Genomic DNA, 449,849 nt, shown 5'->3' with positions numbered 1-449,849 from the left:
CTATGCGCCAAAGCCGACGACCACTACCAAATGGGCAAGCTCGCCGCAGCTCTTGAGCTGGCCGAACGCGCCCGCCTCATGGCGCAAAGCCTGGCCTCGCCCAGCATCGCCACCTTGTCCATTCACACCGCAGGCCTGGCCAAAATTGGTTTGAGCCGTGTGGCCGAAGGGCGCCAAGAGGTCATCAAACAGCTCTTGCTGGATGAGGAACGTGGGCTGAACAACGAAACCGGCACGCGTTGGCGCGACCTGGGTTTGGCCTTGGAGCGCGCGGGCGACCTCAGTGGCGCCGTGCAAGCGCTGCATCGCTCGCGAGACCGCCTGGACTATGTGCAAAAGGCGCAGACCAAAAACGCCCTCCTCGAAGCCCAGGCGCGCTACGACGACGAGCAGCGCGCGCAGCAAATCGAGCAGCTCAACCGCAAAAACCTTTTGCACGAAGAGCAAATCCGCAACCGCAACCTGCAACAGCGCCTGTGGCTCGAGCTGGGTGCGGGCGTGCTGGTCATCGGCACCTTGCTGGTGCTGGCTTACCGCCGCAGCCGCCACCTGCAGCACACGCTGCATCACACCAACGAGTTGCTGCGCATCAACGGCGAACGCGACAGCCTCACCGGCCTGGCCAATCGCCGCCACGTGCACCAGCAGTTGCCCACGCCAGACGGGCAGCTCCAGCGCGGCGGCTGCCTGCTGCTGATGGACATTGACCACTTCAAGTGCATCAACGATCACCTGGGCCACGGCGCGGGCGACACCGTACTGAGCGAGCTGGCGCGTCGGCTGCAAACCCAGGTGCGTGCCAAGGACTTGCTGGCGCGCTGGGGGGGCGAAGAGTTCCTGCTGTGGCTGCCCGAAACCCAGGCGGCCGATGCCCATGCGCTGGCACAGCGTCTGATGCACTGCGTCAGCGACACGGCCGTTGAGCTGGGCTCAAAGTCTTTGCACGTCAGCCTGTCCTTAGGCTATTTGTACGCTCCAGCCCAGCCCAGCACCTTGAGCTGGGAACAGTTGCTGGCACTGGCCGACCTGGCGCTGTACCGCGCCAAACACAGGGGTCGCGCGCGGGCATGCGGCATCACCCGACTGCCCTCAACCGTGCCCGAAGCGGCGCTCCTGAGCAATGAATGGTTTGAGCAACATATGGCACAGCAGCAGCTCGAACTCACTGAACACGTGGGCAACGTACTCACCCGAATCGAGGGCTGTCATGACTGAGCACCACAAGTCCAGGCCAAGTTGGCTTTGCCTGCTGGCAGCCCTGTGGGGGCTGGCCCTGCTGCCCCTGCCCACCCTGGCACTCAAAGCCAGCCCTGCGTCCACACTGAGCCTGCCGCAACTGGAACTCGAGCTCATCGCGCTGGAAGCTCGGACGATGCATGGGGCCCCTGGTGAGCCCTATCTACAGCAGCTGACGCAGCTGCACGAGCGTGCACCGCGGCACCGCGCGGTGGCCAATCGGCTGCGCTACACCCAGGCACGCATTGCCCTGTTCAAAGGGCAAACGCTGATGGCACAGCAAATCAGCCGCGAATTTGCCGAACGTGGGTTCGGAGGGCCGAGCCTGGTGCTGCAAGCCGAAATTGCCGAACGCCAAGGCGCACTGGACCTGGCCGGCGAACTGGCGCAGCAAGCCTGGAGCCTCATGGAGGACGGCTGCGAGAGCCGCAGCGACGACTGCGACCCCCGAGCCGCCTGGCACAGCCACCGATTGCTGGTACTGAGCCACTTGGCCCAGGCCGAAGCCGCTACCGCCGAGCAAGCGGCAGAGCGTGCCTTGCAGCTGGCGCAAACCCTCGACATCGGCCCTTACATCACGCAGAGCATGGCTTTGCTGGCGCGTGTAGCGCACAGGCTGGACCACCCCGACACGGTGCTGGAGTGGTTGCAACAGGCTGAACGCGCCGCGCGCGGCGACCCGCTCAGCACCCTGCAAGTGCTGCAGCTGCGCGCCGAACTCATGAGGCACAACCCAGAGGTGGCGCTGCCCGCCATCACCCAGGCGGCGCAGCTGGCACAGCGCAGCAACGCGCTGCACGACCTGCAACACATCCGGGTGCTGTGGGCCCACCTCTTGCTGCGCAACGGCGCCATTGCACAAGCCCAGCAGCAGCTCAAGCTGGTGCGTGAGGTGCTACCCACTTACCAAGACCAAGATTTGGCGCAACGCGTCAGTCACGAGCTCACCCTCATCCACATCGCACTGCGGCAATTCGACGCCGCACAACAAGAGCGCCAGCGCAACCGCCCGGGCAGCCAGTTCCGTGCCGATCTCGTGCTGGAGCAGGCGCAGCTGCGTGAGTTGGGCCAAGCCTATGCCAACGCCGGTCAGCACGCCGTGGCCTTGGAGCTCTATCACGCCGAGCGCCGCCTCCATGCCCATGTGGTGCAACGCAGTCGCGATGCCGCACTGCGCCAACTCAAGCAGCAATACAACCTCGAACGCAACCAGCGTGACCTGGAAAAGCTGCGCCACGAGGAACTCATCAACGAGCAACGCCTCAACAACCAGCAACTATTGCGCACCTTGGGGCTGGGCGCGCTGGGCGTTTTGGTGGTGGTGCTGGGCCTGCTGGGCCTGCTGCTGCACCGCACGCGCAGCACCAACAAAGCCCTACAGACAAGGCAGGTGCTGCTGCGCGAGAACAGCGAACTCGACCCACTCACCCGGCTTGCCAACCGTCGCCTGTTTCACACCTTGATGCAACAGCGCCACCCCAAGCAGTTTTTGGGCGCAATGCTGATGGCCGACATCGACCACTTCAAAGCCATCAACGACACCCACGGCCACGCCGCGGGCGATGCCGTCATCTGCGAAGTGGCACGGCGCATCAGCGCCAGCGTGCGCCACAGCGATGTGGTGGTGCGCTGGGGCGGCGAAGAATTCCTCATCTACGCCCCGGACGCCACGCCCGAAGCGCTGCAGCAAGTCGCCACACGGGTGCTCAGCGAAGTCGCGCGCCAACCTGTGCTCTATGGCAGTCAGGCGCTGCAAGTGAGCATCTCCGTGGGCTATGTGCATCTGCCCATTGCCCCCTCCCAGCTGGCCCAGGTTTGGGAGCAGGCCGTGAACTGGGCCGACAAAGCGCTCTACCACGCCAAGGCTTTGGGGCGCCGCCGCGCCGTAGGCATTGAGCGCGTGCAAGCACGCGACTGCTCGGACATGGCACGGCTGCTGGCGCAGTTCGAGCAAGGCGTCAGCCAGGGGGCCGTGCAGGTGCGTGTGATCTGCTGAAGTGCCCAGGGGCACTCCTACAATCCGACGCTTCGCCGCACCGGGTCTGAGCGCCCATACCAATGCCGTGTCTGACCGCCTCGCTGTACTGCCCCAATACCTCATGCCCAAGCAGTTGCTGACGCAGCTGGCCGGGCGCTTGGCCAATGCCGAACTGGGCGGCTTCACCACCTGGACCATCCAGCGCTTCATCGAGCGCTACGGTGTCAATATGGCCGAGGCCGCCGAGCCCAACCCCGCGGCCTACGCCAGCTTCAACGCCTTCTTCACGCGCCCGCTGCGCGCCGACGCCAGACCCCTGGCCCAAGCCGAGCTGGTCTGCCCGGTGGACGGCGCCATCAGCCAGTTCGGTCGCATCCAGGGCGACCAGATATTTCAGGCCAAAGGCCACCACTTCAGCACCGCGGCCCTGGTCGGCGGTGACGCGGGTCTGGCGCGTGCCTACGAAAACGGCTACTTCGCCAACCTCTACCTCTCGCCGCGCGACTACCACCGCATCCACATGCCCTGCGCGGGCCGCTTGCTGCGCATGATCCACGTGCCCGGCGCGCTGTACTCCGTCAACCCGCTCACCGCACGCGCCGTGCCGGGCCTGTTTGCGCGCAACGAGCGCGTGGTGTGCGAGTTCCAGCGCCCCGCCAGCCAGGGCGGTGGCCACTTCATCATGGTGCTGGTGGGCGCCACCATCGTGGGCTCCATGGCCACCACCTGGCACGGTGTGGTCAACCCGCCGCGGCCCGGCTCGGTGCGTGCCTGGCAGTACGGCAATCAAGACATCCACCTCGCCCAGGGCGAGGAAATGGGCCGCTTCCTGCTGGGCTCCACCGTGGTCATGCTCTTCCCCGCCAGCGACGGCCTGGCCTTCAACCCCGACTGGCAGCCTGCTGGCCCGGTGCGACTGGGCGAGGTCATGGCGCAACGCGCCTGAGCACGGCCCGGCCTAGAATCGGCGCCAAGGGTCGGCAGTTCACCCAGGCGCCACCACGCAAGCCCTGCCACGGGCTGCGAGCTGAACCTGCCACTGGCATTGAGTCTTTGCGTCACCCATCGCGCCTTGTGCGGCGGGATGCCCAAACGCTGCAAGTTGGTGGCCCCAGCCAGCGCCGGATCGCGCGATCCGGCCCTGTTTCGCGGCATCCGCGCCGGAGGCTTGTGATGAAACACACCCAAGCGGCCGATCGCGCCTCGCGCGCGGCCATACCCCTGCCCTGCGCTGACCTCAGCGCCCTGGCCAAATCGCTGCGCGCGCAGCTGAGCGAACACCACGCCCGCGAGGGCCAGCCGCCAGGCCACCAAGCCTTGCTGAATATGCTGGCGCGGGCAGCGGGCTTTCGCAATCTGCAGGCCCTCAAAGCTGCCCAGCAGCCCGGCCGCGCAGCCCTGCCCGCCGAGCACGCCGTGCTCACCCTGCCCGAGGTGCCAGAAGCTCTGCCGACCGAGCCCGCCCCAGCGCTGCCGCCCACCGCCCTCAAGCTCATGGCCTGCTTCGACCCCTGGGGGCGCCTGACGCGCATGCCCAGCAAGTACAGCGCACAGGTGCTGGCCATGTGGGCCTTGTGGACACGCTTTGAGCGCGGGCAGCGCTACACCGAAGCTCAGGTCAACACCTTGCTGCGCGCCTGGACGGTGTTTGGCGACCCCGTCACGCCGCGGCGCGAGCTGATCAACCTCGGCCTGCTGGCCCGCACCGACGACTGCCGCGCCTACTGGCGCCTCGACGCCCAGCCCACCGAGGACATACGCCAGTTCCTGCGTGCCCTGCGCCTGAACCAACGCGCGCAAGTCGTCGAAAGCCCGCGCAAGTCGGCTGCATAAGGGCGGCGCGGTGCTGCGCACGCACGGCCCACCCGCTGCTGCGGCGACAATCGACTTTTGCGCCACATCGTGCGGCGCGCTCTCACGATCGGCCCCACTCTGCCCCGCTCAGCCACCATGACCCAACGCGTACTCACCGGCATCACCACCACCGGCACCTTGCACCTCGGCAACTATGTCGGGGCCGTGCGCCCCGCCATCCGCGCCAGCCGCGCCGACGGCGTGCAGAGCTTCTTCTTCATGGCCGACTACCACGCACTCATCAAGTGCGACGACCCGGCCCGCATCGAAGCCTCGCGCCTGCAAATCGCCGCCACCTGGCTGGCCGCCGGGCTGGACGCTGAGCGCGTGGTCTTCTACCGCCAAAGCGACATCCCCGAAATCCCCGAGCTCACCTGGCTGCTGACCTGCGTCACCAGCAAGGGCCAGATGAACCGCGCCCATGCCTACAAAGCCGCGGTAGACCGCAACAGCGCCGCTGGCGAAGAGCCAGACGCGGACGTGACCATGGGGCTTTACTGCTACCCCATCCTGATGGCGGCCGACATCCTCATGTTCAACGCCCACCGCGTGCCCGTGGGCAAGGACCAGGTGCAGCACATCGAAATGACGCGCGACGTGGCCCAGCGCTTCAACCACCTCTTTGGCCAGGGGCGTGAGTTCTTCGTGCTGCCCGAAGCCGAGGTGGAAGCCGACATCGAGCTGCTGCCCGGCCTGGACGGACGCAAGATGAGCAAGAGCTACGACAACGTCGTGCCCCTGTTCGAAGGCGGCGCGCGCGCCATGAAAGAGGCCATTGCGCGCATCGTCACCGACTCCAAACTGCCCGGCGAGCCCAAAGAGCCCGAGGGCACAGCCCTGGTGGCCCTGTTCGACGCCTTTGCCGACGCCGCCGAGCGCACCGCCTTCCGCGAGCAGCTGCGTGCCGGGCTGGGCTGGGGTGAGGCCAAACAGCTGCTGCTGGCGCAGATCGAGCGCGAAATCGCCCCCATGCGCGCCCGCTACGACGCGCTGATGGCCGAGCCCGAAAAAATCGAAGCCATCTTGCAAGCCGGTGCGGCGCGCGCGCGCGCCATCGCCGCCCCGCTGCTGGCCGAGCTGCGCGAGGCCGTGGGCCTGCGCACCTTCCGCCCCCTGAGCGCGCCGAGCACCGTAGCCAAGGTCAAGACAGCCCTGCCGCAGTTCAAGCAATACCGCGAGACCGACGGCCTCTTCTACTTCAAGCTGCTGGGGGCCGACGGCACGCTGCTGCTGCAAAGCCAGGGCTTTGCCCAAGGGCGCGAGGCGGGTCAGTGGGTGGCGCGGCTCAAGAACGAGGGCGCGGCCGCCCTGGCCGGTGTGCCGCTGCAAGCTGAGGCTCAAGCCGACGCCCACTTGCTGCATCAGGCCCTGGCCGCGCTGCAAGAAGAGGCCGCCAACTCAGCGCAGAAATGACGTCACACGACGTGATGAGAGACACACTGTCGCCCTATCGATGGTTTGTTGTGTATTCACGTTTTGTAGTCACTGCTTGCCGCTACAGGACTTGGGGCCTCTAGACAGTGCCCCCCCTTCGCAGGTACACCCTGGTTATCGCACAATCGCATCGCGTTTCAGGGTTTTCACTAGGTCACTTCAAAAACCGCTGACTGCAAGGAATTTAAGCCGCAAGACCGTTCGCAAGAACCGCAATCCCGAGGCCGTTCTCCTCCTCCTCCCTCCCTCCCTCGTTGGCCACGGGGCGTCTTGAGGCTTCTTTTACACCCAGGGCTTCCGCACACCGCGCGGAAGCCCTTTGTTTTTGGGTGGCTCAGAAAGCGGGCGGAGGTGGCGCTGCTCAGCGCAGCCAGCCTTTGCGGCGGAAGTAGATGAAGGGCGCGGCCACCGAGGCCAGCATGAGCCCCAGCGCAAAGGGGTAGCCCCAGGGCTGGTCCAGCTCGGGCATGAACTTGAAGTTCATGCCGTAGATGCTGGCAATCAGGGTGGGCGGCAGCAGGGCCACGCTGGCCACCGAGAAGATCTTGATGATCTTGTTCTGGTTGATGTTGATAAAGCCGACCGTCGCGTCCATCAGGAAGTTGATCTTGTCGAACAGGAACTCGGTGTGCGAGTCCAGCGAGTCGATGTCGCGCAGGATCTGACGCGCTTCCTCGAACTGCTCGGCGTTGAGCATGCGGCTGCGCATCATGAAGGACAGCGCACGGCGCGTGTCCATCACATTGCGGCGGATGCGGCTGTTCAAGTCTTCCTCGCGCGCAATGGCCGCCAGCACCTCGCCCGCCTCGGTGTCATTGACCTCGCTCTTGAGCACGCGTGCGCTCACCTGCTCGAGCTGGTCGTAAATGCCTTCGAGCACATCGGCCGAGTACTCGGCATCGGCGTCATAGAGCTTGAGCAGCACATCCTTGGCGTCTTCAATCAGCGCCGGGATGCGCCGTGCGCGCAGACGCAAGAGCCGAAACACCGGGATGTCGACATTGCGAATCGAGAACAGCACGTTGTTGTAGAGGATGAAGGCCACGCGCACGTTCACCGGCGCTTCCTCGTCATCGATCAAAAAGTCCGTGCGCAGGTGCAGCTCGCCGTTGTCTTCCTCGTAGAAACGTGCGGACTCTTCCAAGTCCTCGTCCACCACATCGTCGGGAATGCTCAGGCCAAAGCGTTCCTGGATCCAGAGCTTTTCCTCCGCCGTGGGCGATTCCAGATCCACCCAGACCGGCGGCAGCGCCCCCAGCATCTGTTCGGCCGCGCCGATGAGGTCCTGCTGCAGCTGCCCGCCTTTGAGGCGGCCGTTTTCCAGGCAAAACATGTTCAGCATACGTCTCACTCCAACACCGACCATCGAGTTCTGCGCTCGGGCGGTGCATATCGACCCTCCACCCTCAAGCCAAAGCCCGGCCCACAGGGCCGCTGGTGGTGATCAAGTCCTCAGGGATGTCAGACCACGGCTGCCTGCGCACACAGGCGCGGCATGGGTCACGTACTCGTTGGAGGTGGCCGGCCACGCGCCTGGGCTTGGCCAGCAGGCAGTGGGCCGACCTGCAGTCTGCACACCACCCGGGTCAGCCGGGCGCGGACGGCCACCGAGGGTGGTCGCTGTCCACGATGATGCTCCGGTCATGGGGATGCGTTGATTATCACATCGCGCTCCAGCGCGTCCGTGACGAACCACATGACTTGGGGCCTACGCATGCACCAGCGGTGTGCCGATCCTGTCTTGTGCGAATACCTGCTCAGTTGGGCCGGTCAATGCCTTGTCAGCCCTGCCCAACAGGTGCACACTGGGTTCACCAATTCGACATTTTTCATCCTGGAGAACACACAAGATCCACCAACGCCTTATTCCTTCCTGACGTGTTTTTCAAAGGACGGCGTGTGCCGCTAGAAGGCCACCGTCCGAGCTTCTCGACCAGCTCTAGCGAAAGGACGCTTTATGAACCTGACGATCAGCGGCCATCACCTTGAAGTCACTCCAGCTCTGCGCGAATACGTGCTCACCAAGCTGGACCGTGTGACCCGCCACTTTGACCAGGTCGTGGACATCAATGTTCTGCTCACTGTGGAAAAGCAAAAGGAAAAGGAACGCCGGCAGCGCGCCGAAGTCACGCTGCATGTGAAGGGTCGCGACATCTTCGTCGAGCAATCCGCCGAAGACCTGTACGCCGCCATTGACCAGCTGATGGACAAGCTTGATCGACAAGTCTGCCGGCACAAGGACAAGGTGCAGGATCACCACCACATGGCCGCCAAACGGCTCGACCATTCGGCGCTGTGAACCAGGCTCTGGCCTTGTAATCCATCAAAGGCGGCTTCATGGCCGCCTTTTTTGCGCATCTAGCCACTGTCTTTCGCGCCAGATCGCACCAAAAGCAACTGCAGGATTCCTATAATCCGCCCCCTAACCATTGACCAAGCGCCTCAACCAAGGCTTTATGCCCTAACCGGCGCTTTGCCCCGATGAACCGTCTCGCCGCCATACTGCCTGCCAGCAATGTGCTGGTGGACGTCGACGCTTCCAGCAAGAAGCGCGCTTTCGAGCAGGCGGGCCTGCTGTTTGAAAACAATCACGCCATCGCGCGTGCGACGGTCACCGACAACCTCTTCGCCCGCGAACGCCTGGGCTCCACGGGCCTGGGCCATGGCGTGGCCATTCCGCACGGCCGCATCAAGGGTTTGCGCAACCCGCTCGCTGCAGTGCTGCGCCTGCAACAAGCCATTGGCTTTGACGCACCCGACGAAGAGGCCGTGGGGCTGATGATCTTTCTGCTCGTGCCCGAAGCGGCCACGCAGCGCCACCTCGAAATTCTTTCCGAGATTGCCGAGATGCTCTCGGACCGGGAACTGCGCGAACGCCTCAAGTCCCCCATCGACGGCAGCGAAGTGCACCGTCTGATCTCGGCTTGGCAGCCCATGAAAACGGTGGCCTGAACCTGTGAAAGCCACCTTCATCAGCGCAGACCGGCTCTTTGAAGAGCACCGCAAAAGCCTGCGCTGGGAGTGGATTGCCGGCCACGCACACCCCGAGCGCCGCTTTGACGAAGCCGCCTTGCGGGACGCCCAATCCGCCGCCGACTTGGTGGGCTATCTGAACTACATCCACCCCTACCGGGTGCAGCTGGTGGGGCGCCGTGAAGTGGCCTACCTCAGCGATTTCCCTGACGATGTGGTGGAGCGGCGCATTGCGCGCATCGTCACGCTGGAGCCGCCGGTCATCATCGTGGCCGACGGCCAAACACCGCCCGAACGCCTGGTGGCCATGTGCGAACGTGCGGGCATCCCGCTGTTTGTCACGGAGGAGTCCGCCGGACATGTGATCGATGTGGTGCGCTCCTACCTGGCCCATGTTTGCGCCAACCGCACCACACGCCACGGCGTGTTCATGGACATTCTGGGCCTGGGCGTGCTGCTCACCGGGGAGTCCGGCCTGGGCAAGAGCGAGCTGGGTCTGGAGCTGATCTCGCGCGGCCACGGCCTGGTGGCCGACGATGCGGTGGACTTCTTTCGCATCTCGCAAACCGCCATCGAAGGCCGCTGCCCGGAGTTGCTGCTGAACCTGCTGGAGGTGCGCGGCATCGGGCTCTTGGACATCAAGGCCATCTTTGGCGAGACCGCCGTGCGGCGCAAGATGCGGCTCAAGCTCATCGTGCACCTGGTGCGCAAAGAAACGCTGGAGCGCAACTTCGAGCGCCTGCCCTACGAGCCGCTTTACGAAGACATGCTGGGCATGCCTGTGCGCAAGGTGGTGATTGCCGTGGACGCGGGCCGCAACCTGGCGGTGCTGGTGGAAGCGGCCGTGCGCAACACCGTGCTGCAACTGCGCGGCATCGACACCTACAAGGAATTCGTGGAGCGCCACCAGCGCGCCATCGAGCGCGGGCTCAGCGACAACGGCGACAGCCTCTAAGCCCGCCGCGCTGCCGCGGCGCAGCACCGGGCGCTCAAGCGTCGCGGAACTCGCACTTTTTCTTGATGCAGCTAGCGTAGAGCGCCAGCGAGTGTTCCTGCAGCTCAAAGCCCCGATCCGCGGCAATGGCGTGCTGACGCTCTTCAATCAGCGGGTCGTGGAATTCTTCAACGCGCCCACAGGTCAGGCACACGAGGTGGTCGTGGTGCTGGCCTTCGTTGAGCTCAAACACCGCCTTGCCCGTTTCGAAGTGGTTGCGCGAGAGCAGCCCGGCTTGCTCGAACTGCGTCAGCACGCGGTAGACCGTGGCCAGACCGATATCAGCACGCTCGTCCAACAGCATTTTGTAGACGTCTTCGGCCGTCATATGACGTTGCGGCGAGCGCTGAAAGATCTCGAGGATCTTGATGCGAGGCAACGTGGCCTTGAGGCCGCTGTTTTTGATCTCTTCGGACTGGTTCATGGGCAGGGGCAGTAAGGCAACCCCGCCGTGGGGCTGCCGCTAGAATCGCCTGCATCATAGCCAGCTTGCGAAATCTCGACACACCGTGATGACATTGACCTCCCACAAGCAGGCCCTGGCCCGATGGGCCCTGGCACTGGCAACGCTGGCCACCCTGGGCGGCTGCATGAGCACCCCAGAGCTTCGCACCGTCGAGAACGACGATCCCAACGCCAAGGTCCTGGGACTGGTGCGGCCTTACCGGGTAGAAATCGTGCAGGGCAATGTGCTCACGCGCGACATGCTGGCCAAGGTCAAGCCCGGCATGCACCGCGAGCAGGTGCGGGATTTGCTGGGCTCGCCGCTGCTGGCCGACATCTTCCACGCCGATCGCTGGGACTACGTCTTCTCCATCCGGCGCCAGGGGGCCGAGCCGCAACGCCGCCAGGTCTCGCTGCACTTTGAAAAAGACCTGCTCAAGTCCGTCGACGCGCCCAAAGACCTGCCGACGGAAAACGAGTTCATCGCCTCCATCAACACCCGCAAAGCCAAGGGCGAGGCGCCCAAGCTCGAGCTCAGCGAGGCCGAGCGCAAGGCCCTGCCCGTGCCGGTGCGTCCGCCCGCCACGCCGCAAGAGCCCGTGGGCGCCACGCGCACCTACCCGCCGCTGGAGGGCAAGCAGTGAGCGCAGCGCCTTTGCGTGTGGCCATCACCGGCGCTTCCGGGCGCATGGGCCGCATGTTGATCGAGGCCGTGCTGGCCGCACCTGACTGCGTGCTCAGCGCCGCGCTGGACCGCCCGGGCAGCCCTGCCCTGGGCCAGGACGTGGGCCTGCTGCTGGGCCAGCAAACCGGCGTTCACATCAGCGACGATGTGCGGGCCGGCCTGAGCCGCTCGGACGTGTTGATCGACTTCACCCGCCCCGAAGGCACGCTGCAGCATCTGGCGCTGTGCGCCGAGCTGGGCGTGAAGGCCGTGGTGGGCACGACCGGCTTTACCCCAGAAGAAAAGAGCGAGATCACCCGCCTGGCGCAGCGCACAGCCATCGTCATGGCGCCCAATATGAGTGTGGGCGTCAACGTGGTGCTCAAGCTGCTCGAGACAGCCGCGCGCGCGCTCAACGAAGGCTACGACATCGAAGTCATCGAAGCCCACCACCGCCACAAGGTCGACGCCCCCAGCGGCACAGCCTTGCAAATGGGCGAGGTGGTGGCACAGGCGCTGGGCCGCGACCTCAAGCAGTGCGGCGTGTTCGCACGCGAAGGCGTGACGGGCGAGCGCGACCCCTCCTCCATCGGCTTTGCCACCATTCGCGGCGGCAGCATCATTGGCGACCACACGGTGATGTTTGCCAGCATGGAAGAGCGCATCGAGATCACGCACAAATCCAGCAGCCGCGCCACTTACGCCCAAGGCAGCTTGCGCGCCGCGCGCTTTTTGGCCAGCCAAAGCAGTGGGCTGTTTGACATGTCCGATGTGCTGGGCACGCGCTGAGCGCCGCCGCCCCACATCGCCATGGGCAGCCTAGAGCTCTACAACCACTCCAGCGACCTGCTGCTGCGCGCCACAGGGCTGCTGCTGCTCTTGATGTCCACCCTCAGCTGGGTGCTCATCATTGCGCGCAGCTATGTGCTGGCACGCGCGCGGCGCAGCCTGGCGCAAAGCCTTGATGCCTTCTGGGCCACAGCCGACCTGAGCGCAGGCCAGCAAGCCCTGCAGCAATGGGACCGCGAAGCGCTGCTGCGCCCGCTGCTGCAAGCAGCGCTGCGTGAAGAAGGCCCGCAGAGCCTGGCCCAACAGGCCGGGCGCACGCCGCAGCTCACGCGTTTGCTGCGCGACGCGCTGGCCCAGGTGTGCCGCCGCTTGAGCGCCGGGCAGGTGTGGCTGGCCAGCATTGGCGCCACCGCGCCTTTCGTCGGGCTGCTGGGCACGGTGTGGGGCATTTACTTGGCGCTGCAAGACATCTCGGCGCAAGGCGCCAGTGGCATGGACCGCATTGCCGGCCCGGTGGGCGAAGCGCTGGTGATGACGGCCGCGGGCCTGCTGGTGGCCATTCCCGCCGTGTTGGCCTACAACCTGCTCGGGCGGCGCATTGGCGAGCTCGAAGCTGAACTCGAAGGCTTTGCCCACGATTTGCTGGCGCTGCTACAAAGCAGTCCGGCACCAGCCGCATGAGCTTTGGGCGGCTGTCACGCCGCACGCCGCCCAAGCCCATGAGCGAGGTCAACATGACGCCGCTCATCGACGTCATGCTGGTGCTGATGGTCATCTTCATGGTGGCCGCGCCGCTGTTGAACCACGCCTTGCGGCTGGAGCTGCCGCAAAGCGCGGCCGCGCAGCCCTCGCAGGCCAAGCGCTTCATCGCCCTCAGCATGCAGGCCGATGGCAGCCTTTACCTGGACGGCCTTCAGCTACAAGCGCAGCCTTTGCAGCAACGCCTACAGACTCTGGGCCAAGCCAGCCCCGACATGGAAGTGAGGCTGCGCGCCGACCAGGCCGTGCCTTACGGCCGGGTGACCGAGCTGGTCGGCTGGTGCCAAAGCGCAGGCCTGCGACGCATCGCCTTTGTGACGCAAGCACCGCAAGACAGCAGGCCGTGACACACACCCTGCCCTTCCTGCTTTTGTTTTCCAACCACTGCAAGAGAGCACGCATGAGGAGTGAAGTGAAGCGCCCACCGCCATTCCAACGGCCCAGGGCCTTGTTGTACGCCGGCCTGCTGGCCCTATCCAGCCTGCTGAGTGGCTGCGCCAGCTACATCCTGGGCGAGCCCGCAGGCAGTGGCACACGAGCCCTGGCCTCGCAGCTGCAAGCCTTGCAAGCCGACAGCAGCCCCGAAAGCGCTGCACGCTATATTTTTGTGGGCGTGGCCCTCAACGACCGGCAGACGGTGTTTGACGCCGACATTCGCCTCTTGGACCGCACCCTGGCCACCACCTACGGGCCTGCTTACCGCTCGGTGCTGCTGTCCAACCGGCGCATCACCGAAGGCCCGCGAGACCTGCCTCTGGCCACCATTGACCACCTCGACGAGGTGTTTGACTTCCTCGCTCAGCACAAACGCAGCCAGGACCGCTTCATCGTGCTCTTGAGCAGCCACGGCACGCCCGGCATGCTGGAGGTGTCGCAATTCCCGCTCTACCCCAACGCGCGGCTGCTGGCCGCCAAAAAGCTGGGGCAGTGGATGGAGACGCTGGAGCCCAATCTGAGCTGGCTCATGATTTCCGCGTGCTATTCGGGCTCGCACTTGGAGCGTTTGAAACAAGACCATCTGCTGGTCATGACTGCAGCCAGCGCCAAGACAGCCTCTTTTGGCTGCGCCAATGACCAAGTCAACACCTGGTTTGTGAAAGAGCTCACCGAGGCCATGCGCCCACAGCAAAACTTCAAGGACTGGTGGCAGGCCAGCTTGGCCCGCATTGCCGAACGCGAAAAGCAGAAAAAACTTCCGCAGTCCCTGCCCCAAATGAGCGTTGGCTCGCAATGGAAAGAACGCATCAATGAAGACTGGACTCGTTTCTAAAGCTGTGGCGACGGCATGCCTGGGCTTGGCGCTGCAAAGCGCCCCAAGTTGGGCGGCTGACACCAGCCCCGAAACACTCAGCGTGGTCTACTGGGGTGCAGGCGATTGCGGCCCCTGCGCTTTGTGGTCCAAGACCGAGCGCAAGCAGGAATTCCTGGCAGAGGCCAAAGCCCTGGGCGTGCGGCTGGTGGAGGTGCAGCGCCCGCGCGTGGCCGATCCACTGAGCCACTACCGCTGGCCCAAAGAGGACACCGCGCTGATGCGCAGCTACGCCAAGCACCAATACAAGCCCTCGCCGTTGACGCCCGCGTTTGACTTCGTGTGCCGTGGCGAACTGGCCTTGCGCCTGGAAGGCCTGGCCGATTGGGACTCGTTCTGGAAGCGCAGCCTGCGCCAGCAAGTCAAGCAATGCCAAGCGTCCAGCGGCTGAGCCACGCCAACCACCCGCGCCATGCCACGGCCTTGCACAGCCCCAGCCCCTAAAATTGCCCCATGAACGACAAGTACGCCCCCACCGAGATCGAAGCCGCGGCGCGGCAGTATTGGACCGAGCGCGACGCCTACCGCGTTGGCCAAGACCAGAGCAAGCCCAAGTTCTACGCCTGCTCCATGCTGCCCTACCCCAGCGGCAAGCTGCACATGGGCCATGTGCGCAACTACACGATCAACGACATGCTCACGCGCCAGCTGCGCATGAAGGGCTACAACGTGCTCATGCCCATGGGCTGGGACGCTTTCGGCCTGCCCGCTGAAAACGCCGCCATGAAGGGCAAGGTGCCGCCGGCGCAGTGGACCTACTCCAACATCGCCACCATGAAGGGGCAGATGCAGGCCATGGGCCTGGCGATCGATTGGTCGCGCGAAGTCGCCACCTGCTCGCCCGAGTACTACCGCTGGAACCAGTGGCTGTTCTTGAAGATGCTGGAAAAAGGCATTGCCGAGCGCCGCACGCAAGTCGTGAACTGGGACCCGGTGGACCAGACCGTGCTGGCCAACGAACAAGTCATCGACGGGCGCGGCTGGCGCTCGGGCGCGCTGGTGGAAAAGCGCGAGATCCCCGGCTACTACCTGAAGATCACCGATTACGCCGAGGAACTGCTCTCGGCCGTGGCCAACCCCGAGGACAAAAACTACCTCAAGGGCTGGCCCGAACGCGTGCGCCTGATGCAGGAGAACTGGATTGGCAAAAGCCAAGGCGTGCGCTTTGCCTTCCCGCATGAAATCAAGGGCGCCGACGGCCAGCTGATTCAAGACGGCAAGCTCTACGTCTTCACCACGCGTGCCGACACCATCATGGGCGTGACCTTCTGCGCCGTGGCGCCAGAGCACCCCCTGGCCACGCACGCCGCAGCGGGCAACCCTGGCCTGGCCGCCTTTATCGAGGAGTGCAAGCAAGGCGGCACCACCGAAGCCGAGCTGGCCACGCAGGAAAAGAAGGGCCAGCCCACGGGCCTCTTCGTCACCCACCCGCTCACGGGCGCGCAGGTCGAAGTCTGGGTCGGCAACTATGTGCTGATGAGCTATGGCGACGGCGCCGTGATGGGCGTGCCTGCGCATGACGAGCGCGACTTCGCGTTTGCCAAGAAATACGGCATTGCCATCCAGCAAGTGGTGGCCGTGCAGGGCCAGACCTTCAGCACCGAGAGCTGGGCCGACTGGTATGGCGACAAGCAGCAAGGCCTGTGCGTGAACTCCGGCGTGCTTGATGGCCTCACCCACAAGCAAGCCGTGGACAAGGTCGCTGAGCTCGTGGCCGCCAAGGGCCTGGGCGAGAAGAAGACCACCTGGCGCCTGCGCGACTGGGGCATCAGCCGCCAGCGCTACTGGGGCACGCCCATTCCCATCATCCACTGCGAGTCCTGCGGCCCCGTGCCGGTGCCGGAGAAAGACCTGCCCGTGGTGCTGCCTGAGGACTGCATTCCCGACGGCAGCGGCAACCCGCTGAACAAGCGCGCGGATTTCCTCAACGTCGAGTGTCCCAGCTGCGGCAAGCCCGCGCGGCGCGAGACCGACACCATGGACACCTTCGTGGATTCGTCCTGGTACTTCATGCGCTATTGCGACGCCCACAACCACGAGGCCATGGTGGGCGAAGGCACGGCCTACTGGATGCGCAGCGGCGCGGCCATGGACCAGTACATCGGTGGCATCGAGCACGCCATCTTGCACCTGCTCTATGCGCGCTTCTGGACCAAGGTCATGCGCGACATGGGCCTGGTGCAAATGGACGAGCCCTTCCAGCAGCTGCTCACCCAGGGCATGGTGCTCAAGGGCGCCTTCTTCCAAAAGCCCGAAGGCGGCGGCAAGAACTATTTCTGGGAACACGAAGTCGACGTGCAGACCAACGAGCGCGGCCACATCGTGGGCGGCACGCTCAAGGCCGATGGCTCGCCACTCGAGTACGAGATGACGACCATGTCCAAGTCCAAGAACAACGGCGTGGACCCGCAGGACTTGATCAACACCTACGGCGCCGACACCGCGCGCCTGTTCGTGATGTTCGCCAGCCCGCCCGAGCAAACGCTGGAGTGGAACGACGCTGGCGTGGACGGTGCGCACCGCTTCTTGAAACGCGTGTGGGCCCTGGGCGCCAAACATGCCGAGGCCCTGCGCGCGGCCGGCAACCCGCTGGACCCTGCCAGCCTCAACGACGCGGCCAAGACGCTGCGCCGCGAGGTGCACCTGGTGCTCAAGCAGGTGAGCCACGACTACGAGCGCATGCAGTACAACACCGTGGTGTCGGGCTGCATGAAGCTGCTCAATGCGCTCGAAGCCTTCAAGCCCACGGCTGAAGCGGCCGACGCCGCCGTGCTGCGTGAAGGCCTGTCCGTGCTGCTGCGCGCACTCTACCCCGCTTGCCCGCACATCACGCACGCCATGTGGCAGGCCCTGGGCTATGCCGCAGCGCAAGGCGATTTGCTCGACGCGCCCTGGCCGGTGGTGGACGAGGCCGCGCTGGAGCAAGACGAGGTCGAGCTCATGCTGCAGGTCAACGGCAAGCTGCGCGGCGCCATCAAAGTGCCCGCAGCGGCTGACGCCGCCGCCATCGAAGCCGCTGCGCTGGCCAGCCCTGATTTCACGAAGTTCGCCGAAGGCAAGCCTGCCAAGAAGGTGATCGTGGTCAAGGGCCGTCTGGTCAACGTGGTGGTGTGATGACAGACACCCCGCTGCCTGCGCTGCCGCGCCGTGCCCTGCTGGCCTCCTTGCTGGTGGGCCTGGCGGGCTGCGGCTTTGAGCTGCGCCGCGCGCCGGTGTTCCAGTTCAAGACCCTGGCGCTCACCGGTTTTGACGCGGCCTCGCCGCTGCTGGCCGAGCTGAAGCGCCAGCTGCAGCACTTGCCGGTGCAGCTGCTGGAGGACCCCAGCCGGGCCGAGGTGGTGCTGCACGCGCAGCGCGACTGGCGCGACAAAGTGGCCGTGGCCAGCACCGCCGCGGGGCAGGTGCGCGAGTGGCAGCTGCGCCTGTCGCTGAACTACCTCATTCGCAACGCCGCGGGCGTGGAGCTGCTGCCGCTGACGGAACTGCGCCTCTACCGCGACATGAGCTACACCGAGAGCGCCGCATTGGCCAAGGAGCAGGAGGAAGCCAGCCTCTACCGCGCCATGCAGTACGAAGCCACCCACCTCTTGCTGCGCCGGCTCGAAGCGGTTCACCCCGGCACCTGAAGGCATCCATGCAAATCAAGGCGGACACGCTGGGGGCGCAGCTGGCCAAGGGCCTCAAGCCCTGCTACCTCATCCATGGCGACGAGGCTTTGCTGGCGCAGGAAGCGGCCGACAGCATCCGCGCCGCGGCGCGCCAAGCGGGCTATTCCGAGCGCCATGTCTTCACCGTCAGCGGCGCGCATTTCGACTGGGCGCCGGTGCTGGCCACGGCGCAGGCCATGAGCTTGTTTGCCGACCGCCAGCTGATTGAAATCCGCATCCCCAGCGGCAAGCCCGGCAAAGAGGGCTCCGAGGCCCTGCAGCGCTACGCGCAGGCCGCGCCGCAAGATGTGCTCACCCTCATCACGCTGCCGCGCCTGGACAAAACCCAGCTCAGCTCGGCCTGGTTCACGGCGCTGGAGCAGTGGGGCGTGAGCCTGCGTGTAGACCCCGTGGAGCGGCGCGAACTGCCGGCCTGGATTGCGCGGCGCCTGGCTGCGCAGGGCCAGGGCGTGGCCGCCAGCAGCGATGGGCAGCAGGCGCTGGAGTTTTTTGCCGATCGCGTGGAGGGCAATTTGCTCGCCGCGCACCAGGAGCTGCAAAAGCTCGCCCTGCTCTACCCCCGCGGTGAGCTGACGCAGGCGCAGATCGAGGCCGCCGTGCTCGACGTGGCGCGCTTTGATGTGTTCAAGCTCAGCGAGGCCGTGCTCTCGGGCCAGACCGCACGCGTGCTGCGCATGCTGCACGGCCTGCAAGCCGAGGGCGAGGCCGCCGTGCTGGTGCACTGGACCTTGGCCGAAGACATCCGCGCACTCAAGCGCGCCCGCGACGCCATGGCCGAGGGCAAGCCCCTGCCACTGGCGCTGCGCGAGGCGCGCGTGTGGGGCCCCAAAGAGCGCCTGTTCGAGCGCGTGCTGCCGCAGCTCGACGACCACAGCTTGCGCGCCCTGGTGCAAGCGGCACAGGTGTGCGATGGCATCGTCAAAGGCCTGCGCCACCCCGAGTGGCCGGCCGAACCCTGGCAGGCGCTGAGCCGCCTGGCGCTGCAGCTGGCGCAGCTGGGCCCGCAGCGCAGCCGCACTGCGGCCTAGGGCGGCGGCGCCCCATGTCCGCGCTGCCACCGGCCGCCACACCCGATCCCGCTCCAGGCCCCTCGCCCTGGGCCTGGGTGAGCACGCTGTACTTCACGCAAAGCCTGCCCTATGTGGCGGTGATGGTGTTGTCGGTGGTGATGTACAAAAACCTCGGGCTCAACAACACCGACATCGCGCTCTACACCAGCTGGCTTTACCTGCCCTGGGTCATCAAGCCGCTGTGGGCGCCGCTCATCGAGCTGCTGGGGCGCAAGCGGCACTGGATTGCGCTGACCCAGGCCGTGGTGGGCCTGCTGCTGGCCCTGGTGGCGCTGAGCCTGCCGATGGAGCGCTTTTTCCAGCTCAGCCTAGCACTGCTGTGGCTGATGGCTTTTGCCTCGGCCTCGCACGACATTGCCGCCGACGGCTTTTACCTGCTGGCCCTGCCACGCCACCAGCAAACCGCTTTTGTGGGCGTGCGCTCGGCCTTTTACCGGCTGGCCAATATCAGCGCGCAAGGCGGCCTGGTGTGGCTGGCCGGGACCTTGCACGAGCGCCACGGCAGCTGGGTGCTGGCCTGGCAGCTGGTGCTGGGCCTGCTGGCGGCGGCCTTGCTGGGCTTGGCCCTGTGGCACCAGTTCGTGCTGCCACGCCCCAGCAGCGACCAGCCCACGCCGCGCACGCCCGGCAACTCGCCCTGGCGCAGCAGCGTGGAGGTGTTCACCAGCTTTGCGCGCCAGCCCGGTCTGGCGGCCACGGTGGCGTTTTTGCTGCTCTACCGTTTTCCTGAAGCGCAGCTGCTCAAGCTGGCCACGCCGTTTTTGCTGGACGCCCCGGAGGTCGGTGGCTTGGGGCTGAGCAACCAGCAGGTGGGGCTGGTGTATGGCAGCGTCGGGCTTGGCGCGCTGACCCTGGGCGGGCTGGCGGGAGGCTGGTTGATTTCACGCCAGGGCCTGGGCCGGGTGCTGTGGCCGCTGGTGGCGGCCATGCACCTGCCCAATCTGGTCTTTGTGCTGCTGGCGGCGCTGCCGGGCCTGAGCCTGTGGTGGGTGGGCGCGGCGCTGGCGCTGGAGCAGTTCGGCTATGGGCTGGGCTTTGCCGCCTACCTCACCTACATGCTGAAAGTGGCCGAGGGCGATGGTGACAACCCCTACAAGACCGCGCACTACGCGCTGTGTACCGGCTTGATGGCCCTGGGCATGATGCTGCCGGGCATGTGGAGCGGCTGGCTGCAGGCGCAGCTGGGCTATCTGGGCTTTTTCGGCTGGGTGCTGGTGGCAAGCCTGCCTTCGCTGCTGGCCACGGCCGCCATACAAGTGCCCCGCGACTGGGGGCGCCGCAGCCCATGAGCACCCCACTTTGGCGCCGCCGCGACTGGCTCACCAGCACCGCCGCCCTGGGCCTGCTGGGCTGCACGCACAGCCCGCCCGCCCCGCAAGCGGCCGGCCCGCGCTGGGTGGAAGACCCCACTTGGGCCACCCAAGCCCCGGCCACGCCGCGCGAGTTCCGCGCCGTGTGGGTGGCCACGGTGGCCAATATCGACTGGCCCAGCCGCCCCGGCCTCAGCGCTGAGGCGCAGCAGGCCGAAATCCGCGCGCTGCTAGACCGCTGCGTGGCCAGCGGGCTCAACGCCGTGGTGCTGCAGGTGCGGCCCTGCGCCGACGCCCTCTACCCCTCGGCCCTGGAGCCTTGGAGCGAGTTCCTCAGCGGCACCCAGGGCCAGGACCCGGGCTACGACCCCCTGGCCGTGTGGCTGCAAGAAGCCCGCGCCCGCGCTCTGGAGCTGCACGCCTGGATCAACCCCTACCGCGCCTGGCACAGCCAAGCGCGTTCGGCCCCGCACCCCACACATCTGAGCCAGCGCCGGCCCGAGCTGGTGCGCCGCTACGGCGACCAGCTCTGGATGGACCCCGCCGAGCCCGAGGCCGCCGCCCACACCCTGGCCGTGGCGCAAGACCTGTTGCAGCGCTACGAGCTGGACGGCCTGCACCTGGACGACTACTTCTACCCCTACCCGGTGCTGGACGGCGCCACGCGCCAGGAGCTGGACTTCCCCGACCACGCGCCCTGGCAGCGCTATCGCGAGGGCGGCGGCACGCTCGAGCGCGCCGACTGGCGCCGCCAGCAGGTGGACACCCTGGTGCAGCAGCTCTACGCCCTGGTGCGGCGCGTGCGGCCCAGCGCGCGCCTGGGCCTGAGCCCCTTTGGCCTGCCGCGCCCGGCGCTGCGGCCGCCAGGCATCGTCGGGTTCTCGCAGTACGACAAGCTCTACGCCGATGTGGAACTGTGGCTGCGGGAGGGCTGGATGGACTATCTGGCACCGCAGCTGTACTGGCCGCGCGCGCAGGCCGCCCAGGCTTTTGAGCCCCTGCTGCAGTGCTGGCAAGGACTCAACCCGCTGCGGCGCCACATCTGGCCGGGCCTGTTCAGCAGCAAGATCACCCCACAGGCCGACAGCTGGCCGGTGGGGGAAATCCTCGGCCAGATCGAGTCCACACGCCGCCTGCAGGCGCACAACAGCGGCCACCTGCACTTCAGCATGGTGGCCCTGGCCCAGAACCGCCGCGGCCTGGCCGACGCGCTGGCGCGCAGCGCCTACGCCCAAGCCGCCCTCACCCCGGAGAGCCCCTGGCTGGACGAGGGCCGCCCCAGTGCAGCACCCCTGCAGCTGGAAAACCGCCCCGGCGGGCTGCTGTGGACACGCCCTCTGGGCCCACCGCCGCGCGCGCTGGCCCTGTGGGTGCACAGCAGCACCCAGGGCTGGCGCCTGCAGCGCCTGGCACCGCAGCAGGCCGTGCTGCCACAAGCCCAGGACGACACCCTGGTGCTGCAGGCCCAGGACGACACCGGGCGGCTCAGCCCCCCCCAGGCCTGGCGGCGCAGCAGCTGAAACGTTTGTCGCCCTGGCGCAACGTGTGTGCACAACACCGCCAAGACGTGACACCAGCACTGGTGCGCCTGTCACAGGCCCTGAACAATTGCTCCCCACAATGCCCTGTCCATGGTCACGTGGCGTCTGGTCCAGGCGCTGACGGCACCCAACCATTGCACTTACGCTTATGAACCCCTCCTTCCGACACTTCACCCCTCATGCCTTGGCCACTGCCGTGGCCATCGTCGTCATGGCCCCTGCCATGGCGCAAAACACCAGCTCCGCCCTGGGCGGCCGGGTGCTGGATGGCGCAGGCAAGCCCGTGGCTGGCGCCAGCGTGGCCATCAAGCACGCAGAGTCTGGCTCGGTGAACAACCTCAGCACCGATGCTGAAGGCCGCTACAGCGTGCGCGGTCTGCGCGTAGGCGGCCCCTACACCGTGACGGTGAGCAAGGGCAGCGAGCGCGCGGTGCGTGACAACGTCTTTCTGGGTCTGGCTGAAACCCTGACCCTGGACCTGACCCTGGGTGGAGCGCGCCTGGAGACCGTGCAAGTCACCGGCACGCGCACCATGGCCAGCAAGATCGACAGCGCCGCCATGGGTGCAGGCACGGCCCTGGGCCGTGCGGAACTGGAGGCCTACGCGTCCATCAACCGCAACCTGCAAGACTTCGCCCGCATCGACCCGCGCCTGGCGCAAACCGACAAAGAGCGTGGCGAAATCTCGGCCCTGGGCCAGAACGCGCGCTTCAACGCCATCACCATCGACGGCGTGCGCGTGAACGACACCTTCGGGCTTGAGTCCAACAACATGCCCACGGCCAAGCAGCCCATCTCGATGGAAGCCATCCAGGCGGTGCAGGTCAACCTCTCCAACTACGACGTGACCCAGCAGGGCTACACCGGCGCCAACATCAACGCCGTCACCAAGTCCGGCACCAACCAGATCAAGGGCAGCCTCTACTACGTCTACCGCGACGACAGCATGGCGGGCCAGCGCTACAACGCCAGCAAGGGCAGCTACTTCGACCCGCCGGCCTTCAAGGAGGACACCAAGGGCTTCACCCTGGGCGGCCCCATTGTCAAAGACAAGCTCTTTTTCTTTGCCAACTACGAAGAGCTGCACAGCACCCGCTCGGCCGTCACCTTCGGCCCCGTGGGCAGCCCACTGACCAATGTCGGCATCACCGCCGACCAAATTGCTGCGGCCCAAAAAGTGGCGCGGGACGTCTACAAAATCGACATCGGCAGCCTGGCCATGGCCAGCGCACCGGAACTGGTGGTCAAGGACTACCTGCTCAAGCTGGACTGGAACATCAACGAGCAACACCGCGCCAACCTGCGCCTGGCGCGCACGGCCCAGACCGAGCCCAACTTCACACGCTACAGCGCCACCTCGATGTCGCTGAGCTCGCACTGGTGGGACCAGGAAAAAACCATTGACACTGCCGTGGTGCAGTGGTTTGCCGACTGGACAGACAGCTTCAGCACCGAAGCGCGCCTGTCGCGCCGCGCTTACGACAGCGTGCCACGCAACGCCGCCAACTTGCCACAAGTGCAGCTGGACTACACCGATCCTGCCCCCGCAGGCACGGCCACGGGCAACCGCTCGCTGTACTTCGGCACCGAAAACAGCCGCCAGTTCAATGTGCTGCGCACCACCACCTGGGACGCCTACCTCGCGGGTACCTGGCTGCTCAACGACCACGAAGTCAAAGTCGGCGCCGACTACAGCGACAACGAGGCCTACAACGCCTTCTTGCAAAACACCAAGGGCAGCTACGTCTTCCGCGGCAGCGACCCTGCCGCGCTGTGGGCCGCTGGCGTGCCCACCAGCTACACCGTACAACTGCCCCAAACCGGCCGCACGCTGGACGACGGCGTCGCCCAATGGCGCATGAATAGCCTGGGCCTGTTCCTGCAAGACAGCTGGAAGCTGAGCAAGCAGCTCAACCTCATGACCGGCCTGCGCCTGGACCGCCTGGGCGTGGCCGACCGCCCGCTGCACAACGCCGCGGCCCAAACCAAGTTCGGCTATGACAACAGCGCCACGCTGGACGGTGCCACCTTGGTGCAGCCGCGCGTGGGCTTCAACTACGCCTTCGAAGCCCAGCCCCAGCGCAAAGCCCAGCTGCGCGGCGGCTTTGGCCTGTTCCAGGGCGCGGCGGCCAATGTCTGGCTCTCCAACCCCTTCTCCAACACCGGCATGGCCACGGCCACGCTCAACTGCAGCAGCACCACCAATCCGCGCTGCCCGGCAGACCTGCGCTTCTCGGCCGACCCCAATGCCCAGCCGCAAATCAGCGGCGTGCCGCCTGCCGCCAACATCGACTTCCTCTCGCCTGAGCTGCGCCAGCCCTCGGTGTGGAAGAGCAATCTGGCGATTGAAACCGAGCTGGACCACCGCCTTGTGCTGGGCGTGGAGTGGATGCTGACCAAGACCCGCGACGGCATCAACTACCGCAACCTCAACCTCGGCGCCCCCACCACGCTCGGCCCCGATGGGCGCGAGCTCTACTACAACGCTGCCGCGCTGGACAACACACGCTGCTGGAACACCGGCGCAGCCAACCCGGTCAGCGGCTGCGGCAGCGACAACCGCGCCGGACGCGACAAAGCCTGGGGCAATGTGCTGCTGGCGGACCGCACCAGCCAAGGCTCGGGCTCAGCGCTGACGCTGTCTCTGGCGCAAAACGTGGGCGCGCTGAACTGGTCGGCGGCCTACACCCGCACCAATGCCAGCGAAGTCAGCACCCTGGCTTCCTCGGTGTCCTTCTCCAACTGGGCCAACCGCGCCAGCTTCAATCCCAACGAAGACGCGGCCGCCATCTCCAGCACCCTCATCCAAAACCGCTTCAGTGCCGCCGCCAACTGGTCCAAGGCCTTCTGGGGCAGCTACAAAACCACCATTGGCCTGGTCTACGAAGGCCGCAGTGGCCGCCCCTACAGCTGGACCTACAAGAACGACATGAACGGCGACGGTGTGGTCGGCAACGACCTCATGTACATCCCCAAAGCCCCCGGCTCGGGTGAAGTGCTGTTCGTTGGCGCCGCCGGCAGCGGCGTGAGCAACGCCCAGGCCGAAGCCAAGTTCTGGCAAGTCGTCTCCGCCAACCCTGAACTCGATGCCGCGCGCGGCGGCGTGGTGCGTCGCAACGCCGCACGCTCGCAGTTCGTCAACACCTTCGACCTGCGCCTGGCCCAACAAGTGCCAGGCCTGTGGAGCGGCCACAAGGGTTCGGTGACCTTCGACCTCATGAACATCGGCAACCTGCTCAACAAGCGCTGGGGCCGCACCGACGAGGTGGTGTTCAACCAAGGCGGCGGCAACGGCGGCTACCGCCGTGGCTTCGTCAACTATGCAGGCATGAAGGACGGCAAATACGTCTACGCCGTGGGCAATGTCGACAGCCCCGAAACCCGCCAAGCCCGTGGCGAGTCCCAGTGGGCGCTGCAAATCACAGCCAAGTACGAGTTCTGAGGCTCAACAGCCCCAACAACACAAAAGGCTCCGAGAGGAGCCTTTTTTCATGACTGATGGGTGGCAGGGCGCTCAGGCCAACTCATATTCCACCATCCAAAAGTTGTCCAAAGCGCGGAATTGAACACCCTGCGCCATGGGCGCCAGCAGGGTGCGCAACTGGGCTTCGGTGGGGAAGTTTTTGAGCACGCGGTGCACGCTGCCGTCGCGCAGGGCGCGGTGCTGGTAGGTGTTGCCCGCAGCGTCGGTTTCGGCGATGGGGAAGTCCTGCAGCTGCACGGTGCTGTTGTCGATCATGAGCACGCGCGCACCAGGCTTGAGGCGCTGGTGCAGGCCGTGCAGGAACTCCGCCTGGCGCTCCAGCGGCACGTGGGAGAACCACAGCCCGGCGAAGGCGGCGTCGAACTGGCCCAACTCAGGCCCGAGGGCGTAGGCATCGGCCAGTGTGAAGTGCACCTGCTGCACGCCGGGGCGCTGGCGTGCAAAGGCCAGGGGTTCGGCATTGGCGTCGGTGGCCACCATGTGCTGGGCCACGGGCGCGATGTGCTGCGTCCAATACCCCGTGCCGCAGGCCACTTCCAAGACCTCGCGCCCAGCCAGGCGCTGCGGCAGGTGTTCGCGCAGCCACGCAATGTCCTGCTGCCGCTCGGGCTTGAGGTAGACGGCGTCGTAATACGGCGCGCGCCCGGCGTAGTACTGGTGCATCTCTTGGGTGGCGTGGGTCATGGTGTTGGCAAGCACAAGTGTTTGATGTTTGGGCTCAAAGCCAGCGGCGTGTGGTGGCCTTGTAGGTCTCGAATTCGGGACCAAATAGCGTCGCGAGCGCACGTTCTTCGGGTGCGATCTGGAAGCGGTTCATATAGATCACAAACGCGGGAAGCATGAGTGCAGCGGCAACACTGGCCAGATACACCGCCCACCCTGCCAGCACCAACAAAAAACCCAGGTACATAGGATTGCGACTGAGGCGGTAGACACCCGAGGCGACCAAGGTGCTGGATTGATCAGGGCGCAGCGGGTTGACCGTGGTGTGGTGGCGACCAAAGGCCAGCACACCCGCAACAGCAGCCACACCGCCGAGCAGCACCAACATCAGGGCCACCGCATTCTTGGCTGGAAGCGCCACGACCCCCGGCAGCGTATGGGCCAGCACCGCCATGAGCAGTGCGGTGCAAAGAACCACCACCACAGGTGGCAAGCGGAGTTCGAGCTTGCTCATACAGCCTAGATATTCAACAGGGTTCACCCAATATATACCTGGCACGGCTGCCGCCTGCCCAGGGGCCGCTACAGTGCGGCGCAGCACAGATTTGCCGTCGCGCCGCCGCCATGAAACACCGTCTTGCCCTTTTTTGCGCCACTGCCGTTTTGGTCGCTTGCGCCCATCAGCCCACGGGTCTTGATGTGGATCGCAGCCATGCGTCGCCGGGGTTTGAGAGCCGCGTGCAGTTTGTGGTGCTGCACTACACGGCGCTGGACCAGGCGCGCTCGCTGCAGGTGCTCACGCAGCCGCGCGGCGTGTCGGCGCACTACCTGGTGGGGGACGCGCCGGTGCGCATTTACCAGCTGGTGGACGAGCAGTACCGCAGCTGGCATGCCGGGGTGAGCCACTGGGGCATCAACGCGGGGCTGAATTCCTCCTCGATTGGCATTGAGATCGTCAACCCCGGCTACAAGGACACGCCCCAAGGCCACGTGTATGCGCCCTACCCCAAGGCGCAGATTGACGCGGTGATTGCGCTGCTGCGCGACATCAGCGCCCGCCACCGCATCCGGCCCGAGCGCATCCTGGGCCACGCCGACCTTGCCCCCGGGCGCAAGCAAGACCCAGGGCCGCAATTCCCCTGGCGGCGTCTGGCCGACGAAGGCCTGATTCCCTGGCCCGACGCGGCGCTGGTGGCGGCACGCCGCGCGCCTTTGGAATCGGGCCAAGTGCCCCTGCCCGATGCCGTCTGGGTGCAGACCCGGCTGGCGCAGGTGGGCTACAAAACGCCCAGCACCGGCCAGTGGGACGCGGCCACGCGCGAGGTGCTCAGCACCTTTCAGATGAAGTACCGGCCCGCCAATTTCAGCGGCGCACTGGACGCCGAAACCGCAGCCCTGCTGGACGTGGCCACCACACCCGGCGGCATGCGTGTGGCCGATGTGGCGCCGCAGCGCCCAGCGCGCAACACGGGTGAGGACGCCGCCATAGCGCCCTGATCCGTGGCGCAGGAATCAGCTCAAGGGCCCGAAGCCGGGCGCGGCACGGCAGGCGCGTTGAGGGGCGCAAGGCGAGGCGCGGCGGCAGGTGCCGGGGGCCGCAGACCCGGGGTGCGCACCGGCGCGCTTGCCGCGGGGCGCCAGCTCTCGGGCAGTTCCTCGGGCGGCAGGGGCAAGTCGGGGGGCTGCCAGCGGTAGCTGGGGTCCAGCACATCGCGCTGGGCCTGGTGGCCGCGCCAGCTGATGTCCAGCAGGTTCAGGAGCGACCACCCCGCCCAATCGGCGCGGAAGGCGCGCATTTCCACATCGTCGGGCAGCGGGCGGCGCGGCGCGCTCTGCCAGGCCAGCAGCGGCACGCGGTAGCCCGCCGCGGTGCGTGGGCTGTGGCCAGCACGGTCTTGCTCATGCCCCACTTCCTGGCCGTGGTCGGACACGTAGAACCAGGCCCGGTAGTCGGCCGGCGCCGCGCTGGTCATGCTGAGGGTGCGGGCCACCACGCTGTCGTGGTAGTGCAGCGCGGCGTCGTAGTCGTCGCGCAATTCACGCACCCACACCGGGCGGCCTTCGCGCTGCAGTTCCTGGCTGACAGCGTCTTGGGCCGCATCAAAAGGGCTGTGCCCCTCGGGGTGGCGCAGCTTGTAGTGCGGGTGTGCGCCCAGCATGTGCAGCACGATGAGCTTGTGCGGCGTGTCGTCTTGCAGCGCCTGCTGCAGCGCGGGCAGCAGCTCTTCGTCGAGCGAGCGGCTGGCGCGACCGGGCGCGCGGTTGACCATCACCACATGGTCGGCCAGGCGTGCGTGCAGCTGCTCGATGGCCAAGTCGTCGTGGTTGCTGATCCACCAAACCTTGTAGCCCGCCGCACGCGCCAAGGCCAGCAGGTGCAGGCCGGCCTCGCCCTGGGGCTGGCCGAAATGGAAGAGGCGCTGCAGCGCGGGCACGGTGGCGGCCTCCACAGACCATGCCTCGTGCACGCGCAGCAGGCCCGGCAGCTTGGCGCGCAAGGCGCTGAGCTCAGGCGTGGTGTCGCGCGGGTAGCCGTAGAGCTGCAGGTTGTCGCGATTGACGCTCTCGGTCAGGGCCAGCACCACGGTGGCGCTGTCGGGGCTGTGGCGCTGGGGCTGGGCCTGGCGCGCGGCTTCGAGCTGCTGTTCGCGCTGCTGGCCGTGCTCGCCCCACTGCTGGCGCAGCTCGTGCACCTGGGTGCTCCAATGCGCCCAAAACTGCACCGGGTGCAGGCGCCGCCACGGCTTGCTGGCATAGGGCAGCAAAGCCAGCACCAAGAGCAGCACCCACAGGGTGCGGCGCTGTGGGCGGCGTACGGCCACAGCCAGGGTGGATGGCGCCGCCGGGCGCAGCCCCTGCACCAGGGCCACGGCGCACAGCACCAGGGCCCAGGCCCAGGGCCAGAGCGCAGGCGCGGTCATGCCCAGGTATTGAAGGCCCTCGCCAAAGTGGGTGTTGGCCACCGCACTCAGCACCAGGGCGCTGTCCGGCGCGGCCTGGTAGCGCTGCTGCAAAAACGAGCGCAGCAAGGCATCCAGCACAAACACGGCCAGCCACAGCGACAGCAGCACGCGGCGCACCCGCGCCCAGCGCGGCGCCAAGGGCCAAGCCAGCCACAGCAGCGGCGGCAGGGCCAGCCACCACAGTTGCAAGAGGCGGCGGCCTTCGTACCCCAGCGCCATCAGGCCCAGCGGTAGCAACAGCCAGGCCAGACGGGGCGGATGTTTCAGGAATCGACTCAGCACACAAAACCCGGGGGCGTTGTAAGAGCCCCATTCTCTGCGGCTTCTGCCTGCACCGGCTCTGCCATGCGCACCGCCCCCCAAAGCTCGGGGTTGCCCCAGCGCGCCCAGCGCTGGCTTGCTGCTCTACTGGGCGCATGAGCGCCTTTGCCTTCCTCAGCCACGGCAGCTTCATGAAGCTGCCCGCCCACGACCCCCAAAAACCCTTTGCCCTGGCGGGCATTGCCTGGGATGGAGCCACCACCCACCGCCCCGGCGCACGCCTGGGCCCGGCGGCCATACGCCAGGCCAGCCACATGCTGTGCGACGGCACCCACCCGCTGTTTGACACCAGCCCCGAAGGCCACGCCACCGACTTGGGCGACTTGCCGCTGCCCAACACCAGCCTGGCGGGCATGCGGGCGGCCCTGGCGCCGCAGCTCGCCCCGCTGCTGCAGCGCCACCACATGGTGTGGCTGGGCGGCGACCACTCCATCACCCTGCCCCTGCTGCAGGCCTACCGCGCGCACCTGGGCCGCCCGCTGGCGGTGATCCACTTCGACGCCCATTGCGACACCTGGAGCGACCACTTCGGCGAACCCAGCGGCCACGGCACCTGGGTGTACGAGGCCATCGAGCAAGGTCTGGTAGACCCGCGCGCCATGGTGCAGCTGGGCCTGCGCAGCGCCGCCGAGCGCGCCGCGCGCGAGTACGTGCGCGACCAAGGCGGCCTGATTTACGAAGCCCGCGCCCTGCGTGGTCTGGAGAGCCCCGCGCAGCTGGAGCCCGTCATCGGCGCCATCACCCAGCGCATGCAGCAGCTGGGCCACCCGCCGCTCTACATCAGCCTGGACATCGACTGCCTGGACCCCGCCTTCGCCCCCGGCACCGGCACCCCCGAGCCCGGCGGCCTGAGCTCGGCCCAGCTGCTGAGCCTGATGGAGGCCTTCAGCACGCTCAACTGCGTGGGCATGGATTGCGTGGAAGTGGCGCCGCCTTTTGACCACGCCGAACTCACCAGCAACGCCGCCGCGCACATGGTCTGGACATATCTGTGCGCACGCCTCAGCCGCGCCAGCACAGCCAGCCCCGGCCCAGGCGCGCCTGGCCCCGCTGCTGGGCCTGCTGCAACAGCTCGTTGACGGTCTGACGGCTGAGGTGGCAGACGCGCGCCAGCTCCAGCTGGGTCACGCGCAAGCGCTGCCAGCCCTGCGCGTCCACGGGCGGCTGGTGCAGCGCCAGCAGCTGGCGCACGGCTTGCTCCAAGCGCGGCGCGGCGGGCTCGAAACGGGCCGATTGGAGCTGGCGCAAATTGGCATCAAAGTGCTGGGCAAAGCGCTGCAGCAAGGCGCGCCCAAAGCCCGGCCACTCGTCCATCAAAAGCGCATAGGCCGGGGCCGTCACCACCCACACCCGGCAGGCGCTGCGGGCCTGGGCCTCGTAAGCCGTGGGGCGGCCCGTGACAAACGCCGCCAAGCCAAAAAACACCGGCGCGCGCAACTGCCCCAGCAATGCGGCCTCGCCCTGCTCGCCAATCTGCGTGGTTTCCAGCTGCCCCTGGGCCAAAAGGTAGAAAGCGCGCGCGGCTTGGCCTTGGGCAAACAGTGTCTGCCCGGCCTGGAGCTGGCGCTGCGGCATGAGCGTGAGCAGCCGCCGCGCCCAGGCGGCGTCTTGCAGCGGCGCCAGGTTCAGGCCAGGCAGCTCCTGGCGCAGGGCCTGCGCCAGGGCCTCGGGCGCGCTCAGCTCGGGCAGCCCAGCGGGCGTTCTGTGCAATTCGGACATGTTGGAGGCAAAGCCCAGTCTTGTGTCGGGTTCCCGACATTGTGCGCCGCCCTCGGGCCTTAGGCTGCAGCCCATGGACACCCTCACACTGCAAACCCTACGCGAACGCTACGAGCGCTTCGCCCAAGCCGATGGACGCGACGACGCGCTGTACTGCGCGCTGGCCACCGAAATCGCCCAAGACGAGGCCTTGCTGGCCCTGGCGGCGCAGGCTCCGCCCACACAGCACCTGCCCGTGCTGCTGCTGGCGGCCCTGCACCTGCAAGTGCTCAAAGGCGCCGACCACGGCCTGGCGCGCTACTACGCCAGCGTCACCCCCCAGCCTGCCGCGCCCGATGCGCAGCTCGCCAGCGCCCTGCGCCGCTTTGTGGCCGCCGAGCGGCCCGCGCTGGACCACACCCTGGCCACACGCCGCACCCAAACCAATGAAATCGGCCGCAGCGCCGTGCTGTGGGCTGCACTGCAGGTGCTGGCACAGCGCAGCGGGCACGAACACTTCGCGCTGTATGACTTTGGCTGCAGCGCCGGGCTGAACCTGGGCGTGGCCGACTACAGCGCCCTGGCGCGGGACGACCACGGCCAGCAATGGCGCTACGGCAGCGCCGCCGCCGACGCCCCCGAACTGCCCATCCACTGGCAAGGCCACAGCCCCGCGCTGCTGCGCCAAGCCCAGGCCTGGCGGCTGAGCCCTGGCCGCGGCTGCGACCTCGCGCCCCTACAACCCAGCAGCAGTGCCGACACGCTGTGGCTGCAAGCCTGCTTGTGGCCGGGCGACGGCGCACGGCGCACCCGGCTGCAACGCGCCCTGGCATTGGCCCAGCAGCGCCGCGACCCGCTGCTGCAGCACGACGACGGCCTGAGCGACCTCGCGCACTGGGCCCCAACGCTTGAAAGCACTGCGGGCGCGCCACTGCCCGTGCTCTTTCACTCCTGGGTGCTGGCCTACTTCGACACCGCCGCCGCGCAAGCGCACCACGAGCGCGCCCTGCAACTGGTGCGCGACACCGGCCTGGCCTGGATCAGCGCCGAAGCCCCAGCGCGCAGCCCCATCGAACCGCTTCCACCCCTGCCCCCAGGCGAGAGCCCCGGCAGCGCCACGCTGTGGGTGCTGCACTGGCGCGACGCCCACGGCACCGTACAGCGCCAGGCCCTGGCCTGGTCACACCCGCATGGGCGCTGGGCGCGGGCTGTGGACCCAACCCTCGCAACCAGCCCGGCCCATCAGGGTCAGCCTTGATACCTCGGGACACTCAACTGCAAATCGCCCAAAATGGTGGGCAAATGCGCTAGAACTTCACCAAAAAGTACGCTTGGCGCCAAGAGGCTCAAAGCCTTTGATCCACCCGTTCCCAGGCACATTTGGCAGCGAAGACGGCGTGGGGCATATGCAAAGTTAGGCGATATCAAGACCCCCACCTCTACACTTGAGCGACGATGCAAACGCAGTACACCCCTCTACTTTCCGGCACACGTCTTCGTTCCTCCTCGGTTAAGGACCGCCCCCTTATCACTGAGGCCGAAAGCGATCGTGGCCGCGTCCTCTTTTGTCCAGCTTTCCGTCGGCTTCAACAAAAGGCCCAAGTCTTCTCAATGGAGCCCAACGCAGCGGTACGGAGCCGGCTGACTCACTCCTTTGAAGTCTCTCAGATGGGGCGCTATATCGCCGACTCGATCGGCCCCGAACTGTTCGCAGCTAATTTAGCAAGTGCGACCGAGTGCAACGCACTTGTTACTTTTGTCGAAACTGCATGCCTAATGCATGACATTGGCAATCCTCCGTTTGGGCACTTCGGTGAAGCCGCAATCGCACAGTGGTTCGAGTCAAATGGCGCTGACGCGATCAGGAAGGCATGCGGCGATAGCGCTAAAAACATTAACAATTTGAACGATCAGACAATAAAGGATGCACTTGCTGATTTCTTGGAGTTCGATGGCAACCCACAAGGACTGCGTGTAGTTGCAAAGCTTCAGCGAAATTCAGACGAATTTGGCCTCAATTTGACAAAGACATCAATTGCTTCATTTCTAAAATACACGCGAGCCGCTGGCGCCCCCTTCATAGCGGGCACGCCATTTACCAAAAAGGCCGGATACTTCAAAACCGAAGAAGCATTAGTTCGTCACATTTGGAATGAATTCGACTACAAAAATCCTCAGCGATTCCCACTTGCTTACATCGTGGAAGCTGCAGATGACCTGGCCTACTGCATAAGCGACCTTGAGGACTCAATTGAAAAAAAGCTACTCAATCAAAAAATCGCACTTAGTGAAGTCTACAAAACGTGGAAAGAGCAATACCCCCCCGACCCCGACTCGCTTCACATTGAGATAGAAAAAGTTTTAAAAGCCGCCAGCGTCGGTGAAATCAATGGACGCACATTCACATACACCGACTTCCGCACTGCCTTGAATCGCCACATCGTCAAGTACTGCGCCAAAAAATACATCGAGGATCACGCGAAAATTATCAACGGGACGGCCCAACCACTCCTCACGACCTCCTCCGCTGCAGGAAAGATATTAAGTATTCTCAAAAATTACTGCCAAACTCACGTCTATCGCCACGAATCGGTACAGCGAATCGAGCTAGCTGGTCACGCAGCGATCTATGGATTACTTGAGCGATTCAGGTGCTTATTAGAGGCTAATCGTGAAAGATTCGATAAGGCGCTCGACTATTCGAATAACACAGATTCAGCAGGAAAGCCTATAGTCTTAGAAAGAAAACTGCTCACACTATTTCCAAAGAAATACATTGATGTTTACAAGCATGACTTGAGCATCCTCGATAAATCGAGCGCAGATTTTCTGCATCATGAGTGGGTACTCAGAGCTCACCTTGTTACAGATTTTATTTCAGGAATGACGGACGATTTCGCAATGGCAACATATCGCACTTTATCGGGTATGCGTCTATGAACATCGGCCCAATCAAAACACACCCCTATTGGCATGTGAGAGATTTGATCAACTCATGGCGAGATCGAATTTCGCACCTCTACTTGAGCTATTATGAGTATATTCCTCAATCCGTAGAGGACCCGCGCACAGAGCTGACAATTACAACCTCACAATTCATTGATCCAGTCGAAATTCAGAATATTATTGACGCCACCCCAGAGGGGCATGAATTAGCATTTCATTCTCGCGTACACACGACATCCGGCCAATTCATGCACATTCCATTGATTGACATGTCCACCGGGTCCGCCGCCCAATTAGAGAAACTTAGGCCATTTCTCGGAGATTTATTTAATGAATTTCACTGGTACACGAGCGGACGGTCTTTTCATGGATATTCTGCGACAGTAGTAAATTTCGAGCGCTGGGCCTCTATCATGGGATTCTTGTTACTAGCAAACCAAAAAGGACTCCCTCCGACAGTTGATCCACGATGGATTGGCCATAGGTTAATCGCAGGATACTCTGCACTCCGCTGGACCAAAAATACAAAGCACTACCTTGAAGTACCACAATCATTGAGCCAAGCTCGTCGACTTGGTGTGGCACGGGGCGCAGCCTCCCAAGAGGCGCCACCCAAGTAGTTGCACAAGGCCACCCCAACATGCAGATGTATCCACGACTGCATGACCCGTTCAAAGCCGAGGAGTTGGTGGTGCCGCCTCACCCGCGCGGGTAGAGCAGCATCTGCGTGCAGCGAAACATGGCCAGCACGCGGTCGCCCTGGCGCACGGTGGCGTCCCAGACCTGGGTGGTGCGGCCGCCGTGGGTGAGCGTGGCCTCGCACTGAATCTGGCCTTCGCGCGCTGTGCCCAAAAAATTGGACTTGAGCTCGATGGTGGTGAAGCTGTTGGCCCCATCGGGCAGGCTGGCCACACAGCCATAACCCGCGCAGGTATCGGCCAGGCTCACCACCGTGCCGGCGTGCAGGTAGCCGTTGGGCGCCATGAGCTCGGGGCGCAGCGCCAGCGTGGCTGTGGCGCGACCCCTACCGACGTGGTCGAACGCGATACCCAGGAGTTTGGGCAGTCCCATTTGGGGCATGTCATGAAAGGCCACTGTGGGCTTGTTTGATGGTTCCATGAGGGCAAAGCATAAAACCAGTGCGTGCCAGCCCAAATGTGCCGCCGATAATGCGCACTTCTACCGTCTGTCACCCCCCGGAGATTTCCATGTTCCAGCATGTCGACGCCTATGCCGGCGACCCCATCCTGAGCCTCAACGAGGCCTTCCAGAAAGACCCGCGGGCGGGCAAGATCAATCTCTCCATCGGCATTTACTTCGACAACGAAGGCCGCATTCCCATGCAGGCTTCGGTGCGTGCGGCCGAGCTGGCCGTGGTGCAGGCCGCGGGCGCTCGCCCTTACCTACCCATGGAAGGCGCGGCGAATTTCCGCCAGTCGGTGGCTGAGTTGCTGTTTGGCAAGGGCAGCGAGGCACTGAGCTCGGGCCGTGTGGCCACCATCCAGAGCGTGGGTTCCAGCGGCGGCCTGAAGGTCGGGGCGGACTTCATCAAGCGCTACTTCCCCGACAGCGACATCTACGTGTCCGACCCCACCTGGGACAACCACCGCGCCGTGTTCGAGGGTTCGGGCATCCATGTCAAAACCTACCCCTACTACGACGCGGCCAGCGGCGGTGTGCGCTTTGACGACATGCTGCAAGCCCTGCGCGGCCTGCCCGCGCGCTCGGTGGTGTTGCTGCACGCCTGCTGCCACAACCCCACGGGCGTGGACCTGAGCCGTGCGCAGTGGGACGCCCTCATCCCCGTGCTGCGCGAGCGCGAGCTGCTGGCCTTCCTGGACCTGGCCTACCAAGGCTATGGCGACGGGCTGGAGGAAGACGCTTACGCCATTCGCGCGCTGGCCGCTTCGGGCCTGCCCTTCATCGTGGCCAACAGCTTCTCCAAGAACATGAGCCTCTACGGCGAGCGTTGCGGTGCGCTGTCGGTGGTCTGCCCCGACGCGCAACAAGCCGCCAACGTGCTGGGCCAGCTCAAGTTCACGGTGCGCCGCAACTACTCCAACCCCCCGGCCCACGGCGGCCAGGTGGTGGCGCGCGTGCTGTCTGACGCGGTGCTGCGCCCGCAGTGGGAGGCCGAAGTGGCCGAGATGCGCCAGCGCATTCTGGCGATGCGCAAGGCCTTGCACGAGGTGCTCTCGACCAAGCTGCCGCAGCGCAATTTCGACTACTTCCTGACGCAGCGCGGCATGTTCAGCTACACCGGCCTGAGCCCCGCTCAGGTGGACCGCCTGCGTGAAGAATTCGGCGTGTACCTGGTGCGCTCGGGCCGCATGTGCGTGGCGGGCTTGAACACCCGCAACGTCGAGGCCACCGCCCAAGCCATGGCCACAGTGCTGGCCTGAGGCCCACCATGCGTGCGCTGGCCGCCACCGCCCTGGTGTTGGGGGTCAGCGCTGCACTGGCGGGCCCACCGAGCGCCAGCTTGCCCGAGCCGGTGCGCCAGGTGCTGAACGCCCAGCACCTGGAGGCCACCGCCCTGGGTGTGGTGGCTTTCCCGCTCACACAGCCTGACCAAGGCCTGCGCCTGAACGCCGAGCGCCCCATGGCGCCGGCCTCCACGGTCAAGCTGCTCACCGCCGCCGTGGCACTGGACCGGCTGGGCCCGCAGCAGCGCGGCCAGACCGAGTTCCTGATTGATGGCGCCGCGCAAGATGGCGTGCTGCGCGGCCCGCTCTACCTGCGCGGCGGCGCCGATGCCGAGCTGGACTGGGGCGCCCTGTGGCTGCTGCTGCGCGAGCTGCGCGAGCGCCACGGCCTGCGCCACTTGGCCGGCGGCATCGTGGTGGACCGCCACCTCTTCGAGCCCGCGCGCGCCGACCTCACACAGCCGCCCTTCGACGAGGCAACGGAGTTCCCCTACAACGTGGTGCCCGATGCGCTGGGCCTCAACACCGCGCTGTGGTCCATCACCCTGCAAAGCGACGCCTCGCAGCTGCGCCTGCAACCCTTTCCCGCCTTTGGCGCGCTGGCCCTGGACACCCAGGCCCTGACGCTGCAAGAGCGCCCCTGCAGCGAGTGGGGCGCGCAGTGGCGCACGCCGCAATGGCAGTCCGACCCGCCGCTGCTGCGCCTGCAAGGCGGCTTCCCACGCCACTGCAGCGTCACGCAATGGCTGCAGCTGGTGGACCGCCAATGGCTCACCGCGCAGGCGCTGCGCCAACTCTGGCAGGAGCTGGGCGGGCAGCTCGAAGGCGCCATCGTCGAAGGCCGCACGCCCGCCACCGCCCTGCCCTTGGTGCGCCACCAAGACCGCCCCCTGGTGGAACAGCTGCGGCCCATGCTCAAGCACTCGGACAACCCGCTCACACGCCTGGTCTACCTGCGCCTGGGCACCCTGGCGCCACGCATGGGCGAGCCCACCGCGGCAGCAGCCCAGCGCGAAGTGCGTCAGTGGCTGGCCGCCCAAGGCCTCAGCGACGCCGACCTGGTGCTGGACAACGGCTCGGGCCTCTCACGCCTGGAGCGCCTGCGCCCTGCCCTGCTGGCGGGCGTGCTGCAGCGGCTCTACAGCGGCCCCCACGCCCTGGACGTGATGGCCGCCCTGCCCGTGGCCGGGCGCGACGGCACGCTCAAAAAACGCCTGCTGGGCGGCGCCGCCGAAGGCCGCGCCAGGCTCAAAACCGGCACGCTGCGCGACGCCATGGCCTTGGCGGGCTATGTGCCCGACGCCCAAGGGCGGCTGTGGGTGCTGGTGGCCCTGCTCAACGACCCGCAAGCCCAGGCTAAAGGCCGCCCGGTGCTGGACGCGCTGGTGGAGTGGGTGGCCCGCCAAGGCGGGCCCGAGGCCGCGCACTAAGCGGCGAGAGCGGCTTCGATATCGGCGCGCAGGCGCTGCGGCGTGGTGGTGGGCGCGTAGCGCTGGCGCACCAAGCCGTCACGCCCGACCAGGAATTTGGTGAAGTTCCACTTGATGGCGCGGCTGCCCAACAGCCCGGGCGCCTGCGTCTTGAGCCAGCCCCACAGCGGCTGGGCCTGCGCGCCGTTGACCTCGCCCTTGGCCATCATGGGAAAGCTCACGCCGTAATGGAGCTGGCAAAAGGTCTCGATCTGCTGCGCCTCGCCGGGCTCCTGGCCGCCAAACTCATTGCTGGGAAAGCCCAGCACCACCAAGCCTTGGGCCTGGTAGTCCTGCCAGAGCTGCTCCAGCCCCTGCAACTGCGGCGTGAAGCCACATTGGCTGGCGGTGTTGACGATCAACAGCACGCGGCCGCGCCATTGGCCGAGGTCCAGGCTCTGGCCTTGGAGGGTTTGGGCCTGGAAGTCAAAGGCGGTGGTGCTCATGACGATCAATCCGAGGACAAACCCACGCGACACAAACGCGGGCAGGGCTGCAGAATCAGACAGACTGGGTGGGTCGCCCGCAACACCCCCCCTTTGTGCAGGGATGTGCATGCGTTTGGCAGCCTGCCAACAATGTCAAGGGTTTATAGCATGGCGCAAGCTCTGTCCCCACCCGTCCAATCAGGGCCGCTGCAAGGTGTCGAACCTGTCGCCCAAAGCCCAAATTGACGTCATTGGCTTGGTTCTGGAGAACTCGTTTTGGATCAATTGGCCTGCTTCACCCCAGAGGATCTGAGCAAGGATCCTGCCCCGGACTGGTCCAGCTACCGATGGAAGCTGCTGGCTCATGGCGACGACTGGGTCGCGGCCCCTGACGGCCATTCGGCCCAGGGCTCCCACTTGCTGCAGGACATGCAATTCAGCCAGGCCACGGCGCTCTTGAACTGCGCGCGGGCCCAGGCCCCGGCGCTCAGCCATGTGGTGGACTGGGCCCTCGATGCCCAATTCCGGCAACTGCTGTGCGCTCCAGACGCGCCGACCTGGGACGGCCTGCTGCTCTCGCTGGGCGGCCACGACCTGCTGCACGCCGCTCAAACCACCGCCGTCGATGCCAGCGGTGCGGCCGTGGATTTGCAGCACCGCCTGCTGCGCACGCAATCCGAATGGGGGGCTCCCAGCCAAGGCGTGGCGCGCTACTTTTCAGAACCGGGCTGGAGCACCTTTGCCGACTACCTGCGCACCAATGTGCAGCACTTGCTGAGCCTGCGCGACCAAGGCCCCAGCGCGGGCAAGCCCGTGTTTGTGCACTGCTACGCCGTGCCGCTGCCACGCCCCGCGGGCAACGGCACGGGTGGCCCCTGGCTGTTGCCCACCTTCAAGGCCTACGCCATTCCACCGGGCGACTGGCTGGCCCTGGCGCGCCTGATGGTCATGCACCTGGCCCAGCTGCTCAAGGCCATGGCGGCCGACAGCGCCAACTACCCCGGGCTTTTTGTGTTTGATTCCACCGCCGTGCCCCTGGCCCTGCCTGCGGCAGGCAGCAGCGGCAGCAGCGGCGACTGGCACGACGAAATCCACCCCAACCACAGCGGCTGCTTCAAGCTGGGCCGCGCCTGGGCGGAGCATGTGGACATCGTGCTGCAAAACGGCGGCCGTGCCCCCGAAGCGCCCACCAGCGGCAAGTCACGCGCTCGGCGCTGAAGGCGGCGCCTCGGCGCTCAGAGCTCGTCGCTGCGGGCGATTTGCAGCAGACGCTCGACCTCGTCGCGGTACACCACGGTGTTGCGCACATGCCAGCGGCGAATCAACTCCATGGTGCCCGCCACCACCAAACCAAAAATGGTGATGGCCCCAAAGGCAGAGAGGCCGAATTTGGTCAGCAGCGTGTAGAAGGCCCCGAGCGCCAAGATGCAGGCCTGCTCGTTGAAGTTTTGCACCGCAATCGAGCGGCCCGCGCCCATGAGGTTGTGGCCACGGTGCTGCAGCAGCGCATTCATGGGCACCACCAGGTAGCCACCAATCAAGCCCAGCAGCACCAAAAATGGCGCGGCCACCCAGACCTTGTCGATGACGTTCATGAACATCACCAGCAAGCCCATGGCAATGCCCAGGGGGATGACCTGCGTGGCGCGGTCCAGCCGCATGTACACCGAGGCCGCCACCGCGCCCACGGCCGTACCCACCGCCACCACGCCCACCAAGGTGGACGCCTGCGTGGTGCTGTAGCCCAGCGCCGCCGCCGCCCAGGCCAGCACGATGTAGCGCAAGTTGCCGCTCACCCCCCAGAACAGCGTGGTGGTGGCCAGGGAGATTTGGCCCAGCTTGTCCTGCCACAAGCGGCGGTTGCATTGCTGGAAATCACGCAGCAGACACAGAGCCCCGCCGCGCATGGGCTGCAGCGGCGCGCTGGTGCGGGGAATGCGCAAGTTGAAACCAGCAGCCACCACATACAGGCCCACCAGGGCAGCAATGGCGGCCTCAGGCGGGGTGTCCACGCCGGTATCCACGAAAGGCAGATCAATACCCAACAACACACTGGAGACCTGCTGGCCCACCAACTGCCCACCCAGCAACACGCCCAGGATGATGGAGGTGATGGTCAAGCCCTCAATCCAGCCATTGGCCTTGACCAGCTGTGAGGGCGGCAAAAGCTCGGTGAGGATGCCGTATTTGGCCGGTGAGTAGGCCGCCGCCCCCAGCCCCACCACGGCATAAGACAGCAGCGGGTGGGAGCCAAACAGCATCATCAAGCAGCCCAGCACCTTGATGCTGTTGGCCACAAACATGACTTTGCCTTTGGGGACGGCGTCCGAGAACGCCCCCACAAACGGCGCCAACAGCACGTAAAAGAGGGCAAACATCGGCACCAGTGCCGCGCCCTGCCAGGTTGGCGCCCCGCCGGTGCGCAACAGCTCGACGGCTGCAACGAACAGGGCGTTGTCGGCCAGCGAGCTGAAAAACTGCGCCGACATGATGGTGTAAAAACCTTTTTTCATGAAACCCCGATCACACTCACACGCCAACTGTCGGGCCTCATGACAACACCCAGTCCCCTGGCAAGACGGTCTGGCGGATTTATAGCATGCGCGCCCAGCGCCCAATACCGATTCGAGGCTGAGGCCAAGCCTCGGGTATCGCCCTTTCGCACAGATCGCAAGCGGCACAATGCCGCCCCATGCCTCGTCCGATAGAAGCCCTCATTCACCCCGCCGCTCTGGCGCACAACCTGCAGCGCGCCCGTGCCCTGGCGCCCGATGCGCGCGTATTTGCCGTCGTCAAGGCCAATGCCTATGGGCATGGCATCGAAAACGTCTTCCCCGGCCTGCGAGGGGCAGACGGCATCGCCCTGTTGGATTTGGACGAAGCCCAGCGCGTGCGCACTCTGGGTTGGCGCGGCCCCATCCTGCTGCTGGAAGGCTGCTTTGAGGCGCGCGACCTGGAGCTGTGCTCGCGCCTGCGCCTGTGGCATGCCGTGCATTGCCAGGAACAGATCGACTGGCTGGCCATGCACAAAACCCATGAGCCGCACCGCGTGTTCCTGAAGATGAACAGCGGCATGAACCGGCTGGGGCTCACGCCCTCGGCCTTTCGCGCGGCCTGGACACGGCTCAACGCGCTGCCGCAGGTCGATGAGATCACGCTCATGACCCACTTCTCCGACGCCGATGGCGCGCGCGGTATTGCGCACCAGATGCAGGTGTTTCTGGAGGCCACCAGCGATCTGCCCGGCGAGCGCAGCCTCAGCAACAGCGCGGCCGTGCTGCGCCACGCCGCCGATGCCGCCGTGCGCGCCGACTGGGTGCGCGCGGGCATCATGAGCTACGGCAGCGCGCCGGACTACCCCGAGCACGACATCCACCACTGGGCGCTGCAGCCCACCATGACGCTGCGCGCACGCATCATCGGCGTGCAGCAGCTGCAAGCCGGTGACACCGTGGGCTACGGCAGCAGCTTCCGCGCCGAGGGCCCCATGCGCATTGGCGTGGTGGCCTGCGGCTATGCCGATGGCTACCCGCGCCACGCCCCCAGCGGCACGCCCGTGCTGGTGGACGGCCAGCGCAGCCGCACCGTGGGGCGCGTGTCCATGGACATGCTGGCCGTGGACCTCAGCGCACTGCCGCAAGCCGGCATGGGCAGTGAGGTGACGCTGTGGGGCCGCGGCCCGGGCGCCAGCGTGCTGTCCATCGACGAGGTGGCGCATGCCGCCGGCACCATAGGCTATGAGCTGATGTGCGCGCTGGCCCGGCGTGTGCCAGTGAGCGTGGACGCCACGGCCTGAAACGGCAACAGCCCTGATGATCAAACAACTGCGCCTGCTGTCTCTGCTGCTGGTGCTGTTGTTTGTGGCCGTGCAGGCAGCCTGGGAACAGTGGCGGGCGGGCGATTGGTCCAACCCCCAGCTGCTCATGGTCTACCCGGTAGCGGGTGATGGAGCGGCCGACACGGCGCGCTATGTGGCCGGGCTGAAGGCCTCGGAATTCGAGGCCATCGAGCAGTTCTTTGCCCAGCAAGCACGTGCGCACGGCGTGCTCAGCGAACGCCCCATCCGCGTGCTGCTGGGCCCGGCGCTCAGCAGCGTACCGCCGCGCATTCCCGAGCGCGCCAGTGCGCTGGAGGCCATGGGCTGGGCCTTGCGCATGCGCTGGTGGGCCTGGCGCCACACGCCGCCCAGCAGCCCCGTGCCGCAGGTGCGCATGTTCCTGATCTACCACTCCGAGCACAGCACGCTGGAATCCCTGCCCCACTCCACCGCACTGCAAAAAGGCCGCATCGGTGTGGCGCATCTTTGGGCCAGCACCGAGCAAGCGGAGCAAAACGCCGTGGTGGTGGCGCACGAAGCCCTGCACACCTGGGGTGCCAGCGACAAATACGACCGCGACACCCTCATGCCGCTATTCCCTCAGGGCTATGCCCAGCCCCATCAATGGCCGCGCCACCCGCAAGCGCAGACTGAGCTGATGGCGGGCCGGCGCGCGCTGGACGACACGCACAGCCGCATGCCCGCTGACCTCAGCGAGGTGGTGGTGGGCGAGAGCACCGCGCTCGAAATCGGCTGGCGCGACACGGCGCGCTGAGGCGACGCCGGGCCTGCTGCCTCAGGCCTGCAGGCGCAGCATGTGGGTGACGGCGTTGGCGATGGCCTGCTCCACCAACAGCAGCTCGGCAAAGTCCGGCCCAAAAGATTGGGCGGACTGCCAGCGGTTGTCGCGCACCTGGCGGCGCCAGGCTTGGCTGTCGGTGGCCTGGCGCAGCATGCCGATGAGGCGGTCGTTCTGAGTCGGTGTCAGCCCGCCGCCGCAGAACACGCCGCGCCAGTTGGCCAGCTCGGTGTGGATGCCTCGGTCGGTGAGCGAAGGCACGCCACCCGTGCCGCGGCGCGAAGACAGTGCCAGTGGCAGCACCTGACGTGTCGCCACCGCACGCTGCAGCTCCCCCACGCCCGAAACCACCACCTGCGCCTTGCCCGCCAGCAGCAGCTCCAGCGCCTCGCCACCACCGCCCGTGGGCAAGTAGTTGAGCTTGCTCAGGTCCAGACGCAGCTGGCGCGCCACCATGGCAATCATCATGTGATCAATGCCGCCCGCAGACCCGCCGGTGAAGACCACCGAGCTCAAGTCCTGCTTCATCGCAGCCGCCAAGGCCGCAACGTCTTTGAAGCCCGACTTGGGCGTGGTGGCCAGCATCAGGTGTTCGGTGGTCAAGCGCGCCAGGGGCTGCACACGGTTGAGCGCGATGGCGGGCCTTTGCACCGCAATCGCCCCGAGCATGACCATGCCGCCCACAAAAATGGCGTGGGGGTCGCGATCGTGGCGCTGCACAAACTCAGCCAGCCCGGGCAGCCCCCCCTTGCCACCTTTGTTGACGTAGGCCACCTCGCCCACCAGCCCCTGGGCTTGCAGCGCAGCGCCCAAGGCGCGGCCGGTTTGGTCCCAGCCTCCACCGCTGCTGCCGGGGATGTAGATGGTGAAACGCTCCGGCGCTGACGCTGCGGGCGCCGCCTGGCTGCGGTTGAGATTGTTGGCTTGAGCGCTCAAGGCCCAGGGGGCCAGGGAGGCACAGACGGCCCACTGGGACCATTGGCGTCGTTTCATTTGCGTTGTACTCCTGCAGAACTGGCCGCAGCGGGGTCAGACAGCGCCCCGGCACGAAGGTGCCGCTTTATCACCCAAATCAGCAGGCTTTGCGCGCAAGCCATGCCAAATCAGTGCAGGCGCGTGCGCCTAGCGCCCGCCGCAACACTCAGCGCCTGACCATGGCCAGCAGCGCGCCAGCGGCCACGAAGAGCGAGCCAAACACGCGGTTGAGCAAGCGCAGCTGGCGGGGTTCGCGCAGCGCCGCCAGCACGCGCGCGGCCAGCAGGGTGTAGCCCGACATCACCACCAAGTCCGTGAAGGACAGCGTGGCGCCAATCACCGCGTACTGCGGCGTCAAATCCTGCTGCAGGTTCAGAAACTGCGGCACCACGGCCAGCAAAAACACCGTGCCCTTGGGGTTGACGGCATTCACCCCCCAGCCGCGCAGCACCAGCGTGCGCCGCCGCACCACGGCCTTGTCAGCGCTTTGCGCCACCAGCGGCCGCGCCGGTGCGCGCCACTGCTGCACGCCGAGGTAAATCAGATAGGCCACCCCCGCCCACTTCACCGCCGCATAAGCCCAGGCCGAGGTGGCAATGAGCGCGCCCAGGCCCAAGCCCACCAGCACGATCTGCGTGAGGATGCCCAGAATCAGCCCGAAGGTGGTGTAGATGCCGCGCCCAAAGCCGTGGTTCAACCCCGAACTCATGGCCGCCACGGCCCCCGCGCCGGGCGACAAACTGATGGCCCAAGAGGCCGCGAAAAAACCCAGCCAAACCCCGAATTCCATGTCTATCCTCCATCCCAAGCCTGTGCAGCGCGCAGTGTGACACACCCGCCGCGCAGCACTTTTCAGTGGCGCGGCTGGCGCTGCGCGAGGTAGATGCTGCCCACACACAGCGCCATGCCCGCCAGCGACAGCAGGCTGGGCCGCCAGCCCTCCAGCGTGGCCGACACCGCCAGGGCAATCACCGGGATGATGACCCCCGTGAGTGCGGCCCGCGCCGGGCCCTGGCGCTGCGCCAACTTGAAATACAGCACAAACGCCGCCACCGAACCCAAGACCGCCAGGTACAGAAGGCTCAAGCCGTAGGACCAGGTCCAAGCAAAGTGCAGGCCCTGCCCGCTGCCCAGCGACAGCACACCCATGAACAGCGCGCCATAGCCCATGCTCCAGGCCAACACCGGCACCAAGGGCAGGCCCTGCCCAGGCAGGCGACCACCTGCGCTGACAGGGCGCGTCAGCGTGAGCGTCAGCACATTGCCCACGCACGCGGCCAACACCGCGGCCAAGCCCAGCGCCAGGCCCAACCCCGCCGTGGGCCGCGCGCCGGTGGCGGCAATCTCGGGCCAGAAAATCAACACCACCCCCGCCACGCCGCCCGCTGCGGCCAGCAAAAACCCACGGCTCACGCGCTGGCCAAACAGCCAGCGCCCCGACAGCGCATTGCCAAACACCATCAGGCAAAACAGCACCGCCACCAGGCCCGAGGGGATGTGGCGCTCGGCCTCGTAGACCGACCAGTAATTGCCGCTGTACTGCACCACCCCGGTGAGCAGCGCCAGCGCATGCGCCCGGCCCGGCAGGCTCAGCCGCTGCCCCTGGCGCCACGCCAGAGCCGCCAGCAACAAGGCCGCCAGCGCAAAGCGCCAAGCCACCGAATTGAGCACGGGCACGCCCGAATTGAGCTGGTAGAGGATCACATGCCAGGTGCTGGCCCAAATCAGCGTCGGGCCCCAAAACAGCCAGCGCTCAGAGCTCAGCGACATGCGCCTCCTCCTGCCCGCACTGGGCCCAGAACGGCAAAGCCTGCCGCGCCGTGCTGTCGATATGTTGTGCTTGCTCGTCTCTCACCCAGCCACCCCAATCTATGAGGGCGCGAGCATAGAGCAGGCACGCCGCTACAGTGGGCACCTTGCACACCCACCCACCTTGCGTCGCTTCATGACACCCAGCGCTGCCAACCCTGCACGTACTCGAGCCCGACAGAAGTCCCAACCCCACCTCTGGCGTGAACGCGAGTTCGTGCGTGACACGCACCAGCGGCTGCAGCGCGAGCACTGGCTGCGCCTTCATGTGGCGCTGATCGCGCTGCTCACGCTGGGCGGCTTGATGACCTGCGCTGCGCTGCTGCGACTGCTGGGCGTTGAATCGCTGGGCTTGCGCTACGCCATCGCGCTGCCCATCAGCTATCTGCTGTATCTGGGGCTGCTGCGCCTGTGGGCCGGCTATTTGCTGCGCCGCGAGTCGGACGCGCTGTCGCATGGGGTAGATGTTCTGGATGTTCTTTCCTCGCTGCCCACCCCCCGCAGTGGCGCGGACAGCGCCGCCGGGTGCAGCATGCCGATGCGCTCGGGCGGCGGCGGCGATTTCGCTGGCGGCGGGGCCAGCGACAGCTTCGAGGTGGGCGATGTGCTGGACGCCGGCAGCAGCCTGGGCGAAGCCGCTGGCGAGATCGCGGGGCAAACCACCAAGCTCGGCGCGGCGGTCCTGGATGCGGACGAGGGCGCGGTGGTGGCCATACCCCTGCTGGTGGTGCTGGCCATCGGCACCTTGCTCATGAGCCTGCTGGGCCTGGGCGTGTTCGCACTTTTTGGTGTGGATGTGCTGATGGCCGTGGTGCTGGAGCTGGGCTTGGCTGGCCTGGCCGGTGGCTTTGCCTGGCGGCGCCAGCGCGAGGGCTGGCTGCGCCGCGCCCTGACCCGCACCTGGAAACCCGCTCTGGCCATGCTGGTGCTGGGCGTGGCCTTGGGTCTGATGCTGGACCACTGGGTGCCCGAGGCCCATTCCCTGCCCCATGCGCTGCGCTTGATGCAACACCGTTAGCCCCACGCGTAAAGCGCAGGTAAAGAAGATTCAAGTTCTCCGGCAGGCGCTCCATGGCCCGATCCAATCCGTAGACTGGGCGGCCAGCGCTGGGGGCTTGCCCAGCCATCGTTCGCGCCACCGGCGCGGGAGTTCACGATGAGCGAATCTGAAGTGCTTGAGTTGCCGCCCGCGGGCGGCGTGAGCCCACCTCAGGCGGTGCCCCCGGAGGGGCTGGCCCTTGCCGCGGCTGGGGCCGCCTTGTTGAGCGCCTGCGGCGGCGGCGGGGGCAGCACAGCCGCGCCCGCCCCGGTGCCCGCCCCGCCACCACCACCGGCCATGCCCAGCGAGGCGCAAGCCGCGCGCTTTCTGGCCCAGGCCGGTTTTGCTGCCACGGCGGCTGACATCGCGCAGGTCAAGCAAAGCGGCTATGCCGCCTGGCTGGACGCGCAGTTCGCCCTGGCGCCCAGCGATGGGCATTTCGACTGGATGGTGGCCAAGGGCTTTGCCAGCACCGACCACCGCAACGACTTCGGCGGCGTTGACAACAGCCTGTGGCGCAAGCTGATGTCCGCACCCGACGCGCTGCGCCAGCGCGTGGTGCTGGCGTTGTCGGAGATTTTTGTGATCTCCATGAACGGCCTGCCCATTGCCTGGCGCGGCTTTGCGGTGGCGGCCTATCTGGACATGCTGGAGCAGCGCGCCTTTGGCAGCTACCGCGAGCTGCTGGGGGCCGTCACCCTCTCGGTGGGCATGGGCTCTTACCTGAACCTGCGCGGCAACCTCAAGGAAGACCCCCGAACCGGCCGCCTGCCCGATGAGAACTACGCGCGCGAGGTGCTGCAGCTCTTCACCATCGGGCTGCTGCAGCTCAAGCCCGACGGCAGCCCCGTGACGGACGCCAAGGGCCAGCCCATCCCGACCTACACGCAGGCGCAGATCAGCGAACTGGCCCGCGTGTTCACCGGCTGGAACTGGGACGGCTTCAGCAACAGCGACCCCAGCTTCATGCGCCGCCCCATGGTGCACAGCGCGGCCAATTTCTCCAGCGGCGCCAAAAAGGTGCTGGACGTGGACATCCCGGCCAGCGCTGACGGGCCCACGGCCATGAACATCGCGCTGGACACGCTGGCTGCGCACCCCAATGTGGGGCCCTTCTTCTGCCGCCAGCTCATCCAGCGCCTGGTGGCCTCCCACCCCAGCCCTGCCTATGTGCAGCGCGTGGCCAGTGTCTTCAACAACAACGGCAGCGGCCAGAGGGGCGACTTGAAGGCTGTGATCAAAGCCATCTTGCTCGACAGCGAGGCACGCACCGCCAGCGGCGCGCCCAGCGCGGGCAAGCTGCGCGAGCCGCTGCTGCGCTTCATCCAGTGGGGCCGCAGCTTCCAGGCCAGCTCGGCCAGCGGGCTCTGGCCCATTGGCGACACCAGCAACCCGGCCACGCGCCTGGGTCAAAGCCCTCTGCGCAGCCCCACGGTGTTCAATTTCTTCCGCCCAGGCTATGTGCCGCCGAACTCGGAGCTGGGCAGCCAGGGCATCACGGCCCCGGAGTTCCAGCTCTGCAACGAAAGCACGGTGGCGGGCTATCTGAACTACCTGCAAGCGGTGCTGAGCAATGGCGCGGGCACGGGCGGCGACGTCAAGGGCAGCTACACCGCCGAGCTGGCCCTCGCTGCCGATGCGCCCGCGCTGGTGGCGGACCTGGCGCTGCGGCTGGCGGGCGGCGGCATCTCGACGGCCACGCAGACGGCCATCAGCACCGCCATCGCGACCCTCAGCGCCAGCAGCGATGCGGGCAAGCTCAACCGGGTGCGTGCGGCCATCCTGATGCTGATGGCCTGCCCCGAATACCAAATCCAGAAGTAAGAGGCGGCCATGCACATCAACCGACTGCCGCGCTTGCAGCGCCGCGAGTTTCTGCGCCGCGCCTCGGCCCTGGGCCTGGCCGGTAGCGCCGCACCCTGGGCGCTGTCGCTGGCAGGCATTGGCGAAGCCGCCGCCGCCGCCACCGCGCCCGGCGACTACAAGGCCCTGGTCTGCGTGTTTCTCTACGGCGGCAACGACCACGGCAACACCCTGCTGCCCTACGACCCCGACAACTACCAGCGCTACGCCACCCTCCGCCAGACGCTGGCCACCCCGCGCGAGGCCTTGAGCGCCACCGCGCTGAGCAGCAGCCAGAACCTGGGCGGGCGGCAGATGGCGCTGGCCCCGCAGCTGGGCCAGCTCAAAGCGCTGTGGGACCAAGGGCGGCTGGGCATCCAGCTCAATGTCGGCACCCTGGTGCAGCCCACCACGCTGGCCCAGTACCAGGCCCAGAGCGTGCCGCTGCCGCCCAAGCTGTTCTCGCACAACGACCAGCAATCGGTCTGGCAGTCCAGCGCCGCCGAGGGCGCCACCACCGGCTGGGGTGGGCGCATGGGCGACCTCTTTCTCAGCGGCAACGGCGCAGCCACCTTCACCTGCATCAATGTCTCGGGCAATGCGGTCTTCATGTCCGGCCAGCAGGCCGTGCAGTACCAGGTCTCCACCAGCGGGGCCGTGCCGGTGAACGCCGTCACCCGGCCGCTGTTTGGCTCCCAGGCCTGCGCCGATGCGCTGCGCGAACTCATCACCGCACCGCGCGAGCACTGGATGGAGGCCGAGCTCAACCGGGTGGTCAAACGCTCGATCGGCGCGCAAAGCACCGTCAGCACCGCGCTGGACGCACTGCCGCCGCTGGGCACGCCTTTTGACAGCAGCAACAAGCTCGCCGAGCAGCTGGCCATGGTGGCCAAGCTCATCGCCGCGCGCCAGGCGCTGGGCGCCACGCGCCAGGTGTTCTTCGTCTCACTGGGCGGCTTTGACCTGCACGACTTCCTGCTGGCCCAGCACCCAGGGCTGCTCACCAGCGTCAACGACGCCCTGGCCAGCTTCTACGCCGCCACCGTCGAGCTGGGCGTGGCGCAGCAAGTCACCACCTTCACGGCATCCGACTTCGGCCGCACCCTCAGCAGCAACGGCGACGGCTCGGACCACGGCTGGGGCAGCCACCACTTCGTGCTGGGCGGTGCTGTCAAAGGCGGCCAGTACTGGGGCCAACTCCCCGCGGTGGCCGTCAACGGCCCCGACGACGTGGGCCAAGGCCGCCTGCTGCCCAGCACTTCCGTGGACCAACTCGCCGCCACCCTGGCGCGCTGGATGGGCGTGCCCGCCACCGAGCTGCCCCGCGTGCTGCCGCACATCGTCAACTACAGCCAGCAGGACATGGGCTACTTTTGAGGGCGGGTGTACGCCGCCCTGGTGGCGGCTCCAGCCCCAGCGACAATCCCGCCCATGGCCAAAGACAAAACGATTTACACCTGCAACGACTGTGGCGCCAGCAGCCCCAAGTGGCTGGGCAAATGCCCGGGCTGCGGGGCCTGGAACTCGCTGGTGGAGACGGTGGCCGAGAGCGCGGGGAAGAACCGCTACCAGGCCCTGGCCAAGAGCCAGCCGGTGGCCACGCTCAGCGAGATTGAGGCCACCGACTTCGAGCGCACGCCCACCGGGCTGGAGGAGTTGGACCGCGTGCTGGGCGGCGGGGTGGTGGCCGGTGGCGTGGTGTTGATCGGGGGCGACCCCGGCATTGGCAAGTCCACGCTGCTGCTGCAAGCCCTCGAGGCGCTGTCGCGCCAGACACGGGTGCTGTATGTGACGGGTGAGGAATCGGGCGCGCAGGTGGCCATGCGCGCGCGGCGCCTGGGCGTGGACGGTGCGCAGGTGCGCGTGCTGGCGGAAATCAACTTGGAGAAGGTGCTGGCCACCATCGAGGTGGAGGCTCCGGGGTTTTGCGTCATCGACTCCATCCAGACGCTGTACTCCGAGCAGCTCAGCAGCGCGCCGGGTTCGGTGGCGCAGGTGCGCGAGTGCGCGGCGCAGCTCACCCGCACGGCCAAGGCGCGGGGCTGCGCCATGGTGCTGGTGGGCCATGTCACCAAAGAAGGCGCGATTGCCGGGCCGCGCGTGCTGGAGCACATCGTCGACACGGTGCTGTACTTCGAGGGCGACACGCACAGCAGCTTCCGCCTGGTGCGCGCCATCAAAAACCGCTTTGGCGCCGTCAACGAGATTGGCGTGTTCGCCATGACGGAAAAAGGCCTCAAAGGCGTGAGCAACCCCAGCGCCATCTTTTTGTCCACCCACAGCGAGCCCGTGCCTGGCAGCTGCGTGCTGGTCACACTCGAAGGCACGCGCCCGCTCTTGGTGGAGCTGCAAGCGCTGGTGGACGCGGGCGGGCCCAGCCCGCGGCGGCTCTCGGTGGGCCTGGAGCGCGACCGTCTGGCCATGCTGCTGGCCGTGCTGCACCGCCACGCGGGCGTGGCCACGCAGGATCAGGACGTGTTCATCAACGCCGTCGGCGGCGTGCGCATCAGCGAACCTGCAGCCGACTTGGCCGTGCTGCTGGCCATCCAAAGCTCGCTGCGCGGCCGACCGCTGCCCAAGGGCTTTATCGCCTTTGGCGAAGTGGGCCTGGCGGGCGAGGTGCGGCCCGCACCGCGCGGGCAGGAGCGGCTCAAAGAAGCCGCCAAGCTGGGCTTTAGCGTGGCCGTGGTGCCCAAGGCCAATGCGCCCAAAAAGCCCATCGAGGGCTTGACCGTGCATGCGGTGGAGCGCATCGAAGAAGCCATGGCGCGGGTGCGCGAGCTCTAAGCGCGCCCACCTGCGCTCAGGCCTCTAGCGCGGCTGCCGACGCCGCGCCATCCCGCCCACCGCCAACAGCCCGACCAGCATCAGGGCCATCGACTGCGGTTCAGGCACAGAGGTGGCCAGCGACACGTGCGACAGCCCCAAGCCCGGGTGCGGGCCCGGTGGCAGGGTGAAACTCAGGGTGCTGCCCGCGGAGGCACCGTTGTCGAACTTGTAGACCGACCACTCCTGCCCCAGCTTGAGCTCCAGCGCAAAAGGCCCGTCGATGCTTCGCAAGAAGGTGATGGTGCCAGCGCCATTGGGGCCACTGCCAGCGTCGATGAAGTCTGAGGTCGAGCCCGTGCCGTTGACGGTGTCATCCTTGGTCAGCGTGGTGAAGGCTGTGCCCAACAACGCGTTGATTTGCGCCACAGAGGTGACGGGCGGCGGCGAGAAGCTGCCCAGGCACAGGCTGTAGGGCACTGAGGCCACACCGTCGCTGAAGTTCATGGTGCCGCAGTTCCAGGCCCCGTCGGCCCAGCTGGGTGAGCTCGCCAGCGCCAACAGCGCCAAGCCAAAGATTCGCTTGCTTGTGTTCATGAGATTTCCCTGAAGGTTTCTTGATCAGCGACCCAGTCTTGTTTTGTGACTTTTTTCACGGTCGCAAGCCCATGGTGCAGGACTTCACGCCCCTCAGCCGCAGGCGCCCCCCCCGTGAGTCAGGGATGAAAATCACGGCAGGGTCGCCATCGCACCGACTCCCGCGACACAAGATCTGGCCCAAACCACGGCACCGCCCTCAGCAGGTCTGGCATCCGCGTTTGCGTGGCACTGCCGCATAGAATTGACGCTTCTTCCCCCATCTCTGAAAACGCCTGCTTAAGGAAGCTCCCCATGTCATTGCCCCTGCCCCTGCACGATCGCGACGGAAAAATCTGGATGGATGGGCAGTTGGTCGATTGGCGGGACGCCAAGATCCATGTGCTGACTCACACGCTGCACTACGGCTGCGGCGCTTTCGAAGGCGTGCGTGCCTACAAAACCGCCCAGGGCACGGCCATCTACCGCCTGCGCGAGCACACCGAGCGGCTCTTCAACAGCGCCAAGATCCTGCGCATGAAGATTCCCTTCAGCATCGAGCAGGCCGAGGCGGCACAAATCGAAGTGGTGCGCGCCAACCAGCTCCAGAGCTGCTACCTGCGCCCCCTGACCTGGCTGGGCTCTGAAAAGCTGGGCGTGAGCCCCAAGGGCAACAAGGTGCACCTGATGGTGGCGGCCTGGGCCTGGGGTGCTTACCTGGGCGAGGATGGCATGAAGCGCGGCATCCGCGTCAAGACCAGCTCGTACACGCGCCACCACGTGAACATCACGATGACGCAGGCCAAGACGGTGTCCAACTACACCAACAGCATCTTGGCCAATATGGAAGCCACCGACGACGGCTACGACGAAGCCCTGCTGCTGGACGCCTCGGGCTTTGTGTCCGAAGGCGCGGGCGAGAACCTCTTCGTCATCAAGGACGGCGTGGTCTACACCCCCGACCTCTCGGCCGGTGCGCTCAACGGCATCACACGCAACACCATCTTCCACATCTGCGCCGACCTGGGCCTGAAGCTGGTGGAAAAGCGCATCACGCGCGACGAGGTCTACATCGCCGACGAGGCCTTCTTCACCGGCACCGCCGCTGAAGTCACGCCCATCCGTGAGCTGGACCGCATCGAGATCGGCCGCGACCACTACGTGGGCACGCGCGGCCCCATCACCGAGCGCATCCAAGCGGCCTTCTTTGACATCGTGCACGGCCGCAACCCCAAGTACGCACACTGGCTCACCCTGGTGTGATACATACCTTTTCCTCAGTCCAAACCCGCAGCAAGCCATGAGCGAAGCCAAGTCCGTTGTTGAAGTCACCGCCCACGATGTTCAGGGCCCGGGCGTGGTGGCCTGCCCCAACCCCAACATGCCCTTGTGGAGCAACCACCCGCGCGTGTTCGTGGACATCACCCACGGCGACGGCGGCCGCTGCCCTTACTGCGGCACGCACTACCGGCTCAAAGCGGGCGAGACGCTCAGCCACGCGCACTGAGCCCATGCCGCGCACCAAGGCTCAGACCGCCGCCTTGCTGTCCTCGCCCGAGGACACCGAGGCGCAGTTTTACGAAGCCCTGCTCAACGGCGATCTCGACAGCATGATGGCCGTCTGGGCCGAAGACGAGGACATCAGCTGCGTGCCGCCCAGCGGCAATCTGCTGATGGGCCACGCCGAGGTGCGCGCCGCCTTTGAAGCGCTGTTCGAACACAGCGCCGTGCAGGTGCGCGTGGAGCACCTGCGCCGCCAGCGCCATGGCGACGTGGCCATGCACCTGGTGGCCGAGCATGTGCAGATGAGCACGCCCGAAGGCCCGCGCGACATCTACCTGCTGGCCACCAACGTCTACCTGCAAACCGCCCAGGGCTGGCGCATGGTGCTGCATCACGCCAGCCCCACTGCGCCCGAAGAGCGCTCGGGCACGGCCGACGGCAACGCCACCCTGCACTGAGCCCGCCGCCCATGCACTACCGCGCGCCGTGGTGGCTGCCCGGCGGCCATACTCAAACCCTCTGGGCAGCCCTGGCGGCCCAGCGCCACGACGGCCGCGCGCCGCAGTGGCAGCGCCAGCGCTGGACCACGCCGGACGATGACTTCATCGACGTGGACTGGGCCGCCACCGGCGCCCCGCCCACCGCGCCGCTGCTCGTGCTCTTTCACGGCCTGGAAGGCAGCTCAGCCAGCCCCTACGCCCAGGCCTTTGCCTGCGTTGCGGCCGCACGCGGCTGGCAACTGGCCGTGCCGCACTTTCGCGGCTGCTCGGGCGAGCTCAACCGCGCACCGCGCGCCTACCACTCGGGCGACCACGAAGAAATCGGCTGGATGCTGCAGCGCTTTGCCGCACAGCACCCGGGCCCGCTGCTGGCCGCAGGCGTTTCGCTCGGCGGCAACGCGCTGCTGCGCTGGGCGCAGGAAGCGGGCGAGCAGGCCCCGCACACGGTGCGCGCCGTGGCCGCGCTGTGTGCCCCCATCGATCTGGCCGCTGCGGGCCACGCCATCGGCCGCGGCTTCAACCGGCAGGTCTACACCCGCGCTTTCTTGCGCACCATGGTGCCCAAGGCCCTGGCCAAACTGGCGCAACACCCAGGGCTGTTTGATGGCGAAAGCCTGCGCGCCGCGCGCGACCTCTACACCTTCGACAACATCTTCACCGCGCCCCTGCACGGCTTTGCCAGCACCGACGACTACTGGCACCGCGCCAGCGCACTGCCGCACCTGCACCGCCTGCGCCTGCCCACCCTGGTGCTGAACCCGCGCAACGACCCCTTCGTGCCCGCCCACAGCCTGCCCAGCCCCGAGCGCGTGAGCAACTCCTGGGTGCAGCTGTGGCAACCCGCGCAGGGCGGCCATGTCGGCTTCCCCAGCGGCCCCTTCCCCGGTCATGTGCTGGCCCTGCCCGAGCAGGTGTGCGCCTGGCTGGCGCAGCAGCCGGGCTGAGCCGCGCCTGCCACCCAACGCGCGCTGGCGCCACTCATGTCAGCCCATGGGCCGCTGGTCGCACCAGCAGCGCTTGGTGCGACCAGCGGCCCTAGGATGCACCGCATTCCCTTGCCCCCCAGGAGCCCCATGAAACCACCGCTGTTGGAACTGACGCAGGCCAGCAAGCACTACCAGCGCGACGGCACACAGGTGCAGGCGCTGCAGGATTTCGACCTGAGCTTGACGCAGGGCGAGCTGGTGGGGCTGCTGGGGCCCAATGGCTCGGGCAAATCCACCCTGGTCAAAGTGCTGACGGGCTTGTGCGGCGCCGATCAAGGCCAGCTGCGCTGGCGCGCTGGCGCGGTGCTCAAGGCCGGGCAAGCCGGGCCGCATCTGCGCGAATTTGGCGTGCTGCTGGAAGGCCGCAGCGGGGCCTACGAGCGGCTCACGCCGCTGGAAAACGCACGCTACTTTTGCGGCCTGCGCGAAGCGCGGTTCGATACCGGCCACTTCCAGCACCTCGCCCGCGCCCTGGGCCTGAGGGATGTGCACAGCCCGGTGCGCCAGCTCTCCACGGGCAACAAGCTGCGTGCGGCCCTCATCGCCACCCTCATTCACCGCCCGGCCCTGGTGCTGCTGGACGAGCCCACCTTGGGGCTGGATTTGGAAGGCGTGGAGCAGCTCCAGGCCCTGGCACAGAGCTGCCAGGAGGCCGGCCAGACCCTGCTCATCAGCTCCCACGACCTGCACCTCATCGAACGCCTGTGCCCACGCATCGTGTGCATCAGCCAGGGACACAAGCGCTTTGACGGCCCGCGGGAAGCCTTCACCCAAGTGCCCCACCCTTACCGGCTGCGGCTGCGCCACAGTCAGCCGCAGCCTGAATTGCCCCCCTGGCTGACAGGGCGTGAATGGCAGATCGAGGGCAATGAGCTGTCGCTGCCCCTGCTCAACCCCGAAGAGGCCACGCGGCTCATGGCGCTGTGGGCCGACTGGCTCGGCCGCAGCACCGAGCTGCAGCTGCTGCGCATCAGCCTGCGCGAGCACTATCTGCAGCATCTGCAAACCAGCCGCGTCGCGACCGACCCCAGCCAGGAGCATCCATGACACGACTGCTGAACCACGCCCTCAACGAAACCCGCCGCAGCTGGTGGCTGGCGCGACGCTATTGGGTCGAAACCCTGGTGAGCCTGGGCTTTTTGCTCAGCCTGTTCGCAGGCCTGTTGCTGGCCGTGCTCAAAACCAGCGGCCAGTCGCTGGACTCCGGCCATGCCGATGGCTTGATCGCAGGCTTTGCGCTGTGGCTTTTTGCCAGCAGTGCGGCGCTGAGCAGCGCCCACGACATCCGCGAGGAAACCGAACAGGGCAGCCTGGAGCAGCTCAGCCTCACCCCACTGGGCTTGGGTGGCCTGCTAGGCGTGCGCCTGGGTCTGAAACTGCTGCAAGGACTGGGCCTGCTGCTGTTGTGCCTGCTGGCCATCGGGTGGCTCACCGCCGGGCGCGTGCAGGCCTCACCCACCATGCTGGGCCTGGCGCTGCTGGGCAGCCCGGCGCTGGTGGGCCTGGGATTTGCGCTGGCGGGTTTGGGCTTGCTGGTCAAACGCAGCGAGCTGCTGCTGGTGGCCATCTACCCGGCCCTCATCGCTTTGGTGTCGCTGCCCGCCTTGCCGCTGAACGCCCTGGCGGTGCTGCCCTACGCCTTGGCCGCCGCCGCCGCGCGTGCCAGCGCCACCGGCACCATGGCGCCCGCCGAGGTCTGGGCCTGGGTAGGCCTCAACAGCGTGCTCTACCTGGGCTTGGGGCTGGCGGTGTTCCGCCGCTGCCTGCAGCAGGCCCGCCGATTGGGCGTGCTGGGGCACCGCTGAGCCACGCTCTACACTGCGCGCCCATGGATGACATCGTCAAAGCCGCGCTGAAAAAATGGCCCCACGTGCCCGCCTGCTACGGCTGGCTGGCCCTGGATGCGCGGGGCGATTGGTATATGCGGGACGAGCGCACGCAAGCCGCCGGGCCCTTTCCTCAGCTCAAGGGCAGCAAGATCACGCATGAGAAGCTGCTGGGCTTTATCCACCGCAACTACCTCTGCGACGCGCGCGGGGCCTGGTTTTTTCAGAACGGCCCGCAGCGCGTGTTTGTGCAGCTCGAAGCCGCGCCCCACATCTGGCGCTTGCAGGCGCAGGGCGACGGGCCGGTGGAAGTCCACAGCCACACCGGCGAGCCCGTGCAAAGCGTGCAGCAGGCCTGGCTGGACGAGCACCAGCGCCTCTTTCTGAGCGCGCAGCTGCCCGGGCTGGATCAACCCACGCTGGGGCTGGTGCACAGCATGGACATGCTGCTGGCGGCCCAGGCGCTGGAGCAGGCGCAATGGCCGCTGCAGGAGCGCAGCCATGCTGAGCTGCTGGCGCAATTCGGCGTGCTCTGCGTGCCTTGCCCATAAAAAAACCGACCCCGCGAGGTCGGTTTTTGCAGCAGCAGGCCTGGGCTTATTGCGAAGCCGCCGAAGCGGCAGCCGGGGCCTTGGGCTCGCTGAACTTGGCGCCACCCTGGTTAGCCAGATAGACCACGGCGCGCGCAATCTCAAAGTCGCTGTGCTCGCCGCCGCCTTGCGCGGCCATGGCACCCTTGCCCTTGAGCGCGTGCTCCACCAACAGGTCAAAGCCCTGGCCCAGACGCGGGCCCCAGGCGGCGGCATCACCCAGCTTGGGTGCGCCTGCCGCGCCCGTGGTGTGGCAGGCCGCGCACTGAGCTTGGAAGACTTGCTCGCCCGTCTTGAGCGTGGCGGCGCTGCCTTCGGCCTTGATCTCGACATGGCCCACGGGCTGGATGCGTGCGGCCACGGCTTCTTCGGCAGTCAGCTCAGTGCCGGCTCCGGGCTTGGGCGAGTTGGAGACGTAATTGGCCAGCAGGATGATGACCAGCACCGGCACGACAAAGGCAAAAACCACCGCCCAAATCAGCTGTTTAGGAGTTTTGATGGGGCCCTCGTGGCCGTGATCCTGGTTGTGGCTCATGAATTCCTCTTGTGTGCGACGGCGAAATTCGATTGGAGCGCCAGTGCTGTGCCCTCAAACATGCCAGAGCAGCGCATGACGTGGGCACAACAGTGCCCGACAAAGCGAAGCCGAAATTATGCCATTCAGCCCTTTGTCAAGGCTTTGCGTAGCTTTACCTGATAGCCAAACGCCACACTGCGCACAAGCACCATACTTTGAGCGCACAGGAGGCATGTTTCATGGTGATGGATCAAGAACGACGCCAGCTACTTCGGCTAGCCTGCCTCAGCCCGATGGGTCTGTGGCCGCTTCGCTGGGCCCACGCGGCTCCCGGCAACGAGGCCGCATTGCTGCTGCACGCCCACCAGCGCCTGAGCTATGGCCCGCGCCTGCGGGACTTGCGCGAACTCGGCGCGGCCCGCCCGGCAGGCACCCTGGAGCGCCTCTGTCGCCAGCAGCTTGAGCCGCTGGGCCTGGCCCTGCCCGAAGCTTTGCGCCAGCAGCTCGACGCCCTGCCAACCCTCAGCCTGAGCACGGCGCAGCGCCTGCACCGTTTTGCCCAAACCGGCCAGGTGCAGCGAGCCCTGCGGCGCGAGGCCGCGGCGCGCGAGGGCATGAGCGAAGGCACCGCCGCGACGGACAACGCGCACCGCGAGCTGGTGCAAGCCGTTCAGCACGACGACGCCCGCGCACGGCTGCTGCGTGCGCTGCAAAGCCCCGCCCAGCTGCAGGAGCTGCTGGTGGAGTTCTGGTTCAACCACTTCAATGTCTTCAACGGCAAAGCCCAGGTGCGCGTGCTGGCCGGGGCCTATGAGCGCGAGGCCATACGCCCCCATGTGCTGGGGCGCTTTCGCGACATGCTGGGGGCCACCGCGCGCCACCCCGCCATGCTCATCTACCTGGACAACGTGCGCAGCGTGGCGCCGGGCTGGATACCGCCGCGCGGCGACCCGGCACGCCAGCCCAATGGCCTGAACGAAAACTACGCGCGCGAGCTCATGGAGCTGCACACCCTGGGCGTGGACGGCGGCTACACCCAGCAAGACGTCACCGAGCTGGCGCGCATCTTCACCGGCTGGACCCTGGACCCGCGCGCCGTGCGCGGCGACAGCAGCGGCAGCGCCTTTCGCTTCGACCCCCAGCGCCACGACAACGGGCGCAAACGCTGGCTGGGCCGCGATATCGCCCCCGCCGGCCAGGCCGAGGGCGAACGCGCGCTGGACGTGCTGGCCCGCCACAGCGCCACGGCACGCCACCTCAGCCACAAGCTGGCGCAGTTCTTCGTGGCCGACGAGCCCGCGCCCGAGCTGGTGCAGTCCCTGGCGCAGACCTTTTTGCGCAGCGACGGCGATTTGCGCGCCCTCACCCAGGCCCTCATCGACCACCCGGCGTTCTGGGCCCCACAGGTGCACAACGCCAAGTTCAAAACGCCCTACCGCCAGCTGCTCTCAGGCCTGCGCCTGCTGGAGCTGCCGCTGCAAAACGTCGACCCCCTGCTCAACACCCTGGCGCAGCAAGGCATGCCGCTCTACGGCAGCCCCACGCCCGACGGCTACAAATACACCGCGGCGGCCTGGCGCAGCCCCGAGGCCCTGACCCAGCGCGTGCAACTGGCCCAGCAGCTGGCCCAACGCGCCCAGCGCGAAGGCCTGGCTCCTGATGGCGGGGCGCTGCTGCAAGCCGCCCGCCCGCTGCTCAGCGAGGCCACCCAACGCACCCTGGCCAGCGAGCCCGCAGTCAGCCGTCTGGCCTTGCTGCTGGCCAGCCCCGACTTCATGCACCACTGAGCCCCGCCACCATGCACACCAAGCTTCCCCCCATGAACCGCCGCCGCTGGCTGGGCACCGGCCTGGCGAGCGCCAGCAGCCTGTGCGGCTGGACCCTGGCCGCCCTGCCCGCCCATGCCGCCGCGCCGCGCGACAGCGGCAAGCGCCCGCCCCTGCTGGTGGTGCTGATGCTGCGCGGCGCGGCCGACGGCCTCAACATCGTGGCCCCGCTGGGCGAGCCCGAATACGCCCGCGCCCGCCCGCGCCTGGCCCTGAGTGCCAGCAGCGACGAGCACGCCGCCCTGCCCTTGAGCACCCTCTTTGCCCTGCACCCGGCGCTGGCACCGCTCATGCCGCAGTGGCAGCAAGGCTGTCTTGGCTTTGTGCACGCCTGCGGCTCGCCGCTGAACACACGCTCGCACTTTGACGCGCAGGACGATCTGGAAACCGGCACCCCAGGCCAGCGCAGCACAGCCGACGGCTGGCTGAACCGCCTGCTCAGCGAGCTGCCCGGCACGCCCCACCCCACGCGCGCCCTGCAGCTGGGCAACACGCCCGCACGCATCTTCAGCGGCAGCGCCAGCGTGGCGCAGCTGGGCCTGGGCCCGCGCGCCCTCGCCCCCAAGGCCATAGACCAACCCGAGATGCAGGCCGCACTGGCCAAGCTCTACGCCCAAGACCCGCAGCTGGCCGACACCTACCGCGACGCCACCGCCACACGTGCCGAGCTGCGCCGCCATGCCGCTGAGATGCCCGCCATGGCCGGCCCGCGTGGGCGCGACAACGTGGGCGGCGACCCCGCCGCCGACCGTGGCGCCGCCAGCGCGCGCGGCTTTGCCGCCGATGCCCAGCGCCTGGGCCGCCTGCTGCAGCGCGAGCCACGTTGCCAAATCGCCTTCAGCGCCGTGGGCGGCTGGGACACCCACGCCAACCAGGGCGCGGCCCAAGGCCAGCTGGCCAACCGCCTGCAGGCCCTGGCGCAAGGCCTGGATGCCCTGGCCCAGGGCTTGGGCGAGCGCTGGCGCGACACGGCGCTGGTGGTGTTGAGCGAATTCGGCCGCACCCTGCGCGAGAACGGCACCGGCGGCACCGACCACGGCCGCGCCAACGTGGCCTGGCTGCTGGGCGGCGCTTTTGCGGGCGGTGCGGGCGGCCGGGTGCTGGGCACATGGCCGGGGCTGGACAGCGCCGCGCTGGAGCAAGGCCGCGACCTGCGCGTGACCACCGACTTCCGCCACCTGCTGCGCCCCATCCTGCGCCAGCACCTGGGCGTGAACGAGGCCACCCTGGCGCGCGTCTTCCCCGACGCGCCGCCCGACCCCGGCACCCTGGCGCGCCAACTGTTCAAAGCCTAAAAAGCCCGCGCCCGCGCGGAACGCGGCTAGAATGCGCGGCTGACCTGACCACGCGACCGTGGTGAAGTGGATATCATTGGGCCCTCCGAAGGCCTAGTCGCAAGTTCGATTCTTGCCGGTCGCACCAAACACAAACGGCTGCTGCAGCTTCCAAGTCTGCACGCAGCCGTTGGCGTTTTTGGAGCGCACCAAGCAAGGCACGCCCGCAGGCGTCACTCAAGCCGCCGTGCTGACGCTGGCGGCTTTTTGCGGCAGCGCGTCGCCGTAGAAGCCAAAGTCGAGTTCAGGCCGCTGGCCGCTCATGAGCAGGGCCAGCGCGCGACCCGAGCCCGCGCCGTGGGTCCACCCCAGCGTGCCGTGACCGGCGTTGAGCCAGAGGTTGGCGGCCTTGGTGCTGCGCCCGATGTAGGGGATGTTGGTGGGCGTGGAGGGGCGCAGGCCGGTCCAGAACTGGGGCTCGCGGGTGTCGGCCACGCCGGGGAAGAGTTCCTCGTAGCGCTGCACCAGCGCCGCGCAGCGCACGCGCGCCGTGCTGGTGTCCAGGCGTGTGTCCAGGCCCACCAGCTCGGCCGTACCGGCGATGCGGATGCTGTCGCCCAGGCGCGAGATGGCCACTTTGCGCGTGTCGTCCAGCAGGCTGACCACGCTGGCGTCGTCGGGGCGCTTGAGCTTGAGGGTGGCCGAGTAGCCCTTGGCCGGGTAGATGTTGAGGTGCTCGCCCAGGGGCTTGAGCAGCTGCGGCGCATAGGAGGCCATGGCCACCACAAAGGCGTCCGCCACCAGGCGCTGGCGCTGGCCGCTGCGGGCCTGAGCGATGTGTGCGGCGGCGATCTGCCCGCCCGATTGCTCCAGGCTCAGGATGTCGTGCTCCCACAGGAATTGCGCGCCGCGCGCCGCGCACAGCTGCGCGAGCTTTTGCGTGAACACCAGGGCGTCGCCCGACTCATCGCTGGGCGTGTAGGTGCCGCCAAAGATGTTGGGGCCGAAGTGGCGCAGCGCAGGCTCCACCTTCAGCACCTCGTCGCGGTTGAGCACGCGGCGGTCCACGCCGTGGCGGCGCATCACCTCGGCACCCGCTGCGCCCGAATCAAAGTCGGCCTGGCTGGAGAAGAAGTGCAAGATGCCACGCTCGATGCGGTGGAACTCAATGCCTGTTTGCGCCACCAGCGCCTTGTGCGAGGTGTGGCTGTAGCGCCCCAGGCGCACGAGCTGCTCGACATTGCGCTCAAACGCAGCCGTGGTGCACTGGCCCAGAAAGCTCAGGCCCCAGCGCCATTGGGCGGGGTCCAGGCGCGGGCGAAACAGCAGCGGCGAGTCGTCGCGCAGCAGCCACTTGGCCACTTTCAGCGGTGCCCCGGCATTGGCCCAGGGCTCGCAAAAGCTCACCGAGATTTGCGCGCCATTGGCGTAGCTGGTCTCCAGCGCGGCATCGCTTTGGCGGTCCACCACCACCACCTCGTGGCCTTGCTCCAGCAAATACCAAGCCGTGCACACACCCATGATGCCGGCACCCAGAACTACGACTTTCATCCCAAACTCCCGGCGCGGTTTCAGCCGCGCACCAATAGACACACAGTATTCAAGACTGAGCCAGCGGTTGCAGCAGCAACTGCAGGCCCAAAACGGCCATGATTAACGCAATGCCCGCATCCAGGCCGCGCCACAAGGCAGGCCGCTGCAGCGGCCCAGCCAGACGCTGGGCGCCATAACCCAGCCCACAAAACCACAAGACCGAGGCCAAGCTCGCCCCCAGCGCAAACGCCGGCCGCAAGGCCTCGGGCTGCTGTGCCCCCAGACTGCCCAGGAGCACCACGGTGTCCAGGTAGACATGCGGGTTGAGGTAGGTCATGGCCAAGGTCGTGGCCAAAACCGGCCCCAGGCCCGCACTCTGGCTGGCGGCCGCCAAGACCCCGCCGCCCCGCCAAGCCCGGCGCGCCGCCGCTGCCGCGTAAGCCAGCAAAAACGCCGCCCCACCCCAGCGAAACAACTCCAACAGCAGCGCCTGCCCGGCAATCCAGGCCCCCAGGCCAAACACCCCCAGCAGGATGAGCAAGAGGTCCGACACGGCACACAGCGCCACCACCGGGCCCACGTGTTGGCGCAGCAGCCCTTGGCGCAGCACCAGCGCGTTTTGCGCCCCGATGGCCACAATCAGCCCCGCGCCCATCAAGCCGCCCTGCAAAGCACTTTGCCCCCAAGCCCAGAAGGCTGGCACTTCGCTTGCCGCAGTCATGTCAGGCCTTCTTGCTCGCACAAAAGCGCGGATTGTCGAAACACTCCGGCCAAAAATGAAGCGTCATAGATATTTGTCCAAGTACATTAGGCGCTCTTATGAACTCCTTGGACCCTGCGGCCCTGGACTGCCTGGCAGCGCTGGCCGATGAACTCAGCTTCGAGCGCGCCGCCCAGCGCCTGTCCATCACGCAAAGCGCGGTGTCGCAGCGCCTGCGCAGCCTCGAAGCCCAGGTAGGGCAGCTGCTGGTGGTGCGCTCGCGCCCGCTGCGCCTGAGCGAAGCCGGCCAGGTGCTGCTGCGCTACGCGCGCCAGATGCAGGCCCTGCGCGCCGACGCCGCGCGCGAGCTGGGCCTGCGCGCCGCACCGCAGGAGCGCCTGGCCATTGCCGTCAACGCCGACAGCCTGGCCACCTGGGTGCTCACCGCCCTGGACCCGCTGGTGCAGCAAGGCCTCAACCTGGAACTGGTGGTGGACGACCAGAACTTCACCCACGACGTGCTGCGCCAGGGCGAGGTTTTGGGCTGCGTGAGCACGGTGCGCCAGGCCCTGCAGGGCTGCTGGGTCACGCCGCTGGGCAAGATGGTCTACGTCGCGGCGGCCAGCCCGGACTTTGTGCGCCAACGCCTGCCCCAGGGGCTCACACCGGCGAACTTTGCGCAAACGCCGTTTCTGGTCTTCAACCGCAAGGACGACACCCAGGCGCACTGGGTGCAAGAGGTTTTTGGCCTGCCCTCAGCGCCGCGCCTGGTGCAGCGCCTGGTGCCCTCCAGCGAGGCCTATGTGCAAGCCATACGGCGCGGCTGGGGCGTGGGCGTGGCGCCGCGACTGCAGCTCGAGCCGCTGCTGGCGCGCGGTGAGCTGGTGGCCTTACACCCGGAAGTGACGGTGGAGGTGCACCTGTACTGGCACCAATGGAAGCTCAGCCGTGAAGGGCTGGACGGGCCGGTGGCCCTGCTGGATCAAATCGGTCGGGCCTTGGTGGCCGGTGCGGCCCAAGCCCTGGAGCCGGTCGCGGCTCAGTGACGCTCTTCGCTGGCTTCGGCCACCGTGAACATCAGCGTCTGTCCGGCTTTGGCCTTGAGTGCTTGCATCTGCGCCTTGTTGGCAATCAGGCTTGGCTGGTTGGGCACCTGCTGCACATGGTAGGAGAGCCAAACGGCAGCCAGAGCGACGCCAGCCACAGTGAGCCAAGTCAGAAAACGGTGGGTGGCGAAACGCATGGAAGCCCAAATGAAGGGTGAAGGGGCACCGAGGATACCCATACAAGCCCTCAACGGGATGCCCCCAAAAAGTGGGTGTCTCAATCCTGATCGTTGCACAGCAGCATGACTTGGGTAAGCGTGAACTGTCCGTCACTATGACCGCTGTTCAGGCGTTCACCCCGATCAGCACGGCGCAAACTGCGGCTCAGAGCCCCGGCAAACCCCGCTTGCTGAACCAGGTCAGGACGACTCTGGGGCCGATGCTGCTACCGCCGAGGTTCATCATGCGTTTCGTCTCACCCCTGCGCCTGTTTCGCCGTGCCGCCCCACCCGTCCATACCCCTGAACCGGCCGACCTTGGCACGGCCTTTGGCATGGAGGCCTCGCTGGAAGACGCGCCGTTTGACAACCGACCCGCGGCAGACTACCCCCTTGAGAGCCAGCAGCAAGCCCACCCAGCCGCGCCCAGCAACGAATCGCCGCTGGCGTGGCTGTCAGGGCGCCGCCGCAGCTGAGGGCAGCGCGGCTACCGGGGATTTTCAGCGCACCAGCAGCACGGGCGTGGCGCAGTTGGCCAGCACTTTGGTGGCCACGGAGCCCATGACCAAATTGCCCAGTGCGCTGTGGCCGTGCGAGCCCATGATCAGCAAGTCATGCTTGCTCTTGCCAGCCACGCTGGTGATGACGTCAGCCGCATGGCCGACCTTGACCACGTATTCAACGCTCAGGTTGTGACGGCTCATGAAGGCGCGGATGGGCTTGAGCACCTTTTCCGCCTCGTCCTCGTAGTAGGCCTTCAGCGTGGCCTTGTCCAGCACGGCTGCAGCACGCGGGGGCACGGCAGGCACGATGTGCAGCACGGTGTAGCGGTGGGTTTCACCCAGCCATTCGTCATGGGCAGCCAGGTAGGCCAGCATGCGCTTGGTGTAGGCGCTGCCATCGACGGGAACCAAAATCTTCATGGGGGTACTCCTTGGGGAAATCAGCCGCGTGGCGGCGGATGCAGTGAAATATGAGTGTGTCAGGCCGGTGGGTGAGCCGCTTGACCGACATCAAGTCAGCCCAGCATCACAGGTCCAGGCACAGCAAGGGGTCGAAGCCATCGGCCTCCCCTTTGTACGCCAGTCCGCGGGCATTGCACACCACACGGGTGCGACCCGCGGCATGCTCAAACCCGTAGTCGGGACGCCAGTGCACATGGCCGTGCACCCACATCTGGGCCAGCGGCAGCAGGTCTTCATCGTTGCTGCAAAAGCTGGCTGTGGTGGGTTGGCGGCCGTAGCGCGGGTCGGCGCTGCGCAGGCTGGGTGCAAAGTGAGTAATCACCAACGTCGGCCCCGCAAAGGGCTGGCTGAGCACCTGTTGCAACCAGGCTTTCTGCGCCAGGCCCAGCGTGCGCACGGCCTCGGCATCAAACGCGGCCTCGCCCAGGCGGGCTCGCATATAGCGCTGGAAGTAGCTGGCGGCACGCATGGAGCGCGCGCGCTCCGCGCTGCCAAAGAGGTCAAAGTCGCTCCAGCGCGTGCAGCCCAGCACGCGCACGGCGCGGCCTTGGCGGTCGGTGTGGAGGTAGACCTCGTCGTCGAGCAAACGCAGGCCCAGGGCGTCCGCGCGGGCGCGCAGCTCAGCGCGGGCAGCGGTGATTTCGCGGCCATCGAACTCGTGGTTCCCAGGCACCAGCAGCACGGGCACGGGCCAGCGCGCAAAGCGCTCCAGGCCCTGCCAGGTGCTGTCGATGTCGCCCGCGAGCACCAACAACTCCGCCCCGGGCGCGGCCTGGGGCTGGAAATCCTCGGTTTCGAGGTGCAGATCAGAAAGCAGCTGAAAGCGCATACAGCAAGGCCGCCTCAGGCACCCTGAAGGTGCGAGCGGCGGCAAATGGGCTCAGCTGGCGCCGTGGCAGTTTTTGAACTTCTTGCCACTGCCGCAGTGGCAGGGGTCGTTGCGGCCGAGCTTGGGGCTGTCGCGCCGCACCTGGGGCACGGCGTAGCGCTGCGACTCGGTGGCCGAGAGCAGTTCCACGACGTTGAGCACCAAGTCCTCGATCGCCTCGTCCACGTTCTTGAGCGGGTGGTCTTGGTCCAGCGTGGCCACGACCTGGCGCTCTTCCTCGGTTTCGGCCGGCAGGTGGCGGTACAGGCGCGCCAGCAGCATCTCGACCGAGTCTTCGGTGCTGTCATGCAGCTGCGGGAACACCGTGCAGGCGTGATAGAAGCCCAGCACCCAGGGCATGAGGGTCTCGGTGACGATGGAGCGCGGTGCCTCGCCTTCGCTCTTGGCTTGGCCTTCAAGCGGCTCGGTCGGGGCGACGGCGTCCGTGGCATCCGTGGTTGGAGCCTCGGCGGCGGGCTCGTCCTCGGCTTCCAAGTCCGGCAGCAGCGGGAAGAACCAGCCCTGCTCCACCATGCTTTGGTTGAGCGCGGCGTGGCGGCGCGCCACCAGCGCTTGCACGCGCTGCAGCCAAGCGGTGTCGACATCGTCCGGCAGGGGCCGGCCGTCAAAATCAAAAATGGGCGCGAGCAACTCGTCCACGCCGATCACACGCGGCTGCACCAGCACGCCGCAGAGGTAGCCGTCCACCATGGTGGCGTTGAGCGGCTCCAGAGGCGCAGGGGCGGCCTCCAGCAAATCGTCCAACTCGTTGAACTCGGCGTCGGAAAGGTCCTGGGAAATGGATTTCATGGCGTGCGATTGTCCTCTTTTGCGAGGGCTTTGAGCAGCCAAAGCAGCGAACAAAGCCCAAACACAGCAGCCGCTTGCACGCATCCACAAAAGCCAGGAACGCCCGCACAAGTTTGTCGGAGCGCAGACTATGCGCGTTTCGCATGGCCGTCATGCCCAGCTTGCACTGGCGTCAATCTAGGGTTTACCCGATACTGCCGCCAAGCGTCCTGATCGGGGCGTTCAACACCAAGAGAATCGCCATGAGCGTCGTCACCCAAACTTTCGGACTTCCCCTGAGCCGCACCGTGCGCAAAGGCGGCACCTTTGCCACCATCGGGGCCCGCGTCTGGGCTCGCCTGCTGCAAAACCTCAAGGCACGCATGGAACGCGCCGCCACGCTGCGCGCACAGCGCGAGTTGCTGGCCCTGGCGGCCGAATACGACGAAAGCATGCCCAGCTTCGCCGCAGAATTGCGCGCTGCGGCCTACCGCGTGTTTTAAGCCACAGCGCTGCGGCGCCGAATGTCGCTCGAAGCATGGACGGCGCCTCAAGGCGCCGTCGGCGCTTCATGTCACCCCAATACAGCCAACTTGGACACCTTCGGGAGAAGGCGACTCAGCAACAGGCGGTTTAACGGCCTGTTTCCACTTAGGCGATGTTTGAAACAATTCAAGCAAACGCCCCTCACTTTGGCGGTGATTCTTACCCTAGACGGTACTAATTCACGAACTCCTATGCTCTCGCCACCCCCCCCAGTCTGGTTCCAGGGTGCGCGAAGTTTGCGCGGCAGTCCTTTGGCACGCCCTGGCTGGGGATTTTTGATCCAACCGTCTCGCAAGGAGCACCACAAATGCGCCGAGTCCGCCTTCAAATACCCACGCTCACGCTCATCACCTTGAGCCTTTTGGGTACTGCCGCACATGCCTTTCAGGACAACGCTGGCCGTACCAGCATGCCTGCTCTGGACCCTGGCTACATGCCCTCCAAAGTCGACCCTTACACCGGCAACACCAGCGCCCCGAGCAACTGGCGCCTGACTGCTGGCATGGCCTTCAATGGCGTGCAAGGAGCGTTTGATGGCACGGCCCGTCTGACATTTACCCCGTCCACGGGCGGCACCTATGCCTGCAGCGGCTCGCTCATCGGTGGAGGCGCGTTCATCCTGACGGCAGCCCACTGTGCCGACGACTTCACCAGCATGACCATCAAGTTCGGGCTGACCAACAACGTGGCTCTGGCCACACGCACGGGCACACAGGCATGGGTGCACCCAAGCTGGACCGGCGCGCTGGACACGGGTGCTGATATTGCGATTGTCAAACTCAGTGCCCCTGTCACCGACCTGCCCAGCTACAAACTCAGCACCTCCAACGATGTGGGCAAGACCTTCATCATGACGGGCTACGGCACCAGCGGGAACGGCACCACAAGCCCGAACTGGGGCGATTCCGCCTACGGTCACTACGCCTACAACGTGTTCGATACCACCTCGGAAACCTTCAACCAGGCTTGGTACAACTACAGCGGCGAGGACAACCGTGTCACCACGGTGGGCCGCACCTATGTGGCGGACTTTGACTACCACACCGCCACGGCCACGCAGGCGCAACAGGACCAGTTCAACACCCTGGGCCGGGTTGCTGGCTTGACGGGCAACCTTTGGAACAGCGGCACAGCGCTGGGCGCCCAGGAGGGCTTGATTGCCGGAGGCGACTCAGGGGGCGGTGACTTCGTCTGGGACGGGCAAGAGTGGGTGCTGTCTGCCGTGCATTCCTGGGGCTGGAATTTCTGCGAAACCCGCATCAGCAGCCCCAGCTGCGACATCAACGCCTCCGCCGGGAGCACCTTTGGTGACCTGATGGGCTCCACCGCCGTGGTGGACCATGTCGGCTGGATCAACGGCGTGATTGCCGCCAACGTGCCCGAGCCCTCCAGCTACGCGCTGATGCTCGGCGGCTTGCTCGGTCTGGGCGCCCTGGCGCGTCGCCGTCGCGACAGCAACGCCTCGCGCTGAGTCATCCCGACTCAGGCCTTGATGCCGGCAACGGCATCCAGTGCACACAAAAATGCCCGCATCAGCGGGCATTTTCTTTGGCGCTCAAGAACTGAGATCAGCCCTTGAGCGGTGTGGTGGCGATCAAAGCGCCTTGAGGCGGGCTTCGATGGCGGCCTTGGTGGCGGGCAGCTCGGCGGGCAGGCGCTGGGCGAGCTGAGCGAACAGCTCTTCGTGCAGCTGCAGCTCGGCCTGCCAGTCGGCCACGTCGATGCGGGTGACGGTGTCGAACTGCGCTTGGCTGAAGTCCAGGCCCGCCCAGTTCAGGTCCTCGTAGCGCGGGGTCACGCCAAAGACGTTCTCCACGCCTTGGCCTTGGCCCTGCACACGCTCCAGCATCCACTTCAGCACGCGCATGTTCTCGCCGTAGCCCGGCCACACGAACTTGCCGTCAGCGCCCTTGCGGAACCAGTTGACGCAGAAGATCTTGGGCAGCTGGGCGCCGCTGGCCCCGAGCTTGGCGCCGAGATTGAGCCAGTGCTGGAAGTAGTCGCTCATGTTGTAGCCCATGAAGGGCAGCATGGCGAAGGGGTCACGGCGCACCACGCCTTGCTGGCCTGCGGCCGCAGCGGTGGTCTCAGAACCCATGGTGGCGGCCATGTACACGCCTTCCACCCAGTTGCGGGCTTCGGTCACCAGCGGCACGGTGGTGGAGCGGCGGCCGCCGAAGATGAAGGCGTCGATGGGCACGCCAGCCGGGTCGTTCCAAGCCTCGTCCAGCGCCGGGTTGTTGCCCGCAGCCACGGTGAAGCGGGCGTTGGGGTGGGCGGCCTTGGCGCCGGTTTCCTTGGCGATCGCGGGCGTCCAGTCTTTGCCCTGCCAGTCGATGCAGTGCGCGGGCGCGTCGCCCATGCCTTCCCACCACACGTCGCCGTCGTCGGTCAGCGCCACGTTGGTGAAGATCACATCGCGGTCCAGGCTGGCCATGCAGTTGGGGTTGGTCAGCGTGTTGGTGCCCGGGGCCACGCCGAAGTAACCGGCTTCGGGGTTGATGGCGTAGAGGCGGCCGTCGGCAGCGGGCTTGATCCAGGCGATGTCGTCGCCAATGGTCGTGACCTTCCAGCCCTCAAAACCCTGGGGCGGGATCAGCATGGCGAAGTTGGTCTTGCCGCAAGCGCTGGGGAAGGCCGCTGCCACGTGGTGCTTCTTGCCTTCGGGCGAGGTCACGCCCAGGATGAGCATGTGCTCGGCCAGCCAGCCTTGGTCGCGACCCATGGTCGAGGCAATGCGCAGCGCAAAGCACTTCTTGCCCAGCAGCGCGTTGCCGCCGTAGCCCGAGCCGTAGGACCAGATTTCGCGCGTTTCGGGGTAGTGAACGATGTACTTGGTCTTGTTGCAAGGCCAGCTCACATCGGCCTGACCGGGCTGCAGCGGCGCACCCACGGTGTGCACGCAGGGCACGAATTCGCCATCGCTGCCCAGCACGTCCAGCACGGCACGGCCCATGCGCGTCATGATGCGCATGTTCACGGCCACATAGGGGCTGTCAGAGAGTTCCACGCCAATGTGGGCGATGGGCGAGCCGATCGGGCCCATGCTGAAGGGCACCACATACAGCGTGCGGCCCTTCATGGCGCCCTTGAACAAGGCCTTGTCGCCCGTTTGCAGCAGCGCGCGCATTTCGGCCGGAGCCATCCAGTTGTTGGTCGGGCCCGCGTCTTCCTTCTGCGCCGAGCAGATGTAGGTGCGGTCTTCCACGCGTGCGACGTCAGAGGGGTCGCTCCAAGCCAGGTAGCTGCCCGGGCGCTTGGCGGGGTTGAGTTTCTTGAAGGTACCAGCGTCCACCAGGCGCTGGCACAGGCGGTCATATTCTTCCTGGCTGCCATCACACCAGTACACATCGCGCGCTTCAGTCAGCGCAGCAATCTCGGCCACCCAGGCCACCAGGCGGGCGTGCTTGACGTAGGCCGGGGCGCTCAGGTGCAGGCCCTCTACAACGGGTTTGTTCATGTTGAAGTCCAATTTTGAAGATAGAAAAGGCGGAATTGGGTCAGGCCCGCAGGGGCGAAACTGACCGAATGCCGCTTGGATTCGCAGGGGTTGGAAGTGGGGTGCGACAGGCAGGGGCAAGAGTGTCGCGAAAATGTAATCGTCCGGTAACTTGCTGTCCCCTGCCCTCCATGCGTTTGGCGAATAGATCCATGCACGCGCCTTGCCACGGGGGATTTCGGCCCACCGGCTGGGCAAAAGTGCCGCTCCGCCAGCACTTGTCAAATGCCAGACACCCCCCAGTCTTTGGGGTCAGGCATCCCGATGTCGGCTTTGGGCAGCGTCTTTCAAAGCCATGGCTGGATCGCGTGCGGTATTCTTGGAAAATTCTCTGAACTATTCACGAACCATTCCAATGAGCACCACACGGCTGCAGCCGTCTGCCGATCTTTCTCAGGCGCTGGAGCGCGCCTTGAGAGCTGGGCCGCGGTCGGCGGCGCAGCTCATGGCGGCCTTGGGTGTGAGCCAGCCGACGCTGTCGCGAACTATTCAGCGGCTGGCGGGTTCGGTCAGCAGCTTTCGCATCAAGGGAGATCGCACGCCCAGGTACGCCTGGCTGCGCGCGCTGCCCCAGGGCCTTGGTGCGCGCCAGCGCATTTACCGCTGCACCAGCAGCGGCCATCTCGAGCCCTTTGCCGAGGTGGAGTTTCTGGCGGGCGGCGCCACGCTGGAGCGCAGCGGCCATGCGGTGCAGCTCTACGAGGGCTTGCCGCCTTATATGAGCTTTGCGGCACCGTCCGGTTTTTTGGGCCGCCAGCAAGCCCACGAAGCGAGCAAGACCCCCGGGTTCCCAGCCAGCCTCAAGGACTGGAGCGACGACCACCGCGTGCTCTACCTCTTCACCCAAGGCATGAATCTGCCGGGCAACCTCGTCTTTGGCGACGGCGCGGTGCAAAGAGAGATGGACTTCCGCACCCTGGAGCCCACGCCAGCCGAGGAGGATTTGGCGCACTACGTCGGCATGGCCTCACAGCTCAGGGCAGCGGCCTGGGGCTCCAGCGCGGGCGGCGAGCAGCCCAAGTTTCTGTGGCTGACGGGGGACGCCCGGCACGTCATCGTGAAGTTTGCCAAGCAGGGCAGCCGCATGGCCGAACTCTTGCCGCTGGAGCACCTGGCGCTGCGGGCCCTGGGTGAGGTGGGCATTCCAGCCAGCCGCACCCAGCTGCTCACAGCCGGTGGCCATGTCTTTTTGGAGGTGGAGCGCTTTGACCGCATCGGGCGCCACGGGCGTGTGGGCCTGCTGTCGGCCGGGGCGGTGGACGATGAGGTCTACGGCCGGCGGGACTCCTGGTCCGAGTTCGCCGCGCGCTGCGTGCAAGACAAATACCTGTCTGCCGAGGCCGCACGCCAGGTGGACACGATGGCGGCCTTCAGCGAGTTGATCGGCAACAACGACCGGCACTTCGAAAACCTCTCCTTGCTGATTGGCGAGGACGGTGAGTACCAGGGCCTGGCGCCCGCCTACGACATCCTGCCCATGCGCTATGCCTCCATCGGCGGCGGCATCGACCCGGACTTGAGCCCGATCGAACCCAAGGTGGGGCCGATTGGCGCCCAACCCGAGGTGTGGGCACAGGCCTTTGCGGCCGCCGAGCGCTTTTGGCTTGCCGCGCAGCACGAAGACTTGCCCGTGCCGCTGTCGAGTGCCATGAAAACGCTGGCCGCCAGCAACTTGGCGCGGGCGCGGGCCTTTGTGGCACCGCTGCGGCCTGCTGCATATCGATAGTCGAAACCCAAGTTTGCGCACCGCGCCCGATGCCCCTACGCTGGGTTGACCTGCCCGCTGGCCCCGCAGCGCCAGGGCAGCCCATCCACACCAGACAGGGAGCCCGATATGGGACGACTGACCGCCCGGGACTTCAGTCCCGAAATCCTTCGCCTCTTTGACCGCTACGTGCATGGCGATGCCAGCCGGCGCGAGTTCCTGCTCACGGCGCAAAAGCTGCTGGGCAGCAGCGCAGCGGCCAGCGCCACGCTGGCGGCCTTGTCGCCGCGCTTTGCGGCGGCACAGCAGATCCGCCCTAACGACCCGCGCATCCAGACCCAGCAGCTCAGCCTGCCCTCACCCCAAGGCCACGGCCAGGTGCAAGGCCTGCTGGCCTGGCCCGCCAAAGCACAGGGCCCCTTGCCCAGCGTGCTGGTGATTCACGAGAACCGCGGCCTCAACCCACACATTGAAGACATCACCCGGCGCCTGGCGGTGGACGGCTTTCTGGCCTTCGCCCCCGACGCCCTGCACCCGCTGGGCGGCTACCCGGGCAACGAAGACCGCGCACGCGAGCGCTTCACCGAGCTCGATCCGACCAAGGCCCGGGCGGATTTCATTGCCGCCGCACAAGGCCTGGGCAAACTCGCGCAGAGCAACGGCAAAGTCGGCGCGGTGGGCTTTTGCTGGGGCGGCGGCGTGGTGAATTTCCTGGCCGCACGCCTGCCGGAGCTGGCCGCTGGCGTGCCCTTCTACGGCGCGCAGGCCCCCGCCGATGAGGTGCCCGGCATTCAGGCGCCGCTGCTCATTCACTACGCCGAGCAGGACGAGCGCATCAACAAAGGCTGGCCACCGTTTGAGCAAGCGCTCAAAACCGCAGGCAAGCGCTATGAGGCCCACCTCTACCCCGGCACCCAGCACGGCTTCAACAACGACACCACGCCGCGTTTTGACCAAGCCGCCGCGCAGCTGGCCTGGTCGCGCACGCTGGCCTTCTTCCGCCAGCACCTGGGCTGAGTGGGCAAAGCCCCCCCCCAGAGACCCAGAAGGCGCATAAGCAATTGCGAAAGTCTTTGTTCCGATGTGGGCGGCATTTGCTGAGACTGCAAGCGAAGCGAGAGATCTGCGCTCGCCTTCCCTTCAACCTCTGCAAATCCAAACCATGCACAAGCACCAAATCCTTCGTCGCAGCCTGCTGGCCCTGGCTCTCGTGTCCAGCACCGGTCTGGCCCTGGCCAAAGACATCACCCTGCTCAACGTCTCCTACGACCCCACGCGTGAGCTCTACCAGGAGTTCAACCCCGCCTTTGCCAAGTACTGGAAGGCCAAGACGGGTGACACCGTCACCGTCAAGGCCTCGCATGGCGGTTCGGGCAAGCAGGCGCGCTCGGTGATCGACGGGCTGGAAGCCGATGTGGTGACCCTGGCGCTGGCCTACGACATCGACGCCATCGCCAACGCCGGTGGCAAGCAAATCCGCCCCGACTGGCAAAAGCAGCTCAAGAGCAATAGCGCGCCCTACACCTCCACCTACATCTTCCTGGTGCGCAAGGGCAACCCCAAGGGCATCAAGAACTGGGACGATCTGGTCAAGCCGGGCGTGGGCGTCATCACCGCCAACCCCAAGACCTCGGGCGGCGCGCGCTGGGGCTATCTGGCCGCTTATGGCTTTGCCCTGCAACAGCCCGGCGGCACCGATGCCAAGGCGCGTGACTTCGTGAAGAAGCTGTTCGAGAACGTGCCCGTGCTGGACTCTGGCGCGCGCGGCTCCACCGTCACCTTCGCCGAGCGCGGCATTGGTGACGTGCTGCTGGCCTGGGAGAACGAAGCCCATCTGGCCATCAAGGAATTCGGCGACGACCGCTTTGACATCGTCTACCCGCCCGTGAGCATCCTGGCCGAGCCGCCCGTGGCCGTGGTGGACAAGACCGTGGACAAGCGCGGCACGCGCGAGGTGGCGCGCGCCTACCTGGAGTACCTCTACTCCGACGAGGGCCAGGACATTGCTGGGCGCAACTTCTACCGCCCCACCAGCCCCAAGGCCCAGGCCAAGTACGCCAAGCAGTTCCCCAGCATCAAGCTGTTCACTATCAATGACGTGTTTGGCGGCTGGACCAAGGCCCAGGCCACCCACTTCAACGATGGTGGTGTGTTCGACCAGATCTACAGCAAGAAGTGAGGTTCAGCATGCGCTTGCAATCCCGACTGATACGGGCGGCGCAAGCCGCTGTGGTGGCCAGCGCGCTGGCCGCGCCCTGGCTGGTCCACGCGCAGGACGGCGTGGTCGTGGCCCAGGCCGCCAGCGCAGCCGCCACCCATGCGGTGAGCGACCCTTACAGCATCGGCGCGCTGTGGACGCAGAGCGACGCCATCCAGCGCGCCGTGCTCGCCATCCTGGTGCTCATGAGCGGCGGCAGCTGGTTTGTGCTGATCTCCAAGTTCGTCGAGCAAAGCCGCATCCAGCGCCAGGGCAAGGAAGCCGCCAAAGGCTTCTGGACCGCCCCCACCGTGCGTGAAGGGGCCGAAGCCCTGGCCAAGGACAGCCCCTTTCGCTACCTGGCCGAAGCGGGGCTGGACGCCACGGGCCGTCACCTGCGCCTGGCCCGCCACATCGGGCTCAACGAGTGGGTGAGCCTGTCCATCGAGCGCGCGGTCGAGAAGGTGCAAGGCTCGCAGCAGCGCGGTCTGGCCTTTCTGGCTGCGGTCAGCTCCACGGCCCCTTTTGTGGGCTTGTTCGGCACGGTCTGGGGCATTTACCACGCGCTCAGCGCCATTGGCGCGGCGGGCCAGGCCTCCATCGACAAGGTGGCTGGGCCTGTGGGTGAGGCGCTGGTGATGACGGCCATCGGCTTGGCCGTGGCCGTGCCCGCGCTGCTGGGCTACAACTGGCTGGCGCGGCGCAATCAGGCCACGCTGGACTCGGTGCAGCACTTCGGCGACGAACTCCACACCGTGCTGCTGGCACAAACCCCGGCCTGAGGCAGGAGGAGCGCACGCATGGCACGCCAACACCGCCGCCGCATTGCCGCCGACGAGGTGGTCTCAGCCATCAACACCACGCCCCTGGTGGATGTGATGTTGGTGCTGCTGATCATCTTCCTGATCACCATCCCGGTGGTGAATTTCTCCGTGCCTGTGAGCCTGCCCAAAGAGCGCAACGCCGTGCGCGAAAGCAAGCCCGAGGTGCTGAAGATTGATGTGGACGCGCACAACGTCATCCACCTCAACGGCGAGCCCGTGCTCGGGGGCAAGCGCGAGCTGCTGACGCGGCTCAGCAGCGCCGCCACCCAGCCCGTGCCGCCCGAAGTGCACCTGCGCGCCGACCGCCATGCCAAATACAACACCTTTGCCGAGGTCATGGTGGCGGTGAACCAGGTCGGCCTCTCCAAGGTCGGCGTGGTGGGCAGCGAGCAGTTCATCACCCAATAAACCCACACAGCACCGCTGGAAAGGACACCGACATGAGTGCCATCCTCAGCCCCTCGGGCGTCAACCCCTTTCACGGCCAGGGCCCCGAGCTGCGAACCCCTGGCGGCAAACCCGGCACCGGCCTGGTGCTGGTGGTGGCGCTGCACGTGGCGCTGGGCTATGCGCTGGCCTCGGGCCTGGCCAAACAGGCCATCGAGGTGGTGAAAAAGCCCCTGGAAGCGGCGGTGATCTTCGACCTGCCACCACCCAAGCCGGAAAAGATCAAGGACATCGTCAAAACCCAAACACCGCCGCCACCGGCCTATGTGCCCCCGCCTGAGGTGGCCGTGAACCCGCCACCGGCGCCCACCATCACCCAAACCCAGGCCGAGCCGCCCAAGGCACCCGTGGAGATTGCGCCCCCCACGCCCGTGGCCCCACCCGCACCGGCCCCCAAGCCCGAGGTGCAAAAGCAAGACATCACCCTGGCCTGCCCGGGCTACCAGGCCACGCTGGCTCAAGCCCTGGAAGACGCGTTTGAGCGCGTGGGCATTCCCGGCACCGTGCGCACCCTCATCAAGCTGCGCGGCAACCAAATCACCGAGGTGCTGCCGCAGTCCGGCCCCCAGTCCTATTACAAGTACCTCACGCCGGCCATCAAGCGCATCAAGTGCGCGGCCACCGGCACAGAAGAGGTGCACGTGCTGCTGAACGTGGACTTCAAAAAGTAGCGCACTGAGCCCTCCGAGCCACGCCTCTTGGACACCCCCAAGAGGCGTTTTTCCTGGGCCCATGTCTTCAAGCGTGGCCCCACAATCGCCAGCGTCCGACAGCCCCCCCTCGCCACCCAAACCATGCCAAATCAACACCCAAACCGACGCCGCCAACTCCTGCAGGGCCTGGCCGGGCTGAGCCTGGGCAGCGCGCTGCGCCCCAGCGCCGCCAGCTCGCCACCCAAGCGCCCCAACATCCTCTTCATCCTGGCCGACGACATGGGCTACGCGGACCTGGGCGTGTACGGCCAGCGCGACTTCGCCACGCCGCATCTGGACCGCCTGGCCCAGCAGGGCCTGCGCTTCACCCAAGGCTATGCCAACTCGGCGGTGTGTTCGGCCACGCGCTTTGGCCTCATCACCGGGCGCTACCAGTACCGGCTGCGCGGCGGGCTGGAAGAGCCCATTGCCGGGGCCAGCGACACCCTGGGCCTGCCGGCCGAACACCCCACGCTGCCCTCGCTGCTCAAGCGCCTGGGCTACCGCACGGCGCTGGTGGGCAAGTGGCACCTGGGCTCGCTGCCCAAGTTCGGGCCGCTCAAGAGCGGCTATGACGAGTTCTTTGGCAATGTCGGCGGTGCGGTGGACTACTTCACGCACAAAAGCGGCGTGGGGGCCGATCTGCCCTCAGACCTCTACGAAGGTGAGGTGCGCGTGGAGAAGGTGGGCTACTACACCGACCTGCTGGCCGAGCGCGCCCAGGACTTCATCCGCCGCCAAAGCGATGCCCAGCCCTTCTTGCTCTCGCTGCACTTCACCGCCCCGCATTGGCCCTGGGAAGGCCCGGGGGATGAGGCGGTGTCGCGCCAGCTGCGCAGCCTCTCTCACCTCGATGGCGGCAGCCTCAAAAAATACGGCGAGATCGTCGGCGCGCTCGACGCCGCCGTGGGCCGCGTGCTGGCCACGCTGGATGCGCAGGGGCTGGCGGACAACACCATCGTGGTCTTCACCAGCGACAACGGCGGCGAGCGCTTCAGCAACACCTGGCCTTTCAGCGGGCAAAAAACAGAGCTGCTGGAAGGCGGCATTCGCGTGCCCACGCTGCTGCGCTGGCCCGCGCGCGTGGCCGCCGGGGGCGTGAGCGAGCAGGTGAGCATCAGCATGGACTGGCTGCCCACCCTGCTGGCCGCAGCCGGTGGCGCGCCCGACCCGGCCTACCCCAGCGACGGCCGCAACCTGCTGCCCCAGGTGCTGGGCCAGCAAGGCGTGGTGGAGCGCACGCTGTTCTGGCGCTACAAGGCCAATGCCCAGCGCGCCGCGCGCCAGGGCCCGTGGAAGTACCTGAAGATCCGCGACAACGAATTCCTCTTCCGCCTGGATCAGGATGCGCGCGAGCGCGCCAATCTCGCCAAGCGCGAACCCCAGCGCCTGGCCGCGCTGCGCCAGGCTTGGGAAGACTGGGACCAGCAGATGCTGCCCATCCCCGCCGAGGCGCGCACCCACCAGCTCACCGGCAAGACGCAGGCCGACCGCTACGGCGCCGCCCCCCAGCGCTGAGGCCACAGCCCCCTTAGCCAAAGTACAAAGCCCGCTGCAGGCACGAGGTCTGCAGCGGGCTTTTGCTTGGGTCCAGGCTCAGAGCTTGCCCGAGAACACCAGGCTGAAGGTGCGCGGCAGCGCGGGCGCGTAGCTGTTCCAGGTCTGGGCTTGCGGCGTCTTGTCGTTGAAGAGGTTTTTCACCACCACGCTGACATCAAAGCCCTTGTCCAGCTTGCCCAGACCCACGGCGTAGTCCACCAGCCAGGACTTGGGCACCACCGAGTAGGACGACAGCGAGTTGTCCGAGTAGTAGCTGCTGCTGAAGGCCACATTGGCACTGGTGTGGAACTCTTTGTCACCCCACACCGGGCGGCGGTAGTCCGCCCCGATGTTGAAGCTCAGCTTGGGCGCACCGGCCAGGGGGCGACCGCTGTAGTCGGCATAAGGGGCCGCACCGGCCCAGCCGTTTTCTGCGGCCTGTGCGGCGTTGGGGAAGTTGCGGTACTTGGCCAGGTTGTAGGCCCCGGCAAAGCGCAGCACGGTGTTGCTGATGCCGCTGTAGACGCCGTCGATCTCCAGCCCGCTGACGCGCACCTTGGGCACATTGCCGGTGACGCTGGTGTAGCTGATCTGGCCGTTGTTGTTGAGCTGGGTGGTGTAGTCGTCCACCACGCGCACCGCCTGCTGGTAGTTGCGGATGTTGGCGAGGAAGACATCGGCATTGAGCACCAAGCTGCGCTTGAGCAGCGCGGTCTTGTAGCCCAGCTCAAAGCTGTCGGTCTTCTCCGGTGCGACCTTGTAGGACAGGCCGTTGACGAACTGCGCAATGCCCGCCTTCTCGCCATGCTGCCAGGACACATAGCCGGTGGCGTCGGGCGAGAACTTGTAGCTGGGGCTCAGCACCAAGGCAGGTTGGGTGGCCACATAGGGCTCGGCCTCGCGGCGGTCGAACAGCACCCCAATCTGCGCCGCACGAATGGCTTTGGCGTAGGCCACTTGCTGCTTTTGCTTGTCGCTCAAGCTGGCGTAGGCCTCGCCCGGCGTGACCGTGGCGGTCTTGCCAAAGTACTTGGCCGCCACCTGGTCGGCCAGCTGCAGCTGCGTGGCGTTGTTGCCCACGCCCAGCAGGCCCTTGGCGTCGCTGGCAAAGCCACCCAGAGCCACGCCGTTGACAGCCACGCCATTGAGCTCGGGCGCGCTGCCGGTGTTGCGGATGAAGGACTGCGCGGTGTTGCGGCGGTTCTCGCGCGTCACGCGCAGGCCCGTGGTCACGCTCAGCTCGGGACTGAAGTGCCAGTTGGCCTGACCGAAGGCCGCCACGCTGGTGTTGCGGATGTCCTGGCGCCCGGCGGGCGAGCTGTAGGCCACGTCCAGATTGGCCAGCGAGTTCTGCAGCAGCTGGCGGCCCGCCGTGTCGGCGTCCAGACTCTTGTACTGCGCCTCGTTGGCAAACCAGGCCCCGGCGTCATTGCCCCAGACCTTTTGGTACTGCGCGTCGTTGTTGACCTTGATGGCGTAGAGCCCGGCCTGGTAGTCCAGCAAGCCGCCCAGCGGCGAGGTGATGCGCAGCTCCTGGCTGAGCTGGCGGTAGTCGTTCAAAAAGCCGCCCGAGTTGCGACCGATGTCAAAGGGCGTGCCTTCGTCGTTGACGGCGTTGAAGTGGTAGTCCTTGTAGGCGCTGATGGCGGTGAGCTGGTGGCCGCTGTCAAAGCGCTGGATGAACTCTGCCGTGGCGCCGTGGCTGCCCGTCACCAGGGGCCAGGACATGACCCCCAGCGGTTTGCACGTCCACCTCAGACACCACCGGGCCTTCGATGATTTCTTTGACCGTGCCGCGGAATTGGTTGCGCACATTGATGGCAGCGATGCTCATGGTTTTGCCTCAGTGATATGGGAATTGCTGAAGCTTAGGAGTTCGGCCTGCGCGCGTGAAAGAAGAGTTTTGCAAGATGGGCTGCAGTCTTTGCATATGCGCCCGCCTTGCTATCCTGCCGCGCATGAAGATTCTGAGCGTGAACACCGGGGCCGTGGCTGAGCTGGACGTGGGGGCGCGGCGCCTGCCCTCGGCCATACGCAAAACCGCGCGTGAGGGCGCCGTGGCCGTGGGGCCGCTGGGGCTGGAGGGCGACGCGCAGGCCGACTTGCGTGTGCACGGCGGCCAGCACAAAGCCGTGTACGCCTACCCCAGCGAGCACTATGCGTTTTGGAACACCGTGCGCGCGCAGGCCCGTGTGGCCGCCTGGGGCGAGGCCCTGCCCTTTGGCGCCATGGGCGAGAACCTGACGCTGCAAGGCCTGCTGGAGCAGGAGCTGTGGGTGGGCGATGTGCTGCGCGCAGGCGAGGTGGAGCTGGCCGTGAGCGAGCCGCGCTTGCCCTGCAGCAAATTCAATGCCGTGATGGGCTTTGCCCAGGCCGCCCAGCTGATGTGGGACAGCGCCTGGTGCGGCGTCTACCTGGCCGTGCACCGGTCTGGCCACTTGCAAGCCGGACAGACCCTGGAGCTGCGGCCAGGGCCGCGCGAGGTGAATGTGCGGGAACTCTTCACCAGCAAGCGCAAACGCTGAAGGCAGTGGCAAGATGGTGCCCATGAGCACCACCCCCTACACCCCACCGAGCGTCTGGACCTGGTCTCAAGCCAGCGGCGGCGCCTTTGCCAACATCAACCGCCCCGTGGCCGGGCCCACGCACGACAAAGCGCTGCCCGTGGGCGAGCACCCGCTGCAGCTGTACTCGCTGGGCACGCCCAACGGCGCCAAAGTCACCATCCTGCTCGAAGAGCTGCTGGAGGCCGGGCACACGGGCGCGGAGTACGACGCTTGGCTGATCACCATCCAGGAAGGCGATCAGTTCGGCAGCGGCTTTGTGGACATCAACCCCAACAGCAAGATTCCCGCGCTGGTGGACCGCAGCGGGCCCACGCCGTTGCGGGTGTTTGAGTCGGGCGCCATCCTGCTGCACCTGGCCGAGAAGTTCGGCGCCTTTTTGCCGCAGGGCCCGCAGCGCGCCGAGGCGCTGTCATGGCTGTTTTGGAGCATTGGCGCGGCGCCGTTTTTGGGCGGCGGCTTTGGGCACTTCTATGTGTACGCGCCCGAGAAAATCGAATACGCCATCAACCGCTACGCCATGGAGGCCAAGCGCCAGCTCAGCGTGCTGGAGCAGCGCCTCTGCACCCAGCCCTATGTGGGCGGCCAGAGCTACAGCATCGTGGACATGGCCATCTTCCCCTGGTGGGGCGCGCTGGTGCTGGGCGAGATTTACGGCACGGCGGCCGAATTCCTCAGCGCCCATGAGTACCCGCAGGTGCTGCGCTGGGCGCGCGAAATTGCCGCCCGCAGCGCCGTGCAACGCGGGCGACGCGTGAACCGGACTTGGGGCGACAAGCCCCTGCCCGAGCGCCACGCCGCCAGCGACTTCAACGCTGGCTGAGCCGCTGCGCTGAAGTGCGGCACCGGGCGCCAGGCCCGATGCCGCCGTCGGCCTGCTTACTTCAGGCCGTTGCCCATGGCCTTGATCAGGCTGCCCTGGGCGTCGTCACCGCTGAACTCCCAGAAGAAGGCGCCGCCCAGGCCCTTGGCCTTGGCATAGCCCATCTTCTCGGTGATCTGCACCGGCGTGTCAAAGCTCCAGAAGGTGCTGCCGTTGAAGATCCACTGCGCGCGGCTTTGCGGGTCCACAAAGCTGGGCCAGCCCAGGGTCTTGAGCACCTTGTAGTCCTCAATGCCCTTTTCGTAGGTGGCCGGTGCGGCCACGCCGCTTTGGTAGAGGCCCTGGTTGATGTTGGGCACATTGGTCCAGCCCCGCCCGTAAAAGCCAATGCCCAGATTGAGCTTTTTGGCCGGCACGCCCTTGTTCAGAAAGGCCTGCAGCGCGGCGTCGGTGTGGTAGAGCTTGACGTCGCCCGTGGAGGGGTCGGCCGTGGAGCCGTACAGCGGAGCATGGAAGTTGGTGGTGGGCTCCCAGGCGCCGTGGAAGTCGTAGGTCATGACGTTGATGAAGTCCAGATAGGGGTGGAACTTGTCGGGGTCAATCGCACGGATCTTGTCCACGCCAGCCGGGGCGGCAATGCTCAGGAGCAGGCCGGGGCGCACGGCGTCGAGCTGGCGGCGGAACTCGGCCAGCAAGCCGTTGAAGTTCTCGCGGTCTTCGGCCTTGCCGCAAGCCAGGCCGCAGGCGTTGGGGTACTCCCAGTCGATGTCGATGCCGTCGAACACGCCCGCCAGCGCGCCGGGGCCGCCAGCGTCTTCCACGCGCGGCAGGTCGCCCTTGATGTAGGCATCGATGCAGCTCTTCACAAAGGCCTGTCGGTTCTCGGGGCGCGACGCTTCAGAGAAGCCGCGCGAGTAGGTCCAGCCCCCCAGCGAGATCAGCACCTTGAGCTTGGGGTATTTGGCCTTGAGCTTCTTGAGCTGGTTCCAGTTGCCGCGCAGCGGCTGGTCCCAGCGGTCGCCCACACCGTCCACGCTCTGCGCGGCGCTGAAGCTCTTGGTGTAGTCGGCAAAGGCATCGCCGCCCACGCCGGTGTTTTCGTTCACAGCCTGGGTGATGCCGACTTCGCAGCGGTTGTTGCGCACATTGCCGAAGGCGTAGTTGATGTGCGTGAGGTGCTGGGCCGAGCCGCTGGTGTCGATGTTCTTCACCAGGTAGTTGCGACCGTAAATGCCCCACTGCGCAAAGTAGCCCAGCACGATGGGCGCCGCGACGTTGCCGCCGCCGCCACCACCGCTGGCCAGGGTTTTGACCTTCAGCGCGGGGCTGGCTGTGGAGGTGTTGCCCGCGCGGTCTTTGGCGCGCACGCTGTAGCTGTAGACGGTGTCGGCTTGCAAGCCGGTGTCGACCACGCTGGTTTGTGTGGGGCTGGCCACCACGGCGCCGTTGCGCAGCAGCTCATAGCCGGCCACGCCGCTGCCGCTGTCGCTGGCGGCGTTCCAGCTCAAGGTGAGGCGGTCGGTGCCAATTTGCCCGGCTGCCAGACCATTGGGAATGGTGGGTGGCGTGGTGTCGGTGGGCGGCGGGGGCGGTGGGGGGGGGTTAACGTTGTCGCAAGCGCCCAGGCTCTTCCACACATCCCAAGCCCCTGCGTTGGTGGCGGGGCTTTGGTTTTGCGTCCACCACTTGGCTTGGTAGGCCTGGTTGTTGAGCTGCACCACGGCACCACCGGTGTAGGCGGTGGCCGCAGCCCAGGGGCTGACCCCCGTGCAGTTGTAGGCCTGGGCTTGGGCGCACGCCAGCAGCGTGCCCAGCGCCAGCAGATGCGGGCGAAGTTTCATGGCAATTCCTTGGGTTCGAGTCAGAAGGAAATGCACCCCTTGCGCCGAGCAGCTCAGCACGCGAGGGGCGCAGGTGGGAAATCAGCGCTTGGGGGCTTTCACCGGCTGCAGCGGGGTGGCGCGCTGGCCACCGGCCACCGCACCGGCCGCTGCACGACGGCGTTCTTGCACCAAGGCGTAGCTCTTGCCGCCAAAGCTCACCACCCAGTTGCTGGGCGTGGGCATGGGCAGGTAGTAGTTGAGCTTGATGCTCACACTGGCGCCGGGGGCCAGGCTCTGCCAGCCGGGCAGCTTGAAGCTGGCGCGGTGGAAGTCGTTGGTGAGCCCGCCGATGTTGTGACCCGCGGCATTGGCGCCGCTTTGCACCACCTTGAGCCCGAAGCCGCTTTGGTCGGTGAGCGAGGCCGGGATGGCGGTGGGCACATCAAAGCTGAACTCCGTGCCGCCGGGCAGGGTTTGGCCGCTCTTGTTGGTCAGCGTGAGCGTGGGGTTGAGCGGGTAGTTGGCGTCTCCCAAGGCAAAGCCGCCGATGCTGAACTGCACGTCCAGCTGTTCCGCCGGCATGGCAGCCGTGGTGAGCTGGGCGCCGTAGGGCTTGGCGGTTTTGAACTTGTTGTAGAGCAGCTGGGTGAGCGTGCTGCCCATGCCGTACTCGCCGCGGGCGGCGTTGTAGGCGTAGTCGCCCGCCAGCTCCCAGAACATCACGCCGCCGATGCCGCGGTCGGCCACGTACTGGGCTTTCACGCCCAGGGACTGTTCGTCCTCGATGGACAGAAAGACCTTCTTCTGGGCGTTCCACAACCAGGGTGCGACCAAGGTGGCGTCGTAGAAGCGCTGGTAGCTGCCCGTGAGTTGGTCGCTGGGGTCGGTGGCCGGGTTCAGGCCATAAGCGGCCAGGTAGCTGCCGGCCTTGCCTTGGGCCAGGTTCATGGTGTGCCACAGCGGGTTGGAGCCTGCCGGGATTTCGCGGCCGTTGACGTCCAAGTCGTGCCAGAGGTTGTCGATGCCCACGGCACCGGCACCGCACTTTTGCACCGTGCCACCGCCCGTGCCGGGTGGGCATTTGGCTTGGTCGGCCTGCGCGGCCTGGCCCCACAGGCCGTTGCTGCCGCCCGTCACCCCCTGCCAGCCGCGTGTGTAGTAGGGCACGCCAATGTTGATGCGCCCCGCAGGCATGGCGCCGCGGAAGTAGTGGTAGGCCCAATCGGTGTTGAGGTAGCCAATGCGCCCGTACTGGCTGGCGGTGTAGTAGCTCCAGGCGGTGAGCTCGTTGTCCTTGCCGTCGTCAAAGAGCGCGGCGTTGGGGCCCACGAACTGGTTCCAGGCGCCGTGCAAGTCGTAGCTCATGATGTTGACGTAGTCCAGGTACTGGGTGACCTGGTAGGTCTCCATGCCGCGCAGCAAATAGGCCGAGGACGGCGCAGCCACGGTGAGCAGGTAGTGGCGCTGGTCGGCCTGCCCGGCGGCATCCAGCCGCGCGCGCAGGGTTTGCATGAGCACCACGTAGTTCTTCATCAGGCTGGCGCGGCGCGCGTTGCTGATGGCGAAGTCGTCGGGGTTGCCCGCGTCTTTCATGCTGGTGGCGTACTCGTAGTCGATGTCCACGCCATCAAAACCGTACTGGCGCAAAAAGCTCACGGCCGAGTCGGCAAAGGCGTTGATGCCGGCGGTGTTGGTGCTGCCGTCGGCGTTGGTGGTCATGGTGTAGAAGCCACCGCTGGCCACGCGCTTGCCGCTGTCGTCAAAGTAGCCGCCCGTCTCGGCCCAGCCGCCCACGGAGATCAGGGTCTTGACCTTGGGGTATTGCTTTTTGAACTTGCTCAGCAGGTTGAAGTGGCCTTTGTAGCTGTAGGCCGGGTCCATCTCGGCACCCGCCACGCCAGGCCAGGTCAGGCCGGTGGCGGCGTTGCCGGGGTCTGCGGCATTGCCGATGGACAGGCGGTTTTGCGCGTCCACATGCGCAAAGGCGTAGTTGATGTGGGTCAGCTGCGCCCAGGGGATGTCTTTGGCCAGGTAAGCGGGCTGGCCGTTCTTGCCGGTGCGCCAGCTGGTGAAGTAGCCAATGATGCGGCGCGGCTTGTCCGCCCCCATGACCTCGCGGCCCTGGTCGTCGTAGACCTTGCAATAGGCCGGTGCAGTGCCGGGCGTGGTGTAGAGCCCCTCGGGGCGGCAGCGCTCGTCGCCCTGCGCCACCTGGGCCTGCACCGTCACGCGCACGGCCGCGCTGGTGGTGCTGGCGCCTTTGTCATCGGTGGCACGGGCGGTGATGTCGGCCACGCCTGCGCGGGCCGTCCAGGCCAGGCTGAACGGGGCTTTGCTGAGCTCACCCACCAAAGCGCCGTTGACATAGAAGCCCACCTTGGCCACGCTGCCATCAGCATCGCTGGCGTTGGCGCTCAGGGTCAGCGTGCTGCCCTCCAGCACCGTGGCGCCGTTGCTGGGCGCGCTCAGCGCCACGCTGGGTGCCTGGTTGCTGGCGCCACCGCCGCCCCCACCGCCGCCGCCGCCATCGCAAGCGCCCAGCGGCTTCCACACATCCCAGGCGCCCGCGTTGGTGGCGGGGCTTTGGTTTTGCGTCCACCACTTGGCCTGGTAGGCCTGGTTGTTGAGTTGCACCACGGTGCCACCGGCGTAGGCGGCAGTGGCGTTCCAAGGGGCCACACCTGTGCAGTTGTAGGCCCAGGCGCCGCCGGCCTGAGTGGCCAGCAGCAAGGCGGTGAGGAGGGGAGTTCGCATGCAATGGCTCCTAGCGAATCGACAAAGAACGGCTGCGCCCCGCATGGGGTGCAGTTCGGCAGCGCCCAGGGTGGGCGTCAGAGGAATCGGTGGATGGGGCACCCCCGCGCCTTGGGTCAGGCGCGGGAGGGGGCTGCTCAGGGCTTGACGATGACGTCGAAGTACTTGCTCACGCAGCGCTGGTAGTCCGCGGGTTTGAGCGCCGAGAAGGCCGTTTGATAGCCCACCAGCTTGCAGGCGTAGGACTTGCCTTCGGGCATATTGGGGTAGTAAGCCCAGTCCTGATCCCAGTAGATGTTGAGCGCGCCCGCGCCGCCCACCGTGAAGGCTTTTTGCGTGGCACAGCCCAGCTCTTCGTTGGCGCCAATGGGCACGCCCAGCGCCGCCGCGTGCTGGCGGTAGTAGGCGATGCGGTTCACGGACTGGGGCTTCTCAGCGCCCTGCCCGCACTCAATGCCGCCGTTGATGACATTGGTGGTGGCGCCAAAGCCGGGCTTGATGCCCGCAGCCGCGTCCGTGGCGTTGGGCTGCCAGGTGCCGTCCACCACGTGCAACATGCTGGGTTTGGGCGAAGCCGGGTAGACAAAGAAGAACAGCGCCGAGGCCAGGTTGAGCCAGGTGTCGGCCACTTGCTCGGGCTGCTTCAACAGCACGTTGACATCGCCAAACATGGCCTCAGAGAAGGGGCCGTAGTTGTAGCTGTAAGAGAGCTGCTTGGCGCCGCGCCCGAAGTACTGCTTGAAGCGGCCCTGCGCGTCTTTGCCACAGGGCCAGACTTCGCTTTGCCAGGTGCCCGGGGCGCACTCGTTGTTGTAGGGGCAGCCATAGCTGGCTTCGCTGCAACCAGCCTCGCGCACAAAGTACAGGGCCTGGCGCCACTCAGGAATGACGTTGTTGCGGTCATGCGCCCCGGTCTCCTGCGTGAAGTGGGCAAACATGGTGGCCAGGGACTTGCGGCAGATGGCCTCGGCATCGCGCCCATCGCTGTAGCTGGCGCACACCCCCGGAAACTTGGCCACGGCCTGCAACAGCCCGGTGTAGGTGTAGGAGGGGTGGCGCAGCGGGAAGAGGTAGTCCCACTGGCTTTGCGGCAAGAGGCGCTCAACACGGCGCACGTTCTCTGGGTTGCTGGCCGCGCCGGGCTGCACGGCCTGCACCACACTGTTGCTGCGCGTGGCCGCGGAAGCCTTGACCTGCGCGAACAGGGGCGTATCGGTGAGCCGCGCTTCGGTGGCGGCCAGCTCGGCCACGGTAAACAGCACTTTGCCCGTGGCTGGGTCGCGGTTGACGGCGTTGAGCGTCACGCTCTGCGCCTTGCTGGCGCTGCTGCCACGGTCGTCGGTGACGGTCAGGGTCAGCGGGTAGGTGCCCGCTTGCGCGTAGGTATGGCTGGCGCGCACGCCAGTGCTGCTGCTGCCATCGCCCCAATTCCAGCTCCAGGCCACGACACGGCCGTCGCTGTCGGTGGAGGTGCTGGCATCCACACTCAGCACCAGGCGGTCGGTGCTGCTGGTGAAGGCGGCCTGCGGCGCCTTGTTGGCTGGCGTGCCCGGTGGGGTGCCAGGCGACGGGTTGCTGGGCGGCGTGTTCTGGCAGCTGCCCAGACGCGCCCAGGCCTGGTGCGCGCCGGCATTGGCTGCGGGCGCCTGCCCCTGCGTCCACCAGTTGGCTTGGTAGGCCACGCCCTGGTCTTGGGCGCGCTGCTTGGCGGTGTAGACCGCGTTGGCAGACCACGCCGGCACGCCGGTGCAATCCACGCTCTGGGCCAACACGGGGGTGGTGGACAAAGCCGCAAGGGCGGCCAACAGCGGAGCTGGCGCAAAGCGCGGCGTGGCGCCGCGGCGGTGGAACGGGGGCATGGCGGTCTCCTTGAATCGCGGCTGCCAGATCAGCGCCGCTGTTTTATGGGCCGATCTCATCACCTGCCCCCACGCACCGCAATATGGTCGACCCTAATAGGTACTTAATTGGTATGTACCAGCTTGTGACCAGTTGTCTTGATTCACCCGCCCTGCCCAGGGGTCGAGATACAAACAGTTGCTTTCGTTTCAGCACCCCGCCAAGGACCGGGGACGTTGGCGTTCAGCCTTGCAGCAAGGCCATGGGGCGCAAACGCAGCGCCTGCAGCAGCTGTTGGACCACGGCCAAGCCCACCAGCAACAGCAAGGCCAGCAGGGCCGCCAGCGCAGGCCAGGGGCCAGGCGCAATGGCGTCGACAAAGTCGCTCAGGTACAGGCTGGCCAGCCACTGCGCCAGTGGCAGAGCCAGGAGCGCCGCCAGCAGCACCAGGACCAGGACTTCACCCAACAGCGTGGGCAGCAGCTGCCAGGGCGAGGCGCCATGGAGCTTGCGCAGCACCAGCTCCAGGCGGCGGCGCTGCACAGTGTGCTGGGCCAGCGCATACAGACCGAACGCCGCCAGCAGCGCACACAGGCCGCTCACCCCAGCCACCAGCGCGCCGATGCGCAAGTCGGTGGCGTAGCGGTGTTGGCGCACCTCATCCAGATGTTCCAGCGTCCAGGGCTCGTCGGCGAAGACGCTGGGCCAGAGTTGCGCGATGCCACTGCGCAGCGCAGCCGGGTCGCGTGTGCGCAGTGACAGCACAGGGGGCAACTGCTCGATACGCTCGTTCCCCCGCCAATGCGGAGGCATCAGCACCAGCATCTGGGGCATGACCGCCTCGCGCGTGGCCTCCTGGGTATAGGCCGCCACAACGGCCACCACGGTGTAGGTTTTGCCCATGCCACTCAGCCCCCGAGCCAGTGCCTCTTGCGGGGTGGAAAAACCCAGGGCACGCAGGGCGCGTTCGTCCAGCACCACTGGGTTTTCAGCCTGGGCCTGGGGCTGCCCGGCCAAGAGCCGCAGGCCATAGAGCGACAGCATGCCCGGCTCGCCGTACAAGAGCTTCAGCTTTGCTTTGCGCCCTTGATGGCTCACGCTCATTTGCACATCCAAGCGTCCACCCGCAGGTGCTGACAGTCCCAGGGCCAGCCCTTGCACACTGGGGAGCTGGGCGAGACGCTGCGTGAGGGTGTTGCGCTGCATATCGCTGACGCTCTCGGGCAGCCCAAGGGTGTAGATGTCCTGTGTGCGCAGGCCGATGTCGCGATCCAACCCATATTGGTTTTGCCAAGCCACCACCAGGGCCAGCGTGCCCGTGCCCAGGGCAATGGCGAACTGCAACACCGTGAGCCCACGCCGCACCTGGCGCAGCAGCGGGCTTTCGCTGGCCTGGCGGCCTTGCAAGGCCTCCGTGCTGCGCAAGGCCCAGGCCTGCCAGGCGGGCAGTGCCGTGGTCAGGCTGCTCACCAGCAAGGCCAACAGCACCGCTGCGGCCCAGCCCAAGCCTTGGCCCAGCTGCGGGGGTGCGGGCAGCTTCAATGCACCCGCCAACCAAGGGCTCAGCAGCCAAGCCAGCCCCAAGCCCAGCAACGCAGCCAGGACGTTGAGCAACAGGGCCTCGGCCGCGAACTGGGCCGTCAGCCTGGCTGGACTGGCACCCAGCGATTTGCGCACAGCCATCTCGCGCTGGCGCTGCAGCAGCCGCACGCTGTTGAGATTGAGCACATTGGCCGTGGACAGCACCAGTACCAAGGCCGCCAGCGCCGCCAGGGCGTGCAGCTGCAGCAAGGTCCGCTGGCCGGCTCCCTCAAATGGAATGCGAGCAATGGGCAGGGCCCGCACAAGGGCGCCTTTGCGCCCATCGGCCTTGGCCTCGGGGGGAAGGTCATGCTGGTAGACGGGGCTTTGTTCCAGCAGGCCCTGCGCCAGGGCGGCCAGCTGCGGCGCCTGAACGCCCGGCGCCAGCCGCGCATAAACGCGGCCCGACAACCAGGTCCAGGCACTGCGGTCCTGCTCGCCAAGCCCGGACGCCGGGCTGTCGGCGCTGATGTAAGCCTGGGCTTGCACCAGATGACCTTCGGGCAGATCCGCCACCACAGCGCCCACACTCAGCGTCACCCACTGGCGGGCATGGCGCAGTTGCACGGCCTGGCCCAGCACGTCTTCCCGTCCAAACAAGGCGCGGGCGGCCTGAGCGCTGAGCACCAGCTGCTGGGGCTGGCGCAACGCGCTGCGCGCATCGCCGTGGAGGGCTCGCAGCCCAAACATGGGCACGAGATCAGGATCGGCCAGCGCCAGCGCCAAGTCCTGCGCGCGGCCCTGCACTTGCACCCGGCGCTGGTTCACCTCAAAACGCGACAGCCCTGCCAGCGGCGCCCGCGCGGTCTTGAGCCCCTCGTAAAACGCATACGGCGTGCCCACCATCCAAGCGCCGCCATCGCCGGGGAGATTCATCTGAAAGTCCAGCAGCATCACGCGGTCGGGCTCGGGCACACCCTGGCTCACTTGGGTGCGGTCAAAGTACAGCGCGGCCACCAGCAGCACGGCCCCCAGCCCCAGCGCCTGGCCCAGCAGCAGCACCACCATATGCAGCGGCCGTGCGCGCAGCTGGCGCCAAGCCACACGCAGGTCTAGGGCGCTGGCATGCAGCGCTGCGTAGCCCAAGGAGGCCAGAGAGATTCGCGACATATCCAGCCCCCTTCACGCAGCCAGCGCATCGACCAGCACGCGGCCATCCAGCAAGCGCACGGTGCGCTGCGCTTGGGCTGCGTGCAAGGCATCGTGTGTCACCACCACCAAAGTTGTGCCTTCGTCGTTGAGCTGACGCAGCAGCTGCATCACCTCCTGACCGTTGGCGCTGTCGAGGTTGCCGGTGGGCTCGTCGGCCAACAACAGCGCGGGGTTGCCAGCCAGGGCGCGGGCCAGGGCACAGCGTTGCTGCTGCCCCCCGGAGAGCTGGGCGGGCCGGTGACGGGCACGGTGGCTCAGGCCCAGCCGGTCTAGCGCCTGAGCCACCCGCAGGCGTTGCTCGCGCCGCCCCAATCCCTGGTAGTCCAAGGCCAAGGCCACGTTTTCTTCGACGCTGAGTTCGTCGATGAGGTTGAAGCTCTGGAACACAAAACCGATGCGCTGGCGGCGCAGCGCGCTGAGCTCGCGCTCGCTCCAGCGGCTCACCTCCTGGCCGTCAAACCAGTACTGGCCTTGGCTGGGTGCGTCGAGCAAACCCAGCACCCCCAGCAGCGTGGACTTGCCACAGCCCGAGGGGCCGGTGATGGCCACATAGTCACCCGGCGCGATATCCAGATCCACCTGGTCCAGTGCCGTGGTCAGCACCGCCTCGGTGCGGTAGGTTTTGGAAATATTGCGCAGTCGAATCATGGGTAACCCCTTGTTGGCATGAGTATCAAGGCAGGCGCAGCACGGTGGCCTGTGCGGACGCGCCCAGGGAGCTGGTGATGACGCGCTCGCCCGCCTGCAAGCCCGCCAACACTTCCACCTGGCCCGCACTGCGGCGGCCCAAACGCACCGTGCGGCGCCGCGCATGGCGCCCGTCGGCATCGAGCACAAACACCGCACCCTCGGCCTCGCTGAGGTAGCGGCCATCGGGCAGCTGCAGCACTGCGGCCCCCGCCGAGTCCGCCAGCTGCAGCTGGGCATGCAGGGCCTGACCAGGCTGCAGCGCCACCGCGCCAGCGCCCGGCTCAGGCGCCAGCTCGATCTCAAATCGACCCTCGCTAACTTGAGACGTGATGCGGCTCACGCGCAGGCGCTGCTGCTGCCAAGGCCCGTCGGTGACGCGCGCCGATTGGCCCAGCTGCACGCGCGGCAGGTAGAACTCGTCCACACCGGCGCGCAGCACCAGGTCTTGAGGGTTGACGATGCGACCCAGCCGCTCGCCCACCCGCACGCTGGCCCCGACTTGCAGCTTGAAGTCGCTGAGCACACCGTCGCGTGGCGCGCGCACTTGCAGCTGCTGGGCCTGCTGGCGCAGGAACTGCAAATTGCGCTGCAACTCATGCACGGCCTGCGTCATTTGTGCGGCGCTGCGCTGGCGCGTGAGCATCTCGGCCGCACCGTCTTGGCGCAACTGCACAAGCAAGCGCTGCTGCAGCTGTGCGCGGGCTTGGGCATCAGCCAGCACGCTGGGCGAGACAAAGCCCTGCGCTGCCAGCGCTTGCTGGCGCTCCACATTGAGACTGGCTTGCGCAGCCTCGTGCTCGGCCTGTGCCAACTCGCGCCGCCATTGGCTCTGCGCCTGGGCCAGGGCTGTGTGCAACTGGGCGGCATTGGCAGTTTGCTGTGCCAGCTCGGCGCTGCGCTGCATCAGCTCTTGGTCGCGCTGCGGATTGCTCAAGCGGTAGAGCCAGTCACCGGCATGCACGCGCTGCCCCTCATGCGCCAGCACGGCCTCCACGCGGCCGGGCTCGGTGGCGTCAAGCATCAGCGCCTGCGCGGGCGTGGCCTGCGCGCGCACCAGCAGCAAGTCCTCAAACGGGGCAGCGCGCAGCACATGAATTTGCAAGCCCTCAGCCGGCACAGCCACGCCTTGCGGCCAATGCCACCACAGTGCCAGTGCGCCCAGCAGCAGCGCAGCACTGCCCAGGCCCACCCAGCGCCAACGCCGCCAGCGGCTGGGCGCAGGCAAGGCGCGGTCCATGGCCGCACCGCTGGCGGGGCGTGCGGCATCGATGGAGGAACTCTGGACAGTCATGCCCCAACGCTGAGCAAGGCCTGTGCCAGCCCCATGCTCCTGGCGCCAACCGCCCCAGCCCCAGCGGCGCCTGTGCGCAAGCGGACGCCGCGCCCACCTCCCCTGTCCGCTTCCGAACACCCGGCTGGGCTGCTGCGAAGGGGTTTGGTGTAATCGCCGCCCATGAAGGAATGTGCCGCCCCTGATTTGCCTCTGCACGTGTTGGATGACGACGCCGATGTGGGCTTGGCGCTGCGCCTGCTGCTGCGGCGGCGCTTTGGGGCAGTGCAGGTGCACCAGCGCCCGGCGAGCCTGCTGCAGGCATTGGCGCAGGGGCCCGGGGGTGGCGTGGTGCTGCTGGACATGAACCACAGCCCGGGGCGTAGCGATGGCGAGCAGGGCTTGGCACTCATCAGCACACTGCAACAGCTGACGCAGCCGCCACGCATCATTGCGCTCACGGCCTACGGCGCGATTGAGCTGGCCGTGCGCGCACTGCAGGCCGGCGCAGTCGATTTCATCACCAAGCCCTGGGACACCACGCGCTTGCTGGCGGCGGTGCAAGCAGCGCTGGCCGGCCAGGCGGCAGCGAGCTCGGGCGCGCAGGAGGTGGATGGTTTGATCGGCCAGTCCAGCGCCATGGTCGATTTGCGCCGCACCCTGGCCGCGGTGGCCCCGACCGAAGCGAATGTGCTCATCCTGGGCGAGATGGGCGTGGGCAAGGAGCTGGTGGCACAGGCCCTGCACCGGCAATCGGCACGCGCCGCGCGCGGGAGCTTTCACCCCATAGACCTGGGCAGCCTGGCCGACAGCACACTGCAGAGTGAGCTCTTCGGGCACCGACGTGGCAGCTTTACCGACGCCCGCGAGCACCGCGCCGGGCGTCTGGCCGCAGCCGGCCAGGGCACGCTGCTGCTGGACGAGATTGGCAACCTCTCGCTCAACAGCCAGGCCACGCTGCTGGCAGTGCTGGAGCGGCGCGAGTTCACGCCGCTGGGCGCGGACCAAGCCCAGCCGCTGCTGGCGCGCGTGCTCAGCGCCACCAATCTGGACGACGCCGCGCTGCACGACCCGCAGCGCTTTCGCCCGGACCTGCTGCACCGCCTCAACACCCTGGTGCTGCGCGTGCCGCCACTGCGCCAGCGCCGCGAGGACATTGCGCTCATCACCACACACTACCTGGCGCGTTACGCCGCGCAGTACGGCAAAGCCCCTCGGCCCCTGGCCCCGGACGCGCTGCAAGCCCTGCAAGCGCATGACTGGCCGGGCAATGTGCGCGCGCTGCGCCATGCCTGCGAGCGCGCCGTCATCCTGGGCCAGGGCGCGCAATGGCGGGTTCAAGACTTCCAACTCACAGCCACACCCAAAGCCTGTGAGCCCAGCCCTGCAGCGGCACCACAAACCCTGGCCGAGCAGGAGCGCGCCGCCTTGCACAGCGCTTTGGCACGCGCCCGCGGCAACCTCAGCGAAGTGGCACGGCAGCTGGGGCTGTCGCGTGCGGCGCTGTACCGGCGGCTGGACAAACATGGGCTTTGACACCCCCCTGCCGCTGCAGCGCACCTCGCTGGCGCTGGGTCTGGGCGTGCTGCTGTGCCTGGCCGGTGCCGCCGCCTGGGGCCACTGCGCCGGGGTGCCGCGCCTGCAGCTGCTGGCCCTGAGCGCAGCGCTGGCAGGCCTGGGCCTGGTGGTGTGGGCCTGGCGGCGCCTCACCCAGGGCCTGCGCCAGGAGCAGCAAACGCTGCGCGCCCAGCAAACCGAGTGGCAGCAGCGCCAGCGCGAGCTTCAGCGCCACAGCGCCCAGGCGCAGCAGGCGGCCCTGCATCTGTCTCTGGCGCCCGTGGCCCTGTGGGCTTGGCAGGATGCCAGCCTCGGACAAGCCGCCACGCTGCAGCCGCTCAGCGACATGGCGCGGCGCTGGCAGGGTGCGCTCGCCCAGGCCAGCGCCCTGCAAACCCTGCAAGAAAGCCTGGCCACCCAGCCCAGCCGCCGCCGCTTGGTGGAGCTGGATCTGGGCGCAGGCCCGCAGCGCTGCCTGCTCTCGGCCACGCCCTGGCGCTGGGAGGCCCGCGCGGGCGCGCTGCTGGCGCTGCAGCCGGTGGAGACCGAGCTGCAGACGCAGACCTACGAGGCCTGGCGGCAGCTGGTGCAGGTGCTCACCCACGAGATCATGAACTCACTCACCCCCATAGGCGCGCTCGCACGCCAGGCCGCCAGCATGCTGCTGCACAGCCCCGCAGCGCTGACCAGCGACCCCGAATTCAGCGAAGACCTGCAGCTGGCCGTTGACACCGTGGCACGCCGCGCCGAGGGCCTCTCGGACTTTGTGGCGCGCTTTCGCAGCCTCAGCGACTGGCCCGCACCGCAGCTCGCACCGCTGCGCCTGGACGAGGTGCTGCAGCGCCTGGCGCGCATGTGCGCTCCGGCCTGGGCGGCGCGCGGCGGCAGCGCCGTGTTCGAGCAAGGCTGCGGCGGCGCGCAGCTGCTGGCCGACGCCGCGCAGCTGGAGCAAGCGCTGCTCAACCTCATCCGCAACGCCGAACAAGCTACCGCAGGCCTGGCCGCCCCGCGCCTGGAAGTGCGCAGTGCCTGGGCCAGCAACGGGCGGCTGCAGCTGAGCGTGCGCGACAACGGCCCGGGCGTGCCCCCGGCCCTGCGCCCCCACATCTTCGTGCCCTTCTTCAGCGGCCAGGCGGCGGGCCGCGGCATCGGCCTGGCCGTGGTGCGCCACCTGCTGCTGGGCATGGGCGCCAGCGTGCGCCACGTCAGCCCGCCCGATGGCGGCGCCATGTTCGTGATCCAGTGGTGAGCGCCGCCGCAGTGCGGCCCACTCGGGTAAGGCTCCCGCGCGGGGGCTGGCCCTGAGACAATCCCGCCCCATGCTGAAGTTCGAACTGCTCAAGACGGAAGGCCGCGCCCGGCGCGGCCGCATGACCCTCAACCACGGCGTGGTGCAAACGCCCATCTTCATGCCCGTGGGCACCTATGGCACGGTCAAAGGCGTGATGCCGCGCTCGCTGCACGACATGGGCGCGCAAATCATCCTCGGGAACACCTTCCACCTTTGGATGCGCCCGGGGCTGGACATCATGCGCCAGTTCGGCGGGTTGCACCGCTTTGAGGGCTGGGACAAGCCCATCCTCACCGACAGCGGCGGTTTCCAGGTCTGGAGCCTCGGAGAGATGCGCAAGATCAGCGAGGAAGGCGTCAAGTTCGCCAGCCCAGTCAACGGCGACAAGCTCTTCCTCACGCCCGAAATCTCCATGCAAATCCAGACGGTGCTCAACTCCGACATCGTCATGCAGTTCGACGAGTGCACGCCCTACGAAACCAAAGGCCAGCTCACCACCGAACTCGAAGCGCGCAAGAGCATGGAGATGAGCCTGCGCTGGGCGCGCCGCTGCCTGGACGAATTCCAGCGCCTGGCCAACCCCAACGCGCTGTTTGGCATCGTGCAAGGCGGCATGTTCGAAGGCCTGCGCGACCACTCCCTGGCCGGCCTCGTGGACCTGGACCTGCCCGGCTACGCCATCGGCGGCCTCTCCGTGGGCGAACCCAAGGCCGACATGCTGCGCATCCTCGACCACACCGCGCACCGCCTGCCCGCGAACAAGCCGCGCTACCTGATGGGCGTGGGCACGCCCGAAGACCTGGTCGAAGGCGTGCGCCAAGGCATCGACATGTTCGACTGCGTCATGCCCACCCGCAACGCCCGCAACGGCCACCTCTTCACGCGCTTCGGCGACCTGCGCCTGCGCAACAGCCGCTACAAAGCCGACGAACTCCCCGTCGACCCCACCTGCAGCTGCTACACCTGCCGCGGCATCACCCACCCCGACGGCAGCGTCAGCGGCGGCTTCAGCCGCGCCTACCTGCACCACCTCGACCGCTGCGGCGAAATGCTGGGCCCCATGCTCACCAGCATTCACAACCTGCACTACTACCTCAACCTCATGCAAGAAGTCCGCGACGCCCTGGACGCAGACGACTTCGCCGGCTTCCTGCAGCGCTTTGCGGCAGATCGGGCGCGGGGGGTGTGAGGGGAGCTCCCCTCCCGGTCAGCACTCGCGCTGCGCTAGGCTAGGCGTCTCTGCACAGGCTGAGAGCCTCGACGCCAGCGCCTGGCCGCATTCTTGAAAGCCCCCGATGCCCCCACCCACTGCCGTGCCTGAGCCCTCCACCGCCCCCATCCGCTTCAATGACGGCAGTGAGTACGAGCGCTATATGGGCGCGTGGAGCACCGAGGTGGGGCGGCAGTTTCTGGATTGGCTGGCGCCAGCGGCTGGGCAGCGCTGGCTGGATGTGGGCTGCGGCAGTGGGGCGTTCACGGCCTGGGTGGCGCAGCATGCGGCACCCGCAGCGCTGCATGGCGTGGACCCTTCAGACGCGCAGCTTGTTTACGCGCGCCAGCGCACGCTGCAGCCCCCCGCGCAGTGGGCGCTGGGCGACGCGATGGCCCTGCCCTATGCGGCGGCGCAGTTTGATCAGGCGGTGATGCCGTTGGTGATCTTCTTCGTGCCCGAGCCCGCCCGCGGTGTGGCGGAGATGGTGCGCGTGCTGGCGCCGGGCGGCTGGGCCAGCGCTTACGCCTGGGACATGGCTGGCGGTGGCTTCCCCTACCACCTGGCGCAACAGCTGCTGCGTGAACTGGGCTGCCCGGTGGTGCTGCCGCCCAGCCCGGAGGCCTCAGACCTGCCCACACTGCAAGCGCTGTGGACCCAAGCCGGGCTGACGCAGGTGCAGACCACGGTGTTCACCGTGCAGCGGCGCTACGCGAGTGTGGAGGACTACTGGCAGACGCTGCTGTGCTCGCCCAGTCTCTCTGCCGAATTGAAAGCTTTGACGCCACCGCAGCTCAAAGACTTGCAGGCGCGGCTGCGCGAGCGGCTGCCCCTGCAGGCCGATGGCAGCGTGCTGTGCAGCGCGCGCGCCCATGCGGTGAAGGGCCGCAAGGGCTGAAGCGCCGTGCGGATCAGAGGTGCAGCGCGGCGGCAGCACCCAGCGCCAGCCCAAGACCGGCCACGCCGAACACGCCCCATTTGAGCCAGTCGCGTTTGGTGAGCAGGGCGATGGCGGCCAGGGCGATGGCGATTTGCAGCGCCGTGGTGGCCTGCGCCCAGCGGTGGTGTTGGTGCATTTGGGCGTCGGACTTTTCGTTCCAGTCTTTGACCTCTTGCTCCAGCGCTTCGGCCTTGGCTTTGATGGGCTCTTTCTCGGCCTTGTAGCGCTCAGCGCTTTGCACGAAGCGGGCGCGGCGCTCGTCGCTCACCAGCTCGGCCCCCAATTCGGCGAGGTTTTGCTTGCTGCCCTTGGCCTGGTAGTAGGCCCATTGGTTGGCGGCTTCGGTTTTGGCAATGGCGGCGTTGTTTTTGTAGAGCGCGGCGTTGGCCTGGGTGGCGCCACCTTGGTAGGCGAACAAGGCCCCGACGGTGGCCAGAATGGCCGTGGTGACGGCAATGGTACCGGCGAAGCGGTCGGACTGCCCGTGCTGGGCAGCGTGTTCAAGCTCGTGGTCGTGCGGGCCGTGGACGTGAAAACCATGCGATGACACGGGGGACCTCTCTCAATACGGGTTGCCAAACAGAGGCGGCAGTGTAGGCATGGCCGGGGTGGTCCCCACCCTGCCTCCCCCTGATTCGCATGGGCCCTGGCGCGGCATCAACCCAGTGGGCAGCTCGGGTGCGTCACAGCGCTGACATGGCTCAGGCCTAGCCTCGCGTGCAGCACTTGCCCGCCCAGGAGAGCACCATGTCCCGAGAGTCGCGTTCACGCCGTGAAGTTCTGAAAGCCCTGGCTGCCACTGGCACGCTGGCGGCCTTGCCAGACAGCATTCAAAAAGCCTTGGCCGTGCCGGCCCACCACCGCACGGGCACCATCAAGGACGTGCAGCACATCGTCGTCCTGACCCAGGAGAACCGCTCTTTCGACCACTACTTCGGCACGCTGCGGGGTGTGCGTGGGTTTGGTGATCCGCGCGTCATGCGCCTGCCCTCGGGCAAGCCGGTGTGGCAGCAGCCCAGCACGGACGGCGATGTGCTGCCCTACCGGCCGCCGGTGCCGCACCTGGGGGCGGCTTTTCTGCCAGACCCGCCGCACGGCTGGACCGATGGCCACAGGGCATGGAATCTGGGGCGCTTTGACCGCTGGATTGACAACAAAGGCATTGTGGCCATGACCCACAACCGCCGCCACGATGTGCCCTACCACTTCGCCCTGGCCGATGCCTTCACCGTGTGCGACGCCTACCACTGCTCGCTGATGGGGCCCACCGACCCCAACCGCTACCACCTCTGGACGGGCTGGGTGGGCAATGACGGCAGCGGCGGCGGGCCGGTGATCACCAATGCCGAGGCGGGCTACGGCTGGCGCACCTTCCCGGAGCGGCTGCAGGAGGCAGGCATCAGCTGGAAGGTCTATCAGGACAAGGGCGACGGGCTCTACGGCGGCGACGGCGTGTGGTGGGGTTGGACGCGCGACGCCTTCATCGGCAACTACGGCGACAACTCGCTGCTGTACTTCAAGCAATTCCAGGAGGCCGCGCCTGGCAGCGCCCTGGCCGAACGCGCCAAGTCCGGCACGGAGATCAAAAACCTCAACCGCGACCCGCTGCAGCTGCTGACGGACTTTCGCGCCGACATCGCCGCCGGGCGCCTGCCGCAGGTGAGCTGGATTGCTGCGCCCGAGGCCTATTCCGAGCACCCCAACTGGCCGTCGGACTTTGGCGCCTGGTACATCTCGCAGGTGCTCGAAGCCCTGGTGGCCCACCCCGAGGTGTGGAGCAAAACAGTGCTGCTGATCAACTACGACGAGGAAGGCGGCTTCTTCGATCACATGGTGCCGCCCACGCCACCCATGTCGCCGGAGCTGGGCGACTCCACCGTCGATGTCTCGCAAGAGATCTACCCCGGCGACACCGCGGGCCACCAGCGCGGGCCGTATGGCCTGGGCCTGCGCGTGCCGCTGCTGGTGGTCTCGCCCTGGAGCCGCGGCGGCTGGGTGAACTCCCAGCTGTTTGACCACACCTCGGTGATTCGCTTCATCGAGCAGCGTTTTGCCGACGAGCACCCGCAGCTGCGCGAAACCAATATCCGCCCCTGGCGCCGTGCCGTCACCGGCGACCTGTGCTCGGCCTTTGACTTCAAAACCCCCAACGCACACCGCCCGCACCCGCCGGAGGTGTCGCACTACATGCCGGTGGACAAAACCCTGCAGCCCCTGCTGGCGCTGTCCGTGCCCGCCGCGCAGGCCCTGCCCGCGCAGGAACTGGGCGTGCGCCCCTCACGCGCCCTGCCCTACGAGCTGCACGCCCAGGCACGGATGGACCACAGCACCGGCACGGTGACCCTGAGCTTTGCCAACACCGGCGAACAAGCGGCGGTGTTCCAGGTGCGCTCGGGCCTGGCCACCGACTTGCCGCGCTGCTACACCGTGCAAGCGGGCAAGCAGCTGCAAGGCCGCTGGACTGCCTCGGGCGACGCACGGCGGCGCTACGCGCTGGACGTGTACGGGCCCAACGGTTTTTGGCGTGCCTTTCGCGGCAGCGTGGGCCTGAACGCCGCCCATGTCGAGGTGAGCGCGCGCTATGAGCGCCAGAACCGGCAAGTGGTCTTGACGGTGCGCAACCCCATGGCGCAGCCCGTGCACCTGCGCGTGCAAGACCACTACAGCGGCCACACCCATGTGCAGCGGCTGGACCGGGGCGAGCACACCGTGCAGCACTGCAACGCCAGCCGCCAAGGAGGCTGGTACCACCTGACACTGAGCGTGCCGGGCGACCCCAATTTCCGCATGGAACTGGCTGGGCGCGTGGAAAACGGTGAGGACAGCATCAGCGACCCGGCCATCGGCCACGTGCGGGCCCAGCCACCCCAGGACTGATGCGGCTGCCGCGCGCTCAGCCCGGCAGCTGGGGCTGGGCGGGCGGTGCCAGCAGTGGCAGGGCCACGGTGACGGTGCTGCCCACGCCCAGGGTGCTGGCCAGCGAGAGTTGGCCGCCGTGCAGCTCGATGATTTCTTTGACGATGCTCATGCCCAGGCCGGTGCCGGGGATGTTGCCGGACTTGTCGGCGCGGTAGAAGCGTTCGGTCACGTGCGAGAGCTGCTCCGGGCTCATGCCTATGCCATGGTCTTGCACGGCAATGTGGGCGCGTGTGCCGCTGGCGTCGCTGTGCAGAGCCAGATGCACGCGCACCTCGCCGCCGCCGGGGGAGTATTTGTAGGCGTTGGACAGCACATTGCGCAGGGCCTGCAGCAGCTTGACGCGGTCGGCGCGCACGCACAGGCCCGCGCAGCCCGCACCCAGCAGCAGCTGCGGGCTGGGGCGGCCGTCGCCGGGGCGGAAGTCCTGCGTGAGCTCGTCCAGCAGCGGGGCGAGTTCCTGCGGCGCGAACTGGAAGTCTTTGCCACGGCGCGCTTCCATGCGCGAGAGGTCCAGCAGCTCGTTGAGGATGTGCACCATGGCCTCGCACTGGCGGTGAATGCGGGTGACCATTTCTTTCATGCGCTCGGGCGTGGGCGGGCGCATGAGCAGCAGCTCGGAAAAGCCGTAGATGCTGGTCATGGGCGTGCGCAGCTCGTGCGCCGCGGTGGTGATGAATTCGCTCTTGAGCCTATCCACCGCCACCTGGTGGCTGAGGTCGCGGATGTGCAGCACCTGGCTGATGGCACCGCCGCCGCCACGGTGCAAGGCCAGCTCCAGCACGCGGTCACGCGGCTGGGCCAGCTCGATGACTTGGCGCTGCGCCTGGGCTGCACCCAAGTCGATGCGCGGCTGCGACTCAATGCACAGCCCCTGCAGGCGCTGCGCCAGGGCCTGGCTGTTGAGGCCCATCACCTGCTGGGGCTCCAGCGCGCACAGGTTCTGCAGCGCAGGGCTGGCGTAGTGCACCACGCCCTGCCCGTCAAAGGCCACGAAAGCATCGGGGCTGAGGGCAAATATGGCTTCGAGCTGGGCAGATTGGCTGGCCAGCTGCTGCACAAGATTGCGCACCAGCAGCGAGAGCTGGTCGATGTCGGCGCGCGCGGCCAGCGGGCCGACCGGGGCCAGGGCTGGGTCGCCGCAGGCCGTGCAGTGCTGCAGCAGCAGCTGGCGCATGCTTTGCATGGCAGCAGCGCGGCTGTTGAGTTCCTCCTGCAGCTGCGCGGCCAGGCGCTGCTCCTGGCTGACGTCGCGCAGCGCGTAGACCCAACCCGCAGTGACGCCATCAGGCCCCTGGATGGGCGAGCGGCTCACCGCCACGCTGCGCGCGCCCTCTTGCAATTGGATGAGGCGCTGCGGCGTGTGCATGTCGCGCAGCTCGGGCAGCAAGTCCGCCCAGCGCTGGCCCAGCAAGGCGCTGCAGCTGCGCCCCAACCAGGCACACAGCACGGGGTTGACCAGCACCAGCTGGCCCTGGGCGTTGACGGTGGCCACGCCGTCGCCAATGGCGCTGAGCGTGACGGCAGCCTGCGCGCGCTCGGCCTGCAGCGAGGCTGCGGCTTGGTTGAGCACCACAAAGGTCTGACGGAATTCCAGCGGTGCGTCCTCGGTGTCAGCCACAGCGTCAAGCACGCGGGCGCGGTCTTGCAGGCGCTGGCCGAAATCTCGAATGCTGCCCAAATGCCCCAGCCAACGCTTGAGCGGGAACCACACCAGCACCACACCGCTGGCCAGAGCCGCCAGGGCCAAGGTCAGGGCCATGAGGGTTTGTTGCCAGATCTCGGCGGCGATTTGGTGCGTCCAAAAGCTCAGGCGCAGCACACCGTAGTCGCGCCCGCCAGCCACGATGGGCACTTGCGCGGGGCCCAAGGCGGCGTCCACACGCTGGCGCAGCCACTGCGGCGTGGCCAGCACCTCTGCATTGCCGCGGTGCACGGTGATGCGTGCGCCATGCACGTCGAGGAATTGCGCCGTGACCAGCGCCGGGTGGGTCACCACACGCTCCAGCACGCGCTTGATGGTGTCGTAGTCGCCAATCACGGCGGACTCAGTCACGCCCGGAGCGATCACGCTATTGAGGGTGTCCACCTCATCCAGCACTTCCTGCATGCTGCTGCGCGCGGTGTACCAAACAAAGCTGCCAAAGCCCAGCCCGATGAAGAGCAGCATGGCCAACGAGTGCAGTAAAAACACCCGCGAGACCAGGCTTTGCGGTAGCAAATCACCCAGGCGCAAGGACATGGTGCTTCAGCGCAGCTGGGGCGGCGCGCTTTGGTAGAAACGCCGATAGGCGGCGTACTCGCTGCCATCGGAGGGGATGAAATGCGCCTCGGCACTGAGGCCCACGGCTTTGGAGGCAGCTTCCAAAATGGCCAAGCCTTTGGGGTCTTGGTGCATGTTCACAAAAGCGCGAGCCACGGCCTTGACCTCGTTTTCGTGCACACGCGATGAAACCATGAGGGCCAAATCATGCAGCGGTTCAGAGCTCCACAGCACGCGGTAAGCCTTGCCCTCGCGCTGCGCGAAGTTCTCGGCCAGCTGCGAGTTGGCCCCCACCGCGGCCACCTTGCCGCTGAAGAGCTGGGCCAGCGCGCCATCCATATTGCCGCCAAAGACCACGCGCACATTGACCTTGCGCGCCAGCAGTTGCGCGTAGGTGAACTTGTAGGCCACCAGGGCCTCCGGGCCGGGGAAGGCCACGTCGTGGCCTTCGAGCTGAGCCAGGTCTTTCACGGGTGAATCCGCGGGCACGATGATTTGGCCGTGAATGGGCGGCGTTTTGCGCCGCCCGAACACCCGCCAGCCCAGCTTCTCGCGCTCAGGGCTGAAGAGATGGTTGCTGAAGACAAAGTCCACCTCATGCGCCAGCACATAGGCGGTGGTGTCGGCCGAGGTGCGGCCCAGACGCAGCGTCAGCTTCACGCCGCTCCTCTCGGAGACATAGCCGATGATGGGGTTCCAGTACTCGGCCATCAGGGCGATATTGGCCTGATTCACCGGGCTGAAGTAGTAGGTTTTTTCAGGGGTTTGGGCGCAAAGCCCCGTACCCGAGAGCGCCAGAGCCCCGGCCAGCAGCAGGCGGCGGCGCACCATCGATCCTTTGCACATACAACAACTCCCAGGCATTCAAGGATCAGCGCATGATCTGACACCTCACTCCAGTATGGTGGCGGCTGAAGCGGTGCAAACCCCGCGCAATTGCGCGCCCAGGCGCGCTGCGCCGCTACAAATTCACGCGGGTGATGCCAAGCGCATGGGCTGCATCACCAGCGGCAGGGTGATGTGCACCGTGGTGCCCACACCCAACTCACTCTCCAGCTGCAAGCTGCCACCGTGCAGCTCGATGATTTCTTTGACGATGCTCATGCCCAGGCCCGTGCCGGGGATGTTGCCGGACTTGTCAGCCCGGTAGAAGCGCTCGGTCACGTGCGAGAGCTGCTCGGGGCTCATGCCCAGGCCATGGTCGCGAATGGACAGGCGCACCTCGGCGCGCGAGTTGTGCGAGTAGGGCTCGATGTGCAGCTCGACAGCGCCGCCGCCGGGCGAGTACTTGTAGGCGTTGGACAGCACATTGCGTATGGCTTGCATGAGCTTGTCGCGGTCGCCGCGCAGGCGCCGGCGCTCGGCCTTGATCTCCAGCAGCGGCGGCTCGCGGTCCTGCGGCGGCTGGAAGTCCTGAATGCCTTCTTGCACCAGCTCGGCCAGGTCCAGCTCGGCCAGCACAAAGTCTTTGCCACGGCGCGCTTCGATGCGCGCCAGGTCCAGCAGCTCGTTGAGGATGCGCACCATGGCGCCGCCCTGGCGGTAGATGCGCTGCAAAAAGTCGCGCACGCGCTCAGGCGCCATCTCGCGTGTGAGCAGCAGCTCGGTAAAGCCGTAGATGCTGACCATGGGCGTGCGCAGCTCATGCGCGGCGGTGGAGAGGAACTCGCTCTTCATCTGCTCCACCACCAGCTGCTGGGTGATGTCGCGCAGGTGCAGCACCAAGCGGATGGAGGCGTCAGCCTGGCCGCGGTGCAGGCTCAGGGCCAGGGTGCGGCGCGTGGGGCGCAGGATTTCCAGCACGCGCTCGTCGCGGCCTTCCTGGCTCAGGGCCTTCAATTGCTCGGGGTTTTGCGCCATGTGCAGCAGGCGCATCCAAAGCGTCTCAACATCCAGCCCCTGCACCGTGGCACCGTTGAGCCCGGTGAGCTCTTCAAACGCCGGGCTGACGTAGAGCACGCGCTCCTGCGCGTCGAAGGACACATAGCCGTCGGGGCTGAGCGCGAAGATGGCCGCCAGCTGCTCGTTCACCTGGCGCAGCTGCTGCTGCACCATGCGCTGCTGGGTGATGTCGGTGCGCACCGCCACATAGCGCTCCACCATGCCATGCACGTCTACGAAGGGCACGATGGTGCTCTTGACCCAATAGAGGCTGCCGTCCTTGCGCCGGTTGCAGATTTGCCCCGACCAAGGCTGCCCTTGGTTGAGGCGCGCCCACACGCCGCGCCAAAACTCGGGCGGGTGGGTTTGGGAGCTGATGACGCGATGGTCCTGCCCCAACAGCTCAATTTCGGTATAGCCGCTGGTGTCGACAAAGGCCTGGTTCACAAAGGTGATGCGGCCTTTGGCATCGGCCACCGACACCAGGGCGTGCAAGTTGAGTGTGGCCAGCAGGAACTGGTTCTCGCGCTGCGCAGCGTTTTCGCGCTCCGTGCTTTGCGCCAGGTCGGCCGTGCGCCGCTCCACCAGGGCCATGGCGCGGCTGCGGCCCAGACCCAGCTGCCAGATCAACAGCGTCAAGGCCGCCGTCAGCGCCAGGCCAAAGGCCGCATTCCAGGCCGGGCGGTAGATGTCAAAGAGCCGGTCGAACTGCGGTGTGCTGTTGATGCGCAGGCTCAGCATGTGGTCACCCACAGTGAGCATCAGGTCCTGGTTTTGCAAGCCTTCGATGAGCTGCCCAGGGTTTTGCTGGTGCTGGGCATTGGAATCAAAAATCAAGCGCTCTGCCTGCACCGTGTCGCTGTCATAGAGCTCGAAATCCAGCAAGCCACCGGTCACCGCTGGCAGGTCTTTGAGCAATTCATCGACCACGATGGGCACGTAGAGCAAGCCCTCCAGGGCCGCGCGACGCTCCACTGGCGTGGCCGTGGGGTAGCCCCGGCGCGAGACCGGCAACAGCAGCAAAAAGCCCCAGCGTGATTGCTGGTCTTGCACCAACTTGATGCGCCCGCTCAGGGTCGGACGGCCACTCAGCGCTGCACGTTCGGCGGCAGCACGGCGCACGGCCTCAGCGCCAATGTCCAAGCCCCAGGCTGCGCGATTGAGGTCCAGCGGTTCGACGTACTTGATGATGTAGAGGTCTTTGTGTTCGCCGCTGGTGCGCACCGAAAAGTCGGGCGCTGCGTCGGAGCGCTCGGCATCGAGGTAATGCTCCAAGTCCTCGCGCAGCACATACTCGATGTAGCCAAAGCCGCGTATGCCCGGGAACTCAGCTGCAAGGTCGCGCGCCATGACGTAGCGGCGGAACTCCTCGCGGTCCAGATAGCCGCGCGCCATCTTGTGCGCGCGCAAGCCGTTGAGCCCGACCATGGGCCGCTCGAAGCGCTGCTTGAGTGCTTCTTGCACCACCGAGGCCTGCTGCTCAAAGCGCAGGCGCGAGGCGCTGCGCAATTGGTCGATTTGGCTGGCCAGCACCACCAGGCTCAGGCCCATGCCCACCAGCAAGACCGCCAGCGCAGCCAGGGCCGGTCCGCGCGCTCGGGTCACGTTTTGCCCAAGGCTGTGCGCCGTCCAGGCATAGGTCAGCAACACCAGCAGCAGCACCGTGGGAATGCCGTGCAAAAGCACCAACCAGAAGATGCGCGTGCCCCAGTCGCCCGTCATTTGCCGATGCACCCACCAGGCGCCCGCCTGCGCCAGCAGCAAGGCCAACACAAACAGCGGCAGCAGCCAGCGCCGCGGCGTGGTGGGGTAGCTTTGGGTGGGGTTGGTATTCATGACGTGGCCAAGGCACTGTCAGTCATGGCAGCGGCGGCGGCCACGCACCGGGCGGAGGCAGAGCTCACGGCGCAATTGCTGGGACAGCTGCACATGGAATTCATACGACTCCTGCTCCAAGTACGCCACAAATTGTTGGGTTCGACGCCCTTCTATCGGCGTGAACGCCCCTGAGTTTGATGCATGATCAGCCCCCAGGAGACAACCCTCTTGGGGAAGGCCGTGAAAAAGGTTTTGATCGTCGAGGACCAGGAAGAAATCCGTGAACTCATCCGCGTCACGCTGGAGTTCGAAGACTACGACATCAGCGAAGCGCCCAACGGGGATACCGGCTGGCTGGAGATCCAGCGCCTGCGCCCCGACCTGGTGCTCATGGATGTGATGATGCCCGGGCAGCTCGACGGTCTGGCCGTGTGCCAACGCGTCAAAGCCGACCCCTCGCTGGCGGCCACCCGCGTGGTGATGCTCACCGCTCGCGGCCAGTTGGCCAACCAAGAGGAGGGGCGGCAGGCCGGGGCGGACGAGTACCTGGTGAAGCCCTTCAGCCCCGCCGAGCTGTTGCAAGTCATCACCCGCATGCTGGCCTGAGGGCCGCTGCGCCACCGCATCGGGGGCGCAGCGAGGGCGGCGGGCGCGTAGCGCTCTGCTCATCAAGAGGCTCCTGTTAGGGTCAGCCCAAAGGCCTTGCGGCGGCTGCCAGCAAGGCGTTGGGAATGTCGTTCAGGGGCACCACTTGCTCCACAGCGCCAATCTCTGCGGCCGCCTTGGGCATGCCGTAGACCACACAGCTGGCCTCGTCCTGCCCCAGGGTGCGGGCACCGGCTTGGCGCATTTCCAGCAAACCGCGCGCGCCGTCGTCGCCCATGCCGGTGAGGATCAGCCCCACGGCATTGCGCCCCGCGCATTGCGCCACGGAGCGGAACAACACGTCCACCGAAGGCTTGTGGTGGTTGACCAAGGGCCCGTCGCGCACTTCCACCACATACCAGGCACCGCTGCGCAGCAGCTTCATGTGGCGCCCGCCGGGGGCAATGAGCACGCGCCCGGGCACGACGCGGTCGCCGTCACGGGCCTCGGCAATCTCCATGGCGCACAGGCCATCCAAGCGCGAGGCCAGGGCCTGGGTGAATTTTTCGGGCATGTGCTGCACCACCACAATGCCCGGCGCCGTGCGCGGCAGTCGCGTGAGCAGGGACTCCAGCGTCTGCACGCCGCCAGTGGAGCTGCCAATGGCGATGACGCGGTCGGTGGTCTCGGCCAACGCCCCCAGCGAGGGCAGGCCCCCGGCCATGGGCGCGGCGGCCATGGTGCGCGGTGCGGTGGCGTGGTTTTGTGCCCGCGCCAGGGAGCCCATATTGGCGCGCGCGGCGGCACGCACAGCGCTGACCAGGCCATTGGAGTCGCCGCCCAGAAAGTCGCGCAGGCCCAGCTTGGGCTTGGTGACAAAGCTCACCGCGCCCGCGGCCAGGGCCTGCAGCGTGGTTTCGCAGCCGGCCTCGGTCAGCGTGGAGCACATCACCACGGGCGTGGGGCGCTCGTTCATGATTTGGCGCAGAAAGCTCAAACCGTCCATGCGGGGCATTTCAACGTCCAGCACCACCACATCGGGCCAGTTGGCCTGCATCTTGGGCCAAGCAAAAAGCGGGTCGGCGGCGGTGATGCTGACTTCGATGCCAGCCTTTTCCAGCAGCTCGGTGAGGTGCTTGCGCACCAGGGCCGAGTCGTCCACCAGAGCCACGCGCAGCTTGGCAGGGGCATTCATAGCTTGCCTCTCTTGAGCACCGGCGCAGCAATGGTGGTGGGCTTGCCGCGCCGCACCTCCACCAGGCCGTTGCCCAGATCCATGGTGACGGTGCGCGGCACGAAGTCGCCCACATCCACCGATTCGAGCTGAAAGCCGTAGCGGTCAATCAAATCCCAGGCCATGGCGATGTTGCGCTCGCCAACGTTGAATTTGATGTTGGTTTGGTCCGGCATGGTGTCGGCGCCGCCATAGAGGTGGCAGACATAGTCCTGCGTGCGCGTGCCGCTGCGCATCAGGGCCTGGGCCATGAGCTCCAGGGCCTCTTCGCCGTAGCGCGCATCCAAGCTGCCCGCCGCACGCGCCGGACGCGAGGGGAGCAGGTAGTGGCACATGCCGCCAATCTTGCGCCGGGGGTGCCACAGCGTGACCGCCACGCAAGAGCCCAGCAAGGTGGAGAGTTTGACCTCTTGCCCCACATGCCATTGCCCTGGCATGAGGTTGAGCACCTGGCCCTTGGGCGGCGGCGGCGCGGGCAGTGATGTGGAATGGACGGGCTTATGCATGTTGGTACACCGCGTTCTCGACCATCTTCAAAGGCAGGTTCAAAGAGGTCAATGATTCGGCATGCCCGATATAGAGCACGCCGTCTTGCTTGAGCTTGGTCAGCACGCGCCGCACGATGTCCATCTTGGCGGGCGGATCGAAATAGATCAGCACATTGCGCAGAAAGATGACATCAAACTGCGGCAGGTCGCTGGGCAGATCGCGCATGAGGTTGGCGGCGCGGAAGTTCACGCGCTGGCGCAGCTCGCGCTTGACCAGCAGCTGGCCCTCGTAGGGGCCCTCGCCGCGCAGGCAAAAGCGCTTGAGGTAGCCCGCAGGCAGGCGGCTGCCGCGGTCCACCGGGTACATGCCATGCTGGGCTGTGCGCACCACGCTGGTGGAGAGGTCGGTGCCGTGGATGCGCCAGGGGCTGGTGGGGCGGCGGTCGGCCATGAGCATGGCCACGCTGTAGGCTTCCTCGCCGGTGGAGCTGGCCGCACTCCAGACCTGCAAGTCCTGCTGCGGGTGCATGCGTTCCATGCGCCGTGTCAGGTCCTCATAGTGCTGGGGCTCGCGAAAGAAATAGGTTTCGTTGGTGGTGAGGCGGTCGATCACGGTGACGAGCACACGCTCGTCAAAGTCACGGCGCACCACGCGCTGGATGAAGACGTTGATGTCGTCCTCGCCGCATTCCTGCGCGAGTTTCTGCAAGCGCCCTTCGACCAAGGCTCGCTTGTTGTCGGCCAGGCGTATGCCCGAGACTTTCTCGAAGAACTCGGTCACCGCGACAAAGGCCTGATTGCTGAGCTGACTCATGGTGCTGTGGGCTTTTGAGGTTCAGGCCGGCTCGCCGATGAGGCGGGTCAGCAGTGCGGGAGACAAGACCTGGTCCAGGCTGAGCAGCGCCGCATAGCGCTGCTGCAGATTGACCATGCCAGCGATGAACTCCGCCGGAATGGGCAGGCCCAGTTGCGGCACGGGTTCGATGTGGCGCGTGTCCACCTCCAGCACCTCGTACACGGCGTCTACCAAGACGCCGGTGATGAGTTTGTCGTGCTCCTCGTCGCCCTTGACTTCCACCACCACGATGGCGGTGCGCTTGCTGGTGGCTATGGGCCCCAGGCCCATGCGGTGGCCGACGTCGATGACGGGCACCACGGCACCGCGCAGATTCATCACCCCGGCAATAAAGCCAGGGCTTTGCGGCAGCGGTGTGAGGCGCACGAGCTCCAGAATTTCGCGCACGGCGTCGATGGGCACGAGCATGGCTTCGTGCGCCACAGACAGGCGCAGGAGCTGGCGCGTGGCGCCAGGCGGGGAGGATTGATGCAGGTCAGCGGGTTCCATGGTGTGGGCTCCTGGCCATGCTTCAGAAAGGTTTGAAATAGGACTCGTCCGGAGCGCCCTCAGCGGCCGGGCTGCGCCGTGGCGCAGGGCTGGCTGTGTGGGGGCTGCTGGGTCGAGGCGGCGTGGGGCTGGTGGGGCGGTTGGCGCTGATGGGCCCACTCGCCCGTGGTGCGCTGGCCGCTGTGCCCGCCGCGCGCGCGGGGCTGTGGCCCTCAGGGGCTCGCGCACCATGCGCTTGCCCGAGCTTGAAGTAGCCCATAAGGTTTTGCAGCTCGGTGGCCTGGGCCGAGAGCTCCTCAGCCGTGGCCGAGAGCTCCTCCGACGCACTGGCCGTCTGCTGCGTGATGTTGGAGAGGTGGTTCATGGCCGTGGTGATCTGCGCCACCCCCTGGGACTGCTCCCCACTGGAGGCCGAGATCTCCTGCACCAGCTCGCTGGTCTTTTGGATGGAGGGCACGATGCTGGAGAGCAGCTGCCCGGCGCTTTCTGCCATTTGCACGCTGCTGGTGGCCAGGGTGCCGATTTCCTGGGCCGCGATCTGGCTGCGCTCGGCGAGCTTGCGAACCTCGGCAGCAACCACCGCAAAGCCCTTGCCATGCTCACCGGCGCGGGCGGCCTCGATGGCCGCATTGAGCGCCAGCAGATTGGTCTGGTAGGCAATGTCGTCAATGATGGAAATCTTGGTGGCAATGGACTTCATCGCACCGACGGTCTGGCTGACCGCCTGGCCGCCCTGCATGGCTTCTTGCGCAGCGCGGGTGGCCATGCCGTCAGTGACATTGGCGTTGTCAGCGTTTTGCTTCACGCTGCCCCCCATTTCCTGCAGGTTGGCCGTCGTTTCCTCGACGCTGCTGGCCTGCTGGGAGGCGGAGTGGGAGAGGGACTGCGCAGTCTGGGAGACCTGGACGGAGGCGCTGGAGAGCTGGTTGGCGGCGCCATGAACGTCCGTGAGGATCGCGGCCAGCTTCTCGCAACTGCTGTTGGCGTCGCGTTTGATCTGATCGAACACGCCCTGATAGTCCTGCGTGATGCGCTGGGCCAGATCGCCCGCAGCGAGGGCACTGAAGATGCGTCCGACATCGTCAAACATGCCCGCGGTGGTTTCCATGAGCGCGTTCACGCCGGCGCACAACTGCTCGATCGGTCCGCTCTTGCCCTGCAGCGGAATGCGTTGCGACAGGTCACCCTTTTGGGCTGCAGATGTGGCCTGCTGGGTTTGCTCCACGGCCTCGCGCAGCATGAGGTTGGCCTTGGTTTCGGCCGTGATGTCGGTGGCGTACTTGACGACCTTGAAGGGGCGTCCCGCCATGTTGAAGATGGGGTTGTAGCTGGCCTGGATCCAGACTTCGCGGCCTCCCTTGCCAATGCGCTTGTATTGCCCGGCATCGAAGTCGCCACGGCCCAGCTTTTCCCAAAACTGGCGGTATTCGGGGCTGCCCACCTGGCCGGGCTCCACGAATATGCTGTGGTGGCGCCCCTTGATCTCCTCCAGGGTGTAGCCCAGGGTTGCCAGGAAATTCTGGTTAGCGCTGAGAATGGTGCCATCCATGGCGAACTCAATGACCGCCTGCGACTTGTTCACGGCACTGAGTTGACCTTCCTGATCGGCGGCCTTGAGCTTGGCGGCGGTGATGTCGGTGGCGAACTTGACCACCTTGCTGGGCTTGCCGTCTGGCCCCAAGACCAGGTTGTAGCTGGCCTGTATCCAGATCTCCTTGCCCCCCTTGGCGATGCGTTGGTACTGACCCGCGTCGATTTCGCCACGGGCCAGGCGTGGCCAAAATTGGCTGTACTCGGCGGTGTTGGCAAAGTCTGGGGCCACAAACATGCGGTGGTGGCGCCCCCTGATCTCGTCCAGGCTGTAGCCCAATGCAGAGAGAAAGGTCTCGTTGGCAGTCAGGATGGTGCCGTCCAGATCGAACTCGATGATGGCCTGGGAGCGGCCGACTGCATCGAAGATGGCTTGCAGTTCATCGGCACGCGCCTGGGCGTCTTGTGCCTGCGCCAAGGCACGGCGAAGGGCGCTGCCGCCCAGCAGCCGAGCAAGCCAGGATGGAGAAGGCCGGGTCATGTTGTGAGTCCTTGCGCTGTTGTCAGGAAGGTAAAGGGCCGATGTCAGTGGCGAGCGCCGCCTGAGGCCAGCTTGAAGTAGCCCATGAGGTTTTGCAGCTCGGTGGCCTGGGCCGAGAGCTCCTCGGCCGTGGCCGAGAGTTCCTCCGACGCGCTGGCCGTCTGCTGCGTGATGTTGGAGAGGTGGTTCATGGCCGTGGTGATTTGCGCCACCCCCTGCGACTGCTCCCCGCTGGCGGCCGAGATCTCCTGCACCAGCTCGCTGGTCTTTTGGATCGACGGCACCATCGAGTTCAGCAAGCCCCCGGCTTTCTCCGCCAGTTCCACGCTGGAGCCCGCCAGGTTGCCAATCTCCTGCGCCGCCACCTGGCTGCGCTCGGCCAGCTTGCGAACTTCCGCCGCCACCACCGCAAAGCCCTTGCCGTGCTCGCCCGCACGCGCCGCTTCAATCGCCGCGTTCAACGCCAGCAGGTTGGTCTGATAGGCAATGTCGTCAATGATGGAGATCTTGGTCGCAATCTGCTTCATCGCGTCCACCGTCTGACCCACCGCACGCCCACCTTCCAGCGCCTCTTGCGAGGCCCGTGTGGCCATGCCGTCCGTCACGTTGGCGCTGTCAGCGTTTTGCTTCACGCTGGAGGCCATCTCTTGCAGCGAGGCGGTGGTTTCTTCCACGCTGGCCGCTTGCTGGCTGGCCGCATGCGAGAGGCTTTGCGAGGTCTGCGACACCTGGCCCGAGGCGCTGGAGAGTTGGTCTGCGGCCGTGCGCACCTGGCTGATGGTGCCCGACACCGTTTCGATCAGGCCGTTGAACTTCTCGCCCAGCATGCGGAAGAAGGGCTCCTTGCCTTCGAGCACCAGGCGCTGCGAGAAGTCGCCCTGCCCGGCTCCGTCCACCACGTTGGAGAGCTCTTGCTCTGCGGCCACTTCGGCCGTGCGGTCCTTCCACTCCACCACCGTGCCCAGGCGCTGCCCGGCCGCGTCGTGGATGGGGTTGGCCGCCAGCGAGAAGGTCAGCGTGCCCACCTTGATTTGCGTGCGGTGCTCGTCGCGCAGCGAGCCCAGCAGATTGCGCTGGTGCGCGGGGTTGCGGTGGAAGGTGTCGATGCTCGTGCCCATCAGGCGCCGCGCGTCAAACTGCGGCAGCACGCGGCGCAGCTCGGCCTCGTTGCGTTGCATCATGGCCTGCACCGAGTGGTTCATGTACACGATGGTGCCGTCGGCGTCGGCCATCATGACGTTGGTCGAGCACACGTCCAGCGCCTGCTTGATGCGTGCGTTCTCCGCTGCCATCTGCTGCTCGCGCTCGCGCGCCGCCAGCTCGGCCGTCACGTCCTTCCACTCCACCACCGTGCCCAGGCGTTGGCGCGCATCGTCCAGCACGGGGTTGGCAATGAGATCAAAGGTCAGCCCGGCGACCTGGATGCGGGCCTTGTGTTCACCGCTGAGGTTGGCCAGCAGATTGCGCTGGTGCGCGGGGTTTTTGTGGAAGACGTCGATGGTTTGCCCCACCAAACGGTCGGCATCGAAGCTGGGCAAGGCCTTGCGCAGCTCAAGCTGGTTGCCCTTGAGCATGGCCAGCACGGAGTGGTTGAGGTAGGTGATGATGCCGTTGCCGTCGGCCACCATGACGTTGGTGGAGCAGCGGTCCAGCGCCTGTTTGACGCGGTTGGATTCGACGAGCTGGCGCTGGTCGCGCTCATTGCGCTCGCGCAAGTCCGTCTGCATGCGCGCCATGGTCTTGAGCAGGGTGGCCGCTTCGTCGTTGCCGCTGCAATCCAGCGTGGCGTCAAGATTGCCCGCGGCCACCGATTCGGCCGCACGCACGGCTGCCGTGATGGGGTTGACCAGGGAGCGCATGATGGCCACACCCAGCGCCAGGGCCGCAGCCGTCAGGCCCAGCACCAGGGCCAGCAAGGTGTTGCGCAGGCGGGTCAAACGCGCGACGCGGTCTTCCACCACCTCGTGCAACTCAGCCACGGCCGTGTCCAGCAGCTTGTACTGCGTCTCCAAGGCTTGCAGCCCGCTGCTGCGCAGGACGTCAGCCTTGGGGGCTTTGCCCGCCAGCAGCTCGTCTTGCACGATTTGGGTGAACTTGCCGGTTTCGCTGCGCACGCTGCTCAACAAGGGGTTGAGCTTGGCGCCGTGCTGGGCATGGGCATCCACCACCAGCTCGACTTGGTCGACAGCGCGCTGCAGCCGGTCTTGTGTGTCGGCCAGCAGTGCCGGCAAGGACGCGCGATCGGCCTCCGCCGAGGGGCGCTGGTCCAGCACATTGAGCGCACGCAGGCGCAGCTGCTGGACGTTCTCGGCCAGGCGCGGCAGGGTGTCCGAGGACAGCATCATCAGGTAGTAGCCGTTGGCTTCGGGGTCCAGCGTCAGGCCTGAGGCGTCGGTGATTTGCCGAATCAGCATCTGCGAGTAGCGCATCAGCTGCGCGTGACCGGCACGGTCAGCCGCCAAGTCCAAACGGTGCTCCTCCAGGCCCTGCGCCAGGCGGTCGAGCTCGGTGCGGAACTGGCCCACGCTGCCCTGGGCTTTGGTGTAGTCGCTGCCACGCAGCGGTGCTTCCAGCTCAACGAGCTTGGCGCGGATGATTTTGAGCTGGTTGTGGCGCTCCTCACGACGCGTGGCATCGCCCTGAAGCTCCTCCAGCGAGGCCGCGCGGTGGGTGCGCAGCGCTTGTTGCATGGCCAGCGCGGGGGTCAGGGCGTCCATGCCCTGGTCCTCGCCGTGGGCGATGTTGAGTTCCTTCTGTTGGGATTGGATCAACAGCGCGGTGGGGACAGTGCCCAGCACCAGGCCGATGAGGCCCAGGATGCCGAACTTCTGCCAAAGCTTGATGTTGCGCAGCATGCTCATGAAAACTCCCTGATTCAACGTGCGTTCAATTCCATGGGTGCGGGGCCTAGACCCCGCGGGCGTGTTTGCGGTGGGGCAGTGCTAACTGGTGTTGCGTTTGGGCTCGGTATGGACGGCCGTGCCGATGAGCCCGACGACATCCAGCACCAGGGCCACATCGCCCGAGCCCAGGATGGTTGAACCGGCCAGGGCCTTGAGGTGTTGAAAGATGTTGGACAGCGGCTTGATGACGGTTTGGTGCTCGCCCAGCAGCCGGTCGACGATCAGACCCACACGGCCGCCGCCCGAGCGCACCACCACCACGCTGCGGCGGCGTTCGGGGTCGCGAGGCAGGCTGTAGAAGGCGCCCAGGTCCAACCAGGGCAACACTTCGCCACGCAGGTTGAAGGTGCCGCTGATGCGCTCACTGCTGTCCTCATGGCATTCGTTGGGCAGGTCGATGCACTCCGACACCATGGCCAGGGGCAGCACGTAGTGCACGCCACCGACCAGGGTGAGAAAGCCGTCAATCATGGCCAGCGTCAGCGGCAGGCGGATTTGCGTGAGCGTGCCGCGCCCCGGTGTGCTGGACAGGGCGATGGTGCCGCGCATGGCTTCGATATTGCGCTTGACCACGTCCATGCCCACGCCACGGCCGGAGATGTCGGTGACTTGCTCGGCGGTGGAGAAGCCGGGCAGGAAGATGAGCTGCCAGACCTCGTGGTCGCTGAGGATTTGATCGGGCAGGATGAGCCCACGCTCGGTGGCCTTGGCGATGATGCGCTCGCGCGAGAGGCCGCGCCCGTCGTCGCTGACCTCGATGACGATGGCGCCCGCCTCGTGATAGGCGTGCAGGGCCAGCTGACCGCTGCGCGGTTTGCCCGCGGCCAGGCGTTGCTCGGGCGACTCCAGCCCATGGTCCATGCTGTTGCGCACCAGGTGCATGAGCGGGTCGGCAATGCCGTCCACCATGGACTTGTCCAGCTCCGTGTCGCCGCCGCTGACCACCAGCTCGACCTCTTTGCCCAGCTGCTTGGTCATGTCGCGCACCACGCGCTGATAGCGGCCAAAGGTCTCGCCAATGGGCACCATGCGCAGCGCCAGGGCACCGTCGCGGGTTTCCTGCACCAGGTCCATGACGCGGGTGGCCGCTTCCATCATGAGCGTGCTTTGCTCTTGATGCGCGGCCATTTGCGCGCCCGAACCGGCAATCACCAGCTCGCCGATGAGGTCGATGAGGCGGTCGAGCTTGTCGGCGCGCACGCGCACAAAGCGCGTTTCGTCGCCGCCGCGTCGGTCGCGCCCGCCCTGACGGCGCTCGGGTTCGGCGGCGCGGCGCTCACCGCCCGCAGCGGCAGCCGCGGCGGGTTCGGCGCGGCGCTCCACCGCAGGCAAGGCAGGGGCCTCGCCCGGCTCGGTGCCGGGCGCTGCTTCTTCGCGGGTCAGCAGCTGCACACCCTGGGCTTGCCACACGGCCAGCAGCTGTTGGCGCGCCGCCGGGTCTTTGCCGCAGCGGTGCTCCAGCAGCGCGTGGTAGTCGGCAGCGCTGGCGCTGGGTGGCAGCAAACGCACGTCGCTGTCGTCAGCCGCGAATTCGAAGACTGACAGGATGCGCTCGCGGTCGGCCTCGGTTTTGAGGCGCACCTCAAAGCCCAGGTAGCAGTGCTCGGCATCGAGCTGCTCCAGCGTGGGCACGCTCTCGGCGAGCATGCGCATGTGCTGCAGCTCGGCAAAGGAGGAGAGGTAGCGCAGGAAGGCCAGCGGGTCCAGACCGTTGCGCAGCGCATCGCCCATGAAGCGCAGCGAGAGCTGCCAGGGCTGCTCGCTATCGGCGGCGGCGGTGGGTTCGGCCGCCTCGGGTGCTGCAGCGCTGGGCTGGGCAGGCGGCGGTGCGGCTTTGCCCATGAGGGCGCGCAGGCGCTCTGCCAGGCGCTCGCTGGAGGCTTGCACGGCGGGCGTGGGCGGGGTGTTGCCCAGGTCGTCGAGCAGGCGTTCGATTTGGTCGCGGCTCTCGAACAGCGCGGCGGCCACGTCGTCGTCCAGTGCACGTTTGCCCGAGCGCAGGGCTTCGAGCAGGGTTTCGGCCTCGTGCGTGAAGCTCACCACCGTGTCAAAGCCAAACAGGCCGGCTGTGCCTTTGATGGTGTGCGCGGCACGGAAGGCGGCGTTGAGGCTTTCGCTGTCCTGCGGGTCGCCTTCGAGCACCAGCAGGGCTTGCTCGAACTGCTGCAGGTTCTCGCGCGCTTCGTCGATAAAGCCCGCACGTGCGGTGGCCAGTATCTCGGCGTCGTCGTCATGTTGGCTCATGAGCCATGCTCCTCAGGCGCGACCAGGGGGCGCAGTTGTTCGTCCAGCCCGTACAGCGTGAGCGCCATCACCAGGCCAAAGCTGGGGTGCAGCAGCTGCAGCTGCTGGCCGCGCTCGTGCAGGGCGCGGCGCAGCGACAGCAGCAGCTGGATGCCGGTGCTGTCGACCTCCTCCACACCGGAGAGCTCCAGCACCATGGTGCTTTCGGTGCTGGGCAACTCGCCGCAGCGCTGCATGAGCTTTTCGTGCAGCGCTGCGGCGTTGGGGATGGTCCAGGACGCACCCAGGCCCTCGGCCAGCGCTTCGGTGTCGGGGGGAAGTTCGGCCACGCCCTCGGGCGTGCCGCTGTCTGTGTTGTAGTCCATGACAGGCTCCGGGCTCACACGCACAGCCGGTTGACGGCGTCCACCAGCTGCGAGGGCAGGAAGGGTTTGGTGATCCAGGCCTTGCATCCGGCCTGCCGCCCCTCTTCCTTCTTGGCCTCTTGCGACTCCGTGGTGAGCATGATCACGGGCGTGAACTTGTGCGCTGGCATGCCCTTGATGTGGCGCAGAAAGGTCAGCCCGTCCATATTGGGCATGTTCACGTCGCAGACGATGAGGTTGACCTTGTTGGTCTCCAACTTGGTCAGGGCCTCGCGCCCATCACCGGCCTCAACAACGGAGAAGCCTGCTTTTTGCAAAGCCAGTTTCACAACGGTTCTAAAGCTGCCGGAGTCGTCGACGACCAATATGGATTTGCTCATAGTGACCTCAAAAAAGACTTGGAATGTGGGGCGTGGATCGAAATAGGGTCAGGTGTTGGCGTGAGGCGATGCACCGGCACTGAGACGGTGGTACTTGCGCTGCTCTTCCGTCGTGTAGCGGGCCTCAAGCGCCTGCAACCAACCATTCACGTGCTCTGCAGTGGCTTCGGAAAAATCCGCCTGTTGCTGAAGAAAGCTTTGCTGGTCTTGCTGCAAAACGTCCACCATTTGGTTGAGACGGTCCATGAACTGCAGGCCCACCAGCGCTTGTTCGCCGTGCTCGCCCCATTCCTGGCAAACGCGCTGCAGGGCTTGGGGGTCAGGCTGTGCTTGGTCCTGCAGCAGCTGCTGCAACTCGCATTGCAGCTGGTGCATGGCGGCGATGTGCATGAGCAAGTCGTCGCCGTTGGGGCGCAACACATCGCAAAAGGCTTGGAGCTGTCCATGCCACACCGGCAGCAGGGCTTGGGCCATGCGGCCCACCCCGGCCAGGGGGTCGTGAACAGGGGGCGGGGGTGCAGCGGGCGCTGGCACGGTTTCGGCCAGGGCGCTGGGCGGCACCGGGGCGCCGGGTTCGCGCAACACGGTGAGCGTGGCGGCCACCGCCAGAGCCAGAACCACGGCACCGGCAAAAGCCCCCTGCGCCAGCAACAGCAGCAGCAGGCCCAGCCACGCCGCCTTGATGTACCAAGGCAAGCCCTGGGGCGGCGGCGGTGTGCGTTCTTCCCTGGCGGACGGGTTGTCCGTATCTTTCATGCACTGCCTTTCCTGGGCAGCACGTGCAACTGGGCGCGTCTGTGCCGACGCGTCGCTCAGTGCCCTGGTACTGCCTTGGTGCCCGCAGCTTCAACAGCGGCTTTGGGCTTCAGTGCAATTTAGTCAATACGGGGTCAGGCGTAAGCAGTGGAATGGCGGCCTATCGCCTGCCATATCGCCTTGGGCGTGGAGTCCTCACGATTTGACCCCAACACGCGGCGGCGCGCTGGCCGCTCACCAGAACTGCCACTGGCGGGTGTAGACCACCCACGCACCCAAAACGCCGTTGGTGACGGCATGCGCCAGCACCGCCGTCCACAAGGAGCCGGTGTAGCGGTACAGCAGCGCATAGGCCAGGCCCGCCACGATGGCGGCCAGCCACAGGGTGTGCGCCAGCATGAAGAGCAAGGTGCTGATGAGCACCGCACGCAGGCCCACCTGGGTGGCGGGCAAGGTGCTGAAGTCGGGCTGCTGCACCCAGCGCATCAGGAAGCCGCGCCAAAACAGCTCTTCCATGACCGGCACCAGCAGGGCCGCCCCCACCCAGCGCATGGCAATCTGGCCCCAGAGCAGCTCGCCCTCAGGCCCCACCGGCACAAAGCTGGCGCTGGGCTGGCCCAGCTGCATCCAGGGCTGGTCCAGGTGGATCCACAACACCATCACGCCCAAGCCCACGGCCACGCTCAAGAGCAGGTCGCGCAGGCGCGGCCAGTGGGCACGCGCCAGCTCCTCATAGTGGCGCCATTGCAGCGCTAGCGCGGCGCCCACCACCAGCACGCCCAGGGCGTAGATCCAGCGCCCGTCCAGGCCCAGCCAGCCTTGCTGCGGCCACTGCCCGCGCAGCGCCAAAAACCCCATGAACAAGGCAAATGGCAGGCTTCGGGCCCAGGCCGCGGGTGACAACGCCATGGCGCTTCCTCTCTCAGCAGGTGGTTGTGTGTCTCACTGTGTGCGGGACGCAGCCTAAGCCCGGCGCCGCGGGCAGCCCATGCGGGGAGTCCCGCAGCCCCCCAGCGCCCAGGGGGGGACTCAGCCCGGCAGCTGCTCCAGCAGGTAGCTGGCGTCGTCCACCTGGCCCAGGCGGTCCACCAGGGTGGGCAGACATTGCAGCAGCTGGTCGTGCAGCTTGAAGGGCGGGTTGACCACAAACATGCCGCTGCCCAGCATGCCAAAGCCCTTGGCGTCGGCGTGCTCCACGCTCAGGCGCACATGCAGCCAGCCCTTTTTGGCCGAGGCCTCGGCCACGGACTTGAGCCGCTGCACCAGCTGGGCCGATTCCAAAAGCTGCAGCTGCGGGTACCAGATGGCCACCGTGCCCTCGGCAAAGCGCTGCATGGCTTCGCGCAGCGCACCCACCACCTTGGCGTAATCGGCCTTGATTTCATAGGGCGGGTCGATCAGCACCACGGCGCGGCGGCTGGGCGGCGGCAGCTCGGCGCGCAGCGCGCCAAAGCCATCGGCGCCGCTGACCTGGGTGTTGGGCCGGTCGGCCAGATAGGCCTCAAGAATGCGCAGCTCCGTGGGGTGCAGCTCGTAGCAGCGCAGCCGGTCGGTGCTGCGCATGAGCTGGCGTGCCACAGCGGGCGAGCCGGGGTATTGGTTGAGGCGCCCGCCTTGGTTGAAGCCGCGCACCAGCTCCACATAGTGAGCCAGGGGTTCGGGCAGTTGCGCCTGGTCGTACAGCGCGGAGATGCCGCCTTTGTACTCGGCGTTTTTCTGGGCGTAACGGCCATCCAGGGCATAGCCCCCGGCGCCAGCGTGGGTGTCCACCAGGGTGTAGGGCTTGTCCTTCTCGTTCATGTAGCGAAGGATTTCGGCCAGCACCAGGTGTTTGAGCACGTCGGCGTGGTTGCCGGCGTGAAAAGCGTGTCGGTAAGCAAGCATGGGCCGCACTGTAGCGCGCAGCCGCAGCAGCTTGGGCGCTGCGCCGCTATGCTGGACGCTTCTGCTCAACCGTTACACCCCTGCCATGGCCCATTTGTTTGACCCGCTGACCCTGGGCGAGATCGCCCTGCCCAACCGCATCGTCATGGCACCGCTGACGCGCTGCCGCGCTCCCGGCCAGCTCGCCACGCCCTTGATGGCGCAGTACTACGCCCAGCGCGCCAGCGCGGGCCTGCTCATCAGCGAAGGCACGCAAATCAGCCCCCAAGGCCAGGGCTATGTCGACACCCCGGGCCTCTACAGCGCCGAACAAGTGACTGCCTGGCGCCAAGTGACCGAGGCCGTGCACGCCCAGGGCGGGCGCATCGTGGCCCAGCTCTGGCATGTGGGGCGCATCTCCCACACCGACTTCCAGCCCGGCGGCGGCGCGCCCATCTCCTCCACCGCGCGTGCTGCCAATGGCAAAACCTATACCGCGCGTGGTTTTGAGCCCCTGTCCGCACCGCGCGCCCTGAGCGAGGCGGAGATTCCCGAGGTCATCGCCCAATACGTGCATGCCGCACGCTGCGCCATGGACGCGGGCTTTGACGGCGTGGAAGCCCACGGCGCCAACGGCTATTTGATCGAGCAATTCCTGCGCGCCAGCATCAACGACCGCCAGGACGGCTACGGCGGCAGTGTGGCCGCGCGCTGCCGCTTTGCCGTGGAGCTGATGCAAGCCCTGTGCACAGCCATCGGCCACGGCCGCGTGGGCCTGCGCCTCTCGCCCGTCTCCAGCGTCAACGACGCCGGCGCCGACAGCGACGCCCAAGCCCTGTACGAGCACCTGGCCGACCAGCTCGCCCCGCTGCGCCTGGCCTTTGTGCACCTGGTGGAAGGCGTCACCGGCGGCCCGCGCGAAGCCAGCACCGCCTTCGACTACCAAGCCCTGCGCCAGCGCCTGGGCTGCCCCACCATTGCCAACAACGGCTACACCCGCGAGCTGGCCATGAACGCCGTGAGCGAGGGCCGCACCGATGCCGTGGCCTTTGGCCGCGCCTTCATTGCCAACCCCGACCTGGTGCGCCGCCTGCGCCTCAACGCCGCGCTGAACGCTCCCGACCCGAAAACCTTCTACGGCGGCGCCGAAGCGGGCTACACGGACTACCCGGCGCTGGATGCCTGAGGCCTGCGCCCTCGCCCGCGCTCGGTGTGGCGCGCCTCAGCGCGGCCCGCAGCCGGGCTTGGGGGCGCTGGCGCAGCCCTGGCAGCCCGCACAGCCGCTGCGGCTGGGCGTGGCAGCGGCTGGCGCACCGAGGCGCCCGCGCAGCCAGCGCCGCGCGGCCTGGGGCATGAGCTGCCAGAGGGCCGCGAGCGCGCACACCAGCACCAAGCCGTAAGCGATCACGGTCTGCATATTCAGCCTCCCAGCCACAGCGCCACGCGGTAGGTGACGAACGCCGCGGCATAGGCCAGCGCAAAGAGGTAGGCCAGCATGATGAACACGTAGCGCCAGGCGTTGGTTTCGCGGCGCACCACGGCCAGGGTGCTGAGGCACTGCGGCGCAAACACAAACCAGGCCAGCAGCGCATAGGCCGTGGCCGCAGACCAGCTCTGCGCCAGCACAGGCATGAGCTGATCGGCCGCGCTGTCTTTGGCGGCGGACAGGGCGTAGACGGTGCCCAAGGCGCTCACCGCCACCTCGCGCGCGGCCATGCCGGGAATCAGCGAAATGGCAATCTGCCAGTTGAAGCCAATGGGCGCCACCAGGGGCTGCAAGGCCTCGCCCAGGCGGCCGGCCAGGCTCAGGCGTATGGCCTGCTCGGCCGTGGCGCCCTCAGGGGGCACGGGCCAGCTGGAGAGAAACCACAGCACCACGGTGAGCGTGAAGATGATGGTGCCCACGCGGCGCAGAAAGATCACCGCGCGCTCCTTGAGCCCAATGAGGATGTTGCGCGGCTGGGGCATGCGGTAGGGCGGCAGCTCCAGCATCAGGGGCTGGTAGCCGCTCTTGTGCCAGACGCGTTTGAGCACCCAGGCCACAGCCATGGCGCTCAACACGCCCGCGGCGTAGAGGCCAAACAGCGTCAGCCCGCGCAGGCTCAGCGGCCCGATCTGGCGCTCGGGAATGAAGGCGCCGATGAGCAGCGCATACACCGGCAGGCGTGCCGAGCAGGTCATCAGCGGCGCCACCATGATGGTGGCCAAGCGGTCGCGCCAGTTGCTGATGGTGCGCGCGGCCATGATGCCCGGAATGGCGCAGGCAAAGCTCGACAGCAAGGGAATGAAGGCGCGGCCCGACAGGCCCACGCGGCCCATCAGGTTGTCCAGCAAAAACGCCGCGCGCGGCAGGTAGCCCGACTCCTCCAGCACCAGGATGAAGAAGAAGAGGATGAGGATTTGCGGCAGAAACACCAGCACCGCACCGCAGCCCGCCACCACGCCGTCCACCAAGAGGCTGCGCAGCGGCCCCTCGGCCATGTGCGCGGCCAGGCCCTGCCCCAGCGCGCCCACGGCGCCCTCGATCAGTTCCTTGGGCCACTCCGACCAGGCAAACACCGCCTGGAAGACCACGAACAACACCGCCGCCAGAATGGCCAAGCCCCACACCGGGTGCATGACCCAGCGGTCCAGGCCCGGCTGAAAACGCTTGAGCGCCAATGTGGCGGGCGCCACCTCAGCCAGGATGCTGCGCACCTGCGCCAGCAGCACGCTGGGCGAAGCCAGCACCACCGCACCGCGCGGCAGCGGCTCGGGCAGGGGCTGCGCCAGCTGCTGCTCCAAGCGGGCCAGCAAGTCGGCATGCCCGTGGCGCTCCACCGCCACGGTGGGCACCACGGCGCAACCCAGGCGCGCCGCGAGTTTTTGCACATCGATGTGCAGGCCGCGCGCCCGCGCCTCGTCCATCATGTTCAAGGCCACCACCAGGGGGTGGCCGCGCTGCTGGAGCTCCAGCACCAGGCGCAGGCCCATGCGCAGATTGGTGGCATCCACCACCGCCACGATCAGCCCCGGCACGGCCTCGCCGCTGCGCCGGCCCTCGATCACCTCCACGGTGACTTGCTCATCGGCCGTGCGCGGCTGCAGGCTGTAGGTGCCGGGCAGGTCCAGCACTTGCACGCGCTGGCCATTGCCCAGCCGCGCCCAGCCCTGTTTGCGCTCCACGGTGACACCCGCGTAATTGGCCACTTTCTGGCGCGAACCCGTGAGCAGATTGAACAGCGCGGACTTGCCGCAGTTGGGGTTGCCCACCAGGGCGATGGGCGCCACAGCGCCCGTGGCAAGGGGTTTCATCGCGCGCAGACTTCCGTACCCATGCCCACTTGCACGCAGCGCGCCTCCAGCAGGCGCAGCGCAAACATGGTGTCGCCCACGCGCACCGCCAGGGGCTCACGCCCACCCGGGCCGCGCTGCACCACCTCCACCGATTCACCGGGCAAAAAGCCCAGTTCCTCCAGCCGCGCCACCACGCTGGGCTCACTGGCATGGGCAACGAGCTGCACCACGGTGGCCGGGGTGCCAAGACCCAAGTCAGAGAGCGCCATGAACGCGCCACGCGGCGCTGGGTGTGCGTGCTGGGTCACGGGAATAGGCCTGGCTACTGCAAGCGCATGCAAACCGGTGCACGCCGCTTCAAATGAGAATGAGTCGTGATAATAGTCGATCCCCAACAAGCCCCGAGCCCCTCACCCTCAAAACCGGGGTGTTTGTGCCGGCTGTGACGCCCCGCCCTAGCCCAACAGCGGATACGCCTGCTCCAGCGGGGTGATGGTGCCTGCGGCGCTGGTGTCGTAGCCCGGCAGTTTGGAGAGCTTGTGGCGAAAGGCCGGGTCGCGCAGGGCGCTGATGATGGCTTGCATCTGCGCGCCTTGCAGCTCGGTGTTGCGGCACAGCAGGAAGTAGCGCTCGGTGGCGATGGGCACGAACTCCAGCTTGAACTGCCGCGCCGGGGGCTCCAGACCAAAGCCCACATCGGCCAGGCCGCTGGCCACGCAGGCGGCCACGGCGGCGTGAGTGCTTTCGCTGTGCTCGTAGCCAGCGATTTGCGTGGGCTTGATGTCTTGCTCGCGCAGCAGGCCTTCGAGCAGCAGGCGCGTGCCTGAGCCTGACTGGCGGTTGACGAAACGCACCTCAGGCCGGGCCAGGTCGCCCAGGGTGTAGATCTCCTTGGGGTTGCCCGCCCGCACCATCAAGCCCTGGCGCCGCGTGGCAATGTCCACCAGCGTCAGCGGCAGGCCTTGCAGCCAGGGGGCGTAGGCGCGCAGCAGGCCCTCTTGCATGGCGCCGTGGGGCAGGTGCATGCCAGCGATGTCGCAGTCGCCCTGACGCAGCGCAGCGGCCACGGCGGTGCTGCTGGCCCACTGGAAGCTCAGCGCCGGGCACTCGGCGGCCATGCGCTCGATCAGGCACTCGATGGCAAAGCCGTGGCTGGCGTGCAGGCGCAGCGCGGCGGGCTGGGGGTTGAGCACGCCTTCGAGCTCCTGTGCCAACTCCCAGGACAGCGACTCCAGCGCGGGCGTGAGCCGCGCCCGGATGCGCTTGTCCGCCCAGACGATGCGCGCGCCCAGCGCGGTGAGCGTGGAGCCACGCCCGCGCTCCATCTGCAGCAACGGTGCCTGCACCACGGCCTCGCCCTGGCGCACCAGGTCCCAGGCGTGGCGGTAAGACAGGGCCAGCGCGCGCGACGCCAGCAGCAGGCTGCCGCTCTCCGAGACTTGCACCAGCAGCTCAATCAAGCGCGCAGGCAGCGGCGGCCCGCTGGGGCCTTGGATGGTCCATACCGGACGGATGGAGACCTGCTTCATGGGTGTTGATGCTTAGGAGACGCAGTGCCGATGCACCGGGGTGCCAACTTCATATTGCACATGAAGCGCTTCCCCATCAGGATGCGGGGCCCCATGCAGTACCGGGTGCAGATTGTCCTTGCCAGCCAACACGCCACCACCAAGGAGAAACGATGTCTTCGGTACTCACCCAAGGGGAATCCCCCATGCCTGCCCAGGAAGCGGGCTTTTTGTCCAAAGAGCGCATCATCGCCGCGCCAGGCTTCAACCGCTGGCTGGTGCCGCCCGCGGCTTTGGCCATCCATCTGTGCATCGGCATGGCCTACGGCTTTTCGGTGTTTTGGCTGCCGCTGTCCAAGGCCTTGGGCATCAAAGACCCGATCAAGTGCGCCGCCGATGTGGGCTTTTTCCAGGAGCTGTTTGTCACGCAGTGCGACTGGAAAATCTCCACGCTGGGCTGGATGTACACCGCCTTCTTCGTGCTGCTGGGCAGCTCGGCGGCCATCTGGGGCGCATGGCTGGAGCGCGCCGGACCGCGCAAGGCCGGGGTGGTGAGCGCGCTGTGCTGGTGCGGCGGCATGCTGATTGCCGCTCTGGGCGTGCACCTGCACCAGTTCTGGCTGATGCTGCTGGGCTCGGGGGTGATTGGGGGCATAGGCCTGGGCCTGGGCTATATCTCGCCGGTCAGCACCTTGATCAAGTGGTTCCCCGACCGGCGCGGCATGGCCACGGGCATGGCCATCATGGGCTTTGGCGGCGGCGCCATGATTGGCTCGCCCCTGGCGGCCGAGCTCATGAAGTTCTTTGCCACGGCCAACGACGTGGGCGTGAAGCAAACCTTTGTCGTCATGGCCCTGGTGTATTTCGTGTTCATGATGGGCGGTGCCCTGGGCTACCGCGTGCCCCCCTCAGGCTGGAAGCCCGAGGGCTGGACACCCCCGGCCAAGCAGGCCGACAACGTCATGATCACCCAGGGCCATGTGCATGTGCGCAAGGTCTGGGGCATTCCGCAGTTCTGGCTGGTGTGGATGGTGCTGTGCATGAACGTCTCGGCCGGCATCGGCGTCATCGGCATGGCCAGCCCCATGCTGCAAGAGGTGTTCGGTGGCAGCCTCATTGGCGTGGCCGCCAAGTTCGGTGAGCTCGACAAAACCCAGCTCACCGCCATAGCCGGGGTGGCCGCGGGCTTTACCGCGCTGCTGAGCCTCTTCAACATCGGCGGGCGGTTTTTCTGGGCCAGCCTCTCCGACAAGCTCGGGCGGCGCCTCACCTACGTGGTGTTTTTCGTGCTCGGCGCGGGGCTGTACGCCAGCATTCCCGGCAGCGCGGCCACGGGCAACAAGCTGCTGTTTGTGGCGGCCTTCTGCGTGATCTTGAGCATGTACGGCGGCGGCTTTGCCACCGTGCCCGCCTACCTGGCCGACCTTTTTGGCACACAGATGGTGGGCGCCATCCACGGCCGCTTGCTCACCGCCTGGGCCACGGCCGGCGTGCTCGGGCCCGTGGTGGTGAACTACATGCGCGACTACCAGCTGGGCCTGGGCCTGCCGCGGGAGCAGGTCTACAACCAGACCATGTACATCCTGACGGGCATGCTGGTGATTGGCCTGGTGTGCAACCTGCTGGTGCGCCCGGTGCAGGCCAAGCACTTCATGAGCGAGGCCGAGCTGGCCGAAGAAAAACGCCTGGCCCACGACCGGGCCGAAGCCAGCGTCGTGGGCGGCGGCACCAGCACCTACCGGCCCAGCCTCACCGTGGTGGTCATGCTCGCCTGGCTGGCCGTGGGCATTCCCCTGGCCTGGGGCATTTACCGCACGCTGTTGAGCGTGGGTAAGTTCTTCGGCTGAGGCGGTTCAAGGCTGGTTGGCCTGCCACTTCTGGTAGTCCAGCCCATTGCAGCCCGTCACCTGCACCTTGGCGCTGGCGGTGGCGCCGTCCGCAGCGTCCAGGCAGCTCTCCGTGCCCACATTGAACAAGGCTTGGGTCTTGCCCATGGGCACCCAGGCCTGGAGGTTGCGGTTGCTGCAGGTCGCGGCCTGCACCTGCGCACCGTCGGCGGAGGCCTGCAGGCACAGGCTGCGCTGGGTCAGCCGCAGCTGACCGCTGGCGCTGTGGGTCAAGGTCTGGTTGGCATTGTTGGCCTGGCAGTAATACAGACCCAGGGCCGTGCCGCTGCCCAGAGTGTCTGCGCACAGCGCGTTGACGGGATTCTTCAGCCTGAAATTGCCCGTGGGCAGCCGCGCAGTGTTGACAGTAGCCACGCACTGCCTGTCGGCCGTGCAATAGCTCTTGGCGACGTTGGCGCAGTTGCCGTAGGTGTAGGTGGAGGCACTCTTGGCCGCGCTGCTGCCCAGCATCACACGCGAGAACACCGCCACCGCGGGCGCCACTTGGCTGCAGCTGCTGTACTGCTCGCTGCCCTGGGCAAAGTTCTCGACGAACTGCTCCAGCGTGGCGCCCAAACCGCTGGCCTGCACGCCCTGACGGATGTCGCCAATCACCTGGGTCTGGCCCGTGGCCACATCCATCACCGAGCCGCGCCAGACCTCAGCACTGGACGTTTTGGAAGTCCTGTAGAGCCGAAACCGGTACTTCTTGCCTTCCACCCAGGGGTAACTCAACTTGCAAGACGTGCCCGAGCCCTCGTGGCTGAAGCTCTCGCAGCTGGCTCCCGTGCCCGGCGTGCCGCTGACAGCGTTCCAGATGGAGAAGATCACCAGCTTCGTGTCGCCACTGGTTTGCTGCATACCGATATAGCCCGTGTTGTTGCCCACCGTGAACTGGTTGGCCCAGAACGTGCGCCCATTGCTGCCGGGCTCCAGCGTGACGCGAATGTCAGCATTCAACTCCGTGTAGCCGCCATTGACCGCGTCGGCGGTGAATGTGTTGCTCACCATGCCGCCCGCCACCACAGCGTGCGCTGGCAGCGCCAAGGCGGCAGCCCAAAGGGCGCCGATCACCCGAAATTGCGAAAAGTCATGCTTTGTTTTCAAAAATTCAGGCAAACGATGGGGTATCCGAAGCGGCATGGCTCATTCCTCAAGGTGTGCGCAGAGCTGCGCGGTGAAGGGGTCAACCGGCTCAACCACCGATGGATACGGCCTTGCACTCGGTGGTCGCTACGCCACGGCGCATGCCCTGGCGACGCAACCATCTTGGCATCGCCCACCGGCAGAACACGCCGGACCGCTCACACCCGCCCCCGAAGCGTGGGGGGCCTAGAAAACGCTTCGCTCAGCCCCTTCTGAAAAGCGCGGCAGCGGCGCTTTCGCTGGGCCAGCGCATCCCCAGGTCTGGGACATTCACCGCACGCTGTTGAGCGTGGGCAAGTTCTTCAACTAGGTCCGCGAGGCCCGAGGCTTGGGGGGTGCTTTGGGCTTTTTGGGCTTGGGCGGCGGCAGCGCCTCGGCGGTCTGGTGGAGCAAACGCTGCAGCACCGGCGGCTCGTCCAGCAGCTCGTCCGCCACCGGGTAGTCCTTGGCGCCTGGGTAAGGCGGGCGCAGCGGCAGCTGCGGCGCCAGCGCGGTGGCCGCTGGCGTGGGTTTGACGAAGAGGCTGTTGTCGCACACAAAGCCCACCACCTTGCCGTCCAGGTACAGCGCGTACTCGCCAAACATGCGCTTGTGCGTGAGCCGCTCGCCCAAGCCCACCTGCTCGGCCACATAGTCCACAAAGCTCTGATCACTGGCCATGGGTGTTTGCTTTCTTCAGTTGAGACAGCCCGTCAACAGCGCGCGCTTCCAGTCCGGGCATTCGCGCAGGCGGGGCCCGCTCGGCCATCTGCGCTGGCTTGAGTGTGTGGCTGCGACTGTGCCACCTTCAGAAGCTCGACCCCGGCTGCTTCAAAAACTCCAGCTCCTCGGGCGTGGAGCTGCGGCCCAGGATGGCGTTGCGGTGGGGGTAGCGGCCAAAGCGGTCGATGATGGCTTTGTGCGCCAGCTCGGCCTGGTGGTTGCCCTCGGGGGCGTGCTGCGCGAACAGCTCGACGGCCAGGGCATGGATGGCGGCGGATTCGCTGTGCATATAGGGCATGTAGAGAAACGCCCGCTGCGCGATGGGCAGGGCCTGGTCCGCACCCTGGCGCACAGCTTCTTGCGCCAAAGCCAGGGCCATGGGGTCGGCCGCAAAGGCGCCGGGCTGACCGCGGTGGATGTTGCGGGAGAACTGGTCCAGCACGATGACCTCGGCCAAACGGCCCTTGGGCGTGTCCCGCCAGGCGTACAGCTCGCCCGCGCACGCGGCGCGGTGCAAAGCGCCAAAGCGCTGCGCAATGGTTTGATCCAGCGCGGCGTCCACCCGCCACCACTGCGCGGGCTCGAGCGTCTCAAACCAAAAATTCAGCACGTCTTGATGCATACACACACTCCGATGTTTCGCCCATTGTGAGGCGACACCCCGCGACGCGACACCCAGCGAACACGGGCTGTGTTCGGGGAACAGCGTGCTCACAGCAAATTCACCCCGAAGTGACGCTGAAGCCCAGCTCAACACCCCAAAACGGGGTAATCTTTTTTTCCGTCAAAGGTCAATAAATTGAGACTAAAGTAATTAGCCCATAAGACACCCAAACAATACTCAGATATTCATGGGCACAACACCCATGGCGGACAATAACCACAAATCAACAAATCACCATGAGATTGAATCCATTTGAACGTTTTGGTGAGGTTTGCAAATCAATCCTTCCGCACCACCCGCTTGGCGGGCTCAATGCGCCAGCCACCGAGCAAGAAATAGCGCTTGCAGAAGAAATGATGCAACAGCAGTTGCCGCCAGACGTCAAAGAGGCCTATCGCCACTTCAATGGTCAGTGCAGAGATGCGCCCTATAAGGTGTTGATTAATCATTACTGGCTACCAGTTTATGGCACACCAAATATGCAAACAATGGCTTCCGAGTACTCTTCACAAAGATATTTGGAAATGCTACTGAAAGACGATGAGAATTTCGGCTTTTATGATTTCGTTGAAGAAGGATTGGAATACAACAGCCCAATTCATGAAGTTGCATTTCATCCAGGTCGCCTGCCATTTGCAGCGGACGATTCAGATAGCAGACTGGAGATTGATGTATCCCCTCCTCCAACAGGAGTTTATGGTCAAATTTTGAAGGCTCCTATTTTTGGAGAGATGGATGGAAATGTATGGGCCAGCAGCTTCTCGGAACTGATTGAAAAAATCGTCTGCAGCTACGAGAGTGGAAAAATTTTTTGCGAAGTTGACGGCAAATTCTCGCGCTGGTTGCACAAGGAAACCAATCAAGACTTATATCTGCGCACACTTCTGAAGTGACATTGGGCGCCTTTTTGGGGGCGTCACCCCACCGCCTCCCACCCCGTCTCCCCGCCGAACTGCGCCACGCCGGGGGCGGGTTGGTGGTGGTGCCAGGGGGCGCGGTGCTGGGTGAAGTAGTCGGCGCTGGGGGGCGGTACGGCGGCGTCAGGCAGGGCTCCGGCGGGGATGCCCAGGGCGTCGGGCAGGCGCTGGTCTTGGCTGTAGACATGGCCGCCGCACTGGGTGCAAAACCAGCGCGTGGTGTGGGCTGAGGCCGCGTAGCGGCGCACCGCGGCGGGATTGGGCAGGGTGCAGTGCTCCAACGGCACGGTCAGCCAAGTGCTGAAGGCCGCGCCGCTGAGGGCCCGGCAGAGACGGCAGTGGCAGTTGATGGGCGGGCGCAGCGCCGTACTGAGGGTCAGCTGGGCGGCGCCGCAGTGGCATTGAGCGGTGAGCGTCGGCATGGGCGGTCGGCGCGGAGTTCAGGGCGCCCGCAGTGTCAGGGTCTGCATATTCTCTGATCGGATATGCAAATACAAATTCTGTTGTTTTAAGAATATGGAGCTGCCCGCACACTTCGCGTCCCTTGTGTGTTGACTGGAAGCGAGTGCTGCCATGACTGTGCGCCCTTACCGCCGTGTTTTGATGCTGGCTGCCTTGCCTGCGCTGGCCCTGTGGGGTGCTGCGGGCAGCGCGCTGGCGCAGGAGGCGCACAGCCTCTTGAATGTGAGCTACGACGTCTCGCGCGAGCTCTACAAGCAGATCAACCCCGCGTTTGCCGAGGCCTGGAAGGCCAAGACGGGGCAGGCGATCACGATCAACCAGTCGCATGGCGGTTCGTCCAAGCAAGTGGGCGCGGTCATTGGCGGGCTGGAGGCCGATGTGGTGACCATGAACCAGGCCACGGACATCGACATGCTGGCCAGCAAGGGCCTGACGGCGGCTGACTGGCGCAAGCGCTTCCCGCACGAGGCGGCGCCCTACAGCTCCACCATCTTGTTCCTGGTGCGCAAGGGCAACCCCAAGAACATCCGCGACTGGGCCGATCTGGCGCGCCCCGGTCTGGCAGTGATCATGCCCAACCCCAAGGTGACGGGCAATGGCCGCTACAGCTACCTGGCAGCCTGGGGCAGCGTGCGCGCCAAGGGCGGCACGGACGCGCAAGCGCGCGAGCTGGTGAGCAAGATCATGGCCAATGTGCCGGTGCTCGACGGCGGCGGGCGCGGCGCCACCACCACGTTCACGCAGCGCGGCATTGGTGATGTGCTGCTGACCTTTGAATCCGAGGCCGAGCTGATCGAGACCGAATTCGGCAAGGGCCAGTTCGAGGTGGTGGCCCCGACCATCTCCATCGACGCTGACGCGCCCGTGGCGCTCAACGACAAGGTGCTGGCCAAGCGCGGCACGGCGGCGGTGGCGCGTGCCTACCTCGACTTCCTCTACACGCCGCAGGCGCAGGACATCATTGCCCGTAACAACTTCCGCCCGCGCGACCCGGCGGTGTTCAAGCGCCATGAGAAGCGCTTCGCGCCCATCCAGCTCTTCAGCGTGGAGCAGCAGCTGGGCCCCTGGAGCCAGGTCTACAAAACCCACTTTGCCGATGGCGGCAGCTACGACCAGGTGATGGCCGGCATCAAACGCTGAGCCCCGCCTGACCTGATGTTTTTTTGGAAGCCGTGATGAACACCGCCACCCTCAGCCCCACCGGTGCCACGCCACCGGCGAGCGCCCCCGCCAAACCGCGCAAGCGCCGCCGCGTGCTGCCCGGCCTGGGCCCCACCCTGGGCTACACCCTGTTCTACCTCTCGGTGCTGGTGCTCATCCCGCTGGCGGCGGTGTTTTTGAAGTCTGCCGGCCATGGCTGGGAGTCCTTCTGGGAGGCCGCCACGGCCCCGCGCGTGCTGGCCTCTTACCGGCTGAGCTTTGGTGCGGCGCTGCTGGCGGCGGGCATCAATGTGGTGTTTGGCTTCATCCTGGCCTGGTGCCTGGTGCGCTACAACTTCCCGGGCAAAAAGCTGGTGGATGCGCTCATCGACCTGCCCTTTGCCCTGCCCACGGCCGTGGCGGGCATTGCGCTGACGGCGCTCTACGCCCCCAATGGCTGGATGGGCCAGTGGCTGGAGCCGCTGGGCATCAAGGTGGCGTTCACGCCGCTGGGCGTGCTGGTGGCGCTGATCTTTATTGGCCTGCCCTTCATCGTGCGCACCGTGCAGCCCGTGCTGCAGGACTTGGACACCGAGCTGGAGGAGGCCGCCGCTTCGCTGGGCGCGCACCGCTGGCAGGCCTTCCGCCTGGTGCTGCTGCCCATGCTGGCACCGGCCCTGCTGACGGGTTTTGCCCTGGCCTTTGCGCGCGCCGTGGGCGAGTACGGCTCGGTGATCTTCATCGCCGGCAACATGCCCATGGTCAGCGAGATCACGCCGCTGATGATCATCTCCAAGCTCGAGCAATACGACTACGTGGGCGCCACCGCGATTGCCACGGTGATGCTGGTGTTCTCCTTCACGCTGCTGCTGGGCATCAATGCGCTGCAAGCCTGGAGCGCACGGCGCAACGGTCTGGACGGGAAGAAGTAAATGGCCATCTCCGCAAGCACGGCAAACGCCGAGCGCTTCCAGCGCAACCCCGCCACGCGTGAAGCCACCTGGGTGCGCCTCACCCTGCTGGCCCTGGGCCTGGGCTTTTTCGCGCTCTTTCTGGTGCTGCCCCTGGTGGCGGTGTTCACCGAGGCGCTGAGAAAAGGCTGGGAGGCCTACCTGGCCGCGCTGATCGAGCCCGAGGCGCTCTCCGCACTCAAGCTCACGCTCACCGCGGCCGTGATTGCCGTGCCGCTGAACGTGGTCTTTGGCGTGGCGGCGGCCTGGGCCATCACCAAGCACGATTTCCGCGGCAAGCAGCTCTTGATCACGCTCATCGACCTGCCCATCTCAGTCTCGCCCGTGGTGGCGGGCCTGATCTTTGTGCTGGTGTTCGGCGCCCAGGGCTGGTTTGGCCCCTGGCTGGACACGCACGACGTGAAGATCATCTTCGCCGTGCCCGGCATCGTGCTGGCCACCATGTTCATCACCACGCCCTTTGTGGCGCGCGAACTCATCCCGCTCATGCAGGCCCAGGGCCGCGACGAGGAAGAGGCCGCCACGGTGCTGGGGGCGTCGGGCTTCAAGGTGTTCTGGCACGTCACGCTGCCCAATATCAAGTGGGGCCTGCTGTACGGCGTGATCCTGTGCAACGCCCGCGCTTTTGGCGAGTTCGGCGCGGTGTCGGTGGTCTCGGGCCATATCCGCGGCATGACCAACACGCTGCCGCTGCACGTCGAAATTCTCTACAACGAGTACCAGTTCGCCTCGGCCTTTGCCGTGGCCTCCTTGCTGGCGCTGCTGGCGCTGGTGACCCTGGGACTCAAGCAATTCATCGAGTGGAAAGCCACCCGCACCCGTCAGGAGGCCGCATGAGCATCACGGTTCGCAATATTCACAAGTCCTTTGGCAGCTTCACGGCGCTGGGCGACGTCTCGCTGGACTTCCCCACCGGCGAGCTGACCGCCCTGCTGGGCCCCTCGGGCTGCGGCAAGACCACGCTGCTGCGCATCATTGCCGGCCTGGAAACCGCCGACCGCGGCCAGGTGCTGCTCGAAGGCGAAGACGCCAGCGACACCCATGTGCGCGAGCGCCAGGTGGGCTTTGTATTCCAGCACTACGCGCTGTTTCGCCACATGACGGTGTTTGACAACGTGGCCTTTGGCCTGCGCGTGAAGCCCCGCAAAGAGCGCCCCAGCGAGGCCGTGATCAAGAAAAAGGTGCACGAGCTGCTGCAGCTGGTGCAGCTGGACTGGCTGGCCGACCGCTACCCGCCGCAGCTCTCGGGCGGGCAGCGCCAGCGCATTGCCCTGGCCCGCGCCCTGGCCGTGGAGCCGCGCGTGCTGCTGCTGGACGAGCCCTTTGGCGCGCTCGACGCCAAGGTGCGCAAAGAGCTGCGCCGCTGGCTGCGCCGCCTGCACGACGAGCTGCACATCACCAGCGTCTTCGTCACCCACGACCAGGAAGAAGCCCTGGAAGTGGCCGACCGCGTGGTGCTCATGGACCACGGCCGTGTCGAGCAAGTGGGCACGCCCAAAGAGGTCTACGAGCACCCGGCCACGCCTTTTGTGTACGGCTTTTTGGGCGCGGTCAACCGCTTTGAAGGCCATGCCGAAGGCAAGCTGCTGCACGTGGGCGAGCAAACCCTCACCGTGGCCAGCGCGGGCAGCCTCAGCGGCCGCGTGCAAGCCTATGCCCGGCCGCACGAGCTGCTCATCGTGCCCGATGCCAACGCCGCCGGCCTGCCCGCCACCGTCGAGCGCGTGCTGACCTTTGGTGCGGCCGCGCGCGTGGAGCTGCTGGGCCCGCAGGGCGAGCACCTCGAAGCCGAACTCAGCCGCGAACAGGCCGAGGCGCTTCAGCTCACCACCGGCCAGCACGTGCGCCTGCAGGCCGCGCGCATCAGCCTCTTCGAAGCCGCCTGAGGCCCTTCAGGCCTCAGCCCAGCAGCAGCCGCGCGCCCAGCGCGATGAAGATCAGGCCGGCGGTGCGGTCCAACCACACGCCGGCCTGCGGCCAACGCGCCAGCCGTGCGCCCAAGCCGCCCGCGCACCAGCCCAGGGTGCCAAACAGCAAGGCCGCCTGCGCCGTGAAGATCAGGCCCAGCAGGCCCAGTTGCAGCGCCACCTCACCCTGCGCGGGCCGCACAAACTGGGGCAAGAAGGCCAGGAAGAACACCAGCACCTTGGGGTTGAGCGCATTGGCCAGCAGCCCCTTGGCAAACAGCCGCCCCAGCGGCTGCGCCGACGCGGCCCCCTCCTCCAGGCGCACTGCGGCCGCATGGCGCAGCGCCTGCACGCCCAGATAAACCAGATACAGCCCACCGGCGCCGCGCAGCCCCGCAAAGGCCAGCGGCGAGGCCGCCACCAGCGCGCCCACACCCAGCACGGCCAACAGCGTGTGGCTCAGGCAGCCCAGCGCACAGCCCAGGCCAAAGACCACGCCCGCACGCCGCCCCTGCGCCAGGCCCAGGCCCAGCACCATGAGGTTGTCTGGCCCGGGCGAGGCCGTGATGAGCAAGGCCACGCCCAGAAAAGCCAAGAGCTGATCGGGCGCCAGCACCGCTCAGACCTGGGGTGGTGGTGCCAGATTGCCCAGCTGCGCCAAGGCGGCCTGCAGCCCGGCCACGCCCCCCACGCGCTGCTCGTTGATGAAGATCTGCGGCATCTGCCGCACCGACGGACCGCACTTGGCATAGAAGGCCAGGCGCTCGGCCTCGTCGTCGATCATGACTTCCTTGTAGGGCAGACCGCGAGACTGCAGCAGCTTCTTGGCCGTGTCGCACAAAGGGCAGGCGGACTTGGAATAGACGGTGATATTGAGTTCCATAGCCGCCAGTGTAGAGGGCTGGGCGCGGCGCATCTGCGCATATACGCGGCCTGCATGCGCTCTTGCGTAAAGCTTCGTTCGCGCATTCAGGCGCCAGCCCTAAGCTGCATGCCATGCGTGGGGCGACGGATTCCCACCAGGGCATTTTTCGGTTGCCAGCGGCGCTGCGTTGGGTGGAGGCGGTGCGCACTACGGCTGCGTGCAGGGGTGACGCAGCGCCGCTTGGCACCTGATGGTTGAGATCGCCCGGGGCCGCTCCCGAGCGTGCCAGGCCTTGTCTGCGGCATAAGCTCAACACGAATGGTTTGACGACATAACGGCAGGAGCACTGAAGAATGGGTTCATCCAAATCTGACCCCCACCTTCATCGCCGTGAACTTTCAACAACTGCGCTCCTTTCGCGAAGTCCAACGTCAGGGCTTCAACCTCACCGAAGTCGCGCTGGCCCTGCACACCTCTCAGCCCGGCGTCAGCCGTCAGATCAAAGAGCTGGAGGACGAGCTGGGCATCGAGCTGCTGCAGCGCAGCGGCAAGCGCGTACTGGGCCTGACCGCACCGGGCCAGCATGTGCTGCCCATCATCGAGCGCCTGCTGCTGGAGCTGGACAACCTGCGCCGCGCCAGCGACGACTACGCGCGCGCCGACCATGGCCTGCTGCGCATTGCCACCACGCACAGCCAGGCGCGCTACGCCCTGCCCGCGGCAGTGCGCGACTTCCGCGCCCTGCACCCCGGCGTGCAGCTGCACTTCAAGCAAGGCGGCCCGCATCAGGTGGCACAGCAATTGCTCGATGGCGAAGCCGACTTGGGCATTGCCACCGAAGCCCTGGCCCAACACCCCGAGCTGCTGACCCTGCCAGCCTACCGCTGGACGCACTGCGTGCTCGTGCCCAAAGCGCACCCGCTGGCACTGCAGGCACAGGCCGGCCACGCGCTGAGCCTACAGGCCCTGGCGCGCTACCCGCTGGTGACCTACGAGCGCGGCTACACCGGGCGCGCCCACATCGACGAAGCCTTTGCCCAAGCCGGGCTGAACGTGGATGTGGCCCTGGAGGCCATGGATGCCGATGTGATCAAGACCTATGTGGAGCTGGGCCTGGGCGTGGGCATTGTGGCGGCCATTGCCTACGACGAAGAACGCGACGCGCATTTGCGCGCCCTGGACGCGCGCCACCTCTTTGCCGACAACCTCACCCGCGTGGCCGTGCGACGCGACGCCTACCTGCGCGATTTTGTCTACGCCTTCATCAGCACCTTCGTGCCGCCACTGACGCGCGCTGTGGTGGAAGCCGCACGCCACCCCGCCACGCTGCCCGACCTGAAGTGCGCATAAGTACACACGAATTTCTTCCTTCCTCTGCATAAGAGCGCTCCCTAGAGTGCCATGTTTTGATGTTTGCATTCAAAACAAGGAGGAAACGCATGGCTGCCCCGCAAGCCCAGAAATTCGCCCCGCTGACACTGGCCCTGTTGGCACTGCTGAGTGGCTACCAGCCCTGCGCACAGGCCCAAGAAGCGGCCCCTCAGGCCGCCGCCCAGGCTGAAGAAAAACCCCTGCCCAAGGTGGTGGTCACAGGCTCGCGCTTGGCACGCCTGCAAAAGGAGGGCGTCAGCCCCGTGACGGTACTCAAGGCCGAAGACGTCGACCGCCTGGGCTACCGCAATGTGGCCGAAGCCCTGCAGTCCCTGACGGAGAACGTGGGCTTCACCCAGGGTGAAGACTTTGGCAACACCTTCACGCCGGCGGCCAACACCATCTCGCTGCGCGGCCTGGGCCCCAACCACACGCTGGTGCTGCTCAACGGCCGTCGCTTGGCCGAATACCCCGCGCCCTACAACGGTTCGGTGAACTTCGTGGACTTGGCCAGCCTGCCTTCGGGCTTGATTGACCGCATCGAAGTGCTCAGCGGCGGCGCCTCGGCCGTGTACGGCTCGGACGCTGTGGCCGGTGTGGTCAACGTGGTGTTGAAGAGTTCTTTGAAAGAGGTCCGGGCCTCGGTGCGCGCGGGCACCACCCAGCGCGGCGGCGGCACCAGCACCCGCGTGCAACTGGCCAGCCCCGTGTCGCTGGGCGGCGTGACGGGCGTGGCAGGTTTGGAGCTGAGCCAGCGCGAACCCATCTGGAGCCGCCAGCGCCCCTTCCTGGCCGACACCACCTTGCGCGGTGGTGACCCCTCCGTGGTGGCAGGCCGGCGCGACCGCACCAACAAATACATCGGCACGCCGGACTGCTCAGACCTCGCCAAAGGCTACGAGGGCTCGACAGCACTGTTCACCGGCAAGAACGGCAGCTACTGCGGCTCCGGCCGTGCCGCCCCTACGCACTGGACCTTGCAGACCGAGCAGCGCAATGCGCAAGCCCTGGCCTCGCTCAAAGGTTCGCTGTGGGGTGACCACGAATGGTTTGCCGATACGGTGCTGGGCTTCACGCGCACCGAAAACAACACACGCGGCCCGAGCTGGACCTCCGAGTCAGCGGGCAAGAGCCGTTTCGTCAACGCCAACACCGGGCAGCTTGAAACCTGGGTGCGGCGCATCACGCCCGAGGAATACGGCGGCGTGGACCGCTTCAACCGCGTTTGGACGGACCGCCAGACCAGCGTCACGCTGGGCGCGCGAGGGCCTCTGGCGGGCGACTGGACTTACGAGGTGGCAGCAGCGCACAGCGGCTTTACCAGCCAGGCCTCGACCCTGCGCTTTTTGACCAATATCGACGAGTTTTTCCTGGGCAAAAAGCAAGGCGCGGATGCCAAGGGCTTTTCCATTTACAAGCCAGACTTGGCGCGCCTGACCAAGGCCCTGACACCCGCGGAATTCGACAGCATCACCGGCGAGAGCAGCAGCCGCAACAAGAGCTGGTCGCAGCAGGTGGTTGTCACGGCCAACGGTTCCCTGGCTCGATTGCCCGCGGGTGATCTGACCGCGGCCGTGGTGCTGGAAGGTGCCACGCAGGGCTTTACCACTCAGGCCGACCCGCGTCTGGCCCAGGGTGTGTTCTACGGCACCACTGATGCGCCCTATGTGCGCGGCACGCGCCAGCGCGGCGCCATCGGTGGCGAGCTGCGTGTGCCCTTCTTCAAAACCGTGACGGGCCACCTGGCCGCCCGACGCGACCTCTACCACTTCGCAGGCCGCAGCGAGGGCGACACCACCTTCAGCCTGGGCCTGGAAGCACGCCCGGTGCCGCAGCTGTTGCTGCGCGGCCAGCTCGCCAGCAGCTTCCGTGCGCCGGACATGGCCTACATCTTCACGCCCACCACCAAGGGCTATTTCTCGGGCTCGACCGACTACTGGCGCTGCGCACAAGCTGGCCTGGCGCTGGACAAGTGCCAGTGGGCCAACCAATCGCCGGGCTTCAACTTTGAACGCAGTGGTGGCGCCGGGCTCAAGAGCGAGCGTGGCCAATCCAGCGGCTTGGGCGTGGTGTTCCAGCCCAGCAGCTATGTGGACGCCAGCCTGGACTTCTGGAAGGTGGGCATCAAGGACTTGGTGACCAGCCTCGCGCCGGACCGCCTGTTGCTGCAAGAGTCAGACTGCCGCCGTGGCAAGGCCGACATCAACAGCGCCGAATGCCAGGACGCACTGGCACGCATCGTGCGTCAGGTCGACGACAACGGCCAGCTCGGCACGGTGCAGCTCGTCCGCACCAGCCCCATCAACGCCGCACAGCGCAATACCTGGGGCTATGACCTGTCGCTGGGCCTGCGTTCACCCCAGACGGACTTCGGCAAGTTCTCGGCCAGCGGCAAGTACACCAAGGTGCGTTCTTACATCTTCCAGATGTTCCCGGAAGACCAGGCCGAAAACGTGGCGGGTACGCTCAACCACGGCGACTGGCCAGACCGCCTGCAGGTGAACCTGGGCTGGAGCAAGGGCGACTGGAGCCTGGGCCTCAACGGCCGACGCGACGGCCGCATCTCCGACGCCACGGGTGACGCCTGGTTCGGCCCCTACTGGACCGTCGGCGCCAACGCCAGCTGGCAGATCAGCAAGCACGCGTCGCTGAATCTGAGCGTGGCCAACCTGCTCAACAAGGTGCGCACCGACCCCAACGCGGGCTGGCCTTACTACCCGGTGGGCTACTACATGCCCTACGGCCGCCAGGCCTGGGTGGGCTTTGAGTACCGGCTGCCGCAGTAAGCAAACGGCCCCCGTGGCGGGGGCATAAGCAAACAACGATTTGTTTGAGGACTCAGGGGCGCATTGCCAGAAAAATGCGCCCCTTCGCCTCCTACAACGCTGCGCGCAACGCCCCCGCCTTTTCCATGTTCACTCGCACCCGTCGCCATGCCCTGTGGGCCAGTTTGCTGGCCACCTCGTTGTGGGCCAGCTCCGCCTGGGCTCAAAACACGCTGCTCAACGTCTCGTACGACCCCACGCGCGAGCTCTACCAAGACATCAACAAAGCCTTTGTGCCCTACTGGAAGACCCAGAGTGGCCAGACGGCGACCGTGCGCCAGTCTCACGGCGGCTCGGGCAAGCAGGCGCGCTCGGTCATCGACGGGCTGGAGGCCGACGTGGTGACGCTGGCCCTGGCCTACGACATCGATGTGCTCAACCAGCGCCGCCAGCTGCTGGCCGCGGACTGGCAAAAGCGCCTGCCGCACAACGCCACGCCCTTCACCTCCACCATTGTGTTTCTGGTGCGCAAGGGCAACCCCAAAAACATCCGGGACTGGGCCGATCTGGCGCGCAGCGGCGTGGGCGTGGTCACCCCCAACCCCAAGACCAGCGGCGGCGCGCGCTGGAACTACATGGCGGCCTGGGGCTTTGCCCTGCGCCAAAGCGGCGGCACGCCAGCCTCGGCGCGCGAGTTCGTCAAACGCGTCTACGCCAACACCAAGGTGCTGGACACGGGCGCACGCGGCTCGCTGACAACCTTTGTGGAGCGCGGCATTGGCGATGTGCTGATTTCCTGGGAAAACGAAGCCCATCTGGCCGTGAAAGAGCTGGGGGCGGGGCGCTTTGAAATCGTCACGCCGCGCAGCAGCATCCTGGCCGAACCGCCCGTGGCCGTGGTGGACAAGGTGGTGGACAAAAAGGGCACGCGCCGCCTGGCCGAGGCCTATGTGAACTTCCTCTACACCCCGCAGGCGCAAGAGCTGGCGGCCCGCCACTACTACCGCCCGCGCGACCCCCAGGTGGCCGCACGCTGGGCCAAGCAGTTTGCCCAGACCCAGCTCTTCACGCTGGAGCAGGTGGCGGGCAACTGGCGCCAGGCGCAGAAGACGCACTTTGACGACGGCGGCATCTTCGACCAGATCCAGGCCGGCCGCTGAGTGCGCGCCGCCGGGCTCAGCCCTTGTCTGAGCCCGCTTCGCCCTGCTCTTGCAGCATGCGCTGCATGAGGCTGAAGAAGCGGTCGTAGAAGCGGCCTGCGGGTATGGTCTCGGAGCCCACTTTCACCAGCGACTCCATGGACGAGGAGGTGGGCAGCGAGATGGAGCCAATGGCGCTCACGCCCAGGCTGGTGGAGTTGGTGCTTTTCTTCACCACATAGCGATCTTGAAGCGCCGAGACAAAAGCCGTGGCCACGCGCTGCTGGCTGCCCTCGGGCACGCACACCACGGTGAAGCCAATCTCCACATGCACCTCGCCCTCGGGCTGGAAGCGCTTCACGCCTTTGATCTTGTCGGGCTTGGCTTCGGTGATGTCGTAGCCCTGGCTCAGCAGCGCGCGGCGCGCGGCCTCGCAGGTTTCGGCCACGCCCGCATCGAAGAGGCGCGAGAAGGTTTCGTCGGCCTGAAAGCGCTCTTGCTGGTAGACCGAATGCTTGCCCTGCCCTTCCTCGCCGGGTTTTTCACCCCAGCTGGCGCAACCGGCCAGAGCGGCGGCAAGCAGCATGAGCAAAGGGGTTGAAGGGCTTGGCATGGTCGGGGTAGCAACAGCGTGTGGGAACGGCTGGGGATTATCCCCAATGCCAAGCCTGCACCCTTGATTAGAGGGCCCAGCGCGTGAGCTACTGCCACCCCCTCAAGCAGGCGGGCACGTATATTGCCCGGCTGAATTTCCCCCCTTCTTGAGGCTTGCATGACCCAACCCCGCACCCTGGCGCTGTGCCCCGTGGCTCTGGCCGCGGCCTTGTTCACCCAGGCCGCTGTGGCCGACCAGCCCTTGGCCACCCTGCCCTACACACCCAGCCTGGATGTGCAGGCCATGGACCGCAGCGCCAAACCCTGCGACGACCTCTACCAATACGCCTGTGGCGGCTGGATGGCGCGCAACCCCATTCCCGCGGAGGAGTCCTTCTGGTCGGTGTACGCCAAGCTTGCACGCGACAACCAGCGCCACCTCTGGGGCATCTTGCAAGACCTTGCAAGCGCCACGCAACGCAGCCCCTCGCAGGCGCGCATTGGCGACTACTTTGCCGCTTGCATGGACGAAGAGGCCGTGGCGCGCGCCGCGCTGCAGCCCGTGCAGCCCCTGCTGCAACGCATTGCCGGCTTGCAAGACCGCCGCGAGCTGCCCGCCTTGCTGGCCGAGCTGCACCTGACGCACGACAACCCGCGCTTTTTCTTTACCTTCGGCGCGGCACAGGACTTTGCTGACGCCTCGCGCGTCATCGCCGCCGTGGGTGCGGGCGGCCTGAGCCTGCCCGAGCGCTCCTACTACCTGGACGCCGACGCGCGCGCGCGCCAGCTGCGTCAGGCCTTTGTGGCCCATGTGGCGCGCCTGCTGCAGCTCGGCGGCACGCCTGAGAGTGAGGCCAAGCAAGCCGCACGCGACATCCTGGCGCTGGAAACACGCCTGGCCCGCGCCAGCCTCTCGCCCGTGCAGCGGCGCGACCCCAAGCGTTCGCACAACCCCCACGACGCTGCCGCGCTGGCCGCGCTCACTCCGGGTTTTGACTGGACCGCCTACCAGCAAGGCCTGGGCCTGGCAGCGCAGGCGCAGTTCAACGTCAGCGAGCCTGCCTTCGTGCGCGCGCTCAATCAAGTCTGGCAGCGCACGCCGCTGAGCACGCTGCGTGCCTACCTGCGCTGGCAGCTGCTGTCCAGCCAGGCCGCGGTGCTGGGCCCAGACTTGGCGAAAGAGAACTTTGCCTTCTACGGCAAGACCCTCACCGGCACGCCCGAGCCCAAGCCGCGCTGGGCGCAATGCGTGGCCCTGGTGGACCAGCAGCTGGGCGAGGACCTGGGGCAGGAGTTCGTGGCACGCAACTTCACGCCCGAGATGAAGGCCGCCACCCAGCGCATGACCGAACAGATCGAAACCGCCATGGCCCAGCGCATCCAGGCCCTGAGCTGGATGAGCCCACAGACCAAAGAGCGCGCGCTGCAAAAGCTGCACGCCGTGACCAACAAGGTGGGCTACCCCGAGCGCTGGCGCGACTACAGCGGCTACGAAGTGCGGCGCACCGACTTCCAGGGCAATGTGGCGCGCGGCCAGGCCTTTGAGCTGCGCCGCAATCTGGCCAAGATCGGCAAGCCGCTGGAGCGTGGCGAGTGGTCCATGACGCCGCAAACCGTCAACGCCTATTACGACCCGCAGATGAACGACATCAACTTCCCCGCCGGGGTTTTGCTGCCGCCGCTGTACGACCCGCGCATGGACGACGCGCCCAACTACGGCAACACCGGCGGCACCATCGGGCACGAGCTGGTGCACGCCTTCGACGACGAGGGTCGCCAGTTCGACGGCCAGGGCAATCTGCGCGACTGGTGGCAGCCCCGCGACGCCAAGACTTTCAAGCAGCGCGCCGCCTGCGTGACGCAGCAATACGCCCAGTACACGGTGGTGGACGACATCAAGATCAACAGCCAGCTCACCCTGGGCGAGGACTTGGCAGACCTGGGCGGCCTGGTGCTGGCCTGGGCCGCCTGGCAGGCGCAGGTGGCCGAGCTCAGCGCCCAGGGCAAGGCCCCGCAGGCGCAAGACGGGCTCACGCCAGAGCAGCGCTTCTTTGTGGGCTTTGCGCAGTGGGACTGCAACCACGCCCGCCCCGAGGCCGAGCGGCTGCACGCCAAGACCAACCCCCACTCACCGGGCCGCTACCGCATCAACGGTGTGGTGGTGAACATGCCGGAGTTCCAAAAAGCCTTTGGCTGCAAGGCCGGGGACAAGCTGGTCAAGCCCCAGGGGCAGCGGTGTGAGGTGTGGTGAGGGTGGGGGGGCAGCGCGCCCTCTCCCCCGGCCCCTCTCCCATGAAGGGAGAGGGGTGTTCAGGTGAAGTCCAAATGGTGTTCCCCTCTTCCCTTGCGGGAGAGGCCCCCGACCCCAGTCAGTCCGTCAACTCCCGAAACGCCACGCGCTTGGCGTTCTTTCCAACCACCAACTCGCGCTTGCCCACGGACTTGACCGTCACTTGGCCCTTGCTGTCGAGGATGATGAGGCGGTAGTTGTCGTCGCCCGAGGGCAAGTCGTTGGCACGGTCCAGCACCAGGTTCATGGACACGACATTGCGGTTGCCCAGGTCAACCGATATATCGGTACCGCCCGTGAGCAAATTGAACACGTACAGGTAGGACTGGGTTTGGCTGGGCACCACGCTGATCACGGCAAAGCGCCCGCGCTGCACGGCCAGGGGGTCGATCACAGCGCGCTCGCCGGAGGTGCCGGACAGGTCCACATACCAACCGCGCTTTTTGGCCCAGTTGAACTGGGTGGGGCTGTTGATTTCGCGACTGGCGGACATGGTTTGCTTGACCATGTCGGCGCCGGAGTCACGCAGGTTGTCGGTCGTGCCGCTACCCAGATCGTCCTTGATGGCATAGATGCTTTGCATCTGTGTGTCAGAGCGGTCGCCGTTGGCCAGTAGCTTGCCGGTGCTGACCACCACCACGGCATAGCTTTTGTCGTCCTCATAGATCTGCATCAGCAAGGGCTTGGCAGTGATGGGCTGCCCATCGCCGTTGGCATCGGTGGCGCGGCCAATCAGCGTGGCGTCCTTGCCGTTGCTACCGATCTGGTCGTCGTAGTCGAAGCGCCAGACACGCCCGGTCAGGTCACCGGCATACACGCGAGAGGCGCGGTTGTCGGCTTGCGAGTCCACCCAGGCGTTGATGCGGCCCACATTGCAGGGCGTGGCTGTGGAGCCGCAGTCGTTGCCGATGGTGTCCATCAGGTTGCCGTTACTGGCGCGCAGCACAAAGAGATAGCCCTTGCCGTCACCAGGGGAGACGTTGTTGTAGCCTGAGCTGAACATCACCACCCAGCTGCCTGCGCTGTTGCGGGCAATGACAGGGTTGCCGTAGGTGTAGCCCAGGTTGTCAAACTCGCTGCCGGAGGTTTCCCACAGCACTTTGGGCGACTCGGGATCGGTGATATCCAGCGCGTAGTAGCTGCGCCCACCTTTGCCCAGGCCGCCCACCAAGATGGTCTTCCATGACTTGGCGGCGGTGTCGTAGATGTCGCCCACGACCGGCGTGGCATCCACATAGGCGCGGCGCTGGCTGAGGTAGTTCTCATCGGCCAAGCGCCAGAGCTCGGGCATCACCCCCGTGGGCACAAAGGCCCACAGCTCCTCGCCCGCATTGCTGCCGGTGGCGCGAAATGCATGCAGCATGCCGTCGTTGGTCGCCGCATAGACCACCTTGGTGCGGTCATTGACCTTGTCTTTGAAGTCCTGGTAGGACTGCTGCGTGTAGGGCATCTGCGGCTGACCGACAAAAACCGGGGCCGTGTTGCCGAAGTCCCCCAGCAGCGAGGTGCGCGTGCGGTAGAGCTGGCGCGCCTGCACGCTGGAAGACATTTCGTTGTTCCGCGCACCCGCCAGGTAATCGACCATGCGATCGCCCTCGTCGGCATTGTTGCGGGCAGTATTGGTCAAGGAGGAACGGGCGGCGCACTGCGACAAGGTATCCCCGCCGCCGCCACCGGTGCAGCGATTTTCGAAATAACTGCGCTGCGTGGCCGACAGATTGGCATAGGTGAATTTTTTGAGCGTGCCGCCGTCATTGAAATACACCGAGCGGCTGGTGTTGGCATTGAGCTTGGTGGCGGCACTCCATTCTTCGTTGCTAAGGTTCTGCTCACCGAGCTGCTTGTCGGTGTCGTAGGCCAACTCGTAGGCTTTGAGATCGCCCGTGGCTTTGGCGATGTCAGAGCTGGGCACGATCATCAGGTTGGAGCCCAGCCGCATGGGCTGGATGTTGCTCAGCGCCAGCCCGCCAGGGCCAGACAGCACGGGGGCGTCGTCCAGAGCCACGGTGGCGGCCAACACGACGCCCGCCAGGGCACTCAAACTCAACACCAAGGCGCGTGGCCAGGTACTGCGGCTCGCAGTGGTAGGGGTGGTCATGGCGTTGCCTTCATGCTCAGAAATGGACCAGCGCCTCGGTGTAGGTCACGCTGTTGCGTGGGCCTTGGCTGCGGACAATGATGCGGTAGTAGACCTTGGGGTTCACCGCCGAGAGCCGACGGGGGTTGGCCGCGTTGAGTTCGCCCCTGTCGGTGGCCAGGTCTTCGTCGCTGAGGGGCACGCGTGCGCATTGGGTGCCCGAGTCTTGGGGGCGCGAGTCGCTGCACAGCCGCAGCACCACATAGCGGCCTTTGACGGGGATGTTGCGGTCGAACTTGACCAAGTCGTTGATGACGATCTCGTCGCTGGGCGTCAGGCAAGTGCCGCCAAAGCCCGGGCAGCCGGTCTCGTCCCAGTCGATGCGGGCGGTTAAATCGGAATCAGACCCGTTGAAGTCGACGCTGGCCCAATCAGGGTCGTAGGTGGCGTAATAGCCCTTGACGCTATCTTTGCCATTGATGGTGTCGGCCACCTGGGCGTTGTCTTCCAACCAAGTGACGGCCTGCTGGGTGACAAAGTCGGCCGCGCGCATGGTCATCTCTTTCATGGCCATATTGCCCAGGGCCTGCGCACCGTCGTCCACCGCGCGAATCATGGCCACGGCCGCCAGCGACATCAGCGCCAGCATGATCAGGGCGAACACCAGCGACATGCCTCGCTCGATCGAGCGGGTAACGCGCCGGGCAAGGGGAGGGGTGTTCTTTGCCATGGTCAGTTCTGCCAGAGGACGTTGCGCATGGGAATGGTGGTCTCGTACACCTGGTAGCGGTAGCGGCGGAAGTCAGGCACGCCCGCCAGGTTCAGGCAGCGGGTGTCCACGCCATTGGGCTTCCAGGTGGGGTAGTTGGTGGTGCTCAGCGCTCCCGTGCAATCCCCGCCACCCGTGCTGGGCTTGCCGTCCGTGACCTCTTCTTTTTCAGGCTTGTTGCTGCGCACCACCACCGCCAGGCGAACGGCCAGCACACGCTGCCAGCCCCGCGCCGTGTTGGGGCGGTCGGAGTCCCATTCGTCCACGATGCCGTCGGGCGGATCGGAGGTGTCGCGCCCATACACCGCAGCGAGTTGCACCACATTGGTGGCGAGCTGGTCCACGCGGCTGGTGATCTTGGCCACCGAAAGGTTGTTGCCACCAGCAGCCACACTGGCGCTGGCGACCGAGCCCGTGGCGGTGACCGTGCGCATCACCAACCGGGTGGGAATGCCGTCGGCATCGTTGGCCAAGTAGTACTCGCGATAGAGCGGCACACCCAGGCGCGACTCAGGCCGCCCGAGGTTGTAGATGTGGTGCCCGGCCTCGTAGTTCAGGCCCTTGCCGTTGATGTCTGGGAACAGGGTGTCCTTGCCGTTGTGGTTCCAGGGGCCGAAGTCACCCTCTTCGTGGGTGAGCTTGCCTTCACTGGGGGCTTCGGACAAATTGAACACCGTGGCCGTGATGGCGTCACTGGTGGGGAATTCCAAGTCGGAGCTGCAGCCTGACTTGGGCACGGCCAACATCAAGTCGCCACGGCGCGCACCAAAGCTCACGCCTTCTTGCATATGGAATACGCTGTCGTCACTGTGATGGTCTTGCGCCGTGCCCATGGGCGTGGCGAAGTTGGTGGTGTCGGTGACCAGGATGCGGATGCGGTCGGGCGAGCCGTTGTCGCCGCGGGTGATCAGGATGGGTGCGAGCTGAAAGCGCTCGATGTCACCGTTGCGGGCCTGGGCCTGAGCCCAGCAACCGGCCGCACCGCTCATCATCACGCCATAGCCGCTTTGCCCAATATCGCGCTGGATGGCCGTCAGCGCCAGGGCGGCCGACACCGTGCCCGAGCCCAGCGCTGTGGTGCTGCGCTTGGTGCCCTCCCACATCGTGCCTGCCTGGGCGATCACCAAAGCCACCACCAAGGCCAGCACCATGGCCACCATCAACTCGACCAAGGTGACGCCGCGCTGCATCAGTGGGATGGAGATTGGGGGCTGTTTCATCGCTTTACGTAGGCCGCCGTGCTGTAGGTTTGCTTGCCTTCACCGGGCACGGTCCAGTAGATACTGATCACCACATGGCCGGCCTTGGACCTGAGGTCGATGTCGCTGCGCCCGTTGGGCAGCAGCACCTGGACCTTTTCTTTCCAGTGCTTGCACAGCGGCTTTTTTTCGCAGTCTTCGGCCGTGTCCATATTGCCGAGCTTGGGCACGTTGGCCCACATGATGCCGATCAGGTCATCAGCCAGCAGAGCCGCCGTCATGCGGTAGTGAGAGCCCGCGATGGCCCGCGTCATGGTCACATGCAAGGCCATCAAGCCCACCACCCCGATGGAGAACACCACCAGCGCGGTCAGCACATCCAACAACATCACGCCCCTTGTGGGGCGGCGCAAGCGGGTGCGGGATTGCTTCATGAGTCGTCCTCGGTTCCCGCAGCAAAGGCTGGGCAGCGGCGAGGATCTCCTGCGGGAAGATCCTGGTCGGGATCGCACAAACTCACGCTGCTGCCACGGATGCGCACGTGCAGGGGCCGTGCGGCATCGGCGCCGTTAGCGTGTGTCACGACATAGCACATGGGGGGCGAAGCATTGCGGCCCACGCGGCCAAAGCCATCGAAGGTGGTGTGAACGTCGGTGGCGTCGGTGGCGCAGTCCCGTTCTTTGACCTGCACCACTGCATGGATGGCCCCATCGTTGGGGGCCCATTTGGCAATGATGTAGGGCGAAGCACTTTCATCTGGGGAAGCGCCGCAGTCCCCGGCAGGACCATTGGAACCCTTGCCCTGATCTACGGTAATGACCCACGCTGCAGACTTGCTGGAGAGCTTGCAGGAGCTGTCGAGAACGCCCTTATCGTTGGCCGTCACGGTATAGAACGACACCTTACGGTTGAGCCGTATGGCCTCGGTGCGCGCGCGCAGCAAGCCGTTGTAGAGCGACTCGGCGGCGTTGCGCACTTCGGCATTGCGCATGGCTTCGTTCATGGTCGGCACCCCCATCACCACGAACAGCGTCAGCACCACAAAGCTGACCAGCATCTCGATCAGGCTGAAGCCTCGCCCTCGGTGCCGCGAGGGAATAGGCCTGGGGGATAGGGGGGAGTTGCTCAGCATTTAGCACTCTTCGACATTGCGCACCAACCAGCAGGCCTTGTCGGTCGACTCGTTCTTGAACAGCGAGGTGTGACGTTCGTTGGACTGGTTGACGCTGTATTCATGCCCAGCCACCACCGTGTCGTCCACCCCGGTGGCAGTGATCGTGTAGCCCAGGCCTTCTTGCTGGGACTCACACTGGTAGGTGAAGAACTTGTCGCTCTCGATGGACTTGCCGCAATTGCCGTCTGTGTCGGCATAGCGTTGGCGGTCCTGGAAGTACTGTTCGAGCATGACCCGGGCCTGGCTCATATTGTTCAGGGCCTCGGTCACGCGGGTGCGCCGGATGTAGTCCTGATAAGACGGCAAAGCCACCGCCGCCAAGATCGCCGCAATGGCGATGGCAATCAACAACTCGATCAGAGTAAAACCACGATTCGTGCTGCAGTGGCGATTGAACATACTGGCTCCCTAAGCGACCCGCCCTGCCCCAAGCACCACAGGGCGACCCACAAGTGGGCGCGCCTTGATCACAACTTTGATGCGGGGTGAGACTGAACGACAGGATAAAAGTTACAGGCGCTCACCGGTCGACATGGTCGGTGAACAAACTCACACTGTGCACTCGCTGTGTTGGCATTTCCCCCTAAGTGGAGGCACTTCATTGGGGGGGATAAGCCACTGCCAGGCGTCGATGTGGGGCGCTGGGCGCTGGCGCTTCGGGTAGAAGCTCGCGCAGCTGCACCACGCCACGCTGGCATGCCGCTTCAAATTCCTGGCACAGCGCATCGAGTTGTTCCAAGTTCGAGGCCTCGACGCGCTGCACCCCCACGGCGCGCCCCCTCCCCCGATGTTTGGCCACATACAAGGCCAGATCGGCCCAGTTCAGCGCGCGCTCCCAGTCGGGCTGCGCCGAGCACCAGCCTTGCGCCACAAAGCCCACGGACACACCAACCGGCAACTCGCCCTGCGCCACCTGCACAGGCTGTTGGCACACCGCCAGCAACAAGCGCTCGCCAAAAGCGGCGGCATCGGCTTGGGTGAGCTCGCGCACCCACAGCACGAACTCCTCGCCCCCCCAGCGCGCCACCAAATCCCCTTCACGCACGCACTGCTGCAAGCGCTGGGCCACCGTGGCGATGACGGTGTCTCCACAGGCATGACCCAGGCGATCGTTGATGCACTTGAACTGGTCAATATCCACCATGTAGACAGCCCCCGCGGCCGCCGGACCCTGTTGCTGCATCTGGGTGTAGAAGTGCCGCCGGTTGGACAGCCCCGTGAGCGTGTCGCGCTCGCTGGCACGGCGCAACTGGGCTTCACGGGCACGCAAGCCGGCCGCGCTGCGCCGCATGAGCACCAGCAGCACCAGGCCCAGCACCAACATCACCCCCAGCACGACAGCAATCCCCAGCACCAACTGCTGGCTGCGCCGCCCCTGCTCCAGGCGGCTTTGCTGCGCAGCGTGCTCGCGCTGCGCCTGCTGCAGCTGCGCCCGCCCTCTCTCAGCATCAAAGCGCACCTTCAACTGACGCAATGTGGCCGCGCGGGCATTGGCCGCCACCTGGCTGGCCACTTCGCGCTCTTGCTGCAAGGCCGCCATGGCATGGCGCCAGCGCCCGATAGCGGCCAGCACATCGGCACGCTCATGCAGCATGGCTTGCCATGGCGGCAAGCCGTCGGCCAAGGGAAACACCTCGCTCATGCGCGCCATGTTTTGTTCAGCCTGCGCATAGCGGCCCAGTTTCAGCAAGGCCAGGCTCTCGGCGTGCAACATGCGCGCCTGCATGATGGGCTTCATGTCGGCTTGCATCGGCCGAACTTGCTCCGCCACACGCAACGCCTGCGCTGCTTGACCATGGGCCTGTAGCACGAAGACCCAGCGCAGGGTGGCCCAATACTCCAAGCTCACATCCTTGGCCTCACGGCTGGCCCGCAGCACGCACTGCAGGGCCGTGGAACTGGGGTGCAGCTGGCCAGCGTTCCAAAGCGCTTGGGTCTCATAGCCACATATTTGTTTTTGCAGCCAGGCAGAGCCTTGCCCGAAATGCCGCGCCAACTCCAGCCAAGCCTGAGCCAACTTCAGCTCGCCATGGTTGCTGAGGGTGTCGCTCAAATCACCCGCCGACAGCGCCACCATGGTGATGTCACCCACCTTATGCGCCAAATCAAAAGCCAAGCGTTGTGCTTGCAGCAGATCCGAGTAGGCCCCATGCTTGGACAAGGCGTCGGTGCTCAAATACAGCGCCCACCAAAAAGCGCGCGCATCACAAGACGGCGCCTGCAGCGGCTCGCAGCCGGGCTCCAAAAGCCGCAGGGCTTGATGGAGCTTGTCGGCGGCCAACGCCCTTGAGTCTGCCCAGTGGTACTGCACCAGCATGGCGCGGCCAGGGCTCAGCCCGCGCAGGTCCACCGTGCGGTCCTGCGAAACAACGGCATGCGCCAGGGTGAGGTCTGCATCCATCGCGCGACGCTGTTCGTGCGTGAGGCCGCGCTCCAAAGATTCCAGGGCTGCGCGGCGGAACTGCGCAGACTCGTTGTCGCGCAGAAGCAGCTCCCACAGGGCGTCCGTCGCATGTCGATGTTGGCGATGTGTGGGCAGCTCGTGACGCGGTGGCGGCTGCGGCGACGGCACGCTCACGATGTCCGGGTCAGGGGCGACCACATTGACGTGGTGCATTGCATCGGCCTGCCCCGCTGCCCAGACCTCACCCACCAAAACCAGCGCATACGGCAGCAGCCGCCAAAGCGTCATGGCTGGCTCCCCTCAGACACCAGGCTCACGGGCCCCACCTGCACCGGCAAGACCTGCCACAGCGGAGCCCCCTCTGGCGAGGCTGCCGTCCAGTGCTGGCCCTGCGCTTGGTTGCGGCCATTGGCTTTGGCCGCGTAGAGGGCCTTGTCGCAATGCGCCAGCAACTCATCCAGCCCTTGCTGCGGGGCAGGCGCGCTCAGCACCACATAGCCCATGCTGAGGCTTTGGCTGAGCGCATGTTCGCCCCACACCACGGGACGGCACGCACAGGCCTGCAGCACCTCCAGCGCCAGCGCGCTGGCCTGCTGCGCATCCACATCGGGCACCAGCAGCAACAGCTCCTCGCCACCCCAACGCCCCAGCACAGCCTGCGGCGGCAGCGCGGCGCGCAGGCGCTGTGCCACTGTGCGCAGCACCTCGTCGCCCGCCGCATGCCCCCAGCTGTCGTTGACCCGCTTGAAGTGGTCCAAATCCAGCAACGCCACCAGGCCCAGTGCCTGGGCGCTTTGCAGGCGCTGGCCGGGCTCAGTGGCCAGCACGCCGCGGCGGTTGGGCAAGCCCGTCAGCACATCGCGCTCGCTGAGGTCTTTGAGCTCGGCATTCATCGCCGACAGCGCCTCGCGCAGCCGCCGCAGCCGCCAAGCCGCCAGGCCCAGCAAGGGCAAGAGCAGCAGACACACGCCACCCATGACGGCATAGACCTGCGTGTTGCGCTGCTGCTGCCGCGTCGACGCCTCCATGGCCTGCTGCTCAAGTTGCAGGCGCTGCATCTGCTCGGTGCGCTCCTGGGCTTGCAGCTCGGCCATTTGGATCATGGCGGCCTTGTTCGTGCGGCCGCGCTGGCTGCGGTCGTCGAGATCAATGTACTGCTGCTGAAAACGCACGGCTTCGCGCCAGTGCTCGGTCTGCGCCAAGGTTTGGGCCAGATCGCCCGCCATGTCGAGCCGCAGCTCCAAGCTGTCCGCACAGCATTCAGACATGAGGCGCTGCGCCCGCGCGATGGCGGCCATGCCCACGTCAAAGTGCCCCAGCAGCAGCCAGGCCCGGCCCATCGTGGACTCCAGGACGGCGATAACAGCGCCATAGTCAGCCGTGGCCGCCAGGGGGCCCAAGGACTTGGCATGGGCCAGCGCCTCTTGGGCCAAGCGCAGGGCCTCTGACGGGTCGTGTTGCTGCAGGCGCAACGACGCGAGGTTGCCCATCCCCCAAGTCAAAGCGTAAGGATGATTGAAGCGCCGTGCCAGCGCCACCGCCTCCTCCTGGGCTGCAACGGCAATGGCCAAATGCTCTTGCGTCGCGCCCCCGGGCTGATCGCCGTATGCCCGCGCCCTGAAATTCAACATTTCCAGCACCACCCGCCCGGCCACCTGGGGGCGGCGCTGGTAGTGGGCCAGGGCTTGGTCCGAGACGCGGCGGGCTTGGTCATACATCTCGGTCTGCCGATAGGTTTTGCTCAAGGTGTTGATGCTCAACAGCTCCCGCCAGTCCGACCCCATGGTGCGCGCCAAAGAAATGGCTTGCGTCAAGACGCGCGCACTCGCGCCCATGCGGCGCAAATCGCCGTTGGCTCCGGCTTGCCAAATCAAGCATTGCCAGCGCACCTGGTTGGGCACACCCGGCGGCACAGGCGCATCCAGACCGGGCATCCACGCGTCCACCACGTCCGTGACCTGAAACGCCTTCAAGTACGCCGCCGCCATCTGCAAGCAGGGCTGCACCCACAGCGCTGCGGCGCGCTGGCCCGGGTCGCCTTGCTGCTGCATCGCCTGAAGCTGCTGCTGCACCCGCTGCCAGATCACCTCCTGCTGCGCGTCGGGGCTCATGCGCAGGGCCATTTGCAGCGCCCACAGGCGCAGAGGCGAGCCCGCCAGCGGGCCCTGGGCCTCATCCAGCAGCTGGCTGGCCAAAGTCGTGTCCACCTGGAAGCGGCTCATCTCGTTGACCTGCTCCAGCCGTGCCTGCCAATGTTCCGGCGGCGCCGAATCAGCCCAAGCTGAGGCTGCACACACGCAGCCCAGCGCCAAACCCGCCCAAAGACGCAGCCCCCACCACCGGACCGACAACATCCACGCCACTACTGCCCACTCCTCAGAACCCAGTGCAAACACTTGGCTGAATCAGTGTAGGCAGGGGGGTGAAAGTGCTGCTGTGCCAGCCATCACGCCGCTGCTGGCTTTATGCCGCCCGCGCGGCTGACGCCGTGAAGCCTGTCACACGAGCATCCACAAGTCCGTGGCCCGGCGCTTACAGCCCGCTGCCGGAGGCCCTCGATGGCGGCATCATTTGGGCGACCGTCTTGCCCGCCCTTTCAGGCGACAGCTGTCGCATTCCGACCGCCACATACGTTTACTTGCAATCTGGCAAAGCAAGTCGCGCCCGGGCTTGCGACAATCGCGCCCCATGAAACGACTCCTGCTCGCCCTCATGTGCTGGCCTCTGACGGCGTGGCCCGTCACCTGCAACAGTGGCGCCCAGGCCTTGGCCCAGAGCTTGGTCATCATCAACAGCCTGCGCAGCGCCCCCTTGCGCTGCGGCAACCAGCTGATCGGCCCCGCCCCGGCCCTGCGTTGGAGCCCGCTGCTGGCCGAATCGGCCCAGCGCTACGCCCAAGAGCTGGCCGCACGCGACACCATCACCCACATCGGCCAAACCGCCACCAGCCTGCGCGACCGGCTGCAGGGCGTGGGCTACAAGCTGCAAAAAGCCGCTGAAAACCTCGCAGGCGGACCCGGCACCTTGGAAGAAGCCACGCAGCTCTGGAGCGCCAGCCCCTCGCACTGCGGCAACTTGATGGCCCCCGATTTCACCGAGGCTGGCCTGGCCTGCGTGCAAGCACCCGGACGCCTGGAGCACTACTGGGTGCTGCACCTGGGCCGCCCGGCCATGCGCTTTGAGTTCTGAGCGCGGCGCAGCGTCGCCGCCCCCATCGCGGTCGACCTCGAGGTCGACCGCACTGGCGCTGCCGAATCCGCCCGCCTAAGAGGGCGCTTCGGCCATCCCGCAATCGCGGGGCTGGGGCAGGTTGATGTCAAGTTTTTGACATTCACCGCCGCTTTGTTTTCCAAGAATGGGTTCAACCCCGGCGCCACCCCTGGCGGTCGAGGGCCCGCCCGAGCTTTGGAATCAAGGAGGAACCCGTCATGTTGCACCCCCGAATTTTTGGCGCCGCGCTGCTGCTGTGCGGCGGCATGGCCAGCGCCATGGCGCAAACCGCGCCCGTCTACCGCATCATCGACCTGGGCCAGATCAACCCCAGCACGGCCTACGGCACGCAGGGCATGGCGGTGTCCAGCACCGGCAACTACGCCGTGGCGCGCACACTGGACGACGTCACCGGCGCCTCGGTGGCCTTCAGCACCGTCATCGGCAGCAACACCCTCACGCCGCTGGTCAATGTCAGTGTGGGAGGGGTGCAGCGCAAAGTGGAGATTGCCTACGGCGTCAACACCTCGGGTACGGCCGTGGGCGCCTCCTACGGCAGCCTCAACCTGTACGGCGCACGCCCCATCGCCTGGGATGCCCAGGGCCAAGCACGACAGCTGGAGCTGAACGCGGCTTCCGGCAATGTGGGCGTGGCCAACGGCATCAACAACGCCGGGATCATCGTGGGCGGCGTCAACAGCGCCGCAGCCAGGCGCGCGCAGATTTGGGACGCCAATGGCAACGCCCTCAGCGTGGCGCCTGACGCCTTAGGCCGCAACATGAGCGAGGCCCGCGCCATCAACGACAGTGGCCTGGTGGTGGGCCGCGGCAACGACCCCGCCAACGCCGCCCGCAACGTGGCCATGGTGCACGACATGAACAGCGGGGTGACGCAGGAAATCGTCATCGGCGGCGCAGCCAACGGCGGACAGCCCAGCGCCGTGAGCAACAGCGGGTTGGTGGTGGGCTCCATGACCATGAACCAGGCCACGGTGGGCGCCTTCATGTGGAGCGCCAACGCCGGGCTGCGGGTGCTCACACCGCTGGCGGGCACCACCAATTTTCGAGCCACGGGTGTCAATGACACAGGCTGGGTGGTGGGCAGCAGCGATTTGGGCGGCACATCGCAACCCTGGCTGTTTGACGGCAGCAGCACCTATGCCCTGTTCTCACTGGTGAGCAACGGCGCCAGCGACGGCTGGGACTTCTCCCCGCCCACCGATGGCCCATTGCCCACCTTCGCCTCGGCCATGAGCATTGCGCAAGACGGCACCGTGGTCGGTACAGCCATTCGCAACGGCGCGGCCCATGGCTACGCCATGGTGCTGACCACCCCGGTGCCCGAGCCCCAAAGCCTGGCCTTGATGCTCGTGGGCCTGGCCTGCATGGGGGCCCTGGGGCGGCGGCGCCAGCGCTAAAGCCTGTTGTCCTGGGCAAAGCGCGCCAGCGCCTCCATGTCCAGGATGGTGATGTGCGCGTAATGGGCCTCCACCAGGCCCAGCTCCTTGAACTTCTTCAGCGCAAAGTTCACGCGCTGGCGGCTGGCCCCCAGGATGTCCGAGAGGTCTTCCTGCGAGAGCCGCTCACCAATCACCACCCCCGCCTCGCTGGGCTGGCCGTAGCGCTGGGCGTTGAGCAACAAGGTGTGGGCCAGGCGCACCTCAATGCTCTGCCCCGCGTCGCGGTTCATCTTGGCGTAGGCCAGGCGGATGCGGTAGGCCAGCTGCAGCTCGATGGCGCGGCCCACGCTGGGGTCCAGCAAGCGCTGCTGGCGAAACACCTCGCCCGGAATCAGCCACACGCGCGTGCCCTTGCTGCGCGCATAGGTGTCGTAGGGGTAGAGCGAACCGTCCACCATGGGCACATAGCCCACGGTGTCGCCCGCACATTGAATGCCCACCAGATAGCGCTGCCCGTCCGGGCGCATCTGGCTGAAGTTCAGCGCCCCGTCCAGCACCACGGCCAGCATGTCAAAGCTGTCGCCCTGGCGGATGAGGTGCTCCTCCTTGTCCAGCACCCGCAGCCGCCCGCCCTGCACCAACGCCCACAGCGTGGGCTCGGGGCAGTCCTGGAAGCCCAACGTGGCGCTGAGGTGGCGCAGCGCCAGCTCGCGCGCCACCTGCAGGCGGTCGCTGCTGGGCGGGTCGAGGGCGGCATCAGTATCAGCAGCGGATTCGGGCGAGGGCATGGCGCGTCAGCAAAGGCTTTGCGTCCGCTTATAGCAGGCCTGCAGCGCCACGCCACGCGCGCTGTAGCGCCCAGGGTTCAGGCCCAGGCCTGGTCAATCACCCCGCCGCCCAGGCAAACCTCGCCCTGGTAGATCACTGCGCTTTGCCCCGGCGTGACGGCCCATTGCGGCTGCGGGAATTCGAGGCGGATCTCCCCACTGCCGGGCTGCAGCACGCAGGCCGCATCGGCCTGGCGGTAGCGTGTCTTGGCGCCATAGCCGCCGAACTCGGGCGCCTGGCCGCTGGTCCAGCTCAAATCCTGCGCCACCAAGGCGCGGTACTGCAGCAGCGGGTGCTCGTGGCCCTGCACCACCACCAGGGCGTTGCGCTCCAAGTCCTTGCGCGCCACAAACCAGGGCGCGTGCTCGCCACCGCCGCGCGGGGCGCCCTTTTCCTTCACGCCACCAATGCCCAGGCCCTGGCGCTGGCCCAGGGTGTAGAAGGACAGGCCCACATGCTGGCCGAGTTGGCGCCCGCGCTCATCCACGATGGGCCCGGGCTTGTGGCTGAGGTAGCGGTTCAGGAACTCGCGAAACGGCCGCTCGCCGATGAAGCAAATGCCGGTGGAGTCTTTCTTCTTGGCATTGGGCAGGCCAATCTCGGCGGCAATGCGGCGCACCTCGGTCTTGGGCAGCTCGCCCACGGGGAACAGGGTTTTGGCCAGCTGGTGCTGCTGCAGGCGGTGCAAGAAATAGCTCTGGTCCTTGAGCGGGTCGCAGCCCTTGAGCAGCTGCACCTGGCCGCCTTGCTCGCGCACACGGGCGTAGTGGCCGGTGGCGATCTTCTCCGCGCCGGTGGCCACGGCGTGGTCCAAAAAGGCTTTGAACTTGATCTCGGCGTTGCACAGCACATCGGGGTTGGGCGTGCGGCCGGCCTGGTATTCGCGCAGGAACTCGGCAAAGACGCGGTCTTTGTACTGGGCCGCAAAGTTCACATGCTCGATCTCGATGCCCAGCACATCGGCCACGGCGGCGGCGTCCAGAAAATCCTGCCGCGTGGAGCAGTACTCGCTGTCGTCGTCGTCTTCCCAGTTCTTCATGAAGATGCCCACCACCTCATGCCCCGCTTGCTTGAGCAGATGGGCCGACACGGCGGAATCCACGCCGCCGGACAGGCCGACGACAACACGGTACTTGCGATTCATGGGGCGCGATTGTCCCAAAACAGCGCCCAGGGCACAGCCCTCGCGCCGCGCGCCTTGCGGGTCGAGGATTTCTCAGCGCATGCAGCGCGAACGGCCAGCCCAAGGCCGAGCGGCTGCGCGCGCCCATGCCCCTCGAACAAGGGGGAGTCTGGAATTCAAGGAGAGCATTCCCGCTAGGGGCCGTTTGTGCGTTTTTTCACACTCGCGTGCCAGTCAAGGCTGGCTCACCGCCCCCGGACGCATGGATCTGCCCCGGGGTGCTCAACACAACGCAACAACCTCAGCGAGGAAATGTTTATGGCTATCCGTACTCACAAGATCACCGCATGCCTATGGGTGCTGCTGTGCACCCTGCCCCTGCACAGCCAGGCACAGCAGTTGCTGGACCTCGGTGCCAATTTCTGGGCATCCAGCGTCTCGGCCGATGGGCGCACCGTGGTCGGTGACAACCGCATGGGCGCGGGCTATCAGATGTGGCGTGCGGAGACGGGATTGGTCAACATTGCGGGCACCATCAGCGCGGGGCAGCAGTTCGTGGGCCGAGCCTCCGTCAGCGCCGACGGCACACGCGTCAGCGGCACGGGCATGGCCGGTGACGGCAACACCGAAGCCGCTTGGCGCAGTGACAGCGGCACCTGGTCCACCCTGGGCGGCGTGGGTGCCACCTCGGGGACCAATCGCTCCTCCGCATGGGCCCTCAGCGCCAACGGGCAGTACGTGGGCGGCATGGCATGGCAGCCCGACGGCACGACCTCAGGAACGGTATGGCGCACGGGCGATGGCGCCCTGGCCACGCAGGTCACGATCAGCGGCACCAGCGTGCGCCTCAACGCGCTGAGCAACGACGCGCGCAGCCTGGGCGGCTTTCAAAACGGCACCATGGGCCGCGAAGCCTATATCTGGCGCGACGCGCTGGGCACTGGCAGCTTTGCTGGCACAGCCGTGGGCAACGATGCCGTGTCGGCCAGCGAAGTCAGCGCCATGACGGCCGATGGCCAATGGGCCGTGGGTGTGGGCAACCAGCTGTGGCGCTGGAGCGCCACCGGCGGCACACAGGCCTTGGGGCGCATGGGCTCAGGCATGGGCACCAGCCTGGCCACCGGGGTGAGTGCGGACGGCAGCCTCATCATCGGCTTTGAGCGCGCATTTGGCAGCACAGCCGCACAGAGCTTCATCTGGCGCGACGGTGTGGGGCTGCAGTCCTTCAACGACTACGTGCACGGCAATCTGGGCTTGGACAGCGCGCGCCAATTCGTGTTTGATCGCCCGATGAGCGTCAGCGCCGACGGGCAGTTCGTGGTTGGCTACGCCAGCACCACCCTCAACGGTGGCGAGGCCCACGGCTTCCTGATCCAGCTCACCCCCGTGCCCGAACCGGCAAGCTGGGCGCTGTGGCTCATCGGCAGCCTGGGCCTGTTGCGCATGGGCCGACGCCGCAACAGCTGAAGAGTACGCCTGGTCTTCAGCGCTGCTGCAAAGCGGCCACTGAGGCGTCGGTGTGGATGATGTCCAGCGGCAGGCTGCGGCCCAGCAGGTGGTCCTGCACGCACTGCCACACCAGGGGTGAGCGGGTGCGCCCCTGGGCGTGCGCCGCTTCCACCTCCGCGGGCGTCAGCCACAGCCAGCGCACGATGCCCTCGTCCAGCGCGCGCCCCGGCAGGGGGCCGTCGCCCTCGATGCGGCCGCGGTAGGCCAGGCGCACATAGGTCACGTCCTCGCCGTTTTGCGGGCGCACAAAGCGCGAGAGATAGATGCCCAGCACCGCCTCAGGGCGGAACACATGGGCGGTTTCTTCCAGCGTCTCGCGCACCACGGCCTGCAGCGGCGATTCGCCCTGCTCGATATGCCCGGCCGGGTTGTTCAGCCGCAGGCCGTCGCGGGTGTGCTCTTCCACCAGCAGGTAGCGGCCATCGCGTTCGATAACGGCCGCGACGGTGACGGAGGGCTTGAAGCGTTGCTCGGTACTCATGGGCGCGATTGTCTGGCCGGAAGGGCTCGCCAGGGGCCTTCCCCCCAAGGTGGGTAGGCCAGGGGTGCGAGGTCCAAGCCGCCGTGTGTGGGCTTTGGCACACAAAGGCCGCTGTCACAGCCAAGACTCAAGGCGTGGGGGCCGCATCAGCGTCGCCAAACATGGCCGCCAAGGCGGCCTCGCCACGCTCCAGCATGAAGTAGCGCAGCGCTTCGGCGGCCGGGGCGAGGTGTTTGGCCGCCGTGTGCACCACATGCCAGCGCCGCTGCAGCGGCAGGCCTTCCACATGGGGCGCGGCCAGCAGGCCGTGGCGCAGCTCCAGGCCTATGGTGTGCAGCGACACCAGGCTCACGCCCAGGCCGGCCATGACGGCTTGTTTGATGGCTTCGGTGGAGTCCATCTCCATCACAAACATGGGCTGCAGGCGGTAGCGCTCCAGGTACTCCATGAGCGCGGCGCGTGTGCCCGAGCCCGCTTCGCGCACGATGAAGGGCTCGTGCGCCAGCAGCGCCGCGCTCACGCCCTCCATGCGTGCAAAGGGGTGTTGCGGCGCGGTGATGAGCCCGTGCGGGTGCAGGGCAAAGGGCTCGGCGCGGCAGGCAAAGGCGGGCGGGGCGCGGCCCATGATGGCCAGGTCCACCTCGTTGGCGGCCATGAGCTGCGCGAGCTGCTCGCGGTTGCCCAGGCGCAGGCGCAAATCCACGGCGGGGTGCTCGGCGTGGAACTGCGCCAGCAGCGGCGGCACAAAGTATTTGGCCGAGCTGACCATGCCCACATTGAGCACGCCCGACTCCACGCGTGTGAAGCGCGCCATGGCGTCCTCGGCCTCCTTGAGCGTGGCCAGCAAGCGCCGCGCGTAGACAAGAAAGTACTCGCCCGCGGTGGACAGGCTCAGGCGGCGGCCGCTGCGGTCAAACAGCGCCAGCCCGACCTGGCGCTCCAGCTCCTTGATCTGCATGGACACGGCCGGTGGCGTGAGGTGCAAGGACTCGGCCGCACGCTGCACGCTGCCCAGGCGAGCCACCTGCACAAACACGCGCAGCTGACGAAAGCTCAGATGCATAGGGTCTCCCCATCCCCCCGTGAACACGGGGCCTTGTGCGCGCTGGCCCACACTGCGTTGGTGCGGCAAACGGCATGTGGCTTTCCACCCTGGTGGGCACTGTGAGTGCTGGGCTGGCACTTCGGCCCATGCTTAAGCAAGTGCTGAACTCAAAGCCAAATATCTTTGACTATCCCTGACTTGTCCAGCTCCCTAGAGTCGGTGCCACACCCCTGCACCACCTCTTGCCCCCAAGGAGCTGCCGATGACCCCGCCTCTTGACCGCGCCGCCGCAGACGCCCCCATCACCGACCAGAAGCAGCGCTACAGCGCCGGTGTTTTGAAGTACCGCCAGATGGGCTACTGGGACCCCGACTACGTGGTGAAGGACACCGACACGCTGTGCCTGTTTCGCATCACGCCGCAAGAAGGGGTGGACCCCATCGAGGCCGCCGCGGCCGTGGCCGGTGAAAGCTCCACCGCCACCTGGACGGTGGTGTGGACCGACCGCCTCACCGCCTGCGACAGCTACCGCGCCAAGGCCTACAAGGTCGAGCCCGTGCCGGGCCAGCCCGGGCAGTACTTCGCCTGGGTGGCCTACGACATCATCCTCTTCGAAGAAGGCTCCATCGCCAACATCACGGCCAGCCTGATCGGCAATGTGTTCAGCTTCAAGCCGCTCAAGGCCGCACGGCTGGAAGACATCCGCATGCCCGTGGCCCTGGTCAAAACCTTCAAGGGCCCGCCCACCGGCCTGGTGGTGGAGCGCGAGCGGCTCGACAAATTCGGCCGCCCGCTGCTGGGGGCCACCACCAAGCCCAAGCTCGGACTCTCGGGCCGCAACTACGGCCGCGTGATTTACGAAGGCTTGAAGGGCGGGCTGGACTTCATGAAGGACGACGAGAACATCAACTCCCAGCCCTTCATGCACTGGCGCGACCGCTTCTTGTACGTGATGGAGGCCGTGAACAAAGCCAGCGCTGCCACCGGCGAGGTCAAAGGCAGCTACCTCAACATCACCGCCGCCACCATGGAGGACATGTACGAGCGCGCCGAGTTCGCCAAAAGCCTGGGCAGCGTGATCGTGATGGTGGACTTGATCGTGGGCTGGACGGCCATTCAGAGCATGTCCAACTGGTGCCGCAAGAACGACATGCTGCTGCACATGCACCGCGCCGGGCACGGCACCTACACGCGACAGAAGAACCACGGCGTGTCCTTCCGCGTCATTGCCAAGTGGCTGCGCCTGGCCGGGGTGGACCACCTGCACACCGGCACGGCCGTGGGCAAGCTCGAAGGCGACCCGCTGACCGTGCAGGGCTACTACAACGTCTGCCGCGACGCCGTGACGCGTGTGGACCTGCCGCGCGGCCTGTTCTTCGAGCAGGACTGGGCCGACCTGCGCAAGGTCATGCCCGTGGCCAGCGGCGGCATCCACGCCGGGCAGATGCACCAGCTCATCGACCTCTTCGGTGAAGACGTGGTGCTGCAGTTCGGCGGCGGCACCATCGGCCACCCCGCCGGCATACAGGCCGGTGCCGTGGCCAACCGCGTGGCCCTGGAAGCCATGATCAAAGCGCGCAACGAAGGCCGCGACCTGCTGCGCGAAGGCCCCGATGTGCTGCAAACCGCCGCGCGCTTTTGCACCCCACTGCGCCAGGCGCTGGAGACCTGGAAGGACGTGTCCTTCAACTACGCCAGCACCGACACCAGCGACTACGCCACCACGCCCACTGTGGCTTGAGGAGCCCCACCATGATGAGCAACCCCGCCGGCCGCATCACGCAAGGCCAGTTCTCCTTCCTGCCCGATCTCAGCGACGCCGAGATCACGCTGCAAATCGCCTACGGCCTCAAGCGAGGCTATGCCTGGAGCATCGAATACACCGACGACCCCCACCCGCGCAACACCTACTGGGAGATGTACAGCAGCCCCATGTTCGACCTGCAAGACGCCGCCGGCGTGCTGGCCGAGCTGCGCGAGTGCCGCAAGACCTTTGCCCAGCACTACATCCGCCTCATGGCCTTTGATTCCACACGCGGCGTGGAGAGCATTGCCATGAGCTTCATCGTCAACCGCCCGGCGCGCGAACCCGGCTTTGCGCTGCTGCGCCAGGAATGCGACGGCCGCATGGTGCGCGCCACCGTGCAGGGCTACGCCGCCCAGCAGCCCGAGGGCGAGCGCTACGGCGCGCAAGGGTAAGACAGAGCGCCGCCATGAACACACCGCTCTACCGCATTCCCGGCAGCCCTGCGCCCGGGCCTGAGCACGCGCCCGAGGGCACGGCTGCGGCCGCACCGCCGCCGCGCACCGTGGCCGAGGTGCTGGCCACAAGCCAGGTGCAGGAGGTGCTGCAGGAGCTGGAGGACGGGCTCGTCGGCCTGGCCCCCGTCAAGCAGCGCGTGCGCGACATTGCCGCACTGCTGGTGGTGGAGCGGCTGCGCGCCGCCCACGGCCTGGCCGCGCACAACCCCACGCTGCACATGAGCTTCACCGGCAACCCCGGCACGGGCAAGACCACGGTGGCGCTGCGCATGGCCCACATCCTGCACCGGCTGGGCTATGTGCGCCGCCCCGAGGTGGTGAGCGTGACGCGCGACGACCTGGTGGGCCAGTACATCGGCCACACCGCGCCCAAGACCAAAGAGGTGCTGAAAAAGGCCATGGGCGGTGTGCTCTTCATCGACGAGGCCTACTACCTCTACCGCCCCGACAACGAGCGCGACTACGGGCAGGAGTCCATCGAAATCCTCTTGCAGGTGATGGAAAACCAGCGCGAGGACTTGGTGGTCATCCTGGCCGGTTACGCCGACCGCATGGAGACTTTTTTCCAGAGCAACCCGGGCCTGCGCTCGCGCATTGCCCACCACCTGGACTTCCCCGACTACAGCGCGCCGGAGCTGATCGAGATTGCCGAGCGCCTGCTGCAAGAACAGCACTACCGCTTTGACGAGGGCGCTCGCCTGGCCTTTGACGACTACCTGGCGCACCGCATGCGCCAGCCCCACTTTGCCAACGCACGCAGCGTGCGCAACGCGCTGGAGCGCGCGCGGCTGCGCCAGGCCTCGCGCCTGTTCCAGGAGCGCGAGCGCGAGCTCGACGCCCACACCCTGAGCACCCTGCAGGCCGAGGACATACGCGCCAGCCGCGTCTTCGAGCTGCCCACCCCCAGCACCCGGAGGCAACCATGATGCCCTTGAGCGAAGGCCGCACCACCCTCTCCAAATTCCTCATCGAGCAGCTGCGCGAACACCCCGAGGGCGCGGACCTGGGCGCGCTGCTGGTGGACGTGGCCGCCGCCGTCAAAAGCATTGCCGCCATGACGGCCAAGGGCGCGCTGGGCGGTTTTCTGGGCGCGCTGGAGCACACCAATGTGCAGGGCGAGCAGCAGAAAAAACTCGATGTGCTGGCCGACGAGGCCGTGCAGCGCGCCTGCGACTGGGGCGGCCAGCTCGCGGGCCTGGTGTCGGAGGAGCACGAAGCCCCCCTGCCCCTGGCGCAGACCGACGCCACGCGCCGCGGCGCGCTGCTGCTGGTCTACGACCCGCTGGACGGCAGCTCCAACACCGATGTCAACGGCGCGGTGGGCACCATTTTTTCGGTGCTGCGCCACAGCGCGGGCACGCCGGTGGTGGCGCAGGACTTTTTGCAAAGCGGCACGCAGCAAGTGGCCGCGGGCTATGCGCTCTACGGCGCCTCCACCATGCTGGTGCTCACCGTGGGCCAGGGCACGCACGGCTTCACGCTGGACCGCGAGGTGGGCAACTTCATCCTCACCCACGCCCACCTGCGCATCCCCGAAGACAGCAGCGAGTACGCCATCAACGCCAGCAACGCGCGCTTTTGGGAGCCGCCCGTGCACCGCTATGTGAGCGAGTGCCAGGCCGGGCGCAGCGGCGTGCGCGAGCGCGACTTCAATATGCGCTGGATTGCCGCCTTCGTGGCCGAGGTGCACCGCATCCTCATGCGCGGCGGCGTGTTTCTCTACCCCAAGGATGGGCGAGACCCCGCCAAGCCCGGCCGCCTGCGCCTGCTCTACGAGGCCAACCCCATGGCCTGGCTGGTGGAGCAAGCCGGTGGCGCGGCCAGCACCGGGCGCGGCCGCCTGCTGGAGCTGGCGCCCAGCGCGCTGCACCAGCGCGTGCCGGTGATTCTGGGCTCGCGCCAGGAGGTGCAGCGCCTGGAGCGCTACCACCGCGAGCACGACGCCGGCGCCGACCAGCCCTTTGTCTCCCCCCTCTTCAACGAGCGCTCGCTGTTTGCGCGCTCCTGAACCCACCGCGCACCCCAAGAGTCCACACCATGTCTCAACGCCACCCCATCATCGCCGTCACAGGCAGCTCAGGCGCCGGCACCACCACGGTGATGAAAAGCTTTGCCCACATCTTCCGCCGCGAAGGGCTGCGCGCCCAGGTCATCGAGGGCGACGCTTTTCACCGCTACAACCGCGTGGAAATGCGCGAGCGCGTGCGCGCCGCCGATGCCCGTGAGGGCCCGCCCATCAGCCACTTCGGGCCCGAGAGCAATCTGCTGGCCGAGCTGGACCAGACCTTTGCCACCTATGCCGAGAGCGGCGGCGGCCAGGTGCGCCGCTACATCCACGACGCCGCCGAGGCTGCCGAGCTGGGCGGCGCGCCGGGCACCTTCACCGACTGGTCGCCCATGGCCGCGGGCAGCGACCTGCTGTTCTACGAAGGCCTGCACGGCGGCTATGTGGGCGAGGACGGCGTGGACGTGGCGCGCCACGTCGACCTGCTCGTGGGCGTGGTGCCCATCATCAACCTGGAATGGATACAGAAGCTGCACCGCGACCAGCACCTGCGCGGCTACAGCCAGGAGGCGGTGGTGGAGACGATTCTGCGGCGCATGCCCGACTACGTGAACCACATCTGCCCGCAGTTCAGCCGCACGCATGTGAACTTCCAGCGCGTGCCCACGGTGGACACCTCCAACCCCTTCATCGCCAAAGACATCCCCAGCGCCGACGAGTCCATGGTGGTGATCCGCTTTGCCAACCCCAAGGGCATCGACTTCCCCTACCTGCTGTCCATGCTGCATGACTCGTGGATGAGCCGCCCCAACAACATCGTCGTGCCCGGCGGAAAGATGGGCCTGGCCATGCAGCTGATCTTCACGCCCATGATCCTGCGCCTCATGGACCAAAAGCGCCGCAGCCCCTGACGCGCCCGCCCCCACGCCCCACCGCCACCGGAGACCCGCCATGCCCCACCCCGACGCCTGCCCCGCGCTGGACACCCCGCTGCTGCAGCACATGGCCAGCGCGCTGCGCGTGCTCTCGGCCGATATGGTCGAGCAAGCCAACAGCGGCCACCCCGGCGCCCCGCTGGGCATGGCCGACATGGCCACCGTGCTGTGGGCGCGCTGGCTGCGCCACAACCCCACGCACCCCCAGTGGCCCAACCGCGACCGCTTTGTGCTCTCCAACGGCCACGCCAGCGCGCTGCTCTACGCGCTCTTGCACCTCAGCGGCTATGCCTTGCCGCAAGCGGCGCTGCGCGAGTTCCGGCAATGGGGCAGCGCCACCCCCGGCCACCCCGAGGTGGGCCACACCCCCGGCGTGGAAACCACCACCGGCCCGCTGGGCCAGGGCCTGGCCAATGCCGTGGGCATGGCGCTGGCCGAGCAGCTGCTGGCGCGCGAATTCAACCGCCCCGGCTATGAACTCATCGACCACCGCACCTACGCCTTTGTGGGCGACGGCTGCCTCATGGAGGGCATCAGCCAGGAGGTGATTTCGCTGGCGGGCACGCTGCGCCTGGCCAAGCTCACCGTGCTTTATGACGACAACGGCATCAGCATCGACGGCGCCGTGCGCGACTGGTTTGCCGACGACACCGCCACGCGCTTTCGCGCCTGCGGCTGGCGCGTCATCGGCCCCATCGACGGGCACGACCTGCGCGCCATCGACGCCGCCCTGGCCGCCGCCAAAGCAGGCAGCCACAACGGCGCGGGCCCGGCCCTCATCATCTGCCGCACCAGCATTGGCAAAGGCGCCGTGGGGCGCGAAGGCACGGCCGAGGTGCATGGCGCGCCGCTGGGCCCCTCGGGCGTGGCCGCGCTGCGCCAGCAGCTGGACTGGCCGCACCCGCCTTTTGAGGTGCCCGAGCCGCTGCGCGCCAGCTGGAGTGCCGCCGAGCTGGGCAGCGCGCGCGAACGCGCCTGGCGCCAGCGCTTTGAGGCCTACAACCAGCAGCACCCGGCGCTGGCCCTGGAGCTGCAGCGGCGCTGGGCCGGAGGGCTGCCACAGCAGTTTGAGGCGCGCGTTCAAGCCGCCGTGCAAGCCCTGGTGCAGGCCAACGCCAAGCCCCTGGCCACGCGCCGCGCCTCGCAGCTGGTGCTGGACGCGCTGGCCCCCGCCCTGCCCGAGCTGCTGGGCGGCAGCGCCGACCTGACGGGCTCCAACCTCACCGACTTCCAGGGCCACCGCCGCTGCACGCCCGCCAACCTCAGCAGCAGCGCGGGCAACTACCTCAGCTACGGCGTGCGCGAGTTCGGCATGGCCGCCGTCATGAACGGTGTGGCCCTGCACGGCGCGCACATTCCCTACGGCGGCACCTTTTTGGTGTTCAGCGACTACAGCCGCAATGCCATCCGCATGGCCGCGCTGATGAAGCAGCGCGTCATCCACGTCTTCACCCACGACAGCCTGGCCCTGGGCGAGGACGGCCCCACGCACCAGCCGATTGAACAGCTGGCCTCGCTGCGCCTCATCCCTGAGCTGCAGGTCTGGCGCCCCGCCGACGGGCTGGAGTGCGCCGTGGCCTGGGGCGCGGCCCTGGCGCGGCGCGATGGGCCGAGCTGCCTGGTGCTCTCGCGCCAGGCCCTGCCCGCCGTGGCCCAGCCCCACCACGCCGCCGCCGCCCAGCGCGGGGGCTATGTGCTGCGCGAGGCCGAACCCGGCCACCGCCTGCGCGGCGTCATCCTGGCCACGGGCTCGGAAGTGGCGCTGGCCCTGCAGGCCCAGGCCCAGTTGTTGAACGAGCACCAGCTGGCCGTGCGCGTGGTCTCCATGCCCTGCACCCAGGTCTTTGACGCGCAAGACCGCGCCTGGCAAGACAGCGTGCTGCCCCCCACCCTGCCCACCGTGGCCGTGGAAGCCGGCCACCCCGAGGGCTGGTGGCGCTATGTCGGCCGCAGCGGCGCCGTGCTGGGCGTGGCGCGCTTTGGCGCCAGCGCTCCGGGTGCGCGGCTGCTGCAGGAATACGGCTTCACCGCCGAGGCGCTGGTGACCTTGGTGCGCCAGCGCGTGGCCGCCGCCAGCACCTTCGTCAACGACTGACCCCCACCCCGCTCAAGCACTTCACGAAAGCCCCACCATGGCCATGATCGCCCTGCGCCAGCTGCTGGACCACGCCGCCGAACACGGCTACGGCGTGCCCGCCTTCAACGTCAACAACATGGAACAGATCCACGCCATCATGCAAGCCGCCGCGGCCTGCGATGCGCCCGTCATCCTGCAAGCCAGCGCCGGTGCGCGCAAATACGCGGGCGAGCCCTTCCTGCGCCGCATGGTGCAAGCCGCCGTGGAGCAATACCCCCAGCTGCCCGTGTGCCTGCACCAGGACCACGGCGCCTCGCCCGCCGTGTGCGCGCAAGCCCTGCGCAGCGGCTTTACCAGCGTGATGATGGACGGCTCCCTGCTGGCCGACCAGAAAACCCCCGCCAGCTACGACTACAACGTGGACGTGACGCGCCGCACCGTGGACATGGCCCACGCCGTGGGCGTGAGCGTGGAGGGCGAGCTGGGCTGCCTGGGCAGCCTGGAGAGCGGCCAGGCCGGTGAAGAAGACGGCGTGGGCGCCAGCGGCACCCTCAGCCACGAGCAGCTGCTCACCGACCCCGCCCAGGCCCGCGCCTTCGTCGAGGCCACTGGCGTGGACGCCCTGGCCATCGCCATCGGCACCAGCCACGGCGCCTACAAATTCAGCCGCCCCCCCACCGGCGAGACCCTGGCCATGCAGCGCATTGCCGACATCCACGCCGCCCTGCCCAACACCCACCTGGTCATGCACGGCAGCTCCAGCGTGCCGCAGCAATGGCTGGCCGTGATCCGCGAATTCGGCGGCCAAATCCGCGAAACCTACGGCGTGCCCGTGGAGGAAATCCAGCGCGGCATCCGCCTGGGCGTGCGCAAAATCAATATCGACACCGACATCCGCCTGGCCATGACCGGCGCCATGCGCCAACTCATGGCGCAAAAGCCCGAGGAATTCGACCCCCGCGCCTTCTTCAAAGCCGCCACCGCCGCCGCCCAGCAACTCTGCCGCGAACGCTTCGAAGCCTTCGGCTGCGCCGCCCAAGCCTCGCGCATCAAACCCTTGCCCCTGAGCGCACTGGCACAGCGCTATGCGGCGTGAGGGGGGAATGCCGCCGCATTGACACGGCAATGCAATTGCATTACCGTGCCCAGCCATCGACCGCTTTTGCCCCGGAGAGCGCCATGGCTGCCACCCTCGAAGCCGAATCCACACTGACTGACCGCTACCAAACCACGGTCCCGGAGACCGTGCGCCGGGCCCTCCAGCTGGGCAAGCGCGACAAGATCCACTACACCATTCGTCCCGGCGGTGAGGTCGTGCTGTCGCGCGCCGAGCCCACCCAGCCCGCCGATCCGGTGCTGGGCGCCTTCCTGGGTTTTTTGGCCCAGGACATCGCCCAGCATCCCGAGCGCCTGCAGGCCATAGACGCCAGCCTTGTGCAGCGCCTGCAGGCCCTGAGCGAGGGCGTCGACATCGATCTTGACGCCGCCTTGTCGGCAGACGATGAATGAGCACGGGCCAGCCCGCCGCACTGCTCATTCACGGCTGGACTGTTTTTGCCCACCCCCTGTTTCTGGCGCAGCTCGAAGCGCTGGCCCAGCAGGTGCAGTCCCACCGGAGCAAAGACCCCATCGGGTACGTGAAGAAAAACGCCAGCAAGCGCCTGGCAGCCATCACCAAGCTGGCGTTTGACGTCATCCCGCAAGACCCCACACGGCCCGAGTACCGCCAAGGCAAGACCCTCGGTGAGGAACACAAGCACTGGCTGCGCGCCAAGTTCTTCCAGCAGTACCGCTTGTTCTTCCGCTACCACGCGCAAGCCAAGGTCATCGTGTTCGCCTGGGTCAATGACGAAGACACCAAGCGCGCCTACGACAGCAGCGACGACGCCTACCGGGTGTTCCGCAACATGCTCCAAAGCGGCCACCCACCCGACGACTGGAACCAACTGCTGACCGAAGCCCGCACCCAAGGGCCGCGGCTAAGGCAACTTGCCCCCTAAGGCCCCCCACGGAAGCCCTTGAAACCCGCTCAGACATCCGGCAGGCCGATATCGCAGCAAGCCCGGCAGAGGTTTTCGCGGCCCTGAGCGATCCGGCGCGCATCGCCAGATGGTGGGGGCCAGCGGGCGGTTTAGGCCCACCGACTTGAATACCAAACACCTGGCTCCCCTGAATCCACCCCCACCCCCGCTCCCCCAACTCCTAGGGGGTTAGAGCCCCAACCTACCAAGATTTGTAGTTCCGGCGACGCTGGGGATGCGCGCCAATGACCGCAAACACAGGGTTGGGAGACGATCATGCGGCTGCGGTGTGGAACACGGCACGACTTGGGCGCGGAGCGTTTTGAGGCTTTGGCGCGCTACCGCTACGAGGTGTTTGTGCAGCGCCTGGGCTGGCCGCTGCAGTGCCCGGTGGGGCGGGAGCTGGACCAGTACGACCGCGACGATGTGCTGTACGTGCTGGGTGAGGACGAGCACGGGCGCATCGTGGGGGCGGCGCGCTTGCTGCCCAGCACGCGGCCTTACATGCTGCAGGAGGTGTTTGCGCACCTGCTGGGTGAGGCGGGGGCGCCGTGCAGCGCGGCGGTGTGGGAGCTTTCGCGCTTTGCGGCCGAGGGCTTTGACATGGCGCAGCGCGGGGCGGCGGCGTTTGCACTCTCGCCGCTGACGATGACGCTGCTCAAAGCGGCCATGCGCACGGTGGCACCGCGCGGGGCGCAGCAGTTGCTAACGGTGTCGCCCCTGGGCATTGGGCGGCTGTTGCGCCGCAGCGGGCTGCAGGTGCAGCAGCTGGGGCCGGCGGCGCGCATTGGCACGGAGTTGTTTGGCGGCTTTGCCATCACGCTGCCGCAAACCTTCCCGGTGCCGGTGCTGGCCGAGCTGGCAGGCATGCCGGTGCGGGAGCTGGCCCATGGCTGAGAACGTGTTCAAGCTCACCGAACGCGCCATGCGCCCGCTCACGCGGTTGTTTGCGGGGCGGCCCACGCGCGTGGCGGTGCTGCAAATGCGCCTGCACCACAACCAGCGCAGCCGCAATCTGGACACCGTGCTGCAGGGCATGACGCAGGCCGCCGCGGCCGGGGTGGACCTGCTGTGCCTGCCCGCGGCGTGCTGCACGGGTTTGAACTTCCCCTCGCTCAAGCGCGATGCCGAGCCCCTGGACGGGCCGCTGCTGACGCAGCTGCGCGAGGCCGCACAGCGCCTGGGCCTGATGCTGGTGCTGGGCCTGCTGGAGCGGGGCGAGGGCGAGCTGGCCGGGCAGATTTTCGACAGCGCCGTGTGCATAGGCGCGGACGGCGCGCTGCTGGGCGTGTACCGGCGGCGCTGCCTGTGGTCGGGCGAGCGCGCCTACCTCAGCGCGGGCAGTGCCACGCCGCAGCTCATCCAGACGCCCTGGGGGCGGCTGGGCCTGTTGGTGAGCTACGACCTGCGCTTCCCCGAAGCCTGGCGGCCTTACTACCTGCAGGAGGCCGATGTGATTGTGTGCGTGGCCAATCTGTTCACGCGCTACAGCCACGCCGTGCCCACGCTGGTGCGGGCGCGCGCCGCCGAGTGCTCCTGCTATGTGGTGCTGGCCAGCTGCGTGGGCGAAAACGGTTTTGCCATGCTGGACTACCTGGGCGGCAGCATGGTGGTGGACGGCTGCGTGATGGAGGCCAGCAGCGACGCGCTGCGCGATGTGCTGGCCGCCGCCCCGCCAGGCCCCACCGAACAGATGCTGCAAGCCGAGCTCTACATGCGCCAGCGCGCACAGCGTGCTGCGCAGCTGCCGTATCTGGAGGACTACCTGCAGCAATGGGCCGACACCGCCCCCGGCGCGGAGGTGGCCTGAGATGAGCGCGCGCCGGGCCACCACCCTGGGCGCGCGCAGCGACGCCGCGCTGTGGCTGCTGGACGTGTGGCGCCAAGTCTATTGGGACATGGTGCAGTTCTTCCGCTACCGCCTCATCGTGGCCTCCACGCTGCTGACCTCGGTGTCCATGGTGCTGGCCTTTGGCTGGGGCGCCACGGCCGTGCCCGCGCCACCGGGCTACAGCGGCAGCTATTTCGACTATGTCTTTCCCGGCATCTTGGCCGTGGGGGTGATGTTCAGCTGCACCTACACGCTGGGCTATGCGGTGATCGTGGACTTCAACCGCCGCGCCATCGAGGACGTGGTGCTCTCGCCCCTGTCCTACAGCGGCTTTGTGCTGGCGCGGCTGCTGGGCATGACGCTCAAGTGCGCGCTGCAGTTTGGCGTGGTGCTCCTGATTGCGGGCCTGGGCTTTGGCGCGCAGCTGGGCTCGCCGCTGTGGCTGGCCCTGGCCTTTGTGCTGAGCTGCCTGTGCTTTGCCGGGCTGGGCGTGGTGTGCGCGGTGCACACCAACGAGATGTCTTTTGCCAGCGTGGTGAACCTGCTGCTGATTCCGCTGACTTACTTCAGCGGCGTGTTCTTCCCCACCGCCAATTTCGGCGCCGCCCATCAGGTGCTGGGGCACGCGCCGCTGGCGCTGCATGTGGCGCTGTTTCGCCGTGCGCTCGAAGGCCAGCCCATGGCCGCCGAGCTGGTGGCCGGGGCGCTGGCCTATGCCTTGCTGGCCATGGGAGTGGCTTTGTATGAATTCAAACGCCGAGTCTTGCGTGGCTGAGGCCGCGCCCACCCGCCAGAGCGTGCCGGTGCTGCAGGCGCGCGGCGTGGGGCTGCGCGTGTCGGCGCAGTTTGCGCTCAGCGGCGTGAGCTTTTCGCTGCAGCGCGGTCAGGCCCTGGCCGTGCGCGGGCGCAATGGCGCGGGCAAGTCCACGCTGCTGCGCGCGCTGGCGGGGCTGTCGCCCCTCACACAGGGCGAGGTCTTGATTGCCGGGCGCCCCTGCCTGGACTGGGCCCACAGCGCGCCGCTGCTGGGCTATGTGGCGCAGCACAAGCAGCTGCCCGAACACCTGACGCTGCGCGACCACGTGCTGCAGCAGCTGGACCTGCGCCGCGCCCCGCGCGCGCTGGCCGCGGAGCTGCTGCAGCAGGCCGATCTGACGGCGCAGGCCAGCGTGCCGGTGACGCGGCTGTCCGGCGGCAACCAGCGCAAGCTGCACATCTTGTGCGCGCTGGTGCACCGCCCGGTGCTGCTGCTGGCCGACGAACCCTGCGCCGGGCTGGACACCGAGTTTGCCCAGCAGGTGCGCGCCTACCTGGCGCGCCTCAAACACAGCTGGGGGCTGGCCATGGTGCTGGCCACCCACGACGAGGACGACGTGGCTGCGCTGGCCGATGCGGTGGCGCAGCTGGACTCGGGCCGCTGGCAAGACCCCACCAGCACCCGCCTCTTGAACCCTGGGAGCCCATCGTGAGCCACAACAGCCTGCCCTTCTGGAAAGACTACCCCGAGCGCGACAACGAATGGGTGCGCCAGTACCCCACGCGCCACCACGCGCTGAGTGAGGCCGATGTCTTCACCACCCAGCCCATGGGCTTTTACATGCACATCCCGTTTTGCAACCGGCTGTGCTTCAGCTGCCCCTACATCAAACACCAGACCGACAAAAGCGTGACGCAGCGCTATGTGGAAGCGCTCAAGCGCGAGATGTCGCTCTACGCCGCGCGGCCCTATGTGCAGGACCACCGCCTGGAGGTGGGCTATATCGGCGGGGGCACGCCCACCGCGCTCAGCAGCGAGCAGCTCACCGAGGTGCTGCGCCACCTGCGCAGCGAGTTCAGCACCCTGCCGGGCATGGAGATCACGGTGGAGTCGACACCGCTAGACATCTCCGAGCACAAGGCGCGCACCCTGCTGGCCGAGGGCGTGAACCGCATCAGCCTGGGCGTGCAGACCTTTGTGGAGCAAGAGCTGGTGGACATCGGCCGCCCGGCCGATGTGGCCATGATCACCGAGGCCATACGCATGCTGCACCGCATTGGCGTGCCGCGCGTGAACATCGACCTCATGCACGGCCTCAACGGCCAGACCATGGACAGCTGGCACCACAGCCTGCAAACCGCCGTGGACCTGGGCGTCTCCAGCATCTCCTTCTACACCTATATGGAGTTTGCGCAGGTCAGCACCAAGCGGCGCAAGCTCCCGCCCGTGCCGCCGCGCGAGCAGGTGGACGAGATGTTTCTCTACGCCGCCGAGTTCCTCACCGGCCAGGGCTATGAGGGCTACTTTGGCGACTGCTTCGCCCTGCCGGGCCAGCGCCCGGACTATGGCGCACGCACCTGGACGGAGGAGTTCCCCATCATCCCGCTGGGGCCCACGGCCACGGGGCATTTGAAGTCGCACTGGTACTTCAACGAGCCCGACATCGAGCGCTATATGCAGCAGGTCAACGCCGGGCAGCTGCCGCTGTCCATGGGCCGCGAAATCAGCGCCGAGGAGCGGCTGCGCCGCGCCGTGGTGCTGGGCATCAAGTCCTCGCGCCTGTCGCGCCAGCGCTATCTGGCGCAGCACGGCGTGGACTTCGCCAAGCTCTTTGCCGACGAGATTGCCACGCTGCAGGCCCAGGGCCTGGTGCGCCTGACCGATGAGGCACTGGAAGTCACCGGCCCCAAGGGCTGGTACTACATGGACAACATCTCCAAGGCCTTTTACTCGCCGCCGCACCGCCGCTACCCGCAGCACCTGGGGGCGGACATCTCGCCCTTCATGCGCATCCAGGCGGCCTAGCGCGCCGCAGCGCCGCCCACCCCAGTTCGTGCCCTAGCCATCGAGGTCAACCATGCCCCACCCCACCGACGCACCGCTGCTGGACCTGCACACCCGCGTGCCCCAGGCCAAGCCCTTTGCCACGCTGGAAGATGTGCGCGCCTATGACTTGGGCATGCGCAAGTCCGCCCTCATGGCCTACCTCAAACCGGCCAAGCGCATCCTGGCGCATTGCACGCCGCACACGCGCCACCTGGTGGAGGTGGGCGTCAACACCGGCGTGCTCTCGCTCTACCTGGGCGCGCGCCTGCCCGAGGCGGCGCTGTCGGGCGTGGAGGAAAACGCCACGCTGCTGGAGGTGGCCGAAGACAACCTCAGCCTGGCGGTGTGGGCGGCCACGCCCGGCGACATCGAGTTCGAACTCGCCAAGCTGCACAAGCTGCCCTTTGCCGACGCCAGCGCCGACCTCATCTACTCCTTCTCCTCGCTGCACCTGTGGAAGAAGCCGGTGGAGACGCTGCAGGAAATTGCCCGCGTGGCCCAGCCCGAATGCCGGGTGCTCATCTTCGACATGAACCGCCAGGCCGAGGAAGGGCACATCACCTTTGTGCTGCAGTTCGTCAAAGAAGGGGCGCGCGAGTTCATGGACTCGCTGCGCGCCTCCTACTGCCCCGAGGAGGTGCGCGAGCTGCTCAAGCAAGCGGGCCTGGCGCACTGGCATGTGTACGAAGACGAGCTGGGCCTGCTCATCGCCTCGCACCCGCAAGACGACCTCAGCCCCGCCGCATGAGCCGCCGCCATGAACACCCCCGTGCGCTGGTACGCGCTGCGCCTGCACCTCAGCCAGGGCTGGAGCGCGCTGGAGAGCGGCCTGCAACACATGGGCCTGCACTGCGGTTTGCAGTACGGCCTGGTGTGGCCCGAGCTGTTCCCGCCATCGCCGCCGCCGCCCGCACCTGCTGCGCAGCCCCACCCTGACACGCCAGACGAGGCCGTATGCAAGTCGCCCTGATTCAACTGGACTGCAAGATCAACCGCGCCAGCGGCAATATGCGGCGCGCCCAGCGCTATGTGGAGCAGGCCGCAGCCCAGGGCGCGGACCTGGTGTGCCTGCCCGAGAGCTTTCTGGCCTCGGGCAATGTGCTGGAGGTGGCCAGCGTGGCCGTCACCCTGCCCGGGCCGGAGCTCGACGAGCTGTGCGCGCTGGCGCGGCGCTGCGGGGTCTACCTGCTGGCCGGGCTGTTCGAGCGCGAGGGCCTCGACTGCTACAGCAGCGCGGTGCTGATCGGGCGCGACGGCCAGCTTTGCGCGCGCTACCGGCGCATGCACTGCTTTGACATGGAGCGCCAATACCTGCGCTGCGGTGACAGCCCTTGCTGCGTGGACACCGAGTTCGGGCGCCTGGGGCTGATTCTGGGCTACGACCTGAACTTCCCCGAGGCCTGCCGCGCGCTCTACCAGCAAGGTGCGGAGCTGCTGTGCTGCCTGGCGCTCATCCCCGAGCAATACGCCTACGTCACGCACGCCCTGCTGCGCGCGCGGGCGATTGAAAACCAGTGCTATGTGCTGTTCGCCTCGGGCGTGGGCGCCAATGTCTACGCGGGCTTCAGCTATATGGGGCGCAGCGCCGTGTGGGCCGACCCGCTCTACCTGGAAGAAGAGCGCTTTGATTTTGTCGACGGCCAGGAGCAGCTGCTGGACATGGGCGCGGCCGAGGGCTGCGCCCTGGTGAGCCTGGCCCCGGAGCGACTGCGCCGCTACCGCCAGACGCGCTCGCTCATGGGCGACACGCGCTGGGAGGCCTACGCCACCCCCACCACCCCCAACGCGCGGCTGGCCGCAGCAGGAGCTTGAGATGCGTGTGCTGCTGATCTCCACCAACAAGATCCGGGTGCCGCGCCCGGCCCTGCCCATCGGGCTGGCCTACATCAGTGCCGCGCTCAAAGAAGCCGGGCACGAGGTGCAGATGCTCGATCTGCTGTGGGAAGCGCGCGAGCTCAAAGCCGTGCTCGAAGCCCTGCACACCCACAAGCCCGACGTGGTGGGCGTGGGCGTGCGCAACCTCGACAACCTCACCTTCATCGACCCCGTCTTCTTCGGCCCCATGACGCACAAAATCGTGCAGTGCGTGCGCAAGCACTCCAGCGCCACCGTGCTGCTGGGCGGCACGGGTTTTTCGGTCGAGCCCCAGTCCATGTTCGACTACGCGCGCCCCGACTACGGCATTGCTGGCGAGGGCGAGGACTCGGTGGTGCAGCTGCTGGACTACCTGCAGCGCGGCGTGGGGGACTTGAGCCGCATCTCCGGCCTGTGCTGGGTGGACCCCGCCGACGGCTGCTACCGCCAGAACCCCACACTGGGCCAGGTGAATGTGCGCGCACTGCGCCCCGACCGCAGCCTCTACGACCCGCGCTACTTCGAAGAAACCGTGGCCGCCAGCACCGACCTGAGCCGCGACACCCAGCCCGCCATCGAAACCCTGCAGACCAAGCGCGGCTGCAAGCTGCACTGCAGCTACTGCATCATCAAGAAAACAGAGGGGCGCAGCGACCGCTTCAAAGAGCCGCGCGAGGTGGTGGAGGAAATCCGCGCCGCCATGCAGGACAACCCCGCCGTGCGCGAGTTCGAGGTGGTGGACGCCACCTTCAACTACCCGCTGGACTACGCCATGGCGGTGTGCGAGGAGATGGTGCGCACCGAGCTGAACGTGCCCTGGTACTGCCAGCTCACGCCCAACGCCATCACGCCCGAATTCGTGGCCCTGCTGGAGCGCGCGGGCTGCATCCGCGTGGACCTGGGCACCGACTCCTTCAGCGACGCCGCGCTGGAGCAGCTCATGAAGGGCTTTGACATGGCCAAGGTGGCGCAGGTCGACGCGCTGCTGCGCCAAAGCCGCATCGAGTTCACGCACTGCGTGTTTCTGGGCGGCCCCGGCGAGGGCGCCAAGGAGCTGCGCGAATCCGTGCAGGCCCCGCTCAAATACCTGCGCCCGCACCAGATCTACGCCAACCTGGGCATCCGCATCCTCAGCGGCACCAAGCTGCAGCGCCTGGCGGTGAAGAAGGGCATCATCAGCGAGGACCACAATATGTTCGTGCCCACCTTCTACGTGGAGCCCGAGCTGCTGGAGGACCCCGAGACCCTGGGCTATGTGCGGGACCTCTACCTCAGCCACAAGAACTGGTATTTGTGGTGGGGCCTCAAGGGTCAGGACTTGCACGAACGCAGCCACCAGACGCGCCAGCGCGTGCTGCAAATGCACCGCGACTACCAGGACGTGATGGCCACGCAGCCCCCGCTGCGCCTGCGCCCCAGCGTCCCCGCACCCGCCACCACCCTGCCCATACGCTGGATGGCCGCCCCCACCGGGGCTGGCGCCACCACACCCGAGGTGCAGCCATGAGCCGCCCCGCACAAAGCCGCTACCAGCACCGCGCCGGTGCCAACTGCGAAAGCGCCTGCCTGCGCAACGCCCTGGCCGCACAGGGCCTGGCGCTGGAGGAAGAGGTGGTGTTCGGGCTGGACGGCAATATCGGCTTTGCCCTGTTCGAGCGCGAGGGGCCCGAGCCCGACCTGGTGGTGGGGCGCCAGACCATCTTCCCCGGCCAGGCCCTGCGGCTGCTGGGCTGCAGCGTGCAGGCTCAGCAGCGCACGCCGCTGTCGCGCCTGCGCCAGTGGCTGGCTCAGGGCGAGGTGGTGGTGGCGCGCGTGGACCTGGCGGCCCTGCCCCACCACGCCACCCTTGAGGGCGCGAGCGCGCCTTTTGGCGGCTACTTCGTCAACCTCTGCGGCCAGCTGCCCCCGCTCAACAGCGATGGCGAGGGCGAGTTCCTGGTCTCCGACCCCGCCTGCGCCGAGTTGCTGCGCGTGCCGGTGGACCAGGTGCAGCAAGCGCGCCTGAGCAGCGCCTGCCCGCCCATCAACCCCAATGGCTGGTGCTATGTGCTGGGCGGCGGCGCGCAGGCACCAGCGCTGGAGCGCCTGGGCCCAGCAGCGCTGGCGCAAAGCGCGCGCGAGATGCTGCGCCCCGCCCTCAAACAGCAGGGCTGCAGCGGCTTGTTGCAGCTGCAACGGCGCGTGGCGCAGTGGCCCGAACTCAAGCGCGGCACCTTGCCCCCACCCCCCGGCAGCCCGGGCTTGCCACGCTGGCCAGCCCTGACCTGGCAGCTGCGCGCACTTGGCAGCGCAATCGAGTTATGGGGTACGGGTGGGGGCCTGTTCCGGCCGTTGTGGACGCGTTTCATCGAGCGGGTGGCGCAGGCCCTGCCCGACCCCGCCCTGAACGCCGCGGCCACCCACATCGCGCGCAGCGCCCAGGCCTGGCAGCACATGGGCCAGACCTGCCTGAGCCTCACCCCCAGCAGCAGCGCTGAGGCCCTGCGGCACACGCTCAACGAGGTGCAGCGGCTGCTGAGTCTGCTCATTCCCGAAGAACGCCTGGCGCTGGAGCACTTGGCCCAAGCCGATGTGCGCGCGCGGCGCCAGCACCTGGCCGGAGGCCCGCCATGACCCTGCCCCATGACGGCATACGCCTGGAAGGCGTGCGCACGCACAACCTGCAAAACCTCTCGCTGACCCTGCCCAAAAACCGCCTGGTGGTGTTCACCGGCGTGTCGGGCTCGGGCAAGTCCTCACTGGTGTTTGACACCCTGTTCCAGGTGGCCAAATCCCTGTACCTGGGCGCGCTGGCCAGCACCGGCCAGGAGCTGGGCGACGCCGACTACGAGCTGGACCACCTCAGCGGCGTGCAGGCCCCCGTGGCCCTGGCGCAAAGCACCCAGCGCCTGAGCAACCCGCGCTCCACCGTGGGCAGCATGAGCGGCATGGAGCGCAGCCTGCGCGTGCTGTTTGCGCGCCTGGGCCAGCCCGTGTGCCCGGTGTGCCTGGGCCCCACCGACGCGCAGCTGCGCTGTGCCAGCTGCGGCTGCCTGGCCCAAGCCCTCACGCCGCTGGACTTCAGCGCCCACCGCAAGGAAGGCATGTGCCTGTCCTGCAAGGGCCTGGGCCGCGTGGCGGGCTTTGACCAGGAGCGCGTCATCCCCGACCCGGGCCTGAGCCTCAACGCCATCTGGGAGGGCGCCGAGCCCGGCACCTTCAACATTCCCAATGTGCGCAAGGCCTTTGACGCCATGTGCGCCGACGTGGGCATTGCCGCCCACCAGCCCTTTGCTGCGCTCAGCGCGGCGCAGCGCCAGCTGGTGCTTTACGGCAGCCCCACCACCTATTTCATCCAGGTGCGCAAGGTCTCCAACCATGTGCGCTTTGAGGGCATCCTGGGCTATTTGGAGCGGCTCTACCGCGAGACCAGCTCGGCCGCACGCCGCGCCGCGCTGGAGCGCTACCTGGGCGACGCGCCCTGCCCCGACTGCCAGGGCCTGCGCCTGCGTCCGGCCTCGCTGGCGGTGCGGCTGGGCGGGCAAAACATCGCCACGCTGCAGCAGCGCCCCGTGGCCGAGCTGCTGGGCCTTTTGCAAGCGCTGGCGCAAGACCCAGCCCTGCCCGGCGCCTGCCTGGACCTGCTGCGCCGCATGCAAACCCAGTGCCAGCACATCGCCGCCGTGGGCCTGCCCTATCTGGCGCTGGAGCGCAGCGTGGTCTCGCTCTCGGGCGGGGAGCTGCAGCGGCTCTTGCTGGCCCAGCACCTCAGCAATGCCCTGAGCGGTGTGATGTATGTGCTGGACGAACCCAGCACCGGCCTGCACCCGCGCGACACCGCGCAGCTGCTGACCCTGCTGCAACAGCTGCGCGACCAGGGCAACAGCCTGATGGTGGTGGAGCACGACGAAACCCTGATCCGCGCCGCCGACTGGCTGGTGGAGGTGGGCCCCGGCGCCGGACGCCAGGGCGGGCGCCTGGTGTTTGAGGGCACCCCCGTGGCCTTGCTGCAAAGCAGCAGCGCCACGGCACGCCACCTGGGCCAGCCCCTGGCCGCGCCCGCTGCGGCGCTGGGCCCGCGCCAGGCCTGGTGGCACAGCAGCCCCTTGAGCCGCCACAACGTGCAAAACCTCAGCGTGGCCCTGCCGCTGGGGGCCTACACCTGCGTCACCGGCGTGTCGGGGGCGGGCAAGAGCAGCCTGGTGCAGGCGCTGTGCGCCGAGCTGCAGCGCCAGCTCAACGCGCGCAGCGCCCCGCCGCAGCTGCAATACCTGGTGCATGCCGAGCAAAAGCCCATGGCGCGCTCCAGCCGCTCCAGCCTGGCCACCTATGTGGGCCTGGCCGACGAGCTGCGCGATCTCTACGCCGCCCAGCCCGAGGCGCAGGCCGCCGCTCTGCAGCGCAGCCACTTCAGCGCCAATGTGGCGGGCGGGCGCTGCGAAACCTGCAAGGGCCAGGGCGAGATCGAAATGGACATCGCCTTTTTGAAGAACGACTACCAGCCCTGCCCGGACTGCCACGGCCAGCGCTTCACGCCCGAGGTGCTGGCCGTGCAGTGGGGCGGACGCAGCATCAGCGAGGTGCTGCGCATGAGCGTGAGCGAGGCGCTGGCGCACTTCATGGGCGGGCCCGCGCCGGTGTCGGACACGCTCACCGCGGCGCTGCGCCTGCTCGACGAGCTGGGCCTGGGCTATTTGCAGCTGGGCCAGTCCACCCGCACGCTCTCGGGCGGCGAGGCGCAGCGCCTGCACCTGGCCTCGGAGCTGCAGACGCGCAAGAGCGGCCAGGGCCTCTATGTGTTTGACGAGCCCTCGCGCGGCCTGCACGGCGCCGACCTGCCCCAGCTCTGGCGCCTGCTGCAGCGCCTCAAGGCGCAAGGCCACACGGTGCTGCTGATCGAACACGAGCTCTCGCTCATCGCCTGCGCCGACCATGTGCTGGAGCTGGGCCCCGAGGGCGGCCCCGGCGGCGGCCAGCTGCTCTACAGCGGCCCAGTCTCAGGCCTGCTGGGCTGCACCCACTCCCCCACCGGCCGCGTATTGGCCCAACACAGTGCTCTGCACTGACTCCCATGACCCACATGACCCCACACCACAGCCCCTCATCCGGACTCCTGCCGCTGCTCTACGGCGGTGGGCCTGCGGTGGCCGAGCAGCCACCGCACCTACCCCTGCCCGACCTGGCTCAGCGTCCCGACAGTTGGGCCCACATCACCACCCTGGCGGCCCAGGTGCGCGCGCACAGCCCGCTGGCCCTGCTGGGTGATTTTTTGCAAAGCAGCCCGGCCGACCTGCAAGCCCTGGGCGACCCCGGCCGCGCCGCCCATTGGCGCGGCGTGCACCATGTGGCGCTCTACCTGGGCGACTACGACACCGACACGCAGTGGCTGGGCTTCATGGCCGCCTTGCAGCGCCAGGCGCTGGCGCTGGGGGTGTCGGTGCTGGACAGCGGGCCCTCCTACATCGCGCCCAAGCGGCACGGCACGCAAGGCTGGTGGACCAGCTTGACGCTGCACGACGGCAGCATCATCGAGCTCTTCAGCTGCCGCCTCTGGGGTGCCTGGGCCGCGCAGCCGCCGCTGCAGCGCTGCACGCTGATGTCGCACGCCGCACTGGGCCTGGCGCGGCGCGCCCATGTGCTGCCCACGCTGCAGGGCCTGGCGGCCACGCACCGTGAGCTGGAGGTGGTGGCCTACACCGAAGGCGACGAGCTCGGCCACTGCTACGGCCACCTGCTCAACCACCGCACGCAGCGCGTGCTCGAACTGGTGCACGCCGGTGCGGCTGCGGAGGTGACTCATGGCTGAAGTGCTCCATCCGCCCTTTGTGGGCGTGCATTGCGAATCGACCATGCTGGTCAACCTGCTCTCGCAGCAGGGCGTACAACTGTCCGAGCCCATGGTGTTCGGGCTGGGCCAGGGCCTGAACTTTTTGTACTGGCGCAGCGCCAACATGCCCTACCCCTTTATCGGGGGGCGCATCAAGCCCGACCTGCTCACCGCCAACCTCTGCGAGGCCCTGGCCCTGCCGGTGGAGTCGCGCGAGTTCAGCTCCGACGCGCGCGCCTGGGCCCATGCCCAGGCCACGCTGGGCCAGCAGCAATGGCTGGGCCTGAAGGTGGACCACTACTACCTGGACTACTTCGGCGAACAGCGCTTTCACTTCTGCGCCCACTACATCACCTTGTGCGGCTACGACCAGGAGGAGGCGCAAGTCATCGACACCCTCAGCGGCGGCGGGCGCACGCACACCAAGCTCAGCAGCCTGGCGCTGGCCCGTGCCGCCAAAGGGCCCATGTCCTCGCGCCGCCTCAGCGTGCGCCTGCTGCCCGGGCCTGACCTGGACCGGCTGCGCCAGCAGCTCAGCGCGCTCTTGCCCGGCGCCGTGCTGCAGGCCATAGCCAGCAACGCGCGCACCTACCTCAACCCGCCCATCAAAAACATTGCCCACCGTGGCATTGCCCTGGCCGGGCAGCAGGTGGCGCGTTGGCCCGAGGGCATTGCGCAACCCCAGCAAGACCTGCCCATCATTGCCTTTCTCATGGAAGAGGCGGGCACCGGCGGCGGGCTGTTTCGCCGCCTGTGGGCGAGCTTTTTGCGCGAGGCCCAGACGCTGTGCGCGCTCCCCGCCCTGGGCCCCTTGGCAACACGCTGCGACGCCCTGGCCGACCAGTGGAGCGAGGTCGCGCGCCTCATCGACCTGGGCGGGCGCAAAAGCGATGGCGCCGCCCTGACTCGCGCCAGCGCCATGCTGGCCGAGCTGGCACCGGCCGAGCAAGCGCTCATGACCGATCTGCTGCACATCGTGGAGCCCCACATCCCCGCCACCCCACCGCCCGGAGGCGCCAAGCCATGAACATGCCCGACCTGCTCGACCCGGTCTCCGCCATCGCGCGCTTGCTGGCGCGGCGCCAGCGCTTGGCCACCGAAGTGCTGCAGCACATGAACCTCGGCCCGGCGGCCTTGCTGGACTGGCAGCAAACCCTGCTGCGCGCCACGGTGCAGCACGCACTGCTGCACTCACCGCACTACCGCCGGACTTTGCAGGGCGTGGGCCAGGCCTGGCTGCAGGGCTTGTGTGAGTTCTCCGAGCTGCCGCTGACCACGCGCGAGCAGCTCATGGACGCCTACCCCTTTGGCATGCTGGCCACCGCGCACGAGGAGCTGGTGCGCTTTGGCGAGAGCTCGGGCACCAGCACCGGGCGCTCGCTGGCGGCCTACTTCACGGCGGACGACTGGTTCACCAACAACTGCGCCGTGGCCCACCACCTGCAGCAGGTGCTGAGCCCGCAGGACGTGGTGGCCGTGGCCGTGCCCTACGAGCTGGCCGGTGTGGGCCAGGACCTGGACCGCGCCCTGGAGCTGGTGGGCTGCACCGTGGTGGCACTGGGGGCCGTGACGCCGTTTTGCCCCAGCGAGCGCATGGTGCAAATCCTGCGCGATGCGCGCGTCACCGCGCTGGTGTGCTCGGGCACGCGCGCCCTGCACCTGGCCGAGGTGGCGCAGGCCCAGGGCCTCAACCCTGCGCAAGACCTCGGCCTGCGCAAGCTGCTGTGCGCGGGCGAAGGGGCCTCCGCCGCCAAGCGCGAGCTGCTGGAGCGCACCTGGAACGCCCGCGTCTACCCCATGTACGGCATGACCGAGACCAACACCCTGGCCATGTGCTGCCCGGCGCAGCAGCTGCACCTCATGCAAAGCCGCCACTTCTTTGAAGTGCTGGACCCCGACAGCGGCCTGCCCGTGGGCGAGGGTCAGGCCGGCGAGCTGGTGGTCAGCACCCTGGCTGCGCGTGCCCTGCCGTTGCTGCGCTACCGCACTGGCGACCTGGTGCGCCTGCACAGCGCGCCCTGCCGCTGCGGGCGGCCCACGCAGCGCATCGACCACCTGGGGCGGCTCGGCGATGTGCTGCATGTGGGCACGCAGCGCATCAGCCTGCTGGCACTGGAGCAAACCCTGCTGTCCTGCCTGGACTGCGCGCCCTATCACTACGCCGTCAAGCCGCTGCAAGGCACGCTGCTGCAAGTGGGCCTGACCGACAACAACCTCGTCACGGCCGTGCAAGCGCGGCTGCGCCAGGCTTTTGAGCACCAGCACGGGCTGACGCTGGAGTTCGTGACCATAGACCGCAGCAAGGTCGACCAGGCCGTGCGCCAGGCCGTCAAGCCCACCATGAAGAGCATCTATCTGGACTGAACCCCTTCACCCGCAGGGAGGGCCCCATGGCCGACTTCGCCGCTCGCCACCACCGCAATGCGCCTGGGCGCATTTACGTCGACACCTCGTGCATCGACTGCATGGTTTGCAAAGACCTGGCACCGGCGCACTTTGACCTGGACCTCGCCACCGAGACCTTTTTCGTCTGCAAACAACCCAGCACGGCCAGCGAAATGGACTGTGTTCAAGAAGCCATCGACGCCTGCCCCTGCCACTGCATCGGCTGCGATGGACCGGTGCTGCTCAGCCAAGGAGAAGCCTCATGCGCCTCGACACCCCCGCAGAACTGAGCGCCGCCGCGGCCGCGCACAACGCCCTGGGCGCGATTGCGCCCAGCTACGACCTGCTGCACAACATCCCGCTGCTGACGCAGGCGCGGCAGGCCGCGCTGGAAAGCAGCGCCACCAGCGCCAGCGCCGTGCAAACCCTGCTGCAAGCCGCCGAGGTGGCGCTGCTCAACCAGGCGCGGCTGCTCACACGCGCCGCCACGCTGCTGCAGCAAGGCGCGCTGCAAGAGGCCACCGAGGTGGTGCGCTGGGTGCATGGCTTTCACCTGGTGCTGCGCCGCCTGGGCGAGGTGCCGCGCCAGCTGCAGCTGCAACTGCTGCGCCCCAGTGCCGGGCAAACCCGCCAAACCCTGGGCCTGGCGCAATCCAGCGCCCTGCAAGAGTTTCTGTTGGCCCAAGCCCGCTTTGACGCCACCGTGCTGGCGCACTTTGGCTGCGCCCCCGAGGGCGGCAGCAGCCCGCAGCTCGAGCGCGTGCTGGGCCGCGGCCGCCACACCGACTGGGACTACGCGCTGCTGGACCTCAACCGCGCCTCGGCCCACGAAGCCCAGCGCTGGGAGGAAGAGCTGGGTGCGCTGACCCTGCCCAGCCGCCACACCGACTACGACAGCTTCATCGGCGCTGCGCTGCTGCACCAGGCCGTGCAGGGTGCGCAGCTCAAGCAACCCACTTGCTACACCGAGTTCGTGGCCCTGCACCAAATCCCCGAGCTGCTCAGCCAGGAGATGAACGACCACGTGGAGCAGGCCGTGCGCGAGCTGCGCGCCGAGCGCTACACCGCCGCCACCGAGCACCTGCAAGTGGCGCAAGCCCTGCTGCCCACGCTGGTGGAGTCGCAGCAGGTGATGTCGCTGTGCCTGTCGGCCTCGGACTACCACGTGTTCCGCGACAACCTCGGCCCGGCCAGCGGCATGCACTCGCTGGCGATTCGCTATCACATGTTCCGCGACCTCTTCAATGCGCTGTGGAACGAGCTGGAGCAGCAGCTCAGCGCCCTGGGCCTGGGCGACCTGCACCAAACCCTGCAGACCATAGACCGCGAACGCCACCAACACCCGCAGAGCTGGGCCCTGCACGGCCTGGTCAACAGCGCGCTGGCCGTCTACACCGGGCTGGACCACTGGCGCCACGTGCACCTGCACATGCCGCGCAACTGCCTGGGCGCGGGCGGCACCAAGTCCATGATCGGTGTGCCCGACGGGCTGGAAACCGTCAAGCGCATGCGCGACGCCGCCAACGCCCTGCCCGCACTCTTGAACGTGCACGCCGCACGCGGCCTGCACATGGTGCAGACCGAACCCAGCGGCGCCGTGGCCCGCCACCACCAAAAGCCCACAGCGCTGGACAGCCGCGTGCTCAACGCCATCGGCCACTACACGCGCGGCGAGTTCCCGCATGTGCAGGACAAAAGCGTGTGCCCCTTCAGCCGCAGCGAACCACCGCGCCGCCCCTGAGCCCCCACCCCGGAGCCCCCCATGCCTGAGCCCCGCACCCCCCTGGCCTTCAACAGCCCGCACTACCAAAGTGCGCTGCACATGCACGCTGCGCAAGGCGTGCACGACGCGGCCTCTTTGCGCCGCAGCCTGCAGGACGAGCGCGAGGTCTGGTACGACGGCCAGCGCGTGGACGTGCTGCGCCACCCGGCCTTTGCCGGCGTGCTCGACACGCTGTGTGAGCTCTACGAGCTGCAGGCCCACGGCCCCGACAGCGCGCAGATGTGCTGGACCAGCCCCGAGAGCGGGCAGCGCCTGAGCCTCTCCTACCTGGCGCCCAGCACGCCGCAGCAGCTCAGCGCCAAGATTGCCAACAGCCACTTGTGGATGCGCCACAGCCACGGCCAGCTGCCGCGCATCCCCGACTTCATGGCCAATGTGGTGGTGGGGCTGTACGACTACCGGCAGGAGCTGGCCGCCGTGCAGCCGCAGTTCGGCGCCAATGCCGAGCGCTACTACCGCTACTGCCGCGAGCACGACATCGTGCTGACCCACGCCATTGGCGACCCGCAGATCGACCGCTCCGCCTCCCTGGCCGAGCACCCTGACTACGCGCTGCGCGTGGTGGAGCGCCGCAGCGACGGCGTGGTGGTGCGCGGCGCCAAACAGCTGGCCACGCTGGCGCCTTACTGCCATGAGGTGCTGGTCTACCTCTCGCCCGCGTTTTTCATGCGCGAGTCGCCGCAGTACGTGATCTGGTTCGCCCTGCCCGTGGCCACACCAGGCCTGCGCCTGATGTGCCGCGAAGCCCAGTCGCCCAACGCCACGGGCTTTCGCCACGACCTCAGCGCGCGCTACGACGAGCAAGACGCCATGCTGTTTTTCGACGATGTGTTCGTGCCCAACGAGCGCATCTTTTTGCTGGACGACAGCGCCACCGCCGCACGCGGCTTCCCGCGCCTGAGCGCCTGGGCGCTGATGGCCGGGCAGGTGCGCTACTACCACCGGCTGCGCACGTTTTTGGGCGTGGCCTCGCTGGCGGCGCAGTCCATTGGTGTGGACCAGTTCCGCGAGGTGGCCGACATGCTGGGCGAGCTGACCTCTTACGTGGAACTCATGCGCCTGGCGCTGCAGGGGCTGGAGCAGGGTGCGCGGCGCACCAGCTCGGGCCTGCTGGCCCCGGGCGTGACCCTGGCCATGGACGCTTTCGCGGCGCAAACCACCACGCGCGTGGCGCACATGCTGCGCGTCATCTGCGGCTCGGGCCTGGTCATGCAGCCCAGCGAGGCCGACCTGCGCAACCCCGTGCTGCGCCCGCTGCTGGAGCGCTATATGTGCGGCAAAGACGTGAGCGTGGCCTTCAAGTCGCGGCTGTTTCGCCTGGCCGCCGAGCTGGTGAGCGAGCGCTTTGGCATGCGCCAGGAGCTCTACGAAATGTGGAACCGCGGCGATGTGGTGCGCAACCGCATGGCCCTCTACGCCAGCTACCCCGAGCGCGCCGAGATCGAAGCCCAGGTGCGCGCCCTGCTGCAGCGCGGCACCGATGCCCTTGAGGGCGCCAACCCCTGACGAGGACCCGCCATGAGCAACCCCACCAGCATCGACTACACCCTCAACGCCCAGCAGCTGCCCACGCGTTGGCGCCACCCCCTGGCCGACCTGCCCTGGCCGCTGCCGCCCGTGCGCGACCCCAACAAACCCAGCGCCGCCGAGATCATGCGCCGCGTGCGCCCGGCGGCCATGCTGCGCCAGAACCAGGCCGACCCGGCCTGGGTGGACATTCCCGAGCCGGTGCGCGAGCGCCTCATCCAGATCGGGCGGCCCACGCCGCTGCGCCGCGCCCTGCGCCTGGAGCGCGCCCTGGGCAGCACAGCGCGCATCTACCTCAAGCGCGAGGACCAGCTGCTCAGTGGCAGCTTCAAGCTCAGCAGCGCGGTGGCCCAGGCCTACTACTGCCAGCAGGAGGAGCGCACGCAGGTGGTGTCGGAAACCGGCGCGGGCCAATGGGGCATGAGCCTGGCCCTGGCCAGCCGCATGTTCGGCCTGGGCTGCCAGATCTTCATGGCGCGCTGCTCGCTGCAGCAAAAGCCCTACCGCAGCCACTACATGCAGCTGCTGGGCGCGCAGGTGCAGCCCTCGCCCTCGCTGAGCACACGCATCGGGCGCGAGCTGCTCAAAGAGCGGCCCGACCACCCCGGCAGCATTGGCAGCGCCATCAGCGAATCCATCGAAACCGCGCTGGGCGGCAGCGCCGCCTACCTCTCGGGCAGCAATGCCAACCACGTGCACCTGCACCAGTCCCTGCTGGGGCTGGAGACGCAGGCGCAGCTGCAGCTGGCGGGGGAGTCTGACGGGCCCGACGAGCTCATCGCCTGCGTCAGCGGGGGCTCCAATCTGTGCGGCTTCATGCTGCCCTTTTTGCGCCACAAGCTGAGCGGGCGGCCGCTGCGCATGCTGGGAGCGGAGTCCACCGCCGCACCGCGCCTCACGCAGGGCGTGTACGAGTACTGCGGCTCCGACCCCGCGGGCTACACGCCGCAGGTGCTGGCCTACTCCATGGGCCGCAGCTTTGTGCCCGAGCCCGTGCATGTGGGCGGGCTGCGCCAGCACAACAGCTCGCCCCTGGTGAGCTTGCTGCGCCACCACGGCCTGCTCGACGCCGTGGCCTACGACGAGCAAGAAGCCTTTGCCGCCGGGCGCCTGCTGCTGCAAACCGAAGGGCTGCTGGTGGCGCCGGAATCGGCCCACGCCGTGGCGGCGGCCCTGGCCTCGGTGCAGACCGCGCGCGAGCAGCAGCGCCAGCCCTGCATCGTGGTGCTGGTCAGCGGCAGCGGCATGCTGGACCTGGACAGCTACAAGCAGGTGCTGCTGTGAACGCCCCGGCCCTGCAGCTGCAGCACTTCACGCCCCTGCCCGGCGTGCACTGCGAGTCCTCCACGCTGCGCATGATGCTGGCGCACGCCGGCCTGCCCCTGAGCGAGGCCATGGTCTTCGGCCTGGGCCAGGGGCTGGACTTTGTGATCTGGCCCTGCGACGACCCCGCGCACCAGCTGCCCATCCTCTCCGGCCGCATCGACTCCTGCGGGCTGATCGAGCACTTCGCGCGCCACAGCGGCGTGGCGCTGCAGCAAACCCAGACCGACGACCCGGCCGACGCCCAGGCCCAGCTCGAACAAGCCCTGCAGCTGCAGCGCGTGGCCGGGGTCAAGCTGGACATCTACCACCTGCCCTACTTCTCGGCGCAGCGCCATTTCTGCGCGCACTTTCTGGCCGTGGTGGGCTTGCAAGGCGAAGTGGCGCAGGTGGTGGACACCGCCAGCCAGGGCGGCGCCCAAACCCTGGCCTTGCCCGCCTTGCAAGCGGCGCGCGCCAGCATGAAGGGGCTGCAGGCCTCGCGCCATTTGCTGGTGCAAGTGCCCGCACCGGCGCAGCTGGACAAACCCCTGCCCCAAGCCCTGCGCGCGGCCATCGCGGGCTGCGCCGAAAACTACCTGCAGCCGCCCGACAGCACACGCGGCTGGCGCGGCCTGCAAACCCTGCTGGCGCGCATGCCGCATTGGTGGCGGCTGTTTGCCGACCCGCCACAGATGCTCATGGGCATTGCCAATTTCTGGGAATTCGCGGGCACGGGCGGGGCCAACTTCCGGCTGCTCTATGCGCAATTCCTGCAGCAATGCCTGGCGCACCTGGACTCGCCCGCGCTGCCCAGCCTGGTGGCGCGCGCTCACCTTGTGGCCCAGGGCTGGAGCGAGTGCATTGCAGGGCTGCGCAGCGTGGCCCAGCAGGGCGACGGCGCGCAGCTGGAGCCCCTGGTGCAGCACTTTGCGTTGACGGTGGCGCAAGAGCACCAGCTCATGCAGGGCCTGGCCCGCATCATGGCGGAGTGAGGCCCGTGCACAGCCCCCCGACCCTCAGCACCCAAACCAGCTTGTGCCGCATGTGCCACGGCGGCTGCGGCGTGAAGGTGCAGCTGCAAGACGGCCAAATCACCGCGCTGGAAGGCGACAGCAGCAACCCCTTCACGCACGGTTTTTTCTGCGTCAAGGGCAAGGCCTCGCTGGAGCTGCTGAACCACCCCGACCGGCTGGAGCAGCCGCTGCGCCGCGTGGGCCACAGCCACCAGGTGCTGGGCTGGGACGAGGCCCTGGACCTGGCCGCCGAGCAGCTGCAGCGCGTCATCCAGGCCCACGGCCCCGAAGCCGTGGTGCTGGCCCAGGGCACCGACCGCAACTACCAGGAGTGGGTGTTCCGCCTGGCCAATGCCATGGGCACGCCCAATGTGCTGGGCCCGGCCCATGTGTGCTTTTACCCGCGCCTCATGGCCGCGGTGCTGAGCTGCGGCGGCTTTACCTTTTGCGACTACGCCAGCACCCCCGAGGTGGTGCTGCTGTGGGGCAGCAACAAGCTGCTGACGCACTCGGACGGCGTCATCGGCACCCAGCTCGCCCAGGCCCTGCGCCAGGGCAGCGAGCTCATGGTCATCGACCCCTACCCCACCGAGCTGGCGCGCCGCGCCGCGCTGTGGCTGCAGCCGCGCCCGGGCAGCGACGCCGCCCTGGCCCTGGGCTTTTTGCACCTGGTGGTGACCCAGGGCTGGTACGACGCCGACTTTGTGCGGCAGCACACCGAGGGCTTTGAGCCCCTGGTGGCCCACCTCGCGCCCTACACGCCCGCGCATGTGGCCGAGCTCACCGGCATTGCGCCCGATGTGCTGGAGCGCGCAGCACGGCGCTATGCGCTGGCGCGCAGCGCCTGCATCGAGGCGGGCACGGGGGTGTCGCAGCACCCGCAGGCCTTTGCCACGCTGCGCAGCATCACCATGCTCAGCGCGCTGTGCGGCCACCTCGACGCGCCCGGCGGCGACGTCATCTGGGAGCCCATGGCTGTGGACGGGCGGCGCAGCTTTCCGGCCGCCGCGCTGCTGGCGCCCGAGCAGGCGCGCAAGCGCCTGGGCGCGGCCGAGCACCCGGTGCTGGGCATGAGCGGCTGGGCCCACCCCAACGCCGTGTGGCGCGCCATGCGCCAGCAGCAGCCCTACGCGGTGCGCGCGCTGCTGGGCTTTGGCAGCAATCTGCTCACCACCTATGCCAACGCGCGCGAAGTGCACGCCGCGCTGCAGGGGCTGGACTTTCACCTCAGCTGCGAGCTGTTCATGACGCCCACGGCGCGCCTGGCCGACCTGGTGCTGCCCGTGGGCAGCTGGCTGGAGCGCGACCAGATCGTGGAGTTCAATGCCTACATCGGCGCGCGCCAAAAGCTGGCCCAGCGCGGCCAGTGCCGCAGCGATGAAGACATCATCCTGGGCTTGGCTGAGCGCCTGGGCCTGCAGCGGCATTTCTGGCCCAGCCTGGAGCAGGCCCTGGACCACAAGCTGCGCGGCGAGGGCCTGAGCTGGGCGCAGCTCAAGGCCGAGGGCCTCAAGCCCAACCGCCTGCGCTACCGCAAATACCAAAGCGAGGGCTTCAAAACCCGCAGCGGCAAGTTCGCCCTCTTTCATGGCGGCCTGCCGCACATGGGCGGCGAGGCCCTGCCCAGCTTTCGCGCGCCGCCGCCGCTGCAGGCCGGGGAGTTCTGGCTCAGCAGCCGCCACAGCACTTACTTCTACAACTCCGAGTTCCGCCAGCTCGACAGCCTGCGCCAGCGCGAGCCCTGGCCGCTGCTGGAAATCCACCCCGAAGCCGCCGCCGCGCAAGGCCTGCACGAGGGGCAATGGGTGCGCGTGAGCCGTGGCCAGCGCAGCGTGCAGCTGCGCCTGGCGCTGCGCGCGGGCCTGGCGCGCGATGTGGTCTACGCCGCGCCTTCCTGGTGGGACCCCGCCGACCCCAGCGCGCAGAGCTGGCAGCGCCACAACCTCAACCTGCTCACCGACGACGAGGACTGCGGCGCCGAGATGGGCAGCTCGCAGTTCCGCGGCTTTGCCGTGCGCCTTCACCCCCTCACCGACGAGGAAGCCCCCCATGCTGCAAGCCCGCATTCCTGAAACCGACGAGGCCCTGCAAAGCGCCGAGGTGGCCTTGGCCTACGACCAGATGCAGCGCCACATCCGCGACCACGGCTGGCTGCGCGAAAAAATCGAGCTGGTGCGCAGCCTGGGCGTGCGCGCCGGGCATGTGCTGGAGCTGGGCCCGGGGCCGGGCTATTTCGGCCTGGAGTGGCTGCGCGCCGCCGACACGCCGCAAAGCCGCCTCACGGCGCTGGACCTGGCCGAGCAGATGCTGGCGCTGGCGCAGCGCAATGCGCAGGACTACGGCCTGGCCGCGCGCTGCCACTACCAGCTTGGCAACTGCGAGCACATGCCTTTTGAGGCGCAGGGCTTTGACGGCGTCATCAGCCACAGCTCGCTGCACGAGTGGGCGCAGCCCCAGCGCGTGCTGGCCGAAATCCACCGCGTGCTCAAACCCGGCGCGCCCTTTTGCATCGTGGACCTGCGCCGCGACCTCAGCCGCGAGGCCGTGGCCTTCATGCGCACCAACATCCCCATGGAGATGCGCAAGGGCTTTGCCAACTCGGTGCGTGCGGCCTACACCGAGGCCGAACTCAGCGCCCTGCTGCAAGACAGCCCGCTGGCCGGGGCCACGGTGCAAAACCTGCAGCTCGGGCTGGTGGCCAGCGGCCACCGCGCCCAGCCCTGACCATGAGCGCCCAGCCTGCCAGCGACTGCCTCAGCCGCCACGCCAGCGACCCCACGGCGCTGACGCTGCTGCAGGCCGTGGCCGCGCGCCGTGCCCAGCCCTGGCACGAGGCCGCGCTGCTGGCGGCCCTCAACGCCAACCTGGCCCACGCCCGCACACACAGCCCGCACTACCGCCGCACGCTGGCCGCCCACCCCCAGCCGCTGCCGCATGTGGCGGCCCTGGCGCGCCTGCCGCTGACGCACAAAGACGATTTGCGCGCCGCCTACCCCTGGGGCCTGTGCGCCGTGCCCGCAGCGCAGCTGGCGCGCTATGCCGAGAGCACCGGCACCACGGGCGGGGTGAACGCAGGCTTTGTCACGCAGCGCGACTGGCTGCTCAACCACTACAGCGTGGCCCTGGCCTGGGCCGATGTGCTGGGCCCGCAAGACCGCGTGGCCGTGGCCGTGCCCTATGAGCTCTCCTACGTCGGGGCCGATGTGGACCGCGCCTGCGAGCTGCTGGGCGCCAGCGTGCTGCCGGTGAGCACCAACAACGCCGCCTGCAGCTGGCGCCAGCTGCTGGGCTTGCTGCAGAGCCACCGCATCACCACCTTGGTGTGCGCCCCGCTGCGCGCCCTGCGCCTGGTGCTGCTGGCGCGCGAGATGGGGCTGGACGTGGCGCGCGACCTGGCCGTGCGCCGCATCGTCTGCGTGGGCGAGGCGCTCTCGGCTGCCAAGCGCCAGCGCATTGCGCGCGACTGGCAGGCCCAGGTCTACAACCACTACGGCATGACCGAGGCCCTGTCCGTGGCCCTGCCCTGTGCCGCCGGGGCCCTGCATCTGGCGCAGGAGCGCTTTGTGTTCGAGCTGCTGGACCCACAGCACGAGCGGCCGCTGAGCGGGCCCGGCACGGGCGAGCTGGTGCTCACCACGCTGGACCAGCAGGCCCTGCCGCTGCTGCGCTACCGCAGCGGCGACCTGGTGCGCCTGTCCCCCACGCCCTGCGCTTGCGGGCGCTGGCAGGCCACCATCGAGCTGCTGGGCCGCGTGCAAGACCTCTGCCCCACCGCCCACGGGCCCCAGCACCTCAGCGCGCTGGACGCGCTGCTGCTGGAGGAGCCCGGCATCGAAGACCTCTTCACCACCCGCGCCCAGGACGGGCAGGTGCACATCAGCGTGCTGCCCCGCCCCGGCCAGCCCTGGGCCCCCACCCGCCAGCGCCTGGACGCCGCCGTGGCGCAGCACTGGGGCGGCCCGGTGCAGTGGCAGGTGCAGCCGCGCCAGGACTGGCTGCAGCGCCTGGACAGCCGCAGCAAACCCGCCAGCGCCTTGCTGGTCCAGCCCCCCTCACCCGCTAGGAGTTCGCCATGAAGATTGCCGTTGTTCAAACCGCCTGGCAGCCCGAGGCCAGCCACAACCTCGAACACGTGCTGCAGCGCCTGGAGCAAAGCTGCAAAGGCCGCACCCTGGACCTGGTGTGCCTGCCCGAGTTCTTTCTGGGCCCGGCCTGGTACATGCCGGGGCAAGGCGCGCTGCAAGGCGTCACCGACACCCCGGTGCCGGGCCCGCTGTACGAGCGGCTGGGCGAGTGGGCGCGGCGCCACCGCGTCTACCTGCTGTGCGGCTCGGTGGTGGAGCGCATGGACGACGGGCGCTACTGCAACACCGCCGTACTGCTGGGGCGCGACGGCGAGATGGTGGGGCGCGCCCACAAAATCCACCCCTTCGCCAACGAGGCCGTGTCCTGCCAGGGGGGCTCGTCCATCTGCGCGCTGGACACCGAGTTCGGCAAGATCGGCATTGCCGTGTGCTCGGACTTCTGGGTGCCCGAGACCCTGCGCCTGCTCACCCTGCAGGGCGCGCACACGCTGTTTGTGCCCGGCGGCTCGCTGCGCCAGAACCTGCCGGCCATGGTCAACGCCCTGGTCAGCGCGGCCTATCTGAACGTCTGCAACCTGGTCTATTGCAGCCCCGTGGGGCGCTTGGTGGGCATGCGCGGCGGGCAGACCATCACGGTGGAGTTTGCGGGCACCAGCCTGGTGGCCGCGCCCCAGGGCTTGCTGGTGCAGGCCCCGCCCGATGTGGAAACCGCGCTCTACGCGCAGCTGCAGACCGAGGCCGTGCTGGAGCTGCGCCAGCCCAGCACCGAGCACGAGTACTGGCAGGGCGTGAGCCTGCGCGCACCGCAGGCCTATGGCGCGCTGCTGCAGGACTACGTGGGCCTGACACGCGATTTGCGCGCCGAGATCGCGCAGCGCATGCGCCAGACCACGCCCGCCAGCGGCACCCCCACGTCCTGACCTCACCCAAGGAGCACTGCCATGCACATCACCCTGCTGCCCCTGCGCCAGGCCACCACCCATGCCATGGGCCTGCGTGCGCTGCGCCTGGCGCTGGCCCAAGTTCGCCCCAGCCAGCTGCTGGTGCTGCCCGGCCAGTGGCTCAACAGCGCAGAGCGCCCGCTGGCCCCGGCCGCGGCACAAGCCCTGCTCGAAGAGCTCTCCAGCTGGGCCGCCCAGCACCGCTGCCTGGTGTTCAGCGGCTCCTGGTGGGAGCAAAGCCCGGGCGCACCGCGCTGTGCCTCCTATTTGCTGGACGAACGCGGCGAGCTGCTGCACAGCCTGATACGCCGACAGCATGGATCGGCCAGCAGCCTGCCCGTGGTGGACACGGCGCTGGGGCGGCTGGGCCTGCTCAACGCCAACGATGTGTGGGCGTGGGAGTCCACCCGCGTGCAAAGCCTGCAAGGCGCGCAGCTGGTGCTGGTGGCCGGGCAGCTGGGCGCGCACCAGCAGCGCCAGCAAGAGGCCGCACTGTGGGGGCTGGCGACCCTGAGCTGCGTGGGCATTGCCTTTGCCAGCGCCGCCAGCGCGCAAGACCCCGGCCTGCTGTGCCTGGCCCTGCCCGACGGCGTGCGCGGGCGCAGCCAGGACAGCGCCGAGCCGCTGCACCTCGCGCTGGACCCTGCCTGCCTGCCCCAGCTGCGCGACGCCGACCTCACCTTCCGCAACACGCTGTGGTTTGGGCTGTGGTCGCGCCGCAAAGAGCTCTACGCCCCGCTCACGCAGGCGCCCCATGCGTGAACGAGGCCTGAGTGCGGCGCAGCTGGCGCAACAGCAAGCCCAGCTGCTGGGGCAGGACCGGCCCTGGTCGCGTGTGTTCAATTCCATCTGCACCCAGCCCCACCCCCTGGCGCTGGAAGCGGCCATGCAGACGCTGCACACCAATCTGGGTGATGTGCGCATCTTTGCCGGCACGGCGCAGATGGCGCAGCAGGTGACGCAGCGCCTGGGCGCCCTCATGCAGGGCCCGCACAGCCGCGGGCTGCTGGTGTCGGGCGGCACCGAGGCCAATCTGCTGGCCCTGCACGTGGCACGCCTGCGCCGCCCCGACATCACGCAAGGCGAGGTGATTGCGGGCGAGACGGTGCACTTCTCGCTGCGCAAGGCCTGCACGCTCTTGGGCCTGCGCCTGCGCACCGCCGCGCTGGACGAGCGCCTGCGCCTGCGCGCGGCCGCCGTGCAGGCCCTCATCACGCCGCAGACCCTTGCCATCGTGGGCACGGCCGGCAGCAGCGAGTTCGGCGCCGTGGACGCGCTCGACGAGCTCTCCGCGCTGGCGCTGCAGCAGGGCCTGCACCTGCATGTGGACGCCGCCACGGGCGGCTTCATCATCCCCTTCGCGCGCGCCCTCGGGCACGCGCTGCCGCCCTGCGATTTCAGCCTCGAAGGCGTGAGCAGCATCACCTTGGACCCGCACAAATACGGCCTGTCCATCATCCCCAGCGGCGCGCTGCTGCTGCGCGACGACAGCCTGCCCGCAGGCCTGCAGCAGGACTCTTTTTTTGCCCGCACCCCCACCCACCACAGCCTGCTGGGCACGCGCAGCGGGGCCGCCGCCGCCGCCACCCTGGCAGTGCTGGACGGTCTGGGCTTTGAGGGCTATGTGGCACAGACCCGCGCCAACTACGCGCGCACCGCCTACCTGGTGCAAGGCCTGCGCGCCCACGGCTACGCGCTGATGCTGGCGCCCGAGCTCAACATCGTCTGCGTGGCTCTGCCCCAGGCCGAGGCCCTGGCCCAGGCGCTGGAGCAGCGCGGCTGGATCATCTCTGTCTCCACGCGCTACCAGCACGCCCTGCGCCTGGTGGTGCAGCGCCATGTGGACGAGGCCATGATCGATGCCTTTCTGCACGACCTGCACGCGCTGGCGCCCCCCTAGGAACAGCCGCGGCGGGGCGCTTTGTCCCCTGGAATTTGCCAAATACTTGACATTTACACCCCCCAAAATCGGACCACTTTGACGACTTCGCAGGTCCTATGGACAAATGGCAGCAGGCTCTGCAGCAAGGACTGGACACCGCCCACAACGAGGACGAAGTGTTCGGGCATGTCCTGCGCGCGGCCCAAGCACTGGGCTTTGAATTTGCGGCCTATGGCCTGCGCCTGCCCGTGCCCTTTGCCAAGCCTGCGGTGCTGCTGCTCAACAACTACCCCAAGGCCTGGCGCCAGCGCTATGTGGAGCAGGCACTGTGGCGGGTGGATCCCACCGTGGCACGCGCCCAGCATGACACCGAAGCTTTTGTATGGGAGCCCACACTGCACGATGCAGCCGCACCGTTCTGGCGCGATGCCCACGCCATGGGCCTGCGCCACGGCTGGTGCCAGCCGCGGCGCGAGATCTGCGGCACGCTTGGCCTGCTGACGTTGGCGCGCTCCAGTGGCGAGATCGATGTCGCCGAACTGCAAAGGCTAGGGCCGCAGCTGCGTTGGCTGGCCGACAGCGCCCACAGCCACCTCTCTGAGCTGCTGGTGCAACGCCAATGGCGCGAGGCCCAAGCCGCCCTCACCGGACGCGAGGTGGAGGTGCTGCGCTGGACGGCCGACGGCAAAACCGCACCGGACATCAGCCGCATCCTGGACCTGTCGGTGGACACGGTGAACTTCCATATGCGCAACGCCATGGGCAAGCTGCAAGCCAGCACCAAGACGGCTGCGGCCGTACGGGCCACGATGCTGGGCTTGCTGACACGCTGATTTCGCCCATTTCTCACGCTTTTCGTTTGCGGATGTCCGCCACCGCCCCCGAAAGCGAGGGCCCTGCCCTGCCGCGGTTAGAGCACCTGTGCCAGCATGGCGCCCATTGCTCCGACCCTGCTGATGAAACCCTCGCTTCGATTCTTCACCCTGGCCGCTGCCGCCCTGGCGGTGCTGACCGTGCTGCTGGCACTGCTGGGCCGCTGGGTGGCCCCACAAGTGCCCACCGGGCTGTGGCTGTTGTATGCCTTGGGGGGCTTGGCTTGCCTGGCCGTGCCGGTGCTGGTGCTGATGTCGCTGGACATGCACTTTCGCCAGGCCGTGCTGCGCGGCGGCGCGGCCGACACGCACCTGCTCTATCAAGACCTGGAGACCGACCTCATGGGCTTGACCGAAGACCGCCGCCCGCGCAGCACCAAAATGCGCGGTACCGAGCTTCCCACTGACTACTGAGGCCACCGCTCCGCCTAAGGACGAGCGAGCACTTGATGCCCCTTGCATTCTTGCGCATGGCCGCCGCCAAGCACCCCTTTCTGGCACATCAGCGCTAGACTGGGCCGCGCTGCCGCGGCTTGAGTGTGGTGGTCATGCTCGAAGCATTTGCGGCACGCAAGGAGCTTTGCCGCCATGGTGGCGTTGAGCGAGCTGCACACTCGGGTCTTCCACTCACTGGAAAACCAAATCGCCGTCATTGATTGCACGGGGCTGATCGTCGACGTCAACATGGCCTGGCGCGAGTTCGGGCGCCACAATGGGCTGGCCGCCCCCCAAGACTGTGTGGGCAGCAACTACCTGCAAACCCTGGAGTGCGCGGCCGAGACGGGCGATGAATCCGCCACCCAAGCCCTGCAAGGCATGCGCTCGGTGCTGTGCGGCCATTGCCCGCATTACGAATTCGAATACCCCTGCCACAGCCCCCATGAGCAGCGCTGGTTCATCATGCGCATCTGCCCCTTGTACGGCGCGCGCGAGCAGGGCTACTTCGTCGTCACCCACCTCAACATCACGCAGCGGCGCCTGGCCGAAAACGCCGTGGCGCGCATGGCCGAGCTCGACCCGCTCACCGGCTTGGGCAACCGGCGCGTGTTTCACCAATTCCTGACGCGCGAGCTGCGCCGCTGCTTGCGCCTGCAGCAGCCCCTGGGCCTGCTGCTGCTGGACCTGGACCACTTCAAAACCTACAACGACCTGCACGGCCACGCTGCGGGCGACCAATGCCTGCAGCAAGTGGCCCAAGTGTTGAGCGAGCATGCGCGCCGCCCCGAAGACTTGGCCGTGCGCCTGGGCGGCGATGAGTTCGCCCTGGCCTATGGCGCCACCTCATTGGCGCAGCTCACGCAGATCGCGCAAAGCATCCTGCGCGACATCCGCGCCCTCGAACTGCTGTGCCGCAAGGGGCTGTGCGTGAGCGCCAGCATCGGCATGGTCTCGCTGGTGCCCGACGACGACACCACCGAAGGCCAGCTCTACGAGCGGGCCGATCAGGCGCTCTACCGCGCCAAAGCCGCCGGGCGCGATGGCTTGAGCGTCTGAGCCCGCCTGCGCTCAGCCATCCACGGGGTGCGCGGGCGTGTCCAGCAGCCGCTGGTAAAAGGCCAAGTCCAGCCAGCGCCCGAACTTGAACCCCACCTGCGGCAGCGTGCCCACATGCACAAAGCCCAGGCGCTGGTGCAGGGCAATGCTGCCCGCATTGGCCGCATCAATGGCCCCCACCAGGGCGTGCAGCCCCTGCGCCTGCGCCCGCTCAATCAAGGCCTGCAACAGCTGCGGCCCCAGACCCCGGCCACGGTGCTGGTGGTGCACATACACCGAATGCTCCACCGTGTACTTGAACGCCGCAAAGCCACGAAACGGGCCCCAGCTGGCAAAACCCAGCAACTGCCCCTGCGCATCCTCCAGGCCCAGCACGGGGTGGCCCGCCCGCGCCTTGGTCTCGAACCACTCCGCAATGCGCTGCGGCGTGCGCGGCTGGTACTCGTACAACGCCGTGGTGTGCGCAATGGCCTCGTTGAAGATGTCCAGAACCGCGTCGCCGTGACGCTCCAGACTGCAGTGGCATATAGGCAGGGTGTGCATGGCGGTGCGCAAGGCGCGGTGGCAGATGTCCGCCACCATTGTGCCCGGCGCCCCCAGGCGGCTTAGGCCCCCTGCAACTTGAACGCCGCCACGGCCTCGCTGAGCACGCGGGCTTGTTCTTTGAGCCCGTCTGAGGCCGCTGCGCTTTGTTCCACCAGGGCGGCGTTTTGCTGCGTCACCGATTCCAGATCGCTCACTGACTGGTTCACCGTGCCAATGCCGTCGGCTTGCTCGGCGGTGGCGGTGGAGATGTGGGTGATGAGCTGGGCCACGTGTTTGATCTGACGCACCAGATCGTCCATGCCCTGACCGGCCTCGCCCACCAGGCGGGTGCCGTCTTGCACACGGTCCACGCTGTTGGAGATGAGGGTTTTGATTTCCTTGGCGGCCTCGGCGCTGCGCTTGGCCAGGCTGCGCACTTCGGCAGCCACCACGGCAAAGCCGCGCCCCTGCTCGCCCGCACGCGCCGCTTCCACGGCGGCGTTGAGCGCCAGGATGTTGGTCTGGAAGGCAATGCCGTCGATGACGCTGATGATGTCGCCAATGCGGGCGGAGCTGCTGGAGATCTCGCTCATGGTGCTCACCACCTGGCCCACCAGCTGCCCGCCGTTTTCGGCGGCGGTGCTGACGGATTCGGCCAGCTTGGCCGCCTCGCGGGCGGTGTCAGCGCTGTTCTTCACCGTGACATTCATCTGCCCCATGGCCGAGGCAGCTTGCTGCAGATTGGAGGCCTGTGTCTCGGTGCGGTGCGAGAGGCTGGCGTTGCCCGCTGCAATCTCCACGCTGCCATGGGCAATGCGTTCGGCACCATCACGGATGCGGGCAATGGTCTGCGCCAGCTTGTCGCGCATCTCAATCACGGCGCTGTTGAGCTGTCCCAGCACATCGTCAGGGCCGGCGTTGTCGGGCACCACACTGAGGTCGCCGTTGGCAATGGCACGGGCGGCGTTGCGCACCTTGGCCAGGGCCTCGCGGATGCTGCGATGCACGCCCAAGATCAGGCCCACCAGCAGCACGCCTTCAATGCAGGCGGCCACGATGCCCGCAATCATCCAGCGCTGCGTAGCGATGTTGAGTTGCTCCACTTCCTGGGCGGTGCGCTGGTCCAGCGCGGAGAGGAAGTCATTGACCGGCGCCATGATCTTGGCTTTGTATTGGTGATAGGCCAGGTCATGCATCATCAAGCGCGCTTGCTCCAGGTCGGGCAGCCCCTTCTTGGTGAAGCCGCCGTGGCCGTCGTCGAATTGGCCTTTGACCATGTTCATGGCAATGGTCTCGGTGCGCACCAAGTCGTCGGAGTTGGCCTTGGCTTGCTGCATCAGCGCAAATTCGCGCTCGGTAAAGCCCTGGGTCTTCATCATGTCGGTCAAGGGCACGGCCGACGTGGTGCTGCCGCCGTTGGGCGTTTGGCCTACGGCGCGAAGGTCCCAGTAGATGCCCGCGTAGTTGACTGGGCGCGGTTTTTTGCCGTTGCGAATGTCGAGGATCTCGAAATACTGCTGCTCCCATTTCGGGTCCTGGCTCACCACAAAGGTGCGCGCCAGGCGGGTCAGGTCGTCCGAGCTTTGCCGCAACTCGTCGGCCAACACATAGGACTGGTAGCGACGCTGCGCGGCATCCACGCCCTCCTGGTAGAGGTGCAAGACCTGGGCCACACAGCCCACCACCACCAAGGTCAACAACACAGTGAGGCCCACAAGGGCCCCGAACACGCGATCCAAATGCATTCTCATGGGAAGCTCTCCTCCGAAGTCCGTTTGCTTTACTTCAACCTGGGCCCGCACCCTGCGGTGCAGACACGGCTCTTACGTCCACTTCGGTTTCGGCATCTTCCAAGGGCAAGCGCAGGCTGTGCACACCGGCGCTGGTGGGTCTTGTGCAGGAGTTGGCAAGACCACCTCAGCAGATCGACACCCACCCCCTCAATTCCGGGGGGATCGGCTCTGCCCCATCAGCCGCGCACTTCTGGAGCCCCTGAAGAGTTCAAACGCCAGGTGCGCGCATCGGGCGCGGGCTGGCAGTCGGCGGGCAGCGGGGGGCCGTCTTCGCGCAGCCAGAGCTCGCGGGCGTTGCGGCAGAACTCGAGCTGGCGGCTGCCGGGGTGGCGCTGGGCGGCCCAGTCCATGAGGTCTTGCGGCAGCACCACTTGCAGCTGGCCACTGGCGCGGTCGGCTGCGGGGTGGTCGGCCAAATGCAGCCAGGGGCTGAAGGCGGCGGCCAGCAGCAGCGGGCCGGCGTGGATGCGGGTGGCTGTGTAGCCCTCGCGTTGCAGCCAGGCTTGGGCGGCGGCGCGGTCGCCTTGAGCGGCACCCGCCTCTGCCGACACCGGGAATGGCCCGCCCCAGGCCGCGGCCATGAGCTCGGCCAGCCATTGGTTGCAGTTTTGGAAGCGCGTGCCAAAGGCGTGGGCGTTGGCGCTGTAGTGCGGGTGCAGCCAGGCGTGGGCGGAGCGGGCGTCGGTGGCGTGGGCGTGCAGCGCGGCTTCGGCGCTGACGGGCAGCAGCAGCAGGCGCAAAAAGCGCACGGCCCCGCCGCGCGAACCGCTGATGAAGGCGCCCAGGCCTTGGTCGAAGAGCCGCGCGTGGCCTTCGCCGCAGGCGTAGTAGAGCTGGCGCACGGTCCAGGCCCCGGCGGGCCCGTCCTGCCAGACCACACCGGCGTGGGAGTAGCGCTGGCCCCAGCGCTGCAGGCCCAGGCCGTCGCGGGCCACCACGGCGGCACGCGCGCCGCGCGCTTCCAGCTGGGCTTGCACCTGCACGGACAGGGCCAGCACCTCGTCCAGCGCGGCCGGGCTCAGGGCGGTGCTGGTGTCGCAGAACTGCAGGCTGGCGGCCTGCGCGCCGGGCCCGCCCAGCAGCGCAGCGGCCAGCATGGCAGCGGCCTTGCAGGCCCAAGCGGCGCGCATGTCAGAGCATGCGGGTGTTCATCTCGTGCTGGTAGCGGTCGCGCACCACCAGGTAGAAGGGCTCGGCCTGACCGGCGCGGCTGAACTGCCAGCCGTAGCTGCGCTGGGCCACGCGCACCACATCGCCCGCTTGCACACCGGCTTGCTGGCGCGTGCCCTCGGGCAGCTGCAGCTTCAGCTCGATCTGGTCGGGGCCTTGCAGCACCAGCGTGGTGTGGCCGGGCTGCTGGGCCGCGGCCACGCGCACCACGGTGTACTCGCCCTGGGCGACTTTGTCTTCGCCCTCAGAGCTTTTGCTGGAGCTGCTGAGCGAGTTGGAGAGGCTGCCCACGGACTGCGAGGCGGCGCTGGAGGCGGAGGAGGTGCTGCTGTCGGCCCAGGCGCAGGCGCTGGCCAGGGCCAGCACGGCGGCAGCAAAACGGGTGGTTTTCATATGAAGGCTCCCAATGGAAATGGCGCCGCGCCAGCGCTGGGGCGGCGCGCAGGAAATCTAGGGTTTGAATGGGGCGTCAGCATAGGGGATTTGGGGGGCTGGCCGCGTGACAATCCGGGCTCATGAACACACCTGCCCTGCCCCGCAGCCGTCTGGCGCTGTATTTGGATTTGATCCGCTGGGACCGCCCGGCGGGCTGGCTGCTGCTGCTGTGGCCCACGCTCAGCGCGCTGTGGCTGGCGGCCGATGGGTTTCCGGGCTGGCACACCCTGGGCGTGTTTGTGGCGGGCACGGTGCTGATGCGCTCGGCGGGCTGCTGCGTCAACGACGTGGCCGACCGCGAGTTTGACAAGCACGTCAAGCGCACCGCACAGCGCCCGGTCACCAGCGGGCAGCTGGGCGTGCGTGAGGCCCTGAGCGTGGGAGCGGTGTTGGCGCTGCTGGCCTTTGTGCTGGTGCTCAGCACCAATGCGCCCACCATCTTGCTGTCTTTTGCGGCACTGGCGGTGGCGGTGGCCTACCCCTTTGCCAAGCGCGTGGTGGCCATGCCGCAGGCGGTGCTGGGGGTGGCGTTTTCCTTTGGCATTCCCATGGCTTTTGCCGCCGTGCAGGGCCGCCACGAGTGGAGCCTGTCGGCGTTGGCCGATGCCGTGCCGCTGTCGGCCTGGGCGCTGATGGTCTCCAATCTGTTTTGGGTGCTGGCCTACGACACCGAGTACGCCATGGTGGACCGCGATGACGACATCAAGATCGGCATCAAAACCTCGGCGCTGACGCTGGGCCGCTGGGATGTGGCCGCCGTGCTGGCGTTCTATGCGGTGTTCCTGCTGAGCTGGGCGGCTCTGGGCTGCCACCTGGGGCTGGGCACGCTGTTTCTGGTTGGCGTGGGGCTGGCGGCGCTGCAAGTGCTCTGGCATGGCTGGCTGATTCGGGGCCGTGAGCGCGCCGCCTGCATGCGCGCCTTTCAGGTCAACCACTGGTTGGGTTGCACGCTGTTCCTAGGTCTGGCCCTAGATTTGGCACGCTAACGCCTCAAAAGTGACATTTTCACGCCCCACACCCCCTAAGCCAAGGGTTCAAAAGCTTGCAACCCCTTGAAACGAGTGGTTTGCCTGCAGCGCGGCGGCGCCAACAATGGGTCACCGGGTTGCAAGGCTGGAGCGCTGTGTTCTGGTCAAAGACCCTTGGGAGCAACTATGAACCGACTGTCCGTATCGGTGGCTGCAGCACTGACGCTGCTGGCTGCTGGCGCGCAAGCCCAGACTGTGATTTTTTCGGAGGACTTCGAGTCCTTCGCCTCGCAAGTGGCCAATGGCGGCTACACCGTGGTGAATGCGAACAGCAATGTGCTGAACCCCTGGACCGTGGGCAGCGCCTCGGTGGACTTGGTCCGCAACGCTTTTGGCGCCATCAACGGCGTGAGCGTTGACTTGGCGGGCACGCCTGGCCCGGGCACGCTGTCGCGCACCTTCAATGCGGTGGCCGGCATGACCTACACGCTGAGCTTTGACCACTTCCGCAATGGTGGCGGCACCGCCATGACCGTGTCCTTCGGCGGCACCACCACCACTTATGGCGTGCCTACAGCCGTGGCGCACGACACGCTGAGCTGGACGGCCACCGCCAGCGGCGTGCAGACCATCAGCTTCGGCAGCGGTGCTGGCAACCTGGGTGCCACGCTGGACAACGTGGTGCTGACCGCCGTGCCCGAACCCACCAGCTACGCCCTGCTGCTGGCTGGTGTGGGCGTGCTGGGTGCTTTGAGCCGCCGCCGCCGCGCCTGATTGCTGCGCACACCCCCTTTGCACTTGCCGTCAGGCAACTGCAAACCCGAGCCCGCCGGCCTTGGCCGCCGCGGGCTTTTTTCATGCGGCCTCACGCGTCCAACTCAGGGGTAGGCATTTGACATGAGCTCTGATAAACCGGGGCTTCCATATTTGTGGAGTTGCGATGGACCGCGCCGCATTGGAGGAGACCCTGCGCCTGCAGGAACTCAGCCGCTACCAAATTGCCCTGGACGAAAAAGAAGAAGTGTTTTGTGAGCTGGCCAAGATGGCCAGCCTCATCACTGGTGCGGCCATGGCTGGCGTGAGCTTGGTGGACGAGGATTTGGTCTGGGTCAAAGGCCATGTGGGCGGGGAGTTTTCGCACTTCGCGCGCAAGGGCGCGTATTGCTCGCTGGCGGTGGAGTCCGACAAAGACCTGTTCGAAGTGCCCGACACCTTTTTGGACCCACAGTTCTTTGACACCCCCGCGGCCGCCATGTCGCCGCCGCTGCGCTACTACGCCGCGGCCGTGCTGGTGGGGCGGCGCGGTTACCGGCTGGGCACGCTGTGGGTGCTGGACTTTGAGCCGCGCCTGCTCAACAACGTGCAGACCCAAGCCATGCAGGCCCTGGCCAACCAGGTCATGCGCATCCTGGAGCTGCGCTACAACAACCTCAACACCGGGCTGCCCAACCGCCAGGCCTTTGTGACGCGGCTGGGCCAGCGCCTCACCCAAACCCAGGGCGCACCCTACACCGTGGGCTTTGTGCAGCTGCAAAACCTCCACCTCATCAACACCGCCCACGGCGGCCAAACGGCCGATGCGGTGCTGGTACAGCTGGCCACGCAGCTCAAGCGCTGGGTGCAAAGTGAAGACCTGCTGGCACACCTGGAAGGCGACCACTTCGCCTTTGCCCTGCACCCCAGCCACGGTGCCGATGTAGCCCAGCGCCTGCAACAGCTGTGTGAGCTGTTGAGCCTGCCGCTGCAGGCCCAAGGGCAGACCTTGGAGCTGGTGGCGCGCGTGGGCATCAGCACCAGCCCCGATCAGGGGCACGACCCCGCACGGCTGCTGACCCAAGCCGCCAGCGCCTGCGCCAGCGGCGTGCCCGGCAGCGCCGCCACCTGGCACCGCTTCGTGGACGACACCCAGCGCAGCAGCCCCAACCCGGCGCTGGCGCATTGCATTTCGCAGCGGCAAATCGTGCCCTGCTACCAGCCGCAGGTGGACGTGGTGCAGGCCCGCGTGGTGGGCTTTGAGGCCCTGGCACGCCTGGTGCACCCCGAGCTGGGCGTGGTCTACCCCGATGCCTTCATTGCCCGCGCCGAACGCGAGGGGCTGATCTTTGACTTGGACATGCTCATGCTCGACCAAGTCTGCCAAAACCTGCGCCAATGGCTGCTTTCAGGCTTGGCGGTGCTGCCCGTGGCGCTGAACTTTTCGCGCGACTCACTGGCCCACCCCAACTTCATCGAACGGCTGCGCAGCACGCTGCAGCGCCACCAGGTTCCCGCCAGCTGGCTGGAAGCTGAAGTCACCGAAACCGGGCTGACCCAGCAGACCGAGACCATCACCCAGGCCGTGGTGCAGCTGCGCGCGCTGGGCCTGCAAGTGGCGGTGGACGACTTCGGCACCGGCCTGTCCAACCTCTCCACGCTGCGCCACGTGCCGTTTGGCCGCCTCAAGGCCGACCGCCAATTCGTGCATGGCGTGGCCGACAGCGCCCACATCGGCGGCATCCTGCGCTTCATCAAAGGCATGGCGGAAGTCTTTGACGCCGAACTCATCTGCGAGGGCGTGGAAACCGCCGAGGACCTGGCCTGGCTGCGCGCCGCGGGCTGTGAGCGCTTCCAGGGCTGGCATTTCAGCGCTGACTTCCCGCCCCAGGCCATGCCGGCCTTGCTGCGTTCGCTGCAAGGCCACGACGGCGACTTGCCCGCGCTCATGCAACTGCTGGCACAAGCGGGCAGGCACGCCGAGTTGCACTGAGGGCAGCGCGCTTTAGCCTCGGCGCACAAGGCGGCGCAGCCTCGGGCAGCGCTGCTGCGCCACCTCCGGCGCAAACAGCTCCATCACGCGCAGCTGCGCGCCGCCACGCAAAAACACCGAGTTGCGCGACCACAGCATGTCCGCCGCCGGTGCGCTGCCGGTGGACTGCTGCCACTGACGCACCATGTGGCGCCGTGTGTGACCCATGCGCGCCAGGCGGCGTGGCTGCAAGGCGCTGCGCTGGATGCGCGGGTCTTCGTACAGCAGGTGCGCCAGCGGGCGCTGGCCCAGGCCTTTGAGCGCCTTCCAGGGCCCGGCCAGGGCTGCGGCATGCAGGGCCGAGCGCGCCCACACCAGGGGCACACCGTCCACGCGCAAGAGCACCTCGCGCACAAAGGTGCAGCCGCGCCGCGGCAGGCCCAGGGCGCGACGCTCGGGCCCGCGCAGCGGGGCCACGCCCTGGCGCAGCACCTGCACTTCAAAACGCTGGCCCAGCTGCGCCAGGCGCTTGGACAAAGAGCCCGGCGCGCGCAACCAATCGCGCAAGGACTGTCGGCTGGCAATGCCCATGGTGGTGGCTGCGTTCAAGCGCCGAAGGCTTGCCCCAGCTCGCGTGCGCGCTGCTGTGCGGCCCGCACGGCGCGCTGCACGGCAGCGGCCACCTCGTCAGCGGCCAGGCTGTCCAGCGCGGCCTGCGTGGTGCCGCCTTTGGAGGTCACGCGCTGGCGCAGCTCGGCCACAGAGACCTCAGACTGCTGGGCCAGCGCCGCCGCACCCGCGCAGGTGTGCAGGGCCAGCTCGCGGCCTTGCTCGGCGCTCAGGCCCATGGCCTGGGCGGCCTCGATCATGGCCTCCAGCACGTAGAAGAAGTAAGCCGGGCCCGAGCCCGACAGCGCGGTGACGGCGTCCAGATCGGCCTCCTGCGCCACCCACAGGGTGCGCCCGGTGGGAGCCAGCACGGTCTCAATGCGGGATTTGTCGGCGGCACTCACGGCCGCGCGCGCAAACAAGCCGGTGATGCCCTGGCCGATGAGCGCAGGCGTGTTGGGCATGCTGCGCACCACGCGCTCGCTGGTGCTGGCGCGGGCGATGGCCTCGCTGCCAATGCCGGCCATGACCGACAGCTGCAAAGCCCCACCCACATGGGCCGCGCAGGGTGCGGCCGCTTCAGCAAACATCTGGGGTTTGACGGCCCACACCACCAGGCTGGCGGTGGCGAGCTCAGGGCCCGCAGCGGCCTGGGCTTGCACGCCCAGCTCGGCCTGCAGCTTTTGGCGCTGGGCCGCCAGGGGCTCCACCACCACCATCTCGTGGGCCGCATGGCCCGCACGCAGCAGGCCACCGATGATGGCGCTGGCCATATTGCCACCGCCGATGAATGCAATGCTGGAACTCATGCCCGCCACGCGCTGTGTGTGTGTTCAAGGGTCGCGAGTGTACGACCCCAAACCCCACACACAGCGGTGCGACGCCAGCGCGGCAGGCAGGGATCAGCGCTGGGTGCGACGGCGGCGCGCCATCATGCCCACCACGCCCAGACCGGCGAGGTAGAGGGCATAGGTCTCGGGCTCGGGCACGGCGGTGAGCACACGCACCATGTCGCCCGGGTCACCGGCATTCCAGGTCAGGTTCAGGGAGGCACCCGCAAAGCTGGTCTGTTTGGCGTCGACCGTCTCCAGGCCCACCATGGAGTCGCTGTAGTCGTAGCTCAGGCTGTTCTTTTCGAAGGCCGAGCTGCCCTTGAGCGTGGCCTTTTCGGTGAACACGGCCAGGATGGTGTTGTCAAAGGACACGCTGCCTGAAACCTGGACATTGGGGCCAGCATCCTTGGGGTCCCAAATCAGCACCCAGGACTGCACGTCTTGGCCGTTGTAGGTGCCAGTGGCCTCTTTCACCCAGTAGAACTTGTTGGTGTTGAGGCTGTTGCTGCCGACAGGACCAGTGCTGGTGTACTGCTGGAAGGTGTAGTTCAGATCCGCGCTCGGGTTACCGGCTTGGGCGACCGCCGCCACACTGGCAAGACCGAGCACCGCACACAGTTTGCTCAATTTCATAAAACCTCCGTTGATGGACACAAGACCCCCGTCGAGAACCCAGCGGGGAGATAGGCCATGCAAGGTTATGGAATCAGCGGCGTGTGCGTCACCCCGTAGCACGGGGGAAAACCGCAATCACTCGAGAAGTGCGTGATTTCCTTCGCTATTCAAACGATCGCCCGCTTCAAGTCGGTGTGAGCCGATTGGGGCGGGCGATGAATGAGTCGTGAACTAGTGCGCAGATGCGCGATGCCGGGGCGCTGAGCACCCCGGCTGGGCATCAATGCAAACCGGCCAAGAGCGCGGCGTTGCCGCCTGCTGCGGCGGTGTTGACGGTGAGCGTTTGCTCGGCGCAGAAGCGGTAGAGCTGGGCCACCTGACCCGCCTCGGTCAGGCTGACCAGGGGCAGGATGGCGCCGCTGCGCGCGGCCACCGTGGCTTGCACGGCGCCGAGCTGGGCCACAGGGCCCGCCACACCGCCGAGCTGTGCGGCCGCCAGCACAAGGGGCAAATCTTCTGCCGGCACCAGGCGCAGCACGCCGGCGGGCACGCCGCCGCGCAGCAGCGCTTGCTGCAGCATGGTGGCCGTGGTGCCACCACCGACCACCACCACCGCATTGCCCGCCACCAGGGCCGCGCCCAGGGCTTGCGCCAGCTCGGCGGCATCGGCGCGCTCGGCCAGCAGCGCGAACACGCCACGGCCGTGCAGGCGCAGCTCGTTGTGCTCACCCGTGGGGCCGGGCAAGGCCTTCACGCCCAGGCGTGCACGCGCCGCCGCGGCCAGGGCATGCCAGGCCCGCGCAATGTGCGCGTCCAGGCCCGCCGCAGCGCGCTCCAGCAGTTGCGAGCGCACGCTGAGCTCCTGCGCCGACCAGGCCTCATGCGCACGCACTTGCGCGCTCAAGTCCAGGCCTTTGGCTGCAGCCGTCACGGCAGGCGCGGTGTCGGCCACCGCGCCGGGTTGGGCGATGAAGCGCAGCAGGTAGTGCGGGCCGCCAGCCTTGGGGCCGGTGCCCGAGAGGCCTTCGCCGCCAAAGGGCTGCACGCCCACCACCGCGCCGATGATGTTGCGGTTGATGTAGACGTTGCCGATGCGCGCCGCGTCGGCCAGGCGCAGGCCACGGCTGTCGATGCGCGTCTGGATGCCCAGCGTCAGGCCATAGCCCAGCGCGTTGACCTGGGCGATGACGGCGTCCACATCGCCACCCCAGCGCACCACGTGCAGCACGGGGGCGAAGATTTCCTTCTTCAGCTCGGCAATGTTTTTCAGCTCCACGGCCAAGGGCAGCAGCAGGCGCGCGGTGGCGTCGGCAGCACGGCCTTCGGCGATGACGCGGGCCTCGCGCTTGAGGCGTGCCACTTCGGCGCTGATGGTGTTGAAGGCTTCGTCGTCGATGAGCGGGCCGACATCGGTGGCCAGCAAGGCGCTGTCGCCCACGCGCAGCTCTTGCACGGCGCCGCGCAGCATTTCGATCACGCCTTCAGCCACGGCCTCGTGCACCAGCAGCAGGCGCAGGGCCGAGCAGCGCTGGCCGGCCGAGCGGAAGGCCGACTGCACCACCGCGTCCACCACCTGCTCGGGCAGCGCGGTGGAGTCCACGATCATGGCGTTCAAGCCACCGGTCTCGGCAATCAGCGGCAGGGCCACGGCACCGCTGGCAGCGCGCGAAGCGAGCTGGCGGTTGATGATTTGCGCCACCTGCGTGGAGCCGGTGAAGCACACGCCCGCGGTTGGCGCCGCGCCCACCAGGGCCGCGCCCACGGTCTCGCCCTGGCCGTGCAGCAGCTGCAGCGCGCTGCCGGGCACACCGGCGGCGTGCAACAGCTCGACACAGCGGCGCGCCACATCGGGCGTTTGCTCAGCGGGCTTGGCGGCCACGGCATTGCCCGCCACCAGCGCGGCCACCACCTGGCCGGCAAAGATGGCCAGCGGGAAGTTCCACGGCGAGATGCACACAAACACGCCACGGCCTTGCAGGGCCACGCCCTCTTGGGCCAGGCGCTCGGCCTCGTCGGCGTAGTAGCGCATGAAGTCCACGGCCTCGCGCACTTCGGCAATGGCGTCACCCAGGCTCTTGTAGGCCTCTTTCACCAGCAGCGCGCAGTACTGCGGCAGCTGCGCTTGCAGGGCGTCGGCGGCGCGGCGCAGCACGGCGGCGCGCTCGGCCACGGGCGTCGCGCTCCAGCCCGGCGCACCGGCTTGCAGGCGCGCCATGGCGGCTTGCACGTCCTCGGTGCTGGCTTCGGTCAGGGTCTGCACCTCGCAGGCGTGCAGCGCGTCCAGCAGGGTCTGGCGCTGTGCGGGCACGGCCAGGTCCAGGCCCGAGGAATTCAGGCGGCCACGGCCTTGCGCGTCGCGGTAGAGGTCGATGGGCAGGGGCAAGGCGCTGCGCTGCTGGATTTGCACCAGCGGCGAGGCCAGCAGCTCCTGCGGGGCCACACTGGGGTCAGCGAGCTGGTGCACAAAGCTGGAGTTGGCACCGTTCTCGAGCAGGCGGCGCACCAGATAGGCCAGCAGGTCGCGGTGCTCGCCCACCGGGGCGTAAACGCGGCAGGCAATGCTGCCGTCCTTCAAGACCTCGCGGTAAATGCCCTCGCCCATGCCGTGCAGGCGCTGCATCTCGAACTTGGCGCCGAGCTGGCGCGCCATCTGCACGATGGCGGCAATGGTGCCGGCGTTGTGGCTGGCGAACTGCGGGTAGATCACCTCGTGGTGCTGCAGCAGCGCCAGCGCGCAGGCCAGGTAGGACACATCGGTGTGCGGCTTGTGCGTGAACACCGGGTAGGCGCTCAGGCCCAGCTCCTGGGCGCGCTTGATTTCGCCGTCCCAGTAAGCGCCCTTGACCAGGCGCACCATGAAGCGCAGGCCGTGCTTGCGGGCAATGGCGGCCACCTCGTCCACCAGCGCGCGGCAGCGGCTTTGGTAGGCCTGAATGGCCAGGCCAAAGCCCTGCCACTGCGGGTAGTGCAGCGCAATGCGCGCGGCCAGCGCGTCCAGCAAGTCCAGCGACAGCTCCAGGCGGTCGACTTCCTCGGCGTCAATGGTCAGGTTGATATTGGCCTGTGCGGCAGGCTCGATGAGCTGCCACACGCGCGGCAGCAGCTCGGCGGCCACGCGCTCGCGCTGCAGCACCTCGTAGCGCGAGAACAGCGCCGAGAGCTTGATGGAAATGCCATCGGCCTGGGTGGGCGACTCGGCCCGGCGCCCCGCCGCAATGGCGGCAATGGCGCGCAGATAGGCAGCCTGGTAGCGCTCGGCGTCGTGCTCGGTGCGCGCGCCCTCGCCCAGCATGTCGTAGGAGAAGGTGAGCTGGCGCTGCTGCTTGCGCGCGCTGTCGGCCTCCTGCATGGCTTCCTGGATGTTGCGGCCCAGCACGAACTGGCGGCCCAGCAGCTGGATGGCGCGCACCGTCGCGCCCACCACAGTCTGCGCGCCCAGGCGCTTGATCAGGCCGGCCTCGCCCTCGGCTTCAGGCAGGAATTTCTTGGACAGGCTGATGGCGCTGGCCGCCAGCCCCGCCAACATCTTGTGCGGGCCCTCGGAGCCGCCGTCAAAGTCCGCCTTGCCCAGCTGGTCGGCCGTCAGCGCAATGGCGGTTTCGGCGTCGGGCACGCGCAGCAGCGCCTCGGCCAAGCGCATCAGCGCCAAACCCTCGGCGCTGGTGATGGGGTACTCGCGCAGCAGCGACTCCATGGCCCAAAACGGCGCGGGGTTGTCACGCACCTGCTGCACCCAGGGGCTGGCGTGCTGGATGACATTGCTCCAGTTCAGCGTGCCCTGCAGTTGCGCAGCCAGAGCCTGCACCAGCGGCAGCTCCTCGCGGTAGGGGTCAGGCAAACGGGCGGCTTCGGGGGAAAGGGTAAAGGCGGTCATATGAACTGCTCCTGAACGAGGGGCAGGCCGCCCCTAGTGAACGCCGGGACTTTAGTGGGGTTGAAACTGGATTAAATTCGGATGATTCATCCGATCAAAGAGAAAAATCCAGCCATGGCCGATGTTTCAACGCTAGACGCCATCGACTTGCGCATTCTGCGCGTACTCCAGGCCGATGGGCGCATTGCCAACCTGAAGTTGGCCGAAACCGTGCACCTCTCGCCCACGGCGGTGCTGGAGCGCGTCAAGCGCCTCACGCGCGAGGGCTACATCCTGGGCTACGAAGCGCGGCTCAACCCCGCGCTCCTGGGCGTGGGCATGCTGGTGTTTGTCGAAATCCTGCTGGACCGCACCGTGCAGGACGTCATGGACAACTTCAAAGCCGCCGTACAGGCCCGCGCCGAAATCCTGGAATGCCACCTCGTGGCCGGGGGCTTTGACTACCTGCTCAAAACCCGCGTGCGCGACATGGCCTCCTACCGCGAATTCATCGGCAGCGTCATCTGGACCCTGCCCGGCGTGCGCGAAACCCGCACCTATGCGGTGATGGAAGAAATCAAAAACAGCGCGGCGCTGCCGGTGTAGGGAGCGCCTGCGCCGCCCCTCACTCCGACGCCAGCGCTTGCAAGGCCGGGCCCACGGTGGAGGGTTCGTCTTGGACCAGGGTGTCGACAAAGACGCCGGTCTCGGCAATGTCGGGGGCCGCGTATTGGAAGCCCTCGGGGCGCATGGGTTTGCCGTAGCACCAGCCCTGGGCCCAGTCGCAGCCGGCCAGGCGCAGCCAGCGCACTTGCTCGGGCGTTTCCACGCCTTCGGCCAGCACTTCCAGTGAGAGGTCGCGCGCCAGGCGGATGATGGTGCGCGCAATGGCTTCGACCTGCCGGTCCTGGCCCAGCTCTTTGACAAAGCTGCGGTCCAGCTTGAGGGTGTGCACGGGCAGGCGGCGCAGGTAGGCCAGCGAGGAGTAGCCGGTGCCAAAGTCGTCCAGCGCCACGCGCACGCCGCGTTTGGCAATTTCGTAGAGCAGGGCAATGGCTTGGTCGGATTCCTCCAGCAGCATGCTCTCGGTGACTTCCAGCTCCAGCGCATGTGGCGGGCAGCCGCTGCGCTGCAGCACGTCGTCCAGGACTTTGAGAAAGTCGGGCTGGCGCAGCTGGCGCGCCGAGACGTTGACGGCCACCACCGGAGGCATATTGGCTTGGGCTTGCCAGAGCACGGCCTGAGCGCAGGCTTGCTCCAGCACCCAGCGGCCCATGGCGATGATGAGGCCGGTTTCCTCGGCCAGGGGGATGAAGTCCAGCGGCGAGACCGGGCCTTTGCCGGGAATGCGCCAGCGCATGAGGGCCTCGGCGCCGATCAGCGAGCCGTCGCGCACGCGCACCTGGGGTTGGTATTCGAGGTGGAATTGCCCCATGTCCTGCGCCAGGCGCAGGGCGTGCACCAGCTCGATGCGGCGCTGGGCCGCAGCGGTGAGGTCGGGGCGGTAGGCCTGCACGGTGCCGCGGGCTTCTTTTTTGGCGCGCGCCATGGCGGCTTCGGCGTGACGCAGCAACACTTCGACCTCAATGCCGTCGGCCGGGAACAGCGCCAGCCCCACGGTGACGCCGAGGTTGAAGGTCTGTTCGTCAACCTGCACGGGCTCGGCCAGGCATTGAATGAGGCGCTCGCCCATGGACATGGCACGGGCTTCGTCGATCAGCCCGGCCAGCAGCATGACAAATTCGTCGGCGCCCACGCGCGAGATGGAGTCGCTGGCGCGCACCACGCCGCTGAAGCGCCGCGCCACTTCTTGCAGCACCGCATCGCCCACGCCGTGGCCGCCGAGTTCGTTGATTTCGCGAAAGCCGTCGAGGTCGGCAAAGAGCACGGCGATGTTGGAGGCGTCGCGCCGCGCCTGGATGATTTGGCGCTCGATGCGGTCGCGCATGAGCAAGGCATTGGGCAAGCCGGTGAGCGGGTCGTGCAGGCGCTGGTGCAGCAGCTTGGCTTCGGCTTCTTTGATGGGCGTCATGTCGGTGAGCACGCCCAGCGTCATGTGCCGCCCTTCGTTGTTCTTGAAGCGCACCCAGGTGGCCCACAGCGGCAGCAGCTGGCCTTCGGCGGACTGCGCCAGCAGCTCGCCACTCCAGCGGCCTTGCTGAACGAGTGAGGATTCCAGCTCAGCGAGCTGCTCAGGGTCTTGGGCCTGGTTGTGCATGGCCATGGGGTGGCGGCCCAGCACTTCGGCGCGGGATTGCCCCAGGAGTCGGCACAGCGCGGGGTTGATGTCGCAGATGCGGTCTCTGTCGTCCAGCACCACAATGCCTTCGACGGCGTTCTCAAACACCAGCCCCGCCACCCGCGCATGCTCCAGGGCTTGCTGCTGGCGTGTGATGTCGCGCGCCACGGTCAGCATGCCAGGTTGATTGAGGTGCGGCCAGACGGTCACATGCTCCACATCCATGCAGCGGCGTTGCCCGCTGGCGTCGTCCACCCAACACAGGCTGCGTCCAGGTTCATGGGCCCGCAACCAGTCGGGGACCAGCGCACTGCCGCCCGCCAGCAGCTGGGCTTCGCTCAGAGCGCTGAGTTGTTCAAAGGCCGAGTTGCAGCCCAAGGGCCAGCCTTGGGCGTCCCACAGCACCATGGGGTCGGGGGCGGTGTTCAACACAGCCCGCATTTGATGGGAATCGCGGTGGAGGCGCTGTAGCTCGTCGTCTTGCTGCTGCACACGGCCGCGCCATTTGCGGGCGTAGCTCAGCATGCCCAAAAACAGGCACAGCCCAAACGCTGCCGCCGCCCATTCCCCCCGCCATGCATCGATGATCATGGAAGCCCCTCGTTGACGCGCGTCAGTCCAAAAGCCACCGCGCGAGCTTGATGTGTCCTGTCCAGCCGTGCTGTCGGACGCTTGTCGTCTCGCAGTCTTCGTCTCTTGCTGCGACAGGCTTGAGGGGTGACCCGACAGGGGCCACGTCGGGCGGGCTGCATTTCCGGCAGTAATCCACACCCCGCAGGGGATGTGGGGCGTCAGGGTCAGGGTTGGCTGGTCTGGAGGCCCGTCCAGGCGCGTACGCCCAGGCCCGTCAGGGTCAGCCCGCCCACGGCGCACACCAGGGCGCCGAGCTGGTCGGCCAACGCCGACCAAGACTCGGGCACGAACTTGCGCAAGTACACCGCCAGCAGCGCCAGAGCCAAGCACAGGCACCAGCGCCGCAGCGCGGCACTGTGCTGCTGCAACAGCGTGGCGGCGTAGAGGAAGAGCGCGGCCACCACCAAGCACAGCGTCAGCACGGTGTTGATCACGCCGGCCCAGGGGTTGGCGTCGTCGTGCACCCACAGATAGGGCGCCAGGGCCAGGCCCAGCAGCGCGCCCAGCACCAGGGCCGAGGTGCGTGCGCGGCCCGCAGCGCGCGCGTCGCACAACAGCGCCTCGCGGCTTTTGTACAGCCAGGGCAGCAGCAGCAGGCTGGAGAGGCCCAGCACCGCGTCCATCGTCAGCGTCATGGGGTAGCCCAGGCTCTCGGCCGCCTGGCCCTGCCAGGTGGCGGCAAAGGCAATGGCCAAGTTGCTCATGGCCATATAGGCGGTGAACTGGGTGCCCGCCACTCGCGGGTTGGTCACGTCCATCATGATGGCCGAGCGCGTGCCGTACATCAGGCCCATGCCCACGTTGTAGGCCACGGTGGTCCACCACAGCCATTCAATCAAGGCGTCTTGGCGCACATCGCCCACGTCGCGTGGCATCACATAGCCGGCTTGGTGCAGCGCCCAGGCCATGGCCAGCACGGGCAGGCTCATGAGCAGCACATACACCGTCAGCGTGCGGCGCTTGCCCAGGCGGTCAGAGATCCACCCGCCCACCACCATGCACAGGCCCGAGGTGAGCGTGCTCACCAGTGTGAGCCAGGCCACCTCGGCATTGCTCATGCCCAGCTCCACGGCCAGGTTGGACTGCAACGCCAGGCTCAGCGCCATGGCCCCGGCGGGCAGCAGCGAAAAGAACACGCCCACAAACGCCCCGCGCGAGCCCAGAAAGGACTGGAAGGCCTCCTGCGCAAACTGCTGCATCTGCGCGCCCACGCTGCGCCAGCCCGTGCCCACGATCTCGGCCGCCTGCTCGGCAGCGGGCTTGAGCTGGGCAATCACGGCCTCCTTCATGGGCCACACCACCAGCCAGGTGACCGTCAGAATGGCCAGCGCCACCAGCACAAAGCTGCCCTGAAAGCCGGTGTAGGGCATGAGGAACAGCACGCCCGAGCCGCCAATGGCCTGGCCCAGCATGGCCCCAGCAAACATCAGCCCGTTGGCCAGGCCGGTTTCGTTCTCACGCAGGGCGTTGACGGCCAGCGCGTCGATGGCCACGTCCTGCACCGCGGCAAAGGTGTTGTGCACCAAGAGCACGGCCGTGAACAGCGCCAGGCCCACGGGCAGCGGCACCCAGATCAAGGCCAGCAGCGTGGCGGCCATGAGCAGCTGCATGGCAAAAATCCAGGCCCGGCGGTGGCCAAAGCGCTGGCTGCGAAACACATCCACCACCGGCCCGAACGCCCACTTGAAGGCCCAGGGCAGGTAGAAAGAAGCCACAAAGGCGCCGATGGCGGCGGGCCCCACATCCATGCGGCGCAGCTGCGAGGCCACGGCCGTGATGGCAAAGCCCAGGGGAATGCCCTCGGTGACATAGAGCAAGAAGAAGGCACTGAGCCGCCCGCGCGGGGTGGCCAGCAAATTGGGGAGTCGCAGCATGGGGGAAGAAGTGGCCGCAAAGCGCCCGCTGAGGCGAGCCGACCACGCAGATTGAAGATGGGCCCGATTATTCCGGCGACCCCACCACCCTATGTGCAGGGATTGCGATTGCTTATGCGTGCGCCGCACATCGCGCGCGCGCTCTTTAGTCGCACAATGACCGCTTCCATCCAACCGAATGGTGCGGTCAAAAGCCGCCGCCACAGCCATGACGATGACCCGCTCGCTCACCCCCCGTCTGCGCCCCACCCTGTTGGCGCTGGCCTTGATGTGCACTGCCGCTGCGACCACGCTGCCGGTCCACGCCACCACGGCGCCGAGCGTGGCCTGGCAAGAAGCCTCGGCCGATGACGACATCAGCAAAGCCTTTGCCCAGGCCAAGACCAGCAAAAAGCCGGTGCTGCTGTACTGGGGGGCCAAGTGGTGCCCGCCGTGCAACCAACTCAAGGCCACCTTGTTCAACCGGGCGGACTTCATTGAGCTCTCCCAAGCCTTTGTGCCCGTGCACATCGACGGCGACAACCCCGGCGCGCAAAAGCTCGGTGCCCGCTTCAAGGTGCGCGGCTACCCCACCCTCATCCTCTTCAGCCCCGAAGGCCAGGAAGTGACACGCCTGCCCGGCGAGGCCGACGCACCGCAGGTGCTCAAGGTGCTGCAGCTGGGGCTCTCGGGCGGCCGCCCGGTGAGCGCCGTATTGGCCGATGCGCGCGCGGGCAAAAAGCTCAGTGCCAACGAGTGGCGCCTGCTGGGCTTCTACGGCTGGGACACCGACGAACAACAGCTGGTGCCTGCGGCCGACCGCGCTGCGCTGCTGCTGCAGCTCTCGGGCGTGGCCCGCGGCGTGGACGAAGAAACCGGCACGCGGCTGCTGCTCAAGGCCCTGGCCGCTGGCGACCAAGCACGCTCGGGCTTCAAGCCCGACGCCGCCACCGCCAAGCAGGTGCGCCAAGTGCTGAGCCAGCCCGCGCTGGCCCGCACCCATGTGGACGTGCTGGCCAATGGCGCCACGGACATCGTCACCGTGCTGGCCCCGCAAAGCGGCGCCGAGCGCCAGGCTTGGGTGACGCAGTTCAGCCAGACGCTCAAGCGCTTTGAGGCCGACACCACGCTGTCGCGCGCCGACCGCGTGCAGGCCCTCATCGCCCGCGTCGAACTGGCCCGCCTGGACCAGCCCAAGACCGAGCTGCGCCCCAAGCTCAACCCCGAGCTGCTGGCCGACGTGAAAACCGCCGCGGCGCGCGCCGACAAGGAAATCACCGATGGGCATGAGCGCCAGGCCGTCATCACCAGCGCCGCCTATGCCCTGGGCCGTGCCGGTCTGTGGGCCGAAAGCGATGCGCTGCTCAAGGCCGGCCTGGCCAAGAGCCATGCGCCCTACTACCTCATGAGCATGCTCGGCGGCAACGCCAAAAAGCTCGGCCGCAAGGACGAAGCGCTGCGCTGGTACGAAGAAGCCTTCACCAAGAGCGAGGGCCCGGCCACGCGTCTGCAATGGGGTTCGGGCTACTTGAGCGCCTTGGTGGAGCTGGCGCCGCAAGACAGCGCGCGCATCGAGAAAGTGGCCAGCCAGCTGCTGACCGAAGCCGCCAAGGACAAGGGCGCGTTTTACGAGCGCAGCGCGCGCTCGCTGCAGCGCGCCAGCGCCCAGCTGGTGCAATGGAACGCCGACGGCCGCAACGACGCCACCCTCAACCGGCTGCGCCAGCAGCTCGACGGCGTGTGCTCGGGCCTCAACGGCGGCGAGAAAAGCACCTGCGACAACCTGCTGAAGAAGCGCGGCTGAAAACCGCCCAAGCCGCCCAGATCGCGCTCATGCCCTGATCTGGGCGCTTGATACCGCCTGAGCCGCCGTTCGTCACTCCCGCCTTGTTGCGGCCCGGCTCAGCGTCAGAAGATGGCGTGGCGCCCCTGCAGAGCCCCTGTGGGGCGGCCCCACCCCAACTGATTCGAGGAGTGACGATGTCTCTGCCCACCCCCTTGCTGTTGTTGAGCGCCCTGGGCGCCAGTGCCCTGCTGGCGGCCTCCCCGGCCATGGCCGCGGCCCCTGCTGAAGACGCGCCCGTCCCCATCGCGCTGCGCGACTTCTTCAAAAGCCCCGAGCGCACCGCCTTCAAGCTCAGCAGCAACGGCCGCTGGCTGTCCTGGCTGGCCCCGGCGGCGGCCCAAGCCGGGCAGCCCCAGCGCATGAACATCTTCATCCAGGCCCTGGACGGTCTCACGCCCAAGGGCGAGCCACGCCAGCTCACGCGCGAGCAGGCACGCGACATCGCTGGCTATTTCTGGAAGGGCGACGGCACCCTGCTCTACGCCAAAGACTTTGGCGGTGACGAGAACTTCCACGTCGTGGCCGTGGAGGTGGGCAGCGGCAAGATCACCGACCTCACGCCCTTTGAGAAAGTGCGCGCCAGCCTGGTGGACGACCTGCCGGGCGACCCCGAGCACATCCTGGTGCAGCACAACCAGCGCGACGCCAAAGTGTTTGACGTGCTGCGCATCCACCTGCCCAGCGGCAAATCCACGCTGGTGGCGCAAAACCCCGGCAATATCTTGAGCTGGGTGACCGATCACCAAGGCCAGGTGCGCGTGGGCGTGGCGGGCGACGGCGTCAACGCCACCGTGCTGTACCGCGCCAAAGAGGCCGATGCGCTGGCGCCCATCATCACCACCGACTTCCGCACCTCGGTCTCGCCGCTGTTTTTTGATGCGGACAACCGCCAGCTCCTGGCCCTGTCCAACCGTGGCCGCGACAAGCTGGCCCTGGTGCGCATCGACCCCGCCACGCCCGACAAGGAAGAGCTGCTGTTTGCCGACGGCGAGGCCGACCTGGACGGCGCCCAGTACTCACGCCACCAAAAGCGCCTGCTGTGGGCCAGCTACACACGCGCCAAAACCCAGCAGCATTTCTTTGACGCCAGCACGCGCGCCGTTTTTGAGCGCCTGCGCGCCCAGCTGCCCGAGCGCGAGCTGCGCCTGGTGGCCCACACCGAGGACGAGCAACGCCTGGTGGTGGCGGCCTTCAGCGACCGCGACAGCGGCACGCACTACCTCTATGACACCAAGAGCAACCAGCTGCAAAAGCTGGGCGACACCCGCCCCTGGCTGCCACAGGCGCGCATGGCCACCATGCAGCCCATCAGCTACAAGGCCCGCGACGGGCTGACGATTCACGGCTACCTCACCCTGCCCAGCGACGGCAAGGGCAGCCAAAACCGCGCCTGCGTCGTCAACCCCCACGGCGGCCCCTGGGCCCGCGACAACTGGGGCTTCAACCCGCAGGTGCAGTTCCTCGCCAGCCGCGGCTATTGCGTGCTGCAGATGAACTTCCGCGGCTCCACCGGCTATGGCCGCAGCTTCTGGGAGGCCAGCTTCAACCAGTGGGGCCTGGCCATGCAGGACGACGTGACCGACGGCACGCGCTGGCTCATCCAGCAGGGCTATGCCGACCCCAAACGCGTGGGCATTTACGGCGCCAGCTACGGCGGCTATGCCACGCTCATGGGCATCACCAAGGAGCCCGAGCTCTACGCCGCCGCGGTGGACTATGTAGGGGTGAGCAATCTGCTGACCTTTATGAACAGCATTCCGCCCTACTGGAAGCCCATGCTGGACAAGCTGCAGGCCATGGTGGGCCACCCGGAGCGCGACAAGGAGCGGCTCACGGCCAACTCCCCCGCGCTCAACGCGGACAAGATCAAGACCCCGCTGTTCGTGGCCCAGGGCGCCAAAGACCCGCGCGTGGTCAAGAGCGAGAGCGACCAGATGGTGGAGGCCCTGCGCCGCCGCGGCGTGACGGTGCAGTACATGGTCAAAGACAACGAGGGCCATGGTTTTCGCAACGAGGAAAACCGCTTCGAGTTCTACGAGGCCATGGAGAAGTTCTTCGCCCAGCACCTCAAGCCTTGAGGCCTGAGCGGCCCGCGCTCAGCGCCAGGCCTTGGCGTTGAGCTGGGCCACGGCCTCGGGGATGTCTTGCGCGGGCAGGGCGCGCGCAAACAACCAGCCCTGCAAGGTGTCACAGCCCTCGTGCTGCAGCAGCTCGCGCTGGGCCTGCGTTTCCACGCCCTCGGCCACCACGGTTTTGTCCAGCGCCTTGGCCAGGGCAATGATGGCGCGCACCATCACCTGGTCGCTGGGCTGGCCCGGCAGCTGGGTGATGAAGCTGCGGTCCATCTTGAGCCGCTGCACGGGGATCTGACGCAAATGCGCCAGCGAGGAGTAGCCCTTGCCAAAGTCGTCCAGCGCCAGCGGCAGCCCCAGCGCCGCCAACTCGTCGAGCACCGCATGCGAGGCTTCGAACTGGTTCATGGCGGCGGTCTCGGTGATCTCCAGCTCCAGCATGCCCGGGCGCACGCCCGCGCGCTGGAGCAGGTGGCGCAGGCGCTGCACAAAGCCGGGCTGGCGCAGCTGGTGGAGGGAGACGTTGACCGAGACTTGCAGATGCAAGCCCTGTTCATGCCAGGCTGTGACCTGCGCACAGGCCTGTGCCATCACCCAGTCGCCCAGGGTGTGAATCAAGCCCGAAGCCTCGGCCACGGCAATGAAGCGGTCCGGTGCCACCGGGCCCAGCTCCGCGTCGGTCCAGCGCAGCAGCGCCTCCACGCCGGTCACGCACCCGCTCTGAGCATCGAGCTGTGGTTGGTAGTGCAGGGCCAGACCTTGGTCTGATTCCAAGGCCCGCTGCAGGCGCCCGCGCAGCAAGGTGCGATCGCGCAGCTGCAACGCCATGTCGGCATCAAAGGGCATGTAGGTGCCACGCCCGGCGTCTTTGGCGCGGTACATGGCCACATCGGCGTGGCGCAGCAAAGTTACCGCGTCTTGGCCGTCCTGCGGAGCAAAGGCCAGGCCAATGCTGGCCGAGGGGTAGGCCTCGTGCAAGCCACTGTGCCAGGGCTGGCCCAAGGCCTGCAGCAGCTTGAGGGCCACGGCAGCGACGCTCTCTTGGTTGACCTCGTCCTGCAAGATCACCGCAAACTCATCGCCGCCCAGGCGCGCCAGCGCATCGCCTTTGCGCAGCTGGCCGCGCATGCGCTCGGCCATGTCCTTGAGCATGAGGTCGCCCACCTGGTGGCCATGACCGTCGTTGACGGCTTTGAAATCATCCAGATCGATCAGCAACACCGCCACGCTGTCCCCGCTGCGCTGGCAGCGCTGCAGGGCCTTGTCCAGCAGCTCGCCAAACAGGTGCCGGCTGTAGAGCCCCGTGAGCTCGTCATGCAGCGCCAGGTAGCGCTCTTGGGCGTGGCGCGCCGCTGCCTCGCTGACGTCGCGCACCACGGCCAGGGCCAGCACCTGCCCGGCGTGGACCAAGCTGCCAATGGAGATGTCCACAGGCACCTCATGCCCGTCACGATGGCACAGGGCCAGCTGCGCCACGCCGCCCATGGCGCGCTGGCGCGGTGCGGCAAAGAAGTCCTGCAGATGTCGATGGTGGTGGCCACGCACCTCCGGCGGCAGCAGCTCCACCAAGAGCTGGCCGCTAAGCGCCTCTTGGCTCCAGCCACACATCTCCGACAAGGCCTGGTTGCAGTCGACGATGCGGCCTTGCCGATCGACCACCAACACGCCATCGGGGATCAAACCCATCCACGGCGCAGCACCAGAACCGCCAGCGTCCTGTCGAGACAGCTCAGCCCAGGATTCCGACGCCGTGGTCATGCCTTTAATGCTCATCACGCTGGTTTGTGCAACGCCTGCGAGCGTGCCACGTTCAGCATGGGGCGGTCGGGAATAGTGGCGTGTTTTGCCAGGCTAGACGGCACCCACAGGGGCTGTTCGTGAAGTGTTGCCAGCTCTATCCGCCACTCAACACACCATAGGCCCAGTCATCCCATTGGAGCCGCAGGCAGTGCGGCGCCCCACCATAATCGCGCCGCATGACTTTTGGCGCTAAGCGCCACTGAGGAGACCCCAGCGTGAGTATTCCCCTGCCCCCACCCCGCCTGCTTTGGCTGGCGGCCTTGTTGAGCTGCAGCCCCCTGGCCCAGGCCAGCGCCAGCAGCAGCCCCACCCAAGCCTGCCGCGTGCCGGGCTGGGCCAATGAGTTGCAGTGCGGCGTGGTGCAGCGCCCGCTCAACCCCGATGACCCCAAGAGCGTCAAGATCGACGTGCACTACGTGGTGGTGCCCGCCGTGGCGCGCAACAAGCGGCCCGACCCGCTGGTGTTCTTCGCCGGCGGCCCCGGGCAGAGCGCCATCACTCTGCAGCCCAAGCTCATGGGCCAGCTGCGCAGCCTCAACACGCGGCGCGACCTGGTCTTCATCGACCAGCGCGGCACCGGACGCTCGGCCCCCCTGGCCTGCCCGGACAGCAGCAAGCAGTCCCAAAAAAACAGCGTGGGCACGGCCAGCCTGGTGCGCGAGCTGCAGGCCTGCCAGGCCGCGCTGCAAAAGCTGCCCCACGGCGACCTGCGCTACTACACCACCACCCTGGCCATGCAGGACGCCGACGCCGTGCGCCAGCAGCTGGGCGTGGCGCAGTGGAACCTCATGGGCGCCTCCTACGGCACGCGTGCCGCGCTGGAGTACCAGCGCCAGTTCCCGGCCGCCGTGCGCCGCACGCTCATCGACGGCGTGGCCCCACCCGACATGACCCTGCCTGAGGCCTCCAGCCACGACGGCCAGGCCGCCCTGGACACCGTTTTCAAGGCCTGCGAGACCGAGCCCAGCTGCGCCAAGCAGCACCCGCAGCTGCGCCAGCGCTGGGCCAGCTTGCTGCAAAGCCTGCCACGCCAGGCCGCGCTGCGCCACCCGCTCAATGGCGTGCTGGAGAACGTCACGCTGGAGCGCGACGACGTGGTGCGCCTGGTGCGCGCGCCGCTGTACGTGCCCGCACTCAGCAGCGCCCTGCCCGAAGCCATAGAGCGCGCCGCCAGCGGCGACTTCCAAGCCCTGGCCGGGCTGTCGCAAGGCCTGACGGGCGGCTCGGCCCGCGATCGCATGTTCATGGGCATGCACTTCAGTGTGGTGTGTGCTGAGGACGCGCCACGCCAGCGCGCCAGCTTTGTCGGCGGTGGGGACTTCGGCGCCAGCGACGCCCGCTTCTACGGCGCCGTGTGCCAGAACTGGCCACGCGGTAGCGTGCCTGAGGCCTTCTACACCACCCCCCAAAGCCGCAGCGCCGTGCTGCTGCTGAGCGGCGGCGCCGACCCCGTGACCCCACCCCGCCACGGCGAGCGCATCGCGCGCGCGCTGGGCAGCCTGGCGCTGCATGTGGTGGCCCCCAACCTCGGCCACGGGGTGATGAGCCAAGCCTGCCTGCGCGACGCCATCAAGCAGTTCTTCAACGCCGACACCGACGCCCAGGCCCTGCAAGCCGTGCGCGACAAGGCCGACTGCCTCCAATCCATCCCACGCGCCCTGGCCTACCGCAGCGCCAGCGCCGCCTCTGCCCCCCAGCCCTGAGGGAGAGCCCCACACCATGATTCGCATCCAAAACCTCGCCAAGCGTTTTGCCGCGCGCGGCGCCACGCCCGCCAAGCCCTCGCTCGCAAGCCTGCTGGGCCGCCGCCCCGTGGCCACCGTACAGGCCGTGGACGGCCTCTCGCTGCTGGCCCCCAACGGCAGCATCACCGGCCTGCTGGGCCCCAACGGCGCGGGCAAAACCACCACGCTGCGCATGCTGGCTGGCATGGTCACGCCCGACGCCGGGCAGATCGATGTTGACGGCGTGGACGCCCTGGCCCAGCCCCGCCAGGCCCTGGCCCGCATGGGCATCCTGGCCGACGCCCACGGCCTCTACCCGCGCCTGACGGCGCGCGAGAACATCGTCTACTTCGGCCGCTTGCAAGGCATGGACGCCGAGGCCGCCAGCGCCCGCGCCGACGCGCTGGCCGAGCTGCTGGACATGAAACCGCTGCTGGAGCGCCGCGCCGAAGGCTTCAGCCAGGGCGAGCGCATGAAAACCTCGCTGGCCCGCGCCCTGGTGCACGACCCCGCCAACGTGGTGCTGGACGAGCCCACCAACGGCCTGGATGTGCTGGCCACACGCGGCCTGCGCGAGGTGCTGCGCCACCTCAAAAGCCCCGCAGGCGGCGGCAAGTGCATCGTCTTTTCCACCCACATCATGCAAGAGGTCGAAATGCTGTGCGACCACGTGCTCATCGTCGCGCGCGGCCGTGTGCAGGCCCAAGGCAGCGTGGCCGAACTGCTGCACAGCAGCGGCCAGACCCGTTTTGAAGACGCTTTTGTTCACCACGCCTTTGGCGCCGCATCGCAGGAGGCCGCATGAGCCGCAGCACATCCAACACCCAGCACTTCTTCATCGTGCTGGCCAAAGAACTGCGCGACGCCCTGCGCGACCGCCGCACCCTCATGCGCACCCTCCTGCCCATGCTGCTCATCGGCCCGCTGGTGCTGGTGGCGCTGAGCTTTTTCATCGGCTCCATCGAAGAGAAGGCCGAAAAGCGCGAGCTGGTGGTGCTGGGCCTGGAACACGCCCCCACGCTGAAGAACTACCTGGAGCGCCAGAGCTACAGCATCAAAACCCCGCCCGCTGACTACGAAACCGAACTCAAAGCCGGGCGCTACACCGACGCCGTGGTGCGCGTGCCCGCCGACTTCGAAGCCCAGCTGCATGCGGGCGAAAGCCCGGTGCTGCAAATCGTCAGCGACAGCAGCAACCAACGCGCCGAGATTCAGTCCCGCCAGGTCGACCGCGTGCTCAACGGCTTCAACCAGGAACGCGCCACCCTGGCCCTGGCCCTGCGCGGCGTGCCCGGCCAAGCGCTCAAGCCCGTGAGCGTGGAAGACGTCAACCTCGCCTCCCAGCAAAGCCGCGGCGCCCAGATCACCGGCATGATTCCCTTCATCATCCTCTCGGCCATCCTGATGGGCTCGCTCACCGCCGCGCTGGACAGCACAGCGGGCGAACGCGAACGCGGCTCCCTCGAACCGCTGGTGATGAACCCCATCAACCCCAGCGTGCTGGTGCTGGGCAAATGGGCCGCCGCCGGGCTCTTCGGCCTGACCGTGGCCGCCGCCGCCCTGGCCAGCTTCATACCGGCGCAGCACTTCATCAAGAGTGAAGAGCTGCAAGCACTGTTCCAGTTCGGCCTCCCCGAAGCGCTGCTGTGCTTTGCCGTGCTCGCACCCCTGAGCCTCATGGCCTGCTCCCTCATGATGGCCATGGCCATGCGCACCACAAGCTTCAAAGAAGCCCAGGCCAGCGCCGGCCTCGTGGTCACCTTGCTGAGCCTGCTGCCCATGGTCAGCTTCCTCAACCCCTCGGGCGAGCAAGCCTGGTACGTCTGGGTGCCGGGCCTGGGGCAATTCACCCTCATGGGCAGCATCATCAAAGGCGAGGCCCTGCAAATGGCCAAACTCCTGCCCGCCTTCGGCTCCAGCATCGCCCTCACCGCCCTGGCCCTGGCCCACACCGCGCGCAGCTTGAAGGCGGCGGTGGCGAAGTAAGCGTGGCGATATGGCGATGAGACCCGTGGCGGGTCATAAATTCCCACTTTCGGGGGGGGAAGGAAGATGTGACCCCGTCCTCCATAGAATGGTTCGTCAAATTCGATACCCGTGCCGTCTCAATGTGTCGAAACCGGCAACCGTCAATTTCTCAAAATGGACTACACATGAAAAAACTCATCGCCTTGGCAGCCATCGCCATCAACCTCGTGGGCTGTGCCTCGGTCAACATGGGCTCCCCCGGGCAAGACGCGGCGGCCAAGAAGTTCGTGGCACCGGCCAATGCTGCTGGCGTTTACATCTACCGCAATGAAACCATGGGCGCTGCGGTGAAGATGGATGTGGAAGTGAACGGCAAGGCAGTGGGCCAAACCGCCGCAAACACCTTCCTCTACAAGGAAGTTGCCCCGGGTAAAACCACAGTCACCTCCAAGGCCGAGAACACCGACACCGTTGAAATCGACGCCAAGCCCGGCGTTCTCTACTACATCTGGCAAGAAGTGAAAATGGGCGCCCTGTACGCGCGCACCAAGCTTCATCTCGTCAGCGAAGCCGAGGGCAAGAAGGGCGTGAACGAAACCAAATTGGCTGAAACCAAGTAATTCAGTCCCCCAACGAGCCCCCACCCGGGGGCCTCGCTTTCAGCGCAAGCTTTTGCGCTGCATTCATTCAAGGCGCGCCGCCCTGGCCGCCTTTTACTTTTTCTGGGATTTCCGCAGCGTGGTCAGCTGGGTGTGAAGCCACACCTTGCTCTCTACGGCAGGAGATTCTGCGCACTTCACCAGATAGGCCTTGCCGCTGCTGCTGCTGGTTGAGGCGCCGAGGTTGATGAAATCCTCGGTGGACTTGAGCATGCCTTTGTCTTCAAGGTAGCCCAGCTTCTTGAGCAAATGCGCCCTGGCCTCGGCACCCGAATACCAAGACCCGTTTCGGTTGAACTGGCAACCAGAGTCCTGCAGCACTTGCAGCAAAGACTCAGTCTCAGCCCGAGCAGGGTTGCTGGGCCCACCCCAAGCGCTCAGCGCCAGGCCCCAACAGCTCAGAGCCACAAGGGCTGAGCGAAACGGGCGGGGTACGGCAGTGTGAAATGTCATGCGCAAGGCGTTCTCCTGCAGGAGGTACAGCGTGCATTTTGATATGACCTGCCCCCTCCCACCCCTGCCACGGCGATGAATTCACTGGCCAGCGCGGTTTTTTGTGCAGGTCCGGTGGAATGATTGGTTAGCGCAATGTTCCCTGCGCAATAGCTTTTAGCTCTAGAGGCACGCTGTTACCAAAGCTAGAAGCGTAGGCGTGGCAAACCTCTGTCCATTGTCCATTTCTATAAAAGGCAAGAACTACTGATTTCAATCCCTGGTAACAAATATTCAGTCTGTCGTAGAACTCCTTTTCTAGGTCATGCCAATTAATTTTCTCCGACTCGCGCATCTTGTTTTCAAACATTTCGAATATGTCGTGGGCACAATTTAGATCATGTAATGACCAGTCGAAGCCAACCACTAAGGAGGCAATTGGGTTCTCGGTGTGATTTAGCGACTCAGCAAGAATTTTGACATGAAATTCCAGCTTTTCGAGCCGGGCAACAATCGATTCAATTTTTTCCATCATGCTTTCCCGTCAAGTTTGAATAATTTTGAGTTAATCTCGGATAGCGCTTGCTGAATCAAACACTGCACGTTATATGGATCAATAGCTGGTTGAGTACTATTAGTCTCATATTTTCTAAGAAGCCCCTGCGCCTCAATAACTATCTGTCGGATAGAGGTGTTATCGCCACTCAAAACATGAGAGCTAAGTATTTGATCAAAGTGTGGCCATATCCGGTCTAAGGCATCTGCTATTTTGAAGCCACGAGGGATTTTTGTTTGGTCTCGGGGCAGCTTCCGAACTTCCTCTTGGCATCGATAAAACGACTCTGTGATGCGCATGAGTGAAACTTTTTCAACATCAACCTTAATTTGTTCGGAATAGTTTTTCGCTTTTCTCGCTTCGCTGATCGTGAATCTGGCTCCAGCAACTGTGATGATTGCGCCAAGAATTGTGATGATGCTATCGGCTGTCAAGGTATCTCCTTGTGAGGCGCCAACGTGATATCGGGAGACAGGCACTGCGCCATAACGTCGGGGCGCTGCTGCACCCCTCCAACCCGTGCGGGCCAAGCACCGCAAGCGCCGCGTCAACTGCCTTCGCGGTACGCCCTGACCAATGCGGCCTTGCCCGCCAATGGGCTGCCAATCAAGCACGAGCCGCATGGAATCGTCTCTCTAGGGTTTACCCCAGAATAGGCTGCCCCACTCATGATTTCAAACAGCCCAATTCAGCCGCTGCTCAGGGGCTGTTAACTGCCCTCTTGCGGCCCCGTTGCCTCCTCCATCCACCCCAACCAGCGCAGGGCTTGTTCGCGGCTGTCGCCGCACATGTCGGGGTCGGGGGTCAGGCTGGCGCACACCGCCGGGCGGCTGGGGTGGCCGAAGATTTTGCAGCGCAGGTGTTCGTCCAGCTGCACGCAGGGCACACCGGCGGGCTTGCCCTGGGGCATGCCGGGAATGGGGCTGCTGATGGAGGGCGCAATGCAGCAGGCGGCGCAGCCGCTGCGGCAAGGGGTGGGGACGGCGGCGGCAGACATGGGCGGATTGTCGCGTGCGGGTGGGGTTTGGGGCTGGCGCGGGCCGCACTTATCCACAGGGGCCGCGTAAAATCGCGCCTTCTCCCCTAGCTAAGACTTGTCTGCTGCCGGGTGTTGTGGCGCTTGCCTGCACCCGGGGTAGACCGCCCTGCCATGCTTTATCCGCAAGAGTTCGACGTCATCGTGGTCGGTGGTGGCCATGCCGGTACCGAGGCCGCCCTGGCCGCTGCCCGCATGGGTTGCAGCACCCTGCTGCTGACCCACAACATCGACACCCTGGGTCAGATGAGCTGCAACCCGTCCATCGGCGGCATTGGCAAGGGGCATTTGGTGAAGGAGGTGGACGCGCTGGGCGGCGCCATGGCCGCCGCCACGGATGAGGCGGGCATTCAGTTCCGCATCCTCAACGGCTCCAAAGGCCCGGCCGTGCGCGCCACGCGGGCGCAGGCCGACCGCGCGCTTTACAAGGCCGCCATACGCCACCGGCTGGAGAACCAGCCGCAGCTGTGGCTGTTCCAGCAGGCGGTGGACGATTTGCTGGTGGAGGGTGATCGCGTGGTGGGTGCGGTCACGCAATCGGGCCTGAGCTTTCGCGGCCGTGCCGTGGTGCTGACGGCGGGCACGTTTTTGGACGGGCGCATCCACATCGGCTTGCAGAACTACAGCGGCGGACGTGCAGGCGACCCGCCGGCGCAGCGCCTCTCGGCCCGGCTCAAGGAGCTGGCCCTGCCCCAGGGCCGACTCAAAACCGGCACGCCGCCGCGTCTGGATGGGCGCAGCATCGACTTTGCCAAGTGCACGGAGCAGCCCGGCGACGGCATGCCCGGTGCGGACAACCCGCTCATGCCGGTGTTCAGCTTTCTGGGCAACGCGGCGCAACACCCGCGCCAGCTGCCCTGCTGGATCACCCACACCAACGAGCGCACGCACGAGATCATCCGCTCCGGCTTTGACCGCAGCCCCATGTTCACAGGCGTGATTGAAGGCGTGGGGCCGCGCTACTGCCCCAGCATTGAAGACAAGATCAACCGCTTCGCGGACAAGGACTCGCACCAAATCTTTTTGGAGCCCGAGGGCCTCAGCACCCACGAGTTCTACCCCAACGGCATTTCCACCTCCCTGCCCTTTGACGTGCAGCTGGCCGCGGTGCGCTCCATCCCCGGGCTGGAGCAGGCGCACATCCTGCGGCCGGGCTATGCCATCGAGTACGACTACTTCGACCCGCGCGCGCTCAAGAGCAGCTTTGAAACCCGCGCCATTGGCGGGCTGTTTTTCGCGGGCCAGATCAACGGCACCACGGGCTATGAAGAGGCGGCGGCACAGGGCCTGTTCGCCGGACTCAATGCCGCGCTGCAAGTCCAGGGGCGCGAGCCCTGGGTGCCGGGCCGCGACCAGGCCTATCTGGGCGTGCTGGTGGATGACCTCATCACCAAGGGCGTGACCGAGCCCTACCGCATGTTCACCAGCCGCGCCGAATTCCGCCTGCAGCTGCGCGAGGACAACGCCGACATGCGCCTGACTGAAATCGGCCGCGAGCTGGGCTTGGTGGACGACACCCGCTGGGACGCTTTCTGCCGCAAGCGCGATGCTGTTTCACGTGAAACAGAGCGCCTCAAGAGCACCTGGGTTCACCCCGGCATCCTGCCCGCCCAGGATGCCGAGCGCCTCATCGGCAAAGCACTGGAGCGCGAGTACTGCCTGCAGGACCTGCTGCGCCGCCCGGCCGTCGGCTTTGACCAGGTGGCTGCCGTGGCCGCCATTGCCAAGCCCGAGCACGCTGTTTCACGTGAAACATTGCACACCGAGCTGGGCCAGACCCTGGCCGATGCGGTGATCGAGCAGGTGGAAATCGCCACCAAATACGCGGGCTATATCAGCAAGCAGCAAGACGACGTGGCACGCGCCGCGCACTTCGAGCACCTGCGCCTGCCCGAGGAGCTGGACTACCAGCAGGTCACCGCCCTGTCCTTCGAGGTGCGGCAGACCCTCACCAAGCACCGGCCCGAGACCCTGGGCCAAGCCTCGCGCATCTCGGGCGTCACGCCCGCCGCCATCTCGCTGCTGCTCATCCATTTGCGCAAGGGGCGCTTCCACGGCTTTGCCGACGAAGCCGCCACCGCCTGAAACCCTCTGCCCCACCGCCCCACACCATGGACCCCACTCCCCTGCGCGAACGGCTGCAGTCCGCCGCCACCGAACTCCAACTGGCACTGAGCGACAGCCAGCTGGACCAGCTGCTGGCCTACCTGGCCTTGCTGGCCAAATGGAACAAGGTCTACAACCTCTCGGCCGTGCGCGAACCCGAGGCCATGCTGACCCAGCACCTCATCGACAGCCTGAGCCTGATTCCGCCACTGCGCCGCCACACCCAGGCGGCCGGGCTGAACCCGTGGCGGCTGCTGGACGTGGGCAGCGGCGGCGGCCTGCCGGGCGTGGTGGTGGCCATCTGCCTGCCCGAAGCCCAGGTGGTGTGTGTGGACGCCGTGGGCAAAAAAGCCTTCTTCATCGCCCAGGTGGCGGCCGAGCTGCGGCTGGCCAATCTGCGCGGCGAGCACGCCCGCGTGCAGGAACTCAAGGCCGCGCCCTTTGACCTCATCACCTCGCGCGCTTTCGCCTCGCTGGTGGACTTCACCGACTGGAGCGCAGGCCATCTCAAGCCCGGCGCCGTGTGGGCGGCCATGAAGGGCCAACACCCCACCGAAGAACTGGCCGAACTGGCCCAGCGGGCGCCAGATCGTGAAGTGTTTCACGTGGAACAACTGCAGGTGCCGGGGCTGCAAGCCCAGCGCTGCCTGTTGTGGCTGCGCCCCAAAACGCCGGCATAAGGCAGGCATCGGACAGGCTCAGGGCCTGACCCAAGCCTGAGCCCCCGCCTCAGGCGTTACAGTGCGGGCTTCAGTACCCGAACGAGCACATGGCCAAAATCTTCTGCGTTGCCAATCAAAAAGGCGGGGTGGGCAAGACCACCACCACGGTCAACCTGGCGGCCGGTCTGGCCAAAGTCGGCCAGCGCGTGCTGGTCGTGGACCTGGACCCTCAAGGCAATGCCACCATGGGCTCCGGTGTGGACAAGCGGGCCCTGCAGCTCAGCGTCTACGACGTGCTGCTGGAATCCGCCAGCATTGCCGAGGCCAAGCAGCGCAACGACAAGGTGGGCTACGACGTGCTGGGCGCCAACCGCGAGCTGGCCGGCGCCGAGGTGGAACTGGTGGAGCTGGAGCGGCGCGAGGCCCGGCTCAAAGCCGCGCTGACAGCAGCCCACGCCGACTACGACTTCGTGCTCATCGACTGCCCGCCCTCGCTGTCCATGCTCACGCTCAACGGCCTGTGCTCGGCCCACGGCGTGATCGTGCCCATGCAGTGCGAGTACTTTGCGCTGGAAGGCCTCTCCGACCTGGTCAACACCATCAAGCAGGTGCACGCCAACCTCAACCCTGACTTGCAAATCATCGGCCTGCTGCGCGTCATGTTCGACCCGCGCATCACCTTGCAGCAGCAAGTCAGCGAACAGTTGAAGGGCCACTTCGGCGACAAGGTGTTCGACACCGTCATCCCACGCAATGTGCGCTTGGCCGAGGCCCCCAGCTACGGCCTGCCCGGCGTGGTGTTCGACCCCGCCTCCAAAGGCGCGCAAGCCTTTGTGGAGTTCGCGCGGGAAATGGTGCAGCGCATCAAATCCATGCGCTGACATGCCCCCTGCCCTGCCCACCCTCGCCCGCTGGGCCGAAGCCGCCGGCCTGCAAGCCAGCGCGGCCCCCGGCGAGGCCGAGTTGGAGGGCTGGCTGCTGAGGCTCTCGCCCGGCAAGGCCAAACGCAGCCGCTGCATCAATCCGTTGGCCGCAGGCACCCTGGCCCTGGACACCCTGCTGCAACGCTGCCAGCAGGCCTTTGCGGCCGCGCAATTGCCCCTTTACGTGCGGCTCACCCCCTTCAGCCAACCCGCCGAGCTGGACGCCCTGCTCGCGCAGCGCGGCTGGGTGGAGGAAGACCCGGCCGATGTGCTGGTGCTGGCCGACCTGGCACCGCGCGCGCCGCTGCCCCCACAGCTGCACCTGCAGCCGCTGAGCGCCACGGCCTACGCCGCCCAGGTGGGTGCCTGGCGGGGCTCCACAGACACCGAAATCCAGGCCCATATCGAACGCATGGCCCTGGCGCCACAGCCCTACCAGGCGTTTGAGCTGCGCCATGCTGATGGCCGCGTTCTGGCCGGAGGCCAAATCTGCCTGAGCACGCCGACGCACGAGGCCCCCACCCTGGTCGGCTTGTTTGACATCTACACCCCGGCTGCGCAGCGCCGCCAGGGCTGGGCGCGCCACTTCTGCCGCGCCTTGCTGCAGCACGCCGCCGGGCAAGGCGCGGCGCACGCCTACTTGCAAGTGGGCTGCGACAACCACGCCGCCCAGGCCCTGTACCGGGCGCTGGGCTTTGTCTGGGCCTACCGCTACCACTACCGCCGCCCACCGGCTTGAGCGCGGGCCGCTGCGCGACAATGCGGGGCTTGATTCCATCACCCCCACACACCGCGTCATGAGCGACACCAAACCCGCCCTGCCCGACCACCTCAGCGTCGACCCCAAAAGCCCCCACCACGTGGCCGCCGTGTTCGAGCACGACATCGGCATCCTCTTCAACGGCAAAGAGCGCTTTGACGTCGAGGAGTACTGCGTCAGCGAAGGCTGGATCAAAGTGCCCGCAGGCAAGACGGTGGACCGCAAAGGCCGCCCCCTGCTGCTGAAGATCAAGGGCAAGGTCGAAGCCTTCTACAAGGACTGAGACCGCTGCACCGCCGCCCAGTCCCGCACACAGCCGCTATTTCAGCGGGATGGGCTGGGCGCGATCCACCGGCACGGCCGTCACGCTGTTTTGCGGCGAGCCCTCGATGACACGGTCCGAGTAGGTGAGATAGACCAAGGTGTTGCGCTTGGCGTCGACCATGCGCACCACCTGCAGGCGCTTGAACACCAAAGAAATGCGTTCGCTGAACACCTCTTCCTGCTGAGGCAGAGGCTTGGCAATGCTGATGGCGCCCGTCTGGCGGCAGGCAATAGAGGCCTCAGACTTGTCCTCCGCCAGCCCCAAAGCGCCCTTGATGCCGCCCGTCTTGGCGCGCGACACATAACAGCTCACGCCCGCCACCTTGGGGTCGTCAAAAGCGTCGACCACGATTTTGTGGTCCGGCCCCAGCAGCTTGAACACCGTGTCGACCTCGCCAATGGAGTCGGCACAGGCCAGCCCGCCAGACAGCGCCAACACCGGCAGCAGGAACACGCGTGAGCGCAGGGACCACAGAGACGGCAAGCAAAGCATGGGAATCTCCCAGTGAGTTGACCTTTGAACCCATCACCCAGGCTGGGCGTGGCGCTCGAAATGCAAACAGTCATGCCACACGCCGCCCAGCTCGAAGCTGCGGTGGGAACGGCCAAATGGCACAAAGCCATGGGCCTGCAACACCCGCGCCGAACCCGGGTTGCCAACGCTGGCCTTGGCTTCAAGGCGCTTGAGCTCAAGCGCCCCGAAGGCCAGCACCAAGAGCTGCCCCAGCGCTGCCTTGGCATAGCCCTTGCCGTTGGCAAACTCGGCCACGCGATAGCCCACTTCGGCGCTGTAGAAATGCTGCCGACGCACGCCGGTGAGATTGATACGCCCCACCAAAACGCCGTCAGCGTCACGCATCAAAAACTGGTAGGCCCGGTCCGCTGCCGCGTCGGCGGCGGCCTCGGCAAGCGCCTGGGCCAGCCCATCACGGCTGTAATACGAAGCTGCTCGCGCATTGATGCGCGACTCAAAGAAAGCTCGCTGCGTGATTTCGAACGTCAGCAATTCGTCCAGATCACTCTCGGCCAGCGGCACCAGATGGATCATGCGTGCCTCCTCAATCCCGACCGCGCCAAACCTTGAGCAAGGTGTGCCGTGTGAAGCCCGGCACGTAGTCGTGCACATGGGCAATGCAGGCGTAGCCCAGGTGCTCGTAGAGGGCGGCGACCTCGTCGAGCAGGGTTTCGATCAGCGCGTCCACGCAGCCCCGGCGCAAGGCCTGGGCTTCGAGGCGGCGCAGCACCTCGCCGCCCAAGCCCTGGCCGCGCCGCTCGGCACGCACCCAAAGATTGTTCACATAGAGGCGCTGGAATTCGGTGCGGCCCGTGGCGCCGGCCAGCAGCTGCCCCTCGTCGTCATAGAGGGCGCAGGCGATGTCCTGGGCGTCGCTGCCCTGCGTCTGCTGGCGCCCGTGCAGGATGACGCCGTGGCGGATGGCCTCGACGTCGGCCACGCTCACGTCGGCATCCTGGCGCCAATGCATGGCTTCGGGCCTCAAACCAAGCCCAGAGACTCTTCCACACCCAGGTGCACATTCATGCACTGCACGGCCGCACCGCTGGCGCCTTTGCCCAGGTTGTCCAGGCGTGCCATGAGCAGGACTTGGGTCTCAGAGCCAAACACAAACAGGTCCACGCGGTTGCTGTCGTTGCAGCCCTGCACATCGAAGAAGCCGCTGGCCAGGGTGTCGGCATCGCGCAGCGGCATGACGCGGATGAAGCGCTCCCCCTCGTAGTGCGCCGCCAGGGCCTCGCGCACCTGCTCGGGCGTGCTGCCAGGGCGCAGCTGCTGCAGGTGCAGCGGCACGCTGACCGTCAGGCCTTTGTAGAACGGGCCCACCACGGGCATGAACACCGGCGCGGTCTTGAGGCCGGTGTGGCTCATCATCTCCGGCAGGTGCTTGTGCGTCAGAGCCAGGGCATAGGGCCGGGGCGACTGCAGCTGCGCCGGGGCATCGCCCTGGTACTCGGCAATCATGCCCTTGCCGCCGCCGGAATAGCCGGTGATGGAGGTGGCCGAAACCAGCGCCTCGGGCGCCAGCAGCCCGGCATCCACCAGCGGGCGCAGCGCCAGGATGAAGGCGCTGGCGTGGCAGCCGGGGTTGGCAATGCGCTTGGCGCCACGCAGGGCCTCACGCTGGCCTTTGCACAGCTCGGGCAGGCCAAAGACCCAGCCCGGCGCGGTGCGGTGCGCGGTGCTGGCGTCAATCAAACAGGTTTTGGGGTTGCTGACCATGGCCGCGGCTTCGCGCGAGGCGGCGTCGGGCAGGCACAAAAAGGCCACATCGGCGGCGTTGAGCAGGCGCGCGCGCTCAGCGGCGTCCTTGCGCTTGTCAGCGTCGATGCGCAGCACTTCGATGTCGCTGCGCTGGGCCAGATAGTCGTTGATGCGCAGGCCTGTTGTGCCCTCTTGCCCGTCCACATACACCACAAACGCCATCGCCGCGCTCCCTCACAATGCCTGGCCAAAGAATCCGCACAGCATAAGGCCGAACCCGCATGCCATCGACTGCCAACGCCGCCATCCCCCCGGTTTACCTGTTGCCGGGCTGGCTGAATTCCGACCCCGAGCACTGGCAAAGCCACTGGGAGCGGCAGCTGGGCCATGTGCGCATCGAGCAAGCCGACTGGGAATGGCCACGCCGCGGCGACTGGATGGCGCGCCTGGACGAAGTGCTGGTGAACGACTCGCGCCTGCTGCAAACCCCCGCCCTGCTGGTTGCCCATAGCCTGGGCTGCCAGCTGGTGGCGGCCTGGGCCGCGCATTCGCAGCACACAGCGCGCGTGCGCGGCGCCCTGCTCGTGGCCCCGCCCGACACCGAGCGCGAGGACATGCCACCGCAGCTGCACAACTGGCGCCCCATCCGCCGCGCCCGCCTGCCCTTCCCGGCCATGGCGGTGGTCTCGACTGACGACCCCTACTGCGCCCCCGAGCGCGCCGGCGAGATGGCGGCAGACTGGGGCGCCCAGCTGGTGCTGGCCGGGCCGCGCGGCCACCTCAACAGCGCCAGCGGCCTGGGCGATTGGCTCGAGGGGCAGGACTTGTTGCGCCAGCTCGGCACCCTGGCACACCCCGCTTAGCGCCGCGCCCGCGATGCCCGACAATCTCACCCCTATGGTCACGAAAAAACCCAAAGGCCTTGGTATGGGCCTGGAGGCCCTGTTGGGCCCCAAAGTGAGCGATGCACCGCTGGCGCGTGAGGGCGAGCCCGGTGTGCTGCCGCTGGCACAGCTGCAAGCCGGCAAGTACCAGCCGCGCACGCGCATGGACGAGGGCTCGCTTTACGAGCTGGCCGAGAGCATCAAGGCGCAGGGCATCATGCAGCCCATTCTGGTGCGGCCCATCGAGCCCCAGGGTGCCGTGCGCTACGAAATCATCGCTGGCGAGCGACGTTTCCGCGCGGCGCGCCTGGCCGGGTTGGCCGAGGTGCCGGTGTTGGTCAAGGCCGTGCCCGATGAGGCCGCGGCCGCCATGGCCCTGATTGAAAACATCCAGCGCGAGGACTTGAACCCGCTGGAAGAGGCCCAGGGCCTCAAGCGCCTGACGGAAGAATTCGGCCTCACCCACGAGCAAGCGGCGCAGGCCGTGGGCCGCTCGCGCAGCGCCGCCAGCAATTTGTTGCGCCTGCTCAACCTGGCCGATCCGGTGCAAAACATGCTGATGGCCGGTGACTTGGACATGGGCCATGCGCGCGCCCTGCTGGCGCTGGACGGGGCCCACCAAATCACCACCGCCACGGAAATCGCGTCCAAAAAGCTCAATGTGCGCGAGGCCGAAAAGCTGGTGCAACGCCAGCAGGCTTCCTCGGGCCGGCAAACGCCGCTGTTGCGCGTGAAGTCCGCCAAATCGCGTGACGTCCTACGCCTGGAGGAAGAGCTGTCGGACCTGCTGACCGCGCAGGTGGAGATCCAAGTGAAGAAGCGCACGCGCCGCGGCGAGCAGGGCGTGCTGAGCGTTCAGTTCGGCTCGCTGGACGAGTTGAACGGCCTCATCGACAAGCTGCGCCGCGCCACCACGGCGTCTTGAGGCGGCGGCGCTGGCGCGGGGTCAAACCCCTGTTTGCACGCGGCACATGCCGGTGTCGCAGCGCACGGTCAGGCGCCGCCCGTCTTTGCAGCTGAGCTCAAAGGTGTCGAGCACGCCGTCACGGCTCAGCAGCTGGGTTTCGGGCCGGCGGCTGGCATTGCCCTGGCAGCCCACGGCCAAGCCGGCGCGCTCGGCTTCAAAAGCGTAGGGGCTTTGCGGCTGATCGGTCGTGGTTTTGACCGCTGCAGCCTGCGGGGCACGGGCCGGTGCCGTCACCGCAGGCGCGGCCTCTGCCTTGCCGCGCCACAAGGCGCAGCCCTGCAAACCCAGGCTCATCACAATCAGCAGCGCCAGGCTGCTGTAGCGCATATCCATGCATCCCTCCGAGGCGATAACGCGGCGCCACAGTGTAGGAAGTTGCGGTATGGCCGGCGCAGCGGGCCTCGAGTCTAGAGCGATTCAAGCCCCCCTATCGCGTGAAAAAGCCCGCTCACACCAAGCTCCTTGCACAAACAGGGTCTTTGGCACAGGCGCACCATGGCATCGCCAGCGCAACCCTTGCCAGTCAAGTCCCGCTGACAACCGAGGACTGTGGTGAGGTACGTACGACGGTCCCAACGCTTCGGTATAGGATGAACCCGAACCCCCGCCGCACAGGTTTTCAGACCGCCGCGGCGGTCTGATCCGGAAAGCTCTGATGGCGCCTGCAGCATGGACGCCGCCAGAACTTCCCGGACGACGCCGGCCCCGCCCTTTGGAGCCGACGCCGTCCTCCTGAATCGCCCAAGGAGGACCGCATGGACGTCATCAGCCACTACGCCGCTCGGTACGAGCGCACCCGCGTCGAAGAACTCACCATCGAGGAATACCTCGCCGAGTGCAAACGCAACCCCCTGGCCTACGCCACGGCACCCGAGCGCATGCTGCAAGCCATTGGCGAGCCGCAGATGCTCGACACCCGCAACGACTCGCGGCTGTCGCGCATCTTCTCCAACAAGGTCATCAAGATCTACCCCGCCTTTGCCGAGTTCTACGGCATGGAAGACGCCATCGAGCAGGTGGTGAGCTACTTCCGCCACGCCGCACAAGGCTTGGAAGAGAAGAAGCAAATCCTCTACCTGCTGGGCCCGGTGGGTGGCGGCAAGAGCTCGATTGCCGAGCGCCTCAAGGTGCTGATGGAGCAAGTGCCCTTCTACGCGCTCAAGGACTCGCCGGTGAACGAATCGCCGCTGGGCTTGTTCGACCCCGTGGAGGACGGCCCGCTGCTGGAGAAGGAGTACGGCATCCCGCGCCGCTACTTGAACCGCATCCTCTCGCCCTGGGCGGTGAAGCGGCTTGACGAGTACGGCGGCGACATCCGCAAATTCCGCGTCATCAAGCGCTACCCCAGCGTGCTCAAGCAAGTCGGCGTGGCCAAGACCGAGCCCGGTGACGAGAACAACCAGGACATCTCCAGCCTGGTGGGCAAGGTGGACATCCGCAAGCTCGAAACCTATGCCCAGGACGACCCCGATGCCTACAGCTACAGCGGCGGCCTGTGCCTGGCCAACCAGGGCCTGCTGGAGTTTGTGGAAATGTTCAAAGCGCCCATCAAGGTGCTGCACCCGCTCCTGACGGCCACGCAAGAAGGCAACTTCAAGGGCACCGAAGGCTTTGGCGCGATTCCCTTTGACGGCATCGTGCTGGCGCACAGCAACGAGAGCGAGTGGAAGACCTTCCGCAACAACAAGAACAACGAAGCCTTCCTGGACCGCATCTACATCGTCAAAGTGCCCTACTGCCTGCGCGTCAGCGAAGAGGTGCGCATCTACGACAAGCTCATCCGTAACTCCTCCCTGGCCGAGGCCACCTGCTCGCCGGGCACGCTCAAGATGATGGCGCAGTTCGCCGTGCTCACGCGGCTCAAGGAGCCGGAGAACTCCTCGCTGTTCAGCAAGATGCAGATCTACGACGGCGACAACCTCAAGGACACCGATCCCAAGGCCAAGTCCATGCAGGAGTACCGCGACTACGCCGGCGTCGACGAGGGCATGAGCGGCGTGTCCACACGCTTTGCCTACAAGATCCTCTCCAAGGTCTTCAACTTCGACCCCACCGAAGTGGCCGCCAACCCGGTGCACCTGATGTATGTGCTGGAGCAGCAGATCGAGCGCGAGCAGTTCCCGCAAGAGCTCGAGCAGCGCTACGTCAACTTCATCAAAGAGGTGCTGTCGCCACGCTATGCCGAGTTCATCGGCAAGGAAATCCAGACCGCCTATCTGGAGAGCTATAGCGAGTACGGGCAGAACATCTTTGACCGCTACGTCACCTACGCGGACTACTGGATTCAGGACCAGGAATACCGCGACACCGACACCGGCGAGGTCTTCGACCGCTCGGCCCTCAACGCCGAGCTGGAAAAGATCGAGAAGCCCGCGGGCATCTCCAACCCCAAGGACTTCCGCAACGAGATCGTCAACTTCGTGCTGCGTGCGCGGGCCAACAACGGCGGCAAGAACCCGACCTGGACCAGCTATGAAAAGCTGCGCACGGTGATCGAGAAGAAGATGTTCTCCAACACCGAAGAGCTGCTGCCTGTCATCAGCTTCAACGCCAAGGCCAGTGCCGACGAAGCCAAGAAGCACGAGAACTTCGTGCAGCGCATGGTCGACAAGGGCTACACGCAAAAGCAGGTACGCCTGCTGTGCGAGTGGTACTTGCGCGTGCGCAAGAGCAGCTGAGCCGCGACGGGCCCGGCCGCCACGGCGACCGGACCCCGCAACCCACCACGGGAAGCACCATGACAGGACTGCAACAAATCATCGACCGGCGGCTGTCGGGCAAGAACAAGTCCATCGGTAACCGCGAACGCTTCCTGCGCCGCTACCGCGACCAAATCCGCGAGGCCGTGCGCCGCGCCGTCGACCAACGCGGCATCCGCGACATGGAGCGCGGCGAGAACGTCCACATCCCCAAGAAAGACCTCAGCGAACCCGTCTTCAGCCATGGCGAGGGCGGCGTGCGCGAGGTGGTTCGCCCCGGCAACCGCGAGCACATCAAGGGCGACCGCCTTCCCAAGCCCGAGGGCGGCGCCGGGCAAGGCGGTGGCGGCAACCAGGCCAGCGACAGCGGCGAGGGCGAGGACGACTTCGTCTTTCACCTCAACCGCGAAGAGTTCCTGCAAATCTTCTTCGACGACCTGGCCCTGCCGAACTTGGCCCGCACCACGCTGGCCGAAACCCCGGAGTGGAAAACCCACCGCGCCGGCCTCACCTCAGACGGCACGCCCACCAATCTGCACGTGGTGCGCTCCATGCGCGGCGCGCTGGGTCGGCGCATCGCCCTGGGCATGGACAAGCGCCGCGAACTCAACTTGCTGCTGGAGCAACTGCCGCAGCTGCAAAGCGAGGCGGCCGCTGAGCCCAACCGCGCCGAGCTGCAAGCCCATCTGCAAGAGGTGCAAGAGCGCATTGCGCTGCTGCGCCAGCGCCTGGACGCCATTCCCTTTCTGGACCCCATAGACCTGCGCTTTCGCAGCCGCGTGCGCCTGCCCCAGCCCACCTCACGCGCCGTCATGTTCTGCCTCATGGATGTCTCAGGCTCCATGGACGAGTCGCGCAAAGACCTGGCCAAGCGCTTTTTCATCCTGCTCTACCTCTTCCTGACCCGCCACTACGAGAAGATCGATGTGGTCTTCATCCGCCACCACACCCAGGCGCAGGAGGTCGACGAGCAAGGCTTTTTCCACAGCACCGAAACCGGCGGCACGGTGGTGAGCTCGGCCCTGGTGCTGATGGAGAAAATCATCCGCGAGCGCTACAGCCCCACGGAGTGGAACATCTACGGCGCCCAGGCCAGCGATGGCGACAACTGGCACCACGACAGCGGCCGCTGCCGCGACCTGCTGGCGCAGCAAATCCTGCCCAAGTGCCGCTACTTTGCCTATGTGCAAGTGGCCGAGGCCGAGCAAAACCTCTGGGAGGAATACCTCAAGCTGGCCGACGAGCACCCCTTGTTTGCCATGCGCAAGGCCGTTGAGGCTTCACAGATCTACCCGGTCTTCCGTGATCTGTTCAAGAAGGAAGGAGCCACCGCATGAGCGACGCCCTGGAAAACCGCCGCCGCCTGCGCCGTGCACCCACCGACGACGTCTACGGCGGACGCCGCCGTGCCGCGCCGCTGCGCCAGATGCAGCCCCTGGCCGAGCGCCCCGCGCAGCCCCTGCCCTCGCCCAGCGACTGGAGCTTTGACCTCATCGAGCGCTATCACAACGTCATCCGCCAGACGGCCGAGCGCTTTGGGCTGGACACCTACCCCAACCAGCTGGAAATCATCACCGCCGAGCAGATGATGGACGCCTACGCCAGCGTGGGCATGCCGGTGCACTACCGCCACTGGAGCTTTGGCAAGGAGTTCATCGCCACCGAGCGCAACTACAAGCGCGGGCAGATGGGCTTGGCCTATGAGATCGTCATCAACTCCAACCCCTGCATTGCCTACCTCATGGAGGAAAACACCCTGGCCATGCAGGCCCTGGTGATTGCCCATGCCTGCTACGGGCACAACAGCTTCTTCAAGGGCAACTACCTGTTCCGCATGTGGACAGACGCCTCCTCCATCATCGACTACCTGGTCTACGCCAAAAACTTCGTGGCCAGCTGCGAGGCCCGCCATGGGCAGGAAGAGGTGGAAAAGCTGCTGGACTCCTGCCACGCGCTCATGAACCAGGGCGTGGACCGCTACCGCCGCCCCAGCCGCCTGTCGCTGGCGCAAGAGCAAGCCATGCGCGAGGAGCGCGAGGCCTACGCACAGCAGCAAATCAACGACCTCTGGCGCACCCTGCCGCGACGCAGCGACAAGGGGGAAGAAAAGTCCCTCACCCGCTTCCCGGAAGAACCGCAGGAGAACCTGCTGTACTTCATTGAAAAGCACGCCCCGCTGCTGGAGCCCTGGCAGCGCGAGATCGTGCGCATCGTGCGCAAAATCGCCCAGTACTTCTACCCACAGCGCCAAACCCAAGTCATGAACGAAGGCTGGGCCACCTTCTGGCACCACCGGCTGCTGAACCAGATGTACGACGACGGCTACCTGAGCGACGGCATGATGATCGAGTGGTTGACCTCGCACACCAATGTGGTGGCTCAGCCCGCCATGAGCCAGCTCAACCCCTATGCGCTGGGCTTTGCCATGTACACCGACATCAAGCGCATCTGCGAAGCCCCCACCGAGGAAGACCGCCGCTGGTTCCCAGACATCGCGGGCCACGACTGGCTGCCCACGCTGGACCACGCCATGCGCAACTTCAAAGACGAGAGCTTCATCGCCCAATACCTCAGCCCCAAGCTGATGCGCGACTTCCGGCTCTTTGCCATCGTGGACGATGAAGACGAGGCCGAGTACGAAATCTCCGCCATCCACGACGACGCGGGCTACCAGCACCTGCGCGAGGCGCTCTCGCGCCAGTACGACCTCTCCACGCGCGAGCCCAACATCCAGGTCTGGAACGTCAACCTGCGCGGCGACCGCTCGCTGACCCTGCGCCACACCCAGCACATGAACCGCCCGCTGCACGAGGACGCGCAAGAGGTGCTCAAGCACGTGGCGCGGCTGTGGGGCTTTGGCGTGCAGATGGAGAGCACCAACAGCCGCGGTGAAGTCACCCAGTACTGGCGCGTGCCCGCGCCCATGAACTGAGCCCTGCCAGCCCCGCTGGACCTTAGGGAACACCGCCCACGCGCTGCCGCTGCGCCCAGGCCAGCGCCTGGGCCACGCCCTGCCAACAGCAGGGTGTCTGCCTCCATCCTGTCGGGCGACACATGGCACTGTCGGCGCCAAATTGCGCAATAAATCACGGCTTTCAAAAACTTTGAGGGGCTTTCACACCTCTTTACGATGCGCTGCAAGGTCATAGCAGAGGCTTCAACAGCCCAGCGTCGGAGGGACGGCAGCGACCCCCTACCACCCGAACAGTTCATGTTCCGGAGAACGCCAAATGTTGACCTACTTCCGTCGCCATATCGGTGCCCGATTGGGAGCCAGTTTCACCTTATTGATTGCCAGTGGCTTGTTCATGGCCGTGTTGGGCAGCGTCCGACTGGACAAAAGCCAAGCGGCCATGACCCACTTCGTTGAGCATCGCGTACAGATCCTGCTCACCCTGGGCGAGATCCGCGATCAGGTCAACATGGCAGCGCGCGCAGTGCGCAACATCGTGCTGCTAGAAGAGCCCCAGGCCATGACCACCGAGCGCGAACGCATCACGCAGGCGGCGAAGGTCATTGGCAAGTCCTTTGACGATTTGGAGGCCTTGATCCAAACCCCTGACGAGCGCGAGTTGTTGGACCAAGCTCAAGCCCTGCGGCAGGACTACCTGAAAGTTCTCATCGAAGTCATTGATCTGGCCATGTCTGACAAAGACGAGCGCGCCAGTGCCCTCTTGATGGGCACCTTGCGTGAGGCTCAGCGCAAGTACTTTGAAACCCTCGCCAAGCTCACTGAGCAGCAAACCACACGCATGCGTGCCGATGCAGATCAGGCCATGAAGGACGCGCGAAACAGTCGCAACCTCATGATGGGAGTGTGTCTGCTCACCAGCCTGGCAGGCTTGGCCATCGCATTGAGCATGGTGCGAGGCGTCGTCGCTCCGCTGCGCATCTTGACAGCGTCGGCCAAGGCCATCGGCCAGGGGCAGCTCAACTTGCCCATCCGCACCCAAGGACAGGACGAAATGGCCGAATTGCTGCGCACCATGGAGGGCATGCGCCAATCGCTGGCCGAGGTGGTCAACACCGTGCGCCAAAACGCCGATGGTGTGGCCACAGCCAGCGCCGAAATCGCGCATGGCAATGCCGACCTGAGTCAACGCACCGAATCTCAGGCCAGTGCGTTGGAGCAAACCGCCGCCTCCATGGAGGAGCTGGGGTCCACGGTGCAGCAAAACGCCGATAACGCGCGCCAAGCCAATCAGCTGGCGGTTAACGCCTCCAGCGTCGCACGACGAGGTGGGGATGAGGTGGCCGAAGTGGTCAGCACCATGCAGGGCATCAACGACAGCAGCCGGCGCATTGCCGACATCATCAGCACCATCGACGGCATTGCCTTTCAAACCAACATCCTGGCGCTCAATGCCGCGGTAGAAGCCGCGCGGGCCGGTGAGCAAGGCCGTGGTTTTGCCGTGGTGGCCAGCGAAGTGCGCTCCCTCGCACAGCGCTCGGCCGAAGCCGCCAAGGAAATCAAAACCCTCATCAGTGCCAGTGTCGAGCGGGTCGAGCAAGGCTCTGCCTTGGTCAACCGCACCGGAGCCACCATGCATGAAGTGGTGAGCGCGATTCAGCGTGTCGCTGACATCGTGGCCGAAATCAGCTCCGCCAGCTCCGAACAAAGCTCAGGCGTGCACCAAGTCGGCGAAGCCGTCACGCAGTTGGACCAAACCACGCAGCAAAACGCTGCCCTGGTGGAACAGTCCGCCGCTGCCGCCGAGAGCCTGCGCAACCAAGCCGAGCAACTGCAACAGGCGGTGCGCATGTTCCAGCTGGAGCACAAACGCTGAAGACCTTGACCGCTGTAAGCCCTCACGGGCTTGGGGCAAGATGCGCGTTTTGCAGCAACTCAAGCCATCATGGGCAATCGACTCACTCAAATCGCCACCCGCACCGGGGATGACGGCAGCACCGGCCTTGGTGACGGCAGCCGCGTACCCAAAGACCACCTGCGGGTGCAGGCCATGGGCGACGTGGACGAGCTGAATTCGCAGCTGGGCGTACTCCTGGCCGAGCCTCTGCCCGAAGGCGTGCGAAACCTGTTGGTGAGCATCCAGCACGAGCTCTTCAACCTCGGCGGCGAGCTGTGCATGCCCGGCTACAGCCTGCTCAAAGAAGACGCTGTGCTGCGCCTGGACGAAGCCCTGGCCCACTACAACGCCGAGCTGCCGCGGCTGGCGGAATTCATCCTGCCCGCGGGCACGCGCTCGGCCGCACTGGCCCATGTCTGCCGTACGGTGGCGCGCCGCGCTGAACGCTCGGTGGTGCACGCCACCTTGCAGGGCGAAGACATTGGCACCACGCCCAGACACTACCTCAACCGCCTCTCGGACCTGTGCTTTGTGCTGGCGCGCGTGCTCAACCGCGCCAACCTCGACGGTCTGGGCGGCGACGATGTGTACTGGAGAAGTGAGCGCCTGCTTTCAGGCAAGCTGGAGAGCACGGCCGACTGAAAACCCGGCGCTTGCCCTCAGGCCATGGCCGGAATGGGCAAGCGCTGCACCATACCGAACTGGTCTTCCAGCGAGACCACATAGCCTTGCTCGGCAAACCACTGTGCCCAGCGCAGGGCTTGGTTGCGGTCGGGCAGCCAGGGTCCGGATTTATCTTGGCGAACCCGCTTGCCTTCCCGAACAAAAAACACCACACGCCACATGTTTTGTGGCGTTGATTGGGTGAGTGCGGAAAAGCCCTGCATAGCGCCGGGCAATGTATCAGCAGGATTCGTGAAGAATTTCACAAATTGCGGCTGATCGCTCCAGATATTTCCGCATCACCCCAGCAACAGCGCCAAACCCTCGTCCACGCTCAGCGGTGGCCCCAGGCGGCGCACCTCAGCTGCACGGGCGCGGCTGGCCCACTGCTGCAGATCAGCGTCGTTGCTGACCCAGCAGTCCGCCTCCCCTTGCAGAGCCAAAGCCAACAGCTCAGCCTGCGCTGGATCTAAACCTGCTCGTGGCGTCACTTGGGTGTTGACCACTTCCGCGTATGGCAAAAAGTCCGCCAGCAGCTCCTGCTGCTGCGTGGCAGACAAGCCCCAGCCCGGATAGGCCAGCGCGCGGATGAGGCGCTGTGCATGGCTGGCTTGCACCAGCGGCACGCAGTGCCGGTGCTGCCAGCTCTGGCGCAGCCGCTGAGCCACGCTGTCGGTGCACAGCAAGGCGCGCAGCACCAAGGCCACGTCCCAAGCAACACGCCGACTCATGGCTTGGCTGCCGTGCGTGTACCGCGCCCCGCTGCAGCCTTGCGGCTGAGCTTGGGCGCTGCAACCACTGCCTTGGTCGTCGGTTTGGCAGCGCCTTTGGGCTTGGCAACCGCCACGGGGGTCGACGCCGCTTTGGTGCGACGCGCAGACTGGCCCTCCAGCGCAGGCACCCAGGCCAAGGCCTGATGCAAAGTCTGCTCGTCGATAGAGAGCTCGGCCAGTTTGGCACGCACGGCGTCGCCACGCTGGATACGAACGGGCGTCAATATCACCTGCCCCGCTTGCACCTGCACTTCGAAGTACTGCACCGCACCGAGTTTGTCGGTCACGGCTTTGGGCAAGGTCAGTTGATTTTTGGAAGTCAGCTTAGCCAGCACTGGGTTCAACCACCCAAAACTGAGCGCTGCAGGCGCAGCTGGTTGAGGGACTTGCCTTCAACGTTGACGGCTTTGACGGAGTCGAGCTCACGCTCGAAACCCGCAGCTTCGAAAAAACGCAGTGCGCGGAGGTTGTCCTCGTAGGTCCACAGCGTCATCTTGGTGCAGCCTTCTTCCTGCAGACCATCGCGGGCAGCCTGAACCAAAGCTTGGCCCACGCCTTTGTCCCAGTGCTGGGGCGCGGCATAGACGGCCCAGATTTCACCGGTGGTGGAGGGTGTGCCCCTGTCACGTGAGCGGTCAAAGCCCACAAATCCCATAGGTTCGTTGTCCACATGAGCCACCAGCAATTGGGGCTCACACATCTGAATGGCTTCACGCCAATAGGCTTGGCGCTGAGCAATCGAAAGATTGTTCAAAGCGACATCAGGCCAAAAGCCCTTGTAGGCGTCCTGCGCAGCAGCCACCTGAATTTGGGCGATAGCTTTGGCATCGCGCAGCGTGGCCGGACGGATCTCAATACTCGACATAGCGAACAGCAGGCAGCAAAAAGCAAAGGGCGAGATTTTCCCTGCCAAAGTGCAAAAAACGAGCACTTGACAGGGCGAAATTTGCTTGCCTCATTGTCAGCACGCGCTTTGCGTGCGATCAGCGCACAAAACACTCTGACTGGTGTCGATCTGCGCCTGTGTACGGCGGACTGATTGCACATAACCGGCCACGCAGCGCGGCCACTGCGGCAGGGCCACAGCCTGCAGCCGTGCCAGCAATTCGTGGCTCACGGGCAGGTCTTGCAGCTGGGTTTGGAACTGTTGGGCAAGGTCTTGCTGCACACGCAGCAGCAGCTCGGCCGTGGTGAGCGCGTCGGCCAAGGCGCGGTGCGCGCGGCCATGCGCTGGCAGCTGGTGGTATTGCGCCAGCGTCCCGAGCTTGCAGTTGGGCGACTCGGGATAGAGCTTTCGCGACAAGCGCACGGTGCACGCAAACTCCGGCACCGGCAGCGTGGGGCCGGCCAAACCGGCGTGCTGCAGCTCGGCAGCCCAAACGCTGCGATCAAAGGCCGCGTTGTGCGCCACAAGACCGCAGTTGTGGGCAAATTCCAGGGCTTGCGCCATGACTTGCGCGGCGGCGGGCGCCGACTCGAGCATGGCTTCGTCAATGCCTGTGAGCTGGCGCACAAAGGGCGTGATGGCAACGCCGGTGAACATCAGGCTCTGAAAGTGGTCTTGAATCTCACCACGGTGCACGCGCACCATGGCAATTTCGGTGGCCCGCCCGCCCCCTTGTGGGCTCTGCCCGGTGGTTTCGAAGTCGATCACCACCATGGGCCGCTCACCCCACAGGCCCATCGCCGCCTCACTCATGCCGAGCCTGCTCCCTCTGCCACGGGGTATTTGCGGGCATTGAGCAGCAGCTTGCGCTCCACCGCTGCGTCCACGTCCACGCCGCATTGGTCGGCAATTTGCACCAGGTAGAGCAAGACATCGGCCACCTCTTCGCCCAGATGTTGGCGTGTGTCCTCGTCCAGGGCTGCCGATTCTTCGGCCGTCTTCCACTGAAAAATTTCCAGCAACTCAGCGGCCTCCACCACCATGGCCATGGCCAGGTTTTTGGGCGTTTGGTAGGGCTGCCATTGCCGCTGTGCGGCGAAGTGGCGCAGTCGCTGCTGCAGTTGCTCGATGTCCATGGCAGCCAGTGTGCCTGGGTGAACCCTGGGGGCTCAAGCGTCATCTTCAAAGCCGCAGCATGGCAACCACGCCACAGGAATTTTTGCGCCGCTGGTTTTCAACATCAAAGGTATATCTAAACACTTGGTAGTCTTGGTAGAGGGCACTGTTTTCTGTGGATAAGCCTGAAATCACCTTCAAAAACAGGGCCTTAGCCATGAACAAACCTTGTGGGTGGAGGTCGGCTTTGGCGGCGAACAGCTCAACAACAAGCGCGCCGCAAACCCGCTGGCCTGTGCACAACAGGGCACTTGTTCGAAAGTTGCCCACAGAGTTGTGCCTTTACAGGCGCTGGCGCTTGTGCGTGGGGAGCTTTTCAGTCGATGCCCAGCACCTTGTGCATCTGCATTGACAGGCGCCATTGCGGGTGGCTCATGCAATAGGCCACGGCCTGGCGGGCGTGTTCGCGCTGCAGGGGGGAGTCCAGCGGCTGCAGGAAAAAGTGCTGGAAATCCAAGCCCTCAAAGCGCTCGGGCTGGGCCAAAGCCTGGGGGTAGACGAGTTTGAGCTCGTGCCCGCGGGTGAGCACCAACTCCGCATCGGCCTTGGGGCTGACGCAAATCCAGTCCAGACCTTCGGGCGCGGGTTGCGTGCCGTTGGTTTCCACCGCCACCTCAAAACCGCGCTCGTGCAGGGCCTGGATGAGCGGGCTGTCGAGTTGCAGCAGCGGTTCGCCGCCGGTGCACACCACGTAGGGGCGTCCGCTGCTGTGGGCAGGCCAGAGGCGCGCCACGGCATCGGCCAGTGCTTGAGCATCGGCAAATTTACCGCCGCCCTGGCCATCGGTACCGACGAAATCGGTGTCGCAAAACGAGCAGATGGCGCGGCTGCGGTCTTGCTCGCGGCCACTCCACAAATTGCAGCCCGCAAAACGGCAGAACACCGCGGCCCGACCGGCCTGGGCGCCCTCGCCTTGCAGGGTGTAGAACATTTCCTTGACGCTGTAGCTCATGACGCGGCGCCCTTTTTCAAACCGGAATCAGCGCGTCCAGCGCGCCATGGCTGGCAATGGCGCCGCAGCCGCGTGTCTCGTAGAGGTCCACGCGCTCGAGTTCGGGCAGCGTGAGCGCCGCTTGGCCCAGCACCCACTGCGCCAGGCTGGCGGTGTCGGCATCGCCCAGACCCGCCAGGGCATTGAGCGGGTGGTGATCGAGGGCTTTGAACAGCGGGTTGAAGCGCTCTTTCACATCGCCAAAGTCCACCGTCCAGCCCATGAGGGCGTCGAGTTCCGCGCCCAAGTGCAGGCGCAGCGTGAAGGTGTGGCCGTGCAAACCCGCCAGAGGATGTTGGCTTGGTGCGCGCTGCAGTTGCACGGCGCTGTCCAAGGTGAATTCTTTCCAGATGCGGTAGCGCTGACCGTCGAAGTTGGCGCCGCTGGAGCCGGTTTCGTACACCGTCACCCAAGACAGCTCGGGCAGCTGGGGTTTGAGTTTTTCCCACAGCCAGGAGGACACCAGCTCGCTGGTGGGATTGCTCAGACCGTCGATGTCGTTGAGGCAGCGGTAGTTGAGCTGGAAGTACAGCGGCGCCCAGAGTTCGTCGAGGTGGTCGTAGTCCACCGCCAAGTCGCGCTCGCCCAGGTCTTGATTGGCGTGCAGGATGACTTCAAAACCATGGCCGTGCATGCGGCCGCATTTGTGTCCGGCTGGCACATGGGGCAGCTGGTGCGCGGCTTGAAAACGGTAGCGGCGCCAGACATGGGCTTGGCCGCTGGCGTCCAGATCCACCCCGCCGTGCGCGGTGCTTTGCACGCCCACTTGCAAGATGCCGGGCACCTCGAAGTCTTGAGTCAGACGTTGGCGAATCCAGCGCGCAATGTTTTCGTCCGTGGGCTGGGCCATGTGTTGGTTGAGCAGCGCGTGGTCCAGCGGTGCCACGCAAGCTTCCATGCGCTGGCGCAATTCCTGCACCTCAGCACCAGGAAAAGGCGCCCAACCTGGAGGAATTTCGGCCCTGACGGTGGCGAAGTAGCTGTGCCCGTGAAGGCCGCGTGCGCGGTGTCCGGGTGGCAAGGCGTCGATCTGACAAGCCGACTCAAAGCCAGCCGAGGCGGTGAACAAAAAAGCAGACATGAAAACGGGGGCTCAGCCGCCCTTTGGGGCGGCGGCAAATCAGCAAAACCGCAGTGTGACACGCGCTCTCTTTGTTAGTTGTATTCAAGTAATCTCAATAGTCGTATTAGTAGGCGCAGGCTGTTTCTGTGGACAAGTCAAGAATCCTGTTTCAATTCAAGCACTTGCAAAACAGACAAGCATGTTGGTGGAGGCGGGACTCGGCCGCTGCAAGCCAGACAACAACTTGCCGCCACGGCCCTGGCCTGTGCATAAGCCCCCAGTTGTTCCTGAACAATTCACAGCTTTACCCACAGGGGTGTTCGGGCCAGATTCAGGGCCTGGATTTGCGCCGCCCATTGAGGCGAGTCGTGGCGTGCGACATCGGGCCGCGACTGCGCCATGCAGGGCGTAGACTTCGCCCCGACTTGCACTAGGGACCCAAGCCATGAGCCATCTGAACTACCGACATCTGCATTACTTCTGGGTGGTGGCCAAGGAAGGCGGGCTGGCGCGTGCCGCCGACCGCCTGGGCATGGCGGTGCAGACGGTCAGTGCGCAGGTCAAATCGCTGGAGCAGGCCCTGGGCCACCAGCTCTTCAAGCCCTCGGGCCGCAAACTGGTGTTGACCGAGGCCGGTCAGGCCGCTTTCACGCGCGCCGAGGAAATTTTTCAAATCGGCCAGCGCATTCCTGAGGAAGTGCACCAAGCCGCGACGGCCGAGACGCTGCGTCTCTCCGTGGGGCTGTCCGACGGCATTTCCAAGCTCGCGGCGCATGCGCTGCTGGAGCCCGTGCTGGAGGCCAACTCGCTCAAGCTGGTTTGCCACGAGGGCGAGGTCGAGCACCTGCTCTCCGAACTGGCCCTGCACCACCTGGACTTGGTTCTGACCTGTCAGCCCGCGCCACCCAACCCCAATCTGCGCCTGACCAGCAGCCGCATTGCCGATTCGGCCGTGGACTGGTGGGGCCCCGCCAATATGGTGCGGCCCTTCCACCAGAACAACTTCCCGGCCTGTCTGAACGAGCTGCCCGTGCTGCTGCCCACGCGCCATGCTGTGTTGCGAGCCTCGGTGGAGCGCTGGTTCGAGCAGCAAGGGCTGCGTCCGCGCATCGTGGGCGAGTTTGAAGACAGCGCGCTCATGGCCGTGTTTGCCAGCCGTGGCCTGGGCGTTTTTCCCTTGAGCCGACTGGGTGGCGGCAAAGCCGACGGCGGCCTGATGGGCCAGCTCAGCCTGCTGGGCCACAGCGAAGACCTGCGCGAAGAGGTCTACGCCATCCGCTCGCGGCGCAGCCAACACCACCCGCTGGTGCAGCGCGTGCTGGCCAGTGCGGGTGTGGGCAGCACGGAAACTACGGCTGAAGCTGAGTAGTCAATCCGCTTCCCCCAAGTTTTGACTGAGCAGTCATCCCCACGGAGCTGATGTTTTGTGTCCCGCGCAGGCCCTAAGGTGCCGGGCTTGCAATTCATCACCTGGGGAAAACCATGAAAGCCTTGATCTGGGGCCTGTGCGCCGTGTTGGTACTGCTGTGGAGCGGCAGCTGCTGGGTCTTGGGCGCGCTCTTGGCCTGGGGAGCCAGCGCGCTGGCTCAGGGCGATATTGCGCAAATGGGTCAGGCTGCAGCCAGCTGGCCCATGCCCGAGTGGATGGGCTTTTGGATTGACGCCGACATGGTCAAGTCCCTGCAGCAATGGCTGCAGTGGGTGCTGGACACCAGCAAGGACAGCCTGCCCTGGTTGGGTTCGGCCCTGTCATGGCTGAGCCCGCTGGTGTGGCTGCTGTGGGGCTTGGGCCTGCTGGCTTTGTTGGCACTCGCAGCGGTGGCGCACTTCCTGGTGGGCCGCGCCATGCGCTTGCCAACACGCATGGGGTGAGCCGCCATGCCCAGTTTCAGACGCCATGACCCAGCCTGCCAGCTTGCGCTGCGCTTTCGCAAAGCATCGCGCCAACACCAGGCACAGCAAGAACGCTCCCTGACGCTGGAGGATTTGCTGCAACTCCACGGCCAAGCCTCGGCCGCCGTGGTGCTGATGCTGGTGGCCATGGCCAGCGTTATGCCCATTGCAGGCATTGGCACGGCGCTGAGTTTGGTCATCTTCGTGCTGGCCTGGCGTTGGCAGCGCAGCGGCAGCGAAGCCGTGCTGCCCCAGCGCGTGGCACAGACCCGCATCAACCCCCTCTGGACGGGACGCAGTCTCAAAGCCCTGGCCTGGATGTACGCCAGCGCCGGGCGCTTGATGAACCCGCGCTGGCAAGTCCTGCTGCACCGCCGCGCCACGCCGTGGTGGAGTGCATTCATCGCGCTCATGGGCTTTGTCATCCTGCTGCCCCTGCCCTTTGGCAATGTGCTGCCAGCGCTGAGCCTGATGTTGTTGTCCCTGGGCTGGATGTTTCGCGACGGGCTGACCTTGATGCTGGCCGCTGCCACCGGCAGCGGTGCCGTGGCCGTGATGCTGGCCCTGGGCCATTTGGCTGTGGATGCGGTGCAGCGCGCAGCAGCATGGCTGCCATTTTGAAATTGTCAGACAGACAACCATGAAAAAAGCGGGCATCAAGCCCGCTTTTTTTTTTGCAGTATCAGCGTCCTCAGAAGGAATAGCTGGCGTTCAGGTAGAAGGTCCGGCCCTTGGGGTCTGCATAACGTGGGTCGTAACCCACTTGGTGACCTGACGAATCACGCAGCGTCAGGGGGGGCGCAACATTCAAGAGATTGTTGATACCGACACGCAAATCCAAGGACTTGTTGAACTTGTAACCGGTTTGCCAGTCCATGGTGGAGTAGTCAGGAACATCAAGCTGAACCTTGACGGTACTCTTGGTGGCCACATCACGGACATTTTGACTGATGTCCTTGTAGCCGTTTCTCCATTTCAAGGTCAGAGCATGGGTCCAAGCTCCAGACTCATACTTGAAGGTACCACGCAGAATATTTCTGAACGACACGGCATTGTTTTCACCGTACTTGTTCATGCTGTCGGTCCAGTCGTTATCCGTGCCAGGACGGGTGTACGAAGACTTCAGCAAGTGAGTACCTGTTAGGCCCACAGTGATTTTTGCATCAGAGGCAGCAAAGCGTGCAATGACATCCCAATCCACACCGCTGTTGACGGTTCTGCCGATGTTCAAAGAGCTGGAAATGAAGGCGTAGTATTCCTGGGTTTCTGCCGGTGTCTTGAATTTTGTGAAGAGGTTGGCGTATTTCGTTGGATCCGAAAATGCCTGCTTTTCAGAGACCCCGCTTACAGCGTCTTTGATGTTGACTCGCCAATAGTCAGCACCAAACCCAAAATTGTTGCTGGGCTCGAAACGGAAACCGTAGGTCCACTGTGTCGACTTCTCAGGCTTGAGCGCTGCGTTGCCACCAGAAAGAACGCTGTACTGCAATTTGCCGGGTTTGCAGAAGTCGGTGCCGGGGTAGGGGCAGTCGTAGCTGGCTGCGGTGACACCTGCGCTGACCAAAGGCTGGGCAATGTCCAACATGGACGGTGCCTTGAAGCCAGTGCCGTAGGAGGTTCTCAGCAGCAGCTGGTTCGAAACCTGATAGCGGCCAGCAAGTTTGTAAGTACTAGCACTCATGCTCTTGCCAATGGTGCTGTTGGTGGTGGCGTCCTTGATGGCGCTGACGGTGTCGTAGCGCAAGGACCCAGTGACCTCAATGCCCTTGAAGAGCGGGGCCACCAACTCAGTGAACACGCCGGCATTGCTGCGGCTCATGTCATATTGGGGTGAGGGGGACAGGTTGTAAATGATGCCGTTGGCGGCATCAACACTGGGGTCTTGCGAGTAGTTGTATTGGCGATAGTCAGCACCCACACCCATGCTTACCGTGCCAGCAGGGAGCTTGAACAAATCACCAGAAGCACGGGCATCCACACCCTTGAGCGTTGTTTTCGCTGTGCGGATGGAGCCGTGGTAAATCGAGTCAGCCATGGCCTTTTGGGTGGCTTCGGACTGCTTTCCTGGCAAATCAAAGGGATCAAATGCGACGGCCTTAACCAGGTCTGTAAATTCCTTGGTCTTGAAATAGCCGCCAACGTATTGTTCATTGATTGCGTTTTGCGACCAGGTGAACGCAGAGTTCACGTTCCAGTTGCCAATATCAAGTTCACCGCCAAGCACCACATGTTTAGAGTCGGTGATGGTTTCTGAGTCACGAGTACCAAAATCCACACCGCGGTAGGAGGCGCTGATGGTGTTGATGTTGGCCAGCTGATTGGCTGTCAGATTGGGTTTGATGTATTTGTCGAAATACACGCCCGAACTCGGAATGGCGACAGGCACCGGGTTGGGGGCAATTCTGGCAATCAAATCCAGACGGGAGTAGGCCACATCGGAAAACAGCTTGAGATTGCTGGTGGCTTGCAGCTGACCGGACAGGTACAAAGAGTCGCGTTTCGATTCCGGGTAGATGTCGATGGTGCTGACAAAGTCAAAGGCACAGCTCTGTGTGATGGCGTTTGCGGTGGTGGCGTTGTTCAGGCTGTAGTAGTTGTTCGGCGCACACTCGCCATTGACCTTTTGATAAGGGTTGAAAGAGTAGCTGGGAATATTGCTACCCTTTTTGAAGGTCACCGTGGCATTGGCGGGTACGGCAGAGGTGCTGGTCCGATCGTAAATATAGTCACGGCCATCGTTTTGGAAGCGCAAATATGAGGTTTTGGCGAAATCGCGTTCGCCGGACTTCATGGGGCGCTGGTCGTCGTGGCGGTAGGTGGCCACCAGGCTGAAGCGGTCGGTCTCAATATTGCCCAGGCCGTAGGTCAGGCTGAGGTTGCCAGACTTGCCACCACCTTGCTGAGGCGCGTCCATCTGCGCCGTGATGTTGCCGCCGGTGTGATTACGCTTGAGCACAAAGTTCACCACGCCGGCAATGGCGTCCGAACCGTAGAGCGCCGAGGCACCGTCGGTCAGTACTTCCACGCGCTCAATGGCGCTCATGGGAATAGCGTTGAGGTTGATGGTCGAGCCCGAACCCGTGGGGGCAATGCGTCGGCCATTGAGCAGCACCAGGGTGTAGGACGCGCCGATATCGTGCAGAGAGACGGTGGCAATACCGCCTGAGTTGGTGCCGATGGCAGTGTCGGCAACTTGGAAGCCCTGCATGGAGGGCAGCTTTTGCACCACTTCGGCCACGCTGGTCGCACCCGAAGCACGGATCTGTTCAGCACTCACCACCTGCACAGGCAGGGCACCTTCGCTGGCAATGCGCTTGATGCTCGAGCCGGTGATTTCAACGCGCTCCAGCTTGTTCTCTTGCGCGTGTCCAGAGAGGGCATAGGCCGTGCCCAACATCAGGCAAACAGCACGTCCAACGACGGTTGTACGAAACATGAGGGTTCTCCACTCAAAAGGTTGCCGTAGGGACAGTTTTGTTGTCCCCACCTTGCCCGGCCGAATGACTGGCTGATGACGTGAGTGCCGGGAGGGGGCGTATGGTTGCAAAGGGTGCAAGCAACAAATCCAGGGTTAGCCCTTGACCTGAAAGTGCGAACCCCGCGTGTTGGGGGGGCTCTGGGCTCAAAGCGAGGACCTTGTCGCAGGCCTGCAACGTGACGTGGCGCTGTTTGGCAAGGTCAAAGAAACGAACGGGGACAGAGCCCCGCCCGGCACAGCGATCGACTAGAAAAGTCTTGGCTCAGTACGACAAAGTCAGACCCAGCGAGTAGTAACGCCCCACCACGTCGTAGCTCTGCGGGAAGGTGTTGCCGCTGTTGCCGCCCGTGGTGCCAATGGTGTTGCCCACATTGGGGGCTTGGGTGTTGAAGGCGTTGTTGATGCTGAGGTTCAGGCGCAGGTTTTTGGTGGCGCGCCAGGAGGCGTTGAGGTCCACATAGTCGTAGGCCTTGATGCGGCTGAAGGCGGGCAGGAAGTTGGTGCCGCCGGGTTCTTCAACCACGTCGTCCACATGGCGCCAGTTGTAGCCCAGCGACCAGTCGCCCCGGCGCCAGGTGGCGCGCTGGGTCCATTTGGATTTGTAGTTCGGACCCTCGCAGGCCACGCTGTAGTAGCCCAGGCAGTCGCGCACCACGGAGCTGGGGGTGGACTGGCTCTTGTAGACGTTTTGCTGGTTGGCCAGCAGGCTCAGATCCAGGGCGCCCATGGCGCCGAGTTTGAGCTGGTAGTACACACCCAGATCAACGCCAGACACCCATTGCTTGCCCAGATTAGATTTGGGCGTGACCACGCCGGGCGCATCAGCACCGTTGAAGGTGCCCAGCGGTCCGCGCAGCACCAGTGCGCAAGCGGCATTGAGTGCCAGCGTGGGGTTGCGCGTGGGGCTGTAGCAGTCGTCCAGGATGTCCGTCACGCTGGGGCTGGAGACGGCTTTGCTGAGGTTGATGCGGTAGTAGTCCAGTGTCAGCGTCAAGCCTTCCATGAAGCGCGGCTGGAACACCAGACCCAGGGTGGTGGTGTCAGCGACTTCAGGGCCCAGCTCCGCGTTGCCGCCGGTGCGTCGATTGATCTGGCCGGCCGATGGCTTGGGCAGATTGCCCAGCGCGGTTGCGGGTACGCCGGTGAGTCGGCACAGATTGGACAAGGTGCCCGCCGTGTTGGCCTGGGCCTGGTTGACCAAGGTTTCTTGGCAGGGATCAATCGCCAGATTGCTCAAGCCAGACACCAGTGGTGCGTACAGCTCGTTGACATTGGGTGCTCGTGTTGCGCGCTGCTGCATGGCACGCAGGCGCAGACTGTCGACAGGGGCCCATTCCGCGCCGTATTTGTAGCTGCCGTAGTTTTGCTTGCTGGAGGTGGTGAACTGCGTGTGGCGGTAGCCCAGCTCCAACCCGAGTTTTTGTGCATAGGGCTTCTTTTGCAGCAGCGGAATGCTGAGCTCGCCAAACACCTCGTCGAGCTTGAGCGTGCCGCTGCGGTCGGGCGTGGGGGCGCCGGTTCCCAGCACTTCGCCCTGGATTTGCGCGGCGGCGTCAGAGGCGTTGCTGGCGGTGACTTTGCGGTGCTCTAGACCCAGAGCCACACCAATGCTGTCTTGTGCAAAGGGGCTTTTGAAGCCACCCAAATCACCCGACACGCTGGCGGCGGCCACCAGCTGCTTGACGCTGGTGTTGACGGCGGAGTCCAAGTTCACAAACTTGGCCATCTCCGGCGTGATGCTGCCATCGGCACCCCAAAGATTGATCGGCACACAGCCATTGGCCTTGTCCAAGCACTCGGTTTTGGAGAGCGCACGCAAGGCTTGCTGTACCTTGGAGCGCGAACCCCAGTCGCCACGGGTTTGCAGCTGTGTGGCCTTGCCGCTGCTCAGGTAGCTGTCGTAGCTCCAACCCGCGGTCAAATCGCCTTTGACCCCGACAGTGGCCTGTGTGGCCTTGTTGTCGAAATCGTTAACGCGTGGGCCAAACTCTGTGAAGCGGCGCCCAATGGCCATGGGCACTTCCGTCGTGTTGCCCAACACACAGTTGGCAGCGCTGATGCCACGCACCTGGCAGATCTGCTGGCGCGCGGCGTCGGGGATGTAGGGGTTGCCAATGGGCACCTGGAACACGTTCAAGAACGTTCCCGTGGGCGCCAGGTTGGAGACCACGGTGGACTTGGTGAAGAACAGGTCCGCATAGAGCTGCACATGGTCGCTCAGCGTCACGCTGCCCAGCAGCGTGCCCTGCTTGCGATCCATGGGCGTGACGTAGTAGTTGAGCGGATTGAAGTTGTAGGAATTGAAAGGCGCGACCAGTCGCCCAGTGACGGGGTCGATTTGCACGTTGGCCAGGCTGGGCGTGCCAGCTGGAATGTTGGCCACCGAGTTGATCTGGAAGCTTGACGGGCTGCCCGTGCCTGAGCCCTGCGGCTGACCGTTGGTCGACGACAGGGATTCTTTGCCGATGTCGCGGTCTCCCTGGCGCAGTGCGTCGGTCTTGGTCACGCCCAGGCTGGCCACCAAGCTGGCGCGGCCGTCCCAGAAGTTGTGACCCACGGTCAGGTCGGCGCGCTTGCGCCCTGCATCGCGTTCTTGCGAGGTGCCGTAGCTGGTGTCCAGCTGCACGCCCGTGAAGCTGCGGTTGAGTACAAAGTTGGCCACGCCGGCCACGGCGTCAGCACCGTACACGGCCGAAGCACCGCCGGTGACCAAATCCACGCGGCGCAGCAGCGCCAGCGGAATGGCATTGGTGTCCACCTCACCGTCGAGGTTGAAGGGCACCATGCGCCGGCCGTCGATCAACACCAGCGAGCGCTGCGAGCCCAGCCCGCGCAGGTTCAGCGTGGCACCACCACCGCTGCCATTGTTGGTGCCTGGGCCAATGGCGGGCACGGCTGCGGGCAGGCCTTTGATGACTTCCTCAACCGCCACGGGTTGGCTGGAGCTGACCTCTGCCTGGCTGATGGACAGGATGGGGCTGTTGGACACCGCCCCCACCGATTTGATGCGCGTGCCCGTGACTTCCACCCGCTCCAGCTTTTCCTGCGCCTGTGCGGCACCGACGGAGACAAGGCTGGCGCACACCACCGCAGCGTGCGCAATTGGACTCAATCGAAACATGGCGACCCCTGCTAGAAAGGTTTCCTGGGAAGCGCCGTAGCGCCTTCTCCAGCAAATTCCGGAACCCTTCCAAATGGGTTGGATGGAATCCGGGGAAGGGGTCTATCCTTCCAAAATCCAAAGAACTCGAATAAGGATTAGCCCCGAGTAAGGAGGTAAGAGTCCTCTACTCAGGGGGGTAAAAGGATTCAAGATGCGAGGCCTGTCGTGAGGTGGCAACGCCTCACGAGCAGCGCTCAGTGTGCCGCTTTCACTTGAAGCCGCCAAGCATGCAGCAGGGGCTCGGTGTAGCCGCTGGGTTGTTGCAGACCTTGGAACACCAGGTCCAGCGCGGCGCGGTAAGCCGGGTGTTGGTCGAACTTCCCAGCCATGGAGCGGTAGGCCGGGTCGGCGGCGTTTTGCTGGTCCACCACGGCAGCCATGCGCTCAAAGCTGGCGTGGACTTGCGCGGCGCTGACCACACCGTGCAGCAGCCAGTTGGCGATGTGCTGGCTGGAGATGCGCAGTGTGGCGCGGTCTTCCATGAGGCCGACGCCTTTGATGTCCGGCACCTTGGAGCAGCCCACGCCCTGGTCCACCCAGCGCACCACATAGCCCAGAATGCCCTGCACGTTGTTGTCCAGCTCCTGCTGGCGCTCGCTGTCCGACCACTCGGCGCGTTCCACCACAGGAATCGAGAGCAGCTGCTCCAAGAGCGCCGGGTCTTGCGCTTGCTGGGCCTCTTGCTCCAGCGCCTGCTGCACGGCCGCGACATCCACCTGGTGGTAGTGCAGCGCGTGCAGCGTGGCCGCGGTGGGGCTGGGCACCCAGGCGGTGTTGGCCCCGGCGCGCGGGTGGGCAATTTTTTGCTCCAGCATGGCGGCCATCAGGTCGGGCATGGCCCACATGCCTTTGCCAATCTGGGCGCGGCCGCGCAGCCCCGCGCGCAGCCCGGTCAACACATTGAGCCGCTCATAGGCTTGAATCCAGGCGCTGGTTTTCATATCGCCTTTGCGCAGCATGGGGCCGGCGTGCATGGCGGTGTGCATCTCGTCGCCAGTGCGGTCCAGAAAGCCGGTGTTGATGAAGGCCACGCGGCTGCGTGCGGCGGCAATGCAGGCGGCGAGGTTCACGCTGGTGCGGCGCTCCTCGTCCATGATGCCCAGCTTGATGCTGCTGTGTGGCAGGCCCAGCAGCTGCTCCACGCGGGCAAAGAGTTCGCTGGCAAAGGCCACTTCGGCAGGCCCGTGCATCTTGGGTTTGACGATGTAGATGGAGCCCTGGCGTGAGTTCCTGAGCCCGCTGCCGCTGAGTTGCTTGAGGTCGTGCAGGGCGATCAGCGAGGTGATGACCGCGTCCATGATGCCTTCGGGGATTTCGCGGCCGTCATCCAGCAAGATGGCCGGGTTGCTCATGAGGTGGCCGACATTGCGCACAAACAGCAGCGAGCGCCCGGGCAGCACCAGCTCGCCGCCCTCGGGGCGCTGGTAGCGCCGGTCGGGGTTGAGGCGGCGCGTGAAGCGCTGGCCGCCCTTTTGCACCTCTTCGCTGAGCGTGCCGCGCAGCAGGCCCAGCCAGTTGCGGTAGCCCAGCAGTTTGTCCTCTGCGTCCACGGCGGCGACGGAATCTTCCAAGTCCAGGATGGTGGACAGCGCGGACTCCAGCACCACATCGCTGATGCCAGCGGCGTCCGCCGCACCAATGGCAGTGCTGCGGTCGAACTGCAGCTCCAGGTGCAGGCCGTGGTGGCGCAGCAGCACGGCGCTGGGCGCGGTGTCACTGCCTTGGTAGCCCACCAGCTGGCTGGGCGTGCGCAAGCCGGTGCTGCCGCCTGCGGCCAGGTCCACCACCAGCTGCCCTTGGGTCACGCGGTAGGCCGTGGCGGCTTGGTGGCTCACACCTGCCAGGGGAGCGATGTCGTCCAGGATGTGCCGCACACGCGCCACGACGGCTGCGCCGCGCACCGGGTTGTAAGCGCCGCTGCGCTCAGCACCTGCGGTTTCGGGCAGGGCATCGGTGCCGTAGAGCGCGTCGTACAGCGAGCCCCAGCGCGCATTGGCCGCGTTCAGCGCATAGCGCGCGTTGAGCAGCGGCACCACCAGCTGCGGGCCGGCTTGCTGGGCCAGCTCGTCGTCGACCTGGGTGGTGGTGGCCAGCGAGTCCTCGGGCTGCGCCACCAGATAGCCGATGCGCTGCAAAAAGCTGCGGTAGGCCGCCATGTCGCGGATCGGGCCGGGGTGGGCCTGGTGCCAGGCGTCCAGTTCGCTTTGCAAGCGCTGGCGTTCTTCCAGCAGGGCGGCGTTGCGCGGTGCCAGTGCGTGGGCCAGGGTGTCGAAACCCGCCCAAAAAGCCTCGGGCGCCACTCCCGTGCCGGGCAGCACCTCGCGGTCAATGAATTGGGCCAGTTCGGCATCGACCTTGAGGCGATGGATGCTCTGACGGGTGCGCATGATGAGTTCTCCAGCTGTTGCTCTGAAATTGGGGCGGGCGGCAAGCCACTGAAATCACTGTAGTGCGCCCCAGCGCTGGGATTGCATGGCTGCTGGGCTACACACTCCTGACGTTTTTGCACGAATCAAACAGGCTTTGGCACGGATTGCTTAGGATTGCCCAAGCAAAGCTCCCCTGCCCCATGGACCGACTCAAGCAAATCGAAGCCTTTGTGCTGGCCGCCACGCGCGGCAGCCTCACCGCCGCGGCCCAGGCCGAAGGCTTGGCACCCGCGGTGATTGGCCGGCGCATTGACGCGCTGGAAGCGCGCCTGGCCACCAAGCTGCTGCTGCGCACCACGCGGCGGCTCAACCTCACGCCCGAGGGCGCGGCGTTTTTGGAGGACTGCCAGCGCCTGCTGGCGGACTTTGAGGACGCCGAGGCCCAGGTCAGCGCCGGCAGCGTGCAGGCGCAGGGCCATGTCCGCGTCACCGCCCCGGCGGGCTTTGGGCGCCGCCATGTGGCGCCGCTGGTGCCGCAATTCCTGGCGCAGCACCCGGGCTTGAGCCTCTCGCTCAACCTCAGCGACCGCATCGTGGACATCGTCAACGAGGGCTATGACTGCGCCGTGCGCGTGGGCGACCTGGCGGACTCCAGCCTCATCAGCATGCGCTTGGCTGACAACCGCCGCCTGTGCGTGGCCGCGCCCAGCTACCTGGCGCGCGCGGGCACGCCGCAGCACCCCGAGGAGCTGCTGCGCCACGCCTGCCTGGTGCTGAGCTCCGAAGCCAGCCAGTCGCGCGGCTGGGCCTTTTCGGTGGGCGGACAGGTGCAGCACCTGCGCCCCAGCGGGCGCCTGGACTGCAGCGACGGCCAGGTGTTGCATGATTGGTGCGTGCAGGGCCTGGGCCTGGCTTGGCGCAGCACCTGGGAGGTGGCGGCCGATGTACGCGCCGGCCGCCTGCAAGCTGTGCTGGAAGACTTTGCCGCGCCGCCCAATGGCATTTACGCGCTGGTGCCGCAGCGCAAACTGCTGCCGCTGCGCGTGCGGCTGTGGATTGATTTTTTGAAACAACACTACGCCCTGCCCAGCTACTGGCTGCGCGGTGAGGACCCATCTCCTGAAAGCCATTCATGACACTTGAAGCCACCCTGGCCGCCGTTCACTTTCTGGCCATCATGACCCTGGTCGTTTTCCTAGGCAGCCAGGCCGCGCTGTGCCGCACCGAGTGGCTCAACGCCGCTGTGGTGCACCGCCTGGTGCGCTTGGACCTGCTCTACGCCGTGGCCGCGCTGCTGGTGCTGGCCAGCGGCCTGGCGCGCGCCTACTGGGGCATGAAGGGCGGTGCCTGGTACTGGTCGCAGCCGCTGCTGCACGCCAAGCTCACGGTGTTTGTGCTCATCGGCCTGCTGTCCCTGCGCCCCACCCTGCGCTTTCGCCAATGGCGCCGCCAACTACTGCAAACCGGCGCCCTGCCCGAGGCGGCCGAAGTGCAGTCCACCCGCCGCTGGGTGATGTGGGAAGCCCACCTGCTCATGCTGCTGCCCGTGCTGGGCGCCCTGCTGGCGCGCGGCGTGGGCACGCGCTGAAGAGGCCATGAAAAAAGCCGCCCGACAACGGGGCGGCTTTTGGCGGGCTTGAAACCCCGCGGCGCTCAGGCCTTGTTCGAGAGGCAGCTCTTCATGAAGGCTTTGCGCTCGTCGCCGCTCTTGCCTTTGGCGTCGGCATTGCATTGCTTCATTTTGGACTGCTGGGTGCTGCTCGCTGCTGCGGCTTCCGGGGCTTTATTGGAGAGGCAGCTCTTCATGAAGGCCTTGCGCTCGTCGCCTTTTTTGCCCTCGGCGTCGGCATTGCATTGCTTCATGCGCTGCTGCTGCGCGGTGGGTTCTTTCTTGGCTTCTTTGGCCGGTTCGGCGGCTTGGGCGCCGAAGGCCAGCAAGCCCAGGACCAGGATCAGCGACAGTTTTTTCATTGCGACTCTCTCCTCAAGTGACCAGCCCCTGACATGGGGTGGATGGGACCAGTTGAGCATAGCAACGGGTCGGCCTCAAGCCGGGTTGACCAAGAGCGGCCCCCCAGTTTGGAGGAGGAGCAGGGCCTTAGAGAATGCGCCGCGGGTGGGCCAGGGCTTCGTGTGCGGCGTGCAGGCGGCGCACCAGCACCTGGATGAACGCGCGGTCAAAGGCGTGGCGGCATTCCGGGCTGAGCTGGGCCAGGGTGTCTGGCGTGAATGACAGCGTGGTGGTCTGCTCGGTGATGCGCACATCCGTGCTGTGCAGGCGCAGCTCGGGGTTGGGGGCGAGGTAGGCCATTTCGCCCACCGAGGTGCCTGCGGCGAGCCGGGCCACGCATTGGCCGTCGCGCCAGACCTCCACCCCGCCCAGAGCGATGATGTGAAAGCTGTTGCCCGTCTGCCCCGTGCGGTAGAGGCAATGCCCGGCCGGGAAGCGCTGCCAGCGGGCGCGGTGCACCACCTCCCACAGGGCGATGTCGCCAAAGTCGGCAAAAAACTCCAGCGAGCGCAGCAGCGTGAAGCGTTCCGAGTCGCGCACCTCTTGCAAGGGGGCCAGCGGCACTTGCTGCTGTGTCACCAAGGCCGACAGGGCTTGGGCGAAGGCTTCCCAGTCGGGGTAGCGGTCGGCGGGGTGCTTGGCCAGGGCGCGGAAGATGACGCTCTGCAGCGCCGGGCTGACGTCGGCGCGTGCGCCCACCAGCGGTGGCGGCGCGCGGTGGTAGATCTGGTGCAGCAAGGCGGCCTGGTGCTCGGCCTCAAAGGGCGGGCGCCCGGCCACCAGGTGGTAGAGCACGGCGGCCAACGCGTACATGTCAGCGCGCGTGTCGAGGCTGCCGCCGTCGATTTGCTCGGGCGGCATATAGCTCAGCGAGCCCACGCGCTGCACCTGGGTGGTCTCGGCGTGCAGGTGCAAGGCGCTGCCAAAGTCGGTGACCTTCACATCCACCAGCCGCCCCTGGGCATCCATCACGCCCAGCAGGTTGGCGGGCTTGATGTCGCGGTGGATCACCCCTTGCCCCGCCACATAGGACAGGGCCATGGCGCACTTGAAGCCCAATTCCACGATTTGCTCCAGCGGCAGGAGCTGGTCGGGGCGGCAAAAGCGCCGCAGCGTCACCCCCGGCACGTACTCCATCACCAGATAGGGCGCGTCTTCGTCGTCAATGGCGTCAAGAATTTGCACCACATTGGGGTGTTTGAAGCGTCCGGAGAGCGCCGCTTCCGAGGCAAAAAAGCGCCGCACCAGGCCCTGTTCGGCGGCCGAGAGCGCGTTCCAATCGCGCAGCCGCTTCACGGCCACGTCGATTTGGCGGAATTCATCACGCGCCAGAAAAACCTCGCTGGTGGCCCCCTCCCCCAGGCGGCGCACCAGGCGGTAGCGCCCCACGCGCGCAGGCAAGCCCGGCGCGGTGGGGCTGTCGTCGCGTTCATAGGGTTGGGTGGGCATGAATTCGTCCATGGACCGGCGAGGCGCAGCGCTTGCAATATCAGGGGGCTGGTTTCAGGGGGGACGGCGGGCGGCCTGCACCTGGCTGTGCCCCCCAGTCCGTAGAATCGGCAACATCATGATCAAAGCTAAGCAGGATTTGCTCGCCGCGCTGGACCACGTGCTCCAGTCCCTCAGCCAAGAGGCTGTGGCTGCCGGTACCTTGGCCGCCGCCCCGGCAGCCAATTTCGAAACGCCCAAACAAGCCAGCCATGGCGATTTGGCTTGCACCGCGGCCATGCCCCTGGCCAAGGCGCTGCGCAAAAACCCACGTGAAGTGGCCCAGGCCCTGGTGGCTGCGTTGCAGGCGCAAAGCGCTGTGCAGCAATGGGTGCAGGCGCTGGAGATTGCCGGCCCGGGCTTTGTGAACATCCGCTTGAAAGACGCCGCCAAACAAGCCGTGGTGGCCGAAGTGCTGCAAGACGCCGCGCGTTTCGGTCAGCAAGCCGCCTGCGGCCGCTCAGCCTTGGTGGAATTTGTCTCGGCCAACCCCACCGGCCCGCTGCACGTGGGCCACGCCCGCCAGGCGGCGTTGGGCGACGCGCTGTGCAACCTCTTCGCCACCCAGGGCTGGAAGGTGCTGCGCGAGTTCTATTACAACGACGCCGGTGTGCAAATCGCCACTTTGGCCGACTCCACGCACAAGCGCCTGCAGGGCCTCAAGCCCGGCATGGCAGGCTGGCCCGAGGCGGCTTACAACGGCGACTACATCCAGGACATCGCCGACGCCTTCGTGCGCCGCGAAACCGTGCAGGCCGACGACCGCAGCTACACCGCCAGCGGCGATGTGAACGACCTCGACGGCATCCGCCAGTTCGCCGTGGCCTACCTGCGCCGCGAGCAGGACTTGGACCTGCAAGCCTTTGGCCTGAAGTTCGACCACTACTTCCTGGAGACCAGCCTCTACAGCGGTGGCGACGTGGAGCGCACCGTGCAGCGCCTCATCGACCAGGGCAAGACCTTTGAGGAAGGCGGCGCGCTGTGGCTGCGCACCACCGACTACGGTGACGACAAGGACCGCGTGATGCGCAAGTCCGAGGGCGGCTACACCTACTTTGTGCCCGATGTGGCCTACCACATCAACAAATTCCAGCGCGGCTACACCAAGTGCATCAACATCCAGGGCACCGACCACCACGGCACCATCGCGCGCGTGCGCGGCGGCCTGCAGGCGGCGGACGTGGGCATCCCCCAGGGCTTCCCGGACTATGTGCTGCACAAGATGGTCACGGTCATGAAGGGCGGCCAGGAGGTCAAGATCAGCAAGCGAGCGGGCTCTTACGTGACGCTGCGCGACCTCGTCGACTGGACCAGCCGCGACGCCGTGCGTTTCTTCCTCATCAGCCGCAAGGCCGACACCGAGTTCACCTTCGATGTCGACTTGGCCCTGCAGCAAAACGACGAGAACCCGGTGTTTTACGTGCAGTACGCGCATGCGCGCATCTGCTCGGTGCTGCGCCACTGGGTCAGCCAGGGCGGCGAGGAGGCCAGCCTGAGCGAGGCCGATCTGAGCCAGCTCACCGCACCCACCGAAGCAGCGCTCATGCTCAAGCTCGCCGACTACCCGCGCATGCTCAGCAGCGCCGCCCAGGATTTGGCGCCGCACGATGTGGCGTTTTACCTGCGCGACTTGGCCGGGGCCTTCCACAGCTACTATGCCGCGGAGCGCTTTTTGGGCCAGGAAGCGGGCTTGACCCGTGCGCGCATGGCGCTGCTGGCAGCCACGCGCCAGGTGCTGCGCAACGCGCTGGCGGTGTTGGGGGTCTCGGCCCCTGACGCCATGGAGCGTGAGGCCAGCGCCGCCTGACACCACCACAAACACCACACCCAAGCGAGAGAGGGACCCGTCCATGAGCGGCAACAAGCAGCCATCCGCCCAACGCCCACGCGGCCAAGCTGGCCACAGCGAACGCGGCGGCTTTGCCCTGGGCCTCATCGTCGGCCTGCTGGTGGGCCTGGGTTTGGCCTTGGGGGTGGCGCTCTTCATCACCAAAACGCCGGTGCCGCTGGTGGACAAACTGCCCCAGCGCACCGCCGAGCAAGACAGCCAGGAGGCCGAGCGCAACCGCAGCTGGGACCCCAACGCCGCCCTGGGCAGCAAGCCCGGGCGCGTCGCCTCAGGCGTGGTGGGCAGCACGGGCAGCGTGGAGCCGCCGGTGGCCGCACCTCAGGCCTCGGCCCCCAGCCCCGTGCTGGCGCAGCCCAGCCTCCCGGCTGCTCCCGCCGCACCTGCGGCCAAGCCCACGCATGTGGCGGACAAAGCCGCCAGCGCGCCCTCGCCCAAGCCCACGGCGGCAGCGCCTGCCGCTTCAGCACCTGCGAGCACGGTGTTCTTTGTGCAAGCCGGGGCCTTCAACAAGCATGAAGAAGCCGAACAGCAGCGCGCCAAGCTGGCCCTGCAGGGCTTTGTGGCCAAGGTGTTCGAGAAAGAGCAGTCTGGCCGCACCGTCTACCGCGTGCGCGTGGGCCCGCTGGACAGCCGCGCCGAGGCTGATGACGCCCGCTCCAAGCTCGAATCTGCCGGCATCGAAGCCGTGCTGGTGGGAGTGCAGCGGTGAAGCGCCGCGACCTGCTGGGCGTGGCCGCCGCGCCGCTGCTGCTCGGGAGCGTGGCGCTGGCCCAAGCTCAGGGCGCGCCTGTAGAGGGTGTGCATTTCAAAACCCTGCGCCAGTCCCAACCCGCCGCGAGTGGGGCTGTTGAGGTGACCGAGTTCTTCTGGTACGGCTGCCCGGTGTGCGACGGCTTTGAGCCCTATTTGGTGAACTGGGCGCAAAAGCTCGACGCCGGTGTGGTGCTGCGCAAAGTCCATGTGGGCGGCCGCGCACAGATCCGCCAGCACCAGCAGCTGTTTCTGACGCTGGAGGCCATGGGCGAGGAATCGCGGCTGCGCCCGCGCATTTTTGACGCCCTGCACCGCCAACACCTGGCGCTCGACAGCGAGGAGGCCATCGCGCAGTTTGTGGTGAGCCAGGGGGTGGATGGCGCCAAATTCAAGTCCATGTGGCAGTCGTTTGGTTTGCAGGCACGCATGCAGCAGGCCAACCAGCTGGTGCAGCGTACGCTGTCTGACAGCGGCGTGCCCACGCTGTGCGTGGGCGGGCGCTACATCACCTCCCCGGCCATGGCGGGTGTGGGTGCGGCCAGCCGCCAGGAGGCAGGCCGCCGTGCGCTGGTCGTGACCGATTATTTGTTGGAGCAGCTGCGCCGCCGCGCCTGAGGCAGCACGCGGGCCAGAGATCAAGCAAGACAAGGAGAAGCCATGAAACGCCGTGAGTTTGCAGCTGGGATGGGGGCCTCGGCCCTGGGTTTGGGTTTGAGTGCGCCGGTGTTGGCGCAGCGCCAGCCCGTGGAGGGCCAGCAGTTCAAGCGCCTGGCCACACCCGTGCCCACCAACGCGCCCGGAAAAATCGAGGTGCTCGAGTTCTTCTGGTACGGCTGCCCGCACTGCTACATCTTTGAGCCCTATATCGAAGACTGGGCCAAGAAGCTGCCTGCCGATGTGGTGTTCCGCAAGGTGCACGTGGCCTTTCGCGCCAACGTGAAGCAGCACCAGAAGATGTTCTACGCCCTGGACGCCCTGGGCCTGGAAGCGCGCGCGCGCCCGGCCATCTTCGCGGGCCTGCAGTCGCAAGGCCTGGCGCTGGACACGCCCAAGGCCATGGCCGATTTCCTCGGCCCGCTGGGGGTGGACCCGCAGAAGTTCCAAAGCGCCTTCAACTCCTTTGGCGTGGCCGCCAAGTGCCAGCAGGCCGAGCGCCTGTCTGAGGCCTACCGCATCGAAGGCGTGCCCACGGTGGCCATTCAAGGCCGCTTTGTCACGGCGCCGTCGCTGCACCAGATTCAGCAGCAGCGGGTGTCGGAACAAGTCCTGGCGCAAAGCACTTTGCAGACCATGGACGCCCTGATCCGCCAGGTGCGCGGGAAGTGATGGCATGCAGGCTGTAAACCCACTCACCGCCCTGCCCTGGCGCGCGCTCGTGGCGGCCGTGGCCGCTCTGAGCCTGTGCTCGGCCGCCCACGCCGCCAAGGAAGACCGCGACAAGCCGCTGATTTTCGAAGCCCTCAAGCAGGGCCGCTACGAAGGCGCGCGCCAAGCCATGGAGCTCAGCGGCAATGTGGTGCTCACCAAGGGCTCCATGCTGCTGCGCGCCGAGCGCCTGACGCTGCAGGCCGATGCGCAGGGCTACCAGCGGGCGCAGGCGCATGGTGCGGTGGGTCAGCAGGTGACCTTCCAGCAAGACCGCGACCAGCCCGGCGAGGTCATTCACGGCCGGGCCGACCGCATCGAGTACGACGAGCGCAGCGACATGGTTCGCCTCATCGGCAATGCCGAAATCCAGACACGGCGCGGCAGCGTGATCACCAGCGCCTTCAGCGGCGCGCAGATCAGCTTCAACGCCCGCACCGAGGTGCTGGACGTTAACCCCGGCGCCAGCGCGCCCAACCCCGGCGGGCGCATCCGCGGCATGGTCATGCCGCGTGGGGCCTCGGCACCGGATGCGGCGGCCAGCGAGGCCTTGCAGCTGCAGCCCGCGCGCCAGATCAACCCAGGCCGCACACCATGAGTGCACCCGGCGTGGATGGTGGCAGCCGGCTGCAGGCCGAGGGCCTGCAGAAAAGCTATGGCGTGCGCAAGGTCGTCAAGAACGTGCACGTGGACCTGCGCAGCGGCGAGGTGGTGGGCCTGCTGGGTCCCAACGGCGCGGGCAAGACCACCAGCTTCTACATGATCGTCGGCCTGGTGCGGGCCGATGCGGGCAGCATCCACATCGACGGCAAACCCGTGCAGCGCCTGCCCATCCATGAGCGCGCGCGCATGGGGCTGAGCTATCTGCCGCAGGAGGCGTCGATTTTTCGCAAGCTCACCGTGGCCGAAAACGTGCGCGCGGTGCTGGAGCTGCAGGTGGACGACAAGGGCAAGCCCTGGCCCAAAGCCCGCGTGGACGCCGAACTCGACCGCCTGCTGCACGAGCTCTCCATCGAGCGGCTGCGCGACAGCCCGGCCCCGGCGCTCTCCGGTGGCGAGCGCCGCCGTGTGGAAATTGCACGCGCCCTGGCCACTCAGCCGCGTTTCATCCTGCTGGACGAGCCCTTTGCCGGGGTTGACCCCATAGCTGTTTTAGAGATCCAGCGCATCATTCATTTCCTCCGAGAGCGCGGCATTGGCGTGCTCATCACCGACCACAACGTGCGAGAGACATTGGGTATTTGCGACCGTGCCTACATCATCAGCGAAGGGGCCGTTCTGGCTGAAGGCGCCCCCGCCGACATCGTCGACAACCCCGATGTGCGCCGCGTGTACCTGGGCGAGAACTTCCGCATGTAAGCGCCTGCAGGGCCCGCCATGAGACCCACCCTGCAGGTACGCCTTTCGCAGAACCTGGCGCTGACGCCGCAGCTGCAGCAGTCCATACGGCTGCTGCAGCTCTCCACGCTGGAGCTGCAGCAGGAGGTGGAGCAGATGCTGGCCAGCAACCCGCTGCTGGAGCCCGACAGCGAGGGCGACGAGCGCGCCGAAGGCAGCACCCCCCTCGCCGCTCCGGCCTCTGAGCGCGTGCACGAACCCAGCGCTGAAGGCGGCGACGCCGCGCATGAGGGCGAGGCCAACGGCGAGCTCAAGGCCGAGGACTTTGGCGGCACCGAGCGTGACGACTGGGAAAACGGCACCGAGCACGACGATTTCGACGGCATCCGCGAGCTGCCTTCGCTGCGCGGCGAAGGCCTGGGTGGCGAGGGTGAGGACGGCGCGCAGGAGCGCGACGCCGGCGTCGTCACGCTGCAAGACCATTTGCGCGAGCAAATGGCGGGCATGCAGCTGGGCGCCATGGACCGCGCGGCCTTGCTGGCGCTGATCGAATCTCTCAACGAAGACGGCTTTTTGGAAGACTCGCTGGAAGAGTTGGCCGAGAGCTTTGCCAGCCCCGACAGCAGCGAGGAAGAGCGCGAGGCCGTGCACGACGCGCTGCGCCTGGCCCTGGCCCTGCTGCACAGCATGGACCCCACCGGCGTGGGCGCGCGCGACCTGGCGCAATGCCTGCAATTGCAGCTGCAGCGCCAAAGCCCCAGCCCGCAGCAGCAGCTGGCGCTGCGCGTGTGCCAGCAGGACTTGGGCCTGCTGGGCCGGCGCGACTGGCGCCGCCTGGCCTTGCTCACCGGCGCGGACGAAGAAGCGCTGCGCGAGGCCGCGGCCCTCATCGCCACGCTGGAGCCACACCCGGCGCGGCGTTTTGGCCGCACCGAGGCCAGCGCCGTGGTGCCCGATGTCATCGTGCGCAAAACCGGGCGCGGTCTGGACGTGCAGCTCAACCCCGATGTGATGCCGCGCCTGCGCATCAACCAACTCTACGCCGAGGCGCTGCGCGCCGCGCGCGGTCTGAGCCAGACGCCGCTTGGCGGCCAGCTGCAGGAGGCGCGCTGGTTCATCAAAAACGTGCAGCAGCGCTTTGACACCATCCTGCGCGTGAGCCAGGCCATTGTGCGGCGCCAGCGCGGCTTCTTCACCCACGGCGAGCTGGCCATGAAGCCGCTGGTGCTGCGCGAAATCGCCGACGAGCTGGAGTTGCACGAGTCCACCATCTCGCGCGTCACCACGGCCAAATACATGGCCACGCCCTGGGGCACTTTCGAGCTGAAGTACTTTTTCGGCAGCGGCCTCAGCACCGAGACCGGGGGCTCCGCCTCCAGCACGGCGGTGCGTGCGCTCATCAAGCAGTTTGTGGCGGCGGAGGACGCGGCCAAGCCGCTGTCGGACAACCAGCTGGCCCAGATGCTGGAAGAGCAAGGCATCCAAGTGGCCCGCCGCACGGTGGCCAAGTACCGAGAGGCGCTGCGCATCGCACCCGCCGCGCAACGCAAAGCGCGCTAAGGCGCTGAGATTTTCCTACTCGAGTGCTCGGAAGAAATCAATAGCCTATTCCCCCGGTAGGCCTCAAAATCCCCCATAAATTTACGGAATGCGCGCGGGCGAATCCGCGCACCATGGCGGGCGCTTTTGGACGCTTGCCCTCGTCTGTACCTTTTCACGTGCTCTTGCATGCCCGAGCTGACCACCCAAAGTTTCAGAAGGGATACCCGCCGCCACTGGCTAGGTACCGGCGCTGTGCTGGGGCTGTGCTGGGCGGTGGCCTCGCTGTGGCTGCACCATGAGCGGGACGTGTTGTTGCGCACCGAAAGCGACAAGCTGCAAGCCCAGGTGGAGGCCTTGGACAACGTGCTGGGTCAGCAACTGGTGTCGGCACACACCGCGCTCAAGACCGTGATGTTGCAAAGCGCCGCCTGGGGCGAGGCCACCCGCACGCAGCGTGGCAGTGAACTGCTGAGCACGCTGGCGCGCTCCATTCCCGGGGTGCGTGGCATGACACTGGTGAGCCCGCAGGGGGTGGTGGTGGCGAGCTCATTCCCGGAAATGCTTCACCGTGATGTGAGCCAGCGCGACTACTTTCGCCTGCCCTCGAACACGCCGGCCATGAACCAGCTCTACCTCTCAGAGCCCTACGAGAGCGCGATGGGGGTCTACACGGTGACGCTGTCGCGGGCCGCCTTCAACCATCGCGGCATCTTCAGCGGGGTGGTGGCGGCGACGCTGGAGCCGGAGTATTTCCAGCTCGTCATGGGCATGGCCCAGCCCTCGGCCAACCAATGGGTGGCCATGGCGCATGAGGACGGCCTGCTCTTTGGCGTCCTGCCCGAGCGACCCGATTGGGTGGGCAAAAACATGCGGGCCACGGCCGGGTCCATCCTGGCCCGGCATGTCCGCGAGGGCGAACTCAGCAGCCTGCAGCACATGAAGTCGGTGCTCAGCGACGACGAGCGTCTGGTGGGCGTGCGCACCATCAAGCCCGAGGGCTTTGTGCTGAACAAACACCTGGTGGTGGCCGTGGGGCGCTCGGTGGCCGATGTGGAGGCGCCCTGGCGGCGCCAAGTCATGCTGGCCTTGCTCACGGGCGGGGCCATTACTTTGATGGCGCTCTCCGGCTTGGGGCTGTGGCAGCGGCGGCGCCTGCAGCTGGTGGCCATGCGCCAGCGCCAGTTCGAGGCCGAACGCGAGGCCGCCCAGCGCACCGCGCTGGCGCTGGACGGTGCGGCCCTGGGGCTGTGGGACTGGCATGTGTCCACCGATTTGCTGCACAGCGACGCGCGCTGCTGGCACATGCTGGGCTGCCCGCCCACGCCCGAGGCCGTGCCGCTGCGCCAGTGGCTGCAACATGTGGAGGAGCGCGACCAGCTCAGCGTGAACGAGGCGCTGCAGCAGCAAATTGCGCACACCGACGCTTCGGGCTGGTCGCAGCAGTTCCGCATGCAGCACAGCAGCGGGCAGGTGGTGTGGATTCACGCCAAAGGCCGGGCCACCGCCTGGGACGGGCAGGGCCGGGCGCTGCGCATCGTGGCCACGCTGCTGGACATCACCCAAGCGCGCCAGACCGAGCAGCAGCTGCGCGACCAAGCCAGCCACACCCAAGCCATCTTGGACCACATGCTCGACGGTGTGATCACCACCGATGCCAGCGGGGTGATCGAATCCATCAACCCCGCCGCTTGCCGCATGTTCGGCTACCCGATGGAAGAGCTGCTGGGGCGCAATGTCAATGTGCTCATGCCGCTGCCCGACAGCCAGCACCACAAGCAATACATCGCCAACTACTTCAGCCACGGCGTGGCGCGTGTGATTGGGCAAAACCGCGATGTTTCGGGTCTGCGCAAAGATGGCACGGTCTTTCCCATGACGCTGGGGCTGTCGCAAATCGAGCGTGAAGGCCAACCGCTGTTTGTGGGCCTGACGCGCGACATCACCGAGCGCAAGCAGGTCGAAGCCGAAATCGAGCGCCTGGCCTTTTACGACGCCCTCACCGAGCTGCCCAATCGCCGCCTGCTCATGGACCGGCTGCAGCATGCCCTGGTTTCGGCGCGGCGCCACTCGCGCAGCGGTGCGCTGCTGTTCATCGACCTGGACCACTTCAAAGTTCTGAACGACAACAAGGGCCACAGCATGGGCGACCTCATGCTCAAAGAGGTGGCCCAGCGCATCCAGCGCGTGCTGCGCGCCGATGACACCGTGGCGCGCTGGGGTGGCGACGAATTCGTGGTGGTGTTGCAAGACCTTGGCAGCAGCACCGAGCCCGGTGCGCGCAGTGTTGAAGTGGCCGCCGAGGTGGCCGCTGAAAAGCTCTTGCACGTGCTGGGCCAGCCCTACCAGCTCGACGGCTACTTGCACCACAGCACGCCCAGCATTGGCATCGTGCTGTGGGGCGGCAGCCCAGTGGCCAACCCTGAGGATTTGCTCAAAGCCGCCGACCACGCCATGTACCAGGCCAAATCCCAGGGCCGCAATCGCATTTGCTTCTTCGACCCGCGCGTGCAGGCCGAAATGGCCGAACGCATCGCCCTGGAGCTGGACCTGCGCAGTGCCCTGCAAGCCGGGGAGCTGGAGCTGCACTGCCAGGCGCAGGTGGGGCGCTCGGGCCAGCTCATCGGCGGCGAGCTGCTGCTGCGCTGGCGCCACCCCACGCGCGGCTGGATCTCCCCTGCCGTGTTCATCCCCCTGGCCGAGCAGACCGGCCTCATCGAACCCCTGGGCCAGTGGGTGCTGCGCCAAACCTGCGAGCTGCTGGGGCGCTGGGCCACGGACCCTTTGCTCGCGCCGCTGTCGCTGGCGGTCAACCTCAGCGTGCGGCAGTTCCGCCAAAAAGGCTTTGCCGACCACCTGATCGACCTGCTGCAGCGCAGCAGCGTGCCCGCGCACAGCCTCAAGCTGGAGATCACCGAAAGCGCGGTCATCGAGGACGTCGAAGCCGTCATCGCGCTCATGGAGCAGCTGCGTGCGCTGGGCCTGCGCTTCTCGCTGGACGACTTCGGCACCGGCTACTCCTCGCTGGCCTACCTCAAGCGCCTGCCGCTGGCGCAGCTCAAAATCGACCAAAGCTTTGTGCGCGACCTGCTCACGGAGGCGAATGCCCGCGCCATCGCCCACGCCGTCATCCAGATGGGCAACAGCCTGGGCCTGGACGTCATCGCCGAGGGCGTGGAAACCGACGCCCAACACGCCCTGCTCGGGCGCATGGGCTGCCACGCCTTCCAGGGCTACCGCTTTGCGCGGCCCGTGCCGCTGCCGGACTTTGAGCGCCTGGTCTACCACTGGAACCCAGCCGAGGCTGAGACAATCTGGGGATGAACGTGCCCCACCCCGAAGCGAGCGAAGTGCTCTACCTCTTTCTGCCCTGCGCCGCAGGCGTCGAGCCCTGGCTGGATGAGGAGGTGCAGCGCATCTGCCCCGACCTGCGCCGCCAAACCCAGCGCGGCGGCGTGGCCGTGGAGGGCCATGCCGAAGCCGTGCTGCGCCTGAACCTGCACAGCCGCCTGGCCCAGCGCGTGCTCATCGAACTCGACAGCGCGCCCTACCGCCACGAAGACGACCTCTACGCCCTGGCGCGGCGCACCGACTGGAACCGCTGGATCACCCCGCGCCACACCCTGCGCGTGGACACCACCGCCCAGCGCTCGCCCCTGCGCAGCCTCAACTTCGCCACCCTGCGCATCAAAGACGCCGTGTGCGATGTGCTGCGCGAAGCCACTGGCGAGCGCCCCAGCGTCGACACGCGTCACCCCGACCTGCCCCTGCAACTGCACCTGGGCCCCGAGTACGCCACCCTCTACGTCGACAGCTCGGGCGAGCCCCTCTTCAAACGCGGCTGGCGCGAGGACAAAGGCGACGCCCCCCTCAAAGAAACCCTGGCCGCGGCCATGCTCGCCGCCGCTGGTTGGCGCGGCACCCCCGAAGCTGGCGGCGCCCTGGTCGACCCCTGCTGCGGCAGCGGCACCATCGCCATTGAGGCCGCGCAAATCGCCTGCAACATCGCGCCCGGCCAACTGCGCCGCTTCGCCTTCGAGCGCCTGCGCCCCTTCGCCGCCCTGCTGCCACGCTGGCAGCAACTCAAAGCCGAAGCCCGCGCGGCCGAACACCCCCCGCGCGTGCCCATCTACGGCAGCGACGTGAGCTTCCGCATGGTCGACTTCGCCCAGCGCAACGCCGCCCGCGCTGGCGTGGCCCACGCCGTGCAATTCAACGGCGGTGACGCCCTGGAGCGCCCGGCACCCACCCTGCCCGAAGGCCTGGGCGGCACCCTCATGCTCAACCCACCCTACGGTGAGCGCATCGAAGTGTTGGGTAAAGCCGCCACCCACCACCGCCCCCTGCCCTTCGCCACCGACCCAGGCGAGGACCAACGCCACGCCGACGCCGACTTCTTCCCCCGCCTGGCCGCCCACTGGAAACGTGCCTACACCCAAAACCCCGCCGGCTGGACCGCCTGGCTGCTGTGCCCCGAAATGAAACTCGAAGGCCAACTGCGCCTCAAAGCCAACCGCCGCGTGCCCATGTGGAACGGCCCCATCGAGTGCCGCCTGTATCGGTTTGATTTGGTGGCGGGCTCGGCGCGCAATCAAACTTGATGCGGGTCGGTTTTCGCTCCGCCTTGCACACACCAAGCGGCCACCGCTGCGCGGCGATGCGCCCTTCTTCACCATGACCAACGAGCTCCCCCCTCTGCCCTCCATCCCCCTCGGCCGCTACCGTCACTACAAGGGTGGCGAGTACGAGGTGCTGGGTGTCGTTCGCCACAGCGAGTCGCTGGAGCCGCTGGTGCTCTATCGGCCGCTGTACAACAACTCGGGGGCCTGGGTGCGGCCGTTTGCCATGTTTCTGGAGTCTGTAGAGCACGCAGGCCAAAGTGTTTCGCGCTTCAGCTGGATAGGGCCTGGAGCCGCAGCCGCCCAGGCGGTACTTGGGTAACCCCTTCCCCCATCGGTATGACTTCCTCTTGGGCAGGGGGGGCTCTAGCATGAGGCTGTTCTCGACTGGCGGGGCTGCAGATGCGGTCTGGGGGTCGGTCGTCCTGGCGGCGTGACCCCGTGCCAACCCCTTTGGGAAAACCATGAAGCAACTTCGGCTCTGCACTCTTCTCTCGACCGTCGCCCTTGCGGCATGTGGCGGTGGTGGTTCTGACGATTCTCTGGTTGGGGCATGTGTGCACACCGCCATGGACCCTGTTCTTCGCATCGAGTCTGTGACGGATGAGCAGGGCCGCAGCCTGGGCACGGTCACCATCTCGGACGTGACCCTTGCCGGCACGCCGGTGCGGGGTGAAGTGCTCTCAGCTGGCGGCACCTCGATCACGCGAAACGGGGACTCGCTGGTATGCACCTTGCCGTGCGGCTTGTTCACACAACCCGGCAAATACGGCTTCACCCTCGGGGCATCTGGCTATGTGGCCCAGACATTCCAGGTCGATGCCAAGTACGCCAATTTTGTGGGGGGCTGCCCGTCCACAAGCTCCGGCGGTACGGTGTTTTCAGCCCGACTGTCGCGCAGCGGAGCTTGATGCATTGAGGTTCTGAGGCGCCGTGAAAGTGGCCCGCCCTGTATTCCCCGATGGACTGGCCCGCGATCTGTACCGGCTGCCCTGTCCGGACGCCTCTTAATGCCGATAGCCCTCTTGAAGACCGATGACTGAGGTTGACCGCTCAATCCCCGTGCTGCCAGCGAAATCCATGGAGGCGACGCTGGCCTTTTACCGCCGCCTGGGCTTTGATGCCGAGGTGGTGTCGACGCCGCCGGCCCCCGACTACGCAATTGCAGACCGGGGCACGCTGGAGATTCACTTCTTTTTGCACGAGGATCTGCTGCCGCAGCAGTCCGCCTTTGGCTGCTATTTCCGGGTGAATGATGTGGACGCCCTCTACCGCGAATACGCGGCCCTTGGCCTGCCCAAGACGGGCATGCCGCGCATCATCGAGCTTGAAGACAAGCCCTGGGGCATGCGCGAGTTTGCGCTGATTGATGAAAACGGTTCGCTGATCCGCATCGGGCAAGAGCTGTAGAGCTCTGCCGCCATCAAACCCCATCCGCACCCAGCAGTGAGCGCTGCTCGGCGCCTGCGCCCCATCGTCGCCCTGCTGCCGCGCTGGCTGCAGCTCAAAGCCGAAGCTTGTGCGGCCGAACTACCCCGCCGCGGGCCCATGTGGACCGGCCCATTGAATGTCGCCGGGCTCGCTGTGGCGGCATGTCTACCCCTCGAACGCTGGGTGATTGTCCCTTTCTTGGTTGACGTCGGCGAGGCGCTGCCACAGGACTGGGTGGGCGACGGCGAACGGACATTTCGCCAGCATTGCGTCTCACGGGCACGCCTCCGTGCTCGACCAGCGACAGGAGCTCCCCATGCCTTCACTGCCTATTGCATCCCGCTTGTCGGGACGGTGTGCGCTGTACCCCTCTCCCTTGCGTCGGACGATTCACCTCGCTTTGACCGGTTTGGCGGCTTGCCTGGCACTGCCTTCAGCCCATGCACTGGAAGCGGTCTGGCTGGGCGGCTACGGTGACTGGGACGACGGCGGGAGCTGGAGCACTCAGGTGGTGCCCAACAACAGCTTTTGGGACGTGGTGATCGCCAACCCCAGTGCCCTCAACATCTCCGATGTCACCCTCAGCAGCATCCGCAGTGTTGGCCGACTGAGCATCCATAGCGGCAGCCTGAGCATCGTCGGGGGGAGCTCGCTCACCGTCTACGGGGGCACCATCACCAACCACGGTGCATTGAACCTGGCGGCCGATAGCAGAGGCTTTGCCAGCATCAATCTGGGTGCCGATACCTTGCTGACGGGCAGCGGCGAAACCGTCATGAGCCAGGTCGGTGGCCGCTATGCCAGCGCGATCAACAACAACGGCTACACCCTCACCATCGACACGGGCCACGTCCTGACTGGCAAGGGCCTGTTGGGCGACGGAACGGGGGGCTTCGTCAACAAGGGCTTGGTCTGGGGGCAAGGCACCAGCCCGCTCTACATCGAGGTGGACAGCAGCAGCGACAAGACCTTTGACAACACCCAGGGCGTGGTCCGTATTGACCATGGCAACGCGCTCAACCTCAGCGGCACCTTGCATGGCGGGCGGATTGAGGGCGTGGGCTCTGCTGCGCTGCAAAGAGGCAGCTTTCGGGACCTGACGCTGGTCGGCTCACTGCAGATTGACGCTGGCAGCTCCATTGAAGTCTCCGGCACCATCACCAACCTTGGGACCTTGAGCATTCCTGGCGGGCCGGGCATCCAGTCCTTGATGGTCCTGAGCGGCGACACCGTGTTGGCCGGTAGCGGGCAAACGGTGATGAGCACCTACCCTGGGGGGCTGGCTGGGGCCATCAGCACCGGCGATGCCACGCTCACCATCGCCGCGGGGCACACCCTGCGTGGCTCGGGCTACCTGGGTGACAGCACAGGCCGCGTCGTCAACCGGGGGCTGGTGCTGGCCGAGGGCAGCAGCCCGCTCAACATTGCGTCCAGCAAAGACCTTCCCTTTGACAACACGCAGGGCCTGGTGCAGGTCGCCGATGGGGGTGATCTGCGGGTCAGTGGCGCAATCAGCGGCGGCACGATTCAAAGCCTGGGGCAGGGCAAGCTGGGCGGCGCCGACTACGAAAACTTGAGGCTCACCGGAACCTTCAGGACTGGGGACTCCCTGCGCCTCAACGACGTGACCATTGCCGACAGCTTGACCATGGATCCAGGTCACAAGCTCTACACCACAGGCACCATCACCGTAGAAGGAACACTGAATTTGCCTGGCTCAGTGCCCAATGTTTCCTCCACGCTGGTCCTGCGTGGCGACACCACTCTGGCAGGCCGCGGGCAGACGCGTCTGGGCCAGAACCAGGTGGGCTACATCCAAACCAACGGCCAGGCCCTGACCATCGCCGCCGGGCACACGGTGTACGGCAGAGGCGGTGTGGGCGACGGCAGTGGCAGCATCGTCAACCAGGGCGTGATTGCCGCCGAAGGAGGCACGCTCTACCTCACCAGCCCACTGGACAACAGCCTGGGCACGCTGCACGTGGGCCGCAGCGGCAGCCTGGTGGTCAGCGCCCCCATGACCTTGGCTGACCCCTCCATGCTGAGCTTTGATGTGGCGGCACAGGCCAACTTCGCGGCCACGCAGCCCGGTGGCCTGCAAGTCGGCAGCACGCATGGGCTGCTGCGGCTGTCGGGCAACGCCGTGTACGACGGCAAGGTGCTGCTGAAATTCAGCGACTACCAGGCGCAAATTGGCGACCAGTTCACGCTGATCAACACCAGCGGCAGCTTCAGTGGCAGCTTTGACACCGCCTGGGGCGAGGGCAATGGGCTGATCTACGGGCTGACCGTGCAATACGGCGAGCACGACGTGAGCTTCACCGTCAACAGCATCAGCGCGGTGCCGGAGCCCAGCAACTGGGCGCTGTTGCTGGGCGGCATCGGGGCGCTGGCCGCGCGGCGTCGGCGACCTGCGACGGTGAACGGGTATGACTGTCCCATGAGCGCAACCCGGGCAGCGTGAGGGCACGCTAGGCCTACGGGGCGCAAAAGCAGTCTGTGGGCCCACCGTCCCCACGGCGCCACTGGCGCTGCTGGCCTTCTCCACCCAAATACGGGGAGGCGAGTCGAAATCGAGGCACTTCAGTCTACTCTTGAGATTCAAGACAAATCAAAGAAACCACATTGCCTGCCCGATATGGCTGTGCGTCACCCTCAAAAGTGCAGCCAAGGCTTGTGTGTCGACGATGTATCAGCTCAAGCGCGATTGGCTGTCTGAATACCTGTGTCAGCAGCTGCGAAGCCCGGCTGTCGGGGTGAATTTTGCGCAACCCCAAAGAGATTTGAAGTCATGAGACGACTATTTTTGATGCTTGTAATTTTTGCATTTGGTGCCCTGACGGCCGCTGCGGTGATGCAGTACGGGCCGGATGGGATTTTGAAGTATCAAATTCAAAACCTCGCCGGAATTCAGGTCATAGTTGATCTGGCTATTGCCCTAGTGCTGTTTATTTTTTGGATGTGGCGCGACGCCAAAGGTCTTGGACGAAACCCATGGATATGGCTGACCATTACCTTGGTTGCGGGTTCTTTTGGCCCGCTCCTGTATTTGGTAACCCGCAAGGAAACGACGAATCTGCCTGCACAAGTTGGCAAGTAGCTGCCGCCCGCATAGGGCCTGCGCGGCCTACCACCCCCGCCTGGGCTTTGATGCCGAGGTGGTGTCAACAACAGCCCTGATTGCACGATGGCAGACCGGGGCACATCAATCAAACCCCATCTGCACCCAGCAATGAGAGCGTGCCCAGCACGGCCAGGGGGGCGGTGTCGGCGCGCAGGATGCGCGGGCCCAGGGCCAGGGCGGTGAAGCCGCGGGCGAGGGCGGCGGCTTCTTCGGCGGGGCTGAGGCCGCCTTCGGGGCCGCTGAGCACCAGGGTGGTGGTGCCGGGCTGGGGCAGGGCGGTGGCCAGGGTTTGCTGGGCGCCGGGGCTGAGCAGCCAGCGGCGTTGGCTGCTGTCGGGGCTGAGTTGGGCCAGCCAGCTGGCGAGGTTTTGCACGGGGTGCACCAGCGGCAACTGGGTGCGGCCGCATTGCTCGGCGGCGGCCACGGCCACGCCCAGCCAGTGCGCGCATTTCTTTTGCGCGCGCTCACCCGAGAGGCGCAGCACGGAGCGCTCGGCCATGAGGGGCTGGATGCTGGCTGCGCCCAGCTCGGTGGCTTTTTCCACCAGGCCGTCCATGCGGTCGTTGGCGGGCATCACCACGGCCAGGTGCACACCGTGGCTGAGTTCGCGCTGCACCACGTGGCGCGCCAGCAGGCGCACGCGCACCTCGCTGCGGCCCATGTGGGTGACTTCGGCTTGCCATTCTCCGCCCCGCCCGTCGAACACGAGCACGCTGTGGCCGGGCTGCAGGCGCAGCACTTGCACGTGGCGGGCTGCCGCGGCGGGCAGGCTGATTTCGGCACTGTCCGCGTGCAGCGGCGTGTCAACAAAGATGCGGGCAGGCATGGCGCAACAACACAAGGCGTGAACAAACCGGCTAGTGTGCCAGCGCCGCCGCCTCTTGCGGGGCTAGGCGCTCAAACCCAGGTGTTCGCGCACGGCGCGGGCGCGGATGCGCCCGTGGGTGGCTTCGATGTCGGCGACCAAGCGCTCGGCCACTTTGAGCAGGGCGTCGATGTCGGCGGCGCGTTCGATGTCCAGGCTGTAGCGGTAGCCTTTGATGAGGCCCAGCTGCTTGCTGGCCAGTTCAGTGAGCCGGGCGTAGAGGGCTTCGTAGCGGGACTTGGGCGGCGTGGCCGTGGGCGGGCGCTGCGCCCAGTTGTCGGGCAGCAGGGGGGCGGTGTTGCTGAGGCGGCTGTGAGGCCAGCGGCTCAGGTCGGCCCAGTCGCTGGGCGGGGATGAGAACTGCGAGCTGGGCAGGCTGCTGTCGGTGCTGCCGATCGGGCCCGCGCCTTGGCGGCTGCGGCGAGCTTGGCGGGCCAGCAGGCCCAGCTCCAGCAGTTGCGCCAGGTCTTGGGCCTGTGCGCCTTGCACCAGCCCCAGCCATTGGGCGGCGGGCTTTTCGGGCGTGATGAGCAGCAGCAGCGTGCGTGTTGCGCGCGAGGCCACGAGCTGGCGTTGGCGGATTTCCTGGCGTCCGGCCTCGGTCTTTTCGTAACGTTGTTCGAGCACAGCGGCCTCCTCGCGCGCCGACGGTAGAGACGCTCTGGCGGCGCCTTGCATTTTGGGGGCTCGATGCGGTGGAGCCCGCCCGATCAGCTTGATTGGCGCAGCTCGCGCCGCAGGATTTTGCCCACCGGTGTCTTGGGCAGCTCGGTGCGGAATTCAATCAGCTTGGGTCGCTTGTAACCGGTGAGGTGGGTCTCGCAGTAGCTGCGCACGTCGGCATCGGTGAGTTGCGGGTTCTTGCGCACCAGCACCACTTTCACGGCCTCGCCGCTGTGCGCATCGGGCACGCCCACGGCGGCGCATTCCAGCACGCCTTCCATTTGCGTCAGCACGTCTTCAATCTCGTTGGGATAGACGTTGAAGCCGCTGACCAGAATCATGTCCTTCTTGCGGTCCACGATGCGGAAGAAGCCGCGCTCGTCGACCATGCCGATGTCGCCGCTGCGGAAGAAGCCGTCGGCTGTCATGACCTTGGCGGTTTCGTCGGGGCGCTGCCAGTAGCCGGCCATGACTTGCGGGCCGCGGATGGCGATTTCGCCCGCCGTACCTTCGGGCACCGGGGCGCCGTCGTCGTCCAGCAGGGCCAGTTCGGTGTCGGGCACGGGCATGCCAATGGTGCCGGTGTAGGCCTTGGAGTCGGTGGGGTTGCAGCTGGCCACGGGCGAGGTCTCAGACAGGCCATAGCCCTCGCAGATGGGGCAGCCGGTTTTCTCCAGCCAGAGCTTGGCCGTGGCCTGTTGCACTGCCATGCCGCCGCCCACCGAGAGTTTGAGCGAGCTCCAGTCCACGCTGGCAAAACCGGGGTGGTTGGCCATGGCCAGGAACAGGGTGTTGACGGCCGGCAAACAGTGAAAGCGCTGGCGCGCCAGCTCTTTGAACAGGCCCGGCAGATCACGCGGGTTGGGAATGAGCACATTGCAGCCGCCCACGTGCAGCGACAGCATCAGATTGGTGGTGAATCCGAAGATGTGATAGAGCGGCAGGGCGCTGATTTGCACCAGCTGCTCGCCTTCGGCCAGCTTCTTGAGCGCAGGCTGGTACCAGGCGGCGGCCTGCAGGGTGTTGGCCACCAGATTGCGGTGCAGCAGCACGGCACCCTTGGACACACCCGTGGTGCCGCCGGTGTACTGCAGCACGGCGATGTCGTTGCCGTTGAGCGTGGGGCGGGTGTAGGGCAGGGCGCGGCCCTGGGCCAGGGCCTGTATGAAGCTCACGGCCTGGGGGATCTCAAAAGCGGGCACCAGCTTTTTGACGTGGCGCACCACGGCGTTGACCAGCATGCCCTTGAAGCCCAGCATGTCGCCCATGGAGGCCAGCAACACATGGCGCGTGGGCACTTGCGGCAGCACCTGCTGCAGCGTGGCGGCGAAGTTCTCCAGGATGATGATGGCGCGCGCGCCGGAGTCCTTGAGCTGGTGTTCCAGCTCGCGCGGGGTGTAGAGCGGGTTGACGTTGACCACCACAAAGCCCGCGCGCAGCACGGCGGCCACGGCCACGGGGTACTGGGGGATGTTGGGCATCATGAGGGCGACGCGGTCGCCCTTTTCCAGGCCCAGGTGTTGCAGGTAAGCGGCCAGAGCCTGGGAGGCGCTGTCTACCTGGGCAAAGTCCAGGCTGCTGCCCATCATCTTGTAAGCGGGCAGGGCGGCATGCTTCTTGAATGCAGTCTCAATCAAATCCAGCAGCGTGCTGTAAACGCTGTAGTCCAAGGTTGCTGGCACGCCTGCGGGGTAGTGCTTCAGCCAGAGTTTGTCCATCACGTCCTTCTCCCAAAACGACATCTCGATTGTCGGCGCGTCGTGCCCGCGCCCCATCAGGGGATTCGATAGCGCACCGAGACGGATGCAGCAAGACCCGGGCACGGCATGGTGGGGCTATTCGATGGCCTTGACCATGTCTTCCACGACTTTTTTGGCGTCGCCAAACACCATCATGGTTTTGTCCATGTAGAACAGCTCGTTGTCCAAGCCCGCGTAGCCCGCGGCCATGGAGCGCTTGTTGACGATGATGGTGCGGGCCTTGTAGGCCTCCAGAATCGGCATGCCGTAAATGGCCGAGCCCTTTTGCAGCGCGGCCGGGTTGACCACGTCGTTGGCGCCCAGCACGATGGCCACGTCGGCCTGGCCGAATTCGCCGTTGATGTTTTCCATCTCATGCACCTGGTCGTAGGGCACTTCGGCCTCGGCCAGCAGCACGTTCATATGGCCCGGCATGCGCCCGGCCACGGGGTGGATGGCGTACTTCACCGTCACGCCCTTGGCGCTGAGCTTGAGTGCCAGCTCCTTGACCGCATGCTGCGCGCGCGCCACCGCCAAGCCATAGCCGGGCACGATGATGACGCTGTCGGCGTTGCCGAGGATGAAGGCCGCGTCGTCGGCGCTGCCGCTCTTGACGCTGCGCTGCGCGCCCGCCGTCTGGGCCGCGGCTGCATCACCCCCAAAGCCACCCAGGATGACGTTGAAGAAGCTGCGGTTCATGGCCTTGCACATGATGTAGCTCAGGATGGCCCCCGAGCTGCCCACCAGCGAGCCGGCAATGATGAGCATGCTGTTGTTGAGCGAAAAGCCAATGCCCGCCGCCGCCCAGCCCGAGTAGCTGTTGAGCATGGACACCACCACCGGCATGTCCGCGCCGCCGATGGGGATGATGAGCAGCACCCCCAGCAGCAGGCCCAGCGCCGTGACCAGGGCAAAGTCCATCAGGCTTTGTGAATGCCAAAAGCCAAAGCAGAAGAACAGCGCAGCCAGCCCCAGCACCAGGTTGAGCGGGTGCTGCAGCGGGAACTGCACCGGCGCGCCCTGGAAGAGGCGGAACTTGTAGCCGCCCGAGAGCTTGCCGTAGGCAATCACGGAGCCACTGAAGGTCACCGCACCGATGAAGGCCCCCAGCGCCAGCTCCACGCGGTTGCCGCCCGGGATGGGGCCGCCATGCGTGGTGATTTGGAAGGCCCAGGGCTCCACCACCGCCACGATGGCGATGCACACCGCCGCCAGCCCGATCATGCTGTGCATGAAGGCCACCAGCTCGGGCATCTTGGTCATCTCGACCTTCTTGGCCATATAGGCGCCCAGGCCACCGCCCAGCACCAAGCCCGCCAACACATAGCTCAAACCGAAGTAGGGGTTGGCCAGCCCTTGCTGCGAGGCCAGCTTGACGATGAGCGCCACCGTGGTGAGCGCGGCAATGGCCATGCCCAGCATGCCAAACACATTGCCCCGGATGGAGGTGGTGGGGTGCGACAGCCCCTTGAGCGCCTGAATAAAGCAGACGCTGGCCACCAGGTACAGCAGCACGACCAGGTTCATGCTCATCATTGCTTCTCCTTCTTCTTGAACATCTCCAGCATGCGCCGCGTCACCAAAAAGCCGCCAAAGATGTTGACCGCGGCCAGGGCCACGGCAAAGGTGCCCAGGTATTTGCCCAGCGCCGTTTCAGTCAGCGCGGCGGCCAGCATGGCGCCCACGATGACGATGGCCGAGATGGCATTGGTCACGGCCATCAGCGGCGTGTGCAGGGCCGGGGTGACCGTCCACACCACGTGGTAGCCCACGTAGATGGCCAGCACGAAGATGATGAGGTTGACGAGGGTGGGGGATACGGTGTCCATACGGGGCTCAGCCTTTGCGTAAAACGCTGCCGTTGTGCGTGACCAGGCAGGCGCTGACGATGTCGTCGTCTGCGGGCAGCTCGAGGGCTGCGGCACCCGCTGGCAGCACCAGCTTGAGAAAGTCCAGCACATTGCGCGCGTAGAGGGCCGAGGCATCGGCGGCCACCAGGGCCGGCACATTGCTCAGGCCCACCAGGGTCACGCCATGCGCCACCACCGTCTGCCCGGCCTGGGTGAGGGGGCAGTTGCCGTCATGCCCCTGCGGGCCCTTGCCCGCGGCCAGGTCCACCACCACCGAGCCCGCGCGCATGGAGCGCACCATGTCCTCGCTCAGCAGCGTGGGCGCGGCGCGGCCTGGGATGAGGGCGGTGGTGATGACCACATCGGCCAGCGCCACGCGCTTGGCCACCTCGGCGCGCTGGCGCTGCAGCCAGCTCTCGGGCATGGGCCGCGCATAGCCGCCCGTGCCCTGGGCGGCCTCGCGCTCTTCGTCGGTCTCGTAGGGCACGTCGATGAATTTGGCGCCCAGGCTCTCCACCTGTTCCTTCACCGCCGGACGCACGTCCGAGGCCTCCACCGTGGCGCCCAGGCGCTTGGCCGTGGCAATGGCCTGCAGGCCTGCCACGCCCACGCCCAGCACCACCACGCGTGCGGCCTTGATGGTGCCTGCGGCCGTCATCAGCATGGGAAAGAGGCGCGGGTAGTGGTGGGCGGCCAGCAGCACCGCCTTGTAGCCCGCCACATTGGCCTGGCTGGAAAGCACGTCCAGGCTTTGCGCACGCGTGGTGCGCGGCGCCGCCTCCAGCGCAAACGCGCTCAGCCCGGCCTGGGCCAGCTGCGCCAGCCCGGCGCTGTCAAAGGGGTTGAGCATGCCCACCAGTGCGGCGCCGCGCTGCATCTGCGCCAGCTCTGCCGTGTCGGGCCGCTGCACCTTCAGCACCAGGGCTGCACCCAGGGCGGTGGGGGCATCCACCAGCTGCGCACCGGCCGCGGCGTAGGCCTCGTCGGTGGCGCCAGCAGCCCCACCGGCGCCGTGTTGCACGAGCAACTCATGCCCTTGCCCCACCAGCTTCTTGACGGTTTCCGGCGTGGCGGCCACGCGTGCCTCACCCGCTGCGCTCTCGCGCGGGATTCCGATTCGCATCTGTGCTTCCCTCCAGGATTGGGTTGGATAGGCCGCCAAGTGTGTGCGGTCCTCGCCCCGAGTCTGACGTCCAGCTTACCTGTAGAGGGTGAAGCCACCACGCCCTTGTGCTTGGGGGGTTTTCCCTAGAGTTGTTCGAAGAAGACGGCCGTGGCGCGGTGAAAAACAGCTTTGCGTTGGCGTCAGGAATCCGGGCGAGTGCATTCGGAAAGCCGAACGCCTGCGGCCAGGGGGCGTACGGAAAGTCGTGCGCGTGGGGCGCTGGGCTGAGCCAAATCAAGCACTTAGCGCAGCACCCGGCCTGGCACGGAGCGTGCAAAAGACAAGGCATGCCGCTGCCGCGCCCTGACAGGGCCGGTGGCTGTTCAAAGGAGATCTCCCATGCGCCCCATCCCTCCCCCTGCTGCAGCCCAGAGCCGTCTTGAGCACGACTTGCTGGGCGACCGCGAAGTCCCTGCCGAGGCCTATTACGGCGTGCACACCTTGCGGGCCTTGGAAAACTTCCACATCAGCGGCGTGCCCATCGCCATCTACCCGGAGCTGATTCGAGCGCTGGCGCAGATCAAGCTCGCAGCGGCGCGCACCAACCACCTGCTGGGCCTGTTGGATGAGCCGCGCTGTCGCGCCATCGTGGCGGCCTGCGAGGAGGTGATGGAGGGGCGGTGGCACGAGCACTTTGTGGTGGACGTGATCCAGGGCGGTGCCGGCACTTCGACCAATATGAATGCCAACGAGGTCATTGCCAATCGGGCCTTGGAGCTGATGGGCCACTCGCGGGGGCAGTACGCCCACCTGCACCCCAATGAGCACGTCAACATGAGCCAGTCCACCAACGACGTGTACCCCACGGCGCTGCGCTTGGCCACCCACGCGGGCATCACGTCCTTGGTGCAGGCCCTGGGGTATTTGCGCCAGAGCTTTGAGCGCAAGGCCGAGGAATTTGCCGATGTGCTGAAGATGGGCCGCACGCAGCTGCAGGACGCCGTGCCCATGACGCTGGGCCAGGAGTTTTCCACCTACGCGGTGATGCTGGGCGAGGACGAGGCCCGCTTGCAAGAAGCCGCTGCGCTGCTGTGTGAGATCAACCTCGGGGCCACGGCCATTGGCACGGGCATCAACGCCCACCCCGACTACGCGGCCGGGGTTTGCCGCGAGCTGGCGCGGGTCTCCAAAGTGCCGGTGGTGACGGCGCCCAACCTGATCGAAGCCACGCAGGACTGCGGTGGCTTTGTGCAGCTCTCGGGCGTGCTCAAGCGCGTGGCTGTGAAGCTCTCCAAGGTCTGCAATGACTTGCGCCTGCTCTCCAGCGGCCCGCGCGCAGGCTTGGGTGAGATCAACCTGCCTGCGCGCCAGGCGGGCTCCTCCATCATGCCCGGCAAGGTCAACCCCGTGATCCCCGAGGTGGTCAACCAAGTGGCTTTTGAGGTGATCGGCAACGACATGACCGTGACCTTTGCCGCCGAGGCCGGGCAGCTGCAGCTCAACGCCTTTGAGCCCATCATTGCCCACAGCCTGTTCAAGAGCGTGCTGCACCTGCGCCGCGCGGCCTACACGCTGGCTGACCTGTGCGTGGACGGCATCACCGCCAACCCCGAGCGGCTGCGCCACAGCGTGGAGCAGTCCATCGGCATCGTCACCGCGCTCAACCCCTACATCGGCTATGCCGCCGCCACCGAGGTGGCCGCCCTGGCGCACCGCAGCGGCCGTGGCGTCAAAGACATCGTGCTGGAAATGGGCCTCATGAGCGAGCAGCAGCTCGCCGAAGTGCTGCGCCCCGAGGTGCTGACGGCACCCCAGCGCTGGCCCGTCAAGGTCACACGCCCCTGAACTGAACTGAAGGACTCTTCGTGATGAAAGCCAATCGCCTCACAAGCTATATCGGCATTGCCCTGTTGCTGGGCATTGCCGTGGGTTATGTCTGCAACGTCTGGGCCGCCAGCGCGGCGCAGGCCAAGGACATTGCCTACTACTTCAGCATCCTCACCGACGTGTTCATGCGCATGATCAAGATGATCATCGCGCCGCTGGTGGTGGCCACATTGGTGGCGGGTCTTGCTGGCATGGGGGACTCCAAGACCGTGGGCCGCATCGGCGTGCGCGCGCTGGGCTGGTTTGTGGTGGCCTCGTTTTGTTCGCTGCTGCTGGGCCTGGTGTTTGCCAATGTGCTGCAGCCCGGCAGCGGGCTGGGCGTGCCGCTGCCTGAAGTCTCGGCCAGCACCAACATCAAGACCAATGCGCTCAACCTCAAGGACTTTGTCTCGCACGTGTTCCCCAAGAACATCGTGGAGGCCATGGCGGCCAACGAGATCTTGCAGATGCTGGTCTTCAGTGTGTTCTTCGGCCTGGCGCTGGGGCAGCTGCACCACAAAGCACCGCGCCACTTGGTGCTGGTGATGGAGGACATCGTGCAGGTCATGCTGCGTGTCACCGAGTATGTGATGCGCTTCGCGCCGCTGGGCGTGTTTGGCGCCGTGGCCGGCGTCATCACCACCCAGGGTCTGGGCATGCTGCTGGTGTTTGGCAAGCTGCTGGGTTCCTTCTACCTGGCGCTGGCTGCGCTGTGGGCCCTGCTCATCGGCGCGGGCTACCTGGTGCTGGGCGGCGACGTCTGGCGCCTGCTGCGCTTGGTGCGTGAGCCCATGTTGGTGGGTTTCTCCACGGCCAGCAGCGAGGCCGTCTATCCCAAGCTCATGGAGCAGCTCGAGCGCTTTGGCGTGCGCAGCCGCGTGACCAGCTTTGTGCTGCCGCTGGGCTACTCCTTCAACCTCGATGGCTCCATGATGTACACCACCTTCGCCGCGCTGTTCGTGGCGCAGGCCTACAACATTCCGCTGGCGCTGGGCACGCAGCTCATGTTGCTGCTGGTGCTGATGGTCTCCAGCAAAGGCATTGCTGGCGTGCCGCGTGCCTCGCTGGTGGTGGTGGCCGCTGTGCTGCCCATGTTTGGCCTGCCTGACGCCGGGCTGCTGCTGGTGCTGGGCATTGACCACTTCCTGGACATGGGCCGCACTGTGACGAATGTGCTGGGCAACGCCATTGCCACCGCCGTGGTGGCCAAGTGGGAAGGGGCTGTGGACGTGCCGCAAGGCGCCGAGTGCCTCGACGACGAAGCCAGTGAACAGCGGGTCGTCGTTGCCCGCTAAAGCCACGCCGCCTGTGCTGCGCGTGTGCAATTGCCGCAACCGCGCACTCAAGGGGGGGCCTGGCCTGCCAGCGCCTGCTGCGGGTGCATAAGATCTGGCTCCCCCTGCCCAACGCCATGTCACGCCGCCTTTTTGTCAACCTCCCCGCTACGGTTTTGATGCTGTTGGTGATGGTGGGTGCCGCGTGGCTGAGCTACCGGCAGGCCGAGCAAGCGGGCATGCAGGAGCTGCACAGCACCGGCGTGCACCGGCTGGACCTGTATGCCGCCAGCCTGGAGCGCGAGATCAACAAGTTCGCGCTGCTGCCTGCGGCGCTGGCTTTGGAAGCTCAGGTGCAAAACCTGCTGCGCGCGCCCAGCGACGACCAGCACCTGCAAGCCGTGTGCAGGCACCTGCAACAGCTCAACAGCCGTGCGGGCACGCTCTCCATCTACCTCATGAATGCCAGCGGGCGCGTGCTGGCGGCCAGCAACTGGGACGCGCCCGACAGCTTCATGGGCGAGCAGCTGCCCTTTCGTCCTTACTTCCGCGATGCCCTGGCCCAAGGCAGTGGACGATTCTTTGGCATCGGCACCACGCGCGGCGAGCCGGGCTACTACCTGGCCTCGGCCGTGATGGAGGGGCGCCGCGCGCTGGGCGTGGTGGTGGTCAAGCTCAGCCTGGAGCAGCTCGAACGCAGCTGGGCCACGGTGGAGACGCCAGTGCTGGTGAGTGACGACAACGCTGTGGTCATCCTCAGCTCCGTGCCCGCGTGGAAGTTCAGGGCGCTGCGCCCGCTGGACGATGCGGCGCGCCAAGCGCTGGACCGCAATCTGCAATACAACCGCCGTGTGGTGCGCCCGCTGGGCCTTGCGGAGCTGGGCCCACAGGGGCAGGACGCGCGCCTGGTGCGTCTGCCTCAGACAGGCACGGCCGAGCCCTCGGTCTACCCCGTGGCCGGGCGCTTTCTGGCGCAGTCCCGCCCGCTGGCGGGCACCACCTGGACGCTGACGGTGCTGTCGCATCTGGAGCAGGTGCAAGACACCGCATTGAGCCGTGCGGCGCTGGGCCTGGTGGCCGCCGCCATGGTGTGCATGCTGGCCTGGGTGGTGCATGAGCGCCGTGGCAATCTCACCATCCGCCTGGCCGCGCGCCAGACCCTGCAGCGCGCGCTGGACGCGCTGGAGCGCACGGTGGCCGAGCGCACCGCTGACCTCTCTGCGGCCAACCAACGCCTGCAAGCCGAGGTGGCCGACCGTATCCACGCCGAACAAACCCTGCGCGCGGCGCAAGACGAGTTGGTGCAATCAGGCAAGCTCGCCGTCATCGGGCAGATGGCCGCAGGCGTGGCGCATGAACTCAACCAGCCCCTGGCGGCGGTGCGCACGCTCTCCACCAACGCCGCGCGCTTTTTGGAGCTGGGCGACCTCAGCACCGCGCAGGGCAATTTGCAGCGCATTGCGGCACTGGTGGACCGCATGGGCCACATCACCGGGCAGCTGCGTGGCTTTGCACGCAAGTCCAGCGGGCAGATCCAGGCCGTGCCCATGGCCCAGGTGGTCGACAACGCCCTGGCGCTGCTGGAGCTGCGCCTGCGCCACGGTGGCACCGTGCTGCAACGCAGCGACGAAAGCCCCAGCCCCGAGGCCCTGTGCGACGCCAACCGCCTGGAGCAGGTGCTGGTCAATCTCATCGGCAACGCCCTGGACGCTGTGGCCGTCCAGCCGCAGCGGCGCATTCACATCAGCTGCAGCAGCACCGCGCAGCGCGTGCGCGTGAGCGTGCACGACAGCGGACCCGGCCTGCCCGAGCACGTGCGCAGCCGTCTCTTCGAACCCTTCTTCACCACCAAAGCTCCGGAGCAAGGCCTGGGCCTGGGTTTGGCCATCTCGGCGGGCATCGTGCGCGACTGCGGCGGCAGCCTCAGCGGCGCCAACCATGCCCTGGGTGGTGCAGTCTTCACCGTCGATTTACCCCGCGCCCCCGACCCCGAAGGCGGCGTCAAGCCATGAACAACCAAGCCCAAGTGCTGCTGGTGGAAGACAACCCGGACGTGGCCCTGGGCTGCCAGCAAGCCCTGCAACTCGAAGGCCTGCGCACCCATTGGGTGAGTTCCGCCGAGCAAGCCCAGCAGCAGCTGGGCGAGCACTTTGCGGGCGTGGTCGTCAGCGACGTGCGCCTGCCCGGCATGGACGGTCTGGCGCTGGTGCGCGCGCTGGCCGCGGCCGACGCGCAGCTGCCGGTCATCATCATCACCGGCCATGGCGATGTGAGCATGGCTGTGCAAGCCATGAAGTGCGGGGCCTACGACTTCATCCAAAAGCCCTTTGCGCCGCAGTACCTGGTGGACGTGGTGCGCCGTGCGCTGGAAAAGCGCCGCCTGGTGCTGGAGGTGCGCGAGCTGCGCCAGCGCCTGAGCCAGCGCGAGCAGTTTGACGGCCGCCTGCTCGGGCGCAGCAAGGGCATGGCCCGCGTGCGCGACTGGGTGGCCAGCGTGGCCGACAGCGCGGCCGATGTGCTCATCGTCGGCGAGACCGGCACCGGCAAGGAGCAGGTGGCGCGCAGCCTGCACGAGGCGGGCCCGCAGCGGCGCGGGCACTTTGTGGCCATCAACTGCGGCGGCCTGCCCGAGACGCTGTTTGACAGCGAAATCTTCGGCCACGAGGCCGGGGCCTACACCGGCGCGGCCAAGCGCCGCATTGGCAAGATCGAGCACGCCAGCGGCGGCACGCTGTTTCTGGACGAAATCGAGTCCATGCCCCTGCCCATGCAAATCAAGCTGCTGCGCGTGCTGCAGGAGCGCACCCTCGAGCGCCTGGGCTCCAACACCCTCATCCCGGTGGACTGTCGCGTCGTGGCCGCCACCAAGCTGGATTTGCTGGCGCTATGCGCCCAGGGCGGGTTTCGCAGCGATCTGTACTACCGCCTGAGCGTGGCCACGGTGGACCTGCCGCCGCTGCGTGAGCGGCGCGAGGACATCTTGCTGCTGTTCGAGCACTTTGTGCTGCAAGCCGCCGCGCGCCATGGCCGCGAGGCGGCAGCGCTCAGCGCCGTGCAGCGCCAGCAGCTGCAGGGCTACCACTGGCCGGGCAATGTGCGCGAGCTGCGCAACGTCGCCGAGCGCTGCGTGCTGGGCATCGAGGGTGGCTCTGCCCCCTTTGCCACCACCAGCGAAGCTCCGCCGCGCTCGCTGGCCGACAGCGTGGCTGCGTTTGAGCGCACCCTCATCGACGAAGCCCTGCGCCAGCACCGCAGCCTGGGCCGCGCAGCGCAGGCCCTGGGTGTACCCAAAACCACCTTGCACGACAAGATTCGCAAATTCGGCCTGAGCTGAGACGCCAAAAAAAAAACGCCCGACCAGACGGGCTGAGCGGGCGTGTCAAAGTCCTAGAAGGACGTCGTTGGGATTGATGCGGTTGGCATCAACCGCATCAACGCTATTGTCAGAGGGGCACTTGCCGCCAGCCATCCCACCAAAGGTGGTGGCAAAGGTCAGAAAGTAGGGATTTGGGCGATTGCTGGCGCGCTCGGTTTGCGCAGCGCACTGCCGTGCCCGCGACGTGCCTTTGCCAAGCCCGGGGCGGATAATCGGCCGCCATGAAACCCCCTGCACCGCCCGCCCGGCGCGGCACCGCCTCGCGCGGTGGCCCGCGTCCTGCCTCCTCGGCCCATGCCCGAGGTCCTGCCACCGCGCCACCGCCCCCGCCCGAACCCTGGAGCGACAAGGACCTGGCCCGCCTGGAGCGGCTGCTGGACGAGGTGCCCGCGCCGCTGCAGCCCATGGAGTTGTCGGTGCTGGACGGCTTTTTGGTGGGCGTGGCGCTGCAGCCGCGCCCGGTGCCGCTGTCGGCCTGGTGGCCCTGGGTGCTGGACGCCGAATCGGCGCGCCAAGCCCCAGCCAGCTTTGATGGCCATGCCCTGCTGGCCACGGTGCAGCGGCGGCTGCGCGAACTCAGCCAGGCCATTGCGCTGCGCCAGTGGTTCGACCCCTGGGTGTTCGAGCTGGACGACGGCGATGAAGACGACGCGGACGACGAAGGCACCGACGAAGCCGCCGAGGATGACGAGGACGTCGACGACGCAGCGCCCGCGCGCAGCCTGGCCTCCGAAGCCGTGGTGCCCTGGGTGGCTGGCTTCAGCCTGGCCACCGAGCTGTTCCCCGAGCTGACCGCGCTGGACGCACAGCGCCTGCTCGAGCCCCTGGCCCAGCTCTATATGCACCTGGACCCCGAGGACCTGGAAGACGCCGACGCGCTGCAAGACGAAATCGACAGCCTGGAGCCCCCCGCCGAGCTGGCCGAGGCGGTCGAATCCCTGGTGCGCGCCAGCCTGCTGCTGGCCGATGTGTCGCAGCCCCGCAGCGCTCCCGCGCCGGGTGCGCGCCCAGCCCGCCGCCCCAGCCGTCGCTGAGGCAGATCAAGCCCAGGTCCGCTGCGCCAGCGCCAAGGGCGTTGAAGCGCCCTCAGCGCTGGCGGTTCTGGGTCTCAGTTCGCGCCTGCGGGCGCGGGCGCCGGGGCTACGGCCGGCCCCACATGGCGGCGCATCCATTCATTCATTTCCCACAGCACATGGCCCACAGACTCGCGTGCGCTGTAGCCATGGCCTTCCAGCGGTAGGCCCACGTAGCGCACCTGGCCGCCCAGGCCTGCCAGGGCTTGGTAGAGGCGCTGGCTTTGCAGCGGGTAGGTGCCGGGGTTGGCATCGGCCTCGCCGTGGATGAGCAGCAGCGGTGTCTTGAGCTGGTTGGCGTAATTGAAGGGCGAGAGCTGCTGGTAGACGGACTGCGCCTCCCAGTAGTTGCGCCGTTCGCTCTGGAAGCCAAAGGGCGTGAGGCTGCGGTTGTAGGCGCCGCTGCGTGCAATGCCGGCCTTGAAGAGCTGGGTGTGCGCCAGCAAATTGGCCGTCATGAACGCACCGTAGCTGTGCCCGGCCACCACCATGCGCTGCGGGTCGGCCACGCCCAGGCGGTCGGCCTCGCGGATGATGGCCTGCGCGTTTTGCGTGATCTGCTGGATGAAGCTGTCGTTGACGGTCTTGGGCTCGCCCACCACGGGCATGGTGGCGTCCCACAGCACCACATAGCCTTCGAGCACCAGCATCAGTGGGCTGGACCCCGTGAGGCTGAAGAAGCGGTTGGGCGCGCCGCTGACCTGGCCTGCGGTGGCCGCGTCGGTGAACTCCAGCGGGTAGGCCCACACCAGGGCGGGGCGGCGCTGGCCGGGCAGCTGGTCGGCGCGCTGGTAGAGCCAGAAGGACAGCTCCACGCCGTCCTCGCGCTTGAACTTCACCAGCTGGCGGCGGATGCTGCGCAGCTGCGGCGCGGGGTCGGCCGGAGCGTGCAGCGCCTGCAGCTGGGCGAGCTGTGGGCCCTGGCGCAGGGTGAGCTGCGGCGGCTGGCTGAAGCTCTCGCGCAGGCTCAGCACGCGACTGGCGCTGGCGTCCAGCGGCTGCAGCGGGCGCTCGTAGAACTCGCCCCCTTCACCCTGACCGGACTGGAACACGCGCGTGCTCTGGCGGCTGGCCAGGTCCAGGCGGTCCAGGAAGGGGCGTTCGCCCTCGGGGCTGGCGCCCGCGCCCACCAGCCACAGCGCGCCGCCGTCTTGGCGCAGGGCCAAGCTGCCGTTGGGCTGTTGGCGCATGAGGGGCAGGCCGGGGTCGCCGTAGCGGTCGCGCGTGGAGCGTTCAAACAGCGTGCGAGCCTTGCCGCTTTGCAGGTTGAGCAGCTCGGTGGTCTGGCGCAGGCGCTTGCGCTCGTAGCTTTGCACCAGGGCCTGCTGGCCGCCTTCGATGGGCAGGAACTGCGTGAGGCGGTGGGCGGTACGGTGCAGCTCCTGTGCCGCGCCGCTGTAGGGCGGGTGCAGCACCATGAGGCGGTCGCGGAAGGTGGCGTGTTGCTCGGGGTCGCCGCCGTCGCGCGCTTCCACCCAGTACAGGGCGGCGTCGGCCGCGCTGGAGGCCCAGAAGTGGCGCGGGCCCGGGACCACGCCCTCCACCGGCACGCCTTCGCGCTGGCGCACCTGGGCGATGCTGCGCACCAGGGCGCCCTGGGCGTTGCGGATTTCCACTTGCCGCGCAAAGTCATTCCAGCGCACGCGGTAGCTGAAGGGCTGCAGCAGGCGCTCGGTCAGCAGCAGGCCATCGCGGCCCAGGGCGCTGATGCTGGCCCACATCTGCGGCTCGCCCAGGGGCTGCACCTGCAGGCTGTCGAGCTGCACGCGCACCAGCTGCGAACGCGCATGGTGGGCAAACAGCGCCTCTTCCTGGGCGTTGCTGATGAGGTCTTGCAGCGTCAGCTCCGGCGCGCGCTGGCCCATGGATTCCTGCACCACCGGGCCGCTGGGCGTGCCCAGCGTGGGCGCCACACCCGGGTTGACGGGGCGCGCCAGCAGCACCAGGCTGCTCGGGCCGCTCCACACCACGTCCTGCTCCAGCAAGGTGTGCAGGGCCAGACCCGGCACCTGGCGCAGCGCGCCGCTGGCCACATCGCCCACCCACAGCTCCACGGCCTCACTGGTGCGGCGGTTCAGCAAAAAGCGCTGGCCATCGGGCGAGAAGCGCAGCTGGTGCCATTGCCCGCCCGCGGGCAGGGCCACGGGCCGCGCCACGCCGCCCTCCACCGGCTGCAGCGCCAAAGACTCGATCACCGGCAGCAGCTGCGGGCTGGCGGTGGCCGGGTCAAAGCGGATGCCGCCGAGCTTGAGCACCGGGCGCGCCAGCTCGGCCACGCTGCGCAGGCGCTGGCTGTGCAGCACGGCCACATGGCGCTGGTCCGGCGCCACCACATAGCTGGGCAGCACCGGCGCGTCCAGCACGGCGCGCAGGGCCGGGCTGGGCTGCTGGTAGGCCAGGGCCGAGGCCGCAGGGGTGGTGGTGTCCTGCGCCTGCACCGCCAGAGGCAGGCACAGACAGGCGGCTTGGGTGAGGGCCAGGGCCAAGGGGCGCAGCTTGAGGGTCATGGCGGTCAAGGCGTTGTGGTGTTGAAGAAAAGGCCGGGCTCAGGCGTTCAGGCAAACACGCGCTTGGCGTGCAGGGCCAGGCCGGCGGCCACGGAGGCAAAGGCGTCGCCTTGCACCAGGCGCGCTTGCGGGAAGGGCGCGTGCAGCGCCTGCACCAGCGCGGGCAGCCCGGTGGAGCCTCCGGTGCAGTACAGCGCGCCGATTTGCTCGGGCGCAAGCCCGGCCATGCGCACGCATTCCTGCGCGGCCGTGGCAATGCGCGCGATGTCTGCGCCCAGCGCCTGCTCGGTCTGCTGCGGGCGCAGCAGCACTTCCAGGCCGGACTCGATCAAGTCCAGGCTGATGGGCACCTCGGCCGCGCTTTGTGCGCTGGCGATCTTGGCGTCCTCGGCCTGCTGGGCCAGCTCGTGGCCGAGCTGCTCGCTCAAGAGCGTCATGAGCCGCGCGTGCTGGCGCACATCGGCGTAAAAGCTCTTCATGTTGCGCAGCTCCAGCACGCGCTGCGGGTTGTAGCAGGTGTTGATCAGGTGCCAGGTGGCCAGGTCGAAGTAGATCTTGCTGGGCACTTCGCGCCCGCTGGGGCCCAGCGCCTTGTAGCCCAGCGCTGGCAGTACCGCGGCCAGCTCGATGTGGCGGTCGAAGTCCGTGCCCGCAATGTGCACGCCGTGGCTGGCCAGAATGTCCTCGCGCCGCTGCAGCTGTTCGCGCCGCTGCGGGCCCACGCGCACCACCGAAAAGTCCGAGGTGCCGCCGCCAATGTCGGCCACCAGCACGTACTGCTCGGCGCTGACCTGGCGCTCGTAGTCAAAGGCCGCGGCAATGGGCTCGAACTGAAACGCCAGCTCGCTAAAGCCCGCGGCGCGCGCCGCGTCTTCGAGCTGCTGCTGCGCGGTGGCGTCGCGCACCGGGTCGTCATCGACAAAAAACACCGGGCGGCCCAGCACGGCCCGCGTCAGCGGCGCGCCATGCACGGCCTCGGCACGGCGCTTGAGCTGCTTGAGGTAGCCCGTGAGCATGTCGGCATAGCGCACGCCGCGCCCACTGCCCACATCGGTGCTGTGCTCGTACAGCTCCGAGCCCAGAATGCTTTTCATCGAGCGCATCAGCCGTCCGCTGTGCCCGGCCACATAGGCCTGCAGCGCGGCGCGGCCAAAAGCACGCGGCGGGCCCTCGGCATCGTGCTTGCCTTCGGCGAAGTAGTACACCGCCGTGGGCATGGTCAGCCGCCCGTCTTCCAGCGGCACCAGGCGCATGCCCTGCTGTGCGCAGGCAATGCCAATGGCGGAGTTGGAGGTGCCAAAGTCAATGGCACAAAAGTCGGCCGCAGTCGGGGAAGAAGAGGTATCGGTCATGCGCAGCGGCGTCCAGCCCAGGGACTGGGCAAAAAGGGCGATTCTAGGGAGCGCCGGTGTTCCGCATCAGAATCCGGCGGTCAAGCCAGGGTGTTGCAGCGCCACTCACCCCCGCAACAAGCCCTCTATGCGCGCCTGACCCTGGGCCAGGCTGTAGTGCTGCAGCACAGTGGCGCGGGCGGCCTCGCGCAGGGGGGCGTAGGCGCTGGGGTCGGCCAGGGCGGCGGCGAGTTGCTGGGCCAGGGCCTGGGGGTTGAAGAAGGGGGTGAGCAGGCCGTTCTCGCCGTGGCGCAGCACTTCGCGCACGGGCGGGGTGTCGGAGCCCACCACCAGGCAGCCGCAGGCCATGGCTTCGAGCATGGACCAGCTCAGCACAAAGGGGTAGCTGAGGTAGGTGTGCACGCGGGAGACCTGCAGCACGCGCACATAGTCGGCATAGGGCAGCTTGCCCAGGAAGTGGATGCGGCTGAGGTCCAGCTGGCCTTGCAGCTCCTGCTGCAGCTGTGCGCGCCAGGTGGGGGCGTGGGCGGGTTTGCCGCCGTAGCTCACGCCCTCGCTGCCCGCGATGAGCACCTGGGCCTGCGGGCGCTGGCGCAGCAGCTCGGGCAGGGCGCGCATGAAGATGTGAAAACCGCGGTAGGGCTCGAGGTTGCGCGCAACATAGGTCAGCACCTCGTCGCCGGCCTTGAGCAGCGGGCCCCCGGGCACTTGGAACTGGGCTTGCGCGTCGGGCTGCAGGCCCTCGAGCGCCACGCCTTCGTGGGCGAGGTGGATGCGCTCGCGCCAGGGCGCGGGGTGCTGGTCGCGCTGCCAGGCGGTGGGGCTGAAGCAGGCGTCGGCGTTGGCCAGGTTGAGCAGGTGCAGGGCGTTCCAGGTGCGCACGCGCGCTTGCGCATCAAAGTTGGCGGGGAACTCGGGGTCAAAGCCCACATCGGCGCCCTGGCCGTTGTAGAACCACTCGCACAGGTGCACCAGGCGCGCCTGGGGAAAGATGTCTTTGGCGTAGAGGGTTTCGCCCCAGCCGGGGTGGGCCAGGATGGTGTCGGGCACCCAGCCCTGCTCGCGCAGCTGCATGAGCAGCCGTGCCACGGCCTGGCCGTGCAGCACGGCGTCTTCCATCTTGCGCAGGTAGTGGTGCTGCTGCGCGCCCACGCTGCGGTGGGGCTTGTAGCGCAGCAGCGCCAGGCCCGGCAGCTCAGGCAGGCCCGGTGCGGTGTCGCGCCCAATGGCCTTGAGCTCCCAACCCGGCCGCGCCAGCCAAGCGCCCACCATGTGGCGGAACTGGCCGGGGAAGTTCTGGTGGATGAGCAGCAGCTTCATGGGGGGCAGGCATGGCCGTCGTGGCAAAACGCCCAGCATATCTGCAGCCCCAAGCGGGCCATGCGCAGACAAAGGCGCAAAAAACGCAGCACCGCCAAGCCTTGACTGTTGCGGCTGGCGCAACAGGTGTTTGCGCCATCACGGGCTTATCGGCGCGCGGTCGTCTCCCGATACTGCGTCGACCCATCAGCCCCGTGAGGCCCCCATGAAAGCAGCCGCCATCACCGCGACCCCCGTGAGCCATGCCAGCCCACAGAGCTGGCCCGCGCTCTTCATCCTGCTGTGGAGTTCGGGCTATGTGGCGGGCAAGATCGCTCTGCCTTATGCGGGCCCGCTCACGCTGATTTTTCTGCGCTTTGGCGTGGCGGCCCTGGTCTTGCTGCTCATGGCCGTGCTCACCCGTGCGCCCTGGCCCAAGGATTGGGCCTCGGTGCGGCACCTGGCCGTGGTGGGCTTGCTGATCCAGGCCCTGCAGTTCAGCGGCCTGTACCTGGGCCTGAGCTGGGGTGTGAGTGCGGGCATCGCGGCCTTGATCGTGGGCCTCATGCCTGTGCTGACGGCGGCCGGGGCCGCCATGTTTTTGAATGAGCGCATCAGCCGCCAGCAGCTCGGCGGTTTGATGTTGGGCCTGCTGGGGGTGGGCATTGTCGTGGCGCACAAAGTCGGCGCGGGCCAGGCGCCGTGGCTGGGCTATCTGGCCTTGGGTGCGGCGCTGCTGGGCATCACGGCGGGCACGCTGCTGCAGAAGAAGTACTGCGCGGGCATGGACTTGCGCACGGGCGGCTTCATCCAGCTCTGCAGCGCCACGCTGGTGGTGGGCCCTGCGGCCTGGCTGCTGGAGCGACTGCAGCTCACCTGGACCTGGCAGCTGGTGGGCGCCTCGCTGTGGCTGAGCCTGGTGAACTCCATCGGCGCCATCAGCGTGCTCTTCATCATGATGCGCCGCGGCCAGGCCAGCCAGGTGGCCAGCCTGTTCTATCTGGTGCCCGGTGTGACGGCGCTGATGGGCTACCTGCTGCTGCACGAAACCCTCAACGCCACGCAGCTGCTGGGTTTTTTGGTGTCGGCAGGCGGCGTTTACCTGACGACGGCGGCGTCCAGGTTCAGCCAGCGCTGCTGAGGCAGCCAGACCTCGCGCAAAAAGCTCAGAAAGCTGCGCAGCTTGGGCGAGGGCTGGCGTGTGGGCGAGTAAATCGCAAAAAGATGGCGCCCCAGATAGCCCTGGGCCTGCAGCTCGGGCAGGACGCGCTGCAGCCGCCCGTCTTGCAGCTCATCGGCAATCGCGAACAAGGGCAGCAAGGCCAGGCCCAGGCTCTGCAGCGCCAGTGCTTTGACGGCATCGCTGTTGTTCACGGCCACGCGGGAGCGGACTTGCACCGCCTGCATCGCCCCTGCAGCGCTGAAGCGCCACTGGGCCGTGTGCTTGCGGTAGCCGTAGAACAGGCAGTTGACCTCGGCCAGATCGGCAACTTGCTCGATGGGGCGCTGGCTGCTCAGAAAGGCCGGTGTGGCCACCAGCGCGTAGTGGATGTCGGCCAGCTTGCTGGCCACCAGCGTCTCGGGCGGGTGGTCGCACAGGCGCAGCAGCAGCTCAAAGCCTTCGTCTTGCAAATCCACTTGGCGGTCCAGCAGGCACAGCTCCAGCGTCACTTGTGGGCAGCGGCGGTGGAACTCGCCCACATAAGGCAGCAGGTGGTGGGTGCCAAAAGCCACGGGGGTGCTGACGCTGAGCACGCCAGACGGTGTGCCGCGGGCGTGCTCAGCCTCGGCATGGGCAGCCGCCAGCTCCTCGACCACGCGCAGCGCGCGGTCAAAGACGGTGGCGCCAATGTCGGTGAGGCTGAGCTTGCGTGTGCTGCGGTGCAGCAGCCGCACGCCCAGCATGTCTTCCAGCTCCGCCAGCTGGCGGCTGACGCTGGCTTTGTCCACCCCCAGGCTCAGCGCCGCGGCGGAAATGCTGCGGCACTCCACCACCCGCGCAAAAGTCACCATCAGGCGCGCTTGCAGGAGTTGCTTGGCTGGGGTGATGGACATGCGCTGGGATGAGGGGCAGCAGCCAAGCCGCGCTCAGGGCGCCAGCGGGCCCAGCACGCGCATGGAGTAGTCCACCGCGCGCACGTCTTTGGTGAGCTTGCCGATGGAGATGCGGTCCACGCCGGTGGCGGCAATCCAGGCCAGCTGATCCAGCGCCACGCCGCCCGAGACTTCCAGCAGGGCTTGTGTGCCAAAGCTGTCGCGGTTGAGGGCCACGGCCTCGCGCATCTGCGCCTCGCTGAAGTTGTCCAGCAGCACGCTGGTGGCGCCGCCTTGCAGGGCCTCGCGCAGCTCGGCCAGGGTTTCGACTTCGACTTGCACCGTCACCCCGGCCTGCAGCGCGGCTGCGGCTTGCAGGGCTTGGGTGATGCCCCCGGCGGCGGCGATGTGGTTTTCCTTGATCAGGATGCCGTCATACAGCGCCAGGCGCTGGTTGGCGCCACCGCCCACGCGCACGGCGTATTTCTGCGCCAGGCGCAGGCCCGGCAGGGTTTTGCGCGTGTCCAGCACGGCGCAGCCGCGCGGGTTGGGGCTGTGGCCCTCGATGGCGCGGGCGTGGGCGCGCGTGAGCGTGGCCGTGCCCGAGAGCAGCTGCAGAAAGTTCAGCGCCGGGCGCTCGGCCGAGAGCAGGGCGCGACCATCGGCGTGGATGTCGCACACCACGGTGTCGGCGGCCATGTCGGCGCCTTCGTCGTAGTGCCATTGAATGCGGGCCTTGCTGTCGAGCTGCGCAAACACCCCCTCAAACCAGGGGCGACCACAGAGCACGGCGGCTTCGCGCACGCGCACCTGGGCGTGCACAGCGCTGTGCGCGGGCACCAGCTGAGCGGTCCAGTCGCAGCGGCCGATGTCTTCGAACAGCGCCTCGCGGATATTGCGCTCGCGGGCCTCTTCCAGGGTTTCGTTGTGGTCAAACATGGTGCGGGTATCAAGCCAAAGACGCCTGTGCCACAGCGGCGGCGCAGGCCAAAAGCCCGCAGCATAGCGGCTGGCAGCCGGGGTGTTTCATGGGTTAGGGTTGCGGGCATGCACAAGACCTCGACTTCTCCCGGCCTGTGGCCGCTGCTGGCTGCGGCCGTGGCGGCGCTGCTGTCGGCCTGCACCAGCACGCCGCCCTCACGCCAACTGCCTGCCCCCCAGCGCGACGGGCCGCCCCTGACCGTGCCGCCCGATCTGGAGCGCGTGCCCAATGCCGTGCCGCGCCTGGAGCCGCTGCGCAAAGGCGGGCCCAACAAGCCCTACGAGGTGCTGGGCCAGCAGTACCAGCCCATGACCGAGGACTTGCCCCTGACCGAGCGCGGTCTGGCCTCCTGGTACGGCCGCCAGTTCCACGGCCGGCCCACGGCCAGCGGCGAGGTCTACAACATGTACGCCATGACGGCGGCCCACCCCACCATGCCCATTCCCAGCTATGCGCGGGTGCGCAATCCCGCCAATGGGCGCGAGGTGATTGTGCGCATCAACGACCGTGGGCCTTTTCACCGCGGCCGCATCATTGACCTCAGCTACACCGCGGCGCTCAAGCTCGATGTGCTGCGCGGCGTTGCTCCCGTGGAGCTGGAGCGCATCACCTATGAAGACATCCGCAGCGGCGCCTGGCTGCGTGGGGCCGAGCCGCCCGAGCCTGATGCACCGCCCGTGTACGCCGCGCAGACACCCGCGGGTGGCGCCCAGAGCCCCAGCACGGTGCAGCAGCGCGAGGCGGCTGGCGACACCACGCCGGTGGGCGAGATGCGCGTGGCCGGGCCCAGCGGCTACTGGCTGCAGCTGGGGGCGTTTGCGCGGCTCGAAGGGGCCGAGGCCCAGCGCCGCGAGCTGCTGCAAACCCAGCAGGAGCTGCGCCCCATGTTGACCATTTTTCGTGAACGCAAGCTGCACCGCCTGCAGCTGGGGCCTTTCGAGACCCAAGAGCAGGCCCAGCAAGCGGCGCAGCAGCTGCGCCGCCACACCGAGGTCAAGCCGGTGCTGGTGCAGCGGCGCTGAAGGCCTCAGCCCAGCAGCACGCGGTTGCCGCCGTTTTGGCGTCCGCGGTAGAGCGCGGCCTCGGCGTGCTGGGTGAGCCACTCGGCGTTGTAGGGTGGGGTGCAGCTCAGGCCCACGCTGAGGCTGACGCGCTGGGGCAGGGCCAGCGCTGACCAATCGGCCTGCAGCACGGCCTCGCGCAGGCGCTCAAACACCTCGGCGGCGTGTTTGGCGTCCACGCCGCACAGCACCACCTGCAGCTGCTGGCTTTGGCTGCGCAGCTGCATGTCGCTGTGGCGCACGTTGTCGCGCAGCAGCTGGGCCAAGTCGCGCAGCAGCGTGTCGCCCACGGCCTGGCCGCCATGGCACAGCAAGGTGTCGAAGTGGTCAATCTCCAGCACCGCCAGGGTGACGCAGCGTCGCTCCTGCTCGGCGCTGAGCAGCAGCTCGGGCAGGTGTTGCTGCAGCAAGGCGCCAGTGCTCAGTCCGGTGAGTGGGTCCGAGCGGGCCATCGGCTCGGCCTGGTCGCGCACCAGGGTGCGGCCGCTCTGACACAGGCCCCAGCTTTCGGCTTCCACGCGCGCATGGGTGTGCTGCGACAGCGCCTGCAGCGCCAGCAGATTGCGGCGGCGCTGCAGCTGCTGCAGCCGCTCGAGGTGGTGCATGGCGCAGGCCGAGTCGCCCAGCGCCTTGGCCGCGCGGTAGGCGGTGGCGTGCAGCTGCTGCGGGCCAAACAGCGTGCTCCAGTGGCTCTCGGAGCTCATCAGCGCCAGCGCATGTTCGGCGTGGTGCAGGGCCTGGCCGGGCTGCTGCTGCTCCAGCGCCAAGCGTGCCAAGCGCGCGTACAGCGAGCCTTCGATGTGCTGCGCCCCCAGCGAGCGCGCCAGCTCCTGCGCGCGCAGGAGGTGCTGGCGTGCATCCGCATGTTCGCCCAAGAGGCCCAGCACTTCGCCCAGGTTGGCGCCTGCGCACATCAGCGCATAGGGCGCTGCATAGGTGCGCGCGTGCTGCGCGGCCTCGCGGGCCACGTGCAGGGTGCGTATCAGCAGCTGGCGGGTTTGCTCGGGCGGCACCAGCATTTCGGTGATGTTGTGCTGCGTCAGCAGCACCTCGGTGAGGTTGATGCTGTGCACCAGCAGCTCATAGGGCCCGGCCTCGTCACCCATGAGCACGGCGCCGTCGCGCATCATGCGTTCGGCCTGCCAGGGGTCGCCCATGGCATGAAAGCACACGGCCAGGCTGTTGAGCGCCAAGGCCTGCACGACGCGGTCGCCCTGGGTTTGCGCCAGCTGCAGAGCGCGATGGGCGTGGTTCATGGCGGTGTCAAACGCACCCAGCTCCGCACCGGCCAATGCGGCCCAACGCAGCATTTCATTGAGCTCGCGTGTGGCCAGCAGTTCCGCGGCCAGGGGTAGCACCTGCTCGGCCAAATCCAAGACCTGCTGAAACTGCCCCGTGCGCAGCGCAAAAAACAGGCGCAGTTGCCCAGCCGCCAGGCGGTGTTGGTCGGACTCTTGCTGTTGCGCCAGCACCCACGCACGCGCCGCTGCGGTGGTGCCCATCTGGAATTGACCCAGCTGGCGCGCGTGGTGCGCCACGGTCAGGCAGCGCTGTAAATCCTGGTCCCAGTCGGCAGGCAAGACTTCTGAGAACACAACAGACATGACGAACCCCTCAAGCGCTTCAGTGTGGGCATGAAGCCCCCTGATGGGCAAGCGCTTTGGGACAGGGCGCCCCCCTCAAATGCGGGTTGAATCGTCGCTTGGGCGACCCTGACGCCTGGTGCCGCGCCCGATCAGCGGGACGCCGGACCGGGCTCCTGGGCCAAGCCCGAGGGCTGGGCTGGGTTTTGTGGGCCAGCAGCACCCGGCGTGCTGGGCAGGGTGAGCAGCACGCGCAGCCCACCCAGCGGGCTGTCTTGCAGCTGCAGCGTGCCGCCGTAGAGCGCGGCGAGGTCTTGAACAATCGCCAGCCCCAGACCGTGGCCGGGCTGCGCTTCGTCCAGGCGCTCGCCGCGGCGCAGCACCTGGGCGCGCCGCTCCAAGGGCACGCCGGGGCCGTCGTCATCCACGCACAGCGTGAGCAGGCCCTGTGCTGTGATGCTGGCTTGCACCCGCACCTGCTGGCGTGCCCAGCGGCAGGCGTTGTCCAGCACATTGCCCGCCATCTCCAGCAGGTCCTGGGTTTCACCGGCGAAGTGCAGCGCTTGGCTCTGCGGCGAGGTGGGCAGCGACAGGGTTTTGTCCGGGTGCAGGCGCGCCAGCGTGCGCACCAGGGCCTGGAGCTGCGGCAGCACGGCGGTGCGCTGTACCGAATGCGCGGCAGCGGCGCGAGCGCGGGCCAAATGCCAGTCCACCTGGCGCTGTGCCTGTGCCACCTGCTCCTGCACCAGCTCGGGCAGACCAGGGGCCGAGGGCGAGGCGGCCTGGGCTGCCTGGGCCAGCACCGACAGCGGCGTTTTGAGGGCGTGCGCCAGATTGCCCGCCTGCGTGCGCGCGCGCTCCAGCACGGCTTCGTTGTGGGCCAGCACGCCGTTGAAATCGTCCACCAGGGGCTGCACCTCGGCCGGGTAGTGGCCTTGCAGGCGCGGCTGCTGGCCCTGGCGCAAGGCGGCCAGGGCGCGCTGCAGCTCGGCCAGCGGCGCCAGCCCCAGGCGCACCTGGGCCCAGGCCGCCAGCAAGAGCACGGCCAGCAGCACCAGCAGCGACCAGCCCAGCACGCGCTCAAAGCGCGCCACGGCAGTGTGGCTGTCGCGCAGGTCGGCCGCCACGGCCAGGCGCGCGCTGCCCTGCTCGGGCCACTGCACGCGGCGCTCCAGCACCAGCAACGGCTCGCCCTGCGGGCCGCTGAGCAGGTGCTGGTGCAGCTCGGTGCTGCCGAGCTGGTCTGGCGGCAGGTTGAGCTGGCTGTCCCACAGCGAGCGCGAGCGCCAGGCGGCAGGGCGCTGGGGCAGGTCCACCTGCCAGTACAGGCCGCCATAGGGCTGCTGCCAGCGCGGGTCAGCGGGGTTTTGGCCCTTGAGGTCGAGCTGGCCTTGGGCGTCGGGTTCCAGGCGCGTGGTCAGCAGGTCGAGCTGGGCTTGCAGGCCCTGGGCGACTTGGCGCTGCACCTCCTCGCGGAACAAATTGCTCAGCACCCCGTGCGCCAGCAGCAGCGCTGCGGCCACGCCCAGCAGCGTGAGCACCAGCAGCCGCGCGCGCAGCGAAAAGCGCGCCCACGCTGGGCGGCTCATGCGCCGTCCTGCAGGCGGTAGCCCAGGCCGCGCACGGTGTCTATGCAGGGCGTGGGCAGCTTGCGGCGCAGCCGCGCCACGAACACCTCGATGGTGTTGGAGTCGCGCTCGAAGTCCTGGGCGTAGAGGTGCTCGGTGAGCTCGGCGCGCGACACCACCTGCCCCGGCCGGTGCATCAAATAGGCCAGCAGGCGGTACTCCAGCGAGGTCAGCTGCAGCAGCACGCCGTTGTGGCTGACGCGCGCGCTGCGCGTGTCCAGCTGCAGGGCGCCGCAGCTCAGCACCGGCGAGGTCTGGCCGTGGGCGCGGCGTATGAGCGCGCGCAGCCGCGCCAGCAGCTCTTCTTGGTGAAAGGGTTTGGTGAGGTAGTCGTCGGCGCCAGCGTCGATGCCGGTGACTTTGTCGTGCCAGCGGTCGCGGGCGGTGAGGATGAGCACCGGCATGTGCAGGCCTGCCGCGCGCCAGCGCTGCAGCACCGACAGGCCGTCGAGCTGCGGCAGGCCCAGGTCCAGCACCACGGCGTCGCAGCCCTCGCTGTCGCCCAGCTGCCAAGCGCTCAGGCCGTTGTCGCAGGCCAGCACGGCATAGCCCGCGCTTTGCAAGAGCCGCTGCAGCTGTTCGCGCAGCGTCGGGTCGTCTTCGACCAGCAGCACTTTCATGAGCCCGCTCCTGCGGCACTGGCTGCGTGACTGGGGCGCGGGGTGGCGCGGCGTTCGCGCACGCGCAGCAGCTCGCCGCTGCGCGCGTCGAGTTCGAGCTTGAGCAGCCGCCCGTCGTTGTGCAGCAGCTTGACCTCGTAAATCCAGCGCCGCCCCTCTTGCTCCAGCTCCAACTCCAGCACCCGGCCGGGGTAGCGGCGCAGCAGCGGTTCTTGCAGCTCGGGCCAGGGCTTGACCAGCCCCGCCTGGCGTGCCGCGCGGGCGCGTTCGTGGTCGTCCTCGGTGTGAGCGGTCGCGCGCAGCGAGACCAGTGCCGCCACGGCGCACAGGGCCCAGATGCAGGAGCGCAGGCAGTGCTTCATGCGCCCATCATGCCTGCACCTGGCTGAACGGCAGATGAACAAGCGCTTCAGCCCCGCTTCAAGCAGTGCCCCCAAAAATGCAATCCATGTTCAGCCCCACCTCCGCCTTTATGACCGCTCTGCGCTTACTCCTTCTGGCCCTGGGTGCAGGCCTGCTGGCCGTGCCCGCCTCAGCCGCCGACACCAGCGCGGCCGCCCAGCGTGCGCGCTTTGAGGCCGAGGCCGGCCGCCCCGGCCAGGTGCAGGCCGGGCAGCAGTTCTTCACCCAGCGCCATGGCGCGCAGTGGTCCTGTGCCAGCTGCCACGGCCAGCCGCCCACGCAACAAGGCCGCCATGCCCGCACCGACAAACGCCTGGCGCCGCTGGCCCCGGCCTTCAACCCCGAATCCTTCACGCAAAGCAGCAAGGTGGACAAATGGTTCAAACGCAATTGCAACGATGTGGTCTCGCGCGAGTGCAGCGCGGGCGAAAAGGCCGATGTGCTGGCCTATTTGCTGAGCCTGTCGCGGTGAGCGCGCGCCGCATCAGCCTGGCTCTGGGCTTGGCGCTGGCGGGCTCTGCCGCGCTGGCCGACGGCCCGCGTGTGGCCCTCACGCCCACCTACCGCAGCGAGTGCGCCAGCTGCCATGTGCCCTACGCGCCGGGGCATTTGGGGGCCGATTCCTGGCGCCGCCTCATGGGGCGGCTGGACCAGCACTTTGGCAGCAACGCCCAGCTCGACCCCGCCACGCTCAGCGAGCTCTCGAGCTGGCTGCAAAGCCACGCCGCCACCGGGCGCCGCGCCCAAGCGCAGCCGCCCGAGGACCGCATCACCACCAGCGCCTGGTTCCAGCGCGAGCACCACGAGATCGACAGCGCCGTGTGGCGCCACGCCGCCGTCAAAAGTGCCGCCAACTGCGCGGCCTGTCACACCCAGGCCGACCAAGGCAGCTACCGCGAGCGCGAGCTGCGCATTCCCAGCGGCTTGCCTGCCGCGCTGCGCCGGGGGTTTGACGCACCATGAGCGCCGTCATGCCCTCCACCGAGCCGCAAGGTGTGCGCGGCCGACGCGTCACCGACAGCGCCACGCGCCTTACCCATGGGCTCATGGCCCTGAGCTTTGCCCTGGCCTGGCTGACGGGCGACACCGAGCGTTGGCGCGATGTGCACGTGCTCAGCGGCTACACCCTGGCAGCCCTGCTGCTGCTGCGCCTGGCCGACGCGCTGTGGGGCCCGCGCCGCTTGAGCTGGCGCCAGGTGGCGCGCCAGCTGGGTGACGCGGCGCGCTGGGCGCTGGCAGCCTGGGCCCAGCTGCGGGCACCTCTGCCCGACTGGATGGGCCTTGCGCGCCGCGCCCAGAGCGTGGCCTTGGGCGCCATCACGGCGGCGCTGCTGCTGTGCCTGCCGCCGCTCTTGGCCTGCGGCTGGTTGGGCGATCAAGACTGGGGCCCGCAGTGGCTGCAGGAAGCGCTGCTGGAAGGCCATGAGGCTTTGGCCGATGGGGCCTTGGCGCTGGTGGGCGCGCACCTCTTGGCCTTGCTGCTGCTGTCGCTGCTGCGCCAGCGCAACGCGGGGGCGCCCATGCTCAGCGGTCGTGTGCCCGGCGCCGGGCCGGACTTGGTGACGCAGCCACGTCACGGCCGCGCGGTGCTGATCGGCCTGGCCGTGGGGCTGTTGTGGTGCTGGCAGTGGCCCTTGTGAGCGGGCTGTTGTGAACGGGCCGCTGGTGCCGCCCGTTGCTGGGCCTGGGCTCAGGCCGCCAGCGGAAGGGGCAGTGCCAGCGGCAGGGCCACTTCCTGGCGCTGCATCTGCAGGCGCGCCGGGGTGTTTTCTTCGGCGGCGGCACGCAGGGCGTCGTCCAGCACGTCAAAGTAGTTCAGCCCCTCGGGGGTGACGAAGCAGCTGTCCAGGCTGGCCCCAGGGCGCTGCGCAGGGGCCGGGGTGTCCATGGAGGCGTCCCACCACAGCTGCGAGGCGGGCAGGCGCTGCAGCACCCGGCGGGCTGCGGCCAGCTCCAAACAAGCGGCGGCGGCCTCGTCGGGGTCAATGCCCTGTTGCCAGAGTCGTTTGACCAAGTGCGGGTACACGCTGCCCGGGCCCAGGGGCTCACCGTGGCGCGCCACATTTGTCAGAAATGCCTTGAACAGCGCAGGCGTTCCCAAATCGTCAACCAGATCACCCACTTGGATGTGAACCGTTTCTGATAGGTAAGACATAGCCATTTGCACCTGTGTGATTGATTTCACGGCGAACCCGCTGAGACTGCACCGCAGGACCATTGGAGTGTGATGTATTGCACGGTATATCGTAGTCCGGACCATGTTGCACCGCTATTACCCTGAGAACGGGACGCTCTGCAGCGCGCTAGCGCCAAAACACAGCCTGCAGGCCCCACCTGTTCAGGGGTGGTGTGCGTCTGCTTCTCCCTAGAGACTGCCGACTTGCGCAGCTCGCCCCTGTTTCGGTGACCCTGGCTGCGGGATGTACACGAAGGAGTTGGCAATGTGTTTGGGGCAGCAATGCTGAGCCAATGGGCCCAAGGGCCTGGAGCGGCGCGTGGTGTTTGAGTCCCTGCGCAGCCACGCCCTGCAGGCCGCCGCACCGCTGGGCAGCGGCCAAGCCGTGCTGGCCCTGGGCCCCCAGCGGCACAACAGCGCCGGGCTCTTGGTGGACGCACAGTGGTGGGCCAGCCCCCTGCATGGCGACCTGCACCAAGCCAGCGCCCGCGACGCCCTGAGCGCCAGCGCCGAAACCCTGCTCACCCTGGCCCAACGCCGCGGCTGGCGCGTGGTGGCCGTGGCGCATGACCCCCACAGCCCCAGCACCGGGCTGGCGCAGCAACTGGCCCATCTGCTGGACTGCCCCGCCCAGCCCGTGCCACACCACCACGCCCACCTGGCCGTGGTGCAAGCCGAGCAAGGCTGGCGCGACACCCAAGCCCGCCTGGGCCTGGTGCTCGATGGCATGAGCCCCGGCGCGGACGGCAGCAGCTGGGGCGGTGAACTGCTCTTGCTCAAAGGCCCACAGCTGCAGCGCCTGGGCCACCTCCCCGCCCTGGCCTTGCCCGGTGGCGAAGAAGCCGCCCAACAACCCTGGCGCCTGGCCGCCGCCCTGCTGCAGCGCCTGGGCCAAGGCGAACGCACCGAAGCCCTGCTGGGCGCGCAAGCTGGCACCAGCAACGCCCGCATGGTGGCCCAGATGCTGGCACGCAAAGCCCTCAGCCCCCTGCCGCAAAGCACCGCCGCGCAATGCTGGCTCGACGCCGTGGCCGCCCTGCTGGGCCTCCACGCCACCCCAGACCAAACCGCCGCCCAAGCCCTGGAGCACGCCGCCACCCAGTGGCTGGCCCAAGGCAGCCCCGCCGCCCAAGCCCTGCAAGCCGAAACTCCACCACTGCGCGGCGCCGTGGCCCTGCACGCCCCGCTGGACCTCGACCCCCTGGCGCGCGAACTCCTGGCCCTGGGCCCCAACCACGCAGGCGAAGCCGCCGCACGCTTTCAGCTGCGCCTGGCCGACGCCCTGGCCCAAGCCGCCCACGCCGCCGCCCTGCAACACGGCTGCCACGAAGTCCTGCTGGCCGGCACCTGCTTCAACAACCCCCTGCTGCGCACCCGCCTCACCCAGCAACTGCAACTGGCCAGCCTCCCCACCCACCAGCCCCAGCTGCAAGACCGCACCCACACCGCCCTAGGCCAAGCCTGGACCGCCGCCCTGCAACTCACCCCCACCCACCCCCGCCAGCCGCAGGGCGCGAGGGATTGCGTGGGGTAGGTGAGGACTGCGAGCTCCGTCAACGTCAAGGGACGATTCGGTCTCTGCCTAAGCCTTTCGCCCCTCGCCCGCAGCACACTTTGGGTCAACTTCAATCGACCTTGAGCTGACACCATGGCACTGACTTGCTTCATCCGTTACCAGATCGACCCTTTCCAGCGCGACGCCTTCAAACAATACGCCGAGACCTGGGGGCGAATCATTCCGCGCTGCGGGGGCAATCTGATTGGCTACTTCCTGCCGCATGAGGGCAGCAACGATGTGGCGTGGGGTCTGATCGGCTTTGACACGCTGGCAGCCTATGAACGCTATCGTCTGATGCTCAAGGCCGACGCCGAGGGGCATGCGAATTTTGAGTTCGCCCAAGCTCAGCGCTTCATCTTTCGCGAGGAGCGAACTTGGCTGGAGGACGTCGGGGCTACGCGCGATTTGGCGCGGCAGGTGGCACCGTGATTGCGGTTATCTTTGAAGTGGAGCCGAACGAAGACGCGGCACAGCGCTACTTCGACATTGCCGCAGCACTGAAAGCCGAACTGGAACTCATTGACGGCTTCATCTCGGTCGAGCGGTTCGAGAGCCTAGCCAAGCCCGGGCGCTTGCTGTCTTTGAGTTTCTGGCGCGACGAAGCCGCTGTTCGCGCATGGCGTTGCCACAGCATGCACCGCTGTGCTCAGCGAGAAGGCCGCAGCGCCGTGCTCGCCAGCTACCGGCTACGGGTTGCAACCGTGGTGCGCGACTATGGCTTACATGACCGCGAAGACGTGCCATTAGACTCGCTTAGCGCACTAATCTGACACTGGTGAACACTCCCCATGAACCCCGGCTGGCCCGCGTGGCCGCCCTTGTGGCCGATCCTGCACGATCAAGGATGCTGGCCTACCTGCTGTCTGGCGAGTACGCCAGCGCCAGCGAGCTGGCCAAGGCCGCGTCAGTCACGCCGGCCACTGCAAGTGGCCACCTCGGCAAGCTGCTGGACGCGAAATTTGTGGTGTGCGAGCCCCGAGGTCGTCACAGGTACTACCGACTGGCCGACGCCGATATCGCGCATGCGCTTGAGGCCTTGGCCCTGGTCGCCGAGCGCGATGCTCATGCCACTGCGTGGACACATCCGCAGAGAGCTCGCATGCGCCTGGCGCGATGCTGTTACGGCCACTTGGCCGGGCAACTCGGGGTTTCGGTCTTCGATGCACTCCAGCGAGGAGGACGCCTAACATCGACTTCAGGCGACTTCGAACTCACCGACGCAGGTCGGACTTGGCTCGGAAGTTTAGGGCTGAATCCCAAGCTGCCTATGAGCGGGCGCCGCTTTGCCTACCGCTGCCTTGATTGGTCCGAACGCCGCGACCACCTCGCTGGCCAATTGGCTGACGAGCTCTACCAACACTTCACGGCCAAAGGCTGGGTGCGCCGCGCGTCCGGCAGGGCGGTTGAAGTCACGGTCAGCGGTCAACAGGAGTTGTTGCCCCGCTTGAACGACGATGCCGTCTGAGGCCGCCCTGCTTGTATAGCTTTTTGACTGGCACGGCCGCTTTGTCACGCCCACCACACTCTTGGTGGACGGACTTCACCACCTTTACGTTGGTACGGCTACGAGGGAGCAGGTCAGGAGACTAGAGCAAAACGCCGTCGTTTGGATCGGCGCGGACGCTGTGCCTCAACTGGTTTTGCTCAGGTGATCGGTTGGTGCTGAACCCCGGCAGCCTGTGTGATTTTGACCTGTAACATCGCCCCCAAGAAAAAGTACTGAAGGGGGCGCGGTGAATGCGAATCTGCAAAAGGAGGAGTTCCAGTACGCTTGCGTCAGCGCGATGGCAGCGCATGCTGGGCTGAATCGCGGCGACTTTCGAGTAGATGAGGACAGCGTCGACGTTTCGTTCAAGGGACTTGGCTATGGCGGCCATGGGCGGCGGAGAAACCCGATCATCGAGTTCCAACTTAAGTGCTCGTCCCAGGATCTGATCAAAGGCGACGTCATCAAGTTCGAGCTGAAGGTTAAGAACTACAACGAACTCCGCGGTGACGATGTCATGGTGCCTAAGTACCTTGTCTTGATGCTGGTGCCCGAAGATCGAAAGACCTGGATTGGCGGCGACGACAACTGGCTGCACCTACCGCATAGCTGCTATTGGCTTTCCCTACGCGACTATCCGCCGACTAAAAATCAAACGAGTGTCGTTGTTGATGTTCCCCTTGCCCAACGTGTGACTACCGATACTCTGCTCGCGATGATGAGCGCTGCAAGCGCGGGAGCGTCGCTATGACGGAAGCCTCACACTTTTTTGCAGATGTCTCCATTGTTCAGGTGGAGGCGTACCTCGTCAGCAAGGCGTGGTTCATGGATGGAAGCGTTGGCTCTGTGGGCACGTTGTGGCACCGTGATGGTGACGCGGTAGCTGAGGTTGCGCTGCCTAGGCATCCCGGCGTTCGTGATTTCCGGAAGCGATTCAATGAGGCGTTGGCGGCAATCTCGGATTTCGAGGGACGGCCGGTGCCTGAGGTTGTTGCCGATGTTCTGCTCCTATCATCCAGCCTGATCACGGTGCGCGTGATCGGTGCCGACACAGCGCATGGCACGATCCCCATCAATGATGGAGTGCTACTGTTCACGAAAGCCAAGGACCTTCTCTGCGCTGCGGCTTTGTCGATGTACTCCAAGCGGAAACAGTTCAGCGGCCAGCTACCCAAAGACGCTAAGACCTACCTTGATTCACTGCTGTTAGGCCAAACAGAGATCGGTAGCTACGTGGTCAACGTCATCGCGCCGCTATCTCCGCCGCGGCCCGCGTCGGAGCCCAATGCGGGGCCAGGGGGGCCGGTCGCCGAGGCTGTTACCTTGAATCTGGTTAACGGACTTGAGGCGCTCTCTAAAGCAGCAGCTGAGTTCTCAGACAGCCGCAGCCTGAAGGCTTTTGATGCCGCAGTAGAGCGAGGCGTCAGTGCAAATATGTGCGACGCGTTGGTGGGTTTCAGCGGCATCGAAAGAAGCCGTGATTTCGAAGTTCGAGTGTCCGGCGCCGCGGGGCCGATGTTTGAAGGCGAAACGAAGGTCTTCAGCTTTGATGCCGACACCGTTGCCGCTGTCCAGAAAGCATCGGACTACTACAAGGGTGACTACACGCTTGAAGAGCGAAACATCTGGGGTTTCGTGAAGAAACTTGACCGACCCAAAGGCGACGAAGTCGGGACCATCACTGTAGAGGCCGCTATCGATGGAGTCGAACGCAGCATCAAGATCATGCTCCAACCTGACGAGTACCACCAAGCCGTCCTAGCGCACGACACCAAGGCCATCGTCGCTTGCTCCGGCAGCATTCACATCAAGAACCGGCGAGCAACCCTTTTGAATCCGACTCGATTCAGAATCATTCCGCGTGACCAACTGTTTTAGGCGGCAAGCCACGCCCAACACATTTGACTTTGCAGCGGATGACTCAAGACAAGCATTGGTGGTGCAGGCGACCATCGTCCAGCATTGCCGGCGCCACCCCGTCTAGTCAAGATGCCTTGGCTGGACGCATACGGCGAATCAATACTAGCGACTACCATCTCAGCGCCGAATCGGCCCCTGGAGTAATCTTCAAGCCAGCGGATGCTTCAAAACGACTGGATGGGCCCTGAGGGCAGGTCACCGAACGGTCACCGGCCTCGCTTTTCTGCAAGGTACGCAACCATCGCATCAACACTGTTTGAACCATCGGTTTCAGCGGTTCCAAGTGCTTCAGGCGTTACGTGAGGCTGTGGCAGCAGGAAGTTGTCACCCCAGTCAAGGCATCCAAGACCTTCGACGGCCTTTGTTAGATCATCAGTTTGATCGGTGACGTGGCATTTGTAGAAATGGTTGATCGCCCCCGCACAGATGTCGGCCAGCTGTAGTTGCGGGTGCTGCATTGAGTTACCCTGTGCCAAGGTAAGCGCTCGGAGCGGAAAAGTAATCTTCCTTCGATCAGTACCGATAACCTGAGAGCCCTCGCCTGGTCCAGCCATCATGGAGTCGAAGGTGTCCTGCGACGCGAGGATAGGCTTTGAATGATCGTGAAGGACGTGGAATCGGTCGCCTTTTCTGTTGCCCCAGTCGACGATCAACTGGAAGAGGGCCGGAATCGCTGGGTCCAGCGCAGACCAGTTGAAGTCGTGGTACCAGATGTCGAACAGGCGCGGCTCGGTGAAGTACATCAAATCCTCTTTGAACCCCTCACTGGTGCACGTTCGCAGCATGTCCGCGCCGGCTGTGTAAAACGCTTCCTTGTGGTCTGTAGGACCGTGGCGAATCAGATCGACGAAGGTCTGTAGGAACTTGCTTGTAACTGCCTCCCCGCAAAACACCGGCATGCAGTAGTAGAGGAGATTCGACATCGCGATGTTCGCGCCTCGCTCGTACAGATCGCCGCCAATGTGATGAACTAGGTTCTCGGCTACTAAGTCAACCATCTTGGAAACAACCATGTAATGCTTGTGGAAGACGCTGATCCGGACCCGTTCCCTGTTCAGTCGGGGGTCGGCAAGTAACCGGATGACGCGCGCGATTCCTTCTGGTCGTCTACGTAGAGTGCTGAACTTTGGTTCAGCCCCTTGCGCCATGCTCACATGCTCCAGGAGCGAATTGGCCTCCTCGTAGGAGAAGTCGTTTGACGCAAGTACGAAGAACGGTTGTTCGGGATCGAGAAGGTTGGCGCCAGTGTTTCCTGCTTCGTCGCAGTAGATGGTTGTCATTTATTCATGTTCCCAAGTTTGACGCCAAGAGCGGGGCATAAATTCGCCTGCGGCACAGGATCAGAACGGAGTAAAACCCTCCGTGAAGTCGCTACCCTGCTTTGTCTCTAGCGAGGTGTACTTGGCCGCCAAAGCGCTCAATTTCGAAGCATGACTGAGTACGCACCGGGTAGACCGAATGCCTGTAGTTATTGACTAACGAAGTTGAAAGGCCCATAAGTTTCTCAACTTATGGGCCTCATATTCTCAGCTAATGCTTACGCCGACACGTCACCTCAAACATCAATATTCGCCGCCCTCAGCGCGTTGCTTTCGATGAAGTCGCGGCGGGGTTCGACGTCGTCGCCCATGAGCATGGTGAAGACGCGGTCGGCTTCGATGGCGTCGTCGATTTGCACGCGCAGCAGGCGGCGGACGTTGGGGTCCATGGTGGTTTCCCACAGCTGCTCGGGGTTCATTTCGCCCAGGCCTTTGTAGCGCTGGCGGCCCACGCTGTGTTCGGCTTGCTGCATGAGCCAGGCCATGGCGGCGCGGAAGTCGCTGACTTTGCTTTCCTTGGCTTTTTCGCCTTCGCCTTTGCGCACGATGGCTTCGCCTTGGATGAGGCCGTTGAAGATGAGGCCGGCTTGGCTGAGCACTTCGTAGTCGGCACCGTGGACGAAGTCGGCGGTGATGATGCTGGCGCGCACGTTGCCGTGGTGGCGGCGGCTGATCTTCAGGTAGTGCTTGTCGGTGCGGGGGTCGATTTCGGCGTGGACTTCCGCGTCGTGCAGTGCGTTTTGCAGGGCGGCGGCGCTGGCGTCAGCGTCGGTTTTGCTGTCGAGGTTGAGGGCCAGGCCTGAGGCGAGTTGGTGCAGGGCTTCGCCGTCCATCCAGTTGGAGAGGCGCTGGATGACGCTTTGCGCGGCGATGTATTGGCGCGCTTTGGCTTCCAGCACTTCGCCTTGCAGCGTGGTGCCGGCGTCCAGCACCAGGGAGGCGTCTTGCAGGGCCACTTTGAGCAGGAAGGCGTCGAGTTCGTGGCCGTCTTTGAGGTATTGCTCTTGTTTGCCGACTTTGACTTTGTAGAGCGGCGGCTGGGCGATGTAGATGTGGCCGCGTTCCACCAGCTCGGGCATTTGGCGGTAGAAGAAGGTCAGCAGCAGGGTGCGGATGTGGGCGCCGTCGACGTCAGCATCGGTCATGATGATGATGCGGTGGTAGCGCAGTTTGTCGGGGTTGAAGTCGTCGCTGCCCGCGCCGCGGCCAATGCCGGTGCCCAGTGCGGTGATGAGGGTGACGATTTCGTTGGAGGCCAGCAGCTTTTCGTAGCGGGCTTTTTCGACGTTCAGGATCTTGCCGCGCAGGGGCAGGATGGCCTGGAACTTGCGGTCGCGCCCTTGCTTGGCAGAGCCACCGGCGGAGTCGCCCTCCACGATGTAGATTTCGCACAGCGCGGGGTTTTTTTCCTGGCAGTCGGCCAGTTTGCCGGGCAGGCCAAAGCCGTCGAGCACGCCTTTGCGGCGTGTCATTTCGCGGGCTTTGCGTGCGGCGTCGCGGGCGCGGGCGGCCTCGACGATCTTCATGCACACGGCCTTGGCGTCGATGGGGTTCTCGAGCAGCCAGTCCGACAGCAGGCGGCCGACGATGTCCTCGACCGGGGCGCGCACTTCGCTGGAAACGAGTTTGTCTTTGGTCTGGCTGCTGAACTTGGGCTCGGGCACTTTGACCGAGACCACGCAGGCCAGGCCTTCGCGCATGTCGTCACCGCTGATCTCGACCTTGGCTTTTTTGGCCAGCTCGTTGTCGTCGATGTACTTGTTGATGATGCGGGTCATCGCGGCGCGCAGGCCGGTCAGGTGGGTGCCGCCATCGCGTTGCGGGATGTTGTTGGTGAAGCAGAGCACCGACTCGTTGTAGCCATCGTTCCACTGCATCGCGACTTCGACGCCGACCGTCGTGTTGTTCTCGCTTTGCTTCTCGCCCATGGCGTGGAAGATGTTGGGGTGCAGGGCCTTCTTGTTTTGGTTGATGAACTCAACAAAGCCCTTGACCCCGCCCGCGTAGGCGAACAGGTCTTCCTTCTGGTTGCGCTCGTCCACCAGGCGGATCTTCACGCCGTTGTTGAGGAAGGACAGCTCGCGCAGGCGCTTGGCCAGGATCTCGTAGTGGTACTCGTTGTTCTGCGTGAAGATCTCGGTGTCCGGCAGGAAGTGCACCTCGGTGCCGCGCTTGTCGGTCTCGCCGATGATCTTCATCGGGCTGATTTCCACGCCGTCGACGACCTCGATCAGCCGGTCCTGCGGCACGCCTTGCTTGAACTCGATCTGGTGCACCTTGCCGTCGCGGCGCACGGTCAGGCGCAGCCACTTGGACAGGCCGTTCACGCAGGACACGCCCACGCCGTGCAGGCCGCCCGAGACCTTGTAGCTGTTCTGGTTGAACTTGCCGCCGGCGTGCAGCTCGGTCAGGGCAATTTCAGCGGCCGAGCGCTTGGGCTCGTGCTTGTCGTCCATCTTCACGCCCGTCGGGATGCCGCGGCCGTTGTCGATGACGCTGATGGAGTTGTCGGTGTGGATGGTGACGACGATGTCGTCGCAGTAGCCCGCCAGCGCTTCGTCGATGGAGTTGTCCACGACTTCAAAGACCAGGTGGTGCAGACCGGTGCCATCGCTGGTGTCGCCGATGTACATGCCAGGGCGCTTGCGCACTGCCTCCAGGCCTTCCAGGATCTGGATGGAGCCTTCACCGTAGCCGCCATCGGTCGGTTGCTGCTGGGGGATGTTCTCGCTCATGGGCAGGTACTCAAAAGGCCGCAACAGCGGCCACTACAACGATGGGACTGATCCCCGCCGCTGGACGGGGGCAGGAGGTGCTCAACATGCACCGCGCAAAGCAAATCGGTGGCCTGGGCAGCCTTAGATGCGCATGGGCATGACCACGTACTGGAAGCCTTCGTGCTCGGGGATGGTGATGAGGGCGCTGGCCGCGCTGTCGTTGAGCTCGACGCGCACCATGTCCTGGCTCATATTGGCCAGCACGTCCATCAGGTAGGTCACGTTGAAGCCGGTCTCGATGTGGTCGCCACCGTAGTCGATTTCGATGTCTTCCTTGGCCTCTTCCTGCTCGGCATTGCTGGAGGCAATGGACAGCAGGCCCGGCGTGAAGCTCAGGCGCACGGCCTTGAACTTTTCGCTGGTCAGAATGGCGGCGCGTTGCAGCGCGGCCAGCAGCGGGGCGCGGCCCAGGATGACGTGGAACTTGTGGTTCTTGGGGATGACGCGGTTGTAGTCGGGGAACTTGCCCTCGACCAGCTTGGAGACGAACTCCATGCCCGAGAAGCTGAACTTGGCCTGGTTGCCCGCAAAGCGCATCTCAATGGGCTGCTCGTCGCTGCCGTCTTTGCCGCCGTCTTTGAGCAGGCGCATGAGTTCCAGCACCGTTTTGCGCGGCAGGATGACTTCTTGCTTGGGCATTTCATCGGCCAGCTCGGCGCGCGCCAGCGCCAGGCGGTGGCCGTCGGTGGCCACCAGGGTCAGGCTCTTGCCTTCGGCCACGAACAAAATGCCGTTGAGGTAGTAGCGGATGTCGTGCACCGCCATGGCGAAGTGCACCTGGTTGATGAGCTGCTTGAGCGTCTTTTGCGGCACGGCAAAAGTGGGGCCGAAGTCGGCGGCCTCTTGCACCAGGGGGAAGTCTTCGGCGGGCAGGGTCTGCAGCGTGAAGCGGCTCTTGCCGCCTTGCAGCGTGAGCTTGCTGGCGTTGCTCGACAGGCTCACGGTCTGGTCCGATGGCATGGAGCGCAGGATGTCGATGAGCTTGCGCGCACCCACGGTGGTGGTGAAGTCACCGGCGTCGCCGTCGAACTCGACCGTGGTGCGCACCTGGATTTCCAGATCGCTGGTGGTGAGTTCCACGCGGCCAGCGTGCTTGCGCAGCAGCACATTGGCCAGGATGGGCAGCGTGTGGCGCCGCTCCACGATGCCGCTGACCGCCTGCAGCGCGGCAAGCACTTTGTCCTGGCTGGCTTTCAACACGATCATGTCTTTACCTCACTCCGCTCTTGCTCTTGATGTCGCGCACGGGTCTGCGCCGGCGCAGGGATTGTCACTCATGCCGCCGGGTTTGGCGCCGCAACGCGTCGCGGCGCTGCACACTAGCCCTTGAGGGTTTGTTCCAACACATGCAGCTGCTGGTTGAGCTCCGTGTTTTTATGCCGCTCGCCGCCAATCTTGCGCACCGCGTGCAGCACGGTGGTGTGGTCGCGGCCGCCGAACAGCTCGCCAATTTCGGGCAGGCTTTTTTGCGTCAATTCCTTGGCCAGGTACATGGCAATCTGGCGCGGCCGGGCAATGCTGGCTGGGCGCTTCTTGCTGTACATGTCGGCGACTTTGATCTTGTAGAAATCGGCCACCGTCTTTTGGATGTTCTCCACCGAAATCTGCCGGTTCTGGATGGAGAGCAAGTCCTTGAGCGCCTCGCGGGCGAGGTGGATGGTGATTTCCTTGTGGCTGAACTTGGCGTAGGCCAGCACCTTGCGCAGCGCGCCTTCGAGTTCGCGCACATTGGCGCGCACGTTCTTGGCCACGAAGAAGGCCACGTCCTCGGGCAGCGGCGTGCGCTCGGCGTCGGCCTTCTTCATCAGAATGGCCACGCGCATTTCCAGCTCGGGCGGCTCAATGGCCACGGTCAGGCCGGAATCAAAGCGGCTGGTGAGGCGCTCGTCGATGTCCACCAAGCCCTTGGGGTAGGTGTCCGAGGTCATGATGATGTGCGCGCGCTTGGCCAGCAGGGCCTCGAAGGCGTTGAAAAACTCCTCCTGCGTGCGGTCCTTGCCGGCGAAGAACTGCACGTCATCGATGAGCAGCAGGTCCAGCGAGTGGTACTTGGCCTTGAGCTCGTCAAAGGTCTTGCGCTGGTAGTTCTTCACCACGTCGGAGATGAACTGCTCGGCATGCAGGTAGAGCACGCGTGCATCGGGCTTGTCTTTGAGCAGGGCGTTGCCCACCGCGTGGATCAAGTGGGTCTTGCCCAGGCCCACGCCGCCGTAGATGAACAGCGGGTTGTACATCTGCCCCGGCGCACCGGCCACGTGCAGCGCGGCCGTGCGCGCCATCTGGTTGGCGCGGCCCGGCACCAGGGTGTCAAAGGTCAGGGCGGGGTTGATGCGGTGGCGCGTGGCGCTGGGCGGCAGGGACTGCGCGGGCGCGGGCTCCGCGGCTGCGCCAGCCGAATTGGGGCGACCAGCGGCCGGGGCTGGACGCGCCGCGGCGGCCTCGCCCGCGGCGGGTGCTGGGGCCGGTGCACTGGCGTGGCCGCCCAGCTGGGCCTGCAGCACCTGGCCCATGCTTTGTGTGGGTTGGGAGACCCGCGGCAGCGGCACCACCGCTTGGCGCTGCGCCAGGGCCAGCTCCAAGCGTGCAGGCTTGCCGGAGATTTCGCTCAGGATGGCCTCAATGCGGCCGGCGTACTGGCTGCGGATCCAGTCCAGCTTGAAACGATTGGGCACGCGCAGCGACACCAACAGGCTGTCGGTGCTCTCGGCCACCTCGGCCGGGGGCAGGGGGCGAATCCAGGTATTGAACTGCTGTTCGGGTAGCTCGGCAGCCAGGCGCTCGCAGCCTTGCTGCCACAGCGCCGCACTCGGGATGTCTGCGCTCATTGTGGAAAACTTATTCTTGAGCGGCCGGATTCTACGCGTTGGAGGCCGCTCTGAACCCAGGTTATCCACAGATTTTTCGGGGCGGTCAAGTCATGGTTTGCCCACCTCGGCAGGGTAGCCATCAGCCGTTGGCGTTGACCAAGTCCTCAAGTTTTGGTGTAATCCCAGGTTTTTCGGAGTGTCGGGCGCTAAGGCGCGCACGGCACTGATGCCGAAACAGCGCGCCCCGACCCGGGCGGCGTGCTGCGGCGGGAGCGATAGGGCAGCCAGGCGTGGGCATCCGAGAGGTGTGTCAGCGCGGGGTTGATAGAACGCAGGATGGCTGTCATGAGCCGCCGGCGCCCGGCTCCGGCAGCAGCGCTTCCAGGGTCTCGACGGGGACGTCCACTGGCTCAAAGGTGCCGCGTCGCACCCGGCGGCTGCACCGGTTCCCAAAGAGGTTCACTATGAAACGCACTTATCAAGGCTCCAAGACCCGCCGCGCCCGTACCCACGGTTTTCTGGTTCGCATGAAGTCCCGTGGTGGCCGTGCCGTGATCAAGGCACGCCGCGCCAAGGGCCGCAAGCGCCTGGCCGTCTGAGCCAGCGTCGTTCACTGCTTCGGGTCTGTATCCCGTGATCGGCCGCATCCAGCGATCGGCCGACTTCGAGCGCGTGCTGGCCAAGCCCGGCTGCGCTCGCAGTGCACATTTCGCCGTGCACCACCTGCCCCAGTCACCCAGCGCCCCGCGCTACTTATCCACCCGCTCATCCACAGCTGGCGTGGACTTATCCACATGTGACGCACAAATTAATCCACAGCCTGTGGATGATTGCCCCGCGCCTGTTGATGAGGCGTGGCTGGGTCTGGTGATTCCCAAACGTCTGGCGCGCCGCGCCGTGACGCGCAATTTGCTCAAGCGCCAAATTCGCGGCCTGTTTGGCAGCGCTGAAGCCGCCGCCCTGCCTGCGGGCCTGTGGGTGGTGCGCCTGCGCGCGCCGTTTGACCGCAAGCAATTCCCCAGCGCCAGTTCTGAGGCGCTGGCCGCGCTGGTGCGCAGCGAGCTGCGCCAGTTGCTGCAGCGCCTGCAACGCCCGCCGCGCAGCGCTGCCGCTGCAGCCTCACCCGCACCTACGGGGGTGGTATGAGCCGTGCTCGGCCACATATGCAGGCACAGGCGTCGCGCTGGGACTGGCGGCGCTGGCCCCAGCGCGTGCTGATGGGTTTGGTGCGTGGCTACCAGCTGCTGCTGAGCCCCTGGCTGCGTGCGGGCTGCCGCTACACGCCCAGCTGCTCCAGCTATGGTTTGGAATCGCTGCAGCGCCACGGGGCGTTGGTGGGCACTTACTTGACGGCAGCGCGCATTCTGCGCTGCAACCCGTTTTGCCTGGGTGGGCATGATCCGGTGCCGGAGCAGCCCCCCCGTTTGTTCAGCCGCCTGCTGCGCACGCCGCGGGCGGATTCCCCTTTTCAACCTTGCAACTCAAAGCCTCCCCATGACTGAAATACGCCGCACCGCGCTATGGGTGGTGTTCACCCTGTCGCTGCTCATGCTGTGGGATGCCTGGCAAAAGCACAACGGGCAACCCTCTCTGTTCAGCCCCGCGCCGGCCGCCTCGGTTGCGGCGGCATCGGCCCCGGCCTCGGGCGCTGCGCTGCCCAGCGCCGCTGCGCTGCCCACACCAGCGGGCCAGGCCGCGCTGCCTGCCGCTGCCACGGCCCCGAAAACGGCCAGCGTGCAGATTGAAACCGACCTCGTCAAGGCCACGCTGGACACCCTGGGCGGCAGCATGACGCGCGTGGAGCTGCGTCAGCACAAGGACGCCGCCGACCCCAGCGGCCACGTGGTGGTGCTCACCCCCACCCGCAGCTACCGTGCTGAAACCGGCCTGGTGGGCGTGCCTGGCGCGCCCAACCACCTCAGCGTGATGACGCTGGTCGATGGCCCGCGCACCCTGCAAGAAGGGCAAGACACGCTGACGCTGCGTTTTGAGTCGCCCGAGCAGGCCGGCCTGAAGCTGGCCAAGACCTATGAGTTCCGCCGCGGCAGCTATGTCGTGAACGTCAAGCACGAGGTGCAAAACGTGGGCGCGACCGCACTCACGGCACAGCTGTACAAGCAGCTGGTGCGTGACGGCCACACCGACCCCACCAGCATGTTCATGGCACCGGCCTCGTTCACGGGTCCGGCCGTCTACACCGAGCAGGCCAAGTTCCAGAAGGTGGATTTCGAGTCCATCCGCAAGGGCAAGGCCGAGTACGCCAAGCAGGCGCAGGACGGCTGGGTGGCCATGGTGCAGCACTACTTTGTGTCGGCCTGGCTGCACACGGGTGTGGGCGCGCGTGAGTTCTACGTCAAGCAGGTGCAGGACAACCTGTACTCGGTGGGCTCGGTGGCTTCGCTGCCGCAGATTGCCCCGGGTGCCACGGTCAGCGCCAGCGACCAGCTCTATGTGGGCCCGCAAGAAGAGAAGAAGCTCGCCGCCTTGGCTCCGGGCCTGGAACTGGTGAAGGATTACGGCTGGTTCACCGTGCTGTCCAAGCCCCTGTTCTGGCTGCTGGACGCGCTGCACGGCGTGCTGGGCAACTGGGGCTGGGCCATCATCGCCCTGGTGGTCTTGCTGAAGATTGCCTTCTACTGGCTCAACGCCAGCGCCTACCGCTCCATGGCCAAGATGAAGGCGGTGAACCCGCGCATCATGGAGCTGCGTGAGCGCCTCAAGGACAAGCCGCAGCAGCTGCAGCAGGAGATGATGCGCATCTACCGCGAAGAGAAGGTCAACCCGCTGGGCAGCTGCCTGCCCATCCTCTTGCAGATGCCCTTCTTCATCGCGCTGTACTGGGTGTTGCTGTCCAGCGTGGAGATGCGTCACGCGCCCTGGGTGTGGTGGATCACCGACCTCTCGGCCAAAGACCCCTTCTTTGTGCTGCCGCTGCTGATGACGGCCTCCAGCCTGCTGCAGGTCTGGCTCAACCCCACGCCGCCGGACCCCATGCAGGCCAAGATGATGTGGATCATGCCGCTGCTGTTCAGCGTGTTCTTCTTCTTCTTCCCGGCCGGTCTGGTGCTGTACTGGCTGGTGAACAACCTGCTGTCGATTGCCCAGCAGTGGATGATCAACAAGCAAATGGGCGTTCAGAACTAGTCAATAGATCACGCCAAACACAAGCCCCCGCGCAATGGGGGCTTTTTTTCGTCTGCGCCTAGCGCTCCAATGCCGCCATGCGGGGCAGAGACGCCGCTGAGGGCAAGCGCCCTCGGTGGTTCAAGGTGCACGCCATGGCCCATGCGGGCGCATGGCGTGCACCTCCCCCGCGCCACCTCTGCTCACGCCGGGCAGCCCGGCGCGGTGCATGGCGGACAATCGCGCCCATGCTGTCGCGCCAACAAGACCCCATCGTCGCCCTTGCCAGTGCCCCCGGTCGTGGAGCCGTGGGCATCGTGCGGGTGTCCTCCCCGCAGTCGCTGGAGCCCCTTGTTGAGGCCCTGTGCGGGCGCGCGCTGCAGCCGCGCCATGCCCACTACCTGCCCTTTTTGAGCGCCCAGGGCGAGGCCATCGATCGGGGTCTGGCCCTCTACTTCAACGCACCGCACAGCTACAGCGGCGAGCACGTGCTGGAGCTGCAGGCCCACGGCGGCCCGGTGGTGCTGCAGCTGCTGCTGGCGCGCTGCCTCGAAGCGGCTGCCGAGCTTGATGAGCTAGGCCGCCCGCGCCTGGCGGCGCTGCGCCTGGCCGAGCCGGGCGAGTTCACGCGGCGCGCGTTTTTGAACGGCAAGCTCGATCTGGCCCAGGCCGAGGCCGTGGCCGACTTGATTGATGCCAGCACCGAAGCCGCCGCACGCAGCGCCGGACGCGCCCTGGCCGGGGCGCTCAGCGTGGAGGTGGGCGGCTTGCGCGACGCGCTCATCCAGCTGCGCATGCTGGTGGAGGCGACGCTGGACTTCCCCGAAGAAGAGATCGACTTCCTGCAAGCCGCCGACGCGCTGGGCAAGCTGCAGCGCTTGCTGGTGCAGCTCGACACGCTCTTGGCGCGCAGCCGCCAAGGCGCCATCCTGCGCGAGGGCATCAAGGTGGTGCTGGCCGGGCAGCCCAATGTGGGCAAGAGCTCGCTGCTCAACGCCCTGGCCGGAGCGGAGCTGGCCATCGTCACGCCCATCCCGGGCACCACGCGCGACCGGCTCAGCCAGACCATACAAATCGAAGGCGTGCCGCTGCACATCAGCGACACCGCCGGCTTGCGCGACACCGAGGATGTGGTGGAGCGCATCGGCGTGGCGCGCAGCTGGGACGCCATTGCCGACGCCGACGTGCTGCTGTTTTTGCACGACCTCACGCGCTTGGCCGACGCCGACTACCAGGCTGAAGACGCTGCCATTCAGGCCCGGCTCTCGGGTGTGGACCCCGCGCGCCTGGTGCAAGTCTTCAACAAGGCCGACAGCGGCGCGGCTCCCCTGCAGCTGCCCGAGGGCGCGCTCTCGCTTTCGGCCAAAACAGGGGAGGGGCTGGAGGCCCTGCGCCAGCGCCTGCTGCAGCAAGTGGGCTGGCAGGCCCTGCCGGAAGGCCAGTTCATCGCGCGCGAGCGCCATGTGCAGGCCCTGCAGCGCACGCGCGGCCATGTGCAGCTGGCCCTGCAGCAGGCCGAGCACGCGGTGCTGGACCTGATGGCCGAAGAGCTGCGCCTGGCGCATGACGCGCTGGGCGAAATCACCGGCGCCTACACCGCCGACGATTTGCTGGGCGAAATCTTCAGCCGCTTTTGCATCGGCAAGTGAAGGGCCTCAGCAGCTGGGCTCAAGGGTCTGCAGCATGTCGTGGGGCTGCGGCGGGCGGTTTTCTTTGACGCGTGTCAGCGCCGCTTCGGCGGTGTCGATCAAGAGCGTGTGCGACTGGCGTGCATCGGGCACCAGCGCCGTCACACCCACCGACAGCGTGATGCAGCCTGCACTCGTACCCTGGTGCTCGATTTGGGCCAGACGCAGGCTGTCCACGCAGCGCTGGGCCACGATGTGTGCGCCGACGAGCAAGGTGTCTGGCAGCAGGATGGCGAACTGGTGCTCGCTGTAGCGGCTCACCACCTCGCCGCTGCGTGCGGCACTGGCCTGCAGCAGGCGGGCGACGCGCTGCAAACAGGTGTCGGCACCGGCTTGGCCATAGTGCTGAATATAGGCGGCAAAGTCGTTGAGCTCGATCAGCAGCAAGGCCTGAGGCCGGGCGTTGCGCGCCGCGCGCAGCCACTCTTGGCGCAGCGTCTGCTCCAGCTGCTGGCGTGAGCCCACGCCGGTCAAGTCATCGACGCTGGATTGACGCGTCAGCTGCGTGTTGAGCTGAGCTACGGCATGGGCTTGTTGGCGCTGCTCGCTGATGTCTGTGACGATGCAGAGGTGGCGCACAGGGGCTTCCTCATCGGGCAGCGGCACCAACGAGGCGGTGACGATTTTTTGCTCGCCACCGGTGTGCTTGAGCACCAGCTCCTGCGGCGCACGAATCAGCGCGTCGCGCGTGAGCATGAGCTGCGACGCCAGCACGGTCATGAGGTGTTGGCCTGCCATGGCTGGCCCGCTGTGTCCCAGCAGCACCTGTGCCTGAGCATTGCTCTGGCGCACGCGCAGGCGCTCGTCCAGCATCAGTACGCCCTGAGGCAGGGTGCGGCACAGGGCGTCGAGCTGGGCCTGGCATTGCTGCAGGCGGCGTTGTTCACGCACCAGGTCGCTGACGTCCGAGCGCACCGACACGATAAAGCCCGAGGCCGTGCGCTGCTCATGCAGTCGCACGCCGGAGTCCTGGCTGGACTGCTGTTGCATGCGCTGCGACATGAGCTGGCGTTCGCGCAGGCGCTGTGCCAACCAAGCCTCCTCGCGCCCCTTGGCTTCCGGCACACAACCTTGACGCAGCGATTCGCGCAGCAGCGCTTCAAAGCTGCCACCACGCGCAAAGGCCGAGGCCATATAGGGGAACAGGGCCACCACCTGGTGGTTGTAGGCCAGCAGCTGGTCTTGGGCGTCGAAGAGCTCAACGCCAACGGGCAGGGCATCCAAGACCTCCTTGAGCATGCGCTGACTCTGTGCGATTGCCGCACGCGCTTGCACGGCTGTCCCTATCGCAGCAGCCCCTAGCGCAAGCACCAGAGCCAGCACCGCCGCAGGCAGCCACCAGGACATTGCCAGGCCGGGCGTGCTCAGGGCAAGGCCCAGTTGCCAGGAGGACAGCGCCAACAAACTCACCCCCGATCCCAAAAGCAGGAGGAGGGTGGGGCGGGCCAGGGGTTGGGGCGGCAGGGCTGACTTCATAGAAGTGGCCGATGCTAGCGAGCCCCGTAGGGCTTGGGGGCGCATTCCCCATTTGTCGCGACATCAAGACTCAAACGGTGTGGCCATTTCCAATGACACGCCGCCGCTCAATCGCCGCAGCCCCACACTGGCTCAGCCGCGCAGCAGTCGGTCCTCGGCGCGGGCCAGGGCTTCGGGCGTGCCGCTGAGCACCAGGGTGTCGCCCACATAAAGTGTCATGTTGGGGCTGGCACTCACCACCGCGCCGCTCACGCGCCGCACCGACACCACGCCCACGCCGTGCAGCCCCAGCATCAGCTCCGAGAGTGGCTTGTCGGCCCACAGGCTGGCCGAGGGCAGGGCCAGCGATTGCAGGCGGACTTGGTCACGCTCGTCCACGCTGTCGTCGTCGGCGCCGTGGAAGAAGCCGCGCAGCAGGCCGTAGCGTGCGTCACGGGCGTCGCGCGTGATGCGGATGACGCGGCGCATGGGCACGCCCACCAGCGCCAGCGCATGGCTGGCCAGCATCAGCGAGCCCTCGATGGCTTCGGGCACCACCTCGGTGGCGCCAGCGGCGCGCAGCTTTTCCAGATCGGTGTCGTCGATGGTGCGCACCACCACCGGCACGTGCGGCGCGTGGGCGCGCACCTCGTGCAGCACTTTCAGGGCCGAGGCGGTGTCGTGGTAGCTCACCACCACGGCGCTGGCGCGTGCCAGACCCGCGGCCATGAGGCTGGGCAGGCGTGCCGCGTCGCCAAACACCACGCTCTGGCCTGCTGCTGCCGCCTGGCGCACGCGGTCGGGGTCCAGGTCCAAGGCCATATAGGGAATGCCTTCGGCCTCGAGCAAGCGCGCCAAGTTTTGCCCGCTGCGCCCGTAGCCGCAGATGATGATGTGGGCATCGGCTTTGATGGATTTGCGCGCAATGCTGGTGAGCTGCACCGATTGCATCAGCCAGTCGCTGGCGGCCACACGCATGACGATGTGGTCGCTGTACTGCACCATCAGGGGCGTGAGCAACATGGACAGCACCATGGCCGCCAACACCGGACTGACCCACTGCGGTGCAATGAGCTGGTGCTGCTGTCCCAGGGTCAGCAGCACAAAGCCGAACTCCCCAGCTTGTGCCAAGTACAGGCCGGTGCGCAGGGACACGCCTGCGGGCGCGCGCATGAAGCGCGCCAGTGCGGCGATCAGCAGGCATTTGGCCAGCGTCGGGCCCAGCGCCAGCACCACCACCAAGCCCCATTGGTGCACCAGGGTCTGCCAATCCAGCCGCATGCCGATGGTGATGAAGAACAGGCCCAGCAGCACGTCGTGGAAGGGCCGGATGTCGGTTTCCACCTGGTGCTTGTATTCCGTCTCGGAGATCAACATGCCCGCCACAAAGGCGCCCAGCGCCAGCGACAGCCCGGCGTGCTCGGTCAACCAGGCCAGGCCCAGGGTGATGAGCAGCAGGTTGAGCATGAACAGTTCTTGGCTTTTGCGCCGCGCCACCATGGTCAGCCACCAGCGCATGAGCTGCTGGCCTCCCGTGAGCAACAGCGCCAGCAGGATCACGGCCTTGAGCCCAGCCCAGCCCAGGGCTTGGGCCATGGCTTGACCATCGCTGCGGCCCAAGGCCGGAATCAGCACCAAGAGCGGCACCACGGCCAGATCTTGAAACAGCAGCACGCCCATCACGCGGCGGCCGTGTTCGCTCTCCAGCTCCAGCCGCTCGGCCATGAGCTTGACCACAATGGCCGTGGAACTCATGGCCATGGCCGCGCCCAGCACCAAGGCGCCTTGCCAGTTCAAATCCCAGGCCAGACCCAGCCAGGCAAACAAATACTGCAGCGCCACATTGCCCGCCATGGTGCCCAGCACGGTCAGCAACACTTGCAGCAAGCCCAGCCCAAACACCAAGGCGCGCATGCTGTGCAGCTTGGGCAGGTTGAACTCCAGCCCGATGACAAACATCAGGAAGACTACACCAAACTCCGCCAAGTAGCGCACCCCGGCCGAATCGGCCGCCAGGGCCAGGGCGTTGGGGCCAATCACCACGCCCACAGCCAAATAGCCCAGAATGGGCGGCAGCTTGAGCGAACGGCACGCCACCACGCCCAGCACGGCGGCCACCAAGTAGAGAAGCGTGAGGTCCAGCGAAGTCATGCGGTCGAGTTTAGGGGCTGGCTCCCGGTGCGGCTTGTTGGGAAAGAAATTTGCTTGATTTCACAATTCACCGCATAGATTTGATCGCTATGCATCCGCCGCATAAGCACATAAGCACTCGGCTTCGGAATTTCTGACTCCGAGCTGTCGAGTCGCACTATCGTTCGCGCCATCCGAAGTTACGGAGCATTTCATGCCCAATCTGTCATTCGTCACCCCCACGCGCAACAGCCCCTGGGGCACTTATCTCTCGCAGATCGACGCCGTGGAGCCCTACCTGGGCAAGCTGGCGCGCTGGGTGGAAACGCTGCGCCGCCCCAAGCGGGCGCTGATCGTGGACATCCCCGTGGAGCTGGACAACGGCACCATTGCTCACTATGAAGGCTATCGCGTCCAGCACAGCCTGACGCGCGGCCCCGGCAAGGGCGGCGTGCGTTACCACCCGGACGTGACGCTGGAAGAAGTGATGGCCCTGTCGGCCTGGATGACCATCAAAAACGCTGCGGTGAACCTGCCTTACGGCGGTGCCAAGGGCGGCATTCGCATCGATCCCAAGCAGTGCTCGCTCAAAGAACTCGAAAAAATTACGCGCCGTTACACCAGCGAGATCGGCATCATCATCGGCCCGCAGCAAGACATCCCGGCGCCGGACGTCAACACCAACGGTCAGATCATGGCCTGGATGATGGACACCTACTCCATGAACGTGGGCGCGACGGCCACGGGCGTGGTCACCGGCAAGCCCATCCCCCTGGGTGGTTCGCTGGGCCGTGTGGCCGCAACCGGCCGCGGCGTGTTCGTGGTGGGCCGTGAAGCCATGCGCCGCCTCAACATCGGCATGGACAGCGCACGCATCGCCGTGCAGGGCTTTGGCAATGTGGGCTCGGTGGCCGCCAAGATGTTCGCTGCCCATGGCGCCAAGATCGTGGCCGTGCAAGACCACACTGGCACCATCCACAACGACAGCGGCATGGACATGTCCGCGCTGCTGGAGCACGTGGCCCAAACCGGCGGCGTGGGTGGCTTCAAGGGTGCCGACAAGATCGACAACGAGAACTTCTGGGACGTCAAGACCGATGTGCTGATCCCGGCGGCTCTGGAAGGCCAGATCACTGCCGAGCGCGCACGCCGTCTGCACACCCGCCTGGTGCTGGAAGGCGCCAACGGCCCGACCACGCCTGATGGCGACCAAGTGCTGGCCGAGCGCAACATCGTGGTGGTGCCTGACGTCATCGCCAACGCCGGTGGCGTGACCGTGTCTTACTTCGAATGGGTGCAGGACTTCTCGTCCTTCTTCTGGACCGAAGACGAGATCAATGTGCGTCTGGACCAAATCATCATCGGCGCCTTCAAGGGCATCTGGGAAACGCACGAGAAGCACAAGATCTCGTTGCGTACCGCGGCCTTCACCGTGGCCTGCACGCGCGTGCTGCAAGCCCGCGAAGAGCGCGGCCTCTACCCCTGATCCTCAGCAGTGCTGGTGGCGGCGCGACGGCGCTGCCCACCGCAACCCAACCAAAGGCCCGCATCACGCGGGCTTTTTTCATGCCAGTCAGTACAGCTGGCGGGCGTCGCGGTCTTGCCCGAACTTGCCCATCAATGCCCCGCACACCACCCAGCAAATCCAGGCCGTCCAAAGCGTGTGGCTGGGGAAATGCGCGCCGCGTGCCAGCTGCGCCAGTCCGTAGGTCAAACCCAGCACCAGCACCAGGGCCAAGCTCCAGCGCGCCAGCATCGGGCGGCGCGGGCGGAACATGAAGTAGGTGGAGAGAAAGGCAAAGGCCGCACTGGCGTGGCCGCTGGGGAAGCAGTGGCCCGGGCCACCGTCGCCCCGCACCCAAGACCAATGCGGCACATACACGGCCATGCCGCCGAACTGCTGCAAATCCCAGGGGCAGCTGGTGGCCGAACCGCGCTTGAGCAGCGGAATCAACAACAGGCACAGCACTGTGGCCGCAAAGGCCCAGCGGGCCCGGCGTGCGCTCACGCCCGCCCACAGTGGGCGCCAGGCATTGATGGCCAGCACCACCAGCACCACGCCAGCGAGCATGCGCCCGCCACGGTGTGCCAGCCCGGCCGTCAACCAGCGATCGCGCCAGGCAAAGCCCTCGGCATTGCCAAACCACGCGGCTATGGGCTGATCCCAGGCGCTGAGCTCCCAGCCCAGCAGCAGCAGCAGCCCGACCAGCGCCACACGCCACCACCCCACAGTGGCAGATGAAGAATACTCAGGGAAATTCCAAGACATGGGCAGCACTGACCTTTCAGACCCAGTGAAAAGGCCGACAGTGCTTGCATGTCGGCCCCAAAAGGGGGAGAGCTTAACGGGCGCCAAGGCCTGGGCGCAGAGGTTTGTGACCAAGGGCGCGGCATGCGGCACGTGTTTGGGGCTGCGTGCAGGTTCTGCACACAGGCTGCGACGGACAATCGCCCCATGTCCTTCAGCCTGCCCCATGCCTTCAGCCACGAGCTGGTGATCAAGAAAAGCCGCTTCATCGCCTGTGTTGAGCCCTGTGCCGGGCGCGAGGCCGCGCAGGCGCGCGTGGCCCAGCTCAAGGCCGAGCATCCCGGCGCGGCGCATGTCTGCTGGGCCTTGCTGGCCGGTGGGCAAAGCGCGGCGCATGACGATGGTGAGCCCGGCGGCACCGCCGGGCGGCCCATGCTGGAAGTGCTGCGCCATCAAGACCTGGAAGGCGTGCTGGCCACGGTGGTGCGCTACTTTGGTGGCGTCAAGCTGGGTGCGGGCGGGCTGGTGCGTGCCTACACCGACGCCGTGGCGCAGGCCCTCATTGACGCGCCCAAAATCGAGCGCGTGCGCACCGAGCAGCTGTGCTGCACCTTGCCCTACGCGCACGAGGGCGTGCTGCGCCGCTGTCTGGAACAAACCCCCGGCGCACAGCTGCTGGACGTGCAGCACGGTGCCCTGGTGCAGCTGCGCTTTAGCGTGCCGCAGCCGCTGGTGGCGGCGCTGCGCCAGCGCCTGGAAGACGCCACCCAGGGCCGCATCGGCTGGCTGCGCCCTGACGCCGACTGAGCCGGGCCTGGCGCCCGCGGCAAGCCCGCAGGTGGGCGTCGGCGGTCAGTGGGAGTGCGCGCCTAGAATGGGTTGAGCCCCCCCATCTTTCAACAACCTGCGCGAAAGTACTCCTGTGGCTGCGACCATCCTCCAACAGCTCCCCGCCGGCCAGCGCGTCGGCATTGCCTTCTCCGGCGGTCTTGACACCAGTGCGGCTGTGCACTGGATGCGTGCCAAAGGCGCCATTCCCTGCGCCTACACCGCCCACCTGGGCCAGCCCGACGAGAGTGATTACGAGGACATCCCGCGCCGCGCCCGGGCCTACGGCGCCGAAATCGCGCGCCTCATCGACTGCCGCGCGCAGCTTGCTGCCGAGGGCATTGCCGCCATTCAATGCGGGGCGTTTCACATCCGCACCGGCGGTGCCACCTACTTCAACACCACGCCGCTGGGCCGTGCCGTTACGGGCACGGCGCTGGTGGTGGCCATGCGCGAAGACGATGTGAACATCTGGGGCGATGGCTCCACCTTCAAGGGCAATGACATCGAGCGCTTCTACCGCTACGGCCTGCTGGCCAACCCGCAGCTGCGCATCTACAAGCCCTGGCTGGACCAGCGCTTCATCGACGAGCTCGGCGGCCGCAAGGAGATGAGCGAGTACCTCGTGGCCAACGGCTTTGACTACAAGATGAGTGTGGAGAAGGCCTATTCGACCGACTCCAACATGCTGGGTGCCACCCACGAGGCCAAGGACTTGGAGTTCTTGAACGCTGGCATGCACATCGTCAACCCCATCATGGGCGTGGCCTTCTGGCGCGAGGACGTGCACATCAAGCCCGAGACGGTGAGCGTGCGCTTCGAAGAAGGCGTGCCCGTGGCCCTCAACGGCCGCAGCTTTGCCAGCGCGGTGGAGCTGTTCGCCGAGGCCAACGCCATCGGCGGCCGTCATGGCCTGGGCATGTGCGACCAGATCGAGAACCGCATCATCGAGGCCAAGAGCCGCGGCATCTACGAAGCCCCGGGCATGGCCCTGCTGCACATCGCCTACGAGCGCCTGGTCAGCGGCATCCACAACGAGGACAGCATCGAGCAATACCGCATCAACGGCATGAAGCTGGGCCGCCTGCTCTACCAAGGCCGCTGGTTCGACCCGCAATGCCTGATGCTGCGCGACAGTGCCCAGCGCTGGATTGCCCGCGCCATCACCGGCGAAGTGACGCTGGAGCTGCGCCGCGGCAACGACTACAGCATTCTGGACACCGCCAGCCCCAACCTGACCTATGCGCCCGAGCGCCTGTCCATGGAGAAGGTGGAAGACGCGGCCTTCGCTCCGGTTGATCGCATTGGCCAGCTGACCATGCGCAATCTGGACATCAGCGACACCCGCGCCAAGCTGGGCATCTACAGCCAGACCGGCTTGTTGGGCAGCCAGAGCGAGGGCAGCCTGCCCTTGCTCAAGGGCGACTGAGGCTGCCCCTCAACGGGCGGTGGGCAGCTTAAAACCTGCAACCGCCCGCACCCCAGGACTCACGGAAGAACTGGCGGTCAATCCAGTAGTCGTGCTCGCTGTCAAAGGTGGTGGGGTTGCCGTCGTTGATCAAGTAGGCATTGAGGGCACCCCAATAGCCCATGCGGTTGTTGGTGGTGTTCTTGTTTTGATTGGCGCTGCCACGGGCCGCTGCGTAGCCCTTGTAGAGGGCCTTGTTGATGCAGTTCTCGCTGGACATGGCGTCCTGCACGGTCTTGCTGAAATCACGGTGGTCGGCATGGTCGTCGGGGTTGGTGCCGTGAGCATCGTCCGAGACATTCAGCCACACCGTGCCGGTGCCCTTCATGCTGGTCTTGATGATGGAAGCCAAGGTGGCTTTGAGCTCGGCCAAGGTGTAGCTGGTGTTGCGGCCATCCAGGGACTTGATGCTGCTGACGGCGCCGGAGCGCAGGCGCGTGACGCTCTCGTTGTTGGTACCCCTGAAGCCGCTACCGTCGCCGTTGCCATCGGGCAGCATCAGGGTATAGACCTTCACCTCGCCGATCTTGTAGACGGTGACGCGTTTGCCTGCATGCACTTCGGAGGTCTGATTGGTTTGCGGCACCTGCGAGCCCGGCGCCATGCTCATGAGAAAGCGCAGCGACTGGATGTGCGCCGTCACCCGCACATCAGCGTAAGACTTGTTGTAGATGTTGCTGCCCACGCCGCGCCCGTAGCCTGAGTCGCCAGCGGTGCCCAGAATCATGACAAAGGGTGTTTTGGCCACCGCATCGTCCATCAGATTCTTGCCCATGAACAAGGCGAAATCGTCAGGATGAGCTGCCGCGTACACCGAGTTTTGGCTGGGCGCTGCGGTAGCGGCGGGAACGGTGGTGGCCAAGAGTGCCAGGGCCAGACCAAGGGTTGAGGTGCGCATGAGCGGGCTCCATCGACTGGGGTTGAGCAATGGCTCGGATTGTCGAAAGCCCCGTTTCATTTGCCTTCCCCGCAACTGCAGGAGGCGCCTGGTATTGCGTGCTGAACTGCACAGTCACCCCCTCCCTGGCTTGAGGGGGCAGCTCTCAATTTTTTCGCGGGCGCTCCAGCAGCATGGCGTCGCCATAGCTGAAGAAGCGGTAGTGCTGTGCAATGGCGTGGCGGTAGAGGGCCATGATGGGTTCGTAACCAGCAAAGGCTGACACCAGCATCATCAGCGTGCTCTTGGGCAGGTGGAAGTTGGTGATCAGGCGGTCCACCACGCGGAACTCGAAGCCCGGGGTGATGAAGATGTCGGTCTCGCGCGCACCGGCTTGCAGCGTGCCGCCAAGCGCGGCGGACTCCAGCGCGCGCAGCGTGGTCGTGCCCACGGCCACCACGCGCCCACCGGCGGCCTTGCAGGCGGCGATGGCCTCTACCGTCGCCGGGCAGACCTCGAACCACTCGCTGTGCATCTTGTGCTCGCTGAGCTTGTCCACCCGCACCGGCTGGAAGGTGCCCGCACCCACATGCAGCGTCACATGCGCGGTGTGCACGCCGCGCGCGGCCAGGGCCGCCAGCACGCCTTCGTCAAAGTGCAGCGCGGCCGTGGGCGCGGCCACGGCGCCGGGTTCTTTGGCGAACACGGTTTGGTAGCGCCGCACATCGTCCTCGGAGTCGGCATGCTCGATATAGGGCGGCAGCGGCACATGGCCGTGGCGCTCCAGCAGCTCAAAAGCATCGCCCGAGAGGCGCAGGTGAAAGAGCCCGTTGTCAGGCCCGCAGCGGCCCAGCACTTGGGCCTCAAAAGCGCCCTCGGCAAAGCGCACGCAGGTGCCGGGCTTGGGGCTTTTGCTGGCACGCATATGCGCCCAGACCTCGTGGGCCGCACCGGCGGCGGCGGGCAGCACGCGCTCCACCAGGGCCTCCACCGCGCCGCCGCTGGCCTTGTGGCCATAGAGCCGCGCCTTGATGACTTTGGTGTTGTTGAACACCAGCAAGTCGCCGGGGGCGAGCAGCGCGGGCAGCTCGCGAAAGATGCGGTCCACCGGCGCGGCCTCGCGCCCATCGAGCAAGCGCGAGGCGCTGCGTTCGGCGGCGGGGTGCTGGGCAATCAGCTCGGGCGGCAGGGGGAAGTCGAAATCGCTGACGCTGTAGTGGGCGTCAGCAGGAGCAGGGGCAGCAGACATGCTTCGGGGGCGGGCCGGACAGACCCGCGCAAATGCAGATGAAACAAGGCCCGCATTGTTTCACGCACCCCGCTGTGTGAGGGCGTGCAATTGATGCGCGTCAATGCGCTGGCGGCTGTGGGCTGACACGATGGGCAGGCATCAAGGCACAACGCCAAACCACCATGGAAAGGGAGTTCCCATGAGTCTGTTCCACGCCGTCGTCCACCTGGATCACCACCAAGCGCAGATCCTGCAGTTCGACACCGAACATGTGCAGTCCGAGAAGGTCAAGGCCAGCTCGCGCCACAGCAAGCAGCACCACAACACCGTGCGCACCGAGCACGAGTTTTTTGCCGAAGTCTGCGAGCACCTGCAAGGCATCGCGGAAATCCTGGTGGTGGGCTCCAGCACCGCACAAAGCGACTTCAAGCACTACGTGGAAAAGCACCGCCCTGCACTGGTGCGCCATGTGGTGGGCTATGAAAGTGTTGACCACCCCACCGAGCGCCAGCTGGTGGCACTGGCACGCCAGTTCTTCCTCAAGCACGACCGCATGGCTGGCGTGCCCACGCCGCTGTGAGCCGCTGAGCGAGTGAGCGCCTGATCAGCCACCGTGGCCTGCCCGGCTGGTGGCTGGGCGCTTGGCAGAATGCGGCCCATGCCCGCCGCATCTGCCGCCCCTGCTCCTGCGAAGTCCGCCCCCGCCAAGTCCGGGCCGCAAAAGGCCATGGAGCGCCTGGGCCTGCTGCGCGATATCGACCTGGCTTTGCACCTGCCGCTGCGCTACGAGGACGAAACCCGCCTCACGCCGCTGCACCAGGCGCGCGAGGGCGAGACCCTGCAGTGCGAAGGTGTGGTCACCGAGTGCCGCATCGAGCTGCGCGGTCGTCGCCAGCTGCTGGTGCGGCTGCAAGACGCCGAGGGCGACCAGCTGCTGCTGCGCTTCCTCCACTTCTACCCCTCGCACCAAAAAACCTGTGCCGTGGGCCAGCGCCTGCGTGTGCGCGGCGAACTGCGCGGCGGCTTCTTCGGGCGCGAGATGGTGCACCCGCAGTTCCGTGCGGTGGACGAGCACACGCCGCTGTCGCAAAGCCTCACGCCGGTCTACCCCACCGGGGCCAATCTGCCGCAGGCCTATTTGCGCAAGGCCGTGGCTGCCGGGCTGCGCCGCGCCGATTTGGCCGAGCTGCTGCCCCCTGGCAGCGTGCCGCCGCAATTGCCCACGCTGCGCGAAGCCCTGGACTTTTTGCACCACCCCCCGCCACGTGCCAGCCTGGCCACGCTGGAAGACCACAGCCACCCGGCCTGGCAGCGCCTGAAGTTCGAGGAGCTGCTGGCCCAGCAGCTCAGCCAGATGCAGGCCCAGCGCGAGCGCGATCTGCTCAGCGCGCCAGCCCTGCGCCCACGCCCGGGCGGCCTGCACGAGCAACTGCTGGCCGTGCTGCCTTTTGCGCTGACTCGCGCGCAACAGCGCGTGGTGGAAGAAATCGCCCAGGACCTGGCGCGGCCCCACCCCATGAACCGCCTGCTGCAAGGCGATGTGGGCTCGGGCAAAACCGTGGTGGCAGCGCTGGCCGCGGCCGTGGCCATGGATGCGGGTTGGCAATGCGCGCTCATGGCGCCCACAGAAATCCTGGCCGAGCAGCATTTCCGCAAGCTGGTGGGCTGGCTGGAGCCTCTGGGGCTGAAGGTGGCCTGGCTCACGGGCAGCGTCAAAGGCCGGGCCCGCCAGAAGATGGTGGAGGCCGTGGCCGATGGCTCGGCCCAGCTGGTGGTGGGCACGCATGCGGTGATCGAAGACAAGGTGAGCTTTGCGCGCCTGGGTCTGGCCATCATTGACGAGCAGCACCGCTTCGGCGTGGCCCAGCGCCTGGCGCTGCGCCAAAAACTCCAGGCGCAAAGCAGCCGGGGTGGGGCGCAGCTCGAACCCCATCTGCTCATGATGAGCGCCACCCCCATTCCGCGCACCCTGGCCTTGACCTACTTCGCGGACCTGGCCGTGAGCACCATCGACGAGCTGCCACCCGGGCGCAGCCCCATCGTCACCAAGGTCTTTGCCGACACCCGGCGCGACGAGGTGGTGGGCAAGATCGCCGACGCCGTGCACGCTGGCCGCCAGGTCTACTGGGTCTGCCCGTTGATCGAAGAGAGCGAAGCGCTGGACCTGCAAAACGCCACCGACACCCATGCCCAGCTGTGTGAAGCCCTGCCGGGCTGCCAGGTGGGCCTCTTGCATGGGCGCATGTCGCCCAGCGACAAGACCGCCGTGATGGCCGAGTTTTCGGCCGGGCGGCTGCAGGTTTTGGTGGCCACCACGGTCATCGAAGTGGGGGTGGATGTGCCCAACGCCAGCCTCATGGTGGTGGAGCATGCCGAGCGCTTTGGCCTCTCTCAGCTGCACCAGTTGCGAGGGCGCGTGGGGCGTGGCGCAGTGGCCAGTGTGTGCGTGCTGCTCTACACCGCGCCGCTGTCAGATACGGGCAAAGCACGGCTGCGCGCCATGGCCGAAACCAACGACGGCTTTGAGATCGCGCGGCGCGATTTGGACATACGCGGTCCTGGGGAATTCATGGGCGCACGCCAAAGCGGCGCACAATTGCTGCGCTTTGCCGACTTGCAAGAAGATGCACCTCTGCTGAGCGCGGCCCGGCGTTTGGCGCCCGCTTTGCTGGACCAGCATCCGGCGGCGGCACAACGCCATGTGCAGCGCTGGCTCGGTGGCAAAGCAGAGTTTCTCAAGGCCTGACCGATCCCTCGTCCAGAAAGCACGCCATGGCTGTGTCAGTGGCACGCCCTCACACCTCTGCAAGCCCCCGCAAGCCCACCCTTTTGGCTTTGCTGATGGCAGTGTGTGTGGGCATGGCCAGCGCCGCTGCGCCTGAGCCGGACTATCGCCACCACCTCCAGCAAATGCACATGGCCGAGGACGACCCCGGCCAAGTGCTGCGGGCGGCAGAGCAGCGTTTGCGTGCGCCCGCCCAATCCAACGTGCAGCGGTTTTGGGATTTGCTCAGTGCTGCCTATATGCACCAATTGTTGAGCGAGCCCCAGGCTAGCCAACCGCAGTTGACGCAGGCGCGCGAGTTGTTGGACCGCCTCAGCCCCGATGCCCGCAAGGCCTTGGAGCCCTGGCTGATGGTGATGGAATCTTCCTCAGCCCACTGGTATGGCTTGATCAAACAAGCGGCCCAGACGCGCCTGGCACTGACCCAGCGCGCCGCCACCATCCCCGGCGGCAGTGAGCTGCGCTGCATCAGCCTGTCGCTGGAGCTCAGCGAGCTCTATGGGGCGGAACACGATGACGAAGTCTGGCGTGTGGCCGAACACCAAGAGCGCTGTGGACGCGAGCTGAAGCTGGACTTCCTTCGTTCAGGTGCATTGGCCATGCTCGCGCAGGTGCGCATTCTCTCGTCCACCGGGGCGGCCGATGTGGCGCGCGGTATGGCATTGATGGAGCAGGCCCTGGCGGTGAGCAGGGGCAATGAGCCTGGGGGCGGGCGCTACCGACGCAGCGTCATTCACTACGAAGCCGCCTCAGCACTGCTGTATGTCAACCGCGTCCAAGAGGCCTTGGTGCAACTCGATCTGGCCATGGCCCTGAGCCAGGAGCTGCATGACGTCAACGGCGTGGCCGCGGCCAATATGCTGAGGGCGGACGCGCTGATTTTGTCGAAGGACTATCTGCAGGCGCGTCAGCTGCTGGACGAAGCCTATGCATTGCTGGACAAAAGCCAGAGCGATCCGCGCCTGCACGCCCTGGTCATTTCGCAAGTCGACTTGCACACGCTGGCGCAATTGCCGGCGCTGCCGGTTTGGCTGGCGCGCGGCCAGGCGCTGCTGAGCCAACAACAAACGCCGTCACAGCGTCAGGCGCTGTTGAGCGTTCTGGCGCGCGGCCATGCCTCGCTCAAGCAATGGCAAAAGGCCTATGACTATTTGCAGGACAGCTTCAATTTCTTTGACAAGGCCCGCCAAGTCAAACGCGATGTCGAGTTGTTGCGCCTGCAGTCGCGCTACACCTCGGCTTTGCAAGAGGCCGAAAACGCCGAGTTGCGGCACAAAGCCGAAGCTCAGGCCCTGGCTTTGCAAGCTCACAAAGCCCGCGACCGGCTGATGTGGGCGGCCTTGACGGTGTTGGCCTCATTGGCCATATTGGCCTCGATGCTGGCCCTGCGCGCCCATCGGCGGCGGCGTTTGCTGCAAGACCTGGCCCTGCGCGACCCGCTTACCGATGCGCCCAACCGCCGTGCTGTCAGCGCCTACGCACAAAGTCAAATCACCCAGGCGCGACGTCTGGGTTTGCCGCTGGCCATTGCCCTGATTGACTTGGACCATTTCAAGCAGGTCAACGACCAGCACGGGCACGCCGGTGGCGACGCCTTGCTGCAGCTCTTTGCCACCAGTTGCACCACCATCTTGCGCGGCCAGGACCGCGTGGGCCGCTGGGGCGGGGAGGAGTGGCTCATCGTCACGCCGGGCTCCACGCGCGCTGAGCTGCACGCCATCTTCAGCCGCCTACAGCGGCACTACGCCAAAGCCACCTCGCCGCTGCTGCCCAGCCCGCATGAACAGACCTTCTCCATGGGTGGGGCCGAGCTGGGCCTGGATGGCGAAAGCCTGGATGACTTGCTCGAGCGCGCCGACGAGCGGCTCTACCAAGCCAAAACCCAGGGCCGCAACCGCTTGGTGTGAGCCTGGTTAAGCCTGCAGCTGCAGGGTCTGCAGCGGGCTCAGCGCGGGGTCTTCATGGCTGGCCATCACGGTCCAGCGTGCGGCGTCTTGGTGGCGTTGCTGCAGGCGCTGGCGCAGCGCGGCCGCGGCTTGTTCGTCGAGGGCGTTGAAGGGCTCGTCCAGCAGCAGCAGCGGCACATCCAGGCTCAGCGCGGCGGCCAGTGCGGCTTTGCGCTGCGTGCCGGTGGAGAGGCTGTGCAGCGCCTGGTCCAGCCAGCGCGTCAAACCCAAGGCCGTGCTGGTGGCGCTCCAGTCGCGCCAGTGCGCCTCGTCATGCACGCCGTAGAGGCCGGCCAAAAACGCGAACAGCTGGCGCGGGCTGAGGTGGGGCAGCGGCGCGCCCTCGGCCCCCACCCAGGCCGTCTGGCGTCGCCAGGCCTGGGCATCGCGGCGCAGCTCCAGCGTGCCCAAGCGGGCCTGGCCGCATTGGGGCTGCAGCACCGCACCCAGCAGCTTGAGTCGGGTGGATTTGCCGCAGCCGTTGGGGCCCTGCAGCCAGCTCGCGCCAGGCGCCAGGGTGGCGCTCCAGTTGTCCACCACGCGCTGCGTGTCATAGGCAAAGCTCAGCTGTTCGAGCTGCAACATCGGCAAGTCCTGTTCAGGTGGGGGCATGTTCAGGCGGCTCCCAAGCTCAGTGCCGCGGCCAGCCACAGCGCCGTGCCCAACAAGGCAAAGCCCAAGGTGAAGGTGGGGCTGGAAGACTGTGCTGGGCTGGGCGGCGCCACCCCCGGCGCACGCAAGCTGCCGTGGCCCACCCACAGCGGCAACAGCAGGCCGCAGGCCAGGTACAGCGCAAAAGCGCGCGGGCTGGCGTTGTAGGGGCCGTCGAGCACGCGCATCAGCAGTGCCAGCACAGCCAGCCCCAGCCAGGTCGGTGCCAGCGCGCTGCTGAGGGTGAGCGCCCTCCAGCGCCACAGCGGCAGCGGCCAGGCGGCCAGCCAGGGGTTGTGATCGGCGTCTTGCAGCGTCTGGGCCTGCTGCAGCACGCGGCGGCTGCTCCACAAGGTCCAGACCACATGCGCGGCCAGCACCACGCGCACGCTGGCGTGCGGCAGCAGCCACAAGGCCAGGGCGCAGAGGGCCTGGCCCAGTGCCGCCACGCTCCACCACAGCAGCAGCCCCGGCGCGCGGCCGCGCCGGATGCGCCAGCCCCACCACGCGGCCCACAGGCCCAGCACCGGGGGTGAGGCGGGGTGGCTTGATGGGGCCGCTACGGCCTCTGCCGATGGCGCGCAGCGCAGCACAGCACGGGCAGGCGCGCGGCGCCAGGCTTGCGCCAGCACCGCCCAGGCCAGGGCCAGCAGCATGGATACGGGCAAGCCCGCCCACACCGCCCCCCAATGGCCCGTCAGCCACGCGGGCTGCTGCCAGCCCCACAAGGCCAGCGAGGCCAGACACAGCAGCCACCAAGGCAGTTGCAGGCCCAGGGCCACCCAGGCATCGGCCGCGTGGCGCTGCAGGGCCGTCAGCGGCCAGGCACGCTCCTGTGCCAGCAGCGGGGCGGGCAGCATCAGCGGCAGCAAGGCGCTGCATAGCAGAGCGGGCGGCAGCGCCAGCAGCATCCACCAGCCCAGGGCTTCCAGCGCCGGGGCTTGGGCGGCGCGCAGCAAGGGCATGCTCACCCAGGCCAGCGCGGCCCAGCTCAAGACCCCCAGCGCTGGCACGGCCACCACCAGGGCGGCCCACCAGCGTCGCAACAGCAAGCGCAGCTCATGCCAGCACAGGCCCCAGCGCACGCGGCGCCAGGGCAAGGGGGCAGGCATCAAAACAGGGGTGTCAGGCATGGGGCCGCCCAGTGTAAAGGCGGCCCCATGCCTTCAAGGTTTGCCGCCTATTGCAGGCGCTGCACCCAGTACACCAGCACCTCGGTGGCGGGGCGCAGGTCGTCAACAGCGTAGCGCAGCACGGGCTGGGTGTTGATTTGCTCCAGCACCGGCGCCCCGCTGATCAAGCGCCCAAACACCGTGTAGCCCGCCTTGCTGGGGCTTTCGTAGTCCAGGCTGGGGTTGTCGCGCACGTTCACAAAAAACTGGCTGGTGGCGCTATTGGGGTCGGAGCGCCGCGCCATGGCCAGGGTGCCGGGCATATTGCCCAGGCCGTTGTTGGCCTCGCTGGCAATGGCGGCATAAGTGGGCTGTTTGTAGCGCATGCCGCTGCTGTAGGCCCCGCCCTGAAAGATGAAGTCGCGGTCCACGTGGTGGATGAGTGTTTGCGTGTAGAAGCCGTCCGACACATAGCGCAGGAAGTTGGCCACGCTGTTGGGCGCGTAGTCGCTGTAGAGCTCAAACACCATCTCACCGCTGCTGGTGAGCATGCACACCGTGGGCCAACGGCTTTGCGCCGACGCCGCCAAGCCCGCGGGGCTGCAGCTGTAGGTGCTGGGGTAGGGCTGCGGGTTGGCGCGTGCCTGGGGCAGGTTGTCGCGCGCGGCTTCGCCGCCGCCGCCGCAGGCGCTCAACAAAGCCGTCAGGGCCAGCAGGGCGGCTGTGCTTGTTCGGGTGAGCCAAGTCATGGGGGTGGCGCTTTCGCAGTGAATGAGCTGAGGGCCTAACGCCTCGCACCCCGCTGCGGATGACCCGCCCTACCAGTTCGGGGGGCAAGGCACAAACCGGCCTGATCCTGCCGTTACAGTGCCCCACGGCCCGCCCCGGCCACAGGGGCTTGTTGAGGAGGGATTCCATGTTGCGTTCCGTGTTGAAGAGCCGCCGCGCCCTGCTGGGTGTGAGCATGGGTGTGGTGCTGGCCTTGAGCGGCTGCGGCGGTGGCAGCAGCAGCGACAGCGGCGGCACCGACTGGGCCACGATCTCGGGCTCCAGCGCCGTCACCACGCTGGGCATGACGGATGTGAGCGTGGGCACGGGGGCCACTGTGGCCACGGGCCAAACCGTGACCGTGCACTACACCGGCTGGCTCTATGACAAGCGCGCGACGGGCAACAAGGGCAGCCAGTTTGATTCTTCAGTCGGCAAAACACCGTTTGCCTTCCCCCTGGGCGCAGGCCGGGTGATCGCAGGCTGGGACCAGGGCGTGCAAGGCATGAAGGTTGGTGGCAAGCGCACGCTGGTCATCCCCGCGTCGCTGGGCTATGGCGCACAAGGTGCTGGCGGCGGCGCCATCCCGCCCAATGCCGCCTTGATTTTTGACGTCGAAGTGCTGGCCGCGCAGTAAGCGCGATCGCTACGCGCCTCGCCCCTCAATGTTGTCAATCAAGCGCGTGTTGCCGAGTTTGGCCGCACCCAGGGCCACCAGGGCGTCGCCAGCAGCGGGGGTGCCCAGGTCGTGCTGGCGGCGCAGCACCATGTAGTCGGGGGCCCAGCCAGCGGCTGAGAGTTGCGCCATGGCCCAGGCCTCGGTCTCTTCAAGCGCGGCGCCTGCGGCGTGGCGCTGCAGCATGTCGCGCAGGGTGCGCGACAGCAGCAGGGCTTGCTCGCGCTGTTCGTCGCTGAGGTAGCCGTTGCGCGACGACAGGGCCAGGCCTTGCGCATTGCGCAGGGTCTCGCCGCCCAGGATCTCGATGGGCAGGGCCATTTGCGCCACCATGCGGCGGATGACCATGAGCTGCTGGTAGTCCTTTTTGCCGAACACGGCGATGTGCGGCTGGACGATGTGAAAGAGCTTGGCCACCACCGTGCACACGCCGGTGAAGAAGCCGGGGCGGAAATGGCCCTCGAGGATGTCGGCCAGCGCGCTGGGAGGCTGCACTTTGTAGCCTTGCGGCTCAGGGTAGAGCTCGGCCTCGTCGGGCGCAAACACATGGTCGCAACCGGCCTCACGCAGCAGCGCGCAGTCGCGCTCCAGGGTACGGGGGTAGCGGTCAAAGTCTTCGTGCGGCGCGAATTGCAGCCGGTTCACAAAGATGCTGCACACCACCTGGCCATCAGGCCCTGCGGCCGCACGGGCCTGGCGCACCAGGGCCAGATGGCCTTCGTGCAGATTGCCCATGGTGGGCACAAAAGCAATGGGCGCGCGGCCACGCAGGGCTGCGCGCTGCGCAGCGATGGTGTGGTGAATCAACATGAAAGCGTCGGGAGTGAATCAGTAGCCGTGCAATTCGGGATGGGGAAAGGTGCCGGCCTGGACTTCGCCGACATAGCGGCGCACGGCGTCCTGAACCGAGCTGGCACCTTGCATGAAGTTTTTGACAAAGCGCGGGCGCCGCCCGCTGCTGAGGTCCAGCATGTCGTGCAGCACCAGCACCTGGCCGGAGCAGTCCGGGCCCGCGCCGATGCCGATGACGGGAATCGACAGCGCTTGTGTGATGTCTGCCGCCAGCGCCGAGGGCACCAGCTCCAGCACCAGCATTTGCGCACCGGCTTCTTGCAGGGCCAGCGCGTCGGCCTTGAGTTTGGCAGCACCCGCGGCGTCGCGCCCCTGCACCTTGAAGCCCGACAGCGCGGTGACGGTTTGTGGCGTCAAACCCAGGTGGGCGCACACGGGAATGCCGCGCTGGCTGATGAAGCGCACGGTCTCGGTGGTCCAGCCGCCGCCTTCGAGTTTGACCATCTGCGCGCCGGCCTTGTGCAGCTCCACGGCGGCGAGCATGGCGGCTTCGGGCGTGGTCTGGTAGCTGCCAAAGGGCAGGTCCGCCAGCAGCCAGGCATTGCGGCGGCCGCGTGCCACGCAGCGCGTGTGGTAGACCATGTGCTCCAGCGCCACGGGCACGGTGCTGGCTTCGCCTTGCAGCACATTGCCCAGCGAGTCGCCCACCAGCAGCGCGTCCACACCGGCGTCGTCCAGCAGCGTGGCAAAGCTGGCGTCGTAGCAGGTCAGCATGGCGATTTTTTCGCCACGGGCGTGCCTGTCGAGCAGGCCTTGCAGGGTGATGGGTTTGCGTTCGCTCATGGGGGTCCCCGGGGTCGCCCGCGCGGCTGGGTGCTGCAAAGCAGCCCGTCGGCGGTGCGGCATATTGCGCGGCTGGGCAGTGTAGCCGCGTGCAGCCAAAGTGCGCGCTTGTGGTCACAATCCGGCTTGCCCACCCCCTCACCCAAGCTGGAGCCCGCCGCCATGACCTTGACCGAACTGCGCTACATCGTGGCGGTGGCTCGCGAGCGCCATTTCGGCCGCGCCGCCGAGGCCTGCCATGTCTCACAGCCCACGCTGTCAGTGGCGGTGAAAAAGCTCGAGGACGAGCTGGATTTGAAAATCTTCGAGCGCGGCGGCAGCGAGGTCAGCGTGACGCCGCTGGGCGAGGAAATCGTGCGCCAGGCGCAGTCGGTGATCGAGCAGGCCAATGCCATCAAGGAAATTGCCAAGCGCGGCAAAGACCCCCTGGCCGGTGCGCTGCGGCTGGGGTTGATCTACACCATCGCACCCTATCTGCTGCCCGAGCTGGTGCGCCACATCATTGAGCACCACCCGCAGATGCCCCTGATGCTGCAGGAGAACTTCACCGTGCGGCTGCTGGAGATGCTGCGCACCGGGGAGCTGGACTGCGCCATCCTGGCCGAACCCTTCCCCGACGCGGGGCTGGCGGTGGCACCGCTCTACGACGAGCCCTTTATGGTGGCTGTGCCCCAGCACCACGCGCTGGCGCAGCTGCGGGAGGTCAGCGCCGAGGCGCTCAAGGCCGAAACCATGCTGCTGCTGGGCAATGGCCACTGCTTTCGCGACCATGTGCTGGAGGTCTGCCCGGAGTTTGCGCGCTTCTCCAGCGATGCCGAGGGCATACGCAAGAGCTTTGAGGGCAGCTCGCTGGAGACCATCAAGCACATGGTGGCCGCGGGCATGGGCGTGACGGTGGTGCCCCAGCTCAGCGTGCCGCGCGACGCGCCCGAGCACCTGCGCTTCGTGCCCTTCAGCGCCCCGGTGCCCAGCCGCCGCGTGGTGCTGGCCTGGCGGCGCAGCTTCACGCGTTACGAAGCCATTGCCGCGCTGCGCAATGCCGTGCACGCCTGCGCGCTGCCGGGCATCCAGCTGGTGAGGGCCTGAGGCCGCCCGCGCGGCGGCGCTGGGTCAATCGCGGCGGCGGCGGCGCAAGCTGCGCAGCAGCGCATTCACGCCCAGCACCACGCCGGTGAGGGTGAGGCCCAGGGCCAGCAGGGCCGCCGCGCGCAGCAGCGGGTTGTTGAAGTCCTCGCCCTCGCTGTAGTCCATCACGTGCAGGCGCCACATCAAGTCGTACAGCACCCAGGCCCGGGTGCGCGCCACCAGGAACTCGCCGCTGCGCGCATCGAAGTACAGCCGGGTGTGCAGCTTGTCGTCAAACTGCACCCGCCACACGGCGCCACGGTGGCGCAGCTCCTGCACCCACAGCAGGCTGCGCGGCACTTGGGCCAGCTGCTCAATCTCCAGCACCTGCCCGGAGCCCCGGTAGACCTGCTGCGCGCGGCGCAGCACCGCCGCTTGCGTGGGGGGCTCCAGCCACTGCCCTTGCATGGTGAGCCAGCGCTCACCTTCGGCTGTATTGAGCTTGAGCGCTGGGCCCTCAGCGGCCATGACCCAGGCGGCGGCACTCACGGTCCCGAGCTGGGCCAGCTCCTGGCGTGTGGCTTCGTGGGGCAAGGCCATCTGTTGCACCAGCAGTGCAGCATCCACATTCAGCGCGGGGCGCTGCACCGTGTCGGCTGCCTTCACCCAAGCTTTGAAGGGCATCCAGGCAAAGAGCAGCCCCCCCAACACCCAAGCCAGCACCTGCGGTGCCACCACCCAGCCCATCCATCGATGCCACCGAAACCACCCTGCCACACTCGCCATAACCCACCTTAAATGATAAAACTGACACAGTTTTGCACGCAAGACCCGCCACGCGGAAGATTATTGAAACAATCAATCTAACAAAATTAATTGATAGGCATCAAACGCATGCAGTGCTGGTCGCACCAATCGGCGAGGTGATTTCCTCAGGCTTGTGCATTGATCCTCTGATTTTTCTAGCGCCGAAAAAGCGGCGAAGTCACTAAGCTGCGCAGCTTCGCCCAAACCCCGGGCGTGCAACGGATACGGAAGTTTTCAGCAGTGTTGAAGAAGTTGTTTGCAGCAGTGGGCGTCGGCGGCGCCAAAGTGGATACGGTTTTGGTGTCGAGCCGGGTGCGCCCCGGCGAGGTGGTGCGCGGCGAGGTGCGCATCCAAGGCGGTGCGGTGGACCAGGACATCGAGAAGGTCGACGTGCTCCTGATGGCCGAGGTCGAGCAAGAGGCGGGCGACCACGAAGTGCGCGCCGCCCACCCGCTGCGCCGCTACCAGGTGGCAGGCCGCCTGCATGTGCGCGCAGGCCAGACCCTGGCCCTGCCGTTTGAGCTGCTGCTGCCGCTGGAAACCCCGGTGAACAACGCCCAGGCCCTGACCAGCCCGGGCTTCAGCGGCTTTGGCCCGCAGGTGCGCGCCGCCGTGTGGCTGCACACGGACCTGGCTATTGCCTCGGCCCTGGACGCCAAGGACCGCGACTTCCTGGACGTGCTGCCCCTGCCGCAGATGGAGCGCCTCATTGCCGCCATGGCGCAGCTGGGCTTTGTGCACGTCAGCACCGATGTGGAGTACGGCACCGCCCAGTGCAACGGCGTGGCCAGCAGCGTGGGCTGCTACCAGGAGTTTGAGTTCAAGCCCCTGCAGTACGGCGGCGGCATCAAGGAGGTGGAGATCACCTGCATCGCCCGCGCCGAAGGCGTGCACGTGCTGCTGGAGATGGACCGTCGTTTCCGCGGCGACAGCTACCGCAGCCTGGTGATGGGCCCGGACTGGGCCCAGCGCAACTGGGTGGCCGAGCTGCAGCGCGTGCTGCAGGGCTGAAGCCCGCGCGGCCGGGCCTTCAGGCCCCGGCCGCACCGCCAGCTCACACCATGGCGGCCAGGCCCATCAGGCCCAGGAACAGGGCGGCCAGGGCGTCGCCCGCAATCAGGCCGCCGCCCACCAGCGAGGTGGCGCTCATGTCTGCCGGCAGCGCCTCCTCGCCCTCAGCCGGTGCGGGCTTGGGCAGGCTGTTGATGAGGCTGGAGACCACACCCCCAGCGGCCAGCCAGGCCGAGGTGTAGAGGTTCACAAAGCCGCCAAAGGCCACGGCATAGGGGCTGGGCAGCAGCACGGCGTCCACCACAAAGTCCAGCGCGCGGCCTGCGCGTGAAGCCTGGGTGCGGCGCGCCCACCAGGCGCTGCCCAGCAGCAGCTTGCGCGCCACCTCCATCGCCAGGCCCAAGGCCATGCCCAGCACGATGGCGTGCACCTGGTAGGGCTTGGGGTCGGTGAGGCTGCGCAGCGCGCCCACCAGCTTGTAAGTCATGGCCGAGGTCCACTGCGCCGGCGCCTGGTCGGCGCTCATGGTGGTCTGGTCCAGGTTCAGCACCGGGTAGGCCGTCATGAAGAGCTGGGCAATGCCCACCGCCAGCACCGCGCCCACCAGCAACCCGCCCACTTGGTAGCGGAACTGCAGCACGCGGTTGGAGCCCAGGCGCCAGCCGGTGGAGCGGTCTTGCTGCATGTCGCCCGCGGTGTTGACGGTGACAAACACCACCATGGCCGCCATCAGGCCCACCATGGGGTCGTGCAAACCGGCCATGGCCAGCACCAGCACCGTCACCACAAAGGCGGCAGAGATGGGGGGCGAATCCGTCAGGCCCAGCGAGATGCCGCACACCAGCACAAACACATAGACCAGCACCAGCGCAATGGCCATGTGCAGCGCGCTGATGCCAAACAAGCCTATGCCGCAGGCCACGGTGGCCAGCGTCCACACGCCCACCCAGGCCAGCAGGCGCTTCTGGCTGAAGCGTGGGCCCAGGCCCGCGCCCACCTGCTCCTGCGGCACGGCCTGTGCCGGGGGCGGTACAGCCAGGCGGTGCGCCACGCCCCAGAAGATCTTCAGCAAATCCACCAGCGCTGCGCCCAGCACCATGCCCAGCGCAATCAAAAAGGCAATCTTGCGAAACGGGTCGCCCGGGTTGAGCCAGCCCATGGCCACAAACTGCGGCGTGAGGGCGTGGAACACCAGACCCGCCGTGAGCGCCGGAATGCCCACGCGCGCGCCGGTGATCAGGCCCGCGCCAAAAGTGGAGCAGGACAGCTCCACCGCGCCCAGCAGCGGCAGCTTGGCCGTCCCGATGCCGCCCAGCAAACCCGCGCCCATGCCGCCAAACAGGCGCGACACCGAGCGGCGCAGCAGCACCGGGTCGGTGAGCGCGCGCAGGATATTGGCCACCGCCAGGCCCGAGGGGAAGGTCAGCTGCATGCGCTGCACCAGCAGCGGCGTGTAGAGCATGCCCACGCCCGCGGCCATCATGCCGATGCACAGCAAATACAGCACCAGCTGCCAGTGCGGCACGGGCGGCAGGCCCATCCAGGTCATGGCCTGAATGAGGGTGCTCATGGCCATCATGCTGGCCACCGAGGCGGCAATGGTCTGGATGTAGTTGGCGCCGTGGCGGCCCTGCGCGCCGTAGCCATAGGTCACCACCGAACCCAAAATCCCCGCCAGCACCTGCCCACCGACATAAAAGCCCAGCGAGAAGTTCATGAACGCCGCCGTCACCCCACCCAGCGGGCCCAGCACCAGCAGGCCCACCGCCGCCAGCAGCGCGTAATAGCTCGTACTGCCCACCGGCGGCAGCCAGGCCCAGCGGCGGGTGTCGTGGAGGTGAAGCGGCTCAGCAGGCGGCGCAGCAGACATGGGGAACTTCCTGGAAAACTCGAAAGGGGGGCAATCTAAGGGTTTTGCCGCAGGGCGTCTGCAGTAAAAACCTGCCCCCGCAGATGGGGGCCGTGCAGTCCTGCATAGCGCCCGCCCCAAGCGCGGACTTGGCTTCAATCTTGCTTGACCGCCGCGCGAGCCGACGCGCTGGCGATAATGGCGGGTTTTCCCCGCCACCGCCCGCCCGGGCCCGCCTGCCATGTCCTCCGAGCTGAACACCCGCATCGACGGCGAAGTGCGCCGCCGCCGCACTTTTGCCATCATTTCCCACCCTGACGCGGGCAAGACCACGCTCACGGAAAAGCTGCTGCTGTTCTCCGGCGCCATCCAGATTGCCGGGTCGGTGAAGGCGCGCAAGGCCTCGCGCCATGCGACCTCGGACTGGATGGAGATTGAAAAGCAGCGCGGCATCTCGGTGGCCAGCTCGGTCATGCAGATGGAATACCGCGACTGCGTGATCAACCTGCTGGACACCCCGGGCCACCAGGACTTCTCGGAAGACACCTACCGCGTGCTCACCGCCGTGGATGCGGCGCTGATGGTGATTGACGCGGCCAACGGCGTGGAGCCGCAAACCCGCCGCCTGCTGCAGGTCTGCCGCGCCCGCAACACGCCCATCCTCACCTTCGTGAACAAGATGGACCGCGAGGTGCAAGACCCCCTGGCGCTGATGGACGAAATCGAGCGCGAACTCGGCATGACCGTGGTGCCCTTCACCTGGCCGGTGGGCATGGGCAAACACTTCCACGGCGTGATGGACCTGCGCCAAGAGCGCATGCGCGTCTTCGCCCCGGGTGAAGACCGCGTGGCTGGCACCGAAGAAGTGCTCGACGGCCTGGACAACCCCGCCTACGCCGAACGCTTTGGCATGCAGTACGACAACGCCCAGGGCGAAATCGAGCTGGTGCGCGAAGCCGCGCCCGAGTTCGACCTGGAGCAATTCCTCACCGGCAAGCAAACGCCCATGTTCTTCGGCTCGGCCGTGAACAACTTCGGCGTGCAAGAGGTGCTGGACGCCCTCGTTGAACTGGCCCCGTCGCCGGGCGAGCGTGGCGCACTGCAGCGCGTGGTGCAGCCCCAGGAACCCAAGTTCACCGGCGTGGTGTTCAAGATCCAGGCCAATATGGACCCGGCCCACCGCGACCGCATCGCCTTCCTGCGCGTGGCCAGCGGCCACTTCGAGCGCGGCATGCGCCTCAAAGTTGTGCGCAGCGGCAAAGAACTGCGCCCCAACACCGTGGTGAGCTTCCTCTCCCAGCGCCGCGAGCTGCTGGACGAGGCCTTTGCGGGCGACATCATCGGCATCCCCAACCACGGCGTGCTGCAGCTCGGAGACACCATCACCGAAGGCGAAGCCCTGCAATTCACCGGCCTGCCCTTCTTCGCGCCGGAAATGTTCCGCAGCGTGGAAGTGGCCGACCCGCTCAAAACCAAGCAGCTGCGCGAAGGCCTGCGCCAGCTCGGCGAAGAAGGCGCCATCCAAGTCTTCCGCCCCGAGGCCGGCACCGTGCTGCTGCTGGGGGCCGTGGGCCAGCTGCAGTTCGAAGTGGTAGCCCACCGCCTGGAGCATGAGTACGGCGTCAAAGCCCGCATCACGCCCGCGCGCTACAACGTGGCGCGCTGGGTCACCTGCGAAGACTTCGACGGCCTCAAAGGCAGCGGCGAAAAAGAACTGCGCCGCTTCATCGACCACAACGCCCACCGCGTGGCCTGGGACGCCGTCAACGCCCCCACCGTGCTGCTGGAATACGCCGGCGAGCTGCGCGCCATGCAAGACAACTGGCCCAAGATCCAGTTCCACGCCCTTCGCGAACACGCGGGCCTGGTGTTTCAGCAGCGCATGGAGGGGTGAGGGGTTTCTGGCGCCAAGTGAGGTGCCAGCACCTCACCGAGCCATTGGGCGAACGAACTGAGTCGACGGGACAGATGGTGCCGGTGCGGATACACCAACTGGACGGGTAGTGGCGCGGGTCGATACAGGGGCATGACTTCAACCAGTTCGGCTCGTGCGAGATGGTCGCTCACATCGAAAGCTGGCACCTGGATCAAACCCATTCCCGCGAGCGCACAGGCAATGTAGGTTTCGGCATTGTTCGCGCTGATTCGACTGCTGCTTGCTGCTACTTGAGTCTGCCCCTCTTCGCACCACTCCCAGGGTGCTGCACGGCCACTGGTGGGTGAGAGGTAGTCGACGACCCAGTGCTGTGACAGGTCTTCGGGGTTGACGGGAGTGCCGTGACGCGAAAGGTAGTCCGGGCTGGCGCAATTGATCATGTCGAACCGGCCCAAAGGTCGGCACACCAGGCTGCTAGCAGTCAACGTGCCCACACGCACAGCGCAATCGACCCCGTCTTGCACCAGGTCGATCAAACGATCACTCGACCCCAGGTCGATGGACAGTTCGGGATGCTGCGCAAGATAGGCAGGCATGGCCGGTGCCAAGACGCGCCGGGCCAGTCGGCTGGGCACATCCACCCGCAGCCTCCCGGTCAGGCTGGCCGAGGTGGGTCGGAACTGCTGCTCCATCTCCTCCATGTCCAATACCAGCGCAACGGCTCTGTCGAGCATAGCCTCGCCATCCGGCGTCAGGCTGACTCGCCGGGTGGTGCGGTGCAGCAATCGGGTACCCAGGCGAGTTTCCAGTTGCTGTATCGCCAACGAGACGGTCGCGCGCGGCAGGCCGAGCTGATCGGCTGTTTTAGAGAAGCTGCCGCAAGAGGCGATGCGCACGAAGATGCGCAGATGGTCGATCCGATCCATGACGATGATTGTTGGAGTTTTTTGAAAAGACTTGTCCTGGGATTGTGATTTATTCAGACAGATTCGCCCAATAGACTGACTTCACACTCATTTCTTTGGAGGCCTGATGTCACATCCCACCCTGCAAGACAAAGTCGCTGTCATCGCTGGCGGCGGCAAAAACCTGGGCGCACTGATTGCCAGCCAGTTCGTCGAGGCGGGTGCTTCTGGCCTGGTGCTGCACTACAACAGCGACAGCTCACGCGCCGAGACCGAACACACCGCAGCTGCGCTTCGGGATAGAGGAGCCGATGTCATCACCTTCCAGGGTGACCTGTCGGTGGTGGCCAACAGCGTACGCTTGTTCGACCAAGCGCAGGCGCACTTTGGTCGAGTCAATGTGGCGGTGAACACCGTTGGCGTTGTCATCAAGAAGCCCATCTTGCAGGTGACCGAGACGGACTACGACAAGAGCTTTGACGCTAACGCCAAGGCTGCTTTCTTCTTCATGCAGCAGGCCGGGCGGGTGCTGGCCGATCGTGGCAGCATCGTCACCATTGTCAGTTCACTGCTGGCGGCTTACACGGACTCATATGCCGTCTACCCTGGCAGCAAGGCACCTGTGGAGCACTACACGCGGGCTGCTTCCAAAGAGTTTGGTTCACGCGGCATCAATGTCAATGCCGTCGGCCCAGGGCCTATGGACACGCCGTTTTTCTACGGTCAGGAAAGTAAAGAATCTGCGGCCTATCACGCCTCAGCTGCAGCGCTGTCGCCCTACTCGACCAAGGGCCTGACTGATATCCAAGACATTGCGCCCATCGTGCGATTTTTGGTGACCGAAGGCTGGTGGATCACGGGCCAAACGATTTTTGCCAACGGCGGCTACACCACGCGGTGATGCCAGCTCAACCGGTGCTGCCGCAGCAGCGGGCAGCGCCTTTGCCAGCCTCAGTCACTGACCTTCACCTGCTGGCGCTGGACCACGGGCTGGCCTTCTTTCGGCGGCTCGCCCGTTGACAAAGGGTTCGCCCGCCCAAAATGCTCGACGACGTCGGCGTTGGCAACATCTCAAATTGCGGTTTTTCAAGAGGATTGAAGATGCACATGGTCATGGTTATGGGCGCAGGGCTGCTGCTGCTGCTCGTGTTTGTGATGTTTGGCTGGCTCTGGGGAGCCAGCCCCAGAGCCATGGCGCTGGCCGCCAAGTACTTTGTGCTGGTTTGGTTGTTGGTGGCTTCGACCAATATGTGGGTGGGTGTGACTCATGCGGGCTACACCGTTCGGCAGGAGCTGCCCATCTTGCTGATCGTGTTTGCGGCGCCAGCCCTTGTGGCCGTGGTGGTCGCTTGGCAGCTCTCTAAGGCTTGAGGCGCCTACTTCAAAGATCCACCTTCACGCCCTGCGCGAACACGCGGGCGCAGCGGCTCAGCCTCGCCGCAGCAGCGGCCACAGCAGGTTCAGCGCCAGGCCGCTGAGCACCAGGGCGGCGGCGAGGAGCTTCCAGGCGGGCAGGCTCTCGCCCAGCACCCAGGCGGCGGTGCTCATGCCAAAGACCGGCACCAGCAAGGCCATGGGCACGATGGTGGCCGCGGCATGGCGCGCCAGCAGCCAGCCCCACACGCCGTAGCCAAACAAGGTGTTGCCCACGGCCTGCCACAGCACGGCTGCCCAGGTCACGGCATCGGCGCGCGCCAGGCCTTGGCGCATCAGCTCCGGCCCTTCAAACAGCAGCGACAACACCAGCAGCGGTGGCACGGCAAACACGCTGGTCCACACCACAAAGGCCAGCATGTTCACCCGCCCCGCGCGCTTGCCCACCATATTGGCGCAGGCCCACGAGAAAGCGGCCAGCAGAATCATCAAGAGGCCCAGCGGCGTGGCGCTGCCATCGGTGTGGCTGGCGATGAGCCCGATCCCCGATGCCGCCAGCACCAAGCCCAGCCACTGAAAGGGCTGCACGCGCTCCCGGGTCACGCGCATGGACAGCAACAGCGTGAAGAAGACTTGCGTCTGGATCACCAAGGAGGCCAGGCCCGGCGAGATCTGGCTGCGCATGGCCAGAAACAGCAGCCCAAACTGGCCGACACCGATCAACAGCCCATAGGCCGCCAGCTGGCGCCAGGGCAGATCGGGCTTTTTCAGGAAAAAAATGGCCGGCAGCACCGCCAGCGCAAAGCGCAGCGTGGCAAACAGCAGCGGTGGCAGGGCATTCAAGCCCAGCCGAATCACCACGAAATTGCTGCCCCAAATGGCCACCACCGCCAGCGCCAGCAGGAAGTGCCGCCAGGGCAGCCCGTTCGTTGAGGAGGATGTCGGCATGCGTCGGTCCGGTGCAAGGAGAGTCGGTCCAGACTAACAGCAGGCCACGTCGCGGCGGGGTCGATGTGGCCGCCGAGCCGCTCTGTGCAGCAAGCCCCTGGCTGCTGCGCGGGTCCCTCACCGGCCTTGGCGCTGTGGCGCCGGAGTGCCCCTCAAGCGGGCAGGTGGCACACCGCTTCGATGTTGTTGCCCTCGGGGTCGATGACGAAGGCGCCGTAGTAGTGGGCGTGGTAGTGCGGCCGGGGGCCTGGGGGGCCGTTGCACACGCCGCCTGCGGCGAGGGCTGCGCGGTAGAAGGCGTCCACTTCGGCACGGCTGGCGGCGCGCCAGGCCAGGTGGCAGCCCTGGGTGCTGGGGGTGCTGCCGTAGGGCGAGGGGCCGTCCACAAACCACACGTCGGCCTTTTTGCCGTCGGGCTCTGTGGCATCGGGGTAGGCCAGGCCCACCACGTTCACGCCCTCGTACTGGCCTTGGGCGCACACGCTATAGCCCAGGGGCTGCAGGGCGGCGGCGTAAAAGGCTTTGGCGCGTTCGATGTCGCGCACGCGAAATGTCATGTGGTCCAGCATGGCGGTCCTCCTCCTGAATGGGTGTAGAGGGCTGAAGGATAGGCGGGAGCTGTATGCATGTACAGTTATTGCTGCTGCAGGGCGCGCGTTTGAGGGGACGCGCTCCGCCGGGCCTCAGGGTTTGCCGGTGCTGGAAGGGGCGTGCAGGTATTGCAAGCGCAGTGCCTGGAGTTCGCCGCTGCGCTGCAGTTCCTCAAAGGCCTGGCTGAAGCGCTGCAGCACGGCTTCGCTGACCTGGGGGTTGAAGGCGAAGTAGCAGCCAAAGCCTTGGCGCAGCGGGCGCAGCACGGTGAGGCGGCGTGGGTCAAAACCGGCGCGGGCGGCTTGGTAGGCGTAGGGCAGCATGAGCCCGGCGAGCATGTCCAGATGCCCGCCGTACAGCATCTTGGCCGAGGTCTCGCTGCCGGGGGTGAGGTAGATGCTGCGCTCGGCTACACCCAGGGCGCGCAGCATGTCGGGCACAGGGGAGCCGCGCACCACGCCGATGCGCAGCGGCCGGCTGTCCGAGGGCTGGGCGGGAAAGCTGCGGCCGCTGCCTTGCAGCGCCAGCAAGGTGATGTCGCAGTCGTCCACGGGGCCCACCCAGCGGTAGAGCGGTTCGCGCGCGGGTGCGCGCACCGTGACGTACAAAAAGCTGTTGGGGTGGCTGCGCACCGTGGCTTGGGCCAGTGCCCAGGGCTGCTGGCGCCGCTGGATTTTCAAGCCGCTGCGCTGCGCCACGCGGTTGAGCACCTCGTTGGCCAGGCCCAGGTTGCGGCCGTGTTCGCGGTAGGCGTAGGGCGGCAGGTCCTCGGTCACGCCCAATAAATCGGCGGCCTGAGCTCCAGCCCAGGCGGGCAACAACACCCCCAAAAGCGCCCATGTGCGGCAGCAACGCATTCCCAAACAACTGTGCATGGTGCGCCCCCTGTGGCGCGTGTGTTTTCAGTTCCTGAGCGATTGTGCGCCCGCGCCACCAGCCCTGTCGACCTGCCAAGCATGGCGGGGCAGGCTGTCGGGCGCAGTCATGGCTTCAGCCCGGCGGGCGCATATCGGGTTCCACCAGGCGGGCCAGGGCGTTGAGCGACTGCTGCCAGCCCAGGTAGCAGCCATCGCGCGCAATGACTTCCGGAATGCCCGACTGGCGCACCTGCAGCTCCGTGCCGCTGGGCACAGCGCTCAGGCGCACTTCCACCTCGATGGTGCCGGGCAGGGCGGGGTCGTCAAACACATCGGTGTAGCGCAGCAGCTGCGGCGCGGCAATGTGCAGGTACTCGCCGCCAAAACTCACCACATCACCCGTGCTGAAGTTGCGAAAGCTCATGCGAAAGCGCCCGCCCTCGCGCAGGTCCAGGGCATGGACGGTGGCCGTAAAGCCGTGCGGTGGCAGCCATTGGGCCAGCGCGTCGGCTTCGGTGAAGGCGCGAAACACGCGCTCGGGCGGTGCGCTCAACACGCGGTGCAATTCAATGGTGTGGGGCATGGGTAGGGCTTTCAAAACAGCGCAGCGCGGGCCGCTGCGGGCTTCATCCTATCCAGCCCCATGAAAGGGCGCAGCAGCGCCGCCCCTGGAGCCGGGGGGGGGCTCACGCGCCTGGGCGTGTGCACCATAGCGCCTGCGCGCACGTTGCAGTGCCTACACGCCCTCCTCAACAAGGACCCCGCCATGCCCACCCCAAGACGCGATGTGCTGCAAGCCCTGGCCATGAGCCTGCTGCTGCCCCTGAGCACCCGGCCCGCCTGGGCCCTGAGCGAGACCGACGCCGCCAGCGGCATACGCACCGCGCTGGAGCGCGGCGCCGAGTCCGCCGTGAGCCTGCTGGGCCGCACCGACGGCTTTCTGGGCAACCCGCGCGTGCGCATCGAGCTGCCCGGCCAGCTCAAAGACGCCGCGCGCCTGCTCAAAGCCACCGGCCAGGGCAAGCGCGTGGACGATTTGCTCACCGCCATGAACCGCGCCGCCGAAGCCGCGGTGCCCGAGGCCAAAACCCTGCTGGTGTCGGCCGTCAAAAACATGAGCGTGGAAGACGGCCTGCAGCTGCTGCGCGGTGGCGACAACGCCGCCACCCGCTTCTTCGAAACCAAAACCCGCACGCCGCTGAGCGCCAAGTTCCTGCCCATCGTCACCCACGCCACCGAGCGCGTGGCGCTGGCCGACAAATACAACGCCGTGGCCGGCAAAGCCGCCAACTTCGGCCTGGTGCGCAGCGAAGACGCCAACCTCCAGCAATACGTCACCGGCAAAGCCCTGGACGGGCTCTACCTCATGATCGGCGAGGAGGAAAAGAAAATCCGCCAAGACCCCGTGGGCAGCGGCAGCGCGCTGCTCAAGAAGGTGTTTGGAGGCCTCTGAAGCCCGCGAGCGCCGCGGCAACGCACCCCGTATGGAGCAAGGACTTGCCGCCTTTGCTCCAATGCGGGCATGGATTTTTCATGCCCCATCACCGACCGCGCCACCGCCCTGCGCCTGGCCCGCGAACTGCTCGCCCAAGCCGCCCAGCGCGGCCTCATCCTCCCCGAACCCCCACAAGAGCCCGACAACTGCTGCGACAGCAATTGCGGCGCAGCCTGCGTGTGGGAAACCTTCTACGCCGAAATGGGCTATTGGCGGGATGAATGCCTGCTGAGGTTGGAGGGGTGATGGGCCGGCGGGGCCAGGGCATATCCCCCTAGAAATAGGGCTAGAACTGCCAGCGATATTTGGCTTAACTGCATGCAAGAAGCAACCAAGGCGGATGTAACAAACTGCCGGGTTTACAGGCAAATTTAGTACTGTATGAACATGCAGTCAATCGCGAAGGATCCGTTTTGTATCAACGACTTAGAATCAGAACAGCGCCCGAAGTTATGCAGCACACGCCGACGTTAGGGCGCAGCGCCTGTCTCCCCATATCACGTTAAGCCAAAGTAAAAACAATGGAGTGAATATGAAGCATTTAATTAAACTGCTTGGAATTATTCTTATTAGCTTTGTTCTGCCAGCTGCCGCAAGTGAAGCCAAAAGAATTCTAATTATTGCTTCAAATCTCGAGGATATGGGTGATCTTGAAAAGCATGATGCCAGAAATAATCTGTGGGAATACGCACCTCCGTATCATATTTTCATTTCTCATGGTTACGCTGTTGATTTTGCTTCTCCTGTCGGAGGTGTAGTGCCGTTCTCGATGGACCCTATTGGTATTAGCAGTTACACAATAAAATACGAAGGATTTCTTGATCGAGCTAATAGTTCACTGAATCCGAATCAAGTTAACTCAAAGGACTATGCTGCTGTCTTTATAGGTGGAGGCTACGGGACATTATTCGATGTGGCTTCGAATCAAAAGCTCCTTTATATTATGGCGAAAATTTATGAAAGCGGTGGGGTTATAGGGAGTTGTGGCCACGGAGCGGGGGCTTTTGCTAATGTTAAACTTAAAAATGGCAACTTTTTGGTTCAAGGAAAGCGAGTTGCTGGATTTCCAAATTCTACAGAAAGGGAGAAAGATTGGGCTAAGCAGGGCACACTGCTGCCATTTTTCATTGAAGATCAACTTCGGAAAAATGGCGCTTTAATAATAAATAAGGACAATATTGCCGATAAACGTGATGTAATTATTGATGATCGGATTGTCTCAACGATGTTCCTGCCATCAGCTGCATTGGTGGCAAAAGAAATGCTTATTTTGCTAGAAAAAAGCGGAAAATCCAATAAATCAAAATAAGCAAAAAAGCTTAACAAGTCGTTGCAGCACCAGTCGCTTCGCTCCTTGGACGGTTTTTAAGTCGCTTTTTTGTGGCTCGCTGCGCTCACTTCATCACAAAAAATCAACTTTAAACCCGCCGCTGAACTCGGCTACAAGGGCTTCCCCACTCGTCAAGCCAAACCAATCCCTGATGGCCCGCAATGCGGGCCATTTCTTCATTGGCTTCCCCTTCAAAACCCGCCGCCGTGGCAGGGGTGAGCGCTGGCAAGAACAACAAGGTGCGGACTGGCCAAACTACAAACGGTCATTGATGTGGCGTTCCGTGCCACGGACCCTGATGAAGGACGCACGCGGGGGACCCATTCGTTAGCCGGCGAGTCTGGCGCCGCCCTTGAGTTAATCGGTCACGCCCCGCGCAGGTCCAGACCTGTTGTCATCAACGCTTGCCGTCACGCGGCGGTGGTTCTGTATCTCTGTGGCTTTGGGGTTTTGGACGCATCGACGGCTGCTCAGGCTGGCAGCACAAACGCGTCTCCACGCCTGAGCACCGCCCAGGCCATGCGCGCGTTCTTGGCCGCGATGGCCACCACGGCGCGCCAGTAGCCGCGTCGCTCGGCCAAGGCCACAGCCCAGCGACTGATCGCGTCGTTCTTGTCTTTGGCCGCAGCCAGCAGCGCTCGGGCGCCCATCACCAGCAGGCTACGCAGGTAGGCGTCACCGGCCTTGGTCGTGCGCCCCAATCGCGTCTTGCCGCCCGAGCTGTACTGACCCGGGGTCAGGCCCAGCCAGGCGGCGAATTGGCGCCCGCAATCAAAGTCATGACCGTTGCCGATCATGGCCAGCAAGCAGGTGGCTGTGGTGGCGCCCACGCCGCCGAGTTGCATCAATTGCTTGGCCCGCGCGTCGTTCTTGGCCATGTCTTTGATGAGCTGGTCGTACTGTTCGATGCGCTCATCCAGCCGCGCCACTTCGCTGAGCAAGTCACCGATCACGGTGTTGGCGTAGCCGGGCAGGTCCTCCAGGCATTGGCAGGCGCGGCGCCGCACGGTGTTGGCTTTGAGCGGCAGCACGATGCCGAACTCGCTCAAACCGCCACGGATGCGGTTGAGCGTAGCGGTGCGCTGCTCCACAAACCCCTGGCGTGCGCGGTGCACCAGCAGGCGCGATTGCTGGTCGAGGTTTTTGATCGGCACGAAGCGCATGTGCGGGCGCTGGATGGCTTCGCAGATGGCTGCGGCATCGGCCGCATCGTTCTTGCCGCGCTTTCCCGTCATGCGGTACGGCGTGACGAACTTCGGCGCGATCAGCCGCACGGTATGGCCCGAGGCCTGAAACAGCCGGGCCCAGTGATGCGCGCCCGAGCAGGCCTCCATGCCAATCACACACGGCGCCAGGGCAGCGACAAGCGCGTGCAGCTTCTCGCGTGGCACGGCTGGGCGCAGCAGCTGCGCCTTGCCTGCCTCGTTCACCCCGTGCAGGGCAAATACGTTCTTGGCGAGGTCGATACCCACAGCCAGAATGGCCATGATGTCCCCTTCCGAGTCAGTTGATGAGTTACCGTAGTTCTCATCGCGACAATCAGTTGCGATTTGCCGCAATGCGGCTCGCTCGGGACGGGGAAGTCCCTTTCATTCGTTAGCTGCCATGGATCATTTACTCAATGAAGTTCGAAGCCTGTTTGGGGCGGGTGCAATGCCTAGTGCGAATGCGTTAGTAAATTGGGATGGATTCGACCAATGGGACAAGGAGTATGCCGTTAAGTTTTACTCCGGAAAGACGTGGAAGGATGTTCTGGCCCACAACAATAAAGGTGGGACGGCGCATAAACTCGAGGAGTGGTCGGTGTTGTGTGAGCCATCGCTTTCGTATTATGGCCGCGCTCATTTGGAGTACCTCTTTGAGACAGCCGATAGCGTCACCCCCGACGACGAGTTCGTCTCACAGTTCTTCCACCAGCTCTACCAATTGGTTTACATGCACAAAGGAAGTCCATTCACTGCGTCGCAGACAGACCTACTCGTGAGGATCGCCAAGACTCTTCCTCTTGTCGCCGTCGAACGAGGCGTAGAGAGTCTCGCCGATGACTATGTTGTGCACAACATCGAGCTTTACCTAGAGGAATTGACACGTGTCAGCTAATCCTTCGGTCAAGCGGGACTGCGGAACCGGCGTGGTTTCTCCGGCCAGTCGCTCTCGCGCCGCAGCCCCGTACCTCCAACGTTGAACAGCACATGGCCACGTTCAGTTGGATCAACAAGCAGGGCGTTCGAAGCAGCGACGGCTTCGAAGTCCAATTCACCGGTCGCTTCACGGCGGAGTACCGTGAGGGGGCGCGCCATCTCGCCATTGAAGTTGAGGGTGCGGATGGGCTCATCAATTTCAGTCCACGAGCTTTCGAAAGATGGGCGAACGACTCCACGGTCAACACACAAGAAGAACAAGCTCGGCTGCTTAAGAATTTCCTGTCTGCGTTGGAATTCCAAGGCCTGAGGGGTATGCCGTGATGCTGTTCAACCCTGCGCTCAAGCGGACCTGCGCCAGCTACGCTGGCTGGTCCGCTTAGCTGGAACTACAAGGGCTTCCCCACCCGTCAAGCCAAACCAATCCCTGATGGCCCGCAATGCGGGCCATTTCTTCATTGGCTTCCCCTTCAAAACCCGCCGCCGTGGCAGGGGTGGGAGGGGGCAGGTCACGCCAAGCGGGGTGATGGGGCGTGAAACAGGGGGACATGTGCCGCCCCTCGCAGGTCACGTTGGCAAGCTTGAGACTTCGATCAGAATGGGGCCATCGACCCGGATCAGTCAGCCCAGTTTCGCGATGAAGAATCAATCCTCCTCACCATTCAACCGTCACTGCGCAGCACCCGGAAATCGGGTTATTGCCCAGCGTCGTTAGGCGCCACAGGAGCACTCGGTGAACCACGAAGAACTCGTCTACCAACGCATTGGGGAGTTTGCCGTCTCGTTCCAATGGATTGAGAACAAGCTTCGCGAGATCGGGTGGTTCGTCATCGACCCCGATCGCTTGAAATGGCCACCCCCAGATCTGCGAAACCTGACAAACGAAAAACTCGTTGATCGCGTCCACGAGCTCTTCTTGCAGGCCCTGCCAAAGTGCAATCTGCCGGCGGAGTTGGAAGCGGATTTCAAAGACTCCTTTGCTTCCTCCGTCAAGCAGTTGCATCAACTGCGCAGAGACAGAAACCGAATACTTCACTCGGCGTTCATTGAGCTCAAGGCAGGCGGAGAGGTTCAAGGAATATTGCGCTCGGGCTCAAAGCTCCAGGTCGATGAGGAAACGGGCGAGGCCCTCTTTGACCAAGAACTCCTTTCCGCCAAGTCGTTCACCTCTGAGATGAAAGCTGTGGCCGATCTGTCACTGTTCCTGAATCGAGCCTATACGCAACTTCTTCATCGGTACCCCCATGGTGGCGCCTAACCCTTCCATCGAGGGGGCGTCCAACATCAGGCTTCGCCTGCTGTCGGCCGCTCCTCATGTCAAACGCAAGGGCTTCCCCACTCGTCAAGCCAAACCAATCCCTGATGGCCCGCAATGCGGGCCATTTCTTCATTGGCTTCCCCTTCAAAACCCGCCGCCGTGGCAGGGGTGGGAGGGGGCAGGTCACAGCACCCGGAAATCGGGTTATTGCCCAGCGTCGTTAGACCCGTAACAACCAAACGATCACCTCAGACCACCTCATTACCCCTCGATAGAAACCGATGAGAGTTCTAATTGCAAGCGCAGGAAGTCATGGCGATGTATTCCCATTTATCGCCATAGGGCGAGAAATGCTTGCTCGCGGCCATGAAGTTCTCTTCTTTGGAAACCCATGTTTCCGAGAGTACGTAACAACCGTTGGCATGGAATTCGTCCCCATCAGCACGTCCGAAGAATACCATCGGGTCTTTGGCGAGATCGCTGAAGACGATCCAGCAAAAGCCCTTAAACGCATCACTGCCCATTTTGGCGAGATCTGCGGCGATTACTACATGGCCCTGAAGGCCAACGTCATCCCACGCCAAACCATCACGGTGAGTAGTTCCGTATTCTTTGCGCCCAGGCTTCTCAGTGAGACTGATGGTGTTCCTTGTGTAGCCGTTCATTTGGCGCCCAACGTCATCCGATCAAACATCAAGCCGGCGCGATCAGCACCCAACTGGATTCATGCGGGCACACCGGCTCTGATAAAGCGCTTCGCATATTGGTCTGCAGACACGTTCTTCTTAGACCCATATTTCACAAAGCCACTCAACACGCTACGAGCAGCGCTTCGTTTACCTCCGTTGACGAGAATCTTTGGCTCTTGGATCAATGAAGCAGATTGCCTCATTGGCATGTTTCCCGATTGGTACGCAGAAAGGCAACTCGATTGGCCTTCAAAGATGGTCATGTCGGGCTTCCCTTTATATGACCATGGAGCACAAGCACCTTTGGCCGATGAACTCAATGAGTTCATAGCAGCAGGGCCTGCACCGGTAGCTTTCTCGGCAGGCACGGCCAACGCAAATGCTGGCGCGTTCTTCAGGGCATCCGTGGAGGCTTGTTGCATCGCTGGACTCCGGGCCATTTTACTTTCCAACTTCGCAGGTCAGATTCCCGCCTCACTGCCTAATGGCGTGATACATGTCCAGTACGCTCCCTTTGGATCTTTGCTACCCAAGCTCGCCGCGTTTGTTCATCACGGAGGAATTGGCTCTGCAAGCCAAGCGCTAAAAGCTGGCGTACCTCAGCTCATACGCCCTGTGGCATATGACCAATTCGATAACTCCGCCCGCGCCGAACGGTTGGGCGTCGCTCGTGAGCTTCTTCCCAAGCAGTATTCAGCACGCGCTGCCGCTACCGCACTCTCGCAGTTGATGTCGGACACCAAACTGCATGGGCGATGTAGTGAAATAGCAAAACGCCTCACGGATAATCCGGCGCTACAAATCGCCTGTAATGCAATTGAGGCAGAGCTAGGTCTAACTGGCGGTTCAACTCGGACGTCAATGCTCCGCATTGCCGCCGGTTAACCTTGGCGTTAGGTGCTGGAGCGAGAAAGCACTGCCTTCAACAGAAAATGGAGATTCCTAACTTGCTGTTTGCAAAAGCATTTCAGTATAAAAAATGGGCGAACTCTGAGCTACTGGCTTTCGGAGAGCGCCAGTTTCACTTGCTTCCGGAGAGCGATGCAGTCTTCTTTATTAGAATTCTCAACCACACCACAGTGGTTGACAGCTTATTTATCAGCCGAATGTCAGGAACCCCTGAGCTTTACTCTGCTGACAACACGGTAGAAACACCAACTTACTCAGAGCTAAAAGAAAGAATTGAGAAAAATGATTCATGGCTTGTGGATTTCTCCGTAACCGCCACTCCTGAAATCATGAGCCGAACTATTTCCTTTAAATTCACTGACGGTGATTTGGGAACACTATCAGTAGAAGAAGTAATGATTCATCTGTTAACGCACGGCAGCAATCACAGAGGTATGGCTTCACGAACATTGGCATCAAATGGTCTTGAGCGCCCGAAAGATACATTCACTCGATATCTGCATGAGGTCGAACCCGGCAGAAGAAAAGAGTCTCGGCGTGCCAGCACCTAACAACTGGTTCAAATCGCTCGCTGGGACCGGCTAAGCCGGCCCCTCATGTCAAACTACAAGGGCTTCCCCATTCGTCAAGCCAAACCAATCCCTGATGGCCCGCAATGCGGGCCATTTCTTCATTGGCTTCCCCTTCAAAACCCGCCGCCGTGGCAGGGGTGGGAGGGGGCAGGTCACGCCAAGCGGGGTGATGGGGCGTGAAACAGGGGGATATGTGCCGCCCCTCGCAGGTCACGTTGGCAAGCCTGAGGCTTCGATCAGAATGGGGCCATTGACCCGGATCAGTCAGCCCAGTTTCGCGATGAAGAATCAATCCTCCTCACCACTCAACCGTCACTGCGCAGCACCCGGAAATCGGGTTATTGCCCAGCGTCGTTAGGCGTCACTATGCCAACACCAGCAGACCTACTCGCCACCCTGCAAGATAACGACGATCCAGATGCACTGGTTCTGCTTGAGATGGCCAAGGCTGGGAGTGATCTCCGAAAACCACACGAGCCCGAGTTCGTGTTCGAGGTCGAGAGTCAAGCGATAGCTCAAGCTATAGCTAATGAGCTTTGTGAGCTTGACTACGAGGTCCAGCTATATGAGCCGGACGATGAGAACCCTGACTTCCAAGTCGTTGCCAAGCGAGTCATGCTGCTCGAGCTCCAAGCGCTCACCCAACTTTCGGCCAAGTTTGAAGCGTTGGCAGAGAGGTATGGGGCAAGCTACGACGGCTGGGGTGCAGAGCTTGTTGAGTGAACGTTGGGCAGTTCCCTCGAGTTCAATGCTATGGAAGAGTTGGTGCGGTTGACGTTCAGACGCCTAACCATTCCATCGAGGGGATGCCACCAGCACGTTGACGTCGTCATCCCCATGCACAAAGTGGCTGACATACATGCGGTTCACCAGCCATGCCAGCGCTGTGCCCGCCAGCAACCCAGCCAGCGTGCCCAACAAAATTCGCAACACGCTTTTCATGGAGCGGTCCAAAACCAAATTGAGGCTCATGGGTGTAGCCCACGATGCCTCATGACCTGTCGCCTTACTTCCCCGCGTTGCCGTTGAGTTGCACAAAGGGTGTGCCTGCCCCGGTGTACTGGGGCAGCTTGCCGTCCCACTTGCGAATGGCCTCGGACTCGTTTTCGAGTTGTTTGAGTCGCAGCAGGTCAGGGGTGATTTCCAGGCGTTTGGCTTTGAGCGACTCGGCTTCGCCGCGGGCCTTGGCCAGGGCTTGTTCGGCCTCCACTTTGATGCGTTCCAGGTCGCGTTCGGCCGTGAGCTTTTTTTGCTCGGCTTCGACCTTGGACTCGATGGCTTTGTCGAACACGTCTGAGAAGTCGTAGTTGACGGCAGCGAGCGAGTCAACGATCACGCCGTGACGCTTGAGGCGGGTCTCCAGCAGGTCGCGGATTTTGCTGCTGACATCGGTGCGCTTGGTCACCAGCTCTTCGGCGGTGTACTGGGCGGCGATGGCTTTGGTGGCTTCTTGAGCGGCGGGCTCAATCACGCGCAGCGCCACGGCGCCTTCGTCGCCAATGGCTTGGTAGGTTTGTGCGACCAGTGAGGGGTCGAGTCGCCAGTTCAGTGCGGCTGACACCGACACCTGCTGCAGGTCTCTTGAGGCAGCGACGCCCGAGCCCACACTCTTTTGCAAGCGCACGTCGATCATGTGCACCCGGTTGACCAGGGGGATGACGAAGTGGATGCCTTCCCCCAAAGGCTCGGGGTCCACCTTGCCAAAGGTGGTGATCACCCCGCGTGTGCCCGACTGCACGATGCGAATGGGGTTGATCACGTTGAACAGCAACACGGCTGCAATCAACAGACCTCCAAACTTCAAGGCCCCCGACATGTACTTGACCATTGCGCTCCTCCATTTTTGAATCAGGAACCATAGCAGCCCCGAGGGGCCAGACCGTAAGTCCCTACACCGTTCAAGAGGCAGCTCCCCCAAAATGGGGCCCTCTCCAACCCACCCGTGAGCCCAGCCATGACCCACCCCGTGATGAACCTCGCCGATGTGGTGTTGGACGAAGAAGAGGCGCAGGGTTGCTATGTCTCGCGCAGCGGCAGCATCAGCGACCACATCGGTGCGCGGCAGCTGGGCTACAACCTCACGGAAGTGCCGCCGGGCAAGACCAACTGCCCCTTTCACAATCACCATGGCGAGGAGGAGATGTTCCTCATCCTCGAGGGCACGGGGGAGCTGCGCTTTGGTCAGCAGCGCCACGCCCTGCGGCCCATGGACGTGGTGGCCTGCCCGGCCGGTGGCCCGGAGGTGGCACACCAAATCCTCAACACCGGCAGCGTGCCGCTGCGCTACCTGGCGCTGTCCACCCTGGTGCCGGTGGAGGTGTGCGAGTACCCCGACTCCGGCAAGCTGCTGGCCGTGGCCGGACCGCGCGGTGCACGGCGCGTGCGCGCGGTGTTCCATGCCAAGGCGGCCGTGGACTATTACGACGGGGATGCGGGCGCCGCTTGAAATTCATGGCATCGTCACGCCATGCAAAAAGATTTACCGCATGGGCTCAAGCTCGCCGCTGTGTGGCTGGGCATGGTGTTGGTGCTGTTTCTGGGCTTCAAAGCCTGGGAGCGCCAGCAGCAGCAAAGCCGCATCCAGCTGCAAGACGGGAACATCGTGCTGCAGCGCGCGCCCGATGGGCACTTCCACTGGCGCGGCCAGGTCAACGGCGTGGAGGTGGACTTTCTGGTGGACACCGGCGCCACCCGCACTGCCCTGCCTGAGGCGCTGGCGCGTCAGGCCGGTCTGCAGCCCGAGGGCGAGGTGCAATCCAACACCGCCGGTGGTGTGGTGCAGGGCTGGGTGGCCCGCGCCGACATCAGCCTGGCGGGCGGCGTCAGCGCCCAGCGCCTGCCCGTGACGGTGCTGCCCCAACTCAGCAGCCCGCTGCTGGGCATGGACGTGCTGGGCCGCATGCACTTCAGCCAAAGCCCAGGCCAGCTCACCTTCAGCGCGCCTTAGGCCGCGGCTTTACGCAAGTTTGCGTTGGCACTGTCATGCCGCAACGCGGGCCGCCCAGAATCAAGGCCTTCCCAACCACAGCCGCAGAGGTCAGCATGACAGTCCGTTTTCCACAAGGTTTGATGCGCCCGGTGTTTTATGCCGCCCTGGCCCTGAGTGCGGCCATGGCGCAGGCCGCTCCGCATGGGCCCGAGGGAGGTCCAGCCCGGCATGAGATGGGCATGCCCGCGCGTGCGCTGCAGGCCGCTGGCGTGACGCCTGCGCAGCAAAGCCAGATCGAGGCCATCATGAAGCAGGCGCGTGAGGACTTGCGCGCCCAGCACCAGGCCGCGGGCGATTTGCACCAGCAGATGAACCAGCTGCTGGCCGCACCCACGGTGGACGCCGCCGCCGCCGAGAGCCTGCGCCAGAAGATGCTGGCCCAGCACGACAGCGCCAGCCGCCGCATGTTGCAGGCCCGGCTGCAAGTGGCCGCGCTGTTGACGCCGGAGCAGCGCCAGAAGCTGGCCGCCCAACAGGCCCAGCACCAGGGCAAGCGCCGCGAGCATCGGCACGAGGCTGCGCCCGGCCAGTGAGCTGAACGAGGTGCCCAGTTCCGTCACAATCTCAGCGCTGTGCCACGTGTACAGCGCTGAGATTCCCTGGGCCCGACAACAAATAGATATGCACGCAACGCTTCAGCAGAACCAATTCTTTGTCAAAGAGCACGTCGGCATTTTCAAGGCGGCCAACAACTTCGACATCTATGACCCCGCCAGCCAGCAAAAAGTGCTGGAGTGCCGGGAGCCCAATCTGGGGCTCTTCGCCAAACTCTTTCGCTTCACCGACTACAAGTGCATGACGCCTTTTGAGGTGGAGGTTCGTACCCCCGAAGGCGCCAAGGTGTTGACCGTCAAGCGCGGCATCTCGCTGTGGCTCTCGCGCGTGGAAGTGCTGGACGAACACGACCGCGTGGTGGGCTACTTCAAGCAGAAGTTCTTTTCCATCGGCGGCAAATTCGATGTGCTCGACGCGCAGGAAAACACCTTGTGCACCCTGCACGGCAAATGGACGAGCTGGGACTTCCGCTTCCTGCGCGGCGAGCAGGAACTCGCCAGCGTGAGCAAGAAATGGGCGGGCCTGGGCATGGAGCTGTTCACCTCGGCGGACAACTACATGCTCTCCATCGCCCCCACGCTGCCCGCCAACGACCCCACCCGGCTGCTCATCCTCGCCGCGGTGCTGTGCATTGACATGGTGTTGAAGGAGTGACCGAGCAGGGGCACTGAGCCCGGCAAGCCATACCCCTGCTGCAGGGGTGTGGCCTAGACCTTGGCTTGGCGTTGACGGCGTACAAAGGCCATGGCGCCCAGGCCGAGCAGCATCAAGGCATAGGTTTGGGGTTCAGGCACGGGGGACAACAAAAAAGCTGTTTGGACACCGTTGTTCAAGCCATATCCAACCACTTGACCCGCGTCGTTGATGGCATGGGCTTCAAGGAGTGAAGCGCCGTCCGCGCGTTGCGCGGCACTCAGGAAGCTATTCAAATCGATCGCCGTGCCGTTGATCCAGATCGTGGCGTAGCCATTGCCGTCCGCCGCAAGGCTGTAGCCCACCACTTGGCCGGCGTTGTTGATTCCATTGGCATAACTGAGCGTGCCACCCAAGGTGCCCAAGTCAGTCGCCGTGCCGTTGTGCCACATCGTGGCGTGCCAACCCGCGTCGCCTGCGATGTTGCTGCCGCCCACCACTTGGCCGACGTTGTTGACGGCCGCAGCGCTGCTGGAGCCCCCACCCAAGGTGCCCAGGTCAATCGCCTTGCCGTTGATCCATGCCGTCGCGCGCGAAGCCGTGTCGCCTGAAATGGAGCTGGCACCCACCACCTGGCCGGCAGGGCTGATGGCGACAGCGGCGCTGAAACTTCCGCCCAAAGTTCCCAAGTCAGTTGCCGTGCCGTTGTTCCAGATCGCGGCGCGCGAATCAATGGCGCCAACCACTTGGCCGGCGTCGTTGATGCCCCGGGCCGTGCTGAAATTGCCCCCCAAGGTGTCCAAAACCGTTGCCACTCCGTTGTTCCAAATGGTGGCGCGCGAACCCAGATCGCCGATCACTTGGCCCGCGTTGTTGACAGCCCGGGCCCTGCCGAAGGTGCCGCCCAAGGAATCTAAAGCCGTTGCCGTGCCGTCATTCCAGACCGCGGCTTGGAGCTCAAAGCTGGGGGTGTAGCTGTAGCCCACCACTTGCCCGGCATTGTTGATGCCCTGCGCACTGCCCAGTGGGGAGGTCAAGCCCGGCAACCATTGCAAGGTGTATGCAGTGCTTGCATGGGCCAAACCACTGAATGCCAACGCAGTCATGGCCATAGCCATGCGGGCTTTGATTCGAATCGTCATGGTGTCGCTCCGTGTAGGGTGACCCGGTACAGGGCAGTTCACGCCTTGCGAAAGGGTCCAGCTGTTGTGGCGTCGTGAAGTGCTTCGAGCACACGCCGGGGTCAAGTTCTCCCTTTGACTTGGCTCCATGCGTACTGACTCAAATTCACGAAGAGCCGGCATTGTGTGCGGGGCGAGTGCGGGTGAACTCCTGGCACCAGGAGTGGTGGTAGCTCTTTGCGGCGACGCGGCAGAGTCCCCTTGGGCTCAGATCGGTCTGCCGTGTTGAGTGCGCTCAGCCCGCCATGAAATCGATGAAGTGACATGGTGTTGAAGGACGGAGTGCGCGTGCTTCGATAATCCGCTCACTGCACGCCGTTCGGCTGCGCCTTTGATTTGAAGACCCCATGGCCCTGCACTACACCACCCTGCCCGTCACGCCCTTTGCCCAGAACTGCTCGCTGCTGTGGTGTGAGCAAACGCGCGAGGCCGCGCTGGTCGATGCGGGCGGCGAGCACGAGAGGCTGCTGGCCGAGGTGGCGGCGCGGGGGTTGACGCTCAAGATGCTGCTGGTGACGCATGCGCACATCGACCACGCTGGGGCGGTGGGGCAGTTGGCGCGCGAGCAGGGCCTGCCGGTGGTGGGGCCGCATGTGGGCGACCAGTTCTGGATTGATGGGCTGGCTAAGCAAAGCGCGATGTTTGGCTTCCCGCCGGCCGAGCCCTTTGTGCCCACGCGCTGGCTGGAGGATGGCGACACGGTGCAGCTGGGCCAGGAGGTGCTGGCGGTGCGCCACTGCCCGGGCCACACGCCGGGGCATGTGGTGTTTCACAGCGCCAGCGCGCAGCGCTGTTTTGTGGGCGATGTGCTGTTTGTGGGCTCGATTGGCCGCACCGATTTCCCTGGCGGCAACCATGAGCAGCTGCTGAGCTCCATCCGCGAGCGCCTGTGGCCCATGGGGGACGAGGTGGTGTTCATTCCCGGCCACGGCCCGGAGGGCACGTTGGGCCATGAGCGGCGCACCAACCCGTTTTTGAGCCACAGCCGCTGGGGCTGAGGCGCTCAGCGCTTGGCTTCAGGCGGGCCCCAGCGCCGCTGGGGCTTGTCGGCGCGCTCGTAGAGGCCCTGGACTTTGCCCAGATTGGCCTCGATGTCTTTGATGCGCGAGGGGCCGCTGGGGTGGGTGGAGAGCCACTGCGGCGGCGCGCCTTTGTTGACTGCGCCCATCTTCTTCCACAGGCTCACGCCCGCGGCGGGGTCGTAGCCTGCGCGCGCGGACAGCTCCAGGCCGACCAGGTCGGCCTCGCTCTCGTCCTCGCGGCTGAAGGTCAGGGTCAGCAGCTGGCTGCCGTAGGACAGCAGCGTGTCGCCCAGACTGCCCAGGCCCAGCAGGCCGGAGATGACGTTGGCGCCCACCCGTGTGGCGGTGGTTTTGGCCATGCGCTCGCGGGCGTGTTCGCGCAGGGCATGCGCCACCTCGTGGCCCATGATGGTGGCCACCTCGTCGTCGCTGAGTTGCAGCTTCACCAGGATGCCGCTGTAGAAGGCGATCTTGCCGCCGGGCATGCAAAAGGCGTTGAGCTGTGGGCTGCCCAGCAGGTTGACCTCCCAGCGCCATTGCTTGGCGCGCGGGTTCCAGGGCAGGGCCACGGGGATGATGCGCTCGGCGATATAGCGCAGGCGCTGCAGCTGCGGCTCACCGGCCGGGGCCAGCGCGCGCTGCTGCGCGGCTTCTTGCAGCATGGTGCGGTATTGCTGGGCGGCAGCGGCTTCGAGCTGCTCGGCCGGCACCAGGCGTGTGAGCGCGCTTTGCTTGCCCACATTCACGCCCTCTTGCGAGCCCGGTTCGGCCAGGGCCGGGCAGATGGCGCTGGCCGCTCCCAGGCCCAGCAGCGCGCTGAAATGGCGGCGCTGCGGCCGCGCCAGCCCGGTGCAGCAGTGGCAATGGGCCCAGCCCTGGGTGGGTGCGCTGGGCAGGTGGGGGGGCTGCTCGGGCAGCAGGGTGAAGGCGGGGGCGTGCTGGGGCGCGTTCATGGGCGCAAGCCTATCAGCTGGCTGTGGCTTTGGGCGTTTGCTCCAGCAGGCGCAGTGCCGCGCGCCAGTGCCACAGCATCCACAGCGAGGGCAGGCCCACCAGGGTGGAGACCAGGAAGAAGGGCGCCCAGCCCACGGTGTCGGCCAGCACGCCCGCCATGGGGCCCACCCACACGCGGCCCAGCGCGGTAAAGGCCGACAGCAGCGCGAACTGCGTGGCCGTGTAGGGTTGGCGGCACAGGCTCATGAGCAGCGCCAGCAAGGCCGCCGTGCCCATGCCGCCGGTGAGGTTCTCCAGCGTCACCACCAGCAGCAAGCCGCCGTCCAGCGGCGTGGCCTGGGCCAGGCGCACCAAGCCCAGGTCAAAAGCGGGCACGTGCAGCACGCCGAACTGGCCCTGGCCGTGCACGGCCAGCCACCAGTAACCCAGGTTGGAGGCGGTTTGCAGTACGCCAAAGAGCAGCAGCGCGCGCCACAGGCCCAGGCGCAGCATGGCCAGCCCACCCAGCAGCGCCCCGGCGATGGACAGCCACAGGCCGAAGATTTTGTTCACCACGCCCACCTCAGCCGGGCCAAAGCCCAGGCCGTCGATCAAAAACGGCGTGAACAGGGCCAGACCAAACGCGTCGGCCAGCTTGTAGAACACCACCAGCACCAGCATGGCTGCGGCGCTGGGCTGCGCGAAATAGTCGCCTAGCCCCTGGCGCAGGGTGTCGTAGCGCGCCCAGCGTGCGGCGGCCACGGCCAGCGGCAGCGTCAGGGACAGGCCCGTCAGAATGCCCAGCAGGTTCAGCCACTTGCCCAGCAGTGCGGCAGCGGTGTGTGGCCAGAGCTGCTGCAGCAGCGGCAGCAGGGCGTGGTCCAGCCAGGGCGAGATCAAACTGTTGGTGGCCCAGGCCCCCAGGGCCACGGCCAGCACCACGGCGGCAAAGCCGCGCAAATCATGGCCACCGCTGCTGGGCTGGGCGCTGGCGGCTTTGAGGCGCGGCAGCAGCAGCGCCGTCACGCCCGCCGCGCCCACCATCACGGCCGCCATGAGGCGGTAGACCTGCGGCCAGTCCCAGCCCCGGCCCAGCTGCGGGTCCACCCACACAAAGGCCACGCCGCCCGAGAAGATCATGGCCAGGCGGTAGCCCAGCACATTGAGCGAGCCGCCCAGGCCGCGCGCGGCGGGGTCCAGCAGCTCGGTGCGGTAGGCATCGATGAGCACATCCTGCGTGGCCGACAAAAACGCCACCAGCAGCGCCAGCAGCGCAAACAAGCGCAGCTGCTGCGCGGGGTCGGCCCCGGCCAGGGCCCACAGCGCGCCCGCCAGCGCCAGCTGCGTGAGCACCAACCAGCCACGGCGCCGCCCCAGCCCCGGCAGCTCGTAGCGGTCCAGCAGCGGGGCCCAGAGGAATTTGAAGGTGTAGGGCAGGCCCACCAGGCTGAGAAAGCCGATGGTGCTGAGGTCCAGCCCGCGCGCCAGCATCCAGGCCTGCAGGGCCTGGGCGGTGAGCGCCAGCGGCAGCCCCGAGGCCACGCCCAGCACCAGCACCGTGCTCATCTGCCACAGCCGTGTGGGCCAGGGCATGGGGGCGGGCGCAGCGGTGGCGGGCGAGGGGGCGGCGGTGAGTTCGGGCATGGCGGCGCATTCTAGGCAGCGCCCCAGCCTGGGCTGCGCGCGCTTTACCGCGACAATCGGCACCCATGGCTGTGCAAGATTTCCCAAACTCCCCTCACCCCGTGCTGAGCCCGGTGACCGACCCGGCAGACCCGCAGCAGTTCCGCGCTGCGCTGGGCCTGTTCGCCACGGGCGTGACCATCGTCACCGCCATCGCGACGGATGGCCGCCCCGTGGGCTTGACGGCCAACTCCTTCAACTCCGTGTCTCTGGCGCCGCCCCTGGTGCTGTGGAGCTTGTCGCGCGGCGCGGCCTCCATGGCCGTGTTCAGCACGGCGGCGCATTACGCCATCCACATCCTCGCGGCCGAGCAAATGGCGCTGGCGCAGCGCTTTGCCACGCGCGGGGCCGACCGCTTTGCGGGTCTGGCCTGGCACCCAGGTGCGGGGGGCGTGCCCCTGCTGGAAGGTTGCGCGGCCGTGTTTGAATGCGCGCAGCGCAGCCAGCACGAGGAGGGCGATCACGTCATCTTCGTCGGCGAGGTGCAGCGCTGCACACGGCGCGAAGAGGCCCAGCCCCTGATCTATCACGGCGGCCGCTACTACACCGAGCTGCCGCTGGGCTGAGATGCGCGCGCCAGCAGCGCGTGGCGCCTGCGGCTGACTGATTTCTCTTTCTCTCTCTACTCCTATTACAAGCATGAAACGCTCTCTTCTGACCCTGGCGGCGCTGTGCGCGCTGGCCTCCGCGCCAGCCGCGCCGGCGGCAGCACCCGCCTCCACCCCCGCAGCCACCAGCGCCAATGCGCTGCAGGCCTCGGTGTGGAACCTGCAATCGCTCTACGCCAGCGAGGCGCAATGGGAGGCCGAGCGCCAGGCCCTGAGCGCCGAGCTGCCCAAGCTCAAAGCCCTGCAAGGCACGCTGGGCCAAAGTGCCGCCACGCTGCGCGCGGGCCTGGACCAGATCAGCGCCTTCAACCGCCGCCTCATGCGCCTGGCCGTCTACGCCAGCCTCAAGGCCGACGAGAACACCCAGCTCACCGAGCACCAGGCACGCAACCAGCTCGCCACCACCTTGGCCAATCAGGCCGGTGAGGCCACGGCCTGGGTGTCGGCGGACGTGGTGAAGCTGGGCCAGACCCAAGTCGAGGCCTTTATTGCCGCCGAGCCCGGTCTGGCCCGTCATGCGCAAACCCTGCGCACCCTGGTGCGCCGTGCCGCCCACACCCTCAGCAGCAGCGAAGAAGGCCTGATGGCCAGCGCTGCCGAGCCGCTGCAGCAGCCCTCCGAGATCTACAACCTGCTGAGCAACGCCGACCTGCCCTGGCCCAAGCTCACCGTGCGCGGCAAGACCGTGGTGCTGGACCAGGAGCAATACGTGGCCCTGCGCGCCGACCCCGATCCCAAGGTGCGCGAGCAAGTCTTCAAGACCTTCTGGCCGGTCTACAAGGCCTATGAGCGCACCATCGGTGCGATCTACACCGCCCACCTCAAAGGCACTGCCTTCGAAGCCCGTGCCCGCAAATACCCCAACAGCCTGAGCATGGCGCTGGCCGGGGACAACATTCCCGAGTCCGTCTACCGCACCCTGGTGCAAGAAGCGCGCGCTGCGCTGCCCGTGCTGCACCGCTACTTGAAGCTGCGCACCCAGATGCTGGGCCTCAAGCAAGCCGGTTACCAAGACATGTACGTGGCGCTGGCCAAGTCCGACAAGCGCTACACCCAGCCCGAAGGCGAAGCCCTGACCCTGGCCGCGCTGCAGCCCCTGGGCAGCGACTACACCACCACGTTGAAGAAAGCCTTTGGCGAGGGCTGGATGCACGCCGTGCCGCAGCGCGGCAAGCGCTCAGGTGCCTACATGAACGGCGCGGCCTACGACGTGCACCCCTTCTTGCTGATGAGCTACAACGGCGACCTCAGCAGCGTCTCCACGCTGGCGCATGAATGGGGCCACGCCATGCACACGGTCTACGCCAACAGCCAGCCCTTCGAGAACGCCAACTACGCCACCTTCACGGCGGAGATTCCCTCCACCGCCAACGAGCTGCTGCTGGCCGACTACATGCTCGCCCAGGCCAAGACCCGCGACGAGAAAATCTTCGCGCTCAGCCAGCAACTAGAAAACCTGCGCGGCACCTTCTTCCGCCAGGCCATGTTTGCCGAGTTCGAACTGGCCGCGCACGAGGCCGTGGGCAAGGGCGAGGCCGTCAACGGCGAAAAGCTCTCCAGCATCTACCTGGACTTGCTGCGTCACTACCATGGCCATGCGCAGGGCGTGGTCCACATCGACGCGCTCTACGGCGTGGAGTGGGCCTACATCCCGCACTTCTACGGCAACTTCTACGTCTACCAGTACGCCACCAGCATCAGCGCGGCGGCCTACTTTGCCGAAGGCATTGGCAAGGGCGACAGCGCCACGCGCGAACGTTTCTTCACCCTGCTCAAAGCCGGCGGCTCGGCCGACCCCTATGTGCTGACGCGCAACGCTGGTGTGGATCTGGCCCAGCCTGAACCCTACCGCGCCCTGGTGCGCCGCATGGAGCACGGCGTGCAGCAACTCGAAGCCCTGCTGGGAAGCAAGGCGCACTGAGCGGGCGCGATGCCCCGCTTTTGAACCCCGGGCACGCGGCCTTTGGCCCGTGCCCGATGCCCGCCACGCAGCGGTGCCAAGCCCCTGGCGTGGCACAAGTCCCCCCCCTGCGGCCCTAGCCGCAGCCCCCCCCAAAGCCCACAGTGCCCGCGCGTCCTGCCCTGGACGGCTGCGGCTTTGCCTGCTATTGTTGCGACCAATTCGCATTTGCATTTCAGAACATGATTTCACCGCTGTCGTCCGACACGGGTTTGTCGGCAGGGGCAGGGCAGGGGTGGCGTGAAGCGTTAGGGCGCTTGTACCGTGAGCACCAGCCTTGGCTGCAGGGCTGGTTGCGCCGCAAGCTGCAGCAAGACGAGCCCGCCGCCGACCTGGCGCAGGACACCTTTGTGCGCCTGCTGCGCCGCGCCACCGACACCGAGGCACTGCGCGCGCCACGCGCCTACCTCAGCACCATCGCACACGGGCTGTTGGTCAACCACTGGCAGCGCCAGGACCTGGAAGCCGCCTACCTCGCGGAGCTGGCTGCGCAGGGCGAGCCGCAGGCCCCATCGCCCGAGCTGCGTCTGCAGCAGCTGCAGCAACTCATGGCTTTGCAGCAGTTGCTCGATGGTTTGCCACCCAAGGCCGCGCGCGCCTTTTTGATGGCCCGTCTGGAGGGCATGAGCTATGCCGACATTGCCACCGAGCTGGGCGTGAGCGAGCGCATGGTCAAGCACTACATGGCGCAGGCGCTGCGCCAGGGTTTGCAGCGCCCGCTGGACGCAGCGGCATGAGCGCTCCGGGCCTGGACCCCGCGGTGCTGGACGCCGCGGTGCACTGGTTTGTGCAGCTGCAAGCGGCCAAGCCCGCTGAACGCGCCACCCTGATGCCGCACTGGCAGGCTTGGCTTGGTGCGCACGAGGCCCATGCCCGCGCATGGACCGAGGTCGAGGCTTTGTGGGGGCGCTTTGACGCGCTGCCCCAAGGCCCCGGCGCGGGCGCTGCGGCGCAGCAGGCCCTGCAGCACAGCCGCCGCAGGGCTTTGCGTCGCGCCGGCAGCGCGGCCTTGGGTCTGCTGGCGGTGGCCAGCCCCGTGCTGTGGCTGGCGCAGCAGCGCCCCGAGTTGCACACCGCGCACGGTCAAACCGCGCACTGGACCCTGGCCGATGGCGCCGGGGTCTGGCTCAACAGCGGCAGCGAGGTGCGGCTGCACGCGCAAGCGCCCCAGACGCATCTGCGGCTCGAAGACGGGGAGCTGTTTGTCGAGTCCGGTGCCCAGCCGCTGCGCCTGAGCGTGGGCGCGCTGCAGCTGCACAGCCAGGGCGCGCACCTGGCCTTGCAGCGGCGCGACGCCGCACCCTGGCTGCATGTGTTTGAGGGGGCGGTGCGCGTGGCTGGGCCTGAGCACGCGCCCTACTGGGTGCGCGCGCACCAGGCCCGGGCCTTGCAAGACGACGGCCAAGGCCGCCACGCGGCCGCCCAAGTCCAGCGCGAATCCTGGCGGCGCGGTTTGCTGGTGGCGCAGTCCCTGCGCCTGGACGAGTTTTTGCAGGAACTCGGCCAGCACCACCGCGTGTGGTTGAGCTGCGAGCCCGCTGTTGCAGCGCGGCGGCTGTTTGGCAGCTACGAGCTGGCCCAGCTCGACCACAGCTTGCAAGCCGCTGCCCAGGCTCTGGGTCTGCGTTTGCGCCGCCCCCTGCCGGGCTGGGTGCAGGTGCTGGCCGCATAGCGCACGCACGAGCCCGCGGGCATTTCCCTTTTGCGCGTCTGGCCGGGCCTACAGGTCATGCGGCGCGCGTGCGGCACCTTGCAGGCGCGCCCCCTCCATCCAACAACAACTCATGGCGTGATGAATTCCAAGCCCCGCACCCGACACCTCCGTCTCAGTCCCGTTCACCTGGCTGTGTTGGCTCTTGCACCTTGGGTGCTGTGGGCGCCGCCCGTCTGGGCGCAAGCCAGCACCGCGCCGACCCAGGCCGCTCAGGGGCTGCAGTCTTTTGACATTGCCGCCGGGCCGCTGGCACAGGCTTTGGCGCAGTTCACGCAGCAAAGCCGCCTGAGCTTCTCGGTGGACGCGCAGCTGCTGCAGGGCCGCAACAGCCCGGGCCTGCGTGGCACGCACACCCCACGCCAGGCGCTGGAGGCCTTGCTGGTGGGCAGTGGCTTGACGCTGCAAAGCGGCGCACAGGGCGTGCTGACGCTGGTGCCCGAGCCCAGCGCGGCTGGGGCGCGCCGCCTCGGGCCGCTGCGCGTGCAAGGCGCGGGCGGCGCACTGTTCCAGGGCCCGGCTCTGCACGGCAGCAGCGAGCAGTCGGCGCAGGAGGTCTATACCGAGGCCCGCTCCAGCGTGGCGCTGAACCGTCAGCATGTGGAGCGCTTTCGCGGCACCTCGCCGGCCGACATCCTGCGCGGCCAACCCGGCATCCAGGTGGGTGATGCCCGCAACGGCCACGCGCTGGACGTGAACGTGCGCGGCCTGCAGGGCCAGGGCCGCGTGCCCGTGGTGGTGGATGGCACGGTGCAGTTCCTGGAGGTCTCGCGCGGCTACACCGGCACGCAGACGCGCAGCTATCTGGACCCCGATCTGGTGGGCCAGCTGCAGGTTCAAAAAGGCCCGGGCCTGGACTTGGGGGCGGCGGGCGCCATTGGCGGCGTGGTGCAGGTGCAAACCTTGCAGGCCAGCGACATCCTGGCCGAGGGGCAAAACCAGGGCGTGCGTCTGCGCATGGGTTTGGCTGACAACACCCGCGAGCCGACCTCGGGCTTTCGCACCGTGCCGCGCAGGGCTCCGGCGCCCATCTGGCAGCTCGACAACCATCACCTCTCAGTGGCGGCGGCCTGGCGCACGCCGCAGTGGGAAGCGCTTGCCGCCGTGGTTCACCGCGAGGCCGGCAACTACTTCGCGGGCGAGAAGGGCGCGCAGCGCTACCTCACGGCGCAGCGCAAACCCGATGGCACGGGCCTGAGCAGCACGCCGGTGGCCAAGCTCTTTCGTGCGGGTGATGAGGTGCTCAACACCCACAGCCGCAGCGACTCCTTGCTGCTCAAAGGCGGCTGGCGCCCCACCCAAGACCATGCGCTGGAGCTGAGCTGGCGCCACACCCGCGCGCGCCACGCCGAGATCATGGCCTCGGCCATCATGCGCACCCCTGAGCCCGAGCCCGGCAGTGGCACCGTCTATGCCGAGGCGCCCAACACCATGTACCAGTTCGAGCCGGGGCGCATGCGTCAAAACGCGCTGAGCCTGCAGCACCGCTGGCAGCCTGTGGGGCAAAGCCTGCTGGACCTGCGCAGCACCGTGTGGGCCACGCGCAGCGACACCCTGATGTGGAACGCCCCGGCGGGCTCCACCCCCACGCTGGTGGCCGTGCCCATCAGCGGCTTGGGTGACCCCCAGGGCGACACCTACCAGTGGGCGCTGCGCTCCGAGCTGCGCAACAGTCGCGTGGGCGCGCAGGTGGGCAACACCAGCCGCTTGTTTGTGGGCACGCAGGAGTTCACCTTCAACTACGGGCTGGACTACCAGCACGAGCGCCTGGGCCCGGGCCGTGCCATGCCGCGCACCGAGGTGGACTTGCGCAACAACCGCTTCTACCGCTATGGCGAGCGCCGCGAGTTCAGCGCCCTGGCGTCGGTGAAATGGCAGCCCAACGAGCACTGGGCGCTGCAGCTGGGCGGACGCTATCAAAGCGTGAATGTGCAGGACTTCAACCGCAATGCCACGGCCACGGCCTGGGCGCAGCGCCCGGTGCGCGCCGCCATGCTGACCAAAGACGGTAAGCCCCTGGCCAATGGCTATGTCTATTGGTTGCCTGATGCCAAGGGGCAGTTCACCGAGGCTTCGCTGCGGGCCAGCCCGCACCGGCGCGGTGTGGCGGGGGATCTGGACTGGAACGGCTTCAAGCCCTTCGGCAGCTTCCAGCTCAAGGAGGCCTCGGCCTGGCGTTGGAGTGAACCGCTGCGCGCCACGGCCAAGCGCTTCACGCCCCAAGCCAGCGTGAGCTTCAAGCCCGATGAGCACAGCCAGCTCTACGCCCGCTACGCCGAAGGCTTGCGCGCTCCCGCACTGGCCGAAGCCACTTTGGGCCACCCCTTTGCGGTCCCCACAGCCGGTACGCGCGCCGAACACAGCCACAGCTGGGAGCTGGGTACCAGCACCCAGCGCAGCAACTTCCTGGCCCAGGGCGACCGCGCTGCCTTCAAAGCGGCCTACTTCAACAACCGCGTGGACGACTACATCACCCGCACTTTTGACCCCCAAACCTATGCCTACACCATCCGCAATGTCGACCGTTTCGACACCGCAGGCTGGGAGTTCCAGGCCAGCTGGGGGCACCGAAGCGGCTTTGTGGAGCTTGGCGGCACGCGCCATCTGAGCGCACGCACCTGCGACTTGAAGATGGCCACAGCCCTGCGTGCCAACGATGCGACGGCCCAGACCCCCGATTGCGTGGACGGCGGCTTTGGAGCCGCTTACACCAACACGCAAAACCCGCCCAAGTACAGCGCCAGCGCCACGCTGGGCCTGCACCTGTTGGCGCAGCGTCTGACGCTGGGCACGCGCGTGCTGCACCACAGCCGCCCGCTCACGCGCCTCACCCAGCCCTGGCATTTGGCGGCCTACACCACGGTGCAGCAGTACTACCTGCCCACCACCACCGTGGACCTGTTTGCCAGCGCCAAGCTCAGCCCGGCGGCGCAGCTCAATGTGCAGCTGGACAACGCCACCGACCGCTACCACCTCGACGCGCTGGCCCAGTCGCCCATGCCCGCGCCAGGGCGCACGCTGCGGGTGGATTTGAGCCTGAGCTTCTAAGCCCACGCGACCCCTCCTCCCCCTTGCTTTCAAACCGTCCTTTTCTATGCACACCGACACGCAAGCACAAGCCCCCGCTGCCCAGGCCAGCGCCGCGCGCGCCCTGCGCCTCAAGGCCGCCAGCCACGCCACGCATGAGCGGCTGGACCAACGCATCATGGCCAGCCAGCCCTTTGTCCATGTGGGCAACTACCTGAAGTTCCTGCACGTGCAGCACCGCTTCCATCACGACATCAGCGCGCTGTACCGCCACAGCTTGCTGCAGGCCCTGGTGCCGGACTTGTCGGCGCGCCAGCGTCTGCAGGCTTTGGAGCAGGACTTGCGCGACCTCGGCGCTGAGCCCGAGCGCCTGGGCGCCCCGGCTTTGGACGCGGGCCTGGACCTGGCCACGGCCATGGGTTGGTTGTATGTGGCCGAAGGCTCCAACCTTGGCGGTGCCGTGCTGTTCAAGCTGGCAGGACGCCTGGGCCTGGACGAGCACCATGGTGCGCGCCACCTGGCCGCTCACCCCGATGGCGTGCTGCGCCACTGGCGCCAATTCACCGATGTGCTGGAGCTCCTGCCCCTGAACACCGTCGAAGAAGAGCGGCTGTTTGCTGGTGCGCGTGCGGCCTTCCAGCGCGTGCACCAGCATGTGGACGCGGTCTTTGCAGGCTGAGCCCGGCGTGAGCACCCTCGCACCCTGGCTGCGCTGGCCCCTGCTGGCGCTGGGTGGGCTGTGCCTGGGCTTGGCGCTCCTGGGCGCCGTGCTGCCGCTGTTGCCCAGCACGGTGTTTGTCATCGCGGCGGCGGCTTGCTTTTGCCGCGCCTCGCCGCGGGCCCAGGCCTGGCTGTGGGCGCACCCGCAGCTGGGCCCACCGCTGCGCGCCTGGCAGCAATACGGCGCGCTGAGCCGCCGCTCCAAGGCCGCAGCCTGTGCAGGTATGGCCATGGGGCTGGGTGTGCTGGGCACCAGTGCCATGGCGCCGCGTGTGTCGGTGTGGGGCAGTGCGCTCGTGCTGGCCGCGGTGGCGCTGTACCTGCTCACCCGTCCCACTCTCTCGAGGGGCCAAGTGCGGCCAGCGCTCCGGGGTTGGCGGCCGCGTGCTGCGCGCTGGCCCGGCGTGCTGGGCGTGACGATCCCCTGTGCGCTGCTGGCTGTGCTGTGCTGGCACAAGCCTGAGCAGCACCGACCCCAAGCGCCGCACCCGGCGCCCATCATGGTGCGGCTGCCGCTGGATGCGGCTTTGCCCGCACCGCCGCTGGAGCCTGCGCCCTTGCCGCAGGCTCAGCCCCAGCGGCCCGAGGCTCCGCCTTTGCTCTTGGCTCCGCTGTTGCCTGATGTGCTGGAGCCCGCCGCAGCGGCCCCAGCGCCAAGCGCCAAGGCGCACAGCCGCAGCACGGCCAGCACGCCCAATACCCATGCTGAGGCGCCCGCACCGGCGCTGCCAGCCACGGCTGTGGCCGCCAGCCCGGCACTGCCGCCAGCGGCTACGCTCAGCCGCAGCGGGCAAGACAGTTGGGAGGGGCGGGTGCTGGCGCATCTGGAGCGCTACCGGCAATACCCGGCGGCTGAGCGCGCCCAGCGCATCCAGGGTGTGAGCTATGTGCGCCTGCGCCTGAATCGACAAGGCCAGCTCTTGCAGCTGGCCTTGTTGCGCAGCAGCGGTCATGGCGGTTTGGACCGCGCGGCGCTGGCCACCTTGCGCCGCGCCGCGCCGCTACCGGCCATCCCGGCCGGGCTGCCCGAGGAGCTGGAGCTGCAGCTGCCCGTGGAGTTCTTCCTGCAGGGCTGAGCTGCGCCGCCGAAGCCCTCAAGCCAGCCGGAAGGTCTGCATGGCTTGCACCAGCGACTGGGCTTGCTGGCGCAGGCTCTCGGCGGCAGCGGCAGATTCCTCCACCAGCGCGGCGTTTTGCTGGGTGGCCTGGTCCAGCTGGGTCACGGCGGTGCCAATCTGGCCCACGCCTTCGCTTTGCTCGGCACTGGCGGTGGTGATTTCGCCCATGATGTCGGTGACGCGGCGGATGGCGTTGACCACCTCTTGCATGGTGTTGCCCGCTTGGTCCACAAGCTGCGTGCCTTGCTCCACGCGCTCGACGCTGGCACTGATGAGGGTTTTGATTTCCTTGGCCGCTTCGGCGCTGCGCTGGGCCAGCGAGCGCACCTCGCCTGCCACCACCGCAAAGCCCCGGCCTTGCTCGCCAGCTCGCGCCGCTTCCACAGCGGCGTTGAGCGCCAGGATGTTGGTCTGGAAGGCGATGCCGTCGATGACGGAGATGATTTCGTTGATGCGGCGCGAGGATTCGTTGATGCCGCGCATGGTGTCCACCACCTGCATCACCACTTGCCCGCCCTCCATGGCCACATCAGAGGCCTTTTGGGCCAGCTGGTTGCCTTGATTGGCGGACTCGACGTTCTGGCTCACGGTGCCGCTGAGCTGCACCATGGAGCTGGAGGTCTGCTGCAGGGCGCCGGCTTGCTCTTCGGTGCGTTGGCTCAGGTCGGCGTTGCCCTGGGAGATTTGTGTGCTGGCGGTGGCGACTTGGTCTGCCGATTCGCGCACCGAGCGGATCACCGTGGACAGGCCAGCTTGCATCTGACACATGGCTTGGCGCAGCAGCGCCACCTCGTCACGCCCTTGGTTTGCAATGGGTTGGCTGAGGTCCCCTTTGGCGATGAGCAGCATCTGGCCGCAGGCGTCTTGTAGCGGCACGGTGATGGAGCGTGCCATGAGCCAACCACCGGAGATGGACAACACCATGGCCACGACGATGAGGCCAATGCAAATGTTGCGTGCCAACTCGACCGTGCTGTCTCCCTTGATGTTGGCCTCTTTGGCCAGCGCGACATTCAGGTCCACGATGTCTGACAGCAGATCGTCCGCCACCTGGAAGGTCTTGAGGGCCTCGGTCTGCATGATCTTCATGGCCAGCGCGTTGTCGTCGGCATAGCTGGCTTTTTGCACTTTCGCCGCCGCTTCCATGTAGCGCGGCCAGACTGCATCAAAGCGCTTGAGCAGGTCGACTTCCTTGGGGGTCAGTTCGGTTTTGCGGTAGCGATCCAGCAGCTCGTTCATCTTGGCCACATGGTCGTCCATGGTCTTGCCAATGGCCACCATGCCGCGCTGGTCGGTCTCGATCACATAGGCATAGAGGGCCCGGTTTTGATAGATGGCCTGCATATTGGCGTTGGCCACGGTGGTGATGGGCACGAGCTGATTGGCGTACATATCGTCCAGCAACTCGGCCACTTGTTGCAGGCGGCTCAAACCAAACAAGCCCACCGCCAAGGTCAGCAACGCACCTGTCAGGGTCACCGCCAGCAGACGGGTTCCCACACGAAAGTCAGACAAAGCCATAACAACACTCCCTAATACCTGTGCAGGTACTTTCGGTGCGAGTGTGCGGTGTCTTGATGGGGGTAGGGTGGCACTTTGGCACGCTCTTGGCGTTTATGAACTGAAGTCATTCTCAGAAAAAGAGCGGTGTTTGAAAGGGTGCGTCTTGCGCACAATGCGCGTCGTCCTTGGGATGTTTCAAGGATTCCTTACTTCATTACCCATGCTCAAAACTTCAAAAGTTCTCGCTTTGGTGTCGGCGCTGCTGCTTGGCGCGCCGCTGGCTCGGGCCCAAGCTCAGCTCGATGTGGCGGCTGATACAGCCCAGGCCTTGTCCGTGCGCAGCGCGGTCGCGTTCAATCAAGTGCAAGGCCATCAGGGCCCTTTGCAGCTGCGCTTGCATGGGCCCGCTGGGTTGACGCTGCCGACGCTGGCGCTACAACGCCACGGGCAAACCTTGGTGCTGGACCTGGGGCAGCTGGAGCCTTCACTGGCCGCTCAGCTGCGGCTGGATGTGTTCTTGCCTGCCGCGTGGACTTTGAAGATGCACAGCACGGGGCAGCGTTTGCGCGTGGCCCATGTCGGTGCGGCGGTTCAGCTCAGTGACGAGGCTGGCGCTGTGTTTCTCGAAAACGTGGGCCGCTTGCAGCTGCATGACGAGGGGGGCGACATTGAGCTCAACAACGCCGCCTGGAGTGCCGCCGCGCAGGTGCGCATTCAAGATGGCGCTGGGCATATCACCGTGCGCCATTTCAACGGCCAGCTGCGCATCAACGATGGCGCGGGCGACATCACGGCGCAGCAGCTCAAGGGCCAGCTGCGCATTGAAGACGGCTCGGGCTGGGTGGATGTGAGCGGCGCGGAGCAGGTGTTTTTGCACGACGGCTCGGGCGACCTGCGGGTGCGCGACGCCAAATCCCTGGTGCTGGAGCGCGACCGCTCGGGGGCCCAATCCATCACCAATGTGCCTGTGATTCGCCGCGTTGACTGAAAGAGCATGACCATGAAGTACCCCTATTCCCTCGTCGTCGCGGCACTGGGCGCGATGCTCAGCGCCAATGCGCAGTCCAACACCCAAGCCAACGGCTATCAAGCGCCACGCGCTTGTCCGGTGCTGCCCCAGCTCAGCTGCGCGTCGCTGGCGGGCCAAACCCCCACGCTGCTGATTGCGCGCGGTCAAGGCCAGTTCTCACCTTGGAACTATGTGCAACCCATCGATGTGGCCGAGCGCGAGTCGGTCTCGGTGCTGGTGTGCAATATGGAAAACCACAGCGTGCAGTCCAAGCACTGGGAAGGTGCTGGCGCGCTGATTCCGCAGCTGGTGCGCAACGTGGGTGCAAACGCCAGCTTGAACATCTTGGTGGACAACTCGGCCAACGTGAACTTGAGCGGGCGCCTGACCCTGGGTGAGAACACATTGCAGGCGGACGGCACGCTGCTGGAGCAAACGCGCGACACCCATCCCTCGCTGATTGGCCGTTTGGTACAGGGCCACATGGGTGCGGGGGCCAACGTCAAGCTGGAAGTGCGCCGTTCGGCCAACGTCACGTTGACGCAGACCGGCGCGCATCTGCACATCGGCGGCGGCTCGCTCATCGACCAACTGTTTTCACCCGCGGCTGACAACGCCACCGCTCAGCAGCCCTGTGTGGATGTGCGCGTGGACGACAGCGCCAATGTGCAGCGCAGCGCCGCCAGCGGCGGGCAGCTGACGGTGGGCTCGGGCCAGCTCATCAACGAGTTGCTGGACCGCCCGCTGAACCAGGCGCAGGTGCAGGTGCATATGAACCGCACGGCCAATGTCACGGCGCAACAAGTGCGCATCTTCAAGGGCGAGCTGGTGGATGAGCTGGTGGACACTGGCGAGGTCAACGGTGACCACTACAAGCTCAACCTCACCGATGTGGCCGCTATCAAGAGCCAGGAGCTGCACATCGATGACGCCGAGCTGATCGACGAGTTGGTCGATGGCGGCGCGGCGCACAAAGCGTGGTTTGAGCTGCGCTTGGAGCGTGTGGCCAAGGTCAACGCCGACACGCAAGTGCGCATCCATGAGGGCGAGCTGGTGGACGAGCTGCTGGACTTGCAAAGCCTGGACGCCAGCACGGTGGACAGCCGCCTCACCGATGTGGGCAACGTCGTCACCAAGGAGCTGCGCATCACCGAGGGTGACTTGATCGACGAAACCCTGGATGCCGAGAACATCATCAGCAGCGGCGTGAGCACCACGCTGCGCAATGTGGCCAATGTGCAGGCCGATGTGCTGAGCATCTGGGAGGGCGAGCTGATAGACGAGGTGGTGGATGCCGAGAAGTTCGACCGTTCGCGCGTGCGTGTGGACTTCATCGGCTCGGCCAATGTGGATGCCAAGCAAGTGGACATTCACCAGGGCGAGCTGGTGGACGAGGCCATCGACGGCGCTGACTACCTGGCCTCCACGCTGACGGTGGGCTTTGACAATGCGGCCAATGTGCGCGCCACGCGCCTGAGCATTCGCGAGGGCGAGTTGGTGGATGAGGCGGTGGACATTGAGTCCCTCATTCAAGACTCCAACATCACCGTGACGCTGCAAAACACGGCCAATGTGCGCGAGGGCAATTTGCACATCGTCGATGGCGAGCTCATTGATGAACTGGTGGATGTGCAGCAGGCGCAGCGCAGCACGCTCAACATCACCGTGGGCCACACCGCCGTGGTGGGCAATCCGGTGCTGCCGGGCAAGGTGGGTGTGGAGCTGACGCGTGGCAGCTTGATGGACGAGTTTTTTGACCTGGGCGACAAGCTCGGGCAGCTCACTGCGCAACTGAGCATTGCCGACAGCGCCAATGTCTGGGCCGAGTCCATCCGCTTTGACCAGTCGCAGCTGCTGCATGAGTTCGTGGACGCCGCACGCGGCAAGAGCTTCACGCTCAACGTCTCGGTGTCACGCAGCGCCAACACGAATTCGCGTCAAGCGCCGCAGCTGCTCAACGGCAGCCGCATCGCGGCAGACCTGGTGTCGGTGGCCCAGGCCAGCGAGGGCCGCGTCACGGCCAGCGTGCTGCAGTCCGGGATGACGAATGCTTTGTCACCGCTGGCATTGCCGCGTGTGGAAGTGACTGGCCGCGCCGCACCTGCGCCAGCGGAGGCTGAGGAAGGCCCGGTGGCCGGTTGGTTCTCTGCCGTGTGGCGCCGCATCGTGCAGGCGTTGGGAGGCTGAGGCCCGCGGGCAAGCCAGCAGAAAAAAGGGCACCCCACAGGGTGCCCTTTTTGCTTGCGTCCAGTCCAGCGCTAGATGCTTACTTTGCTGCGCGCTCGAAGGTCACGATGGAGCGTGACTCGCCCTTTTCGGGCCAGTTGGGCATCACGCGCCACGGGGTCAGCACCTGCAAGCGTGTGCCGTCGAGCTTGTAGTTGCGCACCTGCTTGGTGCCCACCCATGCGGGGTTCCAGGCCACTTCAACGTTGGTGGCAAAGGTGGTGTCGGTCAACTCATAGCTGCCGGTGTAGGAGACCAGGGTGGAGAGCAGCTTGGCGTTTTCGGCGTCGCTCTTGCCCGGGGTGCGGCCTTCGCCGGTGAGGATGAAGAACACGCGACCGTCTTTGCCAAAGTTGACGTAGCCCGTGGGCTTTTTGCCCATCACGTCATCCAACTCTCCCGTCGCTTTGGTCTCGACCTGGTAGGACACCAGCTTCCAGAGACCTTGCACTTTGCTCGCCTGATCTTGCGCATAGGCGCCCAGAGCAAGGGCGCTACCGACCAGGGCCACACTGAGTTGCTTGAACATGAGGGTTCCTTTCAAAGAGGTGGTGGGGAGGATCGCGGGCTCAGCAGGGACACTTGTTGACGTTGCCCGCACTAGGGAAGCGTGCATCGAGGCAGTAGCGGTAGAACTCCTCGCGGCTGAAAGGCTTGGCGCCAGGGTGGGTGCTGCGCATGTGGTCGAGGTAGTACTCGTAGTCATGCACGCCCACCATGAGGCGACAGGTTTGCACCAGTTTTTTGGTCACATCGCGCACATTGGCCAGCCACTGCGAGCCCAGGCTGAGCCGCTCGAACTCAGCCGCAGGCATGGCCTGCCCTTGCGGGTGCAGGCTGCGTTGCGTGCTGAGGTACTGCTCGTAGGCGTCTTGCAGCCGCGCATCGCTGCTGCCCGCAGCGGGCAGCACGTTGCGGGCTTGGCCTTGCAGCAGGGGGCCCAACTCAGGCACGGCCAGGCTCCAGACCCACTTCCTTGGCGGTGGGCAGAGGGTTGGCGCGGGCTTTTCTGATGTGCACCACGGTGGCCACCAGCATGGTCACGGCCACCAGCATGAAGAAGGCGCACAGGCCAGCGTTGATCTGGTTGTTGAAGACGATGCGCTCCATGTCCGCCACGCTCTTGGCCGGGGCCAGCAGCACGCCTTCGTTGATGGCGTTCTGGAAGCGTTCGGCCTGTGCCAGGAAACCGATCTTGGGGTTCTCGTGGAAGATTTTTTGCCAGCCCGCCGTCATGGAGGTGATGAACAGCCAGGTGGTGGGCACGATGGTGACCCAGACATAGCGGTCACGCTTCATCTTGAACAGCACCACGGTGCCCAGCAGCAGCGCCATGGAGGCCAGCATCTGGTTGCCGATGCCAAACAGCGGCCACAGCGTGTTGATGCCGCCCAGCGGGTCGTTCACGCCTTGGTAGACGAAGAAGCCCCAGCCGCTCACGGCCACGGCCGTGCCCAGCAGGTTGCCCGTCCAGGAGGTGCTCTTGGCCACGCCCGGCACGATCACGCCCACCGTGTCCTGCACCATGAAGCGGCAGGCACGGGTGCCCGCGTCCACGGCGGTCAGGATGAACAGCGCCTCGAACAAGATGGCGAAGTGGTACCAGAAGGCCATGGTGGCCTTGGAGTTGAAGATGTCCGTGATGATGTAAGCCATGCCCACGGCAAAAGTGGGGGCCCCACCGGCGCGCGAGAGGATGGAGGCCTCACCCACGTCCTTGGCCATTTGCTCCAGGGCTTCGGGGGTGATGACAAAGCCCCAGCTGTTGATCACCTGCGAGGCGCTCTCCACCGTCGTGCCAATCACGGCCGCGGGGGAGTTCATGGCGAAGTAAATGCCGGGGTCCAGCACCGAGGCGCAGATCAGGGCCATGATGGCCACGCCCGATTCGCACAGCATGGAGCCGTAGCCAATCATGCGCGTGTGGCTTTCCTTCTCCACCAGCTTGGGCGTGGTGCCCGAGGACACCAGGGCGTGGAAGCCCGAGATCGCACCGCAGGCAATGGTGACGAACAAGAAGGGGAAGAGGTTGCCGGAGAACACCGGGCCGCTGCCGTCAATGAACTGCGTCACGGCGGGCATCTTGAGCTCGGGGGCGGCAAACAAAATGCCCACGGCCAGCGCCACGATCACGCCAATCTTCAAGAAGGTCGAGAGGTAGTCGCGCGGCGCCAGCAGCAGCCACACCGGCAGCACCGAGGCCACAAAGCCGTAGATCACCAGCGCCACCGTCAGCTGCGAGCCGTTCATGGTGAAGAAGGGGCCCCAGGTCGGGTGGCGTGCGATGTCTTCGCCGAAGATGATGGCCGCCATCATCAGCACAAAGCCGATGATGGACACCTCACCAATGCGCCCCGGGCGCAAATAGCGCATGTACACGCCCATGAACAGGGCGATGGGGATGGTGGCGGCGATGGAGAACACGCCCCAGGCGCTGTCCTTGAGCGCCTTGACCACCACCAGGGCCAGCGCGGCCAGGATGATGACCATCACGCCCAGCGCGCCCAGCATCACCACAAAGCCCGGCAGCGTGCCCAGCTCCTGCTTGGCCATTTCTCCGAGGCTGCGCCCGTCGCGCCGCGTGGAGATGAAGAGCACCAAAAAGTCCTGCACCGCACCGGCCAGCATCACGCCGACCAGAATCCAGATGGTGCCCGGCAAAAAGCCCATCTGTGCGGCCAGGATGGGGCCCACCAGCGGGCCTGCACCGGCAATGGCGGCAAAGTGGTGGCCGAACAGCACCCACTTGTTGGTGGGCACGTAGTCCAGCCCGTCGTTGCGGCGCACCGCAGGCGTGGGCCGCGAGTCGTCCAGCCGGAACACCTTCTCGGCAATGAATTTGGAATAGAAGCGGTAGGCGATGCTGTAACAGCACACGGCCGCCACCACCAGCCAGACGGCGTTGACGGCTTCGCCGCGTGAGAGGGCCAGCGCCGCAAAGGCACCAGCGCCCATCAGCGCGACCACCAGCCAAATGCCCCAAGTCTTGAGCGCGTTCATGCAGCTCCTTTTGCAATCAATGCTTTTAATCGGTTGGGCGAGACCGCCTTGGCGCCTGCCCACGGCAGCGCTGTCTGGTGGCGGTCCCAGCGAAGGGCGCGATGCTAGAGGGCAGGGGTCCGGCCTTCTTCGGGGCTGTGGTGAGTGGTTGAAATCAAGCACCCAGCGGTGGGCCAGGCGCTTTGAGCGGTGCGGCCCCAGCGCCGCAGCGGCAAGGGCTCAACCCGATCAATACTAGTGAAAACCCTGGAATCTTCCAAGTCCGAGCGTGTCGCTGCGCTATTCCAGCCCCAGGGCCTGGCGCACGGCTTTGAGGTAGCGGCGGCTCACCGGCACCAGATGCCCAGCCGCGGTGCGCAGCTCGGCCGCGCCGCCTTCGAGCAAGCGGATCTCGCGGATGCGCTCGGGGTGCACCAGGTGCTGGCGGTGGCAGCGCAGCAGCGGCGTGCGCAGCTCCAAGGTTTTGAGCGTGAGCTCGGTGAAGTGTTCGGCGCCGTCTTGCGCCACCAGGTACACGCCCGAGAGGCGTGCATGCACATGGTCCACCTCGGCCAGCGGCAGCAGCACGATGCGCTGGTGCCCGTGGCAGGGCAGGGTGCGCAGCGGCGCGAGCGTGCTCAGTGCCTCGAGCGCCTGACCGGTGGCCTGGGGAGTGGCCGGCTGTTGCGCCAGGCGTGCCAGGGTGCGCGCCAGACGCTGCGGCGCCACGGGTTTGAGCAAGTAGTCCAGGGCCTGCGCTTCAAAGGCTTCCAGCGCGTGCTGGTCAAACGCCGTCACAAACACCAGCGCGGGCAGCTGCTGCGGGTCCAGCATGCGCGCCAGCTCCAGCCCGCTGATGCGCGGCATTTGGATGTCCACAAACACCAGCTGTGGGCGCAGGCGGTGGATGAGCTGCAGCGCCTCCACGGCGTGCGCGGCCTCGCCCACCACCTCGATGTGCGGGTGCTCGGCCAGCAGCGCGCGCAGCTCGGCGCGGGCCGGGGCTTCGTCGTCAACAATCAGGGCGGTGGTGCTCATGGCAGGGGCAAGGTCAGGGTCACACAGGTGTGCTGCAGCGGCTCGCACCGCACGCTCAGCCCGGCTGTGTTGCCAAAGCGGGCCTGCAAGCGCTTGTGCACCAGGCTCAGCCCCAGGCCTTCATGGCCCGGCGCGGGCGCACGGTAGAGGCCTGCGTTGTCCTGCACATGCACGCGCACCCAGGCACCCTCAGCGTCGGCCCACAGCCGCAGCACGCCGTCCTCCAGGCGCTGCGAGCAGCCGTGCTTGATGGCATTTTCAACCAGCGGCTGCAGCGAAAACGCTGGCAGCCGCACGTGGCTCAGCGCCTCGGGCAAGGCCAGCTCCAGCTGCAGGCGCTGGCCAAAGCGCGCCTGCTCAATCTCCAGATAGGCGCGCACATGGGCGAACTCCTCCTGCAGCGTGGCGTCCTCCTGCGGGCGCTTGAGGTTGCTGCGAAACCAGTCCGCCAGATGCTGCACCAGCTCGCGTGCGCGCGGCGGGTTTTGGCGTATCACCGCCGCCAGGGTGTTGAGCGCGTTGAACAAAAAGTGCGGGTTCACCTGCGCGTGCAGCAGGCGGATCTCGGCCTGGGCCAAGAGCTGCTGCTGCGCCCGCACGGCCACCGCCTGGCGCAGCCGCTCGGCCATGGCCTGGCGGTCCAGCAGCATGCGCATAAAGGCCGCTGCGCCCAGGCTGTTGGCCAGCAACATGGGCGCGGCCACCGCGCGCACCACGGCCCAGGCGGTGTCGCGCGGCTGGGTCAGCAGCAGGATCAAGCCCATCTGCAGCGCTTCGGCCAACATGGCCGCCAGGCCCACCAGCATGGGGCGCCACAGCCAGGCCTCGCGCCCCTGCGCGCGCAGCAGGGCGTGCGCCAGCCCCGCCAGCAAACCCGTGATGGCCGTGGCCACCATGCAGGCCAGCGCCGTGGGCCCGCCCAGGCTGTAGCGGTGCAATCCCCCCGCCAAGCCCACGCCCAGCCCCACCACCGGCCCACCCAACCAGCCCCCTAGCACCGCGCCAATGGCGCGGATATTGGCCAGCGAGTCGTTCACCGGCAGGCCCAGCCAGGTGCCCAAGAGGCAAAACCCCGTGAACACCGCCGCACACGCCCACAGGCGCCGCCACCCCGGCTGCAGCTGCAACAGCGGCGCAGCCAGCGGCGTTTGCGCCAGCAGCCAGGCAATCACCAAAAAAACGCAGGTCTGCTGCAGCAGCTGCAGCACCAGCTCCAGCTGGTCGAGAAGGGTGGGCATCACAACACCACGGCGGGCTCTTCATGCGGCCCGCCAAACCCAGTGCGGCAGACCCGGGCCCGCATTGTGGCGGCCCAGAAATGAAAAAAGCACACCGCGGTGTGCGGTGTGCTTGGGGCTGGTGGAGAACCGAGTGCTTAGAACTTGGCTGCAGCGCGCAGTGTCCAGGTCCGGCCGTAGGGGTCGGTCAGGCGGGGGTCGTAGCCTTGCTGGAACGTGGTGCCCTGGTTGCTGAACGGGGGCTTGGCGTCGAACAGGTTGTTCACGCCCAAGGTCAACTTGAGGAACTTGATGCCGCTGTAAGTGACCGATGCATCCGTCAGGGTGTAGGCCTTGACGTGGTTGAAGTACTGGGCAGCGACCGCGTTCTGGTCCACGTAGCCCGAGTTGTAGCGGACACCCACATTGGCGCCGATGTCGCCATGCTTCCAACTGCTGGACAGCGCGTGCTTCCAGCGCAGCACCGGGGTGGAATCCACATACCGGCCCGCGTTCTGGACATAGGGGTCGCCCTTGTCACGTTGGTACTCATAGCTGCGCACATAGGTGCTTTCCAGACCCAGCTGGAACTGGCCGAGGGCGGACTTGAAGCCGTAGCCCAAGGCCAAGTCAAAGCCATCGGTCTTGACGCCGCCGAGGTTGTCATTGAGCGCCTTCACATAGGCCAGCGCGTTGGAGCCAGCCCATTCACCTTGGCAGCGGTCAGCCAGGGCTTGGGTCGCTGCGGGCAAGTCCTTGCAACGGAAGTAGCGGTTGGCGTACTTGGCGGGGTCCGCGAACAGGGCTTGTTCCGCCACGGCTGAGATGGAATCGGTGATGCGGATGTTCCAGTAGTCCACTGAGGCAGTCAGGTCCTTCACCGGCTCGAAGGCCACACCCAGCGAGAAGGTCTTGGACTTCTCAGGCTTGAGGTTCAGGTTACCGCCCGTGAGCAGCTGACCTTGCTGCCCGCAATCACGCGTTGCCAGGCCGCCATTGGCCACCTTGCCGTTGGGGCACAGGAGCGGATCGTCGTAGGGGTCTTGGGTGTAGGTGATGGCTTGCGGACCAAACACCTCATCCAGCGATGGTGCGCGGAAGCCCGTGTTGAAGGAGGTGCGAATGTTCAGCGACTTGATGGGCGTGAAGCGCAACGCGATCTTGGGGTTGTAGGTCGAACCGAAGTCCGAGTACTTGTCGATCCGACCCGCCACCGTCAGTTCCAGCTCCTTGACGATGGGCACCAGGAATTCCGTGCTCAGTGCGCTGACATTGCGCTTGCCGCCAACGTGATAGGCCGACGCGCCCAGAGAGGGCACATTGTTGACGATGTCATCCACCGAGTCGTTGCGGTAAGACTCCTTGCGGTACTCCGCGCCCACCGACAGACCCAGCTGACCACCGGGCAGCTTGCCCAGCAACGTGGAGGCGTTGAAGTCAAACGAGGTGGTCTTGCCCGTTGCGCGGGAATAGGTGTCACGGATCTTGGCCGCATCGATCAGGGCCAGCGCGGCGGCATCGGCGTCGCCGAAGGGGTTGAGCTTGCCGTCGGCAAGGCCCTTGGCAATGAGGGACTTGTTGACATAGCCGTCAACAATGGTCTGCTTGCCCTTGCTGGTGGCGTGCAGCAATCCGGCACGGTAATCCCAGTTGCCAATGCTGCCGTCGGTGGTCAGCGCGGTGCGCTGGGCGTCGACGATGGACTTGTTGGTGCGTGCGCCCGCTGGGGTCATGCGCCAGCCCACCGTCACAGGCTTGGTGAGATCCAGGCCGGGGAAGGTGGAAGGGTAGTAAGGGCTGGTGGTGGGTACGCTCACCCCGGTCACCGGGTCTGGCGCCACGCGCGCGGTGTTCTCGTTCTTGGAGGCAATGTGCTCCAGCGAGATGTAGTGATCACCCACTTTGGCCGTGCCCTTGATCAGGCCGGTGGTCAGGCGGGTGTCGGGCACGATGTCGATGAACGCCGTGTAGTCAAAGCGGCACGTGGTGGCCGTGGGCGTCAGGCGCACCGAAAACGGCGGCTTGCAGCCTGCTGCGGCCGTGGGATTGCCAGCGATTTCGCCCTGGCTCAGGTTGGCAGGGAAGGTGGTGCCCGACGTTTTGAGCACGCCGCGCTCGGGGATCAGGCCAGTGGCCCCGAAATCACGCCAAATGGCGCGGATGCGCTCGTTGTCTTGGCGGTCCACCGAGGCCCACAGATTGAAGCCTTGACTCTCTAGATCGCCAAAGCCGCCAGAAAGGGTCAGACCTCTCTTCACGCCGCCTTCGTCCTGGGGCTTGGCATAGCTGAAGGCGACGTCGCCCCCACGGTAGTCTTTCTTGGTAATGAAGTTGATCACCCCACCAATGGCGTCCGTGCCGTAGATGGCCGAGGCGCCGTCACGCAGCACTTCCACGCGGTCGAGTGCGGCAAAGGGAATGGAGTTCAGGTCTACGCCAGCCGAGCTGAAGGCAAAGGACGCCACGCGGCGGCCGTTGAGCAGCACCAGCGTTTTATTGGCACCCAGCCCACGCAGGTTGGCGTAAGCCACCCCGCCGGTGCCCGAGCCAATGGTTTGCGAGCTGCCCTGCGTGGACTGGCTGGCGGCGATTTTGGCCAGTGCGCCTTCGGCGGTGTTGATGCCCGTTGAGCGCAGTTCATCGGCAGAGATCACCGAGATGGGCAAGGCGGTGTCCGTGTCGACAATGCGCTTGATCGACGAACCCGTGACTTGAACCTTCTCCAGCTGTTGCTGGGCCATGGCGTACGGAGACAGGCCTGCGGCCATGGCCAGCATGACGCCAGCGCTGATGTGGGACTTCTTGAACTTCATGACAACTACTCCGAAGCGGAATGCTGAATTGAGCCATTTGCTTCAGTTGCCGAACTGCAAGGACATGCAGCTGCAACTCAAGCACCAGAGCCCCAGTATTCAGGGGGGGTCTCGGGTGATTGCGTAGGTGAATCCACCAGTCTTCGGATGAATCAAGGACCGTTTGTGACAGCAAACCAAGAATTTCTGACCACGCTAAGGTCTTGAAATTGCTAGGAATTTGTGCCTGAGGCGTCAATCTCTGACTGTCTGGTTGGCCCACCCCGTGAGGGGTCATGCTTTGTTGTTGAGTGGCAACAAAAAAGCGCCCCGGAGGGCGCTTGGCGGTCGCTATTGAGATCCTGCGTAGGGACTCAGTACTTTGCGCTCAGGCGCATGGTCCAGGTCCGTCCGTAGGGATCGCTCAGCCGGGGGTCGTACCCCTGCTGGAAGGTGGTGCCTTGGTTGCTGAATGGGGGCTTGGCGTCGAACAGGTTGTTCACGCCCAAGGTCAGCTTGATGTACTTCAGCCCGCTGTAGCTCAGCGCAAGGTCGGTCAGGGTGTAGGCCTTCACGCGGTTGACGTACATGGCCTCAACAGCATTTTGATCGTCATAGCCGGCGTTGTAGCGAATGCCCAAGTTGGCGCCGAAGTCGCCTTGTTTCCAGCTTCCTGTGACAGCGTGCTTCCACCGCAGCACCGGGCTGGAATCGACATATTTCCCGGCATTTTGGATATAGGGGTCACCCTTGTCGCGCTGGTACTGATAGCTGCGCACATAAGTGCTTTCCATGCCCACTTGGAATTGCCCCGCAGTGGACTTGAAGCCGTAGCCCAGGGCCAGGTCAAAGCCATCGGTCTTCACGCCGCCCAAGTTGTCATTGAGCGATTTCACATAGCCCAACGCATTGGAGTCGACCCATTCGCCTTGGCAGCGGTCAACCAAGGCTTGGGTGGCGGCAGGCAAGTCCTTGCAGCGGAAGTAGCGGTTGCCGTATTTGGCGGGGTTGTCGAACAGTGCTTGCTCTGCCACCGACGAAATGGAGTCGGTGATGCGGATGTTCCAGTAGTCGATGGAGGCCGTCAGGTCTTTGACCGGCTCAAAGGCCACCCCGAGGGAGAAGGTCTTGGACTTCTCAGGCTTCAGGGCCAGATTGCCACCTGTCAACAGCTGAGCTTGCTGGTCGCAGTCGCGAGAGGCTACGCCGCCGGGGGCCACCGTACCGCCTGGGCAGAGCAGAGGATCGTTGTACGGATCGCCGGTGTAGGTGATGCTTTGGGGCCCGTAGATTTCGTCCAAGGACGGCGCGCGAAAGCCTGTGTTGTAGGACGTGCGGATGTTCACCCCATGCACGGGGGTCACACGCACCGCGACTTTGGGGTTGAAGGTGGAGCCAAAGTCCGAGTACTTGTCAAAGCGGCCCGCCAGGCTGACCTCCACGGCCTTGTGCAACGGCAGCAATACTTCGGCACTCAGCGCCGTGACTTTGCGGCTGCCGCCCACGTGGTAGGCCGAAGCCCCCAGTGAAGGCACGTTGTTGACGATCTCATCCACCGTGTCATTGCTGTAGGTCTCGCGGCGGTATTCCGTGCCGACCGATACCCCAATGGGGCCTCCGGCGAGTCGCCCGACGCTGCCAGAGACATTGAAGTCCAGCGACGTGGTTTTGCCTTTGGCGTGCGAGTAATCGCTGTTGATCTTGGCCGAATTGATCAACTCCAGGGCCGCTGCGTCAGCCTCGCCAAAGGGGTTGAGCTTGCCGTCAGTCACACCCTTGGCAATGATGGACTTGTTGACGTAGCCGTCGGTGATGGCTTGACGACCCTTGCTGGTGGCCTGCAACAAACCCGCTCGGTAGTCCCAGTCACCGAAATTGCCCTCGGCGGTCAGTGCGGTGCGTTGCGCATCCACCATTGATTTGCTGGTGCGTGCCCCTGCGGGAATCATCCGCCACCCAACGGTGACGGGCTTGGTCAGATCGAGCCCGGGGAAGGTGTTGGGGTAGAAGGGACTGGTGATGGGCACCTGCAGACCAGTGACGGGGTCAGGTGCTACGCGTGCTGTGTTTTCGTTCTTGGAGGCCATGTGCTCCAAGGACACATAGGTGTTGCCGAGTTTGGCCGTGCCTTTGACCAGACCCGTGGTGAGCAGGGTGTCGGGCACGATGTCGATGAAGGCCGTGTAATCGAAACGGCAGGCTGTCGCCGACAGGGGCAGCGAGAACGGAGGCTTGCAGCCCGCGGCCAAGGTGGGGTTGCCGGAAATGCTGCCCTGGCTGAGGTTGGCTGGGAAGGTGGTGCCGGATGTTTTGATCAAGCCCCGATCAGGAATCACACCCGTTGCCGCGAAATCACGCCAGATGGCGCGAATGCGCTCATTGTCTTGGCGGTCGATGGAGGCCCACAAATTGAAGCCCTGGCGTTCCAGGTCACCAAACCCGCCGGAGAGCGTCCAGCCCTTCTTCACACCACCTTCGTCTTGTGGCTTGGCGTAGCTGAGGGCGACATCTGCGCCTTGATAGTCTTTTCTCGTGATGAAGTTGATCACGCCACCGATGGCATCCGTGCCGTAGATGGCCGAAGCGCCGTCACGCAGCACTTCCACACGGTCCAGCGCGGCAAAGGGGATGGAGTTCAGGTCCACGCCTGCGGAGCTGAAAGCAAAAGAGGCGACGCGTCGGCCATTGAGCAGCACCAGCGTTTTGTTGGCCCCCAAGCCGCGCAGATTGGCATAGGCCGCGCCGCCCGTACCCGAGCCAATGGTTTGCGAGCTGCCGGTCATGGACTGACTCGCAGCAATTTTGGCCAGCGCGCCTTCGGCCGTGTTCACGCCGGTGGCGCGCAGCTCTTCAGCCGAAATCACGGAGATGGGCAGGGCGGAGTCGGTGTCGACAAGACGCTTGATCGACGACCCGGTCACGACGACCTTTTCCAGCGACTGCTGCTGAGCCAGTGCGAAACCGGAAGCCAGGGCCAGCATGACGCCGACGCTGATGTGTGTTTGCTTGAACTTCATGCGGTTGTTCTCCAGACTTGTGGCCTATCGGGGGCGTCCGAGCACCGGTGTGGCCGGTGCAGTGCCGCCAGAAAGTTGCAGTATTCGTGGGGCAAGGCGCGAGGTAGACCACCGAACTAGGGGGGTGGGCGTCAACGCGAAAGCGGATATGCGCTAGCCAGGCAGGTCACTGCGCCTCCCGAAGTGCGCCGATCAGCGGCGGAAATTGGCCCGGTCTGCCAGGTGCCATGCGGCGCAGCAGCATGTCGCGACAGGGCAACAAAAAAGCGCCCCGAAGGGCGCTTGCTTGTGTCGAGGTGGTTCTGGCGATCAGAACTTGTACTGAGCTTGCAGGTACACCGAGCGGCCCACGCCGTCGGCGTAACGGGGGTCAAAGCCCACCATATTGCCGCCCACGGTCTTGAGGCTCATCGGGGGGGTTTTGTCGAACAAGTTCTTCACACCCAGCGTCACGCCAAAGGCGCTGCTGAATTGGTAGCTGCCCTGGTAGTCAAACAGGTTGTAGCTCGGCACGTCCAAGCCCTCGAAGGCCGTGGCCGCACCGCGCGAGCCGTCGGCGTTGCGCAGGTAGACGGTGGCGTCACCAGCGCTGTAGGACTGATCCTTGTAACCGGGGCGGTAGTGCCAAGTCAGGGCGTTGTTGAACTTGCCGGTCTTGAGGGCCAGATTCAAGCGCGAGATGACGCGGAAGGCCACGGCGGAGTCGCTGCCAAACTTGCCGATGCTGGTTTCCTTGCCTTTGCCAAAGCCCAGGTCAAAGTAGCTGTCCAGCAGGTAAGTGCCGTTCCAGCTGGTGGTCAGGGTGCCCCAGCTTCCCAGGCTGTTGCGCAGCGTCAAGTCCCAGTCCAGACCACGGGACTCGGTCACCGCACCGTTGAGAGGCTGCTTGATGTAAGTCAGCACAGGGGTGCCAGAGCCGTTTTCCTTGGCAATCGTGAAGAGCTGGCGGTAGGTCGCGAAGTTCGCAAATGCCGTGGCTTCCGGAACGGTGGTCAGCTGGTCTTTGATGCGAACGTCCCACAGGTCCAGGCCCATGGTGAAGTTGGCGGTGGGCTCGAAGCGAGTGCCGATGGTCCATTGCTTGGAGCGCTCAGCGCGCAGGCCGTTGCTGCCCGTGGTGGCATTGCCGCCCGAGAGAACCTTGTACTCGTAGGCGTCTGAGCGGCAGCCAGCGGCCAGTTGATCACCCGCCGGCACAGGGCAGTCGCGGGAGTTGGTCACGCCACCATCTTGCAGGGGGTCGGTGACGTTGCCCATGCTCGGCGCGCGAAAGCCCGTACCGTAGGAGGCGCGGGCCATCCACTGCTTGACCGGCTGGAAGCGCGCGGAAAGCTTGTAGGTGGTCGCCGACATGGCGTTGCCCTGTGTGGCTGCAGGCTTGGGGTTGCCTTCGGCGTCGAAGTTGGCCGCGTTCTTCACAGCGCTGTAGGAGTCCCAACGAGCAGCACCGGTGACTTCCAGCCACTTGGCCAGAGGCACCAGCAATTCGCCAAATGCGCCCTTGACGTCGCGGCTGGAGTTGAAGGGCAGGCTGCCGGGCGAGCCGCCGACGGGGAAGTCGGCGTAGTTGGGTTGCAGGGCGTTGGGGCCTTGCAAGATGGGGGCCGGCATGTTGTCGTACTTCTGACGCGTGACGTCAGCGCCAAAGCCCAGGTAGGCATCACCACCAGGTGCCTTAAAGATGCTGCCAGAGGCACGCGCAGACAGGGTGTCCAGGGAAGAGTGCCCCACGCCTTCGGAACCGCTCAGCAGGGCAGGGGCCAGCGCTGCGCGCGAGGCCTCTGTGCCTTGTGCAAACGGGTCCCACTTGCCTTCGTCAATGAGCTTGTCCATGGCCAGGCGGCTGAGGTAGCCACCGGCGAAATGGGTATCGAAGGTGTTCTTGGAGTGGGTGTAGGAGAAGCTGGTGTCAAAAGCGCCGATGGTGCCGTCCAGGCTGGCCACGGCATGCACGCCACGGCTCATGTTGTCGTCGCTGCGCAGTCCGCCGTCACGCACGCGCATGTAGTAGGACACATTGGCCACGTCAGCGGGGTTCACTTCCAGTGCGGCCAGATTGGGCGCCACGTAGCGGTTGTAGAGCGTGCCGCCAATCTTCATATCCAGCGGCTGTGCCGGCGGTGCAAAGCGGCCCAGCATGGAGGTGTTGCTGTAGAGGAACTCGCCCGAGAGCTTCCAGTTCTGCCCCAGCTTGGCGGCGCCGGAGAGGAAGAGATTGCGGTTTTGGCTGGCGGGCTGCATCTCCACGGTGGAGGCATAGTCAAAGCGGCAGAGGTCGCCGCGCTTGAAGGTGCTGGGGTCGCTGCCGCAGTTGCCTTGGGCCATGAGCACAGGGTTGTACAAGGCCAGGGTGTTGAAATCCTTGTCCATCACTTCGACGTTGGGCGGGTTGCCGTTGATCGAGCTCTGGAAGAACAGATAGTCCTTGCCCTTGTGTGAGAAGGGGAACACGCCGGTTTTGGAGAAGTCGCGCTGCGAAGCCAGGATGCGGTCACGCTGCAGCACGCTGGCGCCAACCAGCATGGCGTAGCCATTGCGTTCCAGGTCGCCAAAGCCCTTGGAGAGGCTGAATTCCACCTCTTTGCCGCCGCCGTGCTCGGGGTTGCCGAATTTCAGCTCTATGGCGCCCGGAGCGCCCACGGTCTTGGTGATGAAGTTCACCACGCCGGCCACGGCGTCAGCACCGTACAAGGCCGAGGCGCCATCAGCCAGGATTTCCACGCGTTCAATCACCGACAGCGGCAGCTGCTCGAGGTTCACGGTCGAGCCACTGTTGTACGGTGCCACGCGGCGGCCGTTGAGCAGTACCAGGGTGTACTTGGCACCGAGGTTGCGCAGCGAAGCATTGGTGACACCGCCGCCGCCGCCGTTGATGGAGTCAGAGGCAGTGGTAAAGCCCTGCATGGAGGGCAGTTGCTGGATGAGGTCGGTCACCGTGGTGGCGCCCGACTGCTCAATGGCCTTGCGGTCCAACGTGATGACGGGCAAGGCGCCTTCGCTGGCGATGCGCTTGATCGACGAGCCCGTCACTTCGACGCGCTCCAGTTGCTGTTGGGCGAGGGCGGGCAGGCTCAGGCAGCTCAGGGCAAGCAGTGCCGCAGCGGTGCTGATGGGGTGTTTTTTAAGCATTGTGGGGGTCCTTCTGAGGCCTGGGAGGCCAGAGTCAATGGAGCCTGCGGGGCCAGCCGGGTGGGCGGGCGGGCAAGTCCAGGGTGGCGCATCTTGGAACTGCTGCTGCAGCGCTGTACACCCGGGGGAATTTCTGGCTGGGCAAGCCCGGTATTGCACGATGTGGCAAAAGTGATAGCCACGCCGCATGCCCCATGAAACTTGGGTCTTCCCTATGGTGGGTGCAATTTCCTGGGGGCCGGCAATGGGAGGGTGCTGGGGGGGGGCAGGCTCCAGGTATTGCGATGGCAGGGGCAGGCTGTGGCCCAGAAGCGACTGTGAAACCACCGGAATACGGGGGGGCAGGTTTGCTGAGAGCTCAGCGGAGGTGAGCGTGAGGTGTCTTCGTAGAATCCGCCCCTCAAACTACGGGGCAAGAGCGTGGAAGCACAGCAAAACAGCGCACCGGGGCGTGTGCTGGTGGTGGGGGCGGGGCCGGCGGGGTGCGCGGCAGCGCGCGTCTTGGCCGAGGCGGGCTGGTCTGTGGTGCTGGCCGACCAGCACCCGGTGGGGCGCGACAAAGTCTGTGGCGATGGCTTGATCCCCGACGCCCATGCCGCTCTGGCGCGGCTGGGCCTGTTGCAGGCCGTGATGGCCGAAGCCCAGCCCGTGGCCCATGTGGGCTGCGTGGGGCCGCGCGGCGGCCGGGTGGACGTGCCAGGCAGCATGGCCGTGCTGCCGCGGCGCCGGCTCGATGAGCTGCTCAACCGCCATGCCCAGGCTGCGGGTGCCGCGTTTGTGCAGGCGCGTCTGGAACGCGTGCTCGAAGACGCCCAAGGCCGCGTGTGCGGGGCCGTGCTGAAACAGGGCGCGGCGGCGCTGGAGCTGCACTGCGACTGGCTCATTCTGGCCACCGGCGCCGTGCCCAAGGCGCTGCAGGCTGCGGGCCTGTGCGAGCGCCACACCCCCAGCGCCGTGGCGCTGCGCGGCTATGTGCATGCGCCTGCTCTGGTGGGCCAGATTCGCGCGCTGGAGGTGGTGTGGAGCCAGGCAGTGCGGCCTGGTTATGGCTGGATCTTTCCCGGCCCCGGCGGGGTGTTCAACATCGGCGCGGGCGTGGTCGACAGCCACAGCGATTTGCAGGGCAAGGGCAGCAAGAAAGACATCAACCTGCGCGCGCTGTTTGACGCCTTTGTGCAGCACTACCCCCCGGCGGCCGAGCTGCTGCGCCAGGGCCAGCTGCAGGGCGAACTCAAGGGCGCGCCGCTGCGCTGCTCACTCAAAGGCGCGCGCTTCACGCGCCCGGGCCTGCTGGTGGCGGGCGAGGCGGCGGGCTCCACCTACTCCTTCACCTGCGAGGGCATTGGCAAGGCCATGGAGACCGGCATCCTGGCCGCCGAGGCCTTGCAAGCCGCGGGCGGCGATGCCGCCGTGCGCCAGCGCTACGAAGCGGCGCTGCAGGCCCTGCGGCCCCGCTTTGCCATGTACGAGCGCGCTAACAGCGTCAACGCCCACCCCTGGCTGGCTGATTTGGTGATCTGGCGCGGTAAAAAAAGCCCAAAAGTGCTGGCGCGCATGGCCGGTGTGCTCAACGAGACCACCAATCCGGGTAATCTCATCAGCTTCAAAGGCCTGAGCCGGCTGTTTTTTGAGTGATCCCCAGGAGTGAGCCCCGATGTGCCAGTTGATGGGCATGAATGCCAATGTGCCGACCGACGTGATGTTCAGCTTTACCGGGCTGGCCACGCGGGCCGACGAACACAAAGACGGCTTTGGCATTGCCTTTTTTGAAGGGCGCGGGCTGCGCCACTTTGTGGACCACCACAGCGCGCGCCACTCCCCCTTGGCCGAGCTGGTCAAGCGCTACCCCATCAAGAGCGACCACGTCATCGCCCACATCCGCAAGGCCACGCAAGGCGTGATCTCGCTGGAAAACACCCACCCCTTTCAGCGCGAGCTCTGGGGCCGCTACTGGGTGATGGCGCACAACGGCGACCTCAAAAACTTCCACCCCCGGCTGCACGCCGCTTTCCAGCCCGTGGGCCAGACCGACTCCGAACGGGCTTTTTGCTGGCTCATGCAGGAGCTGGCCAAAGCCCACTGCCGCGTGCCCAGCGTGGCCGAACTCACCCACACCCTCAGCGAGCTGCTGCCCCAGTTGCACAGCCACGGCACCTTCAACATGCTGCTGTCCAACGGCGAGGCGCTGTGGGCCCATGGCTCCACGCACCTGCACTACCTGCTGCGCCGCCACCCCTTTGGCCGCGCGCAGCTGCAGGACGACGACGTGAGCGTGGACTTCGCCCAGCACACCACCACCCAAGACCGCGTGGCCGTCATCGCCACCGAACCCCTCACCCGCGACGAACCCTGGGTGGCCTTCGCCCCCGGCGAGCTCAAGGTGTTTGTGGGGGGGGAGTTGGTGGCAGACTAGGCGTGCCCCTCACACCTTCATATCCACACTCAGCGTCAAGCGCGGGGCGGTGTCGGTGAGGCTGCGCACCCAGGTGCTGGGCGCGGCGCTGGGGCCGTAGGTGTCAATGCGCTGAGCGGGCGTGGCACCGAGACGGTCTACGGCCACATTCAGGGTCATGTCGCGGCCCAGGGTCCAGGCGGCCTGGGCCCGCACATTGCTTCGCCGGCCCTGGTAGAAGCGTCGCGTGTCAGCCGTGCGCACCCACATCCCCGGGGCCCATTGGGCGTCCAGACTCAGCTCCAGCGGCTGTGTGTCCAACTTGTAGCTGCCGCCCAACTTGGCCGACCAGGGCGACTGCTCGGGCAGGCGGTTGTCCGGCCCGGGCACCGTCGACAGGCGCGAGCGGGCCAGCGTGGCACCGGCGCGCAGTTCGGCCTTGGGAGTGCGGGCATGCACATCGCGCAGGCTCAGCCGCGCGTCCAGGTTCAGGCCCTGGGTAAGGGCCTGGCCCAGGTTGTCCGGGCGTATGACCCAGCGCGGCTGGGTGGCCCAAGGTACGGACTCCAGGCTGAGCACATCGCCGATGACGTCGCGCATCCGGCGGCTGAACAGGTCCACGCTCACCAGGGAGTTTCTGCCCCAGCTGTGTTCGAAGCCGGCCGTTACGCCCAAGGCCTGTTCCGCGCGCAGCGCGGGGTTGCCAGCCGTGTCGGCACGGTCGGCGCTGTTGGTGCCGCAGCCACTGGGGCTGCATGGCGCCAGGGCATGCAGCGTGGGGCGCAGGCGCCATTGGTCCAGCTCTGGCGCGCGGAAGGAGCGCGCCAGCGACAGGCGCACCCGCTGCGAGCCCAAAGCGTCCAGCTTGTAGGCCACGTGCAGCGAGGGAGATCTCACGCGGTAGGCCGAGCGGCTGGCCCAGGCACCTTCGTCGTGTCGTGCCTGACGCCAGGCGGTGCTCATCCCGGCTGTGGCGGCCCAGCGTTCGGTGATCCGCCATTCGTCTTGCACAAAGGCCGAGCCGAAATGCCCGCGCAGCGTGGTGTGGCTGCCAAACAGCGCCCAGGCCGGGTCCGGCTGGTCGTTCACACGGGCCTCCTGGCGGTTGTGGCGGCTGTTATGCCCCAGCTTCAGCCCGAGCTTGAGCTCGTGGTCCTCGCCCACGGCCGGCGTCAGCTCCGCGCTCAGCACATCCACCGCGTGCCGGCTGGATGTGTCTTGGGTCTGTACCCCCTGGGGCACCCACTGGCGCGTGCTCTGACGTTGCAGCCACATCCGCGTGGACGACAGGTCCACCTCCACCTGATGGCCCTGTGCGGTGCGGTGACGCCAGCCCAAAGGCAAGGACCAGGTGCTCAGCCGCTGGTCCAGCGCCGTCGTGCTGTCCGGCACAGCCAGAGCACCGGGTGCGGGCTGATGGGTGTCCTGGATTGACTGCGGCGTGCGCCACACCATGACCGAGGGCGAGGCCGTCAGCCGTGTCCGCTGCGACAGCCTGTAGCCCAGCGTGCTGCTGAGGGTGAGCGACAGGCGGCGCTCGCTGCGCTGCAATTCGGCGTTGTCAGTAGGCTGCAGGGCGCCACCCTGGCCCGTGGCACTCAGCACCGACTGTCGGCCGTCCTCTTGAGCACGCCGCACCGACACCATGTGCTGCATCGTCCACGCAGACCCGGCGGTGCGCTGTGTCTGCGAGGCATTGAGCTGTGCTTCAGCCAACGCAGGCCCCAGCGTGGCCCCCAGGCTCAGCGACGTTGATACCGAACGGTCCGGCTCGCGCGTGACGATGTTGATGGTGCCCGCCACCCCAAAAGGCCCAAACTGCGCCAACGAACCTTTGACGATCTCCACCCGCTCCACGCGCATCAGCTCTGTGTCCAGCGGGCTGCGCCCGACGTCTGGCGGCTTGCCGTTCACCAGCACCTGGGTGTAGCCAGGCAACCCCAGTAAACCCAAGCGCCCATGGGCGCCCACCGTCACCGAGGGCTCACGTTCCAGCAGCTGCTGCACCGTACCCAGACCACTGGCCGCAATACTGCGCCGGGAAATCACGATCTTGCCCGCCACAAAGTCCCGCCTCAGCTGGGTGTCGGTGGCTGTTTGCCCCTCGACTTCCACCCTGGGCAGCGGTGGCGGGGGGGTGGTTTCCGCGCTCGAAGCAGCGGCCGCAGGAAAGCCCACAGCCCAGACTATCCATGCCAGTTGCTGGAATTTCTGTGGCTGCAGGGAAAGGTGATTCATACGAATAAAAAAACGGCCATAAATTTCTGGCCGAAAATCAATAAATAGACAAATCAAGCGTTGCGGATTCTTCCGCAAGCCTTCCCCCAGATGCCTTCTTCAAGACATGCGATAAGGCAGCCCATTCGATCCATCTCTAATGTTTCGGCGGCATAAGTCACACCGGCCGAGAAAAAATAAATAGTGATTTGTTTGTATATCTGCCAATATCGGGGTTGGTTGTGTTTTGTCAGAATGCGTAGTCAACTCTTGATTTTGCAAATTTTTCTGCAAATCCTGACCTCCTCTTTTCTGAGGGCTTCTATTTCCCGTTTGCTGAGTGCGGCTTCTTTTTCGTTGCACTCGCTTTCCGTGAGCTCGCCGCAGCTCACCCTCTCAGCGATGCAGCGCTCATAGCAGGACTTTGCGTCGAATTCTGCATAGGCTGCACCTGCTGCGATGACAAAAAACAGGCTGATAGCCATCGGCTGGCGCAAGTTGAGTTTCAAGATCACTCCAGTTTCAATTGGAAATTTTTTGCGGGGTTAAAAGCCGACGGTATTGCTCTTCCCTGTAACCGACAAGCATGGTATTTTTTGACAGCAGCACCGGAACGCTATCTTGTTGAAGGCTGGCCCACTCAGTGCGGAGCTCTGGCACTGCGTCAATCAACAAGTCATTGAATGGGATGCCGGCATTTTTCAGGTGATCACGTGCCAGTTTGCAAGCTGGGCAGGTACCCGTTCCGTACAGGGATAAAGCCTCACCCTTTCCATTCATATAGGCTTGATAGCTGCCTTGAATGGGGCGGCTTTGGTAGGACTCATATACCCGGGCAGCAAATCGCCCAGTTGGAATGGCAAGAGCGATGGTGCCGGCAATCAAGCCACACTCAACCAGAATGCGGATCCATCTGGGGCGGGTGAAACACGAGAAGCGCCCCGGGTATCGATTGGGTAACATGAATATTGACGCTGAGCGTAATATTCGCACGCTACCATCATGATTGATGGATGTGATTGGCTTTGTTTGCCTTTGTTCGCAAAGCGCCCTGTGGCGGCAGTGACTGGCTCATGCAGGCGCTGGCCAAAGCCCACTGCCGCGTGCCCAGCGTGGCCGTCATCGCCACCCAGCCCCTCACCCGCGACCAACCCTGGGTGGCCTTCGCCCCCGGCGAGCTCAAGGTGTTTGTGGGGGGCAGCCGCCGCCCCCCAGTGCCTCAGGCGAATTTTTGAGGCAGCGCCCTGAAGGTTCGGAACGCAAACGCCCTTGATTTTTGCCGCCACGGGTTTTCAAGGTATTTGTGGACCAGCACCGAAACCACAAGAATCACGGCAAACACCAAACCCAGCGCGAGCCAGGCCTCCCAGGCTTCCAGCTGGGGGGTCATGAATTTTTGGCGGCCAGCGGGAGCTTCAGGGCGCTTCAAAACCATGCGGATGATCTGATTCGAGAACCACAAAATAGCCAGGTGGGACATGTAAACGGCATAGGAGATGGAGCCCAGCCAGACAAAAAACCGCCAGGATAGGATTTTGTTCAAATACCCATCGGACGCTGCCACAACGCTGATCACCAGCGCAGTGGCAAAGGCATAGGTGTACATGTCATCCTTGTCCGGTGTTTTGTAATGCAGGTAGGCCGCGAAGGCCACCAACACCAGCAAAGACGTGATTTTTGGAATGTTCAACTTCCGATTTGCCAGCAGCGTTGCAGACAGGCAGCCAAGAAAAAACCCCAGCAGGCAGCGCAAAAAATCGCTAAAGCCAAAGGTCTGGTCCGTCAGGAGCAGCAGCAGAACGGCCACGGCAATCAGCGCATGCACATGGCTTTTCCATTTGTCGAAAAACATCACCGACAGGCCAAATACCAAGTAGGTGTAAAACTCAACGCTGATGGACCAGGCCGGAATGTTGAAAGTCATGGGGTTGCCCGTGGGCCCCATGCCTTGCACCAAGAACAAATGCTGCACAAAGGTGTGCAGGTTGTTGGTGGAGAAGGGCTGCGTGTTGGCACTTTGAACGCCAAGTTTTTTCTGGCTCAGGTATTTTGCGGTTTCGATGGCAAGAAATACCAGCAAGAACACCAAGTGCACCGGGTACAGCCTGCCAAACCGCAGGAACTGAAAGCAGGCCAAGTCCCTGCCACTGTGAATTCTGTCAGCATAGGTTTTGCAAATGACAAAGCCGGACAGCACAAAGAACAAGTCCACCATCAGGTAGCTGTTGTTGATGAACCCCATATTGAAGCTGGCATTCCAGTGGGGTACGTGAAACAGAACAATCAACATGGCGGCAAGGCCGCGAATGCTCTCTAGCGCTTCGATTTTTGTGACGCTTTGAGCTTCGTGGGCAGGTACGGCCGGGGTTGTTTTGACCATATTTGTTCCAATCGAATATTTGCGACACCAGAGTTTTGCGTCGCCGGTGCGTGGCGCATGATATCGGCCCATTAGCCCATGATGCGGGCGGCTGATATACACCGCGCCTGAGGGATGGGGCCATTTCGTCCCTGATGAGGGCTTCGCGCCACACCTGCGGCCAACGGCCCGTCCATGGCGGCCACTGGTGCGCCCAAACCCGCCAACCGCCCCAAAGTCGCGTGTGCTGTGCCCTGTCCCTGCCTAGACTGGCGGCATGCGAGTGTTGATGGCCAAATTCAAGTCCTGGTTCCGGTCCGGGTTGTGGTGCGGGCCGGGTCTGCCCTGGTCCCAGTGGGTCTACCCCGGCCCCACGCGGGTGTTCACCCCGGCGGAGCTGGCGCGTGCAGGCACGGCGCCCTGGCCCCGTGGCATTGACATGGTGGTGGTGCTCAACGCCTTGGTCGTGTGGTCTGTCTACGCCAATATGCCTGGCGGCGTGCCGGCGTGGAGCTGGCCCGCTGTGCTGCTGGTGCTGGTGCTGGGCCTGATGGCCGCACGCCAACTGTGGGCGCGCCCACACCGGCGCTTGTTGAACACCCAGGTGTGGGCTCACTGGGCGCTCATCATCGGGGTGCTGGTGGTGACGGCGCAGTGGTGGGGCAAAGAGGCGCTCAAATCCCAGGAGTCGGTGCTGCTGGCCTTGTTGCTCACGGAGGTCATTGTCCAAACCGCCTGGTGGGGTTTGACGCTGTACCGCTCCCACCAAATTGCCGCACGGCTGGTGGAGCTGGACGGGCAAGACGAGCGCGTGCGCTTGGCCGCACGTTTGGCCACGGCGCAAATCCAGCCGCATTTCATCTTCAACACCCTGGCCTCGCTGCAGCACTGGGTGGATGTGAGGGATGAGCGTGCCAGCGCATTGCTGCGCGACTTCACCCAATACCTGCGCGGCGCTCTGCCGGCCTTCAGCCAGGAGGCCCTGCCCCTGGCGCAGGAGCTGGTGCTGGTGCGGCACTACCTGCGCATCATGCAGGCGCGGCTGGGCGCGCGGCTGCGCTGGCATGAGGAAATTGCCCTGCCGCAGGCCCTGCTGGAGGGCACGCGCTTGCCGCCGGGGGCCTGGCTCACCTTGGTGGAAAACGCCATCGGCCACGGCGTGGAGCCCGCCTTGCAAGGCGGCGAGGTGTGGCTGCGCATGAGCCTGCTGCCCGCGCAGGCGGGCCAGGGCGCGCGGCTGTGCGTGAGCGTGCACAACAGCGGCGAGCCCCTCCGGCCCGACACCATGCCCGGCCCCGACAGCCAGGGCCTGCGCAACACGCGTGAACGCCTGCAAGCCCTCTACGGCAGCGCCGCAGCTTTGGGCCTGCAGAAGGATGAGTCCGGCCACACCTGGGCCTGGATGACCCTGCCTCTGGCTCCCGAATGGTTTGAACTCAGCCCACCAGCCCAAGCATGACCTCACCCAACACCGACGCCCGCTGGCGCACCCTCATCGCCGACGACGAAGAAGCCCCGCGCGAGCAACTGCGCGCCGCGCTGCAGCGCGTGGCCCCGCAGCTGCCCATCGTGGCCGCCAGCATCCACGGCGTGGATGCCTGGGACGACTGCCTGGCCCTGGAGCCGGAGCTGTGCTTTTTGGACATCCGCATGCCCGGCTTGAACGGGCTCGAAGTGGCCCAGCGCATGGCTGCCTTGGAGCGCCCGCCCCTGGTGGTGTTTGTGAGCGCCTACGGCGACCACGCGCTGTCGGCCTTTGAGGCCGGCGCGGTGGACTACCTCATGAAGCCCGTGGACGACACCCGCCTGGCGCAATGCCTGCAGCGCCAGACGCAGCGGCGCAGCGCCGCCAGCGACAACACGGCGCAGCTCCAAGCCCTGCTGCAGCAGCTCGCCCCGCGCCTGGCGCCCCGCGCGGCGCCCCTCATCCAGGCCAGCGTGGGCAAAGAGGTGCACCTGATCGCGCCCGAGGACGTGATCTTCTTCCAGAGCGACCAGCGCTACACCCGCGTGGTGCACAGCGGTGGCGAGGCCTGGATTCGCACGCCGCTCAAAGAGCTGCTGGTGCAGCTCGACGCGCAGCAGTTCTGGCAGGTGCACCGCTCGGTGGTGGTCAACAGCCGCTGCATTGCCAGCGCGCTGCGCCAGGACGAAAACACCATGCTGCTGACCCTGCGCGGCCACGCTGAGCGCCTGCCGGTGTCGCGCCAGTTTCAGGGCTTGTTCAAGGGCTGGTGAGCTACCTGCACACCGACCATTGGGGGAAATTCGCAGTAGCGAAAACCTGAGGTTGGCGCTGCTGCGCTGAATTTTTCGAATAAACGTCATTTCTGGCGACGAAGCCGTCGGCACAATGGCGCGCATACCGCACAAATTGAGGTCAGAGCATGCTTGGTTTGCCCGCGCCCCGCTTCGATGAATTCCCGCGCTACGAGGCGCTCACCCGCTTGCTGTTTGCCTATGCCGAGGCGCGGCCGAATTTGGTGTCGGTGCGCTCCATGGGCAAAAGCCACGAGGGGCGGGACATCTGGCTGGTGGTGCTGACCAACACCGCCACGGGGCTGGACACGGACAAGCCTGCTTTCTGGCTGGACGGCAACATCCACGCCGCCGAGCTGCTGGCCTGCAATGCCTGCCTCTACTACCTGAACGAGCTGGTGCTCAAGCACGGGCGCGACCCGCAGGTGACGCGGCTCTTGGACACGCGCTGCGTCTACATGGTGCCGCGCCTCAACCCCGACGGTGCGGAGCTGGCGCTGGCCGACCGGCCGCGGCACATCCGCTCCTCCACCCGGCGCTACCCGCTGGACGAAGCGCCGGTGGATGGCTTGACCATGGAGGACGTGGACGGCGACGGGCGCATCCTCACCATGCGCCTGCCCGACCCGCATGGCGCCTACAAAAAACACCCCACTGAGCCGCGCCTGATGGTGGCGCGCGAGCCCGGCGAGTTCGGCGGCGAGTACTACCGGCTGCTGCCCGAGGGGTTCATCGTCAACCACGACGGGCTCACGGTGCGCGTCAACCCCGACGCCGAGGGCCTGGACCTCAACCGCAACTTCCCCGCGCGCTGGCGCCAGGAGTGCGAGCAAGTCGGTGCCGGGCCTTACCCCACCAGCGAGCCCGAGGTGCGCGCCATGGTGGACTTCATCACCCAGCACCCCAATATCGGCGCGGCGGTGAGCTTTCACACGCACAGCGGCGTCATCCTGCGCCCCAGCGGGCACCAGCCCGACGCCGACATGACGCCCGAGGACCTGTGGCTCATCCAGCGCCTCTCGCGCCTGGGCCAGCAGCACACGGGCTACCCGGTGATCAGCTCCTGGCACGACTTCCGCTACCACCCCAAGGAAACGCTGGCGGGCACCCAGGAGTGGTTGTACGAGCACCTGGGCGCGCTGTTCTGGGTGGTGGAGCTGTGGTCGCCCAAGCGCGCCGCAGGCGTGCCCGACGACAGCGGCTGGATCGACTGGCTGCGCGAACACCCGGTGGCCGACGACCTGACCTTGCTGCAATGGAGCGACACGCAGTGCGGCGGCAAAGCCTATGTGGACTGGAAGCCCTACCAACACCCGCAGCTGGGCCAGGTGGAGATTGGCGGCTGGGACAAGATGAACTTCTGGCGCAACCCGCCGCCCTATCTGCGCGAGGCCGAGGTGGCACGCTTCCCGGCCTGGCTCAACCAGATCACGCTGTCGCTGCCGCGCCTGGAGCTGCTGCGCACCGAGGTGCGCGCCCTGGGCCCCGATGTCTGGCGCGTGCGCCTGGCCGTGGGCAATAGCGGTTATTTGAGCGCCTACGTCACCCAGCGCGCGCTGCAGCGCAAGGTGGTGCGCGGTGTGGTGTTTGAGCTGTACGCCAGCGCCGGGGTGGAGGTGCAGATGCTGCAGGGCAAGCCGCGCATGGAAGGCCCGCAGCTCGAAGGCCACGCGCCGCGCCAGTCGCCCCTGGCCTTTTTGCCCGACCGCCAACCCACCGCCGACCGCGCCCTGGCCGAATGGGTGCTGCGCGCGCCCAAGGGCACGGCGCTGACCCTGGTGGCCCATGCCGCCCGCGCCGGCACGGTGCGCACCGAGGTGACGCTGGACTGAGGGCGGTGCGGCGTGCTCAGTCGTCCTGAGCGTCGTCGGCTTGGGCCTGGGCTTGCGCGTCGGCCTGCTGTGCGGCGCGCCACAGCCGCGCCGGGATGAAGTGCTGGAGCTGGTGCAGCGCGCGCGCCATCAGCTCGGGGTGCAGCTCGTGGCCAATGCCGGGCAGCACATCGGCGGTGAGGTCCGCACCCAGCGCCAGCAGCGCGCGGGCGGCTTGCAGCAGCGGGCCGTGCGGCACTTCGGTGTCTTCCAGCCCATGCAGCAGGTGCAGGCAGACCTCTTCTGGCGCGTGCTGCGGCCACCAGGTGTAGCTGCCGCCAAAGGCCAGCACACGCCCGGCCAGTGCGGGCTCGGCCTGCACGGCCTCCAGGGCCAGCGTGGCGCCTTGCGAAAAACCCACCAGCGCGGTGTGCGCGGGCTCGATGCCCCATTGCTGCTGCCAGTGCCGCAGCCGCTCGACAAAGGGCGGCAGGGCCTGGCTCAGGCTTTGTGCCTGGGCGGCTCGCTGCGCGGCGCTGTCGCCCTGCAGGGCCGGGTGCAGGCTGTACCACTGCTGGCCCGCACCGCCGCCGGGGATGGCGTCAAACGCCTCGGGCCCTTGCGGCAGCAGCAGCAGGGCCTGGGGGAAGTGGTGGTGCAGCCGCTGTGCCATGGGCAGCATTTGCTGCACATCGGCGCCTGCGCCGTGCAGCAGCACAAACAGCAGCTGCGGTGCGCCCTCACGCGGGCGCACGAGGTGAAGGGTGTCGGTCATGGCGCGGATTGTCGCGCGCCGCACGGCGCCAGAGGGCGGGGCGCTCAGCTCACATCCAGCGCTTGCTGCAGCACCTGGCGCAGGCGCTGCGCGTCGATGGGCTTGGTGAGGAATTCGTCCATGCCCGCCGACAGCGCCTGGTCGCGCTCTTGCACCAGGGCCGCAGCGGTCAGGGCGATGATGGGCAGCTGGCGGCTGCTGTAGTGGCGGCGCAGCTCGCGCGCTGCTTCGTGACCGCTCATCACCGGCATTTGCACGTCCATCAGCACCGCCTCGTAGGGCAGGCCGCGCTCGGCGGCGGCGTGCACGCGCTCCACGGCCTGGCGGCCATCCAGGGCCTGGTCCACCTCCATGCCCCACTGCTGCAGCATGGCCACGCCAATCATCATGTTCACCGGGTTGTCTTCCACCATCAGCACGCGGCGCCCTTGCAGCGGGCCATAGAGCAGGCCAAGGTCCGGGGCAGTGGCTGGGCCGGTCTCAACCTCCGCCGCGGCCGCAGGCAACGAGAGCTCCACCCAGAAGCTCGAGCCCTGGCCGGGGGCGCTGATCACGCCCACCTGACCGTCCATGAGCGCGGCCAGATCGCGACAGATGGACAGGCCCAGGCCCGTGCCGCCATAGCGGCGCGTGGTGGAGTTGTCCACCTGCGTGAAGGGCTGAAAGAGCTGGCGCTGCAGCTCGGCGGCAATGCCCGGGCCGGTGTCGCTGACGTCGATGCGCAGCCGCCCGGGCTGGGGGCTGAGCACCTGCATGTGGATCTTCCCGCGTTCGGTGAATTTGAAGGCGTTGCTGAGGTAGTTGGAGAGGATTTGGCGCACGCGCAGGGGGTCACCCAGCACGCGGTGCGGCACCTCCGGCGCAATGTGCAGGCTGAACTCCAGGCCGCGCGCGTCGGCCAGGGCCTGGTAGCCGCTTTGCATGGTGGTGAGCATTTCGCGCAGGCCAAAGGCCACCGATTCCAGCGTGAGCCGCCCGGCCTCGATCTTGGAGAGGTCCAGGATGTCGGACATCAGCCCAGCCAGGCTCTCGGCGCTGTCGAGCAGCTGCGCCAGATAGGTCTGGCGCGTGTGGGCGTTGAGGTCGGGGCGCTGCAGCAGTTGGGTCAGGCCCACCAGGCCGTTCAAGGGGGTGCGGATTTCGTGGCTGATATTGGCCAGGAAGGCGCTCTTGGCGCGGTTGGCGGCCTGGGCCTGGTCCATGGCTTGCGCCAGGGCGGACTCCACGCGGCGCCGCTCGGTGACGTCCTCCATGGTCCAGATGGTGCCGCTGGCGTGCACGCGCTGCGGGTCCACGGCGCGCGCCAGGATGCGGCACAAAAAGCGGCTGCCGTCCCTGCGGCAGAGCTGGCGCTCGAACTCCACTTGCATGCCTGCCGAAAGGTCGGGGGCGACCTGCTGGGCCAGCAACTCGTAGTCTTTGGATGAAGGCCACAGCACGTCGAAATGCTGGCCCACCAGCTGCCCACGCTCCCAGCCAAACATTTGCTCCACCAAGCGGTTGGCCTGCACAAAGTGCGCGCCCTGGGTGTGCGCAATGCCGATGGAGGCGTTCTCCAAAATCGCGCTGTGGATTTGCCGCGTGTGCTCGGCCTCGGAGACATCGCGGGCGTTGCACACCAGGTAGTGCGTGCCGTCCATGTCAAAGGGCGCGGCGGCCACCTGCACGGCAATGGTCTCGCCACGGCGGTTGACAAAGGGCACGGGCACGTCGCGCACGCGGCCCTGCCGCTCCAGCACTTGCAGCAGGTGTTGCCGCTCCGCGCCATGCGGCCACAGCCGCAGCTCGGCGCTGCTGCGGCCCAGCAGCTCGTCGGCGTTGAAGCCGCTGAGCTGCTCGAAGCTGCGGTTGACCATCACAAAGCGGCCGCTGTCGGCTTCGCTGAGCGTGATGGCGTCGGCACTGGTGGCAAACAGGTGCGAGAGCAGGGCCTCGGAGCGGCGCAGCGCCTCTTGGGCCTGGGTGGTGCTGGTGTCGTCGATGAAAAACGCCAGCGTGGCCGCGCCGCCCAGCGCTTCCACGCGCACGCTGGTGAGCTGCACCTGGCGGCGCTGGCGCTGGAGCGTGTGCAGCTGGTAGGCGGCCATGGGCAGCAGCGTGCCCACCGGCGCACCTTCGAGCTCCGAAGTGCGGCGGCGCACCAGCGGGGCGTCGTGGTCGTTGAAGTGCTCGGTGATGTCCACGCCCAGCAGCTCTTCGCGCCGCTCGTAGCCCAGCATGTGCAGCGCTGCGGGGTTGGCGTCGATGACACGGCCCCAGCGGTGCAGCACCAGGGGCGAGGGGCAGCGCTGGAAGAGTTCGCGGTAGCGCGTCTCGGTGGCGGCGGCGGACTGCTCGGCCTGCACCTCGCGCGTGATGTCACGGCCCACGCCCCAGTAGCCCTCGAAATTGCCGCGTCGGTCAAAGCGTGGCTCGCCGCTGATGGTGATGTAGTGCTGCTGCCCCGTCACATCCAGGCGGCGCATCACCAGCCCGCGCAAGGGGCGGTGCGCCTCCATGTCGGCGCGCCCGGCGTCCAGCTCTTCGCTGCTGAGGCCCAGCTCGGCCACCTCCCAAGGGCGCAGGCCGGCCAGCGTCACCGGCGCCATGGGGGCACTGCCGCTGCGTCCGCTGTGGGTGATGGCCAGATGGGTGAAGCGGAACTGGCGGTCCATCTCCCAATACCAGTCCACCGCCATGCCCAGCAGGTGGCGAAAGCGCGCATGGCGCTCGTCGAGCTGGCGCAGCGCATGGTGCTGCAGCAGCAAGGCCCCGTGGCCCACGGCCAAGCCCGCGAGCAAGACAGCCGTGGGCCAGAGCAAGGCCGGTTCGGTGTTCAAACTGTGGCTGTGGGGCAGGGCCGCCAGCACCAGCCAACTCGCCAGCGAGAGCAAACCGCCAAAGGGCAGGCCCAGCAACAAGGTGGCCAGCACCACCACCAGGCCCATAAACCCCAGGCACAAGGCCTGGATGCCGGGCTGCTGGGTGGCCAGCATGAGCAGGCACATGCCCATGCCCAAGACCAGCACGCCACGCGCGGCCCAGCGCGGCCAGCGTTTGACCACCCACACGCGCAGCAGCAGCGTCACAAGGGCCAGGGCCAGCACCAGGGGGCCGCCGCTGTTGGGGTGTCCCAAAACGGGAGCTGTGGGCAGGGCCAGCAGCAAGCCGCCCAAGGCTGCCAGACAGATGGCCACTTGCTCCACCAAAGCCGCCGCCACCTTGATGGAGGGGCCAGCACTCTTGGCGCGTGACAGCTCCAGTGTGGGCGAGCCCATCAGCGGGCTGAAATCATCCTTGGAACGGTGGGTCACGGCGGGGCACGGCAGCAGCAAGCAGCAAATAGGGCGCGGTTCGCGCCAGTGTGTTGGACCGGGTCTGGCCTTGCCCAGTCGGCCAGACCCTAGGCCACACTGCCCGAATCGGGGGGTTCGCAAGCCCCCCCGGCTGCGTTAGCGCGCCACCGTGGGACGCAGTACGGCGCGCGTTTCCAGGGCCACGCGGCGCGCGGCCGCGGCAAAGTCCTCGCCCCGGCTGGCGTAGAGCACGGCACGCGAGCTGTTGACCACGATGGGGCCTGTGGTCTGTGTGGCGTCACCGCGCCAGCCTGCGGCCACGGTGGCTGCGGCGTCACCGCCCTGGGCACCCACACCCGGGATCAGCAGCGGCAGCGTGGGCGCGAGTTCGCGCACGCGGGCAATTTCCTGCGGGTAGGTCGCCCCCACCACCAGGCCCAGCTGGCCGTTGTGGTTCCACTCGGTTTGCGCCAGGTGGGCCAGGTGTTCATAGAGGCGCGGCTGCCCCGGCACATCGGCCAGGCGCTGCATCTGCCAGTCGTCACCGCCGGAGTTGGAGGTGCGGCACAGCAAGATGGCGCCCTTGTTGGGGTATTGCAGATAGGGCTCGATGCTGTCGCGCCCCATGAAGGGCGAGAGCGTCACGGCATCGGCCTGGAAGCGCTCAAAGGCCTCGCGCGCGTACTGCTGGGCCGTGGCGCCGATGTCGCCGCGCTTGGCGTCCAGAATCACCGGCACCTGCGGCGCGACGCGCTTGATGTGGGCCATCAGCTGCTCGAGCTGGTCTTCGGCGCGGTGCGCCGCGAAGTAGGCAATCTGCGGCTTGAAGGCCAGCACCAGGTCTTTGGTGGCGTCCACGATGGCGGCGCAGAAGTCGTAGATGCGCGAAGCGTCGCCCTGCCAGTGGGTGGGGAATTTGGCCGGATCTGGGTCCAGGCCGACGCACAGCAACGAGTCATTGAGGCGCTCGGCGTGGCGCAGCTGTTGTACAAAGCTCATGGGCGGGGTGGGTGTGTTGAAGTGCTCCGATTGTCCCTGAAGCTCAAACAAAAAGGCGGATCGGCCATGAACACAGAGGTGCTGCGCACGGCGCGTTTGCTGCTGCGCGAATTCGATGCGGCAGACGCTGCCATGGTGTGCCAGATGCTCAACGAGCCCGCCTATGTGGGCAATATCCGCGACGCCCTGGTGCGCACGCCCGAGCAAGCGGCCCGCTTCATTGCCGAGCGGCTGCGCAGCACCTATTCGCGGCCGGGCTACGGCTTTTGGGCCGTGCAGCGCCTGGCCGACGGCGCCGTGCTGGGCCTGTGCGGCATCATCCACCGCGAGGGCTTGCCCTGCCCCGACCTGGGCTATGCGCTGCTGCGCCAGCACTGGGGCCAGGGTTATGCGCGCGAAGCCGCCCGCGCCTGCGTGCAGCACGCTGACACCGTGCTGCAATTGCCCCGCCTGCTGGCCACCACCAAGCCCGAGAACCACACCTCACAGCGCCTGCTGCTGGACCTGGGCTTTGTCGACCTGGGCCAGCAGCAAACCGAGGCCCACCCCGATGGGCCCTCGCAGCTGTTTGAGCGCCAGCACCCGCGCACTCAGGGCCGCCCGGGCTCCTGAGCCACCGGCGGCAGCCCTTCGGTGGCGGTGTCGTCCGGCGTGGCTGGCGGGCGCGTCACATCGCGCCCCAGCAGCAAATCCCCCAGCCGGCTGGAGGCGCCCAGCCAAAAGCCGCTTTTCTCGTTCCAGGTCCGGGGGTTTTTGAAGCAGCCAAACGCCATGTCCCACAGCGGCAGGCTGGAATAGTTGTAGCGGTGAATGCCGCGCTGGTGGTGCACCGCGTGCGATTCCGGCCGCGCCACGATATAGCCCAACCAATGCGGCGTGCGGATATTGGCGTGGGTGAAGATGGTCGAGGCAAACAGGAAATACCCCGTCAGGATGGCCGCCTCGGCAGTCACCCCCAGGAGGTAGGCTGACAAAAACGTCGCCACGACGGTGTAGCCTATGGTGTCAATGGGGTGGAAATAGAAGGCGGTCGAGACATCCAGGCGCTCGGCGCTGTGGTGCATCTGGTGAAAGCGCCACAGCCACGGCACGGCATGCTGCAGCCGGTGGCGGCACCAGTCCAGCAGATTGCTCAGCACAATCGCCACCACCGCGCCGCCGGCCGTGCCCCACGCGCTCAGGTCAATCAGCCGGTGCTGGGCCACCCAATCCCGCCACAGCAGCGGCAGGGAATTCACAATCGCGCCGCCCAGCAGGAAAAAGACAAAGCCCTTGAGGCGCCAGTGTTTGATGGGCTCCAGCGCTCGCGCCGGGAATAGTTTTTCGGCCGCCAACAGCACAAGGTATGTCAGCGGAAACAGCATGCCCAAGAACTCTTCCATGACGCCGCCCTCCCAGGTCGCTTCCTAGAACATCGCTGCGGCCCCACGGCGCCAACCCGCACCGGCTCAGACCTCAGCGCGCATGATTTCCCGGCGCAAGCCCTCAGGCATCTTCTCCAGCGCATAGCGCAGGGTCGAGCGCTCAATCTCCGCCAGGTGCTGGCGCAAAAAGGCCAACACCGGCTCGGGCTGGTACTGCGCCGCCACCTTCAACACCCAGCCAATGCCTTTTTGCACGTAAACGTCTTCATCGCGCAGCAGGCGCTGGCAGTTGGCCAGCACCAAATTCAAATCAGCCGCCTCGCTGCGCCCCACAAACTTCACCAAAGCCACATTCGAAGCCCGCTTCACCCAAGGCTTGTCGGACTTGCCCCAACCCACCACCTCGGCCAGCAAATGCGGCCGGCGCTTCAGGTACAGGTAGATGGGCTTGATGCACATGTCATCGCACTGCGCCCAGTTGTTCACCGAAGTACCCAGCCAGCGCTCGAACACCAGCAGCAACTGGCCCTCGTCTTTGATCTTGCGCACCACCTTGGAGACGATGGCCGAGGCCAAAATCATGTGCTCGTGAAACTCATTGCGCTGGGCAAACACATCAGCCACCGCCAGCCAATCCTCCACACTGGCGCCGCCAAAACTGGCATGCGCCGCCGCAACCAGGTCCACAACCCCTTGGTTGGGCACCCCGGCGGACACAATCTGGTCCGCAAAGTAACGCTGCAGCTTTTGCGCAAATTCCGGGGAACCGGCTGCTTGCAAAGCAAGATCGAGAGACGCCGCAATCTTTTGTTGAGAGCTGTTCAGTTTCACCACAGGCAGGCCCAGAGTCGATTCAACACAGCCGCAGCAAATGCCCGCAAAACCGCTCTCGGGGCTGACGGCGCCACAGCCCAGTTTGCCTGACTGTGCGCCAAACCCACCGCCTTGTGACCTGCCAGAACTGGTAGGGCGGGGCCCTGTGTTTGTGGGGGGCGCGGGCCAGCAGCAGGCCCAGGGCAATCTTCAGCAGCGTGGTCTTGCCCGCGCCGCTGGGACCGGTGATGGCCACGTTTTCACCCGCCGCAATGTGCAGGTTGGCGTTGCGCAAAATCCAGGGCTCCCCCTCGCCGTAGCGAAAGCTCACCCCGCGCAGCTCAATGCTGGGGGCCAGGTGGGCCAGCTCGTGCTCCGGCACCTCTTCCTTCTCTGGTGCGGTGAGCACGATGTCCGCCAACCGCTCGGCGTGCAGCGAGAGCATCTTGAACTCGGCCACGAAGTTGATCAGTGCCGTCACCCGCCCGGTGAACTGGCCCTTGTAGGACAAGAAGGCCATGAGCATGCCGATGGTGAAGAGGTCGCCGCCTGTGGAGGTGTTCATCACCAGCTGGGCGCCCAGGTACAGCACCACCCCACGCCAGGAGGTGTGCACCTTTTTGAGCACCACAAAGTGGTTCATGTCCCAGTGCAGCACACAAGGCCGCGCCAGCTTGGGCAAATCCTCCAGCTCCAGCCGCAGCGGCCGCCCACTCAGACCCAGCGCCGCCGCATACCCCATCAACTGCTTGAGATTGGCGCCTTACCGCTTTGAGGAAACCGGGCACGTAGGTTTCCAACCTCAATCAAGCAACCATGGTATCCGGAAACCATAGCCAAACACGCCAAAGTACACTCGGATGCAGTCGATTGATAAATAATATTGATATTCATTGGGTAGGAATATTTATGTGGCTCTGAGTTCCACTCGGGGCTGGGGGCACCACTCCTCAACTAGTAAGAAATTTCCCAAGGCCATCTCCATAATTTTGTGCACGCGTAAATTATATTTGGCCTCACCATGGTGACACATTAATCCCCAAATCAATTAACTCCTCGTGGCTTGGGGTCCAATATTCGTACCTCCTGTATTTTATATTTTTTCCTGATATTGTTATTCGCCGATCAGGCTCTATTTTAACGGTGATATCGGCATTTTTGACTCCTGTAATTTCATCCTGCCTTTTGAAGAATTTGTGTTTATTTAGTGACTTTTCGAATTCAAACAAATACTCGATCATTGATAGTTGATCTGTAACTGACTTCGGCAAGGAGTTTGAATTTATGGCGGCGCGCCAGAGCCCCACTTCGCCCGCATGAATGGCAATTATAGAACCATCTTTGACATATATTTCCTTCGATGCGGGCAAAATTAGACTGGCACATGCTGAAGCACAAAAATCAACCACGCGTAATGACAGGTTGCGCGTCATCACTGCTCTGGCTATTTGCATACCTGCAAGCGCATCTCCGCCTTGGCTATTAATTTCCAGTACTTTCGTATCATCCTCTATTCGATCCAAAAATACATCCCCATCACCTGAGGCTATCTCGCCGGTGACAAGAATTTTATCGCCAGCGACTACAATTTCAGCAGAATTGACAATGAATGGCGACAGCAGCGACAAAAAGACAGCCAAATTTGTGATGGTGTAAAATTTTTTAATGCGGTTAATGCAAGATATAATTTCTATGGGCATTTGATTTGTCTCCCTGCTATATGCTGAGCGCCTCTGCAATAACCACCCTCAGGCAGGCGCGACGTCCTCTGAGGCGATTTGTTGGTCAAGTGCGTTGTTTCATTTGCAGCAAAATTTGCCCCATTTCCACTTTCCCTGTGCGCCCCTGCCTCACCCCATCCAATTGGCGGCGGACCGTCCACAGGTCGAACAGCGAATATGGCATTTGTAACTGCTCCGTATTCTTCGCCAACTCACGACAGCGGATCCTAAGGGCCCTCTGCATAAATCAAGGCCGATTCAACACGGGCGAACCTGCATCGAGACCACTGCATAACTCCCACAATGCGCTGTCGAGCTGAATGGGATGCAATGGGCGCATGGGCAGCTTCCTTCTGATGGGCGCCAAGCCCCTGGTGCAGAACTCGCCGACGATGAAGTTGCACGAGCTGCTGGATTGGGAGGAGATCGCGCACAAGCTCAAGGGGCTGTACAAGCGCGAGGCGACGCACGGCGGAGGGCCTGAGCCCTATGCGCCGCTGGCGATGTTCAAGCTGATGCTGCTGGGCCAGTGGCACGGGCTGTCGGACACGCAGCAGGAGCCCGCTGGGTCAAGAAGGGGCACAGATGCGTTCTTTGGCTACCGCGGCTACAGCGCGGTGGACACGGAGGACGGCTACATCGAACACGTCGAAGTGCACCCGGCCAACCAGGCCGAGGTGAACAAGCTGCCGGGCCTGGTGGACGCGCTCATCGAGCAAGGCATCCAGCCCGAAGGCGTGTTGGCCGACAAGGGCTACGCCAGTGCGGCCAACCGGGCGTACCTGCAAAGCAAAGGCATTGGCGACCTGATCCAGTTCAAGGGCAGCCGAGGCCAGCTGGTACACCGGCTGCAAACGCAGATGAACAGGGCCATCGCCACGCTGCGCTACAAGGTTGAGCAAGGCTTTGGGACGCTGAAGAGAAGGTTCCACATGAGCCGAGCGCGGTACTTTGGGGTGGCCAAGACACAAGCGCAGATGGCGTGGGCGGCGCTGGGGTTGAACCTGCTCAAGGCGATGAGGAAGCTGCAAAGCGGATCCGAAACGCGGGTTTTGTTTCGCAATATGGAATTTGAGCTGAGGGTGCCAGCTCAGCCTTGAGCGAAAGTGGGTTGTGCAGCGGTCTCATTTAGTTCCAGTTAAAAATAATGACAATGGCGCAAGCGATTATTGCGGTAATTGATCCAAATTTAAATCCAATTTGAAATGCTTTATAAATTTCGGCTTGCATGCTTATCACTTGGTGCTAACTTTGTATACGATATATATAACGCCAACTACAACTGCTTGAGGTACTCCGCCTGATATCCCGTTGAGTTGGTCTGTTGTTAATTCAATCATGGTTGTTCTCTCTGTATTTATTGGCCATTAATATTTTCCATATCGGAACGCGCCGACACGCTTCCATTGATCCAATTCAAACCCCTCCTCCCGGGCTGGAGGGGTGAGTTGAACCGGTTGGAACTTGATGCCCCTGCCTGACTGCTAGCAGGGACTCTAAAGTCAATTCCCGAATGATTCTTTGGTCATGGATAAAGTCGGAGTTCAGAATCATAACGGGCATATTCGGCTGGGTTTGCTCAAGGGTCTGCAGAGATTTATGCAGCTGGGATGCTGTGACTATTTTGCTGGATTATTGACCCTAAGCCACGCCAACAGAGTTTGAGTAGGGGTCACGGATAGGTATTTCGGTTGTATTCTTGAAGTTGGCTACGTGGCTAACTTGCAGAGACCGCGCCCCCAAATCAGTCAAGCCAACCAGATGCCCGTGGCAGTCGACCTCTTTGGGTAAGCAGATCAGGGTGCATTCGTGGGCTTCGGATTGGAGGATGGGAGTCAAATGTGGCGCTGGAAGGTATGTGAATATTTATGCATCACGCCAGCCAGGGGGCGAAGGAATTGTTATTGAATGCGATTTTCCCAGCACATGGCAAGATTTTTGTCAATTTTTGCCGTGGACAATACTTTTGGTTTGCCTGGGCGAGTTGAGGCATCTGAATTAAATGCATGCATGTAATTCAAGTCGATCTCTCCGGAAAAATCCATCCCACTAGCTATAATTTCTTCCTTGCTGGGGATGTAAGCCTCAAATTCTATATCTGAAGAAACTCCACGTCCTGGTGGTGATGTTTTTTTGATGATATCTATAGGGATTGGCGCCAATTTTGCCAATTGTTTGGATTTGTTATTTAGCCAAATTGCGTAAATGTAGTTAATTGGGCCAAGGATTTTAAGGTAGTGCAGATGGCCGAGTGAGAGATTTGCTTCAATGCCGCCATGATATGCAATAATTCCGTAAATCTCCCGCTTGGATCCTGATGGAAAAATATAGTTCGCGCAGGCGGATATGCAATAGCCTTTTATCGAGATGTGATATTTGTTTTTTGCGATAAGCATTCCAATATCCATCCCGGCCGAAGATAAGCCACCGCTGCTGTTGAATTCAATTTTCTCAACGCCGCCATTTTTTGAGATTTCGGCAAGCTCGTTGGCGGCGGCCTTGTCAATTACGCCGTCATATCTAAGTGTTTTTGAATTTATTTTTCTCCATCCAATATAGGCGACATGTCCCCGTTTTGCCAAGGCGCTGTCAATAACCGATTTTTCGCTGGCTGATATCCCGCGTTGAGGGGTGTACTTGTTATAGCAGGCAAAATATCTGGGGCTTTTGTGTAAATAGTCGCCGGTCAATGTGCCTTGCCCCAATTTTGTATGCCATAAATATATTGACAGCATGGATGTTGTCAATATCAATATCGATTTCGGCTGGATTATTTTTTTACCAGATGCGCCATGCTTTGTCATGGTTTTGAAAAAGAATTTTTCATGGAAATATGATGAAATGAGACCACCATCCATTGACAAGCGTAACGTGCCGATACGCTTCCATCGACTCAATTCAAACCTTTCCTCCTGGGCTGGTGGGTTGAGCTGAACCGGTTGGAAGTACAGGGGATGGCCAAGGGTAGATGGATCTGGGTGCCCCAGGGGCTTTTTTGTCTTGTTACTTGTGCAATAGATTGAGAAATGCCCAAGTAACAAGCGTTGCAATTGCTCTAGCGCCAAACCCCTTGAAGAAAACAGCTGCCAGTACAGGCGCCGCACCATCCGAGACATTGGACGTTTCGTCGCTGGTCAGTGCATAAACTTCGCTCATTTGGACATGTGAAAATCCAATCCAAAGTGTTTGATCTGCCAATTGGTTAACGCAGTGGTAAACGGTGATTGTTGCTGGCACGGCCACTGCCCCAGCAACAACCCCTCCCGCTGGTGTCGAAAATTCATAGATATAAAAACACCAAAACCGAGGCGAACATAAGGGCTGAAAATGTGCCGTTCAGAATCCAAATGATTATCCGGCCGTCTTGAATACGGATTTTTTGGCGGAAATTGGGGGTGACCAGCGCGACCCAGCAGGGGAGCACCAGTAGCTCCGCAAATACGAGCGTCGGGAACACCAAAAAATAAGCGCAAGACCTGCTGCACCCGCTGAGGATGCGGACGCATTGGGTTCGAGTCCATTCAGCAGTAGGAATGTTGAAACGAGACACGCTGCCCGAAGGAGTATGCCCATGGCCTGCATCAAGTGCATGTTTTCGGATTGAGTGTTGAGCTTGGGTTTTCCGGGCAAGACTGCCAGTCTTGAGTTAATTACACCACTTCATCTCGGCCGTGACGCCCGCTGCGGCCTGGGTATTTTGGGGGGTGGGTAATTGCGGATGTGGGGGGTGGTTTCGCTTCTGTTTTTGAACAAACGGGCGAATATCGGCCAAGGTGGGCGATATGGCGGCGCCAGGGTTTGGAAGTGGCTGCGCCGCGGCCGCATCCACAAACAAAAACGCCCAGCACCGTTGCCGGTCTGGGCGTTGTGGGGGCCCCGGATGGCGGGGCCTTGGGGTGCGGGGGCTTAGATGCCTTTGGCCAGGGTTTCGGCTTTGCCGGTGTAGCTGCCGGGGGTGAGGGCCAGCAGGCGCTGCTTGTCGGCTTCGGGCAGTTCCAGGCCTTGGATGAAGGCTTGGATGGATTCGCGGGTGATGGCTTTGCCGCGGGTGAGTTCCTTGAGGCGCTCGTAGGGGTTGGGCAGGCCGTGGGCGCGCATCACGGTTTGGATGGGCTCGGCCAGCACTTCCCAGGCGGCGTCGAGGTCGGCGGCCAGGGCGGCTTCGTTGACTTCGAGCTTGGACAGGCCTTTGAGCAGGCTCTCGTAGCCCAGCAGCGCGTAGCCCAGGCCCACGCCCATATTGCGCAGCACGGTGGAGTCGGTGAGGTCGCGCTGCCAGCGGCTGATGGGCAGCTTTTGGCTCAGGTGGGTGAGCACGGCGCTGGCCAGGCCGAAGTTGCCTTCGGCGTTTTCAAAGTCGATGGGGTTGACTTTGTGCGGCATGGTGGAGGAGCCGATTTCGCCCGCCACTGTGCGCTGTTTGAAGTAGCCCAGGCTGATGTAGCCCCAGACGTCGCGCGCCCAGTCGATGAGGATGGTGTTGGCGCGGGTGTAGGCGTCGAACAGCTCGGCCATGTAGTCGTGCGGCTCGATCTGGATGGTGTAGGGGTTGTGGGTCAGGTCCAGCTGTTGTTCGATGACTGTGCGGCTGAAGGCTTCCCAGTCCTGCTCGGGGTAGGCGCTCAGGTGGGCGTTGTAGTTGCCCACGGCGCCGTTCATCTTGGCCAGGAATTTGACGCTGTGGATGCGCTCGCGCGCGGTGCGCAGGCGTGCCACGACGTTGGCGATTTCCTTGCCCACGGTGGTGGGGCTGGCGGTCTGGCCGTGGGTGCGGCTGAGCATGGGGGTGGCGGCGAGCTGCTGCGCCATGGTGGCCAGCGTGCTGATGATGCGGTCCAGGGTGGGCAGCATCACGGTGTCGCGCGCGGCCTTGAGCATCAGGCCGTGGCTGGTGTTGTTGATGTCTTCGCTGGTGCAGGCGAAGTGCACAAACTCGCCCGCGGCCTGCAGTTCGGCGTGGCCGTCGAATTGCTTTTTGATCCAGTACTCCACGGCTTTGACGTCGTGGTTGGTGGTGCGCTCGATGGTTTTGATGGCATCGGCATCGGCCTCGCTAAAGCCGCTGACCAGGCCGCGCAGGTGTTGGCGCGCGGCCTCGGAGAGGGGTTTGAACTGCGTCAGGCCGAGGTCGGAGAGGGCGATGAACCATTCCACCTCCACCTGCACGCGGCGGTGCATGAGTCCGTACTCGGACAGCAAGGGGCGCAGGGCAGCGACCTTGGAGGCGTAGCGGCCGTCCAGGGGCGACAGGGCGGTGAGGGGGCTGAGCGACATGGCAGCGGGGCTCGTGGCGGAAGGTGGATGGAGCACCCGGTGCGGTGCATGCACGCGCACCGGGCAAACCCGCAGATTTTAGGCTGCTCAGGGCGCGCGGAAGAATTGCACGCGCTCGGCGCTGTCCGGGTGGCTGGCGATGGACAGCGGCAGGCTGGGCTTGCGGCGGGGCTCTTGAGCGCTGTCGTCGTCGGGCTTGTCTTCCCCGTGCAGCTCAGCAATGCGCTCGAAGAACACGGCTGTGCCCTCGGTGGAGACGCCTGCGGCGCGCAGCAGATCGCGCGCATAGGTGTCGGCTTCGCGTTCGGCTTCGCGCGAGTAGCTGCTGGTGGCCAGCAGCGCGGGCACGGCCGCGGCCAGGGCCGAGAAGTCCCCCAGCCACAGCCCGGTGACAGCGCCCACCACCGTGCCTTGCACCAGCATGCGCATGCCGTGGCGGTGCTGCACATGCCCCAGCTCGTGGCCCAGCACGCCCAGGATGCCGTCCTCCTGGTCGGCCATGAGGGTGACCAGCGCGTCGGTCATGACCAGGGTGCCCCCGGGCAGGGCAAAGGCGTTGGGGCCCACGGCCTTGGGTGCGCTGCGAAACTCCAGCCGGTAGGCAGGGCCCGACCACTGCGCTTGGCGCAGCAGCTGGGCAAAGCGCTGGCGCAGCTGCGCCTGGCGCTCAGCGCTCAGGGTGGAGGGTTTGAGCACGATGCCTTCGAGCTGGCCCATGGCGATTTTGTCGATGTGCGCCTGCACCGAGTCCGGCACCACCGCGGCAATGGCGCGCGCGGCCTGCGGCAGGCCCCAGCGCCAGCCGCCGCCCACCAAGACCACCAGCAGCAGCAGGGACAGGGCCACCCAGCGCCAGTCCTGCATCCAGCGCACCACCAGGCTGTCGCGGCGGCCCACGGCCTGCGCCCAGTCGTCCCAGGCGCGGGCATCGGCGCCCAGCACCACGCCGCCGTCGGGCAGCAGCAGCTGGCGTTGGCCATGGCGCTGGCGCTCGGGCCACTGCAGCGCGCGACTGGCGTAGCGCAGCTCTTGCTGCGGCAATTGCACCAGCAGTTGCTGGCCCTCCAGGCGCAGCAGCGCGTGTTGAGCACGCGCGCTTTTGCCGTCGAAATACTGCACTGGCAGCGCGGGGCTAGAGCTTTCCATCGCGTTTACAAGCCCATGTCGATGCCGAAGAAATCGCCGGCAAAGTCCGCCGCTGCGGCGTCTTGCTGGGTGCTTTGCTGGGTCACCCAGGTCTCGATGTCGCCGCTCATCGCCAAACTCACCGACTCCAGGCGCATGCGGCTTGCGGCCACCGCCGCAAAAGGCCGGTACAAGCCCAGGGTGATCACCGTCAGCAGGGTGTTCTTGAGCGTCAGGCCCAGATAGCGGCCCAGGGGCAAGGTGCTGCTGAACTGCAGCGACGGGCTATGGGTACCGCCCCACACCAGATTGTGTTGGCGCACCACCCAAAAAGGCATGAGCACGACGAAGAGCAGGGCATAGAACACGCCCATAAAGGCTGCCGCGGCGAGGAACTTGGTCGCTTCACCGCCGCCGATCTGGCTCACCAGCAGGAACAACACGCCGCCCGCCGCCGCCATGATCAAGAGCACCAGGCCCAGGGCTTTGGCGCTGAGCCAGTACCAGGAGCGCGTGCGCACATTGAAGTCGCAGCGTTCCTGCGCCAGCGCATAGCCTTGGTGTTGGTAGCGCTTGATCAGGCTCAGGCACCAGGGCGTGAGCAGCAGCAGGAGTGCCGTGCACAAGCCCGTGCCGATGAGGTACTGGTTGACCAGGGCTTTGTCGACACCGCCTTCTTCCATGGTCTTGGGGTCCAAGCCCAAAGCCAGGGGCAGGGCCACCATCACCAGCACCGGCAGGTACAGCGGCGCCAGGGCCAGGTAGGCGTCTTTGAGGCCGCCCTCAAAGCGAAAGCGCAGGCCGCGCCAGCTGGTCTGGCCCATGCGAAAACGCATGCTGGAGCGCCACAGCGCGGGCCACAGCGCGTAGGCCGCGGCCAGCGCAATCAGCCCGCTCCAAGCCGTGGCATGGCTGGCCACGGCGTACACACCGCCCAGTGCCACCATGAGCAAAAAGCCGCGGAACATGCGCCAGGGGTCGCCATGAAAGGCCAGGGCGTGGCCGTCCACCTCGGTGTTGCCGTAGAAGTAGCGCAGCCGCCTGGCCTTGGCAAAAGGCCAGTACAAGCCAGCGGTGACCAGCGTCAGCAGCAGGTTGACGATCCAGATGCGGAAGTACTCGCTGCCGGAACCTAAAAACCGAATCTCCAAACGGCGTTGCGTGGCGCTGTCGGGCATTTCTTGCATGGGAACCCCTCCTCGATCGTGCGTTGTGGCCTGTGGGCCTGTGAGTTATGGGCACGCGGCTTGTGTGCGTGCCGGGGCATTGTGTGGGTGGGGGATGGGGCTGGCACTGTGAAAAGCCCTGTGCCGTGCGCTCCGTGCTGCCAGATTCCGCCGTTTGGGGGTGTGGTTTGTGGCTTTGCCGCACCGTCTGTGAGGTGGTTTGGCAGCTGCTCGGGGGCGGGGGGCGCCGTCGCTAGAATCGGCCGCCTTACGCGCTCACCTCACGCAGTCTCGCCATGAAGCTAATTGGCTCACTCACCAGCCCCTATGTCCGCAAGGTTCGCATCGTCATGGCGGAGAAAAAGCTCGACTACCAGCTGCTGCTGGAAGACGTTTGGGCCAGCGATGCCATCCTCGCCGTCAACCCGTTGGGCAAAGTGCCCTGCCTGGTGATGGACGGGCAAGACGCCTTTGGCGGCGCGGTGTTTGACTCCCGCGTCATCGTCGAATACGTCGACACCCTCAGCCCCGTGGGACGCATGATTCCTGAGCGCGGGCGTGAGCGCTGTGAGGTGCGCACCTGGGAAGCACTGGCCGATGGCCTGCTGGATGCCGCCGTGGCCACGCGCCTGGAACAAACCTGGGCCGGCCGCAGCGAGGCCGAGCGCAGCCAGGCCTGGATGCAGCGCCAGATGGCCAAGGTCAGCGCCGTGCTCAAGGCCATGGACCAAGCCCTGGGCGAGCGCGCCTGGTGCACGGGCAACCACTTCACGCTGGCCGACATTGCCGTGGGCTGCGCCCTGGGTTGGCTGAGCTTTCGCTTCCCGGCCGTGGCCTGGCGGACCGAGCACCCCAACCTGGCGCGTCACTTCGACAAGCTCTCGGCACGCCAGAGCTTTATCGACACCCTGCCGCCGCAGGCCTGAGTTCGGGTCGCGGCTCAGTGTTCGGGCTGAGCCTGCGCGGGCACGGGCTGGATGCCGATGATGCGGCCGTGACGCGGCTTGCTCTCCACGCCGCCAGGCGCGTTGAAGCGCGTTGGGTCGGCCCCATCCCAGTGCGAGGCAAACACCGGCAGCGGCCGCTCGCCGCGCAGCAGCGCGCCGTCGGCCACCCGCGGCACCAGGCCGGCCAGGGTGCGCGTTTCATGGCGGCTGACGCGCTGCACGATGTGAGAGGGGCTGATGTCCCCCGGGTGGTGCAGCCCGGCGGCCTGCACCAGCTCACGCAGGGCATGCAAGGTGTCGTGGTGGTAGCGCCAGACGCGCTGTGATTTGTCCGGCACCACCAGCGCGCGTTGGCGCAGCGGGTCTTGGGTGGTCACGCCCGTGGGGCAGTGGCCGGTGTGGCAGGTCTGGGCCTGAATGCAGCCCAGCGCAAACATAAAGGCCCGGCCGGAATTGCACCAGTCCGCGCCCAGCGCCATCATGCGCGCGATGTCAAACGCGCTGATGACCTTGCCCGCGCAGCCAATCTTCACGCGCTGGCGCAGCCCCGCGCCCACCAGGGTGTTGTGCACCAGGCGCAAGCCTTCTTGCAGCGGCGCGCCCACGTGGTTGGTGAATTCCAGCGGCGCCGCGCCCGTGCCGCCCTCGGCGCCGTCCACGACGATGAAGTCCGGCACCACATCGCGCTCCAGCATGGCTTTGACAATGGCGAACCACTCCCAAGGGTGACCCACGCAGAGCTTGAAGCCCACGGGTTTGTCGCCCGAGAGCCGCCGCAGCTGCACGATGAAGTCCATCAACTCCAGCGGCGAGGTGAAGGCGCTGTGCGCGGCGGGCGAGATGCAGTCCTCGCCCTCGGGCACGCCGCGTGTGGCGGCGATTTCGGCCGTCACCTTGGCGCCGGGCAGCACGCCGCCGTGGCCCGGTTTGGCGCCCTGGCTGAGCTTGATTTCGATGAGCTTGACCTGCGGGTCGCGCGCTTGCTGGGCAAACATCTCGGGGTTGAAGCGGCCGTCGTCATGGCGGCAGCCAAAGTAGCCCGAGCCGATCTCCCAGATCAAATCGCCGCCGTGCTTGCGGTGGTAGGCGCTGATGGAGCCCTCGCCCGTGTCATGCGCAAAACCGCCGCGCGCCGCACCGGCGTTGAGCGCCTCAATGGCATTGGCCGAGAGCGCCCCAAAGCTCATGGCCGAGATGTTGAACACACTGGCCGCATAGGGCTGGGCGCGCTCCGCACCGATGACCACGCGAAAGTCATGGCTGGGCAGCTCGGTGGGCGCCATGGAGTGGTTGATCCACTCATAGCCATTGGCGTGCACATCCAGCTGCGTGCCAAAAGGCCGCTTGTCCGGGTCGCCCTTGGCGCGCTGGTAGACCAGCGAGCGCTGCTGGCGCGAAAACGGCGTGGCCTCGTTGTCGTTTTCCAAAAAGTACTGGCGCAGCTCTGGCCGGATGAACTCCAGCATGAAGCGCATATGCCCAATCACCGGGTAGTTGCGCAGGATGGAGCGTTTGGTTTGCTGCACATCGCGCCAGCCCACCCAGCTCAGCCAGCCCAGCGTGACCGTGAGCAGCGCCAGCCAGGGGTTGGCAGGCACGAACACCACGCTCACGGCTGTGCCTGCAATGCACAGCAGCCAGGTGGCAAAGCGAATCGGAACCAGCGCTTCTGAGGCGGGCGAGGACATGGGCAGTCTCCATCGGGCCCATCACGGGGCCTGTGAGACACAGCATCGGCCGCGGGCGGGTGCAACTGCAATGCGCAGACCGTGCGTCACAGGTCAGGCGCGTGCACAAATCACGGCAGCGGCGCTGACCTTGGCGCCAGGCCATGCTGGGACACAATCGGCCCTCGCATCTCAATGACAGGAGAGGGTTGTGCTGCTCAAAAAATTGTTCGCGCCACTGTGGTGGTTGCTCAAGAAAACCTGGTGGCTGCTCGATGGCACACGCCGTGCCATCTTGAATTTGCTGCTGCTGTTGGTCATCGTGGCGCTGGTGTGGGGCATGGCCCGCTCCGGGCCCAAGCCCCTGCAAGAGCGCAGCACCCTGGTGCTGGACATCAAGGGCAGCGTGGTGGAGCAGTACACCGGCTCGGGGCGCGACCAGGCCCTGGCCCAGCTGCAAGGCCAAGAGCGCAGCCAGACTCAGCTGCGTGATGTGCTGCAGGTGCTCAAAGCTGCTGGCAAAGACCCCCACGTGGCTCAGCTGCTACTCGATTTGGACGGCATGAGCGGCGCCAGCCCCGCGGCGCTGCGCGAAATCAGCAGCGCCTTGGCGGCTTTCAAAAAGGCCGGCAACAAGCGCGTCATCGCCTACGCCGAGCAATACGACCAGCGCGCCTACTTCCTGGCCGCGCAGGCCGATGAGGTCTACCTGCACCCCATGGGCATGGTGGCGCTGGAGGGCTTTGGCCGCTACCGCACCTACTACCGCGACGCGCTGGACCGTGTCGGTATCGCGCCGCATGTCATCAAGGTCGGCAGCTACAAGAACTTTGCCGAAACCTACTCGGCCAACGCGCCCTCCAAGCCCTCGCTGGAGGCCGAAGCCTATTTGTGGGATGACCTGTGGGCGCGCTACACGCGCGAGGTGGAGCAGGCGCGCAAGCTGCCCAGCGGCGCCCTCATGGCCTATATCAACGAGCTGCCGCAGCGCCTCAACGCTGTCGGTGGCAGCCCCGCGCAACTGGCGCTCAAGGAAAAGCTGGTCGACGGGCTCAAGACCGCCGACGAGCTCAAGGAACTGCTGCTCAAGCGCGGCGCGCTCGATGACAAGCGCCTGCGCCAAGTGGGTCTGATGGCCTATCAAGCCCAGCTGCCCAAGGCCCCGGCGTTTGGGGATGCGGTGGGCGTGATCGTGGCCGAGGGCGAGATCGTCGACGGCCAGGCCGCACCTGGGCGCGTGGGCGGGGAGTCCACCGCGGCGCTGGTGCGCCAGGCGCGCGAGGACGAGCACATCAAAGCCATCGTGCTGCGCGTGAATTCCCCCGGCGGCTCGGCCTTTGCGTCGGAGCTGGTGCGCCGCGAGCTGGAGCTCGCGCGCAAAGCGGGCAAGCCCGTGGTGGTGTCCATGGGCGGCGTGGCGGCTTCGGGTGGCTACTGGATTTCCATGGCCGCTGACGAGGTACTGGCCGAGGCCTCCACCATCACCGGCTCCATCGGCGTGGTGGCCATGCTGCCCACGGCCGAGAAGCTGATGGACAAACTCTCGGTGCGCACCGGCGGCTACACCACCACCTGGCTGGCCGGGGGCTTTGACCCGCGCCGGCCGCTGGACCCGCGCCTGGAATCGGTGGTGCAGTCGGCCATCCAGAACATCTACACCGAGTTCACCGGCAAGGCTGCCCAGGCGCGCAAGAAAACGCCCGCGCAAATCGACGCCGTCGGCCAAGGCCGGGTGTGGAGCGGCGCACAGGCGCTGGAGCGTGGCCTGGTGGACCGCCTGGGTCTGCTGGACGACGCCATTGCCGCGGCCGCCAAGCGCGCCAAGCTCAGCGGCGAGCCCGTGGTGCGCTATGTGGAGGGCGAGCCGGATAAATTCCAGCGCCTGCTGCACAGCCTGGGCGACACCCTGGCTCCGGTGGTGAAAAGCGCCATGACCGAGGCCGGTGTGCCCCAGGTGCCAGCCGCGCTGCAACCCATGCAGCGCGAGCTGAGCTGGCTGGCCGAGCAGGCACAAAGTGCGCAGCTCAGCGCCGGTCGCGTGCCGGCCCTGGCGCACTGCCTGTGCACCTTGCCCTGAGCCACGGGCGGCTAGAATGCCGCCCACAGCGCTGATTTGTTCCGGCTTGCGGGCGCTCAAAAAAACCAGCTAAAGAGGGACGCCCGAGAGGCCGCCAGCTCCAATGAGCCGCCCATCGCCCGGTGTTCCGCTTCAGCAGCGTGCGCCGGGCGTTTTGTTTTTTGGGGGTTAGATCTATGGCATCCGTCGGACATGTACAGCCGCAGCGCCTGCACTTTGAGGCGCCGCTGGCCCTGCGCAGTGGCGCCAGCCTGCGCGACTACACGCTGATGGTGGAAACCTACGGCACGCTCAACGCCGACAAAAGCAATGCCGTGCTGGTGTGCCACGCCCTCAATGCCAGCCACCATGTGGCGGGCACCTACGAGGGGCAGGACAAGAGCGAGGGCTGGTGGGACAACCTGGTGGGCCCAGGCAAGCCGCTGGACACGGACAAGTTCTTCGTCATCGGCGTGAACAACCTGGGCTCCTGCTTTGGCTCCACCGGCCCCATGCACATCAACCCGGACACCGGCCGCGTTTACGGCGCCGACTTTCCCGTGGTGACGGTGCACGACTGGGTGGACGCGCAGGCTCTGGTGCTGGAGCGCCTGGGCATACGCCAGCTCGCGGCGGTGCTGGGCGGCTCGCTGGGCGGCATGCAGGCGCTGGACTGGGCGCTGCGCTACCCCGAGCGCCTGCGCCACTGCATTGCCATTGCCACGGCCCCCAGCCTGTCGGCCCAGAACATTGCCTTCAACGAGGTGGCGCGCCGCGCCATCATCACCGACCCTGACTTTCACGACGGTCACTTCTACGCCCACGGCGTGGTGCCCAAACGCGGCCTGCGCGTGGCGCGCATGATTGGCCACATCACCTACCTCAGCGACGATGTGATGGAGCAAAAGTTCGGCCGCCAGATGCGCGCGGCAGAGCTGGGCTACTCCACGCAGGACATCGAGTTCCAGATCGAGAGCTATCTGCGCTACCAGGGCGACAAGTTCAGCGAGTACTTCGACGCCAACACCTACTTGCTCATCACCCGCGCGCTGGACTACTTCGACCCCGCGCGTGAGCACGGCGGCGACCTCAGCCGCACTTTTGCCGCGGCGCGCTGCAAATTCCTGGTGGCCAGCTTCACCACGGACTGGCGCTTCTCGCCCGCGCGTTCGCGCGAGATCGTCAAGGCGCTGCTGGACAACAAGCTGGACGTGAGCTACGCCGAGATCGACGCCCCGCACGGCCACGACGCCTTTTTGCTGGATGACCCGCGCTACCACGGCGTGCTGGGCGCCTACTTCAACCGCATTGCCGGAGAGCTGGCATGAGCATGATCGAGATGATTGCCGAGCTGGTGCCCGCGGGCTCGCGCGTGCTGGACTTGGGCTGCGGCCAGGGCGAACTGCTGGCCTATTTGCAGCGCCGCAAAAACTGCAGCGGCTACGGTGTGGAGTTGGACGACGCCAACGTGCTGGCCTGCGCGCGGCGCGGCGTCAATGTCATCCAGCTCAACCTCGAAGAGGGCCTGGCCATCTTTGAAGACCAAAGCTTTGATGTGGTGCTGCAGCTCGAAACCCTGCAGCACCTGCGCAATACCGAAGCCATGCTGCGCGAGACCGCGCGCGTGGGGCGCATCGGCGTGGTGAGCTTCCCCAACTTCGCCCACTGGCCCAACCGCCTGCAAGTGCTGGGCGGGCGCATGCCCGTGACGCGCGTGCTGCCCTACCAGTGGTACGACACGCCCAATATCCGTGTGGGCACGTTTGCCGACTTTGAGGTGCTGGCGCGCAAAAACCGCCTGCGCGTGCTCGACAGCTTTGGCGTGGAGCGCGGGCGCCAGGTGCGCACCTTCCCCAACCTCCTCTCCAGCATGGCGGTGTTCAAGTTCGATCGGGGGTGAGGTCCTCCGACCTCTCAGGCTGCACCCCAGGGGAAGCCGCCACCGACTTTGCGCTCGGCGTTCTTGCGCGTGCGCATGATGGCCTCAAAGGCCTGACTGCCACCGTTGGTGATGGCCACCAACAGCCCGGCCAAATCCTCGGCGCTGTAGGCCGCAGCATCGGGGCGAAACTGCTGGATGGCGCGGCTCAACATCTCGCGCGGCACGCCGCTGTGGGTGGCGGCCACGGCCTGCATGGCGCTGAAGAGGTCGGGGAACAGCTCGCACAGGGTGCGAATGCGCTGCAAGGCCTGGGCCGGCGCGGCGCGTGCGCCTGGCGCCATCCAGCTGAGGCTTTCAGCCGCCGCCAATGCGGCGTCCAGGCGCGTTTGCAAGCACTGGCGGTGCAGCCGCAAGTACTCCACATCGGCCGCGGCTTCGGCCGCTTCGAGTCGGGCTTGCGCATCGTCGAGCTGGCCATAGCGTTGCTGGCCCAGGTCCTGCAACGCTTGTTCCAAAGCGGCGGTGTCGGGAGTGAGCGGGCTGTGTGACACGGCGGGCGTGGGTGTGTGAGGGTGGTCCGCATCCTAGAACGGCACGGTATCGGCCGTCATGCGTGGCGCGCACGTGTGGGGTGCTTTGCGTCAATAGTGCTTGCACTTGGCATGTACTCGCAGGCGGGGCTGTGGGTTCTCATGCACATGCATATGAGGGGGTGCGCTGCAGAGGGCATCGTGCAGGGTCAGTTCTTATCGGATATTGCAGCCTCCCCTAGGACTGATCCCGAGCTTATGCCCCATGTTGCAGATACTGCGCCCCCTACACTTTGCGACATGCGTAGTTTGAATACCCTGGATGGCTTGCCCATACATTGGCGGCAATGGGCCCGTCGGGCGCTGACTTCGGCGCGCGGCACGGTCTTGTTGGTGCATGGTTTGGGGGAGCATGTGGGGCGCTATGAGGCCCTGGCTGAGCTGCTCAACGAGTGGGGTTGGCATGTGGTGGGCTATGACCAACGCGGGCATGGAGCCTCGGGCGGCGGGCGGGGCGATTTGAGCCACGCCGACGCCCTGTTGGAGGACTTGGCGCTGGTGGTGGACTCGGTGCGCCAGGACGTGCATTTGGGTAAAGGCCCACTGGTGCTGCTGGGGCACAGCCTGGGAGCTTTGGTGGCGGCCCGCTTTGTGTTGGGGCAGTTGCAGCGCGCGCCCTGGGCGCGCCCTGTCGATGCCTTGGCCCTGAGCTCGCCAGCGTTGCAAGCCGATCTGAGCGTGGCTCAACAAGCCATGCTGGCACTGGGGCGCCGCATCTTGCCGCATCTGGCCGTGGACAACGGGCTCAAGCCGCAATGGCTGTCGCGGCGCTCGGAGGTGGTGCAGGCCTATGAGGACGACCCCTTGGTGCATGACCGCATCTCCGGAACCCTGGCCGCGTTCATCACGGACAGCGGCCCGCAGCTGTTGCAGGCTGCTCCGCACTGGACCTTGCCTACGCTGCTGTTGTGGGGCGGGGCTGATCGCTGTGTGAACCCCGCGGGCAGTGCGGCATTTGCCGCCGCCGCTCCGGCCTCGCTGGTGCAGGCCCATTGCCTCGAAGCCGCGTTTCATGAGATCTTCAACGACCTCGACCCCGAGCGCGAGCAGGCGCTGCAACACCTGCGCCATTGGCTGGACGAGCGCGGCTGAGTACGGCTAGCGCGCTGGCTTGTGCGGGGGGCTGCCTAAAATTCAGCCCAGGCGGGTGAGCGGCCCGCAAGGAGTAGGTTTATGAATGCCCGAGATCCCCAGCTGCCTCTGCAGCCCGACGAAGCCAGCCAGATTGGTGCGTTTGCGCAAGCGATGTGGGACGAGCACATCGTCCCCGAGCTGACGCACTACATCGCCATTCCCGCCAAAAGCCCCATGTTCGATGCGGACTGGGAAAAGAACGGCCACATCGACACCGTGCTGCGCCGCGCCGCGCAGTGGGTGGAGCAGCAAAAGGTCGCCGGGCTCACGCTCGAAGTCATCCGCGCGCCGGGGCGCACGCCGGTGATCTTTTTCGAAATCCCCGCCACCAAGGCTGGCAGCACCGACACCGTGCTGCTCTACGGTCACCTGGACAAGCAGCCCGAGTTCAGCGGCTGGCGCTCTGACCTGGGCCCCTGGACGCCCAAGTACGAGGACGGCAAGCTCTACGGCCGCGGCGGCGCGGACGATGGCTATGCCGTCTACGCCGCGCTCACGGCCATTCTGGCGCTGGACCGCCAGGGCATCCCGCGCCCACGCTGCGTGGGCTTGATCGAGACCTGCGAGGAATCGGGCTCCTTCGACCTGCCGCTCTACATCGAGCAGCTGGGCAAGCGCCTGGGCAATGTCAGCCTGGTGGTGTGCCTGGACTCCGGCGCGGGCGACTACGACCGCCTGTGGCTCACCACCAGCCTGCGCGGCAACGTCACCGGCACGCTCAAGGTGGAAGTGCTCACCGAGGGCATTCACAGCGGCGACAACTCTGGCGTGGCGCCGAGCAGCTTTCGCATCATGCGCCAGCTGCTGGACCGGCTGGAAGACGCCAAGAGCGGGCATCTGCTGCCCACCGACTTCCATTGCGAGATCCCGCCCGAGCGTGTGGTGCAGGCGCAGACCACGGCCGACATCCTCGGTGAGGAGGTCTACAAGCGCATGCCCTGGGCCTGCGGCGGCGACGGCGGCCCCGTGCTGCCCGTGACCACCGACCCGCTGCAAGTGCTGCTCAACCGCACCTGGCGCCCCACGCTGTCGGTGACGGGTGTGGACGGCATGCCCTCCATCAGCAACGCGGGCAATGTGCTGCGGCCCTTCACGGCCTTCAAGCTCTCGCTGCGCCTGCCGCCGCTGGTCGACGGCAATGAAGCCGCGCTCAAGCTCAAGGCCTTGCTGGAAGACAACGCGCCCTACAACGCGCGTGTGAGCTTTGTGCCCGATGGCCGCGCCGGGGCCTATGGCGCTACGGGGTGGAACACGCCGGACATCGCGCCTTGGTTGTCGGGGGCGCTGGAGTCCGCCAGCCAGACGCACTTCGGCACGCCTGTGGGCTATATCGGCCAAGGCGGCACCATCCCGCTCATGGGCATGCTGCAAAAAGGCTTCCCCAAGGCGCAGATGATGGTCTGCGGCGTGCTGGGCCCCAAGAGCAATGCGCACGGCCCCAACGAGTTCCTGCACGTGCCCTACGGCAAGCGCCTCACGGCCGCGGTGGCCCAGGTCATCGCCGCCCATCCTTGAGCCTGCCCTGCGCCCCTGCGCTTGCGCGGGGGCGGTGAGCGGCTCGGGCTAGCGCAGCGTGAAGTCCGACTGCACCAGCTGCGGCTGCATGGCTTCGAGCAGGCGCAGCAGCGGCGAGAGCTCCACATAGCGGGCCGCCGTCTTGATGGTGTAGGCAAAGAAGCGCGGCAGGTCGGCGGCGTAGTGCAGCCGCCCGTCGCGGTGCTTGACGCGGCAGAAGATGCCCATGATCTTGAGGTGGCGCTGCAGCACCGTCCACTCCAGCGCCTTCCAAAACAGGCCGAAGTCTTGCGCCATGGGGTGGGCGTCTTCGCCATGGCCAAACAGCCCGGCGCGGCGCGCGCCTTCCCAGTAGCGAATGGCCCAGTCCAGCTCCTCGTCTTCTTCCCAGGAGATGAAGGCGTCGCGCAGCAGCGAGCCCATGTCGTAGCTGATGGGCCCCAGCACCGCGTCCTGGAAGTCCAGCACGCCCACCGAGCCATCGGCGCAGGCCACGAGGTTGCGCACCATGAAGTCGCGGTGCATGGGCACTTGGATTTGCTCGCCCATATTGCGCACCAACACTTTGCAGCTGTGCTCCCACCACTGCTGTTGCTTGTCGCTCCACTGCTGGCCGAATTCCTTCACCACGCACCAGTCCACAAAGATTTGCAGCTCGCGCCGCACAAAGGCTTCGTCGTAGACGGGCAGGGGGCCGCCATGCTGCAGGCCTTGGCTTTGCCAGCGCAGCAAGGCCTCGCTGGCGCCGCGCATGAGGCGCTGCGGTGTGTCGTGTTCACCCGCACGCTGCGCGGCTTGCAGCACGGGCAGGAAGAGCGCGTCACCCAAGTCCTCCAGCAGGGCAAAGCCTTGCGCGGCATCGGCGGCCAGCACCTCGGGCACGTGCAGGCCGCAGGCGGCCATGCGCTGGCCCACGCTCAGGTAGGCCGGCAGCTGGTTGGGGGCTGCGGGGTCGTCCATCGCCACCAGGGCGCGGCCGTCCGCCGAGCGCAGCCGCCAATAGCGGCGCACGCTGGCGTCTGAGCCCAGCGGGCTCAAGCTGTCCAGTTGCAGGGGGAGGGTGGCTTGCGTGGTTTGCAGCCAGGCGCGTAGCGCCGCTTCTCGGCCGTCGGCCGTGGGGGTGGGGAGGCTCATGGATAATTGATTTTACGAAACGTCGGGCCTGCTTGTTGGGCCCTGAAAACTTGGCCGTGCCGCTCCCATCACCCGTCTTGAACCGCCCCAACCCCCTCGCGCCTGTGGCGCACGCCGTGTTGTTGTGCCTGTTGGCAGGCGCCAGCCAAGCGCAGGACGTGGCGGACCTGCCGCCGCTCAAGCTCAAAGTCGCCAAGACCCTGGGCCCCAGCCCGCGCGCGGCGGTGGTGCTCAGCGGGACGCGGCTCACGGGTCAGATCGACCAGGCCGCCAAGCTTGAAGGCGGCGCCCAGTTGCGCCAGGGCGATGTGACGCTCAACGCCGCCCTGCTCACCTACGACCCCACGACCGACCTGGCGCGCGGTGAGGGTGGCGTGGAGCTGGTGCAAAGGGGTTCGATGCTGCGCGGCCCCAGCCTGCAGCTCTATGTGGACCGCTTTGAAGGCGTGCTGGAGCAGCCCAGCTACTACTTCGCCCAGACCGGCGGCAGCGGCCGTGCCAGCCAGCTGCGATTCTTGGGCCAGCAGCGGGTGCGCGCCGACGATGCCAGCTACTCCACCTGCCCGGCCCCCGAAGACCCCCAAGAAGAGCCCGCCTGGGTGTTGCGCACCAGCGAGCTCAAGCTCGACTTTGAGTTGGGCGAGGGGGTGGCCAAAGGTGCTGTGCTGAAGTTTTACGGCGTGCCCATTCTGGCCGCGCCGCGCCTGAGTTTTCCGATTTCCGACGAGGCTAAAACGGGTTGGTTGCCTCCGAGCTTCAACACCGACAGCCGCAGCGGTGTCGAGTTCGGTGTGCCCTATTTCATTGCCCTGGCGCCCAACCGCGACCTGACATTGGAGCCCTACATCATGACGCGCCGTGGGGCGGGCCTGGACAGCGAATTTCGCTACTTGGAGCCCCAGCACCGCGGACAGATGAATGTGGCCTGGCTGCCCAATGACCGGCAGACGGGCCAGACGCGCTGGGATTTGCGCCTGTCGCAAGAAGGCCGCGTGGGGGACAACTGGCAATACGCCATGCAAGGCGAACGTGTGTCGGACGACGACTACTGGAAGGACATGCGCCGGCGCATGAAGAGCCTCACGCCGCGCCTGCTCAACTTCGACGCCAGCACCCAAGGGCGCTACGCCCTGGCCGGTGGCAGCCTCAGCGCTTATGGTCGCGTGCAGCGCTGGCAGGTGCTGCAAGGCACGGATGTGGCCGACCGCTTTGCCTCGCCCTACCAGCGCTCGCCCCAGGTGGGGCTGCGCTACCTCAGCGCCAATGACGATGTGGTGCACAGCGGCTACCAGCCCTGGGGGCGCAGCACCCGGCTGGAAGGTGGGCTGGAGCTGGAATACAACCGCTTTGACCTGCCGCCCGAGCGCCTCAGCAGCCAAAGCCTGACGGGTGAGCGCGTGCACATGCTCGGGCATGCCAGCCTGCCCATGAGTGGCGCGGCCTGGTGGTTGATTCCCAAAGTCTCTTTCAACGCCGCGGCCTACCGTACCGATCAGCTCATGGCCAACGGCCGCAGCGATGCGCGTCGCATCATCCCCAGCTTCAGCCTGGATCACGGCTGGGTGATGGAGCGCGACACGCGCTTGTTTGACATGGACGTGCGGCAAATCCTCGAGCCGCGTGTGCTCTACGTCAACACGGCCTACCGCGACCAATCCCAGCTGCCCAACTTCGACGCCGCGCAGCGCGATTTCAATTTCGATTCGGTCTTTGCCGAGAACCCCTACGCCGGCGTGGACCGCGTGGCCGACTTCCATTCCGTGGCCTTTGGCGCGACCACTCGCTTCATCGAAGACGCGCGCGGTGAAGAGGTGTTGCGCCTGGGCTTGGTGCAGCGCTATTTGCTGCGCGATCAACGCATCAATGCGGACGGCGTGGCCCAAGGCAGCAAGTTCTCTGACCTGATGCTGCTGGCCTCCAGCCATCTGACGCGCGCCGTCTGGGCCGATAGCAGCATGCAGCTCAACACCGGCAATGGCCGGGTGGAACGCTCGGTGCTGCGCATGCGCTACACGCCGGGGGGCTTTCGCACCATCAGCACCGCCTACCGGCTGGCGCGCGGCCAAAGCGAGCAACTGGAGCTGGCCTGGCAGTGGCCGCTGTTTGGGCAAGCGCCCAAAGCCACCGGTGGAAGCAACTGCGCGGGTGCTTGGTACAGCGCCGGGCGCGTTCAGTACAGCCTGCGCGACCGCCGCTTCACCGATTCCGTGGTGGGGGCCGAATACGATTCCGGCTGCTGGGTGCTGCGCATCGGCATGGAGCGCCAGGCCACCGGGCGCGCCGAAACCAACACGCGGCTGATGCTGCAGCTCGAACTTGTCGGCCTCTCGCCGCTGGGCTCCAATGCCCTCAAGGTGTTGAGAGACAATATCCCCGGTTACCGGCCCCTGAAATTTGGCCGCTCGGACACCTCCCTCAACGACTGACCACTGTCTTCGATGCGAAAAAACGCCTTGGCCGTTGCGGCCGCCCTTGTCTTGAGTCTGAGCTGCGCGACCGCCTGGGCCCAGGGAGCACCGGCCGTGCCTCGCACGCTCAAGCCCGGTGACTACATCGCCGTGGTGGTCAACTCCGACATCGTGGCGGCCAGCGAAGTGGTGCAACGCACCCAGCGGCTGAGCGAAGAGGCGCAGCGTCGCGGCGACCGCCCTGATACAGAGTTGCTGCGCAAGCAGGCCATTGATGCACTCGTCGACGACCGTGTGCTCGTGACCTATGCGCGTGAAAACGGGCCCCGTGTCGATGAGCCCGAGCTCGACCGCGTGGTGGCCAATGTGGCGGCCCAAAACAAGCTCACGCTGGAGCAGCTGCGCCAGCGCCTGCAGGCTGAGGGCATGGACTACCGGCGCTTTCGCGAGAACCTGCGCGACCAGCTCCTGACCGAGCGTGTGCGTGAGCGCGAGGTGCAAGGCCGTATCCGCATCACCGACGGCGATATCGACCGCTACCTGGCAGAGCGTGAAGCACTGCTGCAAAACGCGGGCGAGATCAATCTCGCGCAAATCCTCGTGAGCGTGCCCGAAGGCGCCTCCAGCGCCGTGGAGGCCGAGCGTCGCGAGCGCGCGCAAACCGCGCTGGCGCGCATTCGCGCGGGCGAGAACTTCGCCCGCATCGCTGCGCAGCTGTCCGAAGATGCCAACCGCGCCAAGGGTGGCGAGATTGGCATGCGCCCCGCAGACCGCTTGCCCGACATCTTTGTCGAGGCCGTGCGCAACCTCAAGGCCGGCGAGGTCACGCCCACCTTGCTGCGCTCAGGTGCGGGCTTTCACATCTTGAAGGTGATTGAGCGCAAGAAGGGCGGCTCCGTCAATGTGGTGGTGCAAACGCGCGCCCGTCACGTGCTGCTGCGCCCCTCAGAGCAGCTCAGTGCTGAACAGGCCGCCGCGCGCCTGGTGGAATTCAAGCGTCAGATCGAAGCGGGCAGCAGCAGCTTCGAAGCCGTGGCGCAAGCCAACTCCGAAGACGGCAGCGCACAGGCCGGTGGCGACTTGGGCTGGGCATCGCCCGGCAACTTTGTGCCCGAGTTCGAAGAGGCCATGAATGCGCTGCCCCTGGGCGGCATCTCGGGGCCGGTGGTGTCCCGTTTTGGCGTGCACCTGATTCAAGTCGTGGAACGCCGCGACGTGGTGCTCGAACCCAAACAGCTGCGCGAACAAGCCCGCAACGCCCTGCGCGAACGCAAGTACGAAGAGGCGTATCAGGACTGGGTCAAGGAGCTGCGCTCCAAAGCCTTTATCGAAAACCGCGAGTGGTTGGACTGACGGCATGCGACACATCGCGCGCAAGCGCTTCGGCCAACACTTTCTGACCGACACGGCCATCATCGATGCCATCGTCGACGCCATCGCCCCGCAGGCGCAACAGGCGCTGGTGGAGATCGGCCCCGGCCTGGGCGCCCTGACCTTGCCACTTCTGGCACGCTTGCCCGAGAGCAGCCGCCCGCTGACCGTGGTCGAACTCGACCGGGATTTGGCCGCCCGCATGCGCCAGCGCGCTCACATCACAGTGGTCGAGAGCGATGTGCTGAAGGTCGACTTCGCCGCCTTGGCGGCCGAGCGTGGGCAAAAGCTGCGTGTGGTGGGCAACCTGCCTTACAACATCTCTTCGCCCATCTTGTTTCACCTCCTGGGCTGTGCAGACCAAGTGCAAGACCAGCACTTCATGCTGCAAAAAGAGGTGGTGGACCGCATGGCCGCTGAGCCCAGCACCAAGGACTACGGTCGCCTGAGCGTGATGCTGCAGTGGCGCTACGAGGTGGAGCACCTCTTTGACGTCCCGCCCGAGGCCTTTGACCCGCCGCCGCGCGTGGACTCCGCCATCGTGCGCATGCAGCCCAAGCGCGAGCCGCCGCAGCTGGACTTGGCGCTGCTGCAGGAACTCGTGGCCACTGCTTTTTCGCAGCGCCGCAAGCTGCTGCGCCACACCCTGGGGCGCTGGCTGGAAGCACGGGCCTGGGGCGGATCGTTTGATCTCCAGCGCCGCGCCGAAGAGGTGCCAGTGGCGGAGTACGTCGCGCTGGCCCAATCGCTCTGAGCGACCCGTCTGGCTGAACGAAAAGCAAGCGGCCCAAAGAAAAAGCGTCCTCAAAGGACGCTTTCGTGCTGACAGGGGCTCGCCCAGCGCAGACCCTCAGGACCGCGCTCAAGCTCTTGCCTCATCTCAGGCTGGACTGAGCCACATCGACGTATCAAACGCGCTGGACATCATCGGCATATTCATGCCGAAGTTGGGGTTTGGATTCGTCTTGGTGCTCTTCACGACAGGACGCTCGCTGGGGGCCGTTTCAGCAGCCCGCTCCCATGACCCGATTTCTTGGGAGCGGGCTACCGAAAAGAATAGAAACACCTGAAGGGAATTTTGCGTTCCCCCCAGAAGTCCGCAGCATCGCGAAAGACATCCAGCAACTGCTCGCGGCTTTCGCGGTCAAAGCGAGCGTGGTCGGGCAGCTGGTCCAGCACCACGACAAAGCCAGGCTGCGCGCCGGACTTGTGCACCAAGTCGGTCATGCAGTCATAGAGCGCATCCAGGTTTTTGCCAAAGTGCACCGGGAACAAAAACTGCTGGGCGATTTGCTCCATCAGCTCCTGCTTGGAT

Annotated in this window: 400 protein-coding genes, 1 tRNA gene, 4 pseudogenes and 1 riboswitch (2 of these 406 only partly in view); of the genes and pseudogenes, 228 read left to right on the top strand and 177 right to left on the bottom strand. The window is 66.1% G+C overall.

The window, feature by feature from the left end:
- From ACG0Z6_RS06825 to ACG0Z6_RS06805, 5 genes are all read left to right on the top strand, one after another.
- Positions 1-1,215: the 3' portion of a tetratricopeptide repeat-containing diguanylate cyclase gene (locus ACG0Z6_RS06825; RefSeq protein ID WP_394459798.1), read on the top strand. Its footprint begins 867 nt before the window's first position; only the last 1,215 of its 2,082 coding nucleotides appear in the window; the start codon falls outside the window, past its left edge; its stop codon occupies positions 1,213-1,215.
- Positions 1,208-3,232, top strand: a complete 2,025-nt coding sequence (locus tag ACG0Z6_RS06820; protein WP_394459796.1) for a diguanylate cyclase domain-containing protein — start codon at positions 1,208-1,210, stop codon at positions 3,230-3,232. Before ACG0Z6_RS06825 ends, ACG0Z6_RS06820 begins: the two co-directional genes overlap by 8 nt.
- A 67-nt stretch (positions 3,233-3,299) precedes the next feature.
- Complete coding sequence (gene asd, locus ACG0Z6_RS06815; RefSeq protein WP_394459794.1) at positions 3,300-4,160, top strand: archaetidylserine decarboxylase; 861 nt, start codon at positions 3,300-3,302, stop codon at positions 4,158-4,160.
- Positions 4,161-4,387: 227 nt separating this feature from the next.
- Positions 4,388-5,047, top strand: coding sequence for a DUF2087 domain-containing protein (locus ACG0Z6_RS06810; protein ID WP_394459792.1), 660 nt, complete (start codon positions 4,388-4,390; stop codon positions 5,045-5,047).
- A gap of 117 nt (positions 5,048-5,164) precedes the next feature.
- Positions 5,165-6,481 carry a tryptophan--tRNA ligase gene (locus tag ACG0Z6_RS06805; RefSeq protein ID WP_394459790.1) on the top strand — a complete coding sequence of 439 codons (1,317 nt, stop codon included), beginning with the start codon at positions 5,165-5,167 and terminating at the stop codon, positions 6,479-6,481.
- A gap of 382 nt (positions 6,482-6,863) precedes the next feature.
- Here the strand turns inward: ACG0Z6_RS06805 and corA are convergent, their stop codons facing one another.
- Positions 6,864-7,844 carry a magnesium/cobalt transporter CorA gene (gene corA / locus ACG0Z6_RS06800; protein ID WP_394459788.1) on the bottom strand — a complete coding sequence of 327 codons (981 nt, stop codon included), beginning with the start codon at positions 7,842-7,844 and terminating at the stop codon, positions 6,864-6,866.
- 615 nt (positions 7,845-8,459) lie between these two features.
- Here corA and hpf point away from each other — a divergent pair.
- The 3 genes from hpf to hprK all read left to right on the top strand — a co-directional run bounded on the left by hpf (position 8,460) and on the right by hprK (position 10,430).
- Positions 8,460-8,801, top strand: coding sequence for a ribosome hibernation-promoting factor, HPF/YfiA family (gene hpf, locus ACG0Z6_RS06795; protein WP_394459786.1), 342 nt, complete (start codon positions 8,460-8,462; stop codon positions 8,799-8,801).
- A gap of 182 nt (positions 8,802-8,983) precedes the next feature.
- A complete protein-coding gene (locus ACG0Z6_RS06790; protein WP_394459784.1) occupies positions 8,984-9,454 on the top strand; it encodes a PTS sugar transporter subunit IIA in 471 nt (156 codons plus the stop codon).
- A 4-nt stretch (positions 9,455-9,458) separates the two neighbouring features.
- Positions 9,459-10,430, top strand: a complete 972-nt coding sequence (hprK, locus tag ACG0Z6_RS06785; protein WP_394459782.1) for an HPr(Ser) kinase/phosphatase — start codon at positions 9,459-9,461, stop codon at positions 10,428-10,430.
- 34 nt (positions 10,431-10,464) lie between these two features.
- Here hprK and fur read toward each other — a convergent pair whose 3' ends face one another.
- Complete coding sequence (gene fur, locus ACG0Z6_RS06780) at positions 10,465-10,893, bottom strand: ferric iron uptake transcriptional regulator (protein ID WP_394459780.1); 429 nt, start codon at positions 10,891-10,893, stop codon at positions 10,465-10,467.
- 88 nt (positions 10,894-10,981) lie between these two features.
- On the opposite strand from fur, the gene ACG0Z6_RS06775 reads away from it, so the two are divergent.
- The 12 genes from ACG0Z6_RS06775 (at position 10,982) to ACG0Z6_RS06720 (ending at position 25,465) form a co-directional block, all read left to right on the top strand.
- On the top strand, positions 10,982-11,557 hold the full coding sequence (locus tag ACG0Z6_RS06775; protein ID WP_394459778.1) for an outer membrane protein assembly factor BamE: 576 nt from the start codon (positions 10,982-10,984) through the stop codon (positions 11,555-11,557).
- Positions 11,554-12,366 (top strand): 4-hydroxy-tetrahydrodipicolinate reductase, encoded by an 813-nt coding sequence (gene dapB / locus ACG0Z6_RS06770; RefSeq protein ID WP_394459776.1) that lies wholly within the window; start codon positions 11,554-11,556, stop codon positions 12,364-12,366. Before ACG0Z6_RS06775 ends, dapB begins: the two co-directional genes overlap by 4 nt.
- A 21-nt stretch (positions 12,367-12,387) precedes the next feature.
- Positions 12,388-13,047, top strand: coding sequence for a MotA/TolQ/ExbB proton channel family protein (locus ACG0Z6_RS06765; RefSeq protein ID WP_394459774.1), 660 nt, complete (start codon positions 12,388-12,390; stop codon positions 13,045-13,047).
- 38 nt (positions 13,048-13,085) lie between these two features.
- Positions 13,086-13,472 carry an ExbD/TolR family protein gene (locus ACG0Z6_RS06760; RefSeq protein WP_394459772.1) on the top strand — a complete coding sequence of 129 codons (387 nt, stop codon included), beginning with the start codon at positions 13,086-13,088 and terminating at the stop codon, positions 13,470-13,472.
- A 53-nt stretch (positions 13,473-13,525) separates the two neighbouring features.
- The gene (locus ACG0Z6_RS06755) at positions 13,526-14,395 is read left to right on the top strand and encodes a C13 family peptidase (RefSeq protein WP_394459770.1); all 870 of its coding nucleotides are present in this window, start codon (positions 13,526-13,528) and stop codon (positions 14,393-14,395) included.
- Positions 14,373-14,825 carry a hypothetical protein gene (locus tag ACG0Z6_RS06750; protein ID WP_394459768.1) on the top strand — a complete coding sequence of 151 codons (453 nt, stop codon included), beginning with the start codon at positions 14,373-14,375 and terminating at the stop codon, positions 14,823-14,825. Before ACG0Z6_RS06755 ends, ACG0Z6_RS06750 begins: the two co-directional genes overlap by 23 nt.
- Before the next feature lie 62 nt (positions 14,826-14,887).
- Entirely contained in the window at positions 14,888-17,548 is a 2,661-nt protein-coding gene (gene leuS / locus ACG0Z6_RS06745) for a leucine--tRNA ligase (protein WP_394459766.1), read from the top strand.
- Positions 17,548-18,060, top strand: coding sequence for an LPS-assembly lipoprotein LptE (locus ACG0Z6_RS06740; protein ID WP_394459764.1), 513 nt, complete (start codon positions 17,548-17,550; stop codon positions 18,058-18,060). The genes leuS and ACG0Z6_RS06740 overlap by 1 nt, the downstream gene beginning before the upstream one ends.
- Before the next feature lie 8 nt (positions 18,061-18,068).
- On the top strand, positions 18,069-19,130 hold the full coding sequence (gene holA, locus ACG0Z6_RS06735) for a DNA polymerase III subunit delta (RefSeq protein ID WP_394459762.1): 1,062 nt from the start codon (positions 18,069-18,071) through the stop codon (positions 19,128-19,130).
- A gap of 14 nt (positions 19,131-19,144) precedes the next feature.
- On the top strand, positions 19,145-20,461 hold the full coding sequence (locus ACG0Z6_RS06730) for an MFS transporter (protein WP_394459760.1): 1,317 nt from the start codon (positions 19,145-19,147) through the stop codon (positions 20,459-20,461).
- A complete protein-coding gene (locus tag ACG0Z6_RS06725; protein WP_394459758.1) occupies positions 20,458-22,002 on the top strand; it encodes a glycoside hydrolase family 10-like protein in 1,545 nt (514 codons plus the stop codon). Before ACG0Z6_RS06730 ends, ACG0Z6_RS06725 begins: the two co-directional genes overlap by 4 nt.
- A 169-nt stretch (positions 22,003-22,171) precedes the next feature.
- Positions 22,172-25,465, top strand: coding sequence for a TonB-dependent receptor (locus tag ACG0Z6_RS06720; RefSeq protein WP_394459756.1), 3,294 nt, complete (start codon positions 22,172-22,174; stop codon positions 25,463-25,465).
- A gap of 72 nt (positions 25,466-25,537) precedes the next feature.
- On the opposite strand, the gene ACG0Z6_RS06715 is transcribed toward ACG0Z6_RS06720, so the two are convergent.
- Together ACG0Z6_RS06715 and ACG0Z6_RS06710 are read right to left on the bottom strand one after the other, a co-directional pair.
- Complete coding sequence (locus ACG0Z6_RS06715; protein WP_394459754.1) at positions 25,538-26,191, bottom strand: class I SAM-dependent methyltransferase; 654 nt, start codon at positions 26,189-26,191, stop codon at positions 25,538-25,540.
- Between the two features lie 34 nt (positions 26,192-26,225).
- A complete protein-coding gene (locus ACG0Z6_RS06710; protein WP_394459752.1) occupies positions 26,226-26,624 on the bottom strand; it encodes a methyltransferase family protein in 399 nt (132 codons plus the stop codon).
- 170 nt (positions 26,625-26,794) lie between these two features.
- Between ACG0Z6_RS06710 and ACG0Z6_RS06705 the strand changes: the two genes are divergently transcribed.
- Positions 26,795-27,667: an N-acetylmuramoyl-L-alanine amidase gene (locus ACG0Z6_RS06705; protein WP_394459751.1), complete on the top strand. Its 873-nt coding sequence runs from the start codon at positions 26,795-26,797 to the stop codon at positions 27,665-27,667.
- Positions 27,668-27,687: 20 nt separating this feature from the next.
- Here the strand turns inward: ACG0Z6_RS06705 and ACG0Z6_RS06700 are convergent, their stop codons facing one another.
- Positions 27,688-29,415 carry a phosphoethanolamine transferase gene (locus ACG0Z6_RS06700; protein ID WP_394459749.1) on the bottom strand — a complete coding sequence of 576 codons (1,728 nt, stop codon included), beginning with the start codon at positions 29,413-29,415 and terminating at the stop codon, positions 27,688-27,690.
- Positions 29,416-29,549: 134 nt separating this feature from the next.
- On the opposite strand from ACG0Z6_RS06700, the gene speB reads away from it, so the two are divergent.
- Positions 29,550-30,533 carry an agmatinase gene (speB, locus tag ACG0Z6_RS06695; RefSeq protein WP_394459747.1) on the top strand — a complete coding sequence of 328 codons (984 nt, stop codon included), beginning with the start codon at positions 29,550-29,552 and terminating at the stop codon, positions 30,531-30,533.
- Here speB and ACG0Z6_RS06690 read toward each other — a convergent pair.
- Entirely contained in the window at positions 30,457-31,173 is a 717-nt protein-coding gene (locus tag ACG0Z6_RS06690) for a Crp/Fnr family transcriptional regulator (protein ID WP_394459745.1), read from the bottom strand. The two genes, speB and ACG0Z6_RS06690, sit on opposite strands and share 77 nt — an antisense overlap.
- Positions 31,174-31,246: 73 nt before the next feature.
- On the opposite strand from ACG0Z6_RS06690, the gene ACG0Z6_RS06685 reads away from it, so the two are divergent.
- The 3 genes from ACG0Z6_RS06685 to ACG0Z6_RS16700 all read left to right on the top strand — a co-directional run bounded on the left by ACG0Z6_RS06685 (position 31,247) and on the right by ACG0Z6_RS16700 (position 34,718).
- Positions 31,247-32,410 carry a DUF2332 family protein gene (locus tag ACG0Z6_RS06685; protein WP_394459744.1) on the top strand — a complete coding sequence of 388 codons (1,164 nt, stop codon included), beginning with the start codon at positions 31,247-31,249 and terminating at the stop codon, positions 32,408-32,410.
- A 197-nt stretch (positions 32,411-32,607) separates the two neighbouring features.
- Positions 32,608-34,092 (top strand): dGTPase, encoded by a 1,485-nt coding sequence (dgt, locus tag ACG0Z6_RS06680; RefSeq protein WP_394459742.1) that lies wholly within the window; start codon positions 32,608-32,610, stop codon positions 34,090-34,092.
- Positions 34,089-34,718, top strand: coding sequence for a primase 1D-like protein (locus ACG0Z6_RS16700; protein ID WP_419964619.1), 630 nt, complete (start codon positions 34,089-34,091; stop codon positions 34,716-34,718). Before dgt ends, ACG0Z6_RS16700 begins: the two co-directional genes overlap by 4 nt.
- A gap of 79 nt (positions 34,719-34,797) precedes the next feature.
- On the opposite strand, the gene ACG0Z6_RS06675 is transcribed toward ACG0Z6_RS16700, so the two are convergent.
- Entirely contained in the window at positions 34,798-35,217 is a 420-nt protein-coding gene (locus ACG0Z6_RS06675; protein ID WP_394459740.1) for a PaaI family thioesterase, read from the bottom strand.
- An 89-nt stretch (positions 35,218-35,306) separates the two neighbouring features.
- Here ACG0Z6_RS06675 and ACG0Z6_RS06670 point away from each other — a divergent pair, with 89 nt between their 5' ends.
- Complete coding sequence (locus ACG0Z6_RS06670; protein ID WP_394459738.1) at positions 35,307-36,500, top strand: amino acid aminotransferase; 1,194 nt, start codon at positions 35,307-35,309, stop codon at positions 36,498-36,500.
- 8 nt (positions 36,501-36,508) lie between these two features.
- Entirely contained in the window at positions 36,509-37,954 is a 1,446-nt protein-coding gene (gene dacB / locus ACG0Z6_RS06665; RefSeq protein WP_394459736.1) for a D-alanyl-D-alanine carboxypeptidase/D-alanyl-D-alanine endopeptidase, read from the top strand.
- Here the strand turns inward: dacB and ACG0Z6_RS06660 are convergent.
- Entirely contained in the window at positions 37,951-38,439 is a 489-nt protein-coding gene (locus tag ACG0Z6_RS06660) for a glutathione peroxidase (RefSeq protein WP_394459734.1), read from the bottom strand. The two genes, dacB and ACG0Z6_RS06660, sit on opposite strands and share 4 nt — an antisense overlap.
- 258 nt (positions 38,440-38,697) lie before the next feature.
- On the opposite strand from ACG0Z6_RS06660, the gene ACG0Z6_RS06655 reads away from it, so the two are divergent.
- Positions 38,698-39,639 carry a hypothetical protein gene (locus tag ACG0Z6_RS06655; protein WP_394459732.1) on the top strand — a complete coding sequence of 314 codons (942 nt, stop codon included), beginning with the start codon at positions 38,698-38,700 and terminating at the stop codon, positions 39,637-39,639.
- Between the two features lie 17 nt (positions 39,640-39,656).
- Here the strand turns inward: ACG0Z6_RS06655 and lplT are convergent, their stop codons facing one another.
- The gene (lplT, locus tag ACG0Z6_RS06650) at positions 39,657-40,934 is read right to left on the bottom strand and encodes a lysophospholipid transporter LplT (RefSeq protein WP_394459730.1); all 1,278 of its coding nucleotides are present in this window, start codon (positions 40,932-40,934) and stop codon (positions 39,657-39,659) included.
- Positions 40,935-41,113: 179 nt separating this feature from the next.
- Between lplT and alr the strand changes: the two genes are divergently transcribed.
- Positions 41,114-42,217: an alanine racemase gene (gene alr / locus ACG0Z6_RS06645; RefSeq protein WP_394459728.1), complete on the top strand. Its 1,104-nt coding sequence runs from the start codon at positions 41,114-41,116 to the stop codon at positions 42,215-42,217.
- A gap of 16 nt (positions 42,218-42,233) precedes the next feature.
- On the top strand, positions 42,234-43,013 hold the full coding sequence (locus ACG0Z6_RS06640; RefSeq protein WP_394459726.1) for a hypothetical protein: 780 nt from the start codon (positions 42,234-42,236) through the stop codon (positions 43,011-43,013).
- 21 nt (positions 43,014-43,034) lie between these two features.
- Here the strand turns inward: ACG0Z6_RS06640 and ACG0Z6_RS06635 are convergent, their stop codons facing one another.
- From ACG0Z6_RS06635 to ACG0Z6_RS06625, 3 genes are all read right to left on the bottom strand, one after another.
- Entirely contained in the window at positions 43,035-44,030 is a 996-nt protein-coding gene (locus ACG0Z6_RS06635; protein ID WP_394459725.1) for a Bug family tripartite tricarboxylate transporter substrate binding protein, read from the bottom strand.
- 148 nt (positions 44,031-44,178) lie between these two features.
- Entirely contained in the window at positions 44,179-44,802 is a 624-nt protein-coding gene (locus ACG0Z6_RS06630; protein WP_394459724.1) for a LysE family transporter, read from the bottom strand.
- Positions 44,803-44,864: 62 nt separating this feature from the next.
- Positions 44,865-45,782, bottom strand: a complete 918-nt coding sequence (locus tag ACG0Z6_RS06625) for a DMT family transporter (RefSeq protein ID WP_394459722.1) — start codon at positions 45,780-45,782, stop codon at positions 44,865-44,867.
- A 163-nt stretch (positions 45,783-45,945) separates the two neighbouring features.
- Between ACG0Z6_RS06625 and ACG0Z6_RS06620 the strand changes: the two genes are divergently transcribed.
- The 4 genes from ACG0Z6_RS06620 to radA all read left to right on the top strand — a co-directional run bounded on the left by ACG0Z6_RS06620 (position 45,946) and on the right by radA (position 51,489).
- The gene (locus ACG0Z6_RS06620) at positions 45,946-46,839 is read left to right on the top strand and encodes a hypothetical protein (RefSeq protein WP_394459720.1); all 894 of its coding nucleotides are present in this window, start codon (positions 45,946-45,948) and stop codon (positions 46,837-46,839) included.
- Positions 46,840-46,977: 138 nt separating this feature from the next.
- Complete coding sequence (locus ACG0Z6_RS06615) at positions 46,978-48,684, top strand: DUF1800 domain-containing protein (protein WP_394459718.1); 1,707 nt, start codon at positions 46,978-46,980, stop codon at positions 48,682-48,684.
- A gap of 9 nt (positions 48,685-48,693) precedes the next feature.
- A complete protein-coding gene (locus tag ACG0Z6_RS06610; protein ID WP_394459717.1) occupies positions 48,694-50,079 on the top strand; it encodes a DUF1501 domain-containing protein in 1,386 nt (461 codons plus the stop codon).
- A gap of 54 nt (positions 50,080-50,133) precedes the next feature.
- Complete coding sequence (gene radA / locus ACG0Z6_RS06605; RefSeq protein ID WP_394459715.1) at positions 50,134-51,489, top strand: DNA repair protein RadA; 1,356 nt, start codon at positions 50,134-50,136, stop codon at positions 51,487-51,489.
- Between the two features lie 24 nt (positions 51,490-51,513).
- On the opposite strand, the gene ACG0Z6_RS06600 is transcribed toward radA, so the two are convergent.
- Positions 51,514-52,065: a PEP-CTERM sorting domain-containing protein gene (locus tag ACG0Z6_RS06600; RefSeq protein WP_394459713.1), complete on the bottom strand. Its 552-nt coding sequence runs from the start codon at positions 52,063-52,065 to the stop codon at positions 51,514-51,516.
- A 294-nt stretch (positions 52,066-52,359) separates the two neighbouring features.
- On the opposite strand from ACG0Z6_RS06600, the gene ACG0Z6_RS06595 reads away from it, so the two are divergent.
- The 7 genes from ACG0Z6_RS06595 to ACG0Z6_RS06565 all read left to right on the top strand — a co-directional run bounded on the left by ACG0Z6_RS06595 (position 52,360) and on the right by ACG0Z6_RS06565 (position 57,410).
- On the top strand, positions 52,360-53,307 hold the full coding sequence (locus ACG0Z6_RS06595; RefSeq protein WP_394459711.1) for a branched-chain amino acid transaminase: 948 nt from the start codon (positions 52,360-52,362) through the stop codon (positions 53,305-53,307).
- A gap of 37 nt (positions 53,308-53,344) precedes the next feature.
- Entirely contained in the window at positions 53,345-53,551 is a 207-nt protein-coding gene (locus tag ACG0Z6_RS06590; RefSeq protein ID WP_394459709.1) for a zinc-finger domain-containing protein, read from the top strand.
- A 4-nt stretch (positions 53,552-53,555) separates the two neighbouring features.
- A complete protein-coding gene (locus ACG0Z6_RS06585) occupies positions 53,556-54,005 on the top strand; it encodes a YybH family protein (RefSeq protein ID WP_394459707.1) in 450 nt (149 codons plus the stop codon).
- Between the two features lie 11 nt (positions 54,006-54,016).
- On the top strand, positions 54,017-54,991 hold the full coding sequence (locus ACG0Z6_RS06580) for a YheT family hydrolase (RefSeq protein WP_394459705.1): 975 nt from the start codon (positions 54,017-54,019) through the stop codon (positions 54,989-54,991).
- Between the two features lie 129 nt (positions 54,992-55,120).
- On the top strand, positions 55,121-56,080 hold the full coding sequence (locus tag ACG0Z6_RS06575) for an ATP-binding cassette domain-containing protein (protein ID WP_394459703.1): 960 nt from the start codon (positions 55,121-55,123) through the stop codon (positions 56,078-56,080).
- Positions 56,077-56,838: a hypothetical protein gene (locus ACG0Z6_RS06570; RefSeq protein ID WP_394459702.1), complete on the top strand. Its 762-nt coding sequence runs from the start codon at positions 56,077-56,079 to the stop codon at positions 56,836-56,838. Before ACG0Z6_RS06575 ends, ACG0Z6_RS06570 begins: the two co-directional genes overlap by 4 nt.
- 23 nt (positions 56,839-56,861) lie before the next feature.
- Positions 56,862-57,410 carry a DUF2946 family protein gene (locus ACG0Z6_RS06565; protein WP_394459700.1) on the top strand — a complete coding sequence of 183 codons (549 nt, stop codon included), beginning with the start codon at positions 56,862-56,864 and terminating at the stop codon, positions 57,408-57,410.
- Between the two features lie 46 nt (positions 57,411-57,456).
- Here ACG0Z6_RS06565 and ACG0Z6_RS06560 read toward each other — a convergent pair whose 3' ends face one another.
- The gene (locus ACG0Z6_RS06560) at positions 57,457-57,984 is read right to left on the bottom strand and encodes a c-type cytochrome (RefSeq protein WP_394459699.1); all 528 of its coding nucleotides are present in this window, start codon (positions 57,982-57,984) and stop codon (positions 57,457-57,459) included.
- A 275-nt stretch (positions 57,985-58,259) separates the two neighbouring features.
- Here ACG0Z6_RS06560 and ACG0Z6_RS06555 point away from each other — a divergent pair, with 275 nt between their 5' ends.
- The 3 genes from ACG0Z6_RS06555 to ACG0Z6_RS06545 all read left to right on the top strand — a co-directional run bounded on the left by ACG0Z6_RS06555 (position 58,260) and on the right by ACG0Z6_RS06545 (position 61,214).
- Entirely contained in the window at positions 58,260-59,753 is a 1,494-nt protein-coding gene (locus ACG0Z6_RS06555; protein WP_394459697.1) for a DUF1800 domain-containing protein, read from the top strand.
- A gap of 11 nt (positions 59,754-59,764) precedes the next feature.
- On the top strand, positions 59,765-61,087 hold the full coding sequence (locus tag ACG0Z6_RS06550; RefSeq protein WP_394459695.1) for a DUF1501 domain-containing protein: 1,323 nt from the start codon (positions 59,765-59,767) through the stop codon (positions 61,085-61,087).
- A gap of 52 nt (positions 61,088-61,139) precedes the next feature.
- Positions 61,140-61,214: transfer RNA gene (locus ACG0Z6_RS06545), tRNA-Arg, on the top strand.
- Between the two features lie 89 nt (positions 61,215-61,303).
- Here the strand turns inward: ACG0Z6_RS06545 and ACG0Z6_RS06540 are convergent.
- Together ACG0Z6_RS06540 and ACG0Z6_RS06535 are read right to left on the bottom strand one after the other, a co-directional pair.
- Positions 61,304-62,617, bottom strand: a complete 1,314-nt coding sequence (locus ACG0Z6_RS06540; RefSeq protein WP_394459693.1) for a D-amino acid dehydrogenase — start codon at positions 62,615-62,617, stop codon at positions 61,304-61,306.
- Positions 62,618-62,666: 49 nt separating this feature from the next.
- Complete coding sequence (locus ACG0Z6_RS06535; protein WP_394459691.1) at positions 62,667-63,320, bottom strand: LysE/ArgO family amino acid transporter; 654 nt, start codon at positions 63,318-63,320, stop codon at positions 62,667-62,669.
- Between the two features lie 98 nt (positions 63,321-63,418).
- On the opposite strand from ACG0Z6_RS06535, the gene ACG0Z6_RS06530 reads away from it, so the two are divergent.
- Positions 63,419-64,345, top strand: coding sequence for a LysR family transcriptional regulator ArgP (locus ACG0Z6_RS06530; RefSeq protein ID WP_394459689.1), 927 nt, complete (start codon positions 63,419-63,421; stop codon positions 64,343-64,345).
- On the opposite strand, the gene ACG0Z6_RS06525 is transcribed toward ACG0Z6_RS06530, so the two are convergent.
- Entirely contained in the window at positions 64,339-64,542 is a 204-nt protein-coding gene (locus ACG0Z6_RS06525) for a hypothetical protein (RefSeq protein WP_394459687.1), read from the bottom strand. The two genes, ACG0Z6_RS06530 and ACG0Z6_RS06525, sit on opposite strands and share 7 nt — an antisense overlap.
- A gap of 266 nt (positions 64,543-64,808) precedes the next feature.
- Between ACG0Z6_RS06525 and ACG0Z6_RS06520 the strand changes: the two genes are divergently transcribed.
- The gene (locus ACG0Z6_RS06520) at positions 64,809-65,039 is read left to right on the top strand and encodes a hypothetical protein (protein ID WP_394459685.1); all 231 of its coding nucleotides are present in this window, start codon (positions 64,809-64,811) and stop codon (positions 65,037-65,039) included.
- A 24-nt stretch (positions 65,040-65,063) separates the two neighbouring features.
- Here the strand turns inward: ACG0Z6_RS06520 and ACG0Z6_RS06515 are convergent, their stop codons facing one another.
- From ACG0Z6_RS06515 to ACG0Z6_RS06505, 3 genes are all read right to left on the bottom strand, one after another.
- A complete protein-coding gene (locus ACG0Z6_RS06515) occupies positions 65,064-65,486 on the bottom strand; it encodes a universal stress protein (RefSeq protein WP_394459683.1) in 423 nt (140 codons plus the stop codon).
- Between the two features lie 106 nt (positions 65,487-65,592).
- Positions 65,593-66,357 carry a metallophosphoesterase gene (locus ACG0Z6_RS06510; RefSeq protein WP_394459682.1) on the bottom strand — a complete coding sequence of 255 codons (765 nt, stop codon included), beginning with the start codon at positions 66,355-66,357 and terminating at the stop codon, positions 65,593-65,595.
- A gap of 51 nt (positions 66,358-66,408) precedes the next feature.
- Positions 66,409-67,206 carry a UPF0149 family protein gene (locus ACG0Z6_RS06505; RefSeq protein WP_394459680.1) on the bottom strand — a complete coding sequence of 266 codons (798 nt, stop codon included), beginning with the start codon at positions 67,204-67,206 and terminating at the stop codon, positions 66,409-66,411.
- A 242-nt stretch (positions 67,207-67,448) separates the two neighbouring features.
- Between ACG0Z6_RS06505 and ACG0Z6_RS06500 the strand changes: the two genes are divergently transcribed.
- Both ACG0Z6_RS06500 and ACG0Z6_RS06495 read left to right on the top strand, forming a co-directional pair.
- Positions 67,449-67,688: a hypothetical protein gene (locus tag ACG0Z6_RS06500; RefSeq protein ID WP_394459678.1), complete on the top strand. Its 240-nt coding sequence runs from the start codon at positions 67,449-67,451 to the stop codon at positions 67,686-67,688.
- A gap of 350 nt (positions 67,689-68,038) precedes the next feature.
- Positions 68,039-69,202, top strand: a complete 1,164-nt coding sequence (locus ACG0Z6_RS06495) for a trypsin-like serine protease (RefSeq protein ID WP_394459676.1) — start codon at positions 68,039-68,041, stop codon at positions 69,200-69,202.
- A 123-nt stretch (positions 69,203-69,325) separates the two neighbouring features.
- Here ACG0Z6_RS06495 and ACG0Z6_RS06490 read toward each other — a convergent pair whose 3' ends face one another.
- Positions 69,326-71,191: a phosphoenolpyruvate carboxykinase (GTP) gene (locus tag ACG0Z6_RS06490; RefSeq protein ID WP_394459674.1), complete on the bottom strand. Its 1,866-nt coding sequence runs from the start codon at positions 71,189-71,191 to the stop codon at positions 69,326-69,328.
- Positions 71,192-71,585: 394 nt separating this feature from the next.
- On the opposite strand from ACG0Z6_RS06490, the gene ACG0Z6_RS06485 reads away from it, so the two are divergent.
- The 7 genes from ACG0Z6_RS06485 to ACG0Z6_RS06455 all read left to right on the top strand — a co-directional run bounded on the left by ACG0Z6_RS06485 (position 71,586) and on the right by ACG0Z6_RS06455 (position 78,613).
- Positions 71,586-72,956 (top strand): HipA domain-containing protein, encoded by a 1,371-nt coding sequence (locus ACG0Z6_RS06485; RefSeq protein WP_394459672.1) that lies wholly within the window; start codon positions 71,586-71,588, stop codon positions 72,954-72,956.
- Positions 72,957-73,064: 108 nt separating this feature from the next.
- Positions 73,065-73,952 (top strand): dienelactone hydrolase family protein, encoded by an 888-nt coding sequence (locus ACG0Z6_RS06480; protein ID WP_394459670.1) that lies wholly within the window; start codon positions 73,065-73,067, stop codon positions 73,950-73,952.
- A gap of 145 nt (positions 73,953-74,097) precedes the next feature.
- Positions 74,098-75,114, top strand: coding sequence for a sulfate ABC transporter substrate-binding protein (locus ACG0Z6_RS06475; RefSeq protein WP_394459668.1), 1,017 nt, complete (start codon positions 74,098-74,100; stop codon positions 75,112-75,114).
- 8 nt (positions 75,115-75,122) lie between these two features.
- Positions 75,123-75,914, top strand: coding sequence for a MotA/TolQ/ExbB proton channel family protein (locus ACG0Z6_RS06470; protein ID WP_394459666.1), 792 nt, complete (start codon positions 75,123-75,125; stop codon positions 75,912-75,914).
- A gap of 18 nt (positions 75,915-75,932) precedes the next feature.
- Positions 75,933-76,364 (top strand): ExbD/TolR family protein, encoded by a 432-nt coding sequence (locus tag ACG0Z6_RS06465; RefSeq protein ID WP_394459664.1) that lies wholly within the window; start codon positions 75,933-75,935, stop codon positions 76,362-76,364.
- Positions 76,365-76,396: 32 nt separating this feature from the next.
- Complete coding sequence (locus tag ACG0Z6_RS06460) at positions 76,397-77,074, top strand: hypothetical protein (protein WP_394459662.1); 678 nt, start codon at positions 76,397-76,399, stop codon at positions 77,072-77,074.
- A gap of 123 nt (positions 77,075-77,197) precedes the next feature.
- Complete coding sequence (locus ACG0Z6_RS06455; protein ID WP_394459660.1) at positions 77,198-78,613, top strand: sulfatase family protein; 1,416 nt, start codon at positions 77,198-77,200, stop codon at positions 78,611-78,613.
- A gap of 78 nt (positions 78,614-78,691) precedes the next feature.
- On the opposite strand, the gene ACG0Z6_RS06450 is transcribed toward ACG0Z6_RS06455, so the two are convergent.
- Positions 78,692-80,362, bottom strand: a complete 1,671-nt coding sequence (locus ACG0Z6_RS06450) for a TonB-dependent receptor domain-containing protein (RefSeq protein WP_394459658.1) — start codon at positions 80,360-80,362, stop codon at positions 78,692-78,694.
- Positions 80,358-80,468 (bottom strand): annotated as a pseudogene (locus ACG0Z6_RS06445) (TOBE domain-containing protein); the annotation flags it as partial. The gene ACG0Z6_RS06450 and the pseudogene ACG0Z6_RS06445, both read right to left, overlap by 5 nt.
- A 124-nt stretch (positions 80,469-80,592) precedes the next feature.
- On the opposite strand from ACG0Z6_RS06445, the gene ACG0Z6_RS06440 reads away from it, so the two are divergent.
- Both ACG0Z6_RS06440 and yghU read left to right on the top strand, forming a co-directional pair.
- Positions 80,593-81,159, top strand: a complete 567-nt coding sequence (locus tag ACG0Z6_RS06440; RefSeq protein ID WP_394459656.1) for an MOSC domain-containing protein — start codon at positions 80,593-80,595, stop codon at positions 81,157-81,159.
- A 22-nt stretch (positions 81,160-81,181) separates the two neighbouring features.
- A complete protein-coding gene (yghU, locus tag ACG0Z6_RS06435) occupies positions 81,182-82,021 on the top strand; it encodes a glutathione-dependent disulfide-bond oxidoreductase (protein WP_394459654.1) in 840 nt (279 codons plus the stop codon).
- Between the two features lie 56 nt (positions 82,022-82,077).
- On the opposite strand, the gene ACG0Z6_RS06430 is transcribed toward yghU, so the two are convergent.
- The 6 genes from ACG0Z6_RS06430 to ACG0Z6_RS06405 all read right to left on the bottom strand — a co-directional run bounded on the left by ACG0Z6_RS06430 (position 82,078) and on the right by ACG0Z6_RS06405 (position 93,151).
- On the bottom strand, positions 82,078-83,862 hold the full coding sequence (locus ACG0Z6_RS06430) for a glycosyl hydrolase family 18 protein (protein WP_394459652.1): 1,785 nt from the start codon (positions 83,860-83,862) through the stop codon (positions 82,078-82,080).
- A gap of 81 nt (positions 83,863-83,943) precedes the next feature.
- On the bottom strand, positions 83,944-86,598 hold the full coding sequence (locus ACG0Z6_RS06425; RefSeq protein ID WP_394459650.1) for a chitinase C-terminal domain-containing protein: 2,655 nt from the start codon (positions 86,596-86,598) through the stop codon (positions 83,944-83,946).
- Positions 86,599-86,735: 137 nt separating this feature from the next.
- On the bottom strand, positions 86,736-88,457 hold the full coding sequence (locus ACG0Z6_RS06420) for a glycoside hydrolase family 19 protein (protein ID WP_394459648.1): 1,722 nt from the start codon (positions 88,455-88,457) through the stop codon (positions 86,736-86,738).
- Positions 88,458-88,680: 223 nt separating this feature from the next.
- Positions 88,681-91,128, bottom strand: a complete 2,448-nt coding sequence (locus ACG0Z6_RS06415) for an FtsX-like permease family protein (RefSeq protein WP_394459646.1) — start codon at positions 91,126-91,128, stop codon at positions 88,681-88,683.
- A gap of 12 nt (positions 91,129-91,140) precedes the next feature.
- Positions 91,141-91,818 carry an ABC transporter ATP-binding protein gene (locus ACG0Z6_RS06410; RefSeq protein WP_394459644.1) on the bottom strand — a complete coding sequence of 226 codons (678 nt, stop codon included), beginning with the start codon at positions 91,816-91,818 and terminating at the stop codon, positions 91,141-91,143.
- A gap of 25 nt (positions 91,819-91,843) precedes the next feature.
- On the bottom strand, positions 91,844-93,151 hold the full coding sequence (locus ACG0Z6_RS06405; protein ID WP_394459642.1) for an efflux RND transporter periplasmic adaptor subunit: 1,308 nt from the start codon (positions 93,149-93,151) through the stop codon (positions 91,844-91,846).
- Between the two features lie 162 nt (positions 93,152-93,313).
- Here ACG0Z6_RS06405 and ACG0Z6_RS06400 point away from each other — a divergent pair, with 162 nt between their 5' ends.
- From ACG0Z6_RS06400 to ACG0Z6_RS06385, 4 genes are all read left to right on the top strand, one after another.
- The gene (locus ACG0Z6_RS06400; RefSeq protein WP_394459640.1) at positions 93,314-94,666 is read left to right on the top strand and encodes a sigma-54-dependent transcriptional regulator; all 1,353 of its coding nucleotides are present in this window, start codon (positions 93,314-93,316) and stop codon (positions 94,664-94,666) included.
- Positions 94,656-95,936 (top strand): sensor histidine kinase, encoded by a 1,281-nt coding sequence (locus ACG0Z6_RS06395; RefSeq protein ID WP_394459638.1) that lies wholly within the window; start codon positions 94,656-94,658, stop codon positions 95,934-95,936. Before ACG0Z6_RS06400 ends, ACG0Z6_RS06395 begins: the two co-directional genes overlap by 11 nt.
- A 70-nt stretch (positions 95,937-96,006) precedes the next feature.
- Entirely contained in the window at positions 96,007-97,167 is a 1,161-nt protein-coding gene (tgt, locus tag ACG0Z6_RS06390) for a tRNA guanosine(34) transglycosylase Tgt (RefSeq protein WP_394459636.1), read from the top strand.
- A gap of 106 nt (positions 97,168-97,273) precedes the next feature.
- Positions 97,274-98,086: a class I SAM-dependent methyltransferase gene (locus tag ACG0Z6_RS06385; RefSeq protein WP_394459634.1), complete on the top strand. Its 813-nt coding sequence runs from the start codon at positions 97,274-97,276 to the stop codon at positions 98,084-98,086.
- A gap of 13 nt (positions 98,087-98,099) precedes the next feature.
- On the opposite strand, the gene ACG0Z6_RS06380 is transcribed toward ACG0Z6_RS06385, so the two are convergent.
- Positions 98,100-98,678 (bottom strand): DUF4337 family protein, encoded by a 579-nt coding sequence (locus ACG0Z6_RS06380; RefSeq protein WP_394459632.1) that lies wholly within the window; start codon positions 98,676-98,678, stop codon positions 98,100-98,102.
- A gap of 197 nt (positions 98,679-98,875) precedes the next feature.
- Between ACG0Z6_RS06380 and ACG0Z6_RS06375 the strand changes: the two genes are divergently transcribed.
- Positions 98,876-101,005 (top strand): phosphocholine-specific phospholipase C, encoded by a 2,130-nt coding sequence (locus tag ACG0Z6_RS06375; protein ID WP_394459630.1) that lies wholly within the window; start codon positions 98,876-98,878, stop codon positions 101,003-101,005.
- Between the two features lie 16 nt (positions 101,006-101,021).
- Here ACG0Z6_RS06375 and ACG0Z6_RS06370 read toward each other — a convergent pair whose 3' ends face one another.
- The 3 genes from ACG0Z6_RS06370 to ACG0Z6_RS06360 form a co-directional block, all read right to left on the bottom strand.
- Complete coding sequence (locus tag ACG0Z6_RS06370; protein WP_394459628.1) at positions 101,022-103,286, bottom strand: PAS domain-containing sensor histidine kinase; 2,265 nt, start codon at positions 103,284-103,286, stop codon at positions 101,022-101,024.
- Positions 103,287-103,292: 6 nt separating this feature from the next.
- Complete coding sequence (locus ACG0Z6_RS06365) at positions 103,293-104,153, bottom strand: phosphate/phosphite/phosphonate ABC transporter substrate-binding protein (RefSeq protein WP_394459626.1); 861 nt, start codon at positions 104,151-104,153, stop codon at positions 103,293-103,295.
- 123 nt (positions 104,154-104,276) lie between these two features.
- On the bottom strand, positions 104,277-107,024 hold the full coding sequence (locus ACG0Z6_RS06360; RefSeq protein ID WP_394459624.1) for a CHASE domain-containing protein: 2,748 nt from the start codon (positions 107,022-107,024) through the stop codon (positions 104,277-104,279).
- A gap of 222 nt (positions 107,025-107,246) precedes the next feature.
- On the opposite strand from ACG0Z6_RS06360, the gene ACG0Z6_RS06355 reads away from it, so the two are divergent.
- Complete coding sequence (locus ACG0Z6_RS06355) at positions 107,247-107,612, top strand: response regulator transcription factor (protein WP_394459622.1); 366 nt, start codon at positions 107,247-107,249, stop codon at positions 107,610-107,612.
- An 82-nt stretch (positions 107,613-107,694) separates the two neighbouring features.
- Here ACG0Z6_RS06355 and ACG0Z6_RS06350 read toward each other — a convergent pair whose 3' ends face one another.
- The 13 genes and pseudogenes from ACG0Z6_RS06350 to ACG0Z6_RS06295 form a co-directional block, all read right to left on the bottom strand.
- A complete protein-coding gene (locus ACG0Z6_RS06350) occupies positions 107,695-108,786 on the bottom strand; it encodes a protein-glutamate methylesterase/protein-glutamine glutaminase (RefSeq protein WP_394459620.1) in 1,092 nt (363 codons plus the stop codon).
- Entirely contained in the window at positions 108,783-109,331 is a 549-nt protein-coding gene (locus ACG0Z6_RS06345; RefSeq protein WP_394459618.1) for a chemotaxis protein CheD, read from the bottom strand. The genes ACG0Z6_RS06350 and ACG0Z6_RS06345 overlap by 4 nt, the downstream gene beginning before the upstream one ends.
- The gene (locus tag ACG0Z6_RS06340; RefSeq protein WP_394459616.1) at positions 109,324-110,127 is read right to left on the bottom strand and encodes a CheR family methyltransferase; all 804 of its coding nucleotides are present in this window, start codon (positions 110,125-110,127) and stop codon (positions 109,324-109,326) included. The genes ACG0Z6_RS06345 and ACG0Z6_RS06340 overlap by 8 nt, the downstream gene beginning before the upstream one ends.
- A gap of 21 nt (positions 110,128-110,148) precedes the next feature.
- Positions 110,149-110,658, bottom strand: a complete 510-nt coding sequence (locus ACG0Z6_RS06335) for a chemotaxis protein CheW (protein ID WP_394459614.1) — start codon at positions 110,656-110,658, stop codon at positions 110,149-110,151.
- A 22-nt stretch (positions 110,659-110,680) separates the two neighbouring features.
- A complete protein-coding gene (locus tag ACG0Z6_RS06330) occupies positions 110,681-112,729 on the bottom strand; it encodes a methyl-accepting chemotaxis protein (RefSeq protein ID WP_394459612.1) in 2,049 nt (682 codons plus the stop codon).
- Between the two features lie 44 nt (positions 112,730-112,773).
- Positions 112,774-114,021 (bottom strand): methyl-accepting chemotaxis protein, encoded by a 1,248-nt coding sequence (locus tag ACG0Z6_RS16695; RefSeq protein WP_419964620.1) that lies wholly within the window; start codon positions 114,019-114,021, stop codon positions 112,774-112,776.
- A gap of 426 nt (positions 114,022-114,447) precedes the next feature.
- Positions 114,448-114,588 (bottom strand): annotated as a pseudogene (locus ACG0Z6_RS16690) (HAMP domain-containing protein); the annotation flags it as partial.
- A gap of 1,083 nt (positions 114,589-115,671) precedes the next feature.
- A complete protein-coding gene (locus ACG0Z6_RS06320; protein ID WP_394459608.1) occupies positions 115,672-117,876 on the bottom strand; it encodes a chemotaxis protein CheA in 2,205 nt (734 codons plus the stop codon).
- On the bottom strand, positions 117,873-118,241 hold the full coding sequence (locus tag ACG0Z6_RS06315) for an STAS domain-containing protein (RefSeq protein ID WP_394459605.1): 369 nt from the start codon (positions 118,239-118,241) through the stop codon (positions 117,873-117,875). The genes ACG0Z6_RS06320 and ACG0Z6_RS06315 overlap by 4 nt, the downstream gene beginning before the upstream one ends.
- A gap of 14 nt (positions 118,242-118,255) precedes the next feature.
- Positions 118,256-118,621 carry a response regulator gene (locus ACG0Z6_RS06310; RefSeq protein WP_394459603.1) on the bottom strand — a complete coding sequence of 122 codons (366 nt, stop codon included), beginning with the start codon at positions 118,619-118,621 and terminating at the stop codon, positions 118,256-118,258.
- 48 nt (positions 118,622-118,669) lie between these two features.
- Positions 118,670-119,377, bottom strand: coding sequence for a hypothetical protein (locus ACG0Z6_RS06305; protein ID WP_394459601.1), 708 nt, complete (start codon positions 119,375-119,377; stop codon positions 118,670-118,672).
- Positions 119,378-119,611: 234 nt separating this feature from the next.
- Entirely contained in the window at positions 119,612-120,286 is a 675-nt protein-coding gene (locus ACG0Z6_RS06300; protein WP_394459598.1) for a CAAX prenyl protease-related protein, read from the bottom strand.
- A 120-nt stretch (positions 120,287-120,406) separates the two neighbouring features.
- Positions 120,407-121,261 (bottom strand): 23S rRNA (adenine(2030)-N(6))-methyltransferase RlmJ, encoded by an 855-nt coding sequence (locus ACG0Z6_RS06295; protein WP_394459596.1) that lies wholly within the window; start codon positions 121,259-121,261, stop codon positions 120,407-120,409.
- 85 nt (positions 121,262-121,346) lie between these two features.
- Between ACG0Z6_RS06295 and ACG0Z6_RS06290 the strand changes: the two genes are divergently transcribed.
- On the top strand, positions 121,347-122,426 hold the full coding sequence (locus ACG0Z6_RS06290) for an alkene reductase (protein WP_394459593.1): 1,080 nt from the start codon (positions 121,347-121,349) through the stop codon (positions 122,424-122,426).
- 36 nt (positions 122,427-122,462) lie between these two features.
- On the opposite strand, the gene ACG0Z6_RS06285 is transcribed toward ACG0Z6_RS06290, so the two are convergent.
- The 4 genes from ACG0Z6_RS06285 to ACG0Z6_RS06270 form a co-directional block, all read right to left on the bottom strand.
- Positions 122,463-122,657, bottom strand: a complete 195-nt coding sequence (locus tag ACG0Z6_RS06285) for a hypothetical protein (protein WP_394459591.1) — start codon at positions 122,655-122,657, stop codon at positions 122,463-122,465.
- A 2-nt stretch (positions 122,658-122,659) separates the two neighbouring features.
- Positions 122,660-124,534 carry a ferrous iron transporter B gene (gene feoB, locus ACG0Z6_RS06280; RefSeq protein ID WP_394459589.1) on the bottom strand — a complete coding sequence of 625 codons (1,875 nt, stop codon included), beginning with the start codon at positions 124,532-124,534 and terminating at the stop codon, positions 122,660-122,662.
- The gene (locus ACG0Z6_RS06275) at positions 124,531-124,824 is read right to left on the bottom strand and encodes a FeoA family protein (RefSeq protein WP_394459586.1); all 294 of its coding nucleotides are present in this window, start codon (positions 124,822-124,824) and stop codon (positions 124,531-124,533) included. The genes feoB and ACG0Z6_RS06275 overlap by 4 nt, the downstream gene beginning before the upstream one ends.
- Before the next feature lie 147 nt (positions 124,825-124,971).
- Positions 124,972-126,045 carry a substrate-binding domain-containing protein gene (locus tag ACG0Z6_RS06270; RefSeq protein ID WP_394459584.1) on the bottom strand — a complete coding sequence of 358 codons (1,074 nt, stop codon included), beginning with the start codon at positions 126,043-126,045 and terminating at the stop codon, positions 124,972-124,974.
- A 152-nt stretch (positions 126,046-126,197) separates the two neighbouring features.
- Between ACG0Z6_RS06270 and ACG0Z6_RS06265 the strand changes: the two genes are divergently transcribed.
- Entirely contained in the window at positions 126,198-127,871 is a 1,674-nt protein-coding gene (locus ACG0Z6_RS06265; protein WP_394459581.1) for an OFA family MFS transporter, read from the top strand.
- Between the two features lie 6 nt (positions 127,872-127,877).
- Here ACG0Z6_RS06265 and ACG0Z6_RS06260 read toward each other — a convergent pair whose 3' ends face one another.
- From ACG0Z6_RS06260 to ACG0Z6_RS06250, 3 genes are all read right to left on the bottom strand, one after another.
- Positions 127,878-128,984, bottom strand: coding sequence for an RICIN domain-containing protein (locus tag ACG0Z6_RS06260; RefSeq protein WP_394459579.1), 1,107 nt, complete (start codon positions 128,982-128,984; stop codon positions 127,878-127,880).
- 378 nt (positions 128,985-129,362) lie between these two features.
- Positions 129,363-129,716 (bottom strand): TfoX/Sxy family protein, encoded by a 354-nt coding sequence (locus tag ACG0Z6_RS06255; RefSeq protein WP_394459577.1) that lies wholly within the window; start codon positions 129,714-129,716, stop codon positions 129,363-129,365.
- 127 nt (positions 129,717-129,843) lie between these two features.
- Positions 129,844-130,380: a DUF924 family protein gene (locus ACG0Z6_RS06250; protein ID WP_394459575.1), complete on the bottom strand. Its 537-nt coding sequence runs from the start codon at positions 130,378-130,380 to the stop codon at positions 129,844-129,846.
- Between the two features lie 278 nt (positions 130,381-130,658).
- Between ACG0Z6_RS06250 and ACG0Z6_RS06245 the strand changes: the two genes are divergently transcribed.
- Positions 130,659-131,315 (top strand): SMI1/KNR4 family protein, encoded by a 657-nt coding sequence (locus ACG0Z6_RS06245; protein ID WP_394459573.1) that lies wholly within the window; start codon positions 130,659-130,661, stop codon positions 131,313-131,315.
- A 23-nt stretch (positions 131,316-131,338) separates the two neighbouring features.
- On the opposite strand, the gene ACG0Z6_RS06240 is transcribed toward ACG0Z6_RS06245, so the two are convergent.
- A complete protein-coding gene (locus ACG0Z6_RS06240) occupies positions 131,339-131,761 on the bottom strand; it encodes a GFA family protein (RefSeq protein ID WP_394459571.1) in 423 nt (140 codons plus the stop codon).
- Positions 131,762-131,912: 151 nt separating this feature from the next.
- On the opposite strand from ACG0Z6_RS06240, the gene ACG0Z6_RS06235 reads away from it, so the two are divergent.
- The 4 genes from ACG0Z6_RS06235 to ACG0Z6_RS06220 are packed head-to-tail and all read left to right on the top strand — an operon-like array spanning position 131,913 to position 135,798.
- The gene (locus tag ACG0Z6_RS06235; RefSeq protein ID WP_394459569.1) at positions 131,913-132,941 is read left to right on the top strand and encodes a sulfate ABC transporter substrate-binding protein; all 1,029 of its coding nucleotides are present in this window, start codon (positions 131,913-131,915) and stop codon (positions 132,939-132,941) included.
- 35 nt (positions 132,942-132,976) lie between these two features.
- Entirely contained in the window at positions 132,977-133,873 is an 897-nt protein-coding gene (cysT, locus tag ACG0Z6_RS06230; protein WP_394459567.1) for a sulfate ABC transporter permease subunit CysT, read from the top strand.
- Positions 133,874-134,749, top strand: coding sequence for a sulfate ABC transporter permease subunit CysW (gene cysW, locus ACG0Z6_RS06225; RefSeq protein WP_394459565.1), 876 nt, complete (start codon positions 133,874-133,876; stop codon positions 134,747-134,749).
- Positions 134,746-135,798 carry a sulfate/molybdate ABC transporter ATP-binding protein gene (locus ACG0Z6_RS06220; RefSeq protein ID WP_394459563.1) on the top strand — a complete coding sequence of 351 codons (1,053 nt, stop codon included), beginning with the start codon at positions 134,746-134,748 and terminating at the stop codon, positions 135,796-135,798. The genes cysW and ACG0Z6_RS06220 overlap by 4 nt, the downstream gene beginning before the upstream one ends.
- A gap of 13 nt (positions 135,799-135,811) precedes the next feature.
- On the opposite strand, the gene ACG0Z6_RS06215 is transcribed toward ACG0Z6_RS06220, so the two are convergent.
- Complete coding sequence (locus tag ACG0Z6_RS06215; protein ID WP_394459561.1) at positions 135,812-136,435, bottom strand: LysE family translocator; 624 nt, start codon at positions 136,433-136,435, stop codon at positions 135,812-135,814.
- Between the two features lie 3 nt (positions 136,436-136,438).
- Complete coding sequence (locus ACG0Z6_RS06210; protein ID WP_394459559.1) at positions 136,439-136,702, bottom strand: glutaredoxin family protein; 264 nt, start codon at positions 136,700-136,702, stop codon at positions 136,439-136,441.
- Positions 136,703-137,074: 372 nt separating this feature from the next.
- Here ACG0Z6_RS06210 and ACG0Z6_RS06205 point away from each other — a divergent pair, with 372 nt between their 5' ends.
- The 3 genes from ACG0Z6_RS06205 to ACG0Z6_RS06195 all read left to right on the top strand — a co-directional run bounded on the left by ACG0Z6_RS06205 (position 137,075) and on the right by ACG0Z6_RS06195 (position 141,980).
- Complete coding sequence (locus tag ACG0Z6_RS06205) at positions 137,075-138,034, top strand: CysB family HTH-type transcriptional regulator (RefSeq protein ID WP_394459557.1); 960 nt, start codon at positions 137,075-137,077, stop codon at positions 138,032-138,034.
- A gap of 89 nt (positions 138,035-138,123) precedes the next feature.
- Entirely contained in the window at positions 138,124-140,841 is a 2,718-nt protein-coding gene (locus tag ACG0Z6_RS06200; RefSeq protein WP_394459555.1) for a TonB-dependent receptor domain-containing protein, read from the top strand.
- 125 nt (positions 140,842-140,966) lie between these two features.
- Positions 140,967-141,980 (top strand): sulfate ABC transporter substrate-binding protein, encoded by a 1,014-nt coding sequence (locus ACG0Z6_RS06195; protein WP_394459553.1) that lies wholly within the window; start codon positions 140,967-140,969, stop codon positions 141,978-141,980.
- Positions 141,981-141,996: 16 nt separating this feature from the next.
- Here the strand turns inward: ACG0Z6_RS06195 and ACG0Z6_RS06190 are convergent, their stop codons facing one another.
- Positions 141,997-142,545 carry a DUF2242 domain-containing protein gene (locus ACG0Z6_RS06190; RefSeq protein WP_394459551.1) on the bottom strand — a complete coding sequence of 183 codons (549 nt, stop codon included), beginning with the start codon at positions 142,543-142,545 and terminating at the stop codon, positions 141,997-141,999.
- Positions 142,546-142,731: 186 nt separating this feature from the next.
- Here ACG0Z6_RS06190 and ACG0Z6_RS06185 point away from each other — a divergent pair, with 186 nt between their 5' ends.
- Positions 142,732-144,804: a M13 family metallopeptidase gene (locus ACG0Z6_RS06185; protein ID WP_394459549.1), complete on the top strand. Its 2,073-nt coding sequence runs from the start codon at positions 142,732-142,734 to the stop codon at positions 144,802-144,804.
- Between the two features lie 118 nt (positions 144,805-144,922).
- Here ACG0Z6_RS06185 and ACG0Z6_RS06180 read toward each other — a convergent pair whose 3' ends face one another.
- The 8 genes from ACG0Z6_RS06180 to ACG0Z6_RS06145 form a co-directional block, all read right to left on the bottom strand.
- Positions 144,923-146,941, bottom strand: coding sequence for a pilus assembly protein (locus tag ACG0Z6_RS06180; RefSeq protein WP_394459547.1), 2,019 nt, complete (start codon positions 146,939-146,941; stop codon positions 144,923-144,925).
- A gap of 16 nt (positions 146,942-146,957) precedes the next feature.
- Positions 146,958-147,650, bottom strand: a complete 693-nt coding sequence (locus ACG0Z6_RS06175; protein WP_394459545.1) for a pilus assembly PilX family protein — start codon at positions 147,648-147,650, stop codon at positions 146,958-146,960.
- A 2-nt stretch (positions 147,651-147,652) separates the two neighbouring features.
- A complete protein-coding gene (locus ACG0Z6_RS06170) occupies positions 147,653-148,909 on the bottom strand; it encodes a PilW family protein (RefSeq protein WP_394459543.1) in 1,257 nt (418 codons plus the stop codon).
- Positions 148,906-149,322: a type IV pilus modification PilV family protein gene (locus ACG0Z6_RS06165; protein WP_394459541.1), complete on the bottom strand. Its 417-nt coding sequence runs from the start codon at positions 149,320-149,322 to the stop codon at positions 148,906-148,908. Before ACG0Z6_RS06165 ends, ACG0Z6_RS06170 begins: the two co-directional genes overlap by 4 nt.
- Positions 149,319-150,020, bottom strand: a complete 702-nt coding sequence (locus ACG0Z6_RS06160) for a pilus assembly FimT family protein (protein WP_394459538.1) — start codon at positions 150,018-150,020, stop codon at positions 149,319-149,321. Before ACG0Z6_RS06160 ends, ACG0Z6_RS06165 begins: the two co-directional genes overlap by 4 nt.
- Complete coding sequence (locus ACG0Z6_RS06155; RefSeq protein WP_394459536.1) at positions 150,021-150,461, bottom strand: type IV pilin protein; 441 nt, start codon at positions 150,459-150,461, stop codon at positions 150,021-150,023.
- A 199-nt stretch (positions 150,462-150,660) separates the two neighbouring features.
- Positions 150,661-152,754 (bottom strand): diguanylate cyclase domain-containing protein, encoded by a 2,094-nt coding sequence (locus tag ACG0Z6_RS06150; RefSeq protein WP_394459534.1) that lies wholly within the window; start codon positions 152,752-152,754, stop codon positions 150,661-150,663.
- The gene (locus tag ACG0Z6_RS06145; protein WP_394459532.1) at positions 152,751-154,688 is read right to left on the bottom strand and encodes a sensor domain-containing diguanylate cyclase; all 1,938 of its coding nucleotides are present in this window, start codon (positions 154,686-154,688) and stop codon (positions 152,751-152,753) included. Before ACG0Z6_RS06145 ends, ACG0Z6_RS06150 begins: the two co-directional genes overlap by 4 nt.
- A 466-nt stretch (positions 154,689-155,154) precedes the next feature.
- On the opposite strand from ACG0Z6_RS06145, the gene ACG0Z6_RS06140 reads away from it, so the two are divergent.
- A complete protein-coding gene (locus ACG0Z6_RS06140) occupies positions 155,155-155,655 on the top strand; it encodes a CAP domain-containing protein (protein ID WP_394459530.1) in 501 nt (166 codons plus the stop codon).
- Between the two features lie 239 nt (positions 155,656-155,894).
- On the top strand, positions 155,895-157,094 hold the full coding sequence (locus ACG0Z6_RS06135; protein WP_394459528.1) for a PEP-CTERM sorting domain-containing protein: 1,200 nt from the start codon (positions 155,895-155,897) through the stop codon (positions 157,092-157,094).
- On the opposite strand, the gene ACG0Z6_RS06130 is transcribed toward ACG0Z6_RS06135, so the two are convergent.
- Both ACG0Z6_RS06130 and mnmA read right to left on the bottom strand, forming a co-directional pair.
- Positions 157,091-157,864 (bottom strand): Crp/Fnr family transcriptional regulator, encoded by a 774-nt coding sequence (locus tag ACG0Z6_RS06130; protein ID WP_394459526.1) that lies wholly within the window; start codon positions 157,862-157,864, stop codon positions 157,091-157,093. The genes ACG0Z6_RS06135 and ACG0Z6_RS06130 overlap by 4 nt on opposite strands.
- Positions 157,865-157,941: 77 nt before the next feature.
- Positions 157,942-159,048: a tRNA 2-thiouridine(34) synthase MnmA gene (gene mnmA / locus ACG0Z6_RS06125; RefSeq protein ID WP_394459523.1), complete on the bottom strand. Its 1,107-nt coding sequence runs from the start codon at positions 159,046-159,048 to the stop codon at positions 157,942-157,944.
- Positions 159,049-159,345: 297 nt separating this feature from the next.
- Here mnmA and ACG0Z6_RS06120 point away from each other — a divergent pair, with 297 nt between their 5' ends.
- On the top strand, positions 159,346-160,494 hold the full coding sequence (locus ACG0Z6_RS06120) for a hypothetical protein (protein ID WP_394459521.1): 1,149 nt from the start codon (positions 159,346-159,348) through the stop codon (positions 160,492-160,494).
- A 16-nt stretch (positions 160,495-160,510) separates the two neighbouring features.
- On the opposite strand, the gene ACG0Z6_RS06115 is transcribed toward ACG0Z6_RS06120, so the two are convergent.
- Positions 160,511-161,017, bottom strand: a complete 507-nt coding sequence (locus ACG0Z6_RS06115) for an NUDIX domain-containing protein (RefSeq protein WP_394459519.1) — start codon at positions 161,015-161,017, stop codon at positions 160,511-160,513.
- Between the two features lie 127 nt (positions 161,018-161,144).
- A complete protein-coding gene (locus ACG0Z6_RS06110; RefSeq protein ID WP_394459517.1) occupies positions 161,145-162,080 on the bottom strand; it encodes a LysR family transcriptional regulator in 936 nt (311 codons plus the stop codon).
- 244 nt (positions 162,081-162,324) lie between these two features.
- Between ACG0Z6_RS06110 and ACG0Z6_RS06105 the strand changes: the two genes are divergently transcribed.
- The 37 genes from ACG0Z6_RS06105 to ACG0Z6_RS05925 all read left to right on the top strand — a co-directional run bounded on the left by ACG0Z6_RS06105 (position 162,325) and on the right by ACG0Z6_RS05925 (position 200,943).
- A complete protein-coding gene (locus ACG0Z6_RS06105; protein ID WP_394459515.1) occupies positions 162,325-163,803 on the top strand; it encodes a form I ribulose bisphosphate carboxylase large subunit in 1,479 nt (492 codons plus the stop codon).
- A gap of 11 nt (positions 163,804-163,814) precedes the next feature.
- Positions 163,815-164,261 carry a ribulose bisphosphate carboxylase small subunit gene (locus tag ACG0Z6_RS06100; RefSeq protein WP_394459513.1) on the top strand — a complete coding sequence of 149 codons (447 nt, stop codon included), beginning with the start codon at positions 163,815-163,817 and terminating at the stop codon, positions 164,259-164,261.
- Between the two features lie 14 nt (positions 164,262-164,275).
- Entirely contained in the window at positions 164,276-165,250 is a 975-nt protein-coding gene (gene cbbX, locus ACG0Z6_RS06095; RefSeq protein WP_394459510.1) for a CbbX protein, read from the top strand.
- Between the two features lie 5 nt (positions 165,251-165,255).
- Positions 165,256-166,332, top strand: coding sequence for a class 1 fructose-bisphosphatase (locus ACG0Z6_RS06090; RefSeq protein WP_394459990.1), 1,077 nt, complete (start codon positions 165,256-165,258; stop codon positions 166,330-166,332).
- 29 nt (positions 166,333-166,361) lie between these two features.
- Positions 166,362-167,240, top strand: a complete 879-nt coding sequence (locus ACG0Z6_RS06085) for a phosphoribulokinase (RefSeq protein ID WP_394459507.1) — start codon at positions 166,362-166,364, stop codon at positions 167,238-167,240.
- A 40-nt stretch (positions 167,241-167,280) separates the two neighbouring features.
- Positions 167,281-169,359, top strand: coding sequence for a transketolase (gene tkt, locus ACG0Z6_RS06080; protein WP_394459505.1), 2,079 nt, complete (start codon positions 167,281-167,283; stop codon positions 169,357-169,359).
- Between the two features lie 37 nt (positions 169,360-169,396).
- Positions 169,397-170,437 (top strand): class II fructose-bisphosphate aldolase, encoded by a 1,041-nt coding sequence (gene fba, locus ACG0Z6_RS06075; protein WP_394459503.1) that lies wholly within the window; start codon positions 169,397-169,399, stop codon positions 170,435-170,437.
- Between the two features lie 83 nt (positions 170,438-170,520).
- Positions 170,521-170,850 carry a type II toxin-antitoxin system PrlF family antitoxin gene (locus ACG0Z6_RS06070; protein ID WP_394459501.1) on the top strand — a complete coding sequence of 110 codons (330 nt, stop codon included), beginning with the start codon at positions 170,521-170,523 and terminating at the stop codon, positions 170,848-170,850.
- Positions 170,847-171,341, top strand: coding sequence for a type II toxin-antitoxin system YhaV family toxin (locus ACG0Z6_RS06065; protein ID WP_394459499.1), 495 nt, complete (start codon positions 170,847-170,849; stop codon positions 171,339-171,341). Before ACG0Z6_RS06070 ends, ACG0Z6_RS06065 begins: the two co-directional genes overlap by 4 nt.
- Before the next feature lie 297 nt (positions 171,342-171,638).
- The gene (locus tag ACG0Z6_RS06060; RefSeq protein ID WP_394459497.1) at positions 171,639-172,259 is read left to right on the top strand and encodes an acyl-homoserine-lactone synthase; all 621 of its coding nucleotides are present in this window, start codon (positions 171,639-171,641) and stop codon (positions 172,257-172,259) included.
- On the top strand, positions 172,252-173,172 hold the full coding sequence (locus ACG0Z6_RS06055) for a carbon-nitrogen hydrolase family protein (RefSeq protein WP_394459495.1): 921 nt from the start codon (positions 172,252-172,254) through the stop codon (positions 173,170-173,172). The genes ACG0Z6_RS06060 and ACG0Z6_RS06055 overlap by 8 nt, the downstream gene beginning before the upstream one ends.
- A gap of 1 nt (position 173,173) precedes the next feature.
- Positions 173,174-173,968 (top strand): ABC transporter permease, encoded by a 795-nt coding sequence (locus ACG0Z6_RS06050; protein WP_394459493.1) that lies wholly within the window; start codon positions 173,174-173,176, stop codon positions 173,966-173,968.
- Positions 173,937-174,662: an ATP-binding cassette domain-containing protein gene (locus ACG0Z6_RS06045; RefSeq protein WP_394459491.1), complete on the top strand. Its 726-nt coding sequence runs from the start codon at positions 173,937-173,939 to the stop codon at positions 174,660-174,662. The genes ACG0Z6_RS06050 and ACG0Z6_RS06045 overlap by 32 nt, the downstream gene beginning before the upstream one ends.
- Positions 174,659-175,975, top strand: a complete 1,317-nt coding sequence (locus ACG0Z6_RS06040) for a coproporphyrinogen-III oxidase family protein (RefSeq protein ID WP_394459489.1) — start codon at positions 174,659-174,661, stop codon at positions 175,973-175,975. The genes ACG0Z6_RS06045 and ACG0Z6_RS06040 overlap by 4 nt, the downstream gene beginning before the upstream one ends.
- A gap of 52 nt (positions 175,976-176,027) precedes the next feature.
- Complete coding sequence (locus ACG0Z6_RS06035; RefSeq protein ID WP_394459487.1) at positions 176,028-176,744, top strand: class I SAM-dependent methyltransferase; 717 nt, start codon at positions 176,028-176,030, stop codon at positions 176,742-176,744.
- Positions 176,745-176,753: 9 nt separating this feature from the next.
- On the top strand, positions 176,754-176,966 hold the full coding sequence (locus tag ACG0Z6_RS06030) for a hypothetical protein (protein WP_394459485.1): 213 nt from the start codon (positions 176,754-176,756) through the stop codon (positions 176,964-176,966).
- A complete protein-coding gene (locus ACG0Z6_RS06025; RefSeq protein WP_394459483.1) occupies positions 176,951-177,808 on the top strand; it encodes a carbon-nitrogen hydrolase family protein in 858 nt (285 codons plus the stop codon). The genes ACG0Z6_RS06030 and ACG0Z6_RS06025 overlap by 16 nt, the downstream gene beginning before the upstream one ends.
- A 1-nt stretch (position 177,809) precedes the next feature.
- The gene (locus ACG0Z6_RS06020; protein WP_394459481.1) at positions 177,810-179,357 is read left to right on the top strand and encodes a B12-binding domain-containing radical SAM protein; all 1,548 of its coding nucleotides are present in this window, start codon (positions 177,810-177,812) and stop codon (positions 179,355-179,357) included.
- The gene (locus tag ACG0Z6_RS06015; protein WP_394459479.1) at positions 179,354-180,463 is read left to right on the top strand and encodes a BtrH N-terminal domain-containing protein; all 1,110 of its coding nucleotides are present in this window, start codon (positions 179,354-179,356) and stop codon (positions 180,461-180,463) included. The genes ACG0Z6_RS06020 and ACG0Z6_RS06015 overlap by 4 nt, the downstream gene beginning before the upstream one ends.
- Positions 180,460-182,895: an ATP-binding cassette domain-containing protein gene (locus ACG0Z6_RS06010; RefSeq protein WP_394459477.1), complete on the top strand. Its 2,436-nt coding sequence runs from the start codon at positions 180,460-180,462 to the stop codon at positions 182,893-182,895. The genes ACG0Z6_RS06015 and ACG0Z6_RS06010 overlap by 4 nt, the downstream gene beginning before the upstream one ends.
- A gap of 5 nt (positions 182,896-182,900) precedes the next feature.
- A complete protein-coding gene (locus ACG0Z6_RS06005; RefSeq protein ID WP_394459475.1) occupies positions 182,901-183,635 on the top strand; it encodes a hypothetical protein in 735 nt (244 codons plus the stop codon).
- Entirely contained in the window at positions 183,628-184,683 is a 1,056-nt protein-coding gene (locus ACG0Z6_RS06000) for a BtrH N-terminal domain-containing protein (protein ID WP_394459473.1), read from the top strand. Before ACG0Z6_RS06005 ends, ACG0Z6_RS06000 begins: the two co-directional genes overlap by 8 nt.
- Complete coding sequence (locus ACG0Z6_RS05995; protein ID WP_394459471.1) at positions 184,680-186,020, top strand: phenylacetate--CoA ligase family protein; 1,341 nt, start codon at positions 184,680-184,682, stop codon at positions 186,018-186,020. The genes ACG0Z6_RS06000 and ACG0Z6_RS05995 overlap by 4 nt, the downstream gene beginning before the upstream one ends.
- Positions 186,021-186,046: 26 nt before the next feature.
- Complete coding sequence (locus ACG0Z6_RS05990; protein ID WP_394459469.1) at positions 186,047-186,331, top strand: ferredoxin; 285 nt, start codon at positions 186,047-186,049, stop codon at positions 186,329-186,331.
- The gene (locus tag ACG0Z6_RS05985; protein ID WP_394459467.1) at positions 186,304-187,782 is read left to right on the top strand and encodes a tryptophan 2,3-dioxygenase; all 1,479 of its coding nucleotides are present in this window, start codon (positions 186,304-186,306) and stop codon (positions 187,780-187,782) included. The genes ACG0Z6_RS05990 and ACG0Z6_RS05985 overlap by 28 nt, the downstream gene beginning before the upstream one ends.
- Before the next feature lie 21 nt (positions 187,783-187,803).
- Positions 187,804-189,330, top strand: coding sequence for a 4-hydroxyphenylacetate 3-hydroxylase N-terminal domain-containing protein (locus ACG0Z6_RS05980; RefSeq protein ID WP_394459465.1), 1,527 nt, complete (start codon positions 187,804-187,806; stop codon positions 189,328-189,330).
- 12 nt (positions 189,331-189,342) lie between these two features.
- Positions 189,343-190,635, top strand: coding sequence for a TrpB-like pyridoxal phosphate-dependent enzyme (locus tag ACG0Z6_RS05975; RefSeq protein WP_394459463.1), 1,293 nt, complete (start codon positions 189,343-189,345; stop codon positions 190,633-190,635).
- On the top strand, positions 190,632-191,648 hold the full coding sequence (locus ACG0Z6_RS05970) for a BtrH N-terminal domain-containing protein (protein ID WP_394459461.1): 1,017 nt from the start codon (positions 190,632-190,634) through the stop codon (positions 191,646-191,648). The genes ACG0Z6_RS05975 and ACG0Z6_RS05970 overlap by 4 nt, the downstream gene beginning before the upstream one ends.
- A gap of 5 nt (positions 191,649-191,653) precedes the next feature.
- The gene (locus ACG0Z6_RS05965) at positions 191,654-193,741 is read left to right on the top strand and encodes a molybdopterin-containing oxidoreductase family protein (protein ID WP_394459459.1); all 2,088 of its coding nucleotides are present in this window, start codon (positions 191,654-191,656) and stop codon (positions 193,739-193,741) included.
- On the top strand, positions 193,719-194,393 hold the full coding sequence (locus ACG0Z6_RS05960) for a class I SAM-dependent methyltransferase (protein ID WP_394459457.1): 675 nt from the start codon (positions 193,719-193,721) through the stop codon (positions 194,391-194,393). The genes ACG0Z6_RS05965 and ACG0Z6_RS05960 overlap by 23 nt, the downstream gene beginning before the upstream one ends.
- A gap of 2 nt (positions 194,394-194,395) precedes the next feature.
- A complete protein-coding gene (locus ACG0Z6_RS05955) occupies positions 194,396-195,745 on the top strand; it encodes a phenylacetate--CoA ligase family protein (protein ID WP_394459455.1) in 1,350 nt (449 codons plus the stop codon).
- Entirely contained in the window at positions 195,742-196,674 is a 933-nt protein-coding gene (locus ACG0Z6_RS05950) for a carbon-nitrogen hydrolase family protein (RefSeq protein ID WP_394459453.1), read from the top strand. Before ACG0Z6_RS05955 ends, ACG0Z6_RS05950 begins: the two co-directional genes overlap by 4 nt.
- A 21-nt stretch (positions 196,675-196,695) precedes the next feature.
- Positions 196,696-197,457, top strand: a complete 762-nt coding sequence (locus ACG0Z6_RS05945) for a nitrilase-related carbon-nitrogen hydrolase (RefSeq protein ID WP_394459451.1) — start codon at positions 196,696-196,698, stop codon at positions 197,455-197,457.
- The gene (gene mfnA / locus ACG0Z6_RS05940) at positions 197,450-198,595 is read left to right on the top strand and encodes a tyrosine decarboxylase MfnA (protein ID WP_394459449.1); all 1,146 of its coding nucleotides are present in this window, start codon (positions 197,450-197,452) and stop codon (positions 198,593-198,595) included. Before ACG0Z6_RS05945 ends, mfnA begins: the two co-directional genes overlap by 8 nt.
- A 98-nt stretch (positions 198,596-198,693) precedes the next feature.
- Positions 198,694-199,410: a LuxR family transcriptional regulator gene (locus ACG0Z6_RS05935; RefSeq protein ID WP_394459447.1), complete on the top strand. Its 717-nt coding sequence runs from the start codon at positions 198,694-198,696 to the stop codon at positions 199,408-199,410.
- Positions 199,411-199,533: 123 nt separating this feature from the next.
- Positions 199,534-199,863 (top strand): hypothetical protein, encoded by a 330-nt coding sequence (locus ACG0Z6_RS05930; protein ID WP_394459445.1) that lies wholly within the window; start codon positions 199,534-199,536, stop codon positions 199,861-199,863.
- Between the two features lie 174 nt (positions 199,864-200,037).
- Positions 200,038-200,943 (top strand): sensor domain-containing diguanylate cyclase, encoded by a 906-nt coding sequence (locus ACG0Z6_RS05925; protein WP_394459443.1) that lies wholly within the window; start codon positions 200,038-200,040, stop codon positions 200,941-200,943.
- 12 nt (positions 200,944-200,955) lie between these two features.
- Here the strand turns inward: ACG0Z6_RS05925 and ACG0Z6_RS05920 are convergent, their stop codons facing one another.
- The 4 genes from ACG0Z6_RS05920 to ACG0Z6_RS05905 all read right to left on the bottom strand — a co-directional run bounded on the left by ACG0Z6_RS05920 (position 200,956) and on the right by ACG0Z6_RS05905 (position 204,824).
- Complete coding sequence (locus tag ACG0Z6_RS05920) at positions 200,956-201,486, bottom strand: GNAT family N-acetyltransferase (protein WP_394459440.1); 531 nt, start codon at positions 201,484-201,486, stop codon at positions 200,956-200,958.
- A 62-nt stretch (positions 201,487-201,548) separates the two neighbouring features.
- Positions 201,549-203,219: a methyl-accepting chemotaxis protein gene (locus ACG0Z6_RS05915; protein WP_394459438.1), complete on the bottom strand. Its 1,671-nt coding sequence runs from the start codon at positions 203,217-203,219 to the stop codon at positions 201,549-201,551.
- Between the two features lie 218 nt (positions 203,220-203,437).
- Entirely contained in the window at positions 203,438-204,391 is a 954-nt protein-coding gene (locus ACG0Z6_RS05910) for a DUF2145 domain-containing protein (RefSeq protein WP_394459436.1), read from the bottom strand.
- Position 204,392: 1 nt separating this feature from the next.
- Positions 204,393-204,824 (bottom strand): hypothetical protein, encoded by a 432-nt coding sequence (locus tag ACG0Z6_RS05905; protein ID WP_394459434.1) that lies wholly within the window; start codon positions 204,822-204,824, stop codon positions 204,393-204,395.
- Between the two features lie 122 nt (positions 204,825-204,946).
- Between ACG0Z6_RS05905 and ubiA the strand changes: the two genes are divergently transcribed.
- The 3 genes from ubiA to ACG0Z6_RS05890 all read left to right on the top strand — a co-directional run bounded on the left by ubiA (position 204,947) and on the right by ACG0Z6_RS05890 (position 208,580).
- Positions 204,947-205,852: a 4-hydroxybenzoate octaprenyltransferase gene (gene ubiA / locus ACG0Z6_RS05900; protein WP_394459432.1), complete on the top strand. Its 906-nt coding sequence runs from the start codon at positions 204,947-204,949 to the stop codon at positions 205,850-205,852.
- 168 nt (positions 205,853-206,020) lie between these two features.
- Positions 206,021-206,608, top strand: coding sequence for a PEP-CTERM sorting domain-containing protein (locus ACG0Z6_RS05895; protein ID WP_394459430.1), 588 nt, complete (start codon positions 206,021-206,023; stop codon positions 206,606-206,608).
- A 166-nt stretch (positions 206,609-206,774) separates the two neighbouring features.
- Complete coding sequence (locus tag ACG0Z6_RS05890) at positions 206,775-208,580, top strand: putative bifunctional diguanylate cyclase/phosphodiesterase (RefSeq protein ID WP_394459427.1); 1,806 nt, start codon at positions 206,775-206,777, stop codon at positions 208,578-208,580.
- Positions 208,581-208,592: 12 nt separating this feature from the next.
- On the opposite strand, the gene ACG0Z6_RS05885 is transcribed toward ACG0Z6_RS05890, so the two are convergent.
- The 4 genes from ACG0Z6_RS05885 to ACG0Z6_RS05870 form a co-directional block, all read right to left on the bottom strand.
- On the bottom strand, positions 208,593-209,168 hold the full coding sequence (locus tag ACG0Z6_RS05885; RefSeq protein WP_394459425.1) for a chorismate--pyruvate lyase family protein: 576 nt from the start codon (positions 209,166-209,168) through the stop codon (positions 208,593-208,595).
- Positions 209,165-209,977: a pyrroline-5-carboxylate reductase gene (proC, locus tag ACG0Z6_RS05880; protein ID WP_394459423.1), complete on the bottom strand. Its 813-nt coding sequence runs from the start codon at positions 209,975-209,977 to the stop codon at positions 209,165-209,167. The genes ACG0Z6_RS05885 and proC overlap by 4 nt, the downstream gene beginning before the upstream one ends.
- Before the next feature lie 93 nt (positions 209,978-210,070).
- The gene (locus ACG0Z6_RS05875) at positions 210,071-210,634 is read right to left on the bottom strand and encodes a PEP-CTERM sorting domain-containing protein (RefSeq protein WP_394459421.1); all 564 of its coding nucleotides are present in this window, start codon (positions 210,632-210,634) and stop codon (positions 210,071-210,073) included.
- A gap of 262 nt (positions 210,635-210,896) precedes the next feature.
- Positions 210,897-214,490, bottom strand: a complete 3,594-nt coding sequence (locus ACG0Z6_RS05870; protein WP_394459419.1) for an L-glutamate gamma-semialdehyde dehydrogenase — start codon at positions 214,488-214,490, stop codon at positions 210,897-210,899.
- Between the two features lie 81 nt (positions 214,491-214,571).
- Here ACG0Z6_RS05870 and ACG0Z6_RS05865 point away from each other — a divergent pair, with 81 nt between their 5' ends.
- Positions 214,572-215,075 (top strand): Lrp/AsnC ligand binding domain-containing protein, encoded by a 504-nt coding sequence (locus tag ACG0Z6_RS05865; protein WP_394459417.1) that lies wholly within the window; start codon positions 214,572-214,574, stop codon positions 215,073-215,075.
- Between the two features lie 19 nt (positions 215,076-215,094).
- Here ACG0Z6_RS05865 and ACG0Z6_RS05860 read toward each other — a convergent pair whose 3' ends face one another.
- Both ACG0Z6_RS05860 and ACG0Z6_RS05855 read right to left on the bottom strand, forming a co-directional pair.
- Entirely contained in the window at positions 215,095-217,299 is a 2,205-nt protein-coding gene (locus ACG0Z6_RS05860; RefSeq protein WP_394459415.1) for a putative bifunctional diguanylate cyclase/phosphodiesterase, read from the bottom strand.
- Positions 217,300-217,505: 206 nt separating this feature from the next.
- Positions 217,506-219,215, bottom strand: coding sequence for an MFS transporter (locus ACG0Z6_RS05855; RefSeq protein WP_394459413.1), 1,710 nt, complete (start codon positions 219,213-219,215; stop codon positions 217,506-217,508).
- A gap of 208 nt (positions 219,216-219,423) precedes the next feature.
- Between ACG0Z6_RS05855 and ACG0Z6_RS05850 the strand changes: the two genes are divergently transcribed.
- Together ACG0Z6_RS05850 and ACG0Z6_RS05845 are read left to right on the top strand one after the other, a co-directional pair.
- A complete protein-coding gene (locus tag ACG0Z6_RS05850) occupies positions 219,424-220,998 on the top strand; it encodes a thioredoxin family protein (RefSeq protein WP_394459411.1) in 1,575 nt (524 codons plus the stop codon).
- A 176-nt stretch (positions 220,999-221,174) separates the two neighbouring features.
- Positions 221,175-223,118 carry a S9 family peptidase gene (locus tag ACG0Z6_RS05845; protein WP_394459409.1) on the top strand — a complete coding sequence of 648 codons (1,944 nt, stop codon included), beginning with the start codon at positions 221,175-221,177 and terminating at the stop codon, positions 223,116-223,118.
- An 18-nt stretch (positions 223,119-223,136) separates the two neighbouring features.
- On the opposite strand, the gene ACG0Z6_RS05840 is transcribed toward ACG0Z6_RS05845, so the two are convergent.
- A complete protein-coding gene (locus ACG0Z6_RS05840; RefSeq protein ID WP_394459407.1) occupies positions 223,137-224,885 on the bottom strand; it encodes a putative bifunctional diguanylate cyclase/phosphodiesterase in 1,749 nt (582 codons plus the stop codon).
- 242 nt (positions 224,886-225,127) lie between these two features.
- Here ACG0Z6_RS05840 and ACG0Z6_RS05835 point away from each other — a divergent pair, with 242 nt between their 5' ends.
- From ACG0Z6_RS05835 to ACG0Z6_RS05820, 4 genes are all read left to right on the top strand, one after another.
- Complete coding sequence (locus ACG0Z6_RS05835; protein ID WP_394459405.1) at positions 225,128-226,615, top strand: alpha/beta hydrolase; 1,488 nt, start codon at positions 225,128-225,130, stop codon at positions 226,613-226,615.
- A 16-nt stretch (positions 226,616-226,631) separates the two neighbouring features.
- Complete coding sequence (locus ACG0Z6_RS05830) at positions 226,632-227,441, top strand: ABC transporter ATP-binding protein (protein WP_394459403.1); 810 nt, start codon at positions 226,632-226,634, stop codon at positions 227,439-227,441.
- Positions 227,438-228,622, top strand: a complete 1,185-nt coding sequence (locus ACG0Z6_RS05825) for an ABC transporter permease (RefSeq protein WP_394459400.1) — start codon at positions 227,438-227,440, stop codon at positions 228,620-228,622. The genes ACG0Z6_RS05830 and ACG0Z6_RS05825 overlap by 4 nt, the downstream gene beginning before the upstream one ends.
- Positions 228,623-228,789: 167 nt before the next feature.
- Positions 228,790-229,224: a DUF2846 domain-containing protein gene (locus ACG0Z6_RS05820; RefSeq protein WP_394459398.1), complete on the top strand. Its 435-nt coding sequence runs from the start codon at positions 228,790-228,792 to the stop codon at positions 229,222-229,224.
- Between the two features lie 93 nt (positions 229,225-229,317).
- Here ACG0Z6_RS05820 and ACG0Z6_RS05815 read toward each other — a convergent pair whose 3' ends face one another.
- The 4 genes from ACG0Z6_RS05815 to ACG0Z6_RS05800 form a co-directional block, all read right to left on the bottom strand.
- Positions 229,318-229,716 (bottom strand): YfeK family protein, encoded by a 399-nt coding sequence (locus ACG0Z6_RS05815; protein WP_394459396.1) that lies wholly within the window; start codon positions 229,714-229,716, stop codon positions 229,318-229,320.
- Positions 229,717-229,843: 127 nt separating this feature from the next.
- Positions 229,844-230,227: a DUF1878 family protein gene (locus tag ACG0Z6_RS05810; protein WP_394459394.1), complete on the bottom strand. Its 384-nt coding sequence runs from the start codon at positions 230,225-230,227 to the stop codon at positions 229,844-229,846.
- Entirely contained in the window at positions 230,227-230,685 is a 459-nt protein-coding gene (locus ACG0Z6_RS05805) for a hypothetical protein (protein WP_394459392.1), read from the bottom strand. Before ACG0Z6_RS05805 ends, ACG0Z6_RS05810 begins: the two co-directional genes overlap by 1 nt.
- A gap of 275 nt (positions 230,686-230,960) precedes the next feature.
- Positions 230,961-231,248 carry a YkgJ family cysteine cluster protein gene (locus ACG0Z6_RS05800; protein ID WP_394459390.1) on the bottom strand — a complete coding sequence of 96 codons (288 nt, stop codon included), beginning with the start codon at positions 231,246-231,248 and terminating at the stop codon, positions 230,961-230,963.
- Positions 231,249-231,401: 153 nt separating this feature from the next.
- Between ACG0Z6_RS05800 and mnmG the strand changes: the two genes are divergently transcribed.
- The 5 genes from mnmG to ACG0Z6_RS05775 all read left to right on the top strand — a co-directional run bounded on the left by mnmG (position 231,402) and on the right by ACG0Z6_RS05775 (position 236,021).
- Positions 231,402-233,372 carry a tRNA uridine-5-carboxymethylaminomethyl(34) synthesis enzyme MnmG gene (gene mnmG, locus ACG0Z6_RS05795; RefSeq protein WP_394459387.1) on the top strand — a complete coding sequence of 657 codons (1,971 nt, stop codon included), beginning with the start codon at positions 231,402-231,404 and terminating at the stop codon, positions 233,370-233,372.
- 26 nt (positions 233,373-233,398) lie between these two features.
- Positions 233,399-234,073, top strand: coding sequence for a 16S rRNA (guanine(527)-N(7))-methyltransferase RsmG (gene rsmG, locus ACG0Z6_RS05790; protein ID WP_394459385.1), 675 nt, complete (start codon positions 233,399-233,401; stop codon positions 234,071-234,073).
- Positions 234,074-234,162: 89 nt separating this feature from the next.
- Positions 234,163-234,936 (top strand): ParA family protein, encoded by a 774-nt coding sequence (locus ACG0Z6_RS05785; RefSeq protein ID WP_394459383.1) that lies wholly within the window; start codon positions 234,163-234,165, stop codon positions 234,934-234,936.
- A gap of 1 nt (position 234,937) precedes the next feature.
- Entirely contained in the window at positions 234,938-235,717 is a 780-nt protein-coding gene (locus tag ACG0Z6_RS05780) for a GNAT family N-acetyltransferase (protein ID WP_394459381.1), read from the top strand.
- 58 nt (positions 235,718-235,775) lie between these two features.
- Entirely contained in the window at positions 235,776-236,021 is a 246-nt protein-coding gene (locus ACG0Z6_RS05775) for a DUF3297 family protein (protein ID WP_394459379.1), read from the top strand.
- A gap of 36 nt (positions 236,022-236,057) precedes the next feature.
- Here ACG0Z6_RS05775 and ACG0Z6_RS05770 read toward each other — a convergent pair whose 3' ends face one another.
- From ACG0Z6_RS05770 to argC, 4 genes are read right to left on the bottom strand one after another with little or no spacing between them, the layout of a single operon-like run.
- Positions 236,058-236,555: a CreA family protein gene (locus tag ACG0Z6_RS05770; RefSeq protein ID WP_394459377.1), complete on the bottom strand. Its 498-nt coding sequence runs from the start codon at positions 236,553-236,555 to the stop codon at positions 236,058-236,060.
- Positions 236,556-236,588: 33 nt separating this feature from the next.
- Entirely contained in the window at positions 236,589-237,110 is a 522-nt protein-coding gene (locus ACG0Z6_RS05765) for a GNAT family N-acetyltransferase (protein ID WP_394459375.1), read from the bottom strand.
- A 10-nt stretch (positions 237,111-237,120) separates the two neighbouring features.
- A complete protein-coding gene (locus ACG0Z6_RS05760) occupies positions 237,121-237,546 on the bottom strand; it encodes a GNAT family N-acetyltransferase (protein WP_394459373.1) in 426 nt (141 codons plus the stop codon).
- Between the two features lie 11 nt (positions 237,547-237,557).
- Positions 237,558-238,502, bottom strand: a complete 945-nt coding sequence (argC, locus tag ACG0Z6_RS05755) for an N-acetyl-gamma-glutamyl-phosphate reductase (protein ID WP_394459371.1) — start codon at positions 238,500-238,502, stop codon at positions 237,558-237,560.
- Between the two features lie 59 nt (positions 238,503-238,561).
- Between argC and ACG0Z6_RS05750 the strand changes: the two genes are divergently transcribed.
- On the top strand, positions 238,562-239,143 hold the full coding sequence (locus ACG0Z6_RS05750) for an RBBP9/YdeN family alpha/beta hydrolase (RefSeq protein ID WP_394459369.1): 582 nt from the start codon (positions 238,562-238,564) through the stop codon (positions 239,141-239,143).
- A gap of 34 nt (positions 239,144-239,177) precedes the next feature.
- Positions 239,178-240,089, top strand: coding sequence for a ParB/RepB/Spo0J family partition protein (locus ACG0Z6_RS05745; RefSeq protein ID WP_394459367.1), 912 nt, complete (start codon positions 239,178-239,180; stop codon positions 240,087-240,089).
- A 21-nt stretch (positions 240,090-240,110) separates the two neighbouring features.
- Here the strand turns inward: ACG0Z6_RS05745 and ACG0Z6_RS05740 are convergent, their stop codons facing one another.
- Positions 240,111-240,464, bottom strand: coding sequence for a hypothetical protein (locus tag ACG0Z6_RS05740; protein ID WP_394459365.1), 354 nt, complete (start codon positions 240,462-240,464; stop codon positions 240,111-240,113).
- A 422-nt stretch (positions 240,465-240,886) separates the two neighbouring features.
- On the opposite strand from ACG0Z6_RS05740, the gene ACG0Z6_RS05735 reads away from it, so the two are divergent.
- The 5 genes from ACG0Z6_RS05735 (at position 240,887) to ACG0Z6_RS05715 (ending at position 248,280) form a co-directional block, all read left to right on the top strand.
- Entirely contained in the window at positions 240,887-242,809 is a 1,923-nt protein-coding gene (locus ACG0Z6_RS05735; RefSeq protein ID WP_394459363.1) for a PrkA family serine protein kinase, read from the top strand.
- A gap of 59 nt (positions 242,810-242,868) precedes the next feature.
- The gene (locus tag ACG0Z6_RS05730) at positions 242,869-244,167 is read left to right on the top strand and encodes a YeaH/YhbH family protein (protein WP_394459361.1); all 1,299 of its coding nucleotides are present in this window, start codon (positions 242,869-242,871) and stop codon (positions 244,165-244,167) included.
- Positions 244,164-245,762 carry a SpoVR family protein gene (locus ACG0Z6_RS05725; protein ID WP_394459359.1) on the top strand — a complete coding sequence of 533 codons (1,599 nt, stop codon included), beginning with the start codon at positions 244,164-244,166 and terminating at the stop codon, positions 245,760-245,762. The genes ACG0Z6_RS05730 and ACG0Z6_RS05725 overlap by 4 nt, the downstream gene beginning before the upstream one ends.
- 298 nt (positions 245,763-246,060) lie before the next feature.
- A complete protein-coding gene (locus ACG0Z6_RS05720) occupies positions 246,061-247,617 on the top strand; it encodes a methyl-accepting chemotaxis protein (RefSeq protein WP_394459357.1) in 1,557 nt (518 codons plus the stop codon).
- Between the two features lie 69 nt (positions 247,618-247,686).
- Positions 247,687-248,280: a cob(I)yrinic acid a,c-diamide adenosyltransferase gene (locus ACG0Z6_RS05715; protein WP_394459354.1), complete on the top strand. Its 594-nt coding sequence runs from the start codon at positions 247,687-247,689 to the stop codon at positions 248,278-248,280.
- A 17-nt stretch (positions 248,281-248,297) separates the two neighbouring features.
- Here ACG0Z6_RS05715 and ACG0Z6_RS05710 read toward each other — a convergent pair whose 3' ends face one another.
- From ACG0Z6_RS05710 to ACG0Z6_RS05670, 9 genes are all read right to left on the bottom strand, one after another.
- Positions 248,298-248,483, bottom strand: a complete 186-nt coding sequence (locus ACG0Z6_RS05710; protein WP_394459352.1) for a hypothetical protein — start codon at positions 248,481-248,483, stop codon at positions 248,298-248,300.
- A gap of 117 nt (positions 248,484-248,600) precedes the next feature.
- On the bottom strand, positions 248,601-249,032 hold the full coding sequence (locus tag ACG0Z6_RS05705) for a PIN domain nuclease (protein ID WP_394459350.1): 432 nt from the start codon (positions 249,030-249,032) through the stop codon (positions 248,601-248,603).
- Positions 249,029-249,373 (bottom strand): hypothetical protein, encoded by a 345-nt coding sequence (locus ACG0Z6_RS05700; RefSeq protein WP_394459348.1) that lies wholly within the window; start codon positions 249,371-249,373, stop codon positions 249,029-249,031. The genes ACG0Z6_RS05705 and ACG0Z6_RS05700 overlap by 4 nt, the downstream gene beginning before the upstream one ends.
- Before the next feature lie 41 nt (positions 249,374-249,414).
- Positions 249,415-249,939, bottom strand: coding sequence for a GNAT family N-acetyltransferase (locus tag ACG0Z6_RS05695; RefSeq protein WP_394459346.1), 525 nt, complete (start codon positions 249,937-249,939; stop codon positions 249,415-249,417).
- A 96-nt stretch (positions 249,940-250,035) separates the two neighbouring features.
- The gene (locus ACG0Z6_RS05690; protein ID WP_394459344.1) at positions 250,036-250,773 is read right to left on the bottom strand and encodes a 3'-5' exonuclease; all 738 of its coding nucleotides are present in this window, start codon (positions 250,771-250,773) and stop codon (positions 250,036-250,038) included.
- Positions 250,770-251,096: a nucleotide pyrophosphohydrolase gene (locus tag ACG0Z6_RS05685; protein ID WP_394459342.1), complete on the bottom strand. Its 327-nt coding sequence runs from the start codon at positions 251,094-251,096 to the stop codon at positions 250,770-250,772. Before ACG0Z6_RS05685 ends, ACG0Z6_RS05690 begins: the two co-directional genes overlap by 4 nt.
- A gap of 46 nt (positions 251,097-251,142) precedes the next feature.
- Positions 251,143-251,406, bottom strand: coding sequence for a hypothetical protein (locus ACG0Z6_RS05680; RefSeq protein ID WP_394459340.1), 264 nt, complete (start codon positions 251,404-251,406; stop codon positions 251,143-251,145).
- Between the two features lie 46 nt (positions 251,407-251,452).
- Entirely contained in the window at positions 251,453-252,088 is a 636-nt protein-coding gene (gene queE, locus ACG0Z6_RS05675; RefSeq protein ID WP_394459338.1) for a 7-carboxy-7-deazaguanine synthase, read from the bottom strand.
- A 16-nt stretch (positions 252,089-252,104) separates the two neighbouring features.
- Positions 252,105-253,208, bottom strand: a complete 1,104-nt coding sequence (locus ACG0Z6_RS05670) for a 6-carboxytetrahydropterin synthase (RefSeq protein WP_394459336.1) — start codon at positions 253,206-253,208, stop codon at positions 252,105-252,107.
- Between the two features lie 427 nt (positions 253,209-253,635).
- On the opposite strand from ACG0Z6_RS05670, the gene ACG0Z6_RS05665 reads away from it, so the two are divergent.
- The 3 genes from ACG0Z6_RS05665 to ACG0Z6_RS05655 all read left to right on the top strand — a co-directional run bounded on the left by ACG0Z6_RS05665 (position 253,636) and on the right by ACG0Z6_RS05655 (position 255,704).
- Positions 253,636-254,559 carry a LysR family transcriptional regulator gene (locus tag ACG0Z6_RS05665; RefSeq protein ID WP_394459334.1) on the top strand — a complete coding sequence of 308 codons (924 nt, stop codon included), beginning with the start codon at positions 253,636-253,638 and terminating at the stop codon, positions 254,557-254,559.
- Positions 254,560-254,672: 113 nt separating this feature from the next.
- Positions 254,673-255,062, top strand: coding sequence for a hypothetical protein (locus tag ACG0Z6_RS05660; RefSeq protein WP_394459332.1), 390 nt, complete (start codon positions 254,673-254,675; stop codon positions 255,060-255,062).
- A 6-nt stretch (positions 255,063-255,068) separates the two neighbouring features.
- Positions 255,069-255,704, top strand: coding sequence for an exopolysaccharide biosynthesis protein (locus tag ACG0Z6_RS05655; RefSeq protein WP_394459330.1), 636 nt, complete (start codon positions 255,069-255,071; stop codon positions 255,702-255,704).
- A gap of 70 nt (positions 255,705-255,774) precedes the next feature.
- Here the strand turns inward: ACG0Z6_RS05655 and ACG0Z6_RS05650 are convergent, their stop codons facing one another.
- The 3 genes from ACG0Z6_RS05650 to ACG0Z6_RS05640 all read right to left on the bottom strand — a co-directional run bounded on the left by ACG0Z6_RS05650 (position 255,775) and on the right by ACG0Z6_RS05640 (position 264,111).
- Positions 255,775-258,519: a TonB-dependent receptor gene (locus ACG0Z6_RS05650; RefSeq protein WP_394459328.1), complete on the bottom strand. Its 2,745-nt coding sequence runs from the start codon at positions 258,517-258,519 to the stop codon at positions 255,775-255,777.
- A 304-nt stretch (positions 258,520-258,823) separates the two neighbouring features.
- On the bottom strand, positions 258,824-261,682 hold the full coding sequence (locus tag ACG0Z6_RS05645) for a TonB-dependent receptor domain-containing protein (protein WP_394459326.1): 2,859 nt from the start codon (positions 261,680-261,682) through the stop codon (positions 258,824-258,826).
- 236 nt (positions 261,683-261,918) lie between these two features.
- On the bottom strand, positions 261,919-264,111 hold the full coding sequence (locus ACG0Z6_RS05640) for a malate synthase G (protein WP_394459324.1): 2,193 nt from the start codon (positions 264,109-264,111) through the stop codon (positions 261,919-261,921).
- Positions 264,112-264,293: 182 nt separating this feature from the next.
- On the opposite strand from ACG0Z6_RS05640, the gene ACG0Z6_RS05635 reads away from it, so the two are divergent.
- Both ACG0Z6_RS05635 and ACG0Z6_RS05630 read left to right on the top strand, forming a co-directional pair.
- Entirely contained in the window at positions 264,294-265,229 is a 936-nt protein-coding gene (locus ACG0Z6_RS05635) for a LysR family transcriptional regulator (RefSeq protein ID WP_394459322.1), read from the top strand.
- Entirely contained in the window at positions 265,226-265,681 is a 456-nt protein-coding gene (locus ACG0Z6_RS05630) for a DUF2214 family protein (protein ID WP_394459320.1), read from the top strand. Before ACG0Z6_RS05635 ends, ACG0Z6_RS05630 begins: the two co-directional genes overlap by 4 nt.
- A 65-nt stretch (positions 265,682-265,746) precedes the next feature.
- Here the strand turns inward: ACG0Z6_RS05630 and ACG0Z6_RS05625 are convergent, their stop codons facing one another.
- Positions 265,747-266,064 (bottom strand): PsiF family protein, encoded by a 318-nt coding sequence (locus ACG0Z6_RS05625; protein WP_394459318.1) that lies wholly within the window; start codon positions 266,062-266,064, stop codon positions 265,747-265,749.
- Between the two features lie 127 nt (positions 266,065-266,191).
- Positions 266,192-267,553 carry a serine/threonine-protein kinase gene (locus ACG0Z6_RS05620; RefSeq protein WP_394459316.1) on the bottom strand — a complete coding sequence of 454 codons (1,362 nt, stop codon included), beginning with the start codon at positions 267,551-267,553 and terminating at the stop codon, positions 266,192-266,194.
- 118 nt (positions 267,554-267,671) lie between these two features.
- Here ACG0Z6_RS05620 and argS point away from each other — a divergent pair, with 118 nt between their 5' ends.
- The 14 genes from argS to ACG0Z6_RS05550 all read left to right on the top strand — a co-directional run bounded on the left by argS (position 267,672) and on the right by ACG0Z6_RS05550 (position 283,586).
- Entirely contained in the window at positions 267,672-269,399 is a 1,728-nt protein-coding gene (gene argS, locus ACG0Z6_RS05615; protein WP_394459314.1) for an arginine--tRNA ligase, read from the top strand.
- 43 nt (positions 269,400-269,442) lie between these two features.
- Positions 269,443-270,150 (top strand): SPOR domain-containing protein, encoded by a 708-nt coding sequence (locus ACG0Z6_RS05610; protein WP_394459312.1) that lies wholly within the window; start codon positions 269,443-269,445, stop codon positions 270,148-270,150.
- Positions 270,147-270,809: a thiol:disulfide interchange protein DsbA/DsbL gene (locus tag ACG0Z6_RS05605; protein WP_394459310.1), complete on the top strand. Its 663-nt coding sequence runs from the start codon at positions 270,147-270,149 to the stop codon at positions 270,807-270,809. Before ACG0Z6_RS05610 ends, ACG0Z6_RS05605 begins: the two co-directional genes overlap by 4 nt.
- A gap of 42 nt (positions 270,810-270,851) precedes the next feature.
- A complete protein-coding gene (locus ACG0Z6_RS05600; RefSeq protein ID WP_394459308.1) occupies positions 270,852-271,520 on the top strand; it encodes a thiol:disulfide interchange protein DsbA/DsbL in 669 nt (222 codons plus the stop codon).
- Between the two features lie 4 nt (positions 271,521-271,524).
- Positions 271,525-272,157 (top strand): lipopolysaccharide transport periplasmic protein LptA, encoded by a 633-nt coding sequence (gene lptA / locus ACG0Z6_RS05595; protein ID WP_394459306.1) that lies wholly within the window; start codon positions 271,525-271,527, stop codon positions 272,155-272,157.
- A complete protein-coding gene (lptB, locus tag ACG0Z6_RS05590) occupies positions 272,154-272,918 on the top strand; it encodes an LPS export ABC transporter ATP-binding protein (protein WP_394459304.1) in 765 nt (254 codons plus the stop codon). Before lptA ends, lptB begins: the two co-directional genes overlap by 4 nt.
- Positions 272,919-272,936: 18 nt before the next feature.
- The gene (locus ACG0Z6_RS05585) at positions 272,937-274,457 is read left to right on the top strand and encodes an RNA polymerase factor sigma-54 (RefSeq protein WP_394459302.1); all 1,521 of its coding nucleotides are present in this window, start codon (positions 272,937-272,939) and stop codon (positions 274,455-274,457) included.
- 168 nt (positions 274,458-274,625) lie between these two features.
- Entirely contained in the window at positions 274,626-277,760 is a 3,135-nt protein-coding gene (locus ACG0Z6_RS05580) for a bifunctional diguanylate cyclase/phosphodiesterase (protein ID WP_394459300.1), read from the top strand.
- A complete protein-coding gene (locus tag ACG0Z6_RS05575) occupies positions 277,757-279,037 on the top strand; it encodes a THUMP domain-containing class I SAM-dependent RNA methyltransferase (protein ID WP_394459298.1) in 1,281 nt (426 codons plus the stop codon). Before ACG0Z6_RS05580 ends, ACG0Z6_RS05575 begins: the two co-directional genes overlap by 4 nt.
- A gap of 73 nt (positions 279,038-279,110) precedes the next feature.
- Entirely contained in the window at positions 279,111-279,377 is a 267-nt protein-coding gene (locus tag ACG0Z6_RS05570) for a DUF1653 domain-containing protein (protein WP_394459296.1), read from the top strand.
- Positions 279,378-279,624: 247 nt separating this feature from the next.
- Positions 279,625-279,966, top strand: coding sequence for a hypothetical protein (locus ACG0Z6_RS05565; RefSeq protein ID WP_394459294.1), 342 nt, complete (start codon positions 279,625-279,627; stop codon positions 279,964-279,966).
- A gap of 124 nt (positions 279,967-280,090) precedes the next feature.
- On the top strand, positions 280,091-280,465 hold the full coding sequence (locus ACG0Z6_RS05560; RefSeq protein WP_394459292.1) for a bleomycin resistance protein: 375 nt from the start codon (positions 280,091-280,093) through the stop codon (positions 280,463-280,465).
- 337 nt (positions 280,466-280,802) lie between these two features.
- Positions 280,803-282,950 (top strand): PEP-CTERM sorting domain-containing protein, encoded by a 2,148-nt coding sequence (locus ACG0Z6_RS05555; RefSeq protein WP_394459290.1) that lies wholly within the window; start codon positions 280,803-280,805, stop codon positions 282,948-282,950.
- Between the two features lie 327 nt (positions 282,951-283,277).
- Positions 283,278-283,586: a DUF2834 domain-containing protein gene (locus ACG0Z6_RS05550; protein WP_394459288.1), complete on the top strand. Its 309-nt coding sequence runs from the start codon at positions 283,278-283,280 to the stop codon at positions 283,584-283,586.
- A 109-nt stretch (positions 283,587-283,695) separates the two neighbouring features.
- Here the strand turns inward: ACG0Z6_RS05550 and ACG0Z6_RS05545 are convergent, their stop codons facing one another.
- From ACG0Z6_RS05545 to ACG0Z6_RS05520, 6 genes are all read right to left on the bottom strand, one after another.
- Entirely contained in the window at positions 283,696-284,436 is a 741-nt protein-coding gene (locus ACG0Z6_RS05545) for a 16S rRNA (uracil(1498)-N(3))-methyltransferase (protein WP_394459286.1), read from the bottom strand.
- 63 nt (positions 284,437-284,499) lie between these two features.
- Positions 284,500-285,102 (bottom strand): hypothetical protein, encoded by a 603-nt coding sequence (locus tag ACG0Z6_RS05540; RefSeq protein WP_394459284.1) that lies wholly within the window; start codon positions 285,100-285,102, stop codon positions 284,500-284,502.
- 83 nt (positions 285,103-285,185) lie between these two features.
- Complete coding sequence (locus tag ACG0Z6_RS05535) at positions 285,186-286,856, bottom strand: long-chain-fatty-acid--CoA ligase (RefSeq protein WP_394459989.1); 1,671 nt, start codon at positions 286,854-286,856, stop codon at positions 285,186-285,188.
- 117 nt (positions 286,857-286,973) lie between these two features.
- Positions 286,974-288,410, bottom strand: a complete 1,437-nt coding sequence (locus tag ACG0Z6_RS05530; RefSeq protein WP_394459282.1) for an NAD(P)(+) transhydrogenase (Re/Si-specific) subunit beta — start codon at positions 288,408-288,410, stop codon at positions 286,974-286,976.
- On the bottom strand, positions 288,410-288,706 hold the full coding sequence (locus ACG0Z6_RS05525) for an NAD(P) transhydrogenase subunit alpha part 2 (protein ID WP_394459280.1): 297 nt from the start codon (positions 288,704-288,706) through the stop codon (positions 288,410-288,412). Before ACG0Z6_RS05525 ends, ACG0Z6_RS05530 begins: the two co-directional genes overlap by 1 nt.
- A 7-nt stretch (positions 288,707-288,713) precedes the next feature.
- Positions 288,714-289,850: a Re/Si-specific NAD(P)(+) transhydrogenase subunit alpha gene (locus tag ACG0Z6_RS05520; RefSeq protein ID WP_394459278.1), complete on the bottom strand. Its 1,137-nt coding sequence runs from the start codon at positions 289,848-289,850 to the stop codon at positions 288,714-288,716.
- Between the two features lie 381 nt (positions 289,851-290,231).
- On the opposite strand from ACG0Z6_RS05520, the gene aspA reads away from it, so the two are divergent.
- The 5 genes from aspA (at position 290,232) to ACG0Z6_RS05495 (ending at position 297,382) form a co-directional block, all read left to right on the top strand.
- Positions 290,232-291,677 carry an aspartate ammonia-lyase gene (gene aspA, locus ACG0Z6_RS05515; RefSeq protein WP_394459276.1) on the top strand — a complete coding sequence of 482 codons (1,446 nt, stop codon included), beginning with the start codon at positions 290,232-290,234 and terminating at the stop codon, positions 291,675-291,677.
- A 23-nt stretch (positions 291,678-291,700) separates the two neighbouring features.
- Positions 291,701-292,993, top strand: coding sequence for a dicarboxylate/amino acid:cation symporter (locus tag ACG0Z6_RS05510; protein ID WP_394459275.1), 1,293 nt, complete (start codon positions 291,701-291,703; stop codon positions 292,991-292,993).
- Positions 292,994-293,109: 116 nt separating this feature from the next.
- Positions 293,110-294,984, top strand: coding sequence for a sensor histidine kinase (locus ACG0Z6_RS05505; RefSeq protein ID WP_394459273.1), 1,875 nt, complete (start codon positions 293,110-293,112; stop codon positions 294,982-294,984).
- A complete protein-coding gene (locus tag ACG0Z6_RS05500) occupies positions 294,981-296,306 on the top strand; it encodes a sigma-54-dependent transcriptional regulator (RefSeq protein ID WP_394459271.1) in 1,326 nt (441 codons plus the stop codon). The genes ACG0Z6_RS05505 and ACG0Z6_RS05500 overlap by 4 nt, the downstream gene beginning before the upstream one ends.
- Positions 296,307-296,569: 263 nt before the next feature.
- Positions 296,570-297,382, top strand: a complete 813-nt coding sequence (locus tag ACG0Z6_RS05495; protein ID WP_394459269.1) for a UPF0149 family protein — start codon at positions 296,570-296,572, stop codon at positions 297,380-297,382.
- Between the two features lie 74 nt (positions 297,383-297,456).
- On the opposite strand, the gene ACG0Z6_RS05490 is transcribed toward ACG0Z6_RS05495, so the two are convergent.
- From ACG0Z6_RS05490 to ACG0Z6_RS05480, 3 genes are all read right to left on the bottom strand, one after another.
- Entirely contained in the window at positions 297,457-299,928 is a 2,472-nt protein-coding gene (locus tag ACG0Z6_RS05490) for an alpha/beta hydrolase family protein (protein ID WP_394459267.1), read from the bottom strand.
- 47 nt (positions 299,929-299,975) lie between these two features.
- On the bottom strand, positions 299,976-301,280 hold the full coding sequence (locus tag ACG0Z6_RS05485; protein ID WP_394459265.1) for an Hsp70 family protein: 1,305 nt from the start codon (positions 301,278-301,280) through the stop codon (positions 299,976-299,978).
- Between the two features lie 105 nt (positions 301,281-301,385).
- Positions 301,386-302,600 carry a glycosyltransferase family 4 protein gene (locus ACG0Z6_RS05480; protein ID WP_394459262.1) on the bottom strand — a complete coding sequence of 405 codons (1,215 nt, stop codon included), beginning with the start codon at positions 302,598-302,600 and terminating at the stop codon, positions 301,386-301,388.
- Positions 302,601-302,805: 205 nt separating this feature from the next.
- Between ACG0Z6_RS05480 and ACG0Z6_RS05475 the strand changes: the two genes are divergently transcribed.
- On the top strand, positions 302,806-303,720 hold the full coding sequence (locus ACG0Z6_RS05475; RefSeq protein WP_394459260.1) for a DMT family transporter: 915 nt from the start codon (positions 302,806-302,808) through the stop codon (positions 303,718-303,720).
- Here ACG0Z6_RS05475 and ACG0Z6_RS05470 read toward each other — a convergent pair.
- Positions 303,678-304,634, bottom strand: coding sequence for a LysR family transcriptional regulator (locus ACG0Z6_RS05470; protein WP_394459258.1), 957 nt, complete (start codon positions 304,632-304,634; stop codon positions 303,678-303,680). The genes ACG0Z6_RS05475 and ACG0Z6_RS05470 overlap by 43 nt on opposite strands.
- Positions 304,635-304,667: 33 nt before the next feature.
- A complete protein-coding gene (gene nadC / locus ACG0Z6_RS05465; RefSeq protein WP_394459256.1) occupies positions 304,668-305,552 on the bottom strand; it encodes a carboxylating nicotinate-nucleotide diphosphorylase in 885 nt (294 codons plus the stop codon).
- A gap of 108 nt (positions 305,553-305,660) precedes the next feature.
- Between nadC and ACG0Z6_RS05460 the strand changes: the two genes are divergently transcribed.
- Positions 305,661-306,617 (top strand): septal ring lytic transglycosylase RlpA family protein, encoded by a 957-nt coding sequence (locus ACG0Z6_RS05460; protein ID WP_394459254.1) that lies wholly within the window; start codon positions 305,661-305,663, stop codon positions 306,615-306,617.
- Positions 306,618-306,622: 5 nt separating this feature from the next.
- Here ACG0Z6_RS05460 and ACG0Z6_RS05455 read toward each other — a convergent pair whose 3' ends face one another.
- The 4 genes from ACG0Z6_RS05455 to ACG0Z6_RS05440 form a co-directional block, all read right to left on the bottom strand.
- Complete coding sequence (locus ACG0Z6_RS05455; RefSeq protein WP_394459252.1) at positions 306,623-308,260, bottom strand: tetratricopeptide repeat-containing diguanylate cyclase; 1,638 nt, start codon at positions 308,258-308,260, stop codon at positions 306,623-306,625.
- Between the two features lie 131 nt (positions 308,261-308,391).
- A complete protein-coding gene (locus ACG0Z6_RS05450) occupies positions 308,392-309,828 on the bottom strand; it encodes a sensor histidine kinase (RefSeq protein ID WP_394459250.1) in 1,437 nt (478 codons plus the stop codon).
- A complete protein-coding gene (locus ACG0Z6_RS05445) occupies positions 309,825-310,487 on the bottom strand; it encodes a response regulator transcription factor (protein WP_394459248.1) in 663 nt (220 codons plus the stop codon). The genes ACG0Z6_RS05450 and ACG0Z6_RS05445 overlap by 4 nt, the downstream gene beginning before the upstream one ends.
- Positions 310,484-310,849 (bottom strand): PepSY domain-containing protein, encoded by a 366-nt coding sequence (locus tag ACG0Z6_RS05440; protein WP_394459246.1) that lies wholly within the window; start codon positions 310,847-310,849, stop codon positions 310,484-310,486. Before ACG0Z6_RS05440 ends, ACG0Z6_RS05445 begins: the two co-directional genes overlap by 4 nt.
- Before the next feature lie 110 nt (positions 310,850-310,959).
- Between ACG0Z6_RS05440 and ACG0Z6_RS05435 the strand changes: the two genes are divergently transcribed.
- From ACG0Z6_RS05435 to ACG0Z6_RS05425, 3 genes are read left to right on the top strand one after another with little or no spacing between them, the layout of a single operon-like run.
- The gene (locus ACG0Z6_RS05435) at positions 310,960-311,361 is read left to right on the top strand and encodes a DUF1924 domain-containing protein (RefSeq protein WP_394459987.1); all 402 of its coding nucleotides are present in this window, start codon (positions 310,960-310,962) and stop codon (positions 311,359-311,361) included.
- Positions 311,358-311,852 carry a diheme cytochrome c gene (locus ACG0Z6_RS05430; protein WP_394459244.1) on the top strand — a complete coding sequence of 165 codons (495 nt, stop codon included), beginning with the start codon at positions 311,358-311,360 and terminating at the stop codon, positions 311,850-311,852. The genes ACG0Z6_RS05435 and ACG0Z6_RS05430 overlap by 4 nt, the downstream gene beginning before the upstream one ends.
- A complete protein-coding gene (locus tag ACG0Z6_RS05425; protein WP_394459242.1) occupies positions 311,849-312,529 on the top strand; it encodes a cytochrome b/b6 domain-containing protein in 681 nt (226 codons plus the stop codon). Before ACG0Z6_RS05430 ends, ACG0Z6_RS05425 begins: the two co-directional genes overlap by 4 nt.
- Positions 312,530-312,579: 50 nt before the next feature.
- Here ACG0Z6_RS05425 and ACG0Z6_RS05420 read toward each other — a convergent pair whose 3' ends face one another.
- Positions 312,580-313,044 carry an Imm70 family immunity protein gene (locus tag ACG0Z6_RS05420; protein WP_394459240.1) on the bottom strand — a complete coding sequence of 155 codons (465 nt, stop codon included), beginning with the start codon at positions 313,042-313,044 and terminating at the stop codon, positions 312,580-312,582.
- 343 nt (positions 313,045-313,387) lie between these two features.
- Here ACG0Z6_RS05420 and ACG0Z6_RS05415 point away from each other — a divergent pair, with 343 nt between their 5' ends.
- The 6 genes from ACG0Z6_RS05415 to ACG0Z6_RS05390 all read left to right on the top strand — a co-directional run bounded on the left by ACG0Z6_RS05415 (position 313,388) and on the right by ACG0Z6_RS05390 (position 317,987).
- On the top strand, positions 313,388-314,599 hold the full coding sequence (locus tag ACG0Z6_RS05415; RefSeq protein ID WP_394459238.1) for a Kae1-like domain-containing protein: 1,212 nt from the start codon (positions 313,388-313,390) through the stop codon (positions 314,597-314,599).
- A 114-nt stretch (positions 314,600-314,713) separates the two neighbouring features.
- Positions 314,714-315,052 carry an NIPSNAP family protein gene (locus ACG0Z6_RS05410; RefSeq protein WP_394459236.1) on the top strand — a complete coding sequence of 113 codons (339 nt, stop codon included), beginning with the start codon at positions 314,714-314,716 and terminating at the stop codon, positions 315,050-315,052.
- Positions 315,049-315,393: an antibiotic biosynthesis monooxygenase family protein gene (locus ACG0Z6_RS05405; protein ID WP_394459234.1), complete on the top strand. Its 345-nt coding sequence runs from the start codon at positions 315,049-315,051 to the stop codon at positions 315,391-315,393. Before ACG0Z6_RS05410 ends, ACG0Z6_RS05405 begins: the two co-directional genes overlap by 4 nt.
- Before the next feature lie 5 nt (positions 315,394-315,398).
- Positions 315,399-316,088: an ArsR/SmtB family transcription factor gene (locus tag ACG0Z6_RS05400; RefSeq protein WP_394459233.1), complete on the top strand. Its 690-nt coding sequence runs from the start codon at positions 315,399-315,401 to the stop codon at positions 316,086-316,088.
- 268 nt (positions 316,089-316,356) lie between these two features.
- Entirely contained in the window at positions 316,357-316,860 is a 504-nt protein-coding gene (locus ACG0Z6_RS05395; RefSeq protein WP_394459231.1) for a DUF4365 domain-containing protein, read from the top strand.
- Entirely contained in the window at positions 316,857-317,987 is a 1,131-nt protein-coding gene (locus ACG0Z6_RS05390; RefSeq protein ID WP_394459229.1) for a hypothetical protein, read from the top strand. The genes ACG0Z6_RS05395 and ACG0Z6_RS05390 overlap by 4 nt, the downstream gene beginning before the upstream one ends.
- Positions 317,988-318,235: 248 nt before the next feature.
- On the opposite strand, the gene ACG0Z6_RS05385 is transcribed toward ACG0Z6_RS05390, so the two are convergent.
- From ACG0Z6_RS05385 to dnaA, 4 genes are all read right to left on the bottom strand, one after another.
- Positions 318,236-319,309 carry a DUF3800 domain-containing protein gene (locus tag ACG0Z6_RS05385; RefSeq protein WP_394459228.1) on the bottom strand — a complete coding sequence of 358 codons (1,074 nt, stop codon included), beginning with the start codon at positions 319,307-319,309 and terminating at the stop codon, positions 318,236-318,238.
- A gap of 275 nt (positions 319,310-319,584) precedes the next feature.
- Complete coding sequence (gene gyrB / locus ACG0Z6_RS05380; protein WP_394459226.1) at positions 319,585-322,083, bottom strand: DNA topoisomerase (ATP-hydrolyzing) subunit B; 2,499 nt, start codon at positions 322,081-322,083, stop codon at positions 319,585-319,587.
- 123 nt (positions 322,084-322,206) lie between these two features.
- Positions 322,207-323,331 carry a DNA polymerase III subunit beta gene (gene dnaN, locus ACG0Z6_RS05375; RefSeq protein WP_394459225.1) on the bottom strand — a complete coding sequence of 375 codons (1,125 nt, stop codon included), beginning with the start codon at positions 323,329-323,331 and terminating at the stop codon, positions 322,207-322,209.
- A gap of 113 nt (positions 323,332-323,444) precedes the next feature.
- Positions 323,445-324,950, bottom strand: a complete 1,506-nt coding sequence (dnaA, locus tag ACG0Z6_RS05370; RefSeq protein WP_394459222.1) for a chromosomal replication initiator protein DnaA — start codon at positions 324,948-324,950, stop codon at positions 323,445-323,447.
- A gap of 446 nt (positions 324,951-325,396) precedes the next feature.
- Here dnaA and rpmH point away from each other — a divergent pair, with 446 nt between their 5' ends.
- The 5 genes from rpmH to mnmE all read left to right on the top strand — a co-directional run bounded on the left by rpmH (position 325,397) and on the right by mnmE (position 329,704).
- Positions 325,397-325,531 (top strand): 50S ribosomal protein L34, encoded by a 135-nt coding sequence (rpmH, locus tag ACG0Z6_RS05365; protein ID WP_394459220.1) that lies wholly within the window; start codon positions 325,397-325,399, stop codon positions 325,529-325,531.
- A 34-nt stretch (positions 325,532-325,565) separates the two neighbouring features.
- Entirely contained in the window at positions 325,566-326,078 is a 513-nt protein-coding gene (locus ACG0Z6_RS05360; protein WP_394459218.1) for a ribonuclease P protein component, read from the top strand.
- Between the two features lie 17 nt (positions 326,079-326,095).
- Positions 326,096-326,434: a membrane protein insertion efficiency factor YidD gene (gene yidD, locus ACG0Z6_RS05355; protein ID WP_394459985.1), complete on the top strand. Its 339-nt coding sequence runs from the start codon at positions 326,096-326,098 to the stop codon at positions 326,432-326,434.
- Positions 326,427-328,076: a membrane protein insertase YidC gene (yidC, locus tag ACG0Z6_RS05350; RefSeq protein ID WP_394459216.1), complete on the top strand. Its 1,650-nt coding sequence runs from the start codon at positions 326,427-326,429 to the stop codon at positions 328,074-328,076. Before yidD ends, yidC begins: the two co-directional genes overlap by 8 nt.
- A 227-nt stretch (positions 328,077-328,303) precedes the next feature.
- Positions 328,304-329,704 (top strand): tRNA uridine-5-carboxymethylaminomethyl(34) synthesis GTPase MnmE, encoded by a 1,401-nt coding sequence (mnmE, locus tag ACG0Z6_RS05345; protein ID WP_394459214.1) that lies wholly within the window; start codon positions 328,304-328,306, stop codon positions 329,702-329,704.
- A gap of 6 nt (positions 329,705-329,710) precedes the next feature.
- Here mnmE and ACG0Z6_RS05340 read toward each other — a convergent pair whose 3' ends face one another.
- Entirely contained in the window at positions 329,711-331,153 is a 1,443-nt protein-coding gene (locus ACG0Z6_RS05340) for a sensor domain-containing diguanylate cyclase (RefSeq protein ID WP_394459211.1), read from the bottom strand.
- Positions 331,154-331,351: 198 nt separating this feature from the next.
- Positions 331,352-333,349: a cation:proton antiporter domain-containing protein gene (locus ACG0Z6_RS05335; RefSeq protein ID WP_394459209.1), complete on the bottom strand. Its 1,998-nt coding sequence runs from the start codon at positions 333,347-333,349 to the stop codon at positions 331,352-331,354.
- 193 nt (positions 333,350-333,542) lie between these two features.
- Here ACG0Z6_RS05335 and ACG0Z6_RS05330 point away from each other — a divergent pair, with 193 nt between their 5' ends.
- On the top strand, positions 333,543-334,814 hold the full coding sequence (locus ACG0Z6_RS05330; RefSeq protein ID WP_394459207.1) for a Glu/Leu/Phe/Val family dehydrogenase: 1,272 nt from the start codon (positions 333,543-333,545) through the stop codon (positions 334,812-334,814).
- Between the two features lie 87 nt (positions 334,815-334,901).
- On the opposite strand, the gene ACG0Z6_RS05325 is transcribed toward ACG0Z6_RS05330, so the two are convergent.
- A complete protein-coding gene (locus ACG0Z6_RS05325; protein WP_394459204.1) occupies positions 334,902-335,597 on the bottom strand; it encodes a phosphatase PAP2 family protein in 696 nt (231 codons plus the stop codon).
- Between the two features lie 186 nt (positions 335,598-335,783).
- Here ACG0Z6_RS05325 and ACG0Z6_RS05320 point away from each other — a divergent pair, with 186 nt between their 5' ends.
- Positions 335,784-336,383 carry an IMPACT family protein gene (locus ACG0Z6_RS05320; protein ID WP_394459202.1) on the top strand — a complete coding sequence of 200 codons (600 nt, stop codon included), beginning with the start codon at positions 335,784-335,786 and terminating at the stop codon, positions 336,381-336,383.
- A gap of 115 nt (positions 336,384-336,498) precedes the next feature.
- Positions 336,499-337,833, top strand: a complete 1,335-nt coding sequence (argG, locus tag ACG0Z6_RS05315; RefSeq protein WP_394459200.1) for an argininosuccinate synthase — start codon at positions 336,499-336,501, stop codon at positions 337,831-337,833.
- A 28-nt stretch (positions 337,834-337,861) separates the two neighbouring features.
- On the opposite strand, the gene ACG0Z6_RS05310 is transcribed toward argG, so the two are convergent.
- A complete protein-coding gene (locus tag ACG0Z6_RS05310; RefSeq protein WP_394459198.1) occupies positions 337,862-338,770 on the bottom strand; it encodes a hypothetical protein in 909 nt (302 codons plus the stop codon).
- Between the two features lie 145 nt (positions 338,771-338,915).
- On the bottom strand, positions 338,916-339,998 hold the full coding sequence (gene queA, locus ACG0Z6_RS05305) for a tRNA preQ1(34) S-adenosylmethionine ribosyltransferase-isomerase QueA (RefSeq protein WP_394459196.1): 1,083 nt from the start codon (positions 339,996-339,998) through the stop codon (positions 338,916-338,918).
- A gap of 181 nt (positions 339,999-340,179) precedes the next feature.
- On the opposite strand from queA, the gene ACG0Z6_RS05300 reads away from it, so the two are divergent.
- The 3 genes from ACG0Z6_RS05300 to ACG0Z6_RS05290 all read left to right on the top strand — a co-directional run bounded on the left by ACG0Z6_RS05300 (position 340,180) and on the right by ACG0Z6_RS05290 (position 344,672).
- The gene (locus ACG0Z6_RS05300) at positions 340,180-340,560 is read left to right on the top strand and encodes a hypothetical protein (protein ID WP_394459194.1); all 381 of its coding nucleotides are present in this window, start codon (positions 340,180-340,182) and stop codon (positions 340,558-340,560) included.
- Between the two features lie 78 nt (positions 340,561-340,638).
- Positions 340,639-342,726 carry an ATP-dependent DNA helicase RecG gene (recG, locus tag ACG0Z6_RS05295; RefSeq protein ID WP_394459191.1) on the top strand — a complete coding sequence of 696 codons (2,088 nt, stop codon included), beginning with the start codon at positions 340,639-340,641 and terminating at the stop codon, positions 342,724-342,726.
- A gap of 83 nt (positions 342,727-342,809) precedes the next feature.
- Entirely contained in the window at positions 342,810-344,672 is a 1,863-nt protein-coding gene (locus ACG0Z6_RS05290; RefSeq protein WP_394459189.1) for a GGDEF domain-containing protein, read from the top strand.
- 6 nt (positions 344,673-344,678) lie between these two features.
- Here ACG0Z6_RS05290 and ACG0Z6_RS05285 read toward each other — a convergent pair whose 3' ends face one another.
- The 3 genes from ACG0Z6_RS05285 to ACG0Z6_RS05275 are packed head-to-tail and all read right to left on the bottom strand — an operon-like array spanning position 344,679 to position 347,223.
- Positions 344,679-345,323 (bottom strand): ABC transporter ATP-binding protein, encoded by a 645-nt coding sequence (locus ACG0Z6_RS05285; RefSeq protein ID WP_394459187.1) that lies wholly within the window; start codon positions 345,321-345,323, stop codon positions 344,679-344,681.
- A 2-nt stretch (positions 345,324-345,325) separates the two neighbouring features.
- Positions 345,326-346,495 (bottom strand): hypothetical protein, encoded by a 1,170-nt coding sequence (locus ACG0Z6_RS05280; RefSeq protein ID WP_394459185.1) that lies wholly within the window; start codon positions 346,493-346,495, stop codon positions 345,326-345,328.
- Between the two features lie 47 nt (positions 346,496-346,542).
- Complete coding sequence (locus tag ACG0Z6_RS05275) at positions 346,543-347,223, bottom strand: peptidylprolyl isomerase (RefSeq protein ID WP_394459183.1); 681 nt, start codon at positions 347,221-347,223, stop codon at positions 346,543-346,545.
- 167 nt (positions 347,224-347,390) lie between these two features.
- On the opposite strand from ACG0Z6_RS05275, the gene ACG0Z6_RS05270 reads away from it, so the two are divergent.
- Positions 347,391-347,879: an FKBP-type peptidyl-prolyl cis-trans isomerase gene (locus tag ACG0Z6_RS05270; protein ID WP_394459181.1), complete on the top strand. Its 489-nt coding sequence runs from the start codon at positions 347,391-347,393 to the stop codon at positions 347,877-347,879.
- Positions 347,880-347,888: 9 nt separating this feature from the next.
- On the opposite strand, the gene panC is transcribed toward ACG0Z6_RS05270, so the two are convergent.
- Together panC and panB are read right to left on the bottom strand one after the other, a co-directional pair.
- The gene (gene panC, locus ACG0Z6_RS05265) at positions 347,889-348,728 is read right to left on the bottom strand and encodes a pantoate--beta-alanine ligase (protein ID WP_394459179.1); all 840 of its coding nucleotides are present in this window, start codon (positions 348,726-348,728) and stop codon (positions 347,889-347,891) included.
- Positions 348,729-348,746: 18 nt separating this feature from the next.
- Positions 348,747-349,553: a 3-methyl-2-oxobutanoate hydroxymethyltransferase gene (gene panB, locus ACG0Z6_RS05260; protein WP_394459177.1), complete on the bottom strand. Its 807-nt coding sequence runs from the start codon at positions 349,551-349,553 to the stop codon at positions 348,747-348,749.
- A gap of 162 nt (positions 349,554-349,715) precedes the next feature.
- Here panB and ACG0Z6_RS05255 point away from each other — a divergent pair, with 162 nt between their 5' ends.
- The gene (locus tag ACG0Z6_RS05255) at positions 349,716-350,639 is read left to right on the top strand and encodes a hydrogen peroxide-inducible genes activator (RefSeq protein ID WP_394459175.1); all 924 of its coding nucleotides are present in this window, start codon (positions 349,716-349,718) and stop codon (positions 350,637-350,639) included.
- Between the two features lie 24 nt (positions 350,640-350,663).
- Here ACG0Z6_RS05255 and ACG0Z6_RS05250 read toward each other — a convergent pair whose 3' ends face one another.
- Positions 350,664-351,365 carry a hypothetical protein gene (locus ACG0Z6_RS05250; protein WP_394459173.1) on the bottom strand — a complete coding sequence of 234 codons (702 nt, stop codon included), beginning with the start codon at positions 351,363-351,365 and terminating at the stop codon, positions 350,664-350,666.
- Between the two features lie 303 nt (positions 351,366-351,668).
- Here ACG0Z6_RS05250 and ACG0Z6_RS05245 point away from each other — a divergent pair, with 303 nt between their 5' ends.
- Positions 351,669-352,436, top strand: coding sequence for a sporulation protein (locus ACG0Z6_RS05245; protein ID WP_394459171.1), 768 nt, complete (start codon positions 351,669-351,671; stop codon positions 352,434-352,436).
- A gap of 43 nt (positions 352,437-352,479) precedes the next feature.
- Here the strand turns inward: ACG0Z6_RS05245 and ACG0Z6_RS05240 are convergent, their stop codons facing one another.
- Positions 352,480-354,306 (bottom strand): OPT/YSL family transporter, encoded by a 1,827-nt coding sequence (locus ACG0Z6_RS05240; RefSeq protein ID WP_394459170.1) that lies wholly within the window; start codon positions 354,304-354,306, stop codon positions 352,480-352,482.
- Positions 354,307-354,526: 220 nt separating this feature from the next.
- Between ACG0Z6_RS05240 and ACG0Z6_RS05235 the strand changes: the two genes are divergently transcribed.
- Positions 354,527-356,179: a peptide chain release factor 3 gene (locus tag ACG0Z6_RS05235; RefSeq protein WP_394459167.1), complete on the top strand. Its 1,653-nt coding sequence runs from the start codon at positions 354,527-354,529 to the stop codon at positions 356,177-356,179.
- On the opposite strand, the gene ACG0Z6_RS05230 is transcribed toward ACG0Z6_RS05235, so the two are convergent.
- The gene (locus ACG0Z6_RS05230) at positions 356,158-357,087 is read right to left on the bottom strand and encodes a LysR family transcriptional regulator (protein WP_394459165.1); all 930 of its coding nucleotides are present in this window, start codon (positions 357,085-357,087) and stop codon (positions 356,158-356,160) included. The two genes, ACG0Z6_RS05235 and ACG0Z6_RS05230, sit on opposite strands and share 22 nt — an antisense overlap.
- Before the next feature lie 106 nt (positions 357,088-357,193).
- On the opposite strand from ACG0Z6_RS05230, the gene ACG0Z6_RS05225 reads away from it, so the two are divergent.
- Together ACG0Z6_RS05225 and ACG0Z6_RS05220 are read left to right on the top strand one after the other, a co-directional pair.
- The gene (locus tag ACG0Z6_RS05225) at positions 357,194-357,967 is read left to right on the top strand and encodes an SDR family oxidoreductase (protein ID WP_394459163.1); all 774 of its coding nucleotides are present in this window, start codon (positions 357,194-357,196) and stop codon (positions 357,965-357,967) included.
- A 200-nt stretch (positions 357,968-358,167) separates the two neighbouring features.
- Positions 358,168-358,437, top strand: a complete 270-nt coding sequence (locus ACG0Z6_RS05220; protein ID WP_394459161.1) for a hypothetical protein — start codon at positions 358,168-358,170, stop codon at positions 358,435-358,437.
- 57 nt (positions 358,438-358,494) lie between these two features.
- On the opposite strand, the gene ACG0Z6_RS05215 is transcribed toward ACG0Z6_RS05220, so the two are convergent.
- The 4 genes from ACG0Z6_RS05215 to ACG0Z6_RS05200 form a co-directional block, all read right to left on the bottom strand.
- Positions 358,495-359,388 (bottom strand): EamA family transporter, encoded by an 894-nt coding sequence (locus ACG0Z6_RS05215; RefSeq protein ID WP_394459159.1) that lies wholly within the window; start codon positions 359,386-359,388, stop codon positions 358,495-358,497.
- A gap of 152 nt (positions 359,389-359,540) precedes the next feature.
- Positions 359,541-359,957, bottom strand: a complete 417-nt coding sequence (locus ACG0Z6_RS05210) for a VOC family protein (protein WP_394459157.1) — start codon at positions 359,955-359,957, stop codon at positions 359,541-359,543.
- 114 nt (positions 359,958-360,071) lie between these two features.
- Positions 360,072-360,803 carry a substrate-binding periplasmic protein gene (locus ACG0Z6_RS05205; RefSeq protein WP_394459155.1) on the bottom strand — a complete coding sequence of 244 codons (732 nt, stop codon included), beginning with the start codon at positions 360,801-360,803 and terminating at the stop codon, positions 360,072-360,074.
- 166 nt (positions 360,804-360,969) lie between these two features.
- Complete coding sequence (locus ACG0Z6_RS05200) at positions 360,970-361,419, bottom strand: SRPBCC family protein (protein ID WP_394459153.1); 450 nt, start codon at positions 361,417-361,419, stop codon at positions 360,970-360,972.
- A gap of 183 nt (positions 361,420-361,602) precedes the next feature.
- Between ACG0Z6_RS05200 and ACG0Z6_RS05195 the strand changes: the two genes are divergently transcribed.
- From ACG0Z6_RS05195 to ACG0Z6_RS05185, 3 genes are all read left to right on the top strand, one after another.
- Positions 361,603-362,289, top strand: coding sequence for a DUF4197 domain-containing protein (locus ACG0Z6_RS05195; RefSeq protein WP_394459151.1), 687 nt, complete (start codon positions 361,603-361,605; stop codon positions 362,287-362,289).
- Between the two features lie 69 nt (positions 362,290-362,358).
- Positions 362,359-362,577 (top strand): oxidoreductase-like domain-containing protein, encoded by a 219-nt coding sequence (locus ACG0Z6_RS05190; protein ID WP_394459149.1) that lies wholly within the window; start codon positions 362,359-362,361, stop codon positions 362,575-362,577.
- Between the two features lie 286 nt (positions 362,578-362,863).
- Positions 362,864-363,640: a type 1 glutamine amidotransferase domain-containing protein gene (locus ACG0Z6_RS05185; protein WP_394459147.1), complete on the top strand. Its 777-nt coding sequence runs from the start codon at positions 362,864-362,866 to the stop codon at positions 363,638-363,640.
- A gap of 491 nt (positions 363,641-364,131) precedes the next feature.
- On the opposite strand, the gene ACG0Z6_RS05180 is transcribed toward ACG0Z6_RS05185, so the two are convergent.
- Complete coding sequence (locus ACG0Z6_RS05180) at positions 364,132-365,148, bottom strand: IS110 family RNA-guided transposase (protein WP_394459145.1); 1,017 nt, start codon at positions 365,146-365,148, stop codon at positions 364,132-364,134.
- Between the two features lie 118 nt (positions 365,149-365,266).
- Between ACG0Z6_RS05180 and ACG0Z6_RS05175 the strand changes: the two genes are divergently transcribed.
- The 6 genes from ACG0Z6_RS05175 to ACG0Z6_RS05150 all read left to right on the top strand — a co-directional run bounded on the left by ACG0Z6_RS05175 (position 365,267) and on the right by ACG0Z6_RS05150 (position 369,953).
- Positions 365,267-365,761 carry a hypothetical protein gene (locus ACG0Z6_RS05175; protein ID WP_394459143.1) on the top strand — a complete coding sequence of 165 codons (495 nt, stop codon included), beginning with the start codon at positions 365,267-365,269 and terminating at the stop codon, positions 365,759-365,761.
- Between the two features lie 92 nt (positions 365,762-365,853).
- A complete protein-coding gene (locus tag ACG0Z6_RS05170; RefSeq protein ID WP_394459141.1) occupies positions 365,854-366,126 on the top strand; it encodes a hypothetical protein in 273 nt (90 codons plus the stop codon).
- Positions 366,127-366,535: 409 nt separating this feature from the next.
- The gene (locus tag ACG0Z6_RS05165) at positions 366,536-367,060 is read left to right on the top strand and encodes a hypothetical protein (protein ID WP_394459139.1); all 525 of its coding nucleotides are present in this window, start codon (positions 366,536-366,538) and stop codon (positions 367,058-367,060) included.
- A 281-nt stretch (positions 367,061-367,341) separates the two neighbouring features.
- Positions 367,342-368,634, top strand: coding sequence for a glycosyltransferase (locus ACG0Z6_RS05160; RefSeq protein WP_394459137.1), 1,293 nt, complete (start codon positions 367,342-367,344; stop codon positions 368,632-368,634).
- A gap of 47 nt (positions 368,635-368,681) precedes the next feature.
- Positions 368,682-369,209: a DinB family protein gene (locus tag ACG0Z6_RS05155; protein WP_394459135.1), complete on the top strand. Its 528-nt coding sequence runs from the start codon at positions 368,682-368,684 to the stop codon at positions 369,207-369,209.
- A 387-nt stretch (positions 369,210-369,596) separates the two neighbouring features.
- Positions 369,597-369,953, top strand: a complete 357-nt coding sequence (locus tag ACG0Z6_RS05150; protein WP_394459133.1) for a ribonuclease E inhibitor RraB — start codon at positions 369,597-369,599, stop codon at positions 369,951-369,953.
- 63 nt (positions 369,954-370,016) lie between these two features.
- Here the strand turns inward: ACG0Z6_RS05150 and ACG0Z6_RS05145 are convergent, their stop codons facing one another.
- Both ACG0Z6_RS05145 and ACG0Z6_RS05140 read right to left on the bottom strand, forming a co-directional pair.
- Positions 370,017-370,202 (bottom strand): hypothetical protein, encoded by a 186-nt coding sequence (locus tag ACG0Z6_RS05145; RefSeq protein ID WP_394459131.1) that lies wholly within the window; start codon positions 370,200-370,202, stop codon positions 370,017-370,019.
- Between the two features lie 34 nt (positions 370,203-370,236).
- On the bottom strand, positions 370,237-371,058 hold the full coding sequence (locus ACG0Z6_RS05140) for a prohibitin family protein (RefSeq protein ID WP_394459129.1): 822 nt from the start codon (positions 371,056-371,058) through the stop codon (positions 370,237-370,239).
- Between the two features lie 126 nt (positions 371,059-371,184).
- Here ACG0Z6_RS05140 and ACG0Z6_RS05135 point away from each other — a divergent pair, with 126 nt between their 5' ends.
- The 4 genes from ACG0Z6_RS05135 (at position 371,185) to ACG0Z6_RS05120 (ending at position 373,428) form a co-directional block, all read left to right on the top strand.
- Positions 371,185-371,676: a cupin domain-containing protein gene (locus ACG0Z6_RS05135; RefSeq protein ID WP_394459127.1), complete on the top strand. Its 492-nt coding sequence runs from the start codon at positions 371,185-371,187 to the stop codon at positions 371,674-371,676.
- A 21-nt stretch (positions 371,677-371,697) separates the two neighbouring features.
- A complete protein-coding gene (locus tag ACG0Z6_RS05130) occupies positions 371,698-372,177 on the top strand; it encodes a retropepsin-like aspartic protease family protein (RefSeq protein WP_394459125.1) in 480 nt (159 codons plus the stop codon).
- A gap of 95 nt (positions 372,178-372,272) precedes the next feature.
- The gene (locus ACG0Z6_RS05125; protein WP_394459123.1) at positions 372,273-372,752 is read left to right on the top strand and encodes a Spy/CpxP family protein refolding chaperone; all 480 of its coding nucleotides are present in this window, start codon (positions 372,273-372,275) and stop codon (positions 372,750-372,752) included.
- A gap of 88 nt (positions 372,753-372,840) precedes the next feature.
- The gene (locus tag ACG0Z6_RS05120) at positions 372,841-373,428 is read left to right on the top strand and encodes an LURP-one-related/scramblase family protein (protein ID WP_394459121.1); all 588 of its coding nucleotides are present in this window, start codon (positions 372,841-372,843) and stop codon (positions 373,426-373,428) included.
- A 53-nt stretch (positions 373,429-373,481) separates the two neighbouring features.
- Here ACG0Z6_RS05120 and ACG0Z6_RS05115 read toward each other — a convergent pair whose 3' ends face one another.
- Positions 373,482-374,549, bottom strand: a complete 1,068-nt coding sequence (locus ACG0Z6_RS05115; RefSeq protein ID WP_394459119.1) for a PEP-CTERM sorting domain-containing protein — start codon at positions 374,547-374,549, stop codon at positions 373,482-373,484.
- Between the two features lie 386 nt (positions 374,550-374,935).
- Between ACG0Z6_RS05115 and ACG0Z6_RS05110 the strand changes: the two genes are divergently transcribed.
- Entirely contained in the window at positions 374,936-375,586 is a 651-nt protein-coding gene (locus ACG0Z6_RS05110; protein WP_394459117.1) for an MBL fold metallo-hydrolase, read from the top strand.
- A gap of 5 nt (positions 375,587-375,591) precedes the next feature.
- On the opposite strand, the gene ACG0Z6_RS05105 is transcribed toward ACG0Z6_RS05110, so the two are convergent.
- Positions 375,592-376,563 (bottom strand): M48 family metallopeptidase, encoded by a 972-nt coding sequence (locus ACG0Z6_RS05105; RefSeq protein WP_394459115.1) that lies wholly within the window; start codon positions 376,561-376,563, stop codon positions 375,592-375,594.
- 13 nt (positions 376,564-376,576) lie between these two features.
- On the bottom strand, positions 376,577-378,187 hold the full coding sequence (locus ACG0Z6_RS05100; protein ID WP_394459113.1) for an AmpG family muropeptide MFS transporter: 1,611 nt from the start codon (positions 378,185-378,187) through the stop codon (positions 376,577-376,579).
- 65 nt (positions 378,188-378,252) lie between these two features.
- Here ACG0Z6_RS05100 and ACG0Z6_RS05095 point away from each other — a divergent pair, with 65 nt between their 5' ends.
- The 7 genes from ACG0Z6_RS05095 to ACG0Z6_RS05065 all read left to right on the top strand — a co-directional run bounded on the left by ACG0Z6_RS05095 (position 378,253) and on the right by ACG0Z6_RS05065 (position 387,328).
- The gene (locus ACG0Z6_RS05095; RefSeq protein ID WP_394459111.1) at positions 378,253-378,792 is read left to right on the top strand and encodes a flavin reductase family protein; all 540 of its coding nucleotides are present in this window, start codon (positions 378,253-378,255) and stop codon (positions 378,790-378,792) included.
- Positions 378,793-378,865: 73 nt separating this feature from the next.
- The gene (gene pepF / locus ACG0Z6_RS05090) at positions 378,866-380,755 is read left to right on the top strand and encodes an oligoendopeptidase F (protein ID WP_394459109.1); all 1,890 of its coding nucleotides are present in this window, start codon (positions 378,866-378,868) and stop codon (positions 380,753-380,755) included.
- A gap of 221 nt (positions 380,756-380,976) precedes the next feature.
- Positions 380,977-381,531, top strand: a complete 555-nt coding sequence (locus ACG0Z6_RS05085; protein ID WP_394459107.1) for a sigma-70 family RNA polymerase sigma factor — start codon at positions 380,977-380,979, stop codon at positions 381,529-381,531.
- Positions 381,528-382,466, top strand: coding sequence for a FecR family protein (locus ACG0Z6_RS05080; protein ID WP_394459106.1), 939 nt, complete (start codon positions 381,528-381,530; stop codon positions 382,464-382,466). The genes ACG0Z6_RS05085 and ACG0Z6_RS05080 overlap by 4 nt, the downstream gene beginning before the upstream one ends.
- Positions 382,467-382,586: 120 nt before the next feature.
- The gene (locus ACG0Z6_RS05075) at positions 382,587-385,553 is read left to right on the top strand and encodes a TonB-dependent receptor (protein WP_394459104.1); all 2,967 of its coding nucleotides are present in this window, start codon (positions 382,587-382,589) and stop codon (positions 385,551-385,553) included.
- Positions 385,554-385,599: 46 nt separating this feature from the next.
- On the top strand, positions 385,600-386,211 hold the full coding sequence (locus ACG0Z6_RS05070; protein WP_394459102.1) for a biliverdin-producing heme oxygenase: 612 nt from the start codon (positions 385,600-385,602) through the stop codon (positions 386,209-386,211).
- On the top strand, positions 386,186-387,328 hold the full coding sequence (locus tag ACG0Z6_RS05065; RefSeq protein ID WP_474104011.1) for a TonB family protein: 1,143 nt from the start codon (positions 386,186-386,188) through the stop codon (positions 387,326-387,328). The genes ACG0Z6_RS05070 and ACG0Z6_RS05065 overlap by 26 nt, the downstream gene beginning before the upstream one ends.
- Here ACG0Z6_RS05065 and ACG0Z6_RS05060 read toward each other — a convergent pair.
- Positions 387,213-388,891, bottom strand: a pseudogene (locus tag ACG0Z6_RS05060) (methyl-accepting chemotaxis protein); the annotation flags it as partial. The gene ACG0Z6_RS05065 and the pseudogene ACG0Z6_RS05060 sit on opposite strands and share 116 nt — an antisense overlap.
- Before the next feature lie 202 nt (positions 388,892-389,093).
- Between ACG0Z6_RS05060 and ACG0Z6_RS05055 the strand changes: the two are divergent.
- Complete coding sequence (locus ACG0Z6_RS05055) at positions 389,094-389,861, top strand: DUF4097 family beta strand repeat-containing protein (protein WP_394459096.1); 768 nt, start codon at positions 389,094-389,096, stop codon at positions 389,859-389,861.
- 12 nt (positions 389,862-389,873) lie between these two features.
- Positions 389,874-392,069, top strand: coding sequence for a hypothetical protein (locus ACG0Z6_RS05050; RefSeq protein WP_394459094.1), 2,196 nt, complete (start codon positions 389,874-389,876; stop codon positions 392,067-392,069).
- 79 nt (positions 392,070-392,148) lie between these two features.
- Here the strand turns inward: ACG0Z6_RS05050 and ACG0Z6_RS05045 are convergent, their stop codons facing one another.
- The 8 genes from ACG0Z6_RS05045 to ACG0Z6_RS05010 form a co-directional block, all read right to left on the bottom strand.
- Complete coding sequence (locus ACG0Z6_RS05045) at positions 392,149-392,637, bottom strand: lipocalin-like domain-containing protein (protein ID WP_394459092.1); 489 nt, start codon at positions 392,635-392,637, stop codon at positions 392,149-392,151.
- 40 nt (positions 392,638-392,677) lie between these two features.
- Positions 392,678-393,061: a YbdD/YjiX family protein gene (locus ACG0Z6_RS05040; protein WP_394459090.1), complete on the bottom strand. Its 384-nt coding sequence runs from the start codon at positions 393,059-393,061 to the stop codon at positions 392,678-392,680.
- Complete coding sequence (locus ACG0Z6_RS05035; protein WP_394459088.1) at positions 393,054-395,108, bottom strand: carbon starvation CstA family protein; 2,055 nt, start codon at positions 395,106-395,108, stop codon at positions 393,054-393,056. Before ACG0Z6_RS05035 ends, ACG0Z6_RS05040 begins: the two co-directional genes overlap by 8 nt.
- Positions 395,109-395,387: 279 nt before the next feature.
- Positions 395,388-396,125 (bottom strand): two-component system response regulator BtsR, encoded by a 738-nt coding sequence (gene btsR, locus ACG0Z6_RS05030; RefSeq protein ID WP_394459086.1) that lies wholly within the window; start codon positions 396,123-396,125, stop codon positions 395,388-395,390.
- Positions 396,122-397,363 carry a LytS/YhcK type 5TM receptor domain-containing protein gene (locus tag ACG0Z6_RS05025; RefSeq protein WP_394459084.1) on the bottom strand — a complete coding sequence of 414 codons (1,242 nt, stop codon included), beginning with the start codon at positions 397,361-397,363 and terminating at the stop codon, positions 396,122-396,124. The genes btsR and ACG0Z6_RS05025 overlap by 4 nt, the downstream gene beginning before the upstream one ends.
- A 137-nt stretch (positions 397,364-397,500) precedes the next feature.
- Positions 397,501-400,155, bottom strand: a complete 2,655-nt coding sequence (locus ACG0Z6_RS05020) for a TonB-dependent receptor (protein ID WP_394459082.1) — start codon at positions 400,153-400,155, stop codon at positions 397,501-397,503.
- Positions 400,156-400,508: 353 nt separating this feature from the next.
- Positions 400,509-403,151, bottom strand: a complete 2,643-nt coding sequence (locus tag ACG0Z6_RS05015) for a TonB-dependent receptor (protein WP_394459079.1) — start codon at positions 403,149-403,151, stop codon at positions 400,509-400,511.
- Between the two features lie 309 nt (positions 403,152-403,460).
- Positions 403,461-406,280, bottom strand: coding sequence for a TonB-dependent receptor domain-containing protein (locus tag ACG0Z6_RS05010; RefSeq protein ID WP_394459077.1), 2,820 nt, complete (start codon positions 406,278-406,280; stop codon positions 403,461-403,463).
- Positions 406,281-406,700: 420 nt separating this feature from the next.
- Between ACG0Z6_RS05010 and ACG0Z6_RS05005 the strand changes: the two genes are divergently transcribed.
- Both ACG0Z6_RS05005 and ACG0Z6_RS05000 read left to right on the top strand, forming a co-directional pair.
- A complete protein-coding gene (locus ACG0Z6_RS05005; RefSeq protein ID WP_394459075.1) occupies positions 406,701-407,915 on the top strand; it encodes an NAD(P)/FAD-dependent oxidoreductase in 1,215 nt (404 codons plus the stop codon).
- 19 nt (positions 407,916-407,934) lie between these two features.
- A complete protein-coding gene (locus ACG0Z6_RS05000; RefSeq protein WP_394459072.1) occupies positions 407,935-408,693 on the top strand; it encodes a class II glutamine amidotransferase in 759 nt (252 codons plus the stop codon).
- Between the two features lie 9 nt (positions 408,694-408,702).
- Here the strand turns inward: ACG0Z6_RS05000 and ACG0Z6_RS04995 are convergent, their stop codons facing one another.
- The 3 genes from ACG0Z6_RS04995 to ACG0Z6_RS04985 form a co-directional block, all read right to left on the bottom strand.
- The gene (locus ACG0Z6_RS04995) at positions 408,703-410,910 is read right to left on the bottom strand and encodes a TonB-dependent receptor plug domain-containing protein (RefSeq protein WP_394459070.1); all 2,208 of its coding nucleotides are present in this window, start codon (positions 410,908-410,910) and stop codon (positions 408,703-408,705) included.
- 242 nt (positions 410,911-411,152) lie between these two features.
- Positions 411,153-411,398, bottom strand: coding sequence for a hypothetical protein (locus ACG0Z6_RS04990; RefSeq protein ID WP_394459068.1), 246 nt, complete (start codon positions 411,396-411,398; stop codon positions 411,153-411,155).
- A 13-nt stretch (positions 411,399-411,411) separates the two neighbouring features.
- Positions 411,412-411,774, bottom strand: coding sequence for a glutaredoxin family protein (locus ACG0Z6_RS04985; protein WP_394459066.1), 363 nt, complete (start codon positions 411,772-411,774; stop codon positions 411,412-411,414).
- Positions 411,775-411,908: 134 nt separating this feature from the next.
- Between ACG0Z6_RS04985 and ACG0Z6_RS16710 the strand changes: the two genes are divergently transcribed.
- Positions 411,909-412,124, top strand: coding sequence for a class II glutamine amidotransferase (locus tag ACG0Z6_RS16710; RefSeq protein WP_474104010.1), 216 nt, complete (start codon positions 411,909-411,911; stop codon positions 412,122-412,124).
- Here the strand turns inward: ACG0Z6_RS16710 and ACG0Z6_RS04975 are convergent.
- Positions 412,109-413,269 carry an acyltransferase family protein gene (locus ACG0Z6_RS04975; protein WP_394459064.1) on the bottom strand — a complete coding sequence of 387 codons (1,161 nt, stop codon included), beginning with the start codon at positions 413,267-413,269 and terminating at the stop codon, positions 412,109-412,111. The genes ACG0Z6_RS16710 and ACG0Z6_RS04975 overlap by 16 nt on opposite strands.
- A 256-nt stretch (positions 413,270-413,525) precedes the next feature.
- On the opposite strand from ACG0Z6_RS04975, the gene ACG0Z6_RS04970 reads away from it, so the two are divergent.
- The 3 genes from ACG0Z6_RS04970 to ACG0Z6_RS04960 all read left to right on the top strand — a co-directional run bounded on the left by ACG0Z6_RS04970 (position 413,526) and on the right by ACG0Z6_RS04960 (position 417,339).
- Positions 413,526-414,707, top strand: a complete 1,182-nt coding sequence (locus ACG0Z6_RS04970; RefSeq protein WP_394459062.1) for a sensor histidine kinase — start codon at positions 413,526-413,528, stop codon at positions 414,705-414,707.
- Positions 414,704-415,486 carry a LytR/AlgR family response regulator transcription factor gene (locus ACG0Z6_RS04965; protein WP_394459060.1) on the top strand — a complete coding sequence of 261 codons (783 nt, stop codon included), beginning with the start codon at positions 414,704-414,706 and terminating at the stop codon, positions 415,484-415,486. Before ACG0Z6_RS04970 ends, ACG0Z6_RS04965 begins: the two co-directional genes overlap by 4 nt.
- A gap of 149 nt (positions 415,487-415,635) precedes the next feature.
- Positions 415,636-417,339 carry a M14 family metallopeptidase gene (locus ACG0Z6_RS04960; protein ID WP_394459058.1) on the top strand — a complete coding sequence of 568 codons (1,704 nt, stop codon included), beginning with the start codon at positions 415,636-415,638 and terminating at the stop codon, positions 417,337-417,339.
- A gap of 16 nt (positions 417,340-417,355) precedes the next feature.
- Here the strand turns inward: ACG0Z6_RS04960 and ypfH are convergent, their stop codons facing one another.
- From ypfH to pyrF, 3 genes are all read right to left on the bottom strand, one after another.
- A complete protein-coding gene (ypfH, locus tag ACG0Z6_RS04955; RefSeq protein WP_394459056.1) occupies positions 417,356-418,093 on the bottom strand; it encodes an esterase in 738 nt (245 codons plus the stop codon).
- A gap of 44 nt (positions 418,094-418,137) precedes the next feature.
- Positions 418,138-421,386, bottom strand: a complete 3,249-nt coding sequence (locus tag ACG0Z6_RS04950; protein WP_394459054.1) for a PAS domain-containing hybrid sensor histidine kinase/response regulator — start codon at positions 421,384-421,386, stop codon at positions 418,138-418,140.
- 138 nt (positions 421,387-421,524) lie between these two features.
- Positions 421,525-422,367 carry an orotidine-5'-phosphate decarboxylase gene (gene pyrF, locus ACG0Z6_RS04945; protein ID WP_394459052.1) on the bottom strand — a complete coding sequence of 281 codons (843 nt, stop codon included), beginning with the start codon at positions 422,365-422,367 and terminating at the stop codon, positions 421,525-421,527.
- Positions 422,368-422,433: 66 nt separating this feature from the next.
- Here pyrF and ACG0Z6_RS04940 point away from each other — a divergent pair, with 66 nt between their 5' ends.
- Positions 422,434-422,979: a GNAT family N-acetyltransferase gene (locus ACG0Z6_RS04940; protein ID WP_394459050.1), complete on the top strand. Its 546-nt coding sequence runs from the start codon at positions 422,434-422,436 to the stop codon at positions 422,977-422,979.
- Here the strand turns inward: ACG0Z6_RS04940 and ACG0Z6_RS04935 are convergent.
- The 6 genes and pseudogenes from ACG0Z6_RS04935 to ACG0Z6_RS04910 form a co-directional block, all read right to left on the bottom strand.
- Positions 422,958-423,749: a sterol desaturase family protein gene (locus ACG0Z6_RS04935; RefSeq protein WP_394459048.1), complete on the bottom strand. Its 792-nt coding sequence runs from the start codon at positions 423,747-423,749 to the stop codon at positions 422,958-422,960. The two genes, ACG0Z6_RS04940 and ACG0Z6_RS04935, sit on opposite strands and share 22 nt — an antisense overlap.
- 66 nt (positions 423,750-423,815) lie before the next feature.
- Positions 423,816-424,562: a DNA alkylation repair protein gene (locus tag ACG0Z6_RS04930; RefSeq protein ID WP_394459046.1), complete on the bottom strand. Its 747-nt coding sequence runs from the start codon at positions 424,560-424,562 to the stop codon at positions 423,816-423,818.
- Between the two features lie 22 nt (positions 424,563-424,584).
- Entirely contained in the window at positions 424,585-424,989 is a 405-nt protein-coding gene (locus ACG0Z6_RS04925; RefSeq protein ID WP_394459982.1) for an ATP-binding cassette domain-containing protein, read from the bottom strand.
- A gap of 177 nt (positions 424,990-425,166) precedes the next feature.
- Positions 425,167-425,295, bottom strand: a pseudogene (locus tag ACG0Z6_RS04920) (cysteine peptidase family C39 domain-containing protein); the annotation flags it as partial.
- Entirely contained in the window at positions 425,286-425,438 is a 153-nt protein-coding gene (locus ACG0Z6_RS04915) for a cysteine peptidase family C39 domain-containing protein (RefSeq protein WP_394459044.1), read from the bottom strand. The gene ACG0Z6_RS04915 and the pseudogene ACG0Z6_RS04920, both read right to left, overlap by 10 nt.
- 122 nt (positions 425,439-425,560) lie before the next feature.
- Positions 425,561-426,244 carry a hypothetical protein gene (locus tag ACG0Z6_RS04910; protein WP_394459042.1) on the bottom strand — a complete coding sequence of 228 codons (684 nt, stop codon included), beginning with the start codon at positions 426,242-426,244 and terminating at the stop codon, positions 425,561-425,563.
- A gap of 359 nt (positions 426,245-426,603) precedes the next feature.
- On the opposite strand from ACG0Z6_RS04910, the gene ACG0Z6_RS04905 reads away from it, so the two are divergent.
- Positions 426,604-427,365 (top strand): transposase, encoded by a 762-nt coding sequence (locus tag ACG0Z6_RS04905; protein ID WP_394459040.1) that lies wholly within the window; start codon positions 426,604-426,606, stop codon positions 427,363-427,365.
- 801 nt (positions 427,366-428,166) lie between these two features.
- Here the strand turns inward: ACG0Z6_RS04905 and ACG0Z6_RS04900 are convergent.
- The 5 genes from ACG0Z6_RS04900 to ACG0Z6_RS04880 all read right to left on the bottom strand — a co-directional run bounded on the left by ACG0Z6_RS04900 (position 428,167) and on the right by ACG0Z6_RS04880 (position 433,851).
- Positions 428,167-429,381 (bottom strand): hypothetical protein, encoded by a 1,215-nt coding sequence (locus ACG0Z6_RS04900; RefSeq protein WP_394459038.1) that lies wholly within the window; start codon positions 429,379-429,381, stop codon positions 428,167-428,169.
- A gap of 36 nt (positions 429,382-429,417) precedes the next feature.
- On the bottom strand, positions 429,418-429,786 hold the full coding sequence (locus ACG0Z6_RS04895) for a hypothetical protein (RefSeq protein ID WP_394459036.1): 369 nt from the start codon (positions 429,784-429,786) through the stop codon (positions 429,418-429,420).
- Between the two features lie 385 nt (positions 429,787-430,171).
- On the bottom strand, positions 430,172-431,539 hold the full coding sequence (gene purB, locus ACG0Z6_RS04890; RefSeq protein ID WP_394459034.1) for an adenylosuccinate lyase: 1,368 nt from the start codon (positions 431,537-431,539) through the stop codon (positions 430,172-430,174).
- A gap of 87 nt (positions 431,540-431,626) precedes the next feature.
- Positions 431,627-432,685 carry a M48 family metallopeptidase gene (locus tag ACG0Z6_RS04885; RefSeq protein ID WP_394459032.1) on the bottom strand — a complete coding sequence of 353 codons (1,059 nt, stop codon included), beginning with the start codon at positions 432,683-432,685 and terminating at the stop codon, positions 431,627-431,629.
- Between the two features lie 5 nt (positions 432,686-432,690).
- Positions 432,691-433,851, bottom strand: a complete 1,161-nt coding sequence (locus ACG0Z6_RS04880; protein WP_394459030.1) for a YjgN family protein — start codon at positions 433,849-433,851, stop codon at positions 432,691-432,693.
- Positions 433,852-434,126: 275 nt separating this feature from the next.
- Here ACG0Z6_RS04880 and ACG0Z6_RS04875 point away from each other — a divergent pair, with 275 nt between their 5' ends.
- A complete protein-coding gene (locus tag ACG0Z6_RS04875) occupies positions 434,127-434,756 on the top strand; it encodes a glutathione S-transferase family protein (protein ID WP_394459028.1) in 630 nt (209 codons plus the stop codon).
- 14 nt (positions 434,757-434,770) lie between these two features.
- On the opposite strand, the gene ACG0Z6_RS04870 is transcribed toward ACG0Z6_RS04875, so the two are convergent.
- Positions 434,771-436,465: an FMN-binding glutamate synthase family protein gene (locus ACG0Z6_RS04870; protein ID WP_394459025.1), complete on the bottom strand. Its 1,695-nt coding sequence runs from the start codon at positions 436,463-436,465 to the stop codon at positions 434,771-434,773.
- Between the two features lie 190 nt (positions 436,466-436,655).
- Between ACG0Z6_RS04870 and sppA the strand changes: the two genes are divergently transcribed.
- The 3 genes from sppA (at position 436,656) to metW (ending at position 440,400) form a co-directional block, all read left to right on the top strand.
- Complete coding sequence (sppA, locus tag ACG0Z6_RS04865) at positions 436,656-438,521, top strand: signal peptide peptidase SppA (protein ID WP_394459023.1); 1,866 nt, start codon at positions 436,656-436,658, stop codon at positions 438,519-438,521.
- 18 nt (positions 438,522-438,539) lie between these two features.
- Positions 438,540-438,615, top strand: a riboswitch (SAM riboswitch).
- Positions 438,616-438,697: 82 nt separating this feature from the next.
- Positions 438,698-439,828, top strand: coding sequence for a homoserine O-succinyltransferase MetX (gene metX, locus ACG0Z6_RS04860; protein WP_394459021.1), 1,131 nt, complete (start codon positions 438,698-438,700; stop codon positions 439,826-439,828).
- Entirely contained in the window at positions 439,825-440,400 is a 576-nt protein-coding gene (gene metW, locus ACG0Z6_RS04855) for a methionine biosynthesis protein MetW (RefSeq protein WP_394459019.1), read from the top strand. Before metX ends, metW begins: the two co-directional genes overlap by 4 nt.
- A 14-nt stretch (positions 440,401-440,414) precedes the next feature.
- Here the strand turns inward: metW and ACG0Z6_RS04850 are convergent, their stop codons facing one another.
- The gene (locus ACG0Z6_RS04850) at positions 440,415-440,933 is read right to left on the bottom strand and encodes a hypothetical protein (protein ID WP_394459016.1); all 519 of its coding nucleotides are present in this window, start codon (positions 440,931-440,933) and stop codon (positions 440,415-440,417) included.
- Between the two features lie 279 nt (positions 440,934-441,212).
- Here ACG0Z6_RS04850 and ACG0Z6_RS04845 point away from each other — a divergent pair, with 279 nt between their 5' ends.
- Together ACG0Z6_RS04845 and ACG0Z6_RS04840 are read left to right on the top strand one after the other, a co-directional pair.
- Positions 441,213-442,064 (top strand): alpha/beta fold hydrolase, encoded by an 852-nt coding sequence (locus ACG0Z6_RS04845; protein WP_394459014.1) that lies wholly within the window; start codon positions 441,213-441,215, stop codon positions 442,062-442,064.
- 81 nt (positions 442,065-442,145) lie between these two features.
- The gene (locus ACG0Z6_RS04840; RefSeq protein WP_394459012.1) at positions 442,146-443,621 is read left to right on the top strand and encodes a M20 family metallopeptidase; all 1,476 of its coding nucleotides are present in this window, start codon (positions 442,146-442,148) and stop codon (positions 443,619-443,621) included.
- A 48-nt stretch (positions 443,622-443,669) separates the two neighbouring features.
- Here ACG0Z6_RS04840 and ACG0Z6_RS04835 read toward each other — a convergent pair whose 3' ends face one another.
- Positions 443,670-444,755, bottom strand: a complete 1,086-nt coding sequence (locus tag ACG0Z6_RS04835) for an aminoglycoside phosphotransferase family protein (RefSeq protein WP_394459010.1) — start codon at positions 444,753-444,755, stop codon at positions 443,670-443,672.
- 77 nt (positions 444,756-444,832) lie between these two features.
- Here ACG0Z6_RS04835 and ACG0Z6_RS04830 point away from each other — a divergent pair, with 77 nt between their 5' ends.
- The 3 genes from ACG0Z6_RS04830 to rsmA are packed head-to-tail and all read left to right on the top strand — an operon-like array spanning position 444,833 to position 449,288.
- Positions 444,833-447,181 (top strand): LPS-assembly protein LptD, encoded by a 2,349-nt coding sequence (locus tag ACG0Z6_RS04830; RefSeq protein ID WP_394459008.1) that lies wholly within the window; start codon positions 444,833-444,835, stop codon positions 447,179-447,181.
- Between the two features lie 12 nt (positions 447,182-447,193).
- Positions 447,194-448,516 (top strand): peptidylprolyl isomerase, encoded by a 1,323-nt coding sequence (locus tag ACG0Z6_RS04825; protein ID WP_394459006.1) that lies wholly within the window; start codon positions 447,194-447,196, stop codon positions 448,514-448,516.
- A 4-nt stretch (positions 448,517-448,520) separates the two neighbouring features.
- On the top strand, positions 448,521-449,288 hold the full coding sequence (gene rsmA / locus ACG0Z6_RS04820; RefSeq protein WP_394459003.1) for a 16S rRNA (adenine(1518)-N(6)/adenine(1519)-N(6))-dimethyltransferase RsmA: 768 nt from the start codon (positions 448,521-448,523) through the stop codon (positions 449,286-449,288).
- 290 nt (positions 449,289-449,578) lie between these two features.
- On the opposite strand, the gene ACG0Z6_RS04815 is transcribed toward rsmA, so the two are convergent.
- Positions 449,579-449,849, bottom strand: partial view of a barstar family protein gene (locus ACG0Z6_RS04815; RefSeq protein WP_394459980.1) — the 3' portion only. It continues 125 nt past the right edge of the window; only the last 271 of its 396 coding nucleotides appear in the window; its start codon lies beyond the right edge, outside the window; it ends in the stop codon at positions 449,579-449,581.

Origin of the sequence: Roseateles rivi, assembly GCF_043555845.1 — a bacterium.
In the GTDB taxonomy this organism is placed as follows: domain Bacteria; phylum Pseudomonadota; class Gammaproteobacteria; order Burkholderiales; family Burkholderiaceae_C; genus Roseateles; species Roseateles rivi.
This window is presented reverse-complemented; position numbering and strand designations above follow the sequence as displayed.

Coding starts and splice junctions, on each gene's coding strand:
- ACG0Z6_RS05725 (WP_394459359.1), top strand. CDS start 244,164: ATGAGCGACGCCCTGGAAAACCGCCGCCGCCTGCGCCGTGCACCCACC.
- ACG0Z6_RS05495 (WP_394459269.1), top strand. CDS start 296,570: ATGAAACCCCCTGCACCGCCCGCCCGGCGCGGCACCGCCTCGCGCGGT.
- dgt (WP_394459742.1), top strand. CDS start 32,608: ATGCAAACGCAGTACACCCCTCTACTTTCCGGCACACGTCTTCGTTCC.
- ACG0Z6_RS05450 (WP_394459250.1), bottom strand. CDS start 309,828: ATGAGCCGCCCAGCGTGGGCGCGCTTTTCGCTGCGCGCGCGGCTGCTG.
- ACG0Z6_RS05935 (WP_394459447.1), top strand. CDS start 198,694: ATGGACAAATGGCAGCAGGCTCTGCAGCAAGGACTGGACACCGCCCAC.
- ACG0Z6_RS05715 (WP_394459354.1), top strand. CDS start 247,687: ATGGGCAATCGACTCACTCAAATCGCCACCCGCACCGGGGATGACGGC.
- ACG0Z6_RS05610 (WP_394459312.1), top strand. CDS start 269,443: ATGAGCGGCAACAAGCAGCCATCCGCCCAACGCCCACGCGGCCAAGCT.
- dnaN (WP_394459225.1), bottom strand. CDS start 323,331: ATGATCGTGTTGAAAGCCAGCCAGGACAAAGTGCTTGCCGCGCTGCAG.
- ACG0Z6_RS06525 (WP_394459687.1), bottom strand. CDS start 64,542: ATGCGTTTCGCCACCCACCGTTTTCTGACTTGGCTCACTGTGGCTGGC.
- rsmG (WP_394459385.1), top strand. CDS start 233,399: ATGGACCCCACTCCCCTGCGCGAACGGCTGCAGTCCGCCGCCACCGAA.
- yghU (WP_394459654.1), top strand. CDS start 81,182: ATGAGCACCACCCCCTACACCCCACCGAGCGTCTGGACCTGGTCTCAA.
- ACG0Z6_RS05830 (WP_394459403.1), top strand. CDS start 226,632: ATGATTCGCATCCAAAACCTCGCCAAGCGTTTTGCCGCGCGCGGCGCC.
- ACG0Z6_RS06720 (WP_394459756.1), top strand. CDS start 22,172: ATGAACCCCTCCTTCCGACACTTCACCCCTCATGCCTTGGCCACTGCC.
- dnaA (WP_394459222.1), bottom strand. CDS start 324,950: ATGAGCGCAGACATCCCGAGTGCGGCGCTGTGGCAGCAAGGCTGCGAG.
- ACG0Z6_RS05175 (WP_394459143.1), top strand. CDS start 365,267: ATGGATCATTTACTCAATGAAGTTCGAAGCCTGTTTGGGGCGGGTGCA.
- ACG0Z6_RS06625 (WP_394459722.1), bottom strand. CDS start 45,782: ATGTCGCTGAGCTCTGAGCGCTGGCTGTTTTGGGGCCCGACGCTGATT.
- ACG0Z6_RS06585 (WP_394459707.1), top strand. CDS start 53,556: ATGCCGCGCACCAAGGCTCAGACCGCCGCCTTGCTGTCCTCGCCCGAG.
- ACG0Z6_RS06035 (WP_394459487.1), top strand. CDS start 176,028: ATGCCCCACCCCACCGACGCACCGCTGCTGGACCTGCACACCCGCGTG.
- ACG0Z6_RS06415 (WP_394459646.1), bottom strand. CDS start 91,128: ATGTCGCGAATCTCTCTGGCCTCCTTGGGCTACGCAGCGCTGCATGCC.
- ACG0Z6_RS05920 (WP_394459440.1), bottom strand. CDS start 201,486: ATGCACACCCTGCCTATATGCCACTGCAGTCTGGAGCGTCACGGCGAC.
- ACG0Z6_RS06220 (WP_394459563.1), top strand. CDS start 134,746: ATGAGCATCACGGTTCGCAATATTCACAAGTCCTTTGGCAGCTTCACG.
- argC (WP_394459371.1), bottom strand. CDS start 238,502: ATGGCGTTTGTGGTGTATGTGGACGGGCAAGAGGGCACAACAGGCCTG.
- ACG0Z6_RS06685 (WP_394459744.1), top strand. CDS start 31,247: ATGGACACCCTCACACTGCAAACCCTACGCGAACGCTACGAGCGCTTC.
- ACG0Z6_RS05520 (WP_394459278.1), bottom strand. CDS start 289,850: ATGCGAATCGGAATCCCGCGCGAGAGCGCAGCGGGTGAGGCACGCGTG.
- ACG0Z6_RS06540 (WP_394459693.1), bottom strand. CDS start 62,617: ATGAAAGTCGTAGTTCTGGGTGCCGGCATCATGGGTGTGTGCACGGCT.
- ACG0Z6_RS05145 (WP_394459131.1), bottom strand. CDS start 370,202: ATGAGCCTCAATTTGGTTTTGGACCGCTCCATGAAAAGCGTGTTGCGA.
- ACG0Z6_RS05435 (WP_394459987.1), top strand. CDS start 310,960: ATGACCGCTCTGCGCTTACTCCTTCTGGCCCTGGGTGCAGGCCTGCTG.
- ACG0Z6_RS06020 (WP_394459481.1), top strand. CDS start 177,810: ATGCGTGTGCTGCTGATCTCCACCAACAAGATCCGGGTGCCGCGCCCG.
- ACG0Z6_RS05180 (WP_394459145.1), bottom strand. CDS start 365,148: ATGGCCATTCTGGCTGTGGGTATCGACCTCGCCAAGAACGTATTTGCC.
- pepF (WP_394459109.1), top strand. CDS start 378,866: ATGAAACGCTCTCTTCTGACCCTGGCGGCGCTGTGCGCGCTGGCCTCC.
- ACG0Z6_RS06335 (WP_394459614.1), bottom strand. CDS start 110,658: ATGGAACCCGCTGACCTGCATCAATCCTCCCCGCCTGGCGCCACGCGC.
- cysT (WP_394459567.1), top strand. CDS start 132,977: ATGAACACCGCCACCCTCAGCCCCACCGGTGCCACGCCACCGGCGAGC.
- gyrB (WP_394459226.1), bottom strand. CDS start 322,083: ATGAGCGAGAACATCCCCCAGCAGCAACCGACCGATGGCGGCTACGGT.
- ACG0Z6_RS05235 (WP_394459167.1), top strand. CDS start 354,527: ATGTCCTCCGAGCTGAACACCCGCATCGACGGCGAAGTGCGCCGCCGC.
- ACG0Z6_RS06115 (WP_394459519.1), bottom strand. CDS start 161,017: ATGAGTACCGAGCAACGCTTCAAGCCCTCCGTCACCGTCGCGGCCGTT.
- ACG0Z6_RS06705 (WP_394459751.1), top strand. CDS start 26,795: ATGAAACACCGTCTTGCCCTTTTTTGCGCCACTGCCGTTTTGGTCGCT.
- fur (WP_394459780.1), bottom strand. CDS start 10,893: ATGAACCAGTCCGAAGAGATCAAAAACAGCGGCCTCAAGGCCACGTTG.
- ACG0Z6_RS06610 (WP_394459717.1), top strand. CDS start 48,694: ATGCACATCAACCGACTGCCGCGCTTGCAGCGCCGCGAGTTTCTGCGC.
- queE (WP_394459338.1), bottom strand. CDS start 252,088: ATGAGCTACAGCGTCAAGGAAATGTTCTACACCCTGCAAGGCGAGGGC.
- ACG0Z6_RS06670 (WP_394459738.1), top strand. CDS start 35,307: ATGTTCCAGCATGTCGACGCCTATGCCGGCGACCCCATCCTGAGCCTC.
- ACG0Z6_RS05960 (WP_394459457.1), top strand. CDS start 193,719: ATGCTGCAAGCCCGCATTCCTGAAACCGACGAGGCCCTGCAAAGCGCC.
- ACG0Z6_RS05545 (WP_394459286.1), bottom strand. CDS start 284,436: ATGCCTGCCCGCATCTTTGTTGACACGCCGCTGCACGCGGACAGTGCC.
- ACG0Z6_RS05930 (WP_394459445.1), top strand. CDS start 199,534: ATGAAACCCTCGCTTCGATTCTTCACCCTGGCCGCTGCCGCCCTGGCG.
- ACG0Z6_RS05020 (WP_394459082.1), bottom strand. CDS start 400,155: ATGAAGTTCAAGAAGTCCCACATCAGCGCTGGCGTCATGCTGGCCATG.
- ACG0Z6_RS06530 (WP_394459689.1), top strand. CDS start 63,419: ATGAACTCCTTGGACCCTGCGGCCCTGGACTGCCTGGCAGCGCTGGCC.
- mnmA (WP_394459523.1), bottom strand. CDS start 159,048: ATGAATCGCAAGTACCGTGTTGTCGTCGGCCTGTCCGGCGGCGTGGAT.
- ACG0Z6_RS05425 (WP_394459242.1), top strand. CDS start 311,849: ATGAGCGCCGTCATGCCCTCCACCGAGCCGCAAGGTGTGCGCGGCCGA.
- ACG0Z6_RS06510 (WP_394459682.1), bottom strand. CDS start 66,357: ATGCGCTTTCAGCTGCTTTCTGATCTGCACCTCGAAACCGAGGATTTC.
- ACG0Z6_RS05455 (WP_394459252.1), bottom strand. CDS start 308,260: ATGTCTGTTGTGTTCTCAGAAGTCTTGCCTGCCGACTGGGACCAGGAT.
- ACG0Z6_RS06250 (WP_394459575.1), bottom strand. CDS start 130,380: ATGCATCAAGACGTGCTGAATTTTTGGTTTGAGACGCTCGAGCCCGCG.
- ACG0Z6_RS05585 (WP_394459302.1), top strand. CDS start 272,937: ATGAGACCCACCCTGCAGGTACGCCTTTCGCAGAACCTGGCGCTGACG.
- ACG0Z6_RS04905 (WP_394459040.1), top strand. CDS start 426,604: ATGGGCAGCTTCCTTCTGATGGGCGCCAAGCCCCTGGTGCAGAACTCG.
- ACG0Z6_RS05660 (WP_394459332.1), top strand. CDS start 254,673: ATGAAAGCCTTGATCTGGGGCCTGTGCGCCGTGTTGGTACTGCTGTGG.
- ACG0Z6_RS06555 (WP_394459697.1), top strand. CDS start 58,260: ATGGGTCTGTGGCCGCTTCGCTGGGCCCACGCGGCTCCCGGCAACGAG.
- ACG0Z6_RS06460 (WP_394459662.1), top strand. CDS start 76,397: ATGAGTGCCATCCTCAGCCCCTCGGGCGTCAACCCCTTTCACGGCCAG.
- speB (WP_394459747.1), top strand. CDS start 29,550: ATGAGCGCCTTTGCCTTCCTCAGCCACGGCAGCTTCATGAAGCTGCCC.
- ACG0Z6_RS06515 (WP_394459683.1), bottom strand. CDS start 65,486: ATGAAGATTTTGGTTCCCGTCGATGGCAGCGCCTACACCAAGCGCATG.
- ACG0Z6_RS05565 (WP_394459294.1), top strand. CDS start 279,625: ATGGACCCTGTTCTTCGCATCGAGTCTGTGACGGATGAGCAGGGCCGC.
- ACG0Z6_RS05895 (WP_394459430.1), top strand. CDS start 206,021: ATGAACCGACTGTCCGTATCGGTGGCTGCAGCACTGACGCTGCTGGCT.
- ACG0Z6_RS05535 (WP_394459989.1), bottom strand. CDS start 286,856: ATGGACAAACTCTGGCTGAAGCACTACCCCGCAGGCGTGCCAGCAACC.
- ACG0Z6_RS05155 (WP_394459135.1), top strand. CDS start 368,682: ATGGAGATTCCTAACTTGCTGTTTGCAAAAGCATTTCAGTATAAAAAA.
- ACG0Z6_RS06485 (WP_394459672.1), top strand. CDS start 71,586: ATGAGCACCACACGGCTGCAGCCGTCTGCCGATCTTTCTCAGGCGCTG.
- ACG0Z6_RS05620 (WP_394459316.1), bottom strand. CDS start 267,553: ATGCCCACCCAACCCTATGAACGCGACGACAGCCCCACCGCGCCGGGC.
- ACG0Z6_RS05470 (WP_394459258.1), bottom strand. CDS start 304,634: ATGTCCATCACCCCAGCCAAGCAACTCCTGCAAGCGCGCCTGATGGTG.
- lptA (WP_394459306.1), top strand. CDS start 271,525: ATGCAGGCTGTAAACCCACTCACCGCCCTGCCCTGGCGCGCGCTCGTG.
- ACG0Z6_RS06410 (WP_394459644.1), bottom strand. CDS start 91,818: ATGATTCGACTGCGCAATATTTCCAAAACCTACCGCACCGAGGCGGTG.
- ACG0Z6_RS06330 (WP_394459612.1), bottom strand. CDS start 112,729: ATGACCCGGCCTTCTCCATCCTGGCTTGCTCGGCTGCTGGGCGGCAGC.
- feoB (WP_394459589.1), bottom strand. CDS start 124,534: ATGAAACCCCTTGCCACGGGCGCTGTGGCGCCCATCGCCCTGGTGGGC.
- ACG0Z6_RS06045 (WP_394459491.1), top strand. CDS start 173,937: ATGAATTCAAACGCCGAGTCTTGCGTGGCTGAGGCCGCGCCCACCCGC.
- ACG0Z6_RS06710 (WP_394459752.1), bottom strand. CDS start 26,624: ATGGCGGTGCTGGCCCATACGCTGCCGGGGGTCGTGGCGCTTCCAGCC.
- ACG0Z6_RS06190 (WP_394459551.1), bottom strand. CDS start 142,545: ATGCTGCTTGCCGCCGCTCTGGCCGGTTGCGCCAGCTGGGGTGAAAAA.
- ACG0Z6_RS05945 (WP_394459451.1), top strand. CDS start 196,696: ATGCACATCACCCTGCTGCCCCTGCGCCAGGCCACCACCCATGCCATG.
- yidC (WP_394459216.1), top strand. CDS start 326,427: ATGACTGAAATACGCCGCACCGCGCTATGGGTGGTGTTCACCCTGTCG.
- proC (WP_394459423.1), bottom strand. CDS start 209,977: ATGAGTTCCAGCATTGCATTCATCGGCGGTGGCAATATGGCCAGCGCC.
- ACG0Z6_RS06805 (WP_394459790.1), top strand. CDS start 5,165: ATGACCCAACGCGTACTCACCGGCATCACCACCACCGGCACCTTGCAC.
- ACG0Z6_RS05085 (WP_394459107.1), top strand. CDS start 380,977: ATGATTTCACCGCTGTCGTCCGACACGGGTTTGTCGGCAGGGGCAGGG.
- ACG0Z6_RS06600 (WP_394459713.1), bottom strand. CDS start 52,065: ATGAACACAAGCAAGCGAATCTTTGGCTTGGCGCTGTTGGCGCTGGCG.
- ACG0Z6_RS05190 (WP_394459149.1), top strand. CDS start 362,359: ATGGATTTTTCATGCCCCATCACCGACCGCGCCACCGCCCTGCGCCTG.
- ACG0Z6_RS06340 (WP_394459616.1), bottom strand. CDS start 110,127: ATGAGTCAGCTCAGCAATCAGGCCTTTGTCGCGGTGACCGAGTTCTTC.
- ACG0Z6_RS05655 (WP_394459330.1), top strand. CDS start 255,069: ATGCCCAGTTTCAGACGCCATGACCCAGCCTGCCAGCTTGCGCTGCGC.
- ACG0Z6_RS05625 (WP_394459318.1), bottom strand. CDS start 266,064: ATGAAAAAACTGTCGCTGATCCTGGTCCTGGGCTTGCTGGCCTTCGGC.
- ACG0Z6_RS06255 (WP_394459577.1), bottom strand. CDS start 129,716: ATGGCCAGTGATCAGAGCTTTGTGGACTATGTGGCCGAGCAGGTGGGC.
- ACG0Z6_RS05170 (WP_394459141.1), top strand. CDS start 365,854: ATGGCCACGTTCAGTTGGATCAACAAGCAGGGCGTTCGAAGCAGCGAC.
- ACG0Z6_RS06185 (WP_394459549.1), top strand. CDS start 142,732: ATGACCCAACCCCGCACCCTGGCGCTGTGCCCCGTGGCTCTGGCCGCG.
- metX (WP_394459021.1), top strand. CDS start 438,698: ATGGCATCCGTCGGACATGTACAGCCGCAGCGCCTGCACTTTGAGGCG.
- ACG0Z6_RS05050 (WP_394459094.1), top strand. CDS start 389,874: ATGAAGTACCCCTATTCCCTCGTCGTCGCGGCACTGGGCGCGATGCTC.
- ACG0Z6_RS05950 (WP_394459453.1), top strand. CDS start 195,742: ATGAAGATTGCCGTTGTTCAAACCGCCTGGCAGCCCGAGGCCAGCCAC.
- ACG0Z6_RS06590 (WP_394459709.1), top strand. CDS start 53,345: ATGAGCGAAGCCAAGTCCGTTGTTGAAGTCACCGCCCACGATGTTCAG.
- ACG0Z6_RS06155 (WP_394459536.1), bottom strand. CDS start 150,461: ATGTTCAATCGCCACTGCAGCACGAATCGTGGTTTTACTCTGATCGAG.
- ACG0Z6_RS06345 (WP_394459618.1), bottom strand. CDS start 109,331: ATGCATAAGCCCGTCCATTCCACATCACTGCCCGCGCCGCCGCCGCCC.
- ACG0Z6_RS05000 (WP_394459072.1), top strand. CDS start 407,935: ATGTGCCAGTTGATGGGCATGAATGCCAATGTGCCGACCGACGTGATG.
- ACG0Z6_RS06110 (WP_394459517.1), bottom strand. CDS start 162,080: ATGCATCTGAGCTTTCGTCAGCTGCGCGTGTTTGTGCAGGTGGCTCGC.
- ACG0Z6_RS05100 (WP_394459113.1), bottom strand. CDS start 378,187: ATGCCCGAACTCACCGCCGCCCCCTCGCCCGCCACCGCTGCGCCCGCC.
- ACG0Z6_RS05135 (WP_394459127.1), top strand. CDS start 371,185: ATGACCCACCCCGTGATGAACCTCGCCGATGTGGTGTTGGACGAAGAA.
- ACG0Z6_RS05570 (WP_394459296.1), top strand. CDS start 279,111: ATGACCAACGAGCTCCCCCCTCTGCCCTCCATCCCCCTCGGCCGCTAC.
- ACG0Z6_RS06315 (WP_394459605.1), bottom strand. CDS start 118,241: ATGGACTACAACACAGACAGCGGCACGCCCGAGGGCGTGGCCGAACTT.
- ACG0Z6_RS05250 (WP_394459173.1), bottom strand. CDS start 351,365: ATGGGCTGGGTGGTGGCACCGCAGGTGCTGGCTTGGGTGTTGGGGGGG.
- ACG0Z6_RS04970 (WP_394459062.1), top strand. CDS start 413,526: ATGCGAGTGTTGATGGCCAAATTCAAGTCCTGGTTCCGGTCCGGGTTG.
- ACG0Z6_RS04840 (WP_394459012.1), top strand. CDS start 442,146: ATGAATGCCCGAGATCCCCAGCTGCCTCTGCAGCCCGACGAAGCCAGC.
- ACG0Z6_RS06495 (WP_394459676.1), top strand. CDS start 68,039: ATGCGCCGAGTCCGCCTTCAAATACCCACGCTCACGCTCATCACCTTG.
- ACG0Z6_RS06400 (WP_394459640.1), top strand. CDS start 93,314: ATGAAGGAATGTGCCGCCCCTGATTTGCCTCTGCACGTGTTGGATGAC.
- ACG0Z6_RS06715 (WP_394459754.1), bottom strand. CDS start 26,191: ATGACCCACGCCACCCAAGAGATGCACCAGTACTACGCCGGGCGCGCG.
- ACG0Z6_RS05600 (WP_394459308.1), top strand. CDS start 270,852: ATGAAACGCCGTGAGTTTGCAGCTGGGATGGGGGCCTCGGCCCTGGGT.
- radA (WP_394459715.1), top strand. CDS start 50,134: ATGGCCAAAGACAAAACGATTTACACCTGCAACGACTGTGGCGCCAGC.
- rpmH (WP_394459220.1), top strand. CDS start 325,397: ATGAAACGCACTTATCAAGGCTCCAAGACCCGCCGCGCCCGTACCCAC.
- ACG0Z6_RS05575 (WP_394459298.1), top strand. CDS start 277,757: ATGAACGTGCCCCACCCCGAAGCGAGCGAAGTGCTCTACCTCTTTCTG.
- ACG0Z6_RS05120 (WP_394459121.1), top strand. CDS start 372,841: ATGCACGCAACGCTTCAGCAGAACCAATTCTTTGTCAAAGAGCACGTC.
- ACG0Z6_RS05525 (WP_394459280.1), bottom strand. CDS start 288,706: ATGGACACCGTATCCCCCACCCTCGTCAACCTCATCATCTTCGTGCTG.
- ACG0Z6_RS06565 (WP_394459700.1), top strand. CDS start 56,862: ATGGATGACATCGTCAAAGCCGCGCTGAAAAAATGGCCCCACGTGCCC.
- ACG0Z6_RS05065 (WP_474104011.1), top strand. CDS start 386,186: ATGTGGACGCGGTCTTTGCAGGCTGAGCCCGGCGTGAGCACCCTCGCA.
- ACG0Z6_RS05390 (WP_394459229.1), top strand. CDS start 316,857: ATGACGGAAGCCTCACACTTTTTTGCAGATGTCTCCATTGTTCAGGTG.
- ACG0Z6_RS05855 (WP_394459413.1), bottom strand. CDS start 219,215: ATGCTGCGACTCCCCAATTTGCTGGCCACCCCGCGCGGGCGGCTCAGT.
- ACG0Z6_RS05840 (WP_394459407.1), bottom strand. CDS start 224,885: ATGAGCATTAAAGGCATGACCACGGCGTCGGAATCCTGGGCTGAGCTG.
- ACG0Z6_RS06195 (WP_394459553.1), top strand. CDS start 140,967: ATGTTCACTCGCACCCGTCGCCATGCCCTGTGGGCCAGTTTGCTGGCC.
- purB (WP_394459034.1), bottom strand. CDS start 431,539: ATGTCGCTCAGCCCCCTCACCGCCCTGTCGCCCCTGGACGGCCGCTAC.
- ACG0Z6_RS04935 (WP_394459048.1), bottom strand. CDS start 423,749: ATGGAAGAGTTCTTGGGCATGCTGTTTCCGCTGACATACCTTGTGCTG.
- ACG0Z6_RS05995 (WP_394459471.1), top strand. CDS start 184,680: ATGAACATGCCCGACCTGCTCGACCCGGTCTCCGCCATCGCGCGCTTG.
- ACG0Z6_RS05280 (WP_394459185.1), bottom strand. CDS start 346,495: ATGCCTGACACCCCTGTTTTGATGCCTGCCCCCTTGCCCTGGCGCCGC.
- ACG0Z6_RS05630 (WP_394459320.1), top strand. CDS start 265,226: ATGACACTTGAAGCCACCCTGGCCGCCGTTCACTTTCTGGCCATCATG.
- ACG0Z6_RS05440 (WP_394459246.1), bottom strand. CDS start 310,849: ATGAAGCACTGCCTGCGCTCCTGCATCTGGGCCCTGTGCGCCGTGGCG.
- ACG0Z6_RS05210 (WP_394459157.1), bottom strand. CDS start 359,957: ATGCTGGACCACATGACATTTCGCGTGCGCGACATCGAACGCGCCAAA.
- rsmA (WP_394459003.1), top strand. CDS start 448,521: ATGCGACACATCGCGCGCAAGCGCTTCGGCCAACACTTTCTGACCGAC.
- ACG0Z6_RS05330 (WP_394459207.1), top strand. CDS start 333,543: ATGCCCAATCTGTCATTCGTCACCCCCACGCGCAACAGCCCCTGGGGC.
- ACG0Z6_RS05460 (WP_394459254.1), top strand. CDS start 305,661: ATGCACAAGACCTCGACTTCTCCCGGCCTGTGGCCGCTGCTGGCTGCG.
- ACG0Z6_RS06750 (WP_394459768.1), top strand. CDS start 14,373: ATGAAGACTGGACTCGTTTCTAAAGCTGTGGCGACGGCATGCCTGGGC.
- ACG0Z6_RS06580 (WP_394459705.1), top strand. CDS start 54,017: ATGCACTACCGCGCGCCGTGGTGGCTGCCCGGCGGCCATACTCAAACC.
- ACG0Z6_RS05635 (WP_394459322.1), top strand. CDS start 264,294: ATGGACCGACTCAAGCAAATCGAAGCCTTTGTGCTGGCCGCCACGCGC.
- ACG0Z6_RS04835 (WP_394459010.1), bottom strand. CDS start 444,755: ATGAGCCTCCCCACCCCCACGGCCGACGGCCGAGAAGCGGCGCTACGC.
- ACG0Z6_RS05420 (WP_394459240.1), bottom strand. CDS start 313,044: ATGTCTTACCTATCAGAAACGGTTCACATCCAAGTGGGTGATCTGGTT.
- ACG0Z6_RS06370 (WP_394459628.1), bottom strand. CDS start 103,286: ATGTCCTTGCGCCTGGGTGATTTGCTACCGCAAAGCCTGGTCTCGCGG.
- ACG0Z6_RS05580 (WP_394459300.1), top strand. CDS start 274,626: ATGCCCGAGCTGACCACCCAAAGTTTCAGAAGGGATACCCGCCGCCAC.
- ACG0Z6_RS05500 (WP_394459271.1), top strand. CDS start 294,981: ATGAACAACCAAGCCCAAGTGCTGCTGGTGGAAGACAACCCGGACGTG.
- ACG0Z6_RS06145 (WP_394459532.1), bottom strand. CDS start 154,688: ATGAGCCGCTTCCAGGTGGACACGACTTTGGCCAGCCAGCTGCTGGAT.
- ACG0Z6_RS06005 (WP_394459475.1), top strand. CDS start 182,901: ATGACCCACATGACCCCACACCACAGCCCCTCATCCGGACTCCTGCCG.
- ACG0Z6_RS05550 (WP_394459288.1), top strand. CDS start 283,278: ATGAGACGACTATTTTTGATGCTTGTAATTTTTGCATTTGGTGCCCTG.
- ACG0Z6_RS06440 (WP_394459656.1), top strand. CDS start 80,593: ATGAAGATTCTGAGCGTGAACACCGGGGCCGTGGCTGAGCTGGACGTG.
- ACG0Z6_RS04895 (WP_394459036.1), bottom strand. CDS start 429,786: ATGGACTCGAACCCAATGCGTCCGCATCCTCAGCGGGTGCAGCAGGTC.
- ACG0Z6_RS06240 (WP_394459571.1), bottom strand. CDS start 131,761: ATGCCGACGCTCACCGCTCAATGCCACTGCGGCGCCGCCCAGCTGACC.
- ACG0Z6_RS06760 (WP_394459772.1), top strand. CDS start 13,086: ATGAGCGAGGTCAACATGACGCCGCTCATCGACGTCATGCTGGTGCTG.
- ACG0Z6_RS05640 (WP_394459324.1), bottom strand. CDS start 264,111: ATGCGCACCCGTCAGAGCATCCATCGCCTCAAGGTCGATGCCGAACTG.
- ACG0Z6_RS06480 (WP_394459670.1), top strand. CDS start 73,065: ATGGGACGACTGACCGCCCGGGACTTCAGTCCCGAAATCCTTCGCCTC.
- ACG0Z6_RS06085 (WP_394459507.1), top strand. CDS start 166,362: ATGTCTCAACGCCACCCCATCATCGCCGTCACAGGCAGCTCAGGCGCC.
- btsR (WP_394459086.1), bottom strand. CDS start 396,125: ATGAGCACCACCGCCCTGATTGTTGACGACGAAGCCCCGGCCCGCGCC.
- ACG0Z6_RS05765 (WP_394459375.1), bottom strand. CDS start 237,110: ATGATCCATCTGGTGCCGCTGGCCGAGAGTGATCTGGACGAATTGCTG.
- ACG0Z6_RS06375 (WP_394459630.1), top strand. CDS start 98,876: ATGTCCCGAGAGTCGCGTTCACGCCGTGAAGTTCTGAAAGCCCTGGCT.
- ACG0Z6_RS05095 (WP_394459111.1), top strand. CDS start 378,253: ATGGCTGTGCAAGATTTCCCAAACTCCCCTCACCCCGTGCTGAGCCCG.
- yidD (WP_394459985.1), top strand. CDS start 326,096: ATGCAGGCACAGGCGTCGCGCTGGGACTGGCGGCGCTGGCCCCAGCGC.
- ACG0Z6_RS05220 (WP_394459161.1), top strand. CDS start 358,168: ATGCACATGGTCATGGTTATGGGCGCAGGGCTGCTGCTGCTGCTCGTG.
- ACG0Z6_RS06140 (WP_394459530.1), top strand. CDS start 155,155: ATGAAACGACTCCTGCTCGCCCTCATGTGCTGGCCTCTGACGGCGTGG.
- lptB (WP_394459304.1), top strand. CDS start 272,154: ATGAGTGCACCCGGCGTGGATGGTGGCAGCCGGCTGCAGGCCGAGGGC.
- pyrF (WP_394459052.1), bottom strand. CDS start 422,367: ATGAGCTTTGTACAACAGCTGCGCCACGCCGAGCGCCTCAATGACTCG.
- ACG0Z6_RS06265 (WP_394459581.1), top strand. CDS start 126,198: ATGTCTTCGGTACTCACCCAAGGGGAATCCCCCATGCCTGCCCAGGAA.
- ACG0Z6_RS06170 (WP_394459543.1), bottom strand. CDS start 148,909: ATGAAACAGCCCCCAATCTCCATCCCACTGATGCAGCGCGGCGTCACC.
- ACG0Z6_RS05115 (WP_394459119.1), bottom strand. CDS start 374,549: ATGACGATTCGAATCAAAGCCCGCATGGCTATGGCCATGACTGCGTTG.
- ACG0Z6_RS05665 (WP_394459334.1), top strand. CDS start 253,636: ATGAGCCATCTGAACTACCGACATCTGCATTACTTCTGGGTGGTGGCC.
- cysW (WP_394459565.1), top strand. CDS start 133,874: ATGGCCATCTCCGCAAGCACGGCAAACGCCGAGCGCTTCCAGCGCAAC.
- ACG0Z6_RS04965 (WP_394459060.1), top strand. CDS start 414,704: ATGACCTCACCCAACACCGACGCCCGCTGGCGCACCCTCATCGCCGAC.
- corA (WP_394459788.1), bottom strand. CDS start 7,844: ATGCTGAACATGTTTTGCCTGGAAAACGGCCGCCTCAAAGGCGGGCAG.
- ACG0Z6_RS05730 (WP_394459361.1), top strand. CDS start 242,869: ATGACAGGACTGCAACAAATCATCGACCGGCGGCTGTCGGGCAAGAAC.
- ACG0Z6_RS06550 (WP_394459695.1), top strand. CDS start 59,765: ATGCACACCAAGCTTCCCCCCATGAACCGCCGCCGCTGGCTGGGCACC.
- ACG0Z6_RS06500 (WP_394459678.1), top strand. CDS start 67,449: ATGAGCGTCGTCACCCAAACTTTCGGACTTCCCCTGAGCCGCACCGTG.
- ACG0Z6_RS05780 (WP_394459381.1), top strand. CDS start 234,938: ATGCCCCCTGCCCTGCCCACCCTCGCCCGCTGGGCCGAAGCCGCCGGC.
- ACG0Z6_RS06475 (WP_394459668.1), top strand. CDS start 74,098: ATGCACAAGCACCAAATCCTTCGTCGCAGCCTGCTGGCCCTGGCTCTC.
- alr (WP_394459728.1), top strand. CDS start 41,114: ATGCCTCGTCCGATAGAAGCCCTCATTCACCCCGCCGCTCTGGCGCAC.
- ACG0Z6_RS06350 (WP_394459620.1), bottom strand. CDS start 108,786: ATGAATGCCCCTGCCAAGCTGCGCGTGGCTCTGGTGGACGACTCGGCC.
- ACG0Z6_RS05800 (WP_394459390.1), bottom strand. CDS start 231,248: ATGTCTGCCGCCGCCGTCCCCACCCCTTGCCGCAGCGGCTGCGCCGCC.
- ACG0Z6_RS05125 (WP_394459123.1), top strand. CDS start 372,273: ATGACAGTCCGTTTTCCACAAGGTTTGATGCGCCCGGTGTTTTATGCC.
- ACG0Z6_RS05255 (WP_394459175.1), top strand. CDS start 349,716: ATGACCTTGACCGAACTGCGCTACATCGTGGCGGTGGCTCGCGAGCGC.
- ACG0Z6_RS04900 (WP_394459038.1), bottom strand. CDS start 429,381: ATGTCTCGGATGGTGCGGCGCCTGTACTGGCAGCTGTTTTCTTCAAGG.
- ACG0Z6_RS04940 (WP_394459050.1), top strand. CDS start 422,434: ATGAACACAGAGGTGCTGCGCACGGCGCGTTTGCTGCTGCGCGAATTC.
- ACG0Z6_RS16700 (WP_419964619.1), top strand. CDS start 34,089: ATGAACATCGGCCCAATCAAAACACACCCCTATTGGCATGTGAGAGAT.
- ACG0Z6_RS05530 (WP_394459282.1), bottom strand. CDS start 288,410: ATGAGCATGAACCTGGTCGTGCTGCTGTACCTGGTGGCCAGCGTCTGC.
- ACG0Z6_RS06470 (WP_394459666.1), top strand. CDS start 75,123: ATGCGCTTGCAATCCCGACTGATACGGGCGGCGCAAGCCGCTGTGGTG.
- ACG0Z6_RS05080 (WP_394459106.1), top strand. CDS start 381,528: ATGAGCGCTCCGGGCCTGGACCCCGCGGTGCTGGACGCCGCGGTGCAC.
- ACG0Z6_RS05815 (WP_394459396.1), bottom strand. CDS start 229,716: ATGACATTTCACACTGCCGTACCCCGCCCGTTTCGCTCAGCCCTTGTG.
- ACG0Z6_RS04960 (WP_394459058.1), top strand. CDS start 415,636: ATGCTTGGTTTGCCCGCGCCCCGCTTCGATGAATTCCCGCGCTACGAG.
- ubiA (WP_394459432.1), top strand. CDS start 204,947: ATGAACACACCTGCCCTGCCCCGCAGCCGTCTGGCGCTGTATTTGGAT.
- cbbX (WP_394459510.1), top strand. CDS start 164,276: ATGAACACACCGCTCTACCGCATTCCCGGCAGCCCTGCGCCCGGGCCT.
- ACG0Z6_RS05200 (WP_394459153.1), bottom strand. CDS start 361,419: ATGCCCCACACCATTGAATTGCACCGCGTGTTGAGCGCACCGCCCGAG.
- ACG0Z6_RS05890 (WP_394459427.1), top strand. CDS start 206,775: ATGGACCGCGCCGCATTGGAGGAGACCCTGCGCCTGCAGGAACTCAGC.
- ACG0Z6_RS04885 (WP_394459032.1), bottom strand. CDS start 432,685: ATGGAAAGCTCTAGCCCCGCGCTGCCAGTGCAGTATTTCGACGGCAAA.
- ACG0Z6_RS16695 (WP_419964620.1), bottom strand. CDS start 114,021: ATGGCAGCGGAGAACGCACGCATCAAGCAGGCGCTGGACGTGTGCTCG.
- leuS (WP_394459766.1), top strand. CDS start 14,888: ATGAACGACAAGTACGCCCCCACCGAGATCGAAGCCGCGGCGCGGCAG.
- ACG0Z6_RS06245 (WP_394459573.1), top strand. CDS start 130,659: ATGAGATTGAATCCATTTGAACGTTTTGGTGAGGTTTGCAAATCAATC.
- hpf (WP_394459786.1), top strand. CDS start 8,460: ATGAACCTGACGATCAGCGGCCATCACCTTGAAGTCACTCCAGCTCTG.
- aspA (WP_394459276.1), top strand. CDS start 290,232: ATGCGCCCCATCCCTCCCCCTGCTGCAGCCCAGAGCCGTCTTGAGCAC.
- ACG0Z6_RS06200 (WP_394459555.1), top strand. CDS start 138,124: ATGGCTGCCCCGCAAGCCCAGAAATTCGCCCCGCTGACACTGGCCCTG.
- ACG0Z6_RS05850 (WP_394459411.1), top strand. CDS start 219,424: ATGACGATGACCCGCTCGCTCACCCCCCGTCTGCGCCCCACCCTGTTG.
- nadC (WP_394459256.1), bottom strand. CDS start 305,552: ATGTTTGACCACAACGAAACCCTGGAAGAGGCCCGCGAGCGCAATATC.
- ACG0Z6_RS05865 (WP_394459417.1), top strand. CDS start 214,572: ATGATTCATCCGATCAAAGAGAAAAATCCAGCCATGGCCGATGTTTCA.
- ACG0Z6_RS06570 (WP_394459702.1), top strand. CDS start 56,077: ATGACACGACTGCTGAACCACGCCCTCAACGAAACCCGCCGCAGCTGG.
- ACG0Z6_RS05990 (WP_394459469.1), top strand. CDS start 186,047: ATGGCCGACTTCGCCGCTCGCCACCACCGCAATGCGCCTGGGCGCATT.
- ACG0Z6_RS06135 (WP_394459528.1), top strand. CDS start 155,895: ATGTTGCACCCCCGAATTTTTGGCGCCGCGCTGCTGCTGTGCGGCGGC.
- ACG0Z6_RS05055 (WP_394459096.1), top strand. CDS start 389,094: ATGCTCAAAACTTCAAAAGTTCTCGCTTTGGTGTCGGCGCTGCTGCTT.
- ACG0Z6_RS06775 (WP_394459778.1), top strand. CDS start 10,982: ATGACATTGACCTCCCACAAGCAGGCCCTGGCCCGATGGGCCCTGGCA.
- ACG0Z6_RS05475 (WP_394459260.1), top strand. CDS start 302,806: ATGAAAGCAGCCGCCATCACCGCGACCCCCGTGAGCCATGCCAGCCCA.
- tkt (WP_394459505.1), top strand. CDS start 167,281: ATGCCCCACCCCGACGCCTGCCCCGCGCTGGACACCCCGCTGCTGCAG.
- ACG0Z6_RS06385 (WP_394459634.1), top strand. CDS start 97,274: ATGCCCCCACCCACTGCCGTGCCTGAGCCCTCCACCGCCCCCATCCGC.
- ACG0Z6_RS06595 (WP_394459711.1), top strand. CDS start 52,360: ATGTCATTGCCCCTGCCCCTGCACGATCGCGACGGAAAAATCTGGATG.
- ACG0Z6_RS06395 (WP_394459638.1), top strand. CDS start 94,656: ATGGGCTTTGACACCCCCCTGCCGCTGCAGCGCACCTCGCTGGCGCTG.
- ACG0Z6_RS05735 (WP_394459363.1), top strand. CDS start 240,887: ATGGACGTCATCAGCCACTACGCCGCTCGGTACGAGCGCACCCGCGTC.
- ACG0Z6_RS05490 (WP_394459267.1), bottom strand. CDS start 299,928: ATGACCCTCAAGCTGCGCCCCTTGGCCCTGGCCCTCACCCAAGCCGCC.
- ACG0Z6_RS06535 (WP_394459691.1), bottom strand. CDS start 63,320: ATGACTGCGGCAAGCGAAGTGCCAGCCTTCTGGGCTTGGGGGCAAAGT.
- ACG0Z6_RS05710 (WP_394459352.1), bottom strand. CDS start 248,483: ATGTGGCGTGTGGTGTTTTTTGTTCGGGAAGGCAAGCGGGTTCGCCAA.
- panB (WP_394459177.1), bottom strand. CDS start 349,553: ATGAGCGAACGCAAACCCATCACCCTGCAAGGCCTGCTCGACAGGCAC.
- ACG0Z6_RS05720 (WP_394459357.1), top strand. CDS start 246,061: ATGTTGACCTACTTCCGTCGCCATATCGGTGCCCGATTGGGAGCCAGT.
- ACG0Z6_RS05785 (WP_394459383.1), top strand. CDS start 234,163: ATGGCCAAAATCTTCTGCGTTGCCAATCAAAAAGGCGGGGTGGGCAAG.
- ACG0Z6_RS05760 (WP_394459373.1), bottom strand. CDS start 237,546: ATGCATTGGCGCCAGGATGCCGACGTGAGCGTGGCCGACGTCGAGGCC.
- ACG0Z6_RS05670 (WP_394459336.1), bottom strand. CDS start 253,208: ATGTCTGCTTTTTTGTTCACCGCCTCGGCTGGCTTTGAGTCGGCTTGT.
- ACG0Z6_RS05925 (WP_394459443.1), top strand. CDS start 200,038: ATGGTGGCGTTGAGCGAGCTGCACACTCGGGTCTTCCACTCACTGGAA.
- ACG0Z6_RS05820 (WP_394459398.1), top strand. CDS start 228,790: ATGAAAAAACTCATCGCCTTGGCAGCCATCGCCATCAACCTCGTGGGC.
- metW (WP_394459019.1), top strand. CDS start 439,825: ATGAGCATGATCGAGATGATTGCCGAGCTGGTGCCCGCGGGCTCGCGC.
- ACG0Z6_RS06430 (WP_394459652.1), bottom strand. CDS start 83,862: ATGAAACTTCGCCCGCATCTGCTGGCGCTGGGCACGCTGCTGGCGTGC.
- ACG0Z6_RS06210 (WP_394459559.1), bottom strand. CDS start 136,702: ATGGAACTCAATATCACCGTCTATTCCAAGTCCGCCTGCCCTTTGTGC.
- ACG0Z6_RS06635 (WP_394459725.1), bottom strand. CDS start 44,030: ATGAAACGACGCCAATGGTCCCAGTGGGCCGTCTGTGCCTCCCTGGCC.
- ACG0Z6_RS05560 (WP_394459292.1), top strand. CDS start 280,091: ATGACTGAGGTTGACCGCTCAATCCCCGTGCTGCCAGCGAAATCCATG.
- ACG0Z6_RS05025 (WP_394459084.1), bottom strand. CDS start 397,363: ATGCCCACCCTTCTCGACCAGCTGGAGCTGGTGCTGCAGCTGCTGCAG.
- ACG0Z6_RS05775 (WP_394459379.1), top strand. CDS start 235,776: ATGAGCGACACCAAACCCGCCCTGCCCGACCACCTCAGCGTCGACCCC.
- queA (WP_394459196.1), bottom strand. CDS start 339,998: ATGTCTGCTGCCCCTGCTCCTGCTGACGCCCACTACAGCGTCAGCGAT.
- ACG0Z6_RS06295 (WP_394459596.1), bottom strand. CDS start 121,261: ATGCTTGCTTACCGACACGCTTTTCACGCCGGCAACCACGCCGACGTG.
- ACG0Z6_RS06560 (WP_394459699.1), bottom strand. CDS start 57,984: ATGAGCCACAACCAGGATCACGGCCACGAGGGCCCCATCAAAACTCCT.
- ACG0Z6_RS06520 (WP_394459685.1), top strand. CDS start 64,809: ATGCGTTTCGTCTCACCCCTGCGCCTGTTTCGCCGTGCCGCCCCACCC.
- ACG0Z6_RS06690 (WP_394459745.1), bottom strand. CDS start 31,173: ATGTCCGAATTGCACAGAACGCCCGCTGGGCTGCCCGAGCTGAGCGCG.
- ACG0Z6_RS05195 (WP_394459151.1), top strand. CDS start 361,603: ATGCCCACCCCAAGACGCGATGTGCTGCAAGCCCTGGCCATGAGCCTG.
- ACG0Z6_RS05905 (WP_394459434.1), bottom strand. CDS start 204,824: ATGAAAACCACCCGTTTTGCTGCCGCCGTGCTGGCCCTGGCCAGCGCC.
- ACG0Z6_RS05955 (WP_394459455.1), top strand. CDS start 194,396: ATGAGCGCCCAGCCTGCCAGCGACTGCCTCAGCCGCCACGCCAGCGAC.
- ACG0Z6_RS05320 (WP_394459202.1), top strand. CDS start 335,784: ATGTCCTTCAGCCTGCCCCATGCCTTCAGCCACGAGCTGGTGATCAAG.
- ACG0Z6_RS05140 (WP_394459129.1), bottom strand. CDS start 371,058: ATGGTCAAGTACATGTCGGGGGCCTTGAAGTTTGGAGGTCTGTTGATT.
- ACG0Z6_RS05160 (WP_394459137.1), top strand. CDS start 367,342: ATGAGAGTTCTAATTGCAAGCGCAGGAAGTCATGGCGATGTATTCCCA.
- ACG0Z6_RS06015 (WP_394459479.1), top strand. CDS start 179,354: ATGAGCCGCCCCGCACAAAGCCGCTACCAGCACCGCGCCGGTGCCAAC.
- ACG0Z6_RS06180 (WP_394459547.1), bottom strand. CDS start 146,941: ATGACCACCCCTACCACTGCGAGCCGCAGTACCTGGCCACGCGCCTTG.
- ACG0Z6_RS05385 (WP_394459228.1), bottom strand. CDS start 319,309: ATGACAACCATCTACTGCGACGAAGCAGGAAACACTGGCGCCAACCTT.
- tgt (WP_394459636.1), top strand. CDS start 96,007: ATGCTGAAGTTCGAACTGCTCAAGACGGAAGGCCGCGCCCGGCGCGGC.
- ACG0Z6_RS05285 (WP_394459187.1), bottom strand. CDS start 345,323: ATGCCCCCACCTGAACAGGACTTGCCGATGTTGCAGCTCGAACAGCTG.
- ACG0Z6_RS04870 (WP_394459025.1), bottom strand. CDS start 436,465: ATGTCCTCGCCCGCCTCAGAAGCGCTGGTTCCGATTCGCTTTGCCACC.
- ACG0Z6_RS06320 (WP_394459608.1), bottom strand. CDS start 117,876: ATGAGCCAACATGACGACGACGCCGAGATACTGGCCACCGCACGTGCG.
- ACG0Z6_RS05870 (WP_394459419.1), bottom strand. CDS start 214,490: ATGACCGCCTTTACCCTTTCCCCCGAAGCCGCCCGTTTGCCTGACCCC.
- mnmG (WP_394459387.1), top strand. CDS start 231,402: ATGCTTTATCCGCAAGAGTTCGACGTCATCGTGGTCGGTGGTGGCCAT.
- ACG0Z6_RS06000 (WP_394459473.1), top strand. CDS start 183,628: ATGGCTGAAGTGCTCCATCCGCCCTTTGTGGGCGTGCATTGCGAATCG.
- ACG0Z6_RS06165 (WP_394459541.1), bottom strand. CDS start 149,322: ATGAAGCAATCCCGCACCCGCTTGCGCCGCCCCACAAGGGGCGTGATG.
- ACG0Z6_RS05075 (WP_394459104.1), top strand. CDS start 382,587: ATGAATTCCAAGCCCCGCACCCGACACCTCCGTCTCAGTCCCGTTCAC.
- mnmE (WP_394459214.1), top strand. CDS start 328,304: ATGCTGTCGCGCCAACAAGACCCCATCGTCGCCCTTGCCAGTGCCCCC.
- holA (WP_394459762.1), top strand. CDS start 18,069: ATGCAAATCAAGGCGGACACGCTGGGGGCGCAGCTGGCCAAGGGCCTC.
- ACG0Z6_RS06150 (WP_394459534.1), bottom strand. CDS start 152,754: ATGACGCTTTGGCGGCTGCTGCCGTATGCGCTGGTTTTGGTGGGTGAG.
- ACG0Z6_RS06640 (WP_394459726.1), top strand. CDS start 42,234: ATGATCAAACAACTGCGCCTGCTGTCTCTGCTGCTGGTGCTGTTGTTT.
- ACG0Z6_RS06660 (WP_394459734.1), bottom strand. CDS start 38,439: ATGAGCACCACCGCCTTTGACTTCCAGGCCCAAACCCTCCAAGGCCAG.
- dacB (WP_394459736.1), top strand. CDS start 36,509: ATGCGTGCGCTGGCCGCCACCGCCCTGGTGTTGGGGGTCAGCGCTGCA.
- ACG0Z6_RS06790 (WP_394459784.1), top strand. CDS start 8,984: ATGAACCGTCTCGCCGCCATACTGCCTGCCAGCAATGTGCTGGTGGAC.
- ACG0Z6_RS06730 (WP_394459760.1), top strand. CDS start 19,145: ATGTCCGCGCTGCCACCGGCCGCCACACCCGATCCCGCTCCAGGCCCC.
- ACG0Z6_RS05875 (WP_394459421.1), bottom strand. CDS start 210,634: ATGAAATTGAGCAAACTGTGTGCGGTGCTCGGTCTTGCCAGTGTGGCG.
- ACG0Z6_RS05310 (WP_394459198.1), bottom strand. CDS start 338,770: ATGCGCACCTCAACCCTTGGTCTGGCCCTGGCACTCTTGGCCACCACC.
- ACG0Z6_RS05810 (WP_394459394.1), bottom strand. CDS start 230,227: ATGGAAAAAATTGAATCGATTGTTGCCCGGCTCGAAAAGCTGGAATTT.
- ACG0Z6_RS05705 (WP_394459350.1), bottom strand. CDS start 249,032: ATGAGTCGGCGTGTTGCTTGGGACGTGGCCTTGGTGCTGCGCGCCTTG.
- ACG0Z6_RS05980 (WP_394459465.1), top strand. CDS start 187,804: ATGCCTGAGCCCCGCACCCCCCTGGCCTTCAACAGCCCGCACTACCAA.
- ACG0Z6_RS06055 (WP_394459495.1), top strand. CDS start 172,252: ATGGCTGAGAACGTGTTCAAGCTCACCGAACGCGCCATGCGCCCGCTC.
- ACG0Z6_RS06675 (WP_394459740.1), bottom strand. CDS start 35,217: ATGGAACCATCAAACAAGCCCACAGTGGCCTTTCATGACATGCCCCAA.
- ACG0Z6_RS06615 (WP_394459718.1), top strand. CDS start 46,978: ATGAGCGAATCTGAAGTGCTTGAGTTGCCGCCCGCGGGCGGCGTGAGC.
- ACG0Z6_RS06455 (WP_394459660.1), top strand. CDS start 77,198: ATGCCAAATCAACACCCAAACCGACGCCGCCAACTCCTGCAGGGCCTG.
- ACG0Z6_RS06425 (WP_394459650.1), bottom strand. CDS start 86,598: ATGCGAACTCCCCTCCTCACCGCCTTGCTGCTGGCCACTCAGGCCGGC.
- ACG0Z6_RS04915 (WP_394459044.1), bottom strand. CDS start 425,438: ATGAATATCAATATTATTTATCAATCGACTGCATCCGAGTGTACTTTG.
- ACG0Z6_RS05015 (WP_394459079.1), bottom strand. CDS start 403,151: ATGAAGTTCAAGCAAACACACATCAGCGTCGGCGTCATGCTGGCCCTG.
- ACG0Z6_RS04925 (WP_394459982.1), bottom strand. CDS start 424,989: ATGCTCTCGCTGCACGCCGAGCGGTTGGCGGACATCGTGCTCACCGCA.
- ACG0Z6_RS05130 (WP_394459125.1), top strand. CDS start 371,698: ATGCAAAAAGATTTACCGCATGGGCTCAAGCTCGCCGCTGTGTGGCTG.
- ACG0Z6_RS06405 (WP_394459642.1), bottom strand. CDS start 93,151: ATGACTGTCCAGAGTTCCTCCATCGATGCCGCACGCCCCGCCAGCGGT.
- ACG0Z6_RS06450 (WP_394459658.1), bottom strand. CDS start 80,362: ATGTCCTGGCCCCTGGTGACGGGCAGCCACGGCGCCACGGCAGAGTTC.
- ACG0Z6_RS06755 (WP_394459770.1), top strand. CDS start 13,526: ATGAGGAGTGAAGTGAAGCGCCCACCGCCATTCCAACGGCCCAGGGCC.
- ACG0Z6_RS04880 (WP_394459030.1), bottom strand. CDS start 433,851: ATGCAAGAAATGCCCGACAGCGCCACGCAACGCCGTTTGGAGATTCGG.
- ACG0Z6_RS04875 (WP_394459028.1), top strand. CDS start 434,127: ATGAAGCTAATTGGCTCACTCACCAGCCCCTATGTCCGCAAGGTTCGC.
- ACG0Z6_RS05510 (WP_394459275.1), top strand. CDS start 291,701: ATGAAAGCCAATCGCCTCACAAGCTATATCGGCATTGCCCTGTTGCTG.
- recG (WP_394459191.1), top strand. CDS start 340,639: ATGCCCGCCGCATCTGCCGCCCCTGCTCCTGCGAAGTCCGCCCCCGCC.
- ACG0Z6_RS06120 (WP_394459521.1), top strand. CDS start 159,346: ATGGCTATCCGTACTCACAAGATCACCGCATGCCTATGGGTGCTGCTG.
- ACG0Z6_RS05045 (WP_394459092.1), bottom strand. CDS start 392,637: ATGTTCAAGCAACTCAGTGTGGCCCTGGTCGGTAGCGCCCTTGCTCTG.
- ACG0Z6_RS05240 (WP_394459170.1), bottom strand. CDS start 354,306: ATGTCTGCTGCGCCGCCTGCTGAGCCGCTTCACCTCCACGACACCCGC.
- ACG0Z6_RS06065 (WP_394459499.1), top strand. CDS start 170,847: ATGAGCACGGGCCAGCCCGCCGCACTGCTCATTCACGGCTGGACTGTT.
- ACG0Z6_RS05975 (WP_394459463.1), top strand. CDS start 189,343: ATGAGCAACCCCACCAGCATCGACTACACCCTCAACGCCCAGCAGCTG.
- ACG0Z6_RS04825 (WP_394459006.1), top strand. CDS start 447,194: ATGCGAAAAAACGCCTTGGCCGTTGCGGCCGCCCTTGTCTTGAGTCTG.
- ACG0Z6_RS06270 (WP_394459584.1), bottom strand. CDS start 126,045: ATGAAGCAGGTCTCCATCCGTCCGGTATGGACCATCCAAGGCCCCAGC.
- ACG0Z6_RS06070 (WP_394459501.1), top strand. CDS start 170,521: ATGGCTGCCACCCTCGAAGCCGAATCCACACTGACTGACCGCTACCAA.
- ACG0Z6_RS05750 (WP_394459369.1), top strand. CDS start 238,562: ATGCCATCGACTGCCAACGCCGCCATCCCCCCGGTTTACCTGTTGCCG.
- ACG0Z6_RS04910 (WP_394459042.1), bottom strand. CDS start 426,244: ATGCCCATAGAAATTATATCTTGCATTAACCGCATTAAAAAATTTTAC.
- ACG0Z6_RS06105 (WP_394459515.1), top strand. CDS start 162,325: ATGACCCCGCCTCTTGACCGCGCCGCCGCAGACGCCCCCATCACCGAC.
- ACG0Z6_RS05185 (WP_394459147.1), top strand. CDS start 362,864: ATGAAGCATTTAATTAAACTGCTTGGAATTATTCTTATTAGCTTTGTT.
- ACG0Z6_RS05845 (WP_394459409.1), top strand. CDS start 221,175: ATGTCTCTGCCCACCCCCTTGCTGTTGTTGAGCGCCCTGGGCGCCAGT.
- ACG0Z6_RS04995 (WP_394459070.1), bottom strand. CDS start 410,910: ATGAATCACCTTTCCCTGCAGCCACAGAAATTCCAGCAACTGGCATGG.
- ACG0Z6_RS05860 (WP_394459415.1), bottom strand. CDS start 217,299: ATGATCATCGATGCATGGCGGGGGGAATGGGCGGCGGCAGCGTTTGGG.
- ACG0Z6_RS05650 (WP_394459328.1), bottom strand. CDS start 258,519: ATGTTTCGTACAACCGTCGTTGGACGTGCTGTTTGCCTGATGTTGGGC.
- ACG0Z6_RS05685 (WP_394459342.1), bottom strand. CDS start 251,096: ATGGACATCGAGCAACTGCAGCAGCGACTGCGCCACTTCGCCGCACAG.
- fba (WP_394459503.1), top strand. CDS start 169,397: ATGGCCATGATCGCCCTGCGCCAGCTGCTGGACCACGCCGCCGAACAC.
- ACG0Z6_RS05645 (WP_394459326.1), bottom strand. CDS start 261,682: ATGTTTCGATTGAGTCCAATTGCGCACGCTGCGGTGGTGTGCGCCAGC.
- ACG0Z6_RS06360 (WP_394459624.1), bottom strand. CDS start 107,024: ATGAATACCAACCCCACCCAAAGCTACCCCACCACGCCGCGGCGCTGG.
- ACG0Z6_RS06060 (WP_394459497.1), top strand. CDS start 171,639: ATGCGGCTGCGGTGTGGAACACGGCACGACTTGGGCGCGGAGCGTTTT.
- ACG0Z6_RS05035 (WP_394459088.1), bottom strand. CDS start 395,108: ATGAACGCGCTCAAGACTTGGGGCATTTGGCTGGTGGTCGCGCTGATG.
- ACG0Z6_RS06365 (WP_394459626.1), bottom strand. CDS start 104,153: ATGTGCAAAGGATCGATGGTGCGCCGCCGCCTGCTGCTGGCCGGGGCT.
- ACG0Z6_RS05480 (WP_394459262.1), bottom strand. CDS start 302,600: ATGAAGCTGCTGCTCATCCACCAGAACTTCCCCGGCCAGTTCCGCCAC.
- ACG0Z6_RS05070 (WP_394459102.1), top strand. CDS start 385,600: ATGCACACCGACACGCAAGCACAAGCCCCCGCTGCCCAGGCCAGCGCC.
- ACG0Z6_RS05825 (WP_394459400.1), top strand. CDS start 227,438: ATGAGCCGCAGCACATCCAACACCCAGCACTTCTTCATCGTGCTGGCC.
- ACG0Z6_RS05555 (WP_394459290.1), top strand. CDS start 280,803: ATGCCTTCACTGCCTATTGCATCCCGCTTGTCGGGACGGTGTGCGCTG.
- ACG0Z6_RS06030 (WP_394459485.1), top strand. CDS start 176,754: ATGAACACCCCCGTGCGCTGGTACGCGCTGCGCCTGCACCTCAGCCAG.
- ACG0Z6_RS06630 (WP_394459724.1), bottom strand. CDS start 44,802: ATGGAATTCGGGGTTTGGCTGGGTTTTTTCGCGGCCTCTTGGGCCATC.
- ACG0Z6_RS05445 (WP_394459248.1), bottom strand. CDS start 310,487: ATGAAAGTGCTGCTGGTCGAAGACGACCCGACGCTGCGCGAACAGCTG.
- ACG0Z6_RS06765 (WP_394459774.1), top strand. CDS start 12,388: ATGGGCAGCCTAGAGCTCTACAACCACTCCAGCGACCTGCTGCTGCGC.
- ACG0Z6_RS05915 (WP_394459438.1), bottom strand. CDS start 203,219: ATGAGAATGCATTTGGATCGCGTGTTCGGGGCCCTTGTGGGCCTCACT.
- ACG0Z6_RS06130 (WP_394459526.1), bottom strand. CDS start 157,864: ATGCCCTCGCCCGAATCCGCTGCTGATACTGATGCCGCCCTCGACCCG.
- ACG0Z6_RS06010 (WP_394459477.1), top strand. CDS start 180,460: ATGACCCTGCCCCATGACGGCATACGCCTGGAAGGCGTGCGCACGCAC.
- ACG0Z6_RS05230 (WP_394459165.1), bottom strand. CDS start 357,087: ATGGATCGGATCGACCATCTGCGCATCTTCGTGCGCATCGCCTCTTGC.
- ACG0Z6_RS05010 (WP_394459077.1), bottom strand. CDS start 406,280: ATGCTTAAAAAACACCCCATCAGCACCGCTGCGGCACTGCTTGCCCTG.
- ACG0Z6_RS04975 (WP_394459064.1), bottom strand. CDS start 413,269: ATGGTCAAAACAACCCCGGCCGTACCTGCCCACGAAGCTCAAAGCGTC.
- ACG0Z6_RS05985 (WP_394459467.1), top strand. CDS start 186,304: ATGCGCCTCGACACCCCCGCAGAACTGAGCGCCGCCGCGGCCGCGCAC.
- ACG0Z6_RS05505 (WP_394459273.1), top strand. CDS start 293,110: ATGTCACGCCGCCTTTTTGTCAACCTCCCCGCTACGGTTTTGATGCTG.
- ACG0Z6_RS06235 (WP_394459569.1), top strand. CDS start 131,913: ATGACTGTGCGCCCTTACCGCCGTGTTTTGATGCTGGCTGCCTTGCCT.
- ACG0Z6_RS05690 (WP_394459344.1), bottom strand. CDS start 250,773: ATGAGTGAGGCGGCGATGGGCCTGTGGGGTGAGCGGCCCATGGTGGTG.
- ACG0Z6_RS06725 (WP_394459758.1), top strand. CDS start 20,458: ATGAGCACCCCACTTTGGCGCCGCCGCGACTGGCTCACCAGCACCGCC.
- ACG0Z6_RS04845 (WP_394459014.1), top strand. CDS start 441,213: ATGCGTAGTTTGAATACCCTGGATGGCTTGCCCATACATTGGCGGCAA.
- ACG0Z6_RS05325 (WP_394459204.1), bottom strand. CDS start 335,597: ATGTCTTGGAATTTCCCTGAGTATTCTTCATCTGCCACTGTGGGGTGG.
- ACG0Z6_RS06740 (WP_394459764.1), top strand. CDS start 17,548: ATGACAGACACCCCGCTGCCTGCGCTGCCGCGCCGTGCCCTGCTGGCC.
- ypfH (WP_394459056.1), bottom strand. CDS start 418,093: ATGACCGACACCCTTCACCTCGTGCGCCCGCGTGAGGGCGCACCGCAG.
- ACG0Z6_RS06305 (WP_394459601.1), bottom strand. CDS start 119,377: ATGAAAGATACGGACAACCCGTCCGCCAGGGAAGAACGCACACCGCCG.
- ACG0Z6_RS05215 (WP_394459159.1), bottom strand. CDS start 359,388: ATGCCGACATCCTCCTCAACGAACGGGCTGCCCTGGCGGCACTTCCTG.
- ACG0Z6_RS05745 (WP_394459367.1), top strand. CDS start 239,178: ATGGTCACGAAAAAACCCAAAGGCCTTGGTATGGGCCTGGAGGCCCTG.
- ACG0Z6_RS05225 (WP_394459163.1), top strand. CDS start 357,194: ATGTCACATCCCACCCTGCAAGACAAAGTCGCTGTCATCGCTGGCGGC.
- ACG0Z6_RS05270 (WP_394459181.1), top strand. CDS start 347,391: ATGTTGCGTTCCGTGTTGAAGAGCCGCCGCGCCCTGCTGGGTGTGAGC.
- ACG0Z6_RS05770 (WP_394459377.1), bottom strand. CDS start 236,555: ATGCTTTGCTTGCCGTCTCTGTGGTCCCTGCGCTCACGCGTGTTCCTG.
- ACG0Z6_RS05335 (WP_394459209.1), bottom strand. CDS start 333,349: ATGACTTCGCTGGACCTCACGCTTCTCTACTTGGTGGCCGCCGTGCTG.
- ACG0Z6_RS06290 (WP_394459593.1), top strand. CDS start 121,347: ATGGCCCATTTGTTTGACCCGCTGACCCTGGGCGAGATCGCCCTGCCC.
- ACG0Z6_RS06505 (WP_394459680.1), bottom strand. CDS start 67,206: ATGAAATCCATTTCCCAGGACCTTTCCGACGCCGAGTTCAACGAGTTG.
- ACG0Z6_RS05410 (WP_394459236.1), top strand. CDS start 314,714: ATGGCACTGACTTGCTTCATCCGTTACCAGATCGACCCTTTCCAGCGC.
- ACG0Z6_RS06100 (WP_394459513.1), top strand. CDS start 163,815: ATGATGAGCAACCCCGCCGGCCGCATCACGCAAGGCCAGTTCTCCTTC.
- ACG0Z6_RS05485 (WP_394459265.1), bottom strand. CDS start 301,280: ATGACCGATACCTCTTCTTCCCCGACTGCGGCCGACTTTTGTGCCATT.
- ACG0Z6_RS05150 (WP_394459133.1), top strand. CDS start 369,597: ATGCCAACACCAGCAGACCTACTCGCCACCCTGCAAGATAACGACGAT.
- ACG0Z6_RS05275 (WP_394459183.1), bottom strand. CDS start 347,223: ATGACTTGGCTCACCCGAACAAGCACAGCCGCCCTGCTGGCCCTGACG.
- lplT (WP_394459730.1), bottom strand. CDS start 40,934: ATGAAAAAAGGTTTTTACACCATCATGTCGGCGCAGTTTTTCAGCTCG.
- ACG0Z6_RS06025 (WP_394459483.1), top strand. CDS start 176,951: ATGCAAGTCGCCCTGATTCAACTGGACTGCAAGATCAACCGCGCCAGC.
- ACG0Z6_RS06420 (WP_394459648.1), bottom strand. CDS start 88,457: ATGCCCCCGTTCCACCGCCGCGGCGCCACGCCGCGCTTTGCGCCAGCT.
- ACG0Z6_RS06300 (WP_394459598.1), bottom strand. CDS start 120,286: ATGGCGTTGTCACCCGCGGCCTGGGCCCGAAGCCTGCCATTTGCCTTG.
- ACG0Z6_RS05910 (WP_394459436.1), bottom strand. CDS start 204,391: ATGCGCGCCGCTTGGGCCTGCAAGGCCGCTGCCATGCTGGCCGCTGCG.
- ACG0Z6_RS05695 (WP_394459346.1), bottom strand. CDS start 249,939: ATGTCGAGTATTGAGATCCGTCCGGCCACGCTGCGCGATGCCAAAGCT.
- argS (WP_394459314.1), top strand. CDS start 267,672: ATGATCAAAGCTAAGCAGGATTTGCTCGCCGCGCTGGACCACGTGCTC.
- ACG0Z6_RS06050 (WP_394459493.1), top strand. CDS start 173,174: ATGAGCGCGCGCCGGGCCACCACCCTGGGCGCGCGCAGCGACGCCGCG.
- ACG0Z6_RS06575 (WP_394459703.1), top strand. CDS start 55,121: ATGAAACCACCGCTGTTGGAACTGACGCAGGCCAGCAAGCACTACCAG.
- ACG0Z6_RS06160 (WP_394459538.1), bottom strand. CDS start 150,020: ATGCTGAGCAACTCCCCCCTATCCCCCAGGCCTATTCCCTCGCGGCAC.
- ACG0Z6_RS05105 (WP_394459115.1), bottom strand. CDS start 376,563: ATGAACGCGCCCCAGCACGCCCCCGCCTTCACCCTGCTGCCCGAGCAG.
- ACG0Z6_RS05110 (WP_394459117.1), top strand. CDS start 374,936: ATGGCCCTGCACTACACCACCCTGCCCGTCACGCCCTTTGCCCAGAAC.
- ACG0Z6_RS06810 (WP_394459792.1), top strand. CDS start 4,388: ATGAAACACACCCAAGCGGCCGATCGCGCCTCGCGCGCGGCCATACCC.
- ACG0Z6_RS06465 (WP_394459664.1), top strand. CDS start 75,933: ATGGCACGCCAACACCGCCGCCGCATTGCCGCCGACGAGGTGGTCTCA.
- panC (WP_394459179.1), bottom strand. CDS start 348,728: ATGTTGATTCACCACACCATCGCTGCGCAGCGCGCAGCCCTGCGTGGC.
- ACG0Z6_RS06820 (WP_394459796.1), top strand. CDS start 1,208: ATGACTGAGCACCACAAGTCCAGGCCAAGTTGGCTTTGCCTGCTGGCA.
- ACG0Z6_RS05300 (WP_394459194.1), top strand. CDS start 340,180: ATGAGTCTGTTCCACGCCGTCGTCCACCTGGATCACCACCAAGCGCAG.
- ACG0Z6_RS06285 (WP_394459591.1), bottom strand. CDS start 122,657: ATGCAGACCGTGATCGCTTACGGCTTGGTGCTGGTGTGCGCGCTCGCG.
- mfnA (WP_394459449.1), top strand. CDS start 197,450: ATGCGTGAACGAGGCCTGAGTGCGGCGCAGCTGGCGCAACAGCAAGCC.
- ACG0Z6_RS06490 (WP_394459674.1), bottom strand. CDS start 71,191: ATGAACAAACCCGTTGTAGAGGGCCTGCACCTGAGCGCCCCGGCCTAC.
- ACG0Z6_RS05740 (WP_394459365.1), bottom strand. CDS start 240,464: ATGGATATGCGCTACAGCAGCCTGGCGCTGCTGATTGTGATGAGCCTG.
- ACG0Z6_RS06175 (WP_394459545.1), bottom strand. CDS start 147,650: ATGGCAAAGAACACCCCTCCCCTTGCCCGGCGCGTTACCCGCTCGATC.
- ACG0Z6_RS06310 (WP_394459603.1), bottom strand. CDS start 118,621: ATGAGCAAATCCATATTGGTCGTCGACGACTCCGGCAGCTTTAGAACC.